The organism is Microbacterium marmarense, assembly GCF_037204165.1.
Lineage (GTDB): Bacteria > Actinomycetota > Actinomycetes > Actinomycetales > Microbacteriaceae > Microbacterium > Microbacterium marmarense.
Genome location: NZ_JBBDGL010000001.1, coordinates 456509 through 917881, shown reverse-complemented (window position 1 = coordinate 917881; position 461373 = coordinate 456509). Strand labels below are relative to the sequence as shown.

General features: G+C 62.2%; 397 protein-coding genes, 6 tRNA genes and 2 pseudogenes (2 of these 405 only partly in view). 175 read left to right on the top strand and 230 right to left on the bottom strand.

All coding sequences use genetic code 11. From position 1 onward, the window contains the following. On the bottom strand, nt 1-802 hold the start of the coding sequence (locus tag WDU96_RS04080) for a helix-turn-helix transcriptional regulator (RefSeq protein ID WP_337337207.1). Its footprint begins 1439 nt before the window's first position; the window shows 802 of its 2241 coding nt (coding positions 1-802); it begins with the start codon at nt 800-802; its stop codon lies beyond the left edge, outside the window. A gap of 70 nt (nt 803-872) precedes the next feature. Then, nucleotides 873-1808: an ion transporter gene (locus WDU96_RS04075; protein WP_337337206.1), complete on the bottom strand. Its 936-nt coding sequence runs from the start codon at nt 1806-1808 to the stop codon at nt 873-875. 113 nt (nt 1809-1921) lie between these two features. Here WDU96_RS04075 and WDU96_RS04070 point away from each other — a divergent pair, with 113 nt between their 5' ends. Further along, nucleotides 1922-2140 carry a three-helix bundle dimerization domain-containing protein gene (locus tag WDU96_RS04070; RefSeq protein ID WP_337337205.1) on the top strand — a complete coding sequence of 73 codons (219 nt, stop codon included), beginning with the start codon at nt 1922-1924 and terminating at the stop codon, nt 2138-2140. A 3-nt stretch (nt 2141-2143) separates the two neighbouring features. On the opposite strand, the gene WDU96_RS04065 is transcribed toward WDU96_RS04070, so the two are convergent. From WDU96_RS04065 to WDU96_RS04050, 4 genes are all read right to left on the bottom strand, one after another. Continuing rightward, entirely contained in the window at nt 2144-3430 is a 1287-nt protein-coding gene (locus WDU96_RS04065; protein WP_337337204.1) for a cation:proton antiporter, read from the bottom strand. 94 nt (nt 3431-3524) lie between these two features. Next, on the bottom strand, nt 3525-4085 hold the full coding sequence (locus tag WDU96_RS04060) for a histidine phosphatase family protein (RefSeq protein WP_337337203.1): 561 nt from the start codon (nt 4083-4085) through the stop codon (nt 3525-3527). A gap of 76 nt (nt 4086-4161) precedes the next feature. Then, a complete protein-coding gene (gene ppsA, locus WDU96_RS04055) occupies nt 4162-6549 on the bottom strand; it encodes a phosphoenolpyruvate synthase (protein WP_337337202.1) in 2388 nt (795 codons plus the stop codon). 53 nt (nt 6550-6602) lie between these two features. Continuing rightward, nucleotides 6603-7454, bottom strand: a complete 852-nt coding sequence (locus tag WDU96_RS04050; protein WP_337337201.1) for a pyruvate, water dikinase regulatory protein — start codon at nt 7452-7454, stop codon at nt 6603-6605. Between the two features lie 167 nt (nt 7455-7621). On the opposite strand from WDU96_RS04050, the gene WDU96_RS04045 reads away from it, so the two are divergent. After that, nucleotides 7622-9214 carry a Na+/H+ antiporter NhaC family protein gene (locus tag WDU96_RS04045; protein ID WP_337337200.1) on the top strand — a complete coding sequence of 531 codons (1593 nt, stop codon included), beginning with the start codon at nt 7622-7624 and terminating at the stop codon, nt 9212-9214. A 40-nt stretch (nt 9215-9254) separates the two neighbouring features. Here the strand turns inward: WDU96_RS04045 and WDU96_RS04040 are convergent, their stop codons facing one another. Further along, on the bottom strand, nt 9255-10178 hold the full coding sequence (locus WDU96_RS04040; protein ID WP_337337199.1) for a DMT family transporter: 924 nt from the start codon (nt 10176-10178) through the stop codon (nt 9255-9257). Here WDU96_RS04040 and WDU96_RS04035 point away from each other — a divergent pair. Next, nucleotides 10177-11592 (top strand): aminotransferase-like domain-containing protein, encoded by a 1416-nt coding sequence (locus WDU96_RS04035; RefSeq protein WP_337337198.1) that lies wholly within the window; start codon nt 10177-10179, stop codon nt 11590-11592. The two genes, WDU96_RS04040 and WDU96_RS04035, sit on opposite strands and share 2 nt — an antisense overlap. Nucleotides 11593-11758: 166 nt before the next feature. Here WDU96_RS04035 and WDU96_RS04030 read toward each other — a convergent pair whose 3' ends face one another. Continuing rightward, nucleotides 11759-16069, bottom strand: coding sequence for a carbohydrate-binding protein (locus WDU96_RS04030; protein ID WP_337337197.1), 4311 nt, complete (start codon nt 16067-16069; stop codon nt 11759-11761). Between the two features lie 173 nt (nt 16070-16242). On the opposite strand from WDU96_RS04030, the gene WDU96_RS04025 reads away from it, so the two are divergent. Then, nucleotides 16243-16881, top strand: coding sequence for a TetR/AcrR family transcriptional regulator (locus WDU96_RS04025; RefSeq protein ID WP_337337196.1), 639 nt, complete (start codon nt 16243-16245; stop codon nt 16879-16881). Between the two features lies 1 nt (nt 16882). Here the strand turns inward: WDU96_RS04025 and WDU96_RS04020 are convergent, their stop codons facing one another. From WDU96_RS04020 to gad (WDU96_RS04010), 3 genes are all read right to left on the bottom strand, one after another. Next, the gene (locus WDU96_RS04020) at nt 16883-18007 is read right to left on the bottom strand and encodes a Gfo/Idh/MocA family protein (protein WP_337337195.1); all 1125 of its coding nucleotides are present in this window, start codon (nt 18005-18007) and stop codon (nt 16883-16885) included. Beyond that, complete coding sequence (locus WDU96_RS04015) at nt 18004-18828, bottom strand: sugar phosphate isomerase/epimerase family protein (RefSeq protein WP_337337194.1); 825 nt, start codon at nt 18826-18828, stop codon at nt 18004-18006. The genes WDU96_RS04020 and WDU96_RS04015 overlap by 4 nt, the downstream gene beginning before the upstream one ends. A gap of 83 nt (nt 18829-18911) precedes the next feature. After that, the gene (gad, locus tag WDU96_RS04010; RefSeq protein ID WP_337337193.1) at nt 18912-20321 is read right to left on the bottom strand and encodes a glutamate decarboxylase; all 1410 of its coding nucleotides are present in this window, start codon (nt 20319-20321) and stop codon (nt 18912-18914) included. Nucleotides 20322-20576: 255 nt separating this feature from the next. Here gad (WDU96_RS04010) and WDU96_RS04005 point away from each other — a divergent pair, with 255 nt between their 5' ends. Further along, nucleotides 20577-21416: a universal stress protein gene (locus WDU96_RS04005; protein ID WP_337337192.1), complete on the top strand. Its 840-nt coding sequence runs from the start codon at nt 20577-20579 to the stop codon at nt 21414-21416. Between the two features lie 40 nt (nt 21417-21456). Here WDU96_RS04005 and WDU96_RS04000 read toward each other — a convergent pair whose 3' ends face one another. After that, on the bottom strand, nt 21457-22437 hold the full coding sequence (locus WDU96_RS04000) for a Gfo/Idh/MocA family protein (RefSeq protein ID WP_337337191.1): 981 nt from the start codon (nt 22435-22437) through the stop codon (nt 21457-21459). A 170-nt stretch (nt 22438-22607) separates the two neighbouring features. Between WDU96_RS04000 and WDU96_RS03995 the strand changes: the two genes are divergently transcribed. Next, entirely contained in the window at nt 22608-23447 is an 840-nt protein-coding gene (locus WDU96_RS03995; RefSeq protein ID WP_337337190.1) for an HAD family hydrolase, read from the top strand. Between the two features lie 13 nt (nt 23448-23460). Here WDU96_RS03995 and WDU96_RS03990 read toward each other — a convergent pair whose 3' ends face one another. From WDU96_RS03990 to WDU96_RS03955, 8 genes are all read right to left on the bottom strand, one after another. Beyond that, nucleotides 23461-23979 carry a flavin reductase family protein gene (locus WDU96_RS03990; RefSeq protein WP_337337189.1) on the bottom strand — a complete coding sequence of 173 codons (519 nt, stop codon included), beginning with the start codon at nt 23977-23979 and terminating at the stop codon, nt 23461-23463. Nucleotides 23980-24008: 29 nt separating this feature from the next. Next, the gene (locus WDU96_RS03985; RefSeq protein ID WP_337337188.1) at nt 24009-25574 is read right to left on the bottom strand and encodes a GMC family oxidoreductase; all 1566 of its coding nucleotides are present in this window, start codon (nt 25572-25574) and stop codon (nt 24009-24011) included. Beyond that, nucleotides 25574-26188 (bottom strand): thiamine pyrophosphate-dependent enzyme, encoded by a 615-nt coding sequence (locus WDU96_RS03980; RefSeq protein WP_337337187.1) that lies wholly within the window; start codon nt 26186-26188, stop codon nt 25574-25576. The genes WDU96_RS03985 and WDU96_RS03980 overlap by 1 nt, the downstream gene beginning before the upstream one ends. Next, the gene (locus WDU96_RS03975) at nt 26185-26685 is read right to left on the bottom strand and encodes a thiamine pyrophosphate-binding protein (protein WP_337337186.1); all 501 of its coding nucleotides are present in this window, start codon (nt 26683-26685) and stop codon (nt 26185-26187) included. The genes WDU96_RS03980 and WDU96_RS03975 overlap by 4 nt, the downstream gene beginning before the upstream one ends. Continuing rightward, nucleotides 26675-28081 (bottom strand): NtaA/DmoA family FMN-dependent monooxygenase, encoded by a 1407-nt coding sequence (locus WDU96_RS03970; protein ID WP_337337185.1) that lies wholly within the window; start codon nt 28079-28081, stop codon nt 26675-26677. Before WDU96_RS03970 ends, WDU96_RS03975 begins: the two co-directional genes overlap by 11 nt. Beyond that, nucleotides 28078-29589, bottom strand: coding sequence for an aldehyde dehydrogenase family protein (locus WDU96_RS03965; RefSeq protein ID WP_337337184.1), 1512 nt, complete (start codon nt 29587-29589; stop codon nt 28078-28080). The genes WDU96_RS03970 and WDU96_RS03965 overlap by 4 nt, the downstream gene beginning before the upstream one ends. A gap of 83 nt (nt 29590-29672) precedes the next feature. After that, the gene (locus WDU96_RS03960; RefSeq protein ID WP_337337183.1) at nt 29673-30287 is read right to left on the bottom strand and encodes a helix-turn-helix domain-containing protein; all 615 of its coding nucleotides are present in this window, start codon (nt 30285-30287) and stop codon (nt 29673-29675) included. A gap of 84 nt (nt 30288-30371) precedes the next feature. Further along, the gene (locus tag WDU96_RS03955; RefSeq protein WP_337337182.1) at nt 30372-31637 is read right to left on the bottom strand and encodes a wax ester/triacylglycerol synthase domain-containing protein; all 1266 of its coding nucleotides are present in this window, start codon (nt 31635-31637) and stop codon (nt 30372-30374) included. Nucleotides 31638-31797: 160 nt separating this feature from the next. On the opposite strand from WDU96_RS03955, the gene WDU96_RS03950 reads away from it, so the two are divergent. After that, nucleotides 31798-32238 (top strand): TlpA family protein disulfide reductase, encoded by a 441-nt coding sequence (locus WDU96_RS03950; protein WP_337337181.1) that lies wholly within the window; start codon nt 31798-31800, stop codon nt 32236-32238. Further along, nucleotides 32225-32770: a DUF4395 domain-containing protein gene (locus WDU96_RS03945; protein ID WP_337337180.1), complete on the top strand. Its 546-nt coding sequence runs from the start codon at nt 32225-32227 to the stop codon at nt 32768-32770. Before WDU96_RS03950 ends, WDU96_RS03945 begins: the two co-directional genes overlap by 14 nt. Before the next feature lie 28 nt (nt 32771-32798). Here WDU96_RS03945 and WDU96_RS03940 read toward each other — a convergent pair whose 3' ends face one another. The 4 genes from WDU96_RS03940 to WDU96_RS03925 form a co-directional block, all read right to left on the bottom strand. After that, nucleotides 32799-34244: a sulfatase family protein gene (locus tag WDU96_RS03940; RefSeq protein WP_337337179.1), complete on the bottom strand. Its 1446-nt coding sequence runs from the start codon at nt 34242-34244 to the stop codon at nt 32799-32801. After that, on the bottom strand, nt 34241-36832 hold the full coding sequence (locus WDU96_RS03935; RefSeq protein ID WP_337337178.1) for a glycoside hydrolase family 3 C-terminal domain-containing protein: 2592 nt from the start codon (nt 36830-36832) through the stop codon (nt 34241-34243). The genes WDU96_RS03940 and WDU96_RS03935 overlap by 4 nt, the downstream gene beginning before the upstream one ends. 53 nt (nt 36833-36885) lie before the next feature. Then, nucleotides 36886-38310, bottom strand: coding sequence for an MFS transporter (locus WDU96_RS03930; RefSeq protein ID WP_337337177.1), 1425 nt, complete (start codon nt 38308-38310; stop codon nt 36886-36888). A gap of 102 nt (nt 38311-38412) precedes the next feature. Next, nucleotides 38413-39558, bottom strand: coding sequence for an ROK family transcriptional regulator (locus WDU96_RS03925; protein ID WP_337337176.1), 1146 nt, complete (start codon nt 39556-39558; stop codon nt 38413-38415). A 206-nt stretch (nt 39559-39764) separates the two neighbouring features. Here WDU96_RS03925 and WDU96_RS03920 point away from each other — a divergent pair, with 206 nt between their 5' ends. Continuing rightward, on the top strand, nt 39765-40463 hold the full coding sequence (locus WDU96_RS03920; protein WP_337337175.1) for a TetR/AcrR family transcriptional regulator: 699 nt from the start codon (nt 39765-39767) through the stop codon (nt 40461-40463). Between the two features lie 39 nt (nt 40464-40502). Further along, entirely contained in the window at nt 40503-42299 is a 1797-nt protein-coding gene (locus WDU96_RS03915) for a sulfatase (RefSeq protein ID WP_337337174.1), read from the top strand. Between the two features lie 166 nt (nt 42300-42465). Here the strand turns inward: WDU96_RS03915 and WDU96_RS03910 are convergent, their stop codons facing one another. The 4 genes from WDU96_RS03910 to WDU96_RS03895 form a co-directional block, all read right to left on the bottom strand. Then, on the bottom strand, nt 42466-43326 hold the full coding sequence (locus WDU96_RS03910) for an ATP-binding cassette domain-containing protein (protein ID WP_337337173.1): 861 nt from the start codon (nt 43324-43326) through the stop codon (nt 42466-42468). After that, nucleotides 43323-45158 (bottom strand): dipeptide/oligopeptide/nickel ABC transporter permease/ATP-binding protein, encoded by a 1836-nt coding sequence (locus tag WDU96_RS03905; protein ID WP_337337172.1) that lies wholly within the window; start codon nt 45156-45158, stop codon nt 43323-43325. The genes WDU96_RS03910 and WDU96_RS03905 overlap by 4 nt, the downstream gene beginning before the upstream one ends. Further along, nucleotides 45155-46096, bottom strand: coding sequence for an ABC transporter permease (locus WDU96_RS03900; RefSeq protein ID WP_337337171.1), 942 nt, complete (start codon nt 46094-46096; stop codon nt 45155-45157). Before WDU96_RS03900 ends, WDU96_RS03905 begins: the two co-directional genes overlap by 4 nt. A gap of 82 nt (nt 46097-46178) precedes the next feature. Next, nucleotides 46179-47708, bottom strand: a complete 1530-nt coding sequence (locus WDU96_RS03895) for an ABC transporter substrate-binding protein (protein WP_337337170.1) — start codon at nt 47706-47708, stop codon at nt 46179-46181. A 241-nt stretch (nt 47709-47949) separates the two neighbouring features. Between WDU96_RS03895 and WDU96_RS03890 the strand changes: the two genes are divergently transcribed. Beyond that, complete coding sequence (locus tag WDU96_RS03890; protein WP_337337169.1) at nt 47950-48615, top strand: TetR/AcrR family transcriptional regulator; 666 nt, start codon at nt 47950-47952, stop codon at nt 48613-48615. Nucleotides 48616-48627: 12 nt separating this feature from the next. Beyond that, nucleotides 48628-50136 carry a sulfatase family protein gene (locus tag WDU96_RS03885; RefSeq protein WP_337337168.1) on the top strand — a complete coding sequence of 503 codons (1509 nt, stop codon included), beginning with the start codon at nt 48628-48630 and terminating at the stop codon, nt 50134-50136. Nucleotides 50137-50218: 82 nt separating this feature from the next. Here the strand turns inward: WDU96_RS03885 and WDU96_RS03880 are convergent, their stop codons facing one another. Continuing rightward, nucleotides 50219-50926: an AIM24 family protein gene (locus WDU96_RS03880; RefSeq protein ID WP_337337167.1), complete on the bottom strand. Its 708-nt coding sequence runs from the start codon at nt 50924-50926 to the stop codon at nt 50219-50221. 115 nt (nt 50927-51041) lie between these two features. On the opposite strand from WDU96_RS03880, the gene WDU96_RS03875 reads away from it, so the two are divergent. Further along, nucleotides 51042-51716 carry an SDR family NAD(P)-dependent oxidoreductase gene (locus WDU96_RS03875; RefSeq protein ID WP_337337166.1) on the top strand — a complete coding sequence of 225 codons (675 nt, stop codon included), beginning with the start codon at nt 51042-51044 and terminating at the stop codon, nt 51714-51716. Between the two features lie 6 nt (nt 51717-51722). After that, a complete protein-coding gene (arfB, locus tag WDU96_RS03870; protein WP_337337165.1) occupies nt 51723-52160 on the top strand; it encodes an alternative ribosome rescue aminoacyl-tRNA hydrolase ArfB in 438 nt (145 codons plus the stop codon). A gap of 35 nt (nt 52161-52195) precedes the next feature. Here the strand turns inward: arfB and WDU96_RS03865 are convergent, their stop codons facing one another. Both WDU96_RS03865 and WDU96_RS03860 read right to left on the bottom strand, forming a co-directional pair. After that, on the bottom strand, nt 52196-54454 hold the full coding sequence (locus tag WDU96_RS03865) for a glycoside hydrolase family 3 N-terminal domain-containing protein (RefSeq protein WP_337337646.1): 2259 nt from the start codon (nt 54452-54454) through the stop codon (nt 52196-52198). 139 nt (nt 54455-54593) lie between these two features. Then, nucleotides 54594-55775 (bottom strand): ROK family protein, encoded by a 1182-nt coding sequence (locus tag WDU96_RS03860; RefSeq protein WP_337337164.1) that lies wholly within the window; start codon nt 55773-55775, stop codon nt 54594-54596. Between the two features lie 246 nt (nt 55776-56021). Here WDU96_RS03860 and WDU96_RS03855 point away from each other — a divergent pair, with 246 nt between their 5' ends. From WDU96_RS03855 to WDU96_RS03845, 3 genes are read left to right on the top strand one after another with little or no spacing between them, the layout of a single operon-like run. Continuing rightward, a complete protein-coding gene (locus tag WDU96_RS03855) occupies nt 56022-57314 on the top strand; it encodes an extracellular solute-binding protein (protein ID WP_337337163.1) in 1293 nt (430 codons plus the stop codon). A 1-nt stretch (nt 57315) separates the two neighbouring features. Then, on the top strand, nt 57316-58239 hold the full coding sequence (locus tag WDU96_RS03850) for a carbohydrate ABC transporter permease (RefSeq protein ID WP_420063928.1): 924 nt from the start codon (nt 57316-57318) through the stop codon (nt 58237-58239). Between the two features lie 9 nt (nt 58240-58248). Continuing rightward, nucleotides 58249-59133 (top strand): carbohydrate ABC transporter permease, encoded by an 885-nt coding sequence (locus WDU96_RS03845; protein ID WP_396667659.1) that lies wholly within the window; start codon nt 58249-58251, stop codon nt 59131-59133. 33 nt (nt 59134-59166) lie between these two features. On the opposite strand, the gene WDU96_RS03840 is transcribed toward WDU96_RS03845, so the two are convergent. Continuing rightward, nucleotides 59167-59856, bottom strand: coding sequence for a TetR/AcrR family transcriptional regulator (locus WDU96_RS03840; RefSeq protein WP_337337161.1), 690 nt, complete (start codon nt 59854-59856; stop codon nt 59167-59169). A gap of 82 nt (nt 59857-59938) precedes the next feature. On the opposite strand from WDU96_RS03840, the gene WDU96_RS03835 reads away from it, so the two are divergent. Then, nucleotides 59939-60388: a DUF6326 family protein gene (locus tag WDU96_RS03835; protein ID WP_337337160.1), complete on the top strand. Its 450-nt coding sequence runs from the start codon at nt 59939-59941 to the stop codon at nt 60386-60388. Here WDU96_RS03835 and WDU96_RS03830 read toward each other — a convergent pair. From WDU96_RS03830 to WDU96_RS03790, 9 genes are all read right to left on the bottom strand, one after another. Next, nucleotides 60364-61359, bottom strand: coding sequence for a Gfo/Idh/MocA family protein (locus tag WDU96_RS03830; RefSeq protein ID WP_337337159.1), 996 nt, complete (start codon nt 61357-61359; stop codon nt 60364-60366). The two genes, WDU96_RS03835 and WDU96_RS03830, sit on opposite strands and share 25 nt — an antisense overlap. Next, nucleotides 61356-62465, bottom strand: coding sequence for an enolase C-terminal domain-like protein (locus WDU96_RS03825; protein WP_337337158.1), 1110 nt, complete (start codon nt 62463-62465; stop codon nt 61356-61358). Before WDU96_RS03825 ends, WDU96_RS03830 begins: the two co-directional genes overlap by 4 nt. Next, the gene (locus tag WDU96_RS03820; RefSeq protein WP_337337157.1) at nt 62458-63399 is read right to left on the bottom strand and encodes a carbohydrate ABC transporter permease; all 942 of its coding nucleotides are present in this window, start codon (nt 63397-63399) and stop codon (nt 62458-62460) included. The genes WDU96_RS03825 and WDU96_RS03820 overlap by 8 nt, the downstream gene beginning before the upstream one ends. Nucleotide 63400: 1 nt before the next feature. Then, nucleotides 63401-64375, bottom strand: a complete 975-nt coding sequence (locus WDU96_RS03815; protein ID WP_337337156.1) for a carbohydrate ABC transporter permease — start codon at nt 64373-64375, stop codon at nt 63401-63403. Then, entirely contained in the window at nt 64375-65709 is a 1335-nt protein-coding gene (locus WDU96_RS03810) for an ABC transporter substrate-binding protein (RefSeq protein ID WP_337337155.1), read from the bottom strand. The genes WDU96_RS03815 and WDU96_RS03810 overlap by 1 nt, the downstream gene beginning before the upstream one ends. Nucleotides 65710-65824: 115 nt before the next feature. Then, nucleotides 65825-67219 carry a sulfatase-like hydrolase/transferase gene (locus tag WDU96_RS03805; RefSeq protein ID WP_337337154.1) on the bottom strand — a complete coding sequence of 465 codons (1395 nt, stop codon included), beginning with the start codon at nt 67217-67219 and terminating at the stop codon, nt 65825-65827. After that, nucleotides 67216-68487, bottom strand: coding sequence for an alpha-L-fucosidase (locus WDU96_RS03800; RefSeq protein WP_337337153.1), 1272 nt, complete (start codon nt 68485-68487; stop codon nt 67216-67218). The genes WDU96_RS03805 and WDU96_RS03800 overlap by 4 nt, the downstream gene beginning before the upstream one ends. A 73-nt stretch (nt 68488-68560) precedes the next feature. Then, on the bottom strand, nt 68561-70015 hold the full coding sequence (locus WDU96_RS03795) for a sulfatase-like hydrolase/transferase (protein ID WP_337337644.1): 1455 nt from the start codon (nt 70013-70015) through the stop codon (nt 68561-68563). A gap of 13 nt (nt 70016-70028) precedes the next feature. Next, nucleotides 70029-71468, bottom strand: a complete 1440-nt coding sequence (locus WDU96_RS03790; protein ID WP_337337152.1) for a sulfatase family protein — start codon at nt 71466-71468, stop codon at nt 70029-70031. Between the two features lie 103 nt (nt 71469-71571). On the opposite strand from WDU96_RS03790, the gene WDU96_RS03785 reads away from it, so the two are divergent. The 3 genes from WDU96_RS03785 to WDU96_RS03775 all read left to right on the top strand — a co-directional run bounded on the left by WDU96_RS03785 (nt 71572) and on the right by WDU96_RS03775 (nt 74397). After that, the gene (locus tag WDU96_RS03785; RefSeq protein ID WP_337337151.1) at nt 71572-72480 is read left to right on the top strand and encodes a LysR substrate-binding domain-containing protein; all 909 of its coding nucleotides are present in this window, start codon (nt 71572-71574) and stop codon (nt 72478-72480) included. A gap of 9 nt (nt 72481-72489) precedes the next feature. After that, entirely contained in the window at nt 72490-73161 is a 672-nt protein-coding gene (locus tag WDU96_RS03780; protein ID WP_337337150.1) for a haloacid dehalogenase type II, read from the top strand. Nucleotides 73162-73353: 192 nt separating this feature from the next. Then, a complete protein-coding gene (locus WDU96_RS03775) occupies nt 73354-74397 on the top strand; it encodes an isopenicillin N synthase family dioxygenase (RefSeq protein WP_337337149.1) in 1044 nt (347 codons plus the stop codon). A 1-nt stretch (nt 74398) separates the two neighbouring features. On the opposite strand, the gene WDU96_RS03770 is transcribed toward WDU96_RS03775, so the two are convergent. Continuing rightward, nucleotides 74399-76828 carry a phosphoketolase family protein gene (locus WDU96_RS03770; protein WP_337337148.1) on the bottom strand — a complete coding sequence of 810 codons (2430 nt, stop codon included), beginning with the start codon at nt 76826-76828 and terminating at the stop codon, nt 74399-74401. 136 nt (nt 76829-76964) lie between these two features. Between WDU96_RS03770 and WDU96_RS03765 the strand changes: the two genes are divergently transcribed. Both WDU96_RS03765 and WDU96_RS03760 read left to right on the top strand, forming a co-directional pair. Then, the gene (locus tag WDU96_RS03765; RefSeq protein ID WP_337337147.1) at nt 76965-77507 is read left to right on the top strand and encodes a CinA family protein; all 543 of its coding nucleotides are present in this window, start codon (nt 76965-76967) and stop codon (nt 77505-77507) included. A 62-nt stretch (nt 77508-77569) separates the two neighbouring features. Further along, on the top strand, nt 77570-77929 hold the full coding sequence (locus WDU96_RS03760; RefSeq protein ID WP_337337146.1) for a DUF7882 family protein: 360 nt from the start codon (nt 77570-77572) through the stop codon (nt 77927-77929). Nucleotides 77930-78013: 84 nt separating this feature from the next. Here the strand turns inward: WDU96_RS03760 and WDU96_RS03755 are convergent, their stop codons facing one another. Next, complete coding sequence (locus tag WDU96_RS03755; protein WP_337337145.1) at nt 78014-78394, bottom strand: hypothetical protein; 381 nt, start codon at nt 78392-78394, stop codon at nt 78014-78016. A gap of 254 nt (nt 78395-78648) precedes the next feature. On the opposite strand from WDU96_RS03755, the gene WDU96_RS03750 reads away from it, so the two are divergent. Together WDU96_RS03750 and WDU96_RS03745 are read left to right on the top strand one after the other, a co-directional pair. Beyond that, nucleotides 78649-79104 carry an SRPBCC family protein gene (locus WDU96_RS03750; RefSeq protein ID WP_337337144.1) on the top strand — a complete coding sequence of 152 codons (456 nt, stop codon included), beginning with the start codon at nt 78649-78651 and terminating at the stop codon, nt 79102-79104. Beyond that, nucleotides 79101-80567 (top strand): phytoene desaturase family protein, encoded by a 1467-nt coding sequence (locus tag WDU96_RS03745; protein WP_337337143.1) that lies wholly within the window; start codon nt 79101-79103, stop codon nt 80565-80567. The genes WDU96_RS03750 and WDU96_RS03745 overlap by 4 nt, the downstream gene beginning before the upstream one ends. Before the next feature lies 1 nt (nt 80568). Here WDU96_RS03745 and WDU96_RS03740 read toward each other — a convergent pair whose 3' ends face one another. From WDU96_RS03740 to WDU96_RS03730, 3 genes are all read right to left on the bottom strand, one after another. Then, complete coding sequence (locus WDU96_RS03740; RefSeq protein ID WP_337337142.1) at nt 80569-81744, bottom strand: zinc-dependent alcohol dehydrogenase; 1176 nt, start codon at nt 81742-81744, stop codon at nt 80569-80571. A 76-nt stretch (nt 81745-81820) separates the two neighbouring features. Beyond that, nucleotides 81821-81988 (bottom strand): hypothetical protein, encoded by a 168-nt coding sequence (locus tag WDU96_RS03735; RefSeq protein WP_337337141.1) that lies wholly within the window; start codon nt 81986-81988, stop codon nt 81821-81823. A 35-nt stretch (nt 81989-82023) separates the two neighbouring features. Further along, nucleotides 82024-84153 carry a catalase gene (locus WDU96_RS03730; protein WP_337337140.1) on the bottom strand — a complete coding sequence of 710 codons (2130 nt, stop codon included), beginning with the start codon at nt 84151-84153 and terminating at the stop codon, nt 82024-82026. A gap of 281 nt (nt 84154-84434) precedes the next feature. On the opposite strand from WDU96_RS03730, the gene WDU96_RS03725 reads away from it, so the two are divergent. From WDU96_RS03725 to WDU96_RS03700, 6 genes are all read left to right on the top strand, one after another. After that, nucleotides 84435-85451, top strand: a complete 1017-nt coding sequence (locus tag WDU96_RS03725) for an FUSC family protein (RefSeq protein WP_337337139.1) — start codon at nt 84435-84437, stop codon at nt 85449-85451. 92 nt (nt 85452-85543) lie between these two features. After that, a complete protein-coding gene (locus WDU96_RS03720) occupies nt 85544-88273 on the top strand; it encodes a cation-translocating P-type ATPase (RefSeq protein ID WP_337337138.1) in 2730 nt (909 codons plus the stop codon). 364 nt (nt 88274-88637) lie between these two features. Continuing rightward, the gene (locus WDU96_RS03715) at nt 88638-89105 is read left to right on the top strand and encodes a Rossmann-fold NAD(P)-binding domain-containing protein (protein WP_337337137.1); all 468 of its coding nucleotides are present in this window, start codon (nt 88638-88640) and stop codon (nt 89103-89105) included. 104 nt (nt 89106-89209) lie between these two features. After that, a complete protein-coding gene (locus WDU96_RS03710; protein WP_337337136.1) occupies nt 89210-89560 on the top strand; it encodes a hypothetical protein in 351 nt (116 codons plus the stop codon). A gap of 97 nt (nt 89561-89657) precedes the next feature. Next, a complete protein-coding gene (locus WDU96_RS03705) occupies nt 89658-90530 on the top strand; it encodes a cytochrome c oxidase assembly protein (protein WP_337337135.1) in 873 nt (290 codons plus the stop codon). Nucleotides 90531-90532: 2 nt separating this feature from the next. Continuing rightward, entirely contained in the window at nt 90533-91057 is a 525-nt protein-coding gene (locus WDU96_RS03700) for a DUF2243 domain-containing protein (protein WP_337337134.1), read from the top strand. 63 nt (nt 91058-91120) lie between these two features. On the opposite strand, the gene WDU96_RS03695 is transcribed toward WDU96_RS03700, so the two are convergent. From WDU96_RS03695 to WDU96_RS03685, 3 genes are all read right to left on the bottom strand, one after another. Then, nucleotides 91121-92023 carry a carbohydrate ABC transporter permease gene (locus tag WDU96_RS03695; protein WP_420063927.1) on the bottom strand — a complete coding sequence of 301 codons (903 nt, stop codon included), beginning with the start codon at nt 92021-92023 and terminating at the stop codon, nt 91121-91123. Continuing rightward, a complete protein-coding gene (locus WDU96_RS03690) occupies nt 92020-92922 on the bottom strand; it encodes a carbohydrate ABC transporter permease (protein WP_337337133.1) in 903 nt (300 codons plus the stop codon). The genes WDU96_RS03695 and WDU96_RS03690 overlap by 4 nt, the downstream gene beginning before the upstream one ends. 69 nt (nt 92923-92991) lie before the next feature. After that, the gene (locus WDU96_RS03685) at nt 92992-94275 is read right to left on the bottom strand and encodes an ABC transporter substrate-binding protein (protein ID WP_337337642.1); all 1284 of its coding nucleotides are present in this window, start codon (nt 94273-94275) and stop codon (nt 92992-92994) included. Nucleotides 94276-94410: 135 nt separating this feature from the next. Between WDU96_RS03685 and WDU96_RS03680 the strand changes: the two genes are divergently transcribed. The 4 genes from WDU96_RS03680 to WDU96_RS03665 are packed head-to-tail and all read left to right on the top strand — an operon-like array spanning nt 94411 to nt 98667. Further along, the gene (locus tag WDU96_RS03680) at nt 94411-95646 is read left to right on the top strand and encodes an ROK family transcriptional regulator (RefSeq protein ID WP_337337132.1); all 1236 of its coding nucleotides are present in this window, start codon (nt 94411-94413) and stop codon (nt 95644-95646) included. After that, entirely contained in the window at nt 95643-96719 is a 1077-nt protein-coding gene (locus tag WDU96_RS03675; RefSeq protein ID WP_337337131.1) for a substrate-binding domain-containing protein, read from the top strand. Before WDU96_RS03680 ends, WDU96_RS03675 begins: the two co-directional genes overlap by 4 nt. Continuing rightward, nucleotides 96716-97486: an ATP-binding cassette domain-containing protein gene (locus WDU96_RS03670; RefSeq protein WP_337337130.1), complete on the top strand. Its 771-nt coding sequence runs from the start codon at nt 96716-96718 to the stop codon at nt 97484-97486. The genes WDU96_RS03675 and WDU96_RS03670 overlap by 4 nt, the downstream gene beginning before the upstream one ends. Next, the gene (locus tag WDU96_RS03665; protein ID WP_337337129.1) at nt 97483-98667 is read left to right on the top strand and encodes a sugar ABC transporter permease; all 1185 of its coding nucleotides are present in this window, start codon (nt 97483-97485) and stop codon (nt 98665-98667) included. Before WDU96_RS03670 ends, WDU96_RS03665 begins: the two co-directional genes overlap by 4 nt. Before the next feature lie 169 nt (nt 98668-98836). Here the strand turns inward: WDU96_RS03665 and WDU96_RS03660 are convergent, their stop codons facing one another. Then, nucleotides 98837-99421, bottom strand: a complete 585-nt coding sequence (locus tag WDU96_RS03660) for a DUF1254 domain-containing protein (RefSeq protein WP_337337128.1) — start codon at nt 99419-99421, stop codon at nt 98837-98839. Between WDU96_RS03660 and WDU96_RS03655 the strand changes: the two genes are divergently transcribed. Next, complete coding sequence (locus WDU96_RS03655) at nt 99415-99879, top strand: DUF3237 domain-containing protein (RefSeq protein WP_337337127.1); 465 nt, start codon at nt 99415-99417, stop codon at nt 99877-99879. The genes WDU96_RS03660 and WDU96_RS03655 overlap by 7 nt on opposite strands. 68 nt (nt 99880-99947) lie before the next feature. Here WDU96_RS03655 and WDU96_RS03650 read toward each other — a convergent pair whose 3' ends face one another. Continuing rightward, nucleotides 99948-101180, bottom strand: a complete 1233-nt coding sequence (locus WDU96_RS03650) for an oxidoreductase (RefSeq protein WP_337337126.1) — start codon at nt 101178-101180, stop codon at nt 99948-99950. A gap of 216 nt (nt 101181-101396) precedes the next feature. On the opposite strand from WDU96_RS03650, the gene WDU96_RS03645 reads away from it, so the two are divergent. The 6 genes from WDU96_RS03645 to WDU96_RS03620 are packed head-to-tail and all read left to right on the top strand — an operon-like array spanning nt 101397 to nt 108868. Then, entirely contained in the window at nt 101397-102005 is a 609-nt protein-coding gene (locus tag WDU96_RS03645; protein ID WP_337337125.1) for a GtrA family protein, read from the top strand. Beyond that, the gene (locus tag WDU96_RS03640) at nt 102002-103498 is read left to right on the top strand and encodes a glycosyltransferase family 2 protein (RefSeq protein WP_337337124.1); all 1497 of its coding nucleotides are present in this window, start codon (nt 102002-102004) and stop codon (nt 103496-103498) included. The genes WDU96_RS03645 and WDU96_RS03640 overlap by 4 nt, the downstream gene beginning before the upstream one ends. Continuing rightward, complete coding sequence (locus tag WDU96_RS03635) at nt 103498-105510, top strand: phospholipid carrier-dependent glycosyltransferase (RefSeq protein WP_337337123.1); 2013 nt, start codon at nt 103498-103500, stop codon at nt 105508-105510. The genes WDU96_RS03640 and WDU96_RS03635 overlap by 1 nt, the downstream gene beginning before the upstream one ends. A 52-nt stretch (nt 105511-105562) precedes the next feature. Next, nucleotides 105563-106459 carry a DUF4397 domain-containing protein gene (locus WDU96_RS03630; RefSeq protein WP_337337122.1) on the top strand — a complete coding sequence of 299 codons (897 nt, stop codon included), beginning with the start codon at nt 105563-105565 and terminating at the stop codon, nt 106457-106459. Then, the gene (locus WDU96_RS03625) at nt 106459-108054 is read left to right on the top strand and encodes a class F sortase (RefSeq protein ID WP_337337121.1); all 1596 of its coding nucleotides are present in this window, start codon (nt 106459-106461) and stop codon (nt 108052-108054) included. The genes WDU96_RS03630 and WDU96_RS03625 overlap by 1 nt, the downstream gene beginning before the upstream one ends. A 31-nt stretch (nt 108055-108085) precedes the next feature. After that, on the top strand, nt 108086-108868 hold the full coding sequence (locus WDU96_RS03620; RefSeq protein WP_337337120.1) for a polyprenol monophosphomannose synthase: 783 nt from the start codon (nt 108086-108088) through the stop codon (nt 108866-108868). Nucleotides 108869-108895: 27 nt separating this feature from the next. Here WDU96_RS03620 and WDU96_RS03615 read toward each other — a convergent pair whose 3' ends face one another. Next, nucleotides 108896-109420: a hypothetical protein gene (locus WDU96_RS03615; RefSeq protein ID WP_337337119.1), complete on the bottom strand. Its 525-nt coding sequence runs from the start codon at nt 109418-109420 to the stop codon at nt 108896-108898. Between the two features lie 122 nt (nt 109421-109542). After that, nucleotides 109543-109774, bottom strand: a pseudogene (locus WDU96_RS03610) (integrase core domain-containing protein); the annotation flags it as partial. Nucleotides 109775-109868: 94 nt separating this feature from the next. On the opposite strand from WDU96_RS03610, the gene WDU96_RS03605 reads away from it, so the two are divergent. Further along, on the top strand, nt 109869-110033 hold the full coding sequence (locus WDU96_RS03605; RefSeq protein WP_337337118.1) for a hypothetical protein: 165 nt from the start codon (nt 109869-109871) through the stop codon (nt 110031-110033). Between the two features lie 320 nt (nt 110034-110353). Here the strand turns inward: WDU96_RS03605 and WDU96_RS03600 are convergent, their stop codons facing one another. From WDU96_RS03600 to WDU96_RS03590, 3 genes are read right to left on the bottom strand one after another with little or no spacing between them, the layout of a single operon-like run. Then, the gene (locus WDU96_RS03600; protein ID WP_337337117.1) at nt 110354-111898 is read right to left on the bottom strand and encodes a sulfatase family protein; all 1545 of its coding nucleotides are present in this window, start codon (nt 111896-111898) and stop codon (nt 110354-110356) included. Further along, on the bottom strand, nt 111895-113007 hold the full coding sequence (locus WDU96_RS03595) for a Gfo/Idh/MocA family protein (RefSeq protein WP_337337116.1): 1113 nt from the start codon (nt 113005-113007) through the stop codon (nt 111895-111897). Before WDU96_RS03595 ends, WDU96_RS03600 begins: the two co-directional genes overlap by 4 nt. Continuing rightward, the gene (locus WDU96_RS03590; protein WP_337337641.1) at nt 112992-113690 is read right to left on the bottom strand and encodes a ThuA domain-containing protein; all 699 of its coding nucleotides are present in this window, start codon (nt 113688-113690) and stop codon (nt 112992-112994) included. Before WDU96_RS03590 ends, WDU96_RS03595 begins: the two co-directional genes overlap by 16 nt. A gap of 450 nt (nt 113691-114140) precedes the next feature. On the opposite strand from WDU96_RS03590, the gene WDU96_RS03585 reads away from it, so the two are divergent. The 7 genes from WDU96_RS03585 to WDU96_RS03555 all read left to right on the top strand — a co-directional run bounded on the left by WDU96_RS03585 (nt 114141) and on the right by WDU96_RS03555 (nt 124855). Beyond that, nucleotides 114141-115157 (top strand): LacI family DNA-binding transcriptional regulator, encoded by a 1017-nt coding sequence (locus WDU96_RS03585; protein ID WP_337337115.1) that lies wholly within the window; start codon nt 114141-114143, stop codon nt 115155-115157. A gap of 266 nt (nt 115158-115423) precedes the next feature. Next, nucleotides 115424-116959: an ABC transporter substrate-binding protein gene (locus WDU96_RS03580; protein WP_337337114.1), complete on the top strand. Its 1536-nt coding sequence runs from the start codon at nt 115424-115426 to the stop codon at nt 116957-116959. Nucleotides 116960-117008: 49 nt separating this feature from the next. After that, the gene (locus WDU96_RS03575) at nt 117009-117950 is read left to right on the top strand and encodes an ABC transporter permease (protein WP_337337113.1); all 942 of its coding nucleotides are present in this window, start codon (nt 117009-117011) and stop codon (nt 117948-117950) included. Continuing rightward, nucleotides 117947-119752 carry a dipeptide/oligopeptide/nickel ABC transporter permease/ATP-binding protein gene (locus tag WDU96_RS03570; protein ID WP_337337112.1) on the top strand — a complete coding sequence of 602 codons (1806 nt, stop codon included), beginning with the start codon at nt 117947-117949 and terminating at the stop codon, nt 119750-119752. The genes WDU96_RS03575 and WDU96_RS03570 overlap by 4 nt, the downstream gene beginning before the upstream one ends. Then, on the top strand, nt 119753-120649 hold the full coding sequence (locus WDU96_RS03565; RefSeq protein WP_337337111.1) for an ABC transporter ATP-binding protein: 897 nt from the start codon (nt 119753-119755) through the stop codon (nt 120647-120649). It abuts the gene before it with no gap. A gap of 2 nt (nt 120650-120651) precedes the next feature. Continuing rightward, nucleotides 120652-123261, top strand: a complete 2610-nt coding sequence (locus WDU96_RS03560) for a hypothetical protein (protein ID WP_337337110.1) — start codon at nt 120652-120654, stop codon at nt 123259-123261. Then, on the top strand, nt 123245-124855 hold the full coding sequence (locus WDU96_RS03555) for a sulfatase family protein (protein ID WP_337337109.1): 1611 nt from the start codon (nt 123245-123247) through the stop codon (nt 124853-124855). Before WDU96_RS03560 ends, WDU96_RS03555 begins: the two co-directional genes overlap by 17 nt. Before the next feature lie 723 nt (nt 124856-125578). Here WDU96_RS03555 and WDU96_RS03550 read toward each other — a convergent pair. The 16 genes from WDU96_RS03550 to dgoD all read right to left on the bottom strand — a co-directional run bounded on the left by WDU96_RS03550 (nt 125579) and on the right by dgoD (nt 142344). Beyond that, nucleotides 125579-126466, bottom strand: coding sequence for an MBL fold metallo-hydrolase (locus WDU96_RS03550; RefSeq protein ID WP_337337108.1), 888 nt, complete (start codon nt 126464-126466; stop codon nt 125579-125581). Next, nucleotides 126463-127905, bottom strand: coding sequence for a sulfatase family protein (locus WDU96_RS03545; RefSeq protein WP_337337107.1), 1443 nt, complete (start codon nt 127903-127905; stop codon nt 126463-126465). Before WDU96_RS03545 ends, WDU96_RS03550 begins: the two co-directional genes overlap by 4 nt. Then, the gene (locus tag WDU96_RS03540; protein ID WP_337337106.1) at nt 127902-128921 is read right to left on the bottom strand and encodes a Gfo/Idh/MocA family protein; all 1020 of its coding nucleotides are present in this window, start codon (nt 128919-128921) and stop codon (nt 127902-127904) included. Before WDU96_RS03540 ends, WDU96_RS03545 begins: the two co-directional genes overlap by 4 nt. Nucleotides 128922-128964: 43 nt before the next feature. Further along, nucleotides 128965-129759 carry an NAD-dependent epimerase/dehydratase family protein gene (locus tag WDU96_RS03535; RefSeq protein ID WP_337337105.1) on the bottom strand — a complete coding sequence of 265 codons (795 nt, stop codon included), beginning with the start codon at nt 129757-129759 and terminating at the stop codon, nt 128965-128967. After that, nucleotides 129756-130655, bottom strand: a complete 900-nt coding sequence (locus WDU96_RS03530) for an aldose epimerase family protein (RefSeq protein ID WP_337337104.1) — start codon at nt 130653-130655, stop codon at nt 129756-129758. The genes WDU96_RS03535 and WDU96_RS03530 overlap by 4 nt, the downstream gene beginning before the upstream one ends. Next, the gene (locus WDU96_RS03525) at nt 130652-131287 is read right to left on the bottom strand and encodes a bifunctional 4-hydroxy-2-oxoglutarate aldolase/2-dehydro-3-deoxy-phosphogluconate aldolase (protein ID WP_337337103.1); all 636 of its coding nucleotides are present in this window, start codon (nt 131285-131287) and stop codon (nt 130652-130654) included. Before WDU96_RS03525 ends, WDU96_RS03530 begins: the two co-directional genes overlap by 4 nt. Continuing rightward, on the bottom strand, nt 131274-132305 hold the full coding sequence (locus tag WDU96_RS03520) for a sugar kinase (protein ID WP_337337102.1): 1032 nt from the start codon (nt 132303-132305) through the stop codon (nt 131274-131276). Before WDU96_RS03520 ends, WDU96_RS03525 begins: the two co-directional genes overlap by 14 nt. Then, nucleotides 132302-133468: a mandelate racemase/muconate lactonizing enzyme family protein gene (locus WDU96_RS03515; RefSeq protein WP_337337101.1), complete on the bottom strand. Its 1167-nt coding sequence runs from the start codon at nt 133466-133468 to the stop codon at nt 132302-132304. The genes WDU96_RS03520 and WDU96_RS03515 overlap by 4 nt, the downstream gene beginning before the upstream one ends. Continuing rightward, nucleotides 133468-134946 (bottom strand): aldehyde dehydrogenase family protein, encoded by a 1479-nt coding sequence (locus WDU96_RS03510; RefSeq protein WP_337337100.1) that lies wholly within the window; start codon nt 134944-134946, stop codon nt 133468-133470. Before WDU96_RS03510 ends, WDU96_RS03515 begins: the two co-directional genes overlap by 1 nt. A 3-nt stretch (nt 134947-134949) precedes the next feature. Continuing rightward, nucleotides 134950-135837: an SMP-30/gluconolactonase/LRE family protein gene (locus WDU96_RS03505; RefSeq protein WP_337337099.1), complete on the bottom strand. Its 888-nt coding sequence runs from the start codon at nt 135835-135837 to the stop codon at nt 134950-134952. Further along, entirely contained in the window at nt 135830-137020 is a 1191-nt protein-coding gene (locus WDU96_RS03500; RefSeq protein ID WP_337337098.1) for a mandelate racemase/muconate lactonizing enzyme family protein, read from the bottom strand. Before WDU96_RS03500 ends, WDU96_RS03505 begins: the two co-directional genes overlap by 8 nt. Beyond that, entirely contained in the window at nt 137020-137955 is a 936-nt protein-coding gene (locus WDU96_RS03495; RefSeq protein ID WP_337337097.1) for a dihydrodipicolinate synthase family protein, read from the bottom strand. The genes WDU96_RS03500 and WDU96_RS03495 overlap by 1 nt, the downstream gene beginning before the upstream one ends. After that, on the bottom strand, nt 137952-138842 hold the full coding sequence (locus WDU96_RS03490) for a carbohydrate ABC transporter permease (protein ID WP_337337096.1): 891 nt from the start codon (nt 138840-138842) through the stop codon (nt 137952-137954). The genes WDU96_RS03495 and WDU96_RS03490 overlap by 4 nt, the downstream gene beginning before the upstream one ends. Before the next feature lie 2 nt (nt 138843-138844). Next, nucleotides 138845-139720: a carbohydrate ABC transporter permease gene (locus WDU96_RS03485; RefSeq protein WP_337337095.1), complete on the bottom strand. Its 876-nt coding sequence runs from the start codon at nt 139718-139720 to the stop codon at nt 138845-138847. 64 nt (nt 139721-139784) lie between these two features. Beyond that, on the bottom strand, nt 139785-141089 hold the full coding sequence (locus tag WDU96_RS03480; RefSeq protein WP_337337094.1) for an ABC transporter substrate-binding protein: 1305 nt from the start codon (nt 141087-141089) through the stop codon (nt 139785-139787). A 55-nt stretch (nt 141090-141144) separates the two neighbouring features. Then, entirely contained in the window at nt 141145-142344 is a 1200-nt protein-coding gene (gene dgoD, locus WDU96_RS03475; protein WP_337337093.1) for a galactonate dehydratase, read from the bottom strand. Nucleotides 142345-142547: 203 nt separating this feature from the next. Here dgoD and WDU96_RS03470 point away from each other — a divergent pair, with 203 nt between their 5' ends. After that, complete coding sequence (locus WDU96_RS03470; protein ID WP_337337092.1) at nt 142548-143306, top strand: IclR family transcriptional regulator; 759 nt, start codon at nt 142548-142550, stop codon at nt 143304-143306. Nucleotides 143307-143769: 463 nt separating this feature from the next. Here WDU96_RS03470 and araA read toward each other — a convergent pair whose 3' ends face one another. The 18 genes from araA to WDU96_RS03380 all read right to left on the bottom strand — a co-directional run bounded on the left by araA (nt 143770) and on the right by WDU96_RS03380 (nt 168431). After that, nucleotides 143770-145281, bottom strand: coding sequence for an L-arabinose isomerase (araA, locus tag WDU96_RS03465; protein WP_337337091.1), 1512 nt, complete (start codon nt 145279-145281; stop codon nt 143770-143772). Nucleotides 145282-145293: 12 nt separating this feature from the next. After that, nucleotides 145294-146916, bottom strand: coding sequence for a xylulokinase (locus WDU96_RS03460; protein WP_337337090.1), 1623 nt, complete (start codon nt 146914-146916; stop codon nt 145294-145296). Further along, nucleotides 146913-147626, bottom strand: coding sequence for an L-ribulose-5-phosphate 4-epimerase (locus WDU96_RS03455; protein ID WP_337337089.1), 714 nt, complete (start codon nt 147624-147626; stop codon nt 146913-146915). Before WDU96_RS03455 ends, WDU96_RS03460 begins: the two co-directional genes overlap by 4 nt. A gap of 88 nt (nt 147627-147714) precedes the next feature. After that, nucleotides 147715-149013: a sulfatase family protein gene (locus tag WDU96_RS03450; protein WP_337337088.1), complete on the bottom strand. Its 1299-nt coding sequence runs from the start codon at nt 149011-149013 to the stop codon at nt 147715-147717. 43 nt (nt 149014-149056) lie between these two features. Next, nucleotides 149057-150607, bottom strand: coding sequence for a sulfatase family protein (locus WDU96_RS03445; RefSeq protein ID WP_337337087.1), 1551 nt, complete (start codon nt 150605-150607; stop codon nt 149057-149059). A gap of 124 nt (nt 150608-150731) precedes the next feature. Next, nucleotides 150732-152981, bottom strand: a complete 2250-nt coding sequence (locus tag WDU96_RS03440; RefSeq protein WP_337337086.1) for a glycoside hydrolase family 36 protein — start codon at nt 152979-152981, stop codon at nt 150732-150734. Then, nucleotides 152978-153814 (bottom strand): carbohydrate ABC transporter permease, encoded by an 837-nt coding sequence (locus tag WDU96_RS03435; RefSeq protein ID WP_337337085.1) that lies wholly within the window; start codon nt 153812-153814, stop codon nt 152978-152980. The genes WDU96_RS03440 and WDU96_RS03435 overlap by 4 nt, the downstream gene beginning before the upstream one ends. Next, a complete protein-coding gene (locus tag WDU96_RS03430) occupies nt 153814-154761 on the bottom strand; it encodes a carbohydrate ABC transporter permease (RefSeq protein ID WP_337337084.1) in 948 nt (315 codons plus the stop codon). The genes WDU96_RS03435 and WDU96_RS03430 overlap by 1 nt, the downstream gene beginning before the upstream one ends. An 84-nt stretch (nt 154762-154845) precedes the next feature. Then, nucleotides 154846-156054, bottom strand: coding sequence for an ABC transporter substrate-binding protein (locus tag WDU96_RS03425; protein WP_337337083.1), 1209 nt, complete (start codon nt 156052-156054; stop codon nt 154846-154848). Between the two features lie 419 nt (nt 156055-156473). Continuing rightward, entirely contained in the window at nt 156474-157400 is a 927-nt protein-coding gene (locus WDU96_RS03420; protein ID WP_337337082.1) for a LysR family transcriptional regulator, read from the bottom strand. Between the two features lie 193 nt (nt 157401-157593). Then, complete coding sequence (locus WDU96_RS03415; protein ID WP_337337081.1) at nt 157594-158640, bottom strand: LacI family DNA-binding transcriptional regulator; 1047 nt, start codon at nt 158638-158640, stop codon at nt 157594-157596. 102 nt (nt 158641-158742) lie between these two features. Next, nucleotides 158743-160779, bottom strand: coding sequence for a cellulase family glycosylhydrolase (locus WDU96_RS03410; protein WP_337337080.1), 2037 nt, complete (start codon nt 160777-160779; stop codon nt 158743-158745). Nucleotides 160780-160858: 79 nt separating this feature from the next. Next, on the bottom strand, nt 160859-161800 hold the full coding sequence (locus WDU96_RS03405) for an N-acetylglucosamine kinase (protein ID WP_337337079.1): 942 nt from the start codon (nt 161798-161800) through the stop codon (nt 160859-160861). Next, nucleotides 161797-162720: a glycoside hydrolase family 113 gene (locus WDU96_RS03400; protein ID WP_337337078.1), complete on the bottom strand. Its 924-nt coding sequence runs from the start codon at nt 162718-162720 to the stop codon at nt 161797-161799. The genes WDU96_RS03405 and WDU96_RS03400 overlap by 4 nt, the downstream gene beginning before the upstream one ends. A 35-nt stretch (nt 162721-162755) precedes the next feature. Further along, on the bottom strand, nt 162756-165227 hold the full coding sequence (locus WDU96_RS03395) for a glycoside hydrolase family 2 protein (RefSeq protein ID WP_337337077.1): 2472 nt from the start codon (nt 165225-165227) through the stop codon (nt 162756-162758). Beyond that, nucleotides 165224-166042 carry a carbohydrate ABC transporter permease gene (locus WDU96_RS03390; RefSeq protein WP_337337076.1) on the bottom strand — a complete coding sequence of 273 codons (819 nt, stop codon included), beginning with the start codon at nt 166040-166042 and terminating at the stop codon, nt 165224-165226. The genes WDU96_RS03395 and WDU96_RS03390 overlap by 4 nt, the downstream gene beginning before the upstream one ends. Next, nucleotides 166039-166974: a carbohydrate ABC transporter permease gene (locus WDU96_RS03385; protein WP_337337075.1), complete on the bottom strand. Its 936-nt coding sequence runs from the start codon at nt 166972-166974 to the stop codon at nt 166039-166041. The genes WDU96_RS03390 and WDU96_RS03385 overlap by 4 nt, the downstream gene beginning before the upstream one ends. Before the next feature lie 131 nt (nt 166975-167105). Beyond that, a complete protein-coding gene (locus WDU96_RS03380) occupies nt 167106-168431 on the bottom strand; it encodes an ABC transporter substrate-binding protein (RefSeq protein WP_337337074.1) in 1326 nt (441 codons plus the stop codon). Nucleotides 168432-168705: 274 nt separating this feature from the next. On the opposite strand from WDU96_RS03380, the gene WDU96_RS03375 reads away from it, so the two are divergent. The 3 genes from WDU96_RS03375 to WDU96_RS03365 are packed head-to-tail and all read left to right on the top strand — an operon-like array spanning nt 168706 to nt 172084. Then, nucleotides 168706-169740, top strand: a complete 1035-nt coding sequence (locus tag WDU96_RS03375) for a LacI family DNA-binding transcriptional regulator (RefSeq protein WP_337337073.1) — start codon at nt 168706-168708, stop codon at nt 169738-169740. Continuing rightward, nucleotides 169737-171155 carry a sulfatase family protein gene (locus tag WDU96_RS03370; protein WP_337337072.1) on the top strand — a complete coding sequence of 473 codons (1419 nt, stop codon included), beginning with the start codon at nt 169737-169739 and terminating at the stop codon, nt 171153-171155. Before WDU96_RS03375 ends, WDU96_RS03370 begins: the two co-directional genes overlap by 4 nt. After that, the gene (locus WDU96_RS03365; protein ID WP_337337071.1) at nt 171155-172084 is read left to right on the top strand and encodes a sugar phosphate isomerase/epimerase family protein; all 930 of its coding nucleotides are present in this window, start codon (nt 171155-171157) and stop codon (nt 172082-172084) included. The genes WDU96_RS03370 and WDU96_RS03365 overlap by 1 nt, the downstream gene beginning before the upstream one ends. A gap of 355 nt (nt 172085-172439) precedes the next feature. On the opposite strand, the gene WDU96_RS03360 is transcribed toward WDU96_RS03365, so the two are convergent. The 3 genes from WDU96_RS03360 to WDU96_RS03350 all read right to left on the bottom strand — a co-directional run bounded on the left by WDU96_RS03360 (nt 172440) and on the right by WDU96_RS03350 (nt 177212). Next, nucleotides 172440-175268 carry a LamG-like jellyroll fold domain-containing protein gene (locus WDU96_RS03360; RefSeq protein ID WP_337337070.1) on the bottom strand — a complete coding sequence of 943 codons (2829 nt, stop codon included), beginning with the start codon at nt 175266-175268 and terminating at the stop codon, nt 172440-172442. A 42-nt stretch (nt 175269-175310) separates the two neighbouring features. Then, on the bottom strand, nt 175311-176399 hold the full coding sequence (locus tag WDU96_RS03355) for a hypothetical protein (protein WP_337337069.1): 1089 nt from the start codon (nt 176397-176399) through the stop codon (nt 175311-175313). A gap of 495 nt (nt 176400-176894) precedes the next feature. After that, nucleotides 176895-177212 (bottom strand): winged helix-turn-helix transcriptional regulator, encoded by a 318-nt coding sequence (locus tag WDU96_RS03350; RefSeq protein WP_337337068.1) that lies wholly within the window; start codon nt 177210-177212, stop codon nt 176895-176897. A 378-nt stretch (nt 177213-177590) separates the two neighbouring features. Between WDU96_RS03350 and WDU96_RS03345 the strand changes: the two genes are divergently transcribed. The 12 genes from WDU96_RS03345 (at nt 177591) to WDU96_RS03290 (ending at nt 188862) form a co-directional block, all read left to right on the top strand. Beyond that, entirely contained in the window at nt 177591-178328 is a 738-nt protein-coding gene (locus WDU96_RS03345; protein WP_337337067.1) for a hypothetical protein, read from the top strand. 97 nt (nt 178329-178425) lie between these two features. Next, nucleotides 178426-178947, top strand: a complete 522-nt coding sequence (locus WDU96_RS03340) for a M23 family metallopeptidase (protein WP_337337066.1) — start codon at nt 178426-178428, stop codon at nt 178945-178947. Between the two features lie 26 nt (nt 178948-178973). Continuing rightward, the gene (locus tag WDU96_RS03335; RefSeq protein WP_337337065.1) at nt 178974-179273 is read left to right on the top strand and encodes a hypothetical protein; all 300 of its coding nucleotides are present in this window, start codon (nt 178974-178976) and stop codon (nt 179271-179273) included. Next, nucleotides 179273-180760, top strand: coding sequence for an LTA synthase family protein (locus tag WDU96_RS03330; RefSeq protein WP_337337064.1), 1488 nt, complete (start codon nt 179273-179275; stop codon nt 180758-180760). Before WDU96_RS03335 ends, WDU96_RS03330 begins: the two co-directional genes overlap by 1 nt. Continuing rightward, nucleotides 180760-182250 carry an SCO6880 family protein gene (locus WDU96_RS03325; RefSeq protein ID WP_337337063.1) on the top strand — a complete coding sequence of 497 codons (1491 nt, stop codon included), beginning with the start codon at nt 180760-180762 and terminating at the stop codon, nt 182248-182250. Before WDU96_RS03330 ends, WDU96_RS03325 begins: the two co-directional genes overlap by 1 nt. Beyond that, nucleotides 182250-183845, top strand: coding sequence for a hypothetical protein (locus WDU96_RS03320; protein ID WP_337337062.1), 1596 nt, complete (start codon nt 182250-182252; stop codon nt 183843-183845). Before WDU96_RS03325 ends, WDU96_RS03320 begins: the two co-directional genes overlap by 1 nt. Beyond that, nucleotides 183842-185107: a nucleotide-binding protein gene (locus WDU96_RS03315; protein WP_337337061.1), complete on the top strand. Its 1266-nt coding sequence runs from the start codon at nt 183842-183844 to the stop codon at nt 185105-185107. Before WDU96_RS03320 ends, WDU96_RS03315 begins: the two co-directional genes overlap by 4 nt. 8 nt (nt 185108-185115) lie before the next feature. Continuing rightward, on the top strand, nt 185116-186933 hold the full coding sequence (locus WDU96_RS03310; protein WP_337337060.1) for a type IV secretory system conjugative DNA transfer family protein: 1818 nt from the start codon (nt 185116-185118) through the stop codon (nt 186931-186933). Further along, nucleotides 186930-187322, top strand: coding sequence for a hypothetical protein (locus WDU96_RS03305; protein ID WP_337337059.1), 393 nt, complete (start codon nt 186930-186932; stop codon nt 187320-187322). The genes WDU96_RS03310 and WDU96_RS03305 overlap by 4 nt, the downstream gene beginning before the upstream one ends. Further along, nucleotides 187315-187794 (top strand): hypothetical protein, encoded by a 480-nt coding sequence (locus WDU96_RS03300; RefSeq protein WP_337337058.1) that lies wholly within the window; start codon nt 187315-187317, stop codon nt 187792-187794. Before WDU96_RS03305 ends, WDU96_RS03300 begins: the two co-directional genes overlap by 8 nt. A gap of 39 nt (nt 187795-187833) precedes the next feature. Then, complete coding sequence (locus tag WDU96_RS03295; protein WP_337337057.1) at nt 187834-188286, top strand: single-stranded DNA-binding protein; 453 nt, start codon at nt 187834-187836, stop codon at nt 188284-188286. A gap of 399 nt (nt 188287-188685) precedes the next feature. Further along, on the top strand, nt 188686-188862 hold the full coding sequence (locus tag WDU96_RS03290) for a hypothetical protein (RefSeq protein WP_337337056.1): 177 nt from the start codon (nt 188686-188688) through the stop codon (nt 188860-188862). Between the two features lie 97 nt (nt 188863-188959). On the opposite strand, the gene WDU96_RS03285 is transcribed toward WDU96_RS03290, so the two are convergent. Together WDU96_RS03285 and WDU96_RS03280 are read right to left on the bottom strand one after the other, a co-directional pair. After that, nucleotides 188960-189547 carry a DUF4145 domain-containing protein gene (locus tag WDU96_RS03285; RefSeq protein ID WP_337337055.1) on the bottom strand — a complete coding sequence of 196 codons (588 nt, stop codon included), beginning with the start codon at nt 189545-189547 and terminating at the stop codon, nt 188960-188962. A gap of 59 nt (nt 189548-189606) precedes the next feature. Continuing rightward, nucleotides 189607-192783, bottom strand: coding sequence for an AAA family ATPase (locus WDU96_RS03280; protein WP_337337054.1), 3177 nt, complete (start codon nt 192781-192783; stop codon nt 189607-189609). A gap of 348 nt (nt 192784-193131) precedes the next feature. Here WDU96_RS03280 and WDU96_RS03275 point away from each other — a divergent pair, with 348 nt between their 5' ends. From WDU96_RS03275 to WDU96_RS03255, 5 genes are all read left to right on the top strand, one after another. Further along, a complete protein-coding gene (locus WDU96_RS03275; RefSeq protein WP_337337053.1) occupies nt 193132-194727 on the top strand; it encodes a DUF262 domain-containing protein in 1596 nt (531 codons plus the stop codon). Beyond that, nucleotides 194717-195685, top strand: a complete 969-nt coding sequence (locus WDU96_RS03270) for a PIN-like domain-containing protein (protein ID WP_337337052.1) — start codon at nt 194717-194719, stop codon at nt 195683-195685. The genes WDU96_RS03275 and WDU96_RS03270 overlap by 11 nt, the downstream gene beginning before the upstream one ends. A gap of 415 nt (nt 195686-196100) precedes the next feature. Continuing rightward, on the top strand, nt 196101-197684 hold the full coding sequence (locus tag WDU96_RS03265; protein WP_337337051.1) for an HsdM family class I SAM-dependent methyltransferase: 1584 nt from the start codon (nt 196101-196103) through the stop codon (nt 197682-197684). Further along, nucleotides 197684-198613: a restriction endonuclease subunit S domain-containing protein gene (locus WDU96_RS03260; protein ID WP_337337050.1), complete on the top strand. Its 930-nt coding sequence runs from the start codon at nt 197684-197686 to the stop codon at nt 198611-198613. Before WDU96_RS03265 ends, WDU96_RS03260 begins: the two co-directional genes overlap by 1 nt. A 476-nt stretch (nt 198614-199089) precedes the next feature. Continuing rightward, the gene (locus tag WDU96_RS03255) at nt 199090-200058 is read left to right on the top strand and encodes a zeta toxin family protein (RefSeq protein WP_337337049.1); all 969 of its coding nucleotides are present in this window, start codon (nt 199090-199092) and stop codon (nt 200056-200058) included. 31 nt (nt 200059-200089) lie between these two features. On the opposite strand, the gene WDU96_RS03250 is transcribed toward WDU96_RS03255, so the two are convergent. The 4 genes from WDU96_RS03250 to WDU96_RS03235 form a co-directional block, all read right to left on the bottom strand. After that, nucleotides 200090-200311, bottom strand: coding sequence for a hypothetical protein (locus WDU96_RS03250; RefSeq protein ID WP_337337048.1), 222 nt, complete (start codon nt 200309-200311; stop codon nt 200090-200092). A 271-nt stretch (nt 200312-200582) separates the two neighbouring features. After that, nucleotides 200583-200864, bottom strand: a complete 282-nt coding sequence (locus tag WDU96_RS03245) for a hypothetical protein (RefSeq protein ID WP_337337047.1) — start codon at nt 200862-200864, stop codon at nt 200583-200585. Then, the gene (locus tag WDU96_RS03240; RefSeq protein ID WP_337337046.1) at nt 200861-201991 is read right to left on the bottom strand and encodes a hypothetical protein; all 1131 of its coding nucleotides are present in this window, start codon (nt 201989-201991) and stop codon (nt 200861-200863) included. The genes WDU96_RS03245 and WDU96_RS03240 overlap by 4 nt, the downstream gene beginning before the upstream one ends. Further along, nucleotides 201988-202362 (bottom strand): glutaredoxin family protein, encoded by a 375-nt coding sequence (locus WDU96_RS03235; protein ID WP_337337045.1) that lies wholly within the window; start codon nt 202360-202362, stop codon nt 201988-201990. The genes WDU96_RS03240 and WDU96_RS03235 overlap by 4 nt, the downstream gene beginning before the upstream one ends. A gap of 361 nt (nt 202363-202723) precedes the next feature. Here WDU96_RS03235 and WDU96_RS03230 point away from each other — a divergent pair, with 361 nt between their 5' ends. The 3 genes from WDU96_RS03230 to WDU96_RS03220 all read left to right on the top strand — a co-directional run bounded on the left by WDU96_RS03230 (nt 202724) and on the right by WDU96_RS03220 (nt 204998). After that, complete coding sequence (locus WDU96_RS03230) at nt 202724-203326, top strand: hypothetical protein (RefSeq protein ID WP_337337044.1); 603 nt, start codon at nt 202724-202726, stop codon at nt 203324-203326. Continuing rightward, complete coding sequence (locus WDU96_RS03225; RefSeq protein WP_337337043.1) at nt 203319-204425, top strand: tyrosine-type recombinase/integrase; 1107 nt, start codon at nt 203319-203321, stop codon at nt 204423-204425. Before WDU96_RS03230 ends, WDU96_RS03225 begins: the two co-directional genes overlap by 8 nt. Nucleotides 204426-204542: 117 nt before the next feature. Further along, nucleotides 204543-204998 carry a hypothetical protein gene (locus WDU96_RS03220; RefSeq protein ID WP_337337042.1) on the top strand — a complete coding sequence of 152 codons (456 nt, stop codon included), beginning with the start codon at nt 204543-204545 and terminating at the stop codon, nt 204996-204998. Nucleotides 204999-205197: 199 nt separating this feature from the next. Here the strand turns inward: WDU96_RS03220 and WDU96_RS03215 are convergent. The 6 genes from WDU96_RS03215 to serS form a co-directional block, all read right to left on the bottom strand. Continuing rightward, nucleotides 205198-205289 (bottom strand) — tRNA-Ser (locus WDU96_RS03215). A gap of 90 nt (nt 205290-205379) precedes the next feature. Next, nucleotides 205380-206687 carry an LCP family protein gene (locus WDU96_RS03210; RefSeq protein WP_337337041.1) on the bottom strand — a complete coding sequence of 436 codons (1308 nt, stop codon included), beginning with the start codon at nt 206685-206687 and terminating at the stop codon, nt 205380-205382. A gap of 6 nt (nt 206688-206693) precedes the next feature. Further along, nucleotides 206694-207980, bottom strand: coding sequence for an LCP family protein (locus WDU96_RS03205; protein WP_337337040.1), 1287 nt, complete (start codon nt 207978-207980; stop codon nt 206694-206696). 61 nt (nt 207981-208041) lie between these two features. Beyond that, nucleotides 208042-208126, bottom strand: a tRNA-Ser gene (locus tag WDU96_RS03200). Nucleotides 208127-208296: 170 nt separating this feature from the next. Further along, entirely contained in the window at nt 208297-209205 is a 909-nt protein-coding gene (locus WDU96_RS03195; protein WP_337337039.1) for an HAD-IIB family hydrolase, read from the bottom strand. Next, a complete protein-coding gene (serS, locus tag WDU96_RS03190) occupies nt 209202-210476 on the bottom strand; it encodes a serine--tRNA ligase (protein ID WP_337337038.1) in 1275 nt (424 codons plus the stop codon). Before serS ends, WDU96_RS03195 begins: the two co-directional genes overlap by 4 nt. 55 nt (nt 210477-210531) lie before the next feature. Between serS and WDU96_RS03185 the strand changes: the two genes are divergently transcribed. From WDU96_RS03185 to WDU96_RS03175, 3 genes are all read left to right on the top strand, one after another. Beyond that, nucleotides 210532-211521, top strand: coding sequence for a diacylglycerol/lipid kinase family protein (locus WDU96_RS03185; RefSeq protein ID WP_337337037.1), 990 nt, complete (start codon nt 210532-210534; stop codon nt 211519-211521). Nucleotides 211522-211576: 55 nt separating this feature from the next. After that, a complete protein-coding gene (locus WDU96_RS03180) occupies nt 211577-212950 on the top strand; it encodes a cryptochrome/photolyase family protein (protein ID WP_337337036.1) in 1374 nt (457 codons plus the stop codon). A gap of 74 nt (nt 212951-213024) precedes the next feature. Then, on the top strand, nt 213025-214086 hold the full coding sequence (locus tag WDU96_RS03175) for an LLM class flavin-dependent oxidoreductase (RefSeq protein WP_337337035.1): 1062 nt from the start codon (nt 213025-213027) through the stop codon (nt 214084-214086). A gap of 18 nt (nt 214087-214104) precedes the next feature. On the opposite strand, the gene pheA is transcribed toward WDU96_RS03175, so the two are convergent. Continuing rightward, nucleotides 214105-215064 carry a prephenate dehydratase gene (pheA, locus tag WDU96_RS03170; protein ID WP_337337034.1) on the bottom strand — a complete coding sequence of 320 codons (960 nt, stop codon included), beginning with the start codon at nt 215062-215064 and terminating at the stop codon, nt 214105-214107. A 118-nt stretch (nt 215065-215182) separates the two neighbouring features. On the opposite strand from pheA, the gene pgm reads away from it, so the two are divergent. Both pgm and WDU96_RS03160 read left to right on the top strand, forming a co-directional pair. Continuing rightward, entirely contained in the window at nt 215183-216826 is a 1644-nt protein-coding gene (pgm, locus tag WDU96_RS03165; protein WP_337337033.1) for a phosphoglucomutase (alpha-D-glucose-1,6-bisphosphate-dependent), read from the top strand. 114 nt (nt 216827-216940) lie between these two features. Then, on the top strand, nt 216941-218719 hold the full coding sequence (locus WDU96_RS03160) for an ABC transporter ATP-binding protein (protein ID WP_337337032.1): 1779 nt from the start codon (nt 216941-216943) through the stop codon (nt 218717-218719). Between the two features lie 61 nt (nt 218720-218780). On the opposite strand, the gene WDU96_RS03155 is transcribed toward WDU96_RS03160, so the two are convergent. After that, nucleotides 218781-219848, bottom strand: a complete 1068-nt coding sequence (locus WDU96_RS03155; protein WP_337337031.1) for a LacI family DNA-binding transcriptional regulator — start codon at nt 219846-219848, stop codon at nt 218781-218783. 208 nt (nt 219849-220056) lie between these two features. Here WDU96_RS03155 and WDU96_RS03150 point away from each other — a divergent pair, with 208 nt between their 5' ends. Then, on the top strand, nt 220057-221679 hold the full coding sequence (locus tag WDU96_RS03150; RefSeq protein WP_337337030.1) for a sulfatase family protein: 1623 nt from the start codon (nt 220057-220059) through the stop codon (nt 221677-221679). Between the two features lie 31 nt (nt 221680-221710). Here WDU96_RS03150 and WDU96_RS03145 read toward each other — a convergent pair whose 3' ends face one another. The 5 genes from WDU96_RS03145 to WDU96_RS03125 form a co-directional block, all read right to left on the bottom strand. Next, nucleotides 221711-222730 (bottom strand): hydroxyacid dehydrogenase, encoded by a 1020-nt coding sequence (locus tag WDU96_RS03145; RefSeq protein WP_337337029.1) that lies wholly within the window; start codon nt 222728-222730, stop codon nt 221711-221713. 36 nt (nt 222731-222766) lie between these two features. Further along, nucleotides 222767-223633, bottom strand: a complete 867-nt coding sequence (locus WDU96_RS03140; protein WP_337337028.1) for an ATP-binding cassette domain-containing protein — start codon at nt 223631-223633, stop codon at nt 222767-222769. Continuing rightward, nucleotides 223630-225474 (bottom strand): dipeptide/oligopeptide/nickel ABC transporter permease/ATP-binding protein, encoded by a 1845-nt coding sequence (locus WDU96_RS03135; RefSeq protein ID WP_337337027.1) that lies wholly within the window; start codon nt 225472-225474, stop codon nt 223630-223632. The genes WDU96_RS03140 and WDU96_RS03135 overlap by 4 nt, the downstream gene beginning before the upstream one ends. After that, nucleotides 225471-226412 carry an ABC transporter permease gene (locus tag WDU96_RS03130; protein ID WP_337337026.1) on the bottom strand — a complete coding sequence of 314 codons (942 nt, stop codon included), beginning with the start codon at nt 226410-226412 and terminating at the stop codon, nt 225471-225473. The genes WDU96_RS03135 and WDU96_RS03130 overlap by 4 nt, the downstream gene beginning before the upstream one ends. Before the next feature lie 69 nt (nt 226413-226481). Further along, nucleotides 226482-228023: an ABC transporter substrate-binding protein gene (locus tag WDU96_RS03125; RefSeq protein ID WP_337337025.1), complete on the bottom strand. Its 1542-nt coding sequence runs from the start codon at nt 228021-228023 to the stop codon at nt 226482-226484. Between the two features lie 235 nt (nt 228024-228258). Between WDU96_RS03125 and WDU96_RS03120 the strand changes: the two genes are divergently transcribed. Together WDU96_RS03120 and WDU96_RS03115 are read left to right on the top strand one after the other, a co-directional pair. Continuing rightward, nucleotides 228259-229734: a sulfatase family protein gene (locus tag WDU96_RS03120; protein ID WP_337337024.1), complete on the top strand. Its 1476-nt coding sequence runs from the start codon at nt 228259-228261 to the stop codon at nt 229732-229734. Nucleotides 229735-229776: 42 nt separating this feature from the next. Next, nucleotides 229777-231639, top strand: a complete 1863-nt coding sequence (locus WDU96_RS03115; protein WP_337337023.1) for an ulvan lysase-like protein — start codon at nt 229777-229779, stop codon at nt 231637-231639. Here the strand turns inward: WDU96_RS03115 and WDU96_RS03110 are convergent. The 13 genes from WDU96_RS03110 to WDU96_RS03050 form a co-directional block, all read right to left on the bottom strand. After that, nucleotides 231611-232627: a Gfo/Idh/MocA family protein gene (locus WDU96_RS03110; RefSeq protein ID WP_337337022.1), complete on the bottom strand. Its 1017-nt coding sequence runs from the start codon at nt 232625-232627 to the stop codon at nt 231611-231613. The genes WDU96_RS03115 and WDU96_RS03110 overlap by 29 nt on opposite strands. Before the next feature lies 1 nt (nt 232628). Continuing rightward, complete coding sequence (locus tag WDU96_RS03105) at nt 232629-233489, bottom strand: sugar phosphate isomerase/epimerase family protein (RefSeq protein ID WP_337337021.1); 861 nt, start codon at nt 233487-233489, stop codon at nt 232629-232631. A gap of 37 nt (nt 233490-233526) precedes the next feature. Beyond that, a complete protein-coding gene (locus tag WDU96_RS03100) occupies nt 233527-234711 on the bottom strand; it encodes a Gfo/Idh/MocA family protein (RefSeq protein WP_337337020.1) in 1185 nt (394 codons plus the stop codon). Nucleotides 234712-234757: 46 nt separating this feature from the next. Continuing rightward, nucleotides 234758-235756: a Gfo/Idh/MocA family protein gene (locus WDU96_RS03095; protein ID WP_337337019.1), complete on the bottom strand. Its 999-nt coding sequence runs from the start codon at nt 235754-235756 to the stop codon at nt 234758-234760. Beyond that, nucleotides 235753-236589 carry a sugar phosphate isomerase/epimerase family protein gene (locus WDU96_RS03090; protein ID WP_337337018.1) on the bottom strand — a complete coding sequence of 279 codons (837 nt, stop codon included), beginning with the start codon at nt 236587-236589 and terminating at the stop codon, nt 235753-235755. The genes WDU96_RS03095 and WDU96_RS03090 overlap by 4 nt, the downstream gene beginning before the upstream one ends. Further along, nucleotides 236586-237155 carry a gluconokinase gene (locus tag WDU96_RS03085; protein ID WP_337337017.1) on the bottom strand — a complete coding sequence of 190 codons (570 nt, stop codon included), beginning with the start codon at nt 237153-237155 and terminating at the stop codon, nt 236586-236588. The genes WDU96_RS03090 and WDU96_RS03085 overlap by 4 nt, the downstream gene beginning before the upstream one ends. Then, nucleotides 237145-238383 (bottom strand): D-mannonate dehydratase ManD, encoded by a 1239-nt coding sequence (gene manD, locus WDU96_RS03080; protein WP_337337016.1) that lies wholly within the window; start codon nt 238381-238383, stop codon nt 237145-237147. Before manD ends, WDU96_RS03085 begins: the two co-directional genes overlap by 11 nt. Nucleotides 238384-238431: 48 nt before the next feature. After that, nucleotides 238432-239793 (bottom strand): mannitol dehydrogenase family protein, encoded by a 1362-nt coding sequence (locus tag WDU96_RS03075; protein ID WP_337337015.1) that lies wholly within the window; start codon nt 239791-239793, stop codon nt 238432-238434. A gap of 47 nt (nt 239794-239840) precedes the next feature. Then, complete coding sequence (gene uxaC / locus WDU96_RS03070) at nt 239841-241244, bottom strand: glucuronate isomerase (RefSeq protein ID WP_337337014.1); 1404 nt, start codon at nt 241242-241244, stop codon at nt 239841-239843. 294 nt (nt 241245-241538) lie between these two features. Continuing rightward, a complete protein-coding gene (locus WDU96_RS03065; protein WP_420063926.1) occupies nt 241539-242060 on the bottom strand; it encodes an anti-sigma factor in 522 nt (173 codons plus the stop codon). A 235-nt stretch (nt 242061-242295) separates the two neighbouring features. Then, a complete protein-coding gene (locus tag WDU96_RS03060) occupies nt 242296-242850 on the bottom strand; it encodes an RNA polymerase sigma factor (RefSeq protein WP_337337012.1) in 555 nt (184 codons plus the stop codon). 21 nt (nt 242851-242871) lie between these two features. Further along, nucleotides 242872-243537: a class F sortase gene (locus tag WDU96_RS03055; protein WP_337337011.1), complete on the bottom strand. Its 666-nt coding sequence runs from the start codon at nt 243535-243537 to the stop codon at nt 242872-242874. Further along, a complete protein-coding gene (locus WDU96_RS03050; RefSeq protein ID WP_337337010.1) occupies nt 243534-244364 on the bottom strand; it encodes a DUF4397 domain-containing protein in 831 nt (276 codons plus the stop codon). The genes WDU96_RS03055 and WDU96_RS03050 overlap by 4 nt, the downstream gene beginning before the upstream one ends. 358 nt (nt 244365-244722) lie before the next feature. On the opposite strand from WDU96_RS03050, the gene WDU96_RS03045 reads away from it, so the two are divergent. The 4 genes from WDU96_RS03045 to WDU96_RS03030 all read left to right on the top strand — a co-directional run bounded on the left by WDU96_RS03045 (nt 244723) and on the right by WDU96_RS03030 (nt 249133). After that, entirely contained in the window at nt 244723-245916 is a 1194-nt protein-coding gene (locus WDU96_RS03045) for a Gfo/Idh/MocA family protein (RefSeq protein ID WP_337337009.1), read from the top strand. Nucleotides 245917-245926: 10 nt separating this feature from the next. Continuing rightward, nucleotides 245927-247144: a dihydrodipicolinate synthase family protein gene (locus WDU96_RS03040; RefSeq protein ID WP_337337008.1), complete on the top strand. Its 1218-nt coding sequence runs from the start codon at nt 245927-245929 to the stop codon at nt 247142-247144. Then, nucleotides 247141-248028, top strand: a complete 888-nt coding sequence (locus WDU96_RS03035; protein ID WP_337337007.1) for a sugar phosphate isomerase/epimerase family protein — start codon at nt 247141-247143, stop codon at nt 248026-248028. Before WDU96_RS03040 ends, WDU96_RS03035 begins: the two co-directional genes overlap by 4 nt. Nucleotides 248029-248098: 70 nt before the next feature. After that, nucleotides 248099-249133: a LacI family DNA-binding transcriptional regulator gene (locus WDU96_RS03030; RefSeq protein WP_337337640.1), complete on the top strand. Its 1035-nt coding sequence runs from the start codon at nt 248099-248101 to the stop codon at nt 249131-249133. A gap of 24 nt (nt 249134-249157) precedes the next feature. Here the strand turns inward: WDU96_RS03030 and WDU96_RS03025 are convergent, their stop codons facing one another. Continuing rightward, complete coding sequence (locus WDU96_RS03025) at nt 249158-250324, bottom strand: glycerate kinase (RefSeq protein WP_337337006.1); 1167 nt, start codon at nt 250322-250324, stop codon at nt 249158-249160. Between the two features lie 66 nt (nt 250325-250390). On the opposite strand from WDU96_RS03025, the gene WDU96_RS03020 reads away from it, so the two are divergent. Then, on the top strand, nt 250391-251092 hold the full coding sequence (locus WDU96_RS03020; RefSeq protein ID WP_337337005.1) for a ThuA domain-containing protein: 702 nt from the start codon (nt 250391-250393) through the stop codon (nt 251090-251092). Here WDU96_RS03020 and WDU96_RS03015 read toward each other — a convergent pair. Further along, nucleotides 251089-252102 carry a LacI family DNA-binding transcriptional regulator gene (locus WDU96_RS03015; RefSeq protein ID WP_337337004.1) on the bottom strand — a complete coding sequence of 338 codons (1014 nt, stop codon included), beginning with the start codon at nt 252100-252102 and terminating at the stop codon, nt 251089-251091. The two genes, WDU96_RS03020 and WDU96_RS03015, sit on opposite strands and share 4 nt — an antisense overlap. An 89-nt stretch (nt 252103-252191) precedes the next feature. On the opposite strand from WDU96_RS03015, the gene galT reads away from it, so the two are divergent. The 3 genes from galT (at nt 252192) to WDU96_RS03000 (ending at nt 255502) form a co-directional block, all read left to right on the top strand. Continuing rightward, nucleotides 252192-253367 carry a galactose-1-phosphate uridylyltransferase gene (galT, locus tag WDU96_RS03010; RefSeq protein WP_337337003.1) on the top strand — a complete coding sequence of 392 codons (1176 nt, stop codon included), beginning with the start codon at nt 252192-252194 and terminating at the stop codon, nt 253365-253367. Next, nucleotides 253367-254554 (top strand): galactokinase, encoded by a 1188-nt coding sequence (gene galK / locus WDU96_RS03005; RefSeq protein ID WP_337337002.1) that lies wholly within the window; start codon nt 253367-253369, stop codon nt 254552-254554. Before galT ends, galK begins: the two co-directional genes overlap by 1 nt. Nucleotides 254555-254665: 111 nt before the next feature. Then, on the top strand, nt 254666-255502 hold the full coding sequence (locus WDU96_RS03000) for an alpha/beta fold hydrolase (protein WP_337337001.1): 837 nt from the start codon (nt 254666-254668) through the stop codon (nt 255500-255502). 60 nt (nt 255503-255562) lie between these two features. Here the strand turns inward: WDU96_RS03000 and WDU96_RS02995 are convergent, their stop codons facing one another. The 4 genes from WDU96_RS02995 to WDU96_RS02980 all read right to left on the bottom strand — a co-directional run bounded on the left by WDU96_RS02995 (nt 255563) and on the right by WDU96_RS02980 (nt 258926). After that, nucleotides 255563-256225, bottom strand: coding sequence for an arsenate reductase/protein-tyrosine-phosphatase family protein (locus WDU96_RS02995; RefSeq protein WP_337337000.1), 663 nt, complete (start codon nt 256223-256225; stop codon nt 255563-255565). After that, complete coding sequence (locus tag WDU96_RS02990) at nt 256222-256638, bottom strand: arsenate reductase ArsC (RefSeq protein ID WP_337336999.1); 417 nt, start codon at nt 256636-256638, stop codon at nt 256222-256224. The genes WDU96_RS02995 and WDU96_RS02990 overlap by 4 nt, the downstream gene beginning before the upstream one ends. Nucleotides 256639-256701: 63 nt before the next feature. Continuing rightward, nucleotides 256702-257574: a metalloregulator ArsR/SmtB family transcription factor gene (locus WDU96_RS02985; RefSeq protein ID WP_337336998.1), complete on the bottom strand. Its 873-nt coding sequence runs from the start codon at nt 257572-257574 to the stop codon at nt 256702-256704. A gap of 32 nt (nt 257575-257606) precedes the next feature. Continuing rightward, nucleotides 257607-258926 (bottom strand): NAD(P)-binding domain-containing protein, encoded by a 1320-nt coding sequence (locus WDU96_RS02980; protein WP_337336997.1) that lies wholly within the window; start codon nt 258924-258926, stop codon nt 257607-257609. Nucleotides 258927-259011: 85 nt separating this feature from the next. Here WDU96_RS02980 and WDU96_RS02975 point away from each other — a divergent pair, with 85 nt between their 5' ends. From WDU96_RS02975 to WDU96_RS02955, 5 genes are all read left to right on the top strand, one after another. Next, complete coding sequence (locus WDU96_RS02975; protein WP_337336996.1) at nt 259012-259362, top strand: ArsR/SmtB family transcription factor; 351 nt, start codon at nt 259012-259014, stop codon at nt 259360-259362. Between the two features lie 8 nt (nt 259363-259370). Beyond that, nucleotides 259371-260057: an MIP/aquaporin family protein gene (locus WDU96_RS02970; RefSeq protein ID WP_337337639.1), complete on the top strand. Its 687-nt coding sequence runs from the start codon at nt 259371-259373 to the stop codon at nt 260055-260057. A gap of 63 nt (nt 260058-260120) precedes the next feature. After that, a complete protein-coding gene (locus WDU96_RS02965) occupies nt 260121-260504 on the top strand; it encodes an ROK family protein (RefSeq protein ID WP_337336995.1) in 384 nt (127 codons plus the stop codon). A 134-nt stretch (nt 260505-260638) separates the two neighbouring features. Then, complete coding sequence (locus tag WDU96_RS02960) at nt 260639-261583, top strand: YHYH protein (protein ID WP_337336994.1); 945 nt, start codon at nt 260639-260641, stop codon at nt 261581-261583. A gap of 51 nt (nt 261584-261634) precedes the next feature. Further along, a complete protein-coding gene (locus WDU96_RS02955) occupies nt 261635-262207 on the top strand; it encodes a DUF305 domain-containing protein (RefSeq protein ID WP_337336993.1) in 573 nt (190 codons plus the stop codon). A gap of 58 nt (nt 262208-262265) precedes the next feature. On the opposite strand, the gene WDU96_RS02950 is transcribed toward WDU96_RS02955, so the two are convergent. The 4 genes from WDU96_RS02950 to WDU96_RS02935 form a co-directional block, all read right to left on the bottom strand. Further along, a complete protein-coding gene (locus tag WDU96_RS02950) occupies nt 262266-263771 on the bottom strand; it encodes a CotH kinase family protein (protein WP_337336992.1) in 1506 nt (501 codons plus the stop codon). A 183-nt stretch (nt 263772-263954) separates the two neighbouring features. Beyond that, nucleotides 263955-264908: a sugar kinase gene (locus tag WDU96_RS02945; protein ID WP_337336991.1), complete on the bottom strand. Its 954-nt coding sequence runs from the start codon at nt 264906-264908 to the stop codon at nt 263955-263957. Further along, nucleotides 264905-265555 (bottom strand): bifunctional 4-hydroxy-2-oxoglutarate aldolase/2-dehydro-3-deoxy-phosphogluconate aldolase, encoded by a 651-nt coding sequence (locus WDU96_RS02940; protein WP_337336990.1) that lies wholly within the window; start codon nt 265553-265555, stop codon nt 264905-264907. Before WDU96_RS02940 ends, WDU96_RS02945 begins: the two co-directional genes overlap by 4 nt. Next, nucleotides 265552-266646, bottom strand: coding sequence for a LacI family DNA-binding transcriptional regulator (locus tag WDU96_RS02935; protein WP_337336989.1), 1095 nt, complete (start codon nt 266644-266646; stop codon nt 265552-265554). Before WDU96_RS02935 ends, WDU96_RS02940 begins: the two co-directional genes overlap by 4 nt. A 282-nt stretch (nt 266647-266928) precedes the next feature. On the opposite strand from WDU96_RS02935, the gene WDU96_RS02930 reads away from it, so the two are divergent. From WDU96_RS02930 to WDU96_RS02895, 8 genes are all read left to right on the top strand, one after another. After that, the gene (locus WDU96_RS02930; RefSeq protein WP_337336988.1) at nt 266929-268224 is read left to right on the top strand and encodes an ABC transporter substrate-binding protein; all 1296 of its coding nucleotides are present in this window, start codon (nt 266929-266931) and stop codon (nt 268222-268224) included. A gap of 79 nt (nt 268225-268303) precedes the next feature. Next, on the top strand, nt 268304-269263 hold the full coding sequence (locus tag WDU96_RS02925; RefSeq protein WP_337336987.1) for a carbohydrate ABC transporter permease: 960 nt from the start codon (nt 268304-268306) through the stop codon (nt 269261-269263). Continuing rightward, nucleotides 269263-270204, top strand: coding sequence for a carbohydrate ABC transporter permease (locus WDU96_RS02920; protein WP_337336986.1), 942 nt, complete (start codon nt 269263-269265; stop codon nt 270202-270204). The genes WDU96_RS02925 and WDU96_RS02920 overlap by 1 nt, the downstream gene beginning before the upstream one ends. 32 nt (nt 270205-270236) lie before the next feature. Beyond that, entirely contained in the window at nt 270237-271001 is a 765-nt protein-coding gene (locus tag WDU96_RS02915) for an SDR family NAD(P)-dependent oxidoreductase (protein ID WP_337336985.1), read from the top strand. Next, complete coding sequence (locus WDU96_RS02910; RefSeq protein ID WP_337336984.1) at nt 270998-272806, top strand: heparinase II/III domain-containing protein; 1809 nt, start codon at nt 270998-271000, stop codon at nt 272804-272806. Before WDU96_RS02915 ends, WDU96_RS02910 begins: the two co-directional genes overlap by 4 nt. Next, the gene (locus WDU96_RS02905) at nt 272806-274776 is read left to right on the top strand and encodes a DUF4962 domain-containing protein (RefSeq protein ID WP_337336983.1); all 1971 of its coding nucleotides are present in this window, start codon (nt 272806-272808) and stop codon (nt 274774-274776) included. The genes WDU96_RS02910 and WDU96_RS02905 overlap by 1 nt, the downstream gene beginning before the upstream one ends. Beyond that, nucleotides 274773-275417: a DUF624 domain-containing protein gene (locus WDU96_RS02900; protein WP_337336982.1), complete on the top strand. Its 645-nt coding sequence runs from the start codon at nt 274773-274775 to the stop codon at nt 275415-275417. Before WDU96_RS02905 ends, WDU96_RS02900 begins: the two co-directional genes overlap by 4 nt. After that, nucleotides 275414-276589, top strand: coding sequence for an MFS transporter (locus WDU96_RS02895; protein WP_337336981.1), 1176 nt, complete (start codon nt 275414-275416; stop codon nt 276587-276589). Before WDU96_RS02900 ends, WDU96_RS02895 begins: the two co-directional genes overlap by 4 nt. A gap of 9 nt (nt 276590-276598) precedes the next feature. Here the strand turns inward: WDU96_RS02895 and WDU96_RS02890 are convergent, their stop codons facing one another. Genes WDU96_RS02890 through WDU96_RS02870 form a run of 5 tightly spaced genes read right to left on the bottom strand, consistent with a single transcriptional unit; the run spans nt 276599 to nt 280808 of the window. Continuing rightward, nucleotides 276599-277081, bottom strand: a complete 483-nt coding sequence (locus WDU96_RS02890; RefSeq protein WP_337336980.1) for a GNAT family N-acetyltransferase — start codon at nt 277079-277081, stop codon at nt 276599-276601. Continuing rightward, complete coding sequence (locus WDU96_RS02885) at nt 277078-277812, bottom strand: glycosyltransferase family 2 protein (RefSeq protein WP_337336979.1); 735 nt, start codon at nt 277810-277812, stop codon at nt 277078-277080. Before WDU96_RS02885 ends, WDU96_RS02890 begins: the two co-directional genes overlap by 4 nt. After that, nucleotides 277809-279179 (bottom strand): bifunctional PIG-L family deacetylase/class I SAM-dependent methyltransferase, encoded by a 1371-nt coding sequence (locus WDU96_RS02880; RefSeq protein ID WP_337336978.1) that lies wholly within the window; start codon nt 279177-279179, stop codon nt 277809-277811. The genes WDU96_RS02885 and WDU96_RS02880 overlap by 4 nt, the downstream gene beginning before the upstream one ends. Beyond that, a complete protein-coding gene (locus WDU96_RS02875; RefSeq protein ID WP_337336977.1) occupies nt 279179-280249 on the bottom strand; it encodes an acyl-CoA dehydrogenase in 1071 nt (356 codons plus the stop codon). Before WDU96_RS02875 ends, WDU96_RS02880 begins: the two co-directional genes overlap by 1 nt. 1 nt (nt 280250) lies before the next feature. Then, nucleotides 280251-280808: a Dps family protein gene (locus tag WDU96_RS02870; protein WP_337336976.1), complete on the bottom strand. Its 558-nt coding sequence runs from the start codon at nt 280806-280808 to the stop codon at nt 280251-280253. Nucleotides 280809-280900: 92 nt separating this feature from the next. Between WDU96_RS02870 and WDU96_RS02865 the strand changes: the two genes are divergently transcribed. Next, nucleotides 280901-281410 (top strand): DUF6328 family protein, encoded by a 510-nt coding sequence (locus tag WDU96_RS02865; RefSeq protein WP_337336975.1) that lies wholly within the window; start codon nt 280901-280903, stop codon nt 281408-281410. On the opposite strand, the gene WDU96_RS02860 is transcribed toward WDU96_RS02865, so the two are convergent. Next, the gene (locus WDU96_RS02860) at nt 281393-282754 is read right to left on the bottom strand and encodes a hypothetical protein (protein ID WP_337336974.1); all 1362 of its coding nucleotides are present in this window, start codon (nt 282752-282754) and stop codon (nt 281393-281395) included. The two genes, WDU96_RS02865 and WDU96_RS02860, sit on opposite strands and share 18 nt — an antisense overlap. 144 nt (nt 282755-282898) lie before the next feature. Between WDU96_RS02860 and WDU96_RS02855 the strand changes: the two genes are divergently transcribed. Together WDU96_RS02855 and WDU96_RS02850 are read left to right on the top strand one after the other, a co-directional pair. Next, a complete protein-coding gene (locus tag WDU96_RS02855) occupies nt 282899-284215 on the top strand; it encodes a molybdopterin-dependent oxidoreductase (RefSeq protein ID WP_337336973.1) in 1317 nt (438 codons plus the stop codon). Beyond that, complete coding sequence (locus WDU96_RS02850) at nt 284212-284655, top strand: hypothetical protein (RefSeq protein WP_337336972.1); 444 nt, start codon at nt 284212-284214, stop codon at nt 284653-284655. Before WDU96_RS02855 ends, WDU96_RS02850 begins: the two co-directional genes overlap by 4 nt. A gap of 51 nt (nt 284656-284706) precedes the next feature. Here the strand turns inward: WDU96_RS02850 and WDU96_RS02845 are convergent, their stop codons facing one another. From WDU96_RS02845 to WDU96_RS02835, 3 genes are read right to left on the bottom strand one after another with little or no spacing between them, the layout of a single operon-like run. After that, the gene (locus WDU96_RS02845; protein WP_337336971.1) at nt 284707-285396 is read right to left on the bottom strand and encodes a methyltransferase domain-containing protein; all 690 of its coding nucleotides are present in this window, start codon (nt 285394-285396) and stop codon (nt 284707-284709) included. Further along, a complete protein-coding gene (locus WDU96_RS02840; RefSeq protein WP_337336970.1) occupies nt 285393-286019 on the bottom strand; it encodes a TIGR04282 family arsenosugar biosynthesis glycosyltransferase in 627 nt (208 codons plus the stop codon). The genes WDU96_RS02845 and WDU96_RS02840 overlap by 4 nt, the downstream gene beginning before the upstream one ends. Then, a complete protein-coding gene (locus WDU96_RS02835) occupies nt 286016-286675 on the bottom strand; it encodes a glycosyltransferase family 2 protein (protein ID WP_337336969.1) in 660 nt (219 codons plus the stop codon). The genes WDU96_RS02840 and WDU96_RS02835 overlap by 4 nt, the downstream gene beginning before the upstream one ends. Nucleotides 286676-286789: 114 nt before the next feature. Between WDU96_RS02835 and WDU96_RS02830 the strand changes: the two genes are divergently transcribed. Further along, complete coding sequence (locus tag WDU96_RS02830; protein WP_337336968.1) at nt 286790-287521, top strand: response regulator transcription factor; 732 nt, start codon at nt 286790-286792, stop codon at nt 287519-287521. After that, nucleotides 287518-288690 carry a sensor histidine kinase gene (locus WDU96_RS02825; RefSeq protein ID WP_337336967.1) on the top strand — a complete coding sequence of 391 codons (1173 nt, stop codon included), beginning with the start codon at nt 287518-287520 and terminating at the stop codon, nt 288688-288690. Before WDU96_RS02830 ends, WDU96_RS02825 begins: the two co-directional genes overlap by 4 nt. A gap of 85 nt (nt 288691-288775) precedes the next feature. Here the strand turns inward: WDU96_RS02825 and WDU96_RS02820 are convergent, their stop codons facing one another. Beyond that, nucleotides 288776-289825, bottom strand: a complete 1050-nt coding sequence (locus WDU96_RS02820; RefSeq protein ID WP_337336966.1) for an NAD-dependent epimerase/dehydratase family protein — start codon at nt 289823-289825, stop codon at nt 288776-288778. After that, nucleotides 289822-290634, bottom strand: a complete 813-nt coding sequence (locus WDU96_RS02815; RefSeq protein WP_337336965.1) for an MTAP family purine nucleoside phosphorylase — start codon at nt 290632-290634, stop codon at nt 289822-289824. The genes WDU96_RS02820 and WDU96_RS02815 overlap by 4 nt, the downstream gene beginning before the upstream one ends. Nucleotides 290635-290719: 85 nt before the next feature. Between WDU96_RS02815 and WDU96_RS02810 the strand changes: the two genes are divergently transcribed. Continuing rightward, nucleotides 290720-291715, top strand: a complete 996-nt coding sequence (locus WDU96_RS02810; RefSeq protein ID WP_337336964.1) for a formylglycine-generating enzyme family protein — start codon at nt 290720-290722, stop codon at nt 291713-291715. Nucleotides 291716-291731: 16 nt separating this feature from the next. Here the strand turns inward: WDU96_RS02810 and WDU96_RS02805 are convergent, their stop codons facing one another. The 3 genes from WDU96_RS02805 to WDU96_RS02795 form a co-directional block, all read right to left on the bottom strand. Then, nucleotides 291732-292277 carry a YaeQ family protein gene (locus tag WDU96_RS02805; protein WP_337336963.1) on the bottom strand — a complete coding sequence of 182 codons (546 nt, stop codon included), beginning with the start codon at nt 292275-292277 and terminating at the stop codon, nt 291732-291734. A gap of 33 nt (nt 292278-292310) precedes the next feature. After that, on the bottom strand, nt 292311-292613 hold the full coding sequence (locus tag WDU96_RS02800) for a DUF427 domain-containing protein (protein WP_337336962.1): 303 nt from the start codon (nt 292611-292613) through the stop codon (nt 292311-292313). An 80-nt stretch (nt 292614-292693) separates the two neighbouring features. Continuing rightward, nucleotides 292694-293194 (bottom strand): hypothetical protein, encoded by a 501-nt coding sequence (locus tag WDU96_RS02795; protein ID WP_337336961.1) that lies wholly within the window; start codon nt 293192-293194, stop codon nt 292694-292696. A gap of 78 nt (nt 293195-293272) precedes the next feature. On the opposite strand from WDU96_RS02795, the gene WDU96_RS02790 reads away from it, so the two are divergent. Continuing rightward, complete coding sequence (locus WDU96_RS02790) at nt 293273-295375, top strand: S9 family peptidase (RefSeq protein WP_337336960.1); 2103 nt, start codon at nt 293273-293275, stop codon at nt 295373-295375. A 7-nt stretch (nt 295376-295382) separates the two neighbouring features. Here the strand turns inward: WDU96_RS02790 and WDU96_RS02785 are convergent, their stop codons facing one another. Genes WDU96_RS02785 through WDU96_RS02765 form a run of 5 tightly spaced genes read right to left on the bottom strand, consistent with a single transcriptional unit; the run spans nt 295383 to nt 301601 of the window. After that, a complete protein-coding gene (locus WDU96_RS02785; protein WP_337336959.1) occupies nt 295383-296183 on the bottom strand; it encodes a DUF1206 domain-containing protein in 801 nt (266 codons plus the stop codon). Between the two features lie 31 nt (nt 296184-296214). Further along, complete coding sequence (locus WDU96_RS02780) at nt 296215-296907, bottom strand: phosphatase PAP2 family protein (RefSeq protein WP_337336958.1); 693 nt, start codon at nt 296905-296907, stop codon at nt 296215-296217. Nucleotides 296908-296914: 7 nt separating this feature from the next. Beyond that, complete coding sequence (locus WDU96_RS02775) at nt 296915-297889, bottom strand: NAD-dependent epimerase/dehydratase family protein (RefSeq protein WP_337336957.1); 975 nt, start codon at nt 297887-297889, stop codon at nt 296915-296917. Further along, nucleotides 297886-300558, bottom strand: a complete 2673-nt coding sequence (locus WDU96_RS02770) for an alpha/beta fold hydrolase (RefSeq protein ID WP_337336956.1) — start codon at nt 300556-300558, stop codon at nt 297886-297888. The genes WDU96_RS02775 and WDU96_RS02770 overlap by 4 nt, the downstream gene beginning before the upstream one ends. Beyond that, nucleotides 300555-301601 (bottom strand): 3-oxoacyl-ACP synthase III, encoded by a 1047-nt coding sequence (locus WDU96_RS02765; protein ID WP_337336955.1) that lies wholly within the window; start codon nt 301599-301601, stop codon nt 300555-300557. Before WDU96_RS02765 ends, WDU96_RS02770 begins: the two co-directional genes overlap by 4 nt. A gap of 219 nt (nt 301602-301820) precedes the next feature. On the opposite strand from WDU96_RS02765, the gene WDU96_RS02760 reads away from it, so the two are divergent. Further along, nucleotides 301821-301991, top strand: a complete 171-nt coding sequence (locus WDU96_RS02760) for a CsbD family protein (protein ID WP_337336954.1) — start codon at nt 301821-301823, stop codon at nt 301989-301991. 140 nt (nt 301992-302131) lie between these two features. Here WDU96_RS02760 and WDU96_RS02755 read toward each other — a convergent pair whose 3' ends face one another. Then, the gene (locus WDU96_RS02755; protein WP_337336953.1) at nt 302132-302878 is read right to left on the bottom strand and encodes a FadR/GntR family transcriptional regulator; all 747 of its coding nucleotides are present in this window, start codon (nt 302876-302878) and stop codon (nt 302132-302134) included. Nucleotides 302879-302989: 111 nt separating this feature from the next. Here WDU96_RS02755 and WDU96_RS02750 point away from each other — a divergent pair, with 111 nt between their 5' ends. Then, entirely contained in the window at nt 302990-304144 is a 1155-nt protein-coding gene (locus WDU96_RS02750) for a mandelate racemase/muconate lactonizing enzyme family protein (RefSeq protein WP_337336952.1), read from the top strand. A 123-nt stretch (nt 304145-304267) separates the two neighbouring features. Here the strand turns inward: WDU96_RS02750 and WDU96_RS02745 are convergent, their stop codons facing one another. From WDU96_RS02745 to WDU96_RS02735, 3 genes are all read right to left on the bottom strand, one after another. Then, a complete protein-coding gene (locus WDU96_RS02745) occupies nt 304268-305218 on the bottom strand; it encodes a carbohydrate ABC transporter permease (RefSeq protein ID WP_337336951.1) in 951 nt (316 codons plus the stop codon). After that, entirely contained in the window at nt 305205-305984 is a 780-nt protein-coding gene (locus WDU96_RS02740; RefSeq protein ID WP_337336950.1) for a carbohydrate ABC transporter permease, read from the bottom strand. Before WDU96_RS02740 ends, WDU96_RS02745 begins: the two co-directional genes overlap by 14 nt. Nucleotides 305985-306176: 192 nt before the next feature. Continuing rightward, a complete protein-coding gene (locus tag WDU96_RS02735) occupies nt 306177-307544 on the bottom strand; it encodes an ABC transporter substrate-binding protein (RefSeq protein WP_337336949.1) in 1368 nt (455 codons plus the stop codon). A gap of 197 nt (nt 307545-307741) precedes the next feature. On the opposite strand from WDU96_RS02735, the gene WDU96_RS02730 reads away from it, so the two are divergent. The 4 genes from WDU96_RS02730 (at nt 307742) to dacB (ending at nt 313832) form a co-directional block, all read left to right on the top strand. Then, nucleotides 307742-309469 carry an acyl-CoA dehydrogenase family protein gene (locus tag WDU96_RS02730; RefSeq protein WP_337336948.1) on the top strand — a complete coding sequence of 576 codons (1728 nt, stop codon included), beginning with the start codon at nt 307742-307744 and terminating at the stop codon, nt 309467-309469. Between the two features lie 42 nt (nt 309470-309511). Then, nucleotides 309512-310435: an aldose 1-epimerase family protein gene (locus WDU96_RS02725; RefSeq protein WP_337336947.1), complete on the top strand. Its 924-nt coding sequence runs from the start codon at nt 309512-309514 to the stop codon at nt 310433-310435. 90 nt (nt 310436-310525) lie between these two features. Further along, the gene (locus WDU96_RS02720) at nt 310526-312232 is read left to right on the top strand and encodes a DUF389 domain-containing protein (protein ID WP_337336946.1); all 1707 of its coding nucleotides are present in this window, start codon (nt 310526-310528) and stop codon (nt 312230-312232) included. 43 nt (nt 312233-312275) lie between these two features. Then, on the top strand, nt 312276-313832 hold the full coding sequence (gene dacB / locus WDU96_RS02715) for a D-alanyl-D-alanine carboxypeptidase/D-alanyl-D-alanine endopeptidase (RefSeq protein ID WP_337336945.1): 1557 nt from the start codon (nt 312276-312278) through the stop codon (nt 313830-313832). Nucleotides 313833-313841: 9 nt separating this feature from the next. Here dacB and WDU96_RS02710 read toward each other — a convergent pair whose 3' ends face one another. The 4 genes from WDU96_RS02710 to WDU96_RS02695 form a co-directional block, all read right to left on the bottom strand. Beyond that, nucleotides 313842-315062, bottom strand: a complete 1221-nt coding sequence (locus tag WDU96_RS02710; protein ID WP_337336944.1) for an RNA polymerase sigma factor — start codon at nt 315060-315062, stop codon at nt 313842-313844. Between the two features lie 5 nt (nt 315063-315067). Further along, nucleotides 315068-315427 carry a YciI family protein gene (locus WDU96_RS02705; RefSeq protein WP_337336943.1) on the bottom strand — a complete coding sequence of 120 codons (360 nt, stop codon included), beginning with the start codon at nt 315425-315427 and terminating at the stop codon, nt 315068-315070. 88 nt (nt 315428-315515) lie between these two features. Further along, a complete protein-coding gene (locus tag WDU96_RS02700) occupies nt 315516-316589 on the bottom strand; it encodes an amidase (RefSeq protein WP_337336942.1) in 1074 nt (357 codons plus the stop codon). Continuing rightward, nucleotides 316477-317499, bottom strand: a complete 1023-nt coding sequence (locus tag WDU96_RS02695; protein ID WP_337336941.1) for an amidase family protein — start codon at nt 317497-317499, stop codon at nt 316477-316479. Before WDU96_RS02695 ends, WDU96_RS02700 begins: the two co-directional genes overlap by 113 nt. A 138-nt stretch (nt 317500-317637) precedes the next feature. On the opposite strand from WDU96_RS02695, the gene WDU96_RS02690 reads away from it, so the two are divergent. Then, nucleotides 317638-318585 carry a hypothetical protein gene (locus WDU96_RS02690; RefSeq protein ID WP_337336940.1) on the top strand — a complete coding sequence of 316 codons (948 nt, stop codon included), beginning with the start codon at nt 317638-317640 and terminating at the stop codon, nt 318583-318585. Between the two features lie 75 nt (nt 318586-318660). Here the strand turns inward: WDU96_RS02690 and WDU96_RS02685 are convergent, their stop codons facing one another. Further along, on the bottom strand, nt 318661-318948 hold the full coding sequence (locus tag WDU96_RS02685) for a hypothetical protein (RefSeq protein ID WP_337336939.1): 288 nt from the start codon (nt 318946-318948) through the stop codon (nt 318661-318663). Between the two features lie 151 nt (nt 318949-319099). On the opposite strand from WDU96_RS02685, the pseudogene WDU96_RS02680 reads away from it, so the two are divergent. Continuing rightward, nucleotides 319100-319238 (top strand): annotated as a pseudogene (locus WDU96_RS02680) (SDR family oxidoreductase); the annotation flags it as partial. 57 nt (nt 319239-319295) lie between these two features. Beyond that, nucleotides 319296-319787, top strand: a complete 492-nt coding sequence (locus WDU96_RS02675) for a nucleoside deaminase (RefSeq protein ID WP_337336938.1) — start codon at nt 319296-319298, stop codon at nt 319785-319787. 19 nt (nt 319788-319806) lie between these two features. On the opposite strand, the gene WDU96_RS02670 is transcribed toward WDU96_RS02675, so the two are convergent. After that, nucleotides 319807-322659 (bottom strand): hybrid sensor histidine kinase/response regulator, encoded by a 2853-nt coding sequence (locus WDU96_RS02670; RefSeq protein ID WP_337336937.1) that lies wholly within the window; start codon nt 322657-322659, stop codon nt 319807-319809. A gap of 136 nt (nt 322660-322795) precedes the next feature. Here WDU96_RS02670 and WDU96_RS02665 point away from each other — a divergent pair, with 136 nt between their 5' ends. Genes WDU96_RS02665 through WDU96_RS02620 form a run of 10 tightly spaced genes read left to right on the top strand, consistent with a single transcriptional unit; the run spans nt 322796 to nt 335369 of the window. Continuing rightward, a complete protein-coding gene (locus tag WDU96_RS02665) occupies nt 322796-324043 on the top strand; it encodes a glycosyltransferase (RefSeq protein ID WP_337336936.1) in 1248 nt (415 codons plus the stop codon). Beyond that, nucleotides 324040-325317 carry an oligosaccharide flippase family protein gene (locus tag WDU96_RS02660; RefSeq protein WP_337336935.1) on the top strand — a complete coding sequence of 426 codons (1278 nt, stop codon included), beginning with the start codon at nt 324040-324042 and terminating at the stop codon, nt 325315-325317. The genes WDU96_RS02665 and WDU96_RS02660 overlap by 4 nt, the downstream gene beginning before the upstream one ends. Next, nucleotides 325314-326138, top strand: coding sequence for a dolichyl-phosphate beta-glucosyltransferase (locus WDU96_RS02655; protein WP_337336934.1), 825 nt, complete (start codon nt 325314-325316; stop codon nt 326136-326138). Before WDU96_RS02660 ends, WDU96_RS02655 begins: the two co-directional genes overlap by 4 nt. Next, nucleotides 326135-326464, top strand: a complete 330-nt coding sequence (locus WDU96_RS02650; protein WP_337336933.1) for an STAS domain-containing protein — start codon at nt 326135-326137, stop codon at nt 326462-326464. Before WDU96_RS02655 ends, WDU96_RS02650 begins: the two co-directional genes overlap by 4 nt. A 1-nt stretch (nt 326465) precedes the next feature. Beyond that, on the top strand, nt 326466-328346 hold the full coding sequence (locus WDU96_RS02645) for an ATP-binding SpoIIE family protein phosphatase (RefSeq protein WP_337336932.1): 1881 nt from the start codon (nt 326466-326468) through the stop codon (nt 328344-328346). Beyond that, nucleotides 328339-328719: an STAS domain-containing protein gene (locus WDU96_RS02640; protein WP_337336931.1), complete on the top strand. Its 381-nt coding sequence runs from the start codon at nt 328339-328341 to the stop codon at nt 328717-328719. The genes WDU96_RS02645 and WDU96_RS02640 overlap by 8 nt, the downstream gene beginning before the upstream one ends. Beyond that, nucleotides 328716-329087 carry a response regulator gene (locus WDU96_RS02635; RefSeq protein WP_337336930.1) on the top strand — a complete coding sequence of 124 codons (372 nt, stop codon included), beginning with the start codon at nt 328716-328718 and terminating at the stop codon, nt 329085-329087. The genes WDU96_RS02640 and WDU96_RS02635 overlap by 4 nt, the downstream gene beginning before the upstream one ends. Beyond that, a complete protein-coding gene (locus WDU96_RS02630) occupies nt 329084-332515 on the top strand; it encodes a hypothetical protein (RefSeq protein WP_337336929.1) in 3432 nt (1143 codons plus the stop codon). The genes WDU96_RS02635 and WDU96_RS02630 overlap by 4 nt, the downstream gene beginning before the upstream one ends. Beyond that, nucleotides 332512-333735 (top strand): hypothetical protein, encoded by a 1224-nt coding sequence (locus tag WDU96_RS02625; RefSeq protein WP_337336928.1) that lies wholly within the window; start codon nt 332512-332514, stop codon nt 333733-333735. The genes WDU96_RS02630 and WDU96_RS02625 overlap by 4 nt, the downstream gene beginning before the upstream one ends. Continuing rightward, entirely contained in the window at nt 333732-335369 is a 1638-nt protein-coding gene (locus WDU96_RS02620) for a hypothetical protein (protein WP_337336927.1), read from the top strand. Before WDU96_RS02625 ends, WDU96_RS02620 begins: the two co-directional genes overlap by 4 nt. Here WDU96_RS02620 and WDU96_RS02615 read toward each other — a convergent pair. Beyond that, a complete protein-coding gene (locus WDU96_RS02615; RefSeq protein WP_337336926.1) occupies nt 335355-336134 on the bottom strand; it encodes an alpha/beta fold hydrolase in 780 nt (259 codons plus the stop codon). The genes WDU96_RS02620 and WDU96_RS02615 overlap by 15 nt on opposite strands. Before the next feature lie 219 nt (nt 336135-336353). Between WDU96_RS02615 and WDU96_RS02610 the strand changes: the two genes are divergently transcribed. The 7 genes from WDU96_RS02610 to WDU96_RS02580 all read left to right on the top strand — a co-directional run bounded on the left by WDU96_RS02610 (nt 336354) and on the right by WDU96_RS02580 (nt 345949). Further along, nucleotides 336354-337826: an ABC transporter substrate-binding protein gene (locus WDU96_RS02610; protein WP_337337638.1), complete on the top strand. Its 1473-nt coding sequence runs from the start codon at nt 336354-336356 to the stop codon at nt 337824-337826. A gap of 3 nt (nt 337827-337829) precedes the next feature. Beyond that, nucleotides 337830-338861, top strand: coding sequence for an ABC transporter permease (locus WDU96_RS02605; protein ID WP_337336925.1), 1032 nt, complete (start codon nt 337830-337832; stop codon nt 338859-338861). Beyond that, nucleotides 338861-339733, top strand: a complete 873-nt coding sequence (locus tag WDU96_RS02600; protein ID WP_337336924.1) for an ABC transporter permease — start codon at nt 338861-338863, stop codon at nt 339731-339733. Before WDU96_RS02605 ends, WDU96_RS02600 begins: the two co-directional genes overlap by 1 nt. Further along, nucleotides 339730-341247: an ABC transporter ATP-binding protein gene (locus WDU96_RS02595; RefSeq protein WP_337336923.1), complete on the top strand. Its 1518-nt coding sequence runs from the start codon at nt 339730-339732 to the stop codon at nt 341245-341247. The genes WDU96_RS02600 and WDU96_RS02595 overlap by 4 nt, the downstream gene beginning before the upstream one ends. A gap of 98 nt (nt 341248-341345) precedes the next feature. Next, nucleotides 341346-342887 carry a helix-turn-helix transcriptional regulator gene (locus WDU96_RS02590; RefSeq protein WP_337336922.1) on the top strand — a complete coding sequence of 514 codons (1542 nt, stop codon included), beginning with the start codon at nt 341346-341348 and terminating at the stop codon, nt 342885-342887. A gap of 154 nt (nt 342888-343041) precedes the next feature. Continuing rightward, nucleotides 343042-345126, top strand: coding sequence for an ABC1 kinase family protein (locus tag WDU96_RS02585; RefSeq protein ID WP_337336921.1), 2085 nt, complete (start codon nt 343042-343044; stop codon nt 345124-345126). After that, complete coding sequence (locus WDU96_RS02580) at nt 345116-345949, top strand: tyrosine-protein phosphatase (protein ID WP_337336920.1); 834 nt, start codon at nt 345116-345118, stop codon at nt 345947-345949. Before WDU96_RS02585 ends, WDU96_RS02580 begins: the two co-directional genes overlap by 11 nt. 10 nt (nt 345950-345959) lie before the next feature. Here the strand turns inward: WDU96_RS02580 and WDU96_RS02575 are convergent, their stop codons facing one another. The 8 genes from WDU96_RS02575 to WDU96_RS02540 form a co-directional block, all read right to left on the bottom strand. Continuing rightward, nucleotides 345960-346907, bottom strand: a complete 948-nt coding sequence (locus WDU96_RS02575) for a DMT family transporter (RefSeq protein WP_337336919.1) — start codon at nt 346905-346907, stop codon at nt 345960-345962. Nucleotides 346908-346927: 20 nt separating this feature from the next. Further along, nucleotides 346928-348646 carry a cation:proton antiporter gene (locus tag WDU96_RS02570; protein WP_337336918.1) on the bottom strand — a complete coding sequence of 573 codons (1719 nt, stop codon included), beginning with the start codon at nt 348644-348646 and terminating at the stop codon, nt 346928-346930. A 27-nt stretch (nt 348647-348673) separates the two neighbouring features. Beyond that, the gene (locus tag WDU96_RS02565; protein ID WP_337336917.1) at nt 348674-349345 is read right to left on the bottom strand and encodes a GAP family protein; all 672 of its coding nucleotides are present in this window, start codon (nt 349343-349345) and stop codon (nt 348674-348676) included. A gap of 44 nt (nt 349346-349389) precedes the next feature. After that, a complete protein-coding gene (locus WDU96_RS02560; RefSeq protein WP_337336916.1) occupies nt 349390-350055 on the bottom strand; it encodes a hypothetical protein in 666 nt (221 codons plus the stop codon). Between the two features lie 106 nt (nt 350056-350161). Next, nucleotides 350162-351571 (bottom strand): glutamate decarboxylase, encoded by a 1410-nt coding sequence (gene gad, locus WDU96_RS02555; protein ID WP_337336915.1) that lies wholly within the window; start codon nt 351569-351571, stop codon nt 350162-350164. 92 nt (nt 351572-351663) lie between these two features. Continuing rightward, nucleotides 351664-352947 carry a metal-dependent hydrolase family protein gene (locus WDU96_RS02550; RefSeq protein WP_337336914.1) on the bottom strand — a complete coding sequence of 428 codons (1284 nt, stop codon included), beginning with the start codon at nt 352945-352947 and terminating at the stop codon, nt 351664-351666. Between the two features lie 180 nt (nt 352948-353127). Then, complete coding sequence (locus tag WDU96_RS02545) at nt 353128-354690, bottom strand: helix-turn-helix transcriptional regulator (protein WP_337336913.1); 1563 nt, start codon at nt 354688-354690, stop codon at nt 353128-353130. A gap of 66 nt (nt 354691-354756) precedes the next feature. Further along, a complete protein-coding gene (locus tag WDU96_RS02540; protein ID WP_337336912.1) occupies nt 354757-355785 on the bottom strand; it encodes a linear amide C-N hydrolase in 1029 nt (342 codons plus the stop codon). A 216-nt stretch (nt 355786-356001) separates the two neighbouring features. Here WDU96_RS02540 and WDU96_RS02535 point away from each other — a divergent pair, with 216 nt between their 5' ends. After that, the gene (locus tag WDU96_RS02535) at nt 356002-357318 is read left to right on the top strand and encodes a threonine/serine exporter family protein (RefSeq protein WP_337336911.1); all 1317 of its coding nucleotides are present in this window, start codon (nt 356002-356004) and stop codon (nt 357316-357318) included. 18 nt (nt 357319-357336) lie between these two features. On the opposite strand, the gene WDU96_RS02530 is transcribed toward WDU96_RS02535, so the two are convergent. Next, on the bottom strand, nt 357337-357588 hold the full coding sequence (locus WDU96_RS02530) for a LapA family protein (RefSeq protein WP_337336910.1): 252 nt from the start codon (nt 357586-357588) through the stop codon (nt 357337-357339). Between the two features lie 374 nt (nt 357589-357962). Between WDU96_RS02530 and WDU96_RS02525 the strand changes: the two genes are divergently transcribed. Then, nucleotides 357963-359006, top strand: a complete 1044-nt coding sequence (locus WDU96_RS02525) for an AI-2E family transporter (RefSeq protein ID WP_337336909.1) — start codon at nt 357963-357965, stop codon at nt 359004-359006. Between the two features lie 25 nt (nt 359007-359031). Next, nucleotides 359032-361203, top strand: coding sequence for an FUSC family protein (locus WDU96_RS02520; RefSeq protein WP_337336908.1), 2172 nt, complete (start codon nt 359032-359034; stop codon nt 361201-361203). Here WDU96_RS02520 and mgtE read toward each other — a convergent pair. The 6 genes from mgtE to WDU96_RS02490 form a co-directional block, all read right to left on the bottom strand. Then, a complete protein-coding gene (gene mgtE, locus WDU96_RS02515; protein WP_337336907.1) occupies nt 361200-362546 on the bottom strand; it encodes a magnesium transporter in 1347 nt (448 codons plus the stop codon). The two genes, WDU96_RS02520 and mgtE, sit on opposite strands and share 4 nt — an antisense overlap. A 302-nt stretch (nt 362547-362848) precedes the next feature. Then, on the bottom strand, nt 362849-364351 hold the full coding sequence (locus tag WDU96_RS02510) for a sulfatase family protein (protein WP_337336906.1): 1503 nt from the start codon (nt 364349-364351) through the stop codon (nt 362849-362851). A gap of 94 nt (nt 364352-364445) precedes the next feature. Then, nucleotides 364446-365285 carry a carbohydrate ABC transporter permease gene (locus WDU96_RS02505; protein WP_337336905.1) on the bottom strand — a complete coding sequence of 280 codons (840 nt, stop codon included), beginning with the start codon at nt 365283-365285 and terminating at the stop codon, nt 364446-364448. Further along, nucleotides 365269-366246 (bottom strand): carbohydrate ABC transporter permease, encoded by a 978-nt coding sequence (locus WDU96_RS02500; protein ID WP_337336904.1) that lies wholly within the window; start codon nt 366244-366246, stop codon nt 365269-365271. Before WDU96_RS02500 ends, WDU96_RS02505 begins: the two co-directional genes overlap by 17 nt. Continuing rightward, nucleotides 366243-367574 carry an ABC transporter substrate-binding protein gene (locus tag WDU96_RS02495; RefSeq protein ID WP_337336903.1) on the bottom strand — a complete coding sequence of 444 codons (1332 nt, stop codon included), beginning with the start codon at nt 367572-367574 and terminating at the stop codon, nt 366243-366245. Before WDU96_RS02495 ends, WDU96_RS02500 begins: the two co-directional genes overlap by 4 nt. A gap of 52 nt (nt 367575-367626) precedes the next feature. Beyond that, entirely contained in the window at nt 367627-368628 is a 1002-nt protein-coding gene (locus tag WDU96_RS02490; RefSeq protein ID WP_337336902.1) for a LacI family DNA-binding transcriptional regulator, read from the bottom strand. A gap of 88 nt (nt 368629-368716) precedes the next feature. Here WDU96_RS02490 and WDU96_RS02485 point away from each other — a divergent pair, with 88 nt between their 5' ends. Further along, complete coding sequence (locus WDU96_RS02485) at nt 368717-370069, top strand: alpha-L-fucosidase (RefSeq protein ID WP_337336901.1); 1353 nt, start codon at nt 368717-368719, stop codon at nt 370067-370069. Between the two features lie 2 nt (nt 370070-370071). Then, nucleotides 370072-371163 carry an enolase C-terminal domain-like protein gene (locus WDU96_RS02480; protein ID WP_337336900.1) on the top strand — a complete coding sequence of 364 codons (1092 nt, stop codon included), beginning with the start codon at nt 370072-370074 and terminating at the stop codon, nt 371161-371163. A gap of 65 nt (nt 371164-371228) precedes the next feature. On the opposite strand, the gene pepN is transcribed toward WDU96_RS02480, so the two are convergent. Then, complete coding sequence (gene pepN / locus WDU96_RS02475; protein ID WP_337336899.1) at nt 371229-373724, bottom strand: aminopeptidase N; 2496 nt, start codon at nt 373722-373724, stop codon at nt 371229-371231. A gap of 216 nt (nt 373725-373940) precedes the next feature. Here pepN and WDU96_RS02470 point away from each other — a divergent pair, with 216 nt between their 5' ends. Together WDU96_RS02470 and WDU96_RS02465 are read left to right on the top strand one after the other, a co-directional pair. Next, nucleotides 373941-374633 carry a GNAT family N-acetyltransferase gene (locus tag WDU96_RS02470; RefSeq protein WP_420063937.1) on the top strand — a complete coding sequence of 231 codons (693 nt, stop codon included), beginning with the start codon at nt 373941-373943 and terminating at the stop codon, nt 374631-374633. Nucleotides 374634-374816: 183 nt separating this feature from the next. After that, the gene (locus WDU96_RS02465) at nt 374817-375272 is read left to right on the top strand and encodes an SRPBCC family protein (RefSeq protein ID WP_337336897.1); all 456 of its coding nucleotides are present in this window, start codon (nt 374817-374819) and stop codon (nt 375270-375272) included. A gap of 68 nt (nt 375273-375340) precedes the next feature. Here the strand turns inward: WDU96_RS02465 and WDU96_RS02460 are convergent, their stop codons facing one another. Next, nucleotides 375341-375691, bottom strand: a complete 351-nt coding sequence (locus WDU96_RS02460) for a hypothetical protein (RefSeq protein ID WP_337336896.1) — start codon at nt 375689-375691, stop codon at nt 375341-375343. Between the two features lie 409 nt (nt 375692-376100). Between WDU96_RS02460 and WDU96_RS02455 the strand changes: the two genes are divergently transcribed. Further along, nucleotides 376101-376460, top strand: coding sequence for a DUF7882 family protein (locus WDU96_RS02455; protein WP_337336895.1), 360 nt, complete (start codon nt 376101-376103; stop codon nt 376458-376460). Nucleotides 376461-376492: 32 nt separating this feature from the next. Here the strand turns inward: WDU96_RS02455 and WDU96_RS02450 are convergent, their stop codons facing one another. The 5 genes from WDU96_RS02450 to WDU96_RS02430 form a co-directional block, all read right to left on the bottom strand. Continuing rightward, nucleotides 376493-377500: a sodium:calcium antiporter gene (locus tag WDU96_RS02450; protein ID WP_337336894.1), complete on the bottom strand. Its 1008-nt coding sequence runs from the start codon at nt 377498-377500 to the stop codon at nt 376493-376495. A gap of 80 nt (nt 377501-377580) precedes the next feature. Next, nucleotides 377581-378702: a baeRF11 domain-containing protein gene (locus WDU96_RS02445; protein WP_337336893.1), complete on the bottom strand. Its 1122-nt coding sequence runs from the start codon at nt 378700-378702 to the stop codon at nt 377581-377583. Between the two features lie 97 nt (nt 378703-378799). Next, nucleotides 378800-379426, bottom strand: coding sequence for a DUF305 domain-containing protein (locus WDU96_RS02440; RefSeq protein ID WP_337336892.1), 627 nt, complete (start codon nt 379424-379426; stop codon nt 378800-378802). 246 nt (nt 379427-379672) lie between these two features. After that, on the bottom strand, nt 379673-379870 hold the full coding sequence (locus WDU96_RS02435; RefSeq protein WP_337336891.1) for a CDGSH iron-sulfur domain-containing protein: 198 nt from the start codon (nt 379868-379870) through the stop codon (nt 379673-379675). A 133-nt stretch (nt 379871-380003) separates the two neighbouring features. Beyond that, nucleotides 380004-381041 (bottom strand): iron-containing redox enzyme family protein, encoded by a 1038-nt coding sequence (locus WDU96_RS02430; RefSeq protein ID WP_337336890.1) that lies wholly within the window; start codon nt 381039-381041, stop codon nt 380004-380006. Between the two features lie 317 nt (nt 381042-381358). Between WDU96_RS02430 and WDU96_RS02425 the strand changes: the two genes are divergently transcribed. From WDU96_RS02425 to WDU96_RS02410, 4 genes are read left to right on the top strand one after another with little or no spacing between them, the layout of a single operon-like run. Then, nucleotides 381359-382621 (top strand): sugar ABC transporter substrate-binding protein, encoded by a 1263-nt coding sequence (locus WDU96_RS02425; RefSeq protein WP_337336889.1) that lies wholly within the window; start codon nt 381359-381361, stop codon nt 382619-382621. After that, nucleotides 382618-383592, top strand: coding sequence for a carbohydrate ABC transporter permease (locus WDU96_RS02420; protein ID WP_337336888.1), 975 nt, complete (start codon nt 382618-382620; stop codon nt 383590-383592). The genes WDU96_RS02425 and WDU96_RS02420 overlap by 4 nt, the downstream gene beginning before the upstream one ends. Beyond that, the gene (locus WDU96_RS02415) at nt 383592-384440 is read left to right on the top strand and encodes a carbohydrate ABC transporter permease (protein ID WP_337336887.1); all 849 of its coding nucleotides are present in this window, start codon (nt 383592-383594) and stop codon (nt 384438-384440) included. The genes WDU96_RS02420 and WDU96_RS02415 overlap by 1 nt, the downstream gene beginning before the upstream one ends. Nucleotides 384441-384468: 28 nt before the next feature. After that, nucleotides 384469-385725: an ABC transporter ATP-binding protein gene (locus WDU96_RS02410; protein WP_337336886.1), complete on the top strand. Its 1257-nt coding sequence runs from the start codon at nt 384469-384471 to the stop codon at nt 385723-385725. Between the two features lie 64 nt (nt 385726-385789). Here WDU96_RS02410 and WDU96_RS02405 read toward each other — a convergent pair whose 3' ends face one another. The 7 genes from WDU96_RS02405 to WDU96_RS02375 all read right to left on the bottom strand — a co-directional run bounded on the left by WDU96_RS02405 (nt 385790) and on the right by WDU96_RS02375 (nt 390369). Further along, on the bottom strand, nt 385790-386206 hold the full coding sequence (locus WDU96_RS02405; RefSeq protein WP_337336885.1) for an ATP-binding protein: 417 nt from the start codon (nt 386204-386206) through the stop codon (nt 385790-385792). Beyond that, nucleotides 386196-386528 (bottom strand): STAS domain-containing protein, encoded by a 333-nt coding sequence (locus WDU96_RS02400; protein ID WP_337336884.1) that lies wholly within the window; start codon nt 386526-386528, stop codon nt 386196-386198. The genes WDU96_RS02405 and WDU96_RS02400 overlap by 11 nt, the downstream gene beginning before the upstream one ends. Next, nucleotides 386525-388486, bottom strand: a complete 1962-nt coding sequence (locus WDU96_RS02395; protein WP_337336883.1) for a glycosyltransferase — start codon at nt 388484-388486, stop codon at nt 386525-386527. Before WDU96_RS02395 ends, WDU96_RS02400 begins: the two co-directional genes overlap by 4 nt. Beyond that, nucleotides 388483-388689, bottom strand: coding sequence for a hypothetical protein (locus tag WDU96_RS02390; RefSeq protein WP_337336882.1), 207 nt, complete (start codon nt 388687-388689; stop codon nt 388483-388485). The genes WDU96_RS02395 and WDU96_RS02390 overlap by 4 nt, the downstream gene beginning before the upstream one ends. Before the next feature lie 13 nt (nt 388690-388702). Next, nucleotides 388703-388894 carry a hypothetical protein gene (locus WDU96_RS02385; protein ID WP_337336881.1) on the bottom strand — a complete coding sequence of 64 codons (192 nt, stop codon included), beginning with the start codon at nt 388892-388894 and terminating at the stop codon, nt 388703-388705. Between the two features lie 441 nt (nt 388895-389335). Further along, nucleotides 389336-389896 carry a hypothetical protein gene (locus WDU96_RS02380; protein WP_337336880.1) on the bottom strand — a complete coding sequence of 187 codons (561 nt, stop codon included), beginning with the start codon at nt 389894-389896 and terminating at the stop codon, nt 389336-389338. Nucleotides 389897-390279: 383 nt separating this feature from the next. Beyond that, nucleotides 390280-390369: transfer RNA gene (locus WDU96_RS02375), tRNA-Ser, on the bottom strand. Between the two features lie 102 nt (nt 390370-390471). Between WDU96_RS02375 and WDU96_RS02370 the strand changes: the two genes are divergently transcribed. After that, nucleotides 390472-391893, top strand: a complete 1422-nt coding sequence (locus WDU96_RS02370) for an MFS transporter (protein WP_337336879.1) — start codon at nt 390472-390474, stop codon at nt 391891-391893. Between the two features lie 39 nt (nt 391894-391932). After that, nucleotides 391933-392883, top strand: coding sequence for an L-lactate dehydrogenase (locus WDU96_RS02365; RefSeq protein WP_337336878.1), 951 nt, complete (start codon nt 391933-391935; stop codon nt 392881-392883). 6 nt (nt 392884-392889) lie between these two features. Here WDU96_RS02365 and WDU96_RS02360 read toward each other — a convergent pair whose 3' ends face one another. After that, nucleotides 392890-393357, bottom strand: coding sequence for a DoxX family protein (locus tag WDU96_RS02360; RefSeq protein WP_337336877.1), 468 nt, complete (start codon nt 393355-393357; stop codon nt 392890-392892). Between the two features lie 68 nt (nt 393358-393425). Here WDU96_RS02360 and radA point away from each other — a divergent pair, with 68 nt between their 5' ends. Beyond that, the gene (gene radA / locus WDU96_RS02355; protein ID WP_337336876.1) at nt 393426-394793 is read left to right on the top strand and encodes a DNA repair protein RadA; all 1368 of its coding nucleotides are present in this window, start codon (nt 393426-393428) and stop codon (nt 394791-394793) included. Nucleotides 394794-394802: 9 nt separating this feature from the next. Here the strand turns inward: radA and WDU96_RS02350 are convergent, their stop codons facing one another. The 4 genes from WDU96_RS02350 to WDU96_RS02335 form a co-directional block, all read right to left on the bottom strand. After that, nucleotides 394803-395210, bottom strand: coding sequence for a dehydrogenase (locus WDU96_RS02350; RefSeq protein ID WP_337336875.1), 408 nt, complete (start codon nt 395208-395210; stop codon nt 394803-394805). A gap of 45 nt (nt 395211-395255) precedes the next feature. After that, a complete protein-coding gene (locus WDU96_RS02345; RefSeq protein WP_337336874.1) occupies nt 395256-395957 on the bottom strand; it encodes a hypothetical protein in 702 nt (233 codons plus the stop codon). Nucleotides 395958-396005: 48 nt separating this feature from the next. Continuing rightward, the gene (locus tag WDU96_RS02340) at nt 396006-396509 is read right to left on the bottom strand and encodes an amino-acid N-acetyltransferase (protein ID WP_337336873.1); all 504 of its coding nucleotides are present in this window, start codon (nt 396507-396509) and stop codon (nt 396006-396008) included. Nucleotides 396510-396586: 77 nt separating this feature from the next. Beyond that, on the bottom strand, nt 396587-399112 hold the full coding sequence (locus tag WDU96_RS02335; RefSeq protein ID WP_337336872.1) for an ATP-dependent Clp protease ATP-binding subunit: 2526 nt from the start codon (nt 399110-399112) through the stop codon (nt 396587-396589). Nucleotides 399113-399412: 300 nt separating this feature from the next. Here WDU96_RS02335 and WDU96_RS02330 point away from each other — a divergent pair, with 300 nt between their 5' ends. Both WDU96_RS02330 and WDU96_RS02325 read left to right on the top strand, forming a co-directional pair. Next, entirely contained in the window at nt 399413-400183 is a 771-nt protein-coding gene (locus WDU96_RS02330) for a hypothetical protein (RefSeq protein ID WP_337336871.1), read from the top strand. After that, nucleotides 400180-400410 (top strand): helix-turn-helix domain-containing protein, encoded by a 231-nt coding sequence (locus tag WDU96_RS02325; protein ID WP_337336870.1) that lies wholly within the window; start codon nt 400180-400182, stop codon nt 400408-400410. Before WDU96_RS02330 ends, WDU96_RS02325 begins: the two co-directional genes overlap by 4 nt. A gap of 300 nt (nt 400411-400710) precedes the next feature. Here the strand turns inward: WDU96_RS02325 and WDU96_RS02320 are convergent, their stop codons facing one another. From WDU96_RS02320 to WDU96_RS02310, 3 genes are all read right to left on the bottom strand, one after another. Next, complete coding sequence (locus WDU96_RS02320; protein ID WP_337336869.1) at nt 400711-401424, bottom strand: hypothetical protein; 714 nt, start codon at nt 401422-401424, stop codon at nt 400711-400713. An 84-nt stretch (nt 401425-401508) separates the two neighbouring features. After that, nucleotides 401509-402972, bottom strand: a complete 1464-nt coding sequence (gene cls / locus WDU96_RS02315) for a cardiolipin synthase (RefSeq protein WP_337336868.1) — start codon at nt 402970-402972, stop codon at nt 401509-401511. Nucleotides 402973-403024: 52 nt separating this feature from the next. Further along, entirely contained in the window at nt 403025-403228 is a 204-nt protein-coding gene (locus tag WDU96_RS02310; protein WP_337336867.1) for a hypothetical protein, read from the bottom strand. A gap of 125 nt (nt 403229-403353) precedes the next feature. Between WDU96_RS02310 and WDU96_RS02305 the strand changes: the two genes are divergently transcribed. Beyond that, nucleotides 403354-404508, top strand: coding sequence for a DUF4192 family protein (locus WDU96_RS02305; protein ID WP_337336866.1), 1155 nt, complete (start codon nt 403354-403356; stop codon nt 404506-404508). Here WDU96_RS02305 and lysS read toward each other — a convergent pair whose 3' ends face one another. The 12 genes from lysS to tilS form a co-directional block, all read right to left on the bottom strand. After that, nucleotides 404509-406038, bottom strand: coding sequence for a lysine--tRNA ligase (gene lysS, locus WDU96_RS02300; protein ID WP_337336865.1), 1530 nt, complete (start codon nt 406036-406038; stop codon nt 404509-404511). A 100-nt stretch (nt 406039-406138) separates the two neighbouring features. Next, a complete protein-coding gene (locus WDU96_RS02295; protein WP_337336864.1) occupies nt 406139-406852 on the bottom strand; it encodes a DUF2520 domain-containing protein in 714 nt (237 codons plus the stop codon). After that, nucleotides 406849-408609 carry a PH domain-containing protein gene (locus WDU96_RS02290; protein ID WP_337336863.1) on the bottom strand — a complete coding sequence of 587 codons (1761 nt, stop codon included), beginning with the start codon at nt 408607-408609 and terminating at the stop codon, nt 406849-406851. Before WDU96_RS02290 ends, WDU96_RS02295 begins: the two co-directional genes overlap by 4 nt. Next, nucleotides 408606-409238 carry a PH domain-containing protein gene (locus tag WDU96_RS02285; RefSeq protein ID WP_337336862.1) on the bottom strand — a complete coding sequence of 211 codons (633 nt, stop codon included), beginning with the start codon at nt 409236-409238 and terminating at the stop codon, nt 408606-408608. Before WDU96_RS02285 ends, WDU96_RS02290 begins: the two co-directional genes overlap by 4 nt. After that, nucleotides 409180-409677, bottom strand: a complete 498-nt coding sequence (locus WDU96_RS02280; RefSeq protein WP_337336861.1) for a DUF3180 domain-containing protein — start codon at nt 409675-409677, stop codon at nt 409180-409182. Before WDU96_RS02280 ends, WDU96_RS02285 begins: the two co-directional genes overlap by 59 nt. Beyond that, the gene (gene folK / locus WDU96_RS02275) at nt 409674-410207 is read right to left on the bottom strand and encodes a 2-amino-4-hydroxy-6-hydroxymethyldihydropteridine diphosphokinase (RefSeq protein WP_420063925.1); all 534 of its coding nucleotides are present in this window, start codon (nt 410205-410207) and stop codon (nt 409674-409676) included. Before folK ends, WDU96_RS02280 begins: the two co-directional genes overlap by 4 nt. Next, a complete protein-coding gene (folB, locus tag WDU96_RS02270) occupies nt 410204-410581 on the bottom strand; it encodes a dihydroneopterin aldolase (RefSeq protein ID WP_337336859.1) in 378 nt (125 codons plus the stop codon). The genes folK and folB overlap by 4 nt, the downstream gene beginning before the upstream one ends. Beyond that, complete coding sequence (folP, locus tag WDU96_RS02265; protein WP_337336858.1) at nt 410578-411387, bottom strand: dihydropteroate synthase; 810 nt, start codon at nt 411385-411387, stop codon at nt 410578-410580. Before folP ends, folB begins: the two co-directional genes overlap by 4 nt. Then, nucleotides 411384-411998 carry a GTP cyclohydrolase I gene (gene folE / locus WDU96_RS02260; protein ID WP_337336857.1) on the bottom strand — a complete coding sequence of 205 codons (615 nt, stop codon included), beginning with the start codon at nt 411996-411998 and terminating at the stop codon, nt 411384-411386. The genes folP and folE overlap by 4 nt, the downstream gene beginning before the upstream one ends. A gap of 9 nt (nt 411999-412007) precedes the next feature. Next, nucleotides 412008-414023 carry an ATP-dependent zinc metalloprotease FtsH gene (gene ftsH / locus WDU96_RS02255; protein ID WP_337336856.1) on the bottom strand — a complete coding sequence of 672 codons (2016 nt, stop codon included), beginning with the start codon at nt 414021-414023 and terminating at the stop codon, nt 412008-412010. 174 nt (nt 414024-414197) lie between these two features. Continuing rightward, a complete protein-coding gene (gene hpt / locus WDU96_RS02250) occupies nt 414198-414752 on the bottom strand; it encodes a hypoxanthine phosphoribosyltransferase (RefSeq protein WP_337336855.1) in 555 nt (184 codons plus the stop codon). Nucleotides 414753-414762: 10 nt separating this feature from the next. Then, nucleotides 414763-415725 carry a tRNA lysidine(34) synthetase TilS gene (gene tilS / locus WDU96_RS02245; protein WP_337337637.1) on the bottom strand — a complete coding sequence of 321 codons (963 nt, stop codon included), beginning with the start codon at nt 415723-415725 and terminating at the stop codon, nt 414763-414765. Nucleotides 415726-415896: 171 nt separating this feature from the next. On the opposite strand from tilS, the gene ppa reads away from it, so the two are divergent. After that, nucleotides 415897-416430, top strand: a complete 534-nt coding sequence (gene ppa, locus WDU96_RS02240; RefSeq protein WP_337336854.1) for an inorganic diphosphatase — start codon at nt 415897-415899, stop codon at nt 416428-416430. Between the two features lie 46 nt (nt 416431-416476). Here the strand turns inward: ppa and WDU96_RS02235 are convergent, their stop codons facing one another. Continuing rightward, nucleotides 416477-417931, bottom strand: a complete 1455-nt coding sequence (locus WDU96_RS02235) for a peptidoglycan DD-metalloendopeptidase family protein (RefSeq protein WP_337336853.1) — start codon at nt 417929-417931, stop codon at nt 416477-416479. 222 nt (nt 417932-418153) lie between these two features. On the opposite strand from WDU96_RS02235, the gene WDU96_RS02230 reads away from it, so the two are divergent. The 4 genes from WDU96_RS02230 to pgi all read left to right on the top strand — a co-directional run bounded on the left by WDU96_RS02230 (nt 418154) and on the right by pgi (nt 420233). Further along, nucleotides 418154-418226, top strand: a tRNA-Glu gene (locus WDU96_RS02230). 20 nt (nt 418227-418246) lie between these two features. Continuing rightward, nucleotides 418247-418320: transfer RNA gene (locus WDU96_RS02225), tRNA-Asp, on the top strand. A 70-nt stretch (nt 418321-418390) separates the two neighbouring features. After that, nucleotides 418391-418463: transfer RNA gene (locus WDU96_RS02220), tRNA-Phe, on the top strand. A 72-nt stretch (nt 418464-418535) separates the two neighbouring features. Continuing rightward, entirely contained in the window at nt 418536-420233 is a 1698-nt protein-coding gene (pgi, locus tag WDU96_RS02215) for a glucose-6-phosphate isomerase (protein WP_337336852.1), read from the top strand. Nucleotides 420234-420245: 12 nt separating this feature from the next. On the opposite strand, the gene WDU96_RS02210 is transcribed toward pgi, so the two are convergent. Further along, nucleotides 420246-420761 carry a glycine cleavage system transcriptional repressor gene (locus tag WDU96_RS02210; RefSeq protein WP_337336851.1) on the bottom strand — a complete coding sequence of 172 codons (516 nt, stop codon included), beginning with the start codon at nt 420759-420761 and terminating at the stop codon, nt 420246-420248. Between the two features lie 30 nt (nt 420762-420791). Here WDU96_RS02210 and WDU96_RS02205 point away from each other — a divergent pair, with 30 nt between their 5' ends. Then, nucleotides 420792-421046 carry a PLDc N-terminal domain-containing protein gene (locus WDU96_RS02205; protein ID WP_337336850.1) on the top strand — a complete coding sequence of 85 codons (255 nt, stop codon included), beginning with the start codon at nt 420792-420794 and terminating at the stop codon, nt 421044-421046. Here the strand turns inward: WDU96_RS02205 and WDU96_RS02200 are convergent. Then, on the bottom strand, nt 421043-422188 hold the full coding sequence (locus WDU96_RS02200; protein WP_337336849.1) for a glycosyltransferase family 2 protein: 1146 nt from the start codon (nt 422186-422188) through the stop codon (nt 421043-421045). The genes WDU96_RS02205 and WDU96_RS02200 overlap by 4 nt on opposite strands. Before the next feature lie 92 nt (nt 422189-422280). Between WDU96_RS02200 and WDU96_RS02195 the strand changes: the two genes are divergently transcribed. From WDU96_RS02195 to WDU96_RS02165, 7 genes are read left to right on the top strand one after another with little or no spacing between them, the layout of a single operon-like run. Then, a complete protein-coding gene (locus WDU96_RS02195; protein WP_337336848.1) occupies nt 422281-422538 on the top strand; it encodes a glutaredoxin family protein in 258 nt (85 codons plus the stop codon). A 49-nt stretch (nt 422539-422587) separates the two neighbouring features. Then, complete coding sequence (kynA, locus tag WDU96_RS02190) at nt 422588-423448, top strand: tryptophan 2,3-dioxygenase (protein WP_337336847.1); 861 nt, start codon at nt 422588-422590, stop codon at nt 423446-423448. Then, on the top strand, nt 423445-424419 hold the full coding sequence (locus WDU96_RS02185; RefSeq protein WP_337336846.1) for a hypothetical protein: 975 nt from the start codon (nt 423445-423447) through the stop codon (nt 424417-424419). The genes kynA and WDU96_RS02185 overlap by 4 nt, the downstream gene beginning before the upstream one ends. Continuing rightward, complete coding sequence (locus WDU96_RS02180) at nt 424412-425680, top strand: kynureninase (protein ID WP_337336845.1); 1269 nt, start codon at nt 424412-424414, stop codon at nt 425678-425680. Before WDU96_RS02185 ends, WDU96_RS02180 begins: the two co-directional genes overlap by 8 nt. Before the next feature lie 48 nt (nt 425681-425728). Continuing rightward, nucleotides 425729-427189 (top strand): MFS transporter, encoded by a 1461-nt coding sequence (locus WDU96_RS02175; protein WP_337336844.1) that lies wholly within the window; start codon nt 425729-425731, stop codon nt 427187-427189. Nucleotides 427190-427212: 23 nt separating this feature from the next. Continuing rightward, complete coding sequence (locus tag WDU96_RS02170; RefSeq protein WP_337336843.1) at nt 427213-429012, top strand: aldehyde dehydrogenase family protein; 1800 nt, start codon at nt 427213-427215, stop codon at nt 429010-429012. Continuing rightward, nucleotides 429009-430646 (top strand): GMC family oxidoreductase, encoded by a 1638-nt coding sequence (locus WDU96_RS02165; RefSeq protein WP_337336842.1) that lies wholly within the window; start codon nt 429009-429011, stop codon nt 430644-430646. Before WDU96_RS02170 ends, WDU96_RS02165 begins: the two co-directional genes overlap by 4 nt. Before the next feature lie 52 nt (nt 430647-430698). Here the strand turns inward: WDU96_RS02165 and WDU96_RS02160 are convergent, their stop codons facing one another. Together WDU96_RS02160 and pip are read right to left on the bottom strand one after the other, a co-directional pair. Beyond that, nucleotides 430699-432270: a DEAD/DEAH box helicase gene (locus WDU96_RS02160; RefSeq protein ID WP_337336841.1), complete on the bottom strand. Its 1572-nt coding sequence runs from the start codon at nt 432268-432270 to the stop codon at nt 430699-430701. Nucleotides 432271-432444: 174 nt separating this feature from the next. Then, the gene (gene pip / locus WDU96_RS02155) at nt 432445-433518 is read right to left on the bottom strand and encodes a prolyl aminopeptidase (protein ID WP_337336840.1); all 1074 of its coding nucleotides are present in this window, start codon (nt 433516-433518) and stop codon (nt 432445-432447) included. On the opposite strand from pip, the gene WDU96_RS02150 reads away from it, so the two are divergent. Together WDU96_RS02150 and WDU96_RS02145 are read left to right on the top strand one after the other, a co-directional pair. After that, nucleotides 433506-433700 (top strand): hypothetical protein, encoded by a 195-nt coding sequence (locus WDU96_RS02150; RefSeq protein ID WP_337336839.1) that lies wholly within the window; start codon nt 433506-433508, stop codon nt 433698-433700. The two genes, pip and WDU96_RS02150, sit on opposite strands and share 13 nt — an antisense overlap. A gap of 58 nt (nt 433701-433758) precedes the next feature. Next, the gene (locus tag WDU96_RS02145; protein ID WP_420063924.1) at nt 433759-434268 is read left to right on the top strand and encodes a recombinase family protein; all 510 of its coding nucleotides are present in this window, start codon (nt 433759-433761) and stop codon (nt 434266-434268) included. A gap of 18 nt (nt 434269-434286) precedes the next feature. Here the strand turns inward: WDU96_RS02145 and WDU96_RS02140 are convergent, their stop codons facing one another. The 7 genes from WDU96_RS02140 to WDU96_RS02110 form a co-directional block, all read right to left on the bottom strand. Beyond that, the gene (locus WDU96_RS02140; RefSeq protein ID WP_337336838.1) at nt 434287-436632 is read right to left on the bottom strand and encodes an excinuclease ABC subunit UvrA; all 2346 of its coding nucleotides are present in this window, start codon (nt 436630-436632) and stop codon (nt 434287-434289) included. A gap of 90 nt (nt 436633-436722) precedes the next feature. Then, on the bottom strand, nt 436723-437301 hold the full coding sequence (locus WDU96_RS02135) for a DNA-3-methyladenine glycosylase I (RefSeq protein ID WP_337336837.1): 579 nt from the start codon (nt 437299-437301) through the stop codon (nt 436723-436725). A 31-nt stretch (nt 437302-437332) separates the two neighbouring features. Next, entirely contained in the window at nt 437333-438298 is a 966-nt protein-coding gene (locus tag WDU96_RS02130; protein WP_337336836.1) for an NAD(P)-dependent alcohol dehydrogenase, read from the bottom strand. Between the two features lie 95 nt (nt 438299-438393). Further along, nucleotides 438394-440499 carry an acyl-CoA dehydrogenase family protein gene (locus tag WDU96_RS02125; protein ID WP_337336835.1) on the bottom strand — a complete coding sequence of 702 codons (2106 nt, stop codon included), beginning with the start codon at nt 440497-440499 and terminating at the stop codon, nt 438394-438396. Between the two features lie 233 nt (nt 440500-440732). Next, on the bottom strand, nt 440733-442490 hold the full coding sequence (locus WDU96_RS02120) for a glycoside hydrolase family 3 protein (protein ID WP_337336834.1): 1758 nt from the start codon (nt 442488-442490) through the stop codon (nt 440733-440735). Between the two features lie 54 nt (nt 442491-442544). Continuing rightward, nucleotides 442545-444620: a DNA helicase RecQ gene (recQ, locus tag WDU96_RS02115; RefSeq protein ID WP_337336833.1), complete on the bottom strand. Its 2076-nt coding sequence runs from the start codon at nt 444618-444620 to the stop codon at nt 442545-442547. A 678-nt stretch (nt 444621-445298) separates the two neighbouring features. Next, the gene (locus WDU96_RS02110; protein WP_337336832.1) at nt 445299-447803 is read right to left on the bottom strand and encodes a DEAD/DEAH box helicase; all 2505 of its coding nucleotides are present in this window, start codon (nt 447801-447803) and stop codon (nt 445299-445301) included. A gap of 83 nt (nt 447804-447886) precedes the next feature. Between WDU96_RS02110 and WDU96_RS02105 the strand changes: the two genes are divergently transcribed. After that, on the top strand, nt 447887-448207 hold the full coding sequence (locus WDU96_RS02105; RefSeq protein WP_337336831.1) for a GNAT family N-acetyltransferase: 321 nt from the start codon (nt 447887-447889) through the stop codon (nt 448205-448207). Between the two features lie 74 nt (nt 448208-448281). Here the strand turns inward: WDU96_RS02105 and WDU96_RS02100 are convergent, their stop codons facing one another. After that, nucleotides 448282-451851: a S8 family serine peptidase gene (locus WDU96_RS02100; RefSeq protein ID WP_337336830.1), complete on the bottom strand. Its 3570-nt coding sequence runs from the start codon at nt 451849-451851 to the stop codon at nt 448282-448284. Nucleotides 451852-451987: 136 nt separating this feature from the next. On the opposite strand from WDU96_RS02100, the gene WDU96_RS02095 reads away from it, so the two are divergent. The 3 genes from WDU96_RS02095 (at nt 451988) to WDU96_RS02085 (ending at nt 455287) form a co-directional block, all read left to right on the top strand. After that, nucleotides 451988-452539, top strand: a complete 552-nt coding sequence (locus tag WDU96_RS02095) for an ECF transporter S component (RefSeq protein ID WP_337336829.1) — start codon at nt 451988-451990, stop codon at nt 452537-452539. 82 nt (nt 452540-452621) lie between these two features. Further along, nucleotides 452622-454451 carry an ABC transporter ATP-binding protein gene (locus WDU96_RS02090; protein WP_337336828.1) on the top strand — a complete coding sequence of 610 codons (1830 nt, stop codon included), beginning with the start codon at nt 452622-452624 and terminating at the stop codon, nt 454449-454451. Then, a complete protein-coding gene (locus tag WDU96_RS02085) occupies nt 454448-455287 on the top strand; it encodes an energy-coupling factor transporter transmembrane component T (RefSeq protein ID WP_337336827.1) in 840 nt (279 codons plus the stop codon). Before WDU96_RS02090 ends, WDU96_RS02085 begins: the two co-directional genes overlap by 4 nt. Nucleotides 455288-455360: 73 nt before the next feature. Here the strand turns inward: WDU96_RS02085 and WDU96_RS02080 are convergent, their stop codons facing one another. Both WDU96_RS02080 and WDU96_RS02075 read right to left on the bottom strand, forming a co-directional pair. Then, nucleotides 455361-456524: an acyl-CoA dehydrogenase family protein gene (locus WDU96_RS02080; RefSeq protein WP_337336826.1), complete on the bottom strand. Its 1164-nt coding sequence runs from the start codon at nt 456522-456524 to the stop codon at nt 455361-455363. A 160-nt stretch (nt 456525-456684) separates the two neighbouring features. Further along, nucleotides 456685-457722: a M15 family metallopeptidase gene (locus WDU96_RS02075; protein WP_337336825.1), complete on the bottom strand. Its 1038-nt coding sequence runs from the start codon at nt 457720-457722 to the stop codon at nt 456685-456687. A 119-nt stretch (nt 457723-457841) separates the two neighbouring features. Between WDU96_RS02075 and WDU96_RS02070 the strand changes: the two genes are divergently transcribed. Continuing rightward, nucleotides 457842-458903 (top strand): Rv2578c family radical SAM protein, encoded by a 1062-nt coding sequence (locus WDU96_RS02070; RefSeq protein WP_337336824.1) that lies wholly within the window; start codon nt 457842-457844, stop codon nt 458901-458903. Between the two features lie 58 nt (nt 458904-458961). Here the strand turns inward: WDU96_RS02070 and WDU96_RS02065 are convergent, their stop codons facing one another. Next, on the bottom strand, nt 458962-461040 hold the full coding sequence (locus WDU96_RS02065; RefSeq protein ID WP_337336823.1) for a DEAD/DEAH box helicase: 2079 nt from the start codon (nt 461038-461040) through the stop codon (nt 458962-458964). A gap of 294 nt (nt 461041-461334) precedes the next feature. Here WDU96_RS02065 and WDU96_RS02060 point away from each other — a divergent pair, with 294 nt between their 5' ends. After that, on the top strand, nt 461335-461373 hold the beginning of the coding sequence (locus tag WDU96_RS02060) for a putative antibiotic biosynthesis monooxygenase (protein ID WP_337336822.1). The gene runs 573 nt beyond the window's last position; 39 of the gene's 612 nt are visible here — the first part of the coding sequence; its start codon is at nt 461335-461337; its stop codon lies beyond the right edge, outside the window.

The window sequence follows — 461373 nt, the reverse complement described above, 5'->3', positions numbered from 1 at the left end:
GCGTGGTGCGGTACAGATAGTCCGCAATGGTGAGGTCGTCTCCGGTGATTGCGGCGACATTCCCCCCGTCACGCGAAACAATCGCTGCCAGTTGCATGCCCACCGGCCAGCCCTCAGTGCGCAGCACGACCTCTCGCGACTCGTGCGGCGAGAGTTCAACCCGCGATGCCGCAAACACCTGCGTTGCGCCCGAGGCGTCAAGCGCCAAACTTTCCATACCGACCTCGACGACATCGTCATCGGCTCGCAGCCAGGCAACGTGCGGTTGTTCGTGTCGGCTTGCCGAGACGAACAGCGACCCCTCGGGCATGTTGCTGATGATCACGCTCAACACGTCATGACAGTCGGGTGATGCCAACTCGTGCAGGTCGTCAATCATCAGCACGAATGGCCTGTCGCTGTTTCGAAGCACAGCACCAACCAAGGGAGCCGATCGACCCAACGCGGCCGTTCCGCGACCTTGAACATCGGCGATGAGCCGGGGGTCGCCGCCGACCGAGCCGACAAACGCCGAGATGATCAGGGCGAGAAGCGTCCCCGGGTCATCGTCGTACCGATCAAGCGATACCCATGCCACCGGCCGTTTCTCAATCGCTGCCCACTCCGCGAGCAAGCTCGACTTGCCGTAGCCAGCTGGCGCCGACACTGCAACCGCGCGCACGCGCGCAGTGCGCACCCGCTCGATAAGCTCACGCCGACTGACGAGTCCCGCGCGCGGCATCGGCACGTTCAGCTTTGTGCTCAGCAACAACGCGTCGAGATCTTCACCCCGCGCGGCATCCCCTGTTCGCAGAATCGACACCATAGGAGCCTAGGGCCTTTGCGCAAACGGCACGCAACCGCAGTGGCGCCTCCGCCGATCTGGTGCCACCTCAGCCACGCGCCGCGAGAAGTTCACGAAGCTCAGCCAGCGCTGCTTCAGACTGGCTGAGCAGCTGCCGCACCCGCTCGTCGCTGTCACCCGCATCGGATGCATCGGGACCACCAGCTCGCATGCCCGCCGCGACCGCGCCAGAAGTTGCACCCCCGGCGACGCCGCGGGCGGTTGCGGAGCTCTCATCGGGCTCGGCTGTTTCGGCATCGTCAGTCTTTTCACTGGCAGCATCAGTCTCAGAGTCCTCGTCGGCCCGCGCTCCGAGAAATGCGTTTGCGAGATAACCGGTGAACGTACCGAAAATACCCACACCCACGATGATGATGAGCACGCCGATCATGCGGCCCACCTCACTCACCGGGTACTGGTCGCCGTAGCCGACCGTCGAGATGGTGACAACCGTGTACCAAAGCGCATCCGACGCGCTCGTGATGTTCGCGCCCTCGACATCGTGTTCCGCAGCGAGAATGGCGAGGCTGCCGAACTGCAGCACGAAAACGCCCATGAGCAGCAAGGTCATCAAGGCGCTATCGGCGCGATCCTTCACCAGGGTGCGCAGCACCGTGCGTCCGCCCAGTTCGCGCAGCAGTCGAGCGACGCGCACCAAGCGGAAGACGCGAAGGATCTTCAGCTGCGGCAACGGCAAGCTAGCAAGCAGATCCGCCCAACCGAAGTATCGAAAGAAGTACGACGACGCTGACTTCGCTGTGGCGATGCGATAGATGAAGTCACCGAGAAAGATCACGCTGAACAGCGCGTTCATGACATTCAGCACGGTGCGCATTGCAACATCGTCAGCGAGCGCGTACACCAGCACGATGTTCACTATCGAAAGCAGCGAAAGAACACCGATGAAGATCTCGTATGCGGTGTCTTTCAACTCGCTGCGTGCGCCTTCACGACGCTCTTGTTGGCTCTGTCTGCTCGCTTTCATGCGACCAAGTCTGGACGAACTCGCGCTGTTCTGACGATCCGTGCGCCACGGATACCCGCAAAAGACACCAAGAAATTCGAGCCGATCGAGCGATCATCAGCGAAAATAGCTATATGAGCTGCATCAATCCCGCGAGCGAGTACGAGGCCCTGTTGTACCTCGCGCAGCGTCTTGAGCTGCGCTTTCCGTATCTTGATGAGGCCGAGATACTGGCCCTTATCGCCGAAGAGCTTGAGCCATTCAGCAGCGTGAAGATGCGCTACTACGTGCCTCTGCTGGTCGAGCACAATCTCCTTCAGCGGTTGCGGCGCACGCCCTTGCTCGTTGCCTGAGCATCACGCTTGACCGATCCCAGAAGCACCGGGAATCTCACGGCGCCGCCGCGGCACAATAGTCGAGACCGACTCTGCAGCATCCGGAGTTCGAGACGAGTGAGCCGAGTACCAACGGTGGTACGCGGCCACGAGCGGCACCGATGACAATCCATGCAACAGGATGCTGAGCGCAACCGTCACGACGACGGTCGTGAGCACAACTTCGGCCTCGGGCACTCCCCTTTCCAGCGCGATAAGGGCGAACACCAGTGACGCCAGCCCGCGCGGACCGAACCAGCCGATGAACGCGACCGTCTGCACGCGCGCGCCCCGACCGGCGAGCGCGATCGCAACCGGCAGCATGCGCACGACGGTGAGACTCAGGATCGCGTAGACGACGACCTGCCACGTGATGTGCGGAATGGCGAGCGACAGCGCCAGTGCGCCGAAGGCGATCCAGGTGATCGCGGCCAAGAGATCGCCCGCCTGTTCGGCAAGCATGCTGACCACCGAGCGCACAGGCCCCACCGTGTAGCCAAAGGTGATTCCACCGACAAACGCGGCGATGAACACGCTGCCCCCCAATTGGAACGCGATCGCGTATGACAGCAACGCTGAAACCAATGCGAGAATCTGGCGCCACTCTGGGGCGATCCAGCCTTGCCGATCACCCAGGCGGAACAGCAGTCCGCCGAAGAGACCGGCGACGAGTCCTGCCGCCACGCCCCAGCCGATCTGCAGGGTCATATTTGTGAATACGGCAGTCGTGAAGCCGGTTTCGAGCTCTGCGTTGGCAATCGCAAGCGCTACCAGGAAGAAGGGCACACCGAGACCGTCGTTGAGCCCGCTCTCGACATCGAGCGCCTGGCGTACGCGTGGCGGCACCGCGGTGTCTGAGATCACTTTCTGTCCGAGCGCGGCGTCGGTCGGCGCCAGCATGGTCGCAAGCAGAAAGGCCGAAGCAACGGCTATGCCCGGGAAGACGACGAGTCCGACGCCGAACCCAACCAGGATCGACAGAGGCAGGCCAATCAACAGCAGTCGAGTCGGCCAGCTCAGTTGGCTACGCAGGGCACGCAGGTTCAATCGGGTGGCGTCACTGAACAACAACAGCGCGAGGCCGACCTCGGCGATGCGTTCGGCTGCGAGAGCTTCGACCCGAAGATCGAGAACTTGAGGAAGCAGCAGGGTGACGATGAACCCGACCACCATAAAGAAGAGCGCGGAAGTGATCCCCCGGCGATCCAGCGGGGATGACACCGCGCTCCACACAATGATGATGACGAGCACTGTTGTCACCGCGACCATACCGACTCCGCCCCTGAACCTTTTCCCGGGTTCAGTATTGCGCAGTGCGAGAGATCCTCTTCCACTGGCGCAAGTCCTAACCAGCCGCCAGTCCTCAGGTGTTCCAGCGGATCACCGCTGCTGATTCCTTCTCGTACCCCAAGATCGAGACGCTGGCGACCTCGAGGGGAAAGCTCTGCCCGAACACCAGTGGAAAATCCAACCAAGTGAGCGCCAGTACGCGAAGCGCATGGCCATGGGCGAAGCAGATTGCCTTGTCGACACCCGACTCGCGAACGCGAGTCATCACCCTCGTGAGCCGGGCTCGCACCTGGTCCTGAGATTCGCCGCCCTGGCAGCCGTTGAACCAAATTCGCCAGCCGTGATGGAGCTCGCGTATCTGATTGCTCGTCATGCCTTCGAAGTCGCCGTAGAACCACTCAGCCAGATCGTCATCGATCTGAGGATCGGCGAACCCCGCCAGTTCGGCGGTGCGACGCGCGCGCAAGCGTGGGCTGGACAACACCAGCCCAAACTCGTCGGGACTCAGGCGCGAACGCAATGAGTGCGCCTGCTCGACGCCTCGATTGGTGAGATCGAGATCGGTCACCGACGTGTGCCTGCCCGATTTGCTCCACTCCGTCTCTCCGTGGCGGACCAAATAGAGCTCTGTCATGCGGGTACTCCCTCGTTCGGCAAGATCGCGTGCAGCTACGCTAGCGCGTCCACGGCTGCCAGAATATCGGCCGGCGCTAGGCCGCACCCACGGAACTGCGCTTGGCGAGCCGGAGCCACGTTTCCACGACGGTGTCGGGGTTGAGCGACATCGATTCGATGCCCTGGTCCACGAGCCACTCGGCGAGGTCGGGGTGATCGCTGGGACCCTGTCCACAAATGCCGACGTACTTCTCGGCCCTGCGGCAGGCCTCGATCGCCATCGACAGTAGCTTTAGCACGGCAGGGTTGCGTTCATCGAACGTCTGGGCCACCAGCGCCGAGTCGCGATCAAGGCCAAGCGTGAGCTGCGTCATGTCGTTGGAGCCAATAGAGAATCCGTCGAAGTACTCAAGGAACTCATCGGCGAGCAGGGCGTTCGAGGGTAGCTCGCACATCATGATGACTCGCAGACCGTTCTCACCACGCCGCAGACCGTTCTCACCCAGCAGTTCGATAACCGACTGCGCTTCGGTCACGGTGCGAACAAACGGCACCATGATCTCGACGTTGGTCAACCCCATCTCATCGCGGACATACCTCAGCGCCTCGCACTCCAGGTCGAAACACTCACGGAAGTCTTCGGAAATGTAGCGCGAAGCTCCGCGGTAGCCGAGCATTGGATTCTCTTCGTGCGGCTCGTACAGTTCGCCGCCGATCAGGTTGGCGTATTCGTTCGATTTGAAGTCCGACAGGCGCACGATCACCGGTTCCGGAGCGAACGCTGCCGCGAGCATCGATACTCCTTCGGCGACCCGCCTGACGAAATACTCGCGCGGTGACTCGTATGCGGCAATCCGCTCGGTGATCTCGGCCCGCAACTCGGGCTCGAGCGCGTCGTACTCGAGAAGTGCCCGCGGGTGAATGCCGATCTGGCGGTTGATCACGAACTCGAGGCGAGCGAGCCCCACGCCCTTGTTCGGGAGCTTTGAGAACGCGAACGCCTGGTCGGGTGTGCCCACGTTGAGCATGATCTTGGTCGGGCTCACCGGCATGTCGTCAAGCTTGGTGATGATCTCTTCGAAGTTCAGAATGCCTTCATAGACGAAACCTGCATCGCCCTCGGCGCACGAGACCGTCACTTCGCGGCCATCCTGAAGCATGGTGGTGGCATCTCCCGTGCCCACCACTGCAGGAATGCCGAGTTCACGGGCGATGATCGCCGCGTGGCAGGTGCGCCCACCGCGGTTGGTCACGATCGCCGACGCGAGCTTCATGATCGGCTCCCAATCAGGATCGGTCATATCGGCGACAAGCACCTCGCCCTTTTTGAACGTGTCCATCTGGTCGAGTGAACTCATGACGCGCACGGCGCCAGCGCCAATCTTCTGGCCGATTGCGCGGCCGGTCGTCACAACCGGCCCGTGTTCGTGCAACGCGAAGCGTCTGGTGACGTTGCCGTCCGCCCGAGAGACGACGGTTTCAGGGCGCGCCTGCAGAACGTAGAGCTTGCCGTCAATGCCGTCTCTGCCCCATTCGATGTCCATCGGGCGCCCGTAGTGCTTTTCGATTACGAGCGCTTGGCGACCAAGCTCTTCCACTTCGGCGTCGCTAATGCTGAAGTGCGCGCGCTCCGCGACGGGCACGTCTGTGAAGACTGTGCTGCCGCCCGCGTGGCTACCATCGGCGTAGATCATCTTGATCGCCTTCTCTCCCACCGAGCGCTTCAGCACTGCGGGGCGACCTGCCTCGAGAGCTGGCTTGTAGAGGTAGAACTCATCTGGATTGACCGCGCCCTGAACGACCGCTTCGCCCAGTCCGAATGAGCTGGTGACAAAGACAGCACGGTCGAACCCTGATTCGGTATCGACGGTGAACAGCACTCCCGATGACCCGACATCTGAGCGCACCATCCGCTGCACACCTGCCGACAACGCGACGTCATGGTGGTCGAAACCGTGGTGCACGCGGTAGGCGATAGCCCGGTCGTTGTACAGCGAAGCGAACACCGAGCGAATAGCGGCCAAGACATTTTCGATACCGCTGATGTTGAGAAAAGTCTCTTGCTGACCTGCGAATGATGCGTCGGGAAGATCCTCCGCCGTCGCGCTCGAGCGCACCGCCCATGACACCGACTCAGGTTCGGGATCGTTGCTCACGAGTTGCTCGTACGCTGAGCGAATGTCTGCTTCGATCTGAGCAGGCAACGGCTGCTGTTCAATCCATTCGCGCACGGTCGCACCGACGCGAGCAAGATCGGCCACGTTGCTCACGTCCAGCGCTTCGACTGTGGTGCGAATGCGGTCGTACAAGCCATCCGCTGCGAGAAATTCGCGATAGGCGTCTGCGGTGGTGGCGAAGCCTCCAGGCACGCTGACCCCAGCATCCGAGAGATTTGAAACCATCTCGCCGAGAGACGCGTTCTTGCCTCCCACGCGGTTGACGTCTGTCATGCCGATTTCTTGGAACCAAAGGATGTTCGTCATATGAGTCTCCAAAGTGGTGTGCGTTGTGCGCGTTGGTTGAGGGAAAGGAAAGGTCAGCTACGTAGGCGCATCGACTGCATGATCACGGCCGACATCTCTTCGACTGACTTTGTGGAGGAGTTGAGGAACGGCACGCGGTTGCGTCGATACAGGTCTTCGGCTCGACGCAACTCCAAAGTGCACTGGGCAAGACTGGAGTACGTCGAATCAGGGCGACGCTCATGACGCACCTGGCTGAGTCGCAGGGGCGTCGTGGTCAGGCCGAAGCACTTTTCGACGTACCGAGCGACCGTGCTCGGCAACCCGTCAGACGGAAAGTCGTCGTCGGTCAGCGGGTAGTTGGCCACGAGTAGCCCGTATTGCAACGCGAGGTACATGGTCGTCGGGGTCTTTCCGCAACGCGAGGGAGCGATGATGATGATGTCAGCGATATCGAGCGCCCGCATGCTCTGGCCGTCGTCGTGTTCTATGGCGTATTCCACAGCTCGCATTCGCGCAAAGTAGCGTCCGATGTCTCCGACGCCGTGGTACTGCCCCAGTTGTTCAGAGGCTGTCGTGCCCAAAGATGCTTCAAGCTCGCGCAGGTGGCCGCCCAGCAGGTCGATAACTACGGCTCCCGAGCTATTGAGCTCTCGAAGAATCTCGGCCGACTTCACGGTCGCAAAGACGATGGGCTCGTTGCCCTCGCTCGCGGCTCGTTGAATCTCGCCGATCACGCGCTGTGCGCCAGCGGCCGTGTCTACGAAAGGGATGGTGTGACGCCGAAAGTTCACGCTGGGAAAATTGGCGAGCAGCGCGCTGCCGAGAGTCTCGGCGGTAATGCCAGTACTGTCAGAAACGAAGTACGCCGCGCGAGTACGCAGATCGGTTCGGCTGGTTGGTTCCACAAGTTTTGGGATGTCCACTCGTCCAGTCTTGCGAAAAAACGTGGTTCATTCATCGCATTCAGCCGACAAGAATCTAAGAAATTAACAAATAAGTAATCGCGAGCATCGGACTGGCGCCCGCCGTCTAATTGACGCGCCGCCCGGTCTTCCGATAGCTTCAGCCCCAGAAACGAGGGAGTCGACCCATGCTTGAGGCCGCACCGTGGCTGACGTTGCTTCCCCCCGTGGTGGCGATCGTCTTGGCCATCATCACCAAGAAAGTGCTGCTGAGTCTCGGCGCAGGCATCATCGCCGCTGCGCTGCTCATCGCGGAGTTCAATCTGTTCGAAACCGCGCAGTTGATCTGGCAGTCCTTCGCCGTGCTGTTCTGGGATGACGGAGCACTGAACACCTGGTACATCTACATTCTGCTGTTCATCATCTTGCTCGGCGTCATCGCCGCATTCATCATGATGTCTGGCGGCACAAAAGCGTTCGCCGACTGGGCGGTAGCGCGAATCAAAACTCGCCGCGGCGGGCAGTTTCTGCCGGCAGTCCTCGGCATCGTCATCTTCATCGACGACTACTTCAATGCCCTTGCTGTCGGCCAGATCAGTCGGCCGGTGACTGACCAGCACCACACCTCGCGCGCGAAGCTGGCCTATATCGTCGATTCCACCTCGGCTCCTGTCGCGGTGCTGGCGCCGTTTTCGAGCTGGGGCGCCTACATCATCGGCATCCTTGCGCCAATCGTGGCGGCGTCAACGCTCACGGTGAGCAGCATTGAAGCCTTTCTCGGCGCAGCTGCGTCGAACTACTACGCGATAGCCGCGGTGATGTTGGTGTGGCTCGTCATTCTCTTTCGCGCCGATCTCGGTGCGATGCGCCGCGAAGAGCGCCGCGCCATCGTCGAGGGACGCCCCTATGCCGACGGTGAGGTCGTTCCCGGTCAGCTGAGTGACGATCTGCCGGTGCACGAGCCCGGCGCCAAACGCGCGATCATCGTTCCATTCGTCGCACTGGTCATTGGCGTATTGATCGGCATCATGTGGACGGGCTACCAGTCCACGGGTTCGTGGGATGCCGTCGAGATTCTCGCCGCCACCGACCCGAGCACCGCCCTGATATTCGGCGGGCTGCTCGGTCTCATCTGCGCGATCTACTACTACGTTCGCTACACCAGCGAAAACCCCAAGTTCGGGTGGCACACCTTCGGCCAGGGTTGGATTGGCGGTGTGAAGGCCATGTCGCCGGCAATCGGCATCTTGGTCTTTGCTTGGATGCTCGGGGGCCTGATCGACAGCCTTGGCACCGGCGTCTTCCTGGGAGATTTGGTGGAGTCGTCGAGCCTGCCCGCGGCATGGCTCATTCCGATTGTCTTCGTGATCGCCGCTGCCATGGCATTCGCCACGGGCACTTCGTGGGGGTCGTTCGGACTACTGCTGCCCATCGCGGGTGGCATCGTGAACTCCGTCGATGCGCCTGAACTGCTGCTCCCCATGCTTGGCGCCGTGCTCGCTGGTGCTGTTGCGGGTGATCACGCGTCACCGATTTCAGACACCACGATCCTCTCGGCGACAGGTGCGGGCTGCAACGTGATCACCCACGTGATCACCCAGCTTCCGTTCGTCGCCGTAGCCGGACTCTCGGCCGTCGCTGGCTACTCGATGCTGGCAGCCACGGGCGTCATCTGGCTCGGCTTGGTGACGACCCTCGTACTGGTGGTCGCCACCGTGCTCGTCAGCAGGGTGTTTCTCAGACCGGTCGAGGTGGAATCCGCAGAGCCTGCCGTCAGCTAGGCCGCCTTCGCGGGACGGGCACCGCCCACGCTGGGTTCTGTCAGCGTCTTCGTCGACCCAGCCGAGTGCGTACAGCCAAGCCTGCGCACGCGATGACCGCGATACCGCCGAGCACGGTAGGCCAGCTGAGCTGTTCATGAAGCAGCATCGCCGCCCACGCGATGCTCATCACCGGCTGCACGAGTTGCACCTGACTGACCTGCGCCATCGGACCAAGCGCCAGCCCTCGATACCAGGCGAAGAAGCCGAGAAACATGCTCACGACAGCAAGATAGGCAAATGCCAGCCACTGCACCGGCGTGGCGGAGAAAGTTTGTTGTTGCACCGAAGTCAGAGTCAAGACGATCATCAGCGGTGAGGCGAGCACGAGCGCCCACGACACCGTCTGCCAAGAGCCGAGCTCACGGGCCAGCAAGCCACCCTCGGCATAGCCCACCGCCGCTGCGATAACCGCGCCGAACAGCAGAAGATCTGACCAGGTCAATCGCGGCACTCCCCCGCTCTGCAGCGCGGCGAACCCGACGGCAGCTAGGGCACCGAGGCCCGCGAACAACCAAAAGGAGCGCGTTGGGCGCTCCTTGGTGCGCAGTACAGCGGCGACGGCGGTGGCGGCTGGCAGCAGTGCGATGACGACCGCCGCGTGACTCGCCGAAGTAGTGGTGAGTGCAAACGACGTGAACATCGGAAAGCCAACCACGACGCCGGCAGCAACGACCGCCAGTCGAGCCCATTGGGCACGAGTGGGCGCCCGTTGGCGCGTGAGAAGCAGCGCGATCGTCGCCAGCAGGGCCGCAACGACCGCTCGGCCCGAGCCGATGAAGAGGGCTGGCAGGCTTTCGCCCGCGACCCTTGTGAACGGCAGGGTGAATGAGAACGCAGTGACGCCCAGCAGACCCCACCACAGCCCAGCTCGACCGGATAACAGTGGCGCGCTTTGCGCGGTAACGCTACTCTTGTCTGACATGTCTAACGATAGCACCGGACGGATCCTCGCCGCACTGCGTGAGCGCATCGCGATAGCGTCGCCCGGTGCGCGTCTGCCGTCAAACCGTGAACTCACCGCGGAATACAGCGCGAGCCCAGTAACCGTGCAAAAAGCGATGCGCACACTGGCGACGCTCGGATTGATAGAGAGCAGACCCGGAGTCGGCACCTTCGTTCGCGCCGTGCGGAGCGCAAGCCCCGTCGACTACAGCTGGCAGACGGCAGCTCTCGGGGCGCCTCACGCTCGAATGCCAGCCCTATCGACCACCCAGCGCGGCACAGCGCCCGACGCGATCGGATTGCACTCCGGCTACCCCGACAGGGATTTACTCCCCGAGCGACTCGTGCGCACCGCACTCGCACGAGCCGCACGCACCAGCGTGGCAATCACTCGTTCACCATCTGCCGGTGACGTCGATCTGCGGTCATGGTTTGCCGCGGAACTCGCGCAGACCGCACCGGTTGAAATCACCGCGCCCTCAGCCCACGACGTCATCATCGTTCCGGGCACGCAGAGCGGTTTGAGTTCGATCTTCCGTGCCGTCGTCGGCCCCGGCCAGCCCTTGCTGATCGAATCGCCCACGTATTGGGGTGCCATCATCGCTGCGACTCAGGCCGAAGTGACGCTTGTGCCCGTGCCCTCCGGTCCGGACGGACCTGACGCAGAAGCGATTCAGCGAGCTTTCGAACAGAGCGGAGCGCGTGCGTTCTACGCGCAGCCGACCTACGCAAACCCGACGGGAGCGCAGTGGTCGCCTGATCAGCGCCGTGACATTCTCGAGATCACTCGCACTCAGGGGGCATTCCTGATCGAAGACGATTGGGCGCACGATTTCGCGATCGATACCAACCCCCACCCCGTGGCGGCGCACAATGACTCCGGGCATGTGATCTATTTGCGCTCGCTGACGAAGAGCACGTCGCCCGCCCTGCGAGTGGGCGCGGTGATCGCCCGTGGGCCCGTGCGCGAACGCATTCTCGCCGACCACGTCGCCGAGTCGATGTACGTGAGCGGGATGCTGCAAGCAGCCGCCGTCGACGTCATCACACAACCGTCGTGGAGCACGCATCTGAGGGGTCTTCGACAGCAACTCAAGGCTCGGCGTGACCTGCTCGCAGACAGCATCGAGACTCATGTGCCAGAAGCGCATATTTCCCGTCGCCCCGCGGGCGGCCTGAATCTCTGGCTCCGGCTGCCAGACGGCACCGATCTCGAGCGTCTCGTTCGCGAGTGCGAGTCGCGCGGCGTCATCATCGCCCCCGGCAGCGAGTGGTTTCCGGCCGAAGCGTCCGGTCCTCACATTCGGTTGAACTATTCAGGACCGAATCCCGAGCGCTTCCCCGAGGCGTCCGAGATCATCGGCTCTGTGTTGCGCAAGTACGGTGTGGTTTGACCAGTTCGCCGCTTAACGACATCGGCTAGTCGCGCGATCTCATTCATGTGTGACGGCTCACACAGTTGCGAAACGAGGGCGTTCGAGTAGCACCGCGACGGCAACCTTTCTCGAAGAACTATGGCCGGGCCGCGTTTCGCGACCCGGCCATAGTTCACCTCAGGGGTTAGTAGCTGCCGAGGTCTTGCCAGACGCTCGCGCCGGGAGTTGCGTTGCGGGTCCACCACTTCGCTTTCCAGACATGACCGTTGTGAGCAACAACCTCACCGCCGGTGTACACCCACGATGCGGTCCACTCACGAACACCCGTGCCCGCCGCGGGCACCAGGTCACCCTGTTGCATCCACGAACCCGTCGTTGACGTACCCGGCTCACTGTTGCGCGTCCACCACTGCGCCACATAGGTGGCCCCGTTATACGTGACTTCGTCACCGGTGTTGTAGACCACGCTCGCATCCCACACCGGCGCTGCCGGAGCAGGCTCCACCAGAGTGAACGTCAACGTGGTCGCGTTACCGGCAACATCGAACACCACCACAGTGTTCTCACCCAACACCGCACCAAACGTGCCCGGAACAATACCGTTCACATCCGACCACTTCGCGTTAGTGAGATCCTTCACCGTGCCATTGATCTCCACCCGATCAACCAGACCCGCATCAAACAACTTCAGGCTCAACTTCTCATACCCCGAAGCCGCATCACCGATCGTGAACTCATCACCAGACTTCACCGTCACCGTCGGCACCGTGGCATCAATCGTGAACGACACCACACCCGTCGACGAGATGTTCCCCGCCACATCCGACGCGTTGTACTTCATCGAATACGAACCATCCGGCAAAGACACCGTCGCCGAGTGCGAGAACTCCGTCGCCCCATCCGCCACAGACTGCGTGCTCTTCACCAGCAACCCATCCTTATAGATGTTCGCCACCACACGATGCAGCCCCGCGTTATCGGTCGCATCCACCTTCACCGACAACTCCTGGAACGGACCAGCCGTCGAAGGCGACACCAACACCACCACCGGACGCTCAGTATCAACAGGTGTCGTGTCGACGGTTGCGACCTCGACACTTACTGACGCCGAGATCCCAGCGACTGTGGCGGTCAGCATATGGGTACCGGCATCGGTGAACGAAACGGTCAGCCCATCGATGGCATCGGTCGCGACATCACTGCTCACCGTGACATCCTCGCCATCAACCAATACTGCATTGCCGTGTTCATCAGAGCCCGAAACGGTGAGGCTGACAGACTCGCCCTGATCGACACTCGCAGACGACGCCTCGACACTCAGCGACGCCAGGTCAGCTGCTACGACCTCCACGTCGACCGTTTCGCTCACGCCGTTCACTGTCGCGGTGAACGTGTGAGTTCCAGCCTCGGTGACCGTTGCGGTCGTTCCCGTTATCACGTCGCTGCCGACGTTGCTCGACACGACGACATCCTCGCCATCAACAGCCATCGCATTGCCGTAGTTGTCTTCGCCTGACACTGCGAACTCAACGGCATCACCCGCGACGACAGATGAGGGTGACGCGACGACCTCGAGTGACTGCAGGACTCCAGCCGGCACATCTGGAGTGATACTGAAGTTGGTGAAGTCGGCACGACCGTAGACGCTGACGTCGTGCGAGACGTGGACGAGCCCCGCGTCTTGCTTGGCATCAGCGGTCGTGAGGGTCTCCGACCCGATTGCGGTCCACGTCGCTCCGTCATCCTTCGAGTACTTTGCCTGTACGACATCTCCGTTGCGCACCAATTGAAGACTGACAGGCGCGGTCACGCCACCAACAGTGGTGTTGCGATCAAGCAACCCGTTGTTGTCGCGGTCGACGCTGAAGATCACTCCCTTAGCCGGAGTGACCACCAGAATCGCGTAGCCACCAGCCGAACGAGCCTGCGAAACGTCGTTGCGAATGACGAGGCCGCTCTTCGTCCAATCATTGACACGGTCGTGGCTCGTGACCTTGGCAGTCATGGTCGTGCCGTCGCCGAAGGAGTCCTCGGCATAGATTGCCGCGAAGTCATCGTCGCTCTGGTTGACGCCCCACATGTCTGCGCCAGCTTCCCAGAGAGCGAACTCGTCACCCTTCTGGCCCGCGAGATAGGCGCCGTTTCCGGTCGAGAGGAATGGCGCGCGAATGGTGCCACCAACGCTGACCGTCGCGATCTCAGATGCGGCGACCGAATCCGAGTTCACCTGCACTGCGATGTCAGCGGTATCGATCGCATCAGTCAGCTGCGCTGGCGTCGCAATCGACCATCGCTGGACGGCAGCGGTTCCGAGGGGCAGCGTGGCGGGCACATCGTCGAGCGACGTGGCCGACCAGCCGCTTGGCGCAGTCGCGGAGAGGGTCAGACCGGTGTGATCAGCCGCGAGGTCTTCGAATGACGCTGTGACAATTGTCTGGCCAGAGACCACCTCCGCAGAGGTGTCGAGGCAGGCACTGCCGGGACGTGATGCGTCACCCGAGGGGCGCAGCTCTGCGGAGACACCAGCGTTGTAACGAATGTTCGTGATTTCACACGAGACCACGTCGGACGGAGTGAACGTCGTCGCCTCGACCAGCGTGTTGCGGTTGCCGCGAACGATCGTGTTGCCCTCTGAGATCCAGTTGCCCGAGCCCGAGAGGTTTGCCGTGTTCGGCGCGCGGAAGTTCGCTCCCCACCAGTCACCGTTGATTGCCACGTTGTTGTTGAAGGTCAAGTCTCGCGAGCCTTCATCGGGATAAAACGCTCGGTTTCGGGGCTCAACGATGTAGTTCTCCGACCACACGCTGCCGGGATTTGCTGACAGGTTGTAGAAGCCGCCAAGGTCGGTGTGCTTGAGTCCGTAGCGCGCGGTGTAGTTAGCGGTGATCAAGTTGTTCTTGGCCACGGTTGGCGTTGTGAAAACGGGCTGATAGTCGTACAGCCCGCGTTCGGCGTAGTCCGAGCTGCCGCCGACGTCGTTGGCTCCCCAGCCGTAGCCCGTGTTGATCGCGCCGTAGGGCATGTCCGTGACGTCGTTGTGTTCGATTACCGAGTCTGCGGTGTAGGTCATCAAGATGCCCACCGCGCTGGTGTACGTGTCTGCAGCATCCCAGATCCGGTTCTGCGACACGGTGATTTCTGACACCGTCATCCGATCGACCGTTGCGTCGCTGACGGCTGGGTCACGGGTGCCGTCGTCGAGTGTGCCCGGGTGATGAGCCTGCTGCTCGATACCACCGATGGTCAGAGCGTTGGAGCCGATCTCAGTGAACGTCGATGCGGTCACCGAGATTCGCTGAGTGGCCAGCCCGACTCCGGAATCATGCGCGGTGGCGTCGTTGCCGATGCCCAGGCCGCTCGCCCCAAGTCCGACGAAATGAGAGCCGTCGATTGAGACGTCGGTGGCAGCCGAGATCTGCACGGCTGACGGAACCTGCTTCCAATCCGGGCGAGTCGATTCGAAGCCACCGGGGTAGTCGTCTTCGGGGTAATCCTCGCCGACAGAAAGATATCCGCCCGTCTGCTGGTCGACATACCCGCCGGTCTCGGTCGGTGTGTTCCACGTGGACCCCGAGAAGGTCACGCCGCTGATGCTGATGTCATGGGCCTGACTATCGGCGGAGCTGCCGCTGATCGAGAAGATTGTCTCAAGCCGTGGCAACTCGATGGCGGCGGTTGCCATGTCAACTGAGGCCGCAGGCTTGTAATAAAGAAGGTCAGCTTCGGTGTCGAGGAACCACTCGTCGCTCGCATCGAGGAAAGCCAGCGCATTTTCTGCATAGAAGCCGCTCTCGTGGAACGGTGTCTTGAGCGTGTCCCAGCCCCAGGTGTTGTTCTTCCAAGCGGGATTCACCATGACCAGCGTTGCCCCATCGGCGCTCAGCGAGTCGACTCGGCTATAGCGATCGGTGAATGAGTTGACTCCGCGAATTTCAACATGCGCGAGTTCTGCGGGAGTGAGGGTGGAGAGAAAACCCATGTTGCTCGTCATCTGCAGACCTTCAGCAATGAACGCTGACTGCGCGGGCCTGGTGAATCTAGTCTGTGCGCGCACCGCGCTTGTTCCGTTGACGTAGAGGTTCCTTGATTCTGCGTCTTCGGCAACGGGAGCGGAGTAGATGCCCGTGTCGGAATCAAGCGTCCACCCGGTGACCGCATCAGAACCCGAGAGCACCGGCGACGCACCATCAGCGGCAGTCCAGCGAACCCGGAATCCGTTGGTACCTGAATCCTCCTCGGTGAGCTCAAGGGTCTCAGCCAGACGGTACGTTCCATCGGCGAGAATGACCTGAATGTCCGCGGACATGGCGTCGTTGCTCGCTCGCACGAGGTCGCGGGCGCGAGTGATTGAGGCTGGATCGTTTGCGGTGCCAGCTGCTGAATCACCACCGTTCGGCGCTGCGTAGATCAGCAAGTCCGCTTCGACTGCGGAAGCCGCAGACAAGGGCACGGCCGCGGCCGCGAGAGTAAGCGCTGCCGTCGCGATGCAACTCACGACTGTGCGCCCTCTCATTGTTCTCTGGGATTTGTCGACGTCACGTAACACTGCATCTCCTTCGATCCGGTGGGCATGCCGGCAACAATGCCGGAACGCACCGACGGTATCAGACGTATGACGACTGACGCCATACTTAGTGCCCGATTGTTTTGTCTCAATATGATGAGAAGGTGACAACTTCTTCGCCCGACGCTCCGCGCCAGCGCGGCAACTACGCCAAGGGCGTCGCGCGGCGGCAAGAGATTCTCGACCGCGCAATCGAAGTGTTTGCGCAGCGTGGGGCGCAGCGAACGAGCCTGCGCGCGATCGCTCAAGAAGTGGGTGTCACGCATGCCGCGCTCACGCACTATTTCGGCTCGCTCGAGGAACTTCTGGTCGCCGTCTATACCGAATCGCAACGACGCAGCGATGGTGAAGAGGCCGAGGCGCCCGACGCCACCCCCGCCGAAGCGATGCGTGTATCGGCAAAGCGCAACCGCGAAATTCCCGGCATGGTGCAGCTCTATTCAACGCTCGTGGCTACGGCGCTCGAAGAGAATCATCCTGCCGCGCAAGATTTCGCGACGGAACGATTCGCCCGCCTGCGGGCAGACCTCACAGAGCGCGTGCGGAACCTGCAGTCAGCGGGTCGGCTACGCGCAGACGTCGAGGCGCATCTGGTCGCGGCGCTCGTGATCGCCGCATCCGATGGCCTGCAAACCCAGTGGCTACTCGAGCCGTCTCTCGATCATGAGGCGGCGCTCGGCATGCTCGATCTGTTGCTGAGCGGCCCGGTGGCGCCCGAGTTGCCGAGCGCCACCGACCGCTGAATCAGAGTGTCGCTGCGAAGGGATCGAACTCTTCTGGCAGCAGCGGCACGGCTGCCACGGTGCTTTCGATCGCGACCGTCTGCCCACTCGCCGCAGACTCTTCAGCTGACAGCAGCACGTCGAGCACGTGGAAGCCGAGCTCACCCGAGGCTACGTGCGGCCGGTCTTCGGCGATCGCGCGAACCATATCGAGCACGCCCAATCCGCGCCCGACCGCGACGTCTTGGTGTTCGATATCGATCCACGTCTGCTCGCGCGAGCCACCGTCACGCAGCACCCCGAGCGGCTCAACGTAGGCAATGCGCCCAGCGAACTGGTTCGGGTCGGGCAGAATGATCGTGCCCTCGGTGCCGTGAATCTCCACAATCCCGTGACGCTCGAGCGCCGAGTCAAAGCTGAGCAGAGACTGCGCCTGCGCCCCCGATTCGAAGGCGGTGATCACCTGCATGGTGGAGGGCACTTCGACGGTGAACGAAGAACCCGCGTTCGGTCCGGTGTGAATGAGGCGCTCTTCCCTCGATTTACTGCCGACAGCGGCCACTCGGTCTACCGCCCCAAACAAGGTGACGAGCGCCGTGAAGTAGTAAGGACCCATGTCGAGCAGTGGCCCTGCCCCCTGTGCGAACAAGAATCCGGGGTTCGGATGCCACAGGTCAGGGCCCTGCGTCTGGAAGACGGTCTGCGCGAAGAGGGGCCGTCCAATGCGGCCGTCTTCGATCGCGCGTCGCGCCGCCTGGAATCCAGGGCCCAGCAGTGTGTCAGGGGCCGAACCGATGCGCACGCCAGCGGCATCCGCTTCGGCGAGCAACTGAGCGACACCGGCGCGGTCAAGACCGAGGGGCTTCTCAGACCACACGTGCTTTCCCGCGGCGACCGCTGCGCGCGAGACCTCGATATGCGCGGCAGGAATCGTGAGGTTTACGACGATGTCAACATCCGGGTGTGCGAGCACGTCGGCCATGGTGCCGAAAGCGCCAACGCCGTATTGCTCAGCCTTCGCGCGGGCACGTTCAACATCGAGGTCGCCCAGAATTCGCACTTCGACATCAGGAAACGATGAGAGGTTCTGCAGGTAGGTGTCGCTGATGACTCCTACGCCGATGATGCCGACCCCGACCGCGCTCATCGAACGAACCCACCGTCACGCAGAAAGGCGAAGCTCGCGGCGATGTCGACAAAGACCTCTCCGGGCGGATTGTCGTACTCGATCACGGCGTACTCCACGGCGGATGCTGCCTTGAGCGACTCCGCAAGGGGCACCTCGCCCTCACCCGCGTGACGCTGGTCAAGGCTCTTCGAGCTGAACTCAGGCGCATCGGGTGCGAACGGGTTTGAAGCGGGAGCGATGCCATCTTTGACGTGGACAGCGGCAAGCCGGTCATCGAGACGCTCGACAAGAGCGACGACATCTTGCCCGCCAGCGAGTGCCCAGAACAGATCGAGCTCGATCGCAACACGAGAGTCGGTCAGCGACACGAACCGTTCGAATGCTGACTCGCCGTCGAAGCTCGCCACGAACTCCTGAGCGTGGTTGTGGTAGCCGACGCTCAGACCGAATCCCGCAGCGGTATCCACCAGGGTGTTCATGCGATCTGCGATGTCGGTCACGCCATCGAGGGTGCTCCAGCGCTCGGGCGCGACGAACGGGTCGATGACCGTCTTCATTCCGATCTTGGCAGCTGCTTCGAACACCACTTCGGGAGCGGGCGTGGGAATCGAGCCGTCCGGCGTCCACAGCGCGTCGGTGAGCAGGGGTGCGTGACCGGTGGGCGATGCTAGTCCGGCAGCATCCAGCGCCGCTCGCATCTCGTCGGGACGGCGCACGAAATCGAACGCCTCAACATTGCGAAGGCCGATCGCTGCGAGCTTGTCGAGCGAGCCTCCCATATCGGCAGAGAATTCAGCCGCGAGTGTGTAGAGCTGAATCGAAGCTATTGGCAGGGCCACGATGACCTTCCTTTCACGCAAGTAGGCGGACACCGCACGGTGTCCGCCTACAGAATACCTCCACTTGGAGGTTTTGGGTACTGCTAGTGGTGGAAGTGTGATCCGTTGCTTGCTTCGAGCGGGAGTGGTGCTTTGAGGGAGTCGAGGAATTCGACTTCGCCGCGTATGTCGGCAAGGAGCGCGGAGGCGAGGTCGTGGCTGAGTCCGACTTTCACCACGATGCGCTGCAGCACCATGTCTGACATGTCATCAGCCATCGGGTATGCCGGCACCAACCACCCCTTCATACGCAACCGGTCGGCAAGGTCGTACAGGCTCCAGTTCTCGGTGTGTCCGTCTTTCAAAACCCACGCGAACACCGGAATGGTGTCGCCCTTGCTGACCAGATCGAACGCACCGATCTTCGCGATCTCGGACGACAGGTACTGCGCCACGTCCAACGAGTTCTGCTGCACAGCACGGTATCCCTCACGACCCAGACGAAGGAACTGGTAGTACTGCAACAGCACCTGCGCGCCCGGACGCGAGAAGTTGATCGCCAAGGTGGGCATATCACCACCGAGGTAGCTGACGTGAAAGATCATGCTCTCGGGCAACACAGCCTTGTCACGCCACACCACCCAACCCACACCCGGATACACCAAACCGTACTTGTGTCCCGAGGTGCTGATGGAGTTCACCCGATCGATCTTGAAGTCCCACTCAAGCTCGGGCTGGCAGAACGGGGCAACCATCGCCCCCGACGCACCATCCACATGGATCTTCACATCAAGACCCGTGTTCGCCTGAATCTCATCCAGCTTCTTCGCGATCGCATCCACCGGCTCGTACGCACCGGTGAACGTCTGACCCAAAATCGCGACAACACCAATGGTGTTCTCATCGACATACTTCTCCAGCTCGAACCCGTCCAACACCATGTGATCGGGGGTGACCGGAACGAAACGTGCTTCCACTTCCCAGTAGTTGCAGAACTTCTCCCACACCACCTGCACCGCCGCAGACATGATCAGATTCGGCTTATCAAACGGCTTGCCCTCCGCCTTACGCTTCTCCTGCCAGATGCGCTTCAACGCCAAACCGCCCAGCATGCACGCCTCCGACGAACCAATCGTGGACGTACCAATCGTGTCGTCCACATTCGGAACATTCCACAAATCAGCAAGCATCCGCCAACAACGCTCTTCAATCGCTGCCGTCGCCGGATACTCGTCCTTATCGATCATGTTCTTATCGGCCGCTTCGGCATACAACTTCTTCGCCTCATCGTCCATCCACGTCGTCACAAACGTGGCCAGATTCAAACGACTATTGCCATCCAAAATCGCCTCATCATGCACGATCTGATACGCCGTCTCAGGCAAACTCGGCTGATCAGGCATCACGAACTTGTCAAACTCCGTCGCCTCACCCGGCCGAACAAAAACCGGATTCACGCTCAACAACGAATCGATATTGGTGCTCTGACGAGCCCTGCTGGTATTAGACGTCATGCTTGCTCCTGCTGTCTCGTAGGTTTGCTCGCGCAGCGGCGGGTAGCGATTGCATGCAATGACGGCGTGGGTCGCCATCGCGGGAGTTGGCTACAAGTGAACCGTATCGGTCGAGCCACACTCGGCGCCTCACCCGATCACGATGATCCCGGGCGACGCGATAGGACTTCCTGCCCTAATGACGCTGAGCTGCATCAGGCAGACTGATACCAGGTGACCGGCAGCTCAGCCCACCGTGTAGTCAAGGAGGACGCAATGCGAGAGAAAGTAATCGTCGGCGTAACGAATGCTGATGGCGCCCACCGCGCGGTGGATTGGGCAATCGACCGCGCAGCGCGCCGAGGCGAACGACTTGAGCTTGTTGCTGTTGTCGGAGGAGCGGTTGGCGTCGTCGGGGAGGGGCAGGTCATTGACGACGCCCTTCGCGAGACGCAGCGCATGCTCGAAGCGCAAGCTGAACGGGTTCGCGCACGCGGCGTCGCCGTGGAAACTCGGGTGGGGCGCGGCAAACCGGTCGATGAGCTCATCGAAGCGTCAAACGATGCGGCTCTGCTCGTCATTGGCAGCGACTATCGCGGGCCCGGGTCTGGTCCTGCGCGCGGCGCACACGGAATCCGCGTCACTGCCGGAGCGCATTGCCCTGTTGCCGTGGTGCCTGACCTCGACCTGACCGGCCGCTCCGGCGTGGTGGTGGGTGTCGACGGCTCCGAGATCTCCGAGGCCGCGATCGCCTTCGCTGCTGCTGAAGCTGACGCGCGCGGCGAGGTGCTTACCGCCGTCTGCACGTGGTCGCCGTTTGCAATTCCGCTCGAGGTGCGTTCCTTCCCCGATGACTATCTCGAGAACATGCAGAGCCTCACCGAAGAGACGCTTTCGATTTCGCTCGCGGGTCTCCGTGAGCAGTATCCCGACCTCGTCGTGCATCGCGTCGTCGAGAGCGGTATCGCGCAAACGGTGATCAACCGACTTGCTGCTGACGCGCGGCTCTCAGTCGTAGGCACCCATGGGCGAGGCGCGATTGCACGGTTCTTGCTCGGCTCGACCAGCCAAGAGGTACTTGCGCGCCTGGCGACGACGACGGTCGTCGTTCGCTGAGTTCCAGGAGCTCAGGGCCAAATGTATCTGCCTCGGTCGGCTAACCACCCAGACGGATACCTGCTGAGGCGAGCGCGCGCGTAGCCACCGAGAGCACGGCTTGACTGTGATCAAGCCGCACGTCGCGCTCTGCAAAGTCAAGAGTTTCGATCATTCGTTGGAACGCCATGAATTCTGGCACCATCCGATGCGCAGGAGCGCTCGGATCAATGTGGTCGGTGTCTCCGCCGCGAAGTTGCACGTCTACCGATTCCATGACATTGGGCGCACCGTCGATGACGAACGACCCGTGTGTTCCCTGCAGCTTTGTGCGGATCGGGCCGTCTGAATCCTTCGCACAGACACACACCGCTGTGCACGTCTCGTAGTCCAGCACGAGGACGCCTGACGTGTCGATTCCCCGATCGATTTTCGCCGTATATGAGACGGATCGCGGCTCACCCAGCAAGCCCACGACGAAGTGAATGGTGTAGATGCCGATATCCATCAGCGCCCCACCACCTTTCGTAGCATCGAATGCTGGCAGCACGTCTCCCGCTTGAAACGCATCGAAGCGAGACGAGTACTGCGAGTAGTCGCATTGGATGAGACGCAGGTCGCCGAGGTCACCAATGTGTTCCTGGAGCCACCGGTAGTTTGCGAGATCGAGGGTTGAGATTGCTTCAACGAGAATCACGCTCTTGGCAGTCGCGATTCGACGCAACTCCGCCAAATCCGACTCACTCAGCACGAATGGCTTCTCACAGATGACGTGCTTCTCAGCCAAGAGCGCTCTGCGCGCAAACTCCATATGAAGAGAGTTCGGAACAGCGATCCACACCGTATCGACTCGCGCATCGGCGAGCATCTCGTCATAGTCGACGTAGACGCTTTCTATCCCGAACTGCGCCTGCAACTGCTCAAGGTGTTCACGCCTGGCCGGGCGACCATAGATCGCAGCAAGTGACAGACCGTCGACCGCGTACGCGTGCGGAAGAAACTCCTCGACGATCTTGCCCGCGCCGACGACCGCCAGCTTCACCTTTCGCCCTCAATCATCGTCACGACGAACGGCCAGACCAGCTTCGATTGCGTTGCGCTCATGCACACAGCGTATGTGGCACCGACCGCCGAGACTTCTAGACTGGTCCCGCCCTCAGCGCCGCTGCCGCACTCGTCTTCACGACGCCGGCTCAAAACTTGGAGCATTTCATGGCCTCCCCCCGTATCGCCTTCCTCGACGTAGACGGCACAATCCTTGACCATGGCAAGACGATCGCTCGCTCAACGATCGACGCAGTGCGCAGTGCGCGTGCCGCGGGGCACTACGTCTACCTGAGCACCGGCCGCGCTGCAGGCGACATTCACCCAGATGTGCTCGACATCGGATTCGATGGGGCGATCTCGAACGGAGGTGCGTACGCGACAGTCGGCGATCTCAGCGTGGTCGCCAACCCGATGCCGCGAGCCGCGGTGGATGAGCTGATCACCTACATGGACGCCGCCGGCATCTTGTATCTGTTGCAGACGAATGCTGCGGTATACGCGTCGCCGCACGTGCAGAAGATGTTGGATGACCTGACGCGCAGCTGGATGGCCTCGCATGGCGATGAAGACACGCCCCAGACGGCTCCGCAAGAAGTGCCGCGTTTCGGCGACATCGCCGACATCGACCTGACACAGGTAGCGAAGGCGGTGTTCCTGAGCGACCAGACCGACGCCGTTGAACGAGCACAGGCCGACCTCAAAGACCGGTTTCATGTCGTCGCGGGAAGCATGCCCCTCCCCGGCGGATCGAACGGCGAAATCGGCATGCGCGGCACCACGAAGGGTTCTGCAATTCTGTCCGTGCTGACGCATCTCGCGATCGAACCGTCGGCGGCGATCAGCATCGGCGACAGCTGGAACGATGTCGAGATGTTCGAGGTGTGCGGCGTGGGCATCGCAATGGGCAATGCCCCAGCTGCTTTGAAGCAACTCGCCGACGAAGTGACCACCAGCGTGCGTGATGACGGCATTTGGAACGCGTTCCGCAAACACGGCCTGATCTGAGAACGCCTTCAGCTTAAATTGCGATGACGTTTGTTTCGCGCAGGTGCCGGTATGCGCCTTTGAAGAAGAGCAGCGGCTCAGATCGATGCCACTCCGGCGGGCTGAGTTCGCGCACACGGCCGATGATCACTAGATGATCCCCCGCCTCGTGCTCTGCCCAGATCTCGCAGTCGAGCCACATGAGCGTGTCATGAATAACGGGGTTTCCCGCGGCCGAGTGATGCCAGTCGACGCCAGCCCATTTGTCTGTTCCCCTTTGCGCGAACTGACTTGAGAGGTCGTGCTGGTGGTGGGCGAGAACATTGACCGCGAAGCTGCCGGTTTCACGAATTCGGGGATACGTGGTTGACGATGTCATGACGCTGAATGACACCAACGGTGGGTCTATTGACACGCTGTAGAAGGACTGACAGGTGAATCCGATCGGCCCGTCGGCGTCGTGACCCGAGATCACCGTGACGCCTGAAGCGTAGTGTCCGAGGGTGTCGCGCAAGGCCCGGGCATCAATCGCGGGGTGTGTTTCTGAAGACATGGGGCTCTCCAATCGTGACGAGACGGCGATCATTGCGTGCTTCGCAAGAGGTCAGCTGCCTTCTCGGCGATCGCCACAGTCGGTGCATGAGTGTTCGAGGTAGGGATGCTGGGCATGACCGATGCATCGGCGATCCATAGTCCTTCAAGTCCGCGTACTTTGAGCGCGGGATCGACGACCGCGTACTCATCGTTGCCGATGCGCGCGGTGCCCGAGCAGTGAAAGAACGATCCGATGTTCTGGCGCACGAAGCGCAGCTTCGCCTCGTGGTCAAGTCCGCGCGGCGGGGTTATGGGCCCCTCAGCCAGATCAGCGAACGCTGCCGAAGCAGCGAGATCATGCACCGCGTCAACCGCCTCAACCATCGCTGCCAGGTCGGTCTGGTCAGCGAGGTAGTTCGGTTGCAGTTCGGCGGCGGCTGCGGGGTCCGCGGAACGGACTCGCACCCACCCCACGCTGCGTGAGCGGTACAGCCCAGGCACGAACGCGAACACGCGATTTCCAGCGAGATCGTGATTGGCGTGCAAGACTTCATCGCCGCGGGAACCATGAGCGATCACCGCGTGCAGGTCGGGGCCCGCTTCAGCGTAAGAGCTACGCCAGTTGAGCATCGAGCCGCCGCCGTTGCCGACAACAGGGCCGAGGTCGTCGCGTGCACGAAAGTTCATGCCGAGAATCAGCGGATGATCTTGAAGGTTCTCCCCCACTCCCGCAAGCGAATGTGCGGGAGCAATCCCCGCCTCGACAAGACGCGCGGGGTCGCCGATTCCCGAGAGTTGCAGCAGGCGCGGGGTGTCGAGGGCGCCTGCGGCAAGCACGATGCGCGGTGCGGCCGTTTCGATCAACACGCCATCCACGACGTGGCGAACGGCCGTGACGATTCCTCCCGCGAGGGTCAGTTGGTGCACCGCACTGCCCACGAGCACGTCGAGATTCCCGCGCTGCATGGCTGGCTCAAGATATCCGCGCGCCGTGCTCCAGCGTTCGAAGTCGCCGGCTTCTGTCACAATCGCGTTGTAGTCGGCATAGACCGCACCCTCGTTCGACGCGGCGTTGGCGTCGTCGAGTACCGGAAGTCCGCGATCAGCCGCGGCGCCGATCAGAGCGTCGGCGATGGGGTGCACCTCAGCAAGAGGCGCCACTTTCATCGGGCCGTCGAGCCCGCGGTAGGCGGGGTCGCCGCCTGCTCGAGACTCTGACCGTTTGAAGTACGGCAACAGATCGTCGTAGCCCCACCCTGTCGCCCCAGCTGACGCCCACGCGTCGTAGTCTGCACGGTTGCCTCGATACCAGAGCATCGCGTTCGTGCTGGAGCTGCCCCCGAGCACACGCCCGCGAGGCATCGCAAGCGCTCGGCCCAGTACATGGTCGGTGGGGGTCGAGCGGTACCCATAGTCATAGGTTCCGCCGATCATCGCGTCCCAGCGGGCAGCATCCAGAATCTCAGAAACGCCACTGTGGTCGGGGCCGGCTTCGATCAAAAGCACGCGTCGCTCAGCGTCTTCGCTAAGCCGCGCCGCCAGCACACAACCGGCTGCGCCACCGCCCACGACGATGAGGTCGTATCCGCTGGCGGGCTCGGTGACAAACGGCATCAGTTGTGCTCGCTCGGGCCCATGATGCTCACGTTCTCGGTCTGCTCGACGTGGCGCACGAAAATGTACTTGTCTTCGCGACCGTCCGAGTGCTTGCGCTTGATGCCCGGCTCCAAAATCCCGTCGGTCTTCGCCACGACGATGTATGGCTCGGATGCTGACAGGCCCACCGCGCAGTGCGCGTCGAATTCTTCGAGCGTCAGAGCTGTATGCGCTTGCTCAACACCGGCACCGCGGGCGATCGCAGCGAGGTCGACGCGGCCCTTTGCCGTGTGCGTCGCAGGGCCTCCGATGGACTGATACTGCTCGTTGTCCCACACCACGATGAAGAGGTTTTCTGGCTGCTCGTTGCCGAGGGTGGCCAGAATGCCCAGGTTGAACAGCAAGCCGCCATCGGTGTCGAGCGAGACAATGCGACGGTGGGGCAGCCCGACGGCGACACCGAACGCTTCGGGAGTGACGCAACCGAGCTGTTGCTGAAAGAGACTTGCGTCACGCATATGCGGCGCGGCGTTGTACCACTCGTCAACCGCGCCGCCGAGCGACAAGATGACAAGCTCATCGGCAAGGCGCGCACCGAGCAACTTCATTGCTTCGAATCGTGAGTAACTCATCGGACCAGTCCCCCTCCGAGAACAATCGCTGCGTGGTAGTACGACGCGTAGGCGGTTTCATAGGCGTTCACGACGGCCTGTTCGATCTCATCGACCTCGTGCACGATCGTGTATGGCGTGCGAAGCGTCTTCAATAGGGGCTCCATCGTGATGCCGTGCGGCACGGCCCACCAGTTGTTCTCGCCCATCTCGCCGCGATAGCTCATGATCATGACAACCGGAATGCCCGCTCCCAGCCCCATACGGGCCAGATGCTCGGTTGCTGCGCGCAGCCCCGAGTTCTCCATCACAAGCACGGCGCGTTTGCCCGACAAGAAGACACCACCGGCAATGGCAGCACCCTCACCCTCGTTCGTCACAGGAATCGTGCGAATGTCAGGATCAGCATCCAGAGCCGGATACAGCTCTTTCAACAGGGAGTCCGGAAGGTACGTCGCGACGCTCACCCCAGCCCGCTTCAGACCGCGGATCACCGCTTCAACGGCATCAGCTCTCATTGGTTTCTGCTCCAATCGAATGGTGGTCATCGGCGGCACGCGCCGTTAGCGTGCGCGCACGGTGCGACTGCGCAAGCCGTGGTGCGCCGGTGAATCGCTCACGCAGGGTGACCTCGCCCTGAAGATCTTCGGTACGCCCTCGCTCCGCGAGGATGGGCAGTACAAGTTCGATGAATGCGCGATACGCAGCGGTGCCGCCGAATGTGGGCTCAAGCATGATGCCGTCGATGCCTGAGCCGTCGACGATGCGCTCGATCTCGTCGGCAACTTCGACGGGCGAGCCGGTCACCTGAAAACCACGGATGGCCTTGGTGCGGAACTGATCGAGGATCTGTCCGACCCGCATGTCGGGATCTTGCTTTGCGTAGCGCTGCACGAGTGTCTGGCCCAGATCGGTCTTGAGGTCGACCACTCGCCACGCGGGGTCAATGCCCGTGAGATCGAGGCCGGTAATGCCGGCGAACATGACCGCCGCGTCATCGAGACCGAGCAGATTCTCATATTCCTCACGCAGCATCCAAGCCTCTTCTGAGGTTTCTGCGACGGTCACCGTCATACCGGTGACGACGGAAACATCTTCTGCCGACCGACCGTTGCGCACCGCCTGCTCGCGAATATCGCCAACATGAACGGCGGCACTCTCGATGGTCTGCCCCTGAATGAAGACCGCCTCGGCATTGCGGGCGGCATAGGCGCGGCCGCGGTCTGAAGTGCCTGCCTGGAAGAGCACCGGTGTGCGCTGCGGCGTGGGCGGCACCGCAAAGATGCCGCGCGAACGTTGAAAACGGCCTGCTACCTCGACCGCATGCAGCTTTTCGGGATCGACATAGGTACCGCTCTCGCGGTCACGCACTTCGGCACCGTCTTGCCAGCTGTGCTCCCAGTAGCGCAAGCAGGTGTCAAGGAACTCGTCGGCAGCGTCATAGCGCTCATCGTGCGAGAGCACTTCGGTCACACCGAAGAGCTGGTCTGTCGTTGCCTGCGAGCTGCCAGTAACGATGTTCCACCCGATACGCCCTGCGGTAAACCGGTCGAGAGTCGCGAAGCGTCGAGCCATCGCGTAGGGGCGCTCGACCGTCGTAGGTGAGGTGACGACGAATCCCAGGTTCTCGGTTTCGCGGGCAAGCGTCGCGATAGCGAGCATCGGGTCAAGAGCAGGGAACTGAATTCCGTGTGCGGCCACCTCATTCGGCATGCTGCCTTCGAGCGTGGCGTAGCCGTAGGTGTCGGCGAAGAAGAGAAAGTCGAAACCGGCATCGTCAAGTTCACGCGCAAGCGTCACCCAGTACTCGAGGTTGTCCCATTCGTCGCCTCGACCGCGCGGGTCAGTCCAGGTGGGCATTCCGTTGTTCGGATTCATCATCTCGAAAACTCCGAGCTTGATACGTTTCGTCATATCACCATCACCACCGTTTTCGTTTCCAGATAGTTCTCTAAGCCTTGGGCGCCGTTCTCGTAGCCCCAGCCCGATTCTTTGTGCCCACCCTTGGGCAGTTCTGGCCCGAGGAATGAGTGGCAGTTCACCCACACGGTGCCCGCCTGCAGTTGCGCGGCCACGCGATGGGCGTCGCTAAGACCTTCGGTCCATACGCTTGCGGCAAGGCCATAGGGCGAGTCGTTCGACCAGCCGATCACCTCATCGAGATCGTCAAAGGGCGTGACCACCGCCACCGGGCCGAAGATCTCTTCGCGCATGAGTCGCATATCGGCACGCACATCGGTGATCACGGTTGGTGCATAGAAGGTGCCCTGCGGTCCGCCGCGCTCGCCGCCTGTAACGACGGTTGCGCCCGCCGCGCGACCCTCATCGACCAGATCGGCAACCCGCCCCGCCTGGGCAACGCTCACAAGCGGTCCCAGGTCGGCGGCAGAGTCGAGGCCGTGGCCGAGTCGAAGCGCTTCTCCTGCCGCCGCCATGCCGTCTACAACGTCTTGGTACACGTCGCGGTGCGCATAAACGCGCGAACTCGCCACGCACACCTGCCCGCTGTTGTCGAAAATGCCACGCGAGATTCCGCTGATCGCATTCGCCAGGTCGGCGTCAGGCAGCACAAGCGCCGGCGACTTGCCCCCGAGTTCCAGGGTCAAGCGCGTGAGGTTGCCGGCCGCGTTGGCCACGAGGTGCTTACCCACCGCGGTTGAGCCAGTGAAGGCCACTTTCGCGACTCCCGGGTGCTCGGCCAGCGCTTGTCCGGCTTCGCCGCCAAACCCGGTCACGATGTTCACTACCCCGTCGGGAACTCCCGCGCGCTGCAATAGCCGACCGAGGTAGAGCGCCGTGAGCGGCGTGTTCTCTGCGGGTTTGAGCACGATCGTGCACCCTGCGGCGAGCGCCGGGGCGAGTTTCATCGCGGTCATGATCAGCGGCGAGTTCCACGGCACGATTGCGGCGACAACGCCCACCGGTTCACGGCGCGTGTAGGCGAAGACCTCTTTGCCGGGCGGCGTGCGACTCAGTGACGTCGGGATCGTCTCACCGAGAATCTTCGTCGGCCAGCCCGCGTAGTAGCGAAACTGGTTGATCGCAGCGGGCACTTCACCGAAACGAGAGGTGCGCACGCTCTTGCCCTGGTCAAGAGTTTCAAGTTCGGCCAGGTCGTCAAGGTCTGCCTGCATGAGGTCGGCGATGCGCCAGAGCAATGCACCGCGGTCAGCCGGGGTCATTTTCGCCCAGCGGGCAGATTTCAATGCTCGGGATGCTGCGCCCACCGCAGCATCGACGTCAGCCGCCCGGCCACGGGCAACGACGGCGAGCGTTTCACCAGTGGCTGGATCGAGCGTAGGAAATCTCTCACCAGAGGCCGCGTTCATCCAGCGACCATCGACAAGAAGTCGGCCCGGGTCGTCGGCGAGGAACGCTGCCACGGTGTCGCGCAACGGGCCGCGACTAGTCTCGATCGTCATGCTCCGATGCTACGGAGCAATCATTGATTGCAAATAGCTATCACGTTACGATCGCGTTTCCGCGATCTATGTGTTCGCTTTCGCTAGCCCGTGACCGCGTAAACCAGCAGCACGGTGGCCGGTTCGGGGCCGAGCACAGCCCAGCGGTTTCGCAGCGCGCCGGGATGCGCCAGCGAATCGCCTGCGCGCAGCACCCATTCACCGCGACCATCGATTGACACCGTGACTTCACCTTCGGCGACGTAGACCACGATCTCGCCGTCCGACTCGAACCAGTCGCCGATGTAGGGCCCGCCCGCAATGCGATACTCCTGCACGGTGGCGGCGCGAGCCGTGCCCGATGACAGTACGCGCGAGGTTGCGCCGTCATCGCTCTCGGCGACGCGCACGTGCTTTCCATCCTCGCGACGGGTCAGCAGTATTGGTTCAGGTTCGGGCACAGCCGGGAAGAGCACCGACGGCGACAAGCCGAGCGCTTTCGCGATCCTGAAGAGGGTTACGACCGAGGGCATGGTGTTGCCGCTCTCGATCTGGCTCAAGAAGGGCTGGCTGATGTCGGCGGCGGACGCCAGCGCCCGCATCGAAAGCTTCTGCTCTGTGCGTGCTGCACGGATCGTGCGGCCGAGTGTGACCCCGATGAGTGCGTCATCAACCGCGCCAGAGCTGTTGGGCCCATCGAGCGCAGAAGTGTCAGACACGCGTCTACTCTACGAGCGCTCGCGGCGAGGCTGCGAAAACCGGCGTTCTTCGACCCGCAACGCACAACTGTTCGCTAGCGCGAATCAGAGCCGTCGAAGCTCCTCGAATGCCTCTTCCACAGCGATCGCGAGGTTCTCAATCCCTGGCACCGCTAGTGGATCGGTGCAGAACCCCACGCCAATCGTGCCGCCATGCGAGATCGCTGCGATACGTAGGGCGTGGTGCGCGCCTGGTTCCGACGCCGAATAGAGGGCGCTGACTCGGCGGCCCGAAACCGACGTGACCGAACGCGGCCCCGGAACGTTCGAGATGGCGAGGCTGAACTCACGCGAGCTTGCCGCGGCACGGTCGAGCAGCTTACCCAGAACCGGCACAGCGCCGAGCGCGTGAAATAGCTCGTACATGGTGGTCGCGTCACCTGCCTGCTTCGCTGTTCGCGTCTGCGCGCTGATGCGGTCAAGCCGCAAGAGCGGGTCTGGCTCGCTCAATTCGAGATCCACGTTCAGAAACGAATCGTGGTTGCCTATCGCAACGCCGCCGTCACGGTGGTGCAAGCTGACCGGCACCTGGGCTCGCAGATCCAACGGCGTGCCAGCAGACCGCAACCAGCCCCGCAGGCCACCGGCGACCGCGGCGAGCAACACGTCATTCACAGTTGCATGGATCGGGCGGCTCGCGCCGATCGCTTTGAGCTCACTCAGCGCGACCGTCGCGAACGCGAGGTCACGTTCGCCGGTCAGGGGAAGATCGAAAGGCGAACGCGACCCTCGATGCCCCCACTCTCTCGAGATCGTCGCGGGTACTCGACGCCATTCACCCGTCGTCTTCGCGGTGGGCGCGGCATCCGTTGTGGCTACCGGCTCGTCAGAAGCTGGTCGCGCGTCGACAACCGCGGCTTCGAGAAAATGCATGGCGGCGATGCCGTCGGCCATCGCGTGGTGAATCCGAGCGGCAATCACCTCGCGGCCATCAGCAAGCGGACCGATCAGATCCAGTGACCAGAGCGGCCGAGCATGGTCAAGATGCTCTGCCATGAGCACGCCAAGCTCGCGGCGCAGATCGTCGGTCGTTTTGCAATCGACGGAGCGGCGTCGAACATGGTTCGCAATGCGGAAGTCCTCGGCACAAATCCAGCGCGGTTGCGCACCGGCGACACCGACGCTGACCTGTTCCAGGGCGTGAGGCACCGTGTCGAGTCGAGCGTTCACGCGCTCGCGCAACGCATCGAGATCCAGCGGCGGGCCCGGCTCGAGCACCAGAAGTTTGAGGGTGTGGCCGGTGAGGACTGCCGACTCGAGTGCCAGAATTCGCGCATCGTCTTCGGAAAGAACAGCGCCGTCATCCGTCATGCGCGCCAGCCTAGCAACGGGCATCTGTCGGGCATGAGCTGTCGCTCAGCGGCGTCTGAATCCCCCGCCATGCAGGTGCGTTCTCGATTCGCAGCGGCGTGGTGTTACCTCACATTGCAGAGCGGCCCTCGAAGCAGGGACCCGCTGTTAGCGTTTTGGGATGACAACCACCACCGCACTCTTTGCCCTCGGAGTTCTCATAGTGGGCAGCGTTGTCATCGGGCTCGTCATGAAGGCGCGAGAAGGTCGCGCCCGCCAGGTGTCGTCGCACGCCGGCGAAGACCCCGACACAGTCGGCGCAACGCAGTGGGGTGAGCACGCAACGCTGTTGCAGTTCAGCACTGAGTTCTGCACCCGATGCCCCGGTGTGAGCCGCACGCTCGCCGCGATCGCTGATCGCGAACCGGGCGTCGTGCACATCGACGTGGATCTGACCCACCGCGCCGATCTCGCCAAGCACTTCCAAATCCTGCAGACTCCAACCACCCTCATTCTCGACAGCGACGGTGTCGTTCGCACCCGACTCGGTGGCACAGTCGCTCGCGCGAGTGTTGAGCGCGAGCTCCAGCAAGTTGCAAGGGCACAGCATGTCTACATCTGAGAGCCGCCCAGCGGCGAGACCGCAAGGTATCGACCCTCGCGGCCCACGGTTTGCTGCCGCAATTACGAGCACACTTCTGCTGATCGCAACCTTTCTGTCAGCAATAGGAATCTCGACCGCTCAGGATGCTACGGGCTGGGCCATCACCGACGCATCGCTCATCCAGCGTGCCGCAGACCCAGGCTTCATCCTTCTTTCGGTCATTGCCTTGCTGTTTGTATGGTCGCTTGCATCGCCGCGCACTCAGCCGTACGGGGTGCTCTTCCGCCGCTTCATTGCACCGCGGCTCGCTCCCCCCGTCGACCTGGAAGACCCGCGTCCGCCACAGTTCGCGCAGGCTGTCGGGCTCTTCGTGGTCGGCCTCGGGCTCGTGCTTCAGCTTTTCGGTGTGCCCTGGGCGCTGCCAATAGCAAGCGCCGCGGCGTTCGTTGCAGCGTTTCTGAACGCCGCTTTCGGGCTCTGCCTCGGCTGCCAGCTCTATCTGCTGCTGGCCCGCGCTGGGTTGGTGGGACGACGCCCGGCAGCCGCCTGACTCTCGAATCGCCCCGCGAAACGAACAGCTACTGCGGAGCGGCGACGAGCGCAGGAATTGCCTGGCTCGCGTGCGGCGCATCGCCAAGACGCGCTTGTTCGTGCCACATCGCTGCCTCAAGCGTTGAACGAACTGTTGCGTATAGCGGATCGTTGGCGACATTGCGTAATTCATCTGGATCAGCCTCCAGGTCGTACATCTCCCACTCCGGCGGGTACACAAATGGACCGGTTCCCGGCAAGCCAAGCCCGTCGTTGTAGTAGTAGATCAGCTTGTAGCGGTCGGTGCGGTAGCCATAGTGCGCTGGCGCGTGATGGAAGGTGTCATCGTGTTCCCAGTATCGGTAGTACACTCCCGCATGCCCCTCCCGTTCTTCAGCCCCGGTGAGGTCAGCCCAGAAACTGCGACCCTGCATGCGTGGATGAGCGGGCACACCTGCTGCTTCGAGAATCGACTGAGCGAAATCAACGTTAGTGACGAGGCGGTCGTGCACTTCGCCTCCAGGGATGGCGTTCGGATAGCTCAGCACCAGCGGCATACGCAACGAGTCTTCATACATAAACCTCTTGTCGAACCAGCCGTGCTCGCCGAGAAAGAAGCCCTGGTCTGATGCATACATCATGAGGGTGTCATCGAAATCTCCGCGCGCACGTAGCCAATCGATGACGCGACCGACGTTCTCATCGACGCTGTGCACGCACGCGAGGTAGTCCTCCATGAAGCGCTGGTACTTCCACAATGCCATCTCTTCATAGCTGAGCCCCTCGGGCACCTCGATCTTGAGGTCTTCAACATTGAGGCTGTCCGCGACGCGCAGCAAAGAGCGCCGCACGGAACTCGACCGCGTCGCGTAATCGTCCCAGAATGTGTCGGGTACGGGAATACTGTCGCGGTAAAGGACCGAGTGCTCGGGCTTGGGCTCCCATGGGCGGTGCGGTGCCTTGTGATAAATCAGCACGCACCAGGGATCGTCACCCTCAAGCGAGTCCACCCAGTTCAAGGCAAGATCGGTCGTGACATCTGTGGCATAGCCTTCGACGTTGCGCACGCCGTTTTCAGAGAGGAACGTGGGGTTCCAGTACTCACCCTGACCATCAGCGCCGACGAGCACATCCCAATAGTCGAAGTTCTCGGGATTATGCCCCTCACCGTGACCCATATGCCACTTGCCGATCATCGCGGTGCGATAGCCCGCTTCTCGCAACTGCGAGACAAAAGTCGGTTGGCTCGCGTCAATCGGGGTCACGAGGGTAGTCACGCCATTGATGTGGCTGTGTGTGCCTGTGAGGATCGATGCGCGGCTCGGCGAACACAACGCGTTGGTCACCATACAGTTATCGAACCGCCACCCGAGGTCGGCAATCTCGTCAATGCGGGGTGTCGCGTTCACGGCAGACCCATATGCGCCGATCGTGCGGGATGCGTGATCATCGGTGAGGATCATCACGATGTTCGGGCGGCGGGCCGCACTCATGAGACCGTCACCTCTACTTCGATGGTCTCGACGGTGTCGCTCGCGCTCGTGGCCAACGCAAGTTCGTAGGTGCCGGCGGGAATCGACCATTCACCTCCCTGGTACACGGCGAGGTCTGCCCACGCTACCGAAAGGTCGACTTCACTCTGCTGCCCTGCGCTTACAGCTACCGATGCGAATGATTTCAGGTGTGCGATTGCAGCACCCGGTGCACGCACGTAGAGCTGTGGCACGACGAAGCCGTCACGCTCGCCCGAGTTTGTGACCGAGACAGAGACGGGGATGCTCCCGGTGCGGGTCGCGCGCAAAGCGGCCGCCGCTGGAACCTCCGTTGATGCCGGAGCGTTCAGCGCGCCAAACGCAAAGGTGGTGTACGAGAGCCCAAACCCGAATGGATATGCCGCGACTGGCGCGCCATTGTGCCCAAAGTAGCGGTAGCCGGTCTCGGCCTCATCGACCGTAACAACCTTGTCAACGCCTGGGAATCGCTCAGGCGCGAAGGTGGGCAAGTCTTCGTCACGCTCGGGAAAGCTGACCGGAAGGCGCCCGGCCGGCTCCGCAAGACCGGCGAGAACGTCGACAATCGCAGCGTTGCCGCGGCTACCGCCGTACCAGCCCTGAACGAGAGCGCCGACGGAATCGCGCCAAGGGGTGAGCACAGCGCTGGCCGTCTCTAGCACGACAATCGTGCGCGGGTTCGCCGCAGACACCGCGCGGATGAGCGCCTCTTGCTGCCCCGGCAGTCGCAGCGTGGAGCGATCGGATCCTTCGCTGGCGAGGTCACGCACGACGACGATGGCAATGTCCGCTGCCGATGCCCGGTCAACTGCTGTTTGCAGCGATGGTGCGATCGCGCCCTTGGGAGCACGGAGCCCCACCTTGAGCGGTGACGAGGAGGCGTCGACGAACGCACGCTGGGTCTCATCCGGCGCGACGTACTCGGCGAGAATCCGGTGAGCGCCTGCCGTGACAGCGATCTGCGCAGTCGTGCGTGCCGTGCGCCTGGAGCCACCTCGGTGCGACAAGACTTCTTCGCCGTCGATCGATATCGTGACATCGCCACCCGTCACGACGTCCCACTCGTGGTCGCCCTCTGCTGCGAGCCAGGAACCTGTCCACGTCACGCGAGCCGTCCCCGCGGGGGGAGCGACATCGGGGTCGCCGCCGAAGGCCCAGTCGGTGGTCTGGATCGAGAGGTTGGTCGCATCGCGCGTGGCAAGTACCTCGCCGGCCTCGTCATAGAAAGTGGCGGTCAGGCCCACGCCCACGCCCACGCCGGCCGAAAGGGCGCTTTGTGACACCTGGTCGAAACCGGGGAGCATGTCGGTCAGGGCGATCGCATCGATGCCCGCTCTGTAGTCGATCTGTGCAGCTGGCAGCTTCTCGCGCAACGCGTCGAGGAAGGTATCCCGATCTGCGATCGCGCGAGTCGGCCCACCGGCAATGGCCGCGTCAACTGCGGCAGGCCCGCAAACGGTGATCCGTGGGGAGGACACAGGAGAAAGCGGAAGAAGCTTGTCACGGTTCTCAAGTACGACGACACCACGGGTAGCACTGTCGTGCGCAGCGCGCATCTCGCCTTCCAACGGTCCCTGCCACTGCACTGGTACCGGCGGGTTGTCGAATAGCCCCACATCGATCATCATCGACAAGATGCGCCCGACTGCGGCATCGAGCACGGATGGATCGATGCGGCCCTCTTCGATCGCTTCGAGCAAGACCGAACCGAAGAACTCTTCGTCGCGGAACTCTTGATCGAGACCGAGCTCGAGCGACTCAAGCGAGTGCGCTGCCATCGCGTCGTTGCGAGCGACGCCGTTAAAGCCCCACTCTTCGCGAAGCAGGTCGAAGTACGCCGGCACGTCGTTGACGTGCGAACCATTGATCTTCGCGTACGCCGTCATGATCATCGCGATCGGCATGTTCTGGATCACGGATCTGAACGGTGCGAGATAGTGACCAATGACGCGATCGTCATTGACAACGTAGTTCGTCGACAGCCTGTCGGTCTCGACAGCGTTCATGCCTACATGCTTGAGGTCGGCGACTACTTTCTCGTCTTGGATGCCGCGGGCATAGGCCTCGCCGATGATCGAGACGAGGTGCACGTCCTCACCGAAGTTCTCGTGCACGCGCCCGTGACGGTAGTCACGAGCGACGTCGAGCGTGGGGGCGTGCCACACGCCATAGCCGAGACGATGAGTCTGTGCCGCGAGCGCGCGGGCTGCTGTGCGCGCGCTGTCGGGGGCGAAGCTCGCTCCGATTGAGTGCTCGGAGGGGATCTGAGTGACATTCGGGGGGCCAACCAGTACCGCGGCGGGACTATCACCCTGCGTGACATCTGGAATGCCGACGCGATCGTTCCCCTTGATCCAGGCTTGCCAGAATGCCCCCTCCGGTGAAACCTTCAGCCCGCGCCCATAAAGAAGATCGGACTTCTCTTCGGCCGTCAGCTCTTGTAGCAGAGCGTCGACGCGTGCTTGGGTCGAACGGCTCGTGTCTGCCCAGGCGGCACCATCGGGCATGGCCGGCGGTTGCGCCGAACGCTTTTCGATCGTGTTGAACAGAGCCATCAGTGCATCAGTCATGGTGCATTCCTTCGAGATGAGGGGTGGAGAGAGTGCGGAGAATATGCGAGGTGTCAGTCGCTAGCAGTATCGTCGGAGTGCTCGGCAGCTCGGGTATGCAGGACTGCGACGTTGGATGCGACTCGGGTGCGATCCAGCGGGTACCAGAAGTGCATCACGACGGCGAACAGCCCAAAGAGGATCCCTGGCCCCAGGGTTGTGACGGTGTAGATGCCGTAGTTCGTCTCGGGAGCCTGAGTGGGCTCACCCGCCTGGAAGCCAACCAACGCCAGCGCGAGACCGCTTGCCCCGCCGACAATGGCAAGTCCGAGTTTGCGTGCCCACGTGTTGATCGAGTAGATCGTTCCATCTTCACGGCTCTTGGTTCGCACGTCGACGTCATCGATGACGTCGGTGATAAACGCCCACACGAGCATCATGAACAACACCAGACCCAACGTCGACACTAGCGCGAGCGCGAGATAGACCCATGGATTCTCGATGCGCAGCAGCCAGATGACGACTTGGAGAACCGCAGCGACGCTCGCAGCAACAACCGCAATCTCCTTCTTCCCGAAGCGACGCCCGAGACGCGAGGCGAATGGTGCAATCGCAAACATAGGCACGATCATTACGAGGGCCCCGAGCGACGACAGTTGACCGTTGTTGAACCAGTTGAGCCATAGATAGGGCGACATTGTCTGAGTCAGGAACTGGCCGACCATCATGAGCAGGTTTGCGACGAGCAGCGCGAGCAGCGCGCGGTTCTGCCCGAGCGCCTTCAAGACAGTTCGGAACGGGACCGGAGCCGCCGTACGTGGCGCGACGACACGTTCTGTCGTGAGCAAATAGAACAGCGCGTAGCACCCGAGCGAGAGAACGGCGAACACAGCGGCGGTGACCAGCAGCGCGCTCGGCACAACCTGCGAAACACCATCTACGGTCGCGTAGATGAACAGCGGTGGCACGACACCGACGAAGAGCCCGGCGAGCGCCGCTCCGGTTGTACGGAACACCGAGAGGGAGGATCTGTCGCCGGGATCGGCACTCATGACCGAAGCCATCGAGCCGTACGAGATGTTTACCATCGTGTAGAACACGGATCCCCACAAGAGATAAGACACTGCCGCATAGGTGAGCTTGGCTGCGTACGCCCAATCGCCGATCATGGGCACGTAGAGCAAGATACTCATCGCCGCCAGCGGGAGCGCCATCCGAGCCACCCACACCCGGAAGCGGCCGGCAGCAGACGGCTTGTGCACGTCCAGGAAGCGGCCCCACCCCACGTCGGTGAAGGCATCGAGAAGGCGTGCCCCGAGAAAGATCAGCCCTACGTGCGCGGGGTTGAGCCCAGCGACGTTGGTGTAGAAAACCATCAAGAACGACGAAGCGAAGATGAAAACGAAGTCGTTGCCAAAGTCGCCGAATAGATATCCGACCTTGTCACGCCACCCGAATGGCCTGAGTTGCGTCTTCTTTGTCGCGACTGCCTGTGACACTTGATCCCCTGACGTCTTCGTCGTTGCAGTGAAAGCTTGAGTGCAACGCCGAAATCACGCCGCATACGGAGAGTACGTGGGGCCGATTATTTTTGTCAACCTTTAGGAATAAATGGTCGGCACGACTAGGTCGCCTCCCGCTGCGGCCAATCCGAGGACTACACCGCCTTGTGCCGAGCCCCTCCTACCGAGAACGGCGGGGCGAACGTCAACATCAACGGCGACGTGGTCTGGCGACAGTATCCGAACCAATTCTTCGACTCGAGGTGCGATGCCATTTGCCCGCCCGAGCGTGCCGCCGAGCACCACTCGCCTCACGTCAAGTGTCGTAAGCAGGCCCGCCACCACGCGAGACAAAACGCCTAAGCGGCCATCGATATGCTCAACCAAGCCTGGGTGAGCAAGCATCTCACTTGCGGAAGATCCGATGTACGCCGCCAGTTCTGGCAGTGCGAGATAGCGCTCAAGGCAGCCAATACCGCCACACCAACACGGTGGCCCATCAACGTCGACGCTGATATGCCCAAGTTCCCCAGCTCGCCCATGCCGCCCGTCGACTATCCGTCGATCTAGCACGACTCCTCCGCCGACACCCTCATCAAGATGCAGATAGATAAGGTCATCCACGTCTGCGCCCGCCCCGAAGCGCATTTCAGCCAGCGCGACAAGTCGCGCGTTGTTTGCGAAGACGGGAGCGACCCCATAACGCGCGAGCATACGAGCACCGACGTCTTCTCGCACCCGATCAGCCGCCTGGGCCCCTGTGCCAAAAGAGAGCGGAGTGCCCACGACTATCGCATCGAGACGAGCTGAGGTGAGTCCCGCGTCGCGGAGCGCTTCGTCAATCGCGTCGATTGCGGCTGCGCCGATTTCGCCAGCATTTCGACCTACGGGAGCAGACCGATCACTGCCAGCGACTATCTCGTGGCGCAGGTTAGCGACGGTTACCCCAATGTGACTTCGCCCCAGCTCAACGCCGATGACTTGCGCAGCGGCCGGATCGAGTGACAGAACTGATGCAGGACGACCTCGCCGCTGACTGGTCTGCACCCGCGACTCGACGATCACGCCGTCTGCGGTCAACGCGTTGACGATCGAATAGAGCGTAGTCCGCGACAGACCTGTCACGTCCTGCAGCTCCTGCCGGGTCAGCGGCCCGCGCGAGCGCAGAGCGCGCTCAATGTCTTGCTCGTGCGCATGACGAAAACGGCGCAACGGACTGCTCGAAACATGCACTTCGTCAGTCATCCAAAGAATCACTCCGTATTGCCGAGGGCGTTTGGCAGCATGCGTGGAATAGACGCAAGAGCACCAGATCTGCTTATCCCTACCATTCAGTCGGTCTAGCAGATAGACTGGTGACAATGAGCTCTCATTCTAGAGAGTGCCCCATGGCCACGACAGAGGAGTCGCAATTCCATGAGCGTGCAGTCCCGAAGCGAAAACGCGATGCAATGAACGAGTCTGCCGTGGTGCAACGTCGACGCAGCCCCAAGGGCGAGCAGCGCAGGCGGGAGATTCTCGTTGCAGCTGGTGACGTCTTCGCTCAAGGCGGTTTTGACTCGGCGAGCCTCGCGGAGATCGCTCAGAAGGCAGGCATCACTCAGGCGGGACTCCTTCACCATTATCCGTCGAAGAACGCGCTCCTGTTCGCAGTGCTCGACAACCGAGAAGTCGTCGAAGATGACTCGGCAGCAGGCGGTGACGCCGGCACCAGTTCAACCGAGGAAGCCCACGGCGTGGGATTCCTCATTGCCTTCCTCACAGCGTTGCGTCGCCACGAACAGGACCCGTCGGAGACCGCCTTTTTCTCGATTCTCTCAACCGAGAGCGTGACGCCGACTCATCCGGCACACGCGTACTTCTTGAACCGCTACAAGTCGGTACCGCGCGACATGAACCTGGAGCTGGAACGAGTTTTCGACGCTGCGAAGTTGCCCCCCAAAACCTCCATCTTCGATCTGTCTCGCACTTTGATTGCCATCGCAGACGGGATGCGCATCCAATGGCTGTTCGAACCAGATGCTGTTGTGCGCTCCGAGCTGGTCGCGCGACACCTGGAATTGCTCGAGCCATACATGCGCGACGGCGTGCGCGATGAGTTTCGCAGCGCTCTCGCGCGTTGGCGGATGCCTGCAGACGCGACCAACTGAATCTCCCACACGTCGACCCCTAGTAAGAAGGACTCTTTTATGAAGGCCATCATGGTCATGTTCGACAGCCTCAACCGCCGTTACCTGCCGCAGTACGGTGCGGATTGGGCAGAGTTGCCCAATTTCGCCCGACTGCAACAGCGCTCTGCGACGTTTGACACCTGTTATGCCGGCTCCATGCCGTGCATGCCCGCGCGCCGAGAACTGCACACGGGGCGCTACAACTTCTTGCACCGTTCGTGGGGCCCGTTGGAGCCATTTGACGACTCGATCCCAGAGATCCTCAAGAAGAACGGTGTTTACACACATCTGGTAACTGACCATGCGCATTACTGGGAAGACGGTGGTTCGACGTACCACAACCGCTACTCCACCTACGAGTTCTTCCGCGGGCAGGAGGGCGATCTGTGGAAGGGGCATGTCGCTGATCCCGAGATCCCAGAAACGGTTACGTGGCGGTCGGGCGACGCGTGGCGACAAGACTGGATCAACCGCCAGTACATGCAGACGACTGAAGAACACTCGCAGTTCAAGACTGTCGAGGCTGGTGTCGGTTTTATCGAGACCAACAAGAGCGAAGACAACTGGTTCGTGCAGATCGAGTGCTTCGATCCACACGAACCCTTCTTCAGCTACGACGAGCACAAAGCGCGTCGTCCGCACGCCTACGACGGCCCACACTTCGACTGGCCTGACTACCGCCGTGTTGTCGAGGACGAGCAGACCGTGGATCACGTGCGCGAGGAGTACAACGCGCTCGTGACCTTCTGCGATGACTCTCTCGGTCGCGTGCTCGACAAGATGGACGAGCACAATATGTGGGAAGACACGATGTTGATCGTGTGCACAGACCACGGTCTGATGATCGGCGAGCGCGGCTGGTACGGAAAGAACATTCAGCCTTGGTACGACGAGTCCATCCACACTCCACTGTTCATCTACGACCCCCGCAGCGAGCAGGCTGGCGCGCGCCGCGAAAGCCTTGTGCAGACAGTTGACTTTGGTCCGACGCTGTTGGGCTTCTTCGGCGTCGCGCGCACTGAAGACATGCAGGGCAAAGACCTCGAACCCGTCATCGCTCGCGACGAGCCGGTGCGCGAGTCTGGCTTGTTCGGTGTCTTCGGCGGCCACGTGTGCGTCACGGACGGGCACGTGGTCTACATGCGGGCATCAGCGGATCCGCAGAATCAGCCACTCGTCAACTACACGTTGATGCCGATGCACATGAACCAAATGTTCTCGGTGGAAGAGCTCTCGAAGGCAGAACTCGTCGAACCGCTCTCATTCAGCAAGGACGTTCCTGTGCTCAAGTTGCCGGCCGGAGCGTGGGGCAGCCCCACCGCGTTCGGGACGCTCTTGTACAACCTCGATACCGATCCTGATGAGCTTGACCCACTGAAAGATCCTGGGCTGGAGCTCACAATGATCCGACTCATGGTGAAGGCCATGGGCGAAGCGGATGCCCCAGCGGAGCAATACGCACGCCTTGGGCTGCCGAGCCTGGTGGATGAAGTATCAGAGGAGCACCTTCTGATCGAAAAGCAGTGGGCACAGGTTCAGCAGGGACTCTCATCGCCCGTCCCGGCCGAGGACTTCCCCAGCGACCGCATCGGCGTGCACACTCCGCTATCGGTGCTCATGGAAAACCCGATGGCAAAAGAGATGCTCACGAAGGTTCTCCCGTTCCCGCCAGCGGTGCTGTCGCGCCTGGGAGGCTCGACATCACTGTGGAAGCTCTCCGTTATGAACCCCGCGATGGGCGCTGATGCGCTCCGAGGGCTCGATGGCATGTTGGCCTCCGTGGCCGCTGCAACCCCGGCTCCCAGGAACACGTAGCGTCGCCCCCACGCGCAGTGCAAAGCGGCGTTGCCCCACCATTTTGGGGCAACGCCGCTTTGCGCATTCATTGGTGCATACGCAACAGTTCGTCTAGTTGCGCGCACCAAAAGACGCCGTCACCGAGGTAGGTGAAACGGCGCCTTTTGACAACGAGCAAACACAACTAGGCGGCTGCACCGTGAGTTTCCGCGGCTTTCTGTTGCGCCATCAACTCAGCGCGCGCCTGACGACGCGTCGCTTGTTCAGCAGGATTCGGTACGGGTGCCGCCATGAGCAGGCGTTGCGTGTATGGATGCTCGGGGTTGCGCGTGACTGCATCCCCATCTCCTGTTTCAACGATCTTGCCGTGGTACATCACAGCGACACGATGACTGATGTGCCGAACGACGCTCAAATCGTGTGACACGAATAGATAGGCCACTCCTGTGCGCCGCTGGATTTCAATGAAGATGTCGAGCACGCGGGCCTGTGTTGAGAGGTCAAGCGCGCTCACGGGCTCGTCACACACGATGAGCTTCGGTTCCAAAGCCAGCGCCCGCGCAATAGCAATGCGTTGACGCTGCCCACCGGAGAACTCGTGCGGAAATCGATCAATGGCGTCCAACGGCAATCGCACCTGGTCCAGCAGTTCGCGAATGCGACCCTTGGCTTCCGCCTTCGATACACCCGCGATACGCAGCGGCTCGGCGAGGATGTCACCAACCAGCATCGTCGGGTTCATCGACGAGTACGGGTCTTGGAACACGACCTGCACGTGCGAGCTCATGGCGCGGCGCTCGCGAGTCTTCAGGTGAGAAATATCCCGCCCGTCGAACGTGATGGTCCCCTCCGTCACCGGAGCAAGCCCGAGAACGGCGCGGCCGAGGGTCGTTTTTCCCGATCCCGACTCCCCCACAAGACCGACAGTCTCGCCTGGGTTGACCGATAACGACACGTCATCGAGCGCGCGGAACGGCTTCTTACGCCATCCCTTAATTGGGTACTCAACAACGAGGTTCTTCACGTCGAGAAGGGGAGCGCTCATGACTGCGACCTGCTTTCTTCCTGCTCGGCGCGGCTCGGGCCACCCTCGAGAGTCGATCCCAACAGCATCTGTGTGTAGGGGTTCTGTGGGTTGGTGAAGATTTCGGCGGCATCACCTTGCTCCACAATTCGCCCGTGTTGCATCACGGCAACGCGATCACAGATGTCGGCGACGACTCCGAAGTTGTGCGTCACCATGATGACGCCCATGTCATAGTCGGTCTGCAGAGAACGCAACAGGTCGAGCACTTCAGCCTGCACCGTGACGTCTAGCGCTGTGGTCGGCTCATCTGCGATCAACAGCGCCGGATTGCAACTGATAGCACCAGCAATCAAGATGCGCTGAGCCATCCCACCTGACACTTCATGCGGGTAGGCGTCAAACGTGCGCGGCGGGTCAACAATGCCCACGCGGTCCAGTAGTTCCAGCACCCGCGCCTTGGCCGCCTCTTTGCTGAGACCCATGTGCTTGCGAATCGGCTCGACGAGCTGATATCCGAGCGTGAAGCTCGGGTCAAGGTTCGACATCGGCTCCTGCGGAATGTAGCCGATACGTGCGCCACGCAGACTCGCGACCCGTGTGGGGTTCGCAGTCAGTGATTCACCATCGATAGCAATCGACCCGGATAGCACGCGCCCACCAGCAGGAAGCAATCCGAGGACGCTGAAAGCTGTCTGGCTCTTTCCGGACCCAGACTCGCCGACAAGCCCCAGCACCTCGCCCTTCTTGACGTGGAGGTTCACGCTGTCAACAACGACTTTCGTCGCGCCACCGGCCTGAGGGTAGCCGACACGCAGATTCTTCACTGAGAGCAACACGTCTACTGGGGGAACGTCTTCTGAAGCGCTCGGCGAAAGTTCCACCTCGGGCGGAAGAATCTCTCTCTTCATCCGCTCTTCCTCTGCTTCCTGCTCTTTGCCGGTCTTCACACGAGCAGCCTTGGGGCCGTCACCGTGCGAGACAGTGTCGCGCAGAGCAGTGCCGAGGAATGCAAATGCGACAACCGTGAGGCCGATGGCAAGACCTGGCCAAAGCAACTGGATCGGCTGACTGTAGATCACGATGAATCCGTCGTTGAGCATCGCGCCCCAGTTGGGGACAGACGCATCGCCGATGCCGATGAAGGCCAGCCCGGCCTGCAGAACGATTCCGATACCGATCATCATCGATCCCATAATGATGAGCGGCGCGCGTACGTTGCTGAGCACGTGGCGGAAGATGATTCGCGCGTCGCTTAGGCCAGAGACTTTTGCCGCATCCACATAGAGCTCCTTGCGCGCGGAGAGCACGCCAGTGCGGGTCAAGCGGAAGACACCTGGAGAGATCAATATTCCGAACACACCCATGGTGACTTCGACGCTCTCGCCGAGGACCGCGGTCACGGCCAGAACGATGACGATGCCGGGCATCGACATGAACATGTTTGCGAACCACGTAGCTACCGTGTCGAACCAACCCTGGTAGTAACCCGCGATCAATCCTGAGGGAACGCCCACGAGGATAGCGACACCTACCGCGATCGCCGCACCCACAAGGCTTGTGCGAGCGCCGTAGAGCAGGCGGGAAAGGATATCGCGACCCGATTGATCTGCTCCAAGCAGGTGCTCAGGGCTGAACGGTGGAGCGAACGAGTCATTAACGTTGGCGAAGTTCGGGTCATAGGGCGCTAGCCAGGGAGCGAATACGGCAACGAAGACCGCAATCGCAACGATGAAGAGGCCTACAGCGGCGAGAGGGTTCTTAATGAGCCGCACGAAAGTGCTTTGCCGCTTCGGGATGACCGGCAACACTTGCGTGTACGGGCCAACGACGGAGCTTGTGGAGTCGGTCATGCGAGACGCGCCTTCGGGTTGAGCCATCCGGTGGCAAGGTCGATGAGTAGGTTGACCACAACAACGAGGGCCACCATCACCAACACAAATCCGAGGATGACGGGAATGTCTTGCTGCTGGGTTGAATCGACAGCGAGGCGGCCGATTCCTGGAAGAGCGAAGATTCGTTCGATGATTACGGCGCCGCCCAAGAGCCCGACGACCTGCAGTGCGAGAACAGTCAGCGCGGGTGGCGCAGCGTTGCGCAACACGTGCTTGAAGAGAACCGAACGCGACGACAGACCACGCGAACGAAGGGTGCGCACGTAGTCCTGGCGAAGAACGTCGATAACGGCACCGCGTACTTGTTGCGCAGTGCCCGGAATTGTTCCGAACAGCAAAGCGATGACCGGTAGCGTGATGCCGCGCGCCCACTGGGTGGGATCCTCCGAAATCGGGGTGAACCCTGTCGCGGGTAGCCACTGCAGCGTGACGGCGAAGATCCAGACGAGCAACACCGCCACAAAAAAGTTGGGCAGAGCGTGGCCGAACATCGCCCCCACGGTGAGTGACTTGTCGATCCATCCGCGGTTGACGGCGGCAACGATGCCGAGCACGGCGCTAATGACTGCCGTGCACAGCACTGCCACGATCACCACCGAGAAGGTTACGGGGAATCGCGAAGCAAGCATGTCTGTGACCTGCTGGCTACTGAACCATGACGTGCCTAGGTCGCCCTGAGCGACACCACCCAGCCAGTCCAGGTATCGAGTAAACACCGGTTGGTCGAGACCAAGTTCTTGCTCTTTGGCAAGTACCTGCGCTTCGGTCGCGTTCTGCCCCAGCAGATTTCGAGCGATGGTGTCAGACCCAATGCTCATCAGGAAGAACGTAACCGTGGCCACTACAAACATGAGCGCGATGCCCGAGAGTAGTCGCTTGAGTGAAAACGAAATCATAGAAAGGTCAGCCTTTCGTGTACCGGTGTTCGCGGCGGGGCTGAAGTCGTCAACAGCCCCACCGCGAACGGCTGGTCACTCGCTACGCAGCGGGGGCGTAGTCGTAGATAGACGGAACGGGCTGCTGGTAGGGAGCCGTCACGTCGACATCAGTCGATGCGCCGTAGAGGTTGTCCGAGAAGTACATAGGAGCAAACCAGGCGTTATCAACGAGCCACTCGTTGATCTCTCGATAGGTAGCGGTGCGCTCTTCGTCTGAGGTCGCGTACTGAGCTTTCTCAATCATTGCGTCGAGCTCAGGGTTCGACTGGTGGGAGGTGTTCCATGTCGCCTCCGGCGAGATGAAGAACTGAATGGCCTGCCACGGGTCCGTCGACTGCAGCTGGAACAGGAACATCGGGTACTTGCCCGAGAGAATCTGCGGGAAGACCTCCTGCGAAGCGAGGGTCTCCCAGTTGATCGTGATCCCGACATCCGCAAAAGCCTGCGTCAGGATGTCCGCCTCGGGGAAGGCAAGTAGCGGCATGTCGATGGAGAAACCATCCGGGTACCCTGCATCGACGATCATCTGCTTCGCAGTCTCGGGATCGTACCCGTAGGTGTCGTTGATTGATTCATCCCACACGTCGCCTTGCGCGTTGAACACCTGTTCGGTGGTCAACCCGTAGCCGCCGCGAAGGTTGGCAAGCATCGTGGCGCGGTCAAAAGCCATGTTGATCGCCTGACGCACTTCAACATCAGCCAGCGCCGGCACCATCGTGCCATCGTGATCGGTGATGAAGAATCCGAACACACCTGAGGCTGGGTACTGCACAACCTGCTTGCCAGACCCTTCGACCTGAGCAACTGTCGTCTGATCAATCGGTGCGCCATCGACCTCGCCTGCGAGCAAGGCGTTAACGCGCGCAGCTGCCTCAGTGAGAGGCGTCAGAGTGATGGTGTCGTACGGGAGGTCAAGCGTGTCTGCATCCCAGTAGTCGTCGCGCTTCGTGAACACGTATTCAGCGCCGATGTTGCTTGCGGCCTGGTCATACACATACGGACCCGTGCCGTCTGGAACGGTGACCATCTCATCGGTACCAATCTTCGTCGGGTTTCCGATCGATCCACCCGGCGAGCTGAGATTCCACAGAAGCGCGGGGTCGGGTGCAACCAGATTCAGCACAACGGTTGTCTCGTCGACTGCCTCAACTGACTCAACCGATGCGAGCTGTGCGCTCATGATGCCGGTGCCATCTCGAGACGCCTCGAGGTTCGCCTTCACCGCTTCAGCGTCGAGCGGAGTGCCGTCATCGAACTCGATACCTTCTTCAAGCGTCAGAGTGAGTGCGGTTTGGTCTTCGTCGTAGCTCCACTCCTGCGCGAGCATCGGCACATACTCACCGTCAGCAGTGTGCCGGATCAGCGTGTCGTAGGGAAGCTGGTAGTAGGGAATCGCATATCCGTCGGCAGCTTCTTGCGGTGAGAAAGATGTCACATCGAGCGTCATGCCGATATTGAGTTCCTGTGTCTCGGTGGAGCCTTCGGGGGCACCCTCGGACCCTCCGCCGGAGCATCCCGCTAGCGCCAAGACCGACACGAGCGCGACACCAGCAATAGTGCGTCTGTTCATTGGGACGTTCACTCTCCTTCGAGTTTTCATCTGAACGAACTCACCTGCGAGCCCGCAGATGCCACACTACTGACCACTTAGTTGGTTTAGCAATAGTCTTTTTCATCACGTTTTGATGACAGAAACGCCGTTTTTTCCAGGATTCGAGACTGCGCCAAGAAACTTGGCATTGCAAAACTAACTAAACACTCTTTAAGTTTGATCCCAGCGACGCACGCTCAATGTCGAGGAGGCGAGCCCTGTGCCCACCGAGCAGTTACGCAGTAATCCAGGGGTTTCACCACGCCCTCGCGGCGAAGAGCGACGCCTTAGCATCCTGAGGATCGCAGTAGAGCTCTTCTCTGCCGGTGGGTACAACACCGTGAGCCTTGCCGACATTGCCCGCCAGGTGGGCATCAGTCAGGCGGGAATCCTTCACTACTACCCTACGAAAGCAGCCCTGCTTCTTGCCGTGCTCCAGCAGCGCGACGACGAGAACGGCCTGCTGCTCGCCGCACAGGAGAAGGCGGGAATCGCTGGGCTTGAGGCGTATGTCGGGATGCTGGCAGAGAACGACCTTCGACCTGAGCTGGTGCGACTTTTCGTCGTTCTTCGCGCCGAGAGCACTGCGGTAGAACATCCCGCGCACAGCTGGTTTATGCAGCGCAACGGTAAGACGATGCCGATAGTCACTCAAGACGTGCGTGACATCGTCGATGAATCGAAGCTCCCCCCAGGAGTGACCGCCGAAGTGATTTCTCGATGGCTTCTCGCGCTAGCTCACGGGCTCGGGGCGCAGTGGGTAACAGACCCATCATCCTTCGACCGGGCCGGCCACGTTCGGCTGTTCATCGACTTGCTTGGGCCCTACCTCAAAGAACCGGCCTCCCATAGCTCAACCACCACCCACACCACCCCTCGACGCTGAGAGCAGGACCCCGTGGCATCCCCAAACATCATCTTCATCATGTCCGACGACCACGCGGCGCACGCGATCTCGGCATATGGAAGCCGTGTGAACGCGACACCGAATCTTGACCGTATCGCTGAAGAAGGCGTCCGAATGGATGCCGTTTACTGCACGAACTCGATCTGCAGCCCTTCGCGCGCAAGCATCCTCACAGGCACATACAGCCATATAAACGGCGTGTCATCGATCTGGACCGAGATGGACTACCGGGTGCCGACATTCGTCGACGTTCTGCACGACAGCGGTTACAAGACGGGGATGTTTGGCAAGTGGCACCTTGGTGAGCAGGGCGCATCTCTCCCTCGCGGATTCGACGCCTGGAAGATCTTCCCCGGCCAGGGGGACTACATCAATCCAGAAATGATCGACGCGAGTGGCTCGGCCACGATGCCTGGGTATGCGACAGACATCGTTACCGATATGTCGATCGACTGGATTGACAGCCTCGACGCTGACCAGCCGTTCGCGATGATGGTGCACCACAAGGCCCCTCATCGGCCCTGGGTTCCGGATGAGAAGCACAAGCATCTATATGCAGACGGCACCATCCCCGAGCCTGAGACATTCTTTGACGACAGCGCGACACGCAGCAAAGCCGTCCAAGCCGTGCACATGACGATCGCTGATGACATGGGCGCCGACGATCTGAAGACCGAAGTACCAGAGCATCTCCGCGGTCCCGAAAACCGCAAAGCACGCATGAGCTGGAAGTACCAGATCTACATGCGCGACTATCTGCAGTGCGTTCAGTCGATCGATGACAACGTCGGACGACTGCTCGATCATCTCGAAGATCGCGGCCTTGCCGAAAACACCCTGATCGTCTACACATCCGACCAAGGCTTCTTTCTCGGCGACCACGGCTGGTTCGACAAGCGACTGATGTTCGACCAGTCGTTGCAGATGCCGATGCTGATCAAATGGCCTGCCCAAATCCCGGCGACGAGCCGATGCGACGCCATCATCACCAACGTCGATTTCGCAGCGACCTTTCTGGAAGCGTGTGGACTCGACGCCGACAGCGCTCTTCCGACCTCGCAGGGGCGTAGCTTCTTGCCGTTGTTGCGTGGCGAGCACATCGATGACTGGGCGGATGCTGCGTACTACCGCTACTGGGAGCACGACGACCCAATCCACGCGGCTCCCGCGCACTATGGCATCCGCACGGTCGACTATAAACTCATCTGCTACTACGGCGCTGGACTAGGCGTGCCTGGAGCATCCAGTCAGGTATACGACTCCGAGTGGGAAATGTACGACTTGAAGTCGGACCCGAGCGAACTGCGCAACGTCGCCGATGACCCCGCCTATGGCGACATCCGCGTCGAGCTTGAACAAAAGCTTGCGGACTACCAGCGCCGCTATAGCGACGAACCCTATGCCGGCCCCGACACACCCCACCCCACGTGGGGGCCTCACAACGAGCAGCTACTCGCATACGTCGAGGCCTATGTGGCGCAGATCCGCGCCAGTAGCTGACCGGTCCGCTCGCGCCGCGCTTCCGGCCGCTCCGACTCCGGCGGCGCAAGTTCCAGCCGTGCACCGAAACAACCGGATCGGACTAGCTGTTGTTCGACGACTTGTCAGGCAGGTACGGCTCGATCGCGGCAGCGAGCTTGGCCGGAGTCATGGACTGCAGCCATACGTGCCCAGGGCCGTGCAGCTGCGCCAGAAAGAGGGAATCACCGAAGAACTTGTTCTTCACGCCCTTGATCGTCGTGAACTCGAGGTTCATCTCCGCACGATAAAGCGCAAGGTGGCCGGGGTGAATCAGCAGAGACTCACCCTCTTTGAGGTCGTACTCGACGATCTCGCCGGCGAGCTGCACCCACGCGCTTCCGTTGCCCGCCAGCTTCTGGAAGACGACACCAGCGCCACCGAATATTCCGACGCCAAGCTTCTTCTGCAACCCCACAGAAACCTCGACATCCGAGGTGCTGGCCATGAACGACCCTGACTGCACCATGTAGTTGTCGGAAGGGTCGATCGTGAGCTCGCGGATGGTCCCGGGGAATCGTGCGCCGAAGGCGATGAAGCACCCAGGTTTCGCAGCGGTGTACTGCGACAAGAAGAGCTGGCCGCCACCGACCATGCGCTTCAGCCCGCTCATGAATCCACCTTTGCCACGGGAGCCGAACCCCGTTGAGGTCTCGATATCGAACCCCAACGTGAGCCATGACACATCGCCGCCTTCGGCGATGATCTGCTCACCCGTGTCGAGCGTGAGTTCAAGCACGGGCATGGTCGTTCCCTCAATGCGTGTCTTCATACCGCTCACCGTAGCGGGCGGTCGCCCTTCGCCGGTCTGAGAACCGTAGCGATGGCATAAGCTTTTCCCTCTCGCACTAAGGTCAAAGCGCTATATATCTGCCCGGAGGACACCCATGCCCACACTCGCTATCGTCGGAGCCGGACCCGGCCTCGGTGCTGCTGTAGCTCGCCGATTCGGCCGTGAAGGTTTCGCTATCGCGCTCATCGCGCGAACCCAGGCGAAGCTCGACGACGTCGTGAACGAACTCGCCGCCGAAGGCTTGACTGCGCGGGCCTACACCGCCGACGTGTTGGTGCCAGCTGAACTGCAGCAGGCGTTGGCCCAGGCCGCGAACGAACTGGGCCCCATCGCCGCGCTGCAGTACAGCCCTCTCCCCTCCCGCGACTACCTCAAGCCGGTGCTGGATCTGACACCCGAACTGGCCTCTGAGGCAATGAGTTTCTCCGCACTGGGGCTGATCCACGCTGCACGCGCGGTCTTGCCGGCGATGCGCGAAGCCGGTGACGGCAGCATCATTATGATCAACGGCGGAACCTCGGTGAAGTCACGTCCCGACTTCGCGGGAACGTCGATCGCTTTTCCGGCAGAGAGCGCCTACGGCGAAATGCTCCATGATGCTCTCAAGAGCGAGGGCATTCGCGTCGTGCAGCTCGTCATTCCCGGCGGCATCCCAAAACTGCAACTGCCAAACGGCATTGACGACGTCGCGGATCGCGTCTGGGATCTGCACCGCTCGGAGGGCCCTTTTCGCACCATGCTTATCCCTCTTGAAGACGGGCGGGAGTGAGCTGACATGCCCGCCGCCCACCGTCCTGGTCTCAGGGTGGACTCTCGGGTCACGATTCCTGAGTCTGAGCTGACCTGGCGGTTCTCGCGCTCCTCTGGCCCGGGAGGGCAAGGTGTGAACACCACTGATTCGCGCGTCGAGCTCGTGTGGGACGCAGCAAGTTCGGCTGCGCTCTCACCGCTATTGCGAGAGCGTCTCTTCGGTCGCCTCAGCGGTCGGCTCGTCGGCGGAGTGCTGACAATCGCTGCTTCCGAGCATCGCGCTCAGAAGCAGAATCGGGATGCTGCGCGTGCCCGCCTGGCAAAAGTCGTCGCTGAGGCGCTGGCCCCACCCTCCGCGCCTCGTCGGCCTACGAAACCGAGCCGGGGCTCAAAGGAACGTCGACTGACAGCCAAGAAACAACGCACCGACGTCAAACGATTGCGTCGGCGCCCTCTCGACTGACTCCGGCGGCTGCTAGCGAAGAGTCGGCCAGATCATCATCTCGCGATGGTGAACTCCGCCGAGAGAAGATCCGTGGGCCGGGAACTGCGGCCCACGAGGAGTTCGAAACGCCCCGGCTCGACGACTCGGTGCCCGTCGGAGGTGACGATGGAACACGATGCAGCTGGCACCTCGACCGTCACGGTCTCACTCTGACCCGCCTCCACCCGCACCTGGCGCCATGCTTTGAGTTCCTTCTCAGCCCAGGTAGCGGTGGTCACGAGATCGCTGACGTAGGCCTGCACAGTCTCGATCGCCGGGCGAGCTCCGGTGTTGGTGAGCGTCACCTGACAACGAATCACACCGTCAGACCCCACCTCATCGATGGGAATATGAAGGTTCGAGTACTCCACACTCGTGTATGACAGCCCCTCGCCAAAGACGAACTGCGGCTCCTGGGTCAAGTCGGCGTATCGCTCACCATGCTGGCCGCGCACCTGGTTGTAATAGACAGGCTGTTGCCCGACGTGCCGCGGCACCGAGATCGGCAGACGACCGCTAGGTTCGATCAAGCCCAGAATGAGTTCGGCGACAGCCTGCCCACCCCGCATGCCGGGGTTGAACGCCTCGATGATGGCTGCGGTCTGCATTGCTGAGGCAGGCAGAGTCGCCGGTTTTCCATGCACGAGCACCAGGATGACCGGGGTGTCCGTCGCCACAAGAGCATCAAGAAGCGCTATTTGCGCACCCTGCAATTCGAGCGTGGCGGTCGAGCGCGTCTCCCCGGTCAATGCGATCGTGTCGCCGAGCACTGCCACGACATAGTCAGCCGACCCCGCGGCAGCCACCGCATCAGCGAGCATTGCTGGATCAACCTTCGCTGGAGAAAAGACGGGCACTCGCGGACCGCCGTCGTGCCACTTCTCACCCCCAGGATCAGGGATGAGAACCTCAATATCGGCGCCGCGAGAGTGGGTCACGCTCCAGCCCTCGGGAGCGACCGCGCGCATCCCGTCCAGCACGGTCTGCACCAGCTCACGAGGGTGACCATCGGGCATCCAGGCGACCTGGCCCGATGAACCAGCCCAGTCCCCCAGCGTGACATGAGGGTCGTCGGCGTTGGGCCCGACCACAGCGATCGTCCGCGGAGATTGCTCGACGCTCGTCGCATCTATCAGTGGCAGGGTGCCGTCATTGCGCAACAGCACCAGCGAACGCCTCGCCATCTCGAGGTTCAGCCGAGCATGCTCGGCGCTGCCAATGACCTGAGCTTGCAGCGCCACATCGGGCGCCCGAGGGTTCTCGAACAGACCCAGCTCGAACTTCAGTCGAAGGATTCTGCGGACGGCTTCGTCAAGGTCGGCTTCTGCGAGCCTTCCGGTGGCGACAGCAAGTTGCGCACCCTCAAAGAACTCCGGTGTCGTCATCACAAGATCGTTGCCAGCCTCGACAGCGACCGCAGCAGCCTCGGCATGGTCGGCGCACACTCTCTGCTCGCGGACCATGCGCCCCACGTTGTCCCAGTCAGTGATGAGTGTGCCAGTGAAACCCCACTCACCTTTCAGCACATCTGAAAGCAGCCACCTATTCGCTGTGATCGGTACGCCGTCGATCGACTGATAGCCCAGCATGAACGTGCGGCATCCCTCATCGACCGCCCGTTGAAACGGGGGGAGGAACCACGAGCGCAGCTTGCGTCGGCTGACATCGGCTTCACTGGCATCACGGCCACCCTGCGTCTCGGAGTACCCTGCGAAATGCTTGGCGCAGGCGAGAACCGCCGTGGGGTCATCCAGCCCCTCACCCTGATACCCACGAATCATGGCAGCGCCGAGTTCACCGATGAGAATCGGATCTTCACCAAAGGTCTCGTCCACTCGCCCCCAGCGCAGGTCGCGAGAGATGCAGAGGACGGGAGAAAACGTCCAGTGAATACCGGTCGCTGAGATCTCCACCGCAGCCGCACGTGCAACCCGTTCCAGGAGCTTTGGATCCCAGGAGCAAGCCATCGAGAGCTGTGTACCGAAAATCGTCGCGCCGGAAAAGAACGAGTGACCGTGAATACAGTCGTCAGCGGTCAGTAGCGGAATTCCAAGCCGCGTCCGCTCGGCGATCTCAATCGCTTCGCCCATCCGCTCCCCGATGTGCAGCAGCGAACCGACAAGGTTCGTCGAGATCAAGTCGTCCAGATCAGCCCGATTCGCATCTAGCTGCATCATCTGCCCGACCTTCTCGGCAACGCTCATACGACCCAAGAGGTCGTCGATGCGAGCGTCGATCGGCAAGGAGCTGTCCTTGTATTGGAGTTCATCCATGATTGGCATCGCTGTCTCCTTGACGCTTTGTCGGCCTCGGTGCACGACATAAATCCATGCCGTGGATTATTGCACGACGCCCTTTATCGGGCAAGGTTTTCTCACGCAGCTGAAGGCTGCGCCCAGCGCTGTGGCGACTTCAGAACCTAGATGGGATCAGACGTTGATGCGCGAGATCTAGGGCGCAGCGCACTGCGCCAACAGCCACGGCTTGGTCCCTAAGTTCTGAGCGAACCAAGCTTGGCGGCTCACCCTCGACAAGATCGGCTAGCTTCCGACGAACAGGCTCAAGGAGCTCTTCGGCGTCGCTGGGCACGTCACAGCCGAACACGAGAATGTCGGGGCCCAGCAGAGTCGCGACCACGGCTGAGACTCTCGCCAGCCGGTCGGCCACGGCATCAACGATGGTGAGGGCAACCCGATCGCCCTTCGACGCGGCCTCAAACACGGCCTCGACCTCCAAAGGACCCACGGACTGTTCAGAGCTGGATGCGCTCTGCTCAGCAGGCACCTGCGTGGTGACCCTGGTCCGATCCTCTTCGCTCAGCTGTTCGACAAACAGAGCTGTCAAAGGCACAATACCTTGCGTTCCATGCCCACCTTCAAGAAGCCTCACGAACTCCATCTGCCCCGCAAAGCCGCTGCCACCCCTGACGATGCGACCTGAATCGATAATGCCAGCGCCGAACCGCTCCTGCACCAGCATCAAGACAACGCCATCGAGCCCTTGAGCGGCCCCGCGCCAGCGTTCACCGATGACCGCGAGGTTGGCGTCATTATCGACGAGCACTTCCCAGGGGCGACCGGCGCTGAAAGCTTCGATCACGTTGATTCCAGGGAGCCCGGAAACTCGCGTCGAGCTCCCAACTCCTCCGTTATGGTCGACCGGCGCGGGAACGCCAACAGCCACTGTTGTCAGGAGTCCAGGATCGATAGCGGCCTCGACCACCAGATCATCAATGATGTTCTTCGCTTCGTCTATCAGTGCCGAGGCTGACTGAATTGGAGTCCTGCGCTCCACAACCGTCGCTGTGACGACATCACCGCGAAGGTTGCACAACTGCGCCACAATCCGCTCCGGGCCCAACTCGACGCCTGCGACAAAACCTGCGCGGTCATTGAACGCGAACGTTCGAGACCTCCGCCCGACACCTGTGGCCGAACGCGGGGCGGTCGGCGCCACTTCGATCACGAGTCCGAGGGAGATGAGCGCATCACACACTGCGAGCACGCCCTGCCGCGACAGATCCGTGCGAGGCATAAGACCTGAAGCTGTCAATGGGGTGCTCGCGTCCTGAAGCGCCTTGAGTACGAGCTCCATGCTGTGGCGCCGCTGTCGCAAGGGCAGCACATCGCTCTCTTCCGCGGTCCGCACCGACGTTGCCCCCTTCAAACTCCGACTGCAGCGAGCCTAGCGCTGGCCAGCTCATTGACCGATTTGGGATGGGCTCGTGCGGTCACCCTGCGGAAAGGCATTTTTGGAAATAGTTGCGCAGACCTATTGACGATGCACACATCTTGACATAGATTCCGTTTATTGATTTAAGACCTTGATGAAAGGACAATGATGTTCAAGAACAATCGCTCACGCAGAGCAGTTGCCATCGTTGCGCTGTCGCTAGCTGCCGGGCTGGTACTGACCTCCTGCGGGCGGGCTGACTCCGCCGGAAGCGACGCTTCAGCCATTGACGCGCTGGACGATCAGCCGGCGACCGGAGAACTAAACATTTGGGCGCAAGCAGATGAGGCGGCCGCGCTGCCTGCCTTTGCCGAAGAATTTCTAGAACTCAATCCAGATCTCACAATCAACGTCACCGCGTTGCCTTGGGATGCCGCGCACAACAAGTACCAGACGGCCATCGCCGCCGGCACAACTCCAGACATGGCACAAATGGGCACCACCTGGATGGCCGACTTCAGCGGCGCTTTTACTCCCGTACCAGAAGGGATCGACACCTCAGGGTTCTTTGAGGGATCGTTAAGCACGAACATGGTGGGCGACCAGCTCTTCGGAGTGCCGTGGTACGTCGACACACGCGTGTTTTACTTCCGCAAGGATCTCGCTGAAACGGCGGGATTCCCGGAAGGTGCGCAAACCTGGGATGAATTCAAGGAGTTCACCAAAGCTCTGCAAACCGAGGCGGGGGCAGAGTACGGCGTAGGACTCCCCTCCAGCGGCACCGACGCATTTCAGAGCATGCTGATGTTCCCCTGGTCCAACGGTGCCGAAATCACCAACGCCGACCAGACGGAGTGGACCCTGGACTCACCGGAATGGGTCGAGGCGATGGAGTATTACGAATCGTTCTTCAGCGAAGGCATCGCCAATCCCGACGCCGAGACTGGCGCGGGCAGTGGCGAGTCGGAGTTTGTCAGCGGAAAGACTCCCGTCTTGACCGGTGGCCCGAGCCTCATCGGATCGCTGACTGCCGCAGGCGGAGGCGAAGATTACAAAGACATGATCGGTGTCATGCGTGTACCCGAGGAGGTCTCTTCGACAAGCTTCACCGGTGGATCGAACTTGGTCGTCTTCGAAAAGAGCCAGAACCCTGAAGCAGCCTGGAAGTTTGCGCGTTGGCTCAGCGAGCCCGATGTGCAGGTGCGCTGGCAACAGGCTGTCGGAGACCTGCCCGCCGTGGAGAGCGCGTGGGACGACCCAGCTTTGGCTGACGACGAACTGTTGAGCGTCCTCGGCGAACAACTCACCGACACCAACTCGCCTCCTACCCTCACGACTTGGACGCAGGTAAGCGCCCAGGCCGACAAGGCGCTGGAACAGATCATCCGCGCGGGAGCAGATCCTGCCCAGACGATGGCAGATCTGCAGTCGGCTGCCGAATCAATCGGAACCGGACAGTAACATGTCCGTTGCTCACCAGAGCAGCGCGAAGGTGAATCGTCGGGCGTCGAAAGGCGCCCGACGACAGGCCCTCGTCGCTTGGGGATTCGCACTCCCCTTCATGATCTTCTTCGGCGTTTTCATGCTGATACCGATCCTGTCGTCGTTTGCCATGTCGTTCACGGACTTCAGGGCCAGCGACGTGCAAGATCCGTTCGCCGTCACGTTCGTGGGCTTGGACCAATACATCCAGCTGTTCCGCGACCCACAGTTCATCAAGTCACTGGGCGTCACTTTCTACTTCGTGCTCGTCGGCATCCCACTCACGATGGCGGTGGCGCTGCTATTGGCCCTTGCCCTCAACACGGGAATTTCACGACTGAGGTCGGTATACCGTGTCGGGTTTTACCTGCCAGTGGTCGCATCTATCGTCGCGGTGGCTGTGGTGTGGCGTTTTCTCTTGCAGGACGACGGAATCATCAACGCGGCGCTCAGCTTCGTGGGAATCGATGGGCCGAACTGGCTCAATGACACCTTCTGGGCAATGCCAGCCCTCATTGTCATGGCCGTATGGCGCAACGTGGGAACACTGATGATCATTTTTCTCGCAGGACTGCAGACCATTGCCCCCGAGATGCGGGAAGCGTCCGCGCTCGACGGCGTCTCGATCTGGCAACGGTTCATCCACATCACCCTGCCGCTCATGCGCCCGACACTGTTGCTCGGGGCAATTCTCATCTCAGTCGGCTACCTGCAGTTCTTCGAGGAGCCGTTCATCATGACAAACGGAGGCCCACTCGATTCGACCTTGTCGGTGACCTATTTCGTCTACAACGAGTTTGGGTTCGGCAACTACGGCACGGCCTCTGCCGGGTCGTACGTGCTGTTCGTAGTCATCGCACTGTTGGCGTTCGCACAGTTCCGCGTGCTGCGCTCCAAGGATTGAGAGTAAGAGATGTCAGAAACACTTTTGGTCACCGTGCCAAAGAAGCGCCGGCGCTCGCGCTCCACCGCTATGGAGACGCCCGCCCCCTTGCAGGCGGTTGCGTATCTCCTGCTCACGCTCGGCGTCATCCTCTTTTTCACACCGTTCGTCGTCATGGTCATCAACTCGTTGAAAACCGAAGGCGAACTCCTACGAAACCCGACGGGGCTGATACCCCAAGAACTCACGTTCGACAACTACCTGCAGTGGTTTCAAGACCTGAACATCCAGCAGTTCTTCATGACGAGCCTCATCGTGGCCACCGTCACGGTGGCGGGCAATGTGGTGTTCTGTTCGATGGTCGGCTATGCGATGGCCAAGATGGAGTTCCCGGGCAAGAAGCTGTTGTTCGCGCTGGTAATGCTCACGCTCATGGTTCCGGGGACAGTAACCTTCGTGCCCTTGTTTGTTCTGGTAAGCAAGCTCGGGCTTGTCAACACGCTGCCCGGCCTATTCCTGCCTTTCCTTGTCACGCCGCTCGGTGTCTTCCTCATGCGCCAGTTCATGATGGGAATCCCAAATGAGCTGCTGGAAGCAGCTCGTCTCGATGGGGCGAAGGAAGTTCGATTGTTCTTCACAGTCGTCTTGCCGCTATGCGGCGCACCGATTGCGACGCTGTCGATCCTCACGTTCCTGATGTCGTGGAACAACTTCCTATGGCCGCTAGTCGCAGCGCAGAGCGAGGCTACGTACACACTGCCCATCGCGCTGACGCTGTTTTCGAAAGGGCAAGAAGCGACCAACTATGGCTTGTTGTTGGCGGGTGCGGTGCTGGTCATTACGCCAATCGTCATCCTGTTCCTCTTCCTTCAGCGCTACTTCGTTCAAAGCGTCGTCAGCGCCGGGGTGAAGTAAAGAGAATCGACAGCGGCGTTAGATCGAGGAGACTCACGCGCGACGCGGATCAGCGCCGGTAGGCCGCTCATGGCCTTGCGCTGCGGCCAAGCGCTGCGCGAGTCCGTCAAGAATGAGATTGAGCCCATCGAGGAACTCGTCCGAGAACGCATAGCTTTCCTGAGCAAAGAGCTCCTCAAGCGCACGCGCAAGGTGCGGGTATTCCGCTTCGGAAGGCGCCACCCTCGCCGCGAAGTCTGCCTCCGTCTCGCCTTCCGCAGCAAATGGCAAGCTCACCTCGGTCAGCACAAATCCGTAAATGTACGCATCGAGTGTTGAGAAGGCGTGCGTCGCGAGGAGTGCTGAGAAGCCTTGGCTCATGAGGCATCCAACCACCCGATCGTGGTGTCGCATCAGAGCGGGGCCTGGCACGGGTCGCGATTCCAGCATCCCCAGCCCCCAAGGGTGCTGGCCGAGCACAGCACGTGCTGATGCTGCGCGCTTGCTCATCGCCTCGCGCCACGGGTCGCCAACGACGGGCAGCTCGATCTGCGCAAACACCCACTCCGCCAGCGCGTCGAGCAGTGCCTCTTTGTCGGAGACGTGGTGGTAGATCGACATCGCCTTTACGCCGAGCTCGGCGCCAACCGTGCGCATGCTGACGGCGTTGATTCCGCTGCGATCCGCCACAGCTGCGGCGGCGGAAATGACGAGTTCGCGGTTCAGTGTTCCTCGCGCTGTCATTCCTCCATATTGCCTCACTTACGGGGTGTAAGGCTATGCTGATATCACTACCCTTACACCCGTAAGCATGAAAGGCGTTTCCATGTCATCCACTCTTCAACCGCTGCCACCGATCGACGTTCGCTTGCGCTTGTCTGCGCTGTGGGCGACGACGATGATCATCGTCGCCTTCGTCGATATCTTCGGCCTCTACCGGGCTGACTTGCGTGAAGAAATCGAGGCTGGACGTGTCTTCGTGTTTGAGGTCGGTCAGCCTTTCATGCTGGGTATCGTGCTCTACGTCACGGTTCCAACACTGATGATCGTGGCCAGCGTGTTTCTTCCTTGGCGTGCCAACCGGTTGCTCAACGTCATCGTGGCCGCCCTCTTCGCGATCACGATCGTCGGTGCAGCTATCGGCGAATGGGGGTACTACCTCGTTGCCAGTGGCGTCGAGGTGGGCCTACTCGCGACTATCGTTGTGCTCGCCACGCGCTGGCGGCTCACACTGCGATCTAGCAACCAGTCTCAGCGAACCCCTGCGACACGATAGATGTCGTCGATGGCTCGCATGGTCTGCACGGAGTCTTCGACTTCGGTGGCGAGCGACTCACCCGTGCGAAACGCATCGAGCACCGCCGTAAGTTGGTGATCGTATGTTTCCTCCCCTGCGACAGTCGACGTGTAGTCGAGACCGTCGCGGGTGACGACGATGGAGTGGCCGCCAGAGGGGAACACCAGATTGTCGACATGCAATGTCGCCTTCGAGCCCACAATATGCAGGAAAGCGCCGAACTCGACGCCGGGCGCCATGCTTGCGCCCAGATTCGCTTCGAGCTCATTGCCGAAGTCCAGCCGAGCAGCGATCGAAAGATCCGCACCCAGCGGGTTCAACTCTGCGCTCGCCTTCACCACGGTGGGTTCACCGAACAATGAGCGTAGCCAGTGAAGGGGGTAGCATCCGAGATCCATCAGCGCTCCACCGCCTAGTTCCGGCACGTGGCGGATTGAGGAGGCCTCAAACGGAATCTCTGCGTTGAACTCAGCGGTCGCGGCCTCAATCACGCCGAGCTCACCCGACGCAACGAACTCGCGCACCCATTGGAACAGCGGGTGGTAGTAGTCGTGAAATGCTTCGACGACGCGGCGCCCGGTGCGCTCCACCGCTTGAGCGACCTCATCTGCCTCGACGGCGTTCATCGCGAAGGGCTTTTCGCACAGCACGTCCTTGCCCGCTTCTAACGCAGCGATTGTCCACCGCGCATGTTCGGAGGGCGGCAGCGCGATGTAAACCAGATCGATTTCCGAGTCGTCGACCAGGGCCTGGTAGTCCGCGTGGACACGGCCAATGCCGTGGCGTTGCGCGTAATCTGCCGCGTCGCCGCGAGATGCCACCGCCACAATCGACACGTCGGCGCGCCGCTTCGCAGGGGAAATTATCGCGCGCGGCGCGATGCCAGACGCGCCCAACAACCCGACTCGCGTCACCGTAACCGCCTCATCGCCAGCCGTTGCACCGTTCACAGAGTGATTCCCTTCGGCGGCCCGAACTCTTGCCAGGCCGACTCCCATCCGACACCAATGGCGCTACTCGCACGCACAAATCCGTCCGAGCCTACAACGCTTTCTCGCGCTACTTCGCTATGCGGAACGAGCGACTCGTAGTAGGTCGTGTTGGGGATCGCCATGCACAAATGCGTGTTCACCAAGCCGCCGCCATGAACCTCCGCGCGGAGCAAGAACGAATCTGCGAGGTGCGCGATACGCATCGCCCCTGTGATTCCCCCTTTGAGCGCTGAGCTCGTACGAACAGCTGTTGCGCATCCCGACGCGATGAAGTCGGCCGTGTTCAGATGCGCGCCGGGGCTGGTTTCGGCGACGAGCAGGGGAATCTCCACGCGGCGCGCGAGAGCGGCATACGCCGAAACGCTGAACTCCCGCATCGGCTCCTCGTACCAAAGGTAACCTTCATCAGCTAGCGCCCGTCCGAGATAGACGGCGTCAGCCAGGTCGAATCCGGCGGAGCCGTCGTACATGAGGTCCATGTCGTCGCCCATGCGCGAGCGAAGCGCCCGCGCGAGCGCAGCATCCTTTCGAGCATCTCCCCAAGCATGGAGCTTGATCGCGGGGTAGCCGAGCTCACGGCACTGGTCTGCGACGTCCAGGTACTCAGCAATGTCACCAAACGTTGCTGTTGACGCATAGGCCGGTATGGCTTCTCGAAACGATCCCAGGAGTCTGTACAGCGGCACTCCAGCCGCTTTCGCGCCAATGTCCCACAGCGCGATGTCGACCGTTCCCATCAGGTGGAGCGGGATGTGTTCAATGCGGTCGATTTCCCACACCCGCCGCCATAGATACTCGCGCGCCAGCACATCGTGGCCGATCAGCTCGGCACGTAGACGCCGATCAACAATGTCCTTCAGGATCACCCCTCGCTGGGCGAAGGCATACCCGCGTAGTCCTGATTCAGTGGTGATCACAAGCCAGGCGCCAAATCCGGCGGGATCCGAACCGGGCAGCCCATCCCGCCAGAGGAATGACGGTGAAACGCCGGGAGTCTCGACCATCACCACTTCTACGGAGACGATTCGATCAGCGGACGAGCCTTCTTCTGTGACGTCAGCCACGTAGTCCGCCGCCCATCAGATCTGCACTGCGAAGCACAGTCCGCTGAGCCACGATCAGGACGATCATTACGGGGGCCATCGAAATGATAGTGGCAAGGATCAGTTCTGGCAGCCCGACGTCGGCAGCCTGGGCTGACAGCGGATTGAGCTGGGGAACGTTACTCGCGAGAGTCGCAAGCCCGACGGGCAGCGGCTGTTGTGGACCTCCCAGCATGACGAACGGAAGAAAATACTCGGTCCAGTTGCGCATGAAGGCGAAGAACGCGATGAGCACGACGATGGGTTTGGCGAGCGGCACCGCGACCCTCAGGAACACTTGGAACTCGCTGCACCCGTCAAGTCGCGCTGCGGAATAGATGTCTTTGTCCACCGTCGTGCTGAAGTAAATGAACGACATGTAGATACCGAAAGGGAAGACGCCCAGAGGCAAGATGACCGATAGTGGATGCCCGACAAGTCCGAGCGTCGTCATCTCGAGAAACAACGGCAGCACGAGTGCCGACGCCGGCACCAGCATGAGCAGCAAACTGACCATCAGTATCGCCTTACGGCCGGGGAACTCTCGCGTTCCGAGCGCATAGCCCGCCGGCACTGTCGTGACGACCGCCAGGAGAATACCGCCAGCGGTGAGTAGGACCGAGTTTCCGATCCAATCTACGACGACTCCGCCGTCGTAGCCTTGCAAGTTCGTCCATGCAGTCGAGATGTTCCCGAAACTGCCGAACGAGAATGGGAAATCGTTCTGCAGCTGCGCGTTGGACTTGGTGACGGCGAGTAGCAGCCAGATGATCGGTATCAACGAGAAGGCTGCCCATGCGAGCAGCACGAACCAGGCGACGGCGCGAGCTGTGGATGGTCCGAACGGTGACTTCTTCCCCGTGTTGAGCGAAGGGGGAGGGGTCCGGATGGACTCCGTTTTCATTGCATATGTCATGTCAGATCTCCACCCGGAACATATCCGTCTTTCGCAGCACGACCGCGGCGAGGATTCCGGCGATGGCGAGCAGTTGGACGGACAACGCCGCGGCTGCGGGGAAGTTTCCGTAGGTATAGGCGAACGTGTAGGTCAGTTGCAGCGGCGAGAAGTCATCACCGATGGCTCCGCCTGTCGCGCTCGAGAGGATCTGCGGTTCAACGAAGAGTTGCGTCGCCGCGGCAATATTGAGGATCAGTGTGTAGCCGATCCACTTTCTCAGCATCGGGAGCTTGATCTGCATGGCCGTGGTCCATGAACCGGCACCGTCGATTCGTGCAGCTTCGAGAATCTCCGCGGGGATGGATGTGAGCGCCGCATACATCAAAAGGATGGCGTTCGCCGAGGTCCATACTGCGATCATCGCCAGCACCGGGGGGACAGCGGCCGGAGTGAGCACCTGAAAGATGTTCTCGAGACCGAACGCGTTCATGAGTCCCCCCACGGGACTTGTCGCCGGGTTCAGCATGAAGATCCACACCACGACTCCGGCCGCGCCGACGAGGGCTTGCGGAAGGTAGTACGCGAACCGGAATCCGGAGCCCACGCGCGCCGACCGCCCCTGCAGGAGCAACGCGATGCCGATCGAGACGATCATCGAGGGTGCGATGAAGAAGAAAGCGTAGATGCCGATATTCACAAACGCATCGACGTAGCGGAAGTCTTGAAACGTCTGCACGTAGGCGTCAAATCCCGCGAATCCGCCATTCGGTCCGCTGAACGAGATGACGACGGCATAGATCGCGGGCACGAGGCCGAATCCGATCACCAGTAGAAGATACGGCGAGAGAAACAGGTAGGACGAGAGGATCATGCCTCGCGACGCGCCGCCTGGCGCGCGCCCGCCGCGACCCGCGGAAGGCGCCAGTTCGTCGCCGCTAGCCTCCGGCCCCGCGCTTGCCGCTACGGCAAGCGCGGGGCTTTGTGGGGTCGACATCATTCGACTTCCCAACCAGCTGCCTCGAGGTTCTGAACCAGTCGCGTCTCCCACTCCGGCACAGTTTCGGTCATCGACTGTCCTGTCCCGAGCGCAGCCGGGACCACTGACCGGTAGGTCTCGGAGTTGGCCTGCTTGTAGGTCAGTCCCGTCCAAATACCATCGACGGCGGTGGCCAGCACTTCGTTGAGCGGAGTATCGACTTCGGTGAACGTGCCGTCCTCGATGTTGCGGTCAAGCCAAGCGCCTTGCATGGGCTCATACGAAGGCAACGTGGTGGAGGCCTCAGTGGCGAGGAATGGACCCGTCGTGACCCAGGTCACCAAGTCCGCAGCCGCCTGCTGGTACTCACTGTGGCTCGAAACGACATACGCGCGACCGCCAATGTCGCCGGTGTGGGCTTCGGCGTCCGCCTCCCACTTAGGCGGGGCTGCGAACGAGAGCGTGCCAGGAGCAGCGTCAAACGAGTTGGCGTAGACGTTCTGTCCGTACCAGATCGGTCCCATCATCATCAGGACCTTCTCAGGAGTGCCGTAGTCCTGCGCGAATTGGGGATCCACGACTGCTGTTCGGGCAAACGCATCGACCTCGAGCATGCTGTCGATCATTTCAGTGACTCGTGTGCAGTTCGGATCGCTCAAGTCGACCTTGACTGTATTCACACCGGTGAACTCCGGGCCGGGGCACTCCGCTGCCGCGTAGTACGTGAGGTCGTCCCACGGGTTGCTCGCGCTGCCGACGACGTAGCCGGGGTGCTCCTCAACCAGCTTCTCGCCAGTGGCCTGAAACTCTTCCCAGGTCGTCGGTATGGAGTATCCGAATTCGTCCATCAGGTTCGGGTTGTACCAGAGCACGCCGGGCGCGAAGTCACCTCGCAGACAGATGAGTTCGTCTCCCACCGTGCACGGGTCAAGCGTCCCCTGAGAAAAGTCCCCAACAATTTCTGGGTCGACGAGCGACGTTAGGTCGAGTGCAAAGTCGTACGGGTCGCCCGCCAGCGAACTCGCTGCAGATGCAGCAGTTGCGAGAACGTCGGGCCATCCCTGACCTGAAGTGTTGGCGAGAAGGATCTTCGATGCCAGTTCATCGGGCGAGCTATCGAGGGTCTCGATCTCCAGAGTCACCTCGGGGTGCGCCTCTTGATATGCCTCGAATAGCGGAAGCCGAATCGCATCGGTCCAGACAACGAGCGTGGCGTCTCCTTCAGCCTGGTCAACAGCTTCGGTCGTCGTTCCGCCGACTGCACAACCGCTCAGCAGCGCGCCGACCGCTGTCGCGCCCAGCGTGGCGATCGCGATCTTTCGCCAGGACTTATTGGATTGCAATTTCTTCATGGCAGTTCCTCTTCGTTGATACCTGCAGGGATGATCCCAACTCTGGGATCGGTGTGATTGAGTTCGATGGTCTGATGATGCGGAGAAGGAGAAGGAGAAATAGTGGGGCCCTCTGTTATGTCGTCATGAAAATCGCTTCAACCTCCGGCCGATTGACTTCGTTGAACCAGGCTTCGAGTTGCGCGCGCATTGCTAGCACTCGCTGTGGCTCTTGCTCAGCGAGATCGTTGAGCTCCAGCGGATCGACCGCGAGGTTGTAAAGCTCTGGCCGCACCTCACCAGGCAGTACGCGTGGCACTGGCGGCAAAGCGTCGGTAAGAATATGAGAGAACCGCTCGGGCTCGTATCTGAGAGCACGATCCATTTCAAGATCGTCCGGCGTGACATGCATGGCTGACGCAATTTCAGGTAGCACAAGCTTCCAGTGGCCGTCACGCATCGCTGCGTTGCACACTCCGAGGGGGCGATAGCGATTCCATTGCCAGAAACGCTGCTCAGGCACGGACCCGGCGTCACCGCGCAAGACGGGCAGCATGTTCTCGCCGTCGCGAAAGAGGCTCGCATTCACTGTCGAAGCTTCCGTAGCCGCCAGGATCGTGGGATACCAGTCGGTGAAGTGCACCATTTCGTCGACGCGGCGCCCGCCTTCGAACCCGTCGGGCCAACGAATGATGCCCGGCACGCGAATCCCGCCCTCGTAGGTATGCCCCTTCGACCCTCGGAATCCGCAGTTGAAACGGTCGGTCGCCTGCGGTCCATGTCCCCGCATTTGCGGGCCATTGTCGCTAGTGAACATCACCAGCGTGTTGTCGCGAAGTCCGAGCCGATCCAGCTCCGCGAGAACGCGAACGATTCCAGCATCCATCGCTTCGACCATGGCGTACAGCACGGCGACAGCAGGGTTGTTTCCGCGATCGAGGTGCTTTTGCTCGCTGCCTTCTGGAGCCTGGAAAGGCGCGTGAGGTGCGTTATAGGCCAGGTGCAGATAGAACGGTTCATCGCTGTGCGCCTGAAGAAAATCGACAGCTTCATCGGTCCATACATCGGTCAGATAACGCCCGTCGGCGCGTGCCGTGGTTCCATTCTTCTGGATGGTCCAGTCCCAGTAGTCCATCCAGCCGCCCTGGAATCCAACGAATTCGCTAAACCCACGACTGGTGGGGTGGTACTCCTCAGCCAGTGCTCCACTGTGCCACTTTCCGATGAGGCCCGTGGCATATCCCGAGGCACCAAGACAGTCCGCGAGGGTGTCCTCTTCTGTTGCTATCCGGTCCAACCCGCGACCATCAAGAGTGTCGATGGCGCCCGTGCGGTGCGAGTAACGCCCAGTGAGCAGTGCGGCCCGAGCGGGAGCGCACACCGGCGATGCCGAATAGTGCTGGCTCAGTTCGATGCCGTCCCGATACAGGCTGTCTAGGCCAGGAGTCTCGGTCATTCCGAAGTTGAAGCACCCAATGTCTCCGAAGCCGAGGTCATCGGCCACAATCTGCAGGATGTTTGGGCGACTCATAGCGGTGCTACCTCTCGGGCACCCGTGAGCTCGATCACTGACAGAACTGCATCGGCTTCGACACCGTTCAGGTCAACAACGGCGCCGCCCTGAGCGCCACGCACCTCTAGCGATGTGCCGCCTGCATCTGTCAGTAGCCGGGCAGATTCGACCGAGACATTCGCCGGCAACACCAACTCCCCATGGGCGGGCCAATTCTCTACAAGCAGATAAACGTGATCGCTCGAAGCAGTGCTCCACCCCCAATCGAGCGCACGGAATGGACCGCGATGAGTGCCATAGATTGACGCGCCGCAACGCTGCAGCCAATCTCCGATCGCCTCAAGTTCGACAACCTGCGCCGAAGGCACGGCACCGCGACTATCGGGCCCCACGTTCAGAAGGACGTTTCCACCTCGAGAGACGGCCTTGGCGATCGTGACAGAGATCTCGTGCGCGCTCTTCCACTCGGTGTTGTCGGTGAACCCCCACGTCCCGTTGCCAGTGATCGGAGTTTCCCAGTCACCCGCCGGCTCATCGGGCATCTCGTTGTCTCGCGTCTGCCCGTAGTCACCCAGCCCATTGCCGACGCGTCCGTTGACGAGACAATAAGGCTGGAGCATGTGCACGTGCTCGACGAGATCGCGACTCTGCTCTGCGGTGATCCCTTGGGGCGTGTCGAACCAGATAAGCGCGATCTCACCGTAGCCAGTGAGCAGCTCCGTCAACTGCGGCTTCACGTAGCCCTGCAGATAGCCTTCGAAATCTTGTGTTTCAGGATCGAAGTCCCAGTCGTTGCCTGCGGCATCCGGATGCGTCCAGTCCTGCGTCTGTGAGTAATAGAGACCGAACTTGATGCCCCGATCACGGCACGCCTGCGAGATCTCGCCGACTATGTCGCGCCCGAGAGGCGCATCCACCGCTGAGCTGAAAGTCGTCAGCTCGGTGTCCCACAGGCAGAAACCGTCATGATGTTTCGCGGTGAGAACCAGATAGCGTTGCCCGGCGCGAACAGCCAGATCTACGAGCTGGTTGGCATCGAATTCGCGCGGGTCAAAAGACGCCGCAAGCTGCTTGTATTCCTCGGCGGGAATCTTCAAGTCGTGCATGATCCACTCCCCCATGTGCGGGGTGGGCTTTCCGTTCCAGTACCCGGCGGGGATCGCGTACAACCCCCAGTGCACGAACATTCCGAACCGGGCTTCGCGGAACCAACGCAGAGCGGGGTTCCCCTGTGATTGCGGGTCCTGGGCGAAGGTGATTTGTCCTGCATCCGGGGTATCAGCCATAGGGGCGTCCTCACTCTGGGGGCGATTAGTCGTGGTCAAGAGTTCAGTGTTCATGTTGTTTTTCATCGCAGATTCACGCTCCAAATGGCGCAAAGTGTGCGTCGCTGGTCGGTGCCAGGTCAGAGGCGTCAAAGTACAGCGGTACCGGGAATGCATCTTCTGTGTTGATCGACCAATCGAGGAGCAGTCGCCGCATGTCAGCGACGATGTGCGAGAAGTCGGGATCGGCAGCCAGATTGCGCAACTCATGCGGGTCCGCTGCCAGGTCGAACAACTCGTCAACCGGATCCAGTGGGTCGTAGATGTACTTCCACCGGCTCGTGCGCACCATCTTTGGGCGACCTTCTGCCTCTGCCGCGCGCAATAGAGGGCGAAGGGTCGCAGGCATCGCACCTGCCGCCTCAACACCAGCGCTGTAGCTCATCGGTGTGGCGCCGGCTCCGTACTCGGCGAAGACCGCGCTCCGCGGCTGCGTTGCAAGCTCAAGGCCTGGCAGGTTTCGACCCCTACTCTGCTCGATCGCTTCCACTCCGGCCAGGTGCGCCAGCGTCGGCATGACGTCGATCAGGCTTACGGGGTCGTTCACGACAGTTCCGGCACCGGCAGCGCCTGGAACACTGACAAGCAAAGGAATCCGAGTGAGCGCGTCGACGAGAGAATTACATTTGACCATCAGCCCCCGCTCACCGCCGAAGTCACCGTGATCCGAAACGAAGACGACGATGGTGTCACGGTGGCGATCGAAACGCTCGAGCGCGTCGAGAACGCGGCCCACACAGGAATCAACGAAGCTGATCATGGCGTAGTACATGGCAACTGCCTCGCGCAGCGAGCGGTCGTCGATATCAGCGAAGCCACACAACTCGCGATAAAGCCGTTGACGTACCGGTTCGTCGATTCCTTCTGTTCCCGTCCAGTCGGGAAGCTGAACCTCATCCGGGTCGTACATCGAGGCGAATGGTTCAGGGGCGTGATAAGGCTCATGGGGTTCAGGCAACGACATCCAAAGCAAGAACGGCTCGACCGCGGACTCGATGAATCTGCATGATTCTTCGGTCACGCGCGCTGCTGGGCAGTCTTCTGCAGCGAGCGGAGCTGTCCGCGTTTCCCAGAGCTGCGAATAGTCGGCGTCAGCCATCCAACGCAGGAATCTCCTATCCCGTTCGTCGCCGCCGTCCGTGCGTCCGGTGTGGCTGAAGTCTTTGTACACGTCGAACAGCCCAAGGTCGTCTGCGCCGAAGCAGTGATTCTTGCCGAGCAGTGCGAGGCTGTAGCCAGCACGGTGGAACGCGCGCAGATAGTTGTCTCTGTCAACCGGCGCCGTCAGCTCGTTCGTCCGCACCCCGTGATTGTGCGGATACGCCCCTGTCCACAGCGACACTCGAGATGGCGTGCAGAGGGGATGTGGTGTGAAAGCCAGGTCATACCGAACTGCTCGATCAGCCAGCCGATCAAGCGACGGCGTGAGCACGTCGGGGTTGCCATATTGAGGCAACGCCGTTGCCTTGAGCTGGTCGGCCATGATCACAACCACATTTGGTCTAGACACGTTCGGTCACCGCCGAAGTGCGCCCGTCGTGGCCGGAAAATGCGGGTGTGATGTCGAGTTCGTCGTCGATGCTGAGCTGCCAGCGTTCAATCTCACGGCGTAGCTCGTCGATCAATGGGGCCTGCGCAAAGTCGTTACTGAGGTCGTCGGTTTCCCACGGGTCAGCTGACAGGTCGAATAGCTGGAATCGGGACTGCTCTGGGTAGGCGATGAGCTTGTGCGAGCGCGTGCGCACCATTCGCTGAAGGTGTCGGTACGCACCGAAAATCGTTGTGTAGACCGAGTCTGCCTCGCCGTTCATGAGCGGCAGCAGCGACGGGAACTCCACCGACTGCGGCGCGGGAACTCCCAGCAAGTCGCAGACCGTCGAAAAAATGCTGCTCTGATACACGAGAGCATCGATGGTCTCGCCAGATGAAACGCCAGCACCTGCAAAGATGAGCGGCACCCTGACGGAATGATCGTATTGATTCTGTTTGCCCATCAGCCCGTGCTCGCCCACCGCAAGCCCGTGGTCGCTTGAAAACACAATGATGGTGTCGTCTGTTAGCCCACGCGCATCCACCTCTTCGAGGACGCGGCCGATCTGCTGATCGGCGTGAGTGAGGATCGCGTAGTACTCACTGCGATGCAGTCTTACTGCCTCTTCGGTGCGTGGGAAGGGCGCGAGTTGTTCGTCCCGAATTAGCGCGTCGCCTTGATCAAACGGATGCTGCGGCTGAAAGTTTGGCGGCACTTCGACGTCGTCGACGGGGTACAGGCCAAGGAACTCCGGGTGAGTCTGCCGCGGATCGTGAGGAGCGTGATAGGCCAAGTGCAAGAAGAATGGCTGGTCTTGCGTTGCCGCACGCTCGATAAAGTCGACAGCGGCGTTCGTCCACAGTTCACTGCTGTGCACGATCTCTCCGTCGGCCTGCATCCAATGGCGTCCTTGACTGCTGTCGTCGGGTCGCCACGAGTTGCCCTCTGACGGCCTTCTATACGCAGGGTTTTCTGGGCTGAATCCGTCCGCGTTGATGCCACCGGCCCAGGGGCCCACTTGGCCGTAGCTGCGATCGAGTGAACTCTGACCGTTGTGCCATTTGCCCGTGAAGAACGTTCGGTAGCCGCATTGCCCGAGATGCTGACCGAGCAGCGAAGACTCTTCAAGCCGATCATGAGCGTGGAACAGGCTCATGCCTGTGATCAGCATGGCCCGCGATGCCACGCATACCGCGGGTACCCACGAGCCCTGATTGAACGCGTGCGAGAAGGTGGTGCCCCGGCTGACGAGGCTGTCAAGATTCGGCGTGTGGATTTCCGGATTGTTGAGCGATCCGATCGTGCGGAAGGCTTGGTCATCCATGAAGATCAAGACAACGTTAGGCCTGCGCACGCTCGGCTGGTCTGCACCGTTGGGCATCAGGATCAGTCCTCTCGCAGCGAGCGTCATCGCGCCTGCCAAGTTGTTGGCGACAATCTTTGTCTCCAGTAGGTTGCCTAATCCCAACCGATAGATCAATCCCACTCGACTTCTAATTCGATAAACTTTACTTATGGACCTTCGCCAGATGCGCGCCTTTGTGGCGCTCGCCGACAACCTGCACTTCGGTAGAGCCGCCGAGTCCCTCGGTATTTCACAGCCCGCGCTAAGCCAATTGTTATCAAAGCTCGAATCCGAGATGGGGGCCGAACTTGTCGTGCGCACGAGCCGCGAAGTAGGCCTCTCCCCCGTCGGAGAGTTGTTCTTAGAAGGTTGCCGTCGCACGCTCTCTGAGGCGCTACGCGCTGAAGAGATAGTGCGTGATGCACCGCTGGGAATCAACTCCCACTTGGTCGTCGGCTCGCTAGGGGCGGGGGCGAACGGCCCGCTGCCCGAGATGATCTCAAGCTTCCGCGCGACCGTTCATGGGCTCGTCGTAGAACTGCATCATCACTCCAACAGCGCCACTTTGGAGCGAGAGATTCTCGCCGGTTCGTTAGACCTCGGGGTTGTTCGCGCTATAAGCAATGAACAACTCGTCGCGTCTCGCAGACTGTTGGACGAACAGTTCGTGGTGTACCTGCCTGAGACACATTCACTCGCAAGTCGAGAGTTTGTCCGTCTTCACGAATTGGCAAAGGAAGACTTCATTCTCTGGCCGCGCTACCACGGCCCGTCCTATTACGATCTCGTCATCTCTGGGTGCCAACGGGCAGGCTTTACTCCGCGCATCACCGGCTATGGCACGTCTCTCGAGTCGCAGTTGGCGCTCGTCGCAGCCGGGATCGGGATCACACTCCAAGCTGAGAGCAACAGCTCGATCAGTCGCGCCGGAGTGCGTTGCATCCCCCTTGCCGCCGATCTCGGCGCGACGCTCTGGCTCGCATATCGTCGCTGGCACAGGCGCCCGATCGTGGATCGATTCCTTGCGGGTTCACCAACCGTTGAACAGCGAATACGATCATCACGAGACGCACGCTAGGAGAAGATCATGACTAAGGTCATCGCATTCGACGTAAACGAGACGCTGCTTGACCTACGCGCGCTTGATCCGGCGTTCGAGCAACTGCTCGGTTCAGCAGCATTGCGCGGTCAATGGTTCTCGCAAATGCTCCAGCTTTCGTTCGTGGGTGGGTTGACGTCGCAGTACGTTGACTTCCGCACCGCCCAGCGCGGGGCGTTAGCCATGGTGGCCGAGCGCGCTGGCGTGGCGATATCAGAGGCCGACGTGATCGAGATGGTCGACCGCATGACCTCGCTTCCCCCTCATCCCGAGGTTCCCGCTGCCCTCGACCAGCTGCGCAAAACCGGGCTCAAGCTCGTGGCACTTACCAACTCGACGGGCGAGGTCGCTGATTTGCAACTCGCCAATTCCGGCATTCGAGAGTTCTTCGACGATGCGATGTCGGCTGATGCCGTTCGTGCTCTCAAGCCCGCGCCGGAGCCGTATCTTGCCGTCGCGGAGCGGTTTGGCGTCGATATCAGCGAGGTACGCCTCGTCGCGGCACACTCGTGGGACATTACGGGAGCGCTCGAAGTCGGAGCGAAAGCCGCGTTTATCGCTCGCGGCGGAGTGGTCCCCAGCCCCATCGGCCCGCAGCCCGACATCATCGGCGCGGACCTCGCCGAAGTTGTCGGGGCGATCATTGCGACCGACCTTTAGCAAGCAATTCGAACAGCACCCCGCCTCGCGCTCCAGCGCAACCAGTCGTTGAGCCAGGCGCTGAAACCCGCGTGTAACAGCGACGTGTTTACAATCAACTCCCGCTCATAGAAGCAACACCCACTCGGGTCAGGAAAGCGTGAAGCGGCCTATTCGCGGTCGCGTTGGGCGGCCCTATCGAAAGAGAGCGCCATGACATTCTCTGTTCCACGCGTCGACATTTCGGCTTACGTTACTGAGGGAACCGCCGAGCAACGCGCCGAAGTAGCCCGCCAGATCGACAGCGCGTGCCGCAGCGTCGGTTTCATTCAAATCGTCGGTCACCGCGTACCGGAATCGATCACATCGGCATTCGTGGCGGCCATGGACAACTTCTTCGCCCTCGACCTTGAGGAGAAAAAGACCTACCGCACACCGCCTTCGATAAACCGTGGCTATTCGCCACCGAAGTCGGAAGCGCTCAGCCTGTCGCTGGGTGTGGAGTCCGCGAACCGGATGAATGACTTCTTCGAAGCGTTCAACGTCGGAGCGACCGCCGCCGACTATCCCGCCAGCCCGGGCCTTCCTGAAATCGAATACGCCGACAATGTCTGGCCCAACGTTCCTGGGTTCGAAGAGTCAGTGACCGCGTATTTCGCCGAGGCCGCGCGCGTCGCGCGAACACTCACCACTATTTTTGGGCACGCGCTCGGCCTTGAAGAGAACTTCTTCGCGGAGCGCACCGGACACTCGCTCGACATCCTCCGGATGAACAACTACGCCCTCCCCCCGGGCACAGACATTGCTCTCGACGGTGATCTCACTGGGATGGGCGAGCACACCGACTTCGGAATAGTCACGGTGCTGTGGGCAGACCAAGTGCGCGGACTACAGGTTCTTGGGCAGGACGGCGGCTGGAACGATGTCGAGCCCGACGACGGTGCCTTCCTCGTGAACCTTGGCGATGTCACCGCGCGCCTGACGAACGAGCGATGGATGTCGACCCTGCACCGAGTCAAGCCTCCGATCATCAACGGAACGATCGAACGCCGTCGCAGCGCCGCGTTCTTCCATGACGGCGATCTCGACGCCGTAATCGACGTTTTGCCGTCGTGCATCGACGATGAGCACCCTGCCTTGTATGCACCAGTCACCGTGGGCGAGCACATCACGGCGAAGTTGAAGGGCTCACGCGCGGGAGTGATCAACACCGACGCTCAACGCGAGTCCGCGCGCGTGCTGTCGAGCAAGCGCTAGCTTAGGCGTCCGCTGGCCACACCCACTTCTGAATCTCGGACGGGTCTTCGCCGAACTCGCGCGCATAGGACCGCGCGTCCCGGCGACGATTCTCGAGATCTTGACGAAGCTGGCTACCAGCGTCACCAAGTCCAGGCACGCGATCAATGACGTCGATCGCAAGCTGGAACCTGTCCAGATCGTTGAGCATCACCATGTCGAATGGTGTGGTGGTTGTGCCTCGCTCCTTGAACCCGCGAACGTGAAGGTTTGGGTGTCCAAAACGCCGGTAGGCCAGCCTGTGGATGAGCCAGGGGTATCCATGAAACGCGAACACGATGGGCCGATCTCGAGTGAAGAGCGCGTCGAATTCGTCGTCGGGCATGCCGTGCGGGTGTTCTCCCTCGCTTTGCAGCCTCATGAGGTCGACAACATTGACCACGCGAATGCGAAGGTCAGGCAGCTCCTCATGAAGCACTGACACCGCTGCGAGCATCTCCATGGTGGGAACGTCGCCGGCTGCGGCCACCACGACATCAGGCTCTTCCCCGTCGGGCACGTTGCTCGCCCATGCCAGCTCACCGAGACCATTTGCGCAATGCTCAATCGCTTCATCCATCGACAGCCATTGGGGAGCGTCTTGTTTGCCCGCGACCACGACATTGACGTAGCCGGTAGAGCGAAGGCAGTGGTCGTAAGTTGAGAGCAGGGTGTTCGTGTCAAAGGGCAGATAGACGCGCACGACGTCAGAACTCTTGTTGACGACGACATCGAGAAACCCGGGATCTTGATGCGAGAAACCATTGTGATCTTGTCGCCACACGTGGCTCGAGAGCAGATAGTTCAAGCTTGAGATGTCGCGTCGCCACGAGACTTCACTGGCAGCTTCAAGCCACTTCGCGTGCTGATTGAACATCGAATCGACGATGTGAATGAACGCTTCGTACGAGGTGAAGACGCCGTGGCGGCCGGTGAGCAGGTAGCCCTCCAGCCACCCCTGGCACTGATGCTCGCTGAGCACCTCCATCACCCGACCGGCGCGTGCCAGATGCTCATCGAGTGGCGAAACCTCGGCATTCCACTGTTTCTCCGTCGCCTCATACACGGCCGGGGCGAGTTTGTTGGATGCAGTTTCATCCGGACCGAAGATTCTAAAGTTCTGCGGGTTGCGTCGAATCACCTCGGCGAGCATCTCCCCCAGCACCCCGGTGGCCTGAGCCGTGTCGGCCCCAGGAGACGTGACACGCTCAGCAAACTCGCGGAAGTCGGGGAGGTCGAGCGGTGTGCGCAGAAATCCTCCATTGGCGTGCGGTGACGCGCTCATGCGCTTCTCGCCCGCCGGAGCGAGCGCAACAGTTTCTGGGCGCGGTGCACCACCGCTTTCAAACAATTCGTCGGGGCGATAGCTGCGCAGCCAGTCCTCGAGCTGCTCAAGCTGGCGCTCGTCGCCCCGGGGATCATTCAGCGGCACCTGATGTGAGCGCCAGGTGCCTTCAACAGCGAGCCCGCCCGATTGTTCTGGACCGGTCCAGCCTTTCGGCGAACGCAGAATAATCATTGGCCATCGAGGTCGTTGCGAATCGCCCTCTGCGGCTGCACGCCGAATTTGTGCGATGCGATCGAAAGCCGTATCCATGACGGCGGCCATAGTGCGGTGAACGTCGTCTGAAGCATCCGACGCTTCAAAAGAAACGAGCAGGGGGTCGTGGCCGTAGCCGCGCATCAGTTCGAGAAGCTCATGCTCAGGAATTCGCGCAAGAACCGTCGGGTTCGCGATCTTCCACCCGTTGAGATGCAGAATCGGCAGCACGGTGCCGTCTGTCACGGGATCGAGAAACTTGTTCGAGTGCCATGCGGTAGCGAGTGGGCCCGTCTCAGCTTCACCGTCGCCGACGACACACGCGACGACCAGGTCGGGATTGTCGAAGGCAGCCCCGTAGGCATGACTGAGCGAGTATCCGAGTTCGCCGCCTTCGTGGATAGAGCCGGGAGTCTCGGGGGCCGCGTGCGATGGGATGCCGCCGGGGAACGAGAACTGTCGGAACAGCCGCTGCATGCCGACCAGATCGCTCGTGACCGTGGGGAAAAGCTCGGTATAGGTGCCATCAAGCCAGGCGTTGGCGACCATTCCGGGACCGCCGTGGCCCGGCCCGGCAATGTAGAGGCAATCGACGTCGCGCTCGCGGATGGTCCGATTCAGGTGCGCGTAGGCGAGGTTGAGTCCGGGAACTGTGCCGAAGTGCCCGAGCAGACGCGGCTTGATGTGCTCACGCCGAAGCGGCTCGCGCAGCAACGGGTTGTCGAGCAGATAGATCTGCCCCACGCTGAGATAGTTCGCCGCACGCCACCACGCGTCGAGACGAGCCCAGGTGTGCGTGTCTTCGCCCACCGCGCTGTCTTCCTCCGCGCTCGCGTGCGTACTCTGGTCGCCCTCTCTCGATGATGTCGCCATGCAGCGAGGATACGAGTCATGGCGAAACGACGCGCTCGGGTTGACACAGCGGCTAGAACGCCTTACCACCGCGGCGAAAGAGCGAAGCATCCCCTTGACAACGACTGCGTTCAACACGAATCTTTCTGCAGAGTAAATGAGAACCCAAGGAGCTATCACGAACGCCGACACGACTGACGTCGAACTTCTCGCCGATGCCGCCCGCGAAGCGGGGCTGACGGTCGCCGCAGCTGAATCACTGACGAGCGGCCTGCTGGCCACCAGAATAGGGGCGGGCAAGAGCGCCTCGGTGTGGTTTCGTGGCGCCGTCATTGCCTATCAGACGAGCGTGAAGCAGGCTCTGCTGGGCCTGCCTGCCGGTGTCGACCCCTGTAGCAGCGAGTGCGCGGTTACTCTGGCTCAGAATGTTCGGCGCATGCTCGCCGCTGACGTCGCTGTCTCTACGACAGGTATCGGCGGACCTGATCCTCAGGACGGACATGCTCCTGGCACGGTGTACCTCGGGTGGTCGACATCCACCTCTTCGGGCTACCGGCGGCTAAATCTGTCGGGCAATCCCGAAGAGGTCATAGAACAGGCCGCGCGCGTGGCGATTCAACTTCTCACCGAAATCACGACGACGCCTACCGGCCCGGCTCGCGACGAAGATGCGACCCCAGGACCAGTCGATTCTGCATAGCCTCATGCCGCGGGTGATGACCGAACGGTCACCAACAAACCCTGGCGAGTACTATGACAGCCATGGGAACCATCTACTATGGCGGTTCAGCGACGCCAATTCACATCGATGACCGCACGCTCGCCCATCTGAAAGTCGTCATCGCCACCAAGCTACGCCGCGACGAGAGCTTCACTGTTTCTTGGCCCCACCCGGAGGATCAACCGCGGGGTCGCAGCACGATTTGGTTGCACTCTTCGATTCCGATGAGATTCGTGTTCGACAACCCCGAACCTGAAGACCTGAGTCGAGAGTGGATCGACAAGCTCTCGCTATCCGCGAACTCTTCCGGCGGGATCCTTCTCGTCGCAGAGAACGTCGAGGAGCCCCCTGACGATGTGTCGGACGACTCACCTCAGGTAGTGGACATCGCCACGCGATAGTCGTGCGCGCTCACGTCAGCGTGTCGGCCGATTCTCATCCGCAGGCATGGTCTGTTCGTTGAAAGCACGAACACCAGCTGCTCGCTACGACCACGGCAAGCGTGTCGACTCGACGATGTAAAGACCGATGGCGATCAGCAGCATCCCGGCCGCCATTGCACCCATCAGCCAAGCCAAGGACCGGTTGGTACGAGGGTTTTCACCGCCGCGCCTGGCCACTGCGAACATCACGATCCACATCGTTGCCGCGAAGACGATGCCGACGATCGGCAAGACAACCTGTATCTGGAAGGCAAAGCAGTAGAGCACGATCCCGACTATTGCCAACGCTGCTGCCGGGACTAGCCAGCGCGAGGTGGCTCCAGTTCGCAAGGCCGTCTGATTGCCCCAGTCAGTCGCATTCGCGATCGGCTGTTCGTCGGGCAACTGCGTCGGACCGTGCGGGTCATTCCTCGAATCGGTCATGAAGTCTCCTTTCACAGTTGGCGTGCATCCGCTCACAGTTGGCGTGCATCCGCAAAATCTATGCCTGCGCCGAGCGCACTCCCAGGGGGTTGATGACAAAAAGCGCCTGTGCTAACTGGGCACTGCTGCGAGCATCCGCTGCGCTTCGACGGTGCCAAGAGACGCGAGCAGTACCGAACCCACGCGGGCGCGTCAAGCCTTTGCGCCAATCCGCAATTCGACGGCAGGATCGAACGCACGACCAAGGGAGCATAATGTCACGCAACGTGCGCCGTTTCGCCTGCACACCCGATGATGTCTTTGCGGCGCTGGGTGACGGCTGGCTGTACCCCACGTGGGTCGTCGGCGCTTCCAGAATGCGCGAAGTCGACGAACATTGGCCACAACCAGGCGGTCGTCTTCACCACTCTTTTGGGGTCTGGCCAGCGCTGATCAACGACACCACACTGAGCCTCGAATGGAATCCTCCGCATCAAATGGTGATGCGCGCTCGAGGCTGGCCGCTCGGCGAAGCGCAGGTGACGATCGACGTGCGAGCAATCGGTGACGAGCACTGCATGGTTCGCATCCAAGAACAGGCCGTGCGCGGCCCGACCCGCTTGCTGCCCCGGTTCATGCGCGATCTGCTGTTGCACGCGCGCAACGCCGAGACCATCACCCGCTTGGCTTTCGTTGCCGAAGGACGTCGAGCGAACGGCGAGGCGTCATGAACACCTCGAAGTACGCAGATGTCGACGCGGTCGTGGTGGGAGCTGGCCCCAACGGCCTTGCCGCCGCCGTCACCCTCGCCCGGTCCGGGCTAAAGGTGGTGGTGTTCGAACGCGCGACAGCGCCCGGTGGCGGCGTCTCAAGCGCTGAACTCACCCGACCTGGGTTCACCCACGATGTGTGCTCTGCGGTGCATCCACTCGCTTTCGAATCGCGATTCTTCCGCGAATTCGGGTTGCGCCATCGGGTGGAGTTTGCGGTGCCCGAGGTGTCATTCGCGCACCCGTTGGATGGCGGGCAAGCTGGCATTGCGTTTCGCGATCTCGAGCGCACCCGGGAAACACTCGGACGGGATGGTGCGGCGTATGCGTCTCTCATCGGTCCCCTCGCCGCTCGGGCCAGTGAAGTGGCCGAGCTCACAGGGTCAACGTTGATTCGAGTTCCGCCATATCTCGGCGCGGCTGCCTATTTCGGTGCGGCTGCGCTCGAGCAGGGAACACCGCTGTGGAACGCCCGTTTTCATGAAGAAAGCGCACCAGCCTTGCTGACGGGCGTCGCCGCGCACACCGTGCTTCCGTTGCCGAGTCTGGCCGCGGCGAGTGCGGGTCTCGCGTTGACTGCCTACGCGCACGCGCGAGGTTGGCCGATCCCGATCGGGGGAAGCCAGCGGATCGCCGACGCGATGGTTGCCGACATCGAGGCTCATGGCGGTGTGGTCGTCACCGACCACGAAGTGACTTCGCTCGATGAGCTGCCGCGCGCACGCGCGACATTGCTTGATGTGACCCCGCGCGCACTGCTGAGGCTTGCGCGAGATCGCATGCCGTCACGGTACCGCCGCCGCCTGGAACGCTTCCGCTACGGAAACGCTGTCGCGAAAGTCGATTTCGCGCTCTCTGAGCCAGTGCCCTGGACGAACACGACCGTGCGAGGTGCCGGGACAGTCCACGTCGGGGGCACGCGCACAGAAATCCAAGCATCCGAAAACGGTGTGGTTCGCGGGCATCTGAGTGAGAACCCCTATGTGCTCGTGTCGCAGCCCACGGTGTTCGACGCCACGAGGACGCCAGAAGGAATGCACACCCTCTGGGCGTACACGCATGTGCCTGCGGGATCCGACGTGGATCGCACCGAGGTGGTGATCAAACAGATCGAGCGGTTCGCCCCCGGGTTCCGCGACACGATCGTTGCTACAGCTTCGCGCACTGCGACAGAGGTCGCCTCGCACAATCCGAACTACGTGGGCGGAGATATCTCCTCGGGCGAACCCAGCGTTCGGCAACTGCTCCAGAGACCGGTCCTGTCAAGCGATCCGTGGCGCACGCCGATGCCGGGCGTCTACCTTGCAGGAGCGTCAGCCAGCCCCGGACCGGGCATGCATGGCCTTGCGGGGTGGCACGCAGCGCTGAGCGCTTTGAAGCACGAGTTCGGCGCTACCGCCCTTCCCAACTTGATGCCCCGCTGAGTCAGGGTTTGAGAACAACCTTGATGCAGCCGTCCTCCTTCTTCTGAAAGGTCTCGTACATCGCGGCCGCATCGACGAGCGGCACTTCGTGAGTGACGAGGTCCATCACGCCGAACGGGTCGGAAGAGTCTTCGACGAGAGGAAGAAGGTCATCGATCCATCGCTTGACGTTGCATTGGCCCATGCGCACGCTGATCTGCTTGTCGAAAAGCGTCTTCATCGGCAAGATGTCGGCTTCGCCCGCATACACTCCGCTGAGTGACACCGTCCCTCCGCGTCGTACCACGTCAATCGACGAATACACGGCCGCCAGTCGATCAACGCCGCTGTGCTCCATCATCGGTCGCGCGGCTGCGCTCGGTAGCGCGCCCATGACGGCATGAGTCGCTTTGACGACCGGACTCCCGTGCGCTTCCATGCCTACTGCGTCCACCACACCATCTGCGCCTCGCCCCTCGGTGAGGTCACGCAGTTGCGCGACTACGTCATCACTGAGGTCGAACGCTTCCACTCCATGGCGACTCGCCATCTCGCGGCGTTCGGGCACCGGATCGACGGCAAGCACGCGATAGCCGAGGTGCACACCAACGCGAGCCGCGAACTGGCCGACCGGACCGAGGCCCATCACTGCGAGGGTGCCGCCGTCAGGCACGCGCGCGTACTGCACGCCCTGCCACGCTGTGGGAAGAATATCGCTGAGAAACAGAAACCGCTGATCGGGTAGATCCTCACCCACCTTGATGTGGTTGTAGTCGGCCAGGGGAACGCGCAGGTACTCGGCCTGTCCTCCCGGCACCTGACCGTACAGCTTGGTGTATCCGAACAGTGAGGCGCCGCTGCCATATTCTGTGACCTGCGTGGTTTCGCACTGCGACTGGAGCCCTCTCTCGCACATGAAACAGTGCCCGCAAGAGATGTTGAACGGGACAACGACACGGTCACCGGGCTTCAGAGCCGTGACGGCATCGCCGACCTCGACCACCACCCCCATCGCTTCGTGCCCAAGCACGTCTCCTGCATCAATGAAGGGCCCGAAGAGCTCGTACAGGTGCAGATCCGATCCGCAGATCGCGGTAGATGTGATCTTCACGATCGCATCGGTGTGCTCCAGAATTGTGGGGTCAGGAACCTCTTCAACAGAGACCTTTCTTTTCCCCTGCCAGGTGAGTGCTTTCATGAGTCCTCCTTGTCAGATTCGCTCCGCGCGGCTGGGCAGCAAGTCACGAGAACTCGCTGCCCAACAGCGACGTTGCCTAGGCTTGTTCGTCCTCTTCCGGTTCGAACGTGGATGCTTCGCCGTTGTGGCCCGCGGCGACTCCGTCAGGTTCGGCCGGAATGGTTCCGTCTGCTCCGAGGCCGCCGGCTTTTTCGGTGTCATCGGTGCCTTGACTCGGCGAGGTTTCTGCGTGGTTTCGATCCATGGTGATCCTTCTTCCTTTGCTTGTATGACGGGCGATCAGGCAAGGCGCTCCCATACGCGGTGAGCGGGTAGCAGTTCGAGAATGCCGTCGACGACGGCACTCGACTCCCCAGTGATCACACCCACGCCGCCTTCGTCGAAGCCGCCCTCTTTCAGCAGTCCGAGCCCGTCTTCTGTCGCACCGATCGCTTTGCCATGGCGAAGCGCTTCATCAAACAGTCGGAGAGTTCGGGCGTCTTCTGACGGCGCGAGCGCGATCAGCGCATCGAACTCGATGCTCGCGGCGGTCTGCGCGGTGCGTTGGATCGGGATGCCGGAAAGAGTGCCGCCGTGGGGAGCGATGACGAACGGGAGCACACCCGCCTCATTCAACGCTGCGCGCACAGACGTCAGCACATCGACGCTGGTGTCATCATCCGCGACGATACCGACGATCCGTCCGTCGGTCGGCCAGGTGTCGCCAACCATTCGCAGCGCTGGGCTGGGCGCGACGTCAGCAATCTCGATTGTGGCCGAGGGAGGCGTGGCGCCGAGCGCTCGGGCTACGTCCGAGCAGAGTTGCTCATCGATGTTTGCAAGCGCCGCGAGTTGTCGGTCTTTGATCGCCTGCTCGTAGCACTTCGAGAGTTCAAACGAGTACGCCTCGGCGACGTGCTGCTGCTCTATCTCGGTCAAGGACCGATAGAAGAGGCGTGCTTGCGAGAAGTGATCGTCGAAACTGCGAGGTTGCGCGCGTTCCTTCACCGACTCCGAGACGGTGACAGGCGCATCGATGAATGCTCCCTCGTCTGCGCCCGCGTGGAACGGGCAACCCCCATCGAGCGAGTTCGGTTTGTACGGCGCGACGCCCGCATGAACCGCACTCTGATGCATCCCATCGCGGAGCATGTCGTTGACGTCAGCATGGGGTCGGTTGATCGGCAACTGCGCGAAGTTCGGGCCGCCCAAGCGCGTGATCTGAGTGTCAATATACGAGAAGAGTCGGCCTTGCAGCAGTGGGTCGTTGGTGACATCGATGCCCGGCACGAGGTGTCCGGGGTGAAAGGCGACCTGTTCTGTCTCAGCGAAGTAGTTCGTCGGGTTCGCGGTGAGCGTCATGGTGCCGACCACCTGCAAGGGGGCGATCTCTTCCGGCACGAACTTGGTCGGATCGAGCAGATCAATGCCCTCGAACGTCTCGTCGGGCGTGTCGGGCATCACCTGAAGCGCAAGATCCCACTGGGGGTGCGCACCTGCTTCGATAGCGTCGGCGAGATCACGCCGATGAAAGTCCGGGTCTTTGCCGGCCGCGATCTGCGCCTCTTCCCACGTCAGCGAGTGGGTGCCGAGCTTCGGCCGCCAGTGGAACTTGACCAGCGTGGTCTCACCGTCGGCGTTCATCATTCGGAATGTGTGAACCCCGAAACCCTGCATCATTCGATAGGAGCGAGGGATGCCACGATCTGACATGTTCCAGATGGTGTGCGCTTGCGCCTCGGTGTGAAGCGACACGAAATCCCAGAACGTGTCGTGCGCGGACTGCGCCTGCGGGATTTCGCGGTCAGGATGAGGCTTGGCCGCATGAATGATGTCGGGGAACTTGATGGCATCTTGGATGAAGAAGACCGGGATGTTGTTTCCGACGAGGTCGTAGACGCCTTCATCGGTGTAGAACTTGGTCGCGAAGCCGCGGGTGTCGCGAACTGTGTCTGCCGAGCCGCGCGAACCCAGCACGGTCGAGAATCTAACGAAAACTGGAGTCTTGGCGCCGGCGCGCAAGAACCCTGCTTTCGTCACCGACTCTGCCGCGCCGTTGGCGATGAACTCACCGTGTGCGGCCGCGCCGCGTGCGTGCACCACGCGTTCCGGAATGCGCTCATGATCGAAGTGGGTGATCTTCTCACGCAGATGGTGGTCCTGCAGCAGCACCGGTCCGCGCGGACCGGCCTTGAGCGAGTGGTCGGTGTCGGTCAGCCGTGCACCCTGGGCAGTGGTCAGGTACGCACCCTGTTGTCCTAGCGCGGTTGCGCTCGCATCGAGTGGAGCGCCGGTTGGAGTGCGCGGCTCTGGCGAGGATTGATCTGGTTTCGGTGGCAACGGCTCTCGCGGGCTGGTGGGCTCTTCTACTGCCGCGGGCTTTGATGCGGGTGCACCGGGGATTGCGATGTCGTCGTGGTTTTCAGCCATTTTGCGACTCCTCTTCCGCTCAAATAAGGGGGCTCGTCACTGATGCTAGGCACGATGAACGGATCACTTCAGAGGGTTGACCTCGGGAGCAAAAGGTCTTATTGCGGGAAAAAAAGTCCCATGTCAGCCGGCGTTTGGGATCCAAGCGCGCAGAGCTCCGCGCCAGCGCGAGTATGCAACTGAGCCAACAATGGTTGTCTTCAAAAGAATCGGATGACTTCGTGCTGTGCCACGATGAGGTGTGATGGCAAGCGCTTTCGAGTCGGGCGGGTGGTGATCGCATGGCGGAGCCGCAAGAGTCGAGCAACGCGGGAGCGAGCGATGCCCGCAGCGAAGCGATGCCAGCAGTGCGACGCGTTGCCCATTTCCTCGGCATGATCGTCGTCGGGGCTGTGATCCCCGCCGCGGTGGCGGCCGCCCTGGTCGGCGCACTCGGCGTCTCGGCCCTCTTCACGGGAGTGCTGTGGGGCGCGTTAGGCGCCAAACTCGGCGGCACCCGAAGGATGGCCTACGTCGCTCCCGTCGTCGGCATCGTCGCGGGCTTGGGCGCCTACACCGCGTACGGGTGGTGGTGGGCAGTGCTGTTGGCTGCAGTCGGCCTGCTCTCGGGTGTGGGGTTCCGATTCGGCTGGTTCCCCGTGATGTTGATGGCACCTTTCGCTGCGACACTCGTCACGCCCACTTCGTCCGCGAGCGACGCCGTCATCTTCGGAACTGTTGTGGCCGTCGGAGCCGGATACGGCATCATCATCGTTCGCCGGTTTGGCGCGCCACCCGTAGTCGACGGTGACCACTACTCATGGCCGGTGACGGCGGTCATCGCACTCATGTTCGGGGGCGTGATGGGCGCTGCCGCGATCCTGGGCGTCGCCTTGGGGTGGAGTGAACCGTACTGGGTGCCCGAACCGGTGCTCATACTTGTCATGTATCTGCTGTTGGGTCGTCGAGAACGCATCCGCGAGAAGGCGGTGGGCACCGCGTGCGGGGCGGCAGCTGCGGCGCTCGTCGCCAGCGTCGCCCTTCCCGCGTGGGCCTTGACGGCGCTTGCTCTGCTCGCATTCCTCGGGGCCCTGATGCAACGAAAGACGTACTGGCGGATGTACGGTCTGTATACCTTCGCGCTCGTGCTCTACTCTGCGGCGCCCGACGACGTCGCCTTCGTCGCCGAACAACGCGGATTCCAGTTTCTCGCGGGTATCGGGCTGCTCGCACTCGGTCTGCTCGCCGTTCACGCTATCGCCGACCAGCTAGCACGCCGCTACCCTCAGCCCGAACTTGCGCCCGTGGCAGCCACCTAGCGAGGTGCGTATGACTTGCCTTGCGACCGGCCACACCAGACGGGAGGCGCGAAACACTGTCAGGGAGAACCCAATTCGGCTAGCGTCGAGTAATGACCACGGCTGACTCCGCTGCTGAGACCATCTGGCATTCTGAAGACCCCGCCACGGTGATCACAGCGGTTGGCGGTGACGGGGAACGCGGGTTGACCACCGCAGAGGCGTCTCGACGCCTGAGCGAACACGGCCCCAACGCAATCGCCGCCGAACCGGCGCCGTCGGTGTGGCAGGTGGCGTTCCGACAACTCGTTGACCCGATGAACATCATGCTGGTTGTCGTCGCGGTGGTGAGCTTCTTGATCGATCAGGTCAGCGTGGGTGTTCTCGTCGGGGCGCTCGTCGCGCTGAACGTCGTTCTGGGCACTCGTCAGGAGATGAAGGCGAAAGCATCGGTTGATGCACTCTCGCGCATGCAGATTCCGCAGGCGCGGGTCATTCGCGATGGCAGCCTCATGCAGGTGGACGCAACCGCGCTCGTGCCCGGCGACCTGCTCGCGCTCGAGGCAGGCGACGTTGTGCCCGCTGACGGGCGCATCCTGAAGTCGGCGACGCTCGAGGCACAGGAGGCCGCGCTGACCGGCGAGAGCGCACCGATTCCCAAAGACGCCGCGACGCTCGACAGTGCAGCCACCCCGCTGGGCGACCGGGTGAACATGGTCTTTCAGAACACACAGATCACGCGCGGCACGGCGAGCGTAGTCGTCACCGACACGGGGATGGCCACGCAGATGGGTCGCATCGCCTCGATGCTGTCCGCGGTCAAACCTGCGAAGTCACCGTTGCAGCGCGAACTCGATGCGCTGACAGGAGTCCTAGGGTGGGTCGCCTGGGGCGCGGTCGCTGTCATCATCATCACTGGGTTGATGCGTGGCCAAGAAGTGGCATCCGTCGTTCTGCTCGGCATCTCGATGGCGATCTCGGCGATCCCCACCGGCATGCCCACGTTCGTACAGGCGATGCTTTCTTACGGAGCCCGGCAACTCGCCGAGCATCAGGCAGTGGTGAAGAACCTCACGGATGTCGAAACGCTCGGGGCCACGAGTGCCATCAACTCCGACAAGACCGGCACTCTCACGATGAACGAGATGACGGTGGAATCGCTGTACTTCCGTGGTCAGTGGTTCACAGTTTCAGGGAACGGCTACGAGAAGTCTGGTCAGATCCGCAGTGCGACGGGCGACCACACCCAGGACTTTTCGGTGCTGTCATCAGGCTTGGCGCTGTGCAGCGACGCGACGGTGTCAGATGACGGCGTCGTTGTCGGCGATCCCACCGAAGCGGCATTGGTCGTGCTTGCCGCGAAGTTGGGGGCGGATGCCGAGCTGTCGCGGGCAGCGTACCCGCGGTTGGCCGAGGTGCCATTCGATTCGGCGTACAAGTTCATGGCGACATTCCACAGCGTGCCGGGTGAGACCGCGGGCGGCAGCGTGGCATTCGTCAAAGGCGGCCCCGATGTGGTGCTCGACCGCTGCGGCTCAGTTGCGACAGCATCTGGCATTGTGCCGATCGATGAAGGGCGCGCGGCCGTCATCGAAGCCAACGAAGCGCTGTCGACGCAAGGACTGCGTGTGCTCGCTTTCGCCTATCGACGCTTTGCTGAAGGCGCCGAAATACCCGACGATCCGATGGCATCAATCAACGACCTGACCTTCGTCGGCCTCGTCGGGATCATCGACCCACTGCGGCCCTCATCGAAAGAGGCAGTGCGGATCGCGCGTGAGGCAGGCATCGAAGTGCGGATGATCACGGGAGATCACGCGATCACAGCCTCTGCAATCGGCGGCAAGCTGGGGCTCGGCGAAGGTGCCCTCAGCGGCGCAGACCTGCAGGCAATGACCGACGACGAGGTGAAACTGGCGCTGCCGCGCCTTCACGTCTTCGGCCGAGTCACACCCGAAGACAAGTTGCGGTTGGCCAGACTCATGCAAGAGGAAGGCGCTGTCGTCGCGATGACCGGCGACGCGGTCAACGACGCCGCAGCCCTCAAGCAGGCCGACATCGGTGTGGCCATGGGGTCGGGCAGCGAAGTGACGAAACAGGCGGGAAAGATGATCCTCGTCGACGACAACTTCGGCACGCTCGTCACCGCCGTGCGGCTCGGCCGGGCGATCTACGACAAAATCGTCAGCTACGTGCGGTTCCAGATGTCGCAGCTGTTCTCGCTGGTGCTGCTCTTCCTCGTCGCCAGCATCTTCAACATCAACAACGGCGTGCCGCTCACGCCCGTCATGGTGCTGTTCCTGAACTTCTTCGTCACGATCTTCCCGGTGATCACCATCTTGCTCGATCCCACTCCCGACGGGATCATGCAGAAGCCACCGCGCGATCCGAAGAAGACGATCGCCAATCGTGCGGCTGTGACCCTTTGGCTCGTATATGGCACGGTCTTGTTCGCCGTTACTCTCGTTCCGTTGCTGATCTACCCTGAGCAACTGAGTTCGACCGAGCCGAGCACCCCGGTCACTATGGCGTTCGTCGTGGCCGCCTTCGGAGCGATCCTCAGCGGCCTGGTCATGCGTCGCGACCCCGAATCGGGTCTGGGCGCGCCGATCCTCACCGCCGTGAAGTGGCTCTCGATTCCCGTCGTTCTCACCGTGGCAGCGGTCGAGATCGAGTTCATGCAGCGCTTCGTCGGAACAACGGCGCTCGATGGCGGGGAGTGGCTCGTCTGCCTCGGCTTGGCTTTGATCGTCCCGATATTCGTCGAGATCGAAAAGGCGATCCGCCGCAACCGCAGCGCAAAGGTGGCGTCATTGGATATCTCCTCCAACAGCCCGCGGTAGCCAGCAGCACGGCCCGCAGTCGCCGCTCCTCTGACTACGGGTGCAAGACGATCTTGCCGAGGTGACTTCTGCGCGCCAATTGCGACTGGGCCCCTGCCACACGGCTCAACGGGTAGGTGGCGGCGATGATCGGGTCGATCTGAGACTGCCGTGCCCTCTCGATCAAGGAATCAAAATGCGCGGGCGTGTGCATGGTCGAGCCGATGATCTGCGCGTGCGAGCGAAGTGCCGTGATACCCGGGCTCCGGGCACCCCAACCGCGCGCTGCGCATCCGCATGGAGTGCCGCATCACGCGGTGTTGTTGACCCGGAGGACGGCGCACTCGTGTCAGCATCCGGTACCGAAAAACGAATGAGAATTCCCATGACCATTGCCATCACGACCGCGAACGGCCAGCTCGGATCCGCCGTGGTCTCGGCCGTCGTAGCACGCGTCGGAACAAGCAACGTGGTCGCGCTGGCGCGCACACCCGAGAAGGCCCAGCACCTCGGAGTCGAGGTGCGCCCGGGCGACTATGACGATCGTGTGCAGCTGACGACCTCACTGCAAGGCATCGACGGCCCGACGCTCAGCCAGAGTGAACTCGCCAAGTACATCGGGGCACTCGTAGGGGTGACGCTGACATACCGCCCGATGAGCGACGCTGACTACCTCGTCGACAGAACCAGCGAGCTCGGCGACTTCTTCGGCCCCGTCATCGCGGGCATCTACCAGGGCATCCGCGAGGGCGCCAACGACACCACGAGCGACTTCGCCGCCGTCGTCGGTCGCCCCCACACATCATGGGACGAGTACTTCGCGAGCGTTGAGATCGCCCCACCCGTCGACTGACCACACCTCTCGCGGTGCGCTTAGCCCGCAGTTCGCACCGCGCGCGCAGCAGGAGCGATGTCAACCCCCTTCGCTGCGGCCATGCTGTTGTCTACTGTGCCGACATGGTGATCGAATTGAACAATCCCGCGCTGCGCCACGCCCGCGCTCTCCTCCGTGACGGCAAGGTGGTGCGCGACGAGCGTGACGACTGGTCGGAGGCAGCGCCCTCTGCAGACGACGAGAACTCCTTCATCGACGAGAACGGCTGGACCGAGTTTTCGCACTGGCATCTCGGGATCGACAAGAGCGAGAACGCCGAGACCAAGCAGGCGTACACCTTCCCGTTCGGCGATTTCGACCGGGTGCACAGATCCGGCGTCATCTCGGCCGAGAGCCGGGCCGGACAGTATGACCACACAGAGATCCGCGATGCGCTCCGATCGCTGCTCGACCTCATCGACGACACCGACTGATCTGACGTAGCAGAGCAGAGCAGATCGCACGCACCTCTCCGAGCGCGGTCCGCTGCACCCCGCGATGCCGCCATCATCGAGCTCACGAGCGGTGGTCATGACCACCCATAGCGATCGGAGTACCTTGCACCAGCATGGGACAGACTCGGGCACTTTCGCTGTCGAGCTCATCCTCGGCGCACCGTTCCTGCTCGCCATCGCGGTGTACGTCGTCGCCGTTCTCGGCGATCGCCGTCGCGGGCGGAGGTGGCCGTGGCACCGCATCGCTTTCTGGATCACGGGTGTGACGGTTGCCGCGACGGGATTCGTCGGCCCGCTCGCTTCAGCTGCGCATGACAGTTTCACCGCCCACATGGGGGCGCACCTGCTCGTGGGAATGGTTGCGCCGCTGCTTCTCGTAAGGGCTGCCCCGGTGACACTGGCGTTGCGCACGATGAGCGTCGTGCCGGCGCGGCGGTTGAGCCGGCTGCTGCGCAGCCCTCCCGCCCGTGTTCTGACCGACCCGGTCGTTGCTGCGTTGCTGAACGTCGGGGCCCTGTGGGTGCTCTACCTCACTCCGATGTACGAACTCATGCAGCAAGTCATGCTGGTGCACTGGATGGTGATGCTGCACTTTCTGTTCGCCGGGTACCTCTACACGGGGTCTTTGGTGGGAATAGATCCCTCTCCACACCGCGCGAGATTCGCCCTGCGATCTGTCGTGCTCGTGCTGTCGCTAGCCGCCCACGGAGTACTGGCAAAACTGCTCTACGCCTATCCGCCGCCAGGCGTGCCCACCGCCGAAGCACACAGCGGCGCGCAGCTGATGTTCTACGGCGGTGATGTCGTTGACTTCGTGCTGATCGTGCTGCTGTGCGCGCAGTGGTACCGCGTCACCGGCCGAAGGCTTCACACGACACCGGCGACCGCAGCAACGTTGCCAGATTCAGCATCCACCCGATCGCGATCGGGAACAGCGAAGGGAAACTGATCATGACCAGCACCCCGACCCGTATGGCGCGTTCTCCGTTGCGCAACCGGTCTTACTGGGCGGCGTTCCTACTCGGGATCGCCGCGATGGCGGCGATAGACGAGATCGTCTTTCATCAGATCCTCGCTTGGCACCACTTCTACGACAACGCCACGGCAGACATCGCGCTGCTCTCCGATGGCTTGCTGCATGCCGCCGAGCTGTTCATCTTCGTGTTCGGATTCTTTCTCATGCTCGACGCCCGCCGACGTCTCACATTCTGGCCCGCGGCCGGCTGGGCCGGGTTTCTGGTCGGCCTCGGACTGTTCCAACTGTGGGACGGCGTCATCGATCACAAGGTCTTGCGCTTGCACCAGATCCGGTATGAGGTCGACCTGCTGCCGTACGACGTTGCGTGGAACGTCGCGGGCAGCCTATTGCTGCTTGCCGGCATCGCCTGGACGATCGTGCTCGCTCGCCGAGAAGAGCCGAATGCGCGCGATGACCGGCTCGCGCAAGATTCCGCCCGTCACGACCAACCTCAGTAGCCTTACCCACGGCGAAGCCCTCGGGCACGCGAGAGGCGCAACCCGAGGGCTTCAACGTGCGGCCTAGCCTTTTACCGAACCAGACATCAGGCCACCGACGAAGTACTTTCCGAGCAGGATGTACACGATCAGCGGGGGCAGTGACGCGAGAAGTGCTCCCGCCATCGAGATGCCGTAGTCCTGCAACAGGGCACCGTTGGCAAGGTTGTTGAGCGCGAGCGTCACCGGGCCGTTCTGGCTCGAAGAGAAGAACACGGCGAACAGGAAGTCGTTCCACGCGTTTGTGAACTGCCAGATCAACACCACGACGAAACTGGGCAGCGAGATCGGCAAGATGATCGACCAGTAAGTGCGCAGCATCCCGGCGCCATCTACTCGTCCCGCCTCGATCAACTCATGCGGCACAGTCATGTAGTAGTTGCGAAAGATCAGCGTCGTGATCGGAATGCCGTAGATCACGTGCAGCAGAATGAGCGACGGCACTCCACTGGGAATGCCTGCCCCGAGCATGATCTCCAACAGCGGGATCATGACCGCCTGATACGGGATGAACATCCCGAACAGAATCAGGGTGAATACGACGTTTGCGCCGGGAAAGCGCCACAGCGACAGTACAAAGCCATTCAGCGATCCGAGGAACGCCGAAATGATCGCCGAGGGAATCACGATCATGAACGAGCGTCCGATCGAGGGCGCTAGCGCATTCCACGCGCCGATCCAATTGTCGAGAACCCAGATCTCTGGCAGGTTCCATGCCCGCACGGGGGATGCATCTCCGGCGCCTTTGAAGCTGGTTACGAAAAGCACGTAGACCGGTGTGAGCACCACCATGACAAAGAAGATCATCAAGGCGAATCGCAGGGTGCGCGAGACGCTGAAGCGGCTCTTCGTCTTTCTCCGGGGGGCATCGATGGCGGGTTCGTTCGCACTCGACGACAACGCCGGAGCAGAAACCGAGGAAGTCATCGCTTCTCCTGACGGTTGGTCCAAAAGAGGTACGGCACCACGATCACCGCGACGATGACGAGCAGAATCGTGCCGACCGCGGCAGCATTCGCGTAGTCAAAGCTCGACTTGAAGACGTACATGTCGACGGCGGGCACCTTGGTCTGGTAGTTCGCGGGCTTCGAAATCGACATGATGAGGTCGAACGATTTCAGCGACATATGCCCGATGATGATGAGGGCCGACAGCGCAACAGGCGAAAGTTGCGGAAACAGCACCAGACGATAGAGCTGCCACTCAGACGCGCCGTCCATCCTGGCCGCCTCGCGCAGCTCCTCGGGGATTCCTCGAAAACCAGCGAGAAACAGCGCCATGACGTAGCCCGAGAGCTGCCAGATCGCTGGAAGGGCGATCGCTGTGATGCCGAAGGTGACATCGTTCCACCAGGGGTTCTGCAGAAAGTCGAGCCCGACCATCTGGAACAGACGATTGAGACCGCTCGCATTCTCGCCTTCGTTCGAGTTCAGCAGCCAACGCCATACGACACCGGATGCTACGAAAGAGACAGCCATCGGAAACAGGTAGATGGAGCGAAAAATGCCTTCCCCGCGGGATGGCTTGTCCATCATCCAGGCCCAGCAGAAGCCGATGACCATCGTTCCGATGAGAAAGACGACGGTGAACAGCAGGAGGTTCATCAGCGAGTGCTGAAAGCTGCTGCTTCCCAGAAGCGCGAAGTAGTTCTCGAACCAGACCACAACGGTCGGCTGCTGGCCGGTTGCCTGTGCAGCGGTGTGATTGTCAGTAATCGAGGTCTGAAAGTTGGCAGCCAGCAGGCCGTAGACGAACACTGCCAACAAGATGAGTGAAGGTGCGAGCAACAGCAGGGGTGGGCCCGCCGATTTGAGTCGCTTCAGCATAGAAGTACTTTCCGAATTAGTCAGAGTGAGCTGCCCGGAACTGTGACAGTCCCGGGCAGCTCAGTGGGCTCAGCCGTTGACGGCGGCTGCGAGCTCGGACTGGAATGTTGCGAGGTCAGATGCCCCGGTCGTGAACTTGCTCGTGGCGTCGGAGACCTTGTTGAGCGTCGCGACGGGCGCTGCTGCACCGTGTGCGAGCGATGACACGATGACGTCAGTCTGGAATGCCTCGATGGCCGACTGCTGGTACGGGCTGAAGTCGCTCGTGTCTGCGTCGGTGCGTGCCGGAATCGATCCCTTGGCCTTGTTGAATGCTGCCTGTCCGTCAGCGGAGGACACGGTCTCAAGCCATGCCTTCGCACCGTCTTCGTTCGGCGCTCCGACCGGCAAGGTGAACGAATCCGCGAGGAAGTCGAACACTCCGTCAGTGCCAGGAACCGGGAAGTAGATGTAGTCAGTCGGCGACGCGAGCCCCGCCTCAGCGAACGCGGCTTCTGCCCAGTCGCCCATCACGTTGAACCCGGCCTGACCGTCGATGATCTGCTGGGTGGCGTCGGGCCAGTCCAAGCCGTCGCGGTCGCTGTTGGTGTAGGTCATGAGCGTTTCGAAGTCTTCGAGCGCTGCGGTGACCTCTGGGCCTTCCCAGTCGGTCGAGCCGTCCCACAGACCGTTGTATGCCTCGGCACCCAACGATGACAGCAGAACCGTCTCGAGGAAGTTCACCTGAGTCCATGTGGTCGCCATCGAGAGGGGCGTCTTGCCCGACTCTTGTACAGCGTCGAGGGCCACGATCCATTCGTCGATGTCGGCGTACTCTGCTTCGGGGTCGAGGCCCGCATCAGCCAGTACGGTCGGGTTTGCCCACACTACGTTCGCGCGGTGAATGTTTGACGGCACCGAGTAGATGTTGCCATCTACGGTGAGGCGGTCAATGAGATCGGCGGGGAATGCGTCGGTAAGACCGAATTCGTCATACAGGTCGGAAACGTCCTGAATCTGGGCAGCATCGATGTAGTCCTGAAGCTCGGCACCGGCGTGAGCCTGGAACGTGTCAGGTGCATCCCCTGCCTGCAGCCGCGACTGAAGCAAGTCTTTGGCAGCTGAGCCCGCTCCACCTGCGACGGCGCCGTTGACGAACTCGAGGTCGGGGTTCTGCTCATTGAAAACGCCCACCAGAGCGTCGAGGCCTGCCTTCTCAGAACCGGCGGCCCACCAGGTGAAGACTTCTACCTCGGGTCCGCTGCTGCCGCCGCCATCGTTGCTCTCGTCGGTCGAAGTGCTCGAGCAGCCTGCAAGCACCAGTGCGGTTGCTGCCGCTCCTGCACCGAGCGCGATCCATTTCTTGCTACGCATTGTCATATCGTCTTCCTTGCCGATGTGGTGCACGGTTCCCCATGCCTGAGCGCTGCCTTGCGCTCGCTGTGTGATCATCTTCGAGGCCAACAAGGCTTGAAGTCAAGACTTGAACTCAATAACTCGATAACCGTGATGATTGCGTTACTTCTCGAAGTCAACGGGATCACGATGTATCGTACGGGTGTGCAGCACACGCAAGCGGCAACGGGGTCGCAGACATCGTTGCGCGAGGCGAACCGTGCTCGCGTCGTCGGTGCTGTGCAACAGCACGGGTCGCTGACGCAAGTAGAGCTAGCGGGAATCACCGGTCTCTCGCCAGCGAGCGTCTCGAATATCGTCACTGAACTTGCCGATGCCGGCATACTCGATACGAGTCCCTCGATTCGGTCGGGAAGAAGAGCACGGCTCGTTACTCTCGCCCGTTCTATCGGTGTTGTCGCAGGAATAGACGTGGGCGCGCGATCGATGAGCGTCGCGCTAGCCGACACGTCGATGCGGATCTTGGCAACGGAAACATTGCCTCTGGCGCCTGACCACCGTGCAGACATGAGTTTGCAACGTGCCGCAATGCTCGTGCACGAACTCGTCGAGTCTGTCGACGCATCGGCCGATGAGCTGCTCGCTGTCGGTGTCGGTGTTCCAGTGCCGGTCGACGTTTCTTCAGGGATGGTCTCGTCGACTTCGTTGCTTCTCGGATGGGATGGAGCGGCAGTCGCCGACGTGCTCGCCACCGTCTTGCGAGCGCCAGCAGCTGTCGACAATCACGCCAATCTCGGCGCGCTCGCCGAGGCTCGATACGGTGCTGGCGTCGGCCGTGACCCCGTCGTCTACGTCAGCGTTTCACACACCATGAGTGCCGGCATCGTCGTAGACGGAAAGCTACTTCACGGGCGCCGAGGTGCTGCTGGCGAGCTCGGACACATGATCGTTGACGAGCGCGGAGCCGTATGCAGGTGCGGCAATAGAGGGTGCCTCGAGACTGTTGCGGGTTCGGCCGCGCTTCTCAGAATGTTGAGCGTAAGCCACGGTCACCTGACTCTCGACGATGTGATCGCGCGGGGCCTCGACGGTGATCCTGGATGCCAGCGCGCAATAGCCGACACCGGGCGAAGCCTCGGGGCCGCGATCGCGACCGTCTGCAACCTGATCGATCCCGACATTGTCGTGATCGGGGGCGATCTGGTCGCATCAGGCGAGCTGCTCCTTGCGCCGCTGCGAGAGGCCGTGCAGCACAACACTCTGGCGTCGTCTAGCGGCTACGCAGACGTGGTCGCTGCGGAATTCGGCCGTGAGGCAGAGCTGCGCGGAACGCTCGCCGCCGCACTCGATCGCGCGCGGGCGCTCGGCGTGCTGGGGGTCATTTCATGAATCGGGTAATCCGGCGAATCTTCGCTGCGGTCTTCGGCGTCCTCATTCTCGGCACACTTGTCGGATGCGTGGGCAGTGCGGCAGAGTCGCCTGCCGGCACGATCGGGCTGCTCCTGCCCGAAGCGGGCGTGTCGAGATACGAGACGTCAGACCGACCCGTGTTCGAAGACGTCGTTGCCAAACGGTGCCCCGAGTGCGATCTGTTGTACGCGAACGCTGGCTCCAGTGCGGCGCGCCAGCAAGAACAGGCAGAAGCCATGCTTGCACGCGGTGTAGATGTGATCGTGATCGACGCAGTCGATACCATCGCCGCAGAGAGCATCGTGGTCGAAGCGTCGCGCCACGGAGCAGATGTCATCGCCTACGACCGATTCATCGATCACCCAGATGTCGATATCTACGTGTCATTCGACTCCGAACTCATCGGGAGAGTCCAGGCCGATGCCGTGGTCGCGGCTCTACCGTCAGACACCGACGAGGTTCCGGGCCTCTTGCTGGTGCATGGTTCACCGACCGACCCGAACGCCGCAGCCCTGCGGGCAGGCGTGCATCAAGCCCTCGAAGGTGCCAACGTCGAGATCCTCGGTGAGTTCGAGGCCCCTGCGTGGAGCTCTACGCAGGCACAAGAGTGGGTCTCGGGGCAGCTAACGCAGTTTCCGGGTCGGGTCGATGGCATCGTCGCCGCCAATGATGCGCTCGCTGGTGGCGCCATCGCAGCGCTGAAAGCGGCAGGCGTCGATCCCGTTCCCCCCGTATCGGGACAAGATGGCGAACTTTCAGCGATTCAGCGAATCGTCGATGGCAACCAGCTGATGACTGTCGCGAAGGCAACCGATGATCAAGCACGCACGGCGGCAGAAATCGCCGTTCGTCTGCTCCGCGGCGAAGATCCCGCCGCTCCCAGCATGATCTTGGGAATACCGAGCTTCGTGCTCGCCCCCACGACCGTCGAACAGGGCGATATCGAACGGGTGATCGTGCAGGGTCGCGTGCACTCACTCGAAGCCATCTGCACTCCCGACTATGCCGATGCCTGCGTGCGCGTCGGACTCATTGACAAGGAGATCCAATGACGGCTGTCGTCTCAATCGAAGGCGTGTCAAAAGACTTCGGCGCTGCGCAGGCGCTCATCGACATCGACCTGCAGATCATTGCGGGCGAAGTGCTCGCGATCGTTGGTGACAACGGGGCGGGAAAATCGACCCTGATGGGAGTGGTCTCAGGGGCGATAGCCCCCTCTGCTGGAGTGCTACGCGTGGATCAGCGGCCGGTGAAGTTCGGGTCGCCGGCCGATGCGCGAGGCACCGGAATCGTGGCTTCTCCTCAGGGCCTTTCGCTTTGCGAGAATCTCGATGTGGTCGAGAACCTCTACCTGGGCCATGAGAACGTGGCGAAAGGCTTGCTCGACGAGGTGAGCATGGAGCGTGGCGCCCGGGTCGTGTTAGACAGCCTGGCAGCGCGTATTCCCGACGTCCGCGTCCCCGTCCACGCACTCTCCGGTGGCCAACGTCGCAGCGTGGCAATCGCACGCACGCTTCTCGGTGATCCGCGAGTCATTCTGCTCGACGAGCCGACAAATGCACTCGGAGTGCGCCAGACTGCGCAGATTCTCACGCTCATCGGCCGACTGCGTGCGCGTGGTCTCGCGGTGGTGCTCGCGAGTCATTCAATCACTGACGTTCTCGCGGTAGCTGATCGAGTCGCTGTGCTGCGCCTCGGCCGCCTTGTTGCAGAGTACGACGCGGCAGACATCACGGCGGAGCAGTTGCTCGGAGCGATCACGGGAGCAACTGCACCGACCAGCCCGGGTGCGACCAACAGGGGACGGAAGCGAGCATGAACCTTGCCGAGTCCTGGCGAAGAATCCGAGATGGCGAACGGCCTCTAGTTCCCATCATTGCGGCGCTCTTCGTGATCTGGATCGTTCTGGGAATCGCGTCGCCCACATTCTGGACACCTGAGAACCTCGTCAACCTCTCACTCCAATCGGTGTCAACCGGCATCATCGCCCTGGGCGTCGTGATCGTGCTTTTGATCGGACAGATTGATCTTTCCGTGGGGTCAGTGAGTGGTCTCGCCGCCGCCATTGCAGCGGTGGCAGCGACTTCGTTGGGCTGGAATCTCGCACTTGCCGTGCTGGCCGCGCTGCTTGCAGGCTCTGTCATCGGATTCATCTACGGGATCCTCATCGCCCGGGTTGGCCTGCCCGGGTTCGTGCTGACATTGGCTGGTCTATTGATCGCTGTCGGCATTCAGTGGCAGATTCTCGGCGACGCCGGTTCGATCAACATGCCGTTCGACTCGTGGCTGGTGCGATTCAGCCAAACGGCATTCGTGCCGAACTGGCTCGCATGGGTTTTGGTCATAGCCGTAACAACCGGCATCACGCTCACGCGATTCATCGAACGGCGACAGCGCCTTGTGGCTGAGCTCCCCGCCGAAACGCCTCTAGCAATCGCACTCAGAGGAATCTTGATCGCGGTAATGCTTGCCATTCCTGTCGCGTACCTTTCGCAAGAGCGCGGAATCGGGTGGAGCGTCGTACTGTTCATCGCTCTCGTGTGGGGCACCGACATTCTGCTGCGGCGAACTCGATGGGGCAGAGGAATTCGTGCAATCGGCGGCAACCCGCAGGCCGCGCGATTGGCTGGTGTGCGAGTGCAAACAATCGTCGTCAGCGCATTTGTGGCCTGTTCGACACTCGCTGCGCTTGGGGGAATTCTCGGCGCGGGCCGCCTTGCCGCAGCCAATCAAAGCTCGGGCGGCGGTGAGGTCTTTCTCATCGCGATCGCCGCCGCAATCGTCGGCGGCACGAGCCTCTATGGCGGACGAGGAAGCGCATGGTCGGCGTTCATCGGGATCTTGGTGATTCAATCCATCGCCAACGGGTTGACGCTGATCGACCTCGACGCCTCGGCCCGCAACATCGCAACGGGCCTGGTGCTGGTGCTCGCGGTTACCATCGACACACTGCTCAGCAGGCGACGAAGCCCGTTCGCAGGATCAACAAACGGGTCTTGACCCGCGCGGGAGGCCTTCGAATAGATGATCCGCCTGTTCTCTAGCGCAGATCATCCCTACCGGAAACGAAGCGGGTGCGACTGCTCTTTCGGGTGCGTTGTTCAACGGCGACAAGGGCTCCAGGCGTGCTAGGGCTACGCGACCTACAAGCGGCGATGTGCCGTCGTTTTCATACTTGAGCAAGCCACTCCACGCCGCGATCTAGAGTCGCGACGACGGGTCCCCGGTCGCGCGCGGCTGGCGCAAACTGCTGCGACCAGAGCCGCATCTTCTCAAAAAATGCAACATCTTCAGGTGCCGACGCATCAGGAACCGCGATCCCCTTCGGAGTCGCGGAGACGTCGAGCTGAGTCAACGTCGTGGTGTCTTGGAGAGCGTGCACAACAGCGAGGTCAGCATCGCTTGCCACCGCCCATCTGCCGACAATCGACGCAACGTGCGTCGGCACATGAATAACGGTGTGCCCGTCGGGCGCTTCCCCTTGCCACCCTGGCGGAACCAGCAGAAAATCGCCCTCGCCCGTACCTGTTGCGCGGTGCCCTACATACGCAAAGTTGTTCGTCCACGCATCCACGAACTGCAACACGTAATAGCGTCCGTCGGTATCGGGGCGGAGATCGTCACCGAAGCCACCGCATCGCTTCACGACGGCGAACTTGGGGCGCTCGCAGCAGCCCTTCCGGCACTCGAACGACTGCGCGACGTGCTCGTCGAACAAAGCCGCCGCGCCGAGCGGGAGCGAGCACGATGACATCGCCGACGGTGCCCAGTCTCGAGCCCGCGTTCGAGGTGGTGGTGCAGCTCGGTGCCCCCGAGGACTTCGGAACAACCCGCGCGGGGCACCGACGAGTCGTCCCGATCATCGGCGGCGAGATCACGGGATTGATGACTGCCGGCATCCTCGCCGGAGGAGCGGATTGGCAGCTCGTCAGGCCCGACGGCGCGCTCGAGATCGACGGTCGGTATTGCGCCCGCACGGCAGACGGTGAGCTCGTCTATCTCCAGGTCTGCGGTGTTCGCAGCGGACCGCCTGACGTTCTCTCCGCGTTGCTCGCGGGCGACGACGTCGATCCGTCCGCGTACTACTTCCGCACGGTGGTCTCGATCGAGACGTCGTCTTCGGCGCTCGCTCATTTGCAGCACGCGGTCTTCGTCGCCTCCTGCATCCGCGAGGCTACCACCGTTCGCTACACCGCGTATCGCGTCACGTGACCGCGGCCGTCACCGTTCGAGAACGACACGCGCCTGACTCTTTGACCGGGCATGACGAGAATTGAATTTCACGACTCTTCTTCAATGACGCAAATGCCGTGCTTTCGTTGCCACGTCGGTATTCGTGCAGCATCGCGCGACTCGTTGGCATCGATGGCTTGACGCGGCGTGAGATCGAAGGTCGTTTCCTCATGGTTCGCGAGGGCTGTGAGTCGCATGGTGAACCATGCCGTGATGCCGCCGGGCGGCGGTGCATCGAATCGGGGAAATGGCGGATCACCACCCGCTGACTGAAGCCACTTCGCGGGCATTTCCGGGTCCAGAGCCATCGTCCTGGCAAGACCGACAAGGTCTGCCGTTCCAGACGACACAGCTTGTGTTGCTTCGTCTCGGAACTTGAAGCCGCCGGTCACCACGAGAGGCGTATTGGTCACTTCACGCGCCTGTCGGGCAAAGTCCAGAAAATACGGGCCCGAAGATCGCTTCTCAGAACTCGCCTCAGCACCTGGGAAGTACGTTCCACCACTGAGGTCAAGAAGATCGATCGCTTCATCCCCCAACAGCGACACGACAACCAGAGCCTCATCCTCGGTCAGCCCGCCAGCAAGCTGGTCGCTCGTGTTGATCTTGACACCGATCCCGAAACTCGGCCCGACCTCGACACGAATCTGCTTCACGATCTCGACAAGGATCCGAGATCTGTGCTCGATGCTGCCGCCATAGCGGTCCGTTCGATGATTGAACAGCGGAGAGAGGAACTGGCTAAGCAAGAACCCATGACCCGCATGCACCTCGACGCCCGAGAATCCAACGGACTGAGCGTGGCGCGCAGCGCGCGCATACACCTGAGGTAGAGCCTCGACGGCAGCCAGAGGAAGCTCGCCGCAGTGCAGTCCATCTATGTGCAACTCCGACGGACCTGCAGCGGAAGAGATCGGAGACCACGCCAACGCACCGGCATGGCCAAGTTGCACCCAAGTATGGGCCCCACTCTCAGCGCCTGCAAGCGCAAGCTGACGCAGTCGTTCATCATCAGAACCGGGATGCAGCACAAGGTTGCCCGGGCGTTCAGGATAGGCCGGGTCGACCTGCACCTCACCTACCAGCAGAAGTGCAGCCCCGCCCTGGGCCCAGCGCCGATACAACTCGACCTGCGCAGCACTCGGATCCCCCGTGCCATCACCCAAAGAATCCGACATCGCTGCCTTCACGATGCGGTTCTTCAAAACAAGCCCGCACGGTAGTCCCAGCGGTGCGCCCAACACCTCAACCGGTCCCAGCTCGCCACCGTCAACGCTCATCACCTCAGGCTACGGGGTGCCATTGAATTGCTTGACGGCGCGGGTGCCGCCGGCGACAAGGATCCCACGACGAGGAAACGTCTTGATGTTCCATCCAGGCAACTCGGGTTCGCCTCATACGCCGTCAAAGTTGATACGCGAAAGCGATGTGAACAGAAGATTTCACCTTCCTGAGTAATGCCTGAGTGCTCCAAACCGGCATCCCATCCGCTGCGTATGACTGTCGTGCGAAAAAATACCGAAGTAGTGGAAACCCGCGGGATGCCCGCCGCGGCTGTCCCGTCTGCATCCCCCGATGCTGGAGAAGCCTCCCCTTCGACGCATGACCTTTCGAAGTCCCCGCGGTCGCTGCGGTCGCGCATCTTCGGCCAGCTAGTCAGTTTCGGTTTTGTCGGGGCGCTGGCGTTCGTCGTCGATGTGACGATCTACAACCTCGTGCGTGCGACCGTTCTGCAGGACTCGCCGATCTGGTCAAAAGTTGTCAGCGTCGCCGTAGCCACCGCCGTTGCGTGGCTAGGCAACCGGTACCTCACCTTTCGACGTGAGCGCTCGCCCCAGGCCTTTCGCGAGGGCGTGCTTTTCGCCGTGGTCAATGTCATCGGCTTGTTTATCGCTGCAGGCTGTCTCTTCATTTCGCACTACTTGCTTGGATTCACCTCTCAGCTCGCCGACAACATCTCAGGCAACGGGGTCGGGCTTGTTCTCGGTACGACCTTCCGCTTCGCTGCCTACCGGTGGCTGGTCTTCTCGCCGCGCTCGCGCACGCTGCGCCTGACGCACTCCACTCATCGATCGGTCCGCACGGACTCTGGAGCTAACTCGTGATCATCACCCGATACAACATTGCACCCGTCGCGGTTCAACCCGACTCCGACCCCGCCTCCGAACCGCTTCTGACCCCGATCGCTCCCGCACCAGGACAACAGCCTTCGAACGGCACCGACGTTCTGGTGCCCATCGATTCGGGCACGGCGTTCACCGGCGGACTTCTTCCTGACTGGTCGTTTGGCGAGTGGGCCGCCTACAGCGGAATCGTTCTGCTGGCGCTCTTTCTCACCGCGATTGCAACGACAACTCTTTGGTGGATGCTGCACGCTTGGCGCTCAGCGGATGACTTGCGGGCGACCCAGTTCAGCGCATCGCCTCGCCCCGCCCGGCACCGATTTACACTCCTGGTGCCGGGGCGCCACGAAGAAGAAGTCATGGGCCAAACCCTGGATCGTCTTGCCCAGCAGGATCATCCCGACTTCGAGATCATCGCGATCGTCGGCCACGACGATCCAGGAACCGAGCTGGTCGTGCGAGAAGCCGCCGCCCGCAACCCTCATCTCATCAAGGTGGTCGTCGATGACAGCGTGCCCAAGAACAAGCCGAAAGCACTGAACCGCGCCCTCCAGATCGCTACGGGTGACGTCGTTGGGGTGTTCGACGCCGAAGACGAAGTGCACCCCGGACTGCTGACTGTCGTTGACTCGAAGTTTCAAGAGACTGGCGCCGATGTGGTGCAGGGCGGCGTTCAGCTGATGAACTTCGAAACAAGCTGGTGGTCGCTACGCAACGTGCTGGAATACTACTTCTGGTTTCGCTCCCGTCTGCACTTTCATGCTCGTTCGAAGTTCATTCCTCTGGGAGGGAACACCGTCTTCGTCACTCGCGAACGCCTCGAATGGTCGAAGGGCTGGGACGACCAGTGTCTCGCGGAGGACTGCGAGCTGGGCGTGCGTCTTTCAAGCGACGGCGCGAAAGTGGTCGTGGCGTACAACCCCGAGTATGTGACCCGCGAAGAGACGCCACCGACCCTGAAGTCCCTGTATAAGCAACGCACACGCTGGAATCAAGGCTTTTTGCAGGTGCTCGGCAAAGGTGAGTGGAAGAAGCTCCCGACGCTTCGTCAGCGCATGTACGCCCGCTACATGCTGAACATGCCGTTTCTGCAGGCCGCGACTGGCTTGTTGATTCCGATTTCGATCGCCTTCATTCTGCTCGTCAAGGTTCCCACCGCGGTCGCGCTCATCACCTTTCTTCCGCTGATTCCTACGGTGATCACCCTTGTCGTTGAAGCCGCCGGGCTCACCGAGTTCGGTCGGATCTATGACAAAAAGGTGCGGATGCGCGACTACACGAAGCTCATCCTTGGTCTGGTGCCATACCAGATCTTTCTCGCGGCAGCTGCCGTCCGCTCTGTTGTCCGCCAGCTGCGCGGCGATGGCAGCTGGGAGAAAACCGAACACACGGGGGCGCATCGTGACGCTGCGGTTGCGCCAGAATCCACCGCCGTGCCCGTATTGGCCACGGCTGGCGCATCGGAGACGAAGTGATGACGACGACGCTCGACCGAAACCAAACGACCTCAGCGACACCGATCTCGAGCGACGACGTCACCTCAGCCGCTGACGCGCGCCCGGCATCACGCTGGCGCACTCGCGTGACCGACCTCGTGTGGCTGCTCCCCCCTCTCGCGCTCGGGATGCTGATCAATGCGATCAACCTGGGCGGTTCGCCACAGCGCATCGACGATGAAGGAACGTACACAGCGCAAGCCTGGGCTCTGGGCAATCTCGGCGAGCTCACTCACTACACATATTGGTACGACCACCCTCCGCTCGGCTGGATCCAGATTGCCGGCTATGCGGGGCTCACTGGCGCTTGGGACCGGCACGATGTCGCAGTCGTTGCGGCCCGCGAAGCGATGCTGGTTGCCACCGCTATCGCTGGCATCTTGCTCTGGTTTCTCGTTCGGCGCATCGGCTTCGCGCGTCTGACCGCGTCGGTGGCTACGGCTCTGTTCCTGCTTTCACCGCTCGCGGTGCAGTTTCACCGGCAGGTGTATCTCGACAACATCGCGACTGCGTGGCTACTGGGCGCGCTCTTGCTCGCGATGAGCCGACACAAGCAGCTCCTTGGATACATCGCAGCGGCCGCGGCTTTCGGCATTGCCGTGCTTACCAAAGAGACCTACCTGCTCGCACTACCTCTCGTGGCCTGGCTCATGTGGCGCGGCGCTGACCGAACGACGCGTCGCTACACGCTCTCTGTCGCATCGGCAGTGCTCGCGCTCGTCGGTCTGGTCTATATCGCGTTCGCTCTCGTAAAGGGCGAGGTGGTTCCTGGTGTGGGGCGAGTCAGCCTCTTTGAGGGTCTCGCATTTCAGCTCGCCTCTCGCGAGGGCAGCGGCTCGCTGTTCGACCCCGAGAGCCTCATGTCTCGCACTATCGGCCTGTGGTGGCAACTGGACTCCGTGTTGATTGTGGCTGCCCTCACCGCAGCTGTTGCGGCGCTGTTTGTGCGACGTCTGCGCCCGTGGGCGATTACGTTGTTGGCGCTCACAGCATTCATGTTTCGCGGCGGCTATCTGCCGGTCCCGTACGTCATCATCCTGCTTCCGTTCGCAGCAATCGTTATCGCCGGCATGGCGCAGGTTGCCGCAGAACGACTCCGTGCGCGCACGGGCAAGCACCGGGTGTTGTCGCGCATTGGCGGCGGACTCGTGGCAGCAGGACTCGTGATGGCCCTTGTCATTGCCGCGCCGCTATGGACCGCACAGCTGCGCGGCTTCTTACTGGCCGACCTTGACGAGCCGCTTCGCGACGCAGAGACGTGGATGGTAGAGAACGCCCCGGGTGACGCCCGCATACTCGTTGACGATGCGATGTGGGTGGATCTCGTGAGCGAGGGCTTCACTCGCGAGAATGTCATCTGGTATTACAAGGCCGACACAGACCCCGACGTGCAGACCCTCGCTCCCAACGGGTGGCGCGACTACGACTATGTGGTCACGACTGATTCGATGCGAACGTTTCCGACGGAGTTTCCAACGGTACGGCAAGCCATCGACAACAGCGTCGTCGTGGCCTCATTCGGCGAGGGCCCCCAGCAAGTAGACGTGCGTTTCGTCGACGGCGAGCAGTCGGGACTTGAGCAAGCGAGCGACGATGGCCTGTACGCGGCGCGCTCGATTGCCGGTCAACAGCTCTTGCGCAACCCTGACGTGGGCGTACCCGCCGAGGAGCAAGACCTGCTGACAGCGGGCGTAATCGACGCTCGCATCCTGCTCTCGCTCGCGCAGCTAGCGGCAATCGGGCAGATCGACATTGCGGACATCAGTCAGCTCGACGGAGATCCATCAGGGGTGTACCGGCAACTCACGATCAGCTCGTTCGCAGGCGAAGATGCGCGAGGCGACGCACTCGGCTCTGACGCCGCGCTGCGCTTCTTCGACTCTCTGACCGGCACACTCGCACCCCTCTCGGCAGACCGCAGCGACGCCGGAGTAATCGTCACCTTCTCGCCGGTCGAACCACTCAACCTGCTGCCGCGGCCCGCGGCATGACTCAGGTTCGGACGACTGCACAAACCGACCGAACCTCGAACAAAGGAAGATCATGACTCACCACATCTCGCCCCACAACTCCGTATCTCGTCGTTCGCGGCGCCGGCTTCGCGACCTCATTCTCGCGACCGCGGCCGTCGCGCCCTTCGCTCTCGGCCTTGCGATCGCTCCCGCAGCAGCCGCCGCCCCCGCCGATCCAGGCGGTTGGGCGCGGGTCGCGCATCTCTCCCCCGACACCAAGTCCGTCGATGTTCAGATGACGGCGCTCGCAGGCGGTGCGGTGGTCTACGAACTCGAAGACGTCGCCTACGGGGCAGTGAGTGAGTACATTCCGCTTGCCGAAGGCACATACGTCGTATCGATGGTTCCCTCGGATGCGGCCGACGATGCCGAACCGATCGTGCAACAGTCGGTCGATGTCTCGGCGGGTGGGCCGGTTACGGTCGCCGCCTACGGCAAGAACGCCGATCTTCAAACGGTCGTGTTCAACGACGATCTCTCTGCTCCGCAGCAAGGTGAGGCGCGAGTTCGGGTGGTACAGGCATCAACGGTTGAACCGACCGTCGATGTGGATACCGCGGAAGGTGCATCGATCGCACGATCCGTACCGACCGGTGTTGCCACCGGCTACGCCGCGGTGCCTGCCGGATCGTGGGATCTTGAACTCACGGGTTCCAGCGACGTGTCCACTGTTACCGTCGACTTGCTGGCCGGATCGGTCTCGACGCTCTTCGTACTCGACACCGCTGATGGTTCTCTCACCGCGCGGGCAGTGACAGATTCGGCGACTCTCGCTGACATGCCGGTCGGCGGCATCAACACCGGCGGAGGCGGCGCGGCCAATCAAGCGGATTCCGCAACAGCCTTTGCAGCACTCTCAGTTGCGCTGGGCATGGTGGCGCTCGGCCTCATCGTCGTCAACCGTCGAAGCGCCGGGGCAACAAGATAATGAGAGTCCCGCGCACGCTCACGGCCGTTGCTACGGCCATCACTGTTGTTCTGCTGGCCGCGGCATGCTCGGGGCAGGTCGCTGACTCCCCTCCAGATGAAGACACCTCGACGGCAGAATCGTTTCTTGATCTCTACGTCGACGACGGTCGCGTGGTGCGCTCCGACCAGGGTGGCGACACTGTGAGCGAAGGGCAGGCCTACGGACTGCTCCTCGCCGTCGTCGCTCGCGATGAGAACCGCTTCGACCAAATCTGGGACTGGACCACTGAGAACATCCAGCGCAACGACGGATTGCTCGCGTGGCGCTGGGAGAACGGTTCGGTGGTTGACGATGAGCCTGCTGCTGACGCCGACCTCGACGCGGCACGTGCGCTGGTGCTCGCTGGCAATGCATTTGATCGAGACGACCTGCGTGAATACGGCATCGCGCTCGGCGACACCGTGCTCAATGAAATGTCAGCTTCGACCGAAATTGGCCGAATCTTGCTGCCGGGCCTCTGGGCAACGACCTCACCACATGCCTACAACCCGTCGTATGCGTCGCCGGTGGCCTTTGCAGTTCTAGCGGACGCATCCGGCGACACTCGCTGGAACGAGTTGTCCGAAGGAACTCGGGCCGCGACTGAAGCTCTGCTGGATTCCAACGCCCTGCCCACAAACTGGGCCACTGTCGCGACCGATGGGTCAGTCGCGATCGCCGGTTCGGCGAACGGGGATGGCGAGCCAGGCTACGGCTACGATGCCACACGCACTTCGATCCGATTCGCCGAGTCGTGTGACCCCGCCGACACCGCTCTCGCCGCCCGAATCGCTGCGGCTTTGCCTGACGATGACGAACTCGTTGCAGAATTTGACTCCGGCGGAGGACCGGTGACGAGTGACCAGCACCCGATCGCTTACGCTGCCCGCGCCGCCGCCTACGCAGCGGACCAACAGTCAGACGCTGCCCACGCCGACCTCGCCCGAATGGTTGAGACAGCCGTAGCAACACCTACCTACTACGGCGATGCATGGAGTGCGCTTACGACAACAATGCTGACCGACGACACTCTCGCAGGTTGCCAGCCGCTCAACGCATCGGCGGTCGAGACTTCAGCCTCGAGCTCGGTCACGGGCAGTTTTCAAAATCCTGTGCCAGAACAAGCGGCGTCTCGCGCGGTTCCTGAACACATTTCGATCCCCGCGATCGGCGTGGAGTCTGACCTGATCGGCCTCGGTCGCGACGCGGTCGGCTGGATCGAAGCACCAACTAACTTCGATGACGTCGGGTGGTACGAAGACGGAGTTGTCCCCGGCGCGATAGGTCCAGCAGTGATCGCCGGTCATGTCGATTCGCCGGCAGCACCAGCCGTCTTCTACGACCTTCCCACGCTTGTTCCCGGCGACAGCGTCTCGGTGTCTCGCAGCGACGGAACCACTGTGAAATTCGTCGTCACCAGCATCCAGACGGTTGAAAAAGAGACCTTTCCCACGGCATCGATCTACGCCCCTGTCCCCACCCCTGAGCTACGCATCGTCACCTGCAGTGGCGCCTGGGACCCCAACACCGGCCATTACGTCGACAACGTCGTTGTCACCGCTGTCTCTGTCTGAGGCAAGCGTCACCTGCACGAAAGGTATTGATATGAACACCACGCTCACAATCATTCCCACCTACAACGAGCTCGAGAATATCGAGGGGGTTGTAGGCCGTGTGCTCGCGGCCGGACGGTCTGACGTGCTGGTCGTCGATGACTCTTCACCCGACGGTACTGGCGCCCTCGCGGACCGCCTCGCGCTGACGCATGCTGAGGTCTCGGTGCTTCACCGCACCACGAAGGAGGGCCTCGGACGCGCATATCTGGCGGGGTTCGCGTGGGGGCGTGATCGGGGATACAAGGTGCTCGTGGAGATGGATGCTGACGGCTCACACGAGCCGGAATCGTTGCCCGCGATGCTCGACGCTCTGGAAACGGCCGACATCGTGCTCGGATCGCGCTGGGTTCCGGGAGGGAGCGTTGTGAACTGGCCGTTGCATCGGAAGATACTCAGCCGCGGTGGAAATCTCTACGCGCGCCTCGCTCTCGGCATCGACGTGCGCGACGCGACCGGCGGCTACCGGGCATACCGTGCGAGTGCCCTTGACGCGATCGGTCTGGATGGTGTTGCTTCGCAGGGCTACTGCTTTCAGCTCGACCTGCTCTGGCGTGGGCTTGAGCGAGGGCTGCGCGTCGTGGAGCTTCCCATCACGTTCATCGAACGAGAACATGGCGTCAGCAAGATGAGCGGAAACATCGTTCGTGAGTCGCTGTGGAACGTCACGGTATGGGGTGTGCGCCGTCGCGCGACGGCGGTACGCGAAATGGTCCTGCACCACCGCCGCCTACCGTCGGTTCGAGCGACCACGCGTCGCCTCGCGCCCTCGTGAACAGCTTCTCAATACGCTGGGGTCCCTTCAGCTGTTGGGTGCTAACGTGACGACGGAAATTATCACCACGTTGGTGTCTTCTGGCAGATTCCACGTTGAGATCGGTGCGCGATAGCTGACTATCGAGGCAAGAGCTCGATCTTCGGTGTCAGACATGAAAGTAGTCGCAGAGGGGTCTCCGGAGGCTGTTTCAGAAACTAGAGAAAACGCACCATTCTCGAGGTCAGTCCTAGCGCTCGCGGTGATGCGGTCAGCTTCATCCGAAGAGGACGTGAGAAACACGGACGTTTCGGATCCAGGATCGCCTGCGAACACGCAATCAGCATCGCGGAGATCCAGTAAGCGCTGCGTTGCGGGAGCACTTTCGGCCGTATCCGTCACAGCGAGCGTGTCAGTATGCGTCACCCACTCAGACAATGCTTCCGTGCACGTCGGCTGCTCCACTGACTGGGAACATCCCGTTGCTACAGATGCAAATACGGTCATTGTTGTGGTGGCCAGAACTGCCTTCTTCACCAAGGTCAGCGGTCCAGATGCCTCATTGCCCTTCATTCGGTCGACGGTATCGCGCCTGCCCGCTAGATGCGAGCGATGAAAGCCACTGATCTGGGATTCTAATAGGCTATTTGGGCCAGCGTCACTGTGAAGCGCCCTGGGTCTGATGGAGACTCGCGCTATTTGATTCCCACCGGCTGATCGCGGTCGGCTCGGACAGCATAGGCTTGCTCGAACTCGGCGGGTGGGAGATCGCCGAGGTAGCCGTGGAGACGCTGCGTGTTGTGCCAGCGCACCCATCCGAGGGTCGCGAGCTCGAGGTCCTCGATGCTCTTCCCACGGGCCAGGGCATGCGGGTCCGTGGACGAGTTCGGCCCTGTAGTAGCCGTTGACCGTCTCGGCCAGGGCGTTGAAGCTCCTATAGTTGTCGACTCCTGATTTCGCCGGTCCTGGGGTTCGCTTTGACGAGGTGGTAGACCTCACGGAGGGACTGCTGCACGAGTAGGTGACATCTGATCTCGGTGACGAAGCGCGCACCGTCCTTGCCGTCTACGCCCACGTTCTGGGCGAAGGACAGCGACGCGATCATCTGCAGCGCCTCGCATCGGCGGAAGAGGCAGAAACCGACGGGGGACACCTGGGGGACACCTGGAACGAAAACGGTCGCTGATCAAGACCGACTAGCCCACGTCGGAGAAAGCAAAAATCCCCGTTGTACCGGGGTTTTTTTGGCGGAGACGGAGGGATTTGAACCCTGGCTCTAGGAGGTCCGTTCAGGTGTGCTGACGGTCGGTGGCGCGTGTTCACGCGGATTCACGGTGACTCACACGTTGGTTCGATCGCGTTCAACGATACTCAAAGTGATTCAAGTGTTCGCAAGTTCTTCGCATCAATTTTGCCCTAAGCCCAGCTACACAAACACCCCGACTAGCCATCCTCACCGGGCTCTTTCTTCCATCACCGACGCAGCTCGTTAACCACGCCTCTCGGTCATCGCGCGGCCGCGGTGGAGTGGGTTGATTGCGACGGTGGCGCGTAGTGCACTTCAGCAGGGGCGTCGGGGAACCCTGTTACTCCGCGAGAGACGTCGAACTGGTCGATGCGCACAAGTGGCCGCACCGTGTACTTGAACGTGCGCAGATCGTTACCGTCAAATGCGGCGTCGACACCGTCGCGTCGCAACTCGGCTACGAGCTCTCCCACCAGTTCAGCGACGAGTTGCGGGTGCCGGTCTTGGACCGGAGTGAGTTCGTGGGGGTCGGTTGCCACGTCGAACAGTAATGTGTGAGGACCGTTGGCCATCCAGATGAGCTTGTGGGGTCCGCGGCGCACCATTGCCTTGAAACGCGCGGTACCGGGCTTGCCGTGGTAGCCGAACAGCAACTCTCGTTGATGCGTCGGGTCATTCAACCCCGCCAGGATGTCCGCTCCCTGCCGCAGCTGTGGCGCCCCAGCCGCACTCGTCGCGATTCCGAAGAGATCCACAAGACACGTGAGTTCGTCGCGGCGCTCGCCCTGCGCGATTCGGCCCGGCCAGCTGAGAAGGAACGGGATGCGCGTGGACGCTTCGAAGAAGCTCTCCTTCTGCCACGCCGTGTGATCGCCGAGATGATCACCATGATCGGAGTAGAAACAGATGACCGTGTTGTCGGCTTCGCCACTCTCTTCGACCGCGTCAAGCAGGCGCCCGATGCACGCATCGATGTAGCTGATCTCACCGTAGTAGCGGGCCTTCAACGCGCGGGCGCGGTGGTCGTCAACGTCTTCGGCGTAAACCGCGTGGTTCATCCACGGGATCTGCTGATCAAGGTGATCAACCGCAAGATCACCCGACACAGGCAACGGCATCCGGTCCGGGTCGTACATCCGGTTGTATGGCAGCGGCGGCGCGAATGGCGGGTGCGGTCCGATGTACGAGACGTACCCGAACCACGGCCGCTCGTCGTCGACCTGAACCTGCTCGATCGCTCGGTCAGTCGCCCACGCTTCTACCGTGATGTCAGCGGGCAGTGCGCTCATCTGCGGCATGTAGTACATGTCGGTGCGCTCGCCCATCAACGCTTCAATCCAGTTGTATTCGGGATGCTCGTCAGCAATGAACGCCGCGTAGTCATCACCGGGGCGGGACCCCTCGGCCAGGTACAGCTCTTCGCTGCGCAGTTGGAACTCGAAGCCCGAGTCCGCATCCCACGGGATCGTATGGAACTTTCCGATACCCCACGTGCGATAGCCGAGATCGCCCATCACAGTAGCGAGATACGGGCCGACACGCTCGACGATCGCGTCGTGTGCGCCGGGTTCGACGCCGTTCTCATAGACGTTCGTGCGCGTCGGCTGCGCCCCCGACAGGATCGAGTAGCGCGACGGCACGCACACCGGGCACGTCGCATACGCATTGTCGAACACAGCGCCGCGATCGACGAGACGGTCCAAGTTCGGCGTGAAGATCTCTTCATTGCCGAGCGCCGCCAAGGTATCGAAACGCTGCTGGTCAGTCATCACGAAGAGGACGTTCGGCTGCGTGTTCGAGCTCATAAGGTGATGGCGTCCGCAGCGCGACCCGAGGCCGACCATGCCGCGGGCTGAGGGCGATCCAGCCGGGTGTGCATCTCTATTACACTGCCCGAACGTCCAGCATCAAGCACGCTGTTCATAACATCTAGGACGTGGAGAGCGAGGTCCCCCGAGGCGAGGTGCGGGCGGTCGGCCTCTATAGCATCTGCCATCTCAGCGAGTCCGATTCCGCGGCCACCATTCTTGTAGCCCGCACGGTCGTCAACAACTTCCCACTCGTCACTCCCGGCGCGGAAGATATCGAGCTTCTCCGAGAACTGGAAGGGTCGCGGAAGAGCAATCGTCCCTTGCGTCCCGTACACCTCGAACCCACTCATTCGCGTTGCCCACACATCAAAACTCATGGTGACATTCGATGACACACCCGACTCGTGGATGAGGATCGCGTTGATGTGCGTTTCGACGTCGACGGGCACCTCCGTACCGGCGAGCGGTCCGGTCGCGACATGTCGGTTACGCTCCGAACGAGAAGTGTGCCCAACGATCCGCGCGACAGGCCCGAGCATTGCAACCAAAGCGGTGATATAGTACGGCCCCATGTCGAGCAGTGGGCCTGCCCCGGGCTGGTAGTAGAACAAAGGAGACGGATGCCACAGCTCGTGCCCAGGCGCCGACCAAACAGCCGAGGCGCCGACGACTTCGCCGATCTCACCGCGATCGAGAACATCGATCGCAGTCTGCACGCCCGTACCGAGCACGGTATCAGGTGCGCATCCCACGCGGACTCCGGCGAGCTCCGCTTCTCGGAGCAGCTGTTTCCCGTCGTCAGTCTTGAGCGCGAGGGGTTTCTCGACGAAAACACTCTTTCCTGCCCGCACTGCTTGCAACGAGACCTCGGCGTGAGCCGCCGGTACGGTGAGGTTCAGAACTACATCGATGGCTGATGAAGCCATCAGGTCATCCACCGATAACGCCGACACGCCCAGCCGGCTCGCGACCGATCGCGCACGTTCCTCGTCCAAGTCGGCCACTGCGACGATCTCGAGTTCTTCTCGTCGACCGATGGTGGTGAAGTACTGATCGCTGATTTTTCCGAGACCGACGACTCCGACGCCTAGCGGCTTGCCCACAAGAGGCCCCTTTCGATGATGGTGCGCACGGGCGCTTCGGCGAGCACGTCCGGCGCATGCCCCGGGGTCGCCACAAAAACGCGACCCTCCCCCCACTGACGCGTCCAGACCGCAGGACAGATCACCGGAACATGCCATGGATCTCCCGGTTTGCTCGGGTGCGTCGTCGTTGCGAGCACCTCGTTGTAGTCGTCTGTGAGTACCCAGTACTGCTCGGTGGCCAAAACGAAGTCGCCGACCCCCCTCGTGATGGGGTGGTCTTCACCGATGGCAGTAATCGCAACACTGTGGGGAACCACGTTGTCGCTGGGGTCCCCGATCTGCTGGTCCTCCGGCTTGGGCGGATGCTTGACAAACTGTCCACCCACCAGCTGTAGATACTCCGGCGTGTTGCGGAATGAGTCTGCGATGCCACCGTGCCAACCAGCGAATCCGACACCGCGCCGCACCGCAGCGTCCAGCCCTCGGAACTCATCAGGCTCGATCTTCGACATCGTGATGCACTGGACGATGAGGTCGGTCTCGGCCATCGCCTCAGCGTCTGCGTATATTGCCGGCGAGTCGGCTATGCGCACAGCAAATCCAGCCGACTCGAGGAACGGAATGAAGGCGTCGGTGGCATCAGCCGGGTAGTGACCCGGCCAACCACCACGGACGACAAGGGATCTACTCTGACTCACGATTGGCTCCTCCTAGAGCGACATAGTGGTTGAACGCTTCGTACTAGCGGGCGGCTCGTACCGGGCGCGATCGTTGGGCGTTGAAGCTCGAGCGCCGCGAGGTGCTTCTAGGGCAGGTGAACGGTTCAGTCGTTGATGCGCGGGGTGTGCCGCTTGAGCCGCCTGCGCCGGTTCGCTGCGAGCCGCAGGATCGTCGCGCGCACACCCGCTGCGCGGCCGACCCCAGCACTTGCTCTGACATCGACGTCGAACCTCCCGTTGCGTTGACATTAGGTGGCACGAGCGAATGTGAGCAATGTTTGCGGACTTATCAGAAACTTTTCGATCGCAACGGCCGTCAGATCAACGTCAACGCTCGAGTCCATCCGCTCACTTCCTTGCCTTGACGGTGAAGTTGCCATCAACCATGCTGAGATCCAACCCGAAAATTTCGAATGTGAAAGCGTGAGTATCATGAACGATGAGCCTTCCCGACCCACGCTTGCGGTGGTGGCTGATGCAGCCTCCGTCTCCGTCTCCACCGCGTCAAAAGTTCTCAACGGCAAATCGGACGTTTCAGATGCAACGCGACAACGCGTCGAGCGAGCGCTGGAGTCCCTCGGCTATTCACGCCGCGGCGATCCCCGACCACATGGCGAACTGATCGAAGTGGTGTTCGAACGCCTTGGGCCCTGGGCGGTTGAACTCCTCAAAGGGGTTGAAGCCGTCGCACGGCAGCAGGGTATCAGTACCGTTGTCACTATCGGTGGCACGTTCGATGCCCAGCCAGAGTCCTGGATAGACGCGGTGATGCGACGTCAACCGCTCGGTGTCATCCTGGTGTTCTCGACGCTCTCCGATCGCGAGAAGCGCCAGCTGCGCACCCGCAACATCCCGTTCGTTGTCGTTGACCCCGCTGGAGACCCGGACCCCGACCTCCCAACTATCGGCTCAGCCAACTGGGACGGGGGACTGATGGCGACTCGGCATCTGATTGAGCTCGGCCATACCAGAATCGGCACGATCTGCGGGCCTCCCAGCCTGCGGAACGCCCGCGCCCGTCTCGCCGGCTATCGGTCGGCCCATGAGTCTGCAGCGATCGACATCGACCCCTCCCTCATCGTCCCGGGAGACTTCAGCGTTGAAGCGGGCAGACGTGGCGTCGATCAGCTCCTCGCCCTCGATGTTGCGCCGACAGCAATCTTCGCCCAAAGTGATCTCGAAGCACTCGGCGCATACCGTGCGCTCCAATCGCGCGGGGTGCGCATTCCGCACGACATCTCTGTCATCGGGTACGACGATCTCCCCATGGCGGAACTCGCCAGCCCAGCCCTAACGACGATCCGGCAACCGCTCGAGGAGATTGCGAGCGCGGCAACGCGACTCATCCTGCGGCTTCGCGCGGCTGGTCCCGTCAGAAACATCCGAACTGAACTCGCGACGACTCTCGTCGTACGCGAGAGTACGGCCGTCGCCAGGCCAGTTCGCTGATAGGCGGTTCGAAACTTTTCACTCCCGGTGACGGCAAGACTGGAGAGTTTTCTTTCGCCTTGTCCCCGACAGTTCCGAAGCGAGACGCTCTCGCATACCCATCAGATCGAGCCCGGGAGAGGCGGCCGGGCACGAGCAGTTTCGAAAGTTTTCTGATCATATACGGATTGTTGCGGCCACGCTCCGTACCCAGATAACGTCTCCCCATCCCATGGTCATTAGACCTCGCCGATCGAAGCCGATCGGGCCAAGCAAAGGAGCAACGCGTGACCACTCACCATCGCCGTACCCGTCGTCGGCTCGCCGCAGCGATGATCGCGACCGCCGTCGCGATCGCGGTCGCTGGATGTTCATCTCCGAACTCCAACGAGACGGCCCCGACCGCCGCGACTGGCGGCACCCTGACTCTGGCGAATGTCAACCAGGACGTTACATTCGACCCCGCCAAAGCCAAGAGCGGAGGAGCCGGCGTGCAGTTCTGGTCGACGGTGTACGACACTCTTCTGACGTATGAGCCAGACGGGACGATCTCCCCGAACATCGCCGAGTCCTTTTCGATGGGCGAGGACAACACGGTGCTCACCATGACGATCCGCGAGGGCCTAACATTCACAGACGGTGCCCCCGTCGACGCCGAAGCCGTCAAGGAGTCTCTGGACTACAACAAGGCCGGCGGCAGCGCCCGCCTCGCGGATATCGAGATCTCGGCGCCTGACGAATCAACCGTTGTCCTCACTTCGGGTGCACCGAATGGCTTGATGCCGACGTTCATGACATTGGCGGAGGGAATCGTTGCCAGTCCCGCGTCGTTGGCGTCCGCCGACCTAGCGACTAACCCAGTGGGATCAGGCCCGTACGTGCTAGATCAATCGGCCAGCACCTCCGGTGCGACCTACACGTTCACTCGCAACGAGGACTACTGGAACGCATCCGCCTTTCCTTACGATGAAGTGGTCTTCCAGACCCTTACTGATGTGAACGCTCGTGTGAGTGCCCTCAGGTCGGGACAAGTTGACGGCGCGTTGATCACAGCGCAATCAGCGACCTCGGTGGACGACGACGCTACGACCCTTCACGAGAGCAGCGTGAACTGGGCAGGACTGCTCTTCGCTGACCGTGCGGGAGACATTGTTCCCGCACTGGGGTCTGTAGAAGTCCGGCAAGCTATCAACATGGTCTTCGACCGCGACGCTGTGCTCTCTGGGCTATACAACGACGAGGGCGGCGCGACGAATCAGATCTTCAACAGCTCGAACCAGGGCTATCTCGCCGATATGGTCGATTACTACGACTTCGATGTCGCGGGGGCGCAGAAGCTCATGGCGGAAGCTGGCTACGAGGACGGGTTCTCTGTAGACATACCTGTGCTCCCCGGCGCGGAGGTCGCGACGCCCATCATCACCCAGCAACTCGGTCTCATTGGAATCGAGGTGAACCCGCAGCCGTTCGGCAGCACGACCGTGCCGGACATGCTCGGCGGCAAGTATGCGATGTGGTACATGGAACTCGAATCCCGCACGGCGCTCTGGGACATCGTTCAGTCCGTCGCGCCTGAGGCAGTCTGGAACCCCCTGCGCTCGGAGGACCCGGAGTTGACTTCACTCATCGATTCGGCCCAGCGGGCCAGCGAGGACGAGATCGGAGCCGTCGCTCAGGAGATCAACGAATTCCTGATTAAGAACGCGTGGTTTGCCCCGTTGGTGCTTCCGACCAACTTCTATGCCACCGACAGCAACACGTCAGCCACGCCCGTCCTCGGCAGCAACTCGCCGTACCTCTACACGTTCAAGCCAGCCGAATGAACGACTTCATCGAACCGGTCCGTGCAGGACTCGTTCCCATCGCATTCATATGCTTCGTCACGTACTGAAGCAGGTGGTAGCGGGGGTCGTCTTGGTCCTCGCTACCACCGCCATCACTTTCGCACTCCTTTACAGCGGCGGAACCTCGATCGCCCGAAACGTCCTCGGTCTCGACGCTTCCGAGAGTCAAGTCGCGGCCAAGGCGCAGGAACTGGGTCTCGATCAGCCTCTGCTCGTACAGTACGGCGCATGGCTGAGCGACTTGTTCCATGGCTCACTCGGGCAGAGCTTCGTGACCGGTGAGCCCATCACCCACATGCTCAGCTCCAGGATTCCCGTCACGCTCTCGCTCGTGGTTATCTCGATGATCCTGATGGCGATCCTCAGCGTCCTGATCGGCGTCGCCGCTGCGACCAAGGGCGGTTGGATCGATCGTGTCCTGCAAGTCGTTGCGATCTCAGGGTCGTCCGTCCCCCACTTCTTGATCGCAATCGGACTTGTCCTGGCGTTCGCGCTTGCGATCCCGCTGCTGCCTGCCACGGGATACGTCCCGTTCGAGAAGGACCCCGGCGCGTGGGCCGCGTCACTGACATTGCCTGTACTGGCCATTCTCATCAGCGGCGTCGCAGCCGCCGCACAGCAGTTCCGCGGCGAGATGATCGACATCCTGCAGCAGGGCTACATCAGGACCCTCCGGGCCCGTGGAATCTCCGAGAGGAATGTGATCTTCCGACACGCTCTGCGAAACGCCTCCGGTCCCGGGCTTACCATCCTGTCTCTGCAGGCGATCGGCTTATTCGGAGGCGTGATCGTCATCGAGCGGGTTTTCGCATTGCCCGGGCTGGGGACACTCGTCGCCACGGCGGCTCGGCAAAGCGACATCCCAGCGGTGATGGGCTGCGTGTTGATCACCGTGGTCGTCGTCGTGATCGTCAACTCCATCGCCGACATCACGAACGTGCTGATCAACCCGAAATCGAGGGCAACATGAGTGGCGAAGTCACCGACAGCAAGCACCCGGCCGAACCGGTCCCGACGTCGCGGTCTGCACTGTCGATCGTCCTCAGGAACCCGATCGGCATCGCCAGTTTCGTCTTCCTTGTCCTGGTCGTCGCCGCCGGGATCTTCGGAGGAGCGATCGCACCGTACGGTCCGAATTTCACTGATCTCTCGCTGGCGAACGCGGAGCCCTTCACCAGCGAATTCGTTCTCGGCGGTGACTCCGCGGGCCGCGACATCCTTTCGCGTCTGCTCTATGGCACGCGCAGCACGCTCCTCGGCTCAGCAGTGATGCTGGCCGTCGCGCTGGCGCTCGGCACGACGACCGGCCTGATCGCAGGATACTTCGCAGGTTGGTTCGATGTGGTGGGCGGCTGGGCGGCCAATCTTCTTCTCGCGCTTCCCGGTTTCGTGCTGCTGGTCGCGCTGTACGCCGTAATCGGCCCCTCGATCCTCATCGCGATGGCGGTCTTCGGCGTGCTCGTCGCCCCCACCTACTACCGCCTCGTACGCGCGCTCGTGCGAAACGTGCGCAACGAACTGTACGTCGACGCTGCCCGGGTGTCCGGACTCCCGGACACCCGCATCGTCTCGCGACACGTGCTGCGTGCCGTGCGGGCACCCATCATCATTCAGAGTGCGTTCGTTCTGGGAGCGGGGATCGGCGTTCAGGCCGGACTAGAGTTCCTGGGCCTCGGCGATCCCACCGAGCCGTCGTGGGGTGGGGTTCTCCAAGAGACGTTCAACGCGATCTTCATCGCGCCGTGGAATCTCGTCTTCCCTGCACTGACCATCAGCGCGACCACCCTCACTTTCGCGCTCCTCGGCAACGTGATCCGCGACGGGCTGAAGGCATCGGGGTCGCGGGCAGCTCCGCTCTCCGGTCGCCAGCGCACGTCGCTGGCGACCGCGCACTCCGCCGCACGGACCGCGCCCGCCCGTGGCGGCGCCGGACCCATCCCCGCCGGAGAGGACTGCATCGCGGTGACCGACCTCGTCATCGGTTACCCGACATCGAAGACGGACGTTCGTGAGGTCGTCCATGGTATCGATCTGACGCTGCGCCGCGGAGAGATCCACGGCCTCGTGGGCGAGTCGGGGTCGGGAAAGTCGCAGACCGCTTTCGCCCTTCTTGGCATCCTCCCAGCGGAAGCGGTCGTTCTCTCCGGCTCGGTGACCTACCGCGGAAAGGATCTGCTCGCTGATACCCGGGCGCTTCGCGAGGTTCGCGGCCGTCGGATCGGCTACGTCCCGCAGGAACCGATGTCCAACCTGGACCCGACACTGACCGTGGGCCAGCAACTCGTGTACGGGATGCGCGCGACGACGCGGGTTTCCCGCAGACAAGCGCGTCAGGCGCTCTTGGAGCTGCTCTCCCGTGTCGGGATCAACGACCCTCAGCGAACCTTCGATTCGTACCCACACGAGATCTCCGGCGGGATGGCGCAGCGGGTGCTGATCGCCGGTGCGGTCGCGAGTGACCCGGAGTTCATCGTGGCCGACGAGCCCACCACCGCTCTCGATGTCACCGTTCAGGCTGAGGTGCTGGACCTGCTGCGCGAGCTTCAGCGCGAACGGAACCTGGGAATGCTGCTCGTGACACACAATCTCGGTGTCGTCGCCGACATCTGCGACTACGTTTCCGTCATGAAAGACGGCGCAATCGTCGAGACCAGTTCCGCCGCCGAGCTGTTCACCACGCCCAAAGCCGACTACACCCGCACGCTGCTCGCATCCACCCTGGACGGCGCGGAACTCCGAGGTCCCCTGGCGCGACGCACGGAGGTCAAGTAGATGAACACCGACGACCCAACCCCCCTGCTCAACGTCAACAAGATCTGTGTCGACTATCCGACCAAGGGGCTGCGACAACCACCCAACAGAGTCATCCGCGACGTTTCCTTCGAGATTCGCGAGGGCGAAACCCTCGGCCTCGTCGGCGAATCAGGTTCAGGAAAGTCGACGATTGGACGCGCGATTCTCGGGCTCGCCCCCGTCGTCGCCGGGTCCATCACGTTCCGCGGCACAGAACTGGTCACGCAGACACCCAAGCAGCGCAGAAAGATGGCGCAGAAGCTACAGGTGGTCTTTCAGGATCCGTTCTCGTCATTGAACCCGAGCATGACCATTGAAGACATCCTGTGCGAGCCGCTCACCGACCTGAGCAAACGCGAGGCGCGAGAACATGTCAGATCCCTCCTCGACCAAGTGGCGCTCCCTTCCGACGCCGGTCGACGCTACGCGCGAGAATTCTCCGGCGGCCAACGTCAGAGGATCGCCATCGCGCGAGCACTCGCAATATCCCCAGAACTGATCATCTGCGACGAACCGACGAGCGGGCTCGATCTGTCCACGCAGTCCCGAGTACTCGACCTGCTCGTCGAGATCCAGGAGCGCACCGGAGTCGCCTACCTTTTCATCACCCACGACCTCGCTGTCGTGAGAAAGATGAGTCACCGGATCATGGTACTCCTGGGCGGAGAAGCGGTGGAAGCAGGCTCGGCTCAGCAGGTCACAGAGGACCCTCAACACCCCTACACACAGCGTTTGCTGATGGCGGCCCCGATCGCCGACCCTGTCGCACAGGCACAGCGGCGAGCCGATCGGGCCGAATTGATTCGCCACAGCGATGAAACCACGATAGCGCCGGCGCACACGGTCGACTCCGGACGGGAAGTGAACGAACGATGACGATGGCAGCTCAAGCAGCTATGAAACACCCGGCGGCGGGTCACGGCGGTCGAGTCGCTCCCCTGTTCTGGCACCGCGGTGAGAGCCCCGCGGTCATCTGCCGGGAGATTGAGGCGATGCACGAGGCCGGTGTGCGCGAGTTCGTCCTGGAGCCCAGACCGCACCCGGACTATCTGGGCGCGCAGTGGTGGGCCGACGTCGACACCGTCCTGGCAGCGGCCCGCGACCGTGGAATGCGGGTGTGGTTCTTCGACGACTCCCACTTCCCGAGCGGCGGGCTGAACGGGATCGTTCCGAACGAGCACCCGCACTTGCTGAAGCGCTACCTCGGGGAACAGCATCGCGATGCTCTCGGCCCGGCCCCGTCGACCACGTTCTCGTTCGGCGGCTGGCTGCGAGAGGGCGACCTGCTTCATGCGGTCGTCGCGATCCGCCACGCCTCCACCGCCGCCACTCCAGATCCTGACTCCGCGGTCGATCTCACCGACCGTATCGTCGATGGCGCCGTCTATTGGGACGTCCCCGACGGCGTCTGGCGCATCTTCGCAATCATCGAGACTTCGCACGGCAACGAGGCGCGGACGGCCGACTACCTGAACCCGATCGCGGAGGGCGCCGCCGAGTTGCACCTCGCGACCGTTCACGAACGCCACTACGACCGCTACCGCGCCGATTTCGGCGGGCTGATCGCCGGCTTCTTCCAAGACGAACCACGCTTCGGCAACGAGAGAACGCACACATTCCGGTTCGGCGCGGAGACAGGAAATGACTCGAGCTACGTATTGCCGTACTCAGGTCTGCTTGGTGAAAGGCTCCGCACCCGGTGGGGCAGCGAGTACAGACAACGGCTCCCCCTACTCTGGTGGGGCGAAGACGAGCGGCCCACCGGGGAGGCGCGGTACGCCTACATGGATGAGGCGACGCAACTCTACGAGCGCTTCCAACGCAAGCTCGGCGACTGGTGTGCCGCCCACCGCGTGGCGCTCATCGGCCACGTGATCGAAGACAACGGGGCCCACGCCCGGCTGGGGATGGGCCCCGGACACTACTTCCGATCGATGGCAGGCCAGCACATGGGGGGCGTGGACGTCGTGCTTCAACAGCTCATGCCTGGCTCAGAGGAAGGACTACGACCCGCGGCCATACACAGCTGGGACGACGAATTCCACTTCTGGGGGCTCGCGAAGCTGGCCTCTTCCGCCGCGCACATCGACCCTCGCAAAAACGGGGACGCGCTCTGCGAGGCGTTCGGTGCATACGGCTGGCACATGGGCCTGCGGCGGATGAAGTGGCTCACCGACCATCTAGTCGTCCGCGGTGTCAACTACATCGTCCCCCATGCGTTTTCCGCGCGTACGTGGGATGAGGACTGTCCACCACACTTCCACAATGGCGGCATGAACCCGCAGTGGCCCTACTTCGGACTTTGGCGCGCGTACGCCGAGACGATCACGGAGCAGATCTCGGGCGGCCGGCACCTGTCAGATGCCGCGGTGCTTTATCACGCTGAAGCGGAGTGGGCTGGCCGCTACATGCCGTTCGAGCGGGTGCTACGAGAGCTGATGCGCTACCAGTTCGACGGCGACGTCGTTCCGCTCGATGCACTCATCGGCGGTGAGGTCGACGACGACGGAGGTGTTCAGGTGGGTTCGGAGACCTACCCGCTCGTCATCGTCCCGTACGCTCAGCGGGTCCCCGCCGCGCTGGCACGGTTCATCGCCGAAACAGAGCTCACCGTGATCTTCGTGGACGACTTCCCCGACTCGGTCACCGGCGACGCCGATGGCCGTCTGCTGCGCGCACTCACCGAGCGGTGCACGTCCGTGCCACTCTCAGAGCTTACGGCGCACGTCCACGGCGAGGTATCAGTCGCGCCCGCAAACCCCTCGCTTCGCGTCATGAGATACGTGAAGGATCGACAAATGCAGCTCTTCGTGGTCAACGAGTCCGTGTCGCTCACGTGCGAAGTTGAGCTCACCGTGCGGCGAGCCGACATGCCCGCCGTCGTGTGGGACCCGATGACGCAACGGCGGCGGGCTGCCCACGCGTCGCGCAGAGAGGACTCGCTCTGCCTGCCGCTTCGACTCGAACCCGGCGAATCGCGATTCGTCTCGTTCGCCGACCATCATGATGCCTCCGAACCCACAATTCCCGACCCGACGACGGCGATCACACTCCCGACCGACGACTGGACGATTACTCTGCGCGAGTGGGACAGCAGCACTTTTCGACCCGTTGCGCTCGACTCGCTCGGACCGGTGAACGCGCCGAATCGCTTCCCCCACTTCGCGGGAACGATCAGGTACCGCCACGACGTCGACCTGCCACCCATCCCGTCAGTTCTCGACCTCGGCGAGGTCGGAGAAACTGCGGAAGTGCTCGTCAACGGGGTCTCGGTCGGCATTCGAATTGCACCGCCCTACCTGTTCGAGCTTCCTGCCGGCGGGCCACGGGAGGAAGTCACGATCGACGTCACAACTACCTTGGCACCGCTCGTCGCCTCCCAGAATCCGTTCGACGCGGGCGTGGCACTGGAGCCGACGGGCCTCCTCGGCCCGGTCACACTGTCGGTGCCGATAAGCCCGGAGACGAGCGATGACCCGCTCCGGTAAGCCGAACGTCCTTCTCGTCGTCGTCGATGAATGGCGAGCACAGTCATTCGGGTACGCCGGCGACGAGAACGCGCACACCCCGGCGATTGATCACCTCGCCTCCGAGTCGCTGAACTACACGCAGGCCATCTCCGGCACGCCTGTCTGCTGCCCCGCACGGGCAAGCTTCCTTACCGGTCAGTACCCGCTCACGCATGGTGTGTACATAAACGACGTTGAGCTCAACCCGACGAACCAGACATTGGCTGAGGTGTTTCGCGACGAGGGCTATGCCACGGCGTACATCGGCAAGTGGCATCTGCACGGCAGCCCTGACGGGCGATTCGGACGGCGAAACGCGTTCGTCCCACCCGAAGCGCGTCACGGCTTCGACTACTGGCGCGCGGCGGAATGCACACACGACTACTGGAACTCCGCCTACTACGCCGAAGACGACCCGACTCCGCGCACCTGGCCAGGCTACGACGCATTCGCTCAGACGGACGACGCGGCCGCATTCATCGCGAACCGGATGCCGGAGGACGAGCCGTTCTTCATGATGCTGTCCTACGGGCCCCCGCACTTTCCCCTCAACACCGCGCCGGAAGCTTTCCGCGAGCTCTACCGACACCGATCGATCGTCGTTCCGAGCAACGTGCCCGAAGAGCACCACCAGCGCGCCGCGGAAGACCTCCGCGGCTACTACGCACACATGGCAGCCATCGACGAGTGCATGCGGCGGCTTCTAGGCGCCATCGACACCAGCGGCCGACGAGACGACACCCTCGTCATCTTCACTTCTGACCACGGCGACATGATGTGGTCGCACGGTCTCGAACACAAGCTCGTTCCCTGGGAGGAATCCGTCCGGGTGCCGCTTCTCGTGCGTGGGCCGGACATCGTTCCTGGGAAGTCGGAGGCGCTGCTCAACTCCCCCGACCTCATGCCCACAGTGCTCGGTCTCGCGGGAATTGCGGGACCGACGGGCATCCAAGGAAGCGACCTCTCTCAAGCTACGTCGGGTCCCTCAAGCGCGTACCTCAGCGCTCCTGCCGCGTTTTCGACGCTCCGTCGGTTCGGGATCGGCGAGTATCGAGGCGTACGCACCGATCGGTACACCTTCGTCCGCTCTCTTGAAGGGCCATGGCTTCTGTACGACAACGCGGCTGACCCGCACCAGAGAGTCAACCTCGTCAACGACCCCGATTACGCGCCGGTTCTCGACGAGCTGCAGCAAGAGCTAGATGGTTGGCGCGCACGACTCAACGATGACTTCTTGCGCGGCGAGCAATACCTCGAGCGTGACGGCCTGATGCACTACCTCGAAGTCAACGAGCCGATCGGATCTTCCGGGAGCACGTCAGGCGGGTGGTCCTCCAATCTTGAATCCGGACTTCGCTGGTCCGTCGACACACCACTGGCGCTGATTCGCCAGAGCCCGGAAGCCACCGAGGTCATCGCCACCCACATGCCCGGCCTCTTTCACTGGCTTGCAACAAGCGGCAATGACCGCGATTCGATCCGGCTTGCCGCTCTCAGATCGGCCGGGTTCGACGCTGACGCCCTGTCCCGTCTCGATGAGCAACTCGCTACCCTCGGGAAACGGGGCGCGTGACACTGCCGCTATTCGCAAGCAGAAGCTTCGCACCCATAAACTGTGCCCGTTGCGCGGCCCGCTACGCGGGCTCGGTGCGACAACAGCTTGCGGGAGCGCAACAGCCATTGGCGCCGACGCCGGGCACCCCGGGCCCGCGAGTCCCAGCAATGATCGATACGACAACACGTGCCGCTCTCGCCACGGAGCACCCGCCGTAGTCACACTTGCCCACGACCCAAAACATCCCGAATCAGCGGACATCGCTCCATCGGTGACAAGACGCGTGAGAGGCAATTCTCAGATGCGCCGATCAGTTACCACGCGAAGACCTTTGGCATGATTTAACGCGCTGGGGTGGAGGGACAACTTCCCTCTTCTGACTTGGTTTGCGAAAAGAGAAAAACGTGGGCTAGCCAGGGAATTCCTTGCGTGAACGCCGACCTAGGGCTGAAACCAGTCGGGCATTTGCGAACAAAAATCTTCGCAAATTATTCGCAAATCGACTCGCCGCGAAAACGAATAATACTCTGACCAGGACTTTTTATGGCGGAGACGGAGGGATTTGAACCCCGCCTCCACGCGCAGGTTGGCGTACGTTCGGGCACACTCGCGCGTGTTTTCGCGCATTCAACACGGTTCGAGCGTCCGTTCGACTAAGTTCAGCGACGTTGACGGGTGTTCAAGTGTTCGCAAATTCTTCGCAAGTCTGTCGACCAAAGCGCCCGTTTAAACCGTGTTTTTCTAGAGCGAACGATCCCGCCGCACACGCGCGAGATGGGCACGAACGGTGACAGCGGCTTGCAGCGTCGGGCTCGTCTCGTATGAGTGGCACACGTGGGCAACCACGCTTTCGACGTCACCTAAGCCGCTCTTCTCACACCGGCGAACCATCGCATCGATGCGCTCAACCTCGACCGCAGACGCGGCAAGAGCGCTGTCGATATCTGGACCCCTCAGAATCGTGCCATCCCAAGCTGGGTTTTCGTGCGCGGTCACCAATACTTCTGGCTGAAGTGCCCGCATGCGATCGAGGCTGTCAAGGTAAGCGTGGGGGTCGACGTAGTAAGGAATTCCTGTGCCTTGACCGGTAACCCCTCGAAATGGGACGCCAACCCCTTGGACCGCGTCGCCAGCAATGAGAATGCTCTCGTCCTCGTTCCAGAAGGCGAGGTGCCCCCATGTGTGCCCGGGCACATGCAGCGCTTCCCACCGCCGGCCGCCGACTTCGAGTGAGTAGCCATCCCAGATTGCACGAACGTTGACTGAACTCCCCGACGGGATCGCGGCCCCGTGCAGCCTCGAGCGGCTGAGCGCTTCACCGAAGGCACTGGGATCCGCTATGAGACCGCACTCCGCCGCATGGGCCAAAACAACAGCACCGGATTCTTCGACAAGTTGCGTCAGCCCACCGATGTGGTCGTGGTGAAAGTGAGTGCAGAAGATTTCGGTGATCGGCGCCACTCTTCGCTCGCGTAGGCACGCGAGCAATGTCGACGGTCCGGCGTCTTTCGTTCCAGAATCGATCAACACGGTGCGTTCACCGGTGAGGGCGATGATCTTTGTCGATAGATGCGCCGACATCGCGACGTCGACAACGAGAACATTCTCGGCGAGCTCGGTCACTGTCATGGGGTCACGGCTTCCGGTGGCGGCGTGAACGCGATGGTGAACCCGTCTGCCAGGATCGCGTCTCGTCCACCGTGCGCCATGATGAGGCGAGCCTGATCCTCCCGTGCACGCTGATCGACACCGTGCACGTCGACCAGACTCATCAACTCGGCCACCATCTCTGCCAACTTCTCTGCGTAGCGGGGATCCCCTACCAAGTCGACATGCTCACCAGGGTCTTGCTCGAGGTCGAACAACTGCGCTACCTCAGTCGCGAAATAAACCAATTTAAATTGCTCGCGACGTAGCAGAAATGCCGCCGACGATGCTCCAAGCGCGTGGTACTCACTAAACCCGCCAGCTGTGTGAGGTACGGAGTCGTCAGATGCAGGCAACGTCGGCCCTGCCAGCGGGCTCTGACGCGAATCTTCGACACCGAACACATCGAGCAGCGTCGGATAAAGCGAAGTAAGCGACACAGGCTGGGCGACACGCGATCCCGGAGCGAAACGCGGGCCCGAAGCGATCAACGGCACTCCCGCGGACTCTTCGTACATGTGATGCTTCCACCACAAGCCACGCTCACCGAGGGACACACCGTGATCGGATGTGTAGATCGTGGTGGTCGTTTCATCGTCGAAGCCGCGATCACTCGCCGCGGTCAGCACCTGACCGACGAGCTCATCCGCGAGGGTGCACAAACCGTAGTACGCACGACGCGCTCGCGAAATTTCGTCCGGCTCGAAGGCTTCGCCCACTCCCATGACACGACGAAGTTCCGCAATGTATGGATGCTGGGTATCGGGAGCGGCAGTTGTATCCTCAACTTCGATATCAGGGTAGAGATCCCAGTACTTCTGGGGCACACGCAACGGGTGGTGCGGCGTGGCGAAAGACACCAACAACACCCAGGACTCATCGAGGGGCGCGTTCGCGATCCAATCTGTTGCGGCGTCAGCCACACGCCGATCGAAGTCGAGGTAGGGAGATTCGCCCACCCTGGCGTCACGAACAAGGTCTGCGAGCGCCGGACGCGGCGGCATACCTTCGCGGACCAGCGAGTAGATGTCGCCGACTCCACCGATGACATCAAGCGGCTCGATTACCTCGTTGAATCCGGTATCGTCCGTGCCAGATCGAAAGTGCATTTTTCCGATGACCGCCGTGTGCACTCCTGCCTGGCGAAGGGCATGAGACCACCCCTCGGGTGAACCGCTGTAAGGGTGGGCGTTGTCCCACGCGCCGATCTCGTGGACGGGCCGACCCGTCATGATTGACGCGCGCGAGGGCACACAAATCGGAGAATTGCAGTACGCGGCACTGTAGGTGGTGCCACGCGAGGCAAGTGCGTCGATGTTCGGGGTGAGAATTGTGGGGTTGCTATACGCTCCCGACGCATACCGGGCATGCTGGTCGGTCATGATGACAATCGCGTGGCGAGGTGGAGTACGAACGCTCACGAGGCGGTGATCCCTTCGACGTCCACGCGCGTCGCGCACGCCGCGGATTGGTAGATTGCGGCGACGGTCCGTAGCGTCTCGACCTGGTCCGCGGCGGAAGTAACCGGCGGGGTGCCGGCGCGACGGGAAGCGAAGAAGTGGTCGAACTCCTCGTCGAATCCCATCGATATCGGTCCCACACTCGGTGCGCTAGCGCCCCCAATAGTGAGCTCCCCGGTGAGAATATCCGCGTCGACCGTCGCATTCGTTCCAATGAGCGTTTGAGACAGAACGCGTGAGCCGGGGCGTCTGCTGCGCCCAGACAGTACCAGTGATCCGACCACACCAGAGCGAAAGCCGAGAGAGACAACCATGTCGTGATCGAGGAAGGGCCCGCCATCTCCTGTTGCCTGCGGACTCGTTGCGGCGACCCAAGCCATCTCACCGAAGAGGCGTCTTCCTAGCGAGACGGCATGCGTGCCAGCCTGCATAAGATACCCACCACCCGAAGCCTCGAGATCATAATTCCATGCTGGCTGACCACCCGAAGGAAGCCGATGATCGCTCTCGTGGCGAGATTCCCAGACTTCGACATCGCCAAGCGACCCATCGGTCACGAGCGCATGTAGCGCCCGCCCCGCCGAACTATAGACCCAGTTCTCAGCGACCATCACCGTGCGTTCAGGAGCCGCAGCAACGATGCGCGCGACATGTTCGGCATCAGACAATGTCGTTGCCAACGGCTTCTCGAGAATCACATCCTTACCTGCCCTGACAGAGGCTTCGACCTGCGAGCGGTGCAGAGTCGGCGGCGTGCAGAGATCGACGATGTTGATCTGGTCATCAGCCAGCACTGCGTCGAGGTCGTCAGAGAAGTGCTTGACGCCGTGTTGCTGAGCGATCAAGCGCGCACGCTCACGGTCTGCATCGATGATCACCGCAACTTCGACGTCGGTTCGGTTCACGAGGCGTGGTAGATGCACTTCAGCACCGATCAGGCCAGCGCCGATCAGCGCTAGACGCGGGAGAGGAGACACGAAAGCTACTGCCAATCTGGCCCAGAGAGCCGAACATTGTTAACTAGGCGCGGTTCTGCCGCTCGCCCGGTGGAGGCTCCAGAAACAGCGCACAATTGGCTTTAGTTTCAGTGGACAGCAACGACAATGCGACCGGAAGCTCTTCGCTAGGCTCCCAGTCGAGGTCCGTAGCCGCGTTGCTGACGTCCCAATACTGCGCCGCGTACCGAGATACGCCGTAATAGATGCCAAAACCAGGGTTGGCAGCCAACGCACCTGTCACTAAAGATGCAGCATCCCGATCTCCTATCCAGGTCTTTGCGAGGTCTTGGCTAACGGGATCCCAGGCGGTTAGTCCCAGGCGCAGCACTCGCACAGAGGTGCCGGTGATGTCGTGATGGAGTCGGGCTAGACCTTCGCTAGCCAACTTGCCGACCCCGTATTCGCAGCACGGGCGAGGAGTTCCATAGGCGCGAACTGGTGTCTGCCCGAAGCGGAAGTTGCCTCCGGCGGCGTGAACTGAGCTAGCAACAACTGTGTGTTCGATTCCAGCATCTCGAGCTGCAATAAGGACGCCGCGTGTGATGTCGGCGTTGCCTATCGCGGCAGACCATGGCGCCGTCGGGCTAGGGTTTGCCGCCAGATGCAGCAATGCATCTGCACCATGAAGCGCGCTAGCCAGAGTGTCGGTGTTCTGCAGATCGCCAATAGTGATTTGGTATGGAGCCGTCGACACCTCTGCCTCGGCGCGGTCAATCACGTGCACCCGGTAGTCCTCGCTCAGGCGCGGCAACAACATACGCCCGACCCGGCCGAAACCGCCGGTGACGGTAAGAAGAGGTTTGCTAGAGGCGCTCATTCGACGACTCCTTCGGGCTCGTCGGGTGTGCTCAGGTCAAGCTTCATGTCCCAGGTTGCCCAGTCGTCTGGGGTGAGTATCAGTGCGCGACCCCCAGCAACTGCACCTAGAACGTCGTCGCCGAAAGACGTCGTGGGCTCCACTGCGATCACCGGCTCGCGCGAGCGCCACCGGTTGTCGACCCACATCGCGAAGTCTGTCACGGTCTCATTCCACGAAAGCGTCAAACTTCCCGCTCCGGGGTGAGTGATCTTCGCTGCGCGGGGCGCGCATCCTGGGCGAGCCCATAACTTTCGACCAGTCCCCGGCGGAACTTCGTCAATAGGCTCAGCGACCTGCGGCCATTCCACCGCGGTGGGAGTCGACGACTCCGGATGTTCGACCAACACGCAGGGCGTCGGTAGCAACGTGAGTGAAGTGCCCTGCGGAGCGCGAAACTGCGGATGCGCCATCCATTGAAAGGGCAAAGCATCGGTCGTCGCGCGCGCCCGATAACGCAGCTCCAGCCCGCTGGTTGTGACACGCAGCTCACGCTGGAGGATGAAGCGATCCCTCACATCTCGTGTTTCGAGCTCAAGAATCTCGGAATCGTCGCGCAGCGTCGTCCAATCGGTGCGCCACACATCACCATGGTCGGCCTCGTCCGCCGAACTCATCGTCGGTGCGATCTCGTCCCACCCGCATAATTCTGCGTCGCAAAAATCGACGGAGAGATCAACGGGTGGTAGATCCTGGTCGGGTTGCGCGAGCCACTCGTGTCCATGTGCGTCCGTCAATGAGACGATCTTCGCGCCGCGCTGGGGCAGGACAACGACCGAGCCCCAGGCGCCTGACAGTCGACGTGCCGCAATGCCTCGCCACGTTTCGACGCTGACGACACTGGACTGCATCGTCACCTATCGCCCCGGGCGCGCTCGAGCGAGACTCTGAGGTCTTCCACACGACGGCTCAATCCGTCCGCATCTCCCTTGGTGAGTGCGCTGCCGATGCCTACGGCAACAGCGCCCGCGCGAATGTAGTCAGGCGCATTGTCGAGAGTCACTCCGCCGGTCGGAATGAGCGCGATCTGCGGACATGCAGACAGAAAGTCGCCCACGCTCGCTGGCCCGTAGACGCTGGCAGGAAACAGTTTGGCAAAGTCTGCGCCGGCCTCGACCGCACGCATCGCTTCGCTGGGCGTTCCTACACCTGGCAGGGTTGCCATGCCGTAGCGGTGCGCTGCACGGAGCACACTCTCATCAACCGTGGGTGACACGACGAACTGCGCACCTGCTAGGTGCGCCAACCGCGCAGTGACCTCGTCAAGAACCGTGCCGACGCCAATGATCGCTCCCGTATTGCTAAAGCGTTCCTGCAGGTCAGTGATGATGGCAAGCGCGCCTGGCGTGGTCATTGACACTTCGAGCACCGTTTGGCCTGCTTCGAGGAGCGTCGCGGCTTGCTCAGCTCCCTTGGCTGCCGAACTTGCGCGCACGATCGCAACACTTCCGCTGCGCCCGATTGCCTCGGCGATCTCATACCGTCGCATTTGGTGTCCTCGTCTCTTGTGCCGGCGCCAACACTGGAACGGCGGCGGCTAGGTTCTCGTCGTGGGTTTTCCAGTCACGCCCATCAACCGCCCGACCAACGATCTCTGAAGGTGCTGCATCCAGCTCGCCGGTGTCGGAGTGTGCGCTGAGCGCGATTCCCGCCATCAGGTGACCGAGCCTCAGACAAGCATCGGGAGCGAGACCGAGAAGGTGGGCATGTATCCATCCCGCGGCGAAGGCGTCGCCCGCACCAACTGGCTCGACCACCTCGACGCTGAGCGCAGGCACCGCAACGCGATCCGTTCCGCTGAAGGTGATGCACTCAACCGCACCATCCTTGACGATCAACCGCATCGGCTCGGGGAGTAGCTCTCGAACGTCTTCCGCCGTTACGACACCCCAAAGCGCACGCGCTTCATCCAGTCCCACGAATACCACGTCTGCGTGAGCTGCGACCGAGCGAATGGCCTCAGCGGCGACCTCACGCGAGGGCCACAACACCGGCCGATAGTTGACATCGAAACTGATGGGGATGCGGCTCGCGACAGCTCCCTGAGTCAGCTGCTGCACCATGTCGGCGCACGAAGCAGAGAGCGCTGGTGTGACACCCGTCATGTGGATCCAGCGAGGTGCAGTGGCGAGCACCTCATGGGCGTATTCGGCGTCCATCCCTGCGGCCGCTGATCCTGACCGGTAGTAGTAGACATCCGATCCATCCGGGATGGGGTCTTTCATGAAGACGCCCGTGCGTCCGCCCATAATTGCGCGAACGAGGGAGGTGTCCACACCGCGCTCGTTGACACTTCGAGTGATGCGGCTGCCAATCGGGTCGTCGCCGACGAAACTGCCCCATGCCGCACGCGTCCCCATGCGTGCGAGCGATATAGCCACATTTGACTCAGCTCCTGCGGGGGTCATCGCGTATGTCGCCGCATCGTCCAGTCGCTTGCCATCGCTGGGAACGACCTGCGCCATCGTCTCGCCGATGCACGCCACCGCGCCAGTTTCGATACTCATCGACTCACACCAACCTCGTACGCCGCGAGGAAGTCGCGGTCAATTTCGACGCCGAGTCCTGGCCCTGAAGGAGGCGCCACAACGCCGACTCGACGGATCGTCTCCTGGAGGTTGAGCGGATTCGCAAGCAGTTCGTCGCGGAACCGGTTGGGAGTGGTGTCCAGTTCGAGCATCGGTTCGCGCGGAAACAAGCCGCCCGGCATGTCAGGCATGGCGACGAGAAGGTGAATATTCAGCGTCACGGCGAGCGCCGAACCCCAGACATGGTTCACAACGGGTATGAAGCGAGAATGGGCGAGTGTTCGCACTTTGAGGTATTCGGAGACGCCTCCGAGCGCACACACCTCGGGCTGAGCGATATCAACGCACTGGCCGTCGAGCAGGTCCCGCCACCCCCATCGCGTGAATTCGGCTTCTCCGCCGGCGATGGGAACGTCGAGGTTGTCGCGGAGGCGACGGTAGCCGTCTCGGTCTTCGGGTGCGACAGGTTCTTCGAACCACGCGACGTCGAGTTCGCCAAGTGCTTTGCCGACGCGCATCGCTTGGGTGACGTCGTAACAGTGGTTGGCGTCGACCATCAGATCGAAGTCGAGTCCGATGCTTTCTCGGACCGCGGCGACGAGTTCGATATCTCTGTCGACGCCGAGCCCGATCTTCATCTTTGTGGCGGCGTATCCTGAGTCACGGATTTTTTTGGCGTCTTCGGCCATCCGTTCGCCAAGTCCCTCGCCGCGGGTGAGCATCATCCCGTATCCATAGACCGGCACGGACTCGCGAAAGGCACCTCCGATGAGCTGGTACAGCGGCTGGTTGACGATCTTTCCGAACAGATCCCACAGCGCGATGTCGACGCCCGAGAGCGCTTGGATCGGCATGCCTTTTTGTCCGTGATCGCGTAGCAGGTTGTAGATCCGATGCCAGATCACCTCACGATCTCGGGGGTCTGACCCGATGATCATGGGTGCAATCACCTGTTCGACGATGACTTTGTTCGCAAGGGCCACGTTGCCGGGCCCAAAACACTCGCCCCAGCCGGTGAGGCCTTCGTCGGTTTCAATCTCGACCAGGTGCGTTGTGCGTCGAGAGTAATACTGTTGGGAGTAGCCGAGTTCTTCGTCGAGGTCGTATTGAAGAACATGGCTGGTCACCTTGGTGATGCGCATCAGAGATCTTTGCTTTCAATGTTGACGATGGGCCTGGAGACGCGCTTCGTGACGAGGTAGTCATCGAGCGCGAATATTGAACAGTCGCAGCCGACGCCGGATTGCTTCATGCCGCCGTGCGGAAGCTCGATGGCATATTTGACTCCGTTCACGTGCACCTCACCGAACTGCAATTGGTCAACGCATCGGGCGACTTCGAATGGGTCGCGGCCGAAGACGAATGCGCTCAGTCCCGCGTCGGTCGCGTTCGCTCGCGCGATGGCGTCTTCCGTCGACGAGAATGTTTGAATCGCGATCACGGGGCCGAAAATTTCGTCTTTAGAGATGGACATGCTTCCTGTGACGTCGGCCAGCACGGTTGGTTGCAGATAACAGTCGGTGGGCGCGTTTGCGGCGACGTCGCCACCGGTAACGATGCGCGCGCCGTCGTCTACGGCAGCGCGGACGAGTCCGAGCACTCGAGAGGCAGCAGCAGCGTCGATGAGGGGTCCCATGTCAACCGTTCCGGCTTCTCCGAAACCGACGCGAATGTTGTCAGCGCGCTCGCGCAACTTTTCGGTCAGGACCTCCGCGATGCTCTCGTGCACGAGCACCCTGTTAGGTGTGACGCAGATCTGCCCGGCATTGCCGAACTTCATACCGGCAATCGTGTCCGCAGCGGTATCGAGGTCGGCATCGGGTAGCACAATCACGGGTGCGTTGCCGCCCAATTCAAACGAGAAGCGCTTGACGGAGGTCGCTGCAGTTTTCATGACGTGCCGTGCCGTCGCCGTGGAGCCGATTAGTGTGATCAGCGCGGGCGTTTCAGACGCGGACAGTGCATCTCCGATCACAACGTCGTCCCCCCAGATGAAGTTGACGACACCAGCGGGTAGCTGAGCTTGCGCACACAGACGGGCCACCACGGATGCGGCCAGTGGCGTGCGCGCCGATGGCTTGATCACGATCGGGCTACCGGCTGCCATCGCTGGGCCGAGCTTGTAGCCGATGTTCAGAAGGGGGAAATTCCAGGCAACGAATGCGACTGCCACCCCGATGGGCACCTTGCGCAGTTGGTGCGTGTGAGTCCCGGCCCTGTCGGCAAGCGGCTCCGGAGCGAGCTTGCGGGCGGCTTCCGCGTAGAACTCAAGAGAATCCACGAGGAGTTGGTAGTCCTCCTCCGATTGCTCCCATGTCTTTCCTGTCTCTGCGACGACGGCTTCGCGGAGCGCGACTTCAGCGGTCACAATTTGCTCGCGTAGGACGTCCATCCACTTGGCACGGCCTTCACCACCGAGCCCATCCCAGTCAAGCAGTGCCCGCTGCGCCGCGTCTAGCGCATCGGCGGCATCAGACTCGCTGGCCCATGCCACGCGTCCGACGCTCTGACCTGTCGCGGGGGAGAGCACTTCGTGAGAGGCCGAGGCGCCACGCAAGGTACCGTCAACATAAAGAAGGCCTTCGCCTGCCGCAGTGGTTTGGGGGGTGTGCGTTGTCATCATTTACTTCCACTTCGAGGTGTTTACAGCGGTTACCGGTAGCCCACGGACCCCTGGTTGTGTACGCAAAAGTTTCCCGCCGAGGGTCTCGCAACTTTCCGCTGCGCTGTTCTCGGTTGCGGTCGTCACGTAGAGCTCATCGAGAGCGAGACCCCCAAATGCGCAGGATGTAGGACGAGCGACTGGCAGGCGCATCTCGGCGAGCAGCACTGCGTCTGGGTCATACCGGCACATACTCGCCGTTTCAGCAACGACAACCCACAAGCATCCCTCTTCGTCGACCGCCATCCCATCAGGGATGCCGCCGACATCATCAAAGTTCACGAACGTCTCGCGGGTTCCAAGCACGTCGTCGATGATCGAGTACACGTAGATTCGTCGCGCCAGACTGTCGACCAAATAGAAGCGCTTACCATCTGGGCTCCACCCCATGCCGTTGGGAAGGGCGAGGTCGTCGTCCATCCGTTCTGCGATACCCGCTAGCGAAATGCGCCAGAGTTCGCCGGTACGCGAGCCGTCAGCGGGAAGCGGCATGGTGCCGACCCAGAGCCGCCCGTCACGGTCGACAGCACCGTCGTTGGCGCGAGCGCTCGATTGCGTGAGTTGCAACACTCGCGTCGTTCGCCCGGTCACGCCGATGCGCAATATCTCCGATCCGGCGGCGACAACGAGTTCTCCGCCGGATGCTGGCCATGCGCCTGATACCGGAGGCTTAAGTGTGACGCTGCGTGTCGCACCGGTCGCGGCGTGAGTGCGATGAATGGCGCCCGCGGGAATGTCTACCCAAACAACCTCGTCGCTTTCTGGGATGTATGCGGGGCCCTCCCCGAACTCGGCGCGCATCGCGGCGAGTTCGGTAATCAGTGGTGCAACGCCCCCGAAATCAGGCATCGTCGATTCCAAGCGCAAACTGTGATGTCGAATGGCGAGCGAGAGCGTCCATATCAACATCGATGCCTAGGCCGGGCCCGGCAGGAACCGTATAGCCGCGCTCGTCGCACTTCACAGGCTCGACCAACAGCACGTTGCCTACGTCGAACTGGCCAGGTTGAAACTCCATCGTCAGCAAGTTCTGCGTTACTGCGCCCACTTGCACACCTGCCGCGATGTAGACACCGAGCCCAACCCCGAGGTGCAGCGCGACCGGAACGTGAAAAGCATCGGCCAAGGCGGTGACGGCGATCGCTTCGGTGATGCCCATCCGCCCAATGTCAGGCTGAATCACGTCAGCCGAACGTTTGACGAGACGATCTCTAAAGTCGTAGCGAGTGCGTAGCTCTTCACCGATCGCGACGGGAGCGCTCAGCGCCGCTGCGACTTCGGCTTGCCCGAGGCTGTCTTCTGGCGCGACGGGAGCCTCAAGAAAACCGAGTCGATTTGGCTGCATAAGTTCGCCCACTTCGATGGCCTCTGAGACGGTGTAGCGCCAGTGAGCGTCGACGTAGAGGTGGGCGTCGGGGCCTACAGCCTGTCGAACCGCGGCGAATGAGGCGCCGTCAGCGTGCACGCCATTTCCTAGCGGAAGCTTGAACGCCGTGAAGCCCTGACCGGCCCACTCCATCACCTTCTTGATCCGTGCAGTGTCGTCGCCCGCAGCCAGTCCGGAGACGTAACACGGTACGGTCTCATGCAACTGTCCCCCCAGCAGAGCCGAGAGCGGGGCGCCAAGAAGCTTGCCTTTCAGATCCCAGAGCGCAATATCGCACGCTGCTACCGCGTCGAGATGATACCCATTCATGTGTCCGCGCTCGCGCATCGCGTTATACCCGTCGAGCCAGATCGACTGGGTGTCAAAGGGATCGCGGCCGATAAGGAACGGGCCGAGAAGTCGTTCAACGATGGTCGATGCAACCTCGGGAACCAACGGCGCTTGCGCTTCGCCCCAGCCATAGGTTCCGTCATCGGTAGTGATCCGCACCAAGAATGTCTCGGACTTGACCGAGTACGAGGAACGGTACTTCTTGTGGCGAACGTAGTCGCCGCGTTGGCTGGACAGGTGCACCTGCTGCGTGCCACCCAGGTAGCTTTGGTCCATCTTTACGACGAAACCGTGAACTTCGGTGATGCGAGGCATCAGCTCACCTCCGTGATGATCTGGTTGAACTCGTCGAGAAAGCGGTCGATTGCGACTTCGTCGAGCGCTCCGCTACCGCGATGCGGTGATCGGCATGCCGGGCTGGCGACTAATCCGCGGCGATGCGCGATCCGCTTCTCGACAGCAACCATGCTTTCTTGTGTGTGAGCCCACCCGAGCAGGTAAGGCACGAGGCGTCCGAAGACATCTGCGGCGTCGTCAGTGCGTTGCGCAGTCCACGCCGCGAGGATGGCCTGGTAGAGCTCGACGAAACCAGCGCCCGGTTGAACTCCCACGGCACCCGCCCGCAGCGAGTCGAGCATGTAAAGCCCGCCATTGCCGATCATGCACGCAACTGGAGCGTCCGCAGATTGCAGTTCAGCGATAAAGCCATATGGTGGCCGGGCTTCGACTTTGACGCCCACAAGATTGGGATGGGATGCAGCAAGCTGGCGTACATCGTCGGCAAGCAATCCCGCGGCACCGGCGGGCGCGTACTGCAAGACAACGGACGTGTCCGAGACTGCCTGAAGAACCTTGTCGCAATGCTCGATGAGAGCGGAGCGCGAGGGCGACATGTAGTGCGGCGGCAAAATATTCAAAGCCGTCGCACCAGCATCCACCCATGCTCGAGCTTCTGCCACCGCCACTGTCGTGGCGTGGGCATGGACCGCGAGAATGGGCACGGTTTGAGTTCCACTCAGCAACCCAATCAGGCGTGTTCCGAGAGCAACTTTCTCGCGATCGGACAGCTTGTAAAACTCTGAAGCGAACCCCGGGAACATGATCGCTGGCACTTCGAGCCCCACAAGGTACTCCACGACACGATCGAACGAGGCCAGATCGATTGACCCATCGTCGAGGAACGGGGTCATCATGACAGGCGCGATGCCGGTCATCGCATCGGCATCAAACGCCCGCAAGCCGATATTCACTTACCAGCACCTAACGTCAGTCCCTGCACGACTTTGCCTTGCATGAAGGCAAAGATCAGCACAAGCGGCAGAACGCCGAGAATGGCGGCGGGGAACAACTCCGTCGGGTCTACCGTGTACGGGTTGATATAGGCGTACGCGTTCACCATCACTGTGCGCTTGCCCGGATCGCTGATGAACACCAATGGCACGACGAGGTCGTTCCATATGTGAAGAGAAAGATAGATGCCGAGTGTTGCAGTGATCGGTCGAAGCAGCGGAAAGATCACCACACGGAACGTTCGCAGACTGCCCGCACCATCTAGCGCGGCAGCCTCTTCGAGCTCCTCCGGAACTTGTCGGAGAAAGCTGGTGTAAAAGAAGATCGCCACGGGCAAGAACATTCCGGCGTAAATCAGAATGACGCCGAATCGTGTGTCAAGCATTCCGAGATCCCGCAGCAGAATAAACAGCGGCCCAATGATGACAAAAATGGGCAGTGTCATACCCAGGATGAACAACCGGTACATTCCGGCTGTCCACCGACGGGTGAGCCGCGCGAGCGGGTACGCGGCGAGTGAGCCGAACCCGATGATGATGACGAGAGAGACGATGAGAATGATGAAGGTGTTCACCACGCTCGGCAAATAGTTCATTCGATCCAGCGCCACCTGATAGTTATCCAGGGTGGGTTGCCACGGGAAACCGAGGGGGTTCGCAGCCACGGCTTCAGGTGTGCGGAATGAAGCAAAAACGGTTAGTACGAGCGGGATGATGATCAAGATCACCGTGAGTAGCAGTCCGACGTCGCCGAAAACTCTTCCGACTTTCGCACCAATTCGACGTCGCGGCGCGGGCGTCGAGCGGCGGCCCGTCGTGAGGGTTGCCGTCATCGTAGTTGATGTCATCGTCAGATCCTTTCTTCGCGACGCCGCAACACGGCGTTGATTAGGCCACTCATGATGACCACGACCACCAACAACAAGACGGCGATAGTCACGCCGTATGAGAAGGCTCCTTGCCCGCCGAAGATTTTTTCGTACACCAAGATCGTCAACGTCGTCGTGGACTCAGCGGGGCCGCCATTGGTCATGACAAGCGGATACTCGAAGACCTTCAAAGACCCAATGAGCGAAAGGGTGACGTTTACAGTGAGCGACGGTGCAAGCAGCGGCCACTCAATGTTTGTGAAGCGCCGAAAACCCCCAGCGCCGTCAATGCGAGCTGCATCAAGCAATTCCACGGGCATGTTCATGTAGCCCGCATAAAAAATCGCGGCCGAGAAGCCGGCGAACATCCAGATGTTGACGACGGCGATCGCCCAGAGGGCAGTATCGGGGTCGCCAAGCCAGATTCGAGTGAGCCCATCGAGACCGATGTCGCGCAAGAACGTATTGATCGCGCCATCGGGAGCGTAAAACGCCGACCAAATGAATGCGGCCATAAGCGGCGAGATGAGCATCGGTAGCAAGATCAGCACGCTATACACCCGCTGCGCACGAGGTCGAGTGAACAGCGCTCGCGCTAGGGCGAGTCCGATTGCGTTCTGCATGACGCAAACCACCAGCGCGTACGCGACGGTGCGCCACAAGGCGTCAATGACCTGTTCATCGTTGAACATCTCGATGTAGTTTTGCAGCCCCACCCACTCGCCCGGCCCGCCAGCGGGGCTGTCGGTGAAGCTGAGGCGCACACTGTTAATCAGCGGGTAGAGCAGGATCAGTCCATAGATGGCCGCTGCTGGCAGAAGAAAGAGCGCCGCTTTGCGCGGATGCTGTGCGATCACGAGTCAGATACCTTCCGATGATCTTGGGAGGGCCGTAGCACGGCCCTCCCAAGATCGTGGGTTCTTAGTTGCTAGGACGTAGCGATTCGTCGAGGTCCTCAAGGAGTTCCTCGTCGGTCGCGTACTGGCCGAGCATCCAGGCCTGCAGCGCGGACTTCATCGTCTTGTTACCTTCGGCACTCAACCAGGAGTCACGCGGCAAAAGGTGGAAGCGTCCGTCGGCATAGGCGTCAAGAATGCTCTGCGATACGGGCTCCGCAGCGTTCTCAGCACCGGCCCATGGCGTCAGCGCATGCTCAGCTTCAAGGAACGGTGCCGCGTTCGCGGGGTCTGCCCAGAAATCGAGGTATGCCTCAGCTGCTTCGGGAACCTCCGTCGCGGCGTTCACCGACCAGGATGTGCCCGAAATGATTCCGACACTCGGCTCTGCGCCATCTGCTGCAGCTGGCCACGGGTTAAACGTGAAGTTGTCGAGACCCGCCTTTTGGATCGCCTGGATCTCCCACGCTCCTTGGAACCAGAAGGCGTACTTGCCCGAGGCGAAGTCGTTGAGACCCTGCGACCACTCGTCAACACCGAGCGACTCTTTGAAGTCTACGTAGCCTTCGTCTTGAAGAAACGAGATCTGGTCAAGCGCGGGCTGCCACTCGACAAAGCTGGCATCGCCCGCGTTGAACTGGTTGTCCCAGTCGGGGTTGTCCTGGTAGATCAATGTCGACGCGATGCCGTTCAAAGACATCTGCGCGGTGTCACCGGCCTTGTTCGGGAAAGAGATCGGTGTGATCCCGGCGGCGTCGAGCGTTGCGAGGTCTTCTTCGAACTCGCTCCACGTCGTGGGAATCTCGTCGATGCCCGCTTCTGCGAGAAGGTCCGTGTTGGCAAAGAGCCCCTCGGCGATCGCTTCCATCGGCTGCGCGTACACCGCACCGTCGAGCGTGATCGAGGGCAGCATCCCTGGATCAACCTTGTCGAGCCAGCTGGCGTCCGAAAGATCCATCAGGTAGCCGGCCTGACTCCAGCCAGGCAAGCGTGTGACGTCAGTCATGATCACGTCGGCACCGTTGCCGGCAAGCAGTTCGGGTTGCACCTTCTGTGAATATGCGTCGTTCGGTGGCACATACTCGAACTGCAGTTCGATGTCAGGATTCGCCTCTTGGAAGGCGTCGTTGATCTGATCGATGTTGGCGATTTCTGTACCGCCACCCTTCCAGCCTTGGACTTTCAAGACGGTTTTGCCATCTGCGCTCGCGTCTTCTGTTGAAGACGTGCATGCGGTGACGCTGAGCGCCAGAGCGCTGGCAGCCACGACAGCGCCAAGCACTCGGCCTCGGTGGCGTAGCGTCACGCCTTTTCCGGAGCTGTACATCATTGTGTGTTCCTTTCCTTGCAGTTTCAGTGCGTTCTTGGGCCTAGGACGGATGCGACTACCAATCGCCATGCGAACCGTCTGGGTGTGTGAACCGGGGCGACGCCCAATCGCCCGGGTACGTTCGGGAGGCCAATTGCTCCTCATCAACCTCGATGCCGAGGCCTGGCCCTTGCGGGACCTTGATCACGCCTGCCTCAATCGAGAAGGCGTTCCGCAAGATGCCGTGACCGAGGTCGGCGCCATCATCGACGCTGGGGTGTTCTTGGATCAAGAAATTGGGGGTGCACGCGTCAATCTGCAGGCACGCAGCCAAGGAGATTGGGCCGAGTGGGTTGTGAGGGGCGACAGAGATGTAGTGAGACTCGGCCATCGCGGCGATTCGGCGAGTCTCACTGATGCCGCCGGCATGTGACAGATCTGGTTGCACGATTGATACGGCACGTCGTTCGATCACGTCACGGAATCCCCACTTGGTGAATAGACGTTCGCCTGTTGCGATGGGGATCGTGGTGGATCGAGCGATGTCCACCAGCGCATCAATGTTCTCTGGGAGGCACGGCTCTTCAATGAACATCGGGTCGAGCGGCGCGAGTTTCTCTGCCAGGCGTTTAGCCATCGCCGGTGACGTACGACCGTGAAAGTCCAGGGCGATGTCGAACTCACGACCAACCGTGGCTCGAACTGCAGCCACACGTTCCACTTGGCGGTCGACGTAGTCTGGGGTGTCAATTACGGCGACGGGTCCGTCGAGGCCAAACTTGATCGCGGTCATCCCCTGCGCTTGTGCGCGTAGGGCCGCCGCACTGAAGTCTGCTGCAGTCTCGCCTCGTGCGTGGCCGTACATGCGAATGTTGTCGCGGACACGCCCCCCGAGAAGCTCGTGCACCGGAGCGTTGAAGTGCTTGCCGGTGATGTCCCACAACGCCTGATCGATTCCGCTGATCGCACTGCACAAAACCGGCCCGCCCCGGTAGAAGGCGCCGCGATACATGACCTGCCAATGATGTTCAATTCGGCGCGGGTCCTGTCCCACAAGGTATTCGGACAGATCCTCGATCATGCGCTCGACTACCCGCGCCTGTCCTTCGACGATGGGCTCACCCCAACCCGTGATGCCGTTGTCGGTATCGATCGCCACGAAGAGCCATCTGGGCTCGACGTGAAAAGTCCGCAGTCCTGTGATCTTCAACGGGTTCCGCCGTTCATCTCTTGCTGTGTTTACTTCGACAGCAGCTTGTGTGCAGTAGGTGCACACCCCTGTGCGTTATAGGAGCAAGTATGTCACACGATTCACCGAGTGTCGAGAGCGTTTCGTCCACTCGCTACGATCAGGAATATCTGCGTCGAGGATTGCAGCCCGCTTGTGCGCCGAAGCCACATTCAGTAACCTGTGCATATATTGCACAGGTTACGATAGGAAACGCACACCGTTGCGTCCACGCTGCATCGAGGAGATACATGTCCAGCTCCACCGACCGAGCTCTCGATATTTTGGAGCTCCTCTCTCAGCGGCCACGAGGGCCTCGCGAGTTGGGCGAAGATCTCGAGGTTCACCGCTCCACGATCGTGCGCCTCCTGCACTCGATGGAAGAGCGCGGATACGTCAGGCGCTTAGGAGATGGCCTATGGGGCATTGGATTCCAGCTCGTAGCTCTCGGCCAGCGGACCCTCGACAGTATCGACATTCGCGAGGTTGCTCGCCCACACCTCGCCGCGCTCAGTGAGGAAATGGGGCACACCATTCACGTTGCAGCACTCGTCGGAGCTGATGTCGTCTACGTCGACAAGATCGAAGGTCTCGGCTCAGTGAAAATGCAGTCCAGAGTGGGAGCGAAAGCATTCGCGCATACGGCCGGTGTCGCAAAAGCCGTTCTCGCCTTCGCACCGAAAGCCGTACAAGAAGAAGCGATCGCTTCCTGCACCTTTGAACGGTTCACCCATACAACGATCACCGACAGGGACTCGTTGCTAGAAGAATTTGACCGCATCCGAAACCGCGGGTGGGCAGTTGACGACGGTGAGGCCGAGGACTATATCAACTGCATCGCCGTACCGATCTTCGGCATGCACGGTGCAGTACGTGGGGGAATGTCAGTCACCGCCGTACGCTCGCTGGCTCCAGTCAGCGTCCTTGAGCGCCAGGTCTCGAAGGTGCAAGAAGTCGCTGCGGCGATCTCGTCAGACCTTGGACATCAGGCGGCGCCGATCGCACGGTAGGTTTCCGGGTTTCATCGCACCAAAGGACGGAGGGACAACGCCCCTCCGCCTTTCTGCGTCGACGCCAGGCAGAAACCGCCTTCGATCAGCGCTTTCCCGTCCCGGCGCGTCGCCGCGAGTACGAATCTCGACAATGCTTGCGAACAGAATCCGTTCGCGGATTGTTCGCAGATTCGCCCGTCGTGAACCCTATTACGGGTTTAACCAGGACTTTTCTTGGCGGAGACGGAGGGATTTGAACCCTGGCTCTAGACGTAGACTCGTGCGCATTCGCGCGCACTCGCGCGTGTTTACGGGGGTTCAAAGCGTCGGACTCGTCGATTCAACCAGGTTCAGCGACGTTGAGGGGTGTTCAGGTTTACGCAATTCTTACGCACCTAGGTGTGACGGGAATCAATCTTCTGTACGTGTGCCAGAATTGCGCGGCGAAGCCATCCAGCACAAGCGAAGCTTCGTTCGAGATCTACAGTCCTTGAGCGAGTCGGTAGTACGCCTGGTTCCATCGCAACTCTCGCTGAAACCCTCGGACGGTGGTTTCCTTGTCAATAACGACAAGCTCGGTCTTCGCAATCTCCGCAAAGTCACGAAACGCCTCGATGCCCACGGCGGTGGTCATGACCGTATGGTGCGCACCGCCAGCGGCGAGCCAGCATGAGGCGCTCGTTGCAAGATCAGGGGCTGGCTTCCACACCGCACGACCCACGGGCAGGTTGGGCAGTTCGGGCGCTTCGACGTTCTCAACGACGTTGGCCACCAGGCGGAAGCGGTCTCTCATGTCACTCATTGCGACGACAAGGGCTTGCCCTGCATCAGCGGTGAACACCAGGCGAACGGGATCTTCCTTGCCGCCGATGCCCAGTTCGTGCACCTCAAGGCGTGCTTTGGCGGTGGTGAGCGAGGGAGATACCTCGAGCATGTGCGCACCGAGGATGCGTTCATTGCCAGGCACGAGATCGTAAGTGTAGTCCTCCATGAGGCTCGCGCCGCCGGGCAGACCGGCCCCCATGACGTTCGCCACGCGCACAAGAATCGCTGTCTTCCAGTCGCCCTCGGCACCAAAGCCATACCCCTCGGCCATTAGTCGCTGGACGGCAAGACCGGGCAATTGCTTGAGCGCCCCCAGATCTTCAAAACTCGTGGTGAATGCCCCGAAACCGCCCTCTTCCAGGAAAGAACGCAACCCCACTTCGATTGCCGCACCGTCGCGCAAGGATTGATGGCGCAATCCGCCGGGCAAGAGCTCCTGGGCAACGTCGTACGCGTCGATGTACTCGGAGACAAGTGCGTCAATCTCGCCAATGGATGCTGCGTCCACCGCAGCGACCAGTTCGTTGACGCTCCAGGTGTTGACCTGCACTCCGAACCGCAGTTCCGCGTCGGTCTTGTCGCCCTCCGTCACTGCGACGTAGCGCATGTTGTCCCCAAAACGCGCAAGTTTGAGCGTTCGCGCCGCCGCCCACCCCGCGGCAGCGCGCTGCCAGTCTTCAATCTGCTGAACCACAGTCGGGTTGGACACGTGTCCGACCACGGTTTTGCGTGCCACGCCAAGTCGCGTTTGGATGTACCCAAACTCCCGATCACCATGAGCGGCTTGGTTCAAGTTCATGAAATCAAAATCGATGTCATTCCATGGCAGCTCTACGTTCGCCTGCGTGTGCAGGTGTAGTAACGGCTTGCGCAATGCGTCAAGGCCGGCGATCCACATTTTGGCGGGACTGAAGGTATGCATCCATGCGATGACGCCCACGACGTTGTCCCGCGAATTAGCCTGGAGTGCGAGGCGACGGATCGAGTCCGAGTCCTTGAGAACTGGCTTCCAAACGATCTTCACCGGCAGCGGCGCAAGCCCATCAGCCACGGCCCGCGACTGCTCCGCAACCTGCTCTAGCGTTTCTTCGCCGTAGAGGTTCTGACTGCCGGTGACAAACCACACTTCGTAGGATTCAAGGGAATTGGGCAGTGTCTTACGCGACATTCGTGCTTCCTTTCACAACTCGTTGACCGCGACGCGTTCGACCGCGAGGCCTGCTGCATAGCGATCGAGGTAAATAGCGAATCCGGCAGCATCGGAGGGATCGGGGGCGACGCTGAGGAACTTGATGTCAGCGAAGACTGCTTCGCTCAGGTAGGTCGCCAGGCTGGTTCCTGATGCGACTCGCATGTGAGACGCCAAGACGGCGATCCCCCATGCCCCGCCTTCTGACGCAGTCTCAGCTACTGCGACTGGAGCGCCCAGCGCGCCAGCCAAGAAGCGCTGCGCTACCCCAACGGTGCGAAACACCCCACCGTGGGCGTACATGCGCTCAAGCGCAGTACCCTCCCTCGCCAGCACGCGCATTCCCAACGCGAGTGTGCCAAACACGCCATACAGCTGGGCGCGCATGAAGTTCGGAAGGTTCAATGTGCTGTCCGGAGTGCGCACGAACAGTGGGCGACCCTCACTGAGTCCGGCGATCGGTTCGCCCGCGAGATGGTTGTAGGCCAAAAGGCCGCCAGCGTCGGCCGCGCCGTCAAGCGCCGCGCGAAAGAGCGCCTCGAACACCTGGTCTGAGTCGAGAGCGTTACCCGTCGCCGACGAGAACTGACCGAACATGCTCGCCCACGCCGCTAGCTCACTAGCGCCATTGTTGCAGTGCACCATCGCGACTAGGTCGCCAGAAGGCGTCGTCACCAGATCGAGCTCGTCGTGCACGCCTTCAAGCGGCTTGTCGAGCACAACCATTGCGAAGATGCTGGTGCCCGCGCTTACGTTACCGGTGCGAGGAGCGACCGAGTTTGTCGCGACCATTCCGGTGCCAGCATCGCCTTCCGGCGGGCAAAGAACGATACCCGCCTTGAGGACTCCAGAAGCGTCAATCAGCGCAGCGCCCTCTTCGGTCAAACTGCCCGCGGACTGACCCGCGACCAACACCGCGGGAAGCAACTCAGCCAACCCGCTGGCAAGCTCCGATCCCGCGACATGCTCATCAAAGCGCGTGAGGAGTTCAGCGTCATAGTCGTGAGTTACTGAGTCGACCGGGAACATACCCGACGCGTCTCCGATTCCTAGGACCTTTTTGCCAGTGAGTCGCCAATGCACATAGCCCGCGAGGGTAGTGACGAAGGCAACCTCGCGAACATGCGATTCTTCATCGAGCACAGCTTGATATAGGTGAGCCACCGACCAGCGCAGAGGGATATTGGTGTCGAACAGAGCAGTCAGCTCACTAGCGGCAGGTTCGGTCGTAGTGTTCCGCCACGTACGGAAAGGAACCAACAATTCATCGGCCGCATCGAAGGCTAAATAGCCATGCATCATGGCCGAAACACCGATAGCCCCAAAAGTGTCGGGTGTTACCCCATACCGCATCTGAACATCGGCAATCAGTTCCGTATAGGCCGCTTGGAGCCCACCCCACACCGCATCAAGCGAGTACGTCCACGTCCGGTCTTCAAACTGGTTCTCCCACTCGTGCGCGCCGACGGCAAGAACATGGTGAGCATCGTTGTCTATCAAGCAAGCTTTGATACGAGTCGAGCCAAACTCGATCCCGAGAGAGGTACGACCATCCGCAAGCGCCTTGCGCACCTCGCCCAAGTTCTCCGATCGACCCGTTGCTCCCCCGCTCATCGTCGGTCATCCTCGCTCTGACCGTAAACGTTCTGATAGCGGTAATACAATCTGTCGATCGCTTCTTGCGGGATCGGGACCAGCAGACCGGCTTCGCGGGCCAAATGAACCGTACGAGCGACGTCTTCAACCATGACCGCAGCCTTGACCGCATCCTTCGCCGACGCGCCGATCGTGAACGGGCCGTGGTTTCGCATCAGAACCGCCCGGGAACGATGCCCGGCCAGCGTCTCAACAATGCCGCGACCTATCGAGTCATCACCGATGATCGCGAACGGCCCGACCGGCACCGGGCCGCCAAACTCATCCGCCATCGCCGTGATCACACAAGGAATCTCCTCGCCGCGCGCCGCCCACGCGACCGCGTAGGTCGAGTGGGTGTGAACCACACCATTCACCTCAGGCATGTTCCGATACACATACGCGTGCGCAGCGGTGTCGCTCGACGGACTCCGATCGCTGCCCGAAGTACCCGGCACAGTATTACCGTACAAATCGCACACGATCATGTTCTCGGGCGTCAAGTCGTCATACGACACACCCGACGGCTTGATCACAAACAAGTCCTCGCCGGGCACACGCCCAGACACATTCCCTCCCGTCCACATCACCAAGCCGTAACGCACCAACTCCGCGTGCAACGCCGCAACTTCCGCGCGAACACCAGCAACGGCCGCTTCAACATCGTCAACTTGATTCAGATCGAACATACGTTTACATCCTTTGATGGTGTCGCTCCTCGGGCCGGGTGGTAGCACGCGGGCCAGGGTGAAAATCGGTCTGCTGCGGAATCGATCACTACCTCGAACTCCAAGTCTCGATGTCATCAACATGCGCTCCAGGCGGTAGCGCGACCGGCCCTTCGAGGAGCGGATCCTCCGTTTGCTCCTGCCATAGCTGGAGTCTGCGACGCATCTCGCCTAGAAGAGCGTCGTGCTCGCTACTATCAACGAGATTGTGTTGTTCCAATGGGTCGAGCACAGTGTCGAAGAGCATTTCCTTGACGTACGGGCGACCGAACCAACCCTGCGCTCGCACAAAATCTCGGGATGGGCTTCGATCCACGTGAGCGAAAGCCTCGCTGTCGCGATCCAAATAGCGGCGGATGTACTTCCATCGCAGCGTTCGCACGCATCGCTGCGGTTCGTAACCCACGTGGTAGTTGACCTCTGCGAAGATCTCTTCGTGAACCTGGGCGACCTGCGAGTCGACCAGCGGCACCAACGAGGTTCCTTGTAGGTGCTCTGGGGGTTGAACCCCGATGAGCTCGCACAGGGTCGGGAACAGGTCGATTTGGGTGACTAGGCTGTCGAGCACTTTCCCCCCGCGCCAGTTCCCTGGCCCGCGGACGAGAAGCATGACTCCGATTCCGCTGTCCCGAAGCGTGACCTTCATGCCAGGCGAAGCCAGCCCGTGATCTGTCGTGATGATCACGATCGTGTTGTCGGCAAGTCCTTGGGTTTGGACAGCGTCCAGCACCCGCCCGACAGCGGTGTCGAATCGCCGCAGCGATGACTGGTACCCGGCTGCGTCCTCGCGAGTAGCGGGAACGTCGGGCAGCGGCGCGGGTGGCGCCATCCATCTTGGGTCGATATCGTCTTCCGGCACACCGTATGGGCGGTGCGTATCGAAGAAGCCGACATCCAGGAAGAATGGCTCGCTCGCACTTCGCTCAAGGTACTCGACAGCGCTTGCCGCGATTAGGTCCGACCCATGCTGCTGATCGTGTGACCAGTCACGTCGCTCAAGAATTTCTGTGTAGCCAATCGCAGCGGTATCCGGGCTGATGTGCTGCAACCCTGCCAATGCCGAACGATATCCGTGGGAATGCAGGAACGTAATCAGGTGCTTGTCATAGCCCGGCAACGTAAACCCACGGTTCGCGAGACCGAGCATCCCGGCCGAGTGCGACCACTGGCCCGTCAACAAGCTCGCGCGACTCGGCGAACATGCCGGGCTCGCCGCGAACGCTTGGCGAAAAACGACAGCGTCTTCCGCGAATGACTGCAATCGCGGCGATCGCATTGGGGCGCCGTAGGGCTGAATGTATCTGCCCGAGTCGTGCGAATGGATGTAGACAATGTTCGGGTAGTTCACTCGGCTCCTTGCTGGTTCGACGCTGTCGGAGGATGAAGTCACGTCACGCCAACTCTTCAGCCGCGGTCAACGATCCGAGAATTGTCGGACCAAATGTCGGCAATGCTGTGAAGATATACCGGTTGAAGATCTCATCGTCATACTCCAGTGCGTTCGCCCACATTCGTCGGTACATCTCTTCGACTCGGGCTCGGAGCGTCTCAGGCACAACGTCCAACGGCCCGACCCCAGTTCGCCTCACCTGATTGGGTTGCTCGAGCAAGTTGAAGAGCTCATCAGGGTCCGCAGCGAGATCGTAAAGCTCGTCATCGTCAAAGAGATTGCACACGAGCTTCCACTGATCGGTCATCACGATGCGTTGAATCCCATAGGCCTCGTTGCCATTCGATTGAAAGAACAGCTCCTCTCGCAACTCACCGCCCCCGTCACTTTCCAGGAGCGGCCGCAGTGAGTGGCCCGACATACCAGACCCAGGTTCAACTTCGCAAAGGTCGACAAGCGTCGGCCCCATATCGACCAATGACACCATCGCGTCGACAGTGGTCCCGCGGACCCGTTCGCTCGAGCCGGGCCAACGGACTACCGTCGGAACGTGGTACGCGGACTCGAAGGACGGAAGTCCTTTGCACCACAGTCCATGGTCACCCACATAGTCGCCGTGATCTGACAGGTATAGCACGGCGGTCTCTTCGGCCTGACCAGAAGCATCCAACGAGTCGAGGAGTTGCCCGAACAGATAATCCTCGTAGCTACAAAAAGCGAGGTAGTGCCTGATCGCTTCGCGATGCTCCTTCTCAGTGAGCTGGTCAAATCGGTCTCGTGTGCGTCGGTACATTGCCGGTTTGTCGTTCATCGAGTCGGCAAAGTTTGCTGGCAGTTCAATGTCGTCAAGGTCGTACATGTCGACAAACCGTTGCGGAGCGAAATAGGGATCATGTGGACCGAGGGTACCGACGTACAAAACCCAGGGATTGCCGCTCAAACCAGCCTGGTTCTCCAAGAAATCCGATGCTCGCTGAGTGACTTCCGCATCATCAAACGGGTTCTCATCGACACCATAGTGGAGGTACCGAGGATAGCCAGGCCGAATTATTTCGCCTTCCATACGATCGCTGCTCGCTGACGGGTGCGGTTCCGTCCAGTTCAACGACACTTCCTCCGCACGCGCGAGTTCGCGTTGGGCGTCAGCAGTTGCTGGCTTCGGCGCCATCGGGGGCGCAATCATCAACTCTCGCCATCCGAGCTCAGCAGGACGTTGAAGGTTGCTGACGTGCCACTTCCCGCTGAACACCAGGTCGTATCCGGACCTGGCAAACGAGTTAGACCAAAACTCGGTGCCTGGGCGCGGACCGCGACTCAATGCGTTGGTGAGGTTCACGTTGTTCCACACGCCATGTTGTGACGGGTAGAGCCCGGTGAAGAAGCTGGCACGTGAAGGACAGCAATGGGGTGACGGCGTGTACGACCTCGAGAATGTCACGGCCTGCTGGCGAAACTCATCAAGCCGCGGTGTTTTGGCTTTGAGTCGGTGCCCCGGTAGCACTGTTGCGCCTCGCTGCTGGTCGGTCATGAAGACCAAGACATTGGTGGACATTAGCGGTTCCTGCTGACGTCAGCAACGATGGGATCGGCGTGAGCGAAAATCATGGAGGTTCTCCGGTCTTTCATGATGAGACGGCTAGGCAAGGCACTGACGTGTAGATTGCGCGGCGACGACATCATGCGCGATGCAGGAGTCGATACATGCGCGCGCTTGCGCCCACGTCTGATGTGAGCAGCAGACTCACCCCGTCCCATGTCGCATCCCATGTGGGCGTCGAGTGAATCGGTGGGTAGACCTGCTCGAGGTCCGCACCGCTGACCGGCAGGTGAGGCAAGTCCAGTCGCACGGTTTCAGGCGCATGAGATTGGCGCCATACGATCAGGTAGGTTTCATCGCCCGCATCGAATGCAACCGAAATCCAACCCTGGTCTTGCCATCGAAGCCCGGTCGGGTATCGAACCGTAGAGCGTGCAATCGAAGCGCGCGAACGTTGATGGGCCTGCACGCCGCGTGCAACCAACTCTCGCTGGTGCTCATCCATCCGGTTCAACACGCCGGAGAGATACAGCCGCCCCGCCAGTCCCGTACACATAGTGAAAACGATCATCTCGTCATCCATGTCCGGTTGCGGATAGGCCCAGTTCGCGGCTTGCTCAGGCAAGATGTGACCGAGCGCACCCACTGCAATAGCGGGATAGATCAACGGGTCCTGCTGGTCACTCGTTGATTGCATCTGTAGCACTTCGAGCATCGCGAAGTCTGACCGCAGACCGCCTGACCCACAGTTCTCGATGATGAGGTCAGGATGACGATCAAGCAGCGCGTTCAACCACTTGGTGAGAGCTCTGTTGTGTTCTAGGAGCCCGGCGCCCGCTGCAACATCGTTGAGATCAGTGCCGGGGCCGGGTGTGACGTTGTAGTCAAACTTGAAGAACTCCACCCCATAGTCTGCGATTAGACGGTCCACGGCACGGTCAAGATGGATAGTGGTTTCCGGGTGCCGAAGGTCGAGAAAGTATCGATCGTGTTCGCGGATCCGAACCCCCTGCCTTTGCAGGAAGGCTTCATCGGGAAGCTCGCGGGCAGCGACGCTGTGCGCACCTACCACTTCGGGTTCAAGCCACAGACCCGCTTTCATGCCGCGAGCGCGTATGCGGTCCATCACATAGTCGAGCCCAGAAGGGAAGCGAGTCGTGGAGGCGAACCAATCTCCGACACTCGCCCACCAACCTGCAGTGTCGTCGTACCAGCCTGCATCGATACAAAAGTAGTCTGCGCCCACTTCGCTGGCGGCGTCGATGAGCGGTAAGAGCTTCTGCTCCGTCGGGTCACCACTCAGAGTGTTCATGTAGTCGTTATAAATGACTGGCAAGGAGCTGTTCTGGGTGTGGCCCCGACGATGACTTCGGCGGTGCCACGCTAGATTCCCTAGCGCGTCTTCAACGCCTTGCGCCACAGTGAATGAAGCGGGGACTGTGGTGAAAGGGTGTTCTGCATCGATCGACGTGGACCAGTGGTGCAATGCATCCGTAGGTCCGAGGATGCTGACGTAGCCACCGTCATTCGAGCGGTCGCCCGGGCGGCGACCTGCCGGCGAAACATCGAGCAACCGTTGCTCAATCGGGACCATACCGCGGGGCCAGTCGGGCTTCTCACCCACTTCCCAATGCCAAGCGCCGTTGTGCTCGATCTGCCAGGCCATGGTCTGGCCCGTCCTGCGATTGCTGAACACACCGACAGGATTGAATGTCCCGGATGACCACGCGCCCAGACTGGTTGTGGTGACCGCGTTCTTGCATGTCTCACCGCGCGCCGTCGGATCGATGGACGTGAGCGTCTCTGACCGCAGTCGAGCTACCTTCCAGCGGTTCTCCATCGTCCACGCTGACTGCGATTGATATACGTCGATCTCGTTCGTGTTATTCGAGATCAGCGCTCCTGTTGCGAGGGTGGTAACGGCCCAAACGACAAGCGGCTCATGACCATGCATCATCGTTAGCGTGGTCGAGGTGCGCACAGCGGGGACACCTGCTGTTGCTTCAAAGGTGCTCGTTACAAGCAGGCCCGTGTCCGCATGCTGTTGTGTGATCGCGAGCCGATACGTTCCCGCCTCGACGGATGTTTGGTGCTCGGAGTACCGCAGATCCGCGCCGATGCGAGTGCCTTCAAATCGATCCGTATTGTCGATGCGGCCCCACATTGGAGTCAGAATTTCCACGAGCACCTGCAGCGGATCGCGAGCAGGGGAAGACAACGGGGACTCGCCCGCAGCTCCGATATTCGTAAGCCGCACCGCGGTGGCCTCATCCCACTCGAACATGAGCGAGAGTGTGTCTGTGGTCCAGATGAGTGGTTGCATGGTTACCTCGAACATTTCAGCGGTGCGGCCGGCGACCAGCGCCGGGGTGAGAGAGGCGCGCGTCATTTGACCGCACCGGACGTGATACCCGAAACGATCTTTCGTTGCAGTACGACGAACACCACGACAAGTGGGATGCTCATCATCAGCACGTAGGCGAAGATGAGATTCCAGTTCTCGACGTAGAGCACTGCGCTCGCAACCCCGAACAGATTCAAAGGTGCCGTGGCGAATTCTGTGCCGCCTACGACGAAGAAGGCGAAGAACATGTCATTCCAGGCAAAGAGCACATTCATGATGGTCACCGTGGCGATCACCGGTCCTAGTAAGGGCAGGATGATGCTGAAGAATGTGCGGATTGGGCCAGCACCGTCGATGGTAGCCGCCTCTTCGAGCTCAATCGGGATGGTCCTCACGAACCCCGTTACGAAGAAGACGACCGTCGCCAAGTGCATTCCGGTGTAGGCAGCGATCAGCCCAAACGGGGTGCCTTGAAGCCCGAGTTGTCGTAGCACTAGTGCCAACGTGATGATCGCAGGCGGCAGCAAGACGCCGCTGATGGCGATCGCATAGAGGACTCCAAGCCAGATGCCGCCTCGGCGGGCAAAGACCCACGCCGCCATCGAGCCGAAGAGCGCAAGCAGCACCACCGTAGGTACCGTGATCACCGTGCTCCAGAACAAGCCCTGAAAGAGCTGGCCGTTGGTGATCACATACTCGAGATTTTCGAGCAGGTTCCAATCCGTCGGCAACGCAAGGTTTGGCTTTTGCGATTCTGTGCTGGTTTTGAAGGAGGTGACGATCGCGAGCCAAAGAGGGATTCCGATAACGACGGCGCACAGTAGGGTCGCGAAGACCGGCCGAACGAACCGTTGCGGTCGCTTTAGTAGTGAAGTCATCAGTCCATCGCCCGCTCTCGGCTGCGAAGAAAGGCGATGAGCGGGAAGGCCAACGCCAACACGACAAGGAAAAGCACCAGGCTCATCGCGGAAGCTTGATTGAACAGCCCCTGTCCGAACGTATTGAAGATGTAGATGTTCAAGACCTCAGTGGTGCGCCCAGGGCCGCCGTCCGTCGTGGCCTTCACGACCTCAAATCCGTTCATGGCACCGAGAAGCGACGTCGCAATGTTGAAAGTGAAGGCAGGCGCGAGAAGCGGAACCTTGATGTGGCGAAACAGCTTGAAGCCCGTGGCACCGTCGATGCGCGCGGCCTCGAGTAGATCAGGATTGATTGAGATTAGGCCAGCCAGATAGATGAGCATCGCCAGCCCCATCCACTTCCACCCCTGCACCATCGCAACGACAACGATCGACCAGTCGATGTTTCCCAGCCATGCGATTGACACCTCGGCTCCGGCGAAGAACCCGAGAATCTGGTTCAAGACGCCGTCCGGTTTGAGGATCGCTTGAAACATATATCCGACCGCTAGCGCCGACATCAACACCGGGATGAAGAACAGAGCCCGAAGACCCCGGTTCAGACGCGTGTTCTTTTCAAGCAGTAAGGCAAGGCCCAGTCCGAATGCGTTCTGGAAAAAGGCCACCATGAGCGCATAGACGAGAGTTATCCTCAGATCGGTGAACAACGTCCCGTCTTCGACGACGCGTGTGAACGCGTCAACGCCTTTGTATTCGAGCGTGCTCGAATACGCGCTCCAATTGGTGAACGGCAACACGAAGTTGTACAGCGCCGGAATCAGGTAGAACAGTGCGATGAACACAAATGCGGGTATGAGAAACCAGCCGGGATGGCTGCCTTTGTGTTCGTAGACCGCGGCCCCGCGGCGTCGTTTCTTAGCACCCGCTGGTGGGCGCCTTTGCACTATTGGAGTCAGTTGCGCCATGGCAATCCTTGCCCTCGGTGTTTGGTGAAGCAGTTGGCGAACCGGGAGTGGTCGTGACAGAGGCGCACCACCACTCCCAATCCGCTAGAACCCGGGGATTCCCTGGGCAGAAGCAATCTGGCTGAACTGGCTAGCCGTCTGTTGCCCCACTTGTTCAGGAGTGGCGGTCCCAACCAGCATCGACGCCAGATTGATGTAGAGATCCGGGTTTGCGACCGCACCTTCCTGCATGCTCAACTGCGTGGACGGCCAGTTGTTCACTGTCTCGGCCAGTTGCGTAGCACTGTCCGGCGACGGTACGTCGGTCTGGGCCGAGAGATACCCCTTGTCGTCGAGGTAGTCCGCGTAGGCTGGCCCCGTCCAGTACGACAGGAACTGACGGGTTGCTGTCTCTCGTGTCTCGTCCCCCGATTTGGGCGCGACTACAGTGTTCTCTTGACCGCCAACTTGAAGTGCGATGGGCCCAGACGGTCCGGCTGCAAAGTACCCGACGCGCTCATCCAAGTCTGCCCCGTCATAGTTATTGACGAGCGCGTTGACAGTTGATGGGCCACCCATAACCATTCCGGCGTCGCCGTTGTAGAGAGCGGTGTTCTGATCGTCAAATGTCGCTGTCTGGTAGTTCTCATTTCCGAGGCCAGACGTAAATATCTCGTTATAGTCGCTGATGATTTCGACGATATCCGGATCCGCAAACGACGCTTCGTTCTTGTTCATGTCGTCCCACAGCCCGTCTTCGATCAGGCCGGACAGTTGGCCCTGAACGGCGTACTGCGTTGGCCATTTTGCGCCACCCGCCTCATAGATTGGCGACGCAATGCCTGCATCCTTCAATGATTCGGCGGCGTCGATCACCTCGTCGTAGGCCGTCGGGATCTCGGTGATGCCGGCCTCTTCGAAAGCCTGCTTGTTGTAGTAGATGCCGATCGTGCCGATCGGCTGCACGACCGCCGCATAGTGGACCCCATCGACGACGCCAACATTCTTGTTTGTTTCGTTCAGAGCCGAAATCCAGGGGGCAGTCGACAAATCCTGCAGCGTCTCGTCTGCGCGAATCGAATTGAGCACCGAAAGAGTGCTTTGCCAGAACATGAGATCGGGTTTGTCGCCCGTTGCAAGCTTGGTCAGCACATTTGGCGCGTACGGGTCGGGCACGACGACGACGTCCACCTTCGCACCAGTCTCATCTTCGAAATCAGCGATCACACCGTCGGCGATGGTCGCACTCGCCTGTGCGGCCCACATAGTCAGCTCGACACCGGTCAGGTCGGTAGTGGGTTCGGGCCAGGTCACCCCGCTCGCAGGGTCAGTGCCAGAATCTGTCGGGGACAGGCCAGAGGAACACCCGACTAGTGCCACGGTTGCGACGGCTGCCGTACCCACCGCCGCGAAAAGCGCTTTGCGAATCATTTGTAATCTCCCTTGATTGGTGCGCTGTGATTGCACTGGTCGAAACTCCGACCTATGACTACGGTACGGATGGCTATTCCATCTGTCCAACGCGTAATGCGGAAGCCACCTATCCGCATCGCAGATGATCAAGACTTGTGATGACACGGCCGACAGCACCCTCTACAGCAACCTACGAATCTTCACGAAGACCCACCAATACGCTTGCCTATCGGTGGGTCTTGGACGGGTGACGCTGCGCATTGATAGCGCGTTGCTTTGAGCTCACTCAGTCGACTATCCGGCATTGCGTGCCGAGCGCGTCAAGCGGGCCAGAGCCGTTCTTCCGTGATTTCCGCCCCAATCATCTGATCGAGTTCAGCGACGAATGCGGCCGCCGCCGGCGACATGCGGCGCGTTGACGCCCAGCACAATGCGATGCGACGCGACGCGTGCTTTGCGCGAATCGGCAGCACCACAGTTTCATCATCTTGGACGATACGAGATGCCAAGCTGCCCAGGACCCCGATCCCGAGACCGGCGCGAACCAGTGCGTAGACCGAAGTTGGCTGAGTCACCGCGAAGCTTCTTTCTCTGTCAATATCCGCGTCGTCCAACATTCGACGAAACTCACCTCCGACCCGTGCGTCCAGTCCCGCTTCGCCCGTCGTGATGACGGGTTGGCCAGCCAAATCGTTCAGTACTAGCTCTCCCCTGCGAGCGAGAGGATGATCGCGCGGGACTACCGCGTTGAAGGGGTCCGTCAGCAGGACGCGTTGCTCAATGCCGAGAGGACGCTCGCCACTCACAGGGGTGATGCTGAGCTCAATTGTGCGATGTGCCAGCGCCTCCGACAACCATGTGTAGGGCCCCTCGTGCACCGCGAAGCTCACCTGAGGGTGTAGCACTCTAAAGCGTGCAATGAGGGGCGCAATGAAAACTGCACTTACGCTAGGCACGCTGCCGATGCTGACCTCACCGTGCACTTGGCCGTGGCCCGCTGCTACCGCTGCTACGGCCGCTTGCCACTCCGCGAGAGCAGCACGTGCGTGGGGCAAGAATGCTAGTCCAGCGGGCGTGAGCGCAGGAGGATGCACATCACGGAAAAACAGCTGCTCTCCGACATGCATCTCAAGTGAAGCAATGTGGGCGCTCACCCGAGACTGTGAACGATGAAGAGATCGGGCGGCGATGCCAAATCCCCCGAGTTCGTGCACAGCGACGAAGGAGCGTGCCCAAGATAATTCCATTCCGACAACCTAGCCGGTAGCACGCGTACGCGTCAGAGGTCAGTCTGGCAGGACGGGGGCATGTTCTCGAGTGGGAGGTAAGTCGAGCTTTGCGAGCGGCTACGCGACTACTTCCTGGCACCGCATAAACCCGCATCGTGGTCAGCATGACGTTTTGACTTCAACCCTCTGGGAGGGTACGGCTCCTTAGCTGCTAGTAGTCGGCGGCTTTTCGCGGTGCGGTCGACGCGCGAGGGCGCAACAACGGCGTCGAGTCTTTGTGCTCGCCTCGAGGAGCGCCATCGACAACGCCGAACAAGCGCCTGGCTACGTGGGCGCCGAAGGCGACGACGTCATGGCTCAAGGCAGTGAGCTGAGGAAAGGTGTGCTCGCACAGCACTGAGTCGTCCCAAGCGATTAGCGACAGATCGTCCGGAACGCGTCTACCCAACTCCATCGCCACCGAAAGCCCAGCGACAGTCATGATGTCGTTGTCGTACACAAATGCAGTCGGCGCTACCCCTGCGCCCAACGCATCCCGTGTCGCGCGCGCGCCTTCCGCCGCGGTGTAATCGGTGCGCAGTAGCGTCGGGTCAAGACCCCGCTGGCGCATCTCCGACATGAAAGCGTCATCGCGAATTCGGGTATGGGCGAAATGCGGCAACCCGCCCACACGGGCGATGGCGGTGTGCCCGAGATCGGCTAAGTAACGAACTGCGTCCCTCATCGACTTGGCATCGTCAGTCCAGACACATGACAGGTTGCCAGCGACGCTGGGATCTCCCACCACAATTGCGGGCAAAGAGCCCGGCTGCGATAGAAGCGTGACCCGGGGATCGTCAATTGTGACGTCCATGAGAAGCACGCCATCTACGCGTCGGCTCCGACGCCACTTCTGAAGTGTCGCAAGTTCGTCTTCGCGGCTCGAAACTACCTGAAGCAATAGACCGTAGCCTCGCTGCCCAAGCTCCGATTCCAACCCCGCCAGGAATTGCATGTAGAAAGACTCGACGCTGAGGTTGCCGGGATCACGTGCGAGCACCATGCCGAATGTTTCGGTGCGAGATTCCGCCAGCGAACGCGCCGCGCTGGCAGGTGCCCACCCTAGATCGTCTGCAATGCGCAGCACACGCTCGCGGGTCGTCTCCGAGACGCCCTTTCTTCCGTTTAGTGCGAAAGAAACGGCCCCGATAGAAACGCCCGCACGCTCCGCGATGTCGCTGATGGTCACGCGAGATGATTCACCTGGGGCAGAAGTCACTTCAGAACCCTACGCTTCCTGGCTGAATCTAGCGATGCAGTGGTCAGGCAACCTTGCCGAAGGGGTGGATGTCGGTAGCCTCAGCATCCACCCCTTTGTCCCCTACCGAATGGTGAGTCGATCGAGGCTGTAACTGCCCGCGTTGAAGAAGACGAGCACGTCATGCACGTTTGCAAGCTCTGCGCTTGCACAGCCAAACGTATCGAGCGGCACAACAACTGTCTGAGCGGTGTTCTCTGGCACCCATGTCCATGGCGACTGGCACCAGCTCCATGCTTCGCCATGACGGACGGCGACCGACACGCTGCTCCCGACGATGCCGGTCGTGACATCGAACTCGATCGAGGTGCGCGCGGAGAGATCCAGAGTGGGGCTGTCTGCTGGCGAGCCGAACCATGCACCGTTCGATATGACTTGGAGCGCAGATGCTCCATCGGTTGCGCCTGCTGCGCCGGTGCTGAGTTGCCCCGGGTCACTCTGCCAGCTGGCTGCCATCCATCCTTCGAGTCCTGCCTCCCACGAAGCAAGCACTTCGGGATCCCCCGGTGCTGGCCGCACCGTGATCGTCAGCGTAGCCGTCGAAGTAGTGATCCGGTTGCTAACCGAATATGGAACGTCTATAACGCCGGTGAATCCCGTAGTAGGCGTGAAGATCACCATGTCGTTTGGACCAAGGGAAGCAGTTCCGGCAGGCTGCGTGATGCTCGTCTGTCGGCCACGGGTTGCGGGGTCAAGGTCGAGCGTCGAAGCGCGCACCGGCAGTGACAGCGAGACGTCGTTGGCCAGGACATCGACTTCAATCTCGGTATCTCGCTCGATCGTGACGGCATCGTTGTCGGCAATTGTTTGAAGAAGCGTTCTCGTTCCCGAGAGCGTGAAGGGTACGAGCTTGGCGTGCGCAGTGATGAGAGAGCAAACCGGACTGGGGCAGTAGACGGTGAACCCGTCGTAGTCAGCGTAGGTGGTGCCATCGTCCTGCTCTGCCGAGAGTATCCAATAGAGCGCACCGTCGACTCCGGTCAGTCGAATCGTGCGCAACCACTCCTCGTAGACCGGCATGCGGGTCGCCTTGTCTATGACTCCGAACTCACCGAGATAGACCGGCTTGCCGATTTTTGCTGCAGCCAAGGCATGTTCTTTGATCCACCCGGTGCCCCAGTCGGTCGACACCTTCCAGTGATCGGGATATAGGTGCATCGACATCATGTCGATGTGTGTCAATGACGCAAGCGCCACGGTATCGACACCATCGGCGCAGTCTTCTCCGAAACCGGCTCCATAGCCCGATTCGCCGTACTTCTTGGTGAGAGACCACTTGTTCTGCGCTCTGCAAAAGAAGCCTTCATCTCCCGCCGACAGCAAATGGTTGCTGTCAATCGACTTCACATGGCGGCTCATTTCGTCAGCCCACATGGTGATGGTGCTCGCGTCACATTCGCCGTCCGGATACACTCCGGCCCCCGTGCATCGAGGCTCGTTGGCGAGTTCCCACGCCAAGATCGTCGGATCGTCCTTGTACGCGAGCCCGGAGATGGAGTTGGTGCGATTGAGCAGTGTCGCGACCCAGTCTTTGTACCAGCCGCGGATCCGCTCATCGGTATAGAAGTCGGCGTGCGTGTCAAGGCCAGCCCAGCGCACATACTGGTCCATCCCTCCGAATGCGTTCCAATTGTTAACGAAGGGAATGATCAGCCGGAGACCTCGTTCGCCCGCAGCAGCGATTGCGTAGTCAAGTTTTTGAAGGCCGTCTTCGCCGTCGTTGCTGACCGGGCGAGCGGTGCTCTCGTCCCAGGCTTGGTACCAGGTGCCCTCGAAGTTCTGATGGACGGACCCTGAGCCGTCTGGATTCTGAAAGTCCTGAAAGCCCCACGTGCGAATGACATCGAAGCCTGCAGCAGACGCGTCGTCGAGCACTTTGTCAACCATCAGCTCAGATTTGTACCCCAGGTAATAGTTGTTCGTACCGGCGAACTCAAAAGTTCTGCCACCCAGCTGCAACTTGCCTGATTTTGCCGTCACAAACTGTGACGATGATTGCGCGGCTTGCGCCGGCGCAGCGACCCCGAGCGTTCCGAGAGCGACGACGCTTGCGAGCAGCATTGCTCCAAGCCGCCGGGCAACCGTGGGTGTTCGTGTCATCATTGACCTCCTTTGTTGCAGGATTGCGCGGCGGGTGCCGCACATTTGGTCCAGGCGCCAGCACCCGGACGTTTCGAATTCAGCCGGATCTCGCGACCAGCACGTGGGCGCTCAGTGGATGCTGTGGTGGCAAGGTCAGCAGACTCGCGGCACCGTCCAACCCGCTCCCTCGCGCTGGTTCGATGTGCGCCTGTGGCCGCGCCTGAGTCACCAATTTTTCGAAACGTGCGCGAATCGACTCGGAACGAAACACGCCGCCAATGGCGGTGACCAACTCGCGATCACTTTGAGGCCCTTGAACGCTCGCAAGCGCAGTCAGCACAGAGTGCGCAAGCTCGTGACTGGCTTCCGCGGTGATCTGTGCGGCGATGGGATCGGTTGGAGCAAGGCTCGTGACCGCTTCGGAGAGCGACGCGACAATGCTCACCCGGTCGGGGTCAGATTGCAGGTCGACGTATGCGTCCTCGATATCGGGCCATCGCTCCCGCAGAATGTCGACGAGCGCCGTCGGCACCTCACGTCCGTCATATGAGCGCATCGCGAGCTCTAGCGCACGGCGGCCGATCCAATAGCCGCTGCCAGCGTCGCCCATGATGTTGCCCCAGCCATCGACGCGTGCGACGCGAGTGGCACCAACCCCGAGAGTGACCGCACCCGTTCCTGCTGCGATCACCGCTCCGTGCTGATGCCCAAGCGAACCGAGAAACGAAGTTACCGAATCATGTGCCAGGTGCGCCTCTCGGACCCCGAACCGATCCACCAGCGACAAGATAGAGCGTGCGTCCGAATCGGCCCCCGTGAGCCCAGATACGCCGTAGGCGACGGCTTCGAACGACTCTGGCAAGCCCGCGTGGATGGCTTCTGTGACACGCGCAAGTTGCGGCAGCAGCGGCTCGTTGGTGCGAACTCCTGGGTACAGATAGTCCTCAGTTTGGCCGTCCGCGCGCGAGACTCGTGCCTTGATCCCCGTCTGACCTGCGTCTATCGCAAGAAAGCTGACGTGCGGCCTGGCAACAATCACTTGGCTTCGCCCGTCCACGTTGCGTATTGCTGCGACATGAACTCAGCGGCAACCTTGCCGTAGGGGCAGTAGTCGTCGTTTCTTGCGGCGGCATCGGCGGAGTAGAGCTGGGCTGGCCAGTCCCACAACATGAGCCCGCCCACCCAATCCCGGGCACGACAGGCCCGGAACATCTCGCGGTAATACTCAAGCTGGGCCTCCTCCGAGGCTGCTCCACTCAGATTCCAGTCGTTGGGCAACATTGGCGACCCTTCCCTCGAGGGACACCCTGCCTCCATGAAAAAGAATGGTTTGTCAGCCTGAGCGACGACTTTCTCAATACGGTCGAGCTGCTGTTCCCATGTATCGATGGGGTAGTAGCCGCTGGATGAGATGACGTCTACGGCATCCCACCATGAGACGTGGTCCTCCTGATACTTGTCGCAGTTGTAGGTGAGGATGCCGCTGTAGACCTGACGAACCGCTGCGATGAGCTGACGCCAGTGCTGTTCCTGGCCGTCCGCTCGCACCATCTCGCAACCGATGCAGAGCATTGCACATCCTTCGGCCTCCGCGATTCTCGCCGCGTGAACGATGAAGCGCGTGTAGGCCTGGAACCACTGAGTCCACGAGGGTTCGCCGGGGACGTCCCAGTCGAAAAAGCCGATGTGCGCGCGCCAGGTACCGTCGCCGACGTTGACGACAGGTTTCAGACACACGTTCAGGCCCAGCGAATGGGCTTCACGTATAGCCCAAATGACCTCGTCGTCGGTCACCGTCGGCTGAGCGTCAACGTCGATCTCGGTCGAGAACGGGGTGGGTTGCAGCGCTGCGTATGCCAATGCCGTCCACGTTACGGAGTGCTTCGCCATCGCACTCATAGACTCTCGCGCTGACTCAGTAGCCCACGTGCCGCGGGTGCCTACCCACCCCCATGTCATCCCGCAAATTGGCGGGTCGCCAACCGCGAGCACAGTCACTTCGCCACCAGCTGGTTGCCGCTACGTGCAACCTCGGGACGGAGCACAGCGTCAGCATCCAAGTTCGACAAGCCCGTGACCCGAAAGACCACCGACTCGTTCGGAAGCAGGGTGACCAGTCCAGCGTCGACACGTGCTGAAGGATGGATCTTGTCAATGAGTAGTGTGAGGTCGCGCACCAACGCAGTGGCTGTGATCGTCACGTCGAATGCTGTCTCGTTGATGCGGGTGACTGACGCGCTGAGACCGGGATCTGTCAGCGCGCTGTCGCGAGCCTCCGTGAAGAACCAGAATGCGCGCGTAGCCATGCCCTCCACCGTCAACACCTCACCTCCGGCGTTCTTGGGCTCGCCGAGCGCGACGGAAACGTCGACCGTGATGTTCCCACGTGCGGGCACGCCGACCGACCAGGACTGTTCCGCGAGGAGTTTGCCGTCGAACCGACGTCGCCTGACCACAACGTCGCCGTTCCACTCCGTTGCGGTGTCGTTGGTGAGGGTAGCGAACAGGCGGTCCCCACGTGGCTGGATAGACACGTTCCGAGGAGCGAAGGCATTCTTGATCGCGAACAGGAGCGGCTTTTCTCGTCCACCACCGTCAATCGCCGCCCACGAGGTCACTGGCCAGCAGTCGTTGAGCTGCCACACCACTGCACCGGTGGTGTGCGGTGCGTGCGAACGGAACCACTCGAGAGCGCACGTCACTGCGTTGGCCTGATTGAGTTGCATAGCCCAGTGCCAAGTCTCCATGTCTTCGGGCACCCGGTAATGGCCCACCAATCCCGTGGCGAGCTTGACGTTGCCGTCCACCGCCTTCTGGTGGACGATCATCCCGGGTGACTCGGGCGTCAGGGGTTCGTCATGGATTGCTTCAGTGAGGGTGGTCCATGTTGGAGGTCCCTGCCAACCAAACTCCGCAACAAACCGGGGTGTGTGGTCGCGATAGGTCGGCCAGTCTCGTCTATTCCACTGTTCCCACAGATGCATCGAGCCGTGTTCTTCGGCATTCGGGTGCTGCCCGCCGGGGCTGAAAGGGCTTCCTGGCGCATAAGGGACATGGGCTGCGAGTTCGTCGATGATGGTCGGAAACAGCTCGTAATAGTAGTAGCTGCCCCATGACTTTCCGTCGAGTCGCTCTTTCCATCCCCAGTCTTCGTAGCCCCAGAGGTTTTCGTTGTTGCCGGTGAGCAACGCGAGCGAGGCGCGGTGTGCAAGGCGGCGCACGTTCTCTCGTGCTTCTGCCTCAACTTCGGACCGTATGGGTTCGTCTTCCGAGTACGCAGCGCATGCGAAGAGAAAGTCCTGCCAGGTCAACAGCCCTAGCTCATCACAGGCGTCGTAGAAGTCTTCGGATTCGTATATTCCGCCGCCCCAGACGCGGATGAGGTTGAGATGGGCGTCTTTCGCTTGTTGAAGCCGTCGACGGTAGCGTCCCGCATCCACTCGACTCGGAAAAGCATCATCGGGAATCCAGTTGACGCCTTTCACAAACACCGGCTGATCGTTAACAATCAGTTGGAATGGCGTGCCCGTAGCGTCGGGCTCAGTGTTCCACCGCAGGGTGCGGAACCCGACACGTCGAGATGTCTGATCGAGCACGCTCGAACCGACGGCGAGTTCGATGTTCACGTCATACAGCGGCTGCTCGCCGTATCCCGCGGGCCACCAACGGTCAACGTCGGCGATCTCGACGGTGATGTGCGCTTCTCGAGCGTCGGCGGCAATCTCGACGATTTCGGTGCATCCCGCCACTGTGACCGCAAGCGTAGCGGCGATGTCGTCGGTGCGTGCGAGGCGTGCGACCACGGTGACTGTGCCACCATCGCCGTGGGGCGACGCGTGGACGTCGACCGCGTCTAGCCGAACAGCCGACCAGGAGTCGAGATGCACTGGCCGCCATATTCCGCTCGCAAACGTGGCAATGCCCCAGTCCCAGCCGAAGCTGCACGCCGATTTGCGGATCGCGTCGAACGGCAGCGGGTACGGACGCGGGCGAGTTCCCAACGCCACACTCTGCGCGTTTGCATGGCGAACGGGGCTGCGGAAAGCCACCACCAATGAGTTCCCACCAACGCTGAGGAGGTTGGTGACGTCGAAACGGTACGACCGGTGCTGATTTGCGACATCAGCGATGAGCACCCCGTTGACGGTTACGGACGCGACGGTGTCGAGTCCTTCGAAAACCAGCTCATGCCGTTGAGAACTTGCAAGTTCATTTGGCGTGATGTCAAGGACCGTTTCGTAGGTCCAATCGACGAGCCCGATCCATGAAAGTTTTGACTCGTTCTCGTCCACATAGGGGTCCGGAATGAGGCCAGCCGACAGAAGGTCGAGATGGATGACTCCAGGAACTGCGGCCGCAACACGTTGCGTACCCACTTCGGTCGGTCCGGCGGCGGCGCGCACGTCCCATCCAGTGCTGAGCGTTCGCCGGGTCAGCGAATTGACGAGGGGCGTGATTGCGGTCACTTGACTGCTCCTGCTACGAGGCCCCTGTAGATCCATTTCTGGAGGAACAGGAAGGCGATAACGGTCGGGACGATAACGAGAATGGTGGCGGCTGCGACAAGCTCCCATTGCGCGCCGAACGGACCCTTGAAGCGAAACAGCGCGGTCGAAATTACTGGCTCCGATTGGAGATACAAGAACGGGAGGTAGAACTCGTTGTAAATCGCGATGCCCTTGATGATCACCACCGTGGCGATGGCGGGCTTGAGAAGCGGAAGCACTACCCGCCAGTAGATGGTCCACCGGTTTGCACCATCGAGCATGGCTGCTTCATCAAGCGATACCGGAATCGACTGCATGAACTGTATGAAGATGTAAATCGCGATGATGTCCGTGCCCATAAACAAGAGCACGAGTGCTGCTTTTGTGTTGTAGAGCCCGAGGCCACTGATGATCTGGAAGGTTGCCACCTGGCTGGTCACGCTTGGGATGAGCGTGGCAATCAGGAAGAGCACCATCACCAACCCGCGCCCACGGAATGCGAACCGGTCAACCGCGTACGCGGCCATAGTGCCGATAAAGATGGTTCCCGTGAGCGAGATAACCAGAATGATCGTGGTGTTCACGAAGCCAGCGACCATATCCCCCTGGACAGCGGCATCCACGAAGTTGCCGAAGTTGAACCAGTTGGCTGGCGGTGTCAGTGGCCCCGTAGTGGCGTATTCTTCACGGGTCTTGAGGCTGGCGAACAGCACGACTGACAGCGGCAACAACACCACGATCGCAGCGACGACAAGCGACACGTATTTGAGCACGCTGGGTAGTGCGCGAGTCATGACAATTCAACTTTCTCGTCAGGGAAGATTCGTCGTTGTATCCACGTGACCACCAGCACGATGATCAACAAGACGACCGCCATCGCCGAGGCGAGCCCGACTTGTCGGTAGCTAAAGGCTGTTTGCAGTGTCTGAATAACGAACGTTGCGGTCCCGTTTGCGCCAGCGGTCATGATGAACGGAATTTCAAACACCGACAGGCTCCCCGCGACGGCAAGGATGAACGACAAGCCGATGATGCGGCGGATGCCGGGCAGGATGATGTACCGGAACTGCTGCCAGCGATTGGCGCCGTCGATGTCCGCCGCCTCGTACAGCTCAGCGGGGATCGACTGGATCGCGCCGAGGAAAAGAATGAAGTTTAGTCCGGTGAAACGCCAGACCGAAGTGGCTGCCAGGGAGAAGTTGGCGATGGATGCATCGCCAAGCCATTGCGGAGGATCTTGCAAACCGAACCACGCGAGCACCGTATCGAGAGTTCCGCCAGGCTGGAACAAGTACAAAAAGACGAAGCCGACGGCGACACCGTTGAGCAGGTACGGGAAGAAGATGACGCCGCGGAAGAAGCTCGAAAAGCGTGTGCTGAAACTGAGGATCGTGGCAAAGTACAAGGCGATCGCCATCTGCACGAACGCGCCCACGAAGTAGTAGAGACTCACGAAGAAGACCGAGAATATCTCGGGGTTCGTGAACACCTGAACGTAGTTGTCTATGCCGATGAACTCATCGACGGGGCCGAAGCCATTCCAGTCGTTGAGGCTGTACCACAGCATGTTGGCCGCGGGAAGATATGTCAGTAAGAGAAGCAGCCCCACAGCCGCGGCGATGAATAGGTAGGGACTCACTCGCGCCAGGTGGTTCTGGCCGACTGGTCCGCCATGGTCCTTGCGACGTCGAAGTTTTCGAGTTTTGCCGGTCGCCGGCTTGCTCATGGCTACCCCGTGAAGGGGGCCGGAGATTCCTACCGGGTCAGGTCCTGCGCTTGATACAGACACGGTGCTCCTTGGTGTGATCTCCGACCCCCTTCGGGGTCAGCCGTGCAATGTTGATGGATGGAAGGTGACTAGCCTGCGAGTTCAGCTACCGCGGCTCCCCAACGTTCGTTGAGCGAACTGAAGTAAGAGCTCTTGTCGCCGTCGGCCTGTCCGCGCGCGATGTCGATCAGCTTCTGCCGGTAGATGTTGCCCCAAATGTCGACCTGAGATTCATCGGCGATGCTGTTAAAGAGACCTTCTTCACCCAGCGGCGCCGGAGCCGACTCAAGGAGCTCGACACCTTCATCCGACAGGGAGCTCAGGTTGGACGGCAACGGCGCGGCTTTGACCGCGGAGATCATGCCCTGCGTGTCGGTGAAACCGGACTCCTCGACGAGCCAGTCAATCCAGGCGCGTGCCGCGGCCTTACTCGACGAGTTCGCATTGATCGCGAGGTTGTAGTCACCACCGATTGTGGCGAACTGCTGGCCGTTTGCCGTGGCGGGGAAAGCCATGAACCCGACAACGTCTTCCGAGGCGCCTGCGTCAGCGGCAGCATCCTGGAACTGCGAAATTGCCCACGACCCGAGAACCATCGCTCCGATCTTGCCGGTCGCGAAGTCGTTCTTCGACTGCTCCCAGTTTGTCGTCAGCGGATCGGCCTCATTCAATCCTTCCGCCACAATTTCGTACAGCAAAGAATCGATCGCATAGATGTCTGTTCCCTCGACCCACGGCGACTCGTCGTTGGCCATCAGGTTCTGCGCCTCAGGATCACCGGTCACGCCGCCGATGTTGTTCGACCACTGCCCACCGAGGGGCCATCCGTCTTTGTAGTTGGTGTAGTACGGGGTTGCCTCAGTGTTGTTCTGGATGGCGCGCAGCGCGTCGAGGAACTCATCTTCAGTTTTGGGGAGCTCCTCCACCCCGGCAGCCTCGAACACCTCCGTGTTGAACAGCACACCATTCGCGTTTCCGCCCAACGCGATTCCGTACTGCTGACCGTCAAAACTAGCGGTTGCCTGGAAGCGGTAGGTCTCAGCGAGATCATCGACAGCGCCCAAGGGATCGAAGAAGTCTGCGAACTGGTCAGCAGGCACGCTATCCGGGATGAGCAGTACATCTCCGTAGCCGTTGGGTGTGCTCATACGGGTGGCGACATCATCGGCGTAATTCGTGAGGCCTTCTACCGTCACGCTCACGTCGGGGTACACCTCTTGAAACTCCGCAATGTACGCGTCCCAGGTGCCATCGGTTTGCAGATCAGTGCGGTTGGTGAGGAACGTGATGTCCCCCGCAACCTCGTCGCTATCTCCGCCGGACGCGTCTGTGCTAGCGCCCGAGCATGCGGACAACAGCAACGTTGTGGTCGCTGCGACGGCGACAAGGCCGATCATTGCCTTGCGTGTAGCCATGTGATTACTCCCTCATTGGAATCAAAACTCCCCACCAGTCCGGGTGAGTCTTCCTCACCGTTGGGGTAGCGAATGTCAGCGTAAGACAAACCTTGCATAAAAGTAAAGCGCTTTAGTAAAGTCTGTCCAAGGGTGTCCCAGACGCGATCGACTAGCAACAGCGGGGTTCCGCGAGATTCTGCGAAACCGCTCGAGCCGAATGTCCCGCCAATGTCCATCGTGGACATTGGCGGCTCGCCCCTCACAAACACCACTGACGACGGAAGGAGAAGAGTTGGTAGCTCAGATGCGTGCGACCGCTGAAGATGTCGCTGCCCTTGCGGGAGTGAGCGCAAAGACCGTATCGAGGGTGTTCAACCAACGCGAGCTGGTACACCCCGAGACAGCCGAGCGCGTCATGAGCGCGGCAAAGCGACTCCGGTTTCGTCCGAATACGCTCGCTCGCGGACTACGCCGCGGCGGGGGCACGAATACCGTCGGACTCATCGTGGGTGAGCTCGGAAACCCTTTTTACTACAAGGTGGCCTCTGGGCTGGAGCAGGAGCTTGCGCCTCACGGTTTCGGCCTGTTGGTGGCAACGACCGACGATACCGTCGAAGGCGAGCAACGCGTCGCTGACATTCTGCTGTCCCAGCGGATCAGTGCACTCGCCATCATTCCGGTCTCGGACGATCAGTCATACCTTGAAGGTGAACGCCAACTCGGCACTCCGATCGTGGCAATCGATCGCCCGGCAACCAATCTCGTCGCGGACTCAGTCGTGCTCAGCAACGACGCGGGATCCTACGGTGCAACCAAACGCCTGCTGCAACACGGCCACCGCCGCATCTCCTACGTGTGCAACCCCGCCTCGATCTATTCCCAGACCGAGCGCGTCGCCGGTTACCGACGCGCAATGAGAGAAGCGGGAACCGATCCAACCCCATGGGAACGTCTAGAGGATGATCGCTCGCTTCCCCCAGAGCGTGCCATTGCTGACCTGCTCACACTGGCCACGCCGCCCACCGCACTGATTTGCGGCAACAACCGAATGACCATTGGCGCGCTACGCGCTATGCGTGCTCTCGGCGATACCTCGACTGCGCTCATCGGATTTGATGACTTCGACACGGCAGACGTCCTCAACGTCAGCGTCATCACCTACGACCCCCACGAGCTGGGACGCCAGGCTGCTCGCGTAGCGATCGAACGAATGCATGACCTCACCGGTGTCGCTCGTCAGCTGATCCTTCCCACGCATGTCATTGAACGCGGCACCGGCGAACGCCTACCGCAAGATCACAACCACCAACAGACGGAGTCTCGATGACCCACGACACCACAGCCAAAGACGTTCTCGTCATCTACACCGATCAGTGGCGATGGGACGCGCTGGGGCGGCTCGGCTCGACGGCCCGTACCCCGAATCTCGATGCGCTTGCCGCCCGGGGTACACTCTTCGATCACGCGTTCGTCCAGTCGCCGGTGTGCATGCCTAGCCGCGCATCGATGTTGACCGGCCGCTATCCATCGAACTTGGGGATCACGCACATGGGTGTTCCCGTTCCCGAGTCGACGGAAACGTTGGCTTCAACGCTGTCGCGACGAGGGTGGCGCACCGCGAACATCGGCAAACTTCATTTCCAGCCTCATGCCAACCGGGATCACTCGCTTCCGCACCCTCACTACGGGTTTGATGTTCTGGCATTGTCCGACGAACCGGGCGTCTACGAGGATGACTACCGTGCGTGGGTACGCGCCACGTGCCCAGAAGCACTGGCGCATCTAAGCTCGGGTCTGCCACCGGCCGCCGACGCCTGGCAACAGGTGTTGCCCGCCGATACCGACGTTGCGCACGAACGCCGCGGCCCGCGGGACGACTACTCGCATCTCCGCGTTTTCGATCAGCCTGAAGAGCTGACGCACTCAGCGTGGGTTGGCACTCGCACTATCGAGCATCTGCGATCACTCTCTCCGCACGAAACGTCTTTGACTATCGCGAGCTTCTTCTCACCTCACGCGCCATATCACGTGCCGCAACGCTTCTTGGACCTCTATGACCGTGATGCACTGCCCTTGCCACAGCTGACCGACAGCGAGCGCGAACATCAAGCGGCGATCGGGCTCACCGACGCCAAGATTCGTGAGATCCGCCATGGGTACTTCGCCGCGATCAGTGAAGTAGATCACCACGTCGGTCGAATCATGGCCGAGCTCGAGCGCAGTGGCCGTGACAAGAGCACCCTTGTGGTGTTCACCTCTGATCACGGGGAGTGGTTGGGTGATCACCTGCGGCTTTCAAAAGGCTTTCCCGCCGATGACGCTGTTTCGCGAGTGCCGCTCATCATCGCGTCACCGGGTCACCCCTCACCTAGACAAGAGAGTCAGATCGTCGAAGCAGTCGATATCGCACCGACCGTTCTCGCTGCGCTCGGGGTTCCCGTTCCTTCTACGATGCAGGGTCGATCGTTGTTGCCGATGGTCTGCGAACCCGCGGGTTCAGCGGCGGTTGCATCGCAGGTCGCCATCACCGAGCACCTTGGATGGCGATCAATGAGGACACCCCGTTACCGATACGTGGCCACGCGCAGCGGCACGGAGCACCTTTGGGATGTGCAGACGAATCCCCTCAGTGAGGTTGAGGTCGAGCACAACCGTGAGGCTTTGCTCGCCGAGCATCGGCACCAGTTGATACTGCGCACGCTCGAGATCGAGCGCGCTCTGCCCAGAACATGGCCCTACTGATGTCGCGTCAGAATTTGCCCGCCAGGCGACCCGAGATCTTCTCGAGCAGCAACCTTCTGCCGTGGTGCGCGGTACCTTACGACTCGGTCGATCGTTCGCCAGCTGAGCGGGCGCGAATGTTCGCGCGTCTCGGTTTTCGTCGCGCGGGTTGGGATTGGCGCGACGAGCACGTCGCCGAGTTTCCTGATCAATTGCACGAGTTCGCGAAAAATGGCATCGAGCTTGACGCGTTGTGGGTGGGAATGCCGCTGCCCACAAGATCATCCGAGCTCGGCGTCATTCCCGCACTCGCGCTCAAGCAGATCGAAGAGTGCATTCAGCAGGGTGCGTCGCCTGTGCTGTGGACATGTACCGAGTTCGGTAATCCCGATGCACCTGTCACGCTCGATTCCCAAGCTCACCGGGAAAGAATCGACCGCACAGTTTCGCATTTGGAGCCGTTGATGCGCACCGCCGAAAAAGGCGGCATGCGGGTCGGGTTGTACAACCATCTAGGGTGGTTCGGCCAACCAGAGCATCAGACGGAGGTCGTGCACGCCCTCGCGGATGCCGGCTACCCCGATGCGGGACTCGTCTATGCGCAACATCACGGACATGCGCACCTCGAGAACTTTTCGGCAATGTGGGCAACCATCCATCCGCACGTGCTTGCAGTCAGCCTCAACGGCATGGTCCCGGGCGCGCACTGGGGAGGGCGCAAGATTCACCCCTACGGGCATGGCGCCAACGATGTGGCACTAGCACGCGTCATCGTCGAGTCCGGCTGGCGTGGACACGTCGCGCTAATCAGTCACACGATGGATGATGCCGAGCATAGATTGCGCGACAACCTCGAAGGTCTCGAATGGGTCTCCGCTCAGCTAACGGACGATGCGCCCGCAGCATATCCCCCAACTCCACGAATCGAAACACCCGTCTGGCCACACTGAACGCTTGCAGCCGGAATCTCAGCTGTTGATCGCGCAGACTATCTTGCCGTTCACGTGACACCCAGCGATCTCTTGCAGGGCAGCCAGCACCTCTTGAAGTCGGACTGTTAGTACCACTCGCGCCATTAGCTCACCGACGGCTGTCATCTCAAGAAGCTCCTGCCACATCGTTCGCAACTCCGCACGTGAGCTCGTATCGCCATGACTGTGGGCAGCGCCCAGAGCTGGCGTTCGGTGGCGGTGCTCCGCTGCGTGTCAAACCGGGAAATGCTGTGATCGCCGGAGCTGCGCGACACGCTGCGGGGTCGCCCAGCTCCGGCGTCGCTTACCTCCGCGCCGCGATGATGTTCACCAGTCAGCTACTGCGGCGACGTCGCCCTGGTATAACAACGCCGAGTGCGAGGGCGCCGAGCGCGAGGCCCGCCAAGACACCGATGCCAGCCACATCCGACCCGGTAACAGCCAGGGATTCGCTGTTGGAACCGCCCGCGGCCGCGCCACCTCCCGGTCCTTCCTCGCCTCCGCCGTCGACCGCCGGACTCCGGTCTGGTTCTGTGACGACCGCGGAGTCCCAGCCCACGAGCTTGCCTCCCTCGGCGTACACGGCGATTTGATGCTCACCCGTCGGGAGCGTCGAGGGGGTCGTCATCACGACCTTGCCTCCGCTAACTGTGCCCTGGCCGAGCGCGAGCGGCTCGGAGAACGCGAAAGCATGGATCTCGTCCCCTTCGTGGTCGTCAGGCATCGCGATCGTGATCGTCGCGCCGGGTTCGAAGGTGTTCGGCGTGACGGTGATCCGGCCTTCTAGGTTCGCCATGAGGTCGCCCTCGGAGGGAACCCATTCGATGACCTCGCCGATCGTGAGTGTTGCCCCGAGCGGGGATCCATCGCGTTGACCGATGGACTGCACGAACGCTAGGGCGCGGGTCGTGCCAGCGCCCTCAATCGGGTAATCCAGCGCAATCGTCCAGGTCCCGGAAGCCGACACGGTCACCGCGCCGGCATCCTTTTCGTCGACCTCTACCCGCACCTCGGCGCCTGGGCGCCCCGATCCGCTCAGGACGGAGACGACCGTGTCGGGCGCCTTGACGCCTGTCAGGTCGGTGTCCACCGTGAAGTTGGGGCCGTCACCGTCGATGTCCACCCGCTCGGTAAGGAACTCGCTGCTGTCGAGCGCATGGTCGACGATGCGGGTCTCTCCAATGCAGCCGTGCCAGCCGTGGTCGGGCTCAGTGTTCCACGTGGATGCGCCGATGATCCAGGGCATGTAGTCGGCCGCAACCATACCGGCCACGTCGTTGGCGTTTCGGAGAACGGGCACGCCGTCGACGTACATCACGGCGGTACGGTCGTCGGGGTCGTTCACAATGGCAACGTGGTGCCATGCGCCCTGCATGATCTCGCCCGACCATAGCGTGTACGAGCCACGCGTGCGATCGTCACTCGCAGAGAACTGATATTCGCGCAGGCTTGAGATCCCTAGCCACGCGGCGCCAGCACCGGGGTCTGAGTTGTCGGCGACGCCCATCCACGACCGTGTGCCACCGCGGGTGAGTGCCGAGCTCCAACGGTTGGCCCCCTCCGTCCAGTCCTCGTCGAGCTGGACGAACGTCTCGATCGTGTAACCGGTGTCGGACGTGAGGTTTGCGAAGGTTGCGGGCGCACCATACTCAGTGCTGATGTACGCCAAGCGGTCGGGACCGTCGGTCAAACGGGTGGCGTTCTCGAAGCACATCGCACCGGCGTCGGCGGAATAGAAAGCGGTGTTCTCGTGGGTTACCTGCACGTCGCCCACCTCATCGGGGGCGTCGGTGTGTTCGACCGCGCTTCGGTACATCGGACTGTCACCCGCGATGTCGGGCACCTTTCCCGTTTCGTCGAAGGTACCCGCCGAGACCGAACCGAAACGCCAGTGCGCGACAGTGCCGTCGACGGCGATATAGTCCTCGGCGCTGCCCGGTGCTGCCCGGGTGGCTCCCGACGCATCGCCGTCCCACCCCTCGGACACGATCTCCTTGGCCCGCTCCGACAGGTCGATGCCGTCCGCCTCGGCGAGGTCGTCCGACCATCCGAATCGCTCGGCGAAGTCGAAGGCGATCGCGAAGGACTGCCAGTCGCCGTCGAGGACGGGGGTGTCGCTCGACGAGCGCGAGTCCTCATCTTTGACGGTGACCCACGGCGAGACGGTCTCGACGTCGATGCGGTCGTTCGTCAGGTCGAACTCAAGCAACGTCATGATGCCGTTGCCTCCGTCGGCGGCCATCTGATAGTCGGTGAGGATCTGGTACACCGGGTTGCCCGCGTCGTTCGTGCGCGTCTGCATCGTCGACCCATGGAAGTGTCCGTTGAGGGTCATGATGACCTGGTCGTTGCCGGTGATTAGCTGATCGAACAAGTGGTCGCCCCACCACCAGTACGCTGGCGACATCTGGTCCTCGGCGATGTTCACAATCGCGTGCGACGACAGGATGACCGGTACGTCCGGATGGGCGTCGAGGATGCCCTGTGCCCAGGCAAACGTATCATCGGAGGCATTCCAGGCGATCGCCAACGACATCCATGTGTGGCCCTCGGCCTCGAACAGATACGCCGAGGACAGCCCGTCCTGGAAGGTGCCGATCAGCTGCTCACCGGCCTGCCTCTGCATCGCTGCCGCCCCGAAACGCTGTCGGTAGTTCGACGCGGCGTCCTCGGTCGACCGCGCACCCGGGTTCTGCACGTCATGATTACCCGGTAGCACCGAGTAGGTCATGCCGCCGTCGGTAAGGATCTGCATAGCCCGTTGCGCCGCATCCCACTCGGTCGTCACCCGCTCCTGGTCGACGACGTCGCCGACATGGATAGTGAAAGGCATATTCAGCTCATCTTGGTTCTGCACGATCCATTCAGTTTGCACCTGGAACGGGTCAGTCCCATACTTCGGGAAGAACTGCAACGAGCTATATCGGGAGTAGAACTGCGTATCCGGCAGCACTGGGACGATGAAACTTGACCGACCGTCGTAGACAGTCGACTCGTGCGGAGCGATCTCCGTCAAGTTTGAGTGGGTGACGACGGACGCAGATGCTGATGGCGAAGCTGGGCCGGTGACTGCGCCGGTCGCGGCCAGAATCCCTGTCGCCGTCGCGATAGCGATGAGTCCGAGCGCTCGACGGGGTGAGCGGATGGGGAAAACGGTATTCATAGAGGTTCCTTGGTGGCGAGATTCGTAAATGAGGGGTGTCGGTCAGCCTTCGAGCTCAGGCCCGTAGACCTCAATCTCAGAAAGACTCATCCACAGCGACTGGCTCTGAGGGGCGATGATGACCCTGATTGCGGTCGCAGTGACTTGCTCGCTGCGCAAGACGACAGCGAGGTCAGGCTCGCTGTTTATGTGCGGCCACGCCTGATCGATCGCCGGAAGATCAGCCCAACCGCCAATAATGTCGCGGTACTGTACGGTGACTTCACCGATGTTTTGCTTTCCGTTCATATCCCACACGCCGACGCCGTCGATTTCGCGGGGCATAGGGAAGTAGGCGGTGGCTGCGTTCGGGTTGACGAGGTTCGATGGCCCACCTCGGCGCCAGTCTTTGAACCCGATCGCATCTCGAACGCCGTCGGTGAGCGCGATGGGGGTCGTGTCGCGGTAGATGAAGTCCCAATGGACTTCCATGTCACGGAGGACGTTAGCCGACTCGTCGACCCCAGCACCGGATGCGCCGTTCTCTTGCTCGTCTACCGGGGTCGCGACCGCTAAGGAAGGGACGAAATCTATCGTTTCTGCCGACGCGCGTTCAGTCGGAGTGACTTGTTCAGGCACCGAGTCGTCGATGATCCATAGCTGACGCTCCCGCCCAGTCCCGGACGATTCCGCTTCAGGCGCTAACACCACGGCGGACGACTCTGGAATCGACGTGACGAAGGCATTTTCGCCTTCAATGACTGCGTGGATCGAAACCTGCCCGTTGCCCCGATCGTTGACGCTCCAGTGGCTCGCGACATCGGTCGCGGCCTCCTCGACAGTGGACTCTTCGCGCAGATTGAGAACATCTCCTTGAGGGACGATTGCCGCGCCGTCGGCGATCGCGATCACGAACTGTTGATCGCCTAGATCGTGGAACACCATGCCCGCACCCGGCTGTCCAGCAGGGGAGAGTACTGGAATCAGCTGCCCCTCGACATCCGCGAGCGCGAGCGCCCGAGTCGGGTCCGCGGCACTCTTGAGCGCGATGATCTGGGCGCGTTCGGTCTCCTCGCCACCCCGAGTCGCAGCGGTGGCCGCGGACACTGACGCTGGCGTGAGCAACGCTCCAATCAATACAGCCGCGCTCAAAGTGCGACTCCTGAGATGATGCATTCTTACTTCCTCCCGGCCGTGAACCATTCACAGCCGGGAGTGAGGCTAGTGAGGCGGAATGCCACTAGGCCAACAGAACTTAAACGCTTTACTAACAGCCCGAAGCTGGCACAGGCGGAAGAAATCGCGCGGATGGCAATCCGCTGATCCGATTCCCACGATTCCGCGGGTTCTGATGTCGCGATGGCCGGTTCGATCAGGTCGGTTGGATTCGATTCGTGGCAGAAACGTGGCTTGGCGATCCGCTACTCACCGGCGTGTGTGCGGAGTACCGCTTCGAGGGTTGGCACAAGCGTTTTGTCAGAACATCGGTGACCGTTAATGCGCCAGAGCACCGGTGAGACTTCCCTCTTCTTCGGTCCGCAGGGCTTGCCGTTGCCGATGTACTTGATGCCGAGTGCCGTCACAAACCAGAAATCTGAGGCAGATGCGCTGTAATCCGGCCACGAGCTCAGCACTCCAGCCCGCTCCCTAGATCTCTCCCAAGACCTGATTGAGCCGCATGATCATCTCGGTCACTTGCAAGTCATCAACGCTGTAGCGAACCCGCTGCCCACGCAATGCGACGTCGCGCGGCGGATCGGCGATGATCAAGCCAGCTTCCATCAGCGTCTCCAGCGCGTTCGCTACCGACATCTTCGGCAGTTGGAGCTCTTCCGCTATCTCGGCACGCGTCTGCGCTGGATTCTGGCGCAGGTAGCCGATCACGCTCGCGTTCATGACGTTCCCGAGAGTCTTAATTGGATCCTCCGCGTATTCACTATTCGCGGGGCGGGCGTATCGAGGCACCCGCCCAGTCTGGCGCACCTGATTCCCAGCGTCTACACAACCGAACCATAAAGTGCTTCACATCTGGAGTGTACTGTTATATGCTTCACTCATGTCAAGGGGTCAAGCCACCAGTGTCGGGCGTCACCGCGCCACTGCCGCCGTGTCCCCCGAACTGCCTACAGACACCGCCGCACGCACAGGTCTATCGTCCACATTGAGTAGCGCGGCAGCAGCCTCTGCGACCTACCGGCGAATGGACGCGCGCTCGAACACTTCATTAGAGAATTCTCCTGATCAGATTCGGGAATTTCTGCCTACTATGGCCCAACGGCGACCGGCGCTCAGACTCCACTCCGCGCACATCGGCGCCGCCCTGAGAACTCAGGAGGGCTAATGATGGCCGCGTCGCAACCGAAGAACCGGCGAGCGCTCGTGTGGGCAGTAGTTGGCGCGGCAATCATTGTTGGCGCGATCATCGCGATTATCGCAAGTGGGCTATTTGCCGACTCCACCGCTCCTGCACCGACTCAATCGCCCAGTACCACGGCGGATCCAAGCATCCATCCAAGCGCAGAGCCGGCTGGTGCCACAGTCGACCCGTCCGTCACCGACAACGGATGGATTCCCGAGCCGATCACCACCGATCGCGATACCTACACGCGTGCGGCGCTGGCCGCAGCATCCACCTTCGACACCCAGCTAAGCAGTCGCAACGACTGGCTCTCTTACCTCGACACCTGGTTCACACCCGACACTCGCTATGTCTCGCAGGCTGATCGCGACGACGACATGGCCGCATCACAACTCGAGCTTCGACAAGCCGTCGTTCTACCCGAGTCGGAGTGGGACTCGCTAGCCAACGAGGACGGTCGCGTTGCCGCTTCCGTTCCTGGCCGCATCGACTACACCGACGTTCCCGACGACGAATCTAGCGACATGAGTATCGCAACCGCAGATGTCCTACTCACGTTCACGAGATCAGACGGCGTCGGCAACGACGCCTCATACGACGAGACAGTCCGCGTCAGCGTGCAGGTCTTGTGCGGCGACGAATCGGTCCCGACACCGAACAGCGACCAACAGGCGGGCGATTGCAAGGTGGTTCGCTACTTCTCGGGAACATTGGAGCACTGACATGCCAGCCCCGGTCGCTGCTGCCGCAACAGCCCTCGCCAACACGAGGACCGGGCGCAGGATCGTGATCGGGGTTCTTCTACTGAACCTCTTAGCAATGGCATTCATCCTATCTCCGTTGATTGCGATCCCCTTCGCGATCGCGGGTCAGGCAGTCGGCACACCCGAGGCGAAACCACAGGCCATCCCGGTTGCGGGCGGGGATTGGGCCTACCCACTGAGCGGCGCCTATTCCAAGGGCCGCGGATTCGGCTACAACCCCGTCATCGGATGCAGCTATTGCTCGACTGATCATCTGGGCTACGACATGGCACAAGGGTGTGGTGCGACCATCCACGCCGCCGGCCCGGGTCGCGTGATCACTGCAGGCTCGTTCTACGGCTGGGGCAACAGCGTGCGCATTGACCACGGCGACGGGATCGTGACTCTCTACGGACACATGCTCTGGGGTTCTCTCGAAGTGTCGGTCGGTGACGACGTCGCCGCGGGAGCGGCCCTGGGCGCCGAAGGCAACACTGGGCGCTCGTTCGGATGCCATCTGCACTTCGAAGTGCAACAAGACGGCGTTGCTATCGACCCACAACCGTTCATGGCCGAGTTCGGCCTTCCCCTCACGTGACGACAGAGCAACCAAGGGAGCACACCATGCGATTTACACCTACCTGGCCGACAGACGTCAACGTCCCCGATATCGAACCCGACTTTTCGGCGCCGTTCTTCCAGGGATTCCAAACGGTCGCCTCTTATATCCTCGCGGGTGCGTTGCTCGTGGTTCTGATCATGCTCATCATCGCTGGCGCTGCGCTCGCATTCAGAGGACTCGCATCTGATCGTGTCCGCACTTGGGCTGGTGAGAACATCCTCTGGATCTTCATCGCCGCGGCAGTGTTGGGCGCGGCGAGCGGACTGTTCCAGTGGTTCGTGAATTTCGACTTCGGCTTCTGATGCGCATGATCCGTTCGCTGTTGATCGGGGTCGTTATCGGCCTCGGGCTTTCGGCGAGCGCACTCGCACCCGCATATGCCGCTGAGTCCCTCACCACCCCCGCGGCCGCCGTCGCCCAGAATGCGGCTCCCGTGAGCGGCGAGCCGTGGTCATCTCCGTCGCATCCGGTGGATTGCCTAGAGGCAGCCGCCCAGATCAGTTGCACACCGCAGAACACCACGGACGTCAAGCCGCAGCAGTGTTTCATCAACGTGTTCCACGCAGGCGTGAAGTCGACAGTCTGCACCACGTACGAAGGGCATATCCCGGATCTCAAGACCAGCGGTGGCAAGCCCGCGCTGGTGGAGTACGGCTGCTCGATCGGCGACGTTGTCTGCGTCACTTTTGAGAACGCAGGTCGTGGGCTGGCCATCTCGAGCACTTCAATGATGTTCGCAGTTGCCGACAACATGCGGTTCGACACGTCGTCTCTATTGTGGAGCGCTGCAGCGAACGAATGGTCATTCTGGCAGTGGGCAGTGCTCGCCGTGCTCTTCATCGCCATGGTCTGGGCGATCGCCGCGGCCGCGGTATCTGGCGATCGGGCAGAACTCGTGGGAGCGCTGATCCGCAGCTTCATCGCCTTCCCCGCCGCGGCGATCTCTCTGTGGGCAACCGGTCACCTCCTCAACGCGGTCGACGACCTCACGTGGTACATCATGAACCGCAACGGGCCGACCGGGTTGTTCGCGACATTGCAATCGGTGATGTGGGCAGGCGGGCAGGCCAACTACTTCTTCGCATTCGTCATTCACGGCCTGTTGATGATCGGGATGCTGCTTCTCATGCTCGTCTTCGCGTTCCGAAACATCGTGCTTGCTGCGCTCATTGCAGTGGGGCCAGTCGCGTGGATGCTCTACCCCGTTCGTGCGGTGGGTCCCCAGTGGGTAGTTCGCTACGTGTCGGCTGTGGCTGTGTTGTTGCTGACGGGGCCACTCACGATCGGCTTCATCACTCTCATCATCAACGGCCTCGCCGACGTCGAAACAATCTGGGACCCACAGTCTTGGCCACTGCTCATCGGGCTTGTGTTGGTTGCTTTCTCGCCGTTCGCTGTCTTCGGGCTATTCAGCTTTGTCGGGGCGGTCGCCGCCGACTCTGTGGGTTCACGCATGGGGTCAGGAGCTGGCCGCGCGGCATCTAGCGCGGCGCGCTCAGTGTCTCGCATTCCCAGCCGAGTCTCGGCGACTCCCTCAGGCATCAAGCCTGGGTCGCCAAGTTCGGGCAGTTCTGCTCGGGCTACTAGCTCGGCCGGTGCTGCCCCAACACCATCGACAGGCGGCTCACGCGGTTCGTCGAGCTCGCGCGGCCCGTCTGCTTCACCCAACTCCCGTGGCGGCACCACGACAACTTCCCCCAGTCGTAGCGCGGCCCCCGCATCTCAACCGACGGAAGCTCAGCCCACCGCCGGTAGCCCGCCGCCACCCCGCAGGGAAAGGACCGCATAATGACCACCCACGATGTGTCGCGACCCGTGAGGTTGCCGCGACGCTCACGCCAGGGCGTCGTGATGGGCATGGACGGGTGGCAATTGACCTGCCTCACCATCGCCGCCGCCATCGTTCTCCTCGGAGTCAATCGCTTTGGGCCTCCCGGCTTGCTCTACGCGGCACCCCTCTACCTACCCATCGGCGTTTTCGCCCTGCTCAGTTTTCATGGGCAATCCGCTCCGAGACAGACAGGACTCTGGCTGATGAAACAACTTCGGCACTCTGCAGGAGCGACCAAACATGTCTATCGACCCGAACGAGTCGAGCTCGCCGGAACGCTAAATCTCCCCGGCATCCGGGCATCAATTCAATTGTGGAACGTCGACGGAGTGGCGTGCGCTTACAATCCACACGATCACGCTGTCTCGGTTACCGCTGAAGTCGAAGTCGACGGGTTCTTGATGAAAGACGTTCCAGAGCGATACGACCTCGCGCAGCAATGGTCGCCCGTTCTGGCTTCGTTCACTCAGCGCCCTGGAATCAAGCGTGCGGTCCTGCAAGAACGCACGCTTCCCACGACTATCCGCGCTGCACGCGATCACTACGAGACCGTAGCTCGTCGCCGTCGGGTTGACACTGACTCCGCAGTGAACCAGAACTACGAGCAGGTCATGGATCGCTCCGAACGGTTCTCTGTCTCACATCGCAACTACGTCACGTTCACGCTCGATCTCATCGCGCTCGGCCCGCAGCTAAAGTCGCTCGGTGGCGGTGCAGACGCTGTGAAAGCGCTCGCGTACCTTGAGGCCCGCAACCTTGCCGACGCCCTTCGAGCGGCTCGCATCACGGTGCGCCGCTGGTTGTCGCCCCGCGACATTGCCGCACTGACACGAATCGGGTTTGATCCTGAGTTCGCCGCGAACGTGCAGAACCGGCCCGACGACGCGCATGGGGTTGACCCGATTGCCATCGGGCCGATGTACCTCGAAGAGCCTCGAGGCAGGAACGGCATCGTCTACTCCGACTCCGGCGTGCATACAACGATGTGGATACACGAGTGGCCCCGGTCAGACGCAGCAATCGGTTTCGTTGAACCCGTTGTCTTCGCACGCATGCCTTCTACAGGCGAAGCAATCACACACATCTTGTCGATCGTGCTGACGCCGGTGTCAGTGAAGAAGGCGATGAAGCGCATCGAAGATGACAAGAAGGTGTGGCGCGGAAACGAGCAGTTGCGCGCAAAGCGCGGCGTGGATGGTTCTGCCGCAGACGCCGCCGATTGGGATGCCCTTGAGCGCCAGGAAGAAGAGATCGTCGCTGGGCACGGTGAGTTTCGATATGGCGCCTATCTGACGGTGACCGCGCCGGATGAGGAGCGTCTCGACGAAGCCATCGCAGGCATGCGCAATGCCCTCGCCCGCGCTGGCATGGAGCCTCAGATCCTCTACTGCCAGCAGGCAGAAGCCCTGATGGTCAACACGCTACCGATCGGCGTGGGGATGAAATGATGGCTCGCCACATCGCTTCGTTCGAACCGGGAGACCTCAGCAAACGCGAGCACCGCGCGTTCAAGCGTGACCTCGCTCGGGCAGCCCGAGACCAGCAGCCAACGGCCACCACGCGACGAGAGCGTGCTTTGCCCCAGGCTGCAGTTACCGGCCCATTTGGGCCCGGTCTCACGCAGGGCGGCTACTGGAATCTGTCGCGACCCGATGTGCCCGCACACCAGGCCACATCCCGGCAGATTGCCGGTATGTACCCGTTCGTCGCCGATGCAGGGCTCGGCCACCGCGGACCGATCCTTGGTGTCGATCTCAATGCCGATGCGCTCTGGCACTTCTCTCCCTGGGACGCATACAGCGACAGAACCGAGCGCGGCACGTTCTCCACGAATCTGCTGGTGCTCGGCGCCTATCGAGCTGGCAAGAGCGGCACGGTCAAAACACTTGTCACTCGATCTATCGCGTTCGGCCACCAGGCTGTCGTGCCGTCAGACCCAAAGGGTGAGTGGGTAACCGTCGCCGAAGCGATGCCGGGCGGCGTGGTCATCAGAATTGGCGGAGGAAGTGCCGCGCGTCTCAATCCCCTCGACCGTGGGCCCCGCCGCGTGGATGTCGACGACGACCAAGATGAGCAGATGGTGCGCCAACGTCGCATCACCACCCTGATCTCTCTCGTCGAGATGGCGCTCGGCGCTACGAGGCTGACAGCGGTGGAACACGCTGCGATTCATGAGGCACTTGACCGCTGCATCCGCACGACTGGCGATCGCCCTACCCTTCGCGGCGTCTATGACCACCTCGGCACCATCGTTGACGACGCGGGCACCGACTTTCGCCTCTCCGATGGTGCGGTCCAGCCCCGATTCGTACTACGGCGCTTCGTCAATGGCGATCTCTCAGGGCTGTTCGAAGACGAATCAACAGTTTCGTTTGACGCCGACGCGCCGATGGTGGTCGTCGACACATCCGAGCTCTTCTCGCGCAGCGAGCTTGTGGCGCAACTCACCCAGGTGTGCACAACCGCGTGGATCCAAGCCGTCGTATCCGACCGCTCGTCCAAGCGCAGTCGCTATCTCATCCGCGAAGAAGGCTGGCGTGACATGACCTCCCTCGCCTCGCTGCAGATGTTTCAGCAGTGGCTGAAGCTGTCACGCCACTACGGCATCAGCAATGTCGTCATCTTGCACAAGCTCGGCGATCTTGACGCCGTTGGCGAAGCCAACTCGAAAGAACGCAACCTCGCCTACTCAATCGTCGGAGACATCGAGAACAAGTTCGTCTTCCGAGTCAATCCGCAAGAAACCACCAGCTTGCGGGAGCGCCTCAACATTCCAGCGGCGCACGTCGAAGACGCACGTCATCTGAACATGGGCGTCTTCCTCGCCTACGTCGGTCAGCACTCATATGTCGTCGATTGCTTCTCGACGTCGACTGATTGGGAGTACGAGCTCTTCAAGACTGACGACGCCGTTCAAAACACAGATCGAGAAGACGCCACCGAACTTCTCTCATTCAACGACCTCGAACAGCTTTGGCCTCAACCGGATGCTGATGCCACTCTCAACGGCTGGCTAAGCCCGACCCCGAAGGAACTCTCATGAGCCTCGATACGAATCTCCGCGCATACGCAACGGTGACTGGTCCCACTGCCACCTTCACCACCCCAGACGGCAAGAGTGAGCCGATCGCCGCCGGTCGGCACGAAGACATCAGGCAGATGATCGTGCAACGCGCCGCCGTCGAAGCGCGACGCACAGGCACGCCTGTAGAGCTCATTACTTCTGGCGACCGTGGCGACCACCAGCTGTTGGTATCAATCGATGGTGCAATCGGCCCGATCTCAGAACCTGTGGCGGCAGCATCCATCGATCTAGAACAACTTCGAGAGGAGGTGAGGGAAAAGACTCAGGAGCGAGACACGTCATCTGACGAGCCCACTCCTGAGCCTCCCGCTCGCCCTTCTTTCATCGCTCCCGCCACTGTCGGCGAACCCTCGCAGAGTGGTTGGCGTGGTCTGCTCGCCCGGCTTGGGTTGCCTGTCGGCCCGTCGCAAGTCGAGCGCGAACGCTCTGAAAACGAGCGGGTCGTGTCGCAACAGTGGGCTGGATGCCGCACCCTGGCCGTCGTGAACGGCAAAGGCGGCGTCGGCAAGACGATGACAACGGCGATGATTGCGGCGGTGTTTGCGCGCAACGGGGGCGGGAATGTGCTCGCGTGGGACAACAACGACACCCGCGGAACGTTGGGGTGGCGAACAGAGCAAGGACTGTACGACACCACAGTGCGCGATCTGCTGCCCGCGGCCGAAGTGTTGCTCGCGCCGACCGCATCAGTCTCTGACATCGCGCGGTTCGTTCACCACCAAAGCGTTGATCGCTATGACGTTCTGCGTTCGAACCCAGAACTGCTCGCAACAGATCAGCGCATCGCCCAAGCTGAGTTCGACCTGCTCATGCATGTCGCCGCTCGCTACTACCGTCTCGTCGCGTTCGACTCTGGCAACGACGAGTCGGCCGACCGCTGGTTGAGAATGATCGACTCTTCGTACCAGCTGGTTCTTCCCACACTGGCAGCTCCAGAATCTGCTGAGTCGGCCGCACTATTACTCGACGCGCTTCGCGGCAGAGACAAGCGCTCACGTCGACTCGCCAACGATGCGGTTGTTGTGGTGACGCAATCCGAACCCAGCGCGCAGGCAAACGTGCAGCGTATAGCCGACGGATTCAGAGGGCAGGTTCGCGCCGTCGAAACGATTCCTTTCGACCCAGCTCTCAAATCTGGGCAGCTACGTTTCGAGCGTCTTCGCCCCGCCACTCGCGACGCGTGGCTACGAGTGTCGGCTGCCGTTGCACGAGGCTTCTAGGAATCGACATGAACGACGGTGTAGTCGGCAAGTTGGTCGCTGGTGGAATCGCTGTGGCTGTGATTCTCAGCCTGGCTTTTGGATTCATCGCTGAATCGATTACCCGGTTAGTTTGCGGCGCACGACCCGAAGCCGACAACGTGTTCTCAGGGTTGTGGTTCGCCATCGCAGGTGACGAATCTGCCTACGTCGCTCCGTCTGGCTGCACTCTACCGACGTGGCAGATCCGCTTCGTCGATCTTTCCGTGGTGCTGATCATCGTGGCCCTGGCCATCACCGCAGGAGTCGCCTACCGTCGATACCTGCAGTCGGATCGCTCGTTTCTCACTGACCTGCGCACTCGACCAGGCTTCGCCGAGTCATCCGAGATCAAAACCCACCTGTCGGCGAAGGCCGTCTTGCAGCGCGCAGGGCAATTGCGGCCCGACATCTCAAGGCCGCAACCAACCGATGTGGGCTGGCGAGTCGGCCGCTCACGCGGAACGAATGTCTTCGTGTCGATCGAAGATTCGGTTGCCCTCGAAGGCCCGCCGCGCTCCGGCAAGGGATACCGCGTGCTCATCTCGGCGATCCTCGACTGGTCAGGGCCGCTCATCACAACGTCAACAACGAACGACAATCTCACCGCAACGATGCGAATGCGCCAGAAGCGCGGCGATGTGCACGTGTTCGATCCGCAGGGATTGTCGGGCGTGCGGCATCCGCTGAAGGTGTCGCCGATCGCTGGCTGCGACGACCCGCTCGTCGCGATGCAACGGGGTGCTGCGATCATCACCGGCACCGCGCTCGGTGCTTCTTCAACCAACGCTGAGTGGGCACAGGCCTCCGGTGTCGTGCTCGGCCGACTGCTGCACGCCGCCGCTGTCGGGAATCGCTCGATTACCGACCTTTATGACTGGGGCACGAGCCCTATCGTTGCCCGCAAAGCCATCGAAGTGTTGCGAGCTGACGGTGCGCCGGGCTGGGGAGACAACCTCGAGGCGACACTGGCCGGGGACGACAAGCTTGTGTCATCGATATGGTTTGGCGTGCAGGGTGCCGTCTCCCCACTTGCGGTGCCAAAGATTCGCGAGGCTTTGATGCCCGCCGCTGGAGACGCCGTGTTCGATCCGTCAGAGTTTCTTGACGATGCCAACACGCTCTACTTGGTCGGTTCAGCCTCGGGCGCCTCTGCGATGGGCGGTTTTCTTGGCGCACTGCTCGACGATGTGGTGGAGGTCGCACGTAGTCGCGCTCTCGCCTCGCCGGGATCACGGTTAGCGCAACCGCTTGGCCTCATTCTCGATGAGATCGCGAACATGTTTCGATGGGGCAACCTTCCGCGAATCATGGCCGACGGCGGCGGCCGCGGAATCTGCACGTTCGTCGTTCTGCAGGCGCTCTCGCAAGCCGAGACATCATGGTCGCGAGCCGAGGCAGACACTATCTGGGCTGCCGCTACCGCGAAAGTGCTCCTCGGCGGCGCATCGCACGTGAACCATCTGCGAGATGTGGAGGCGCTACTCGGTACGCGGCAGACCCGGCGCACGCAGCGCTCGTGGTCGAGTCGCGAGAGCGGGCACTCGACGAGTGAGCAACATGAGCGTCTGCCCCTGATGTCTGTCGATGAGATTCGCCGGATGCCGCAAACGGTCGGCCTGCTCGCCTACCGCAACCGCCGTGGGGTACTTCTCGATCTTGCTGGGTGGGATGAACGTCGAGATGCTCGCGATATTCAAACCGGAAAGCGCGACACCGAGCGCGAGCAACAAGGCGTCTTTCACGCTGTCAGGCAGGTCAAGGCCGACGCTGAGCCATCGAATGGCGAGACGGTGAACGAAGAATGAGCAACCGTCGAAAAGGCCAGCTTGCCAACGGATACCGTTCGGAGTTTCTCCGATCCCCTGCATGGTTCGCGCGGCGCGCGCGATGGTTCCGCAAGCAAGAGCGTCTCGATGCCCTGCTTGCGTGCGCCGCCTGCGGGAATCTCGCGACGAATAGGACGGTCGAGCTGCACCATCTCGACTACGAGGGCGTTCGTTTGGTTGACGGCAGCTGGCACGCATTCGAGGCTCACGCCGATCTCGTGCCGCTGCATCCTTACTGTCACGACCTTTTGCACCGATTGATCGATCGCGATGTCGTGCTGTCGCGGCATCGCACACGACGGGATGCATCTCTGGTGGCGCTCGAACGATTGCGTGCAAAGTTCGTCGAGGAGTTGCGTCATGAATGAGCGCGAGGACTATGACGCCGTGCAGCATCTCTCCAACGAAATGGCTGCCGGGCCCGATCCATACGCACGTGCCGGATCTGCTGACGCGATCGGTGGCCACACGGTGAATTGGAGCCGCCTGTCAGATGACTCCGCGCAGACGGAGTGGATACGGCTTCGCGAGTGGGTGGAGTGGTTCACCGTTCGCTACACCGTTCCGGTGAGCGTGGTGCCGAACTGCTGGTGGAAGCACGGCGCGCTAGTCGAGGAGTTGTCGGCCCTGTGGATCGCCCACCTCGCTGCATTCGACACCAGCGACACCGGACTCGGCGCGATCGGCTGGCACGAGCGACTCGCGCTGGCGCAATCTCGCTTGCAGCGGGCGGGCGCAGGATGCGCGAGCACCCACAACGAAACACGGCCCCGCTCGTGGGTAAACGCCACCGACGAGCAGGAATGGAACGCGTGGGTCGCCCAGACTCATGCTCACTGAGGTGTCGTAGTTGGCCCTCACAACAGAAAGGAAGCAATGATGACAACCAGAATCCCGGTGACCATCGAGGGCAACCTCACTGGTGACCCTGAACGCGGCGCGAGTGAGTCCGGCAATGAGTACGCACGCTTCACCGTCGCAGTAAACGATCGACGCCTGAACGAGACGACAAACCGCTGGGAGGATGCCGGCACGGTGTTTCACCGTGTTGTTGTGTTCAACCAGCAGTCGAATCACGTCGCCAGTTCGCTTCGCAAGGGTGACTCCGTGATCGTGGCCGGTGATCTTCGCTTCGGCACCTACGTTGACAAGGAATCAGGCCAAACACGCGAGACTCGCGACATCGTCGCGGACAACGTGGGTGCGTCGCTGAAGTTCTCCGACATCAACGTCGAGCGCTCCCCAAAAGCTAATGGCCCCGCCGCGGACGTATCCGCTACGGGGCCGGTAGCCGAGCCGGTCTCGTACACCGGCGCCGGTGTTGCTCGCTAACCCATCTCAATAGGACAGCGGGGTGAGAGTCATCGTACTCTTACCCCGCTGTTCGTTGAAGGGCAGTTTCAAATCCGCGCGTTAGCGGATCTGGTAGCTGCCGTCGGCCACCTTAAGAAGGTGCGAACCGCCGGAGTCATGAACCATGCGAGCACTGCGCGGCCGACGCGCAGATAGCCGTATCACTCCCTGAGCTAGTTCCAGCAGCCGGTCGATCGTCGATCGCGACGCGGTCAACAGGTGTTTCGGCAACCAAATCTCGGTTGTCGTAGCAAGATACTTCCCAGAAGGCTGGCCTGCAACAGTTCACCTCGCGGCGGGCCTGCCCGGGTGGTGTGTCGGTGGCGGGTTGTAGCCTGGTGCGCTCCGAGCGCACGGCTCGGGCGGAAAGGCAACTCAATGGCATCACAACAAGAAGCAAAAGACGCGCTGTACGGGGCATCTGTGGCTGCGGCACAAGCGTCGGAGCAGATGGGGAATCCGGAGCATCGTGCCAAGACGTTGACGGCGGCAGCCATCGCGTACCGGGCGGCAACGGGTGGCGCGCAGGTCGGTGGAGTGTTCGTCGAGAAGTAGCGTGAACGATGTGAAGCCTCGATCCTCGTGCGAGGGCCGGGGCTTCACCGTTGAGGCGGGTCAGCTTGTGGCGCGTAGTCGCGGCCCCGACGGATCGCTACTGCGCCGGCGGGGTTGTTCTCCTCGCCATCATGTCTGCTCGGCGGGCATCAGCTACGTACACATCATCAAGAACGAAACGTGCAATGGTCAGCGCGTCAGTGGCATCTTCCTGCGTAGGTACCTCGTCGACATCACCGTGGGCCATGTCATTGCCAAGAATTCGGAGGGCGTGTGCCATGTCCTTGGTGCCCTTGCGGATGTGTTCGTCCGCGTGAAGCTGATTTATCTTCGCAACGAGGCTACCTGAAGTGATACCTCGGTCCTTCGCTGTGGCTTCAATAATCGCACCAGCCCAGACCCAGCAGCGAAACGCCTTACCGTCAACTTCGAATACGATGCCAACGGCACCAGGAGTCCAGCGTGCGACGGCCGCATCTACCCGAATTGGTGTCGATCCGAAACGCACCCAGGCTTTGACCTGACGACTCTGAGTGGGATCGATCGTCAGCGGCACCTGGTCGAGGCGAAGCTCCATTGGCGCCAACGATTGGAGGTCTCCGCCGGCAGCCGTGCGGGAAAGCACGCGATCGTCCATCAACCGGTCGTAGTGCTCGCTGTAGCGTTTGTTGCTGCCGATGGCCATTCCTCCTGAGCCTGGCGGCTCACGCTAGCGCTGACCTCCGACGTGTGATTGCCGCACGTCTAGATCATTCGTGCCCCCGAAGTCTCGACGACGTGGGTCGGTTCAGCCGCCGCGGCACGAGCCTCGCGAGCGCGTGCTTCGCCCGTACGGGCTGCGGCTGACAACCCAGACCGGAAGTCTCGCTCGGCGAGCGCTTCGTCCAGTCGCTCAACCATGGTCGAGTATCCCGCGAGGCGCGCACGGTAGTCGGACGACCGCGTAGCCACATCTTCCTCGAGGTCGCGGTGGCTAGATCTACCTTGCGAAGCGGGCCCGCCAGTGTAAGAACCTCGCCCGTGGCCAGACGCTTCGGAACCGTGCGCCGACACCTCCGCATCCAGGATCGCGTCGCGGGTGTTCCCTATCCATCGCTGCATTTCGCTCAGCAGACGGTGAAAGGCGGCAACATCGTCGCACCGCAGGGATATAAGGTGGTCGACGTCAACAACAGCCCCTAGCGGGCGAAGTCGCTTGTCATCCCAACGGGCCGTGGTCACATCATGCGCGTCCGACGTGCGAGCGGCACGACTCAACTCAACCCGGGCTGCCCTCGACGAGTCATCGATAGATACCTCGAGACTCCCCCGCATCATGCTCTCGGCAATCTGGTCCCGCGCCGCCGCAGCGGTTCGAGCGATGGCAATCGCTTCGTTGTGAACTCGGCCCCGAGTCATTCCGACATAGAGCCCCGACGCATCCACTCCGGGACCGACTATCGAAGCGTCGGTCGTCTCTCCTTGAATCCCATGCACGGTCGACGCATAAGCAAGGTGCACGTAGTCGGCGGCGTAGTTTAAGCTCACCCGACGCACATCGCCGCTGTCGCCAACGCTTCGCAATTCGATCGCGTCAGACAGTATCCGCCCCACAGTCCAGAGCGCGCGATTCTCGACGTCCGCATTCCGATCGTTCAGTCTCGTCTGCACAACGTCACCCTCCAGCAACCGCTGCTCACCTTGACCAATCGCAATCCGCCGCTCGGCCAGCTGACCGGCTTCCACCCGACGTTGCTGGATGGCTTCGTTGATCGCGTCAGCCTCGTCGTTCGTTCCAGTCACGAGTGCCACACGACCGTGATCGACCGACCACCGGAAGTACGCCTCAACCATCGCTTCACGAGCTTGATCAGCATCCACCACTCGATGAATCAACTCGCGTTCGCTCATCTCGGTCGCGACAGCGAGCGCTTGTTCTTTTGATGCCGGTTCACGCATACGCAGCGTGAGCGCCGCATACTCAGGGTCACGGAAACGGTGCACGGCCGTCAGCTCGACCACTGCCGTTGCCCGTCGAGTCATGCAAGCCATCGCTCCGGCATGTCCGACAGGCATCGCCTGAAGATGGTCGCCAACCATCGCGAGGCCCGCTCCAGATTCCCGAGCAACTGTCGCGAGGGCGGATGCGGTGTGCAGGTCAACCATGCCGGCTTCATCGATGACCACTCGATCACCATCGCCCAGAACAAAGCGCCGCGGTCCCTCGTAAATGAACCCCGTGCGCGGGTCAAGCTCGCCCCGCTGCAGTCTCCTCCACACCTCGGCACCAGCCTCGTCACGACCCCACCACCAGCCGTGGTCGGCAAGAAGCGCATGAATGCTCGATGACGTCGCACCGATCTCACGACCCGCAACCGAGGCTGCTTTCTTCGTCGGCGCGACTACAACCAGTTGGCGATCCTGACGCGCGAGCGCGATGCGAGCGACTCGCAGCATGGTGGTCTTTCCCGCACCGGCAGGACCTGTAACCGCAACAAGACGATCAGTGCCGGCTATTGCCGCAGCGGCGTCAGTTTGTCCAGCATCCAGATCAACATCTGCAGAAAGGATCTGGTCCGCGATCGCGGTGATTGGTCTCCGCTCCACCAATTCGCCGGGCCCAGAGAGAGACTCAAACTGCGCGGCGAGCTCAACCTTGAGCGCGGCAGTCGATGCCGCCATGTAGCCCTTGATGTGCTCGGGTCGGTTCTCCTCACCATCCAGAAGGTCAACCGTGTGAGCATGAGCTCGCGTCACAACAGCATCAATCAGTTGCTGCAGATCGTCTCGCGAAGCCACCACTCCGGATGCTGCAACCGCGCGGGTCGCGCCAGCCCTGAGGTCGTAGCCACTGAACCGACCGCCGCAGCCCGTCGAACGCGAGTCTGCGTCGACGATCGCCTGGGCAGCGAGCAGGTCATGGTCGAGATTCTCGAACGAAACGATGCGAGGCTCGATTGGATGATGCGCCAGCAGGATCCCACTATCGATCTCGCGTAGCTCGTGGTGAATGAGTTGTTCCCACTCGCGCTCATCTGTGATGTCGGGCTTGTTCGGCCGGCCCTTGGCCCACGCGAACCGATCAACCTGTTGGATGACGTCATGGCTCGGCTCGTGTCCCGGATGATCTTCGCGCCACTGGGCAAGCATCTTGGCACGGTTGGCTTCGATCTGGTTGGAGCGCCGTGAGAGAGGGCGCACCGCGACCGCGAGTTGAGCGATCTCTCCGTCTGGCCCCAGGGAGTATCCGTGACGCGCCAGTGCGCTGATCCACTCGGGATCCGTGCGCGCAGCCAACTCGCCTTCCGCGTTGATCAGTGTGTGCATCTTCATGGCCACGCGGGAGTCAACGTTGGACCACCTTCCGTCTTCGCCGAGCACCTTCACGTTTAGCCACAGGTGGCGGTGGATGTGAGGGTCAAGTGCGCGAGACCGGCGGTGTTGCAACTCGACCACTTCGATCTTGTGGAGTGCTTCACGGATGCGACCTCCCGCGCCACGGCGCGCGTTCAACTCGCGCTGCCATGTCGTGATGATGCGCTCGCGCAGCCGGTCTTGGAGTAACTCAAACTCGTGCGCGAGCTCGGGGTGAATCAGCGCCGCGACGCTATACGACTTCGGTGCATTGATGGTCCCGTCGAGGATGAGATCGGCGTCGGGCGAAGTGAGATCGCGTCCGCGCTGCTCGTTGGCCAACGGATCGTGACCGTCGACCCAGCGCCGAAGCTGCACGGCATCGAGGCTGTCTTCGGTGACGACACCGGTTTCGACGGAGTATCGGGGGACACGCGCCTCGTCGGCATGACTGTACGCGGCGAGCGCTTCGATGCCGGTGACGCCGCGAAGATGCGAGTCGCAACTGCCCTTGAATGCGTAGGCCATCGCCTGTCGAACCCCCTGTGATTCGACACCCCGCTTCCAGCGCTCGAGGCCGCCTCGCATAGGGACAGCGTACGCCGATTATGTATAAGTTATGAGTAGTTACACTAAAGTGCCTGCGTGCATTGTTGTTCTTGTCTTGCGTTGAATCTTCTGAGGCCTTGGGTCTATCGTCGAAGCAGGCCCGGCTGGGGTTGCTTGCGCGTGCGGTTCTCCTGCGCTCGAAGGGCTTGAATGCGTCCTCGTCTACTGAGACAGCGGTTCCTCAGGTCCTCGACCCATCAGCGGGGGTGGCTTCGCTATCGCAAGGCGCGCAAACGGGAACGCAACCGCTGCTGGGAATCTCGGCACGGTAGGTTCGGAAGATATGCGATGCGGCAGATGCCGCCCAGCACCGCAACAAGGAGCGACATGGTCTCGCAGGTCGATGCATCCACGGTGAGCGCCGGAACGCTCTTCAGCGAGAGCAAGTTCTTCGTTCCGGACTACCAACGTCGGTACAGCTGGTTACCCAAAACACAGATCGATGAGTTCTGGGCTGACTTGAGCGATGGCGTGGACGATGCTGAGTACTTCCTCGGTCTGATCATCCTTGCCGATGGGCCCGGACGGCAGGAGATCGTGGATGGGCAGCAGCGTCTCGTAACGTTGACGATTCTCACGAACGCACTTCGACTCATCGCCTTGATGCACGGCCGTCGCCTAGTTGCCGAGAGCCTCCGCACAGACTTCCTGTATGCAATGAACTTTGAGACGGAGGCTCAGGTAACCCGGATACAGCTCACTGACCCAGCAGACAGTTCAGACCTGCGCACCCTCTTGGAGGCCGAATCCATCCGCGCTATCGACGATGAAGCAAACTCGCCGATATACGACGCACACCGGCGATTGTGGGGACATCTCGAGGCCGACCTCTCCAAGCACGAAAACCCCGCACTGAGGGTTGGTCAGTGGAGCGAGTTCGTGACGAAACGCCTGACGTTTGCGGTATTTAAGCACCCGGACCGGGGCGCCGCGTTTCGCGTTTTCGAAGTGATCAACACTCGCGGGAAAATCCTCACTCCGACTGAGCTAATCAAGTCGCACCTTATCGGGACTAGCAGCGACCATCGAGACGAAACGTACCGTCGCTGGACTGAGATCGAGAATCAGCTCGACTCCACCGGACAACTCGACCAGCTCACTACTTTCGTGCGCCACGTCGTTTCTCTCGACCACGGTTATGTGATTCCGCGCGACCTGTACGACGTCGTCTCCAAGCGATATAGCGGTCTCCGCGGAGTTGAGTCTTTGCTCGCAAGCCTCGAGAGCTTCTTGCCGACGTATCTTCAGATGCTCGATCCCGGTATCGATTTGGAGTCAACAGAAATGCAGATGCGGGCATTCTCGCTGGCTGACGCACTGTCGATGAGCCGGTTCCGACCGCTGTTCCTTGCGGCCAGTTGCGAGCCGAACGCGGACGAACTCTATCGGGCAATCGTCGACATCGTGGTGCCCGGAACACTTGCGGGCACATTCGGGACGGGCAGCATTGAAGCGCAGTTCACGCGCGCAGCGCGTCGACTACGTCAGGGTGCCTCATGGGATGCTGAACTGAAGAAGCTGGGTGATCTGCGCCCGCCAAGGGCCGAGTTCGAACTCCGGCTTCTGCGCGGGCTGAACCGATCGCAGGCGCATGTCGTCCGATCCGCCCTACTGCAAAACGATCCGGCACCCATCCTTATGGGCTTTCCTCACCTAGTTCGGCCCAAGAACGCGGAGAACTGGCCGGGATTCAGCGAAGAGAGGTTCGATCAAGTCGGCACGACGATCGGTAATTGGGTGCTGACCACCATGGAGCGGCGGCCGCCCGGCGCCCGCACGCCAGAAGGTGTCAAGCAGAAGATCACATCCAAGGTGCTCGAATGCGAGATATCACCAAACATCGACGAGTGGACCGCAGATGCGGTCGAGTCTAGATCTGCCGATGTGTCGAACTCGCTTCCGGAGCTTTGGTATGGACATTGATGCTGCAGAGACGTCTTTGCATGGGCGGCTATCTCGTAGCCGCGAACTGAATGAAGCGCATCTGCGGGGTCTGGGCATCGAGTTACCGACTTCGCTCGTTCAGATAGCAGCGATCGGGATCGATACGAACGTATTGAAGGCGCTTCGGAAAGATCTACCTTACGCAGAGCAAGTATTCCTCACCCTGAGCGCCAGCGGCGTCAAATTGATCGTGCCCTCACAGACACTCACTGAGTATTGGAATAATCACCAACTGTTCGCGGACGAGGAAGGCAAGGGGTTCCGGGGAGACCTAATGAGCCTCAAGACACGTCTCGAGGCCGCCAATTTCTCCGGCTTCGATACGGAGGTGCTTGGGGACATTGCGAGCCTCGTCGACCGACTCGCGGGCGACCTCGAGGATCCCAAGTCACCTGCGTACTTCGAGAAGTCTGTCGATTTGATCAAGACGATGCTTGGCTCCGCTGTCGTTCCTCACGCCTCCAGGGGCCGGTTCGCGGACCTAGGAATGGTTCGGCAATTCAGCAAGACCCCTCCCGGGTTTGCGGATGAAAAAGAGAAGGCCGCCGCGTCCGGTGGGGACTTTTTCGTGTGGTGCGACTTCTTGCTCGGTTGCTTGTTGGGCGACCCAACGCCAGGGCGACGATACCTGTGGGTTACGAACGAGGCGAAGCGCGATTGGAAGACCTCGACTCACGGCCATCCTGCGCTCGTCGAGGAGTTCTACTCCGTTTGTGAAGGTGAGCTCTCCATCGTCAACTTCGCTCAACTGAGCAAGATTATTCGCGACGATGACAAAAAGCGCGTCGACGCGGAAAGAGCGGCGGAGCGCGCGGCGGTCGCCGTAGCCGATACGATCCCTAGGGAAATCGAGCGACTCGGCGCAGAAGATTGGTCGACTGCCGCGCCTCTGAGCGAAGTAGACCCCCTGCCCGACAAGCCTGCTGCTCCACAGTGAGTCCGCTTGCTCCACTCCCCGAGGACGCCGACTTATCTCTGAGACTTGAGCCTGGGCCCTCTACCTTGGACATACGGAACGACTTGGAGACCGGGCAAGCCGGCTAGCGTGTTCGACCCTGTGCGCACGAAGATGCGACTCGGAGCCGCATCCCGGTAGCCGTCATGAGCTTGATGTAGAGAGATTGCCCAAGTTTGGATCCTTCGAGTTTCGGGCGTCTCGAACACACCTTAGGGGCCACCGTGAGATGATCCAGGTAGCTCGTCTCTTCGGTCGAGGCCGTCGGAGCTCCCGGCGGCAACAGGTCTCCGAGCGCGCTAGGCGGTGAGCGAGCAGTCGAGCGTCTGCGACCATCTGTAACGTTGTCTTCGACTTGACATTGCGAAACGCGCCGCGGCGCAGGAGAACCACATACATGGCACTTACCGGCCCCGAGCACCAGCAGGTGCGCCTTCCCGTTATCGAGGCACTCCGTGTTCTCGGCTGGATGGACCACCAGATGCAGTGGCAACCCGAATGGCGCGTGCCGAAGGCGCCAAGCGAAGCAACCAAGCGCGAAGGCAAGCGCGGTTTCGCCGGATGGCCAGTCGATCTGGTTGTGTTTGAGGATCCCGAGGCGCCCAATGACTGGCAGAACGTTCTCGCTATCTTTGAGTTCAAGGAGCCGAACGGGAGCGCCGGCATCTCGCAACTCGAGACGTACCTAAGTCGCGAGCCTCGGGCACGGTTCGGCGTGTGGTCGAACGGTACGGCTTCAGCCATTATCTGGAAGCTACCCGATGGCACTTTCAAGCACACCCGTCACGACGACCTCCAGCTCCCGTCGCCGACTGACGACTTCACACGCGCGACGTCGAAGGCTATCGTTTGGAACGACCTCTTCCGGCCAACCGAATCTGATCTCCGTACGTCATTCAAGGCGCTTCTTGATCTCGTCGTCGCCCGAGACAGCGTCGTCACTCGCTCAGAGATGCAGCTCGACCAGCTCTGCAATCTCCTGCTACTCAAGCTGGAATCTGACACGCTCGGTTCTCTTAACCCGAAGAAGCCCTTGCTCTTTCAGTTGCGTGGCTCGGAGAAGGAAACGGCAGACCACATTCGGGCTTCGTTCGACGAACTTGTGCTGACTCGCGAGGAAGTGTTCCGTGATGAGCACTCGCCTCGGCTCCTCTTCGACGACCACACCATTAAGGAGGTCGTGTTTGCATGGTCGGGTTGGAACCTGCTTGGAGTAGGTGCCGAGGCAGTCTCCAATGCATTCCAGATCTTCCGCCGGGCGAATCTCAAGGCCGGCGAGGGCCAGTACTTCACCCCGACCCGCGTGATCTCCGCAGCAGTAAGAATCATGGACATCCAGCCCGAGGACAAAATCATTGACCCCGCCTGCGGGACTGGCGGCTTCTTGATCGAGGCGTTCCGGGACATGTCCGCTCGCATCGGTAATGACGCTGCGGTCCGAACATGGGCAAACCGCAACGTGTTCGGCGTCGACAAGGACTCCATCAACGTCAAACTGACGCGCGCAATGATGCTAGTTCTCGGCGACGGCAGCGCCCACGTCCACATCGGCGACTCGCTCCGTGAAGACCGCTGGCAAGCGGATTACCCTCTCCTGAAGTCGGCGATGCGCGACGGCGCCTTCTCCGCTGTTCTCACCAATCCGCCCTTCGGCGAGAACCTCAAGATGAGTGCGCGGGACTGCGAGGTCAACAAGTACTCGATCTCGCCCGCGGCGGGCAAGGGGACGTATAAGGATCTGGAGCTGGGACTCGTGTTCCTCGAGCGCTCGTATCGGCTGTTGCAGAAGGGTGGACGGCTCGGCATTATTCTCCCCGAGACCTACTTCTTCTCATCCAGCTACGTCTACCTGCGGGAATGGCTCGAACGTCGCTTCATCATGCGCGGGGTTGTGAATATTCCGATGGAGGCTTTCCAGGGGTTCTGTCGAGCCAAGACCAACTTGTATGTCCTCGAGAAGAAGGTGGAAGGGATCGCCTGATGGTTCATAGGCCCGCATGGTTCAAGGACGGATTCGTCTACGTCTCCTATGCAGACACTGTCGGAATCAACAAAGACGGGAACACACTCTTCCGAGTCGACACCTCTACCGGCAAGCGCACGACGACCATCGACGACAAAGTTGAGGCGGACGTAGACGCGCTTCGCGCATCGCGCGACGGAGCTACAAGCCGCTGGGTCGAGGCCAACCAGTACTCCGTCGGTGTACCCGCGTATTACAGCGAGGAGTACGTCGGGCCACTCGTCGATTTGCTTGAATCTTCGAACTACTCGAAGTTCGAGTCACGCACTCTCGCTGAGCTGATCGCGGACGGCCAGATCGTGGCTCGATCCGGTCACGGTTCGCCTTCAGCGGACATGCGTGATGGCGAGATCCCATACATCAAGGTCAGTGACATCCGTGCCGGTCAGGTCAACATCAATCCGACGAACCTGGTTCGTCGGATTGTGGCCGAGCGATTCTGGCGCGGAGATGAATCTGGACTGAAGCCGTTCGATCTCGTGACTCCTGTCCGGGCTTCCAAGAACATCGGCGAGTTCGCACTCTTGATGCCAGGGCAAGAAGAGATCGTCCTGACGAAGGAAGTGCTCATCCTTCGTCCCGGGCCCACGGCCGAGATCGACAACTTCTACCTGTTGTGGGCGCTCTCGCTGAAGGCGGTGCGCAATCAATGGAAACGAATCGTGTTCATGCAGACCAACCGTGAAGACGTCGGTCGGCGCTACCTAGAGGTGGCCATCCCTTGGACTGATGATGCAAACGCCGCGGCCCAAGCATCGCAGGCATTCCGCGACTACTACCAAGGCATGCAGAAGCTTCGAGGCGACTTCGTACAAGCACTGTATTCGACTGACGAGCACCATGTCTTCCTCGGAAAATCTGACGCTTCACCAGACGATATTGCCTAGCGGCGATCTGGAGAGTGTGCTGCTCCAGCTGCGTTGGGCGACGATGCCCCGGCAATCGTGCGCACACGTCAGTTGACACTTTCACGCCGAGTTCAGCAAATCGATCCGATCCGCCGACGGATGCTCACCGAGCCTGAGGTCGGCGTGCTGCCCCCGGCGGATCATGGCGCAGCCCCGTGTCAGCACGTAGAAGCGAGTCCTAGACTATCCTTAGGAGGCTCATCGGTGAACGGTAGATCTCAATGGCGACTCGACGATGCCGCTGCGCATGCGAGAATGCGCGAGACTCTGCTGAAACTCCGTTCAGCGCTTATCGAAACCTCGCGTCAAACCAGCGACAACGAGACAGCGCCAAGCACCGAGATCCGAGATTTGCATCGGGCTGTCAGGTCAATTGATGGATTTGACCGTCGAGCTGTGGACGATTTCGCAACCGCCCTCGAAGCACGTCTTCTCGAAGTAAGCGGCGAACGAGCGTGACACTGCAGACTCCGATCGAGCCGATGGACACTTTCGAGCAGGACATACTGCCGACGCTGTTCCCCCCGGCTCCGTCTGAATCAGCGCCCACGCTCGCCTTGCTCGTTGGCCAATCCTGTTCCGGGGCAGGTCGCGCCACCGGGTGCCTGGTGGCCGAGCACGGCGACAGCATGGTGACGCTCACTGCTGGCGACCTCGACGCGTTTAACACGACTGCAACCGCGGGCCCCGACCGTGCGCGCCAGACGGCACAGTGGCTGCAGCAATGCATCACGCACGCTCGCGAGACTCAACGATCGCTTCTCCTCGAAGGGCAATTCAGCGCCGCCGCAGCTCTCGGAGTGGCCGGCAGCTTTGCTACCGCAGGATTCAGGACGCGGGTTGTCGCTGTGGCTGCGCGCCGCGCGGAGAGTTTGCTTTCGAGCCTGTCGCTCCACGCGAGCGCCATTCAAGACAGTCGACCGACACAACTTGTGACCCGTCAGGTTCACGAACAGGCATTGCAACGCACACGCGATCTCATCGCTGAAGCGGAAGCGTCAGCATCCATTGGCCGCATCACCGTGCTGGGCAGAGACGGCGCGGTGGTCTTCGATCGCACGCGCGATGATCTCGCTCTAGTTCTATCCGGTGCCGCCGATGCCTTGTCCACCGCGCAGGCGCAGCCGCTGTCGAGTGCACAAGCGATGGTCTGGTTTGGCGAATTGCGCCGTGTGACCGACTACGTCCGCACACTCCGCAGTCCGGACCACGAAATCACGGCACAGCTGGTCGAGCTTCACGAGCATGCCCTTCGCGAGATGATTCCCGAACTGGCACTCCCCCGCGACTCCGAAGCACGCGCACGCCAAGAAGCGCGCATCACGCAGGAACTCAGCGAGCTGCGCCGCATGCGCACTCCCATCGATGTCAACGCGCCAAGCGTCGGTATGAGCGGGCCCGACCGCGGCGGGCCATCGCTCTAAATGTCGTTCCCGTGGGCTCCCGGTGCGAAATTCAGGGAACGAAGACGTCCAGCGGGTCAGCCAGCGCGCCAAGAATCGTAGCCACGACGGCCGCAATGGCGATCACGACACCCATTCCAACGAGCCGATGAACAAATGTGCGGACGTCGAGCCGCACAGCAGCCAGCAGAATCGCGCGCATCATCGTGATCGCGCAGATCGATAGACCCGTGACCAGCACGATCGCAACGGTGAAGGTGATGGACGTATTCATGATCGCTCCCTTCCGGTCGACTTCGGTTGGCATCAGCATCCACCCTGCCTCTGACATGGTTTCGCTACTGACACAGTTCCCAGATCGCCAGCCAGGTTTCTGCCTTGCTGGCAAGTGGCGTTGTGTGCGACAGAGGCACGCGCAGTGCAGGGGTCATGGAATAACGCACTGAGCGAAGCGAGGAAGCTTATGCCGTGAAAGCCCCTGAACGGAGCGTGACGGCGGAGCTAGAATCCTGCCGCAGGGAAGGCACGTCGCGGTACTCGCCGCGCTACCGCGTGATCAGGTTGTTGATGTCGCGAGTGAATTGCTCACGATGGGTTGTGGGATCGGTAATAACATCACGGATGCTGCGGCGCAGCCGTTGTGCCTGCGGCCAGGGAATGTCACCGAACGCCTTCACACACCAGTCGATGTCTTCATCGATCGCGTAGCCGAGCTCGTCGGTTGCCCTCGTCGGGTAGTACTTGAACGCCGCCACAGCTGCACGAAAGAGGATGTTGTCTGCGGTGTCGCGATCGAGCATGGTGAAGCCTCCATTGTTGAGTGTCACAGCCCCAGCCCGGTCTCTGGTGATCTGGGTCCGGCGTGTGGCGCGAATGCGTCGGGGCTGATCGGTCGACGCTCGCGGGGTTGTGTGCGCAAGCGCTCGTTGACCTGTCGTGCGATGGCGTCTAGGCGGGCTTCTTCTGCCCTCACTGCTTCCTCTTGTATTGCTGCCCTGCGCTCACGATCAACGGCTTCACGACTCGGCTCTTTCATCGGGCGGTTGGCTTTGGCCCAGTCAGCTCGAGCGCGCGCGTTATCTCGATCGAGCTTTGCGATGAGTTCGGGCGGAGTTGGTTCATGGAGCTGCACCTGCTTGACCTCGGCCGCGGACCACTCCCGAGCAAAGAACGCGCCCGCATGCTCCTCGTTCATGCGACGTTCGGCCGGTGAGACGTTGTGGATGCGGCGTGGAGGTAGCCCGAGTTCTTTGCGGCGTTTCTCTCGTGCACGCCATCTCTGTTGCGCAGCAAGCTGCTTCTCGCGGTTCGCTGCGTAGTACTCGCGCCGGCGGGCCTTCACCGCTTCCCCGTTCTTCTCGTAATAGCGCGCAGCGGCCGCCTGCTTCGCCGCTGGGTTTTGCCGGTGCTTCTCGCGCAGCTTCGCGTTTTCGCGGTCAAGATGTTTGTCGCGCCATCGCTTGGTTCGCTCTGCCTTAGCCTTGCGATACCCCTCAGGATCAGCCTGCTTCTGCGCGGCTCGGTATGCCCGTTGCGCGGCAAGGTGCCGCTCGCTGTTCTGTGCGTACCATTCACGCGCGCGCACTCTTCGCTGTTCTTCCCGCGCACGTTTTGCACGATCTTTCGCGGCGCGCGCACGCATCCCCTCGCGGTTCTTGGCGCGCATCTCTTCAAGATGTTCAGCCCGATATCCCTGCCGGTACTCGCGAATACGGTCTGCGTTTTGCTCGCGATAGTTGCGCTTGTACTCCGCGACCTTCTCCCTGTTCCGCTCAACATAGTTACGTTTGTTGGTTGCGATCTTGTCGGGATTCTGTTGCCTGTACGCCTTCGAGACAGCCACGATTCTGTCGCGGTTGCGGCGGTAATACTCACGACGCTTCGCTCGTTCAGCGTCGCGGCGCTCATCGTCAGCACCACCCGAATGATCGTCGGCGGCATCTCGGCGATTCATAGCGAGATACCTGACGATGGGGTTGTCAGAAGGTGGGATGCATTGGGCGAATTGCTTTGTGATTCTGCCGCACGTGCCGCAGCAATCCCCCTGGCCGACACAGAGAGCCCGTTGGCCAGGCCCTTAATGCGCGCGGGTTGAAAACCTGCCCAATGCTCATGGTCGTCCACCACAACAACTGGTGCTTGAGAGTAGCCAAGATCGTTGGTGACGTACTCCCGCGCGGGTGCGTTCCTGTCATCGGTGAGATCGACCACCGTGTGCGGAATGCCCTCGGCATCCATCACTTGCTCGGTCAGCTTGCACTGCACGCATGTCGCGCCGGCGGTGTACACGGTCACTCCGACGCTGCCAATCGGCGCCGTGGTCATCGTGATCTCCGTGTACGTCGCGCAAGCCGATCACCGGTGCTGGCGCACGTCGAATCATCCATCCATATCTCGATATCGGAGAGCTTGTAATGAACGTCGCGACCAAACTTGACGAACTTTGGACCCCCGCCGTTGCGCCGCCAAGTGCTGAGTCTGCTCAGCGGCACGTTCAGTTGCTCTGCCAGTTCTAGTGGCGTGAGCAAGGTGTGCGCCGGGTCTTCCGACTGGAACTGAAGGACTGTAACCACGATTCACCTCGACTTGTGTATGTAGAAGTACGTTATGCACGAGTGAAGCACTATCTGATACGCTTGGCAAGAGGCAAATGCGGAACCACCGCGCGGTTAGACAGAATGAGGAGGTGAAGGTCGACGTGAAAACTCTCGAAGGTCAAAAGATCACGGCTGAACAAGCCACTCAACCGGTCGGGTCCGCGCTACGCATTGCCCCCGAGTTCATTGCAAGAACAGTGGATGCTGAACTCGGCGTCGCGACAGCACTCACCGCGCGCTACATGCGCGATGAAGGTCGCTTCGTCATTCGCGAAGTGACGAACTCCGCGCTGCGGGATGATGTCGAGCTCAACTACCAAACAGTTTCCAAGGTGGGGATGCAGTCCATCGTTCAGACCGCAGCACTGCGGTGCGTCTTTCTGACTCTTGACGACGAAGCAGATCCCAGCGCGGTTTGGCTCAGCGTTGACAAACTGACCACCGCCAGGGGGCGAATCCTCCCTCCCGTGATCGCTGCCGAAGTCGTGCGCCGTGGTGTCGGCGAAGCGCGCATGGAAGCCATCGAACTGCTCTACGGCAGCGCCGCACTAGCGGGACTGCCGCCGGCGAAACTCATTCAGAAGGAACTGGGGATTCCCCACCGCACCGCATCTGCCTGGATCATCGACGCCCGTAAAGCAGGACGCCTTGAGGGAATGAACTACAACGCCGGTCGCCCGGCGAATGGGTAGCATCCACCCTTACAGCAGCGCGAAAGGGAAGCGGTACGAAGTCCGCTATCGCAAGCCCGATGGGATGCAGGGAGCCAAGCGCGGCTTTGTTCGCAAGCGGGATGCTGAAGTGTGGCTCGCGGAAATCGACACGTCGCGTGCCCGCGGAAACTTCGTTGATCCTCAAGCTGCGCGAGCGACGGTGAACATGCTCGGGCCGCTCTGGCTTGATGCCAAGCGCCAATCAATGAAACCCTCATCGTTCGCACCAGTTGAGACCGCGTGGCGATTGCGTGTGCAGCCGATGTGGGGCGGATGGGAAGTCTCAGATATTCGCCATACTGATGTTCGAGCATGGGTCGCTGAACTAACGAAGAGCACCGGGGCTACTGTCACGATCCGAACGTTCGGAGTGCTCGCCAGCATCTTGGATGACGCTGTCTATGACGGTCGCCTCACGGTAAACCCCGCACGCAAGGGGCGAATTGGCCTACCGAAGAAGACTCGTGGCAAGCACGGATATCTCACCCATGAGGAGGTGATTCGGCTCGCTCAGGCGGTGGGCGAGCGCAAGCTATTGGTCCTAGTTCTCGCCTACACCGGAATCCGATGGGGCGAAGCCACCGCGCTTCGAGTGATGGACATCGACTTCGCACGTGGTCGCATGCACATCACTCACAACGCGGTCGAAGTGCACGGAAAGATCCATGTCGGCACACCCAAGTCGCACTCCGCGCGCGTCGTTCCAGTTCCCGGGTTTCTGATCGACCAGCTGCGGCAGTCGACGAACGGCCGCGAACGCGAAGCACTGGTCTTCGCAGCACCCGATGGAGGATTCATTCGCCGAGCCCGTTCCGATGAGGGCTCTAAGTCGTGGTTCAAGTCCGCGCTCGCCCGCGCCGAACTTCCAAACATGACTACGCACGATCTCCGTCACACCGCAGCGTCGCTTGCTGTGCAGTCAGGCGCAAACGTGAAAACAGTGCAGCGGATGCTCGGGCACACGTCCGCTGCGATGACGCTCGACGTCTACTCAGACTTGTTCGATGAAGACCTCAATTCCGTATCCGACCGCTTGGATGCTGGGGCGCTCAGCGCAGGAGTGGACCGACTGTTCTAGCCAAGTTTCTCTAGTCGGAGCTTTTGTACACATCGCGCCACCCCACGAGTGTCCTGCCAGCGCTCGATATGATCACAACGGACCACGGGGTTGGTCCTGCGTAAGTTGGGGGAACAAATGACCGTCACCACGACAAGAGCACAGTTCAAGGCATGCCTTGCCAATGATGCCGCGCGCGCACGCATCGGAATCAATCTGACAGACGCACAAGCGCTCGGCATCCTTTCAAGTGATGCGTCGACAGACCAGTGGTACGACTGGTGGTCGCGACGACCCCGAACTGTGCAGGCTTCGCCCGCCCCAACTTCTAGCGCGCGAAGCGCACAAATCCGTCAGCTATTGCCGCAGGAAGCCCCCGAACCGACCACACCGGCGAACCCCCGGCTCCGACGGTCCATCTGGCTCTGGGTCACCATAGTGACGACCTCGCTACTTCTCCTACTGATCCTGGCCGCCGGAGACACAGGTTTCGGGGTCGTGGATGTTCTGTTCCTGCTGGGGTTTTGGAACATCGTTGTAGTCGCCCTAGTAGCCAGCATTCGATACCTCATCAAAGCAACCATGGGTCGATAACTGCTGGCCAACTCATCGCGATTGAACGTGACGTCACGACCGGCGTCGCGGGGGTGTGAGCCCTGAGCTCGCGTGTGCTCCACCACCTCTGTGAGCGCGATTTCGCAAAGTGTTCGCAATTTGTTCGCAAAATCGGATTCTATGAAATAGCTATGGCCCGCGATCCCAGTGTTTACAAGGGAATGCGGGCCATATTAGCTGGCGGAGACGGAGGGATTTGAACCCTCGGTCCCCTTGCGAGGACTCCACCTTAGCAGGGTGGTGCACTAGGCCGAACTATGCGACGTCTCCAGGCAATGACTTCGAAAAGCACAATGCGCTTGTCAATTGTAACTGCTCATCGGCATGCCGACGAACTCACACCCTCGGGCCGAGTGCAGGTCACCCTTCGGGCTGAGTACAGGTCACTTCGGCTGCAGTTGTGCCCGTAATCTCCGACGGAAGATCAACACGTTCTTCTGCGGTCGACGTCTCGGCGGGCGCTGGGGTCTCAGTCTCCCCTTCAGCGGCCGACTCAGTCGCCTCCGCGGTCGGGGTCGGGGTAGCCGTAGCCTTCTCGGCTTCACCGGTCACCTCAACGCCATACCCCGCGCTTGCCTCACCCGTCAGATTGAGAGCCTGGTTTTCGGCGAGAGCGGTGAACAGCACATCCGCCGCTTCTGTCACCGGGTACACATGGCTTGCGTCCGCGCCGGTGCCGTAATAGGTCGGATACTGCACGAACACGATGTCTTCGTACTCGACGTCTTTCACTGCCATGGCGATCTGCACCATCAGCGTCGGATTCGTAAGCGACTGGCTCAGCACCAACTGCCCCTCCGTCACCTGACTGACCGCGGTGTTGGCCAAGTTCAACAGGGTTCCCGGGCTCGCGAGCACCGACTCAGACTGCAACTTGCGCACCATCGATGACATGAACTGCTGCTGGTTTGAGATGCGTCCAAGGTCTGAACCGTCGCCGATCCCGTGGCGAATTCGCAAGAACTGCAACGCTTCCGCACCGATCAACGTGTGATTGCCCTCCGCCAGCGTGAGGCCGGTGTGGCTGTCGCTGATGTCGCCAGAGACACACACATCCACGCCGCCGATGGCGTCTGACATGTTGATCACCCCGGTCCACCGAATGGCGGCGGCGAACTGGATGTCAACACCCGTGAGTTCTTCAACGGTCGACACTGTGCACGGCAACCCGCCATACATATACGAAACGTTGATCATCTGCGCGCTCATCGCAGAGTATTCGCCACCGTCACCGTCAGAACATGACGGAATCGGCACGACCATGTCGCGTGGGATCGACACGACCGTAACCCGGCGCGGTTCGTCGCTGATGTTCACCAGCATGGTGACGTCGTTGCGCTCACCACCATCATCCTCCGCGCATCGCGGGAAGAGCTCCAGATCTTGCCCCTCGCACGAGTCGGTGCCGACGAGCAGCAGATTCACGCCGCCTTCGATGGCTCCCAAGGAAGGCGGAATGGTCTCGTCACCGTCAAGCGCGACAGCCGCTGAACCAATCGCGTTGGCGGTATCCCACACTGCGTATGCGGCGACACCGGTCGCGCTCACGCCGATCACCGCGATCGCGACCGCAAACATTGCGATGAATTGAAAGAAGGGATGCCGCTGCTTGACGTCGGCGTGGCGAGCGATAGTCTCGCGCCCGGCACTTCTGAACTGGTCGGTCATATCTTGCTACCAGTTCACATTTCCGTTTGAGCAGGTCGCATCCGCCGCCGTGGAACCGGTGATCGACGACGGCAACTCCACCGCGGTCTCAGTGGGCGCAGGCGTCGCCGCGGGCGTCTCTGTGGTCGAGTCATCAGGCTCGGCAGCCTCGTCGACGACATCGTCCGATCCCTCATCTTCGAGCACGACACCGCCGTTCGTTGCCACGTCACCCGTGATCACGATGGGCTCGTTGGCATCAAGCGCGGCCCAGAGCACGGCTGCTGAAGCCTCGTCAGGCACGACGCGGTTCGGGTCATCGGGGTCTTCCAACACCGGGTACTGCACAAAAGAGATCTCGTCGAACGGAACATCCTTCACCGCGAGCGCAATCTGCACGAGAGTGACCGGGTTGGTGAGAGAGCTGCTGGGCGTGATGTTCTCGACCGTCGTGGTTGCCAGCTTGTAGAGCAGCGCGGGGTTCGACAGCACATCTTCGCTCATGAGTTTGTTCGCGAGGCGCGACATGTACTGCTGCTGATTAGATATGCGACCCAGATCGCTGCCGTCGCCAACACCGTGACGCGTGCGCAAGAACTGAAGAGCGTCAATTCCGCTGATGGTGCGATTGCCGGCAGGCCAGTTGATGCCGGTGTATGGATCGCTGATGCCCGAGGCAAGACACACCTCGACGCCACCGATCGCGTCGGTGATCTCGATGACACCACCCCAGGTGATCTTCGCCGCGAACGGGATGTTCTGACCGCTGAGCTGCGACACTGTTTTCGCCACACATGACAGCCCGCCAAAGCTGTATGCCGCATTGATCGGCTGCTTCCACATCGCAGAAGTCGTCACGCCGTCTTCATCGGTGCACTCAGGAATCGACAGCATCAGGTCGCGAGGAAAAGAGATAACCGTCACGCGGCGAGGTTCATCTGAAATATGAACGAGCAGGTTGACGTCATTCAATTCGCCGCCAGCATCTTCACCGGTGCAGCGCTCACCGAAGTAGTCCGCATACTCGGGTTCGCATGCATCGGTGCCAGCCAGAAACAGGTTGACGCCGCCTTCAATTGCGCCGAGGTCGGGCGGCACCGCCTCTTGGCCCTCGAGTTCAACTGAGTTCTGAGCGACCTCGACCGCGATGTCGGTCACGGCATACGCTGCGACTCCAGCGCCAGACACGAGTGCGACGGCGGTGACAATCCCCAGCACTTTCAACACGAGCGATGCCGGGTGAGGGGAACGAAGCTCTCCGTGCCGGGCAACTGTGCGACGGCCACGCGGTGCGCGCTGAGACGTCTTTGCCACTCGATGTCCTCTCGGGGAATGCTTCGTTCTCTGATTCTCCCCCGACACACCTTATTTCTTGCGGAGGGTGTGGGATTCGAACCCACGGGACATTTCTGCCCACTGGTTTTCAAGACCAGGTCCATCGGCCGCTCGGACAACCCTCCCGACGACATGCCACGAATGACATTTCATCGAACAATCGTCGAGTCTAGCCGACAGCCGCGGCGAACTTATTCTTCCAGCGGTGCCTGTGCACGCCCTGAGGGCACGTCGAGATTCCGCCGTACGCCCGCGACGCTTGAAAATTCGGGCGAGAACCCAATCCCGATCAGGTTCAGAGACTTCGCAAAATTGCTGCGACGCCACCTTCTTCGACCGAAAGCGTCATCTCGCCGGCAGCATCCAACACCTCTTGCGGAGCCTGCCTCATCGCCACAGCGCGACCTCCGTTTTGCAGCGCCCAACGGAACATGCCGAGATCATTGCGGCCGTCACCGATGACCATCACGTGATCGGGAGCGATGCCCAGTTCAGTGCGAACCAGCTCCAGACCCGTGCCCTTGTCGATGTCTTTCGGCGCGATGTCGAGCCACGCAGTGAACCCCACGGCATATGACACATGATGCAGGCCGATGCTCTCGACGATTGCTGAAAAATCCTTCTCGTGTTGATCTGGTGCCACGACCACGACGCGGCAGACATGATCAGTTGCGAGCTCTTCGAACAGCACTTTTTCAGTGCGCTCCAGCTTCCAATCCGGCAGGAAGTCGGTGTAGCGCCGCGCCCCGTCAGCCAGCTCGACCAGGTAGTGGGCATCGGGCAACTGCGCACGCAGCAGCTGCAACACGTCAGTGGCATCGAAGGTTTCAACCTTGAAGCGTTCGTACTCAAGCGGTTCAATCGAAACTCGCTTGAGCACCACGGCGCCGTTTGAGCAGACCACGAACTCTGGGGCAATCTGCAGCAACGCGAGCACATCGACGGTGCCCTCCCAGCTGCGACCCGTGGCGACCATGACTTCGTGACCCGCCTCGCGAGCCTCGGCAACGGCGTCGAACACTCCGGAACTGAGCGTCTCATCTTCGAGAAGAACCGTGCCGTCAAGGTCCAAGGCAATGAGCAGCGGCATAGCCGCCACCCGCGGGTCTTCGGCGTCGTGCGCTGCCTGCTCCACCTTTTCGGCGGCTTCAGCCGGCGCAGCTACCTCGACTTCGCCGATCGGGGGCAGCTGAGCGTGGCTCACTCGACGGGCTCCATGACTTCGAGTCCGCCAAGGAAGGGCCGCAGCACTTCGGGCACCAACACCGATCCATCGGCGCGCTGGTGGGTTTCGAGCAGTGCGACGATCCAGCGCGTCGTTGCCAGAGTTCCATTGAGCGTTGCAACGGGCTGCGTCTTTCCGCCTTGCTCAGCCGACAGCCTGTGACGAATATCGAGGCGCCGAGCCTGGAACGTCGTGCAGTTCGACGTCGACGTCAGCTCGCGGTACGCGCCCTGCGTAGGCACCCAGGCTTCAATGTCGTACTTGCGCGCGGCGCTCGAGCCCAAATCGCCCGCGGCGACGTCAATCACGCGGTATGAAAGACCCAGGTCTTGCAGCATCCGCTCTTGCATACCCACCAGGCGCAGGTGCTCAGCCTCAGCGTCTTCGGGCGCCGTATAGACGAACATCTCGAGCTTGTTGAACTGGTGCACGCGGATGATGCCGCGCGTGTCTTTGCCGTACGACCCAGCCTCGCGGCGATAACAGGTCGACCAACCGGCGTAACGCTTGGCACCCTTGCCGAGATCAAGGATCTCGTCCATGTGATAGCCCGCCATCGGCACTTCACTCGTGCCAACGAGGTATAGATCGTCGTCTTGCAGGTGGTAGACCTCTGCGGCGTGCTGACCGAGAAAGCCAGTGCCGCGCATCACTTCGGGCCGCACCAGCGTGGGCGGAACGAGCGGCACGAAATTCTCTTGCAGCGCGCGATCGAGCGCGAGATTCATCAGGGCGATCTCGAGGCGCGCGCCGACTCCCTTCAAGAAGTAGAAGCGGCTCCCCGAAACCTTGGTGCCACGCTCCATGTCAATCGCATCGAGCATCTCGCCGAGCTCGAGGTGATCACGCGGCTCAAAATCGAACGTGGGCTCGTCGCCGTGCGTGCGCAGCGTCACGAAGTCGGCTTCGCCACCGGCGGGAACGCCGTCAAGCACAATGTTCTCGATCTTCGCCAGCGCGACCTGTGAGGCCTCTTCGGCGGCAGCGACCGCGTGCTGCGCCGCCTTCACACGCTCGCTGAGATCTTTCGCCTGCGCAACCAGCGCGGCTTTCTCTTCTTTCGGCGCCTGCGCTACTTTCTTGCCCGCCAGATTCTGCTCAGCACGCAGCTCTTCAAAGGCGGTGATAGCTGCGCGGCGTTCGCTGTCTGCGGCGAGCGCCTCGTCGACAGCGTCCACCGACTCCCCGCGCGCGGCTTGCGAGCGCTTGACCAGCTCAGGATTTTCGCGGAGAAGTACGGGATCAATCACGGCACAAGTCTAGTCAGCGGCACGGAAGCAGCATCCAGCCCGATATTGTTGGCCCATGACACAGGCTTCCGGCGAATCAAAGCGGGCGGCGCTTATCTACAATCCGACCAAAGTGGACGAAAAAAAACTGCGTGCCACCGTGGTTGATGAAGCAGCCAAAGCTGGTTGGCAAGAGCCACTCTTCTTTGAGACCCAGGTCGATGACCTCGGCGACGGTGTCACGCGCGAAGCGCTCGAGCAGCACGTAGACGTCGTTCTCGTCGCCGGCGGCGACGGCACGGTGCGCGCCGTGTCAGAAGCCATGAGTGGCAGCGGCGTGCCCCTGTCGATCATTCCCAGCGGCACCGGCAACCTGCTCGCACGCAATCTGAAGCTTCCGCTCTCTTCCCCCATGCTGATGGTGCGCGCGGCGTTCACCGGCGACGTCAGCGCGATCGACGTCGGCTGGGCGGAACTCGTGCGAGCCGACGGGCAGAAAGACAAGCACGCGTTCGTCGTGATGGGCGGCATGGGTCTCGACGCCGCGATGATCGCCAATACCAACGCGCAACTCAAAAAGAGCGTCGGCTGGGTGGCATATGTCGACGGAGCTGCCCGCTCTTTGCCCAGCGCGAAGCCATTCCGAGTCTCGTACCAACTGCCGGGGGCACGGTTGCACTCTTCAAAAGTGCAAAGCGTGCTCTTCGCCAACTGCGGCCAGCTGCCGGCGGGACTCGACCTGATTCCCGAAGCGTCTGTCACTGACGGTGCACTCGACGTCGTCGTCTTCCAGCCCAAGGGCCCACTCGGATGGTTGCTGGTGTGGCGCCGGGTGGCGTGGGACAACAGCGTGCTGCAGCGATTCCGCGCGGGACGACAGGTGCTTGCATTGCGCACCAAAAACAGCGCGGTGCGTTATTCGCGCGGTTCGGGTATCGACGTCGGCGCCGATCGAGCGCACCCCGTTCAACTCGACGGTGACGAATTCGGCGAAGCCTCACGCGTGTCGGTGAGCATCGACGCAGGCTCGCTGCTGCTGTCGGTGCCGCGGGGCCACAAGATCTGACACGCGACCACGCATGCACGGCCCCGAGCCGGTCACGTCGAGGCACAATTGCTGCATGAGCGGGCAACAGAGCACTGCGGCATCCACCTCGATCGTCTGGTTTCGCGACGACCTGCGCCTAGCCGATAACCCTGCCCTCCACGCGGCGCTCGAACGCGGCGGGCCGGTTCTGTGCCTCTTCGTTCTCGACGAGCAATCACCCGGCGTGCGCCCCCTGGGCGGCGCTGCAAAGTGGTGGCTGCATCACTCGCTCGCTTCCCTCGGCGAGCGTTTGCGCGAACGCGGAGCACAGCTCGTGTTGCGGCGAGGGCCCGCAGAAAAAGTGGTGCAGCAAACAGTTCAGGATGCTGATGCCTCAGCGATCTTCTGGAACCGGCGCTACGCGGGCCCCGAACGCGAAATCGACACCGCGCTGAAACAGGAGCTGCGCGCGCGGGGGGTCGAGGTGGCGTCGTTTGCCGCTTCGCTGCTGTTCGAACCGTGGACGGTGAGAACCGGTGCGGGCACGCCCTATTCGGTGTTCACGCCGTTCTGGCGCGCCTGCCAGTCGCTGCCTGCACCCCGCGAGCCGCTCGCGGAGCCCACCGAAATCAGGGGTGCGAAGCACCGCGTTGCGTCTGACGCCCTCGACGATTGGCGCCTTCTGCCCCATACCCCCGACTGGGCGGGAGGGCTTCGCGAGACGTGGCAACCGGGCGAGCCCGCAGCCCGTGAACGGCTGGAACAGTTCTTGACGAATGATCTCGCCGACTACGATCGCGCCCGCGATGAACCGGCAGCGGGCGCGACCTCACTGCTCTCGCCGCGCCTGCGATGGGGCGAACTGAGCCCCCACACCGTGTGGCACGAAACGCTCGCGGTTGCGGAGCCCGCAGCATCCACTCATCGGTTCTTGTCTGAACTCGGCTGGCGCGAGTTCGCGTGGCACACCCTTTTTCACTCCCCCGATCTCGCAAATCAGAACTGGCGCCGCGAGTTCGATGCGTTTCCGTGGCCGCCGCTCGATGAGCAAGCGCTCAGCGCGTGGCAGCACGGACGAACCGGAGTTGCACTCGTCGACGCCGGAATGCGCGAGCTCTGGCACACCGGCACCATGCACAACCGTGTGCGCATGGTGGTCGCGTCGCTGCTCACCAAGAATCTGCTCATCGACTGGCGACACGGCGAACAGTGGTTCTGGGACACCCTTGTCGACGCCGATGCCGCAAGCAACCCCTTCAACTGGCAGTGGGTTGCGGGCTCAGGCGCTGATGCGGCGCCCTACTTTCGCATCTTCAACCCCGAGTTGCAGGCAAAGAAGTTCGACCCGCACGGTGAGTACATCAGTCGGTGGACGGCCGGGCAGCTGGCGAGCGCGCCGATCGTTGACCTGCGTGCTTCACGCGGGGCGGCGCTCAATGCCTACGACGTGGTGAAGCGCTCGAAGTGACGCTGCGGCCGCGGTGGGTGGGGAATTTGCTGGGCGTGGAATACTTCGGATGCTTCACCGTGTTGTGACTGACGATGACTACCGCACCAGCCCCCGCCCTGTCCGTGCTTGATCTCGTGCCGGTGCGCACCGGTCAGACCAGCGCACAGGCAGTCGCCGCGTCGCTTGCTCTCGCCGCGCGCGCCGACCATCTCGGCTTTCGCCGTTACTGGTTCGCCGAGCACCACAATATGCCCGCGGTGGCCTCGACGACCCCGCCCGTTCTCGTCGCTGCTACGGCTGCGCGCACGGTGCGCATTCGCGTTGGGTCGGGCGGAGTCATGTTGCCCAATCACTCTCCGCTGGTGGTCGCCGAACAGTTCGCCGCTCTTGAAGCACTTGCCCCGGGCCGCATCGATCTTGGTCTCGGCCGGGCACCTGGCAGCGACCCGGTGATCACTCAATTGCTGCGTCAAAGCGGCACCACGAGCGATGTCGATCGCTTTCCCGATCACATCACCGACATTCGCTCGCTCGTATCGCCCGATGGCGCCAGTGTTCGCTACGCGTCGGGCGGCACCTACGAAGTCACCGCCACCCCTCGTGCCACGACGATGCCCCAGGTATGGCTGCTTGGCTCGAGCGACTATTCGGCCCAGCTGGCGGCAGCGCACGGGCTTCCCTACGTCTTCGCCAACCACTTCTCGGGCCAGGGCCTTGAGCGCGCGCTCGACCTGTACCGAACTAAGTATCAGCCGAGCGAGGAAAACCCCGAACCGCGCACCTTTTTGACTGTCAACGCCGTTGCCGCCCCCACCCACGAAGAAGCCGAAGCACGCACGCTCCCCAATCTGCGCACCATGATTCGACTGCGCACCAACCGCCCGCTCATCGCGCAAGAAACGGTGGAGCAGTCGCTCGCCGGCGCAAGCGACTTCGACTCGATGGGCGACACGATGGGTCAGGCCGCACGCGCCGGATGGTTCATCGGCACCGGCGAAAGTGTCGCGTCATCGCTGGCGGAGTTCGCGGGCAAGTGGGGAGTCGATGAAGTGATGATCTCACCGATCGCGGGTGCCTATGAAAGCGAAGCGCTCGATACAAGCCCCGGCCGCTCTCAGACTCTTGAGCTGATCGCGACGGCGCAGGCAAGCTAAGCGCAGGCGCGCACGAGGTCAGGCCTCGGGTTCTCCGCTGATAAGTGCGCGTAGCCAGTCACGGGCCTCGGCAAACACGTCATTCGAGTACCGCTCGGGGTAGTGCACAACCGCGTGGTCAGCGCGGGGGTATGAGCCCAAGAAAATAACCTTCGGGCTGAAGCGCCTCAGCCCCAGCAAGGCATCCGCCATACGCTCGTCTTCAATATGGCCATCGGCATCGATGACGAACCGGTATCGGCCGAGCGCATCGCCAATCGGGCGCGAAGCGAGCAGGCTCAGGTTGATGCCGCGCGTTGCGAACTGCTCGAGCATCTCAAGCAGAGCACCGGGATGGTCTTCTGGCAGTTCGACGATAAGCGATGTCTTGTCGGCGCCGGTCGGGCTCGGTGGCGCGACCGTGCGCGCCACGAGCACGAAACGAGTCACGGCGTCGGCGTTGTCACCGATCTTCGATGCAAGAAGCTCAAGTTCATGATGCTCAAGAACGCCGGGCGGTGAGATCGCAGCATCTGCATCACTCGTTCCTTCGAGCATTCCCATCGCACTCGCAACGTTGCTGGCTGCGGGAACATGTGCGTGCGCGGGCAGCGTCGACGAGAGCCACTGCAAGCACTGCGCGTAGGCGACGGGATGCGCCGAGATCAACGCGACGTCTTCAAGCTTTGCGCCGGGGCGCCCCACCAGCACGAACTCGACCGGCACGAGATACTCGCCGATGATGCGCAGTCCGGGCATCGTGGCGAGCGCGTCCTGCGCGGTCGAAACCCCGCCGTCTACCGAGTTCTCGATTGCGATGACCGCCGCGTGCGAGCGACCCGAGACGACGTCGGCGAGCGCCTCGCCAACGTTGTGCACTGACCGCCACTCTTGACCGCGAGCCTCAGGCACCTGCGCAAGCGCTGCCTCGGTGAAGGTGCCGACCGGTCCCAGAAAGCTGTAGGTGCGGCGCGCGGAGGATTCTGGCTCGAAAGTCACGAGGATCAGCCTAGCCGCGCGCGCATTTTCCAACGATCACGATCGGTTTCAGCAGTGAACCGCGTGTGAAGTCGACACGAACGAGACAGATTGGGCTCGGCACAGGCAGACTGTTCTCATGAGCCGCGCAGGACAGCCAGCCGAAGCATCCGACCTCATCGACATCGACGAGGTCATCTCCGCCTACTACGACGTAAAACCCGACCCGAGCATCGCCGCGCAACGCGTGGCGTTCGGCACGAGCGGCCACCGCGGCTCGTCGTTGCTCGCGAGTTTCAACGAGGTGCATATTCTCGCCACGACTCAGGCGATCGTCGACTACCGACGAGCACAGGGCATCGAAGGTCCGCTGTTTCTCGGGCGCGACACGCACGGGCTCTCGCTCCCCGCCGAACGCAGCGCGATCGAGGTGTTGGTGGCGAACGGTGTCGACGTGCGTGTGGACTCCCGTGATGCGTGGGTACCGACTCCCGCGCTGAGTCACGCGATTCTCGCCTACAACAAGGGACGGGATGCTGCCGACCCCGGCCGCGCTGACGGCATCGTCGTCACCCCGAGCCACAACCCCCCGCGTGATGGCGGCTTCAAATACAACCCTCCGCACGGCGGGCCAGCCGACACCGACGCCACCGGGTGGATCGCCGACCGCGCCAACGCGCTGATCGAAGCGAATCTGGAGGGCCTGCAGCGAACACTTCACAAAGACATCAACGAAGACACTCTCGGCGAGTATGACTTTCGCGATGCCTATGTTCGCGACCTCGAGAACATCATCGACATGGCAGCGATCAAGTCATCAGGGGTGCGCATCGGCGCCGATCCTCTCGGCGGTGCCTCGGTGGAGTACTGGGCGCTGATCTCAGAGATCTATGACATCGACCTCACGGTCGTGAACCCCGATGTTGACCCCACCTGGCGCTTCATGACGCTCGACTGGGACGAGAAGATTCGCATGGATCCTTCTTCGCCCAACGCCATGGCCTCACTCGTGCAGAAGCGCAGCGAGTACGACATTCTGACCGGCAACGATGCCGACGCCGACCGCCACGGAATCGTGACGCCCGACGCCGGGCTGATGAACCCCAACCACTTTCTTGCGGTGGCGATCGACTATCTGTTCTCGCACCGCCCGAACTGGCCCGAAGGCGCGGCGGTGGGCAAGACGCTCGTTTCGTCGATGATCATCGACCGAGTCGCTGAATCGCTTGGCCGCACCCTGCTTGAAGTTCCGGTCGGGTTCAAGTGGTTCGTCCCCGGTTTGCTTGACGGCTCCGTCGCATTCGGCGGCGAAGAGTCAGCGGGCGCCTCGTTCCTGCGCTTCGATGGTTCGGTGTGGACCACCGACAAAGACGGTCTGTTGCTGTGCCTGCTCGCGGCCGAGATCCTGGCAGTGACAGGCAAGACTCCGTCGCAGCGGTATTCCGAGCTTGAGGCTGAGTTTGGTGCGTCGGCGTATCAGCGAGTGGATGCGGCAGCATCCCCCGCTCAAAAGGCGACTCTCGGCAAGCTCTCACCCGACGCCGTCACCGCCACCGAGCTGGCCGGTGAGCCGATCACCGCCAAGCTCTCGCACGCGCCAGGAAACGACGCCGCAATCGGCGGCGTCAAAGTGCAGACCGAGCACGCGTGGTTCGCCGCTCGGCCCTCGGGAACCGAAGACGTCTACAAGCTGTACGCAGAGTCGCTTCGGGGCCCGGAGCACCTCGCGCAGGTGCAAGAGGAAGCTCGCGCAGTTGTAGCTGCCGCTCTCGGCGACGCCTAACAGGAGGCGCAGAGCGCTCTCACCGAACTCACCCGACGCGAGATCGCCGGAGTGATTGCGTGCGAGATGGCGGCGCGAGCCCTTCATCGCGGCAATCACTACAATGAGAGCATCATGGCGCAGAAAGCGTTTACCAATACCATCCGAGTCGTCGAGGGACCTCGTCCTGCCCGGTCGATCCTTCGTCTCCTAGCCCGGCGCCCCGGACGAATGACCGTGGCGATACTCGCGTTCGCCGCGAAGGAAATCCCCGTGTGGTTTCTGCCAGTGGTGACCGCCGAGATCATCGATATCGTCGCCAGCGGAGGCGATGTGACGACGGTGCTCGTGTGGTTCAGCGTGGCACTGGTTCTGTTGCTGCAGAACTACCCGAACCACATCGTTTACACCCGCAACTTCATGACCGTGGTCCGCGACACCGGTGCAGACTTGCGCAATGCGCTAGCCGAGCGGCTGCAAGCACTGTCCATCGGCTACCACACGCGAGTGAGTGCGGCGATTGTGCAGACGAAGGTCGTGCGCGACGTCGAGAACGTCGAGCTCATGCTGCAGCAACTGACGCACCCGCTGCTGTCTTCTACGATGGTGCTCACCGGCGCCATCACGATGACAGCGATCGCCGTGCCGCAGTTCCTGCCCGTCTATGCGCTGGCCGTGCCAATCGCTCTCGGACTGCGCTGGGCCCTCAGCCGACGCTCCCGCACCCGTAACGAGGTGTTCCGGCGCGAAGTTGAGGGCTTCGCCGCCCGTGTGGGAGAGATGGCATCCCTCATCCCCGTCACCCGCGCCCACGGGCTGGAGCAGACGGCGGTATCCCGGGTCGCCGACGGTGCCGACGGCGTTCGACGTGCGGGCTTGCACTTGGACATGCTCAACGGTCACGTCGCATCCATCTCATGGGTCACCATGCAGATCCTCGGGTTCGGCACTCTCGTGTTGGCCGCGATCTTCGCCCTGACCGGCGTGCTACCGATCACCCCGGGTGAGGTAGTGCTGCTGTCTACCTACTTCGCGCTGCTGACCCAGGGGCTTACCCAGCTGCTGATGCTCATCCCGGTTGGCGCGCGCGGGATGGAATCGATGCGGTCAATCGCCGAGGTGCTGCAAGAGCCCGACCTGGAGCAGAACGCTGGCAAGCGCGACGTCGACGCTGTCGAAGGCCATATAGATCTGAGGCACGTCAGCCAACGGTATGACGGAGCTGACCGCGACGCGGTGCACGACATCAACCTCGACATCTCACCCGGTGAGACAGTCGCATTCGTGGGGTCGTCCGGGTCGGGCAAGTCCACCATGCTCAACCTCGTGCTGGGCTTCGTGCGCCCTACTTCAGGCCAGATTCTGCTCGACGGCGACGACATGCAGCAGCTCGATCTGCGCACGGTGCGTCGATACGTGTCGGTCGTGCCTCAGGAGTCCGTGATGTTCGAGGGAACGATCCGCGACAACATCGCGTACGGGCTTGAAGACATCAATGACGATCGTCTGCGCGGCGCGCTACGAGACGCCAACGCCGCAGAGTTCGTCGATGCGCTCCCAGACGGATGGCAGACGGTAGTCGGTGAGCGGGGCTCTCGCCTGTCGGGTGGTCAACGCCAACGGCTTGCGATCGCCCGCGCGCTCGTACGCGACCCCCGAATCTTGCTGCTCGACGAGGCGACGAGCGCGCTCGATCCCGAGTCTGAAGAACTCGTCAAAGAAGCACTCAACCGCCTGATGAAAGGGCGCACCACCCTGGTCGTCGCCCACAGGCTCTCGACGATCCGTCAGGCCGATCGCATCGTCGTACTCGAGCACGGTGAGATCGTCGAGGTTGGATCACACGATGAGCTGCTCACACTAAATGGGCGGTACGCACACCTGCACGCGACGCAGTCAGGCTTCAACCCCTAGTTCGGAGTGCTCCGCTCACCGCCGACGAACGACAGTTCTAGCCGCATGTCGCGTCTAGCGGCTAGGAACTGAACGGCCCGCCGGGCGCGTGACCGGTCGACCCCCGGACGATGAGCTCCGTCGTTAGGGCGGGCATGTCTTCGCTTACTGCGTCGTCTTCCGACGACACCGCCGCGAGAACTCCCACCACTGCGCGCTGCCCCATCTCGACGAGGGGCGCTCGCACCGTGGTCAGGGCCGGCGAAATAAGTTCGCTTCCGAAAATATCGTCAAAGCCGGCCACGCTTAGTTCATCCGGAACCACCACCGCAGCCTCTGCTGCGGCCTGCATCAGCCCCATCGCCATCAAGTCGTTGAACGCGACGACTGCGGTCGCACGGGAGGCGATGACGCGGCGGAGCGCTTCTCGTCCGCCTGAGAGTGTAGGGGAGGCAGGCCCGATCTCGACCGCAGCGATGCCGAGCGCTTCGGCGGCTTCGAGGATGATGGTCCAGCGGCGCTCGCTCATCCACGATGTGACGGGCCCGCTGAGATATGCGATTGATCGATGACCCATTTCGTAGAGATGTGACACAAGCGCTTGCGTGCCGCGCTCGACGCCTGGGACGACCGCAGTCACGCCGACGACCTCGCGATTGACGACGACCAGCGGCTTTCGTGAGGCGATCTCGGCGATGCGCTCGGGCGACAGTCGCGTCGTCGCCAGAACGATCCCGTCGACGCTCGGCATTATCTGCTCGATGACATCGGCTTCGGCGTCGCCCGATTCCTGAGACTCTGCGATGACGAGAGCGTACCCGGCACCGGTGGCTGCGAGCTCGGCCCCCCGGACCAATCGGAAGAACAGCGGGTTCGTGATGTCTGCAACGATCAGCGCCAGGGTGTGCGTGCGGCCCGTCGGCAGAGCCCGCGCCATGGGGTTCACGCGAAAATTGAGCTGCGCCGCGGCAGCCCGAATCTTTGCCTCGGTTTTCGCACTCACGCGACCTGGTTTGCCGAGCGCGCGGGACACCGTCGAGGGATTGACCCCCGTCAGCTCCGCGATGTCGTAGATGGTCGGGGCGCCTCCGGGCGAGCGACGACGCGTGGGAACGCTGCGCTGGGGTTCGGCATCGGAATCGTCGCTCATTGGGTTGCCCTCTCCGTCGCGGAATACTCCTGCAACTGTGATCTGACCAAAGTCAGCAACACCGCAATCCTAGGCCCAAGCGCGGGGTATCCCCTATCTATGGCAACCGATTGTCATAGCACCGTCTCATCGAATAGCGTAGGAGTGCTGAACGAGCGCAGCGCAACCCACGACCGGTTGCCATCCCTACAGCCTCAAGGAGACGACAATGGCCCGTCCGAACTTCCTGTTCATCTCGACCCACGACATCAACCCACATCTTGGGTGCTACGCCGGTGTGTGGCCGGGGGCAGAAGAAGCCGTCACCCCACGGCTCGACGCTCTAGCAGCAGAAGGGGTGCGATTCGACTCCGCGCTAGCCGCTGCTCCCGTGTGCGCCCCCGCCCGATCAGCCATCTTCACCGGTGTCTATCCCACGGCGGCCGGGACTATGCACATGCGTGCGAACGCGGTACCCCCGCCCGAGGTTCAACTCGTGCCCGAGATTCTGCGCCGCGCAGGCTACTTCGCCACGAACAACTGGTTCACCGACTTCCAGTTCGATGTTCCTCCCACCGCGTTCGACTATTGCGGCGACAACGCTCATTGGCGAGACCGGCCCGATCCGCAGACGCCGTTCTTCGCGGCGTTCCACAGCCTGATCACCCACGAGTCGAAGCTGTACGAGGACGGGGCGCGGCTCGTAGACGTCCTGTCGCAGGTTGCACCCGACGCTCGTCGTGATGCGGCAGAGGTGACCCTGCCGCCGTACTATCCCGATCTTCCCGAGTTCCGCACTGCCTGGGCGAACTACCTCAACCTGATATCAGCGATGGATCAGTGGGTCGGCCGCCTGGTCGATGATCTTGCTGCGGACGGACTCTCAGAGAACACCGTGGTCATTTTCTGGAGCGATCACGGAATCGGAATGCCCGGAGGAAAGCGCTGGGCTGCTGAGGCGGGGCTTCGCGTTCCCCTGATCGTCCGCTGGCCGGCCGCGATCGCCGGTGGCCAGGTACGCACCGACGTGGTCGAGACGATGGATCTCGCCGCGACGATTCTGGAAATCGCTGGAGTCAAGGTGCCCGAGAACATGGACAGCGCGCCCCTGATCTCATCGGCCGGCGCGGCGCTGGTGTCGGACGGGCTCGCTTTCGGCGCCCGCGACCGCATGATGGACGACGAGGACACCTCTCGCACGGTGCGGGACGACCGGTATCGCTACATCCGCCACATGCACCCCGATCGCTCACCGATGCAGTTCGGCAAGTACCCGGACCAGTTCCCGCCGACCCAGCGTCTGCGGATGATGAAGTATGCCGAGGCGCGACAAGTTGCCGACGGCGAATTGCCGAGCCTGCTGACCGAACCGCAACGCCGTCTGGTCGCAACGACGAAGGAGCCCGAGGAGTTCTACGACCTCGTGAACGATCCGCACCAGACTACGAACCTCATCGCCGACCCCACGGTGACCGACCATGTCTCGCGCCTGCGCGAGCAACTCGACCAATGGATGCGCGGCACCGGCGACCTTGGCCTGAAAGACGAACTGGACCTCATCCGTGCGTGGAGCCCCGGAGGCGTGCGCCCTCAGACCGACACCCCCGAGGTCGAGATGCAAGAGGGGATGCTTCGCGCAACCTCGACAACCGAGGGAGCATCCATCGGGTGGACCAAGAACGAGCCAGATCTGCGCCCGCCGCAACAGTTCGAAGCCCGACTGGGCAGGCGGATCCAACTGGACCTGCCCTGGAACGTCTACACCGACCCGATCCCGCAAGACGACGGGCCCGTGTGGTTTCGAGCATGGCGGCTCGGCTTCGAGCCCAGCGAGACGGTCCGCATCGGCTGATGAGGTGAGGGGAGTGAGCACATCGCTCCCCTCATGCTCTCGAGCGAGCCTCTTCCTCTGTGACCGCGTACAGAAGCGGCACTCCTGATCTGTGCCGCTCGAACTCTTCGAGGACGAGCTCGCCGAGACGCCAACGCTCCCGTCCCTGAGATCCGGAGGAGTGGCTCGTGAGAAACGCATTCGGCAGGCGGCGCAGCGGCGATGAGGTGGGAACGGGTTCGTCGGTGGTGACATCGAGCAGCGCCGTGATGTCGGGGCGCTTGCCGAGCACTTCGATCAGTGCCGGCTCATCGATCACCGCACCCCTCGATGTGTTGATGAGCACAGCCCCCGGTTTGAGGGATGAGAGCAATTTTTCGCCGATGGCTCCTCGGGTTTCCGGCAAGAGCGGCATGTGACAGCTCACGACGTCACATGCCGCGAAGGCTTGTTCCAGAGAGATGGGGGTAACTCCAAGAGTGCGAGCCGTCTCTGTGCGGAGGAACGGATCGTAGGCAAACACGTCCAGATCGAACGGAGCCAACCTCTCCGCGACCAGCCGGCCAATCGCACCCAAGGACAGCAATGCCACCGATCGCCGATACACACCGGGGATATCTGCACGAGAGGGCGCTTCAAGCTGATCTGGGTCAGCCATTTCACGTGCAACGCGATGAGCATGTTTCAAGCTCAGCACGATTTGCGCCACCGAGAACTCTGCAACAGGTAGGGCGTTCGCGGCAGCCGCAGAGACAATCGGGATCCGACGCCGCCAGAAGGCCAGCGACACGGTCGCCCGAATGGACCCTGCCGCCATCAGAACAAGCTTCAACGACGGGGCATGCTGAAGTAGGCGCTCGTCGAGCTCTGGGGCGCCCCATCCAAGAAACAGGTACTCCACTGCGTCGAGCACACCAATATCCTCGAGGAGTTCTTCCCGGGTCATTGGCGCGCGCGCCCACCGCACCTGATCGCCGAGCGCGGCAAGCACGTGCTCGGGATAGACCTCCGCACGGCGCGCTTCTTCCATCACCACGAGAGCGATCGGACGCTGACTGCTGGCGTGTGGCACTCTCGAGTCTCCTAGGGGTCGGCGCGCTACGGAGCGTCAGTCAATGGAACGGGACTCGCCAGCGAGTGCCAGGTACCGCGCGCGGCGCTCTTGCTGTCGATCGGGGTCGGCCACTGGCGAGGCCAGTAGCAGTTTTCGACTGTAGGCCTCGCCAGGATTCTGCGTCACCTGGGCGGCAGTCCCCTCTTCGACAATCGATCCCTTCAGCATCACTGCGACTCGATGACTGAGGTGCGCCACCACGTCGAGATCGTGCGAGATGAAGAGATACGACACCCCGGTGTCGCGCTGAATCTGAAGGAATAGATCGAGCACGCGAGCCTGGGTCGACAGGTCGAGAGCGCTGACCGGTTCGTCGCACACGATCAGGCGCGGCGACATCACGAGCGCTCTTGCGATCGCGATGCGCTGTCGTTGACCACCGCTGAACTCGCGGGGTCGTCGCCCAGCGGTGTCGCTTGGCATACCGACGTGGTCTAGCACCTCACGCACGCGCTGACGCGACTCCCGCTTACCCATCCCCTGCACCATGAGCGGTTCGATGAGAATCTGCTCAATGTTCAGCGACGGATTCAACGACGTGTAGGGGTCTTGGAACACGACTTGGATGTCTTTGCTCAGGCTGCGCCGCTGCCGCCGCGTCGCGGTGGTGATGTCGTTGCCCTCGAAGACGATCCGACCCTCTGTCACGGGAACGAGTCCGAGAACGGCTCGCCCGAGCGTCGTCTTGCCGGACCCCGACTCTCCCACCAGGCCGAGCGTCTCGCCCTGTCGGATCTGCAGGGAGATGTCAGAGATCGCTTTGAAGGGTTTGTCGAAGATGTGCTTTCGCGGGTATTCGACACCCACGCTCTCGATGCGTAGGAGTTCATCCTGGAACTGCCCGGCTGCGTCGCGGCTCATCGCCCTGCCTCTCTTTCGGGTGACCCCGGGTCGTCTGAGAGCAGCAACGTCATCGGCGGCTTGCCCTCCAAGACGGAGCTGAGGAGCTCACGGGTATACCCCTCTTTCGGTGCCGTCAGCACGGCACGCACGTCGCCGTGCTCGACCACCGCTCCCGACTTCATGACCACCACTCGGTCGCAGATGTCGGCGACCACACCGAAGTTGTGCGTCACCAGCAGAACACCCATATTCAACTCTTCTCGCAGATCGCGAAGGAGCGCCAGCACGTCCGCCTGGACGGTGACGTCGAGTGCTGTCGTGGGCTCGTCGGCGATCAAGAGGTCCGGCTTGCAACTGACTGCCCCGGCGATCAGCACACGCTGCGCCATACCACCTGAAATCTCGAACGGGTAGGCCGCCATCGTGCGCTTGGGGTCACGGATCCCCACCGTGGCAAGCAATTCGAGCGCGCGTTTCTTCGCTTCGGCACGGGAGATTCCCAGCACCTTGACCATCGGACGGATCAGCTGGTGTCCGACCGTGAAGTTCGGGTCGAGGTTGCTCATTGGCTCCTGCGGCACGTAGGCGATGCGTGAGCCGCGATACGAGTCGATACGCGTGGTCTTAGAGCGCTCGCTGGTCGCATCCACCAGGTACTGCCCTGCGAAGCGCACGAACCCGTGATCGATTGCCGCCCCGTCGGGCAACAGCCCGAGAATCGCAAATGCGGACTGAGACTTGCCGGAGCCCGACTCCCCAACGATTCCCACCACTTCGCCGCGATCGACATGACACGAGAAGTCCTGCACCACCGTCTTTTGCGCACCCGAGGGCTCGGTGTACGAGATCCGAAGGCCCGAAACTTCGAGCAGATGATTGCCCGCACTTTCCCGGGGCACTTCGGAGGCTTCAGGCACAGATTCCGCTGCGCGCGCGATCGTCTTGGCTCGTTCCGCCTGCTTTCGCGTTCGAGCACTCGCTGTCGGCGCATCTTCAAGAGCATCGCGGATCGCGCTGCCCAGAACGATGAATGATCCAACCGTGAGAGAGATGATAAGCCCGGGCCAGAAGGCTAGGAGGGGCGCTGTGTAGATGTTCAGGAAGCCCTCACTGAGCATCGCTCCCCATGTCGGCACAGCGGGCTCACCCAGCCCCAGAAACTCCAGGCCCGCCTGAATCGAGATCGCGACACCGCACAAGAGCGCAACCTGAATCACGAGCGGTGCCCGCACGGCAAACAACACGTGCCGTCCCACGATGCTCAGATCCCCCACGCCGGCGACGCGTGCGGCATCGACGTAAAGCTCGTTGCGTACGGCTCTCACCGTGGTTCGGGTCAGGCGGAAGAGCCCCGCAGACATCAGAATTCCGAACACCGTCATCGAGATCCACACCGACTTGCCGAGCGACGCACTTGCCGCCAGGAGCACGATGATGGCGGGCAACGACATCAGCACGTTGGTTGACCAGCTCGCGATCGAGTCGAACCATCCTCCGAAGTATCCGGCGCTGAGACCCGTCGGCAGGGCAATGAGCACCGCGACGCTTGCGGCGAGAGCGGCAGCGAGCAGCGTGCTCTGTGCGCCGATCATCAACCGACTCAAGATGTCGCGGCCAGCGCTATCCGTCCCGAGCAGATGCTCTGCACTCGGCCCTTGGAACGCGCTACTCAGCTCAGAGAAGTTCGGGTCATACGGGCTTATCCACGGCGCCAGAATCGCGGCGAGGATGACGAGCAAGAGGAATCCTGAGGCGAACGCCCCCAGCGGGTTGCGGAGAACTCTGCGTACAGTGCCCCCGCGCGGTGCTCGAGGAGGGCCCACCGGACGATCGAACGAAACTTCATCTGGGACGGTCATGCGACACGCGCCTTCGGGTTGAGCCAGCCGACTAAGAGGTCGACGAGCAAGTTCACAATGATGACGACCAGCACCACATACACGATCACTCCCATCAGCAGTGGCATGTCGCCGATGACCGATGCTTGAAGAGCGAGGAAGCCTACGCCAGGGAGCGCGAAGATCTGCTCGATCACGACTGCTCCGCTCAACATGTTGATGAAGTGCAGAGACAAGATCGTGAGTCCGGCCGGGGCCGAGGCACGAAGCACGTGGCGGTAGAGCACCTCGCGGTTTGACAGCCCGCGGCTTCGCAACGTCCGGACCCAGTCCATACTGAGCATCGAGATCATCGAGCTGCGGATCTGCTGCGCGGTAGAAGCTATCGCGCTGATCGCGAGAGCCGCGACGGGCAAGGTCAGAGAGTAGGCCCATGGGCCTAGGCCTTCAGCGATGGGCTCGTATCCGATCGCCGGGAACCAGCCGAGCTGAAGCGCGAAGATGGTCACGAGCGCGATGGCCATCACGAACTGCGGCACCGCATCGCCCGCGACTGATATGCCCTGCAGGGTGCGGTCAATCGCGCCCCGCTTCACGGCTGCAGTTACGCCTACAAGCACCGACAGGATCGCCGTGACCAGCGTCGTGAGGACGACGAGCGACAACGTCACCGGAAGGCGAAGCAAGATGCTGTCTAGTACCGGCTGACTGGTGAACCACGACACTCCGAAGTCGCCGGTCAGCGCGCCGCCGAGCCAGTCGAAGTAACGCGAGACGATCGGCTGGTCTAGACCGAGCTCAGTAGTCTTCTGCGCCACTTGTTCCTCGGTGGCGACCTCGCCGAGGATGTTCCTCGCGACATTCTGCGACGAGTAATAGAGCAGAAAGAAGGCAAGGGTAGATACGACGAACAGCACGGCCACGCCGGATGCCAGTCGTCGAACAAAAAAGAGGATCATGATTGCCGATCTGACTCGGGGTGACGGGCGGCCGCGTACCTTCGCTGACCGCCCGCCACGCGCGAGGTGCTAGCTAGCGGGAGTGTAGTAGTAAATGGACGGCACTGCTTGCGAGACCTGCGTCTCGACGTCGGTGCCGCTGTCAGTTACGTACACGAGAGAGGGCCGATAGAAGGGTGCGAACCATGCATCCTCCGTCATCACCGCGTTCATCTCCTGCTGGGCGGCTTCTGACTCAGCCTCGGTACCGAACTGCATCGCTTCCAGTGCCTCGTCCAGACGCGGGTCAGTGTTGTGGAACGGGTTGTACACCGCGTCAGGCGTGAACAGCTGGTTGGCCATGATCCAGGTCGGCCCCTGCGCGTTGGGCTTCACCGAAGCGACATAGTCACCGGACGAGACGACGGTGATGCCCTCGCTGCCGGGACGCTCGTTCCACGTGACATTGATTCCGATGTCGCCGAGGTACTGGCTGACCGCTGCTTCGAAAGCAGGGTCCACCAGCACGGCGGGAATCTCGAAGTCGAATCCGTCCTCGTAGCCGGCCTCGGCCATGAGCTCTCGCGCCTTCTCGGGGTCGTAGGCATAGTAGTCCTCGTACTCGGGAACGAATGCCGGCGAGCTTTCAGGGAAGATCTGAGAGGTGGCCGATCCGAGGCCAGCTTCGATCTGAGCAATCATCTCGTCGCGGTCGATCGCATAGTTGATCGCTTGGCGCACGCGAACATCGCCGAGCGGCTCGAGCACCGTGCCGTCACGGTCGAGCAGCATGATGCCACCGAAGTTGACTTCTGACAGGTGGTCAACGAGACCGCCCTGGACCGCCTGCTGCTGCGCCTTCGGCGTCAGCAGGCCTGCGTCGATCTGACCGGCGAGCAGCGCGTTCAGTCGCGCAGTCGCATCGGGAATCACACTGAGGATGAGTTCGTCATAGTGCTGCAGCGACGGGTCCCAATAGTCTTCGTTCGCTGTGAAGGTGTACTGCGAACCCGGCACCGAGGCATCGACGTCCATGATGTACGGACCGCTGCCTACCGGCTGGGTGTCGATCTTGCCGGCCTCGATCGCGGTCGGGCTGCCGATGAAGCTGGCCTGGACCGAGAGGTTGAAAAGCAGGCCGGGATCCGGCTCGCTGAGTGTGATGACGACGGTCGTCTCGTCGGGTGCAGATATCTCGCTGACCAACCCCATCGTCGACGCTGCGGGGCCGTTGCCTGCCTTCAACCGATCGAGGTTGAACTTCACGGCCTCGGCATCCAGTCGGGTGCCATCGGTGAAGTCGACGTCGTCACGGATCGTGAGCGTGAGCTCGGTTGAGTCGTCGTTGTACGACCAGTCGGTGGCGAGCATCGGAACGATCGTGCCGTCCGGCTCCTGCCGCAGGAGCGAGTCGTACTCCGGCTGGAAGAACTGCCGGTGATGCGCGAAGTGAGCCTGTGCCGGATCGAACGAGCTGACTTCGAGCACCGTCGCGATGGTGATTGAATCCGCACGATCGGACGATGCAGCTTCTTCGTTTGCCTCACCGCTGCTGGACGCGCATCCCGCCAACGCGAGTGCAGTCGCCACGGCGACGCTCGCCGCCAGTGTTTTTCTTACAGGGAACTTCATCGTTGCCTCCTCAGGTGCGCGGCGCCATGCCGCGGGTTGTACTGCGCTTGTGACGCTCGGGTCACGAACATACTCCGAAAAGTTGTTGTGCAACCGATTGTCATGCAAACATTGAAACGAGTCAACCCCAGTGGCATAACGATCACGTCACCTCGCTCCGCGAGTGCCACACTGGACGTTGACGCACCCCGGTGGCACCGAAGCCGCCGGACGGCTCCTCGCGAAAGGTGGACACATGCCAACTTCCCCCAATATCGTGATCGTATTCGCCGACCAGCTGCGAGCCGACGCGCTTGGGTGCTATGGCAATCCGATCACTGCCACGCCTGCGATTGACGAGCTCGCGGCGAGGGGTACGCGCTTCGACTCGGCCTATACCCCCTCTCCCGTATGCGTGCCTGCACGCTCATCGTTCATCACCGGCCTGGAGCCACAGCATGGCGACTGCTTCGACAACGAGATGCCCACTTCGCCGGCATCCACATTCATGGACGAACTGAGTGGGGCAGGCTATAGAACGCATGGTGTCGGCAAGATGCACTTCACCCCTGACACTGGTGCCCTTCGCGGGTTCCAGACCCGCGACACCGGCGAGGAGTTCGGCTCGGCCGATACTGATGACTACATGAAGTTCGTGTCCGAAAGGGGTTTCGACTTCGTAGAGCATCCCCATGGGCTGCGTGATGAGATGTACTACGTCCCCCAGCTATCCCCCGTACCCGAAGAGCTTCATCACTCTCACTGGGTCGCGGACAAGAGCATTGAATTCCTCGAGAAGAGTGCAGGCGATGATCAGCCGTACCTATTGTGGGCGAGCTTCATCGCACCCCATCCGCCGTTTGCGCCACCGTCCCCTTGGCACCGACGGTTCGAACCATCGGTGATGCCCGACCCCTTCGTCCCGCCGGGAAGCCCCGAGCTGATGACGGTATACAACCGGTTGCAGAATCGTTACAAGTATCGGGATGGTGGAGTCGATCGGCGTCTTGAGCAACTGCGCAAGGCGTACTACTTCGCGTCGGTCAGCTACCTCGATTCACAGGTCGCCCGAATCATCGCGGCGCTTGACGCATCAGGTCAGCGCGAGAACACTGTCGTCCTGGTGACCGCCGATCACGGCGAATTCCTGGGGGATTATGGAAGCTACGGCAAGCGATCTTTCCTGGATGCGGCGGCGAAGATCCCGCTCATCGCCAGTGGCCCGGGGTTCGAGCCGTCCATACGCGACGAGCCGGTGAGCCTGGTCGACGTACGTCCGACTCTGCTTGAGCTCGCAGGTGCCGAGGGAGAACCTCGCGATGGAACAAGCCTGCTGGATACAGCTGCTGACCGAACAGTGTTCGGCCAGTTCCAGGACGGAGCGTTGGGTCTTTACGCGGTCATCACCGATGAGTGGAAGTACATTTGGTCGGCGTTTGACCGCGGGGAGTATCTGATCGACAGAAAGCGCGATCCCCGAGAGACGCTCAACGCCGCCTACAGCCCCCGTAGGCGCGCCACGCTCAGCACGATGCGAGCGCTCGCTCGCGAGCACTTCGAAGACCTGCACGAACTTGATTTCGACGACGCGAGCTCCAACGTGCCATTGCAACTCGGGAAACGTCCGAGCCCAGAAGCACTTCACGCACTGGCCGCCCTGGGGATTAACCCTGAAGCATCGACGCTTGTGGTCCGTGGCGGACCTTGGGAGCCGACCATCGAAGCGGACTAGCACGCGACCCACCTCGACCCAACCCGACGGATCGGAAAACGCATGGAGTTGACGGAACTCACCCAAGAGGTCCTCGCTGACTGGTGCGATGCATTGTTGCGCCATCAAATCTGGGATCCCGATGTTCCTGCTCGGCACGGCGCATTGATGTGCCCGGCGTGCGACATGATTCATGGACGCTGTTGGGAGGCTGCGTACCCACTGATGCATCGCGCGAAGGCCACTGGCAACCGTTCTTACCTCGATGCCGCGGTCAGACTTGTTGAGTGGTCAAACACAATCACGACCGAAGACGGCGCCTGGTCGAACGACCTCGACCCGACTTCTTGGCTCGGCACAACGATCTTTGGCGCTATCGTTCTCGCCGAGGCGCTGCACCATCACTCCGACCTGCTCTCGGCAACGCAACGCACGCAGTGGCACGCGCGACTGCGTCAGGCTGCCGACGGGTACCTGTGGCGTGACTTCGTGAGTCTGGACTTCACCAACGTCAACTACGGGTTGTCTGCGGTCTACGGCTTCAACCTCATCGGGCGGGTACTGGGCGAGCACAAGTACATCGAGCGCAGCGAGCAGCTCGCGCGACACATACCCGAGTACTTCACGGAGCCTCATTCGTTGCTCTTTGGCGAGGGAAAGCCGACAAGAGGCGTGAGCGCGTGCGGACTGCGCGCCGTCGACCTCGGCTACAACGTCGAGGAGTCGTTGAACGGCGTCGTGCTTTACGCACTCGAACGGAACGACGAGCAGCTGCTGTCGCTCGCGCAACGGTCGATGGAAAGCCATCTTGCGTTCATGCTCCCCGATGGCGGATGGGACAACAGTTGGGGCACCCGACAGTTCAAGTGGACGTACTGGGGCAGTCGCACCACGGATGGCTGCCAGCCTGCCTACGCAATGATGGCGGATCGCAATCCTGCCTTCGGAGCGGCCGCCCTGCGGAACGCCGAACTTCTCGCGGCGGCGACCGCAAATGGCTTGCTGCACGGCGGTCCGCACAACGCAGCCCGTGGCGTTGAGCCGTGCATCCATCACACCTTCGCGCACGCGAAAGCATTCGCGTTCCTTCAGGACAATCAGGCACGCCTCCCCCGCTTCGATCCTGCGGCACCGCTTCCGCGCGCAATCGCGCATGACGTGCAGCACTTTCCCGAAGTCGCCGTGTGGCTTGCATCTCGCGGCCCGTGGCGAGCCACGGTGTCGGCGTACGACTCCCTCTACCGCACGGGAAGCGACCCGGATCACATCCTGCAGGCGACCGGAGGTTCGTTGTCCGTTCTCCACCACGACCGTTTAGGAACGGTCCTCTCTGGCAGCATGGCCAGATACATTCGTGTGGAACCCCGCAACCAGCAAGCGAGTATCACCCCCGATTTTCCGCTGACGCCACGAATCGAGACTGTTTGGGAGGGGCGTCGGTTCACCAACATTCACGATCTCGACGCTCAGGTGAACGTCAGCGACGATGGCAACGTGATCGTCTTCAACGTCGACGCTACGCTCGAAGACGAAGATCATCAGGCGCTCGGAGAACTTGGCGTCGGAGTGAACCTGCGGTATACCCTTGAGGCCGACAGCGCCATCATCTCGGCGTCCTACGAGGCTGGCGATTTCGTTTCCGACCCGATCGAGCTGATCCTTCCGATTGTTTCGCGCTCAGACGAGATTGTTCGGCACGTAACCCCGCAGAGGATTGAGGTCACGAAGCCCACCGGCGTCTTGGTGATCGAAGCCACGACGTCTCTGCGAATTGCTGAGACAGGCACAGAATCAGATCGCGTCTTCAACCTCGTTCCAGGGTTCGAAGCGCTTCCGATCGTCGTCTCACTCGACGCATCAATGGGAGCGACTGCACAGTGCGCCCTCAGCACCAGGATTACTGGGACGACTCCGCTGGTTCGCTGACCTGGCGTCGCCAGTCATCCAGAAGCTGTGCGATGGCAACAGTCTCGCCCCACGTCACTTCGGGTAGCTCCGAGCGCCCATCGGCGATGGCACGCGACACTGCATCGGCCTCTGCCGCGAGCGGATCAACGCTAGACACAGATATGGGCCGGCTCTGCCTCCCCTCCCGATGAACAACCGCCGTCGTGCCACTCGCAGACCGACTCCCCCACATCTGGTCGGACTCGAACCACCCCTCAGTGCCACGGATCACCAGCCGAGTAGGCAGTGCTCGCACGATCGACGTCTCGACCTGCGCGGTGAGCGACCCGATACGCACCTCGGCCTCGGCGGACTCATCGATCCGCGCCTTCATCTCCGCGCCCGTGGATGACAGCGAGGCTTCCGCGACCATGCCGGCTTTCCCCGCCCAGTGAGCGATACCGACCGCCATTGACACCGGATAGCATCCGACGTCGAGGATCGCCCCACCGCCGACCGCAGCTGAGAACAGCCGAGACGATCGATCCCTGGCCGCAAAGCCGTACGGCGCCGAAAGCGACAGCGGTAGGCCGATCTCGCCCGACGACACGATGCGCCGTAACTCCTGCGCCAGCGGTCCAAACCGATACTTGTATGCCTCCAGGAAAGGCAATTCCACACGGCGCGCTGTCGCGATCACCTCCGCTGCGCCGGCGCCGTCGATGCTGGCCGGTTTCTCACACAACACAGGTTTTCCTGCGTTCAGTGCGGCGATGGCCAACTCTGCGTGAGTGGTATGCACCGTGCCGATGTATACCGCATCCACATCGTCCCGGTCGATGACCTCTCGGTAGGTACCGCTGCCCGGAGCGCCGTAGGTGTCGGAGAACTCTCGCGCCCGTAGCGGACTCGAACTGCCCACGGCCTGCAAGCTGCCGTGAGCAGATCGCGTCAACGACTGGGCGAAGTCATGACTGATCCGGCCTGGTCCGAGTATCGCCCATCGCGTCCGCCGCGAATCAGCCATGTCAGAAGCGGTTCGCGAAGCCGAGGGATGTCAGATTCTCATAGGAGGTCGTCAGCGCCTCGAGCGGTGTGCGACCGTAGCGCTGGTCCTGCTCAACGAACGCGTGCTTCACACCGATGCGTTCTGCCTCGGCGATGATCGCGGGAAAGTCGAGGGAGCCCTCGCCAATCTCGGCGAACTGCACGAGGTCCTTGAACGTGTCGTGCACCGCAGTGGCTTCGCCGGCGCGGTAGCGGTCGAATGCCTCGGCGGGCACGCGACCAATGCGATAGTCCTTGAGGTGCACGAGTGAAACGCGATCTGCGTAATGCGCGAGTGTGCGAACGGGATCGAGTCCTCCGCGATGCACCCAATGCACGTCGAGCTCGAGTGACACCGACGGACACCGCTCGGAGATGATATCGAGCACGTAATCCGACCCGAAGCGCATGAAGTCGACGTGGTGGTTATGGTACGACAACGTCAGTCCCTGCTCCGCCAAGCGAGCACCATACCCCTCGATCGTCGCGCAGAAGTCGTGCAGCGCCTCAAGCGAGCTCAGCGCTTCGTATGTGAGGATTCCGATCCTCACATGCTTGGCGTCCAACGACTTCGCATCGGCGACAATCTTGTCGAAGTCGCCCGCCAGGGAGTCGAAGGGCGATCCCTCAGGCGCACTCAGCAGGCACGACACCGCGGTGACCTTTATGTCCAGCTCATCTATCGAGCGCGCGAGCTCAGCCACAGTGAGCGAAGTCATCGGAATCTGGCTCACTTCGATGGAGCGATAACCTATGCTGCGCAGCTTTTGAAGTGTTGTGAACACGCCGTCTTCGGCGATTAGCTCTTTGAGCATCATGGCCTGAACACCAATGGTGATCATGTAATTCTCCTTGTCGGAATGTCGATGATGATCCGCGTCATCGATCGACGCTGGACGTGGAACGTGGCGCGAACTGGTTCTCTTCGGTGATGCGACGGTTCAGCTCCTCGAGGTAGCGGGTCTGGTCGAAGTCCATTTCGACTTCTTCGCCTAGCCAGCTCGACAGGTGAATCGCGTTTGCAAGTCGTACTCCGAGAATTCCGTCCGATCCCGGTGCGATCAACGGTGTATCGTCAATGATGTTGCGGGCAAAGTTCTCCAGAACGCCCGCGTGCTGCTCGCCCCACTTCGAGGTGAAATCGATCGTCTCGCTCGTGTAGAAGCCGGCCGGATCCAGCTCGCCCGAGAACACGCGTGCCACCGACGCCGCGTCGATGCTCGCGCTGATGTCCTGCTCAGTCCGCTCATAGCGTGTGATGGTAGCCACCCTGCTGTTGTCGACGACGATCTTCCCCTTTTCCCCCACGATCTCCAGGCGGTCGGTGCCCAGAAGGTCGTGCGTTGAGGTGGTGAACGTCCCAGTCGTGCCTTGACCGAAGTCCACGAGAGCCGTCACCTCGTCCTCGACAGCGATGTCACGCTGGAAGCCGTATGACGCCTTCGCGAACACTTTCTTCGGCGCACCGCACAGCCACTGCCAGAGGTCTAGCTGGTGCGGCGCCTGATTCACGAGGACACCACCACCTTCACCACCCCATGTCGCTCGCCATGCGCTGGACTCGTAGTAAGCCTGTGGCCGCCACCAGGTAGTGATGATCCAGTTCGTGCGCAAGATCCGTCCGATCTCGCCACGGTCGATAACCTGCTTCAGATGCTGATACAACGGGTTGTTACGTTGGTTGAACATGATGCCGAAGGTCAACTCAGGATGCTGCGCGGCGAACGCATTCATCTCGTCGACCTGCTGCGTGTAAACGCCCGCGGGCTTCTCTACGAGCGTATGAACCCCGCGCGCTAGCGCCGCCATTGCGTGTTCGGGATGCAGATAGTGCGGCACACATGTGACGACCGCGTCAATCTCGCCGCTCTCGAGCATCGTGATGTGGTCATCGAAGACCTCGACGTCGGGATGCTCCGACCGAACGCGATCCCTCTTCGAGGAGTCAGCGTCCGCGACGGCGCACAGCGACAAGCTCGGCACCTTTCCCTCCGCGATGAGTCGGGCGTACATCGAGCCCTGGGTGCCGTAGCCGATGATTCCAAGTCTGACGGTGCTGCTCATGAGCGGCGTCCTTTCCAGCTGTAAGTGACGGATGAATGGCTGCTCGCTAAGCGGGCAAACCGGCTTGACGATAGACGGACTGAATCAGGTCGACGCTCTTGCGCGCGGTGGGGCCGTCGATCCAGAACTGTTCCGCGCCGTCCAGGCTGTCGTAGAAGTCCTCGATCAGGTACTTGTGCGACAGCCCCCAGTACGAGCGAGCGCCTGTTGCCGGATCTTCGAAGACGCGTTCTGTCCGGCCGTCGTTCCACACCACCGTTAGTTCACCAGCGAGCCGCAGCGTCGCTTGATCCGTCGTGACGTTGATGGTCACCGGGTCATTGGCGCCATTCGCCAATGTCGCGAAGAATACGCTCTGAGCGCCTCCGGCATGCGTGATGACCATGTCCGCCGTGTCTTCGACGTCGATGTAGTCGCCCAGCATTCGCGTGCTTGCGCTGCCGACGACCGATACGGCATCGCCCAACATCCACAGCAACAGATCTATCGTGTGGATCGCTTGGTTCATCAGCAACCCGCCCCCGCCACTCAGCCATCGCCCTCGCCACGGACGGCTGGCATAGTATTCCGGCGTTCGGCTCCACATCACGGTCGCGTTCGCGCCCGACACTGTGCCCGCCTCACCCGATGCGATCAGTTCGTGCATCCTGCGCACTGCGGGGTTGTAGCGATTCTGGTAGCAGACGGCCAACCGGGCCGTCGATCGATCGGCAGCGGCCAGAAGGCGATCCATCGCTTCGCCGGATTCCGCGAGCGGCTTCTCGAGAAGCACGTGCACACCCGCCTCGAGAAAATCGATAGCGACGGGAGCGTGTTCGTTGTGAGGTGTACACACGTGAACGATGTCGGGGTGCGCCTCGTGCAGCATCGTGCGGTGGTCGGCGTACCCCGAAACCCCAGTGGCTGCCTCTGCTCTGACGCGACGCTCGACATCGGTGTCACAGACCGCGACCAGCTCAACACTCTCAGAAGCTGCGATGACATCCAGGTGCACAGTCGAGATGTCGCCGCATCCCACGACCGCTATGCGTCGTACGGGACTCATCGAAGATCGATCCCCAACTCTCCAGCCAGCCCCCTGAACGCTCGGGCAGCATCGCCGAACGCTCGCGGACCAGAGAATCCGCCGAGTTCGTGCGCCGAAGCGAGATGTGGTTCCAACGACGCGAACCCCGTGTACCCGCCATCACGCAGGGCGGTGAGCGTCTCTGCGAGTTCGCCGTCGCCTTCACCTGCAGGCACGATCTCACCGCTCGCAGCGATCGCGTCCTTCACTTGCAAGTAGTCTACGTAGCCGTTGAGCATGGACCAGCCCTCCGTGAACGGACGGCAGCCGACCTGCACGAAGTTGGCGTTGTCCCAAGCCAGACGCAACGACGGCGAGCCCACCGTCTCTACGAGGTCGAGCACGCGCTCAGGGGTGTCACCGTAGATGCCTTTCTCGTTCTCATGCAGCAGCATCACGCCCTCTCGCTCAGCGAGATCCGCGAGCGCCCGCATTCTCGTCATCACGTCGTCGCGCACGTCGGCGGCCGACCGGTGACCCGCACGGTAGAAGGAGAAGACGCGGATGTTCCGCGTGTTCAGGGCATGCGCGACTTTGATGACGCGCTCCAGCCGTCCCACCTCGTGGTCGACTGGTAGCGAGACGTCCACCTTCCCAATTGGTGAGGCCACCGCCGAGACGCCGAAGGCTCGCTGGCTCAGCAGTGACGCGAGCCGCTCGACCGCATCTTCATCAAGATCGACGACGTTGATGCCCCACGCGCTTCGTACTTCGATATGCGATGCCCCGATGGCCTCCATCACCGCCAACTGCACGACAGGATCAGGATCGATCTCGTCTCCAAAACCTGACAGCGTCCATTCGGCGCTCATCGCTCGCCACCTTTCGTTCCGACAGGGTTCAATTCTGTGGTTGTGCCGCACATCCGCAGCCAATCGGCCGCGGCGAAAACGATGTCGTCGACGGTGCCCGAGACATCGATTGTGACTCCGGCTTCGTCCGCTTCGAGGGCTTCGAGCGCCGCAATCTGCGACGAGAGAAGTGTGGGGGGCATGAAATGATCGCTGCGCGCCGCGGCCCTTGCCGCGAGGAGCGCCGGGCTACCCGAGAGGTGCACGAACACAGCCGAAGGCGCCGCAGCCCGCAGCCGATTCCGATACCTCCGGCGCAAGGCCGAGCAGGCAACTACCACGCCCGTGCCACCTTCCGCCTCGGCGAGTCTTGCGCCGACGGCGTTGAGCCAAGGCCCGCGGTCATCGTCCGTCAGCGCCTGCCCAGCTGACATGCGTGCAATGTTCACCGCGGGATGCAGATCGTCTCCATCGACGAAATCGACGTCGAGTTCACGTGCGAGCTCGGCCCCAACCGCAGATTTTCCCGCTGCTGAGATCCCCATCACCACGACGACCGGCGAGTGCTCCAGCGCATCACCAGTCATGCACGGTTCCATCGGCGAGGCGGTTGTACGGAAGGTATGCCTGCTCGTACGGGTATTTGCCCGCTTCATCGACGTTGAGGCTGACCCCGAGTCCCGGTTCATTTCCAGGATGCAGATAGCCGCCCTCCCACGTAAATGTCTGTTCGAACACCCGGTTGGTGCGATCGCCATGCGGCATGTACTCCTGGATGCCGAAGTTGTGGATCGCCAGCCCCAAATGCATGGCGGCGGCCATGCCGACGGGCGAAATGTCGGTGGGACCATGCATCCCGGATTTGATCTGGTACTGGGCCGCGTATTCCAGCGTCTTCTTCAGCGGCGTGATCCCACCCATGTGGGTTACCGCGCCTCTGACATAGTCGATCAGCTGATCGCGGATGAGGTCTTTGAAATCCCATACCGTATTGAAAATCTCGCCGATGGCCAGCGGGGTTGTGGTGTGCTGCCGCACAAGTCGCAGCGCTTCTTGATTCTCAGCGGGCGTGCAGTCTTCCAGCCAGAAAAGATCGTACGGCTCGAGAGCCTTTCCGAGCTTTGCCGCCTGAATCGGTGTCATCCGATGATGCCCGTCATGGAGCAGCGGCAGATCAGGACCGAATTCGTTCCGCACTGCTTCGAAGACGCCCGGAAGATGCGTGAGATACGCACGAGTGTCCCAGTCCTCCTCGGTCGGCTTGTTGCCCCGACGAGCCGGCTCGTGGTCATAGCGCGTTTCGGCGTCCGCCATACCTTGCGCCTGCGACGCGATCCCGTAGATCGCCTTCAACCCGGGCACGCCCGTTTGGATTCGCATCGCCCGATAGCCGTGCTCGAGATGCATACGGACCGAGTCGAAGAGCTCGGAGTTCGTTTTTCCTGACGCATGCCCATAGGCCAGCAGTCCAGTTCGACTGGCGCCACCGAGAAGTTGGTACACCGGCATACCCGCCGCTTTGCCCTTGATGTCCCACAAAGCCATGTCGACGGCAGCGCTGGCCGCCATCGTGACAGGCCCTCGGCGCCAATAGGCGCTGCGGTAGAGAAACTGCCAGGTATCTTCGATGCGAGCCGCGTCAGATCCGATCAGCAGGGGGACTACGTGCTCCGTCAGGTACGCGACGACGGCCAGTTCCCGACCGTTCAGTGTCGCGTCACCTAGCCCGACTAGTCCATCGTCTGTCGTCAGCCGAAGCGTGACGAAGTTGCGGTCAGGACTCGTGACGATGACTTCTGCTTTGTCGATGATCATGGATTCTCCTTTGAGCCGGCGCATTTCACGGTGTTGACAACCGATTGCTTACTGGGCGTGCTCGAATGCTTGTGTCGCAAGGTTCTCGCACCCCATCCGGATGCGTTGCATCGCTTCTGAGTCGTGGACAAGCGTCGCGGACAGCAGCGAAACCAAGGCGCGCACCGGGTCTTCGGCGGCTACTGCTGCCGCAACACCCTCGGATTGCGACTTCGGGGCAGCGTGCCCCGCAAGAAGCCAGGCGATCCACGAACTGATCGCAAACAGACTCGCATCGGCGTTGCTGCCGCGCGCAAGCGATCGCTCTGCGACGGCGGCGAATCTGACGCGCGCCTTCACGTTGCCATGTGCGGCGATCTGCTGGAGCTCGTGCACGATTCGCGAGTTCTCGAATCGTGCGATCAGCTCTGCCCGGTAGTCGACCGTTTCGACCGCTTCCGGCATCAGATCCGCCGCTTCTCGCCAGAAAGCGTCGACGGCATGCCTACAGGACGGCTCGGCAATGGCTTCGACCACTGTGGCGCAGCCTGCCAACATGCCGCGGTACGCCAGGATGGAATGCGCGCCATTGAGCAGCCAGAGCTTGCGAATCTCCCAAGGTTCGATCGCGTCGACGAATCGGGCACCCGCGGTTTCCCACTGCGGTCTTCCCGCGGGAAAATCGCCGGCAAGCACCCAGTCACTGAACGGCTCGGTGACGACCGGCACCGCATCGATCCACTCCCGTCCGGCGATCGTCGCCGTGTGGGTTCCTTCGAAGCTCGGGGTGATGCGATCGACCGAGGTCGTAACGAAGGACACTCGCTCGCCGATCCATCGTGCCAAGTCCGCATCGACCAGGGTCGCCAGCATGTCGAGCGCGCGCGCCGTCACATGGCCGTTGTCGGGCAGATTGTCGCATGACACGACGGCGATCGGCCCAGCTCCTGCGCGCCGTCGCGCTTCCAGTCCCAGCAACAGCCGCGTGAGCGCCGCCTGTGGTTCACAGGTGAACAGGCCGCGCCCGCCCCATGCTTCACGAAGCTCGTCAAGGTCCTTCCGCACGACCGCATCGCGAAGATCGACGCTTCCGTCCGCGCTGAGCCGGTACCCGGCTTCGGTGATCGTGAGTGTGACGATCGCAACGTCCGGATCGCTGAGCAGTTCGATGAGTCTCTCGACACACGCACCATCGTTGGTCTCGACAATGCTACCGATCAGCTGGGACCTGTCACCGTCTGCAGCTCTTTCGATGAGGGTGTACACGCCTCCCTGCGCGCTCAGCGCATCAGCAAGTCGGCGACTCCGCCCGGTAAACGCAGCGATACCCCATTCATGGGCATCGACTGCGCGAGCGGTATAGAAGGCTTGATGCGCACGGTGGAATGCGCCGAGGCCAAGATGGACGATTCGGATGGGCGGTGTAGACACGCGAGAGCCATCCTCGCCGAGTGCTGACCGTGACAGCAGGCTAGTGCTCACAGCTTGAACACCTCGCGCGGGATGGTGTCGACAAGATCTTCCGCGATGCGGCGAGCCATCGGCAGCGATACCCGTCCCTCGTGAACAAGGCGCGCAAGGAACGCGGCGTCGAGACGGCGCGAGGTGTCATGACGTGCAGGTATTGAGCAGAATGCCCTGGTGTCGTCGATGAACCCACTGGATCGATAGAAGCCGGCAGTCTCGGTCACGGAGGAACGCCAGCGAAGGATGGCGTCCGGCGCGTCAAGGAACCACCACGGCGCGCCTATGTAGACGCTCGGGTAGAAGCCAGCCAATGGCGCGATTTCACGTGAGTAGGTTGTCTCGTCGATGGTGAACAAGACAAGGTGAAACCCGGGGGCGACGCCGTATTTCTGCAACAGGGGGCGGAGGTTTTCGACGTACTCCGTGCGCACGGGGATGTCGTGCCCCATGTCGGGCCCAAAACGCTGGAGGGTTTCAGAATGATGGTTGCGACGCACACCGGGATGAAGAGTCATCACCAATCCGTCTTCGACGCTCATGCCGGCCATCTGCATCAGCATGTGACCGCGGAACAGTCGCGCCTCATCCGGATCGAGCTGGCCCCGCACCGCACCGGAGAACAGGCGTTCTGCCGCTGAACGGTCCAGGTCTGCAGTGAATGGTTCGTACACGCCGTGGTCCGCCGATACTGCGCCGTTCTCGACGAAGTGCGCACGCCGCTCCGCGAGCGCACACAGGTAGCCGTCGAAGGTGGTGCGCTGAGCAGTGGCGCTGAGCAGCTGCTCGATGCGCACGCCGAACTCCGGGGTGTCGGGATCGAGGTAGGCATCCGGACGGAAGGTGGGCAGCACTCGCCCAGAGAACGTGGGGTCTGCCGCCAACGCGCGATGCTCACTGAGGTCGTCAAGCGGATCGTCGGTAGTGGCCAGCACCTCAATGCGGAAGCGCTCGAACAAGGCTCTTGGGCGAAACCCCGGAGTCCACAGTTCCGCTGCAATTCGGTCGTAGAGCTCATCCGCATTGTGCAGGCTGAGCTCTTCGGTAATACCAAACAACGTCTCCAATTCGCGAGTCAGCCAGTAGCCGCTCGCTGTTCCGGCATAACGGTGCCAATTCGCTGCGAACAGACGCCACACATCGCGCGGAGCGACCTGCGAACCGCCGCCCAGGCCGAGCGAAGATAGCTCGTGGCCAGCTGAATGCAACACACGCGTCACATAGTGATCGTGAGTGATCAACAGATCCGTCGGGTCTGAAAACGGAACATCGTCGCTGATCATCCTCGGCGAAACATGGCCATGTGGAGACAGGATGGGAAGGTCAGCGACCGATTCGTAGAGATCAATCGCGATGCTTCGAACCTGGGCATCGGCAGGCATGAGGTACCCGTCAGCGAGATCTGGCAACGTCGGCATGGTCTCTATCTTCAGTGACGCCGGCAGGTTTTGTCAACCGGTTGCCATTGTGGTTCGTCTTCGCGCTCACGCCCACTCACGTCGCGGCCCACTCACGTCGCGGCCCACTCACGTCACAGCTCAGTACCGTCACAACTCAGTACCGCCACAGCTCAGTACCGCCACATCACTCTGCTGGGAACCTAGAGAGCGAGCGCGCAGCAGTCCGGCTCGACACCTCCCAAAGCGCGAGGCTGACGCACAAGGTCGGTGGGAATGCTGCGTGACGTCATCTCGGCGCCGAGCGGAGCTGTGTCACGCGCGCAACAGCTCTCCGCGCACGATCGAGTCGCCCGAGTGCGCGGGGTCGCCGTCAAGCGGTTCCACCGACACATCGACGAGGCTGTACTCGACCAGGTCGAGCCCGTCAGGAATGACGAACGATCCGGACTCACCTTCGAGCACTCCCAAACTCACGAGCGCTCCGGCATCGTTTCTGATCAACCACACCTCACGGTAGGTGTCGGGCGCGACTTCATCTCCCACGCTCACGACCAATCGTCTGACACCGTCGCGGTCTTGCTCAACATCGGCCACTCCGGTGGCGTCTGGATGATCGGGAAATGGCTCAAGAACTGCCTGGGCAATTGAGGTAGGCGTGCTCGTGGAGACCGCGAGCGCACCGATACCGATACCGCCGATCACCACGAGGGACGCCGCTAGAGCCCAAGCTGTCGCCCGGAGCGAGCGTCTGCGGGCAGGCGGCTGTGCTTCGTCGCCGGGTGCGCTCTCGGGCTCAGGCGGGCTCGTCTGGAGGGTCTCGGCGGCAGCGCTCATCTCTGATGCAACGGAGCCATCGGTTGTTTTCAGGCCGAGTTCGTCCGCGATTGCGCTCCAGACTCGGGCGGGTGGAGCCTCGAGCTTTTCGTCTGCGACTGTCGCACGCGCTACCCCAACTGCGCGTGATAGTTCATTGAGCTCAGTGCGGCACGGCTCACACGCTGACAAATGACCACAGTCGGTCACTGAAGCCGCAGGCTCGCCTAGTGCGAGCAAAGCAAGTTGTTCTGGGTCAAGATGCGACATTCGTGACCTCCAATCGTTCGCGCATTCGGTTCAAGCTTCTTCGGATGTGGCTCTTGACAGTTCCCAACGGCATATCGAGCCGCTGCGCGATCTGCGCGTGCGTCAGATCATCGAAGAAGGCCAAGCGCACAACCTGTTGCGCATCGGGTTCGAGTTGATCGATCTCGTTCGCCACAAGAATCGACTCCGCCAAGTCTGGGGGTTCGCCCACGAGGTCGTCTGGTCGAGTGATTCGCATAACTTCTTGTTGCACTGTTTTCACTCGTGCCCGTGACTCATGGGCATCAGCGATCCGACGACGAGCGATCACTACAAGCCAAGTCGACAGTTTGGCCTTGCGCTCATCAAACGATTCTCGAGACGTCCATGCCGATACAAAAGTGCGTTGTGTGACATCTTCGGCGTCGCCACGATCGCCCAGCGATCGCAGCGCGAGGGTGAAGACCACCGGTGACCAGCGTCGGTACACCTCTTCGAGGGCGCGTTCATCTCCCGCGCCGAACCTCGATGCGAGGGCGCTTTCTTCGCTCGGTTGTTCCATGTCGATCTACTTCGCTCTACATCACGCCGGCACCGCGACAGCAACAACATTGTCGCGGTAGCGTCCGGTCGAAGAGTCGAATGGACCGCCGCACGTGATGATCACTAGCGCCGGTTCGCCCTCACGAGCAAATATCTCGTCGACAGGAAGCTCCGTCTTTGGATAGTACGTGACCGACGTGAAGACGTATTCGGTGACTCCCCCGCTGTCATCTGTGATCACGACGCTCTCCCCTTTGCTGACGTCACGAAGCCCCGCGAGCGGCCCGATAGGAAACTGCGGGGAGTCCACGTGTGCTGAGAGCACCATGTTTCCGGAGTCAGAGTCAGCATCCGGCCCGAATCTGTACCACCCTGCCACTGCGGGATCTTCTGGAAGCTCCATCTGCGAGCTGGCGTCCACTCCCACAGGCACGATAGGCATGTTCACACCAATTTGGTCGATGCTGACTGTGACCGGCGCGACAACCTCGGCGATTGCGGCGGGTTTGCTTGATGTCACAGGTACGTCCACAACGGCGGTAGGGGCGACCGTGACCGTCTGAGTCGGTTCTGGAACTGGCTGCTCAGCTTCGGAGGCTGGCGCTGTGCACGCACTGAGACATACCGCGAGAGCGAGCGCCATCGCCGAAACGGCGAGCCAGCTTCGGTGCGCGATGGGTCGCTCTCGCGGTATGTCAAAGATCATGCGCGGTCGCTTGCCTTCTGGCGACGTGCGACCATCAGCGCCGAGACAGCCAAGGCCGAAACGAGTGCCAAGCCGCCCGCGATCAAAAGTCCCGACTGCTGAGCATCACGCTGCGCGAGGTAGCCAGCCGATCCCGACGGCACACCGTCTGGGCTGGAGTGCAGTCCATCAATCGTCTGAACAGCAAGGTCCAGGTTGCCAGCTTCAGCACTGCCCCAGGCATACACGACGGTAAGCGCCCCTTCGTCTACTGCGACGTCTGCCGGGCCGATGACCGGGTCGGTGGTTCCTTCCAGTGCGACGGCAGCTGACACGGTGCCCGCGGCAAGATCAAGCGACGATTCGTTCGGGTTCGTTAGTCCGGTGATCACTGCGGTGTCACCGGCAAGAATGTCGACTGCCGGTGCAGCAGCGACATGACGTACCGTGAGTCGGCCTTCGCCAGCAGCGGTTGCTGACAGGTCATTTTCGAACGCTGTCACCGACGGTTCGCCGTCTTCGCTCAGATAGGCCACAGCGGTGTAGCTCATGTTCGCCTCAAGGGTGAGAGTCACGGGACCGAGAACGGGCGAACTGTCGTCAGCCGCGTCGGTCGCCGTCAGCGCAACCTCGTAGTCTCCGGCAGGAAGATCAAGGGGCCCCGCGAGATCACCGGGCTGGAAATCGTCGAGCGTCAGCTCGCCGTTCACATATACATCGACCGGGGTGTCCGGGATTCCATGCAGTACCGAAAGATCTGCGGTGGTCTCAGAGATGGCGGACGCCGGTAGGGCGAGGCCGAGCGCGGCGACAAGGCCGACTGCGATACCTGCTGCTGTCTTACGCATTATTTCCTCCTCGTAGATGTCGACGCGATCATTGCGCCGTTGCTCAGTTGTTTCTCTGCAAGAAGCCGATCTGGATGCAGGCAACAGAAAGTTTTTGAATCTCGATTCTTTTTGAGGCACTCTGCATCCAAATGGAGCCGCCGGCCGGAACACCTCTTTGACGCGTGACTGCTGGACTCCCGCATTTCGCCCGTCAGTCCGCCGTTGCTGTCCCCCAGCAGCAACGGCGGGCCCAGAAACTGTGGATGCGCATCGCGAGCGGGAAAGCGCTTGCGAAGCATCCGATCTCGTGCTTTACTATGGGAAAGCGTTTACCCATCCATCTGCGTGATGGCTCCGAGAAGAAAGCAGGACCGGCGTGACCGATACGACTGTCGCCTCAGCACCCACCGCTCGCCCGCAGGTACGCGAGATCGGCATCATCATGAACGGCGTGTCTGGCCGCATGGGATACCGCCAGCACCTGGTGCGGTCGATCCTTGCGATTCGCGACCAGGGCGGCATCGAGATGCCCGACGGCTCGAAGGTCACAGTGAAGCCGATTCTCGTAGGCCGCAGCGAAGCCAAGCTCGCCGAGCTGGCGGCCAAGCACGACATCGAGGACTACACCACTGATCTCGATGCTGCCCTCGCCGACCCCCGCTGGGAGATCTACGCCGACTTCCTCGTGACCAAAGCTCGGGCCACCGCGCTGCGCAAGGCAATCGCGGCGGGCAAGACCATTTACACCGAGAAGCCCACGGCAGAGTCGGTCGAGGAATCGCTCGAGCTGGCGCAGTTGGCACGCGAAGCCGGAGTCAAGACCGGCGTCGTGCACGACAAGCTCTACCTCCCGGGTCTGCAGAAGCTCAAGCGCCTCATCGACTCCGGCTTCTTCGGCCGCATCCTCTCGGTGCGCGGCGAATTCGGATACTGGGTTTTCGAAGGTGACTGGCAGCCTGCGCAGCGTCCCAGCTGGAACTACCGCGCTGAAGACGGCGGCGGCATCATCGTCGATATGTTTCCGCACTGGAACTACGTGCTCGAGAACCTGTTCGGCAAAGTCGAGACCGTCTATGCGCAGGCTTCCACTCATATCCCCACGAGATGGGATGAGAACGACGAGCCCTACACGGCTACCGCTGAAGATGCTGCGTACGGCATTTTCGAACTGGCGGGCGGGGCGGTGGCTCAGATCAATTCGTCTTGGACCGTGCGCGTGAACCGTGACGAACTCGTCGAGTTTCACGTCGACGGCACCCACGGTTCGGCGGTTGTCGGCCTGTTCGGAGCGAAGATCCAGCACCGCAACGCCACACCCAAGCCGGTATGGAACCCCGACCTGGCCGACAGCCACAACTACGACGACGACTGGGCGGAGGTTCCCACCAACGACGTGTTCCAGAACGGCTTCCGCCAGCAGTGGGAAGAGTTTCTCACCTCGTACGTCGAGGGCACGGCGTACGAGTTCGACCTCCTCGCGGGCGCCCGCGGCGTGATGCTCGCGGAGGCCGGCCTGCAATCGAGTCGCGCGGGCCGCAAGGTCGAGCTGGCCGAGCTCAACCTCGACTGATCGGCGATCCATGACAAGCCTCACCCTCCTCTCACACGCGGGCACCGTCTCTACGGTCGCCCTCGCTGAAGCGCCCGACTACACCAAACCTCAAGGCGCTCTGCGCAGCCGCGTCGCCTACGCCGCAGCCCACGTGGTGCCGAAGACTTCCGCCGACAACACCCCGGGACAGCCCGCCGATGTGGACTGGGACGCGACACTCGCATTTCGTCGCCACGCCTACGCGTGGGGGCTAGGAGTGGCCGATGCGATGGACACCGCGCAGCGGAATATGGGATTGGATGCTGCGGCAACGCGCGAGCTCATTTCACGTTCAGCACAGGTCGCACGCGAGGAGGGTGGCTCGGTCGTGGTCGGCGTGAACACCGACCACGTTGACGACGAGCACATCTCGATCGACGAGGTGATAGATGCCTACAAGTCACAACTGCATTTCGCCGAAGAGCAGGGCGCCGGTCCTGTGCTCATGGCATCACGCCATCTGGCTCGCGCGGCACAATCAGCCGACGACTACCGTCGCGTTTATCGTGAGGTACTGCAGTCGGCGACAGCGCCCGTTGTGTTGCACTGGCTGGGCACCGCTTTCGATCCGACGCTCGAAGGATACTTCGGCTCAGCTGATTGGCGCACCGCAGCCGACGTTCTGCTTGAGATCATCAATGAGAACGTCGCCAAGATCTCGGGCGTGAAGATGAGCTTGCTCGACGCGGCCTCGGAGGTTTCGGTGCGCGAGCGCTTGCCCGATGGCGTGCGCATGTTCACCGGTGACGACTTCAACTATGTCGGACTCATCGGCGGTCAAGACGTTCCCGGTGCGACTCAGCCACCGCGTGACACCAACGCTGCGCGTCAGCACTCTGATGCTCTTCTGGGCGCCTTCGCCGCGCTGACGACCTCGGCATCGGCTGCGATCCAGGCGCTCGACGCCGGCGATCCTGCACGCTACCTCGAGATTCTCGGTCCGACCGAAGAACTCAGCCGCCAGATCTTTGCCGCGCCAACGTTCTACTACAAGACCGGCGTTGCCTTCATGTCCTGGCTGAACGGCCACCAGCCGGCATTCCAAATGGTCGGCGGCTTGCATTCCGCAAGAAGCTTGCCGCATCTGTCTCGAATCATCGAGCTTGCGAATGCGTCGAACGCTCTCGAACGGCCTGAGCTCGCCACGATTCGTTGGCACGGAATGCTGCGCATCAATGGAATCGATGTGTCGGGAGTGCTCTCGTGATCGACCCGCGTCTGTCAATCAACCAGGCGACGATCAAGTACGCAGATCTCAAAACCGCGTTGAGCGTGACGGCACAGGCGGGAGTCGAAGCGATCGGCCTGTGGCGCGAACCTGTGCAAGAAGTGGGCCTCGCCACGGCCGCGTCGATGCTCACCGACTCGGGGCTTCGGTTCACCACGCATTGCCGATCCGGCTTCTTCACCATGCCCGAGAGCCCGCAGCGCCGCGCATCGATCGCCGACAACCTTGTTGCGATCGAAGAAGCAGCCACGCTGGCCGCGGCGGGAGCAGACGGGTCAACGGCGGTCCTCGTGCTGGTCGCCGGAGGACTGCCTGATGGCTCGCGTGACATCGTCGGAGCGCGCGAACGTGTGCGCGATGCAATCGGCGAGCTCGCCCCACATGCGTCGGCCGCTGGGGTGACGCTGGCTATCGAGCCGCTGCATCCTATGTTCGCCAGCGACCGCTGCGTCATCTCCACCCTCGGCCAGGCACTCGACATCGCAAGCGACTTCGACCCCGCGACAGTCGGCGCCGCCGTCGACACCTTCCACATCTTCTGGGATCCCGACGTGCTCGACTCGATTGCGCGTGCCGGCAGCGAAGGCCGCATCGCGACATACCAAGTCTGCGACTGGAACACTCCGCTTCCCGCGGACGTGTTACTCAGTCGGCATTATCCGGGCGACGGTGTGATCGACTTCGAGTCGCTCACACGCGCCGTCATCGCAACCGGCTACCACCGCGACATCGAAGTTGAGATCTTCAACAAAGAGATCTGGCACACCGATCCGCTGATCGCCGTGCAGCGCACTGCCGCCGCGTTCGCCGCGGCTGTGTCGCCACACCTGACGCCTATCAGCACCGAACAATCGCACGCCTGAAGCAGGAAAACGCTTGCTAACCAAACGGTGAAGCCGAGCACAAACGCCTAGACTCAGCCCTGTGAGCGACATGAACCCGCCGGCGCGAAGCGCTGCCACCCTGAACGATGTAGCTCGCGAAGCTGGCGTGTCGCTGGCCACGGCATCTCGGGTGCTCAACGGTTCGGAGCGCAAGGTTGCGGAAAGCTATCGTGAGCGAGTCGAATCCGCCGCGGCGAAGCTCGGTTACAGCGCCAATCTCTCGGCGCAAGCCACCGCGCGGGGCACTGCCGCGATCGTCGCGCTGCTTGTCGCTGATATCGCCGACCCCTACTTCGGTCAGATTGCCTCGGGAGTAGCGCGTGGCGCCGACGAGGCGGGACTCGTGGTCACGATTGCGATCACTGAGCGAGATGCCCAGCGAGAGGTGAAACTCGTGCGTGCCCTGCGCGGGCAACGTCCTCGCGGCCTCATTCTCGCCGCATCCCGCACCGACAAGACCGATGCTGCCGGCCTGAGCGCTGAGCTCGACGCCTTCGCAGCGGGTGGTGGGCGCGTCGTGGCCCTCGGCCGCTCATCCGCAGACGTGCGCTCGGTGCCGCTCGACAACCGCGCTGGCACCGCAGCGCTGGGTGTTGCCCTGGCAGAACGCGGCTACCGTGAGGCGATCATCATCGGTGCCGCCGAAGGCATCCGCACCTCCGACGACCGCATCGCCGGCTTCGCCGAAGGCTTTACTGCGAACGGCAGCGGCACCATCCGCACCATTGTTCGCGGCGGCTTCACGCGAGATGCGGGTTACAACGCCGCCGCCGCACTGCTCGCGGGCGGTGTCGCCGAAGGCACCTTGATCTTCGGCATCAGCGACGTCGTCGCAATCGGCGCGATGTCAGCGATCCGCGATGCCGGTCGCTCCGTCGGCACCGACATCGCCGTTGCCGGTTTCGATGACATCGCCACCGGACGAGACATCCGCCCAGGGCTCACGACCGTGCGCGTTCCCCTCGAAGAGCTCGGGTATCGCCTGCTGCATGCGGTCGTCGATGAAGAGTGGGATGCTTCAGCCGCACCGATCGAGCTTGAAGTCATCGTGCGAGGCAGCACCCCCGAACGCACCGCCCGCTAGCGCCACCCCGTCGGGCCGAGAGCACTAGGCAAGGCGACGCGCGAGCGTAGCGCCCGCTTCAATCAGCCAGCGCGCCGGGTCGCGCATAGCTGCCTCAGCAGAACCGGCAAGCTCCGTGAGCGAAACCGAAGACGCGAACGCGGAGGTATCAGCGTCGACGGTGATGCGTCCAGCGACAAGGGCGACCGGAACCGCTTCGCCAGCAGTAATCGTCGATACGTGCGCGGGAACCTTACCCGCGGCGGATTGGCCGTCAAACGAACCCTCGCCCGTGATGACGACGGTCGACGAAGCGACGGCCTCACGCAATCCGATGAGTTCAGCGACCGCATCAGAGCCGGGCGCGAGACGGGCGCCCCACACCAGAAGGCCAAACCCGGTGCCCCCGGCCGCGCCCGCGCCCGGCATCGCGGCAAGCTCTACGCCGCTTTTCGGCCTGCCTTGCTCGCCGCCGACGTCGGCAGCATTGACGAGTGAGGCAAAACGCGCGAGTGCCGCGTCCAGCTCAGCAGTCTGGTCAACGCTCGCGCCCTTCTGTGGACCGAACACGGCTGCGGCACCGCCCGCGCCGAGAAGCGGATTGGTGACATCACTCAGCACGTGAACTCCGCCGGGCGGCAGCGCCGCCAGGCCGGTGAGATCCACCGTTGCGACATCAGCCAGTCCGCGGCCGCCGTCTGCGACGTTGTCACCGTGAGCGCTCAACAGTCGCGCGCCGAGAGCCGAGAGCATTCCCGCCCCACCGTCGGTCGAGGCGCTCGATCCGATGCCCAACACCAACCGTGAAACGCCGTGAGCAAGAGCGGCTGCAATAGCCTCGCCGAACCCACGCGTATGCGCGTCGAGGGGGCGCAATCTAGACGGAGTACCCAACAGCTCTATGCCGCTTGTCGACGCGAGCTCGACGACGCCTGTTCCCCGGGGGGCCTCGACCGATGCCGGCAGCAAGAGCCACGATGCGGCCACAACCGTGTTCTCAGGGCCAGTCACCGACACCGGCATTCGGCGTGCTCCAGGTACGGCGGCTTCGAATGCCGCCAAAGTACCTTCGCCGCCATCTGCCATCGGCATCAGGTGCACAACGTCGTGAGGTGACACGGCGTGCCATCCACGTCCAATTGCAACTGCGGCGTCGGCGGCAGCAAGCGTGCCCTTGAACGAATCGGGAGCGATCACGACGGTGTGTGCCATGCAGACATTCTCCTCGGTCTTGGTGGGGACGCGCAGGAAAGCGTTATCCGGTGCACAATAGTAGCGATGGATGCTGACAGAGAAAACCCGCCCCTCGCCGTGATCGCTACCGGAACCGGTCGCTACGGCGACCCGTGGCATCCGTTCGACGAAACATCGGCAGCGCTGGCCAGCATTCTCGAAGCCGACGGCTGGCAAGTTGCGGCAGTTGCTGACCCCGATATCGCGCTTGCCGAGTTGCAGGGTGTCGACCTCTTGGTGGTCAACGCGGGTGACCCTTCCCGAAACGTCCCCGAGGGCCTCGCGCCGGTGCCTGCCGCCACAATCGAGGCGGCTTCCGCAGGCCTGACCGAAGCGTTGCAACGCGGCATCGGAGTTCTGGCGACACATACGTCGATCTCGTCACTTCGCGACTACCCCGCGTGGTCTGAGGCAATCGGTGGTTCATGGGAGCCAGGCGTGTCGTGGCATCCGCCCATCGCCCATTCGGCCGTGCGCGTCGTCGACACCGACCATCCGATCACGGCCGATGCCCGCGATTTCACCCTTCACGACGAGATGTATTCGGGGCTGGTGCTCACGAGCCCCGTTGATGTGTTGCTCGAGCACTCGCTCGATGGCGTGGCTCATCCGCTCGTGTGGACGAAGGAGAATCCAACCCGCGCGGCAGTCTCGGCGCTCGGCCACGATGCGGGCGCATACGAGTCACCCGAGTTGCGCACGCTGATCGCGCGAGCCGCCCGCTGGGCTGCTCGCCGCGAGCTTTAGCGTCCGACGCGGGTGCTCTGCCGCACGACCAGCGTCGTAGCCACACGCCCCGCGCGATCATGCTCGTCGCGATCATGTTCCTCGCGGTCATGCTCCTCGCGAGTATGCCCCGTGCCGTCGATGGAGTGAACCAGCATCGCGACGGCTCGCTCGCCGAGCACATCGAAGTTCTGACGCACCGTCGTGAGCGGCGGGCGATACTGGGCGGCATCGGCGACATCGTCGAAACCCACAACTGCGACGTCGTCGGGCACCTCACGGCCTGCTTCAGCAAGCGCGCGCAGCACTCCCAATGCCATCTGGTCGTTGGCGCAGAAGACCGCCGTCGCTCCCGCCTTGGCCAGCTCTACGCCGGCCGCAGCGCCCGATGCCGCCGACCAGTCACCGCGCAAGACGTTAGGCACCGTCGCACCAGCAGACACGAGCACATCGCGCCAGGCGCTCTCGCGCTGCTCGGCTGCAAATGAACCGCGTGGCCCCGCCACGTGCCACACCTCCTCATGGCCGAGCTGCAGCAGATGCTCGACCGCAGCTCGCGCTCCGCCCGCATGATCGGTCTGCACGCCCACAAATCGATCATCGGGTAGCGAATCGACCACGACCAGGTGCAGTCCTGGCGGGATTCGCGCGCCGCGCGCCGCGGCAGTTGCCTCGTTCAAGACGATCGCGCCATCGACTCCCTGCTCGACAAGCCGCTCAAACGCAGCCGAAACATCATCGCTGCCACCGAGCGTGACCACGGTAAGGGCAAACCCCCGTGATGCCGCCGCGTCGGCAACCGCCTGCAGCATTCGCGAGTTTCCGACCGTAGCCAGCGTCGACACGACGAGCCCGATGGTGTGCGTGCGCCCGGTGCGCAAGGCACGTGCTGCACGATGCGGTCGGTAGCCCAGCGTTGCCATGGCTCGTTCGACCCGAGCGCGTGTCGCGGGATCAACCCGCGGGCTGTTGTTGACCACTCGCGAGACTGTCTGGCCAGAAACGCCCGCGTGCTGTGCGACATCAGCCATCGAGACTCGTTTTTGCACTGCATCCTCCGCCTTCCACGCCCAACAGGTGCCATGTTGACGTTACCATGCGCCCCAGCTAGCATGTTGACGTGAACACACCCGCGCTGCCTTCCGAAACCCTCGGCGCTGGGGTCGTTAAACGCCCCACTTTGCTCGCCGATGGTCGCGAGCTGATCTACTACGACGACCCCGACACCAGGCTCGGGGCGGAACGCGCCATCGACGCCCGCGATCTTGATCCACGCCCCGCGACGGCGACGATGCGTCGGGATGTGTTGACCGGTGACTGGATCTCAGTGGCAGCATCCCGTCAGAATCGCGCCTTCATGCCGCCGGCCGAGTTCGACCCGCTCGCTCCGCAGACGGCAGCCAATCCATCAGAGATCCCTTCGACATACGACGTCGCTGTCTTTGAGAACAAATCCCCCTCGTTCGGCCCGGCGCTGGCCACCGCGCACGGCGATGCTCCCGCCGGCGACGACGCACCACGGGGTCTCGACGATGTGGATGCTCCGGGGCTCGGTCGCACCCGCACCGCTGTCGGCCGCTGCGAGGTCGTCTGCTTCAGTCCCGAGCACGAAGGATCGTTCGGCACACTGAGCGTTACGCGCGCGCGCACTGTCATCGAAGCGTGGGCTGACCGCACCGCCGCTCTGTCTGCGCTGCCGGGCGTGCAGCAGGTCTTTCCGTTTGAGAATCGTGGCGAGGCCATTGGTGTGACGCTCCCGCACCCGCACGGCCAGATCTATTCGTACCCCTACATCACCCCGCGCACGGCGAACCTGCTGCGTCAACTCGAGACCGAGGGCGATGACCTGTTCTCGCGCATTCTGGAGTTCGAGCAGAATTCCGAACGCGTGATCGTCGCGGGCGAACACTGGACGGCGTTCGTTCCCTTCGCCGCGCGGTGGCCGCTCGAAGTGCATCTGCTGCCGAACCGTCACGTCGCCGACCTCGCCGAAACGAACGACGCCGAACGCACGGAGCTGGCGCCGCTCTATCTGCGGCTGCTGCGGGGCATCGACGCGCTCTACGACACCCCCACTCCCTACATCGCCGCGTGGCATCAAGCTCCGGTGAACCGCGGACGAGACTCGGTGCGCATGCACCTGCAGCTGACATCGCCGCGCCGAGCAGCAGACAAGCTCAAGTTTCTGGCCGGAAGCGAAGCCGCGATGGGCGCCTGGATTGGCGACATCGCACCCGAGACCGCTGCCGCAAAGCTGCGAGACGCCGTCGAATCGATCCCTGAGGTACACGCGTGATGACCGAAACCAACACGGCAGCAGCGGCGCAGACGCTGCTCGAGACGATCACCGGCATCTCGGCCGCACCCACGTGGTCAGCGCCGGGCCGGGTGAACCTCATCGGCGAACACACCGACTACAACGACGGGTTCGTTCTGCCGTTCGCCATTCAGCACCGCACCCATGCCGCGGTCGCCACGCGCAGCGACGGGATGATCCGCGTCGTGTCGACATTCGACCAGAAGCCGGTCGCGTTCGCCCTGACCCAGCTCGATGAGTTCTTTCCCCACCGGCGCGACGAGGTAGTCGAGTGGGCACGCTATCCGCTCGGTGTCGCGTGGGCGCTTCTGAGGGCGGCGGGCCTCGATGCCTCGACCGCCACCGGAGTCGATCTCGCATTCAGCTCGCATGTTCCTGTCGGCGCGGGACTATCGTCGTCGGCGGCCATTGAAGGCGCAACGGCGTCGGCCCTCGCCGACACCTGGGGCATCACCCTCGACCGCGTGGCGTTGGCACAGGCCGGCCGCACCGCCGAGAACGAGGCCGTCGGCGCACCCACCGGCATCATGGATCAGATGGCGACGATGCTCGGCCACACAGACGCGGCGATCTTTCTCGACTGTCGCACGCTCGAGGCCGCTGTGGTCGACCTCGGATTTGCCGATGCCGGCCTCGAGCTGCTCGTGATGGATACCGGCGTCAAGCACTCACACGCGACGGGCGGCTACGGCGAGCGCCGCGCATCTTGCGAGCGCGGGGCTTCCATCATGAATGTTGCTGCCCTGCGCGATCTGACCGTCGACGATCTTCCGCGCGCCGAAGCTTTGATGGACGACGTCACCTTCCGCCGTGTTCGCCACGTCGTCACTGAGAATCAGCGGGTGCTCGACACTGTGCGCGTGCTGCGCGAGCAGGGACCGACATCGATCGGCGGCCTGCTGATCGCGTCGCACGCGTCGATGCGTGATGACTTCGAGATCTCAGTGCCCGAGCTCGATACCGCTGTCGACGCCGCTCTCACTGCTGGTGCCATAGGGGCACGTATGACCGGAGGCGGTTTCGGCGGGGCGGCAATCGCGCTCGTCGCCCGCGCCGACGTCGAAACAATCAGCTCGGCGGTCGCCACGGCGTTTGCCAAGGCTGGCTTTGCCCCACCTGCGACGTTCACTGTCTCACCTTCCGTTGGTGCCAGCAAAGACGCGTGAACAATCGCTGAACACAGACCGCGAATGTTTGCAAATCTCTGGCGGTGATGGATGCTGCGCCCTAGCGTCGAGCTAGGCAGCAGCATCCGTCCCCTGCCAAAAGGAGCGAACGTGGCATACCTCACTGTCGCGACCGAGAACTCGGTCGACGTTGACATCTTCTACACCGACCAGGGTGAAGGCCAGCCAGTCGTGCTGATTCATGGCTTTCCCCTCAACGGCGAGTCATGGGGCAAACAACAAGCGGCGCTTCTCGACGCTGGCTATCGAGTGATCGCATACGACCGTCGGGGTTTCGGCGCCTCAACGAAGACCGCCGCGGGTTCTGACTACGACACGTTCGCCGCAGACTTGCACGCTCTGATTGAGGATCTTGACCTCGACGATGCCGTGCTCGTCGGGTTCTCAATGGGCACGGGCGAAGTGGCGCGCTATCTCTCGCGCTACGGCAGTTCCCGCGTAGCGAAGGCCGCTTTTCTCGGCTCGCTCGAACCGCTTCTGCTGAAGACCGAAGACAACCCCGGCGGGGCCGGACCACAAGAACTGTTCGATGGATTCGCGGCGGCCGTGCGCGAAGACCGCTATGCCTTCGTCAGTGGATTCTTCAACGACTTCTACAACCTTGATGACAACCTCGGCTCGCGCATCTCGCAAGCCGCCGTCGATGCGAGCGTGCAGGTCGCCAATCAGGCAGGAAATGCCGCGATCGCCGCGGCGCCGCTGACTTGGCCGACCGACTTTCGTGACGACATCCCCTCGATCAACGTGCCTTCGCTGATTCTTCACGGAACGGCCGACAACATCCTTCCGATTGACGCCACCGCCCGGCGCTTCAAGCAACTGCTGCCGCAGGCAACCTATGTCGAGCTCGAGGGCGCGCCCCACGGGCTGCTGTGGACTCACAGCGCCGAAGTGAACGAGCATCTGCTCGCATTCCTGAAGACCTGATCCGATACAAGAACGGCCCGGCGCTGTCGCGCCGGGCCGTTGTTGAGTATCGAGCAGAAGCTAGACCGCAGGCGTTACCGCGATCTCACCCAGCAGAGATGTGACGTGTTCGATGATCGAATCGCGCACTCCGCGAACTCCATCGAGGTCCAGCTCGGCCGGGTCGGCAAGCTGCCAGTCTTCGTAGCGCTTTCCCGGATAGATCGGGCAGGCGTCGCCGCAGCCCATCGTGACCACGACGTCGGCGGCCTGCACCACGTCATCGGTCAACGGCTTCGGATACGCGTCTTCGAGCGGAATTCCTGCCTCGGCGAGCGCCGCAACGACGTCGGGGTTGAGCTGGTGGGCGGGCAGCGAACCAGCGGAGCGCACGTGCACGCGACCCTGTGAGAGGTGCGCGGTGATGGCGGCAGCCATCTGCGAGCGACCGGCGTTCTGCTCGCAGATGTAAAGAACTTCAGGCAGGTCGTGCGGTGCGACACCGGCGACCTGAGCCAGAGCGGTCAGCCGCTCACCCACGAAGTGCTCGGTCTGCATCGCCAGGTGCGCTTTGACCTTCGAGGTGCGAAGCAGTGCCGTGTACGAATCGAGTACGTAGCGCTGAACCGTTTCGGCGCTGAACGTGCCGGCGTACTTCTCGCGCATCTCGGTTGCGAGGCGTCCGAGGAATGCTTCCGGGTACGTGAGTCCGGGCAGCCCTCGACCGTTGTTCGGGATCGTCATGACACTGCCGGTTCCGGAAGGATCTCGGCGAGCAGCGCGCTGATGCGAGCCTTGATGTCGTCGCGCACGCGACGAACGGTCACGATGTCTTTGCCGGCGGGGTCTTCAAGCTCCCAGTCTTCGTAGCGCTTGCCGGGAAAGATTGGGCAGGTGTCGCCGCAACCCATGGTGATGACCACGTCGGATTCCTGCACGGCTTCGACCGTGAGAATCTTCGGGGTGTTGTTGGCGATGTCGATGCCTTCTTCAGCCATCGCCTCGATGGCGATCGGGTTGATCTGGTCTTTGGGTGCCGAGCCCGCCGAGAGCACCTCGACGCGACCGCCAGAGAGGGATTGCATGTAGCCAGCAGCCATCTGCGAGCGCCCGGCGTTGTGGACACAAACGAAGAGAACGGTGGGTGATTCAGTCATACGAAAAGCATAGACGACGATCTATGCTTTTCGTGAACGGATGCTGATCGCTTCACCGATTGTTCATGTCAATGTCGCGAGCAAGCCGCGCACCCGCTCGTCAATGTCGTCACGAATCACACGCACCGCGGGCAACGGGAGCCCCGCAGGGTCATCAATCGGCCAGTCGAGATATAGCTTGCTGGGATAGACCGGGCAGGCGTCCCCGCATCCCATCGTCACCACGACGTCTGCCGCTCGAACCACCTCGTCGGTGAGCGGCTTTGGAAACTCGCCGCCCAACGGCACGCCGATCTCGTCGAGAGCGGTCACCACAACGCCGCGCACGGCATCGGCGGGCGCCGACCCCGCCGTGCGAACGCGAATACGATCGCCAGCGAGGTGCCGCAGAATCGCAGCCGCAAGCTGTGAACGGCCGGCGTTCTGCACGCAGACGAACAGCACCTCAGGACGGTCATCGTCTGCCAGGGCCTCATGCGCGAGAGCAGTCAGCCTGTCAGCCGCGAATCCGGCCACCTTCGACGAGCGCTGACGGCTCACCCCCTGCGCAGTGAGGAGCGCGTCTGTCTCCACGACGTAGCGCTCAACGGTGTCGCGGCCGAAGGTGCCAGAGAAGCGTGCACCAAGATCATCGATGATGCGATCGAGCGTGTCGGCTGCGCCAATGGAATCCGTGGCCGGCAGCAACGACGCCACCATGTCAACGTGAACGCGGGGAACCGAATACCAGACTCGACGCCCTTCCGGCAGTCGCGCAAGCAGACCAGCATCATGCAGCACCCGCACGTGATGCGACAGAGTCGGCTGCGTCAGGCCCAACGCACCGGCCAGTGCGGTCACGGTCGAACGAGACTGCTCACTCGAAAGCACCAGCTGAAGAATCCGCAGGCGCGTCGGGTCTGCCAACAGCCGCAGTTCGTCGATCCCAGCATTCATAGATGAGAGTCTATGTGATTCTCACTAGAAACTCAGGAGCAGCATCCCCCGCCAGCAGGGCCTCCGTCGGTCGAGCACACGCCAGTTGCAGGCAACGACAGCTCAACCTTCGTAGCCGACGCCGTGTCGCCATCAATCCACGCGGCGATCGAGCGCACCTGCTCATAGCCCGTGGCGAGCAAGAAAGTCGGAGCACGGCCATAGCTCTTCATCCCGGCGATGAAGAATCCATCTTCGGGTTGGCGAAGCTCTGCAAATCCGTGAGGCTCGACCGTGCCACAGCTGTGCTCGTTCGGGTCGATCAGCGGAGCCAGCCGTTTCGGCGCCTCGACGATTTCGTCAAGTTCGAGGCGAATCTCGCGAAGCATGTCAAGGTTGGGCCTGAAACCGGTGGCATTCACGACGACATCTGCCTCGATGTCGGTGAGTTCACCGCCGCGGTTGCCGACGATGCGCACCGAATCGCCTTCGCGCTCGAGCCGCGCGATCTCGAAACGATCGACGACATCAATCACACCGCGCTCTACGAGAGTGTCGACGCGGCCGCCGATCTTCGCGCGCGCCACGAGTTCATCGTCGGGTGATGTAGACACCCGCACGGCGCCGCGGTTTCGAATGGCCCACGTGATGCGTGTGCCGGGCACCTTCTCGGCGAGCGCCGCCAGATTGATGAGAGTGTTCGCTGCGGAGTGTCCGGCGCCGACAACGACCGTGTGACGGCCCGCGAAACGGCTGCACTCAGCCCCGAGCACATCAGGGAGGGCGTGCGAAACGAGATCGGCCACCTCCGCCAGCCCCAACGGATCGAGACCGCTAGAGCCCAAACTGTTCGGAGTGCGATAGGTGCCAGACGCATCGATAACCGCTCGGGCGGGCACTTCGGTGATCTCGCCTGTCGCCTCGCGCACGCGCAATACGAATGGGGTAGCAGCGCGACCCCGTGTGCGAGTGCGGTCCATGCCCTCGCGGCTGACCGCGAGCACTTCCACACCGGTGCGGACGTTCTCTTTGATTGCGGGCAACGCCGCGAGGGGCATCAGATACTGAGCGACGAGCTCGGCGCCGTCGGGCAGCGCTTCTTCGTCGGGGTGCGTCCACCCCGCCGCCTGCAACAGGCGAGCAGATGCGGGGTCAACCAGGTGGCGCCATGGAGAGAAAAGTCGAATGTGCCCCCACTTGCGCACACCGTCGGCCACGCTGTCGCCCGCCTCAAAGACCGTGAACTCAATGCCGCGCTCGGCAAGGTTCGCTGCGGCTGCCAGACCGATAGGCCCAGCGCCGATGACGGCCACCGGAAGAGTGTCGATGCGTCGCTTCTGCGCGACCGGGCGACCAAGGTCAATGAGTGTCATGAAAGTAGGCTCCTATATCGAAGTTCATCGATGTCTAGTGTGCTCCCGTACATTGACGGTTGTCAATATTCGCTATCATCGATGAATGCACTCGCTTGAGCTCACAGATGTGACTGCCACTGATGCCTGCCGAGCCCCGCTCGTGCGCGACGCCCTGAGCGCCGACGCCGCCGAGCTGCTCGCGCACAAGCTCAAAGCACTCGCCGACCCCACCCGCCTCCGTCTGTTGTCGATCGTGAGGGCCTCTCAGGGCGGCGAAGCATGCGTCTGCGACCTCACCGCCCCGGTCGGTCTCAGCCAGCCGACCGTGTCACACCACCTGAAGGTTCTGGTGGATGCCGGACTGCTCAGCCGCACAAAACGGGGCACCTGGGCGTACTACTCCCTCGTGCCCACTGCGCTCGTCGACGCTTCTGACAGCCTCCAGAGCCTGTGAGCGAGACGATGAACCTCACCCGGCGCACGGTCGCGGAATTCCTCGGATCGGCGGGCCTCGCCGCCGTCGTGATCGGCTCAGGCATCGCCGCCCAGCGCCTCTCGCCCAGCGACGTCGGACTGCAGCTCTTCGAGAATGCCATCGCTACCGCGCTCGGTCTTCCAGTGCTGATCCTGATGTTCATGACCATCAGCGGTTCGCACTTCAATCCCGTGGTGTCTCTCGTCGATGTCATCATCGGCGGCCGGCATTGGTCGGACGCCGCCGCATATGTACCCGCGCAGATCGCCGGTTGCATCAGCGGAGCAATGCTGGCAAATACGATGTTCAGCGACCCCGCCATCAGCATCAGCACTACCGACCGCATCACTGCAGCAACCTTCGTCTCAGAGGTGGTCGCGACCGCAGGGCTGATTATGGTCATCTTCTTGCTTGCGCGCACGGATCGCCAAGCCGTCATCCCCTGGGCCGTCGGCGCCTACATCGGCGCGGCATACTTCTTCACGAGTTCGACCAGCTTCGCCAACCCCGCGATCACGATCGGCCGCATCTTCAGCGACACCTTTGCGGGAATCGCCCCGGCGTCGGCCCCCTGGTACATCGGCGCACAACTCATCGGTGCGGCGGTGGGACTCATTCTGGTGGCGTGGTTTACTCCTCGACCGACTGAGGTTCAGCAGGTCGCAACAGGCTGAGCGCACCGCTTTGAAAACCGCAGCCGCTGCCGCTCTTTCCGCACTGCCGCTGACGCGATTCTCGTGGGCGCAGGAATTGGCAGCGCCGGACCGATCGACCGTCGCGCGGGCACTGCAGCACCGCTCAACATGCCTCACGTACATGGGTTCCGAGTTCAGGAGTATGTCGCTTCACTCTTGCCCGAAGGCACGCGAGTCGAGCTAGGGCTGGACGGCATATGCATCACACTTGCCGAGTGGCAGATCGGCGCCGGTCGTGGCGCCGAAAATCTGCTCTGCATGGTGGTGTCAACGGAAATCAGCGGCGGGCTCGTGTGTGACGGCATCCCTGTCGTAGGTGCCGACGGCAACGCTGGGCACATTGGCCAGCTCAGCGATACCGCGCCCCTGGTAGGCGCAGCATTGCTCGTTCTCGACGTCGCGCACGGCGAAATCCGCAGTCGCTGATTGCTGCCACGGCCCTCGCCCCAGCATGTGATGCTTCTCCTCACCGCGCCGAGCCGCACGGCATTGCTGGCAGATCCTACTCATAGGTGGCGTGACTAGGCTGACCGCCAGCACCTACCCGAAGGGGCCTTCCAGTGAACTCTCACTCCATCCGTCGCACGCGCTCCGCGTCTGCTGTGGCGCTGGCAACTCTCGTCCTGCTGGTTTCCGGATGTGCCGCTGAGCCGACCGTCGATTCCGCTGCCGAATCCACGAGCGATGTGCTGGCGGAAGAAACGGCGATGCCTACCATCGAGGTCGAAACTGCCGCAGGCCCGATCACCGGCGACTGCGAATCGATGGCCGCGACATTCCGTGATGTCGCGTCAGCGAACGCCGATCTGCCCGATCCCTATCTCTCAGCATCATGCGATGGGGATTCGCTCGTGGTTGTCACCAATTCCATCCCCGACTATCTCTACGTCGCCACAACTCCCGGCTCGCCCTCCGAAGACGAAAGCACCTACGTTCTTCCCGCAAATCCTGTCGAGGCGACGGACCCCAGCCCCGATGACGTGCCTCTGCTCGGTTCTATCGCGGTGGCCGTAAACGGGGTGCCGATATACGGGCCAACCGAAGGCACAGGCGGCGATGTGCTTTCGCTTGTGGGCGCGCTGTCAGAGTGCGGCAGCCACAACGGACCCACCGCATTTCACGTGCACCTGTTCGGCTGGGCAGAGGGTGTCGACTGTCTCTATTCCGCAGAAGAGGTGCAGTCAGGCGACCCGACGCTCGTCGGCTGGGCCGCCGACGGGTACCCCATCATGTCGGGGCTCCTGTGCGACAACGAAGAGTGTTCGTCGATGACCCAGCTCACCAGCAGCTGGGAACTCACCGACGACAGTCTCTTCGCGATCGACACCTGGGGCGCGCACAGCTATGTCGAAGGATCGGGCGACCTCGACCAGTGCAACGGAAGAATCGATAGCGACGGGCAGTATCGCTACTACACAACCGCGACTTTTCCCTACATTCTGGGCTGCTACCACGGGGAAGTCAGCGAAGGTGCACTACCTGCCCTCGGCGGAGGCCGGGGTTAGCGCGTGAGTCGGCATTCCTCACCGATCCGAGTCACCAGCAGGCGCGCCCTGTTGGCAGGTTCAGCAGTCGCGCTCGTTAGCGCAGGGCTCACAGCCTGCACGACGAACGAGCCCCACTCATCTGACGATGCCGACGGCCCCAACGAGGCCGACATCGGTTTCTGTACCGACATGTCCTTCCACCACGAGCAGGCTCTCGCGATGTGCCAACGCGTATTGGGAGCGGCTACGGGCGGCCCAGTGCAGAATTCAGCTGCAGAAATACTCCAGAACCAGTCGTACGAGCGCGGACTCATGCACGCATGGCTTGCCAGCTGGGGCCAGAGCACTGCCCCGCCGTCCGAAGTCATGGGCTGGATGGGCATGTCAATGCCCGCCGAGTCGATGCCTGGCCTGGCGAGTGAAGACGAGATGCGCAGTCTCGCAGAGCTATCTGGCATTGACAAGGGCCGCGAGTTTCTCGTGCTCATGCGCACGCACCATGTCGGCGGTGTTCATATGGCCGACATGGCACTCGAAATGGCCACCATCTCTCGCGTGAAGACTCTGGCGCAGCAGATGTCGGCCCAGCAGACCTATGAGATCGCGATGTTCGACTCGTTGCTCGAGACGACATACACATAGTCTCACCCGCGACACGAAAGTGGGCGTCCCACTCTGGGACGCCCACTTTCGTGTGAGTTCAGCTCGCTAGCGGAAAGCTCTGCACAACGCTCGCCGCTTCTTCATCCACAACGGCCGATGACACCAAGCCTGAAGCGTCGACTATGAGCACCTCGCTCCACTCGTCGAGCGCTGACTGGGCAAGACCAGAGGTGAACAGCAGTTCTGAGAGTCGATCGAGTTCGGCTTCGTATGCCGCCGAAAACTCCGCGTTCTCGAGAAAACGCTCCGAGAGAATGTTGCTCCCCTGCGCGCCGCCGCCAGCAGCTGCTCCTACCGCACCCCGCGCGACTTGATCGGCTTCGCCAGCCGGAGGCTCTGGCAATTCACCCTCCGCCGGTAGCTCGTCTGTGTCGGACCCCGGCAGAGCTCCGCTCGCATCTGCGGCAAATGGGGGTGGGCTGCCACCCTCAGAGGCTTGGCCGGCGACGCCTGATGGCATCTCGCCAACGCCGAGCTGCGCACTCTCTTCGCCCCGAACCTGACCTGCCGCTTGCCCCGCGCCGGCAGCGTCGTTGTTGGTAACGCCGAATGAGAGGTTGAGGTCCCACGACGCTACAGTCATCAAGCCGGTGTCGCCGTCATAGGCGAGATAGGAGTTGTTGCCGGGGCCATCGATGTCATCAAAATTGCCGACGAGCTCTTGAAACGCGAGGTAGGTGGCAAAAGAGTCGACATCAAGCCACTGATCGAGCTCGACCGCGAAAGTCTCGTCATCTGACTCATTGATGAACTGCAAGAACGCCATCAGTGGAACGAGGTCGTCGTCTCCTGCTTCTTGGTCAAACACCTCATCGTAGGCGCTCGGGTCGTCTCCCAAGTAGGAGTAGTCGCCGCCTGATTCTGCCTTGTAGAGCGCGTCAGCGTTCTCGAACTCACGGTCAGCCCACGAGTTGTTCGGGTTCTCGATAACGAGCCGAAGTGAGCTCTCACCGTCGACTTCAAACTCCACCGCCACCGCCTGCTCGGCGGCAAGCCCGCTTGCTTCAAGCAGCTCGAGCGCGAGCGCCTCATTGAGGGCTGTCTCTGTCGAGTTCCCTCTGACCACAATCTCGGTTGCACCGTCATAGTCCTGGTCGTCGACAAACTTATCGAGGTTGATGATCCATGGCAGCGACGCCGGGTCTTCGGTACTGAGCTCAGCATCTGCATCCGTCGAGAGCCCGCGCAATGATGAGTTGCCCTTCAGCTTGAGACCCACATCCTCGAAGGTAGTGCCATCGATCACAACCGTCGCTGTGATCCACTCTTTGTCGCCCGTGGCCAGGTAGGTCTCGATCATCGCGTCGTAGTCAGCGTCGTCGTATGAGAGCGAGATGGAGTGGGTCTGGCTTGAGTCCCAGAACGCAGATGTGGCCAGAGATGCCGTCTCGACGGTGGAAACGTCGACCTCGGCCGTCTCTTCATCAGCGATCGTCGAGCTCGAGGTATTTGAGACATCGGTGTTCGCGACCATGAGGCCGCCAACAACGACGAGGCTCGTTCCTGCGACCGCTAGTGAAATCCAGCTTTTCTTTGGAGTCATGGATCCACTGCACCGCACGTGGTTGAGCGAGGCTTAGGGATCGGCTGGGTTTGAGCGAGCGCTGAGCGATGAATCTGCTGTGGCCGTCACCCTGCCACCATGGGCATCGCCATCCTCACCGAGGTAGGACCGCACGTTTCAACTCGCGGCTCGTCTGAGCACGGTCGAACCTGCTGAGACGCGTCAGCGAGCCACGGGATCGTCCGGGTTCAGCAGGTGCAGCTCGTCCCGGCGAGGAGCGCCTTCCCAGTCGCCCGGCGAGAGGCAGGCGAAGGCGCCTACGGCTACGGCAGTGTCGAGTCTTTGAACGACAGGTGCTCCAGCGAGCAGTTCGGCAAGGTAGCCCGCGACAAACGCGTCGCCTGCACCCACAGTGTCGACGGGGTCGATGCGAACCGCGTCACACGAAGTGACCTCGCCGTGCGCGAGGGTCAGCGCACCACGCGAACCCAGCTTTATGACGACCTCTGAGGGCCCACGTCCTGCGAGCTCTCGAGCAAGCTGCGCGGGCTCAGCGGTGTGCCCCAGGGCGATCGCCGCCTCATCGTCACCTGCGAACAGCACGTCAACGAGCGGAAGAATCGCCGCGTAGAACTCGTGCGCACTGTCAGTCGACCACAGCGTGCTGCGATAGTTGAGATCGAAAGAGACTCGGACGCCGGCATCTTTGGCGGTGCGAGCAGCGTGCAATGCCAGCTCAGCCGCCGAGGCCGATAGCGCAGGGGTGATCCCTGTCAGATGAAGCAAAGCGGCGGAGCGGATGACGTGCTCATCAAGATCGGCCGAAGTGGCCCGCGACGCCGCGCTGCCGGCGCGATAGTAGGAGACCCGCGTCGACGTCGGTGTGCGGCGCTCCTTGAGCATCAGTCCGGTTGGCGCCCCCGCATCTCGGAATGCGATGACCGTCACGCCTTCCGCGCGAATCTCTCGTTCGACGAGGTCGCCAGCAGAATCGGCCCCGAGTTTACTCATCCACACCGTCGGCACGCCAAGTCGTTGCAGACCGATAGCAACGTTGCTCTCAGCCCCGCCGATACGCACCGTCATCGATTCCGCATGCTGCAACGCACCCACGGTCGGGGTGGCGAGCAGCATCATGGTCTCGCCGAAGGTAACGACCGGTCGCCGATTGCTCATCGTGGCTCTCGCGCCTGATCCACAACGCCGATCGTGCGCCGAATCCGCGCGCGCAGTTCATCGATCGACCCGCCACGAAGAGCATCGCCAATCAGGGGCGAGCCGAGGCTCACGGCCGCTGCACCCGCGCGCAACCAGGGTCCGACCTCTTCGTTGCCGATGCCGCCGGAGGGCACGAACTCGAGATCGGGAAACGGTCCACGAAGGTGCGATCCGAAGGCCGCGCCGATTGTGCCGGCGGGAAACAGCTTGACCGCTGTCGCACCGGCTCGCCACGCGATGTTCACCTCGGTGGGAGTCATCGCACCTGGAAAGATGGGCACTTCAGCATGGATCGCTTTCTCGATGATCGACGCATCAGTGATCGGGGTCACGAGGTAGTCAGCACCAGCATCGATCGCAGCGGCGGCCTGCTCGACAGACGTGATCGTGCCGATTCCGATATCGGCTCGATCGGAAGCGATTTCGCGTAAGAGCGGCACACGGGCAAGCGTATCGGGAGTTGTGAGCGTCAACTCAATTGAAACGACACCTTCTTCGATCAACACCTCAACCACATCGTCATAGGCCTGCGCTCGATCCGCGCGCAGCACCGCGACGATCGGCATCTGCCGAAGCCTCGAAGGAATCGCTGCTCGTGTGCTCATCGTGCACTCTCCGTTGTGTTCACAGCATCTCTTTTCTTCGCTGGTTTCGGCGCCCTCGTTGACTCACGCACGACAAGCTGAGGGCGCAGCAGCACCGACCTGCCGACTTCACTTCCGGCCCCGCCGTCTTGAGACACCGCCTCTTCCATGGCTAGCGTAGCCATGCGCTTGATCGGCTGCCGGATGCTCGTGAGCGGAGGGTCATAGAGATCCGCGAGCACGATATCGTCAAAGCCGATGATCGAGACGTCTTCGCCCACCGTGAGTCCGAGGTCACGCAGACCACGGCAGAATCCGAGCGCTGTCATGTCGTTGATCGCAACGACTGCGGTCGGCCGCACACCGTCACCTGTGAAGAGGTCGTGGGCTGCTTTTCTTCCGACTTCGGCGGCCTCGACGTCACCGAATGGCAGCGCTTCAAAGCCCGTCCACATGGGCATATCTCCGACAGAGAGACCTGCCTCTTCGATCGCCGAACAGAACCCGCGATAACGGGCGGCACGGTTGACAGACTGGATAGACCCAGAGACAAACGCGATCTGCGTGTGACCGAGTTCAAGCAGATGGGATGCCGCAAGGTAGCCGCCCACGTGATTGTCGATGCTGACGCTCACGACTGACTCGGGGTCGCCCGGCTGCGCCGGTCGGTCAAAGGTCACGAGTTGCAGGCCCTCGTCGATGACATGGGAGATGTAGTCGAGCGAAGCCAGTGACGTGCACAAGATGATGCCTCGCACGCCGTCTTCCCACAGTTCTTCAACGTAGCGGCGCTCGCGGTCGGGATTTCGTTCGCTGTTGCACAGCAGCACGCTCGAACCGGCTGCCACCGCAGCGACTTCGATCTCGCGCGCGAACGCCCCCCAGAACGGGTTGCCGACCGACGGCACCACGAGTCCTATCGTCTGGGTCCGCCCATTGCGCAGCTGGCGGGCGGCTCGGTTCGGTCGGTAGCCCAACTCGGCGATCGCCTTGTCAATGCGTTCGCGCGTTGCCGGCACCATGCGGTCGGATCGGCCGTTGAGCACGTTGGAGACGGTGCTTGGGGACACACCAGCGGCCTTGGCAACTTGCTGGATGGTTACTTTCGCCAAACCGCATCTCCTTCGATCGGGGTTCTGCTCAGCATACTACGCAGATGGTGTAACGATTTACTAGATTCAACACCAAAATTCCCCTCGACCTCCCCCGCCAGATTCGTGAGTTTACGATAACGACCCGATTTCAGGGGTTGACTCGACCGCTGGGGTCGTTTATGTTCAGTGCATCGTTACACCGCTACCACCACGCAGGATCTCCCCGGAAGCGGAACGCGAGACGAAGTCGTCATCGTGAGGCAGAGTCGCCACCCATCTGTAACAACCGAAAGGACCAACATGAAGTCCCCCACTGTTGTCCGCGCAGCTGGCATTGTTGCCGCCACCGCGCTCACCGTTGCTCTCGCAGCGTGCTCATCCGGAGACACCGACGCTTCGGTAGACCCCGATGAAGTCAGCGGCGATATCACGCTGCTCACCCCCATCTTCGAGGGCTCGCCCGGACAGGAGCTGCTTGAAGGCGAGCTGCTGCCGCAGTTCTACGAGGAGTACCCCAATGTCACCGTGAGCGTTGACTACACCACCTACGGCAATCTCAATGAGAAGCTGACCACTGCAGTGGTCAGCGGATTGGTGCCCGACGTCATGATGATGGGCGTCGGATGGATCGAAGGCTTTGCCGACAAAGGCATTCTCGCTGACCTCGGTGAAGGCGGCCTCACTGAGGAGTCGCTGAAAGAGAAGTACACCGACGAGATCGTGGAAGCCGGCATGTGGGATGGCAATGTGTATGCCGTTCCCATCATGCTCGACACGCGATTCGGTGTTGCTCGCATGGATATTCTCGAAGAGGCTGGTTACGACGCCCCTCCCACCAGCTGGGACGAGTTGATCGAGATCGCCGAAGCGACAACGGTTCGCGAGAGCAATGGCAAGCTGACGCGCGCGGGCTTCGACATGATGTCGCTCGATGCCCGTCAGGCATACTTCACGATGCTGTTCTCGGCGGGCGGCGAGATCTTCAACGAAGACAACACGGTTCCCGAGTTCAACGGCCCTGAGGGCGTCGCCGCACTGCAGCTCATGACCGACCTGGTCAACGAGTACGAGGTGGAAGACATCGGCTTCGCCTCAACCGACGACATCGTCAACCCGCTGATCAGTGGCCGCGCTGCCATGGGCATCGCTCACAACAACCTGTGGACGCAGACCCTCGAGGCCGACCCCGAGATGATCGACAACCTTGAGCCGTTCGTCATCGAGGGTGCCGCGCCCGGCATGTTCTTCGGCGGCACATTGGCCACGGTGTCGAACAACTCGCAGCACCCCGAAGCAGCCCAGGCGCTCCTGGAATTCCTCTCCAGCCCCGACGCGGCGCTCGCGGCGAACGAACAGCGCGGCAACGTGCCTGCTCTGCTCGACCTGCTCGAGAGCGACTACGTGCAGTCGAACCGCTTCGTGCAGTTCGCGATGGAGAACCTCGACGTCGCGCAGCGCGAGGGCGGACCCGCCGCCTGGCTCGAAGTACGCGGTGACGTTGCCCCGGCAGTGCAAGAAGCACTGCTCGAGCAGAAGACGCCACAAGAGGCACTCGACGACCTCGCTGCATTGATGCAGACGGCCATCGAGCGCTGACCCGAAAGTCCGGTCGGGCGGTGACTGCCATCGCCCGACCGGGCCACTCATTCAATCCATCGATACCAATGAGGGCATGATGACAACGACAACGCCTCGGCGCGATAACGCTCGCGTCACACCCCCCGCGGGCGGTGGCAAACCTCAAGCGCCGCCGCGCAAGCGGGGGCTGACGCTCGCCGAACGCAAGAAGCGCCGTGCCGGGTGGTTGATGGTCACCCCCTCGGTGATCCATATCGGACTCTGGACCGCGATCCCGGTGCTCGCCACGTTCTACCTGTCCTTCACCGACTACAACGTCTTCTCGGCGCCGAACTGGATCTGGTTCGACAACTACATCGAAACACTGTCAGACCCGGTGTTCCTCAAATCCATCTGGAACACCGTCGTCTACACCTTCTGGACGGTTCCGGTTTCAATGGCTGTGGCCCTGGTTATCGCCGTGGCTTTGAACCAAGGACTGAAGCTGCAGAAGTGGTACCGCACGGCATTCTTCATTCCGCAGGTGACTGCCACCGTAGCTATCGCGATGGTGTGGCTGTGGATCTTCAACCCGCAGTACGGTCTGCTCAACGCGTTTCTTGAGCTCTTCGGGCTTCCCGGTCAAGCGTGGCTCGTCGACCCCAATTGGGCTCTTCCCTCGGTGATCGTCGTTGGCGCATGGCAGGGCATCGGCATCAAGATGCTGATCTACATCGCCGCGCTCCAGAATGTCGATGAATCGCTGTACGAAGCAGCGTCGGTCGATGGAGCATCCCCCATTCGCAAGTTCTTCGCGATCACCGTGCCCATGCTCAAACCCGCCACCTTCTTCGTGCTGGTCATCTCGATAATCGGCGCGTTCCAGGTCTTCGATCAGATCTACGTGCTGACCGACGGCGGCCCTGCGAACGCCACCACGATGATGACCTACGAGGTCTACCGCTCCGCGTTCCAAGAGTTCCGAATGGGAATGGCATCCGCTCAGTCGGTGGTGCTGTTTGCATTCCTCTTGGTGATGACTCTGATCAGCCGCCGCGCAACGAAAGAAGACGACTGATGGGCATCACGACACTGCGCGCCGCCGCCATTGACGACAACAACGCCGCGCCGCCACCACCCAAGCGCCGCCACTACCCGCGCGCCAAGATGCGCAACAGCATCTTGCTCAACACGTTCTTGATCCTCGGATCACTGTTCATGCTCATCCCCTTCATCTGGATGATTCTGACCAGCGTGAAATCGCCGGCCGAGCTCGCCCAGTTTCCCCCGACCTTCCTTCCGCAGGAATGGCTCTGGAGCAACTACGCCGATGCGCTCAAAGCCGCACCGTTCGATCTGTACTTCAGAAACAGCTTGATCATCTCGATCGGCCACACGGCGATCACCCTCGCGCTGGGCTCGATGGCAGGCTATGCGCTCGCTCGCGTGTACTTTCGCGGTCGCGAAGTCGTGTTTCTCGCATTCGTGGCCATGCTCATGATCCCGACGTACACGAAGATCGTTCCGCAGTTCTTGATCGTCAAGTTCATGCCGCTCTTCGGTGGCAACGACATCTTCGGCCAGGGCGGCATCGGCTGGCTCAACAGCTGGTGGGCGCTCATCATCCCCGGTGGCCTCAGCGCCGCTGCGATCTTCTTGTTCCGCCAGTTCTACCTCTCGCTACCCGGCGAACTCGAAGAAGCGGCTCGGCTCGACGGTCTCGGAGAGTTCCGCATCTTCGCGCAGATCTACACCCCACTGATCAAGCCAGCCATCGCCACGGTCGGATTGCTCACCTTCCAAGAGAGCTGGAACAACTTCCTCTGGCCGCTTCTGGTCACCACGAGCAATGATCTGCGAGTCATTCAGGTCGGTCTGGCGGTCTTCCAGCAGCTCGACAACACGCTGTGGGCCTACCTCATGGCGGGCACGACGATGGCCACGGTTCCGATGGTGTTGCTGTTCATCTTCGCCCAGAAGTACTTCATCCAAGGTTTCACCAACGCGGGCATCAAATAGTCCCCGACGTCTCATCAGAACGGAAAGAATTCATGCAGATTGATCTCACCGGGCGCCGCGCGCTCGTCACCGGAGCAGGCGCTGGCATTGGAGCAGGCATCGCCCTGGCTCTTGCGAAGGCAGGTGCTGACGTTGTGGTCCACTACGCACACAGCGCTGACGGAGCACAGGAGGTGGTCGACACCATCACCACGCTGGGGCGCCGCGCCAAGAGCTGCCAGGCAGATCTCACGGTTTCGTCTGAAGCAACCGCTCTGGTCGCCGATGCTGCCGAGTTCCTGGGCGGCATCGACATCCTCGTCAACAACGCTGGCCACCTCGTCGGTCGCGCGACGGTGGAGGAGATGAGCGATGAGCACTGGGATGCCGTTATGGGCGTCAACGTGTCGAGCACCTTCTTTGTCACGCGTAGCGCTGTTCCCCTGCTGAAGGCTTCCGAGAACGGGCGGGTCGTGTTGATGTCGTCTCTCGCATCAGAAAACGGCGGCGGCGCGGGGTCAGTCGCGTACGCAGCTTCGAAGGCGGCCATTGTCGGCTTTGCGCGTGGTTTGGCGAAAGAACTCGCGCCCAGCAACGTCACCGTCAATGCGGTCGCCCCGGGCTTCATCGGAGAGACCGCGTTCCACAACACCTTCACGCCATCGACCGCACAGGCTGGTATCGTCGCGGGCATCCCGCTGGGCCGCGCCGGCACCGCAGATGATGTCGCCGACGTCGCGCTGTTCCTCGCCTCCGATCTGTCGTCGTATGTGACTGGTCAGGTCATCGACATCAACGGAGGGCTCAACTTCCGATGAGCCTGATCCCTCTTCGCCGGGGCGGCTGGTGGCACGACTACGTGTGTCCGACGCACGGGGTGGAACTCGAGCCGGCCATCGGCTCGATCTACCCCTGCTCGCACGGTTGCCAGCTTCAGGGTGAGCCCTTCGACGCAGCGTGGACGGTCTACCTGCATCAAGGCCTCGCCCGCGAAGCCCGGCTGCACGCGCACCGCTATCGCGCATCCGGCGAAGAGTTCGATCAACACCGCGCCCGGCAGATTCTGACTGAGTACGCACTGTTCTACGCCGACATCGCCTCCAGCGGATGGAACGAAGGCAGCGAATCATGGATGCTGCAGGGCAAGCTGTTCTCGCAGGCACTTTCTGAGGCGCAGTGGGCGGTCGGCATCGCCGATGCCGTCATCGCGCTCGCTGCGCGGCGAACTGCGCACGAGGAGCTCTCCCCCGAGATCGACGCGATGCTGGTGGGCTTGATCGACACGATCGAGCAAGCCCGCCACATTCTCGTCGTCGAGCGGGACGACCTTCGAAGCAACTACACCGCGTGGCTTGATGCGTCGGGACGACTGCTGCACCTTGCTCGGGTCGCGTGGGACCTCGCTGCCCCCGATGACAATCTCGAGGCGCGCGTATACGAGCACATGCGCGTCGCCGTCTTGGAGGACGGGTGGGAATGGGAGGGCTCGACTTATTACCACGTGTTCGTTTTGCGTGCGTACCTGCTCGCGCTGCGCGGCATCGACCCGCGCAGCATCCCGACCGACATCGTCGCCATACTGAGCAAAATGGTCGGCGTGCTGCCCGCGATCGCAGCCCCAGATGGTCGTCTGCCAATCATTCACGATGGGCCGTACGACCGCCTGGCCATGCATCGCGAAGTGCTAGAGATCGCGATGCTCGCCGGTCAGCTCGGCGACTCAGCGGCGCTCGGGCCCGTGCAGCGCTGGGTGCGCGAGCGACTCGACGACCAGCACGACGGCCTTGAAGATCTGCTCGGCGGGTGGTTCGGCAACGCGCCCGCGACGATTCTGAGCTCGGCTGAGCCCGCCACCATCGCATTCGCAAACGCAGGATTCGTCGTGTTGCGCGACCCGAGCGCTCGACTCACCGCGGTGCTCGACGCAGGAGAACACGGCGGTGCACACGGCCATCTCGACAAGCTTGCGCTCTACCTTTACGGCGCGAGCGAGCCCTGGCAGCCAGCACCCGGCGTGCCGCCCTACGCGAGCCCCCTGCGGCACGGCTACTACGCCCGCACGTTGGCTCACCCCACCGTTCGCATCGACGGCGAAGATCAGGCCGAGGCATCGGCGAGCATCACACACTGGAATGCCGCCTCCGGCGAGGTGAGCGCCATGAGCAGCGATGCCTGCGCCGGGTTCACATTGACGAGATCTCTCGTGCTCGACCGAGGCATCTTGGCCGATGTGTTTCGCGTGACATCAGATGATCACACCGAGCACCAGATCACCCTGGCACTGCGGCCGTCGGTGTCGTTTGCAGTTCAGGCGATGCATGGCGCGTGGAAGTCAGCCTGGCAGTCGGCAACGGGGGCACAGCTCACGGGCATGCACCTGTCGATGCAGCCTTCAGTACTCGTCGAATCGTCGGGCCGCGGGCCATCAGATGATCCGTCGGCTCTGCAGGCAGTGGGCGACTGGACGTGCACAGGCAGCAGCGCCGAGTTCGTCTCGCTGTACTTCTTCGATGACAGCGTCGTGCCGCTTCGCGCCTCGATCGTCGACTCCACCACCACCATGACCACCCTTCTTGTCGAGTTCACCGACGGACACACACGGAACATCGAGGTTTCCCGATAATGCATCCCCTCCTCATCAACGGTCGCGAAGATCAACTGCGCAGCGAACTCACCGGAGCCCGAGCGCCGCAGTTTCGGCGCCTGCTCGAAGAGTGCGAGCGCTACAAGTCGATCGCGCTCCCCCAGGAGCATCCACTCGCTTCGATCACCTACTTCGGACCGGCCGCCGCGAGCCTTGCTCTCGCCTACCGACTGACCGGTCAGGTTCACTACCTCGACGAACTGCGACGTTGGCTTGCTCCGCCGCTGGCATTTGCGCACTGGGGCAAAGCCAATCTGCCCGACCACGACCTCGATGCGGGCTGGATCCTGCACGGCTTCTCGCTCGCGCTCTCATGGGCTGGTGACGCTCTGGAGCCTGTCGAGCGGGAAGCGCTGGAGCAGAAGCTGCTGTTGCAGGGGCAGCGACTGTACAGCTTCGCGGTTGAGACCGAAGGTGGCTGGTGGTCATCGTCGTACTGGCAGAACCACAACTGGATCTGCTACGCCGGTCTGGCCACCGCGGGGTATGCGTTGCAGGGAATATTCCCCGAAGCGAAGGAGTGGACAGAGCGAGCCAAGGGCAACTTCAAGACAGTCTTCGAGATGCTTCCCGAAGACGGGTCGAACAACGAGGGCGTCGTCTACTGGCGCTACGGGGTGCCGTGGCTGGTCAGCTATCTCGACATGCTCAAAGAAACCGAGGGCATCGACTGGTTCACGGCAAGCCCGTACCTTCGTGAGACCTTCTGGTATCGCCTGTATCAAGCAGCCCCGGATTTCGAGCGAATCATCGACCATGGCGACTGCCACGACCGCCGCAGTGGTCACTCGGTCTCGATGTATTACAAGCTTGCGTCGGAATATCGGCTGCCGCAGGCGCAATGGCTCGCCGACAAGGTCGCCGAGGAATTCTTCTGGCGTGAAGCGTATGAGAGCGACGTGCGCCCGGGTGTGCGTGCCGAGGCATACCAGGAGTTGCTTTGGTTCGATCCGAGCGTTCAGGCAGCCGGCCCTGGTGATCTGCCGCTGAACCGTTATTTCTCAGACCTCGGCCTCGTCGTCGGCCGCACGTCGTGGCAAGACGACGCCACGATGGTCTCGTTCAAAGCCTCGCCGGGTGGCGGGCACAAGGCGTGGGAGAACGCCCATCAACACAAGCTCGACACCGGGTGGGTCACGCTCAATGCCGGACACCACCACCCCGATTCGGGAACGTTCGTGCTGATCGGAAACGGCTCGTACCTCGCGCTCGATGAGGGCTACTCGTCTCGCAAGCTCACCGAGCACCACAACAGCGTGCTCGTCGACGGCAACGGCTTCGTGAACGAGGATCGCTATCACATCTTCGAGAACCTGCCGTATGAGCACACGGCATCGATCCTGACAACCACGCTCGGCAAGGGCTGGACTCACGCGGTGAGCGAGACCTCGGCCATGTACGACCCATCGCTCGACATCGAACAGATTCGCCGGCACCTGGTGCTCACCCCAAGCGGATCGCTCGTGATCCTCGATGATCTGATTGCGCGAACCGCCCGCTCGTGGACGTGGCTGCTGCAGACGCAGAACCGCCCGTTCGAGCTCGCGCCGCGACGGTGGCGCGCCGAAGCCGGCAACGGAGTCATGCCGATCACCTTCTTCGAAGATGACTCGCACATCGAGGTCGTCGAGACAGCCGTGCATGCGAACCCGACATCGTCAACGCCGAGTCTTGCGATCAGCAAAGTGCAACACACGCTCAAGCGAACCACCGCGCCGCGCGAGCGAGCTCAGTTCGTCACAGTGCTCGAATCGCAACGATGGGATGATGAGTCATCGGCCGAGGTCACGTGCGAGTTCGACGGTTCACGAGTGATCGTGCGCATCACGCGCGGCGAGCAAACCGAAGTGGTTGCACTCGACACCGCGGGCCGAGATAGCTTGATCGATGAACCGCAGATCAGCGGCGCCGGCTTCAACGCCCGCACCACTGGCGTTGGAGAGGAATGACCATGGTGCGCGCTCGGCCGCCCGCTCGAAAAACCCGTTGGGAATCGAGTCTGCTGAGCGCCCTAGCCACACCCGCGAATATCGTTCTCGGCGGCATCGCCGCCTTCTTGCTGGCGTTGGCGATCATCACAGCACTTCCCGCGATGATCGCCCTCGCGCGGGCGCTCACACGGTGGATGCGCGATAAAGACGACGCTGTGTTCACCAACACCTTTCGCGAGTTCGCGTCGACATGGCGTCGGTCTTTGCCATTGGGAGTTTTCGCTGCGTTTGTCACGTTCGTGCTCGCGGCCGACGTCTTCTTCTTGCTGGTGCAGATGACGACAGGATCGTCGACGCTGGCCATCGTGTTCGCTGCGGCCGCGGTTCCCATCGGCGTGCTCTTCTTGCTCATGCTGCTGGCGGTGCCGGTGGCGGCATCGCGTCTTCCTGACGAAACCCGCCGCGAATGGCTGAACGAGGTGGGCAGCATGTTGCTGCGTCACCCTGGCCGGTCGCTCGCGATGCTCGTGCTGGGCGTGGCGATCACCGTGGGGTGCGTGCTGCTTCCGACGCTGATCCCCTTCGTCGCACTCTCGCTTCCGGTATACGCCGGGCTGCGCGTCTGGGGGTATCAGCACGACACCCCCACTTCAGAGTGAAAGCCCCTTGGGCCGGACTGCGCGATACCCCGGGCGCACTGTGGGTGCTGTACCTCGACACCTTCACCATGGCGGTGGGCTTTTATATGCTCATCCCCCTGCTCGCATTTCATCTGCTTGAGAATCTCTCGCTGAGCATTGCGTTCATCGCTGTGCTGACAGCGGTGCGTTCTGCGGCACAGAATGGGCTGATGCCCATCACGGGATGGATCGCGGACCGCATCGACTACAAGCGGGCGATCCTCGGTGGTGTGCTCATTCGCGCCGCAGGATTTGCCGCTCTGGGCACCGTCGACACTCCCGAACTGCTGCTAGTCGCGTCAATCCTCACCGGCCTCGGCGGTGCGCTGTTTCATCCGGCGAGCTATGCCGCCTACTCGGCGCTCGCCGAGGGGCGTGACACGGTGCGCGTCTACTCCACTCGCGAGCTCGTCTCGAACGTCGGATTCATCGTCGGGCCGGTCATCGGCGGTCTGCTCGCCGGCGCTGACTTCGCCCTCGTCAGTTTCGGAGCCGCTGGCCTCTTTCTCACCGCATTCTTCATCACCCTGATCGGCCTGCCCAGCGGCATGTCAACGTCGGCGAAAGAGCGAACCTCATTTCGCACGGTCTTCTCAGACCGCCCGTTCATGCGCTTCTGCCTTGTGGCAAGCGGCATGTCTGTCATGATCACCCAGCTGTATCTCGTTGTTCCGATCCGTGCCCGTGACGTACTGCCCGGCCCAGAAGGGGTCGGGCTGGTCTACACCGGCGCTGCGGTGCTCATGGTGTTCACGATGCTCCCGACCACGAAGTTCGCCACCGCCCGCTTCTCGTCGTACAAGATTCTGGCCTTTGCAGCGCTAGCACTCGGCAGCGGGCTCGCTGTGATGGGACTGTGGTCATCGATCGCAGGTCTGCTGGTCGGCGTCGGCATCTTCACGGTCGGGCAGATGCTCGCGCAACCGGTGATGAACGCGGTAGCCGCTGGCTTCACCCACGCCGGGTCGGTCGCCAGCTACTTCGGCGTGCTCGGGCTCGCGCATGCCGTCGGCGGCATCATCGGCACCACCGCGGGCGGCTTCCTCTACACCGTCGCTGAGTCTGACAGCTGGGCGAGCAACCTGGTGTGGTGGGCGTTCCCGGTGTGGGCGCTGATCGTCGGCACCGCGTTCGTCAAACTGAAGAAGTAGCGTGCTGCACTAGCGGCGAAGCTTCTTGCGCAGATAAACCTCTTCGATGCCGTCGCCCTGATCGACTCGTTCCGCCTCTACGTAGCCGCAGCTCTCATAGAGCCGAATGTTGGCCTCGCTCAGGCTGCCGGTGAACAGTTCTGCCTCCAGCGCGTCAGTATTGCTTTCTGCTGCCTCAAGCAGGGCCTGGCCGATTCCCAGTCCTTGCACGTCGGGTGCGATTGCGATGCGCCCGATGAGCAACCGACCCTCGGCTTCGCGCGCGCGGATCGCGCCGACCAGCCTGCCGTCGATACGCGCTGCCCACCCTTGCGTGTCGCGCAGCTCGCTTTCGACTTCAGCGAGAGTCTGCGTGAGTGGGGGCATGTCGACAGAGCGATAGATGATCGCCTCTGACACGAACGCGGCACGTTGCACGGTCAGCACCTCGCCAGCATCTGCCGGTCTGAGAGCAGAGATCTCGATCTCAACGTCTGTCTGGTGATCGCTCACGATGCCGTCCACTGTTCGTCGAGCGCCGCGTCTGCAGGCAGCAGATCAGCCGCTTGATTGCGCAGGTATGCGGCATACCCGCCGGGTGTGCGGCCTTCAAACCGGCCCGACGTCAGCACTTCGGCGCTGTCGCTCGCGGCCACAGCAGCGCCGATGGCGCGGCACTGCGCGACGAGGCCAACATCTTCATGCTCGGCAACAGCGTTGAATCCCCCCGCCGCAAGGTACGTGCTGGCACGCACACCCAGGTTGGCACCGTGCACGTGGCCGTTCGGTTTGCCGCGAATGTGGGTCTTCAACCAGAGCGCGCGGTGGCTGCGTGAAAGGTCGGCGAAGTCTGGACGTACCGTGCCCACCACGACGTCGTTGCCAGCATCTGCAAGACTGCGCTGCGCAGTGAGCCACTGCGGTGGCACCTGTGAATCCGCATCGGTAACCGCGATCCATATCCGTTCGGCCTCAATATCGTCGAAGTCAGCGAGCGCGGCCGATACTCCAACCGCACGTGCAGCCCCCACCGCGGTTGCCGATACCTCAATCGTCTCGAACGGAAAGCGCGAGGCGATCTGCGCGGATTGATCCGTGCATGCGTCCAGAACGACTCTGACTTCGCAGGGCAGATCGATCTGCCGAGTAGCTGCGTCCACCGACTGCAAGCACCGGGCCAGCAACGCTTCTTCGTTATGGACGGGAACCACGACGACAACCGCGGCGATAGGAAAGTCGCTCACCTCAGCCCCTCCATCTGCGCTACCGACACTGCTGGCGACCGCGTGAATACCTCGAGCACGAAGTCCTCTTCTTCGTGAAGAGCTACCCGCGACCACGACTTCACGTCTCTGAGCGCGCGATGCACCTGATCACCGCTGAGTGGATAGTCCTCAACATGGTGCCGCCAATGGCACGCGAGCACGTAACCGTCCCACGCGAGCGAATGCTCAATTCGTGCGATCGTTTCACGCAAGTCGTCTGACGACAGGTAGTACCCCACTTCAGAGAGCACGATCGTGTTGAAGGTGCCTTCGGGCCACCACTCTGGCACCATCGCTTGCCGCACAGTCACAGCATCATGGGCCTGCACACGCTCGCTCGCCCGTTCAACAGCCGCCTGGCTGGCATCGATCGCCAGCAGCGAGCGAGCGCGCGCGGCGATCTGTTCGGTAAGCAGACCCGTGGCGCAGCCGATCTCAAAGACGTCACCCAAGGCTCGGGTGGGCAGGCTCGCCATCGTGATGGCACGCTTGCGCTCTTCATACCAGCGCGTGTCGAATCCCCACGGGTCTTCGTGTCGGGCATAGAAGTCTTCGAACCACTGCCGCGTCAACGACGCGTTGTCGTCTGACACGCGTTCCTCCTCTATGAACAGTTCCGCGGCACGCGAGAAGTGTTCGAGCATGCCGGGCGAGATGATCGCTTCATCGCCAGCTGCGCCAGAGAGCGGCTCAAGCTGGGAAGTGTGTGCGCGCATGGCGTGCGATTTTGCTGCGCGCGCTTGGCGACCGAGCCCGACCGCGCGACAGCGATTCCAGGGCAAGTCGTCTGGGCAGCCCCAGTGCCAAAGCCATACCGGATACCCGAAGTGCCTCATGCTCCGCCTCGCGAGCGCGCGCGCCACGCAACCCGCGGCGATGCGGTGGTCGCGATGACCGTCGCCTGACCAGGGGGCGACGACTAGCGTGCGTTCTGAATCAGGCAGCTCGTCAATGAGCCGCACCAGGTGGGCGGTGAGAGTGGCTTCGTTCTCGCGCAACGATCCGTCAGGCAGCGAAAGAAAGTGCAGCGTGGCTTCGGGCGCAAGCGTCGTCACGGCCCGCGCCACTTCGTCTTTTCGAAGCGTGCGAAGCTCGTCGGGGGAATGCGTTGGGGAATTCGGGTGCGATGCTTCGCCGTCCGTCGCCACGATGACCATGACGCGCGCGCCACGACGATGCGCCTCATGGAGCAAGCCGCCGGCACCGAGCGTTTCGTCGTCTGGGTGAGCTGCCACGACCACAAGGTCGTCGAGCTGTACATCTAACTCGGGTAGCGCTGCGAGCCTCGGGTCGGCGCGCCATTCGCCTTCTGCGGTGCCCGGCGACAGATGAGTGAAGGTGACCATCAGTGCTCTGCCTCTGCGATCAGGTTTCGTCCGAGGCGCTCGCTATCGCGCAGCCCGTGGTGTTGACGCAGGTACAGATGAAGATCGGCGACGCGACGCGCGTGTGCGTCATCGGCGACGAGAGGAGCGGGGCCCAGAGCCGCGTCCGTCTCGGCGAGCACCCGCGTCGCAGCGCCTGCAACTACGGTTCGTACGCGCTCGGCGAGAATCTTGGCCTCAGCTGCCGCGACATGACCCGAGTCGACGAGATCGGCAGCCTCACTCAACGTCGCACGAGCGGCCCAGAGTGCGGCATCAGCGTTGCCTAGGTGCACCCGCGCAAGCTGATCGGCGCGATCAGAAGCGGCGGCCGCTTGCAATGGTTTCGCCACTCCCTCGGCGGCACCCCACCAGCACGCTGCCACTGACATGCCGCCCCAGGCAAAGCCGGAGCGGGTGAGATACCACCCGGGCTCTCCCACGGGCACAGCCGTCACCTTCTCGAAGGTGATCGGCGCGCTCACGACGTCAGACAGACCCCGCGCGAACCAGGGTCCGGTATGCGCCTCGACGCCAGCCGCGCCCAGGTTCACAGCGAAAAGTTGCCGCCTGCCGTCGTCTCTCGTCGCGGTGACGAGCGCGTGCGTCAAATCGGCTCCGAGGGAGCACCAGGGCTTTGTACCTGACAACTCCCACCGCCCCTCGCGCTCAATTGCGGCGAGGCGCACGTCTGCGGCCTCTGCGGCAAACACGCCCCACGTGGAATGGGGCGTGACCTCAATGCTCTCGATGTTCTCAGCAGAACTCGCTGCGCTGTCGTCACTCGACTGTTCGAGAATGCTCAGCGCATCAAGGTGAGGCTCGAGCATTCTCGCGGCCGACACGCTCAACCGTGCGGTCGAGGCGAGCAGCTCCCACAGCTGGCGGGTAGCACCATCTCCCACCATCGGAGCTCGTTGCCCGACACCCCGACACCAATCCAGCGTGGCGGCGACGTCAACCCCGAAATCGTCGACCTCTGCGGCCGCGTCGAGCGCTGACGCCGCGAGGGAGCACGCGCTCCCCCCCGGATCAAGCGTCAGTGGCGCCATGTCACGAACGCGCGGGCTTTCGGTTCTCGGCGCTCACCATCCAGGCGAATTGCTCGAGCTTCTCGAGCACCGCGTGCAGCACATCTGCACTCGTGGGGTCTTCGTCGTCAATCGGGTCGTGCACTTCGCGGATTGTCGCGACGGTCGCCTCAAGACGGGCGGTGATCAGATCGACGGTCTCTGCGGTGTCGATCTCACCCTGCGGAAACTCCGGCAGTGTTGTGGTCGCGGCAACGGTGTCACTGCGGCCATCCGGGATCGCATGCAGCGCACGCATGCGCTCGGCCACCGTGTCGCTGAACTCGCGGGCGGCGTCAATGATCTCGTCAAGCTGGCGATGGGTGTCGCGGAAATTGTGGCCGACAACGTTCCAGTGCGCCTGCTTGCCCTGCAGCTGCAGTTCGAGCAGGTCGACGAGCACTGCCTGCATTTTCTCGCGCAGACCTTTCGACGCGACAAAGCCCTTCTCGGCATTCTGGCGTCGTGTGCTTTTGGCACCCGCGCCTCCGGGTGCTGAACGGCGATTGTTGTTCTGTTCAGGTGTGGACTCAGTAGCCATGATGTTGAACCTCCACCAGCGAGAATACGAGGCCGTCACCGCTTCTGCCTTGGGCTTGACAACCCCTTTAGTGGAGGCTAATCCTCTTGACTATGGCGTCTGATTCACATGAAACCTCGCCCGCCGACGATCGCCGCAATGATGGCCGAGGCGAGTCAGCCAACGAGCGTGCCGACCGCAACTGGGACGAGCTCATGCAAGAGACGCGAGTGATGCAGACGGGCACGCAGATTCTCAGCGGATTTCTGCTTGCCGTGGTCTTTCAACAGCGCTTCACCGACATCGACAACGTGCAGCTCGCGCTCTATGTGGTTCTCGTCGTGCTCGCTGCGTGCGCGTCAATCTTGGCCCTGGTGCCGGTTCGCATGCACCGCAAGTACTTCGCCCGCGGGCGCAAGGCAGAACTGGTCGCCACGACATCGAAGCTGGTAGCCGCCAACCTCGTCGTTGTCGGCGCCCTCTCGGTCGGAGTCACAACGCTGATCCTCGACGTCGCGCTGGGACGTACCGCGGGAATCGTCACGTTGGTCATCGGAGCAATCGTGGTCGTTGCGCTGTGGTTGGTGAGGCCTAGTCCCGTGGCATCACCAGCTGGTGAGTAGCAAATGCTGCACCACGACGGCAAACGTCAATTGCCCGACCAGCCCCCATCGTCGCCAGCGCTCAGAAAGCAAAGCTGTGCCCACGAGCAGCCACGGCACGAACGGCAACCAGATGCGCTCGACTTCTGCCTTGCTCATCTGAGAGAGATCAGCCAGCAGCACCGTGACGAACGCGGCCGTCGCCAAGAAGACGATGACCCGCTCGGCCGTGATGGCTGAACGCACGCTCGGCAGCCGCTGAATCGCCGCCGCGACGGCGGCCCCCACGAGCGGACCGGCGCTGAAAGACAGCGCCGCGAAATTGCCCCACATCCAATACCAAGCCGGACGACGGCTGGCGATTCCATCCCAGTAGCGTTCGACGAGAACCGGGTAGGCATCCCACCACACGAACCCGCCCGCCACGAACGCGAGCACGACTGCAACAGCAGCCACGACCGCCCAGGGCAAGGGCGTCCAGTTGCGCGCCACCAGAAGAACCGTCACGGCGAGCACACCGAGCAGCGGCAGGCCGTACGACATCATCACGCAGTAGCCGAGCACGAGGCCGGCACCCGCCGCCCACAGCGCGGTGCGTGCCCAGCTTTTGGCCATCGCGGCATAGGCAAGCAGACACAGCCCCCACGCGGCTACCGCCCCAAACATGGCGTCGGCAGACACCGACATCCAGATCGCTGCCGGCCCGAGAGCGATCAGCGGTGCGGCTTTGCGCGCCGCGCTTTCTGCACCTAGGCGCCGCAGTGTCGCCATGACCGCAACCGAAGTCGTGGCGGCAATCACTGTCACGACCAAGCCCGCGGCTAGCCCGCTGCCCAGCCCGATGTTCACCAGAATCACGAAGAAAAGCAGCGCACCTGGCGGGTGGCCAGCAATGTGGACAGGCCAGTTATCGACCGAATCCAGCGGAATATGCGCAATGTACCTGCTCAGCACCGCGCCGAAGTCGGCGACCTCACGCGCCGTGCGCAAGTACTCATACTGGTGCTCGAGTATCGTGCTGATGCCGTCGAGTCCGTCCACGGTGGCAAGAGCCAGCATCCAGAAAAGGCTCGCCCCGAAAGCGACCAGCAGCAACCATCCCCAGCGAAGCCGCGCCGCAAGATCCGAGGCATAGCGAATCGCGAAGCCCGCGAAGATGATGGCAGCGATCGTTCCTGGTCCGACCCGCGGCATCCACTGCGCGTGAATCGGCGGAAAGTACCTGATGTGCACGTTGAGACCGGTGACGAAGGGTACGAGCATGGCCAGGGTGATCAGCCCCAGCGAGATGCCCAAGCCGATCCAGGGGGCCGTCGTAGCAGCGCGGCTGCGAGGCACAGCCGCGGCGAAGGGTTCGGTCGTCACTCTTAGAGGTTAGAGAGTGACGCCTCAATCGTCGTGAACCAGACCTTACGAGTCTCGAACGTGAAGCGTTTCTGCTTCGTCACATTCCGCGCACACACCCGCTCACAAGGCCGCATAGAGTCGGCACGAGAAGGAGGTGGCACTATGCCCGTTGCCGCGCGCGTGCAAAGAGCGTTGCACCAGGTGAGGCACTCCGTTGCTGCGCCCGCCCGAAACCCGCGCATGGCCGTCGTCATCGGTCGCCTGCTCGCACTCGCGTTCCTGCTGTGCTTCGCAACCGGGCTGTACAGTCACTTTCTGCAGAACCCCGCGCCGTGGATGGTCTTTCCCACCCGGCCGGTGTGGATCTATCAGGTTTCGCAGGGCCTGCACATCACTGCCGGGATCGCCTGCTTTCCGTTGCTGCTAGCCAAGCTCTACACCGTCTTCCCCGAGCTGTTCCAGAGTCCCCCGGTTCGCTCTTTCACCCATCTGCTCGAACGCGCATCGATCGCGGTGCTGGTGTCAGCATCCCTCGTTCAGATCACCATCGGCCTGCTGAACACCTACCAGGCGTACGCATGGTTCGACTTCTCGTTTCGTCTCACCCACTACGCCTTGAGCTGGGTCATCATCGGCTCGCTCGCGATTCACATCGGCGTGAAACTTCCGCTCATCGCACGGTATTGGCGCAAGCGGGACTCGTATCACGACGATGGCTCGGTGCTCGAGCGCGTTGACGATGAAGATGATCCGGATGCTGCGCTTGACGTGCCCGACGAGCTTCGGCGCCTGACGGGCGAGTCTCAGACACACGGCGTCACGGGTCGCGTGTTCGCGTGGATCGACAAGACGCCACCTCCTGCCGACGACTCTGCTGATGCCCGCGCCTCTCGGCGTGGATTTCTCACCGCGGTCGCTGCCGCCGTGGGCGCGGTGGTCGTGCTCACCGCCGGCCAGTCATTTCGGCTCTTCGACGCCACCAACCTCTTCGCCCCCCGCAAGCAGGGCGTGGGCGCACAGGGCCTTCCCGTCAACCGCACGGCCAGCGCGGCGGGTGTGCTCGAGAGCGCTGTGGCGCCCGAGTGGACGCTCGCCGTTTCTTTCGGCGGCGTGCGAGAGGTGTTCTCTCTCGCACGCCTTGAGGCGCTCCCCCAGCACGACGTCGTGCTGCCGATCGCCTGCGTCGAGGGTTGGAGCCAGAACGCGCCATGGCGCGGGCCGCGCCTGAGAGACCTGCTCGACGCGGTAGGCGCTCCCGCTGACGCGCACGTGCGGATCACGAGCTTGCAAGAGCGGGGAGGGTTCGGAGTAACCGAGATGCAACCGGAGTTCGTCCGTGATGAACTCACCCTCGTGGCCCTGAGGCTCTACGGTGAAACACTTGACATCGATCACGGCTACCCCGCCCGAATCATCGCTCCCGGCCGACCCGGGGTGCTGCAAACCAAGTGGCTCAGCACGATCGAGGTGATCTCGTGAAAGCGACGCGCATCGCCCTGATCACCGTCGGCATCCTCGCCATGGTCGTCGGCGCAGTGGTCTTCGCCAACGACGTGCGACCAGACCAGTACCTGCCGATAGCCACCTGGTTGGTCGCAGCGCTGATCGTGCACGACGTGCTCATCGCAGGTTTGGTGTTCGGCGTCGCCTTGGCCGGGCGCAGAGCAGCAACGCGGGTGCCGGTCGCGCCGATCGTGATGGTGCAGGTCGCGCTTGCGCTGGGCGGGATCGTTTCACTGATCGTGATTCCCGAGATCGTCAAGGCCGCCATTGGCACCGCGAATCCGAGCGTGCTGCCTCTCAACTACGCGCTCAACCTCGCGTGCTTCCTCCTGGTGCTGGCGGTCGCGACAGCGGCAGCGGTGGGACTGCACGCGCTGCTGGCGCGACGATTAGACGCACAGCGCTTCGAAGCCTGACCACGTGCGATCCTTGACGCGGCAGCGACTCCGCCGCGGCTCATCGGTACCTCAGCGCTTCGGTGCGTGCGAAGCGCGATCCTTGCGCAATACGACGAAGCGTCGCTGACCGTCGGCCCATGCGTCTGCGACAACCAATCCGCTGCGGCTGCCCACACGCGCAAGCGCCGCCGAGCCGACGCGCGCCCACGGGAACGGTGCGCTCTCATGGCCGTCCTGGCCCACAGCGGTGTACACCGCGCAATCGAGAAGCTCCGGGTCAACATCAACCTCGACCACAAGGCATCCGTCGTCTGCCATCAACTCAGCGCACCGTGAGACAAGGGCCGCCGGGTCACCGCCAATGCCGATGTTGCCGTCCATCAGCAGCACCGTCGCCCACAAGCCCTCGAGCGGCAGCCTCTCGAAGATCGAGCGTCGCAGCACGGGGGTGCCGTTCGTCGCGGCGAGCGCGGCAGCATCCGCCGAAACATCGATTCCGAGCGCCGCGAGCCCGTTCTCTTCGGCCGCGCGCACCATGCGACCAGGGCCGCAGCCGACGTCGAGCAACGGTCCATCGAGATCGGCGAGCACAGCCAGGTCGACCGCGTTGGCGGGCGATCGCCATCCTTCGACGTCGAGCACAACCGTTCCGGTCGGGTCATCAATGCGACGCAGCGCCAGTGCCGAACTGCCGGTTGCTCCAAGCATCAGCGCGTAGGGCTCGTCGCCGCCGGCGCCAAAAGAGATCAGTGTGCTCATGATCGACTCCCCACCGCGTGCAGGGCGCTCGCTTCGCTGACGGCGTGCGCGAAGCGCGACCCGGGGATCTCTGCCGCGACACTGTGCGCGTCTGCGGCGAGATCGACGTCGAGCAGCGTGACGAGATGCTCGACACTGAGCGCAGCCCGTTCCAGCGCCGCCAGCTGAAGTGCTCCGGTATCGGCCTGCGACATCGCAACTCCGCGGATGACGTCTCCGCGCGGTTCGCGCATGCCCAGCGCCCAGAAGCCGCCGTCGGCGGCCGGACCGAAAACCACGTCGGTGTGGTCGGGCCAACGCAGCTGTGCGGGCTTCACTTGCGGAGTGTCCATGCCGATCAGCAACATCGGCTCGTCGATGAGATCGAAGATCGCGCCAAGCCGTTCATCGAGTGTTCCCCGCGGTTGGGCGATCACCTCAAACCCTTCGTGAGGGGTGGTCGTGGCATCACCGTCGAAGTACAGAATGTGGCGATCTGCAGCAACCCCACGAGCGGTTTCGAGCGTGTCAGCAAGGCTCGCAGCGGCGATCTTCGCCGCCTGCTCAGGCGTGAACGATGGTGATAGCCGGGTCTTCACTCGCCCCGGTACGCACTCTTTGGCAATCACGACGACGGCGGTCATGCGTTCGTCTCGCGCAGAATACGGCTCATGTCAGAAATCGCTGTCGCTGTTCCTCTGACGGTTCCAGTCACTTTTGAGCGTCCCACGCGGGGCGCATAGGCGACATCGGTTTCGACAATGTTCCAGCCTGCGGCGGCCGCGCGCAAGACCATTTCGAGCGGGTAGCCACTGCGCCGGTCTCGCAGGTCGAGATCGACGAGCGCCTGAGTGCGTGCCACGCGCATCGGCCCCAGGTCACTCACTTTGACGCCCGACACTCGTGCGATGCGACGGGAAAGCGCCCTGTTGGCGATGCGAGCGTGAAATGGCCAGGCAGATCGTTCGGTGGGCACTCGGCGGCCAAGCACCAGATCTGCGCCGCGGTCGAGCATGGCAACCAGCCGGGGCAGCTCAGCAGGATCGAGAGACGCATCGGCATCACAAATGGCGACGACCGGTGCGGTCGCCGTCGCAACTCCGGCAGCCACCGCTGCCCCGAACCCTTTGGCGCTCTCAGTGATCACCGTGGCTCCAGCCTCACGGGCGATGTCGGCCGAGTCATCGGTCGATCCGTTGTCGACCACGATCGCGCGGTAGCCATCAGGCACCCTCGACAGCACCCACGGTAGAGCTCCGGCCTCATTGAGGCACGGAAGCACGAGATCGACCTGAATCATCCTTTGACGTTAAGCCCCGTACACCTCCTCGTCACCTAGGAAGTCTTACGGATCACAAACGGCGTATGATTCCGCCCGGGATCACGCGCTGACCCGGCGTAATGTGAGGGTGTGATGTCTGAACCCGCCCGATCGTTGGCCAACAATGACCTCACCGATCGTCGCGTGCTTGTCGTCGACGATGACCCCACCGTCTCTGAAGTCGTATCGGAATATCTGCGCTCGGCGGGTTTCATCGTTGATCGGGTATCTGACGGTTTTGCGGCGATTGACGCCGAGGCGCGCATCTCGCCAGATCTGATCGTTCTCGACCGGATGCTGCCGGGCATCGATGGCATCGAAGCATGCCGCCGCATCCGCAGCTCAAGCTCGACTCCGATCATTCTGCTCACGGCTCTCGGCAGTGAAGATGACCGCATTCGCGGGCTGGAAGCTGGTGCCGATGATTACATCACCAAGCCCTTCTCGCCCCGCGAACTCGTTCTTCGCGTGCGATCGGTATTGCGCCGATCGCTGGCTGAGCTCGCTCCTGAATCAGCTCTTGACCGTGGTCCGTTCCGAATCGATCCGGCCGCGCGCGTGGCGATGATGAACTCGGTGCTGCTGAACCTGACCGTGCGTGAGTTCGATCTGCTCGCGTTCTTGGTGAAGCATCCCGATCAGGCTTTCAGCCGCGAAGACCTGCTCTCGCGAGTGTGGGGATGGACGCACGGCGATCTGTCAACAGTCACCGTTCATGTGCGCCGATTGCGCGAGAAGATCGAACCCGACCCGACTCACCCAGTGCTGCTGACGACCGTGTGGGGAATCGGCTACCGGCTGGACCTCAAGGAACACACCAAATGACCGGTCCCGAACTGATGCACGTAGCGGGCCTCGCGCTCGTCATCACCCTGATTGTCGGCGGCGCCGCCGTGCTGCTTCTGATAATCCTGCGACGTGCATCGCTGATCGTGCAGGTGCTCGTGCTCGTCTTCGCCGCAATCGTCGGGGTGATCCTCAGCATCGTCGGCGCGTCATGGCAGATGTACATCTCGGCGCATGACCTCACTGTCGCCGTGAACGCCGCCGTGATCTCGGGTCTGGTCTCGCTCGTGTTGGTGGCCGGGCTCGGAGCAGTCGTGGTGCGAAACGCAAAGTCGCTATCGCTTGCTGCGCGACGAATTGGCGAAGGCGAGCGGGTCGATGCTGTCGGTCCCCAATCGGTCGGCGAGCTGACAGCGCTCGCGGGCGAACTGGTCGCCATGAGCGCCAAGCTCGAGGAGTCGCGCGAACGCGAGCACCGCATCGAAGAGTCACGTCGTGAGCTCGTCGCATGGATCGCACACGATCTTCGCACCCCACTGGCGGGAATCATGTCGATGGCAGAGGCCCTCGAAGACGAACTCGCTGCCGATCCGCAGCGTTATCACCGTCAGATGAGAGAGCAGGTTTCTCGCCTCTCGGCGATGGTCGACGATCTGTTCGAGCTGTCGAAGATCGATTCCGGTTCATTGCGGCTGTCGCTCGAAGAGGTCTCGCTCTATGACGTCATCAGTGACACCGTTGCTGATTTGCGCCCGATCTCGGGCGCACGCGAGATTCGCATCGAGTCAGAGAGCGGCGCGAGTGTGATCGTGCGCGCTGACCCACGTGAACTCTCGCGTGCGGTGTCGAACCTGCTGGTGAACGCGATTCAGCACACCCCCGAGGGCTCTCCGATCACCGTGGCCGCGTCGGTGACTGACGGTCGCGCGTGCGTCGCCGTGATCGATATGGGCGGCGGTATCGACGAGGCAGACCTCGCGCGGGTGTTCGATCCGGGTTGGCGCGGCGCCACAGCTCGAACACCTCAACCGCAAGAGACCAGTGCGACGTATCCGATGCGCTCAAGCGGCGCCGGCCTGGGCCTTGCCATCGTGCGCGGCATAGCCGCCGCGCACGAGGGTGAGGTCACTGTGCGCAACGTGCCGGGCGGATGCCGCTTCGACCTCATTCTTCCGCGGGCGGGCGAGTCCGCAGGGTCATTCGCCTAGCACTACGCAGGGCGTGAGCGACTACGCCGGTCGCGACGGGGGTTGCTCAATCCCGAAGCGGGCACTCAGTCGCGAAGCGAGTGACTCAGTCGCGAAGAGGGGATGCCGCAAACTCGCGCAGCCCCTCGGCGAGGCCAACCGACGCAGACCATGCCAGTTCAGCGTGTGCGCGCTCAGATGACGCAGTGATGTGTCGCACATCGGCTGCTCGAAACTGTCCGGTGACGATGGGCTCCGGCCCGTTGCAGACACGGCTCAGTTCGCTCGCAACGTCGAGGATGGTCGATACCGTGCCCGAGCCGATATTGAAAGCACGGGAGGGCGCAGCATCCATTCGTGCTGTCCACTCCATGGCCGCGACGTTCGCCGACGCGATGTCGTCGACGTGCACGAAGTCTCGTCGCTGCCCACCGTCTTCGAAAACGCGAGGGGCCTGTGCATGCTCGAGCGACGAGCGAAAGATCGCTGCCACACCGGCATAGGGCGTGTCTCGCGGCATGCCGGGGCCATACACGTTGTGGTAGCGCAGCATGGCCACCTTTCCGCCGACCTCGTGTGCCCAGATGGTGGCAAGGTGCTCTTGGGCGAGCTTGCTGGCTGCGTACACGCTGCGCGGATCGAGAATGGCGTCTTCGACGGTGAGAGCTGGGTTGAGAATCTCTCCGCTGGCTGGATCACGGGGTTCGAACATGCCGTTCTGCAGGTCTTCCGCGCGTCGCGGGCCGGGGCGCACATCTCCGTGATGGCCGACGTAGCGACCTTCTCCGTAGACCACCATCGACGAAGCGAGCACTAACCGGCCGATCTCCGCACGGCTCATCGCGGCGAGCACTTCTGCCGTTCCCACAGCGTTCGCACGCATGTAGTCAGGCGCGTCACTGAAGTCGACGCCCATGCCGACCTTCGCTGCCTGGTGACTGACGACGTCAACACCTTGCATACACCGATCTAGCGCTGCGGGGTCAGTTACGTCGGCCTCGATGAACTCGACTTCCCTGGCGATCTCGGGTCGGGTCTGGTGCACCGAGGGCACGAGCGCATCAATAACCCGCACTTCCCAGCCACGAGCCAGCGCTGCAACGACGATGCGCGAGCCGATGAAACCGGCTCCCCCGGTGACAAGTACGCGCGTCATTGCTTCACCACCGCGTCGATCGCGGCACGATCGATCAGTTCACGTGCGGCATAGTCGGCCGGCAGCGCTGTGACGATCCGTTCGATCGCGCCGACCAAGCGCGGTTTCGCTTCGTGCAACACGGCGAAAACCGCCTCGGCGGTTACGGCGTCTTCAGACGTCTCTCCCGTGTCGAGATCTGTGACGAGGCAGAGAGCCGCCGCGTCGATGCCGAGTTCTGCGGCGAGCGCGATCTCGGGATAGAGCGTCATATTCACCAGGTCGACTCCGCCCGCTCGGTTGATATGAGACTCCGCTCGCGTTGAGAAGCGGGGCCCCTGAATGACGAGAACCGTTGCGCCGTCGCTGAGTTCGGGGCACGCATCGAGTGCCACCCTTCGCAGGGCGTTGTCGAACGGGTCAGAGAACGGCAGGTGTCTCACGACGTTGCCGTCGAAGAATGTGTCCGCACGGCCGTGCGTGCGGTCAACGAGCTGGCTGGCCAACGCGATGGTGCCGACCGGCAGCTCGGGGTTGAGCGAACCCACTGCGGCGGTAGAGATCATCGCCTTCACCCCCAGCGCGGCGAGCGCCCAGATGCAGGAACGCGCGTCGATGCGGTGCGGGGGAACGGAATGATCACGCCCGTGCCGGGGAACGAACGCCACCACGTGCTCACCGATCCGGCCGATCGTGACTCGCACGGTGGCGCCGTAGGGCGTGGCGATATCGACGTCTTCGCCGCGGTCGAAGAGTTCATATAGACCAGAGCCGCCAACGACCCCGACCATGGCCTGCGCAGTCACATTTGCAGAGGGAACACCAGTCATCTCCCCACATTGTCACGTCGGCCGCCCCGAGCGCGATCCACTCTCTTACGAATCGATGACCGCGAGCGCGGCATAGGCTAGAGGCATGGGTGACGACCGCGAGATTTCCGAAGATTCCAGCTGCGGATCGAACTGTTCATGCGGAGCTCCCTCCCGCGGTGAGTTCCTCACGATCGGCGCTCCTTCTGCGGCGCCGTCGACGGTGGATGTTGCACCAGCGGGCCGGCACGAGATCGCCCAGGCGCTGATTCCTGCGGGCACTTTCGTGATGGGCGACTCTTCGGGCGACCGCAACGAGGGCGACGGTGAAACTCCGCAGCACCGGGTAACGCTCGACGCGTTCTCGATCGATGCCACCTCGGTCACCAATGCCGCGTTCGCGCGCTTTGTCGACGAAACCGGCTATCGCACCGAGGCTGAAACTTTCGGCTACTCGGCGGTCTTCCATCTCGCCCTCGCCGCCGAGCCCAGCGACGTCATCGGCCAGCCGCCGGGAACACCGTGGTGGCTCGGTGTCACTGGTGCCGACTGGCGCCACCCGGGCGGCCGCAGATCGTCTGTCGACGGACTCGATGAGCATCCCGCCGTGCATATCAGTTGGAACGATGCTGTCGCCTACTGCGAGTGGGCTGGGCGCCGACTGCCCACAGAAGCCGAGTGGGAGTGCGCGGCGCGCGGTGGGCTGGAGAGCAAGAAGTATCCCTGGGGTGATGAGGAGCCCGACGCTGGCGGCGCCTGGCGGGCAAACATCTGGCAGGGGCAGTTTCCTCGCACGAACACTCTCGACGATGGCTTTCTCACCACCGCGCCAGTGCACACCTTCGAGCCGAACGGTTTTGGCTTGTGGCAACCTATCGGCAACGTGTGGGAGTGGTGCGCTGACTGGTTCGATCCGCGGTATTACGGCATCTCCCCCGAGCAGAACCCGACAGGGCCCGATTCCGGACAGACCCGGCTGCTGCGCGGCGGTAGCTACCTCTGTCACATCTCGTATTGCAACCGATACCGCAATTCGGCTCGCAGTCAGAACACGCCTGATTCGTCGATGGGCAACGCGGGATTCCGCACCGTCGCGGCGTAAACCCCGCCAAGATCGGCTATGACGCCTCAACGGTGTGGTCGTGCACTGCTGAGCTGTACATCGTGCCGTTCAAGTCGAGGTAGAGCTGACGCTCAGTGACCGACAGCGTCATCGTGTTGCGTCGGTCGATGCTGCCCACCGCGTCGTCGATGAACCCGTGATCGAAACTGTGCATGGTGATCGACGCCGAGTCATGGATGCGCTTGCCCACCCAAGCGGCGCGCACCTTCTCGGGATCGCGGTGCGTGTAGATCGTGGTGCGGTCTGCCAGTTTGCTCGCGTAGTGCAGGCGCGGCGCGTCGGGAGCACCAATCTCGATCCACACGGTGATCTTGCCCGTCAGATCGCGCACCAGCACCGCCGGCTCTTCGGTCGAAGAGATGCCCTCGCTGAACACGATGCCTTCTTCATACTCGAGGCAATACGCGAGCAGCCGAGTCATCATATAGACCGCGGTCTCAGAGGGGTGTCGCGCGAGCCTCAGTGTGAGCTCTTCGTACACACCACGATCGACGTCTGCCAGCTGCACCGCGAAGGTGTGCATCGTTGCTCCGAGTGCCATAGGCACTGAGCCTACGCGTCGTCAGCGGCGTCGTTACTCCGCGACTGTGACGCTGCGATCGAATGCCACGAAGCCTGCAAAGTCTTTGCCCACGCGCTCTACGGCGCCCGGCCGCAAATCTGAGTAGCTCCACGCTCCGTCTTTGACGACCTTGTCGCCGATCTTCACGTCGAAGTACTGCGCAGCGCCCTTCCACGGGCAGGTGTAGGCAGTGGGGCTTTCGATGAAGAACTCCGAAACGAGGCTCGAGCGAGGGAAGTACCAGTTTCCTTCGATATAGGCGAGATCGTCCTGCTGCGCTTCGGCGATCGTCGTGCCGTCAACTACTGCCTTCATGATTCCTCCTGCCGCCGGATCATCCGGTGATGATCGCTATGGCTACGAGCGTATGCCCGTTCCACGGCATCAGGGCCGGGCTAGTGAAGGCTCGATTCGAGGAGGATAATCAGCACCCCGAAAGCGGCGGTGCCCAGCGCCCCGAGCAGCCGCACCCACCATCGTGAATCGCGAATCGCGAACGCCACAAAGCCGAGCACCCCGAGCATGACGGTAGCGGCGAGCAGTGCCCAGAAGATCGCGCGTGGCGGTGCAAGCACATCGAACATTCCAAGCACCAGCGGAATCGCGGGTAACACCGCTGCCTCGAGCATTCCCACCGACTCATCGGCACCGTGCTTGATCGACGCCCATATCGTTGCGCCGTCGGCTCGCTCGTCAGCGTGATGAGCGAGCGAGTACGCATACACGTGCGCTGACCAGAACACGACGAGCGTGACAGCGCTGAACACGAAGACCGACGCGATTGTGTCGCCCTCATGACGATTGACAGCCATCGCAGCGATCAGGCTCGCGAAAACCAGCAGCCCGTAGATCGCGGCCGGCGTTCCCAGGTGACGCAGTAGACGGTTCTTGACCATGGGGCAAGACTATCGAGGGTGTCGCTGCCGTCACCAATACCATTGGTTGATTTCGAGCGCGCGAGTTAGCGTGGTGCCATGGCCGCTACCCCCTTCGATTCCCTTGATGATTTCATCGCGCTTCCGCGTGTAGAAGCGGCAGCCTTGTCGCCAGATGGCACCACCGTGGTGCTCACCGTTGCCACGTTGAACAACGATGCGACGGGCTATGAGCGAGCGCTGTGGAGTGTGCCCGCAGACGGTGGCGGCGCGGCTCGGCGCCTCACGCGGTCGGCGAAAGGCGAAGCCGGAGCAACCTTCACCGCGAGCGGAGACGTGCTCTTCGTGTCGGCGCGGCCAGATGCTGAAGGTGATCGCGACGACCAGCCGGCACAATTGTGGCTCTTGCCCGCGGCAGGCGGTGAAGCGCGACCCATCACGAGACTGGCCGGCGGCGTCGATGCGATCGCCGCAACCGCAGAGGCGAGCCACCGCGTCGTCATCTCAGCCTCATTGCTGCAGGGCGCAGCGAGCATCGAAGCAGATGCCCAACTGCGAGGGCGGCGCAAAGAGAAGAAGGTCTCAGCCATCTTGCACGAGAGCTACCCGGTGCGATTCTGGGACCACGATCTCGGGCCGAGCGAGCCGCACCTGCTCTCTATTGACGTCGCAGACCTCGACGACACCATCTCGGCCGCTGTCCACGCCGCCGATCAAGAGTCCGAAGGCTTGCCAGGCACCGCGACTGCCGAGGCCAAGCCCTACCCGGCGTCGCTGCCGCGCCCGCAAGACCTGACGCCTCGACCTGGTCGCTCAGCCAACATTGCCGGAGCCTCGCTCACTCCCGACGCTCGCACCCTCATCGCTTCCCTCCATCAGCATGAGCAGCGCGGGGGCCGGCAAGCGTTGGTCGCCATCGACACCGAGAGCGGCTCGCACGCGACGCTTTTCGACGATGCAGGAGTGGACTACGAGAGCCCGGTCGTCAGCCACGACGGACTGCGACTTGCCTACCTGCGTTCAGAAAAAGCGACGCCGGCTGGCCCCACTGATACCGAGGTCTGGGTCGCCGCCCTCGACGGTGCCGAGCCGCAGCGTCTGGCTTTGAGCTGGGACCGATGGGCCACCAGTATGCAGTGGGATGCTGACAACAACGCCCTTCTCGTGACGGCCGACGACACCGGGCGCGGACCGGTGTTTCGCGTGCCACTTGACGGATCAGCACCGACGAAGTTGACCGACGACGAGTTCACCTACACGCACGTCTCGGTCGATCTCACCAGTGGTGGCTTTGTTGCCCTGCGCTCCTCGTGGGTTGTGCCGCCGCACCCGGTGCGCGTCTCGCCGAGCGGAGAGGTCACCGTGCTGGCGACTCCCGCGGCGACATCGGCGGCGCCCGGCGAGATCACCGAGGTAGAAGCCACCGCCGACGATGGCACCCGGGTGCACGGGTGGTTGCTGCTGCCCGATGGCGCTTCGGCACAAGCACCGGCTCCGCTGTTGCTCTGGATCCACGGCGGCCCGCTGGCCAGCTGGAACGCGTGGAGTTGGCGCTGGGCACCACTGCTCGCAGTCGCGCGCGGCTATGCCGTATTGCTGCCAGACCCCGCGCTATCGACGGGCTACGGACTCGACTTCATCGCGCGCGGTTGGAATGCCTGGGGATCCGCACCGTACACCGACCTTCTCGCCATCACTGACGAGGTGGAATCGCGCGAAGAGATCGACCACACGCGCACCGCCGCGATGGGCGGGTCATTCGGCGGCTACATGGCGAACTGGGTCGCCGGCCATACCGACCGATTCAGCGCAATCGTCACGCACGCGAGTCTGTGGGCGCTCGACCAGTTCGCGGGCACCACAGATTTATCGGTGTACTGGCAGCAGATCTTCACCGAAGACGCGATGCGAGAGAACTCACCGCATCGCTTCGTCGGCGACATCAGAACACCGCTACTCGTCATCCACGGCGACAAGGACTATCGGGTGCCCATTGGCGAGGGGCTGCGTCTCTGGTCGGAACTGGCCGAGCACCACGCCGACAACGAGGGGCGCATGGCGCACCGTTTCCTCTACTTCCCTGACGAGAATCACTGGATTCTGAAGCCTCAGCACGCCGTCATCTGGTACGAAACGGTGTTCGCTTTCCTCTCACAGCACGTGCTCGGCGACGAGACTCCGCGGCCTGAGCTTCTCGGCTAGTCGAGGCTCACATCTTGGCGTAGCGGGCGCGGGTGAAGCAGAAGAGTCCATAGATGGCGAGGCCTGCGCCGACGACCCAGAGAATCACCGAGCCGAACGGCAATTGTGCGAGCGAGTGAAGCGCCGCATCCAGTCCCCCGGCGGCCTCGGGGTCGTGGGTGACCGCAGCGACGACGAACAGTATTCCGGTGACCGCCACCGCGACCCCCTTCGCCACATAGCCCACGGTGCCGAAAGTCAGAATGCCCTTTTCTCTTTTGTCGCCCGGCAGATCAAGATTCTTCTTGAACGCCTGAGTGATGCCACGAACAATGAAGGCAACGCCGACGGCGGCAACGCCTAGCCCGACCAGGACGAGCAAGAAGACGCCACCGGGTGCTGCTAGCACGGTCGCGCTCAGGGTCTTGGTTGATTCGGATGAATCAGACTGCCCGCCGAGCGCGAACACCAGAGCGGTGCCGCCGATCGCGAAGTATGCCGCCGCCGTGCCGATGTACTTGGCGCGGTAGCCCCACTTCTTCTTAGCGTCGGAATCGCGTTCCAAGAATGCTTCAGCGACCTGCCAGACGCCCAGGGCGAATAGTCCGACCGCGATGATCCACAGCAGGGCGAATCCCAGCGGATTCTGTTGCAGTGCTTCCATCGCGCCGCCCTGATCGGCTTCGCCGCCGCCACCGGTAGCCACCGAGATGGCGATCGCCCCAATCACGATGTGCACGACGCCGAGAACCACGAACCCGATCCTGGCGAGCGTTCGGAAGATAGTCGAGCTCTGTGCTTTCGCTGCGGCGTTCTTAGGAGTGCTCATCGTCGCATGTTAGCGCGACGAAAAGTCTGCGTCACTGGGTCTCGCTGCGCCGGTATAGTTTGCGCGATGCGCGCCGGTCTCGAACCGCCTCCACTGCGCACCAGACCAGCGTGGCAACGGCGACGCCCTCAAGAAACCCCGCGACAACATCACTGAGCCAGTGCGCGTAGAGATACGTTCTGCTCCACATCATCACGACCACCCAGAGCGTGCCGAGCGCCCAGATGTACCAACGCCTCAGGAGCAACGCGAGAGTGATCGCGAAAGTTGTCGCCACCGCAGTATGCCCGGAGGGAAAGGATGTCGCCACGCTCTCGGCCAGCGAATCCGCTGGCCGCATTCTCGCGATAACTGCCGCCATCGGCGCACCGATCGCTACGACCACCACGAGCGCAATCGCCACATTCGCTGCATCCCATCGCCGCTTGCGCCACAGAAAGGCTGCGACGGCCACGGCTCCCACGCAGATCATGCCGACCGTGCCACCGACGATCGCCGGGATCCAGGCGATCACGATTCCCGCGTTCGAATATGTCGTCACCATCAAGGCGTGCCACCACACGTCTACCGTGAGCGGCTCATGATCGCCAAAGGCGACCACGAAGCGAAGGATGACGAAGGCCACGGTTGCGGCAACGCCCACGACCAGCGCGATCGGGCGTCGCGGGTCGGGTTTTGGCGCGAGTGTCACTCGAGGGGGTTCGAGAGGAGGAAGCTCGGTCATGTTCTGCTCATCGCGAGGCTGCGTACCAGGCGGCAAGCCGCTCGAGTCCCTCGTCTATTGAAACCGCAGGTGTCCAGTCGAGAACACTCCGGGTTTCGCGCTGGTCGAACCAATGAGCGGTCGAGAGCTGCTCGGCGAGAAAGCGTGTCATCGGCGGTTCGTCGACGCCTGGCTTGATCGCCCACGCCTTCTCAATGCCCGATCCGGCCGCGCGCGCGAGGCTCGAGGGCACACTCCACGCTGGCGGAGTGACACCCGCGGCCAGGCAGATGCCCGCCAGCAGATCGCCTACGGGCCGTGGCTCGCCGTTGGTCAACACATAAGCGTTGCCGTGCGCTTCCTCCGCGCGCCGCAGTGCAGCTGCAATGCCAGATGCGGCGTTGTCGATGTAGGTCGAGTCGATCAGCGCCGTGCCTCCGCTGAGCAACGGCAACCGCCCTGCACGGGCCCGCTCGACAACTCGCTCGACAAGTTGGGTGTCACCAGGCCCCCAGACGAGGTGGGGGCGAATCGCGACGACCCGCATCGTATCGCTGTCGCGCGCAAGAGCCAGCAGCTCGGCCTCAGCCTTGGTGCGAGCGTAGTCACCCCTGGCGTGCGTGGGCGACGCCGGTTCTGCGCTCACGCCGGCGAGTGCGTCGCCCGCGTGAGCGACTGAAGGAGATGAGACGAACACGAATCGGGATGCTGCAGCATGCTCAGCAGCATCCAATACCGTTCGTGTTCCCTCGATATTGATCGAGCGAAAGTCTGCGGCATCGCCGGCGAGCGACACTTTAGCGGCAAGATGCACCACCGCGTCGGCGCCGACGACGGCTCGCGCGACGACGGTTGGGTCGGTGATCGAACCGAGGTAGTCAGTGGCCCCCTCGACGGCGGAGGGCCGACGTTGCAGGGTGCGCACTTCATGGCCCGCCGCGACGAGTTCTGCGGCGACCGCGCCGCCCAGAAATCCCGACGCACCGGTGACAAGAACGATCATGGTGCGCTCGGAGCCTGACCTGACAGCGTGCGATCGGCCCAGACCGACAGACGCGTGCGGTCGATCTTCGAGTTGTGCCGAATGTCGGTGGGCAGCTCGCTCACGGCGAGCACCGCGGCGAGCGTCACACCTGCATGAGCGCGCACTTCAGCGGCGAGCGCAGGATCTGCGAGCGCAGCGCGACGAGCGCGGGGAACAGTTTCGACCACGGCGACCGCTTGGCGCAGTCCGTGCGGGCCGACGCCGACAACCGCCGCGCGGCGCACACCCGCAACTCGCTCGATCTGCTGTTCCGCGCCGACCGGAGCGACAGGGCCATGCTCGCCGACAATGACATGAGGAAGGCGGCCCTCAACCCAGAGCCTTCCCTGAGCGTCCAGGTGGCCGACATCGCCGGTACGGTGCCAGCGAACATCGACTTCCGCAACATCGGCCTCCGAAACCGTGGTGTCACGCACCGCCTCACGGTTTGTCAGCCACAGGCGGTCGTAGTGGTTCTTCAGATGCGGAGCTGAGACGACGATCTCGCCGAGCACACCCGCGCTGTCGCTCGGAGTGCCGGTCGCTTTGCCATCCGCGTCGAGAGCGCTGACCAGCACCCGGCCGGCGCCGATTGCAGAGCCCACGCAGACTCCCGACTCGGACGAGCCGGAGGTGCGACGAATGTCGTCGAGAGTGATATCTGTCACCAGCAGGCACTCGGTCATCCCGTAGGGAGTGTGCGGGGTGGCATTCGGCATGAGCGCGGCAACCTGCTCGAGCAGATCTGAGTTGATCGGTGCACCGGTGGAGAGAAACGTGCGCACGCCCTTGAGCGTGTCGCGCTGCGCCGCAGTGAGCGCGTCGGCCGTCGCGACGACATTCATGATGGCCGCGGGCGAGAGGAAGACGATCTGCCCCTCAGACTCTTTCACCGCGTCGGCGACCGCGGTCGCGGTGAGCGTGCGCGGTGCCGAGACATCCATGTTGGGCGTCACCGAGCGAGTGCCGAGCGCCGGACCGAGCAAGGCGAAGGGTGCAAACCCGGTCACCAGCCCAGTGTCGTGCGTCACCTCGAAGTGCGCGGCGAGCGCGTCACGCAATGCTGAGAGCTGCGCGTGCGTGTAGACAACCCCTTTGGCGGGGCCGGTCGAGCCAGACGTGAACAGTATCGCGGCGTAGTCGTGCGGCTCGGGCTCAGCCGGCTGTGGAGCGTGTTTGCCGAACGCCACGATGTCGGCAAGGCACGTCTCGACTGAGAGCGCCGCCGCAGTGACGCGAGGAAGCCGCGGTGCAGAGATCTTGACGCCGGGCCAGCCCATCGCGCGAGCGGCGGCCAAGCCTGGGGTCTCGCCGATGATGAAGTCGGGGCGTGCACCACGCACGGCTCGCGTGAGGCCGCGGAGCCCGAGCCCCGCATCGGCCACGACCACGACAGCGCCGATACGCAGGCACGCGTAAAGCACGGCGGTGAGTGTCGGTCCTGGGGGCACGAGCAATGAGACGCGGTCACCCTTTTCGATGCCCATCGCTGCGAAGCCCGCGGCCATGGCGCGGACGCGCTCATCGAGTTGACGCCAACTCACCCGCAACGGCCCCGCGGCGCCGCGTGAAGCCATATCGATGACGGCGATGTCATCGTCGTCGCGGCGCTCGTCGAGTTCGTGCCACAACGGCACGAAAGAGTCAGCAACAGCTGCCGCAGTGGGCGCCGACGACTCCCGAGCCGCGATCGCCTGCGCATTGTCACCAAGCCAGGTCAGCACCGAATCGGCGTAGGGTCGGTCTTCGGCGATCAGGTGGCTTGCCCCCTCGAAGCGGTGCACGTCGGCGTGGGGCAACCGTGTCACGAGATCGTCGAGGTAGCGATCGCTGAAGATCGGATCGTTCGGCCCCCATAGCAGCAGCGCGGGCACCGTGAGGGCAGCTACCCCATCTGCGATTCTGCTCAGTTCGGCGAAGCTCTCGTGACGAGCATCTATTGGGATGTCAGCCACGAAGCCCCCAATCGCCTCGCGTCGATCTGCAGCGCGATACGGCGCACGATAGGCGTCTTTCACCGCTGTCGATAGCGGCGGCGAAGCGAGGGCAAGCGTGGTTTCGAGAAACGCGGTGGTGTGCACGGTAGACGCGGCAAGCATTCCGCGTGCGCCAGCGAGGCGAAGCGGTGCCGGAATAGGCACCCCCTCGGGGTGGTGAATTGCGGTGTTCAGCAGGGTCACGGCGGCGAGATGCTCGGGATGATCGACCGCCCAGCCCATTGACACGACGCCGCCCCAGTCGTGGCCGAGGGTTGCTACCCGGCCGTCCAGACCGAGAGCGTCAGTGAAGGCGCCGAGATCGACCACACGTTGGGCCAAGGGGCGATGCGTGCCGGTGCGCTCTGAGAAACCCATATCGAGCTGATCGATTGCCACCACTCGCCACGCTTCGTTGCCCGCTGCGGCGGATCGCACAGATGCGTCGACGATGCCGCGCCATACATACGACCAGGTCGGGTTGCCGTGCACCGCCAGAATTGTGCCGACCGGTTCTATTCCCAACCGTTGCAACTCGTCAGCGGTGTCAAGGTAGTGCCAGTCACGAAGAAGACCCTCGTCGACGCCTCGACCTGCGACAGAGCGAATCCGGCTGAATCGCCGATCGAGTCCGGGCAGTCCCACAGGAGGAAGCGAGGCGGCTTTCGTCACCAGGCAAGCTCCATCATCGCGGTGTTGAGTCCAGAGCCCACGCCCATCAGCAGCACCCGATCTCCGCGCTTGAGCGTCTCTTGCTCTTCAGACAGCGTGATCGGTATCGAAGCCGGGCCGACATTGCCCAGACGCGAGAACGTCGTGGGCACACGTGAACGATCGAGCTTTGCTGCTTTGACAATGGCGTTCGTGTGCACCGACGAGACCTGGTGGGTGATGTAGCGATCCATCGACGACCAGTTCCACTCGGTCGACGCCTCTTTCCATGCCGAAACGACAAGGTCGAGTCCGCCCTTGAGCAGAGCTTTGGCGTCGGTGAACATGCCGTCGACGCTACCGACGCACAGCTCGTGAAACTGAGTGGCAGCGCGAGTGACGCCACCGATGATGCGGTGTCCTTCTGGGTGCTCATCAGCGCGGCCGAGAATCGCTGCCGCTGAACCAGATCCGAGTGTGAGCGACGCGAACTCACTCATGAAATCGTCGCGACCGACACCATCGTCCGACAGTCGGTCAATCGTATTGACCTGGATCTCATCAGCGTCTTCGCCGTTGACCACGATGGCATAGCGAATCTGCCCTGATTCGATCATGCTCGCCGCAAGATTCATTCCGCTGACGAACCCGAGGCACGCATTGGCGACATCGAAGTTGACGGCCGACGTGGGCAGACCGAGCCCGTGGTGCAGTCGCACGGCGACCGATGGCTCAAGATGCTTGCGCGTGACCGAGGTGTTGATGAGCAGCCCCACCTCTGAGGCGTCGACGCCAGCTTCAGCAAGCGCCCGCTTTCCAGCCAGCACGGTGGCCTCGTCAGACGACTCCCCAGCCGCCCAGTTGCGCCGTTCGAGCACTCCAGCGACGCGACGCAGCAAACCAGGTCGCAGGCGCAGTCGTTTGAGTGCGGGTGCAAGCTGCTCTTCAATGTCATCTGAGGTCGTCACCCTGGTGGGCAACACACTAGTGACTGACAACAGCGAGACGTTCGCGAATCGGGTAGTCGCGTTTCCGGCCAACGGTACCTCCAGGTGATGAGGCATCACGCTTGATATTCAAAGAACTAGCCTAGCGCCGCTTGCATGAACCAATGAGCATGTTAGACCGCTCCCGCTTCGATATCCCAATGGACGACGACTGAGTTGCCGCAATAGTCCCGACCAGGCAAACGGTCAAGCCCCTTCCCGACAGACACGATCCAGGATCGAATAGATTTCGCGCCGCCAACCGCTGCGCGCTCGGTCACGACGAAGGAGAACACTATGGGTGTAGACGACAAGATCAAGAACGCTGCCCAAGACCTCACCGGCAAGGGCAAAGAAGCCGCAGGCAAGGCGACCGACAATGAACGCCTTGAAGCCGAGGGTCACGTTGACCAGGCCGAAGCGAAGGCCAAAAAGGGCGTCGAAGACGTGAAGGACACCTTCAACTAGGCACTGAGCCAAAGGTGGCCGAGACCAGGCGTCTCGGCCACCTTTGCGCGCACGGCAGGTTCATGCCGTCGATACGACGCGGCACCCAAACGCGAGGCCGAACGGCACCAGCACTCTCAGTCGGCGCTTGCCCTCGGCCGCTAGTCGCGCGGGTGAGTCGGCAGCCGCCGACGATCCCAAGACCCCAAGATGTGAGCCTCCATGGCCTGACGCGCGGCCTCACGATCGCCTGCGACAATCGCATCGAAGATCAGCTGGTGTTCTGCGTGGGTGATCTCGAACGCCTGCGCCGGGTCGACACCGTGATAACGGCTGCTTTCCAACGCCCGCTCGAACAGGCCGTGGGCGACGTTCTCCGCAAGAATGTTGCCCGAGAGCTGCATCACCAAAAGGTGGAATCGCACATCGGCGTCACGGTAGGACGCGGAATCATGCAGCACCGATTCCATCTGCTCGAAGCTGGCGGTCAGTCGCGCAAGATCATCGCTCGTGCGCTTGGCAGCAACAGCCCCCGCCATTGCCGCCTCGAGAGCTCCGCGCACCACACTTAAGTCGTCGAGAATACCGAGCGCGTCGTCGTGGCCAATGAGCGACGAAATCACCAACGGGTCGAGCAGATTCCACGAAGACATGGGGTTCACGTGAGTACCGCGCCCCTGTGCGACGGTCACCATGCCCTTCTCTTGCAGGCGCTTCACCGACTCGCGAATCACCGTTCGACTCACGCCGAACTCCTGGCTGAGAACCGCCTCGGGCGGCAACGCGTCTGCGGGCTGGATCTGACCCGACACAATCGTTTCGACGAGCTCCTTGAGCACCGTCGCGCCGATCCGGTCGATCGGAACGCGCGAGGTCGCGGGAGAAGAAGCAGCGTCGCCGGTGGTCACATTCGACACTCTAGACGTTGTGCAGCACTGAACACACATCCCACACCACACACAGCAGACATATGATGTATGCTGTTCATACAATTGAGTGATTCGGGAGTCAAAGGCGATATGAAAATCACGGGATACCGCTGTCTGCGGACCTTTCACGACTGGGGCCGCCCTGTCGGGGACGCCAACGGCTACATCGACTCGGGCGTCACCGACGTTCCCCTGGTGATTCTCGAAACGGACAGCGGCCTCGAAGGCATCGGCATGGGATCACACCATGACCTCGACCGACTTTTCCCTGCCCTTGAGGGCCAGGACCCGCGAGCCGTGTCTTCGTTGTATGACCGCATGCTTGCCCGCGTGTTCAAGAGCGGGCATGGCGGAGCGACGTTCGGCGGCGTCGGCACGTTCGACATGGCGCTTTGGGACCTCAAAGCGAAAATCGCCGGCGAACCGCTGTGGCGACTGCTCGGCGCATCCGATCGTTTTGTTCCCGGATACGCCTCTGGCCTCGACATCGCGCTTGACAATCAGCGGCTCGCCAAGTTCTACAGCGAGATGGCAGACCGCGGATTCACCAGCGGCAAGCTGAAAGGCGGGCGCGACGCTGCGCACGACATCGAGCGACTCGAGATCATGGCAGATGCGTTGCGGCGCAACGCCGCCGAACCCGGGCTCATGCTCGATGCCAACGAATCTTGGAACCTCAAGCAGGCCGTGCGCTACGTGTCGAAAGTCGAAGAGCACGTCGATCTCACATGGATCGAAGAACCACTCCGCCGCTGGGACGCTGCGGGATTCGCACGCTTGAGCAAGTCGGTTCGCGCAGCCGTGGCAACCGGTGAGAACCTCACCGGTCTCGAACAGTTTCGACCACTTCTGGATGCTGGCGGCGTAGACGTCGTGCAGGCGGGCGCCGTGTGGGGCATCACCCACTTTCTGCGCGTCGCGGTTGCCGCCCATTCCCGCGACCTGCCGGTGAGCCCGGTGGGGCTGACTGCAAACCACTCCGTCGCCGCAGCCGCCGCCGCCGTTCCCAACCACATGTCTGCCGAAGTGCAAGATCTGGGTGCGCCTTTCGGCCTCACGATCGACCAAGAGTACAGCGACGGCGGGATCGTGCTTGGCGACCTGCCCGGCGCGGGAATCTCAATCGACGAGGTGGCGATCTCGGCGCGGCAAGCGTCAGCATCGTGGCTCATTGCGGCCGGCCCACACGTGCGGTCAGACCGCACCGGCCTTCGTCTGGTGACCGACCCGACGTGGGGAATCTAGCCGCGCCCTCGCAAGATGCCCCGATCCTGATAGATCGGGGCATCTTCGTTTACCCGCTCGCCTCGACGCAGAACGCCCCCGTGCAAAGCATGCACGGGGGCGTTTCACACCACGCGGGCACACCTACTCTTTGGTGCCACCCGCCGTGAGCCCACTCACCAGGAACCGCTGCGAGAACAAGAAGATGATGAGCACCGGAGCCACCGAGAGAATCGTCGCCAGCGCAAGCACCGGCAACGAAATCGTGACCGAGCCCGAAGTCGTCGGGTTGAACAGCGGCACGTTCGAGAGCAACTCCGCCAAGCCCACCTGAATCGGCGACTTTCGTCCCGGCACCATGACGAACGGCAGGAAGTAGTTGTTCCAGTTCGCCACCAGGCTGAAGAAGCCCACGAGGGCGATCACGGGAGTTGCCAGAGGCATCGCGATCTTCGTGAAGACGCGGAACTCCCCCGCGCCATCGATGCGTGCAGCATTGAGCAAGTCTTGCGAGACCGCCGTAGAGAAATAGATGTACGTCAGATAGACACCGAACGGGTAGAACGAGAACGGCAGGATTACCGACCATGCCGTACCGACCAGTCCCACCGCGCTGAGCTCGAGGAAGATCGGAAGCACCAGTGCGGTGTTGGGTATCAGCATCACGATCAATGTCGTCATGAGAAGCAGTTTGCGTCCGCGGAACTCAACCATGGCGAGGGCATACCCGGCCGGAATGCTCACCAGAAGCGTGATGACGAGAGCGACGCCGGAATACAGCGTGGCGTTGCCAAGCCACACCCACACGATGCCGTTTTGGAACGCCATCAGTTCGCCCCAGTTGCTGAACAGCGTATCGAAGGCACCGAAGCTGAACGGGTTGTCAAGCAAGAGCTCGCGTGCCGTCTTGGTAGGGGCGAGCATCAGCCACACCATGGGGATGACGAAGAAGAGCAAGAAGACACCGATGATGCTCCACGCGAGCACTCTTCCGAGCCAACGGCCAGGACTGGGTCGTTCGGTCTCAACGTCGCGTGCGCCGTAGCGCTTCGACTTTCCGGACTTGGGCCGGGTGATCAATTCAGTCGCGCTCAAAGAGTCCTCCTCGGAAGACGAATAGGGCGGAGAGCCCTGCAGCGACCAGTAGCAACAGGAGCGAGATCGCGGCTGAGCCGTTGAAGTCGTTTTGGCGGAAGGCAAAGAGGTATGCCAATTGGTTCAGGGAGTAGTCCTGGGGCACCACGCCCTTGGACGCCTGCGACAGCACACGTGGCTCGACGAAAAGCTGCGTTCCCGCTGCCAGCGACATCACGACCATGTATGAGATCCACTTGCGCATCAGCGGAATCTGAATGTACCAGGCGGTGCCGATCGGGCCGGCGCCATCGATTCGGGCAGCTTCCATCACTTCAACGGGGATGTTGTTGAGGGCGCCGTACATGATGATGATCCAGCCGCCGGCGCCAGTCCAGAAGGCGATGAGGGTGAAGATGACGGGAAGGTTGTCGAGCGAAACCGTCTGCACGAACGTCTCAAGCCCGAAAAGGTGAAGCAGCCCAGCGACCGGGCTGACGTTCGGGTCGAGTAGGAACAGCCAGAGCATCACGCTGGATGCACCCGCAAGCGCTCCGGGGATGTAGAACAAGAACCGGACTGACGATGAAGTCCATCGCACTCGGATCGCATGTACCAGCAGTGCGAGCAGGACGACGAAGATTGTCAGCGAGATCAACCACGCGACGACGAACAGTGCCACGTGTTGCACTGCGGGCCAAAAGCGGTAGTCGCCGAAGACCTTGACGAAGTTGTCGAATCCGACAAACGCGCCGCCCTTGGTGAACGCGAGGAATACCGCGTACACCGCCGGTGCGATGCCGAACGCAAGCAGCAGCGCCGTGTAGCCACCAGAGAAGGCGTATCCGATGCGGGCTTGACTGCGGTCAGGGGCTTTTCGACGGCGGCTGACCCGCCGGCGGTCTTCTCGTTCGAGAGGACCGCCGGCAAGTTCCGCTGCCTGCGTGGTAGTAGTGATGGTGTTACCTATCGGTGTGAACTACTTGGTGGTGTAGCCCTGGACCTGGGCTTCGTTGAGGATCTGCTGGTGCCACTCCGGGACGATTTCTGCGATCGTCTTACCCTCGGCAAGCGCGGGAACCACAATGGCTGCGTACGCAGTCTCGGCGCTGAAGCTCGGGAAGCCCCAGCCACTCCATACGCTCGAAGCCGCCGTCTGCATGGCCGACTTGAAGTCGCCCACGAAGTAGCCGCTTTCAGCCTGCGTGTCGAGCCACGATGATGCAGCCGAGTCATATGCGGGCAGGCCCGAAGCGAGCGTCACAGCCTCGTCAGAAGCGGTTGCGAACTCGAGGAACTGCGCGACAGCGTCGAGGTTCTCGGAGTGGCTGGACCCGTACCAGACGCCGCCACCGACGTTGCCGGTCACCTGGTCTTCGCCTTCCCAGTACAGCGGGTCAGCAGCACCGATGGTTCCGGTGGGTGCGTTCACGTTGTCGGGGTTTTGGAAGATAGCGCCGGCGTACCATGCCGGGCCGGGGATCGCGACGATCTTGTCGGCGTAGTTCTCGACGAATGTCGAGCTGAAGATGCTGTCCTGCACCAGCGTGCCATTGGCCGACATGCGGTCAAGCATGTCAGTCATCGCGACTGAGTGCTCGTCTTCGAAGTCTGACGAGAACTCCTCTCCGTCGAGCTGGAAAATCGGAGCCTGTGCTCCCCAGTAGTAGACGTAGGTTCCGACGAACGAGTCGCCGATCGAGCCGAGGATGTAGCCGGGGTGATCTGCCGCGAGCATCTCCCCGAGTTCTTCGTAGTCCTCCCACGTTTCGGGAATGTCGTAGCCAAACTCATCGAGCAGTGTCTCGTTGTACCAGAGCACGACGGGTGCCAGGTCGTTGCGCAGACCGTAGACCGTGCCATCGACCGTCATCGGGTCGAGCGCGCCGTCGGTGAAACCACTCAAGAAGTCGTCGCTCATGTAGCCCTTATTGAGGGGAGCGGCAAACGCCTGAGTGCCGTTTGTTTCTTTCGCAGCCCACGATGCGTCGTTGGTCTGCGACGAGAACACGACGTCGGGCCAGCCCTCGCCAGACTGGTCGAACAGTGCGATCTTGGTCTGGAACGACCCTGATCCACCGGCATTGCCGTCGTAGGTCTCAATGCTGACGGGAACGTCGGGGTTGGCCTCGACGAATGCGTTTGCGATCGGCTCGCGGGCCGCGTCGACCCATACTGTGATGGTGCTGTCGGCGACCTGTTCGGCCGTGGTGAATCCGTACTCCGAGTCGTCGCTCGAATCGCCAGCGTCGCCGGAAGAGGAACAGCCGGCGAGGGCGGCTACGGCAACCAACGCGGTGGCTGTAGTGAGAGTTCGGGTGAGCGGGCGGCGGTGCTGTGCAGCCATTGCGCGAGCCTTTCTTGGTCGGCTTCCTTGACGACGTGCCACCGAACCCGGTGACAACAGGTTTCATTAGATCATACATGTGACCTATGAGCAATGAGTCCGGCGACTTGATGACAAAAGTGTGGGCAGTGGAGCCCTTGGCATGAAACTGCGTCTCGCCTAGAATAAAACTCAGTACCAGCCCCAAAGGAGATCCCATGGCCGACGCATCACCGTACACGCCCCCGGTCGAGGACTACTCCTTCTTATTTGCAGACGCATTCGGAGTCGATCTGGTCGCACGCGCCACTGACGGCGCGTTGACGGCCGAAGACGCAACCGACATCATCGCGGGCGCGGGCGACTTCGCCGCATCCGTCATCGCTCCGCTTCAGACACTGGGCGACACCGCGGGTGCACGTCTCGAAGACGGTCAGGTGACGCTGCCCGAGGGCTTCGCCGCGGCCTACCGCGCGTTCGTCGAAGCAGGTTGGGTCAGCGCAGAGGCGCCAGAGTCTGCGGGCGGAGACGGATTGCCCGGCGCAGTCCGTGCGGGCCTGGGCGAGATCTGGAACGCCTCGAACGCTGCGTTCGCGCTGTGCTGGCTGCTCTCCCAAGGCCAGATTCATGCTCTGGATGCTGCCGCTTCCCCTGAGATCCGCGAGACCTTCCTCACCAAGCTGGTATCGGGTGAGTGGACCGGCACGATGAATCTCACGGAGCCTGAAGCGGGAACTGACCTCGGCGCCATCCGCTCGATCGCGACGCCGAAGGACGATGGCAGCTGGGCGATCCGAGGGCAGAAGATCTTCATCACGTGGGGTGACCACGACGTCGCAGACAACATCGTGCACCTCGTTCTCGCCCGCACTCCGGGTGCCCCCGACGGCGCCAAAGGCCTCTCACTCTTTGTGGCCCCGAAGTTCCTCGTGAATGACGACGGGTCACTCGGAGATCGCAACGCCATCACGACGGTCGCCATCGAACACAAACTCGGCATCCATGCCAGCCCCACCTGCGTGCTCTCGTACGAAGACGCCACGGGCTACCTTGTCGGCGAGGTCGGCGGCGGGCTTGCGGGCATGTTCGTCATGATGAACTCAGCGCGAGCAGGAATGGGCTTCCAGGCCACCGGCATTGCGGATCGCGCGTACCAGCAAGCGAATACCTACGCCTCGGAGCGTTTGCAAGGCCGCGCGCTCGATCGGCCCGCGGGCGCGCCGATCGCCGAGCATCCCGACGTGCGGCGTCTGCTGCTGTCGATGTCAACGAAGATCTTCGCAATGCGCGCGCTTGGCGTCTACGTCGGCGATCTTCTTGACCGCGGCGAATCTGACCCCGCCGCATCCACTCTCGGCGACTTCTTCGTTCCGATCCTCAAGGGCTGGACGACAGAGGATGCACAGCAGGTGACCAGCGAAGCAGTCCAGGTGTACGGCGGTATGGGCTTCATCGAAGAGACCGGCGCTGCTCAGTACTACCGCGACGTGCGCATCACCACGATCTACGAGGGCACGACAGCCGTCCAGTCGAACGATCTCGTGGGGCGCAAGCTGATCCGTGACAACGGTGCTGCCGCCGGTGAACTATTCGACAGCATTGATGAGACGGTCATCAAGCTGCGTTCACTGGATCATCCCACTGCGTCACGCACCGCCGAGCGGCTCAGCCGCGCCGTGGCCGCATCACGTCGCGCGACCGCCGATCTCTTGGGATTTGCCGATTCACCCCGCGATGCCTACGGCGTCAGCGTGCCATACCTGATGCTTCTCGGCACCCTTTCGGGTGGATGGATGCATGGTCTCGCCGTCGCCGCCGTGCTCGAGAGCGCGGCGCCGTCGCCCTCAGATGCGTCGCGATTGGTCGCCGCCGACTTCTATGGCTCGCACCACCTGCCGCGCGTGTACGCGCTGGCCGAGACCGTGGCTGGTGGCGAGATCGCCTGAGAAGATCGGCGCTGGCGTCGCCGATCTTCTATGCTGACGGGCGTGAACTCTCCCACTGGTGAACAGTTTCTGCTCGACGACGGCCACGTGCGTGTCGAGATCGGCGCGCTGGCTGCGGTGTTGCGAGAAGTACGGGTCGGTGGTGTGCGAATCACCGAGTCCGTACCCGCGCATACCCTGCCTTCGCACGGTTGCGGCATCGTGCTGGCGCCCTGGCCCAACCGCGTCAAAGACGCTCGTTGGCTGCTCAACGGCAGCGTTCAACAGCTAGACGTCACTGACGTCTCGAGGGCCAGCGCGATACACGGCCTGCTCCGCAATACCGCCTACAGCGTGCGTGAGCGTGACGACCGCTCGCTCACCCTGGCTGCCACTGTGTTCCCACAGCATGGCTGGCCGTTCACGCTCGATACCTGGGTCACCTATGCACTCGAAAACGATGGCATCTCGGTGACGCACGGTGCGACTAACCACAGCGCGGCGAGCGCGCCCTGGGCTGTGGGAGCGCATCCGTATTTTCGCGTCGGCGAGAATCCGACCGACGAACTGACAGTTCGGATTGCCGGTGACACGCGCCTGGAACTTGACGACCGCTTGAACCCGATCGCCGAGCACAGCGTTGCTGGCACTGAGTTCGACCTGCGATCGCCGCAATCGCTCGCTGGCGCAGACTTCAACGTGGGGTTCGGGCAGCTGCACAACCGCGAAGAGCGTCAAGAAGTGGCATGGATCGAAGCCGCCGACGGATCGACAACGTCGGTGTGGGCCGACCCTGCCTTCGGCTGGCTGCAGCTGTTCACCCCGGATGACTTTCCCGGAAAAGAGGGACCACACCGAGCCATCGCGCTCGAGCCGATGACTGCACCGCCCGACGCTCTGAATTCCGGCACCGACCTGCACTGGCTCGAACCCGGCGAGAGCTTTGAATCGTCCTGGGGCGCTCGCTACCGCGGACCGCAGCGCTGAGCCGACCGCCTGACCTGCCGAGCAGCAGGGATCGGCATGTCTGAGCGCGCAGGATGGCTATGCTGGGCGCTGGAATGAGGTGAGCGCCGCGTGGACGTCGACGACAACATCAATTCAGCCAACGCGGGCAGAAACCCACGAATAACGGTGCAGCTGCGCAAGCTCGTCGCCGCAATGTCGAACTCGGTCGCCCTTCGCGGGCTCGCCGGACTGCTCGCAGGCGCGGCCGTGTTGCTGTTGCCAACGGTTACCACCGCGCTCGTCACGTTCATCCTGATCGCGTTTCTCGCTTTCAGTGGCATCACCGACCTGTTCTACGCGGTCACGGGTCGCCGCTGGTTTGGGCGCCGGCTGAGCCGATGGCTTGCCGTGCCGCGCGGTCTCGCCGCGACGATCATCGCCGCACTTCTGGGGTTTCTCGCCTATGCGGGAACGACAGAACTCACGCTGACGTTCGCGGTCAGCCTTGTCGGCATCTACGTCGGCATCCGCGGTGTGATGTCGCTAGTCTCAGCTTTTCTCAATCGGCGCACCAAAGATCCGCTGCCTCCTGCGGCGGGCGGGTCACTGGCGGTCATCCTCGGCGTGCTCGCCGCGTTCGTACCCGCGTCGCTGGTTTCGAGCGTCATTGTTGCCGCGGCAACGGCCAGTCTTGTCGTCGGCCTGATCCTGGTGTCGTGGAGCCTGCGCAACAACGTGCGGAGATCAAAGCTAGACCCAGAGACGGCATCGATCCCCGAATTGGTGTGGGACTGGATCGAAAACTCCGACATCGGGCGCAAAGAGCGGGCTGTGCAGGCGGGAACGCTCTATCTTGAGCAGCCACAGCGACTGACGAAAATGGGCACCTGGTGGATCATGCTGGTGCTCTCGGTGGCGATTGCGACCTTCGCGGTGCTCGCAGACTCGACAGCCGTGATCATCGGAGCCATGCTGGTCGCACCGCTCATGACCCCGATACTGGGGCTCGCTGGCGCTCTCGTCAACGGATGGGGACGCAGAGCATTCGAGTCTGCCGCCTTGGTCGTGCTGGGCGCTGTGGTTTCGATTGCTCTCGCCTATGGTCTCGCTGCGTGGGCGCCAGTCGCGATCGCATATTCAACGAACTCGCAGATCGTGTCTCGAGTGTCTCCGAACATCGTCGATATGCTGATCGCCCTCGCGGCGGGTGCAGCGGGGGCCTTTGCGACAGTGAATGCCCGCGTCGCGAGCGGGATTGCAGGTGTCGCCATTGCCGTCGCGCTCGTGCCACCGCTCGCCGTTGTAGGCGTCTGCCTCTATGGCGCGCGTTTCGAAGATGCCGGCGGCGCCACGCTGCTGTTCCTCACCAACTTCGTCGCGATCGTTCTCGCGGCAGCGACCGTTTTCGTGCTCACCGGTTTCGCGCGACCCTATGCCCTTCGCAATCGCCCGCGGCAGCTGATCAAGACAATGGGTCCATTCGTCGCCCTCGCCGGAATCATCTTGCTGCCGCTCATGCTGACCTCTGAGGGGCTATTGCAAAGCCAGACCCGCGAACGTGACGCCCAAAACACCGTGGAGGATTGGTTAGGCGACGATACAGAGTTCGTCATCAGCGCGGTTGACGTCGCGGGCAACGACGTTGACGTGACGATTACCGGCCCTGGTGACCCGCCGTCGGCGAACGATCTGTACGACGCGATGCAGCAGGACTTTGTCGACCCCATCACGCTCGAACTCACTGTCGTTCCCGTCGAAATCACGGTCATTCCGACACCGACACCGACGCCCACACAGACGCCCACGCCCACACCCACACCCACACCAACCAGCTAGGGGCGCGAAGAACGCAACACGTGGGGTCTTCTAAGCTCGACTCATGAAGCGAACTGCTGGAGTGGCTGCGGCGACAGGAATCCTTTTGATTTCAGGCTGCGCGGCCAGCCCGGCCGAAACGCCGCAAGGCAGCGATCTTCCAGACTCGATTCTCTCCATCATGGAACAGCCCGTGTATGAGGAGGGCGTATGGGGTTTGTCGGTCGTTGACGTAGAGACCGGCGATGTCGTGCTCACGCTCAATCCTGACGAGAAGTTTCTCACCGGCTCTACGGCCAAGATCCTCTCTGTCACGGCAGCGCTGGAGGTTCTCGGGGCCGACGCCACCTTCACAACCCCGGTCGTCGCGGTCGGAGATGTTACCGAAGGCACCTTGCACGGCGACCTGGTGCTGCGTGGCTCGGGTGATCTCACCCTCGGTGGACGCACGATGGCAGACGGCACAATCGAAGTGCCGATATTCGATCACTACGACGCCAACGCCCTTCCTGGACTTGCGACTCTCAGCTCTCAAGACCCGCTCGCGGGGCTGAACGATCTCGCGCAGCAGGTGGCCGCGGCTGGAATCGATCGTGTTGACGGCGAGGTGCTGGTTGATGATCGACTGTGGGATCCAGTCATCGTCGATGACGTTCCCATCTCACCGATCGTCGTCAACGACAACCTCGTCGATCTCGTGCTCTCACCCGCCACCGCCGTCGGTGACGCCGCGATGCTCGAGTGGCTGCCGCAGACCGCTGCGTACGACGTCGAAACATCGGTGACCACCGGCAGTGCCGACAGCGGGATTGACATCACGATCACGGAAGATCCCGAAGGAACACTCGTTGCCACCGGCTCCGTGCCGCTGGGCGCCGAACCGGTGATGCAGACATTCCAGGTCGAAGACCCCGCGATCTGGACGCGAACGTTGTTCATCGAAGCGCTGGAGCGCGCCGGAATAGAGGTGGCTGCCGACGCCGTCACAGCGAGCGCAGCATCCCTGCCTGAGACGGCCGTGCTCGACGCCGCGACGCCCATCGCTGAGTTCACATCGCCGCCGTTCTCTGAAACCGCTCGGCTGATCAACAAGGTCAGCCACAACCTAGGCGCCAACCAACTACCGCTGCTGTTGGCAGTGGATGCTGGCGAGCGCACCCTCGAAGCGGGCTTGACTATCGAACTCGGGGTGCTCGAAGCGGCCGGAGTCGACGCCGGTGATGTTGATATCACCGACGGCCAGGGGCTAGAAGGCAACCGGATCACCCCCGCCGCGATGACGACGTATCTGCGGCACCTGACCACGACTTCCACGTTCCAGACGTTCTACGACTCGACCCCTATTCTCGGCGTCGATGGATCGCTGGCGACTGTTCTTCCCGAAGGCGACCCCGCAATCGGCATGGCCCACGCCAAGACCGGCACTCTGGTGGCCGAGGGAACAAGCTCCGCGTTTGTTTTGGAAACGAAAGCGCTCGCGGGCTTCGTCGAGACCGCTGCCGGGCGAAACCTTGCGTTCGCCGTCTTCGTCAACGACGTGCCCGTCGATGACATATCGGCAATCTTCCAAGCCAACAATGACCTCGGCGCGATTGCGTCTCAGCTCTACCAGCTGTACTAGTTCAGCCGGTCAGGGCGCGGTCGCAAGAGCCTCTGAAGCGACACGTGTGATCGCTCGCCGCTCGGCGTCGCTGTCGCACAGGTCGAGCGCGCGGTCGAAGGCTGAGCGTGCTTCTTCGAGGCGCCCTGCGTTCGCGAGCATATCGGCACGGGCGAGGTGAAAGTAGTGGTACGTCGCGAGGTCATCGGCGATGGGTTCAAGCAATTGCAGCCCCGCATGGGGTCCGTCAGCAAAAGACGCTGCGACCGCCCCGTTCAGCTCGACGACCGGTGACGGTTCCACTCGGGCCAACACCGCATACAACCGCTGAATCGTTGACCAGTCTGTGTCGCCGAACGTAGGCGCGGTCGAATGCGCGGCCGCGATCGCCGCCTGCAGTTGATACGTTCCCACGCGGCGCTGCTGCAGTGCGCGCCCAAGCAGCCGCCGTCCGTTCTCGATCGCGCTCCCATCCCACAGCTCACGATTTTGATCCCTGAGCAACACGACCTCGCCTGCGTCATCGAGGCGCGCCGGACGACGCGCATCAGTGAACGCGAGCAGCGCCGCAAGCCCCCAGGTTTCTGGCTCATCAGGAAGCAGATCACATATGCAAGAGGCGAGCCAGCGCGCCTCATCGCAGAGATCTCCGCGGATCAACTGCTCGGCGGGCGCGGCATGCCCCTGAGAGAAGATCACGTACACGACCTTCAGCACCTCTTGCAGCGAGTCGCTCAAGCGCTCCCGATCGGGCACCTCGAACGGCACTCGAGTGGCCGCGATCTTCTTCTTCGCTCGCACAAGGCGCTTCGCCATTGTCGGCTCCGGAATCAAGAAGGCTCGGGCGATGGATGCTGTGGGCAACCCGACCACATAGCGCAACGTGAGGGCCACGCGCGCTGACTCATCGAGCGCGCGGTGGCAGCATCCAAAGATCATCGCGAGCAGGTCGTCGTCGATCGCGCCTCGATCGCGTTGGGGTCTCGAGATGATCGCGCGCACATCGTCTTCGCGCCCGGCCCAGCGCACATCACGTCTGATCTGATCGATAGCCCAGCGCCGCGCGACCGTCATTAGCCACGCCCCGGGAGCATCGGGAACGCCGTCGGCTTGCCATCGCTCAGAAGCTCGCTCAAACGCCTGTTGGGCGGCGTCTTCTGCCAAGTCGAGATCGCCGAGGTCAGCTCGCAGGGTCGCCACAAGACGCGGCCACTGCGCGCCGAAGACCTCGGCGATCTCGGCGTGCGGCATCGGCGCTACTGCATCGCCGACACGTCGAAGACCGGGCGGATCTCGACGGAGCCATAGCCCACGTTGGGGATCTTCTCGGCCCAGGCGATGGCGGCGTCGACGTCGGCGACGTCGAGCACATAGAAGCCCCCGAGGTACTCTTTGGTCTCAGCGAACGGGCCATCGGTGGCTACTGTTCTGCCGTCACGAACGCGAATAGTCGTCGCGGTCTCGACCGGGTGAAGAGCTTCACCGGCGACGAAGACGCCTGCATCTTTGACCATCTGGTCGAACGCGAACCATTCGCCCATCTCGGCCGCCTCTTCGGGCGTGCCGGGCTGCGGGCCGACTTCGGGGGCGCTGGTGAGTAGAAGCATGTACTGCATGGGGTGTCCTCTCGATCTGGGGGCCGCTCATCGCGACCCCTCACTGAAGCGACGAATACCAGTCGACCACATGGACACTTCGATCACATTAAATTTTTGAAGGCTGTTGTGCGGGCAGCGAGGCGAGAGTGAACTGCGCGGCGGTGTGGGCGCCCTTGACGAGCACGAGCACTTCATCGAACAGGCGCTCACGCGATCGCGAAACGTTGCCTGCATACACTCCCGGCTCGCTCGCCACAGCGCGCAGGATGTGACCGTCTGCCCACACCTGCACGTTGGCCGTGTCGGACAATACGCGTACGACCACGCGCCACGCCCGCCCGGCGGCAGTGATCTCAACCTCGTGCGCGACGCTGACCGCCTCGAGTTCATCGGTACGGTCACGAGCTGGAACGATCTGGTTGCTCGGCAAACTGGGAGTCAGGAACGCCGCCACTCGGCGCTTGCTGGCCTGCTCGTACGCACGCGCAACATCGATCAATCGGTCGTCGCTGTAGGCCGGGCCTGCGAAGGTGAGCCCGACGGGCATTTGCGTGTCTGCCATGCAGCCCATTGGCACGGTGACAGTGGGAATGCCCAAGTGGCGGATCACGCGGTTGCCATTGGAGTAGACGACACCGTTTCTCGTGGCGGCTTCCATGCTCTCAGCGCGCGTAAAGAGGTCCGCGCGGCCGACGTCACCGGCGGCGGGGAACACGATCGCGTCAAGGTTGAGAGTCAGCATCCACTCTTCGAGATCTTCTTTTCGCGCTCTTTCGAGCCCTCGAAGCAAGTGGTCAAGCCCAGGCACATCGTCATAAGAGCGGGGAAGCCCCTGTTTGACGAGCTCTGCCAACCGCTGCCAGTCGAAGCCGCCGCGCGCACGCGTGATCCATACCGGCAGCGGAGCGGTATCGATAGGAAAGACCGTGTCACCGTCGACATCTGCCCAGGTGTTCAGCTCTGGGTCGTCGTTGACACGCAAGAACTCGTCTAAGGCCATCGCGGTGATCGTGCCGCCCTCAATCGCTCGCCACGAAGGCGGTACCAACCCGCGAGCAACCAGACCATCAGCGCTTGGCCGATCCTCTTCGTAGTTCGATACGGCGGGAAAATCCACCTCGACCACTTCGGCACCGAGATCGCGCAGATCGGTGGCCGCGCGGTGCCAGAGCAGTCGCACGCTGTCTCTGATGGCGGGCGGCTCGAGTGGTTCGAGGTCTTCTCCGATGAACAGCTTCGGAACCCCGATGCGCAGCCCATCCAAACGCGCGGGGCCGTTGGCGCGCAAGCGGACGCGGCAGCACCTCGGCCGGTGACGGCAGCTCTACCGTGTTCTGCAACCGCCAGAAGTCTCCGGTGGGATCATCGTCGTCGACGGCAAGCACCTCGAGCAGCGCAACAAGGTCGTCGATCGTGCGGGTATGGGGAACGACGACATCGCAGGTCGGCCGCAACGGCCAGTTTCCACGAATTGAAATGACTCCGCGCGAGGGCGTGTAGGCAACCAGTGCATTGTTCGAGGCTGGCGCACGCCCCGACGAGACGGTCTCTTCGGCCATGCCGAACGCGCACATGCTGGCGGCCGTTGCGGTACCGGAACCGTTTGACGATCCAGAGCCGTACGCCGCCGTGATGTAGTCGGGGTTGTAAGGGCTGCGCGCGTAGTCGTAGACGCCCGGCTGTATGCCGCCAGCTGCCATCGGCGGCATGTTCGTCTTACCCAGTAGGACCGCGCCAGCGGCGCGCAACAACGCTACGCTCGCTGCATCTTCGGTGGCGACCAGGTCGGCGAGCGCCGGACTGCCCGATGCCACGGTCATGCCCTTCACCTTGTAGCTGTCTTTCACGGTGAAGGGAATTCCCTCGAGCGGGCCACCATTGCCTTCGCGGCGACGACGATCCGACTCGGCTGCTTCGCGCAGGCAGTCGGGGTTGAGCACAGCGATCGCATGCAAACACAGACCGGTGCGGTCGTAATACGCAATGCGATTCACGTATGCGCAAACCAGATCGATGCTCGTCAGCACGCCCGCGTCGAGCGCTTCCCGCATCTCGCCGATGCTCATCTCGACAACGTCAAAAGCATTCATGACCGCAGTCTGCCAGGTTGTCGTTGCTGGTTCGTGACGTGGTGCTCGCCACTTCGAAGCGGTGAACATTCTATGGAAGAAGCCAAGAACCGTTCCACCGCAACCAAAAGTGGCTTCAAAGGGCCTACGCTCCCGAATATGGGATCGCACATAGAACCATCTGAGTTGCGAAAGTTCATCGCGTACACCGAGAACAAGGTGTCGCCCAAGGCCGCAGCAAATCTCTATGGTCGCGCTGAGATGCTCGCCAAGATGCCGATGCGCGTGCAGCAGTGGATCGTGGCCCACGCCAAAGGCGATGAATACATGGGGTTCATCGTGGATCCTTACTGCTTCTTTCTGGCCTACGAAATCACCGACGCGGATGCTGCCAGCCGGTTGCTGCCTTCGGGCTATCGCCTCGTTCAGACCGCGATGTTCGCCGGCGAAACCCCTCGTCATTGCGCGATTGTCGGAGCGTTCAATGTGCGCACCTCGGTGTTCGGCGGCGCTCGCGTCGAGCTCTATGTGATCGCCGAAAACGTCACCACCGGCATGCTGACGTGGGTCATCTGCGATTACGAATCCAACACCATCAACTACGACCCCGGTGAAGGCTTCTCTGCCGCCACCACCAGCCAAGCAGTGATCACCACGTCGCACCGGGGTGATGTCATCATCGACGTGCGAAGCAAAGAGCGATCAAACAGCCTTGCTGTCACCGCGGCCGTTCCTGCCGGCGTCATGCAGCCACTTGATCAGCGCCTATGGGTCGATGGCAACCTGTCTGTGGATTACGGCGGACGGCTGATGCACGAGGGGTCTGATGCGTTCGGGCTGGTCTTCGATCCCGGCGAGATGGCGCAGGCGCTTCGCATCCCATTCGACTCGTTGAGCGTGGAGCTCAATACCTTTGGTGCCGACTTCATGGCGAACGAGCCCTTCGAGGCGGCGTGTTTTCCGTTTGCTCAGCACTTCGTCACCACGAGCTACCCGCAGGCAAGTCCGATTCACGATCAGCACACGTTGGAAGAAGCCGTGCGCTCGCACCTCGCCTATGGTCGGTCGTCCGCAACAGGATCGCCGGCCACCGATAAAGCGTCGTGATGTTGCTCGAGACTCCCTGGATTGAAGCTGGAGCGACCTGCTGACGCGGTCAGTGATCCCACTTGCGTCGCCGCCTCACCCTCGACCGGGCATATTCAGATCGTCAGGGTCGACATCGACGTCGCCGGTGTCATCTGGGCCACCCGCGCCCGGGACGGCTCGTACGTCGTCTGGATCGATGTCTGAATCAGTTGTCTCAGGCAACGGGTCGCGCTGCTTTTGTTCGGTCTCGACCTCGCTTGCAGGGCTGTAGGCACGGTCCTTCGTGACGGACGCGCTCTCGGCGGGCTGCCCCTGCCGAGGAGGAGGCGGCATCTCGTCGGTCTCACCGGCGGCAACATTCATCTTCTTATCTGGGTCCATGTGCCCGAGGTTATTCGCGCCGACCACGCACGCCGACCGGCTTGACAAATTGGGCCGCATCCGATCGAGAAGACGCGCTATGGACGCGACTCAGCCGCTGGCGCTGAGACGCTGATTCGAGCTTGTGCGCATTCCTCGAGGGGGCTAGCGGGCTGTATGTCAAGCCCTCGCGTCTGCGGCGGCGTCGTACGTGACGGGTGCATCGTTTGTCGTCGATGGGGGGGATGCTGCAGATGGGCCCCCAGGCGGGTTCGCACATCGAGAGCGGCGAATGGCGCAGCGCGGGCTGACCTAGGGCACTTCATTCTGGTCGATAAGCTGACTTCCCAGCGAAGGGAACGTCGACTATGAGCAACGCAACCGCCCCATCAGCGATCGATACCGCTCACCTGCGCACGGCTATCCAGATCGCGAACGAGTCTGTCGCTGCTGGAAACCACCCCTTCGGGGCAGTACTCGCTGATCCCGACGGCACCGTGGTGCTCAGTGCGCAGAACTCAGTAGTCACCGAACGCGACGTTACGTGCCATGCCGAGACGAATCTGGTGCGCCTGGCGATGCGCAAGTACGGCCCCGATCAGCTGGCCAGTTTCACCCTTTACACCAGCTGCGAACCGTGCGCGATGTGCGCCGGAGCGATCTATTGGTCTGGGATCGGACGCGTCGTGTTCGCACTCGGTGAGACCACGCTGTACGAACTCACCGGCATCAATCCCGACAACCCCACGCTCGCGGTGCCGTCACGCGTGGTGTTCGGCGGAGGTCAGCGCAGCACCGAAGTCGTAGGGCCCGCTCTCGAAGACGAAGCGGCAGTCGCCCACGAATCATTTTGGCGATGACACGCAAATTCGCGTTGGACTAGCTTCGCAGCTCGTTGAGCGCGTTGGTGGCCCGCGCCACTTCAAGGCCGAATTGCGACCTCAATTCGGCGCCAATGCCATCATCAGCCGATGCCGTCTGCTCAATCCTCACCAGCAACGCAGTGAGGTCGCGAAGGCCGAGAGAACCAGCGCTGCCCTTCAGCTTGTGCACCAGGTGCGGGAACGACGCAGAGAGCCCGTCGCGCAAGAGTTCGGCTTCGATATCGGCGCACTGTTTCTCAAACTCTTTCACCAGTGAACGATAGACCTGGTAGTCGAGCTCACCCAGAAGTGCACGAGACTCGGGGTCGACAACGATCGTGGCGTCGGCGTGTGTATCGGTGCCAGCCTCGGCCAAGGCTCGCTGCCCTGGGCGAATTTCAGAGAGCGCCGACACAATGTCGTGTTGCCTGAACGGCTTGCTCAGGAATCCATTCATTCCCGCCTGCTCGGACGCTCTCTGCACTTCTTCTGACACGCTCGCGGAAAGCGCGATGATCGGAACCTGTGACGACGGCGAAGCCAACGCACGTATTCGGCGCGTCGCTTCGAGCCCATCGAGCTGAGGCATATGTATGTCCATCAGAATGACGTCCCACGAACCCTCACTCGCTGCGGCAACAGCCCTCATCCCGTTGTCTACCACGACAACGTCGTGGCCGAGCTTGCTCAAGACGAGCATCGCCGTCTTCTGGTTGATGTCGTTGTCTTCAGCTAGCAGCACTCGAAGCGACAATGCGCCTGACTGCGTGTCGATCGGGGTTTGGACGCTTTGGCCGAGCGCCTCTCTCAACACGCGGCGAAGCGCGGGGCGCACGACTGGCTTGTTCAGTACCCCAGCGAAGATTGCTTGATCACCGTCATCAAGCGAAACACCGACGCTCGACAGCAACACGAGCGGCACGGCCTCCCAGCCGGCGATGGTGCGGATCCGACGAGCAATCTCGACGCCGTCAGTACCAGGAAGGATCATGTCTAGGATCACGACATCGGGCACTCGTATATCGTCGATTCGCTGCCATAGATCCTCCGCACTCGAAGCCGTCTCGCTAGTGATTCCGACACGCTCAAGCTGTGCGGTGGCGATGCGCAGGTTCGTGTCGTTGTCGTCGATCACGAGGGCGCTTCGCCCCAAGAGCGCCGCGTCGCCGGCGCTCAGAGCCTTCGGCGGCACGGGGGCCGAGCTGACCGGAATGGTCACTCTGAATTCGGAGCCTTGCGCGACCTCGCTGCGCACACTGATATCGCCCCCCATGCGTTCAGCCAGCGCTTTGCTGATAGCAAGACCGAGCCCAGTGCCCCCATACATGCGAGTTGTCGATGAATCGACCTGCGAGAACGACTGAAACAGTCGATCCAGGCGGTCTTCGGGAATTCCGATGCCTGTGTCTATGACGCGGATGCAGGCCTCGTGGCCACCATCGGCCAACGGGGTCGCTGAGGCGCGCACCGTGACGGCACCCTTTTCAGTGAATTTGATCGCGTTCGCGACCAAGTTCACAAGGATCTGGCTGGTGCGAGTCTGGTCGCCCTGCACCCAATCCGGAAAACTCTCGCGGATATCACATACCAGCTCGATGCCTTTCGAATCAGCCGCATAGGCGAGGATCTCGATCGCATGCTCCACCGTCGAGTGCAAGCTAAACGGCCGGCGCTCCAGTACAAGCGCATCGGACTCGATCTTCGAGAAGTCCAAGATGTTGTTAATAAGGTCGAGAAGCAGGTCGCCACTGCGGCGCACCGTTTCGACGTAGTCACGTTGGGTGCGGTCAAGCTTGGTATCGAGCAAGAGACCGGTCATTCCGATAACAGCGTTCATCGGCGTTCGTATCTCATGGCTCATGGTGGCGAGAAAAGCTGACTTTGCCTCGGTCGCCGCGAGGGCTTGCTGGTGTGCTCGCTCGAGTTCCGCGTTGAGACTCAAGGCATCACGGCGCAGCCGGTTCAGGAGGCCGAGTGTAAGAAAGAAGCGGACTGCCCCGAGCGCGAGCGCAACGATCGCCGAGAGCAAGGCGAGCGATGACAACGGCACAAAAACTCCGACAAGCAAGACAACCAGCGACATCGCGAGAAAAACGTAAGGTAGGGCTGCAACTACCGCAGAGCGCCCGCTGCCTGGCCCCGGAGCGGGTTTCGAGGTCCAGGCGCCCAGAGCAAACAGTATGAGCGCCACAGGCCACAGCAGGTCTGCTCGCACCGGCACCCTCAGCCCACCGGGCAGCATCTCAGCTGCAATGAGCGCGTTGGCAACCGCACCGATCAAGAGCCCGACAAGCATCAGCCAGAATGCTGGCGTTGGCCGCCTGCGTAGTGACGTTAGCGCACCGACAAGCGCGCCCAAGATCATCAGGGGCCAGGCGACAGTAAACACGACCATCAAGTCGCCTACTCGAATTTCAGGAAAGGGCCTGAGAACGAGCGCGCCACTCACCGCGATCAGCCCTGTCGCCGCGATCAGTGAATCGAGCGTCACCGCGAGCGAAGCTGCGCTAAGGCGCTGCCAGACGAGCAGACCGATCGCCGCGACGAACAACACTGCAAAAGCGCTGTCGAGGATCACGCTCAGCCACGCACTGTTGGGATTGGGCGACTGCTGCGCTAACAGCCAGACCAGCGCGTCTCCCAGTACAAACAATCCGGCACCCGCCGCCAGTGTCGCCCACGTCGCCCGCTCGCGTCGGACGAGCAGCGCTCGGCACGCAATGAGCAACACCGCTGCAGACTCCACTAGCAGGTAGGCAACCGCGCCAAACGCTCCCACCGGAGCGGCTCCTGGCACGAAGATCCATCCGACAAGCGCCAAGAAGACTGCGATGGCCACCGCGAACACGGCAACAATTGGTCGCGGCATCCCACCGGAGATTTCCAGAGACATGCGCGACCCCGCCCCTCTATCTCTTTTCGGCCGCGGAGTTGCTCCGCAAAAGTTTCTTGCCGGATTACGTATGTCGAATAGTATCGGCAGAACACAGCGAGGCGGAGGCCAAGTGTCAGGGTTCAACGACAGCTCCACGCCGAGCGCAGGCGCGCCAACACCGTCCAGCCAGAATGGCGGTCGAGTGTTGAATATTGGCTTCGTCTCGGCTTTTCCTCCCGGGCAGAACAGTCTCAATGAGTACGGCTACCACTTCGTCTCGCACCTCTCACGCCACGAGCGCGTGAAAACAGTGACGCTGTTCGCCGACGAGACCGTAGATGGTCCACCGACGCCGATGCGGGGCGTGGACGAGATTGTCGCGTGGCGATTCAATGCGCTCGGCAACCCGGTGCGGCTTCTACGTGCGATCCGCAAGGCGCGTCCAGACGCGTTGCTGTTCAATCTTCAGTTCGCGACGTTCGGCGATACTCGCGTGGCCGGCGCCCTCGGGCTCCTGGTTCCTGCGCTGGCGAGACTCACCCGCATCCCTGTGGGCGTGATCTTGCACAATCTCGCTGACAACGTCGATATGCAAGATGCCGGATTCGCAGGCTCCGCCCTTGCTGCAAAAGTGATGAAGCTCGCCGGGCGGGTGCTCACGCGTGCGCTGCTGAAAGCCGACTATGTAGCGCTCACCATCCCGCGATACGTGGAGTTTGTGCGTGAGTCTTACGGCGCACGAAATGTGCTGCTCTCACCTCACGGAAGTTTTGAAGAGATCGCCGTGCCGTCGTTCAGTGTTCCCGATGGGGACCGCACGATTCTTGCCTTCGGCAAGTGGGGAACTTATAAGACCGTGGATGTGCTGATAGAGGCGTATCGCCAACTGCGTGACCGCGGCTACCGCGATCTACGACTGGTCATCGCGGGGACTGATAGCCCCAACGCACCGGGATATCTCGCGTCGATCGCCGAAGAGAACAGCGATCTCGAGGGTTTGGAGTTCACCGGCTACGTTGCCGAGTCCGATGTCGCGGGACTCTTCGGGAACGCAGAAGTTGTCGCGTTTCCGTACACGTCGACCACAGGAAGTTCAGGTGTGCTGCACCAGGCCGGCGAATACGGTCGGGCAGCCGTTTTGCCTCGGATCGGCGATCTGGTTGACATCATCGAAGAAGAAGGGTTCGCCGGGGAATACTTCGAGCCCGGAGACACACAGAGCCTCGTTAACGCGCTCGCAACGGTGCTGGACTCGCCAGAGCGCCGGGAACAGCTGGGCAGACAGAACTATGCTGCGGCCACGGGTATCCCGATGTCAGAAGTCGTCCACTGGCACATGATCCACTTGCAGCGGCTGCTGGTGCGGAAGCGCCGATGACTGAACCAGCTGCGCGCAGGGAAGGCACCAGGGCCATCGTTTCTGGGGCTACGGTCCTGTCGATCGCCATGTTGCTGGCCAACATCGGCAACTATGCGCTCAACATCTTTCTTGGACGTGTACTGACGCCCGCTGAGTTCTCCGACGCAAACCTGATGGTCACGCTCATGCTGACCGCGACCGCGGTCGCTTTGGGTCTGGAGATGGTGACGGCGCGCTATACAAGTGTTGCGGAAGCGACGAAGAATCCTGGGGCGGCGGATCGCGTTGCCAGGTCGTTGCGCATCTGGGCCACCGCGGGAGGCATCCTGGTGGGCGTGATCCTGATCGCGCCAGCGCAAGCATGGTCTGAGTTGTTCCAGACCGAGTCGGCGTTGCCATTCATCATTCTGGGACTCGGAATCCCCTTCTATCTTCAGCAATCCGTTGGCCGCGGTGTCATGCAGGGACGGCTCCGATTCGGACTGTTGGCAAGCACGTTCGTCATCGAGATGCTGACTCGGCTCGGCGTCGCCATAGCCCTAGTCGCTCTCGGGTGGGGAGTAACCGGCGCAACGATCGGGCTCTCAGCGTCGTTCGTGGTCACGTGGTTGTCGGTGACCATTCTGGCCCGCTCAAGCCATCGTGAACCCGCGCCAGCGATACCGATGCGCGAGGTCTCGGGCTACGCAGGATTCGTGTCGGTCTTGCTCTTGGCACAGATGATCGCGAACAACAGCGATGTCCTCATCGCAAAAGTAGCGCTGACTCCGACCGATGCGGGAATCTATTCAGCGGTCGCCCTGGTAGGGCGGGCGGTGTTCTATCTGTCGTGGTCGATCGCGACCGTCGTCTTTCCGATTGTGGCAAGAAGGCATGCCGGAGGTAGCGACTCACGCCGCCTGCTGGGCGGCAGCATCGTGGTTATCGCCGCAATCGGACTGGCATGCGCGGCAGGAGCGCTCTGGATCGGCGGTCCAGTGTTGGGTGTGGTGCTGGGGCCAACTTATGGCGACCTGTCGGTTCCTCTCGCGGCGTATGCAATCGCGACGACCATGTTCGCCGTCGCCAACCTTGTCGCGAGCGTGTTCCTCTCGCAGGGCCAACTACGCCAGTCGGCCATTGTTCTCGGCGGAGCAATACTCCAGCTCATCCTCTTGCTCATTTGGCACGCAGACATAGCGCAGCTCATCGTGGTGCAGATCATTGCGATGTCGGTTCTGCTCCTCGTTCTCGCCATAGATGCGATAGCGCGAAGCCGCCGCACGAGCATCGTCGAAGAGAGGATCGCATGACGGAGTCCATCGACCGATACCAGGCCTACAAAACGTGGGTCAACACGCCAAACGCCGAACCGCCCGAAGTTTCTATCGTCATTCCCGCGTACAACGAAGAGATCCGAATCTTGCCGACGATCGGTGCGATCGCGACGCACATGAGCGCCCGAGGGCGACCGTGGGAGCTGATCGTTGCCGACGATGGGTCGACAGACACGACAGTACGCCTTGTCGAAGATCTCCAATTCGCAAATCTGGTGCTCCTCCGCGCGCCAGCGAACGCGGGCAAAGGCGATGCTGTGCGACGTGGCATGCTCGCCGCAAAAGGCAAGCTGGTGTTGTTTGCAGATGCCGACCAATCAACGCCCATCGAGCAATTCGAAGCGCTTGAAGCGAAGATCGCCGAAGGATACGACGTCGCGGTCGGATCACGAAAAGCAGCGGGCGCCACCGTTCGCCACAAGAGCGTGCTCCGCCGAGTGCTCAGCTGGGGGCTTCACTCGCTAGTCAGTCTGCTCTTCGGGATCAAAGTGCTCGACACACAGTGTGGGTTCAAGCTCTTCACTGGCGCTGCCGCAGCCGAGCTGTTCTCGCAACAGAAGATTGACGGCTTCTCATTCGACCTTGAAGTGCTCTACTTGGCGGCAAAGTTCGACATGCGTGTTGCTGAAGTGCCTGTCGAGTGGATCGATGCCCCAGGTTCCACGGTGAGCGCGATCAGGGTTAGTCTCGCCTTCTTGGGCGATTTGGTGAAGATCAAGGTGCGAGACCTTTGCGGAGACTACCCGCAGTCCCGCAGCGGAGACAGCTCCGAGAGCAGAAAGGCGCACACATCATGAGGGTGAAAACCGAACAAGCGGGAGGTTCCGCAACGGTCGAACTCGCTGGTCGCTTCGATGCCAACGAAGTGGACGAGTTTCGACGAGCCATCGACGCTGTGCTCGGCAGCGCAACGACAAGCGTCGTGATCGACCTGTCGCAGGTCGTATTCATCGACTCGAGCGCTCTGGCTGAACTCGTGCGAGTGCACAAGGCAGCAGCTCAGTCGGGGGCGACGCTGACGCTGGGCACCCCGTCGACAGCCGTACGGGTGATTCTCGAGATCACCGATCTCGACAAAGTGTTCAACATCTCGGTCACCTCCGCTGCGGGGAACGCGGACTGACATGTCCCCCTCGGACGCCCCGACAAGCCGCGAGCGCACGGTCGCCGATTGGCTGCGCTCGCCGGGCGCCATTCCCAGAACCAGCGGGCCCGATCTTGGCCCGTTGCAACAGTTTGAAGAGCTCGCTTCGGGAAACCCTGAATTGCTTTCGAGCATCGCGACCGCCGCGGAGTCGTACCGCCGCCAGTTCGCCAAAGTCGGGGCGCTCGCGGGCGCGCTCATTGAAGCTCAGGAGCGCTTGGACGCGATCGGCGATCTCACCGACCTTGTTGTGCGTGTGCTCGACACGGATTCCGCCTTCGACTCGATGCTCGAGGTGGCTCGGGATCTCACCCTGTCGGATGCGGCTCTGCTGATTACCCCGTCCGAGACACTCCCGCTCACTCCCGAACGTCTCAGCGGCGACGCGGGAGCCCTGGGCAGTGCGTTGAGAGCACGCGTCACCGAGGCGATGGTCTCGGGTGGACCTTCATCCGTCAGCCCTCATGAAGACGGTCGGGTCGCCACCACAACGCTGGGGTTGCGCGGCGCGCGCGCCTTTGGCGGCGAGACTCTCGGCGGTCTCGGGTTCTCCCGCTCGCGGGGCGAGCAATTCACCACGGCGGACCTCCGGTTGATCGATACCATCGCGGGCACCATCGAGCTCGGTCTATCACTGCACGTCATGCACGAGTCGTCACTCAAGCGCATTGCTGTCGCGCAAGAGCATCGCATCGCCTCATCCATTGCACAGGCGACGCTCACGGCTGCAGCTGCTTCCATGCCCGGACTTGACGTCGCGTCGGCGACCGTACCGGCGCATGTCTCGGGTGGCGACTTCCACGTCACCATGGAATCGGGTGGTGCGCTGTGGTTCGCTGTGGGCGACGTTTCGGGCAAGGGCCTTCCTGCGGCGATCGTCATGACCCGAACCGTAAGTGCTCTTCGTGCAGCGTTCGCCGGAGCATCCGACCGTGATCTCGACGTCGCGTGGAACTATCTCCTCGACGATCTATTCGACTATCTCGAGCAATTGGGCATGTTCGTAACGCTCGCGTTCGGCTACGTAGACCTTGACGGCAATACGGTGAGCGTATGCAACGCCGGACACTCCCCAATGACGCACGTGAAAGCTGGAATTGCGTCCTCGGTGCCAGCGACTGCCCCGCCGCTCGGGATTATTCGCTCGCTCAGGCCATCGCGCGTGCAACTGCCGCTCGATGACGAGTCGATGCTGGTTATTGGCTCTGACGGGCTGACAGAGCAAGAGAATAGCGACGGGCAGATGTTCGGCTACGACAGGTTCGACGAGCTGTGCTCCACGCTCGTCGAAACGTCATCGGCCGGATTGGTGGACGCGATTTTCTCGCACGTGGACGAGTTTGCACAGCAGCATCCTCGATCTGACGACCAGACTGCATTCGTGCTGAAGACAACTTCGCAGCTCACAGACTCGACGGTGAGCGCGCCGGAGCTGAAGATCGCGGCTGAGGCCTCGCAGCTGCGCGAAATCGGGCCGTGGTTGGCGGCTGCGCTAGAACACCTAGACCCGGCAGAATCGACCGACGCTCACAGCAGACTTGAACTGGCCGCCCACGAGATCTGCATGAATGTGATCGACCACGGTGGCGTCTCGAGCAAGAGCCTCGTCACGCTCACTGTTGACGTCACGGCCGCCGCGGTGCGAGTTCACATTGTCGATCACGGACGATCGTTCGATCCAGACGCCGCACCCGTTCCGGTTGCCGGACAAGCACAGGTCGGAGGCTACGGGCTACTCATCGCCCGTCGGCTGAGCGACGAGCTCCGCTACGCTCGAGAGTCCGAGACGAACCGGTGGATGCTCGTGGTGAAACGCCGCGGGGCTCCCGCACCAGAGAGCGAGGAGAGCCTCGATGAATGACAGCACTCGTCACGTGGGCCCTATGCACGGTGATTTCCTTGTGCACGTGCAAAATGGACCGAACGATGAAACGGCACTCGTCTTGTCGGGTCGACTCGATTCCGTGAGTGCCGTGACTTTGCGAGAGCAGGTCGCGTCGTTGACGTTCACCGAATCAACCCAGCTGACCGTCGACCTGCGTGGGGTGACTTTTCTCGACAGTGCCGGCTTAGCGGCGCTCGTGCAGGCCCATCGGCTCTGCGGCCATGTTGGAGCGAAGGTTGTGTTTTTTGCACCGGATGCTGCAGACGTGTGGCGCATATTCGACCTCACGAAGTTCGATGAGATATTTGCATTCGTCGCTCCGCCGCACGCCCCTGAGGCCAAGCGATGATCACGAACGCACTCGTCGTTGATGATGACCCGGTGTCTCGTGCGGTGTTGTCTCATCTGCTCTCGCGGCATGGGTATGACGTTCACGAAGCGGACGCACCCGAATCAGCTCGCGCGCACGTCGCCGAGACCGAATTCGAGGTCGTCTTCTCTGACTTTCATATGCCGGGCGAGAGCGGACTTGATCTCTTTCGATCGCTTCATCAGCTCGGCGATAGAGCGAAATTTGTGCTTGTCTCCGGTGTCGTTGAGTTGCCGAGCGCCAATCTGGCCGAACTTGGAGTCGACGCAGTCCTGCCAAAACCTGTCATGACCCGCGCGGTCGCCGAGTGCCTGGACCGTCTGGGGCTCCCTCTCGTCGAGAGGTGAATCAGCTCGGCGCTATCGCCGGGCTGATTCCCGTGCGCGCTCACTCTCGGTGGCGGTTGACCTACTTTGTCGCTCGCCACCGACTGCTGCTCATCGCACTGTTGCTCGTCCTTGTCTTTCATGGCGCACTGCTGGTTTCGGGGAGCTATCAGCGCACCTACGACGCCTACGTGCACATTTTCTTCGCAGACCACTACGCGCGTTCTTGGTTCTCGAGTTGGGATGATCGCTGGTACACCGGCTTCTCGACATTCAGCTACCCCCCTGGAGCGCACCAATCAGTCGCCGCTCTGAGTTCGATCTTCGGATTGCTCGGCGCATTCGTGGTTGTGCAGATACTCGCGCTGTTCATCCTCACCATCGGGGTTTACCGTTTCGCGGCGCTGTGGGTAGGGCATCGAGCTGCCGGGTGGGCCGCGATCCTCCTCGTGCTCTCATCGTCTATAGCTGAGACAGTTCATGTGTTCGGCCAACTGCCGACTACCTTCTCTCTCGGGTTTCTGCTGAACGCGTTGCCGTTCGCCGATCGGTGGGTACGCACAGGTTCAAGGCGCGCCCTTTTCTCGGGAGTGGTGTGCGTAATGGCAACCACCGCGGGCCACCATGTGACGACATTGTTCGGGTCAGTCTTCTTCCTGGGTCCGGTGTTGATCGCCGCGCTCGTGCGCGAGCTTCGCCGACCGCTGCCCGATGAAACCGGCGCGCGCACCGTGCGGTTCTCCCGAGCTACGGCATGGCCGCTGATCGCCCGCCGTTTGCGGCGCGTGCGCCCCGCTTTCATACGCACCGCGGCATTTACGTTGCTGGTGATCGCTGTCTTGCTGATTGTCGTGCTGCCGTACTGGCTCCATTCACGCAGTGATCCCATCACGCAGGTGTCTATACCCCACGCGAGTCGTGACAGTTTCATCGTCAACGCGAATGCCGGTCTCGTCTTCTGGCTCGTCCCCTGGGGCATGATGCTGCTCGCGCTGCCGTACGCGCTGGTTCGAGGGTTCACCACACGCGCGTGGCCGCTGGCGCTGTCGCTGTCAGCGTTGACGTTGCTCGGCACGGGTGGCACGACGTTCATTCCGCGAGCACTGCTCGGCGGCGCCTACGACATCCTCACCCTCGACCGATTCACGTTCTGGGCGACGATCGTGATTCTGCCTTTCGCGGGCGCGCTCGTCGTGAGTGCAACCCGTGGCTCGATCAGCACATGGATGAAAGCGCGGCTCGGGCGGGTGCTCAGCGCCCTGCTAGTGGCGCTGGTGACAGTGATGTATCTGTTCACCACGCTGTACGCGGCCAACCTCACACACTTTCGCTCCTTCCAGCCAGACTCGATCGACATCGCGCCGATCACATCGTTTTTGGAGAAAGATCAGCACTCGAACTGGCGCTACCTCACGCTGGGATTTGGCGATCAGATGGCGTGGCTCTCTGCCAACACCACCGCCCAAACCGTGGATGGCAACTATCACTCTGCTCGCCAACTGCCCGAACTCACATCACGCCCGGTCGAGCGCATCGAGGGCGCGAAGTACTCAGGGGTTCCGGGAATCGGGAGTCTTCAGCAGTTCCTCGCTACTCCTGGCCGGTACTCACTGAAGTACGTCTTCAACAACGATGACTTCTATTCACCCCTGCTCGATGCCAGTGGATGGACGAATCTCGGGCCCTTGGAGAATGGCATTGATGTGTGGGAGCGAGCAGACGTTGAGCCGTTGCCCGCCACCTCTGATTCCCAAGAGGGCGCGTTATGGCAGCGACTCATGTGGGGAACGATTCCACCCGGCGCACTGCTGCTCGCTCTAGGTGTCTTGCTCTGGAATCTCGTCGGCGCCCCCATTCCGCGCAGCTGGCATCGGCATCGCTTCGCTGAACACGGCATCTTTGCAAAGTTGAATCTCGCCGCGCGCCTCGGGCGCCGCACAGACGCGGTCCTCGCTCGCGCAGCACGCCGAGTTCCCGACGAAGAGACAGCCAACGAGAAGCGTCGCTGGCTACCAGGCGTCGGGGTGGTCGCAGCCGTGCGCAACGCCGCGACCCGAGCGAAGCCAACACGCAAGCGCGGCAGGATCGCCTTGGTGTTGGTCGTCGTCGCGATACTCGCTGTGGTCGGTGGCGCCGTGTTGCGCCCGACGACGACCCCACCCTCAGATGTGGTCGTGGAGTACTTCGACCATCTCGACTTCCGTAGGTTCGCCGACGCGTATGCGCTGCTCGATCCCGCTACTGCACCCACGTTCGAGCAGTTTCAGGCTGATCTGAACAGTGACGGCGGCCTCGTTGCGTCGTACGCGAAGCTCAGCGACATCGATGTGTCCGAAACGTCTGTCGATGCGCGCAATGCCATCGTGAGCGCGCACCTCACGTTTCTGACCTCACTGCAGTCCTATGAAGTGACGACGACGCTCGCGACTGTGCTCACCGATGCGGGTTGGCGGATAGACCTCCCGCCGTCTGATCAGACTAAGCCGCCTGACCAGTTCACCAGCCGCCCTGATGTCGGCTTCCTCTCGCAAGGACGCACCGATCTTTCTGCGGACTCGACAAGTGCCGTCGATGTGCTCGACCGGCCAGAGATCATGTTGGATATGGTGCGAACAGTGCAACTCGACGGCCGTTGGGTGGTGATCGGTCAAGTGACGAACACCGATGTCACGCCAGCTGATGTCACCGTTCAAGCGCAGCTGCGCGGGCCCGACGAAGAGCTATTGGTCGAATGGGATGCAGCGCAGGTGATGGTTCATAAACTCCTGCCGGGCCAATCGACACCGTTCCGCATCGAATTCCAATACATCGCCGGCACGGGCGAGTACGGAACAGAAGCTGACGGTGGTGTGTTGAGCTCCGGAACGCAGGAAGACCTCGCCGCAGATGGAACGACCGATCCCGTGGTCGTCGCTCCCGCCACCGAGACCGATGCACTCGATCTCAACGGCCCCGTTGAATTCGACCCCCAGGTCATCACACCCCTCGTGCTCGCCGAAGGCGAGAGCGTCGACTCTGTCGAGGTGTCAGCTCGTGCTGTGGTGACCGCAGCGCCCATTCTGACTGGATTGCAGGTCGAGCAGTTGCGCGTAGAGCAAGCAGACGACGGCAGCTATCGCCTGCGCGGCTCGATCCGTAACGACAGTGTCACCGAAGCCGCGGTGCCCCACGTCTTGTTCTCCTATCTCGACGAGCTGGGGCGACTCGCGTGGATTGACCATGCCTACCTTGAGCACAGCATCGCGGCGCAATCATCATCGAACTTTGATGTAGCGATTCCGAGCGAACTCACACTGATCTACCCGTCGATACCTACCTCGACGTTCAGCGGTCCCTCCCACGCCACCCCAGACACGGCGATCACCGGCGCGCTCACGCTCCCCGTTGAGTCAGGGTTCGGCTCGGTCTCCGCCACGGTCACAAGCTACGTGCGAGGGGCAAGCGAATGACGCGGCATATCTCTCGGCGCGCGGTGCTCACGCCCGCATTCATGGCGGCAGCGCTCTCTCTCAGTGCGGCGAGCGCCTTTCCCATTCACCCGATAGTGGTCACACAGCCAACGCTGATAGTCGAAGCTCCGGCGTCGACAATCGCGGGTGAGTCGACGGTCATCGACATCGCAGGTGCGACAGGCTCCTTGCAATTGATCATGGCCGGCTCATTGGGCACAGCTACCTTTGACCTCGATCCCGATGGCGGCGCGACGTCATTCACCTTGCCATCAGGACTGACACAGGTTGCCGGTCTGATGACGATCACCGCGGTGTCGGACGGCATCACCACCAGCACGCAAGTTGTGATCACCCCAGCCAAAGCGAGCTCGGTGCAGACGATTGTCGGTGCGCGCTCGATCGTGGCCGATGATGCTGACGTGTCGATGGCTGTCGCACTGCCCCAGGACGTGTGGGGAAACGCCGTGGCCAACGGCACTCCTGTTGAATTCACTCGCATCAATCCCCAAGACAGCGTGCAGGTGCTTCCGACAACCAGCGCGCACCTGCTCGCCTGGGCAGACTTGTTCTCGGGAACTGTTGCCGGGCGCAATACCGTTTGGGCTTCGCTGGGCGAGTTGCGTAGCCCGTCTGCCGATCTCGACGAGGTCGCCGGGCCGCCTAGGCCATTCGCGCTGTCTGTCGTGGCACCGTCGGGTTCGCGCGCAGTCGCCGATGGTCGCTCGCTTGTTCTGGTGCGCACCGACATTCTGCGCGATGCGTTCGACAACGTGCTCGCGGACGGCACGGCGGTCGAGTTCCGCTGGTCGGGACCGAACGGCGAGGGCACCGCGAACGCAGTCTTGATCTCGGGGCAGGCCGAGACTTGGCTGCAATCACCTGCGATCGCTGGCGTGACCGTGATCACGGCTCGCGCCAAAGGTGTGGATGCTGCGGAGTCTATCGACCTGAATTTCTCACCAGCGCTGGGCGATTTTGCTGCCACCGCGACACGTTCGGACGGGGTGCTCAGCATCGACGTCGGACCCGTTTTCGGTCTTGACGGTGCCCTTGTTCCCGACGGTGCGACGGTTTCGGTGTCGGGCGAGGGCGTCAGCGCGGAGGGCCAGCTTGACTCGGGCTCGGTCTCCATTCAGATTGCACTTGCCGATTCAATGGCGATCGAGAGCGTCGACGTCACTATTCTCGGCTCAACCGTAGCGGTGAGCGTGCCGTGATCAAGTTGACGACCGCCAAGCTGGCAATCGCCTCGATGCTCGCGGTGGCGCTACTCATAGCCGGCTTTCTCGCCATCAGCTTGTCGGGAACCATCGTGAGCACGTTTACGTCAGGCGCCTCAACCGAAGATGCCCTGCACGATGTTGACACGGTACCGACCATGGCCGACACACTTGTCACGTGGCAACGTGACGAGTGGACGCGCGAGCGCGAGATGGAGTCCCCCACTCGTATCTTGCTCGAGTCCGCCTATCTCAGGGCGTGGGCAGCGATGGGCGCTTATCAGTCACACGGCGATACCGATGCCGTTGAAGACACATTCAGTGGTCAGGCAAGAGAGAACGTGCTCAACCTGCCGAGCGACGAAGCCACAGCGATGTGGTCTTTGGGTCATCAGTTGCGGCTTACCTTCTATTCCCGCGACGGCTCCATTGTGGCTTTCGACGATGAGAGGGCACGCGTCGTGCGTGAGACAGTCGTCGACGGAACTTCAACGATTCTCGAGAGCGTCGAGACATACTCGGTGGTGATGGTGCTAGAAGACGGTTACTGGCGCATCAAACAACTGTTGCGCACGGGCGAAGACAGCCTGATGATCACCACGGCGTCAGCAGATGAGGATCCGGTCGTCACCGGCGTGCCGGCATTGCCCTCAGCATCCACCGAATCGCCGGGACGCGCGTTGACCTACTCGTACGCGCTTTGGGCTGACCCCACGACCGACATTGCGAGCGACGTCGCCGAAGCTGTGGCCCTCGGGGCTGAGCGACTGCGCGTGGATCTGCCACCACCTGACCCGACAGCTTCGGGGGCGAGTGACGAGACTCTCGAGCGGCTGCAACGCACCATCGCGCTCAGCCGCGCGGCGGGCCTAGCCGTCGATGTGGTCTTGTTGAGCGCGACTGTGAGCGACGAGCCCGCGCTTTGGCCAGTTATCGACGCTTTTGTGCGCGAGATTGTCGAAGCATCCGGAGACGATATTCGCGCAATCGATATCATGAGCGGAGTCTCGACAGCCGACCTCGGCGTGACGCGAGCAGCTCTCATCGCTCACTTGTCCGTGCTCGTCGCTGAGCTCGCACCTGCCGTCACTCGAACGATCGGCTGGGATGCAACTGCCTCAGTTGATAGCGACCTGCAAGCGCTCGTAGACGAGCTCACTCTCACGGGCGACGCGGGCTCGCCTGCTTTTCTCGATGGCATCACGGCGTCGACACAAGCGTTCGCGGATCCGTCGACCAGCGTGGTGATTCGATCGGGCACCACTGCGGCAAGTTGGTCGCCGAAACCGTCGACGGAGCATGCGCAGGCGTCTGGGATCGCCGCCACACTCGGTGGACTGCCTCACGCGCTCAGCGACGCGGTGAGTGTCGGCGATCTGCGCGATCTTTCTCCCGACGGAGGGACGGGAGTCGTCTCCTACGGCGGCTCTCCGAAAGAGGCTGCGGCGCTGGTCGAACCGCAGATCGCACCTTCAGATGTCGGACCGGTCAGTGTGCGCGACGTGCTCTCCGCCCGATTCTGGCAACTGGCCGGCGTGGTGGTCACTGCGGTGGCGGCGTGGGGAGTCTTTCGCTTCCGCGTGCTCCTCAAGGCACGACGCCGCCGACCCGAGGGGTCAACTGGGCGATGACGTCGCAGCGAACTCTTTCACCTTGGCCACGAACCGCTCCGGCTCGACGAGGTGTGGGTAGTGGCCCTGCTGCCACACTTCGTAGGTCGAGCTCGGGATCGACTCAGCCAGCCACGCGTAGTAGTCCTCGCCGGGGTCGATTCCGACGATGAACAAGTAGGGCACGTCCGAAGGGAATGCGGTCAACTGCTTCACCGTCTCAACCAGCTCTTCGGGCGTCTGCTGCAGCATCGGCGCCCAGGCACCGAGCACCACTTCACGGCGCGGCGTTCGCAACCGAGAAAGACGCTTGTTCTCCTCACGAGGCAGCACGCCGCGCATTGAGCGGAACATGCTGCTTACAAGAACAGGGAACAGCGGGCTCTTGAGCAGCGGTTCAAGAGACTTCACCTTCTTCTGCATGTCGCCAAGCGCGAGGGCCTGATCGATGTTGATCACCCCGACCGTGGGGAAGAGCACGCCGTAAGCGGTGGCGATGATGCCACCCATCGAATGCCCGATAACAAGTGGAACTGCACCGGGCCGAACCGCCTCGACGGTTGCATGCACGTCTGCGGCCAACGTGCGCGGGTCGTAGGGTGATTGCAGCGGTGAGTCGCCGTGGCCGCGCACATCAACGCGCAGCACTTCGAACTCGTCGCCAAGGTCGATCGGATCCCACGATTCTTTGCGCTCGGTGATGCCGTGAATCAACACCACCAGCGGACCTGATCCTTGGATGTCATGTGCGAGCGTGATCGGGGTGGAGCCAGCAACATCAGTCATGACGCCAATCTAGAGCTGCGACGGCGTTGAGTGGTAACCGCCGCGATGGCAGATATGTTGCTCGCGATAGGGTGATCCCGACAGGCGGTTGAGCAATCTGCATAGATATGGGGTCGGGTCATGCCACCGTGGGAGGGAGAAACTCACGCTGCCAGAACTCGCGGACGACATCGAAAAGCCCGCGCATGCCTGGCCGCTCTGATGGTGACGTGCGTGGCCATGGTCTCGGGCTGCGCATCGGACTACGCGAATGGCAGCGCCGCTGATGCGAACGAAGCCGTCTACCGCCTCGCCATTTTCGACCCAGGTGGCGATATCGACCCACTTACCGCGGCCGACCCGTACGCGCTAGCCATCACCGGCCTGGTTACTGAGCCGCTGGTGAGCCTCGACGTGGATGGCCACCTGAATCCTCGACTCGCGACGGACTGGTCAGCCGCGCAGGATGGGCTGACGTGGACATTCACTCTTCGTGATGACGCGGTGTTCAACGACGGCTCGGCCGTCACCGCTGCTGACGTTGCTGCCACTTTTGATGCCATCACTGCCGACGACAGCATGTCGCCAGGCGGCAGCGCCTTCGCCGGAATCCTTGAGTCGACCTCTGCACTTGCATCCGAGACGGTGCAGTTCGCGCTGGAGCGGCCGTTCGCAGACTTTCCACTTCTGCTCACTGGCACGAACACTGGCATTCTTCCCGCCGGCTACGTTCCAGGCACATGGCGCGACAATCCCGTCGGCGCCGGTCAGTTCCTGCTCGAGGACTACACCATTGGCCAAGGGGCTACGTACGTCAAGAACCCCGACTATTGGAATGCTGATGAGATCAACCTCGACGGGGTCGAGCTGAAGATCTATGGCGATACCCAAGCGAGCGTGCTGGCATTCCAAGCGGGTGAACTCGATCGGATCGGGCTCACCTCTGACGTCGCATCCACCGTTGATCTCGACGAGTACAACATCATCTCTTCGGGCTACAACAGAATCGACGGGCTCTTCTTCAACACTGACCTGGCGCCGTTCGACGACGAGTCAGTCAGACAAGCGATCGCCTGGGCGATTGATCGCGAGAAGCTGGTTGACGATGTCTATGAAGGCAACGCTGAAGTCGCGAACGACACCGTGTTCCTGCCCGATTACCTTCTCCAGCCACAAGGTCTAGAGCAGCGCCAGCAAGATCTGGACGAAGTGGCGCGTCTGCTTGGCAACCGCACCATCGAGTTCACCCTCACCACGTCATACCAACTGCTCGGAGAAGTACTGCAACAGCAGTTGAATGCGGTGCCGGGCTTCGAAGTGACGCTCGAAGTGCTCACGAGCGAGCAGTACTACGCCGAGGGCGAGAACTCCCCCTGGTTGAACGCACCCGTGACTGCCACGAGTTGGGCAAAGCGGGTTCCGTCACAGTACATTTCACTGATCTACGCAGAGCAGAGCCCCATGAACGCATCGCACTACGCGAACTCCGATCTCGAAGACCTCAGCGTGCTGTTCGATGCAACGACCGACGAGGCTGAGCGACAGCTGCTCGCCGACGACATTGCAGAGATCCAATGGACCGACGTTCCCGTTGTCGTACCCGCGTTCTCGACATCGCGAGCTCTCCAGAACACGCGCGTGGTTGGCGATTTCGTCGGGGCCCTTGACTTCTACTCCGGCTACAACTTCGCCGGAATATCGATCGCAAACTAGCCTGTGAGCGTTCCCGCCTCCGGTGAGACCGGCTCCGCTATGGCTAGCCGATCAGCGCTGTTTCGTGAGCGTCAACGCGCCACACCAAAACTCATCGGGCTGAGGCTCCTGCAGATTCCAGCGGTTCTCTGCGTGGTGTCGATCATCGTCTTCGCTCTCATCGAGGTTGTGCCGGGCGATCCCGGCCGAAACGCACTAGGGCAGTACGCGACCGCAGAACAGGTCGCGCAATGGAACGCGAGTCACAATCTTGATGGCGCTTTGATCGAACGCTACATCGCCTGGACGGGCGGTCTGCTGACAGGCGATTGGGGCATCAGTCTCGTCTACGACGAGCCCGTTCTCGATCTCGTTTTCGGACGCTTGAGCAACTCCATGATGCTCGGCTTGTATGCGTTCCTCATGCTGGTGCCGATCGCGATCGGCCTCGGTGTCGCGCAAGCACGACGCGAAGGGTCGCGCAGCGACAGGGCACTCACCATCGTGCTGATGTCTCTAGCCGCCGTGCCCGAGTTCGTCATCGGCGTGCTGATGCTCATCGTGTTCGGGCTCGCACTGCCGATTCTTCCGATCAACTCCGGTGATGCGCTAGGCCAAGGATTGCCTGCTCAACTTCGCGCCATGACACTTCCTGCGATCACCATCGCACTCGGGTCTCTCGCGGTGTTCGCACGGATGACGCGAAATGCCGTTATCGAAACAACCGGATCGCAGTTCTACCGAACCGCTGTAGTCAAGGGCGTGGATGGCAGCGCATTGTTGCGCAGACACGTGGCGCGCAACTCCATGATTCCGGTCGTCTCGTTGCTCGGGATCTACCTCGGCGCGATGCTCTGCGGAAGCGCTGTGGTCGAGACGTTGTTCAGCTATCCCGGCCTCGGCGCGCTGCTCGTGACGGCTACGCAGCAGAAAGACATCTTCGTGCTTACCGCTGGTGTCATGATCACCGCCGTCATCTCGATGTTGGCACTGCTGGCCACCGATGTCGTCTTCACAATGATCGACCCGCGCGTACGGTTCTCAGGAGGCAGCTGATGCTGCGCGGTGAACCGGCATTCGAGACTGACCATGAGCCGTCGCGTGCGCCGCTGCCTCGCAACAGGGCAGAAGCCGCTTTGTGGCGACGACCGACTTTCACGCTGAGCGTGCTGATCGTGTCTGGGTGGGTTATCGCCGCACTGGGCTGGCGTTGGTTGGGACTCGACCCTTTCGGCGACACTGGCGCCAAACTCGAAGCACCGAGCACCGAACACTGGATGGGCACGGATCGTTTGGGCCGTGACGTTCTTGCACGGGTGCTTGCTGGCTCAGAGTCGGCGCTGATTGTCGCACCGCTCGGTGCCTTGCTGGCAACCGCATTCGGCACCACATTGGGCCTGATTGCGGGTTTCTATCGTGGGTGGGTCGACCAGCTGCTGATGAGATCGTTCGATATCGTGCTCGCGATTCCCAGCATCATTTTCTTTCTCGTGCTCGTTGCTGCATTCGGTGGTAGCACCATCGTTGTCGCTTTGAGCGTGGGGTTTCTGTTCGCTCCGTCAACTGCGCGGGTCATTCGGGCAGAAGTCCTGGTCGAAATGGGCAAGGACTACATCACCAGCGCGAAGCTGCAGGGCGAGCGTGCAATCCGTATGCTGCGATCAGAACTGCTCCCGAACGTCTGGCCCCAGGTGCTCGTGCAGGCGACTCTGAGCCTCGCCGCTGCGGTTTTCATCGCAGCCTCGCTGTCGTTTCTGGGACTGACCGTATCGCCCCCGTCGCCAGACTGGGGCCTTGCAGTGAATGAAAACCGTGCATACCTGCGCACCGCCTGGTGGACGGTTGTGTTTCCGACGGCCGCGATCGCTTCCTTCGTTGTTTCGGTGAATCTGATCGGAGATAACCTCAAAGAAGTGTTTCGTCGATGAGCGCCCTGGTGCAGGTGAAGTCGCTGGAGGTCGCCTATCGATCACGCGGGCAGCGCGTTCGCGCTGTCGACGGCATCTCTTTCGAGATCGAACGAGGACAGCTGTTCGGGCTCATCGGAGAATCTGGCTCGGGAAAGAGCAGCGTCGCAATGGCGCTCACTCGCTATGCCAGCCGAAACGCGGAGATACACGCAGAGCGATTGCGCGTCGCCGGACAAGACCTGCTGGCTCTGCACGGGACGGCGCTGCGAGAGTATCGACGCAACGACATCGGCGTTGTGTACCAGGAGCCCGGGCGCGCGCTCAACCCCACGGCCACAGTGGGCGCGCAGATAGCCGAAGCGCATCGACTTGGTGGCGTCGCGAAGTCTCGCGCGCAGAAGGCCGCGGTGAGATCTCTCGCCGAAGTCGGCATGCCGAACCCTCAGGCAGTTGCCTACCGATACCCGCACGAACTGTCGGGTGGCCAGCAACAACGCGCGATGGTCGCGATGGCCCTTGCCAACCGACCTCAGCTGCTCATCTTGGATGAGCCGACGACAGGACTCGATCCTCACGCTCAGGCCGACGTCCTCTCTCTCGTGAAGCGTCTTCAGCGTGAACTCGGTTTCGCGACTCTCCTCATCAGCCACGATCTGCCCACCGTGGCAGCGTATTGCGATCGGCTAGCTGTGCTCGAGCGTGGTCGCATCGTCGACACAGTGAGCTCCCACGCAATAGCGGCCACCGCCGGGTTCTCAATCGCTCCTCTGGAGGGCCTCGGCCACAGAGCTGCTGCACCCCATAGATTCAGCAGAGGTGAACGAGTGCTCGTCGCATCAAAAGTCACCAAAAAGTTCGGGTCGTTCGTGGCTGTGAACGATGTTTCCCTGCACATCGATCGGGGCGAGACCCTCGCTCTTGTCGGTGAATCAGGCTGCGGAAAGACGACGCTCGCTCGCGCTCTCGCAGGATTGACGACGCACGAGGGTTCAGTGACGATCAACGCACCGACGTCGCCTCCTCCCGTGCAGTTTGTATTCCAGAGCCCAGAGTCATCCCTCAACCCGCGCCGAACCGTGGCGCAGACGTTGGGTCGCGCCATCGAGTTGCTCCACGGCGATCGCTCCCCCGAGCAGCTCGCCGCGAGCACTGGCCTTTCTGCCGATACGCTCGCAAAGCTTCCCCATCAACTGTCGGGCGGTCAGAAGCAGCGAGTCGCGATCGCACGTGCGTTCGCCGGACGCTCGTCGGTCATCGTCTGTGACGAGACGACGTCCGCTCTTGATACGAGGCTGCGTGCAACGATTCTCGATCTGCTGATCGAGTTGCAAGAGCGCACCGCTGTCTCGTATCTGTTCATCTCGCACGACCTCACAGCTGTTCAGCGCATTGCGCACCGGGTCGCAGTGATGCAAAACGCACGGTTGGTCGAAACCGCTGCGGCGTCTGCGATCTTTGAACGCCCGCAGCACCCATACACGCAGCGGCTACTCGCTGCGGCAGCCGCGGCTCGTGGCCGTAACACGGGTTAACCCAGGGGTTAGAATCGTTTCATCTACGAGAGACGTGCATGGCGAGCTGACGTTCGGGTCTCTCGGGAGCCTACTCCGCGGCCCGAAAGTAGAGCCAGGTGAACCTCAACGATCCAGACACCGCAAGAGAAGAACTTGACCGGGCCGTCGACTCGGGCAACCCAGAGTCGATCGCTCAGATCGCGATGTTCCACGTCTGGCCGTTGCTCAATTCGCACACAGAAGCACTTATTGCAGCTGTCTCCGACCTCGATCCTCCAGTTCTGGAGCGGTACCCGGCCTTGCGCATCGTTCATCCGATGACAGCGGCAATCGCGCGCACATCTCGCTCGGCGAAACCACTGCTTCACTCAGACAATGGGCGAAAGATGAGCCCAGAAGAGATCGACTTTGTTCTGCTCACCCAGATGATCGCTTTCCGCGTGAGCGGCGAACTGGAACCTGCCCTGACATTTGCGAAGCGGTTGAACGACCGAATCACGCAGACTCGTGTCGAATCACGTGACCGGCTTGATGGCCCACTCTGGTTCTTCCGCCTTCAGATCGGAGCGACGCTGCTCGCCGCGGGAGACACCAGCGATGCGTTGCTCGAGTTCGCGACCGCCCGTCAACTCGGCAAGCTCTCAGCACAGCAGGACGCAGAACGCACTGCAGTCGGGCGAGTGGCGTTGGCGCATGCCGTGCGTGGCGCGCTGGGCGATGCGCAGCGCGCGCTCGACCGTGCTCGGGAACTTCCCGCACCCTCATACGCGCACGCCACGGCGAGCATCACCACCGAGCGGGCCGCTGCGGCGCTCATAGCCGCTGATCAGCTGTCAGCAGACCTCGACGAACAGCTGTCGCTGCTTGAGCCCTACGACGCTAATGACCTCATTTGGCCGTTCGCGCTTCTCGCTCGTTGCCGGGCGCTGCTTGCGCGAGATCAACCGGAGCATGCGCTCGAGGCACTGCGCCTGGCACGAGGTAGCCACCCGGTACACCCGGGGTCGTTTGCCTTCGACGTGATCAGCGCAGCATCCATCAAAACCCTGTGCATCACCGGAGATCTCACCGCAGCCAGAAGGCTCGCCGATGAAGCGCGCGGCGCTGGCATTCTCACCTCGATCGCGTCGGTGCACCTCTTACTTCGCGAGAACCGCTTCGACACCGCCGCCGATGAGCTGCGGCTGCTCACCAAAAACCCGACGCTGGGGCCTGCACCGCGTGCCGAGTGTGCACTCCTGGGGGGATGGCTTGAGTTGGCACGCACAGAAGAAGTCTCAATCGACACCGCGCTACGGGTGTTTCGTCTCGTTCGCAACCCCGACAACGCGCGTCTGCTGACGACGCTGCCGCGCCAACTGGTCGAAGCGGTGCATGCACGTCTGCCCGCCGAACTCGCGAACGAGCTCGAGAGCATGACCGAAGGGCGGTCTTATTTTGAGATGCAGATCCGGCCGACGCTCACGCAGGGCGAGTTGCGCGTTCTGAACGCCCTGGTAACCCACAGTTCCACCGCCGAGATCGCATCGAGCTTCTTCGTGTCGCCCAACACAATCAAGTCACAGCTGCGATCGCTGTATCGAAAACTCGACTGCAATACGCGCGAAGAGGCGATCAGCGCCGGAGCACGACTGCGGTTCCTCTCGCCCACCGGCTAGCTCCGCATCGTCGCGGCTCGAGCAAGGCACCCGCTGGGGTGACAACCGGGTGACTGCCGCAATCGCGCATGAGTACCGAGGGGGTGAAACCATACCCTGAACGGCAAGTCCGATAGGCGCTTCGAAGTACGGTCGAGGCAGCCTAGGAGGTCCGATGTTCGGCACGGTTCCCATCATTGTCATCGGCGTGGTCTTCGCCCTGAGCGCGGCGTGGATCGCGCAACACGTGTTCGGCACCCCCATCGGATGGATACGCGCGATTCTCTCGGCCGGTGTCGTGTACGCGATCACAGTACCGCTGGCGAGGGTCGCGCTCGAAGCGAGTGATGTCACTGCCGGTGGACAGTTCGATGTGTCGAGTGCGATCGGCATCTTGTTCGTAGCTGTGGCGCTCGGCTGGCAACTCGCCATCGCCGTCACGGTCATCATGCTGTCTGAGCTCTTCTGGCCTTCTGACCGCGGATGGCATCCGATTCGTGCGGCGAAGGGCATCATTCGCCGACGAAAGCGCATGCTTCGATACGCGCAGACGCTGCGTATCGCTTCGAAGCACGGGCTGAGCCTGTATGGAAGTCACCGGCGAGGCGAGGAGCAGGATGTGCCGACGGCGCTCGTTGCCGCGATGAACGAGGCCGGCGTGACGTTCATGAAGGTCGGGCAGGTGCTATCGACTCGCGACGACATTCTGCCTCGCGAGTTCACCGAAGCATTCGCGACACTGCAGATGCAGACATCACCGATGTCGTGGCAGACGGCCAAAGCAGCGATCGAGGCCGAGTTGCCTGGCGCCCTCGAGGAATCGTTCGAGTGGGTCGATGAGAGACCGCTAGCGACGGCGTCTCTCGCCCAGGTGCACGCCGCCCGGCTTCAACCCGAAGCAGGCGCGGAGCAGGGTGCAAGCGTCGTCATCAAGATTCAACGACCCGATGCTCGCGCGTCTGTGAAGATCGACTCCGACATCATTGTGCGCCTAGCAGCCGATGCCGAGCGCCGCGCGTCGTGGGCGCGAGCGTGCGGGCTGAGTGCATTGGCGACCGAATTCACGCGCTCGCTGGCCGAAGAGCTCGACTACAGAATTGAACTCGCAAACACAGAACTGCTGCGCGCGACGCTTGCGCAGTCGGATGTGAAGACGATTCACGTGCCGGCAGTGTATGCCTCGCTGTGCGGGGAGCGCATGATGGTGCAAGAGCGCGTTGAGGGCGTGCCCTTTGCTCGCATGAATGGCACACTAGCGGACGACATGGTGGCGGGCGGTGGCGTTGCGCACACCGAAACATACGCCTTCGACGCGCACGTGGTCGCTGGAACTTTCGCCGCCACTGCGGTCAAGCCATTTCCGACCGCCCGCGAGATTGCCGACTCTCTCGTCGACACTGTGTTCGAGCAGATAGCAGTTCGAGGGGTGTTTCACGCCGACCTTCACCCCGGCAATATCATTCTCAGACCTGATGGCGAGATCACACTGATCGACTTCGGCTCCGTCGGAGTGGTTGAGCGCAGCATGCGACGCATGCTCATTGCGATGATGTCGGCGATGGCCGCTGAAGACGATATTGCGCTGACTGATCTGCTGCTCATGATCGCTGCGGATGCAAGCGCCGGCGGTGATATCGACCGCGCTGCCTTGCAACACGAGATCGGGGTGATCTTGACGCGTATGCACAACGGCAGCACCGATGCGAGCATCTTCCGCGATGTGATCGATGTGCTGCGCCGCCATCAGATGTCGCTTCCGCCGGGACTGGTGTTGGTGTTTCGCACGATCGCCTCACTCGAGGGCACGTTGCGTCTGCTCGTTCCGGATTACGACATGGTCGATCGCGCGATGTCTCGCACACCTCACTTCCTGAGGGTCGGTTTCGACCCGGCCGAGATGCTCGCGGAGGCTCAGGTGAAGATGCAGGTCGTCGGCGAGCAGCTGAGGCGGCTGCCACGCCGGATTGAGACGTTCGCAAGTCAGCTCGAGAACGGCACCTTCGGGATGAGCCTGCGCATGTTCCGCGACCCGTTCGAACGCGGGTGGATCGCCTCACTCGTCGGGCAGCTGACGACAACGCTCGTGGGAGTCGCCCTCATCGTCACCGCCGTCGTTCTGCTCATTTCAGGCGGCGGCCCGCTGCTGACCCAAGACGTCGGCTTGTTCGCGTTCATCGGGGCTCTGCTTGGATTGGCGGGCATGCTATTGGTGCTGCGCGCACTGCGCACATCGCTGCGGAGGCCCGTCGATGGTGCCTGATGTCGCTCCCGTCAATCTGTCTACATCCACCTATGGACGACGAAAGGTCACCATGATCAGCGGACTGTACAACTTTAGAGACACCGGCGGCACGGCGCGGTCAGACGGTGGCACCACGGCGGTTGGAGTGCTCTACCGCTCAGACGCGCTGAACGCGCTCGATACCGTCGGCGAAGAGCAGGTCGCGGGCACCTCAATCGGTGTCGTGGTCGACTTTCGAACGCCCCAGGAGCGCGAGGCAGCTCCCGACCGACTGCCTGAGACACGCACGTTCCGGGCCGTAGAGCTGCCCATTCTGTCGGGCAACATGGTGGCGCTCATGCAAGACGCTGTGTCGAACCCGACTTCTGAAACGGTCGCTGAAGCCATGGCATCGATTCCGACCCTGGGCGAGCTATACGTCGACATTCTCAGCCACAGTGGCGCCGACCTCGTGCGTGTCGCTCAAATGGTCGCGGCAGTCAACGACGATGAGCCGACCGGCGTGCTGGTGCACTGCACGGCGGGCAAAGACCGCACCGGCGTGGCTGTTGCCATCATCCTCGAAGCCGCCGGGGCCGCGCGTGACGCCGTTGTCGCAGATTACGCCCAGTCTCAAGCGAACTTGGCCGGGCCTTGGGCTGACGGGATGCTTCACGCTATGGAGTCATTCGGATTTCCAATCACGCCGGCACTGCAGACCCTCGCCACCGCAACGCCTCCCGATGCAATCTCGGCTGCTCTGGAGTGGACCGACGAACACCACGGAGGACCGGCAAACTATCTTCTCTCTGCCGGACTGACGCAGGACGAACTGAACCGTCTGCGCAAGAGGCTCTCGTAGTCGGGTTCCCTCAGCTCGTGTTCTCGTCGTTCACGAGCTGAGGGGACGACTCGTACGCGTCAACCGGTTCGCGTTCTGCCCGCGACAGCATGAGCACGCCAGCGGCAGCTGTCACTCCGCCAACGGCGAAAGCCACAAACGCCCATGGCGGCGCGGCGCTCGCCTCACCCAGAACTGCAATACCCATGATCACGGCCACCGCGGGGTCCACAACAGTGAGTCCGGCCAGCACAACGTCAGGTCGATTCGCCACATGAGCCCGCTGCACGAAGTAGATCGAAAGCCCTCCGGCAACCCCGATCCCGACTATGCAGCCAATGGTCAGCACATTGGTGCCATCGAAGTCGAAGTCCCGTGTTCTCAGGGCCGTCTGAATGCGCAAGATCACGGTTTTGCCCAGGGTAGCCACAAACGCTGAGAACACTCCACCCAGCAGCACCCACATGATCGGCGGGGCCCCCACACGACGATCCACGATGAGAAAAATCACCGCTACCGCGAGCACACCACCCAAGACAACGAGCACCGCGATCAACTGCGCATCGTCGACGGCATGCTGAGTGCTCACGAGTGCCGCCACGGTGACGAAGATGGCCACGCCGATCACACACACCGCTATCGCTAGAAGCACCTGTTTGGTGGGACGCTTCTTGAGCACAAATGCGGCGATGAGTGTGGCGAAAATGAGCGATGTCACGCCAAGGGGCTGCACGACCATCAGCGGCGCGAAGACCAACGCGGCCATCTGCAGCAGAATTGCACACCCCAGCATCACTGCGCCAAGCAACCACACGCGGTTGCGCACAAGCGACATGGTGGGCACCGCTACGCTGACCGATCCCGACCTGTTCCGTGAGGATTTCACGCCACGCGACTGCAGAAGGTTTCCGGCCGAGAGCACGGCCGCTGAGACCAGCGCGAGGGCGATCCCAATCATCGGAAAAGACTCGGCAGTCATGTGATACTCGCTTCCTAGATTCAGGTCTCGTTGCCGAGCCGCAGTCGCACACTGAGCTCAGAGGCATCGAGCTCATCAAGGACGTATCGGATCGCGGTGGTGCTGTACTGCCCCGTCTTCGAAATCTGGTGCAGCCGCTGGCGCATGAATACGAGGATAGCGAGGCGCACTTCGCTGGACCTCGGGTCTGGGTCGCCAACAGTCAACGCCAGCGGATCGATGGTCGCCGGGGCGAGCTCGCTCAGGATGTCGGCAGGCAACGGCGTTCGGTCCGGACGACGGATCTGGCCGTGACCGAGCGCTGTCGCTGCTTCGTCTCGAAGCGCTTTGCCCAACTCACGAATCTCTTCTCGCGGCAAGCCGTCGCCACCCGGATCTCGAAGACCGAGCCAGCGCGTCAACGCCGGCAGCGTCAGCCCCTGCACGAGCAAGCTTCCTGCCGCAACCAGAAATGCCACCAGCACCAAGAGATCTCTTTCGGGAGTGTCTCTGGGCAGCGTCTGCGCCGCAGCGAGCGTGACCACTCCCCGCATTCCAGCCCACACGATAATCACCGTCGGCTTCCACGTCAGCGGCGAAGCCTCGAAATAGTCGATGTCGGCGCGAGTCTTGCCGGCGCGTTGTTCAGCATCGCCCCGCGGCGAAATGCGTGTTGCTCGTTTCATTGCGCGAGTCGCGCGCTCATAACGTGCTGGTTCTCTCGTGTCTTCGTGAACGCTCAACCGAGTTCTGGCGTTCTTTTTGACACGCCAGGTGTGAAAACGAATCAGCGGCGCCACATACGCAGCACGCACCGAGATCAAGATGATGAGCGCCACCGCAGCGATCCACATTCCCCGCCACAGCCCACCATCCGATGACCGGTTGCTCTCGAGGATGCCGTAGAGCTCAAGCCCCATGATCAAGAAGACTGCGCCTTCAAAGACGAACTCAATCGTCCGCCAATTGAGCTTGTCTGAGATGCGCTGTTCTGGGGTGAGCCACCGAATCGCGCCCTGTCCCACGACCACACCGGCCGCGACGGCCGCAACAAGCCCCGAGCCGCCCACTGCCTCGGTCGGCAAGTACGCGAGATACGGCACGGTGAAGCCCATTGCGGTGTTCGCGACGGAATTATCGATCCACGCCCGCGCGCGAAGCGTCAGATAGCCGATGATCACGCCAATGACGCTCGCCGACAGCACCGCCCAGGCAAACGAACCGAGTGTGCTCCAGATCGAGAAGCTCGCCGCGGTAGCGGCGATTGCGGTGCGCAATAGAACAAGCGCCGTGGCGTCGTTCAGCAGACTCTCGCCTTCGAGAAGAGCGACGACTCGGCGGGGAACCCCGAGTTTGCGCACGATAGAGGTCGCTACGGCGTCGGTGGGGCTGAGTATTGCACCAAGTGCAACCGCCAGTGGAAAACCCAGGCTCGGAATTGCCCACGAAAAGAAGCATCCAAGCACCAGCGAGCTGATCACGACGAGCATGACAGCCATGCCACTGATCGCGCCAAAGTCGCGCCGTAGCTCGATCGCGGGCGCAGACACAGCGGCCGAATAGAGCAACGGCGGCAGCACCCCGACGAGAATCAACTGCGGCTGCACCAAGATTGGCGGAACCATGGGAAGAACGCTGATGCCCACCCCGACCAGAACCAGAAGGAGCGGCCCCGCCACGCCCAGGCGCGAAGCGACGGAGTTGACGACGACGATCACGATGACCGCGACAATCGTCACCTGCAGCAGTTCTACCGACATGAACACTCCTCGTGAAGTCTCGAGATTTTATGACACAAGGTCGGCTACCCCCGCACCGATCAGCTTGGCCCCCAGAATCAAGAAGAGCACGGTCATAATGACCGCGTGGTTGCCGATCAGCCAATCCCGCAAACCTGACAATCGCATCTCAACTTGGCTCGGAGCGATCACACTGATCAGCCAAGGAATGGTGATCGCCATCACCCCGATCACCCCGAAGATCAAGACCACAGCAACCACCTCGTGAACGACAAGCTCGGCCTGCGATATTCGGCCACTGGCGGCGAAAAGCAGCGGCAGATCTTTCGGCGACAGCGGCCCTGAAATGAGGATGCCGACAATGAATGCCTTCCACACAGTCATGCCGTCGATGGCGTTCATCCACTGCGGGGTGCCCGTGTGAGAGCGTCTCTGCCACTGCCGAACCGCCATGACGACCAGGAACGCTCCAAGCGCGACCTCAACCGCGTCAATCAGCAAGTGCGTCGCAGATTCCTCATCGTCGGCGCCGGCAGAGCGGCCGATCACCACCAAAGAGCCGACAAAGACGATGCAGAAGAGGTAGCTGCCGAGCATGAAAGCTGTGCCGTTGGTGCGGCCTTTGCCCGAGGTCGCCATAAGAATCACGGCGACCATCGCGATCGGACTGATGGCAACAGCGACACCGAGAGTAAGAAGGTCTGCCAGAACATGCAACATGAGTGCCCTGCGGTCTTCTTACTGCGCCGACGCGCGTTGCGGCGCTAGCGGCGTTGCCACTGCGGCAAGACGATAAGTGAGGTGAGGAAGAAGCAAATGGCACCGATGAACGTGCCCCAGTTCGCCAATGCGCTATTGACCAGATCGCCGTCAGAAAGCACGTATGCGCCAACCGCCGAGAATCCGAACGCGACGCAGCCGATGAAGTTGATCAGCACCGACCACCAGTTTCTGTGGCCGGGGTCCCACAACCGGGCGACGCGCGAGTATGCGACAAACGCCAGCACACCACTCACGAGAAACGCCACGGAACCGCCGGCGTCAGGATTCCACACGAAGCGGTCTTCGGCTGAAACCGACTTGGCGTACAGCGCTGCCGTCGTGCTGATGTTGAACATAATCGTGCCAAAAGACTGGGTTGCGGCGGTCAGCCACTCAGCGCGCACCATACGACCAGGAGCGTAATCGACGTCAACGCTCACCGCGCCGCTGAGAAACAGCTGCATGAGACCCGCTGCCGTGAAAAACCATGCGCCGACGAAGAAAGAGAGATTCGAGAGGTTTGTTCCCATAAGGGTGCTGAGCCCCGGCGCGGAGCCGAGCGCAAACAGCGAGGAGCCAATCATGAAGCTCCAGCTCTGCTTTGTGAGCGTAGGAACAAAGACGGAGCTTCGCCGCTTCTCCATTGGTGCCACGTTCGCGCTGCTCATGTGATGCCTCCATGTAGTACTGGGTCGCCCTCACCGAGGTGAGGGCCAACAGGGTGAAGCGTTCGGGGAGAGCGCCGTGCTGGCCCTCTCCCCGAACGCTTGTCTGCTAGTGGTGGAAGTGTGATCCGTTGCTTGCTTCGAGCGGGAGTGGTGCTTTGAGGGAGTCGAGGAATTCGACTTCGCCGCGTATGTCGGCAAGGAGCGCGGAGGCGAGGTCGTGGCTGAGTCCGACTTTCACCACGATGCGCTGCAGCACCATGTCTGACATGTCATCAGCCATCGGGTATGCCGGCACCAACCACCCCTTCATACGCAACCGGTCGGCAAGGTCGTACAGGCTCCAGTTCTCGGTGTGTCCGTCTTTCAAAACCCACGCGAACACCGGAATGGTGTCGCCCTTGCTGACCAGATCGAACGCACCGATCTTCGCGATCTCGGACGACAGGTACTGCGCCACGTCCAACGAGTTCTGCTGCACAGCACGGTATCCCTCACGACCCAGACGAAGGAACTGGTAGTACTGCAACAGCACCTGCGCGCCCGGACGCGAGAAGTTGATCGCCAAGGTGGGCATATCACCACCGAGGTAGCTGACGTGAAAGATCATGCTCTCGGGCAACACAGCCTTGTCACGCCACACCACCCAACCCACACCCGGATACACCAAACCGTACTTGTGTCCCGAGGTGCTGATGGAGTTCACCCGATCGATCTTGAAGTCCCACTCAAGCTCGGGCTGGCAGAACGGGGCAACCATCGCCCCCGACGCACCATCCACATGGATCTTCACATCAAGACCCGTGTTCGCCTGAATCTCATCCAGCTTCTTCGCGATCGCATCCACCGGCTCGTACGCACCGGTGAACGTCTGACCCAAAATCGCGACAACACCAATGGTGTTCTCATCGACATACTTCTCCAGCTCGAACCCGTCCAACACCATGTGATCGGGGGTGACCGGAACGAAACGTGCTTCCACTTCCCAGTAGTTGCAGAACTTCTCCCACACCACCTGCACCGCCGCCGACATGATCAGATTCGGCTTATCAAACGGCTTGCCCTCCGCCTTACGCTTCTCCTGCCAGATGCGCTTCAACGCCAAACCGCCCAGCATGCACGCCTCAGACGAACCAATCGTGGACGTACCAATCGTGTCGTCCACATTCGGAACATTCCACAAATCAGCAAGCATCCGCCAACAACGCTCCTCAATCGCTGCCGTCGCCGGATACTCGTCCTTATCGATCATGTTCTTATCGGCCGCTTCGGCATACAACTTCTTCGCCTCATCGTCCATCCACGTCGTCACAAACGTGGCCAAATTCAAACGACTATTGCCATCCAAAATCGCCTCATCATGCACGATCTGATACGCCGTCTCAGGCAAACTCGGCTGATCAGGCATCACGAACTTGTCAAACTCCGTCGCCTCACCCGGCCGAACAAAAACCGGATTCACGCTCAACAACGAATCGATATTGGTGCTCTGACGAGCCCTGCTGGTATTAGAAGACATTTCTTCCTCCTATTGTCGGGTTGTGGTGGGTGTCGCGACGTGCCGAAGGGGGCGGCGCGACACCTCGAACGGTGGATAGAGGCGGTTCGTGGTCACAGCTGGTTCTTGACGACTTGGCCACCCTTGACGATCAATTTGAAGTTCGTCTCGGGGTCGCCGATCAGTGACAGATCTTGCAGAGGGTCACCGTCCACCAGAATCGCGTCGGCCCACGAGCCTTCCGCGAGCACCCCGAGCTTTGCACCGCGGTAGGTGTTGCGTTCGCCGGCGAGTTCGAACAGCTCTGCGTTCCCCGAGGTCAGCATCTTGAGAGCTTCTGCGTTGGTGTAGAACTCGCCCAAACGTGCTGCCATCAGGCTCTGGCGAGGGGCTGACTGAGGTTCGAGAAGCAGATCGGTGCCCCAGGCGGTCTTCACCCCATACTGCTTCGCCCAGCCGTAGACCTCTTCTGTGCCGTGGCAGATTTCGGTGTTCTTGGCAGCGCGAACAGGGTCAGGGTAGTGGTGATCGTCTTCAGCGAAGGGCTGCATCGACAACCAAGTGCCGGTCTCTCCGATGCGCCGGATGGTGGCTTCGTCAGCGAGATGGCCATGTTCGATCGACTTGACGCCGGCATCGATTGCCCGGGCGATCCCGGCCGGAGTGTAAACGTGAGTGGCAACGTACGTGCCGTAGTCTTCTGCAGCCTGCACCGCAGCACGAATCTCGTCGCTGGTGTACTGCAGTGTGTTCAGTGGGTCATACATGGATGCTGCGCCGCCCCCAAGCGTCAGCTTGATCTGCGTTGCGCCATGCTTGAGTTGCTCGCGAACGGCGGCGAGTACACGAGGCACTCCATCGGCCACACGCGTGAAGTGGATTTCCTCCGTGCGGCTCGGCTTGCCGCCGAACTCTTCAGGAACGTCGTAGACGAACGAGAAGTCAGCGTGACCCGAGGTCTGGGAGATCATGGCTTGGCTCGGAAAGATCCTCGGGCCTTCGAAGGTGCCGCGATCAATCAGTGCCTTGACCGGTGCAGCATCGCCCCCCATGTCACGCACCGTGGTGAAGCCACGCATGAGCATGCGCTTGGCTTCAGCAATCGTGTTGCCATAGAGAGAACCTGTCGGACCCTGGAGAAAATCGACCATTGAGTTCGCGTTTCCCATGAGGTGCACGTGGGCATCGCTCAAACCCGGCATCAGGAACTTGCCTCCTCCGTCGATCTCGACGACGCCGTCGGACTGGTCGCCAGCGACGGGCGACGAAGAGACCGCCACGACGTGCCCCCCTTCGATGAGCACATCAGCGTTGTCCTGCGTGCGGTCGCTGATGCCGTCGAAGACTCGAACATTGCGGACGATGATTCTTGAGCTGGAATTGATTCCGGTGGCCATGCTGGCGAGACTACGGCGGTCGAGCCGGTTGCCTCCGGGCTAGCAGACCTTTTTAGCCCCGTGCTTCATCCGCGAGATCACCCACGTCATCACCCCGTCGAGCAGGCCGCGTTACTCAACGACAAATACCGCTTGGCGGCGCGCCCAAGAGGCGCGTCGCAAAGCGGCATTCGGTGTGTCTCAGACGCGCTCTCGAACGAGCTCACTTTCGTCGTGAACGAGATGCAAACGCGACCCGACCTTCATCGCTTCGTCGCGAGTCGAGCAGCCGAGCTTTCGGTAAAGCGATTTGAGCTGGGTTTTCACGGTGTTCGGCGAGACATGAAACGCTGCCGCGATCTCGGCCGTTGTGTCATACGCGGCGAGTGCGTTTAGCACTCGTTGTTCGCTCCGGGTAAGCGTCGGCCTCGCTCTCAGCTCGAAGTTTGCGAGGTGTTGCGTGGCCTTGGCAAAGTCGTCTGCTGCCATGCCGGACAGACGCTCGTGCACGCATTCGATGAGTTGTCGCGGCATAGTCCCGAACAGGCGCCGATTGTCGCGATTCTTCGCAAGTCTCACAATGTGCAGCACAGACTCTCGATCAATCGTCGCGGTGCTCGCCATTTCGAGCCAACCGGCCAGCAGCAACGCTTCGGTGCGCTGAGCTGGTCCGCACCTCTGGTCGTTCTCGAGGCGCCGCAGCCGGGCGCCCGCCTCAGTGAAGTTGCCCTCAATCAGTGCAACCCGCGCGGTCGCCAAATCGGTGAGTAGTCCCGATTTACCATTCAGCTCAGCAATTCTGCGCGCTCGAGGCACATCGCCCATTGCCAGCAGGGCCTTTATCGACATCGCGGCGATGACGTCAGAGGCATACGACCCGTGTTGAACCGGGTGCGCATCACTTGCAAGTCGCACCGCTTCGTAAGCGTCTTCGGGGCGCTGCTGGTGCATCGCTGCTCGAGCACGAGCGAGCAGCGCGAACGGCCAGGTCAGCTCAACGCTGTCATACGACTCGAGTTTCGCGAGCCGATCTTCAAGATCGTCAGATACGCGATCGACCCCGATCAGGGCATCCACAGTACGCTCCGACATCAACGCTGAAGCAATGTGTGCCGTGGTTGCGGGAGCGCATGCCCGTGCACTTTTGAGAGCCGTATCCGCGGCATCCAACGAGCCCCGCAGAACGTGTGCCAGCGCAGTTCTACCCTGTGCGAGGCGCTCTGCATCGGGTTGCTTTGAGAACTTCCCCAACTGACGCGCTGTCGAGAATTCCATGAGCGCCCCGGCCGAATCCCCCGCTGCAAGCAGGGTCGATCCAATCTGTTGATGGTAGAACCACAGTGGGCCATCGGCGCGACCACCGGAGTCTTTTCGCGCATGCACAACCCGCTCAGAGAGGCGGTGTGCATAAATCATCGCGGCGGCCACGTCGCCGCTTATTCGAAACGCAACCATTTGCACAAGGGTGGTCACGTCTAACTCGTCGGGCGTCATTGCCCGAGCACGATCGGGGTAGACGAGCGGTTTGAACGGTTGGGTCGTGCGCGCGAGCACCGGAGTCATCGGATGCAGCAGCTGCAATGCGGGAAAGCGTTCGAGCACAGTGGTAGGCAGCCCCGCAACCGCCTCTACGAGAAGCGCGCCGTCGTCACTGTAGAGCGGCCAGATGTTGTCCATCGCGGCGCGGGCGATCTTGTCTGCATCGCCCGATTTGATAGCTCGGTCAAGCTCGGTGCGTGCTCTCTCTGAATCATTGAAGTTCATCGCTGCCCTCGCAACTCGGTGCGCACCGTCGCAAAAGTGCGGCGGCTTCCGCGGCGCGCCACTGCATTAGTCGGACTGACCTCGGCGCTGAGCGGCCACGTGCTCGACCGCAGCCAACGTCAACAATCGCAGCGGTCCATCGTCTTTGAACTCTGCGCTCACGTTTCCTGCGATGCCGCCCTCGAGCGACATCTTGCTCGCCAGGTTGAGAACCTTCTCGGGGTTCTGCTCACCGAAGTCGAGGTCTGCCATGTCAACCCACACGATGTTCGGGCGCGTGTTCGACTCAAAGACATAGCGACGGTTGGCTAAATCTGCCACGACTTGCCAGATCGTCTGAGACGCTTCGGGCTTGCCTGGGTCAGGCACGCGGAAAGGTTGTGCGGCGTTGCGGATAACGCTGAACATGGCGGCGATGGCACCGAGCTGGTTCACGGGCTGCGCGAGCCGGCTTGAGTAGTACGCCGCACGCGCAAACCTGTCTGAGGCCAGCGTTGTTCCGGGTAGCGGCCTGTCACCCCCGAAGCCCTCGACCTGAGCGAGCAGAGTCAGCTGTTCTTCATAGCGCGGCGAGTTGGTCATCACCCGATACTCCGAGCTGTGATGCACCTCGAGCACGCCGTCAAGATATTCAAGAATCGCCGAGTCGCCAGTGGCATCATCGAGCGCGAGATGGATGGCGGGCACCTCGCCAGACGCTGGATCGGTCAGCGGCACGAGTTGCACCTTGGTCTCAGCAATCCATGCCACAGCCTCACTGACGGTGGCGAAATTGTCGAGAAAGTACTGCAACCAGACGGCCTGGCTCAACGCTGGCCGGTCTTCTTCGAAGTCGCCGTACTCTGACTCGGCGAGCCATAGTACGTGTCCGGCCAAGCCGGCCTCGTTCATTCCATCGACGGTGATCATGTCGAAGGCGGTCGCTACGACGCTGCCGAACTTCGCGGTCCAACTCAACGCGCCTCGAACTCCGTCATCCCGCCGAACACCCCGGGGCAATGTCCACAGGTTGGTTGCAAGATCGCGGTGGTAGTCCATGTTCCGCCCGACGATGACCGCTCCGGCTGCGTCTGGCCAAACTACTCGTGTACACATTGGCTGTGTCTCCCCTGCTGAAGCCGTGTGTGACGGTACTCCGTCAGCATCATCCTGGGCGCCAAAACTGTCCGTCCGACGGTCTACCGATTCAAATCACCCTCGGCATCACCCTCTGCGCACCCTTGGACTCCGGGTGTCGATGCGACCTTTGTTTCTGGCTGATCAATGGACAGACTGGCGAAGTCGACTGATCAAGCGCATCCAGGAGGAAACATGCCCGGGCTCATCGAGAGGCTCCGCGGCGCTATGAGCGTGTTGCGCACGCCCGCGCCCAGCGATGTGCCTGTTCCGGCTACGGTCGAGGTGACCGACATGCTTGGCGCTATCGGTCCGGCGTTGCTCGCCTCAACACAAGCCACCAACGATGTCGAAGAGACTTTGCAGCAATTGGCCGACGATTATGGCCGCTCCGACCTGCGTGTTTTTGTTCTACCCACGTTGGTAATGGTCGAAGACACCAGCTTCACACCCTCGCAGACCGCGATCTATCCAGCCAACCAGAGCCCGCTGCGCCTAGATCAAGCGGGAGAAGTCGAACGCGTGGTGCGCAGGGCGTTCCGTGAACGTCTTGAACCTGCCGTGGTCGCGGCCGAGATCTCGAGAATCAAGCTCGTCCTTCCGCGCTTCGGCCCCGTGCTGACTGTGCTCGGCCATACGCTGCTCACTGTCGGGTTCGGGTTGGTGCTCAACCCGACTCTGACCGCCCTGCCGGTGTATGTGATTCTCGGCGCGATCGTGGGCATCATTGTGGTCGTGGGCTCGCGCATCCAGACGCTCTCGCTCCTGCTCCCCGTCTTCACCGCCTTCGCAGTCACGCTGTTGATCTCAGTGCTGGTCAGACCGCTCGTGCACGATGACTCACTCCGGCTCGTCGCACCGTCGCTCGTGTCGTTTCTACCGGGTCTGACGCTCACGATCGCCGCCGTCGAGCTCACCTCTGGTCAGGTGATGGCGGGGGCGAGCCGCTTGGTTTACGGAATCGCTCGTCTCGGCCTGCTCGCATTCGGCGTTTACGCCGGACTTTCTGTAGCAGGCGAGCCTACGAGCACCGCCACCTCTTCTGCTCAACTCGGCGCATGGGCACCATGGGCAGGAATCATCTTGGTGAGTCTCGGCTACTACCTGTTCTCGGCCGCTCCGCGACGCTCGTTGATGTGGATCCTGTACGCGCTCGTGGTTGCCTACAGTGCGCAGCTATTGGGCAACCTTCTCGTCGGGCCAGAGCTCTCTGGCCTCATCGGAGCTGCAATTGCGGTACCCGCTATCTACCTCGCAGGACGCCTGCGTGCCTCGCCGCCGACGGCGATTATGCTGACCTGCGCATACTGGCTACTCGTGCCCGGCGCGATGGGCTTCATCGGCATCAGCGAGGCCGCATCTGGCACCTCCGGCGCAACCAACACGATTCTGCAGACGTTTGGCTCGCTCATAGCGATAGCAATCGGGATGGTGATCGGTGCGGGGCTCAGTCGTGACACCACCGCAGTCGTGCGGGCCTGGCAAGACCCGCGGCAGTCGCGCGCGCATTAATAGGTAGCCGCGCCGCAACTACTTTCGGCGCGGGCGAAACCAAGGAAACAGCGAGCCAACGATGACGCCCGCCAGCAGAACGGCAAGGAACCACCCCCATGCGGGCATCGTAAACTCCAGAAACAGAAAGTGAAGCGTCGCGGGCGCGACGTTCGAGAAGACGAACGCGAGAGCGAGTATCGCGATGATGATCGCGATCAATGCCTTGGTATTTGATGACTTCGACGCTTGATTTGCATCAGTTGCCGAGGAGCGATCGTCTGCGCTCATGGGTGCCTCCCGGTGATGGACATACCAACGCATGCCGCAATTCATGCACCGAACTTCGAGCGATATTGTCTCGCGGTGCGACGTGAGGCTAGCGCTGATATGCCGGGTGCACCGAACGTGCGGCGCTAGATTTCGCCCGTTGTTTCATTCGCGCTATCACCCTGTGCCCACCCGCTCCGAACGAACGCAGCCCGCTGTGCTGCTGGCGACGTCAAGCGGCCTATGGTGTGACGATGAACGACCTAGCGCCCACCGTTTCGAGCTCTGCCGAGGCGGCCGATAGTTCACGATCAACAGCAGATTCCGATGCTCGGAGTACACCAGGAGCCATCGGTTCCAGCTCGAGCGCAGCCTCGCCGGCAAGGTCGTTGTGGGTGATTTTGGAGTCGCCGTTCAGCGCCGGCCTCATGCTGACTATCGGCGGTTTGGCGGCATACGCGCTCGGGGCTGCGGTGTCGCAGCTGGCAACCATCCTCATCTACATCTCGTTCGCAATGTTCGCCGGATTGGGCCTCGACCCGCTGGTTCGCTTTCTCGAGAAAAGGAATGTCAATCGCGCCTGGGGCATCGTGATCGTCTACGCGTCATTCGCAATCGTCTTCGTCGGGGCAGCCTTGCTGCTTCTGCCAGCGATCGTCAAACAAGTCGTGCAATTTGTGCACGATATCCCGGGTATCGTGTCTGACTTCCGCGCGTCTGATACCTACTCCTGGCTCATCGCAAACTTTGGCGACCAGGTCAGCACAGCCGTTAAAGATGTCGAGGCTTTCCTCACCGATCCCACCCATATCGCCGCAATTGGCGGCGGCATCGTTCAAGTTGGCACGTCGATAGCGACGACACTTTCTGGTCTGATCATCGTGCTGGTGCTCAGCCTTTACTTTCTCGCGTCTCTGCCGAGCATCAAGCTGTCGTTCAACCGCCTGTTGCCAGCTCGCAACCGGGCGAAGGCTGCCGAGATGACCGAAACGATCGCTGACTCGATAGGCGGCTACCTGATCGGGATGGTTGTACTCGCATTCGCTAACTCTGTAGTAGCCCTTGCTCTGCACCTCGCACTTGGGCTTCCGTTTCCGGCGCTGATGGCCGCGCTCGCTTTCGGGATCACCCTGATTCCTCTCGTCGGCTCGGTGGTCTACTGGGTGGTCGCGACGGCGCTGGCGCTGTTCACCGGCTGGCTTCCGGCCCTCATCTTCGCGGCGGTCTACCTGGTCTACATGCAACTCGAAGCATATGTTCTGACGCCCCGAGTCATGAGACGTGCGATCTCGGTACCTGGCGCGCTCGTCGTAATCGGCGCGTTGATCGGTGGAACGTTGCTCGGCCTGCTTGGCGCGCTAGTAGCAATTCCAGTCACCGCCTCGCTGCTGCTGATCGTCAAGCAGGTCTTCGTACCTCGCCAGGACGCGAAGTTGTGATTTTGCACAGGTCACTAGGTCGATCGTGGCCGCATATCCCATGAGAGCAGCGGGAGGCTTGCAGCGCCTGCGCCTGTTCGCTGCACGACACGCTCACGATCCGGGGCGCGCACGATTGGCCACCGCGGTGGGAGTGTCGGCGGGCGTCCTGGTCAGCGCTATCGCCACATTCGCTGTGGTGCGTGCGCTCGATGCCAATACGGGACTCCTGGCCATGTCGGTGGTCCTGTCAGTGCAGGCAGGCGCCGTAGTGCAAGACAGGAGCGCTGTCGGCCGAATGATCACCGCTGCGACGCTTGTCCCGTGCGCGGCGCTCGCTGTAACACTCGCTCTCGTGCTGTCATCGTGGCGCCCTGCACAAATGGCGACATTCGTTGCACTGTCTGGCCTCACCATCTGGGTTCGTCGGTTTGGCGCTCGGGCAGCTGCGCTGGGCATGGTGGGGTTCCTGGCATACTTCTTCACCCTGTTTATGCGGCCCAGCGCCGCGGAGCTCCCCGCGTATTTCATCGTCGCCATCGTCGCGGTCGCAGCGCAGTTGGCCGTGCGTGCGTCGTTGCTGATCAGCCGGCCGCGGCACGAGCTCAACGTCCTCTTGAAAGAACTGCGGGATGCTTCGTCAGAAGCGATTCATGCGGCGATTCATGCCCGCCATCGCACGCTCGGCGTGTATCTCGCCCGCGTCGATGAGATTGGACAAGCTATCGATTCATGGCGCCTCGATCATGAGTCCGCCACGAACGTTGAAGACGAACAACAGCTGCTTGCCATGCGCGCTCTGGATGCGCGAGTAGATACCGAACAAGTCTGTTTCGCGTTGCGCAGAGCAACTTCTGAGCAAACCGCAGCGGCGCGCGTCTCACAGGCGACCGCGTGCTTGACGACCATTCTGGACGCACGCGCGAGCACTCAACGCGTCGCCGCGGCGTCGCAATCAGCTGCACGAATACTCGAGCGCACCGAGTCGGCCGATGAAGACGGCGTTCCGCTCCTGGCCGATCTTATTGCTCAGGCTGGCATCGCGCATGCTCGTCTGCGGCAAACAAAACTCCCCCAGATCGCGCGACCGGCGAGAGCTGGGTCGGCTGCTTCTAGAGATACTCTCCCTGCTGTGAAGATGACGAGGCATCGATGGACGCCCTGGCGCGAGTGGGCGCCAACTGGCCGGATGGCCATACAAGCGATGATCGCCGCGTCAATTGCCGTAGCGGCCGGAGAAGCCATCTCGGCGTCGCGGTGGTACTGGGCAGTGCTGACAGCGGTCGTCATTTTCGCTGGCACAACCACACGCAGCGGCGTGCTCACCCGCGCGTATCGACGCATCACGGGGACTGTCGTGGGCATCGGCGTGGGTGTCGCCGCAGTGTGGCTCGCGGGCGATAACAACGCCGTATTGGTCGCAATTGCGATTGTCGGGGTATTCGGCGTGCTCTATTTCGGCGCCGCCAACTACGCCCAGAAGTCATTCTTCACCACGGTCATGCTCGTATCGATGTACAAGTTGCTCGGTGTGCTCGACCAGAGCATTCTCGAAACTCGCATCGAAGAGATAATCGCAGGAGCGCTCATCGGCGTGCTCAGCGCCTACCTGATCCTCTCGTCAAGTTCGTCACCCGATCTCAAGTTGAAGATCAACGCGTACTTCGATGCACTCGATAGTGCGCTCAGGTCTGGCCAGAGAAACCTTCACGCCGCAGACGATCGCGCCGCCGTCTTGCGTTGCGTGCATGCACTTGAACGCGCGGAGGCAGATCTGAACCAAGCAGTTTCGCAAATGGCTGCAGCGTTCCTGATCTCACGGCGCGAGCGCGACAAGTCGGCGATGAGTCTCATGCTCGTTTCAACACGTTCCGTCACTCGGTTCGCGCAATCTGCGATCACGCTGAGCACTTCAGATGTCCCAAACGACGACACGCGTCGCGCCGTGAGCGCGATAGATGATGCGGTCGCAATCGTTCTTGCTAACTCCGAGCAGGCGCGCACCCACCTGGTAGGAGAGGGCAGTGCAAGCTCAGACAACTCGCCAAGCATCGGGGTGCTCGCGACAGTCAAGTCCTGGCCGTTTGCCTTCACATCCGCACAGACATCCGCGATTCTCGCCCTTGCCAGGGTCGACTGGGCGATACGCACCGCCGCCGAGCCTGCAGTCAAGCGCAGCACCCATCACGTAGCCGCTCGACACGCAGACGATCACTAGAGCTGAAGAATCCAGGTGGCCATCACGAAGTAGATGATCAGGCTGGTGGCGTCGCAGAACGTCGAGATGAAAGGTGTGCTGAACACTGCCGGATCTGCTCGCACCGCACGTGCGAGTATCGGCATGGCTCCTCCGACTGTCGCAGCGAGGGTGCAGATCGCCACCAGAGTAAGGCCAATAACCGCGCCCAGCCCGATGCCGAAGACAGCTGTGCCCAGAGTCAATCCGAGAGCCCCGAGCAGACTGCCCAGAATCAGGCCCACTCTCACTTCGCGCCACGCGACAACGAGTATGTCGCGCTTCGTCACCTCTCCGAGAGCAAGTGCCCTCGTCACGGTTGTTGCCGCCTGCGAGCCGGTATTGCCGGCCGTTCCGGTGAGCAGCGGGATGAAGAGCGCGAGCGTTGTCACCTGCTCGAGGGTGGCCTCGAAGGCGCCGAGAACTTGCACGGTCAGCAGCGCCGACACCGCAAGTACGAGGAGCCACACCACCCGAGAACGAACGATCCCCAAGACCGGGGTGGCAAGGTACGGGCGGCCGAGTGGTTCCGATGCGCCTTGCCGAGCAGCATCCTCATCTTCAGCTTGCTCGAGAATGCGCGACGCATCATCAACCGTGAGAACGCCAACGAGGCGGTCTTCGCTATCGGCCACTGGTACTGCCAACAGTCCTGCATCCACCATCTCGCGCGCCGCGAGCTCAGCGTCATCAGTGGCGTGCGCGAACTTGGGCTCGACCATCACCTCTGACACCAAGACGTCGGGGCTTCCGAGGATGAGTTCGCGGAGCCCCACCACCCCTCGCACCCGACGCTGTTCATCGGTCACCGGCAGCAGATACACCGTCTCTGCGCTACGACCGCGATGGCGCACGTGAGAGAGCGCGTCACCGAGAGTGAGATGCGGAAGCAAGCGCACGTACTCGGTGCTCATATGCCGCCCGATGCTCCCTTTCGAATAGCCCAACACCGGGGCGGTGAGTTCCCGCTCACGCGCAGAGAGCCCACTCATGAGCTTCTGCGCGACTCCGGCGGGCAGCTCATCTACCAGCTGAGCGCGGTCATCGGGGTCGAGTTGTTCGAACACGTGTGTCACGTCTTCGTCTCGAAGCCCCTGAAACAGTTCGGCCCGCATGCCCGCATTCAGAAGCTCGAACACGTCGAGTGCGCGATCACGATCGAGCAGCCGATACATCACAGCGCGGTCTGCAGCGTCTTCGCGCTCTAACAGGCGCACGACCTGATCTGCATCGTGGTCTATCAATAGTTCGCGCACCCTCGTCAACTGCCTCGCGCGCAGTGCCGTGTTGACGGAATCTGCCAGCTCTTGTTCCCACTCTCGCATGGGCGCATCATGCCAGAGTCAGATCACAGGCAGTGGTTGGCAGGCCAACCATCCTGAGCCGAAGCGGACGCCGTCACCGCCGCCGCACGCAAACAATGGTGAGACGCACGGCGCCACTGCATGGCAATGATCACTGCACGTGCTGGGCGAAGGCGTCCTACGCCGCGACGGCCTTGCTTGAGGTATAGACGCATCCGCAAACGATGGCGTCACCGCGCGATGCTGTTGCGGCAGCATCAAGCGGCACGCTTGAGCTGGCCATCGCGAAGAACGAATCGTCGATGTGCCATCAGCTCAGCCGCCTACTGCGGAGTTGGGGCGACGTCGCAGGGGAAGCCGGTCTCGGCACGATCTGTGATCTCACAAAGCACCTGATGCGCCTGCGCTGCGATGTCGGGGCGCAGCGCCCACAAGTCGGTAGTCTCGCCAGGATCAGACTCAAGGTCGTAGATCCGGCCGAACGGCGCATCAGCGGAGTAGATCGTGCCATCTTCGCGGGCACCCGCAGAAAAGCCTCGGCCTGACTCGGTGCAGAAGTTCACCTTGTACTGTTCCAGCCGCAATCCGAACACACCCCCCATGCTGTGGTGCACCACGGGCAGGCCGCGCGGTCGAGGGAGGGGACTATCGAGCCGAGCAAGGATGTCGACAGCATCTTCTGCGGCGCCCTCGGTGGGCGATAGTCCGGCTGCCGCCAGGATGGTCGGAAAGATGTCGGAGAGACAAATCAGGTCGTCACGCACCTGGCCAGCTTCCAAGGCAGCCGGCCAACGCAGGATGAGCGGCTCGCGGTGCCCGCCGTCCCAGATGTCGCCCTTCTGCCCTCGGTACGGGCCGTTGGGATGATGGTGTTCTGTGTCGCCATCCGCGGGATAGACCATCGGTGCACCGTTGTCGCTGGTGATGAGCACGATGGTGTCGTCGGCGATCCCGAGATCAGCGAGGGTGTCATCGATTTGACCCACCATCCAATCCACCAGGCACACCGAGTCGCCCCGCAGTCCGGCCTGTGACATCCCGTGGAACTGCTCGGGCGGCACACAAGGACGATGTGGTGCCGCGGTCGAAAGAAAGAGGAAGAACGGCTCCTCGTCGTTCGCCCGCTCTTTCATCCATTCCACTGCCTCCGACGTGAATCGGAGGTCTGCTTCGTCATCCCGCCAGCCATCGACCTTGAGCCCCGGATCCTGACCCTGAATGTAGATGTCCCGCGGCAAGGTGGGCAGCCCGACCGTGCGGTCCTGCGATACGAAAGCCGAGGGTGGCATATCCAACGAGCCCGCGATTCCGAAAAATCGATCGAAGCCGAGGTCACAAGGGCCCCCCTCAAAGGGCTGGGAGTAGTCGATGTCGTCGGCGGGATATTGCTCGGGGCGATGGAGCAAATCATCTTGAGCGTCGTCACCAAAGGCCGTGAGTCGGGTTCCGTCCTTGCGAGTCCAGTCCAGGCCGAGGTGCCACTTGCCGAACATGCCTGTGGCGTAGCCGCTAGCGCTCAGCTCGGAAGCGACGGTAGGACGATTGCTCTCAATAATCGCTGGAGCGTGGCTATGCAGCACGTGCTGTTTGAGCGGGCTGCGCCACGCGTAGCGCCCGGTCATGATCGAATAGCGACTGGGTGAACACACCGCCGAAGATGAATGCGCATCGGTGAATCGCACACCGTCCCGCGCCATAGCGTCCATACGCGGCGTCGGGATTGCGCTCGCGCCATAGCAACCGAGATCCCCCCAGCCCATGTCGTCGGCGAGAATGAGGACGATATTGGGCCGTGCGTTTCGCCGTGGCTCAGTGCGTTCATCCATCTTGTTCAATCCTTACTTCATCCATTCGTTCCTCGCAGACATCGCCTGTATCGGACTGGAGGACCGTCTCCCTGACTTGGCTGCGGTGCCCTGACTATTCCTTGAGCCCGCCTGATGCCATTCCCTTCGTAACGAAGCGGAAGGCGAAGATGATGATGACTAAAGCCGGAACGCCGAGCAGTACAAGCGCGGCGAAGTACTGCGACGACTCGAGAGGCGTCGGGGCGAAAGCGCTCTTGATTACTTGGACTGCCTGAGCTGCCGTAGCGAGTTCGGGTGAGCGGAGGATGAATGACGGGAAGAGGAAGTCCTGCAGTGACCACATCACGCTCAGTGCCGCAAGGTTGGCAAGTGGTCCACGCGTCAGCGGCAGTGCAACGTGCCAGAAGATGTGGAAATGATTGGCCCGGTCGATAACCGCAGCCTCGACGATTTCTTTGGGAATGTCGCCCATACGGTTGCGCAACAGCAGAACAGCAAAGGGCAGGGTCAGCACCGCTTCGGGCATTGCGACGCCTATGTACGTATTGAACATACTCAGCGTGCCGGTGATGAAGTAGACCGGCACCAGCATTGACGTGGCCGGCACGGCAAGAAAGAGGAGCACGCCGTAATACATCGGCTCCCTACCCCGGAAGTCGATCGTCGAAAAGGCATACGCTGCCAGCGCACCGATCGAACAGACGAGGAACGCGTGCATCACGGCGATGATGGCGCTGTTAAGGAACGTCTGCGGAATCGAGACCCCATTCAGATCTCGGGTGAGTACAGACCAATAGTTGCCGATTCCCCCCACCGCCACAGACAGTTGCACCGCATTGATCAGCGGCGCCAAGAAGGCGGCTGCGAACACAATGAGAAATCCATAAATCAGGATGCGATCGACCCGCCGGGTGCGGAGCGGAAGGCGATCTTCATCAACCGTGGTTGCCATGCGCGTCTATCCTCCTTCGAATGACGATCTGAATGATCGAGATGATTAGCGCGATCAGGAGCACAATGATCGCTGCGGCTGCGGCGAATCCCACTCGGTCCAAGCCGAGAGTCGCCTTATAGACGTAGGTGCCCGTGATGTCGGTACGCCCGCCTGGCTGTCCCCCGGTGGAGAAGTAGATGATGTCGAACGCGCGGAAGATACCGAGAAGCACCGAAAGGATGACGGTGATATGCGTCGACTTCAGAAGCGGCCACAGCATGATGCGGTAGATCTGCCACACCGAGGCGCCGTCCAGGGTCGCCGACTCTATGAGGGAGCCATTCACCTGAGAGACATCGGTCGTGTAGTACATGATCGGCAACCCGATCGTGAAGACGAAGAGCACCAGCACGCCGATGTATGCCGACGTTGGGTCTCCCAGCCAATCCTGCGCGAGGAACCCGAGGCCGATGGTGCGAAGTCCTTCGTTGATGGCCCCGTCGCGCGTTTCCAGCATCCGCCCGAACACTGTGGCAAATAGCGCCATCGGGATCAACGAAGGCAACAGGAAGACCGCGTAGAACCATTGCCGGGCACGCACACCTGACGCCATCATCATCGCCAAAATGAAGCCGAGCGTGAGCGCGACGAAGACGCTGAAGAGCCCGAACGCGACCGTATTGATGATCGAACGGAGGAAGGACGGGTCGGTGAGCACCAGCTCGAAATTTTGGAAGCCTACGTCGAGCGCGTTCTGAAAGGTCAGTCCTACGCGCTGCGTGCTGACGACACCCAAAACGGCGAAGCCGTAGACGAAGTAGATCGCGTAGAAGGCGAGCAGCGGAGCGAGGAACGCGATGGCGAACCACGGGCCACGCATCGGCGAGCGCCGGCCCGCGCGGCGCGGGGGCCGGCGCTCGCTGCGCCGCCCCCCGCGCTCGCCCGTGACGATCGCCCGGGTAGTGAGACTTTCTGTCACTGGTCTGAACCGTGCGGGTAGCGGCCCGAAGTCCACTCTTCTTGCATGTACGCGGCGGCCTCTTCAGCTGTCTGCTCGCCACGCAACACGTCGAGAATCGCGTTCCCCTCTACCGCATTGAGGAAGTCCTGCTGGCTGGTGCGTGGCGACGTCGGATCGCCGATGACCGCTGCTGCCGCAGCGAAGCCTTCCTGAGCTGCAGAACTCTGGAGCACGTCGTCGGGTAGCTGGTAGCCGTTCAGACTGGGAACGAGGACCAGATCTTTTGCCCACACATCAACACCGCCACCAACGACCATGAACTCGATGAAGAGGCTGGCCGCCTCGACATTGGACGACGAGGCGGGAATCGCGAGACCCCCCTCGGCCAGTGCACGAACAGCCGGCGAGCCGCCGTCGACCAGCGGAAGCGGCGCTGCGCCGACATCCTCAAGGTCAATACCGGCGGTTTCGCGGTAGTCCGCAGACAAGAGCGAGTTCTGCCACGAGCCATCGATGTAGAACGCTGCCTCGCCAGCCGCGAAGATCTCATTTGGTCGCGTTCCCGTGAGGCTCAGCACGTCGGTACTGACGATTCCGTCGTCGAAGATCGACTTGTAGGCGTTCAGTCCGTCAATCATCGCCTCCTGGTCCCAGGCACCGTCACCCCCGAAGATGTCATCCGACAGGCCGGGCGAGTTCTGCTCCGCAAAGCCGAAGAGCATTTCCTCCTGCCAGTAAGTTTCACCCTGGAAAACGACCGGGTTGACGTCGGGGAACTGCGCTTGAATGGAGTCAACCGCGCTCTTCCATTCGGCTGACGTGGTCGGAACCTCGACCCCTGCCTCCTCAAGCATCGCTGCGTTGTAGTACATGATCGGGCTGCCGATCGAGCCCATGGGCACCGAGTAGAGCACCCCATCGTCAGCGATGCCTGCTGTCTGTGCGAGCATCGACTCGTTGACATCCTGGATCCAGTCGCCCTCCCAGTCTTCGACCGGAAGCATGAAGTCCTTGACTGCGTTGGTCATGGCCGAGACCTGCACGCCGGCCACATCGATGTCTTCTCCGGCGCTCAGCGCGAGCGACAGTTGTTTGGCGTAGTCAGCGGCTTCGAACACCCGCAGGTTGACGGTGATGTTGGGATTCTCAGCCTCGAAAGCTTCGATGGCCGCGTTGAGCGTGGCCTCCGGCGGGAACCACGTCCAGTAGTTGATCGTCGCGTCCTCGCCGGTCGCCTGCTCCACCTCCTCGGCTCCGCCGACGCCGCCACTTGAGCCACATCCGGCCAGAAGAACGGCCGTGGCGAATACCGCGCCAGCCGCAAAGAGTTTCTTCCGCGTGTTCATTGCTGTTCCTTTCACTACATTGTGATGTGATCGCGCTTCGGTTGAAGGCGACCTAGGAGTGCCCATACGGTGCTGTTGATCGATGGACTTCGAAGATTGTGGGAAGGATCTCGTCGCGGCCCGTGCCGCCATAGCGCTGCAGAATTCGATCCAGAAGAAAATGGGTCGCGACGGTCGCCATCTCTGCGATCGGCTGAACGACTCCGGTGAAGAATGGGTCGAGAACCGTGTCGGTGCGCGCGTTGTCGAATGTCACGATCGACAGATCCTCAGGGATGCTAAGCCCGAGCTCGCGTGCGGCCTCGGCAGCGCCAAGCGCAATGAAGTTGCTCGCGGTAACCAAGGCCGTCGGGCGGCTCTCGCTCTGAAGCACACCGAGTGCCATTTCATAGCCCGACTCGGGTGTGAAGTGACCGTACTCGACTGGTGCGCTGTACCCGCGGGCAGCCATGGCTTCCTCGAAGCCCTCCGCACGCTCTCGGGCAGTAACGATAGCCAGATCGCCGCTGAGCATCGCTACCCGTCGGTGGCCGAGGTCGAGCACATAGTCGGTCAACTCTCGCGCCGCAAGGTGCGTATCGCAGCGCACGACATCCACGTCGTTTTCGGGCATCGGGTAATCAAGAACTGTGACGGGCAGTTTCTGCCCCTGCACGAAGTTGACGGATTCGGGGGTGTTGTAGACCGGCGACAAGATGATGCCGTCAACGCGGCGTTCGATAAGGGCCCGTAGTTGTTTCAGTTCTTCTTCAGGGTCAGACTCGGTGTGCCCGAAAATGACGGTGTAGCCGTTGTCGCGGGCCGCGCGAGTGACTCCACGAATTTGTTGAATAGCAAATGGGTTGGTGATGTCACTGACGATGAGACCCAACGCCATGGTGCGCTTCTTACGCAGTCCCTGGCCGAGCATGTTCGGCACGTACTTCAACGCGGCGATCGACTCTTCGACGCGCTGACGCGTTTCAGGAGACACTGAGTCCGGCTGATTCAACACACGCGACACTGTCATGGGAGCTACCGACGCGTGGTTCGCCACATCACGAATTGTCGTCATGACTCCTCCTCGAGCATTGACCGATCCGCTTGCCACCCGCCGGTGGTACGCGTAACATCGTGCTCGATGGTACGCATACCATTCATGATTGCGCAACACCCTCGTGAACAAAGGAGTTCTCATTTCCATAACGTCGCCGGCGGCGCCCCCACACGCATCCTTGGACTGGTTCTCACGCGCCGGTTTCGGAGTATTCATTCATTTCGGGCATGCGGCTAGCCGCGGCTGGGAGCTGTCTTGGCAGATGACCGGCGGCGTCGAGGGGCAGCATCCGCCCCGGCCCGGCGTGCCAGTCGAGGAGTACTTCGACAACGCGTACGCGTTCGATCCCGCCAGTTTCGATGCGGTTCAGTGGGCCGACGCGATTGCCAATTCGGGCGCCACATATGCCGTGTTCACATCGAAACACCACGACGGATTTTCGATGTTTGACACCGCGCACAGCGACTACTCGATCACGCGCGCCAGCCCGTTTGGCCGCGACCTGATGCGTGAATTGCTCGACGCGCTGCGTCAACGCGGTATCAGAACTGGTGTCTACTTCTCGCTGCCTGACTGGCATCATCCGCTCTACCCCGCCATGACGGAAGAGACGATCACTCGGCCGTACGAGTTAGGCAGCTATGTGCGCACGGATGCCGCGCAGTGGGGGCAGTATCGTGCGTTCATGCTGGCGCAACTCACCGAAATCCTCACCGAATACGGCCAGATAGATCTGCTGTGGTTTGACGGAGAGTTCGAGCACACCGCCGCAGAGTGGGACTACGCCGGCATCCGCGAGCACGTCCGTGCGCTCCAGCCAGATTGCGTCGTGAACGACCGGTGCGTGGGATTCGGCGACTACACGACGGTAGAACAGCGCGTTCCGACCGAGATTCCGAAGCGGCAGTGGGAAGCATCCATCACCATGAATGATTCATGGGGCTGGAGTGCTGATGACCGCCACTGGAAGAGCACCGCCACGCTGCTAGGCATCCTGGCCGAGGTCGTCGCTGCCGGCGGGAATCTCCTGCTCAATGTCGGCCCCACCGGAGACGGATTGTTCCCTCGTGAGGCAACCGAGCGACTGGAGCAGATCGGCGAATGGACCAGCCGGAACCGCGAAGCAATGAGCGGCGTCTCACGCGCGCCAGCCCCCATGCGTGCTCCGCTGCCAATCGGGGTTAAGGCTTCAGCGGGAATCGAGCGAGTCTTCGTCTATTGCACCCTGCGTCCGCACGATACCGTGATAGTTGCGGGCCTGCCCGTCTCTCGCATATTGAATGTTTCCGTGCTCGGCACGGATATCTCGCTCGCTCACACCGGCGCCGCATGGCTGTCAGAAGTGCACGCTGGTGTCAGCGATCCACTCGGAGACCTGGAGATCATCATTCCTCAGCAAGTCGCAGACTCACTCGTTCCGGTTCTTGAAGTCACCGTGCGCACCAGCAGCGAGGTTTGAAGATGAAGATCACAAGTGTCGAGGTATGGACTGTTCAGGTTCCGGGCGCCGACCCGCCGTACTCTTGGCGGGCGGGCCTCCAGGGGAGTCCGCCAACTGGAGATCGGGCCGTGCTGCGCATAGGCACCGACGAGGGCGTGACCGGTGTGGCGCTTGCGCCTCGCCCTGGTAGCCCCGCGATGCTCACCGACATCGTAGATCGGCTGTTGCGAGACGAACTGGTCGGGCAGGATCCGTTGCAACGTGAGTGGCTTTGGCATCGCATGTGGGAGCTCGATCGTTTGGATGAGTTTCCGCTTCCACTGCTGGGAATCGTCGATATCGCGCTCTGGGATCTGGCCGGGCGCCATGTCAATCTGCCCACGTGGCAGCTGTTGGGCGGCTTCCGCACCGAGATTCCGGCATACGCATCGACCTCGACGTTCCGCACTACGGAAGAGTTTCTCGACGTCGCAGATCAGTGCATCGCCCTTGGCTATCGCGCAATCAAGCTGCACGCGTGGGGTGATGCGAGAGCCGACGCGGCGCTTTGCATTGCGCTGCGCGAGCATGTTGGACCAGACCTGCCGCTGATGTACGACGGGTCGGCAGGATTCGACCTGCCTGACGCCATCTACGTCGGTGAAGCTCTCGCAGATGCCTCCTATACCTGGTACGAAGAGCCAATGCGAGAGTTCAGCGTCAGCGCGTACGCCTCGCTGGCGCGCTCGGTGAGAGTGCCGCTGCTGGTCGCCGAGACTTCAGATGGAGCGCACATGAACTCCGCCGACTTCATCCGCGCGGGAGCGGCGACATTCGGCGTCAGAGCAAGCACCGGCCTGCGCGGCGGGTTCACCGGATCCATGCGCACAGCACACCTCGCCGACGCATTTCGCGTGCGCGCCGAGGTTCACGGCGGTGACATTCCCAACCGCCACCTCTGCATGGCTATCTCGAACACGACGTACTACGAGTCGTTGGTCACGTCAGTCGCCGTGCGACGCGAAGCCTGCGTCACCTCCGACGGACTCGTGCTCGCGCCAACTGGGCCAGGGGTTTCGTTGCCGACGAACATCGATCTTCCCGCCGCTCTGAGCGAGTACGCCCAGAGCTGAGCCGCCTAAGCCGGAGCGCCGCACTAGCGGTGCAGTCGCGCTGAACGCACGGGCGGATAGATCGACTAGATCAGGTCGTTGAGCGCCTGAACCCGAAGCGCGCGGGCACGGTGATCGCGCTGCTCGATGACAAGCCGGCGCAACGCGGCGGGTGCGCTGTGGTGAGCCGCAAGCCACCCGTCGACGAGCTCGAGCGTCTCAGTTGCAGGAAACAGTCCGACAACGAGGCGCCGCGCGATCTCGATGCTGCGTGTCTGCCACACCTCGCCGATTCGCGAGAAGTAGTCACTGTCGTAGGGCGCAATGAGGTCGCGGTGGTCTCCCGCCGTGAACCCACGGGTCGTCGCATCAAGGTGATCGTTGGTCAGAGTGTGGTCATCCCATGCACTCGCCCATGCCGCCGCGCGCACCGCGACGGTCGGACGCGAGGCGAGCACCCGCACAAACTGTGTTCGCCCGCTTGCCGTGTCATCTGAAACGAGTTCGCGGCGCGCGTCCGCCTCGTCGGCATCTCCCGTGGCGGCGAGGGCGCCGAGCAGCATCCATCGCAAATCAGCGTCGAGCTTCAGACCTTCGGGCACGCCCGAAGCATCCGTCAAGATCGCTCGAATATCGCTTGCCCGTGCGCGGTCACGAGATGCCGCATCTGCCACCGCGCGTGCCCACACCAGTTGCGCCCCGCTCCCGGCATCCGCTGCCATCAGCGCTTCCCATGCAGTGCTCAACCATGCTGCTGAGGCACTCGCGCGCAAGCCCTCAGGTTGGTAGACACTTGACGCGGCGGCAGCGTTGGCGACAACTCCCGCGAGCAGACTGAGGTTGGTCTCAGCTGGGGCATGAGCGCGCACGATGCGCAGATATCGATCGGCGCGCAGCTCGCCATCGCGAGCGGCATTCCACAGCGCCGACCACACCAGGCCGCGCGCGAGCGCATCGTCGATCGTCGAGAGCGCCGCCTCGACAGCGTCAAGCGAGCGGTCGTCAAGACGCACCTTGGCATACGTCAGGTCTGCGTCGTTGATCAGGGTGAGGTCGGCCTCGTCGAGCGCGACTTCGGTCTGCGCGCTGTCAATGTCGAGCGCGACTCGTTCCCGAAGGGCGAGGCGGCCCGCCACCAGGTCGTAGAGACCGACCTGCAGGCGGTGCGGGCGTGGTTCGCTCTGATGCAGCACTGCCTGCGAATCGGTCGTGCGCTCGAGCCAGAGGGTGGTGACACCACTGGTTTCGAGCCACGCGGGAGACCAGCTGCGCAACTCTCGGCCAGATGTCTGTTCCAGTTCCACCAGAAGATCGCCGAGGGTCGTGTTGCCGTACGCGTGTCGCGCGAAGTAATGGCGGGCGCCGCTGAAGAACGCCTCCTCGCCCACGAATGCGACCAACTGTTTGAGAACCGAGGCGCCCTTGGCATAGGTGATGCCATCGAAGTTCAGCTTTGCCGCCTCTAGGTCGGTGATGTCAGCCACGATCGGATGCGTGGTCGGCAACTGATCCTGCGTATAGGCCCAGGCCTTGCGTCGGTTGGCGAAGGCCACCCACGCGTCGGTGTACTTGGTGGCCGCAGCAGATGCGTGCGCTCCCATGTAGTCGGCGAACGACTCTTTGAGCCAGAGGTCGTCCCACCAGCGCATCGTGACGAGGTCACCGAACCACATGTGTGCCATCTCGTGAAGAATCGTGTTCGCGCGTGCGGCCTGTTGCGCCTGGGTGGATGCTCCACGAAACACATACGCCTCGGTGAACGTCACCAGACCCGGGTTCTCCATCGCGCCGATGTTGTACTCAGGCACGAAGATCTGGTCGTACTTTCCCCACGGGTAGGGGTAGGCAAACGCGTCGTCGAAGAAGTCCATCCCTTGGCGGGTGATCTCAAGAATCTCGTCAGATTCGAGGTGATCGGCGAGCGAGGCCCGGCACAGCACTCCGAGCGGCACCGTGCGATCGCCCTGCGTCCACGTGGAACCGACGCGATGATAAGGACCGGCCGCAATGCAGGTGATGTAGCTCGACAGCGGGAGCGTCTGCGCGAAGCGCACGGTCTGTGCCGACTCGGTGGTGACGGTTGAGGCAGCATCCTGATTCGACAACACATGCCAGCCCAGTGGTGCCGTCACCTCGAAGGTGTAGCGAGACTTCATATCGGGCTGCTCGAAGCAGGCCATCACACGACGAGAGTCTGCTGGCTCGTAGTGCGTATAGAGATAGGTCTCACCGTCGACGGGGTCAACGAATCTGTGCAGCCCCTCGCCCGATCGGCTGTACTCGGCCGTAGCGACGATGACCACCTTGTTCGTCGCGGAAAGGCCCGTCAGCGCGATCCGTGCACCGTCGTAGTCGACCGGAACTTCGTCGCCGTTGATTGTCAGGCTGCTGACACTCGCACCGATGAAGTCGACCCACGTCTGTTCGGTCGAAGAATCGAACTCGAGCGTGGTGGTCACCGGAAAGCCGGCCCGGTCGGGGTCGGTCGCGCCGGTCACATCGATTTCGACATGGATGCTGCGGGCAGAAACAGCAGCGGATCGCGCGGCGGTCTCATCCCGAGTGAGATTGGCAGTGGTCATGCTTCCATGGTGTCACTATCGCCTCACGACGCGTCTAGGCTTCGGGCCAGGCCCTCGAAGCCAGACACACTGTCAAAGAAGCGAACACAGGAATTGCTCGCCCGAAGCGGAATGATCAGTCGCCGGCCGCAGTTGCACCTGTGGCCCGTCGCGACCACCGAGTGTCTGCGACCCCAACGAGCAGAGAGCTGTTGAAGGATGTCAGAAGTGACCCAAATGCCCTCCCATCTTGACGCAACCGTGCTTGACAACGCGGCCTGGCACGCGCTTTCAGGCCCACATGCAGCTTTTGCCGAGGGCGACGGTCTCGCCCGTCGCTACCACCCAGATGTCGCCCCGTTCGTCGCGGTGCGCACCTGGGACGACCCCCGGGTATGGGCTTCGCTCAGCGACCTGGTCGGGCCAGGAGCGCAGATCGGCCTCTCTGGAGACATTCCGGAGTTTCCAGACGGCTGGCAGGAATTGTGGCGGGGCGAGGGAGTGCAGCTCGTCGAGACCGGGTCGCTTCACCCCGTGCCCGATGCCGAAGCTGTGCTGCTCGGGGAGGGTGATGTGCCCGAAATGCTCGCTCTTGTCGAGCGAAACAAACCTGGCCCTTTCCTGCCTCGCACCCATGAACTGGGGCGATACGTCGGGATCCGTCGGGACGGGCGACTCGTGGCGATGGCGGGCGAGCGCCTGAGGTTGCCGGGATGGACCGAGATCAGCGCCGTGTCAACTGACGATGCATACCGTCGACAAGGGTTCGCATCGCGGCTCGTGTTGGACGTCGCCTTTCACATCCAACAGCGCGGCGACCGTGCCCTCATGCACGCCGCGGCAACGAACGTCACGGCGATCGCGGCGTACGAGCGCCTCGGCTTCGCGCGACGCAGACTCACGACCTTTGCCGGGGTGCAACTTCCCTGAGCGCGGGCCCACCGACGCCGTCGGCCGGACGGAGCCGCCATGGCGGAAGAAGAGATCGCGGACGCGACCGGCATGACCCCGTTGCGCAGATCTGTCAACCCCCGTGCACCCAGGCCCACAAACCGGCTGAATAGAGAAGGCCGGTTCAGACCCCGGGCAATCCCACAAACAGGAGGAGCACCTATGACGCAGATCATCGAAACCATCGACGTCGACGTTCCCGTAAGCACCGCATACAACCAGTGGACGCAATTCGAGAGCTTTCCGCAGTTTCTCGACGAGGTCGAGTCGATCACTCAAGTCGACGACACCCACAATCTGTGGAAGGTGCGCGTCGGCGGAGCCGAGCGCGAGTTCGGCACCGAGATCACCGAGCAGCACCCCGACGAGCGTGTCGCGTGGCGCAGCGTGGACGGCGAGACCCAGCACGCAGGAGCCGTGACTTTTCACAAGCTGAGCGACAGTGAAACCCGCGTCACAGTTCAGATCGACTGGGATCCGCAAGGCCTGCTCGAGAACGTGGGTTCTCTGGTCGGAGCGGGATCGCACGCCGTGAAGAAAGATTTGAAGAACTTCAAGGAGTTCATCGAAAGCCGCCACACTGCCACCGGCGCGTGGCGCGGAGACGTGCCCGCCTGATCAAACAAGCGGATGCTACGGCGGATGAGCCCGGTACGGGGGAGATGTCTCCTCCGTACCGGGCTCATTCATGCCCGCATGTCCTGCTCCCAGGATGCGATGTCGTCTGCCTCAGGGCTTTCCGCCTCGGGCTGCGCCACGGGCGGGCTTTTCAGCGCTCTGATGCGCTCGGTCATGTACCTCACCGCTTCGGCGTTGTCGGGCGGGTTAACCTCGGAGTTGGTCGACTCCACCAGCATCACGCTTGCGCTGTTGAGCAAGAAGCGCCCCTCGATCGTGTTGCCATCGGGACTGATCGCGCGTAGTGACACCGAGTCTGCATGCGAAGTATCGGCGAGCACCTGCGCATACTCGAGCAGGCGGTCGGCCGTTTCGTCGTCCATGAGCAGGGATTTGTCCGCGAATTTCACGTGTTTCATGCGCTCAATGTATGAGCCCCAAACTCACTGGGCGACACCCTTGACAGATCGGCGTTCCATCCCCTCTCCGTTGGTACGCGGGTATCGCGGAAGGACGGGATGCGCAAGGGGTATGGCACTCTGCGCTTCGCTGCGGTTGCCCCCCTCATCTCCGAAATTCTCAAGTATGTCGGCTCGCTGGCGTGCGTGTCTGAATGCGGTGTGCGCATGCGCGACGAGGGACAGGTGTTTCATGTCGAGGTGTTTGTGGTGCCCCGACGCCGGCGAGTGAGAGTGGACCAGATCGAGCTCGCGGAGCGGGGGTCGCGAACCTCGATTGGAAGGTGCAGGATATTGCTATAGTCATCGCGAGCCAGTTGCCCGATGAGGTGCAGCGACGTCTGCCGAAATCTAGAGAGAAGACCTGATCGTGGGAACTATTTATTACGGGGGATCAGCTACTCCCATCCATATCGACGATCGGGCACTCGCACACCTGAAGATCGTGATCGCCACGAAGCTGCGTCGCAGTGAGAGCTTCACCCTGACGTGGGTTCACCCCGAGGGTGAGCCTCGGGGGCGCAGCACGGTGTGGCTGCACCCCTCCATTCCCCTCCGCTTCGTCTTCGACGAGCCCGAGGTGCCCGATCTCAACCACGACTGGATACGCGAACTCGCGAACTCGGCCAATTCGTCAGGTGGGATCAGTCTGGTGGCAGAGCACGTGCTGTCGACGGACTCCGGCCCCACCGACAGTGCACCTCAGGCCGTGGAGGTTTCCGACTCCTAGCGCAGACCGGCGATGACAGCGCCGAGTGTGACCTACAGCGCCAGCACGATGGTCGCCGCGTAGATGACTGGGATGCTGACGCCCTCGAACCCCACCCCTCGTCGATCACGCAGAAGCAGTCCGGCGGCAAGCACCGCCGTGATCAGCAGAGTGCCGCCGAGAAGCACCAGGCTGGTCGCTCCGGCTGCGCTGTAGATGGTGCCGTTGAGGTAGAAGGCATCTGCAACTGACAGCGTGAGCACATCGAAGACGTTGCCGCCGATGATGTTGGCTACGCCGAGCGTGAGTGCACCCATGCGGATCGCCGCGATCAACACGATCAGCTCGGGCAACGAGGTGATCGCCGTCGTTACCGTGAACCCCGTGATTCCGCTCGGCCAACCCGTCGCGGCGATCACACCGAGTCCGGCTCGACCGATTATCCACCCAGTCGTTCCAACCACTAGTCCGAGCGCCGCGAACGTAATCCACAGCCGCGCCAGCGAGCCAGTGCCCTCTTCTGCGGGGTTGTCTTCTCGTGTCTCGTTCGTGCGGATCGGCTTCCACATCGGCGCGTCATGCATCCGCCGAACCAAGCGCAATCCGTACAGGTAGAACACCGGAATGAGGATGGTCACCGGGTGCACCCAGCCGACCTGAAGCTGCGGCGTCGCAAATGCCACAACGGGCAGCGCCAGCAGTGCAATCAAGACAATCGACTGCAGAAGGTTCTCGAGCGATGCGGCGGCATGCTCGAGATTCGCCCTGCGGTAGAGCAGGTCCGCGATGGCCAGCCACACGGTCTGAAGGGCAATACCGCCCACCGGGTTCGCCAATGCGAAAGCCGCATCTCCTTCGAGTGCGCCGGTCGCGGTCGTCACAATTCCCGGGAGCGACGTCACCGCTCCCAGGAAGACTGCTCCCGCCACTGCCTCGCCGAGGCCCGTGCGATCGGCGAGTTCGTCCGCGGTGCGCGCGAGCCGCGAGCCGGCGAACACGATGACGATGACCGCGACTGCGAGCGCGATGACGCTCGGCCACAAAGGCCATGGGCCGTTCATCGCGCTCCCCGTTTCGCGGCTCTCGACTCAGCGATCGCTGGTATGAGTACGAGCCTCGACGTGCAGTCTCGAGACCGAATTCACTCGCTCGGCAACGGAAAGCGCAACGTCGCAGCGACCGGCGAACCGTCGAGAAGATCGGCGTTGCGCACGGCACGAACCGATCCGCCCGACCTGAGCACCCGCGCAGCGATCTCGTCGACGAGCGCATAGGTGTCGGGCCCGGGCGACTCGGCACGCTCGACGCCGCCGAATTCATCGATACGTCCCTCTTCTGTCGCGTCCATGTCGAAATGCAGCGTGTCTACGGCAGCGGTCGCGGCGGCAACGGCAACCTCGTCGAACTTGCTCGTCGCCAAGCCTTGTGCGCGTAGCGTGCCGAAGCGCTCGCGCCATGCGTCTAGTTCGGCTGCATAGTGCTCGTCGAGGATCTTTCGCACCTGTGCGGTACGCGCCGGGTCGTCGACCGAGTCCGGGTGACCATCGATCTCTGCATCGAGCAGAAACGGGTGCGTGTTGACCTCTCGGTACGCGGGTTGCAGGTCGGTGGATGCTGCGAGGATCAGCGGCACGTCGTTGGGGACGACTTTCACAACTTCGTCCTGCACCGCGGCCGCATAGCGTTGCCGTTCGATGCGGTCGCCTGTGGTTCCGTCTGCGCGCTGGCGATCGAAGCGGCCACCGGTGGTGGTGTGTTCGAGCATCAGCTGATGATCATCAGGCAGATCAAGCGGGTGCTCGCGAGGGTCATGGTCGGGACCGAACTCGAGCAGACGAGCACGGCCCTGGGTGAGCTCGACGACGAAAGCCCGATGAGCGAACGCGCTGGCCCGCAGCAGCGCGCCGATGTCGAACCGATCGCCCACAGCCACGTTCTCCTCCACGACGTTCGCGATGCGGAATGCCTCGAGGATTTCGGGCGCTGCGAGGATGACGAGCGACCGCGACTGATGACGCCAGAAGTCGTCGTCATCATTGAGCGCACGAAGTGGCGCCACGACCTGCTCGATGACGTTGCGAGAGACGTCCTTCTGAGTCAGGTGCCGCTCGGCGTAGTCGATCGCGTTGCGCAGCCCGATGCGAATGCGTTCGTGGTCTGCGGGCATCGGCGACGACGCAATCGCGATCGTCACGCTGGCATCGTCTCGATGGTCCATGAGTTCAAGCAAGCGGTCGTTCTGGGGAATCTCTGAAGCCAACATGTCGTCAGGTTAGGCAGAATCTTCCGGCAATTTCGAGGGGGTTGCGATGTGCTCGGCACCGCGTTAGTGGGCTCGCCGGAGGAGCGCCTTGACTCGGCTATTCCTGCGCGCAGTTGCGGTCGGCCACTACCGAGAAGTCAGGCACCAGCCTCGACGCCGCTTCGTCCGCGGTCTCGGCGGGCCCGTTGTCTTGAATGTCGCGGATCAGCCAGTCCATCTCTGCAATCTCGCGGCGCTGAGCCTCGCTGATCTCAACTGCCAGTTCGCAAACCCGCACGTCGACGTTCTGAAACCGCTCCGAGCGGGTGATTGCGAGGGAGTGGTGCGGAATCATCCCGTTCATGAACGCCACATCGTCGACGAGCACCTGGCTCCGGTCGAGAGCGATGCCTCCGCCGACCATGACGAGGCTCACAACGACGACTGCAACGTTAGCCTTGGTATTTCGATACATGCCGAGCATCCACGCGAGCATGACGAGACCCATCGTGCCACCCATAGTGATCGCCATGAACACGCGACTCTCGCTGAATCGCACGTGGCCCCATTCCCACGATGCGGCGAACATGGCGAAGTACATCACCACCATCGCGGACAGAATCATGGCAGCGAACTGCATGTACTTTTTGCCGGTTTTGGGCCGCGAACCGTGTCCGTGATCGCCGCTGGACGAATGTTCGTCGTGATCCCGGCGCGCCCGCTCGTCGTCACTCATGTCGTGCATCGATGTCATCCCTTCGAATGGTCTGTCCCGTCACACGCCGTTGCCCCCTGATAGCAACCAGAAGAACGGCGTCGTTATACCCTCAGCGGCTTGTGGGGCTTTGTGAACCCCCTGGCGGCGCGACGGCGCCCCTCCTACAATCGTGCAATTCCGTAGAGATTCCAGACACAGATCTGCCACTCGAGCAGCCCGGGCTGAGCCGCCCCGCACGCAACGTGAACTCGCAGAGTATGCGAGCGGCGTCCCCTACGCGCGAAACCCCGATAGTTTGTGGCTTCCGTCACACCACGGCTTGATGACCGACAGACCGCATCGGCACAGCGCCACGGTTTCGCGTTGTCGTTCAAGCGGCTCACCGTCTGCGCCAGTGATTTCCACTGGTCCACGAACGATCAGCGGACCGTTCGGGTACGCCGCGATCGAGGGCAGCTGCGAATCGTTCATGTGGTTGCCTTTCGAAGTTCTCGGAGCGGCGACGCAGAGCGCCGTATGACGGCAACCCGGCCGCACACGCTCCGCGCAACATGAGCGCACGACATGATGCACGCCGCAGCGACAAGCGACAGCGTGTCGACAGTCACGCTCGCCCCAGCGGCGTCGCCACTCGAAGTGCCGAACGCCCGTGCTCCCATGCCTCACGGATGTCGTCGGCGACCATGTCATCGACGAGAAGACAGGCGGCGGCACCGAAGATCACGTCGTTCAGGAGCTCCGGCTCGGACTCCACGAGTGCGCCTGCAAGATCTCGCCCGGCGATCTGCTCGTGGACGGCGTCAGCCTCGACGTGCTCGTCGAAGTACTCGGTCACCTCGTCGCCGAACCCGAGTCGCCGGAATCCGTCCGCGTAGCCGCGGTTCGGAAGCGACGAGGTCATCTCGAACGCAGCCAGGTGCCCGACGATGGCGCCACGAAGTCGTCGGTGAAGTCCGAACAGCGACATCATGTTGTGCGATGCCAGCAAGATCGGCGGGACGGCGTCGATGTACGTGGCATAGGTGGCATCGAGCCCTGCGCCGCGCATCGACCTCGCAAAGATCTCGGCATGGATGCGTTGCGGACGCCCACCGCCATACTCGTCGGCTTGAATCTCGACGAGGGCCGCCTTTGCGCGACCGGTGAGCCGTGGGATCGCCCATGAGTGCGGGTCTGCTTCGCGCAGCGTGTAGACACTCCGAAGGATAAGGAACTCCCGTGCCTGCTCGACCGTCGCCGACTTCGCCATGAACCGAGACAGACTCGGCCCCGGCGTCGGCGCCGTCAACGCGAAGAGGTACTCTGCGACGGCATCCGCCGTTGCATCCGGAGCCACGGGACGCTGCACGGCCGCGCGCAGCGCCACCTCCATGGCGGCCTCGAGGATGCCGCGCACTCGGATGAGCCCGGGGTTCCATTCCCACCCGGCATCGAACTGCGTGATCGAGCCGTAGTGCACTGAGTACATAAGGAACAGCGACAGCTGCGCGTCATCGTCGTGAAGAATGTCGGGCGAGCACGCGAGTATGTTCGCGATGCACGCGGCATCCGCTTCAAAGCTGTCAACTGGCGGTCCGGCCAGCGCATCGATGAGGAGCTCGCTCAGCGCCCCTCGGGATGAAAAAGTGAGTGTCGACCGCATTGGGGCCGGTGAAATTGACAGGCTGATGGTGCTCTCCGTGTGTCGCAAGGATGGTGGTTCCTAATTCTCACCGACGCGCTCCGGAGCGACTCAGGGCTTGACGTGCGGTACACAAGCGGCTATCCATCGCCGCGCTCTGGGCGGTTGGCGATGATGCGCAGCAGCATCGAAGCACCCCTTCGAGACCATTAGCGCACGGAGCCTGACCAGCGCAACCCTGTGTGCTCTTGCGGCGTTCCGACGCACAATTGGGCGATACGACCGCTCGAGAATCACCCACCCACGCGGCGAGACACTGCACGAAGCGAGGAGGCCGGATGCGAGGCACGCGAATGTTGGCTGCGGTGTCGGTGGTCGCTCTCACCTCGACGCTCGGCGCCTGCGCCCCAGCAGACGACACCCCGACCCTCACCTGGTACATCAACCCAGATGCCGGAGGTCAGGCGCACATCGCTGAGCTCTGCACAGAGGCGGCTGACGGCGCGTATCGAATTGAGACGTCCTTGTTGCCGCGCGACGCCGCATCTCAGCGCGAGCAACTGGCGCGTCGGCTGGCGGCGAGCGATCGGTCGCTCGACATCATGAGTCTCGATCCCCCATTCATCCCCGAGCTCGCCGAGCCCGGGTTCCTCGCTCCCGTCCCCGACGAGCTGCAGAGCACCGACGGCATCGTGCAGGGCGCGATCGACTCCGCGAGCTGGAACGACGAGCTGGTGACCGTACCGTTCTGGGCCAATACGCAGCTGCTTTGGTACCGCGAATCCGTCGTCGAAGAGGCCGGGCTCGATATGAGCGAGCCCGTGACGTGGGAGCAGATCATGGATGTTGCCGCTGAGAACGACCTGCAGCTCGGCGTGCAGGGCGCACGCGCCGAATCACTCACGGTGTGGGTCAACGCGCTCATCGCCTCGGCAGGCGGAGAGATCCTCATGAACCCGGGCGCCGCAGCCAATGAGATCGAACTCGGGCTCGACACCGACGAAGGCCGCGCCGCGGCCGAGATCCTGTCCCGCATCGGATCGGAGGGTCTCGCGGGAACGGGGTACCCGACCGCGGATGAGAATGCGAGCCTGTCGCTGTTCCAAGGCGATTCCGGCTCATTCATGGTGAATTGGCCGTTTGTCTGGCCCGCGCTTAACGAGTCTGCTCCCGAGATCGCAGACGACCTGGGATGGGCGATCTACCCTCGTGTGGATGCTGATACCGAGGCCGCGCCACCGGTAGGCGGCATCAATCTCGGGGTCGGCGCGTTCAGCGAGAACCAAGAGCTCGCGTGGCAGGCCGTCGAGTGCATCGTGCAGCCCGAGAACCAAGCTGAGTACTTCGTCACCAATGGGAATCCCCCCTCGAACACCGCGGCGTACGAGGACCCGTCTGTGCAAGAGGAGTTCCCTATGGCCGATGTCATCCGCGAATCGCTCGACCTTGGAGCACCGAGACCGCAGACGCAGTACTACAACGAGATCTCGCTCGGGCTGCAGTCCACCTGGCACCCGCCGGGCTCGGTGAATCCTGACACGACGCCGCAGACGTCACAGGACTTCATCACCGCTGTGTTGCGAGGGGAGCGACTCCTATGAGCGCCCAGACGAGCATCGACACGAAAACGCCCACTGATCGCGACGATACGCCCCAGAAGACAAAGAAGACCAAGCGCTCAGCAAGGACGCGCGCGGAAGCTCGACTCGGGTGGATGCTGGCGGGGCCGGCCTTCGGCATCATGCTGCTGGTCACGATGTACCCGATCATCCAGGCGTTCTACGATTCGCTGTTCAGCCTGCGCCTGACCGCCCCCGACGACCGCGAATTCATCTGGTTTCGCAATTACGCAGTGGTGCTCACCGACCCCGCATTCTGGGAATCGATGTGGATCACGCTTTTCATCACTGTGGTGACCGTGATCCTCGAGCTGCTCCTCGGGTTCGCTCTCGCTCTGGTGATGCACCGCGCGGCGAAGAAACTGCGCGGCCTTGCGCGCACAGCCATTCTCGTTCCCTATGGGATCGTCACCGTCGTCGCGGCGTTCGCGTGGTTTTATGCGTTCGATGTGAACTCAGGCTTCGTCAACAGCTGGCTCGCGTGGATCCCCGGCTATAACGACGAACTCAACTGGTTCGCCTACCAGGGCACGTCGCTCTTCGTCATCATCCTCTCGGAGGTGTGGAAGACGACGCCATTCATCTCGCTTCTTCTGCTGTCGGGACTCGCTCAGGTGCCCGGAGACCTTGAAGAAGCCGCCAAGGTCGATGGGGCGACCGGCTGGGAGGTCATGCGCCGGGTGATTCTGCCGAATATGAAGGCCGCGATCATGGTCGCGGTGCTCTTCCGCACACTCGAGGCGTTCCGCATCTTCGACAACATCTATGTCATGACCGCCGGCGCCAACGGCACCGAAGCGCTCTCGCTGCTGGCATACAACACCTCGATTGGCCGGCTGGAGATCGGGCTCGGCTCAGCGATCTCGGTGCTCCTGTTCCTCAGCGTCCTTATCATCGCTGCGATCTTCATCCGCGGGTTCAAAGTCGACCTCACCGGTGGGAGGAACAGCTGATGCGCGCGATGAACTGGCCGCAGCGAATCGGATGGATTGCGATCCTCCTGGCCGTGCTGGTCTGGTCGCTCTTCCCCGTCTTTTCGATCCTCATGACCTCGTTCAAGACACCGGCAGGGCTGTTCTCGGGCACGCTGGTTCCCACGGAGTGGACGCTCGACAACTACGCCGAGATCCTCACTCCTGGCGGGTCGGCGCAAGAGCTTTTCCTGACGTCACTGCGCAACTCGATCGGTATATCGCTCATCGCGACGGCGATCGCCGTCGTTCTCGCAACCCTCTGCGCCTATGCCATCGCGCGCCTGGACTTTCCCGGAAAAGGCGTGATCCTCGTCACGGCGCTCGCGGTGTCGGTGTTCCCCGTCGTATCGATTGTCACGCCACTGTTCAACCTGTGGCGCACGATCGGCCTCTACGACACCTGGCTCGGGCTCATCATCCCTTACCTGTCGCTCACCCTGCCGATCTCGATCTGGACTCTTTCTGCGTTCTTCCGGCAGATTCCGTGGGAATTAGAGCAAGCCGCTCAGGTCGACGGCGCTACGCCGTTCGAGGCTTTTCGCAAGACAGTGGTCCCGCTGGCCGCGCCAGGAGTCTTCACCACGGCGATCATCGCGTTTTTCATCGCCTGGAACGACTTCGTATACGGGATCTCGCTGACCTCGACGGATGCTGCTCGGCCGGTTCCCGCCGCGCTGTCGTTCTTCACGGGCGCGTCACAGTTCGAAGACCCCACGGGCGCGATCTCGGCCGCCGCGATCGTCGTCACCGTGCCCGTCGTCATCGTGGTGGTCATCTTCCAACGCCGCATCGTGTCGGGCCTCACCCAGGGTGCGGTCAAGGGATGACACCGCACTCTCGAGATAAGGAGCTGTCATGGCATCCATCACTCTGAACAACGTCGTCAAGACATACGACGATGGCTTCACCGCAGTCAAGGGCGTTGATCTCGACATCGCGGACGGGGAGTTCGTGATCCTGGTGGGCCCTTCAGGCTGCGGCAAGTCGACGCTCCTGCGAATGATCGTGGGACTGGAAGACATCTCTGATGGTGAGCTGCAGATCGATGGCGAAACCGTCAACGACAAGGCTCCCAAAGACCGCAATCTCGCCATGGTCTTTCAGAACTATGCGCTCTACCCCCACCTGACCGTCTACGAGAACATCGCGTTTCCGATGAGGCTGAAGTCCAGCACGGTCGACGCAGACGAACTCGACAAGCGCGTCAAGCGGGCGTCGAGTCTGCTCGAACTCGACGAGCACCTCGACCGCAAACCGGCAAACCTCTCGGGAGGGCAACGCCAGCGGGTCGCGATGGGTCGCGCGATCGTGCGCAACGCCGCGGCATTCCTCTTCGACGAGCCGCTGTCAAACCTCGACGCGAAGCTACGCGGTCAGATGCGTACCGAGATCGCCAGACTCCAGCGATCGCTCGGAATCACCACGGTCTACGTCACGCACGACCAAACCGAGGCGATGACGCTCGGCGACCGTGTGGCAGTGCTGCGACGCGGAGAGATGCAGCAGGTCGCAAGTCCTCGTGGGCTTTACGAGCAGCCGGCGAACCTGTTCGTAGCCGGCTTCATCGGCTCACCGCCCATGAACTTTCTCGGCGGCACAGTCGACGGCGACACCCTGCACCTACCCATGGTCGACGTACCGATGGACGATCGTTTGCGCGCGGCCGTCGGCGACCGCGATCTGGTCATCGTTGGCGTACGACCCGATTCGTTCGCTGATAAGGAGTCCCTTGAGCGGGAACCGGAAGGCGGCGTCGAGGTCGAACTCGAGTTCGAGATGACGGAGTGGCTCGGCGAAGTGCTGTACGCATACGTGCCGTTCGACGTCGACGGCGCTGTGCGCGACAAGCTCGCAGAGCTCGATCGCGATCTTGACGGTGAGAGCTTGCGCACCGAGCTGGTCGTCGCCCTCGACGCCACAAGTTCGATCCGTGACGGCGACACGGCGACGCTCTGGTTCTCACTCGACAAGCTGCACGTGTTCGATCCCGAGACCGGCGAGAATCTCACCCGTGATGAGGAGCGGGCCGAGAAACTCGAAGAGGATGCTCGCGCGCAACGCAAGCGCGCGCTAGAGCGGGCGCGCGAGCGAGCCAGCACATCGTCAGAGTGACCCGGCGCGGCTTGGCAGCGGAGTCAAGCGGCCAGTCCTGGATTACGGCGAGAGCCGTCCGCAACTAGACGACGCCACGCACGACGCGGCGCAATCGCCACGTGTTGCCTTCGTGCGTCTCGTGCACGAGCTCGTCGAGCGTGGCAAGGGCGAGCGCAAGCCCCCGGCCAGATTCGGCGTGCCAGTCGGGCATCTGAATTGACGACAGGTCGATGAGGGCAGGATCGGCTGTATCCGTGAAGACGGCCTCCAGCATCGTCTCGGTCATCGTCAGCGTGAGCGATACATGAACTGGTTCACGGGCGCTCGCATGTTCGACGATGTTTGCGGCAATCTCGCTCACGGCGAGCGCGAATGGTTCGCGGTCCTCGGCAGGGACAGGAGGTCCCGACTCCCACAGCGCGGCGAGTGCGTCCAGGACACGATCGGTAAGGTCAGCGCCGACCCTCCCACAAACGTGTTCAGTCCGCTCAGTCGGCATCGAAGGCCGCCTCAGGCGAAGGATAGTCGTGCAGCACACGATCTAGATTGGTCAGTTTGAACACGTTCCGGACCTGATCCGTGATGCCAGTCACCCTCAGGTCGCCGCCCGCCAACCTGGCTGACTTCAGGCCTCCGACGAGAGCTCCGAGCCCAGAGGAATCCACGAACTCCGTCGCCGACAGATCGACGGCGACGCGCACGTCGCCCGCGGCAACGAGTTCGTCTACCGTTTGTCTGAATTGGGCGACGGATGGAGCCGTCAGACGGCCTTCGAGTCTGATCACGGCGCAGCGTTCGCCCGTTATGACGCTGAGGTTCACGAGGGTTCCTCTCTGAATGTCGTCCCCTCACGCGCGGGGCCGCGGTACAGGGCTGCCTGGATGATGACGCTGAGTACCACCAGGTCGTAGATGACCCAGACGGTGTTGACGAGCGTACCTGTCCCGTCGGCGGTGCCGACAGCGAGCCGTCCGAGGCCGATGATGAGCGCGAGAGACAGCACCGCGATCGCGATGAGTTGCGGCCAGATCTCGCGCCACGGAAAACCCTCGCGTGTCGAACCATCCTTTCGCGTGACGACGAACGAGAGCGGGCGACCAAACACGACGTTCGCGAATGCGGTACTGCAGGCAACGATCCACACCGGAAAAAGGGCGAGCGAGTACTGCTGACCGCGCCACGTCCGAAGTCCGCGGGCGACCACGAGGAAAAGGATCTGATTGACAAGAAAGTAGGGTATGAACCGCGCGAAGAAGTCGACGCTCCATGCCGTGACGGGCAGGACACCGAAAACGAGATAGATCACCGGAGCGGCCAGGTACACGATTGCTGCATATCCCGAGATGTAGCTCCACATCGTGGAGAAGTACATCAGCCGTTGCCCCGCCGACAGCCCTTTCTTCACGAGAGGGTTATCGCGCAACATCACCTGCAGAGTCCCCTGCGCCCAGCGAAGGCGCTGTTTGAGCATCGTGCGCAGATCCTCGGGAGCGAGGCCGACCGCCAGGATTTCGTGGTGGTAGACGCTACGCCAGCCGAGCGCGTGCAATTGCATTGCGGTCGCCATGTCCTCGGTCACGGAGATCGTCGCGAGCGGCTGCACCGGCTGGGCCTCGTCCGGTCTGTCTACCCGCAGAGCGTGGAGCAGAGCTGAGACGGACTCCACCGCCGCCAGAGGTGAGAACTCATGATTGGCCAACGCATCCAGCGCATCGTCGTCGATCACGACGGCGTCGAGTTCGGCGTCGCGCTCGACGGGGAGACTTTCAATCATCGCGAGATCGGCGCGGAGGTTGGCGAAGTCGCGCGCCACCAGCTGACGAGAAGCCTTGTTCACAGCAGCCTGCAAACGGTACGTGACATCACCGATCGCTGCGCCGGCCGCGATCTCCGAACGCGCTCCAGAAACATCTGCGACGAGCGACTTCAACTGCCGACCGACATCCGGATCCAACTCACGACGACGGACGGCTTTCGCCAACATCGACTCGGCCGCCCTCAGGGTACGCATGGTCGACCTCTCCAAATCGCGCACATACCCGACGATCCCCAGCTGCATGAGAGCGTCCCGTCGCAGGACCGCGTTGGAGCCACAGAAGAAAGCCGCGTTCCAGCCATCCTTGCCTTGCTGAATCGGACCGTAGAAGAGGGGCGCCTGGCTGCCGAGCGGGTCAGCATCGTCCACATTGCCGAACCACTGCGGTGTCTGAACGAGAGCGACCGCCGGATCATCGGCGAAATAGCCAAGCGTGCGGTGCAGGATGAGGGGGTCCGGAATCTGATCGGCGTCGAGAATCAGCAGGAATTCGCCCTCGGTTTGAAAGAGTGCATTGTTGAGGTTTCCCGCTTTCGCATGGCGCGGCTTGTCATCCCAGTCGTTGGAGCGGCGAATGTACCCGATGCCCGCTGCGCGCGCGGCCTCTTTCATGTCATCGCGCGCTCCGTCATCCAGGATCCACGTCTCGTGCGGGTATGCGATGCGCTGCGCGGCGAGGGCCGTCGCTAAGACCATCTCGATGGACTCGTTGTAGGTGGTGATGAAGACATCGACCGTGCCCTCGGGAGCCGATACGGGCGCCGGGCGATCACGTGCTCGCCACATCGTGAGCGAGAAGAAAAAGGTGTCGACGAGACTATAGGTTTCGGCAAGCACGAGAGGAACGGCGATCCACCAAGCCGACCAGTTCACCGATTCCAACCAGCGCCACGCAACATAGTTGGCGCCGAGAATTACGGATAGGGCCGCGACTATCCGGATGAAGACCAAGCGAGCGCTCACCCGTCCCTCCTCTCCACCAGAACGGTCGCGTCGTCGTGGGGCGCGTCCGTCGACTCGAGCCACTCGAATCGACCGTCACTCCGCAGAACGAATGTCAGGCTGTGCCGCGCATCGACACACGCGAGCGATCCCGACGCGACGTCGATCTCAGCGAGGACTGCGGTGACAAAGATGTTTGATCCCCCGATGTATTCTTCGAGCATCTGATCGACTGTGTCACCGCGTCCGGGATGCTGCGTGCGGGCGCGGTGACTCGCGACCGCTCGCCGTGAGTGTGTGCCCAGGAACTGCCGGTGGATCATCGGCGAAGACAGCCTTCTGCACGAGCACCGCCTGGTCGATCTCGTCTTCGCGTGTGATTTCACTCTGCACCCATTGCGCCAGTTCGCGCAAGGGTTGGATCAACATAATTCCCCTTAATCAGCACGCCACTCAACCCAGGAGCGGACCGAGAAAACCCCTGATCATGCGGTGCCGGCAATCGAGCTTGACCCAACACCAAACGAGACCCGCTCAAGCACACTCTTTCCGAATCGCGCTGTCGCTCCGCTTGGGGTACCAGCGTCAAAAGACTCAACGTACACAGTCGCCCACTCGCAGCGTCACTGAAGTAAGGCAATGGCTTCGCCTGTCCCCTCCTCGATGCTTCCATCCTCATCCCATATGCCAGGGGGATCTGAAGGGAAGTCGATGCCCTCCGGCAACGAGATGGCCAGCTCGTTCGCAGCCTGTCGGTGAGTATCTGTCCTTGTTGGGCGCCGCGGTCCTCGGCAGTGCAAGCACTCAACACAAGTATCGATTTCAGCCCCGCGATGATCGATAGAGACTTCCGCTGATCGGCTGAACGCTTCACAGCATCTTCTCGATCTCCGCAGCGTATTTGGTGGCGTTTTCCGTCATCGAGAGAGCGATTGAACTGTCGCCCGCGAATCGCGTGATCTCTGGTGGGCAATCAACGTCGGTGACGGTCAGCTCGCGTTCGGCGAATCGCCCGGCAAGGCTGCCGCAACTATGCCGTGATTGGTTCGTCGTGACGAGCCCGCTGGATGCAAAAGCACCCGCACCGAAGAACACCAGGAACGACACGGATCCGTCAGGGTTCTCGATGATGTCGTACACAGCGCGTTCTTCAGCCGGTCCAGGTTCCTCTCCCGTGTACTCCCTCATGTCATTGAAGAACACCGTTGCGATGTCGTCGCTGGAGATCTCCCCGAGCGCAGTGTGGTCAGCCAGAAGGTTCGCGGTATCCGTCTCGGTGATGGATAGGAGCAACGCCACGCCGAGCTCCGCTTCTTCGACCGCTTGCGTATACGCGCGGCTAGTCCCGCAACCGACCGCCGACACGCAGACGAGCGCAAGGAGAAGGCCTGACGCGAGCGGGCGAGCTACCGGTATAGGTCTCCGGCCCATGACCCCGTTCCACCTCCTGGGCACGCTGTTGTCAGTTGCGCGTTCATCGCGTAGGTGTTGCCCGGCAGGTCTGGCGTCGCCAGAGAATCGGGTGCGTGAATGAAGTTCTGCATGTCATGTGGGCTAGTCCACGAAAGGGAGTTGCTCGGCTGAGTGCCCGGTACGCCTGAGCGTAGCCCAAGCCACAGCTCCTGACCGCACGCTCGCGATGCCGAACATCTGTGCGGTCGCGCGCTCGCCGGCAGCGCGACCGCCCACCTCATTCGACGTCGATCAGCCTCAGTCCAATTCAAATGTGGGCAAAGTGTGGGCACAATCCCATTGCAGGGCAAAGCAAAACCCCCGCGATCCCAGTGTTTACAAGGGACGTGCGGGGGTTTTAGTGGCGGTGACGGTGGGATTTGAACCCACGGTAGGGGTGAACCTACACAACATTTCGAGTGTTGCACCTTCGGCCGCTCGGACACGTCACCATCGACCAGTTTACGATAAGGATGCCGATGCCGCGAATCGGGTGATCCGCCTTCATCCGGGCGCGATACCCCAGCTGCGCGCAAACGCAATACGGTGGCCATATGAGTTCCGCGCCCGAGGAGTCGCCGGGCCGGAACCCGGCCGAGAGAATGTCGCGAGACCAGCGCGTCATTCTGGTCATCGCGGTGCTCGCGTCGTTCGTGGCGTTCCTCGATGGCACAGTAGTCAACGTCGCATTGCCTGCCATCCGCAACGAACTCGGCGGCGGTTTGGCGACACAGCAGTGGGTGGTCGATGCCTACCTGATCACCCTGGGCGCGCTGATCCTTGTCGCGGGTTCAATCAGCGATGCGTACGGACGTGTGCTGGTGCTGCGGCTCGGGCTCATCGGGTTCGGCGCAGCATCCATCGCCGTTGCAGCCGCGCCGACAGCGGAGTTTCTCATCGTTGCGCGCGCTCTACAAGGCGCGGCTGGCGCATTGCTCGTTCCTAGTTCTTTGGCTCTCATCACCTCGACTTTTCGAGGCGTAGCCCAGGGTCGCGCGATCGGCGTGTGGACAGCAATGACCACCACGGCGATGATTGCGGGGCCGGTCATCGGCGGCGTCTTCGTTGATCTGCTCTCATGGCGACTCGCGTTCCTCATAAACGTGGTGCCGATCGCGATCACCCTTTGGCTGCTCACGCGCACCCGCGTGCGCGACGTGCGTCGCCCCGACGCTTCGGTCGACTGGCTTGGTGCGGTGCTCTGCACGGCGGGGCTGGGCACAGTGGTCTTCGCGCTCATCGAGCAACCGCGCCTCGGTTGGCAGTCTGCGGCAATCTGGCTGCCGCTGGCGGGCGGCAGCATCCTATTCATCCTCTTCATTATTCGACAGCGCCGCGTGCGCAATCCGATCTTGCCGCTCGACCTATTCACGGTGCGCAACTTCTGGACGGGCAACGTCGCGACATTCTTCATCTATGGCGCACTCGCGCTCAATGGCTTTGTCGTCGCGGTCTATCTGCAACAGAGCGCAGGGCTCTCGGCAACCTTGGCTGGGCTGGCAAGCCTGCCCAGTACTGTGTTGCTGATCGTGCTCAGCTCGCGAGTCGGCGCGGTCGCGGCGCGCATCGGACCTCGGCTGTTCATGACCGTCGGTCCGCTGCTGATGGGGGCCGGCGCTCTGCTGTTGCTCACCGTGTCGCTCGATTTCTCGTACTGGTGGCAGGTGCTGCCAAGCATGGTGCTGAGCGGCTTCGGGCTCGCGCTCATGGTGGCCCCGCTGACCACCACGATTCTCGGCTCGATCGACACCGAACGCTCGGGCATCGCCTCCGCTGTCAACAACGCGGTGTCACGTGTCGCTGGGCTCGTCACCATCGCACTGCTCGCCACCATCGTCGGCGGCGCGCTCGATCTTGAGGGCTTCCATCGCGCAGCCATCGCGACGGCAATCTTCATGTTCGCGGGCGGCGTGGTGTCGTTCTTCGGCATCCGAAACACGCAGATTCATCATGACGCGCGGCAGACGGGGCTTTAGTCCTGGTGCAGATTCCGCTGCCCCTGCCAGACTGGATGCATGGCCGTTATTGAGAACTCCAAAGTCACCGTTGTAGGCGCCGGCAGCGTCGGCTCCAGCGTCGCGTACGCAGCGCTCATCCGAGGCTCCGCACGCCACGTCGCGCTCTACGACATCGCCACCGAAAAGGTCGAAGCCGAAGTTCTCGACCTCGCACATGGCACCCAGTTCACGGGGACCAGCAGCATCACCGGCGGCAGCGACATCTCGGTCGCCGAGGGTTCGCACGTCGTGGTGATCACTGCCGGCGCGAAACAGAACCCCGGTCAGACCCGCATCGAACTGGCGGGAGTCAACGCCGGCATCATGCGCAAGATGATGCCGCAGCTGCTTTCGGTAGCACCCAACGCCGTCTACGTGATCGTGACCAATCCGTGCGACGTGCTGACCGTGCTGTCGCAACAAGAAACCGGCCTGCCGCCCGAGCGCATCTTCGCCTCGGGCACCGTGTTGGATACATCGCGGCTGCGCTGGAAGCTTGCCGAGCGTGCGGGCGTCTCAACCTCCAGCGTGCACGCCTACATTGTCGGCGAGCACGGTGACACCGAGTTTCCGCTGTGGTCGGCCGCAACGATCGGCACCGTCCCGATCCTCGAATGGGTCACCCCCGCAGGTGACCGCATGACCGTAGAAGAACTCGACCAGATCGCGATTGACGTCCGTGATGCTGCGTACAAGGTCATTCAGGGCAAGGGCGCGACCAACTACGCAATCGGCCTTTCAAGCGCCCGCATCATCGAGGCGATTCTCGGCGACGAGCACGCGGTGATGCCAGTGTCTCCTGTGCTGACTGACTTTCACGGCCTCAGCGGCGTCGCACTCTCGGTGCCGTCGATTGTCAGCGCCAGGGGTGCATTCCCGATCGCTGAGACACGGTTCTCACCTAACGAACGTGAGCTGTTCCACCGCTCAGCAGATGCACTCACCGAAGTCGCGAACTCTTTGCGATAGCAGTGATCAGTGGATGCTGCCACCTGCGGCATCTACTGATGCTTGCTGGCGCTTCGCACGCCATGCCCGCCACGCGCCCGTCGCCCACAGAGCCCACAGCACCAATAGCGGCTGAAAGAGCAAGCGGATTCCGCGAGATAGATCGGTGTCAAGACCGAAAGCGTCTCGTCCCTCAACAAACTGCGCGATGTTGCCGGGGAACACGGCGATGAGAAACGCCGCGGTGATCCATCCGATCGGCACACGCCAGCGGCCTAGAAACAACAGTGCGAGCCCGAGCGCGATCTCGACGACTCCCGAGGCGATCACGACGAAATCGACGTCGAACGGCAACCATGGCGGCACCTGCGCGCGAAAATCCTCACGCGAAAAGGTCAGATGCGAAGTGCCTGCGAGCACCAAGAAAGCGCCGAGAAGCCAGCGCGCGATACGCCGCAGCCACGGTCGGGGTTCGCTCGGCGATAAGGGGGTCATCTTTCCAGTGTGAGCCATCGGTGCCTATGCCGGCGGCGATTGTCGTACCCGGCCCGTACGCTGATCTCATGGCGACCCGCAAACCCACCACCGCCGCGGCCTACCGATGCACGGAGTGCGGGTGGACGGCCCACAAGTGGGTAGGCCGTTGCGGCGAATGCCAGCAGTGGGGCACCGTAGTCGAAAGCGCCGAGCAAACGGGCATCTTGCGATCGGTCACAGCGGTTGCGCCCGGCGCATCACGCGCGGCACGGCCGATTACCGCGATTGACACCGCAGATACGCCGCGGCGCAGCACCGGGGTGGGCGAATTCGATCGGGTTCTGGGCGGGGGCCTAGTACCCGGCGCGGCAATTCTGCTGTCTGGCGAGCCCGGGGTGGGCAAGTCGACGCTGCTTCTCGAAGTGGCAGCGAAGGCTGCCCAGTCGGGGCGGCGGGTGCTCTACGCCAGCGCTGAAGAGTCCACCGGCCAGGTGCGTCTGCGCGCAGAACGCACCGGGGCGCTGCACGACAGCCTTTATCTCGCCAGCGAAACCGACCTCGCCACCATTCTCGGACACGTTGACGAGGTGAAGCCTGACCTGCTGATCGTCGATTCAGTGCAAACCGTGTCGTCATCGATGTCTGACGGCATGGCTGGCCACCCGTCGCAAGTGCGTGAAGTGGCGGCGACGCTCATTCGCACGGCGAAAGATCGAGACCTTCCCACCATCATCGTCGGACACGTGACGAAAGACGGATCAATCGCTGGTCCCCGCATTCTCGAGCACCTCGTTGATGTGGTCTGTCACTTCGAGGGCGATCGCCAGACGTCGCTGCGTTTCGTGCGCGCGCTCAAGAATCGCTTCGGCCCCACTGACGAAGTCGGATGCTTCGATATGACCGGTGCAGGAATCGCCGAGGTGCCCGATCCGAGTGCCCTCTTTCTCGGTCACGGCAGTACAGAACCGGGCACCTGCGTCGCGATTGCGCTTGAAGGCCGGCGCGCCTTGCCAGTCGAAGTGCAGGCGCTGACAATCACGACAAATGCACCGAATCCACGCCGCATCGTGAACGGCGTCGACTCAGCTCGGGTGGCGATGGTGCTCGCGGTGCTCGAGAAGAAGGCCGGCATCGTCACCTCGAACCAAGACGTCTATGTATCGACTGTCGGCGGCGTGAAGTTCACCGAACCTGCCGCCGACCTCGCCATCGCCCTCGCTGTAGCGGGGGCGGTACGCAACGAAGCGATCCCCAAGCACATCGCGGCAATCGGTGAACTGAGCCTCGCGGGCGAGATTCGCCCGGTAACGCAAGCCGCGCAGCGGCGCACCGAGGCCGTACGGCTCGGCTATCGCGACCTGATCGACAGCCGCTCGTCGCGGCTGCGTGGAGCGCTCGATGACGTGCGGGCTCGTTCCAAGAGCCGCCCGGGCGACGACATTCCCCGGTTCTAGGGCAAGAGATTACGCGTCGAGCGCCGCGATCAAGTCCGCGGGAGTTGCCTGCATCGCGTGTGGGCCTGCGATATCGAAGAAGACGGTCGTGATCTCGTCACCGTGCACTTCAAGAAACGCGTGCAGCCATGCCGGTGACTGCAGGGCAACACCGGGCGGCAAGCTTTCTGGCTTATTGGCGGCATCGCTGAACAGAAGCAGCGCTACATCGCCGGTCTTCGGATCACGGTACGTCCACACCTCACCTGAATCGAGGGGGTTATCACGCTGGCCCGCGCGCATGAGCGGCGCAACCGTCGGCCCGTGCCGCAGAGCGAACGCAACCGCAGCCATGTCGCCGGTCTGCAACGCGTCGCTCAACTGCGGGTTGCGAAACTCCAGGGGCGCTTGCTTCTTCGATCGCTTCTTGCCTGCCACCCCACCAGCGTAGTCGCGGCCAGCAGGCCCTGTCTTTTCGGCGGGTCAGTAGAGCTGGAACGACGCGGTTTCAAACGACGGGATGCCGCCGATCTCTACCGACAGGTGGTAGGTGGCGCCAGCGCCAGCTGCTCGCGGTCGGGTCTCGTCGTCACATGTGCCTACCGATGAACGGGTCCGGTCCCATTCGAGGGGCGCCGCGCTTGAGACGGTTTGGCCAGCTGCCAACATGACGACCATATCGCTCGGTTCGCTCTGGCAGTCGGTCGAACGCCACCACACATCGCTGCCGCTCGATACCTCGAACTTCTGTGTGCTGGTGCCCACGTTCAAACTGCAGTCTGTCTCGCCGTCGTTGGTCAAGGTGATCGAGAACTGCGGGTTCTCGTCAGCGGTGTAGCTGCTCTGGTCTGTCACCGGAACAACTGTGATGGCGCTTTCTACGCACGGGGTCACGACAGGTGTCGCGTCAGGCGTCGCGGCGGAAGCATCGCTCGTCGGCTGCGCGGTAGCAGTTGGTGACGCTGCGGCGCTTGATACGGGCGCCGGAAGGTCGGACGCCGCTGCCTGCGAAGCGGGCACATTCGCATCGGAAGTTGCTTCGGTCTCAACACCCCAGCTCTGCCATGGCTGCGCGATGAGAAGCCACACCGATCCTGCAATCGCGATGATCGCGAGCAGCAGCACAATGCGCCGGCGCCGATAGACGGCGGGGGAGTGCTTTCTGCGACGTTCCTGGCCGGTCATGAATCCAGGGTAGGCGTGCCTTGCCGAGTCTTTGGTGTGACTCGCCCCTCAGAGGCTCTTCAGCATGCGAGTGTTGCCGAGAGTGTTCGGCTTGACGTGCGCGAGATCGAGAAACTCGGCGATACCTTCGTCGGGGCTGCGCACGAGTTGAGAGTACACATCGGGATCGACAACCTGTTCGCCGATCGTCGAAAAGCCTCGCCGTTCGAAGAACGCCACTTCAAACGTGAGGCAGAACAGTCGCGAGATTCCGAGCGCACGCGCATTGTCTTCCAGAGCTTCAACGACGCGGCGGCCCACGCCGCGTTGCAGCCACTCGTCTGAAACGATCAGCGTGCGAACCTCGCCGAGGTCTTCCCACATCACGTGGAGCGCGCCACAGCCGATGATCGTGCCGTCTTCCGCCTCGGCGACGACAAACTGCTGGGTCGACTCATAGAGCACCACGAGATCTTTGCCCAGCAGAATGCGTCGCTGCACGTAGGGCTCCAGCAGCGACTGGATTGCCCGAACGTCTCGCGTCGCGGCTGGTCTGACGGTGAAAGTACTCACCGCTCAAGCCTACGGCCCACACAGCGAAGGGCGGATGCTCCCTTTCGGAAGCATCCGCCCTTCGATATGGTGTGCGGTCAGTCGCTGGTTGCGGCGAGGTACGGCGTGGACGCGATCTCACCTTGGGTGACCTCGCCGACAGCCACCTTCTCGCCGCGGGGTGCGGTCTTGAACGCGAACTGTCCGTCGGCGAAGTCAACCTTCACGTGGTCGCCCGCGTTGAGCGTGCCGTGGAGGATCTGCTCGCTAAGTGCGTCTTCGACCTCGCGCTGCATGGCACGACGCAACGGTCGTGCACCGAGAGTCGGGTCGAAGCCGATCTCGATGAGCCGTTCCTTCGCACTGAGCGACAGCTCAACGGTCATGTCGCGGTCGAGCAAACGTTCGCTGAGGCGCTTGGTGAACAGATCAACGATCTGCACCAGCTCCTCCTTCGACAGCTGCGGGAACACGATGACGTCGTCGACACGGTTGAGGAACTCAGGCTTGAAGTGACGCTTCAGCTCTTCGTCTACCTTGCCCTTCATGCGCTCGTAGGTCGTAGCTGAGTTGCCCTCAACTTGGAAGCCGACCGGGCCGCCAGCGATCGCCGACGAGCCGAGGTTCGTCGTCATGATGATCACGGTGTTCTTGAAGTCGATAACGCGACCCTGGCCGTCGGTGAGACGACCTTCTTCGAGAATCTGCAACAGCGAGTTGAAGATGTCTGGGTGAGCCTTCTCGATCTCGTCGAACAGCACCACCGAGAACGGCTTGCGGCGCACCTTCTCGGTGAGCTGGCCACCTTCTTCGAAACCGACGAAGCCGGGAGGGGCACCGAACAGACGAGACACGGTGTGCTTCTCGCCGAACTCGCTCATGTCGAGCGAAATCAGCGCCGACTCGTCGTCGAAGAGGAACTCCGCGAGAGCCTTCGCGAGCTCGGTCTTACCCACACCGGTCGGGCCGGCAAAGATGAACGAGCCACTGGGGCGCTTGGGGTCCTTCAGGCCGGCACGTTGACGGCGAATCGTCTTCGCCAGCGCGGCGATGGCTTCTTCTTGGCCGATGACGCGCTGGTGCAGCGCCTTCTCCATGAAGACCAGACGGCTGGACTCTTCCTCGGTGAGCTTGAAGACCGGAATGCCGGTCGCCTGTGCGAGCACCTCAGCGATCAGACCTTCGTCAACCACCGCGTGGCTGGCAACGTCACCCGAGCGCCACTGCTTCTCGAGTCGCAGACGCTCTGCCAGAAGAGACTTCTCTTCGTCGCGCAGTGATGCAGCCTTTTCGAAGTCCTGCTCTTCTGAAGCGATCTCTTTGTCGGCACGAACGCGAGCGATCTTGTCGTCGAACTCACGCAGTTCGGGCGGGCTCGACAGAATCGACAAGCGCAAGCGCGCACCCGCTTCATCGATCAGGTCGATCGCCTTGTCTGGCAAGAAGCGGTCAGCGATGTAGCGATCAGCCAAGTTGGCTGCCGCGACGATGGCGCCGTCGGTGATTTGAACCTTGTGGTGAGCCTCGTAGCGGTCGCGCAATCCCTTGAGGATGTTGATCGAGTGAGGAAGGCTCGGCTCCGCAACCTGAATCGGCTGGAAGCGACGCTCGAGCGCAGCATCCTTCTCAAAATGCTTGCGGTACTCGTCGAGAGTCGTGGCACCGATGGTCTGAAGCTCACCGCGGGCAAGCAGCGGCTTCAGAATGGATGCTGCGTCAATCGCGCCTTCGGCTGCACCGGCGCCCACGAGGGTGTGGATCTCGTCAATGAAGACGATGATGTCGCCGCGCGTGCGGATCTCTTTCGTGACCTTCTTGAGTCGCTCTTCGAAGTCACCGCGGTAACGAGAGCCGGCGATGAGCGAGCCGAGGTCGAGCGAGTAGACCTGCTTGTCTTTGAGGGTCTCGGGCACGTCGTTCTTCACGATCGCCTGAGCGAGGCCTTCGACGACCGCTGTCTTTCCGACGCCGGGCTCACCGATGAGAACAGGGTTATTCTTCGAGCGACGCGACAGGATCTGCATGACCCGCTCGATCTCTTTCTCGCGACCGATGACCGGGTCGAGCTTGTTGTCGCGCGCAGCCTGGGTGAGGTTGCGTCCGAACTGGTCAAGCACCGCCGAGCCGCCCTGAGCGGATGCGGGCTGCTCCCCCGCTCCGGCGGCGACGCCCGCGGGCTCCTTGCCCTGGTATCCGCTGAGCAGCTGGATGACCTGCTGGCGCACCTTGTTGAGGTCAGCGCCGAGCTTGACGAGCACCTGAGCGGCAACACCTTCACCCTCGCGGATGAGACCAAGCAAGATGTGCTCGGTGCCGATGTAGTTGTGACCGAGCTGCAGCGCTTCGCGCAGGCTCAGCTCGAGCACCTTCTTGGCACGCGGTGTAAAGGGAATGTGGCCGGTCGGCTGCTGCTGCCCCTGGCCGATGATGTCTTGCACCTGCTCGCGCACAGCGTCGAGCGAGATACCGAGGCTCTCAAGTGCCTTCGCAGCAACACCCTCGCCCTCGTGAATGAGACCGAGCAGGATGTGCTCGGTTCCGATGTAGTTGTGGTTGAGCATCTTCGCCTCTTCTTGGGCGAGCACAACCACACGACGTGCACGGTCGGTAAATCTCTCGAACATCGCTTCCTCCGGGGTACCTGGGTCGGTCGACCACTGAGTGCCTTACATCGAGGGTAACGAGAGCGCGCGAACGGTATGCCCGTGTTCGCCCTGGGCATACGCGCCGACCGGGGGTTGACCTGCAGCATTCGTAGACATATCGTTTTTCGATAGCAACGTTTATCGATATGGAATTCTGCAAAAAGGATGCAGCGATCGGTCGGGGTGCGCACCTGCAAAGGGATGCGCCGGGGCTCGAATGAGTTCGGTCACCGCGCTCGCACTTCGCCGTTCACAACCGATCTGTCGGGAGGACTCCCAATGACGTCGTACACGCCAAACCTTGAGCTTGCTCTTGCGCCAAACCTCGAGTTTGCTCTTGCGCTGCTGGCCGCATCGGCCGTTGCTATCGGTGGACTGATCGCCCTCTTTGTCTGGCGGGCGCGCAGACGCAACAGCAAGACAGTGCTGATGGATGTCGCAGCACGAATTTCAATCGTGTGGATAGCGCTCACCGCCGTTGGAGTACTCGTGTTGCTGCCAAGCTGGTTTCTTCAACCGAACGTGATGGTTGCTCATCTCCCCCTGATTACCGCGTGGCCGAGTGATCTGCCCTGCCTCGGCGAGCCTGTCCCCGCCTCGTCTGCAACGGCCACCTCGCTTTACTGCGCCTCGGTCAACACAGCAACCGCAAGCATCACCAATCTCAGTACTGCGGCGACCGTCGTGCTGGCATCTGCTGATCTGCTGGCGCTCGTCGTCGCGGTCTTTCCCGCGATCGTCGTGCTCGTCATCTGCAATCAAGCACGTGAAGGCACGCCGTTCTCAGCCCTCACGAGCCGGTGGCTCTTCATTGGTGCGGGTGTCATTCTCATCGCTGGCATCGGAAGCACCGTTCTCAACGACATCGGCAGCACCATGGCAGCAGCTGAGGTGTTGCCACAACCGGGCGCGGGTACGACAACAGCCGCAGGGATTGCCACATTCTCCATTCCCTACTGGCCGCTTGGCGCTGCTGGCATCGCCGCACTTATGGGCACCATCTTTCGCCACGGTGCTCAGTTGCAGCGAGATACGGATGGCCTCGTATGACGCCCGCCGAAGATGAGGGACCGAGCGGTGTGCACTGCAGACTCGACGAGTTGCTGGCCGAGCGCGGCATGACGCTCACACGGCTGTCGCAGATCGTCGGGGTCTCGATCGTGAACCTGTCGGTGCTCAAGAACGACCGTGCTCGCGCAATCCGCTATTCGACGCTCTCTGCGATCTGCCGCGCCCTCGACTGCGAGATCGGCGAATTGCTGGTGCGCGTTGACTAGCTCCTGCTGAGCCCTGTGGAGTCGCTAGGACACGAGGCTGTCACGGGAGGACAGAAAACGGTGCTGGCGTTGGAGGCGATTGTGCACATTCGCCTCCAACGCCAGCAACCAACGTTGCGGGTATGCTCCCCGAGCCACTCTCCCCAGAGTGCCCTCAACGGTTAAAACCGTATTCGAGCCGCAACTGCGCCAACGGCCAATACACTGCTCGTGCGAGGCGCCGCCCCGCAATACCGCGGGTGTTTCTGCCTAATCCGGACAATCCCGAACAGCGCGAAACCGCATGTGGTGAACCTCGACCTAGTTGACGCCGATGATGGGCACCCGCACATCATCGACTCCAGCGCCGGTGAGCACAGCTTCGACGTCAGCAGCGTCTTCAAGGTCTGTCACCCACGCGACCGTGGTCTGCGGCGCCATGTCCAGCGTGCACACCTGATCAGCATCCGGCGTTGCGAACGTGACGGTGACCTCAGCAGGGCCAGTGGCCTCTGAATTCTCGATCACCGGCAAGCACGAAGATGATCCCCACGTCAGAATCACGAACTGTCCGTCAGCACCCGTCCAGCCGGCGCTTGGCAGCCCCTCCATCAGCCCGTCACCGGGAACAAGGCCGTCGACGCCAGCGAGCGATGCCTCGCCCTCGACCGCGCCGGTCGTGATCACGGTGACGTTTTGGGCGGTGTCAACGCCGTCAGGAACAGCCACCGCGCTCGCACGCGGAACCAGGTCGCGCGTGCAGACCTCACCGAGCTCGGTGAGCTCAACGGTGAGCACTTGGCCGCTCACTGACACCTCACCCGCAACCGGCACGCAGCTGGAGCTGCCCAGAGTGACCACACCGATCATCGCTCCGCCATCAAGCCATGCGGCCTCGACTTCGGCGCCGTCAGCGGGCTCCTCGACGGGCGTCTGCGTGGGAGCGTCGCCTGGCGACGACGTCGAACAGCCGACCAGCACGCTCCCCAGAAGCACTACCAGCCCAATCCCGGCACCGATCAAGCGAACGCCCACGAGCGCCACCTTTCTCAAAGAGGATGGATGCTGCGCAGCATCCACTCTTCAAGTGTCTCGCTCAACGCGACCGTCTCACAACTCTTACTGCAGCGACGAAGTCAACCGTGCCAGGTTGTCGAGCACTGTCGAGCGAAGCGGTTGCTTCATCCACTCTTCAAGCGTGAGTTCACGCGATGACTCCCGGTACATGTCTTCGGTCTCACGCAGCTGCTCGGTGAACTCGGCACCGCGCACCAGCATCGAAATCTCCATGTTGAGACCGAAGGAGCGCATGTCCATGTTGCTCGACCCGAGGATTGAGACCTCATCGTCAATGCTCATCGACTTCGAGTGCAGAATGAACGGGCGCTTGTACATCCAGATCTTCACGCCCGCGCGCAACAGAGCCTCGTAATAGCTGCGCTGGGCGTGGTAGACCAGCGCTTGGTCGCCCTCTTCTGAGACGAAGAGCTCAACGTGAACGCCTCGCTGGCACGCCGAATTGACCGCCATCAGGAGTGCCTCGTCGGGCACGAAGTAGGGGCTGACGATAATGATCTTGTGCTGTGCGGCGTAAAGCAGGCCTGCAAACAGCTTGAGATTGTTCTGAAACTCGAATCCCGGGCCAGACGGGATGACTTGGCAGTCAAGGTCACCTGTGCCCGACGCGACGCGGAGCAGATCGATCTCGTCGGTGAGAATCTCTTCAGTCTCGCTGTACCAGTCGCTGAGGAATACGGCGTTCACCGATGCGACCACGGGCCCATCGAAGCGCACCATCATGTCAACCCAGTGCAGACCGCGCTTGATGTTCTTCTTCAAGTTGTAGGTCGAATCAGTCGCGTTCTGCGAGCCCATGAACGCTACAAGGCCATCAACGACGAGCAGCTTGCGGTGGTTGCGCAGATCGGGGCGCTGGTACTTGCCCTTCAGCGGCTGTACCGGAAGCATCAAATGCCAGTGGGCGCCCATCTTGTCGAGGCGCTTGAGAGTCTTCTTGTAGTAGGGCTTGCCCCGGTTCGCCCAGTGGTCCAGCAGAACGCGAACGACCACCCCGCGGGCGGCAACCTCTTCAAGAGCGCTGAAGAAGTTGTCGGTCGCCACATCGGACTGCAAGATGTAGAACTCAACGTGCACGTAGCGTTCTGCTTTGCGGATCTCATCGGCCATCGTGTCGAGGCTCTGCTGATAGTCAGAAATCAGCTGCGCCCCGTTGTCGCCCGCGAGTGGCAGCGCGCCAAGATTGCGGTTCATCGTCACGAGCGAGGTGAACCACTCGGGAGCGTCAGGTCGCAGTGTGCCGAAGTCGAGCGATTGGCTGGTCTCTTCGATGTAGTCGTTGATCTTGCGTTGCATCTGTCGACGCTTGCGCGGCAGTTTCGGGTTTCCGATGACCAAAAACAGCAACACACCGACGAGGGGAATGAAGTAGATCGCCAACAGCCACGCCATGGCCGCGGTCGGGCGCCGATTGCGCGGGATCACGATGATCGCGGTGATTCGCACGACCAGATCGAAAACGAAGACGAAGACAAGCCACCAGGTCGTATAGATCTCGACCGTCATTTACTGAGCCCTTCCGCCACCGGTGTGCTCAGCGTAGCGGGCGCCGACGGTATCAATCGGACGATGCCGACGGCGGGGTGGATGCCGATGCAGCCGGAAGTCCCCGGCGCGCACGTTCCTCAGCCTCGAATTTCGCGTATTCACGCCGCTCGGTGCGGTCCATTCGGATCACGCCACGCATCACCAGAAAGAAAATGATGCTGACCACGACAGTGGGCAACAGCGTCCACACGACCGCAACCCAGTAGCTATCCATGCTTCCAGGATACGCGGGTGAGCGATCGCGCCGGACCCTCGCTAACACCCTGACTTTTATGGATGCTCCCCCGTGGCATCGATTTGTCTCGTTTCGCATACGCCAGATGCTCGAATGTCTTGGGCATGACCACCATCGTGAAGGCGGCGAATGCCGCACAGTTCCTGTCTCTCGTTCCTCATCTGCTCGGTTTCACCCCGTCGCGAAGCCTCGTACTGGTTCCGTTCGACGGCGACCGCAGCCTCGGCGCCATGCGCTTCGATCTTCCCGCCGCTTCGCCCGATGCTCCTCCTGACACCATCGATCGCATCGCGTCTACGGTCATCGGCATGGTCTGCCGACTGCCTGCGGCAACAGCGATCGCCGCCGTCGCCTATACCGACGCGGCGTTTGGCGCAGGCGCCGCGCTGCCGCACCAGGATCTGCTGCGCGCGCTCGAGCGCCGCGCCGACTCTTGCGGACTGCGCATCACCGACATGATCTGCGTCGCCTCAGACGCCTGGGGATCGCTGTTCGACAGCGAGCGACCGGGTGAAGCTCGCCCGCTCGCCGAGATCAACCCGCATCTCGACGCCGAAGTGGGGCCAGCACCTGTCGGCAACCAGACAGCCGGGGCCGACTTGCCGCCGGTCGATTCCGCGCAACAAGAACACGTTGCAGAGGCGATTGTGTCGCTCAAGCACTTGGTGGCACTTCTCAGTGGCGCACCAGACGGCGAGGCAGAGGCTGACTCGACGCAGCGAATCAACCCCCAGACGATCGCCGCGGCCTACACCCTCGACGACATTCCCGCCCTGTTGGAGGAGTCGCTCACGTGGGATCTCGCAGACCTTGCCCCGTACGACGTCGCCCTCGTGGGCTGGTGCTTGGCCCGACCGAGCATGCGAGACGTCGCGCTGGTGCAGTGGAGCGGTCAGTTCGACGACGGCGACGAGGCCCTCGACGCCCAGTTGCGCTGGGAAACAGGTGAGGAGTACCCGCCAGACCTGGCAATGCGCATGTGGGGCGAGGGCGAGCGCCCTGAGCCCGGCAGGCTCAATGCTGGCCTCGAACTCAGCCGTCGCATTGCCGCGACGGTGCCACGCGACATGCGCCCGGGGCCGTTGTCGATGTGCGCATGGTTGTCATGGGCGCTGGGGCGCTCATCGCACGCAGAGGTGTACGCGAGCATGGCCTGCGAGATCGAACCCGAGCACGGGCTGTCTGAGATCGTGCTCTCGTTCGTGTCGGCGGGGCATCTGCCCGAGTGGGCTTTCACCTCGACCCCAAGACCGAGCTGACTACTTGACGAGCGGAAAGAGGATCGTCTCTCGAATGCCGAGTCCGGTGATCGCCATGAGCAGCCGGTCAATACCCATTCCCATCCCGCCGGTTGGGGGCATGCCGTGCTCAAGAGCTCGCAAGAACTCTTCGTCGACGCGCATCGCCTCATCATCGCCGCGCGCTGCGAGCTTGGCTTGTTCGACGAATCGCTCCCGCTGGATCACCGGGTCGACAAGCTCGGAGTAGCCGGTGGCCAACTCGAATCCACGAACATACAGGTCCCACTTTTCAACGACGCCCGCAATTGTGCGGTGATCACGCACGAGCGGGCTGGTGTCGACGGGAAAGTCCATCACGAATGTGGGGCGTGTCAGCTCGCCCTTGACGAAGTGCTCCCACAGCTCTTCCACGAGCTTGCCGTGCGTGGCCACCTTCGCGGGAACATCGACGCCTTCCGCTTCGGCGAGCGCCGCGAGCTCGTCGAACGAAGTGTCGGGGGTGATCGTACGACCGCACGCCTCTGACAGCGAGCCGTACATCGAGATGCGCTCCCACTCGCCGCCGAGGTCGTACTCCGTGCCATCCGCCCAGGTGACCGTGGTTGACCCCGCAACCGCGATCGCGGCATTCTGAATGAGCTCTTGAGTCAGATCGGCGATGCCGTTGTAGTCGCTATAGGCCTCGTACGCCTCAAGCATCGCGAATTCGGGGCTGTGTGTTGAGTCAGCACCCTCGTTGCGGAAGTTGCGGTTGATCTCATAGACACGATCGATGCCGCCGACCACGGCACGCTTCAGGTAGAGCTCGGGAGCGATGCGCAGGTAAAGGTCAGCGTCGAACGCGTTCGAGTTGGTGATGAAGGGGCGAGCGGACGCCCCGCCATGCTGCACCTGCAGCATCGGCGTCTCTACTTCGATGAAGTCGTGGTCGGTGAAGGTCTGACGCAGGCTCGCGTTGACCTTCGACCGGGCAACAACGGTCTGACGGGCCTGATCGCGCACGATCAGATCGAGGAACCGGCTGCGCACGCGGCCTTCATCACTCAACTCGGAATACATGTTCGGCAGCGGAAGAACAGCCTTAGCGGCGATCTGCCACTCGGTCACCATGATCGACAGCTCACCGCGGCGGCTTGAGATGACCTCGCCCGACACGAAGACGTGATCGCCAAGGTCGACGATCTCTTTCCACGCCTGCAGCGACTCTTCACCCACCGACGCCAACGACACCATCGCCTGAATGCGGCTGCCGTCGCCGGACTGCAACGAGGCGAAGCACAGCTTGCCAGTGTTGCGGCTGAACACGATGCGACCGGCCACACCTGCGACGACACCCGTCTCATCTCCCGCTTCAAGCGCGCCGTACTCGGCGCGAAGCGCGGGAATGGTTGTGGTGACGGGGAGGCTCACGGGGTATGCGCCACCGGCAGCATCCACTCGCTCTGAAATCAGACGCTCGCGCTTGGCAAGGCGAACTGCCTTCTGCTCGAAAATCTCATCGTCGGTCGGTTCGTTCTCGGCCGGCGCGGGCGCGCTGGTATCAGTCATCGCAGATGGCTCCTCAAAAGTCACCCAAGTCTATCGGGGGCACCGCATGGGGCACCGTCGGGAGGAACTCGCGGCATCAGGGCCAGCGTCAGCGTCAGCGTCAGCCGAGGTCCAGTTCGGCGATCGATGAGCCGTCGCCACCGCCCGCTTCGGCGAGAGTGTGGTCGATCGTCGAGTGCACCAGGGTCGATAGGTAAAGACCCGGGTTGGGCACACCGACCCTTGCGAGCAACGTGGTGGACTGCTGCACGATCGATCGCGAGAACTGCGTCGCGGTCGCAATGCCCTCTGCGTAGTCGGCACGGTCTTCTTCAGCGATCACGATCGGCTCACAGCCCAGTTCGACTGCGAGCGCTTGTGCGATAGGCAGCACTGGCCCGGGCGCCGTGACCGCAGCGAAAGAGTTGGCGAGAAGCCTCAAATCCATCGATGTTCCGGTGAACGCGATCGCAGGGTGAACGGCGAGCGGAATCGCCCCCTTTGCCATGGCGGGAGCGAGCACCCCGGTGCCGTACGCGGCATCGGTGTGCAATACCAGCTGCCCCGGTTGCCAAGCGCCGACCTCGGCGAGTCCGGCAACGAGGTCTGGCAACTGATCGTGGGGAACAGCGATGACCACGAGTTCGCTGCGGCGAACAACTTCGGCCGCGTCCAACACGGGCAGCCCCGGCAAGATTGCCTCCACCCGGTCGGGGTCACTGCCCGCAGTGATGGCGACGAGTGCGTGCCCAGCGCCAGCGAGTGCAGCGCCAACGACCGGACCGACCTTTCCCGCGCCGATTATCCCTACGCCGAGACGACCTTCACGATTCATTCGACCTCCTCTGGGCGAGCTGGCAAAGCTGTCTCGGATGCGCCGGGCCCACCGTCGCTCGCAGCGTCCGCGTCGTCACGGGCGTCCACGTCGTCACGGGCTTCCGCGTCATCGCGGGCTTCCGCGTCAGCTGCGTGGCGAGCCTCGTCGACGTGCGCCCAACGATGCGAATGATCGCTCGCAGCCGCGCGCACGGTGCCTGCGGCGACATCGGCGAGCAGTGCAAGCGCGGCATCACGATCCACGGCGGCCAGATGAGCTGAAACCGGACCTGTCACGACGTGAGCGTGCGCGCTGGCCACGCGACTCTTGCGGTCAAAAGGACCCTGATGAAGGGCGAAGCTCTGCAAGCGCGCGAGCGGCAGAATCGACAGATTTCGCCAGATCACGCCTCTGCGCAAGAGCAACAGGTCATCGGTCAGCCGAAAGCCGTTGCGCTTCCACGACAGCGGACGGATCCACCAGGCGCGTTTCGGCGTGGTGGTGAAGCTGTCGTGCTCGAGCGGCCCAAACATTCCCTCGCGCACGATGAGCGACCACTCAGCTTCTGGCACGCCGGGCTGCATCAACCGCAGCACCTGCTCCACATCGGCTGCTGTGCCGACGGGCAGCACGGTGGTGAACTGGTCGGTCGTCGAGTCAGTGGCGCTGCGACCGCTGAGTCGATTGAGCTTCACCGCCCACCAGCCGAACGGCCGCCAGAGAATGGGCTGTGTGACCTCGAGCGCGTGCACGCGGCCCGGCGGAATGGTCTCGGTGATCGTGGTGAGCAGCCCGAACGTGATCCGCGCACCGTCGGGCGTGGGGGCGATGGAATAGCGCAGCGAGCGCAGAATCGAACTCACCCAATAGGCACCAAGACCGATGAATGCGGGAATGAAACCCAACAGCAGCCACGTATAACCGAGCGAGACCCCGATGACGATTGCGATCACCGTGATCAACACGAAGACAGTAGACGGACTGACCACGTGAGAGGCGATAATCCGCACGACGGGAATGTCTACGACAGACTCTGGCTCGGCCACCGGGGCTTCGGGTCCCTCAATCAGGCCGGTGATCTCGCGGCTCATCGTCGCGCTCAGTGCAGACACTCGAGATCCGGATGCTGATCCCTCCGCCTTCGCGGCTTCAGCAAGCTGCTGGCCCGATGCCAGGCGCAAGATATCTGCGCGCACGGTTTCGGCGTTGACGGTCGACAGATACTCGAGCTTGACGTTGGAGTCCATCCCCGCGCCGACAACCTCGAGCTTGGCGAGGCCGAACAGTCGCGCGATCATCGGACGGGTGAGGTTCACACCCTGCACCCGGTCAAGTGGCGCACGTCTCTGGGTGCGGAAGAGAATGCCGCTGCGCACCTCGACGTCGTCCTGAGTGATGCGAAAAGTGTGAAAGCGCCACGAGATGTAAAAGCCCAGCACCAGCAGGGCGATCACACCGAACACGACAAGAATCGCGACCAGGTACAGGTTGTGGGCGATCACGAAGTCGATGGGATCGTTCGAGGATTCGTAGCTCTGATAGCCGTCAAAGTCAGACGAGAGCCACGGAAGCACGATTCCCAGCAGCCGATCGCGCAAGTTGGCGATCACCACGCCGACGATGACGAGCAACACCAGCCCGCCACGAAGCAGCGGGCTCAGCGGGTGCATGCGTTGCCATTCGCCGTCGCTTAGCGGCGAGCGCACCAGCGTTTGCGGTGGTGCGTTCGCAGCGTTGGGTACGGGTTCAGAACCCGGCAGAGTCGGATCGGTCATAGGCCGGTACGGCGACTCTCTGCCACTGTCACGAGGTGATCGCGCAGCAGCTCGGCCGTGCCCTGAGACAAGCCCGGAATCACCACGCCGGTGGCCGCGGCAGCGGTGACAAACTTCAGCTGCGCAATGCCGAACTTGCGATCGAGTGGGCCGTGAGTGATGTCAACCAACTGCATACGGCCATAGGGAACCGCGACCATTCGCTGCCAGAGGATTCCTCGCCGAGATACCAGGTCATCTTGACGTAGCTGATAGCCAATAGCCCGCGCCTGACGAGGCATGATCGCGAGCGACCAGACCATCAAGACGGTGATGATGCCGCCCGGAATCCACGCCCACCATTGATTCCACAACAAGGCGAGCAACAGCGTGGCTGCGATAACCAACAGCAGAACTGAGCCGCTCGAGATCAGTTGCACAATGACGTACTTGGGCGAGATCTGATGCCAGATGCCCTCCTCGAGCACGAGCCGGTTTTGCGAGCGAGCCTCCACCAGCTTCGAGAACGTCTCCGTTCCGTCGCTGACGGCTTGCGTTTCCGCTTCGGCTGCGGTTTCGGCTTCGAAGGACTCAGTGGTCGTGGAGTCGAGGCCGGAGTCCGGGGTCGTCTCCTCCGGGTTGTTCGTCATCGTCGTCCTTCCGGATGGTGCACAGGTGTTCGGCGATGAGCCCTGCGGCTACAAGAGCGCCGCCGCCAACGACGGTCGCGATGATCGCCGACATCGATCCTAACGACGGGGTCACCGGCCGGGTCAGCAAGAAGATGAGCAACCCGACGGCCACCCCCGCCACAGCAGCGCCAACGATACTCGAAGATTTGGCGAGAATAGCCGTCCTGAGCGCGCGGAATGGGTTGACCGGAGCGCCACGAAGCCCTCGCGTGGCCCGGCGCACCGGCAGCGCCATCACGATGACGAACACCCCGAGCAGCACCAGAAGCACCGGCAGCATCACGCTCGGGCTGAACGTCGCTCTGCCCGACAGGGTCAGCACCTGGTCGATAACAAAGCCAGCGACCGCGCCAATCCCTGCGGCGATCAGCAGCATCCCTATGCCCGTGCGCTTCACTGTTGTTGCCTCAGCTGCGCGAGAACAGCGTCGACTCGTCCGTGTCCGGGCAGTACGGCGTCGCGATCAAGCCCCAGCCACGGTGCCAGCACGAACTCGCGTTCCGCGGCTCGCGGATGCGGGATCAACAGCTCAGGATCGTCACTGGTGACCTCGCCGAAGGCGATGAGGTCGAGATCAAGTGTGCGATCGCCCCACCGTTCACGCCGCTCGCGACCGTGACGATTCTCAATCGCGTGCAGATATGCCAAGAGCACGGTCGGCGCCAAACGTGTCTGCAGCAGAGCCACCGCGTTGAGGTACGCCGGGGCGTCTTCATCGGGGCCGTCGAGCTTGACCGCCACCGACTCGACCGGCGCAGAGGCATGCACGTGACTCACAAGGGGCAGTCGCGCGAGGTCTTCGACTGCTATGCGCATCGTGTCTTCGCGATCGCCCAGGTTCGCGCCCAGTGCGATGACAGCGGTGACGGTTGGGGGTGCGTCTCGCTCGGGCACGCCGCCGACGCCTTCGGCCAACCGCCGGCTCAAGGCTTTGCTCTTTCGATCGACACTGAGACATCGTCAAACGAGAGTGCGATAGGCGCGTTCGGCTTGTGCAACGTCACGCGCACGCGTCCGATGCGCTCAATTGTCAACAGGCTAACGGCAATGCGCTCGGCAAGCGCCTCGAGCAGATTCACCGGCTCGCCAGCAACGATGTCTGCTACGCGTTGGGCAATCTCGCCGTAGTGCACCGTGTCGCGCACATCGTCGCTGGCCGCGGCGGCGCGGGTGTCGACGTACATCGTCAAGTCGACGATGAAGTTCTGACCTTCTCGCCGTTCGCTGTCATAGACGCCGTGATTTCCAAAAACAGTGAGACCTGTCAGCGCGATCTCATCATGGGTCGTTGCCGAGGTCACGAGGTTGATCCTTCCCAGTGGTGGAGCACGTTCAAAGCATCTCGCGTCGCGGCGACATTGTGCACGCGAACCGCCCAGGCGCCGGCTTGCGCCGCGAGCAGGCTAGTCGCGGCAGTCGCCAGATCTCGCCGCTGCTCGTCGGCGTCTGCCGCATCGGTCGCAAGCATCTGGGCAAGAAAACGCTTGCGGCTTGTGCCGATCAGCACGCGCTGCCCCGCCGCGGCGAGGCGGTCAGTGCCGCGCAACGTCGCCCAGTTCTGCGCACCTGCCTTGCCGAACCCGATTCCCGGGTCGACGATGATTCGGTCAGCAGCAAAGCCTGCGGCGAGCGCAGCATCCACTCGTTCGAAGAGTTCGCGCTCAACGTCGCCAGCCACGTCGTCGTAGGTTGCACGCGCGTACATTTCTGCTGATGGTCCCCGCCAGTGCCCTAGCGCAATGTGTGCCCCTGTCGGCGCAATCGCATCGAGCATTTCGGCATCGGCGAGGCCACCCGATACATCGTTGACGATGCTCGCTCCCGCGCTGACCGCGGCTAGCGCAGTGGATGCGTTCATGGTGTCGACGCTGATGACAACATCGGCGGCGGCAAGCCCTGCAACGACGGGGAGCACGCGGTCGCACTCAACTCGGGTGTCGACCCGCTGCGCGCCAGGGCGTGTGGATTCGCCGCCGATGTCGACGATGTCGGCGCCGTCGCGGCGCAGTTGCAGCGCGTGCGCGATCGCCGCATCAGCCGCGAGAAATCGTCCGCCGTCGCTGAACGAATCAGGGGTCACGTTCACGATGCCCATCACGAGGGTCATCCGGCGTGCCCTCCCCCACGATTCAAGCCGCGGGCAGGCAGTAGGGCGATGAGTTCCGCGCGCGCGATGGGATCCGTCAGCTCGCCACGGGCAGCGATCGTGACCGTCGAAGAATCAGACTGCTGCCCGCCGCGCATCGTCACGCACTCGTGAGTCGCGGCGAGAACGACGAGCACACCGCGAGCGTCGAGTGAACTCGCAATCGCATCGGCGACCTGCTCGCCGAGCCTCTCTTGCACCTGCGGGCGTGATGCGATCACGTCGACGACTTTTGGCAGCGCTCCCAACCCGACGACCTGCTCACCGGGCAGATAGGCGATGTGAGCGTGCCCGCGAAACGGCAACAGGTGATGTTCGCAGATCGACCGAAATCGAATATCGCGCACCATCACCGCCCCCGAAGGCAGGGTTTCAGGGGCGGGCCCTTGCGCTACCGAGATGGTGTGGGCGAGGGGCTCGGTCGCATCTTCACCTACTCCGGCGAAGAACTCGGCATATGCACTCGCTACCCGCTCGGGGGTTTGGCGAAGCCCTGGGCGATCAGGATCTTCGCCGATCGCCTCGAGAAGTTCGCGAACGAGCGCCGCGACGCGCTCACGGTCGACGGCCATTTGGCGCTCCTACGCGGTCGCCGGGCGCGCTTGCCCACTCGCGCGACGCTCAGGCGCGGCCGCCTCAGCGTCTGCTTCAGCTTCTGCCTCAACCGACGCGACCACCAGGTCGGGTGCGGGAGCGCGGGCAGGAACGTCTACAGGAGGATGCTGCGAAACCGGGCGCTGCTCGCTCGAGAGCCACTGCGGCCTCGGTGGCAGGCGCTTGACATCCTTGAAGATCTCGGCGAGCTCGAGGTGGTCGAGCGTCTCTTTCTCAAGCAGCTCGAGCGCTAACTTGTCGAGCACTTCGCGGTTGTCGTTGATCACTTCGTAGGCTTCGTTGTGTGCCTGCTCGATAAGCGCGCGCACCTGATCATCGACACGCTCAGCGATGCGCTCCGAGAAGTCACGGCCGTGACCCATATCGCGGCCCATGAATACCTCGCCCGACGACGAGCCGAGCTTGACCGGGCCCACGTCGCCGGTCATGCCGTATTCGGTCACCATCTTTCGTGCGATGCTCGTGGCTTTTTCGATGTCGTTCGAGGCGCCGGTCGTGGGGTCGTGGAACACGACCTCTTCAGCCACGCGCCCGCCCATCGCGTAGGCAAGCTGGTCTTGCAATTCGTTGCGCGTGACCGAGTATTTGTCTTCGAGGGGAAGCACCATCGTGTATCCGAGTGCACGCCCTCGCGGAAGAATCGTGACCTTTGTGACGGGGTCAGTGTGGTTCATTGCAGCCGCTGCCAGCGCGTGGCCACCCTCGTGGTAGGCGGTGATGAGCTTCTCTTTGTCTTTCATCACACGCGTGCGGCGCTGCGGCCCAGCGATCACGCGGTCGATTGCCTCGTCGAGTGCGCGGTTGTCGATCAGTTGCGCGTTCGACCGCGCGGTGAGCAACGCGGCTTCATTCAACACGTTCGCGAGGTCAGCGCCGGTGAAGCCCGGAGTCTTGCGTGCGACGACCTCGAGGTCAACATTGTCAGACAGCGGCTTGCCGCGCCCGTGCACTTCGAGGATCGTCTTGCGGCCCTTCAGATCGGGAGCGTCGACACCGATCTGACGGTCGAAGCGGCCCGGGCGAAGAAGGGCAGGGTCGAGAATGTCAGGACGGTTGGTCGCCGCGATGACGATGACGTTCGCCTTCGGGTCGAAGCCGTCCATCTCAACGAGCATCTGGTTGAGCGTCTGTTCACGCTCATCGTGTCCGCCGCCCATGCCGGCACCGCGGTGACGACCCACGGCGTCGATCTCGTCAATGAAGATGATGGCGGGCGCGGTCTCTTTGGCCTGGTTGAACAGGTCACGAACACGACTGGCCCCGACGCCGACGAACATCTCAACAAAGTCAGAACCCGAGATCGAATAGAAAGGCACTCCGGCCTCGCCTGCAACCGCGCGGGCGAGCAGGGTCTTGCCTGTTCCTGGAGGGCCGTACAGCAGCACGCCCTTCGGGATGCGCGCACCGACCGCCTGAAAGCGTGTCGGGTCTTGCAAGAAGTCTTTGATCTCTTCCATCTCTTCGATGGCTTCATCCGAGCCGGCAACATCGGCGAAAGTGACCTGCGGCATTTCTTTGCTGACGAGCTTGGCCTTCGACTTGCCAAACTGCATCACCTTGCTGCCGCCACCCTGCGCGCTAGAGAGCAACCACCAGAACAACAGGCCCAGCAGCAGAATCGGAATCATCAGCGACAGCAGACCGTCGAGCCAGGTGGTCTGCGGAACCGTATCGTTGAACCCGTCGGTCGGATTCGCGTTGTTGATCGCTGCAACGACCTCGTCGGCACGGGCCTCTACGTAGTAGAACTGCACCTCTTCTGAGCCTTCGAATGGTTCCGACAGCGTCAGATCGACGCGCTGGTCGCCATCGGTGATCCCCGCTTCGACAACCGTGTTGCCGTCGAGCAGTTCAAGGCCCTGCTGCGTGGTGATCTGCTTGGCGCCGGTCAGGCTCGAGATGAGCAAGAACCCGACGATCAGCAGCAGCCCGATCAGCAGTGCATAAAAGAACGGGCTACGAGTGAGCTTCTTGAAGTTCATGGTGCGGGCGTGTGCCCGATCCCTTTCGTCGACGAACCTCCGCAACACACACTGGTGCCTCGCGCGGCGGTGCATTCAGGGTATAACGGGGCCGCTATGCCGTTGCTGTGCATTCGCCCACGGCGTAAGCGGCCGATCAATTAGAGGCCGAGCGGCGAGCTGCCGAGTGGCCGATCAGTCTTGATACACGTGCGGCGCCAGAACGGCCACATCACGCAGATTGCGGTACTTCTCGGCATAGTCGAGTCCGTATCCGACGACAAAGTCGTTGGGAATGTCGAAGCCGACGTACTTCGAACGCACCTCGACCTTGGCTGCGTCGGGCTTGCGCAACAGCGCGAAGACTTCGATCGATGCCGCGCCGCGCGACTCGAAGTTCTCGAGCAACCACGCGAGGGTGAGCCCCGAGTCGATGATGTCTTCCACGATCAGCACGTGTTTGCCGTGCAGGTCGGTGTCGAGGTCTTTTCGAATCTGCACGACACCGCTCGACTTGGTTCCGGCCCCATACGACGAGACGGCCATCCAGTCCATCGGAACCGGGGTGGGCAGTGCCCGGGAGAAATCGGCCATGACCATAACCGCGCCCTTGAGCACACCCACCAAGAGGAGGTCTTTGCCTTCATAGTCGCTCGCGACTTGCGCAGCGATCTCATCGAGCTTGTGAAGGATCTGCTCCTCGGTCACAAGAATGTCGGTCAGGTCGTCTCGAATTTCGGCCGCGCGCATAACAGCGAGTCTATGGCGCGCTCGACGTTTCGTCAGAGTCAGTCGTCGCCGCGGTGCGGGCGGTGAACTCAAGCTGATTGCCGATGCGTCGGGCTTGGCATCCCGGCAAATCGATGGCGCCCTGACCTGACCAGTGCGTGACAAGACGCGCGACCTCAAGCGTCTGCGACCGGGTGAGACTCTGATGAAACTCTGCGGCGACCACGTGACGAATGATGCGATGGCGCAGCGCTGCGGGGTTGGCGGCGAGGGCGGGTGCTGATACCGAGATGCCAGCTTCGGCATGCTCGACGATGTCTTCAATCGTCTCGTTGATCATCTCGTCGAAAGCCTCGGCATCTTCACGCAGCTGCGCTGCCGTGCGCGCAAGCGCCTCGGCGATGCCAGGCCCCAGTTCGGTCTCGAGCATCGGCAGCACAGTTGTGCGCACGCGCACTCGCGCGAAGCGGGCTTCGTCGTTGTGCGGATCCTCCCACGGTGCCAGGTGTTGGGCAGCACATGCGGCTCGTGTTGACGTGCGCCGCACCTCGAGCAGCGGACGCACGATCGAGGTTCCATTGAGCTCAGATTCAACGGCCATGCCCTGCAGACTGGCGGCGCCCGAGCCCCGCGCAAGCCCGAGCAGCACGGTCTCGGCCTGATCGTCGAGGGTATGACCAGTGATCACCGCAGCGGCGCTCACCTCTCGGGCAACGCCGCCGAGCGCGGCATAGCGCGCGCTTCGGGCGGAGGCCTCTGGTCCGCCATCGTGCCCGACGTCGACCGTGACTACGCGGCTTTCGAGCCCGAGCGCGCTGGCCTGATCAGCCGCCTTCGCAGCGACTTCGGCAGAGCCCGGCTGCAAGGAGTGATCCACGGTGACCGAGATGGCCGTGATCGAGAGTTTCGGAGCTTCGAATGCAACTGCTGCGGCCAGCGCGAGGGAATCTGCGCCGCCCGACACGGCAACGATCACCGTGGTGCCAACGTGCATCTTCGACAGCGCGGAGCGCACCGCCAGCCGTACTTCGGCGACAGCGGGATCAAGGGGTTCACGAAGTGCCACGGGGCTACGCTACCGGCGAGGCAGGCTTGCCAGTGATATCGCAATCGTCACGCGACTAGGCTGGACGGCGGCATCCCACAGATTTTGAAGGAGAACCCCATGGGCGCATACGACGCCGTCATCGAGATCCCTCGCAACAGCAAGATCAAGTACGAAGTTGACCACGGCACCGGCCGCGTCTTCCTCGACCGCATCTTGTACACCCCGATGGGCTACCCCGCCAACTACGGGTTCTTCGAGAACACCCTCGGCGAAGACGGCGACCCCCTCGATGTGCTGGTTCTGCTTGACCACGACCTCGCGCCCGGAATCATCGCCAAGGTGCGCCCCGTTGGTGTGCTCAAGATGAGCGACGAGGCTGGCGGCGACGACAAGGTCGTAGCCGTTATCGCAAAGGACCCGCGCTGGGATCACATTCAAGACGTCGCGGATATCTCGCAGTACACGCAGAACGAGATCGGTCACTTCTTCGAGCACTACAAAGACCTTGAGCCCGGCAAGTGGGTCAAGGTTGACGAATGGGCTGGCGCAGCTGAAGCCGAGCGACTCGTCTCGGAGTCGTTTGCGCGCTTCGAAGAGCACGAGGGCGAAACCCGCACGCAGGGCGAGGGCGAATCGCCCAGCAGCCTCTGAGGATCTTTAGAAGGGTGGATGCCGCGAGGCATCCACCCTTCGTCGTTTAGACCGAGATTCCCCGCGCCGACATGAAGTTCGTCGGATTCACGGGGGAACCGTTGACATATGTTTCGAAGTGAAGGTGGCAGCCGAACGAGTTGCCGGTGTTGCCCTCGCTGGCGATGAGCTGGCCGGCTTTCACCGTCTGACCGCGGCTGACGAAGATGCCGCCGCTGCGAATGTGGGCGTACCCGGTGCCGATGTTTCCACCGTGGTTGATCTTGATGTAGTTGCCATAGCCGCCGTTGTAGCCGGCGTACTCTACCGTGCCGCCATACGCCGCATAGATGGCCGAGCCACAACCTGCAGCCAGGTCGACGCCGTAGTGATAGCCGCTTGAGCAGTACCCGTTGCCGCACTGCACATAGCGGGCGCCGTAGCCCGAACTGCGGTAGCCCGACGACGGCCGCACCCACCCGGAGCTCGTGGAGGAACCACTCGATCCGCTGCTGCTTCCGCTGCTCCCGCTGCTGCTGCCTCCGCTGCTTCCACTGCTTCCGCTACTCGTGCCGCCGCTGTTGGCGGCTGCGGCAGCAGCGGCTTTCGCGGCGGCAGCGGCAGCCGCAGCGAGTCGCTCGGCCTCTTCTTTCGCTTTGCGCGCTGCTTCTTCTTTTGCTTTGCGTTCCGCTTCGATGCGAACGCGCTCACCCTCTTGGTACTCAGCGAGGGTGCGCGCCGAGGTGTCTTGCAAAGCCGCCAACTGTGCATCGAGCGTGATCTTGCGTTCGGTCTGCTCGTCGAGCGCTGCTTGGGCCGCATCGGCGGCCTCTTGAGCGGCGATCATCTTCTCTTGTGCGATCTGCTGAAGCCGGTCGCGCTCAGCTCGTTGAACCTCAGCCTGGTCTGTCAGACTCTGGGCTGAATCACGAGCGGTGATCGCATCGGCATATACCGATTGGTTGCGCTCGATGAGCTTGTCCATGGTGCCGAGCCGCGCGAGCAGATCGTCGGCAGATGCCGCAGAGCCGGAGAAGAACAGCTCCATAGACGTATCGTCGCCGCCGTTGCGATAGAGCTGCGCGGCGACCCGGCCTGCTTTGTTTGCGGAGTCGAGGGCCAACTGGGCTTGCTCGTCAGCTTGAGACTGCAGCTCGTCAGCGCGAAAAGAAGCGTCGAAGTACTCTTGCTGCGCCGCGTAGAAGTCGTCTGAGGCCTGCTCTGCGAGAGCCTGTTTAGCCGCGACATCGTCAGCCAAGGATTGGATGAGTGCCTGGATGCGGGCGATCTCGGAGGCCTTTGACGATTCGTTCTTACGTGCCTCTTCAACGTCGTCCCACGAGGGGTAAGTCGCCGCAAAAGCCGGAGCGACAACACCACCCCCGAAGAGCGCACCGAAAGATACGACGCCGATGGCGCCAAGCCCGAGGGCTGACCGACGGTTGAGAACAGAGCCGAAGAGGCGACGTTCGCGCTCGGTCGGAGCGCAGCCGCAGTCGTCTGCGACGTCTTCGGAAACCATCAATTCCTCCCACCCGCGCTTGGTCACAACTTTCACATTAGCAACATGAGTCCCGAAATGGTCTTTTGTGTTGTCTATATCCTGCGCTCGTTCGCGAGCGAACGCACCAGCCAGTCTCAACTGAGCTGGGAGTTAACCTGGCTCGGCACGCCCTCGATTGGCACATTCACAAATGTTTGCGTATGCTTGACCCTCGGCAAGCCTGATCCCATCGGGCGACCCGGCCCCATCGTTTAGTGGCCTAGGACGCCGCCCTTTCACGGCGGTAGCACGGGTTCGAATCCCGTTGGGGTCACACTACAATTTAATATGCAAGGCCCTGTAGCGCAGCTGGTTAGCGTGCCGCCCTGTCACGGCGGAGGTCGCGGGTTCAAGTCCCGTCAGGGTCGCTCTGAGCGACGGGCCCTTTTTCGAGAGGGCCTTTCGTCTTAGATCGCGACGTTTTTCGAAATGCCGCGAGGCTCTGTAGCTCAGTTGGTAGAGCGTTCGACTGAAAATCGAGAGGTCACGGGATCGACGCCCGTCGGAGCCACTGGCCCTTTCCTAGGCTTCTACTGGGGGAGGGTCTTTTATTTTGCTCGCCGATCCCCGCGACCGCTCCAGAATGGGTAGCGTTTGTCTCGTGACTGCACCGATTGACGCCACCGCCACGTCCGCCTGGGCCGAACTGCTCGCCCATCAGGCCGGGTTCTCCCCCGACCTGCGCGAATGGTTCGCCAACGATCCTGGTCGAGTGGAGCGCCTGACGTTCGACCTCGCCGACCTGCGAGTCGACCTGTCGAAGAACCTCGCGACCGACGACATCGTCGCCTCGCTCGTGCGCCTCGCCGAGCAGACCGGCGTCGCCGAGCGCTACGCGTCGATGCTCGCCGGTGAGCACATCAACACCACCGAAGACCGTGCCGTGCTTCACACCGCGCTTCGCCGACCCGCGGGCGCAAGCCCCGCACTCGTCGTCGACGGCCAGCAGATCGATGAAGACGTGCAGCACGTGCTCGCGCGAATCGACGCATTCGCCGCGCGTGTGCGCAGCGGCGAATGGAAGGGCGTGACCGGTAAGAAGGTGACGCACGTCGTCAATATCGGCATCGGCGGCAGCGATCTAGGCCCAGTCATGATCTACGAAGCGCTCAAGCCCTACGCCGACGCAGGCATCGAAGCGCGCTTCGTGTCGAATATCGACCCGACAGACATCGCCCAGGCCACGGCTGACCTCGATCCTGAGACAACCCTGTTCATCGTGGCATCCAAGACTTTCACGACCCTCGAAACACTCACGAACGCACGACTCGCGCGCCAGTGGCTGTGGACGAAGCTCGCCGAAGCGGGCGTCATCGGCGACGATGAGGCATCCCGAACCGATGCGGTCGCCCACCACTTCATCGCAGTGTCGACCGCGCTCGACAAGGTTGCTGACTTTGGCATCGACACCGAGAACGCATTCGGGTTCTGGGACTGGGTGGGTGGCCGCTATTCGGTCGACAGCGCCATCGGCACGTCGCTCGCGATTGCTCTCGGACCCGAAGTGTTTCGCGAACTGCTGGCCGGCTTTCATGCCGTCGATGAGCACGTGCGCACGCAGCCTCTCCACGAGAATGTTCCTGTGCTCATGGGGCTGCTCAACATCTGGTACTCCAACTTTCTCGGATCGCAATCGCACGCCGTTTTGCCCTACGCACAGCAGATGCACCGTTTTGCGGCGTATCTGCAGCAGCTCACCATGGAGTCGAACGGCAAGTCGGTTCGTTGGGATGGCTCCCCCGTCACGACAGACACCGGAGAGGTGTTCTGGGGCGAGCCGGGCACGAACGGACAGCATGCGTTCTACCAGCTCATCCACCAGGGCACGCGGCTGATTCCCGCCGATTTCATCGCGTTCGTCAATCCCGCCTACCCGCTTGAAGACGGCGGCGCCGACGTGCACGGGCTGTTCCTCGCGAACTTTCTGGCCCAGACGAAAGCCCTCGCCTTCGGCAAGACGGCCGCAGAAGTTGAAGCCGAGGGCACGACTGGCGCTCTGGTGGCAGCACGCACCTTCGGTGGCAACCGACCGACAACGTCGATCTTCGCGCTTTCGCTCACCCCGCCGGTGCTCGGTCAGCTCATCGCGCTCTACGAACACATCACCTTCACGCAGGGTGTGATCTGGGGCATCAACTCGTTCGACCAGTGGGGTGTCGAACTCGGCAAGCAGCTCGCCATGCAGATCGCTCCGGCGATCGAAGGCGACACCGCAGCGATCGACGCGCAAGATGCGTCAACCCAGTCACTCCTCGCCTACTACCGCGAACACCGCAACTGAGTCGGCGAGCGCTCAGCGCTCAAACGTGACATCCACCTGAATCTCGGCGGCAAGCTTTTCGAGATCGTCTTGCACTGCCGCCAGATCGATGGATGCTGCCACGTTCGCAACCACGGTCGCCTCGAACAGGCGACCGCCGAACATCGCCGCATCTCTCGTCTCGGTTGTGAGCCGATCAATGCTGATGTCGTGAGCGCTGAGCACCGAAGAGATATCCCGAACGATGCCCGCCCGGTCATTGCCGAGCACACGCACGGTCACCAGTTGCGCATCCCTTTCGCTCGAATCGCTCTCTGCGGTGCTGTGCACGGTGACGGCGAGCAGACCTTCCAGAATATCGAGCGCAGCGCGCAGATCATCAGCCCGCTCGGCTGCCACTGAGACCTGGATCACCCCTGCGAAGGTTCCCGCGAGCTCGGCGAGTTCGCTGTTCTCCCAGTTGCCGCCGTGGTGCTCTACGATCTCTGCGATCTTGGCCACGAGGCCAGCCCGGTCATCTCCGACGACGGTCAAAATGAGAGTAGTCACACGGTCAGCGTAGTCGGGTATTCTCGCGCTATGTCTGCCGTCGACAACCCGCTGATTCCCGCTGGCTACGACGTCGCCTGGTCGATGGTGATGCTCGCAATTGCGGTTCTGGCGATCGTCGCGATGGTGTCTTGGTGGCGAGCGACCAAGTGGCTCAGTCTGACCGAGCGGCTGATGTGGGTGCTGCTCATCATCTTCGTTCCGCTCTTCGGACCTCTCGCCTGGTTCGCAATCGGACGTCGTTGCGTCGCGCAGGCGTGCTCGCTGGGGAGTGACTCCGTCTAGAGCTCGCCGGGGGTCATGAGCTGCTCGTCGATCTCTTCCGCCAACTGACGCGCCCTACTGGGCGCCTCCCCCGGCTTCTTGGGCGCGTAGACCACCAGTGAGTGGAAGACAAAACGCAACACGAACGCGAACACAAGCGTGATCGCTGTGGCGATGACGGCCGAGAAGTGTCCAGATTCAACCATCAGCGCGATGATCGGGATTCTGATCAGTGCCTCCGCGTTGTTGAAGGTGAATGACTTCACGAAGCGCATCCACATGCTGGAGGCCTGGTCGCGCATGTCGTGAAACACGAAGCGCTCTTGCAGCACGAAGTTGCCGAGGATCGTCGCCTCGGCCGCGATGATCGCCGCCCAGATGTAGTCGACGTCCAACCCGGTCAATGCCCATACGATCGCAACGTTCGCCACGGCTCCGAGCGCACCGATCACCGCAAACAACGACATCTTTCCGAACCGCAGCGCGGTGAGCTGGGTGAGAAAGTGCAAGCCCTGACGCATCGAAGCCTTCGACTCGCCCGCATGGCGGCCCGCGAAATCGAACGGTATCTCGGCGACGCGAAAGTTCCGACGCGCAAGAATCTCAAGCAGAATCTTGAATCCGCGCGGTTTCAGAATTGCCGAGTCAACCGAGCGACGATCGATCATGAAGAAGCCCGTCATCGGATCGGTGACGTCGTGCAGCTTGACGGGAAACATCGCCTTCGTCACGGCGGTCGACGCCTTCGATACCAACACGCGCGTGCGGTCAGCGAGACCGTTGGCTGTGCCGCCACCCGCATACCGCGAGGCGGTCACGATGTCGACATCACCCTGAGCAAAGCGCTCCCACAGCTCGATAATCTTTTCTGGTGGATGCTGCAGGTCGCCGTCGATCACCACGCACAGATCGGCCTCGGCGGCCACGAACCCTTCGATAACCGCTCCGCCGAGCCCTCCCTCGCGGGTCTCACGGTGAATCAGCCGGACTGGCATGGTGGCTGTTTTCGCCACTTCGCGAATGACGCCGGGCGTAGCATCCGTGCTGTCATCGACGAACACAATCTCGGCGTCGAGGCTCGAGACACTCGCCGTGACACGCCGAACAAGCTCCGCGATGTTCGGAGCCTCATTGAACGTGGGAACGATGATCGACAGTTGCACTACCTCTCATCGTCGCATGCCCGAGCGGTGTGAGACGAGTTCTGCACAGACCGCGCAGCGCCCGCCCGTCAAAATGCCCGCAGAATAGAACCATGACTGATTCGACCACAATCACCCTTTTCGGCGCGGACTGGTGCCGCGACTGCGTACGCACGAAGGCACAGCTCGACACCCTTGGCGTCGAGTACACCTACGTTGACCTGGTCGCTGATCCTGCTGCGGCAGATGTGGCGCGTGAAGTCTCGGGGCGCACGAACATTCCTGTCGTCGTCTACCCCGACGCGTCTCACCACGTCGAGCCGTCGAACGCCGATGTCGAGTCGAAGCTGCGCGAGCTTTCGCTGATCTGAACACGCTGATCCCCCAGCGAGAAACACCGCGCGGCCGTAGGCTGAGCGTGTGAGCGAAGGCGTCGATCGAAACACCCGAGCCATCGAAGAGTCGGTAGTCACCGACTTTGCCGATCGCATGAGCTACGGCGGGTATCTCGATCTCGCCACGTTGCTGTCTGCGCAGCGCCCGCTGAGCTCTCCCGAGCATCATGACGAACTGCTGTTCATCATTCAGCATCAGACCACTGAGCTGTGGCTGAAGCTGGTGCTGCACGAGCTGGGCGCCGCCTGCAGGTATCTGCGCGATGACAACCTTGCACCTGCGCTCAAGTGTGTTGCGCGAGTGAAGCACATTCAGCGCACCCTGACCGAACAGTGGTCGGTGCTGGCGACGTTGACTCCCGCCGAGTACGCGCAGTTCCGTGCCGTGCTGGGCAACGCGAGCGGCTTTCAGTCTGCGCAGTATCGGTCTATCGAGTTCACCCTCGGCAACAAGAACGCCGCGATGCTCCGCGTCTTCGAGAACGACGCCGCCGCACACGAGCTGGTCAACTCCGCGTTACAGGCTCCGAGTCTCTACGACGAGTTCCTTCGGCTGCTCGCTCGCAGGGGCTACCAGATTCCCGCCGAGCTTCTTGAGCGTGACGTCACTCAGGCATGGACGTTTTCGCCCGAGTTGGTGCCCGTGCTCACCGCGATCTATGAAGACCCCAAATCCCATTGGGAGGCTTACGAGACCTGCGAAGAGCTCGTCGACCTTGAAGACAACTTTCAGCTCTGGCGTTTCAGGCATCTCAAGACCGTCGAGCGAATCATCGGCTTCAAGCACGGCACCGGCGGATCGAGCGGCGTTCCGTTTTTGCAGCGAGCGCTCCAGCTGACCTTCTTTCCTGAACTGTTCGCCGTGCGCACTGAGATAGGCCGATGAACGGCAACCCGTTCGCGTTGCGCGCCCTGCTCGGGCCGAGTGCGGTGCTGTGCCGCACCGCGTTGACAGGCAGCCATGGCGTGGCGTTGCCGCCTTTCATCGATCACCACGTCCATCTGCACCTCATTGATGAGTCAGGATTCGCCGCGGGGGGCATCGCCGGGGTGGTGGATCTTGGCGGCGACCCGGTCGCACTCGCTCGCCGCCCCCTCGAGCTCATTCCGCATCTGGCCTACGCGGGTGCGATTCTCACTGCTCAGGGTGGTTATCCGAGCGGACGCACTTGGGCCCCCAGCTCCATCTGGCGCGAGGTCACTGATTCGTCACTGCATCCGGGCGTGGCGGGCGGCGCAGCAACAGCGGTCGAAGAGCAGGTGGCCTTCGGTGCCGCCGTCATCAAAATCGCTCTGCACTCGGACACCGCAGTCTTCGACGCTGCGACTCTGGGCGCGATTGTTGAAGTTGCGCATGAGAACTCACTCCCCGTTGTGGCTCATGTGCAAGGCGAGGGGATGCTGCGCCTCGCGCTCGATGCAGAAGTCGACGTGCTGGCTCATGCTCCCTTCAGCGAAGCGCTCACCCCAGATCTGGTGAGCGAGTGCGTCGAGGCGGGGCAGCAGTGGGTCTCAACGCTCGACATTCATCGCGATGCTCCCGCAGCGATCTCACATGCCACGCAGAACCTGGCCGCTTTCGCCGCCGCCGACGGCCGCGTGCTGTACGGCACTGATCTAGGCAACGGTGAGCTGCCTGTCGGCATCAATGTACGCGAGGTCGCGGCGATACATGCCGCAGGGATCCAGGGCAGCGCCCTGATCGACACCCTCATCGATGCATGGCCCTACAGCGATGCCCTGGCTGGCGTCGCCACCTTCATTCCGGGTGACCCGCCCGCGTCTATTGAAGACATCCCCCGATGGCTGGCGAATGCCACCGTCGTTCCACACGAGGAGCTGGTGCACGATGACTGACAGCGAATATTCACAGGCCATCGAAGACTTCGCCGCCGCAGCGGCTGCGCTTGACCTCGCTGACGGACTTGCTGAGGTGCGCGAGGAGTTCGTCGGCGCCGACACTTCACTGGTGTACTTCGACGGCAACTCACTCGGGCGTCCGCTGCGTGCGAGTGTGGAGCGCCTGACCTCGTTCGCAGAGCACGAGTGGGGCGGTCGCCTCATTCGTGGATGGGACGAAACCTGGATGCAGCTGCCGTTCGAGATCGGCGACACGATCGGTCGCGCTGCGATCGGTGCATCGGCGGGCCAGACGGTGGTGGGCGACTCGACTACGGTGCTGCTGTACAAACTGCTGCGCGCGGCGTTTGATGCGCAACACGCGTCAGATTCCGCACGCGTGGAGATCGTGGTCGACCGCGATAGTTTTCCCACCGATCGATACCTCGTCGAGGGGATTGCCCGAGAACGAGGCGGGCGCGTGCGCTGGATCGACGTCGAACTGGACGGCGGCGTGACGGCTGACGCATTGAGCGCAGCGGTCGGAGCTGAAACCGCCGTGGTCTTGCTGTCGCACGTGGCCTATCGCTCGGGCTATCTTGCCGACGCGCGAGCGCTGACCACCATCGCACACGACGCGGGCGCGCTCGTGCTGTGGGATCTGTGCCACTCTGCGGGCTCCGTGCCAGTGCACGCCGATGAGTGGGGCTTCGACCTCGCGGTCGGCTGCACCTACAAGTACCTCAACGGCGGGCCGGGTTCCCCCGCCTTCGCCTACGTGGCATCGCGCCTGCAAGACACGTTGACGCAGCCCATCCAGGGCTGGATGGGCACCGCTGACGTCTTCGCGATGGGGCCTGAGTATCGCCCCGCCGAAGGCATGCGCCGGTTCTTGTCGGGCACGCCGCCGATCACCGGCATGCTCGCGATGCAAGACACGCTGGCACTGATCGAGCGCGTCGGCATTGCGGCAGTGCGAGAGAAATCTGTGCAACTCACCGAGTTCGCGTTGCGCGTGAGCGACGCGTTGCTTTCTGGGCTGGGAGTCACTGTTGCCTCACCGCGCGAAGCCGATCACCGCGGGGGCCACATAACGCTCTCTCACTCGACGATGCGCGAGGTGACCGCTGCGCTGTGGCAGAACGACATCATTCCCGACTACCGCGACCCACACGGGCTGCGCATCGGATTGTCACCGCTGTCTACGTCGTTCGAAGAGGTTCTCGAAGGGCTTGTCGCCGTGCGGCTGGCGATAAAGGCGGCGACGCCTAGCGGCTAAACGTCGTCGATCGACGAAAGTCGCCGCCCGGCGACTTACACTTCTGCGATGAGCAATGATGCCCACGGCGGCGCCGACGGTGCCCTGAACGATACGCCCGCGCACACCACGGAGCCGTCTCAGCAAAAGTCGGCGACCCCCGGGCGCCTGCCCGTCAGCAGCATCTGGCGCTACGCAATCGGGTCTCTCGGCACGGGCGGCTTCGCCACCCTCCCGGGCCTCGTGCTCACCTACTACATGACCGATTCGCTCGGCATCGCGGCGATAGTGGCGGGTCTGGTCATCGCCGGAGCCAAGGTCTGGGATGTCGTCATCGACCCGATCATCGGTGCGATGACTGACAGAGACCTGATCCACAACGGCACGCGGCGGCGCCTCATGCTCATCGGTGCGCTCTCGCTGCCGGTGTTCTTCGCCCTCACCTTCGCCGTGCCCCCGTCGCTGGGCCCCGTCGTTGGGGCGATCTGGGTCGTCATCGCGTTCACCGCCACGGCGACCGCGTTCAGCCTGTTCCAAGTGCCGTACATCGCGCTGCCCGCAGAGTTGACCCCCGACTACAACGAACGCACACGGCTGCTGACGTGGCGCGTTGTCGTGCTGACCTTCGCCATCTTGCTCTTTGGTGCTGGCGGCCCTGCGCTTCGCCGCATTACCGACGATCCGGTCACCGGCTATCTCGTGATGGGCGTCATCGCAGGATTGGTCATCGGAGTCGGGATGCTGCTCGCCACCACCGTGACTCGCCGCGCCGCACGCAGCAGCATCCAGCCCTCTTCATCGGCGACCGCACGGATCGCACCCACCGCGCCCCCACCTCGCACAAGCATCCGCGCGCACTATGCCGCGGGTATCGCGGCGCTTCGTCGAAGCCCCGCCTTCCGCGCGCTGCTTGCCACGTTCGTGCTGCAGGCTTTAGCGACCGGCCTCATGCTGGCTGGCGCGCAATACGTGGCGACGTGGGTGCTTCATTCTGAAGCCGCCGTCGAGCTGCTTTTCGTGGCGCTTATCGCTCCGGCCCTGTTCGCGGCTCCCGTATGGGGCGCGATCGCTCGTCGCATCGGCAAAGAGCGAGCATTTGCCATCTCAAGCGTCATCTTCGCAATCGCGGCGCTCACAATCATTCTTGCGCTCTGGATTCCAGGCGAATGGGTCTACGCGCCTGTTGCTGTGAGCGGAATCGCCTATGCGGGCATGCAGTCTCTGCCGATGGCTATGCTTCCCGATGTCATCTCGGCAGACGAGCGCACCCACGGTGCTGGCCAAGCCGGCGCATTCAGCGGTGTGTGGACTGCCGGTGAGACGGTTGGGTTCGCGCTCGGCGCCACCACGCTGTCAGTCATCCTCACCACCACAGGCTATGTCTCCTCGACGGCGAGCGAACTGGTAATCCAACCCGATGCCGCCGTGACAGGAATCGTGGTGAGCTTCAGCCTGGTTCCAGCGATCCTCATTGCCGTCAGCCTGGTAGCGCTCGCCAAGTACCCGCTGCGGCGAGCCGACATAGACTGATCACTCGCACAAAGGAGAGCGCATTGCCTGAGGGATCGCCAAAAACGCCAGCCAAATCCGCTGCGAAGCGGCCATCCACAGCAAAAGCGGGCCTGGCTGACGAGGTGCGCAAAGCTCTCGACGCCGATATCGATCGACTCGAGACCGGCTCTCAGATGTGGAGTCACTTGACGCTGTCGCAGCGCGCAACGCTGATGGAGCGACTCGCCTCATCCGTTGGCGCGGTCGCCGAGGAGTGGGCCGACACGGCGGCGATATCCAAAGAGCTTGAGCCCGGTCACCCGCTGCGCGGCGAAGAGTGGCTTTCCGGACCATACGGCACGCTGACTGCTCTCGAAGCCTACGGCTCGACGCTTCGTGCGCTCGCCGCGGGCGCGAGCCCTCTCAACGCAGTGAAGATCGACACTGCCGCTGGCGGCCGCACCCGCGCGCACGTGTTTCCCCTTTCCCGCGTCGATTCTCTTCTTCTTTCGGGCTACACCGGCGAGATTTGGTTTGAGCCCGGCGTCACACAGCGCGACGCTCGCGAAAGCGCCGGACTCGCGCAGCTCACCCCGTCGGATTCGGGGGGCGTTGGCCTAGTGCTGGGAGCAGGAAACATCACCTCGATTCCGGTGCTCGACGTCATCTATGAACTGCTCGCCCACAACCGCGTGGCGCTGCTGAAGGTCAACCCAACCCAAGACTCACTCGTGCCGGTGTTCGAACGTGCCCTCGCGCCGCTGATCGAGCCAGGCTTCTTGAAGATCATCCGAGGCGACGGCGCGGTGGGCGCCTATCTCACGACCCACCCGCGAATCTCGCACGTGCACATCACCGGGGCAGCAACCACATTCGACGCGATTGTCTGGGGTCCATCGAAAGGTGCGGGGTCCGCCGCAACCACCAAGCGTCGCCGTGAGAACAAGCCCAAACTGACCAAACCCATCACCGCCGAACTTGGTGGGGTTTCACCCATCATTGTGGTTCCAGGCGAGTGGAGCGACGCCGACCTGAAGTTTCAGGCCGAGCACATCACCACGATGCGACTGCAGAATTCTGGGCACAACTGCATCGCTGGTCAAGTCGTCATCATCAGCCGCGACTGGGCACAGCGCGAGGACTTCCTTGCTGCTCTGCGAACAGCCTATGACGCGGCCCCCCGCCGCTCAGCGTGGTACCCGCGTAGCAACGAGAAGCTGGAAACCGCGGGTTCCACATACCCGAACGCCCACTGGTGCGCCGGGGGCACTCGTGCACTCATCGAAATCGGTGCCGACGATGACGCGAGCGCGCTCGAGACGACGGAGTACTTCGCTCCGGTGCTAGGAGTTGTCGCGCTCACCGGCAACGGACAAGAGTTCCTCGATGCAGCCGTGGCTCACGCGAACGACAAGCTCATCGGAACACTTGGCGCAAACGTCATTATTGATCCGCGAACGCTCGATACGCTGGGCGACAATTTCGAACAGTCGATGGCCGACCTGCGATACGGCACCATCGCGATCAACGCCTGGACGGCGCTCGGGTTCCTGACGCCGACCCTGTCGTGGGGCGGTTTTCCTGGCGCGAGTCTTGAAGACGTCGAAAGTGGCATCGGAATTGTGCACAACGCACTGTTGCTCGACCGTGTCGAGCGATCAGTCGTGCGCGGTCCATTCCGACCGTTCCCGCGCTCAGTAGGCGCGGTGATGCGGCCCGGCACGTTTTCGGTGTTGCCGAAGCCACCGTGGTTTGTCACCTCGCGCACCGGCGCAGGCGTGAGCGAAGGCCTCACGCGCTTCCGCATCGATCGCAACTGGGTCGGGCTCGCGAAGACCCTCGCGAAGGCATTCGGCGCATGAGCAAGCGTCGCCATGCCCTCGACGCCGACTATGTGATCGTCGGCGCAGGCTCAGCGGGCGCGACGCTTGCCGCCCGTCTCAGCGAAGACCCAACGGTTTCGGTTCTTCTGCTCGAAGCCGGCGATGCCGACAAGGCGCTTGAGTTGCACATTCCGGCCGCTTTCTCGAAGCTCTTCCGAGGAAAGTACGACTGGAATTACGACACCGTCGCGCAATCTTCGCTGAACGGCCGAACAGTGTTCTGGCCGCGAGGAAAGACGCTCGGCGGCTCATCGTCGCTCAACGCGATGATGTGGGTGCGCGGCTTCGCCGCGGACTATGACGAATGGGCGGAGCTCGCCGGAGACAGCTGGTCATGGGATGCGCTGATCCCCTATTTCATGAGGGCCGAAGACAACGAAACTGTCAGCCACAAAACCCAGGGCACCGGCGGCCCGCAGCGCGTCGAGCATCAGCGTGATCCTCGCCCACACACCGCCGCATTCCTCGAAGCCGCGCGCGAAGCAGGTCACGAAGTCGTGCCGGCAAACCAGCCCACCGGCCTCGGTTTCAGCCAAACTATGGTGGCGCAGCGGCGAGGAGCACGAGCATCCACCGCCGACGCCTATCTGCGCCCCGCGCGCAGACGAAAGAACCTGCGCATTGTTACCGGCGCATTCGTGCGTCGTGTGACCTTCAGCCACGACCCCGTTCCTCAGGCGACCGGTGTCTACGTTGAAATCAACGGCGTCACCCATCATGCCCGCGCGAACCGCGAAGTGATTCTCTGCGGCGGCGCGGTCAACACCCCACAGCTTCTGATGCTCAGCGGTATAGGACCAGCACAGCACTTGGCTGATCATGGCATCCCGCTCGTCGCAGAGTCTTCTGACGTCGGCAGCAACCTTCAAGACCATCTCGTCGCTGGATTGGCGCCGGGGGCACTCGGCGGCACCCTGTACACCGCAGAGAGTGCGGGCCAGCTCGCGCGCTATCTGACCACGCGCATGGGTATGCTCAGCTCAAACGTTGCCGAAGCGTGCGGCTTCGTGCGCACTCCGGTCGCTGATGCAGCCGGAATGGGAGCGGGTTTGGCTGACATCGAGATCATCTTCGCCGCTGCGCCTTACGTTGGCGAAGGGCTCGTCCCGTTGCCCGCTGAGGGACTCACGGTCGGAGCGATCCTGATGCGACCGCGCAGCCGCGGCACCATCCGCCTGGCCTCGGCAGACCCCCACGACAAGGCCGTCATCGACCCCGCATACCTGTCAGACCCAGACGGCATCGACCGTGCGACGCTGATTGCTGGTCTTGCCGAGTGCGAGCGGATCATCGCCACCGACGCGTTGAAAGCAGTCACCAATGGTGAGTGGGTACAGCCCGTCGACGGCGCCACGATGAGCGCCGCCGAGCGGGCAGAGCTCGCCGTCGATCAGTATTCCCACACGCTCTACCATCCGGTGGGAACAGCGCGCATGGGCCTAGACGCCACCTCGGTCGTTGACCCACAACTGCGGGTGCGAGGCGTCGAAGGCCTGCGTGTGGTCGACGCCTCGGTGATGCCGACGATCATCCGCGGGCACACCAACGCGCCAGCGATTGCGATCGGCGAGCGCGCAGCCGATCTCATTCTCGAGCGCAAAGCGTCAAAATAGAACTGCCCCTCCGCAAGAGCGGAAGGGCAGTTCGAAGCATGGATGCTGCGGGTCAGCGACCCGAACGGCGGTTGCCGCCGTTCTCGCGAACGACCGAGCCAACCATCAAGCTCGACGAGCCACCCGAATGCGAGGCACGGCGCGAACCCGACTGACGGGGCTTGCCTGCCGGCGCTGCATCACGGTGTGAGCTGTCGCGGTGCGGAGCCGCGTGCTGCTGGCCTGAACGCTGACCACCGCTCGACGAGCCGCCCTGGCTGCGCTGTCCACCTGAGCGCTGACCGCCGCCAGCTGCTTCAGAGCTGCGCTGCGCGGGGCGCCCCGAACGGTCACGACGCGGCTGCGACTGACCGCCGCCTTCACGTGCGGCACGCTTGCGCTGTGCGTTTGCACCCTGGCTGCGGCCGCCACCGCGTTGCGGCTCGACCTTCGGCGCGGGCTTGACGTACGCGGCAACCGTGCCGACGAGTGCGGCTACCTCGGGCGAGGTCGGCGTCACACGCGTAGGCGTGACCGAAATCGCTGCCTTGCGCAGCAGCTGAGCGACGTCTTTCTCTTGACCGGGCAGAACCAAGGTCACCACTGCGCCTTCGGCGCCCGCGCGGGCGGTGCGGCCCGAGCGGTGCAGGTACGCCTTGTGTTCCATAGGCGGGTCAACGTGAATGACCAACTCGACGTCGTCAACGTGCACGCCACGAGCGGCCACATCGGTGGCGACAAGAACCTTGGCGGCGCCCGACGAGAACGCGGCGAGGTTGCGGTCACGCGCGGGCTGCGAGAGGTTGCCGTGCAGATCGACAGCCGGAATGCCCGCCGCGGTGAGCTTCTGGGCGAGCTTCTTGGCCTGGTGCTTCGTACGCATGAACAGAATGCGACGGCCGGTGCCCGAGGCAAGCGTTCGGATGACTTCGTTCTTGGAGTCGACGCCATCGAGGGTGAACACGTGGTGGGTCATCGCCGCTACGGGAGAGTTGGCCTCATCGACCGAGTGGAGCACCTCGTTCTGCAAGAAGCGGTTGACGAGCTTGTCTACACCGTTGTCGAGCGTGGCGCTGAAAAGAAGCCGCTGTCCTCCGGTCGGTGTTGCCGACAGGATGCGGGTAACACCGGGCAAGAATCCCAGGTCGGCCATGTGGTCAGCTTCATCGATGACGGTGATCTCGATGGCGTTCAGCTTCACGAAGCCCTGCTTCATGAGGTCTTCAAGGCGACCAGGGCACGCGACGATGATGTCGACACCTGATTTGAGGGCCTGCACCTGACGGTTCTGGTTGATACCGCCGAAGATCGTGGTGGTGGTCATTCCATAGGCCTTGGCAAGCGGCTCGAGAACCGCATTGATCTGGGTGGCGAGCTCGCGCGTCGGTGCGAGCACGAGGCCAAGAGGCAGGCCAGCACGGCGGCGCCCGCCTGCCAGCTGGGTGCCGAGGCGAGCCACCATTGGAATCGAGAAGGCGAGGGTCTTGCCCGAGCCGGTCTTTCCCCGGCCGAGCACGTCGCGACCGGCGAGCGTGTCAGGAAGAGTGTCTACCTGAATCGGAAAGGCGTTGGTTTTGCCCTCGGCGGCAAGAATGTTGACGAGGGGCTGCGGCACGTTGAGCGTGCTGAATGTGACATCAGTCATTGAGGATTCGTTCTCCGGGCACAGATACGCGCCCTATTCGGTGGCCCGAGTCATATTTTGACCTGGGGTCGCCGTGCGAAAGTTTCAGCCAGCGACGTCTGGGAGCGTGTCTACAGACGGCGGCGAGGGAGCGTTCTACGACGCAAGAAGCGCATCGGAGCGCTGCAAGAATCCTTAGTCTACCAGGGACGCGGCCTCTGCCTCGGCCAGAGACAACGGCTGCGTCTCAGCAAGTGCGTCATAGCGGGCGGCTTCAGGCTCGCTCACGGGTTCGAACTCGGCGGCGAACTTGTCGGTTGCGGCGCGCAGCACCGCCGCAATCCCCGGCTCGGTGGCGGCGTGCGAAGCATCCGAGATCATGAAAAACTCTGCCTCGGGCCACGCCCGGTGCAGATCCCACGCGGTCATCGGCGGCGTGCACATGTCGTAGCGTCCCTGCACGATCACGGCGGGAATGTGGCGGATCGCCCGCACCCCGCTGATCAGCTGGCCTTCTTCGAACCAGCCACCGTGCATGAAGTAGTGGTTCTCGATTCGCGCGAACGCGGTGGCTGCGGCGGGGTCGGTCATGTCGGCGACCAGCTCAGGGTCGGGAAGCAAGGTCAGCGTGGACGCTTCCCACCTCGACCATGCCACTCCCGCGGGAATGTGCACCGCGGGGTCTGGATCGCTGAGTCGCCGATGGTAGGCCGCCAGCATGTGGGAGCGCTCGAGTACCGGAATCGGTGCGATGAAGTCTTCCCAGAGATCGGGGAACACGGCTCCTGCCCCACCCTCGTAGAACCATTCGAGTTCATGTCGGCGAAGGGTGAAGATGCCGCGCAGCACGATCTCGCTCACCGCGTCGGGGTGCGACTGGGCGTATGCGAGCGCGAGCGCACTGCCCCATGAACCGCCGAAGACCTGCCACTTCGCGATGCCGAGGTTGCGACGCAACAACTCGATGTCAGCCACGAGGTGCCAGGTTGTGTTGAAGCGAAGATCAGCCTCAGGATCGCTCGCGTGCGGGATGGATTTTCCACACCCTCGCTGGTCGAAGAGAATGATGCGATAGCGCTCAGGGTCGAAGAATCGGCGTTGCCACGGAGAGGTTGCGCCGCCCGGACCACCGTGCAGAAAGACCACGGGCTTGCCGTGGGGGTTGCCACTCTGTTCCCAGTAGATGCGATTGCCCTCGCCCGCGATCAGCTGTCCGGTCTCGTAGGGTTCGATGTCGGGGTAAAGGATGTCATCCAGTGAGTCGTTCATCGGCTTCTCTCGGCGTTCTCGCACTGTCGCCGTTGGCAGTGCGCAATGATGATCATGGCTCACGGTACCGCGCGCAACCCGGCTTAGCGCGGAGCCTAGGCCTGCGGGTTGCGCTCTGCCAGGCCCTCGCAGAGCTGGATGCTGATGAGCTCAGCGTGCCACTGCAGCTCGAGAAAGAGTGAACGGTTGGCGGATCAGTGCGTGCTGGGCGAGAATGAGAGCCGACGAAGAGGTATCTCCATGAGCGAGACAGCAATGACTCCCGCAACCAACGGCATCCACACACCCAGCGATCACGCGCATCCCGAGACAGCTCCGCTCCACCTGCCGCACCCTGCTGCCGATTGCCCGCGTTGCTTCACCGAGCTTCAGGCCGATCGACACTGGTGGCAGGCCCGTCCCGCCGGTGCGCGGCTGGTTGGTCTCGTCATCTCGCGAGACGACATGCCCTCGGTGGTCGATCAGCGAAACGAGCTCACTCGTTTCGGAGTGCCGATTGAAGGGTTCCGTCACCCGGCACCCGAGACGCTCGAATCGTGGGAAGAGCGACTGGTCCGCCTTTTCGGGACCCTCAAAGGCGGCGACGTGCTCGTGGTGGCCAATATGCACGCTTTAGGCCGCGACAACGAAGAAGAGCGACGCACCATCGCCGCTCTGCGCAATCGAGGGGTCATGGTGAAGGTGCTCAGCCACACTGGTCGCCACCTCGCTGATCCCGTCGCTATCGCCGAGCACTCCAAACAGGCCTGAAGCGACGCCGGTCGGCCATCAGCCGCCGACGTACTGCCGCAGATGTGCTGCGGTGAGAGTATCCGACGACGCAATGAGGTCGGCTGGCGTACCCTCGAAAACGATTTCGCCCCCGCCCCGGCCCGCGCCCGGGCCCAGATCAATAATCCAGTCGGCGTGCGCCATCACCGCCTGATGATGCTCGATCACGATCACGCTGTTGCCTGACTCGACCAGCCTGTCGAGCATGCCGAGCAGGTTGTCAACGTCGGCGAGGTGAAGCCCGGTCGTGGGCTCGTCGAGCACATAGATCGCTCCCTTCTTGGCCATCGAGATTGCCAGCTTCAACCGCTGGCGCTCTCCGCCCGACAGGGTGCTGAGCGCCTGGCCGAGCGTGATGTATCCGATTCCGACGTCGATCATGCGCGCCAGCGTGGTGTGGCTTGCTCCTTTCTTGGGCAAGAACTCCTCTGCCTCAGCCACGGTCATCGCCATGACTTCTTTGATGTTCTTGCCGTCGAGCAAGTGCTCGAGCACCTCGTTGGCAAAGCCACTGCCCTCACAAAGGTCGCAGCGGGTCTCGACCGTCGAGGCGAAGCCGAGCTCGGTGATGATCACGCCAAGCCCCTTGCACGCGATGCATGCTCCCTCGGAATTCGCGCTGAACAGCGCAGGCTTGACGCCGTTCGCCTTAGCGAAAGCGGTGCGAATACCGTCAAGCAGGCCCGTGTACGTCGCGGGGCTGCTGCGTCGGGAGCCTTTGATGGGCGACTGGTCGACGACGATGACATCGTCAAACGCGGGCAGATTGCCGTGGATGAGTGACGATTTTCCCGACCCCGCAACCCCTGTCACGACGGTGAGCACGCCCAGTGGCACATCGACGCTGACATTCTTCAGGTTGTGCTGCGCAGCATCCCGAATCTCAAGCACGCCCTTCGGTGTGCGCGTGGACTCTTTCAGCCTCGCCCGGTGGTCAAGGTAGCGCCCGGTGAGAGTGTTTGACGCGCGAAGATCGGCGACGGTTCCGCTGAACTGCACTTCGCCACCCGCTCGGCCGGCGCCGGGGCCGAGGTCAACGACGTAATCGGCGATATCGATCACCTCCGGCTTGTGCTCGACAACCAGAACGGTGTTGCCCTTGTCTCGCAGCTGACGAAGCAGGTCGTTCATGCGCTGAATGTCGTGCGGGTGCAAGCCAGCCGTTGGCTCGTCGAATACGTAAGTGATGTCGGTCAGCGAGGAGCCAAGGTGGCGAATCATCTTGGTGCGCTGAGCTTCACCGCCAGAGAGGGTTCCCGACGCGCGGTCGAGCGAGAGATACCCCAGCCCTATCTCGACGAACGAATCGATGAGCTGTTGCAGACTGACCAGCAGCGGCGCCACCTGCGGATCTTTGATCGAGCGCAGCCAGGTGGCAAGGTCGGTGATCTGCATCTGGGCGGCGTCGGCAATGCTCACGCCGTCGATCTTCGAATCACGTGTGGCCTGCGCAAGCCGCGTGCCCTCGCACTGCGGGCAAGCTAGGAACTTGACAGCCCGGTCAACGAACGCGCGAATGTGCGGCTGCAGGGCATCGCGGTCTTTCTGGAGCATCGACTTGGTGATCTTGGGAACCAGACCCTCATAGGTCATGTTGATGTTCTGGATCTTGATCTTGGTGGGCTCTTTGTAGAGAAAGTCATTGAGCTGCTGCTCAGTGAAGTCCTTGATGGGCACATCTGCGGGAAACAGCCCTGACTCGCTGAATCCGCGCACCATCCAGCCGTCGGCGCTGTAGCCGGGGATCGTGATGGCACCATCGGTGAGCGACTTCTCACGATCGAATAGTTCGGCCAGGTCAACGTCGCTTACCTCGCCGAGACCCTGGCAGTGCGGACACATTCCGCCGGTCACCGAGAATGACCGAGCCTCGCTCTTGCCGGACGCCGTTTTGATGCGCCCGCTGCCGCTGACCGACGGCACATTGAACGAATAGGCCTGTGGCGAGCCGATGTGCGGTGCAGCGATACGGCTGAACAACAAGCGCAGCATCGCGTGCGCATCGGTTGCGGTGCCGACCGTCGAGCGGGCGTTTGCCCCCATGCGCTCCTGATCGACCAGAATCGCCGGGCTCAGATTCTCGAGTGCGTCGACTTCGGGGCGATTCATCTGCCCCATGAACTGCTGCACGAACGTGGGGTAAGTGTCGTTGATGAGGCGCTGAGACTCGTTCGCTATCGTGCCGAACACGAGCGAAGACTTGCCCGATCCGCTCACGCCGGTAAAGACGCTCAATCGCCGTTTGGGAATTTCAACACTCACGTTCTTGAGGTTGTTCTCGCGTGCACCGACGACGCGAATCACCTCGTGAGAATCAGCGATGTGTCCGGATGCCTCGGTCATGAGTTTCCTCTCGTGGTGCCACCTACATTCTGGCGTGCACCGGCGACATTGCGCTTGTGTTTTTCTGCGCGGGCGCAGAACCGCTCCTACTCAGACGATGACCGCGCGCCAACAACCCGGCACGTGGTCATCGACCATGCCAGACGACTGCATCAAGGCATACATCGTGGTTGACCCGACGAAACGAAAACCGCACTTCTTCAACGCCGTGCTCATGGCATCGGACTCAGCCGTCGTGGCAGGCACATCTGCGAGCGACTGCGGACGAGGTCGCTTCTCTGGCGCAAACGACCACATGAACTGGTCGAACTCCCCCGCACGCAACTCCAGCATGAGTCGAGCGTTTGAAATGGTCGCCCCGATCTTCAATCGATTGCGGATGATTCCCGCATCCATCATCAACCGCTCGACGTCCGAGTCATCGAATCGCGCGATCACCGCGGGATCAAAACCTGCAAACACCTCACGAAAGTGCGGTCGCTTGCGCAGAATGGTGATCCAGCTGAGTCCGGCCTGAAAGCCCTCAAGGCTCATCTTCTCGAACAGCGCCAGGTCGCCGTGCAGCGGTCGCCCCCACTCCTCGTCGTGGTAGCGGCGATACTCCGCGTCATCCCCCACCCACGCGCAACGCGCGATGCCGTCGGGCCCGATCCGCACATCCGCACTCATTCCGCAACCCTACGGCGCGGGGCGGACAGTGTCAGGCCATCGAGAGGACGAGCTGCCCGGCGCGCCCGCGGTCGAGATGGGCGTGCGCAGCGGATGCTTCGGCCAGCGGGTAGGTCCCCTCGACCACGGCGCGCAGAGACCCGGCGTCGACCAGCTCGGCGGTGACGGCGAGATCGTGGCGCTTCGCGGCATCCTTCCTGAGTCCAGTGAGCGCGATGCGCGAGCGTCGTCCGCGTGAGCCGATCGTCCACAGGTGCCACCAGAGCGCACCGAAGGTCGGCACCGTGATCAAGTAGCGGCCCGTCGGGGTGAGCAGCGCTCGCGCGCGGCGGTAGCCGAGGTTGCCGTTCACATCGAACACGACGTCGAAGCGGTCGTCGAGTCTTGGAATGTCGACTGCTCGGTAGTCGAGTACGCGCTCGACTCCGAGGTCGCGCACCGCCTGCGCGCGCTCGGCGCTGCACACCGCGGTGACCTCGGCTCCCCACGTATGGGCGAGCTGTACGGCCAACGTGCCGACCGCGCCGGATGCTCCGTTGATCAGCACACGGTCGCCGCTCTGCAGCTGTGCGGTGTCACGGAGGAAGGCCATCGCCGTCGCGTCGACGAGGGCGGCGGCATCCGTCGACGAAAGCCCCGCAGGACGACGCGCGATCACGCCCGAGGCCTTGACGCGCACGAAATCGGCGTGCGAACCCATCGCGGCTCCAGTGGCCCCCCACACGCTGTCGCCCGGCGCAACCTCGGTGACGCCGTCGCCGATCGAGTCGACGATCCCCGCGAAGTCCGAACCCTGGATCGACGGTCGCGGTTTTCGCAGTCCCGCGAAGAGCCGTGCGGCGAAGGACTCGCCCGATCGAAACGCGGCGTCGGATGCCCCGACAGACGAGGCTTCGACGCGCACGACGACGGTGCCGGGCTCGGCGACGGGCGTCGGCCGCTCGACAACCTCAACGACCTCGGGCCCTCCGTAGGCCCGGAAGACGACTGCGCGCATGGTCTGCTCCTTCGTGTAAAGAATTATTTACACGAAGGCTACGACCCAGTCCGCGAGTATGTCAAGTTTTCTTGACATACTCGCGGTGCGACGGACTACTTCTTCTTGAGCGACTTCTCTGACACGGGCGCCTCGCCCGATGCAGCGAGCGCACGATAGTGCTCGCGGGCCTCATCCTGGCGAGCTCGCTCGGCGCCTGACGCGATCGGAGCGCGCACGTGCTCGGGCGCGAAGCCGTAGGCGTCGACGAGGTCTTGAGCGTGCGGACGAAGCCTCGTGCAGAGTCGGTCGATGTAGCGAGTAACCGATGCCGCACGCTGGGTCGAGAGCCGCCCGTTGATCATGTACCAGGCGAGGTGCTTCTCGATCAGGTAGAGGCCAAAGAGGTCTCGAAGCCAAGTGAGCACCTGCGCGGTGCCCTCATCTTCGACCGAGGCGACACCGTCAGAGAACGCCTCCCACTGCAACAGCTCTCCGTGTGCACGAGCCGCTTCGATGAGCTCTGCCTGGCGAGAGTTGAAGACCTCGGCTGCCTCTTTCGAGGAGAGCTTGGAGGCCGGTCGCAGCGCCGAGGCGACGTCTGACACCATCTGCTCAACGCGTCCGGCGAGCAGCTCATGCTGCTGTTCTGCACGCAGGCCGAACTCGACCGAGCGCGCCGTCGAACCGAAGTCGGCGACCGACTGGCCGAATTGACGCAAGCCTGCGCCGTGAAAGACCTTGCCCGCGGTCTGGCCGACAGCGTACTTCGCGAGCTTGGCAGCATCCGCCCCTTTGAACTGCTTTGCGAAATCGCTCAGCAGTCGCTTGCCGACAAGCTGCAGCAGAACGTTGTTGTCGCCCTCGAAGGTGACGTAGACATCGAGGTCTTGACGAAGGCCCACAAGCCGGTTCTCGCCAAGGAAGCCGGAGCCACCGCACGCCTCGCGCGCTTCTTGGATGGTGTCGAGGGCGTTCCATGTCGAGAGCGGCTTAAGCGCGGCGGCAAGGGTCTCGAGATCTTCGCGCTCTTCGGGGGTGTCATTGCGACCCGAGAAGACGCCATCGAACTTCTGCAGCAGCTCATCGTTCGCGAAGAATTGCGCGTAGTTCTGGGCGAGCAGCGGAAGCAGACGACGCTGGTGCTTGCCGTAGTCGAGCAGCACGATCTCGTCGGTGCCCGAGCCAGAATCGAACTGACGACGCTGGTTGGCGTAGGTGAGGGCGATATAGAGCGAGAGCGCCGTGCCGGTCGTTGCGGCGCCATCAAGCGAGACGCGACCCTGCACGAGCGCGCCGAGCATGGTGAAGAAGCGGCGGCCTGGGCTGGAGATCTCGCTCGAGTAGCTGCCATCAGCGGCAACATCACCGTAGCGGTTGAGCAGGTTCTCACGGGGCACGCGCACCTGATCGAAGTGCAGGCGACCGTTGTCGATGCCGTTGAGGCCACCCTTGACGCCATCGTCTTCGCCACCGACGCCGGGCATGAAGCTGCCCTCGTCGTCGCGGATCGGAACGAAGAAGCAGTGCACTCCGTAGTTCACGCCACCGGTAATAAGCTGTGCGAACACAGTTGCTGCCTTGCCGTGCACAGCGGCATTGCCGAGATAGTCCTTCCATGCACCGCGGAACGGTGTGTGAATGACGAACTCTTCGGTCTCGACGTCGTAGGTCGCGGTGGTACCGATTGCGGCGACGTCTGAGCCGTGGCCGGTCTCTGTCATCGCGAATGCGCCGGGAATGGTCAGGTCGACGATGTCGCGCAGCCACTTATCGTGGTGCTTCTTCGTGCCCAACTGCAGCACCGCAGAGCCGAAGAGCCCCCACTGCACACCCGACTTGATCTGCAGGCTGGGGTCAGCGAGTACGAGCTCCTGGAATCCGGCAATGTTGGCGCCGTTGTTCCCCTCGCCGCCGTACTCTTTCGGAATTGCGCGGCGCGATGCGCCATGCGGAACCAGCAGGTGCATCTGCTCGAGCACACGCTCGCGGTGCTCGGCCATGGGCTGACCTTCGATGCGCCAGAATGCGGGATCCTTGATCATCTCTCGCGCCTCGCGGCGGGTGTCTGCCCACGTTCCCAGCAGCAAGTCGGTCACCGCATCGATCTCGATGCGGGGCTCGGATGCTTCGGCGGCGCTGTGTGCGGCGGTAGGCGCGCCGCCGGCAGGAGTGCGCTTGCTCTTGGCGGGCGTCGAAGAACGGACGGCGGTGTCAGACATGGCATCACCTTTCGGCTTTGGAGGGCAGGCTAAGTCACTTTCGACCGTAGGACTCCTCCAACGGCCCGGCAACACCGTTGGCGCATTGCTACAACCCGGCGACGCTACAGCTTCGCCGGTCATGTGCACTCCCGACATGTCATCGCCGAGACCCCATTGCGCAGCGAGGCCAATGCGCCCGCACGTGCAAGAACAGTGGCCTCAAGTGATGAGTGTTGCTTGGGCGAGGTGGCCTAGAGCTTCAGCCCATGACCGAAGCGGAAGAGCGGGTTCTCGGTGTCGAAGGGCACATCAGGGCGTGATGCCTCGACCGCTGCCATCGAGCGCGGCAGGTCAAACGGCAGACGACCCTTCGGCGACGCAGCGCCGGTCAGCACATCGAGCAGTGCGGCGGCACTCGCGCCCCAGTTGGCCGTGATTGCCGCGACATGATCGACGAATGGTGTGAGAACTGCGGGGCGGTCAAGCAGCACGTCGATGACCGTAGGCACGGTAGCCGCGACCTCGCGCACATGAGCCACGACCTCGTCTGAGTAGTCGAGTGAACCCGCGTGAAAGAAGTTCTCGAACATCGTCTCGCGCTCTTCGAACGGAGCCTGGAGTCGCAGCACCGCCACTTCTGCTTCAGCCGGGGTGGCAACGATGTCACCGAAGCGCGCGGCAGTGTCTGCGTCGATTCCTTCAACGTAGAGCTTCGGACGATTCGCGAGCGGGAGCACTCCGGTGTTGGCGAGCACCGTGATCGCCGCGCGCTGGGCGGCTTCGCCCGCCGCGCGAAACTCGGCGTTGCCGACAATCGCGTCAGCCTTGTCTTCATCCACAAATGGGTTCTCGAACAGCCCGAGGTCGAACTTCTCGCGCAACACGCGGCGCGCCGAGACGTCGAGGCGCTCTTCGGTCACTTCACCGTCTGCGACGAGCTCAAGCAGCAGTTCGGGGCATGCTTCGCCGCCGAACTGGTCGACGCCGGCGTCCATGACCTTCTTCATGCGCTCACGCGGGGTCAGATGCTCAACACCCCACGCTCGGGCAGCGTGAACGTGACCGAGTAGCGCGCGGTCGTGAATCAGTCCCCAGTCGGTGCACACCACACCTTCGAATCGATAGCGCTCGCGCAACAGTCCGGTGATCACCGACTTATTGAAACCGAAACCGACTTCTTCGTACTCGGTGCCCACCGGCATGCCGTAGTAGGGCATGATCTGGCGGGTGCCTGCTTCGAACGCTGCCTCGAAAGGCTTGAGATGCGTTTCAAACTGGCCACCGGGATAGACCTGCTCGCGCCCATAGGCGAAGTGCGGGTCTTCGCCGTCCTTCTGCGGTCCGCCACCAGGAAAGTGCTTCGTCATCGTCGAGACGGATCCGGCACCGAACGACTCGCCCTGAAAGCCCCGAATGTAGGCAGCGCCCATGCGGCCGGCAAGTTCGGGGTCTTCGCCGAAGGTCGCCGTGGCGCGTGCCCAACGAGGCTCGGTGGCAAGGTCGACCTGCGGATGCAGTGCCACGCGCAGGCCTACGGCCGTGTACTCCTGACGAGCGATGTCGGCAAACTGCTGAACGAGTTCTTCATCGCGAGTCGCGGCGAGCCCCATTGTCTCTGGCCACTGCGAGAACGGTCCGGCCATGATCGCAGCCCCAGGGTTCTCACTGAACGAATGGCGTGGATCGGTTGAGAGAGTGACCGGAATTGCGAGCCGGGTGGATGCGGCCAGCTTCTGCAAAGAGTTCTGCCAGGCGGCGATCTCGCGTCCCGTGGGGGCCGCGCCCAATAGGTTGAAGTGGCTCATCAGCTTGTCATCGATGAACTCGCGCGCCGAGGGGATGTCGAACATCGCGTTGCCCTCGTCGAGATCGCTGATCGCGATCATCGTGTGAAAAAGCAGCCCGGCCTTCTCTTCGATGGTCATCTGCGACAGGAGAATCTCTACGCGATCGTCGATCGGCAGCGATGCGTCACGAAAACGCGTGTCAATAGTGGCGTCATTGCTCATGCCCTCGAGCATAAACCGAACAGAGCTAGGTTTTCAACCGGATCATCCTGTCGGCTAGGAGCCAGCCACGACCGCCAACACCGCCTCGCCGTACGCCTCGCGCTTCTTCGCACCAATTCCCGTCACTCCATCGAGGTCGCCCAGACTCTGTGGACGATGCTCGGCGAGCGCGCGCAGCGTCGCGTCGCCGAAGACGATGTAGGCCGGCACGCCGAGCTCTTTCGACACACCTGCTCGCCACTCGCGCAACTTCTCGAAGAGTCCGCGGTCCGCGGCATCCAATGTGTCAGACGCTGAGGTCTTGCGAACCCGGGGCGCCGTGCCCGCGCGGCCGATCACATCGCGACGCAGCAGAACGGTCGCTTCACTGCGCAGCACCGCTCCCGCGGGCTCACCGAGAGCGAGGGTGCCGTAGTCGCCTTGCGCGACGATGATTCCGCGCGCGAGCATCTGCCGGATGACGCTGCGCCAGTCTTGGTCGCTGAGATCCGAGCCAAGCCCGTAGGTGGCGAGTGTGTCATGACCCTGCTGGCGGATTCGCTCGGTCGATGCTCCGCGCAGAATATCAACGAGATGACCGGCACCGTACGACTGGTTGCGCTCGCGCTTCAGCCGAACAATCGTCGACAGCAGCTTCTGTGCGGCGATCGTGCCATCCCAGGTGTCGGGCGCTTCGATGCAAGTGTCACAGTTGCCGCAGGGCTGCGATGGCTGCCCGAAGTAATCGAGCAGATTCTGACGTCGGCAGCTGACGGTTTCGCACAGGCCGAGCATCGCATCAAGGTGCTGTCCGAGCCGCACCTTGTAGGTGCGGTCGCCTGGACTCTGGTCGATCATTCGGCGTTGTTGCACGACGTCACCGAGACCATAGGCCATCCAGGCGATGGATGCTTCGCCGTCACGTCCGGCGCGACCGGTCTCTTGGTAATAGCCCTCTACCGACTTCGGCAGGTCAATGTGTGCGACGAAGCGAACGTCGGGCTTGTCGATGCCCATGCCGAAAGCGATCGTTGCCACGATGACGACACCGTCTTCGCGCAGGAAGCGCGACTGGTTGGCAGCTCGCGTCTCGGCGGGCAGGCCGGCGTGATAGGGCAGCGCCTTGATGCCCTGCGTGCTGAGGTAGTCCGCAGTCTGCTCGACCGATTTGCGACTGAGCGCGTAGACGATGCCGGCCGGCGGCTCGGTGTCAGTCGCCACGCGAAGAGAGCGGATGAAGGCGACAAGTTGCCTGCGCGGATCGGTCTTCGCCTCGATGCGGTACTGAATGTTGGGGCGGTCAAAGCTCGAAACGAAGTGCTTCGCCTTTGGCATCTGCAGACGCTCAGTGATCTCTTTGTGAGTCGCGCGGGTTGCTGTCGCCGTGAGCGCGAGGCGCGGCACCCCAGGGAACCGCTCGCCGAGGCCGCCGAGACCGAGGTAGTCAGGGCGAAAGTCGTGACCCCACTGCGACACACAGTGTGCTTCGTCGATGGCGATCACGCTGAGCTTTCCTCGCGCCAGAAAGCGCAGGGTGGCCTCGGTGTTGAGGCGCTCGGGTGCGACATAGAGCAGGTCGAGTTCGCCCGAGAGGTATGCCTGCTCGACCGCCGCCCGTTCGCTAGAGCTCTGCGTCGAGTTGAGGTAGCCCGCGTGCACACCGTTGGCTTTGAGTGCGTCAACCTGATCGTGCATCAGTGCGATCAGCGGGCTCACCACCAGTCCGGTGCCAGGTCGCACGAGTGCGGGCAGCTGGTAGCAGACGCTCTTTCCGCCGCCGGTCGGCATGAGCACCACGGCATCGCCACCAGCGATGACCTGGTCGATGATCTCGCCCTGGTATCCGCGGAAGGTGTCGTAGCCGTAGACCTCGTGCAACACCGCGCGGGCATCGGCACCGACGAAGTCTTTGCGCGGCGACGAGGGGAACGTGGCAGGCGGACCAGCTGGCACAGCGGCGGCGCTGCCGCCAGACCGTGCGGTGCCCTGACGCCTGGTTGAGCTGGAGGTGCCCGCGGGCGCGCCCGCAGCTGAACTCGGCGCGCCGCGATAGGGCCCCTCGTCAAACGGCGGCTCATCAAACTCCGGCGGCGGGGCGTGCTCGTCTGGATCCCACACCAGGTCTGCGTATGGGTCGGACTGGTTGCTCATCCCTCCCAGGGTAGCCGTGGCGCCCGACACCGCTCACCCGTTTCCACAGGCGGGTGTGCCCGGCTTCGGCGGGCCGTGCCGGCGAGCGGGGGTGCCAGCAAGCCGCGGTGCCCGCCGCCAGCGCGCGGGGGTGCCAGCCGCCGGCGCGCGGGGGTGCCAGCCTTCTGTGCACGCCACCGGCACGCGAGGGGGCAGCCTTCCGCTCCCGCCGCCAGCGCGCGGCGAAACGGCCGGGCGATTCGACGACACGCCGCACCGCAGCATCCACACCCCGCGTGTCACCAAAAGCCCCGGCCGTTTTGCACACAGGCACCCGTTCAACACGCGCGGGTGCCAGGCTTCGCTGCGGACCGCCAGCGCGCGGGGGTGCCAGCCGCCGGCGCGCGGGGGTGCCAGCCTTCTGTGCACGCCACCGGCACGCGAGGGGGCAGCCTTCCGCTCCCGCCGCCAGCGCGCGGCGAAACGGCCGGGCGATTCGACGACACGCCGCACCGCAGCATCCACACCCCGCGTGTCACCAAAAGCTCCGGCCGTTCTGCACACCGGCACCCGAACAACACCGGCACCCGAACAACACCGGCACCCGAACAACGCGGAACACCCGTTCAACAAGGAACACCCGTTCAACACCGGCACCCGAACCGGCTACGCAAGCCACCAAGCGGACCCACCGGCGCACTAGAGCCGCACGACCTCCGTCACGCGCACGATGGCGGTGCCCTCTTCGACCGAGGCGGCGAGGTCGACCTCAGCGCGAATGCGCCAGTCGTGGTCGCCCGCGGGGTCGTCAATCGTCTGCTCGACGCGCCACACTCCCTCATCAGCCGACGATTCGTCGATATCGACCAGTCGAGGTGAACGCGCTGGCCCGCCGGTAAGCAGCTCGTCATGGTCGTCGAAGTAGACGTCGAGCGCTGCGGGCCAGTCGACGTCGGGGTCGAGTTCAACGAGCTCGTCGTCTTTCTGCAACGCTGCCAGCTGCACGCGGCGAAACAGCTCGTTGCGCACCAGCACGAGAAACGCGCGCCGGTTGGTGAGCACCGACGGCGGTGCTGGCGGAACAACGGGAGCGGCGGGGTCGGTCACCGGGTTGATCAGCGCTTCCCACTCGTCGACGAGGCTCGAGTCAACCTGGCGCACAAGTTCGCCCAGCCACTCGATCAGATCGAGCAGCTCAGACGTCTGGGCTTCGGTCGGCACGGTCTGTCGAATGGCGCGATAGGCATCAGAGAGGTAACGCAGCACGAGCCCCTCGCTGCGCGCGAGTTGGTAGTGCTGCGTCAACTCGGCGAACGAGAAGGCCCGCTCGAACATGTCGCGCACGACCGACTTCGGCGAGAGCTCGAAGTCGCGAATCCACGGCTGGCTCGACGCGAAGACCTCGTACGACTGGTTCAGCAGCTCTTCGAGCGGCTTCGGATAGGTCACTTCTTCGAGCAGTTCCATCCGCTCGTCGTACTCAATGCCGTCGCGTTTCATTGCGGCAACCGCTTCGCCGCGAGCCAAAAACTGCTGCTGAGAAAGCACCGGCCGAGGGTTGTCGAGGGTCGACTCGATCACGCTCACAACATCGAGCGCGTAGTGCCCGCTTCCCACGCTGCCGGCTTCGTCCTCGGGGTCTAGCAACTCAATCGCGGCGAGCGCAAAAGGCGACAGCGGCTGGTTGAGGGCAAAATTCGCCTGCAGGTCGACAGTGAGTTGGATGCTGCCATCCCCCGTCACTTCAACTACGTCGGCGGCCACCAGGGTGCGGAAGATATCGAGGGCGCGTCGCGCGAGCTCGAACTGTCGCGCACGCGGCTCGTGGTTGTTGCGCACGATGTCGCGCACGTTCTCGAACACGTCGCCGCCCCGCGCGATGATGTTGATGAGCATGGCCGCGGTGAGCTGCATCTGTGGAACCAGCGGCTCGGGCTCAGCGTCAACAAGTCGCTCGAACGAGGCCTCGCCCCAGTTGACGAAACCCTGCGGTGCTTTCTTGCGCACGACCTTCTTGAGCTTCTTCGGGTCATCCCCGGCCTTCGCCAGCGATGAGGCGTTGTCGATCTCGTGGTCGGGGGCCATCACAACCACCGTGCCCGCCGTGTCGTAGCCCGCACGACCCGCCCGGCCAGCTACCTGGTGAAACTCACGCGCGCTCAACTGACGCATTCGCTGACCGTCGTACTTGGTCAGCGCGGTGATCATGACGGTGCGAATCGGCACGTTGATACCGACACCGAGAGTGTCAGTACCGCAGATGACGCGAAGCAGGCCGCGTTGCGCCAGAGTTTCGACGAGCCGCCGGTAGCGCGGCAGCATCCCGGCATGATGAACACCGATCCCCGCGCGCACATAGCGCGAGAGCGTGCGCCCAAACGTGGTGGTGAAGCGGAACCCGCCGATCGCCTCGGCGATCTCGTCTCGCTGCTCACGCGACACGATGCGAATCGACGACAGCGCCTGCGCACGCTCCATCGCGGCAGCCTGCGAGAAGTGCACGATGTACACCGGCGCCTCACCCGTGTGGAGGAGCTCTTCAACCGTTTCGTGCACTGGTTTGCGCACATACGAGTAGTGCAATGGCACCGGCCGCTCGACGCCCGTGATGCGCGCGAGGGGGCGACCCGTTCGTCGCTCGAGATCTTCGGCAATGTCGGCGACGTCACCGAGGGTCGCCGACATCAGAATGAACTGCGCGCGGTGCAGAATCAGCAGCGGCACCTGCCACGCCCAGCCGCGGTCGCTGTCGCCGTAGTAGTGAAACTCGTCCATGACGACCTGGTCAACAAGCGCATCAGGCCCCTGACGCAGTGCGAGGTTCGCCAGAATCTCTGCCGTACAGCAGATGATGGGCGCATCTGCGTTGACCGATGAGTCACCAGTAACCATGCCGACGTTGTCTGCACCGAAGATGTCGACCAGCGCGAAGAACTTCTCGCTCACCAGGGCTTTGATCGGCGCAGTGTAGTAGGTGCGCCCACCGGCGGCGAGCGCCGCCGCGTGAGCGGCAATCGCGACCATCGACTTTCCGGTGCCGGTCGGGGTCGAAAGCACCACGTTCGCACCAGAGGCAATCTCGATAACCGCCTCGTCTTGAGCGGGGTAGAGCGTCAGTCCACGACTGGTTGCCCACTGCACAAACCCGTCATAGACGGTGTCTTCGTCAGCGCCCAGCGGCACGAGGTCGGTGAGCAGTGGCATCCCCCCACTCTGTCATCTCTTGCTGCGGGACTGGCGACACGATTCGCAAAGCCGTACGTTGATCACCAGACGAAAGGATGCCGATGACAACCTCCGCAGATGAAACCACCGTTGCGCGCAATGAGAAAGCAAGCCGCTACGAGATCCATGTTGGCGAAGTGTTGGCTGGCTTCGCCGACTACAAGACCGACTCTCATGACCGCGTGTCGTTCCCCCACACCGAGATCGACCCGGCGTTCGCCGGCAGAGGTCTGGCGAAGCTTCTCATCAAAGACGCGATGGCCGACGCTGCCGCACGAAACGACACCGTGGTGCCGCACTGCCCGTTCGTCGAGAAGTATCTGAAGAACAACTCCGTGGAGGGGCTCGAGGTGGTGTGGCCCGACGAGCCGCACCCCGAATAGGCCGATTGACCCGCACCTGCCACATGTTGAAGGGCGCCCGAGCGTTGCTCGAGCGCCCTTCAACCGTTTTCGCGTTAGCGCAGCACCAAGAACCCGGTCACTCCTGCTGATCTCTCAACCGTCTCGGCACCGTCGTAGACGGCGGTCACAACGTGTATGCCGCTGCTCTGCCTCGGCAGTGTGATGCTTAGCGCACCGTCGGTCAGTGTGCCGGTGTACTTCTTGGAGTCCACCCGCACGGTCACTTCGCCTTCGGCTGCGGCATCACCCGAGACCTGCACCGACACGTTCACTTCGAAAGTCTGCGAAGACTTGCCGACGTATCGGTTCATCTTGACCGTCGTCTTCGAGTTGCTCTTCACGATCACTTCGTCGCTCACGGCCACACCGCTGTTCACGTTTCCGCTCTGCGTTGCGGTCACCTGAATGGAGAGTGCTGAACCGGCATCTGCAGAAGTCACCTCGTAACGGGGCGTCGTTGCTCCATCAATGGGTTCGCCATCGCGCAGCCATTGATAGGTCACCGCAACTCCGCTCGGTGTCCACTTTCCCGCGTCAGCCTTGAGCGTTTTTCCAACCTTCGCCGAGCCAGTGATCTTCGGAGCCTTGGTGGCAACCGGAGCGGGCTCGCCAGCCTCGACCGTGACCAGCGTGCGCACCGCAGAGTCGCCGTACTGCACGACGCCGAGATAGCTGGTTGACGGTTCAAGGTTCTGCCACGAAGCGGTGAAGGTTGCTTGCTCGCCCTGGGCCACCGTGACGGGGTTTGGCTCCGCCGTGAATTCCCCGACACCATCGGGCGTCACGATTGCTTCGTGGAGGTCCCACGTCATCGGATCGGTTACCGAGTACAGGTTCGCGATGATCAGGTAGGTGCCGGCTTCTGGGTAGTCCAATGTGACCTGCTCGTCGGCCGAGCCTGTTGCTGACTGCCATACCTCGTAGTAACGCAGATCGTCAGGGCTCACGACGTGGTAGACGAACAGGTCGAGGTCGCTGCCGACATCGTCAGAGGAGTCGAGCGTCCATTGTGCGAGGCGCGTGCCCTCTTCGATCTCGGTGATCCAAGAGATATTGCCGTTCGCATCACCCGAGGCTTCGTCGCCTGAATGCCCTTCTGGGGCATCCGGCGCCACAAGCAGCTCCAGCGGTGCAAGTCCGCTGAGGTTCAGCGGCAGCTCACCCGAGATACCCGAGATGAAAGCGATATCGGTGCTCGATGTGATGCCCTGACCGACCACTGACTCCGGCGCATCGGCGGTGACCGGCTGCACAGCCAGCGGTGAGCGAACGGTGATCCCGTTGTCGCCCGTCCACGTCAGCGAACCCGTCGACCACTGCTCGACCGCAGCGCTCTCGTTTGAGAACGTGACGGTGAACTCGACGCTCTCACCTTCGGCGAGCGTCACCTGTGAGGGTGAAACCTCAGCCGCGATACCTGGAAACGACACCGATGCCGTGTAGGTTCCCGCTGTGGTCGCGGTGACCGTGCGGGTAACGGACTGCGATCCTGACAGGCTCCCGATACCGATAGACGCGAGATTCAGATCGCTGGGGTCGATCGGTTCGATCTCGGCAAAGTCTGCGTTGCCCGTGCCCTCCATGTATGCGGCCCAGTCATTCGGTCCGTTGAGATAGAGAAGGCCTGGCTCGAAGAACCGTGTCGGATCCACGTGACCCGCGCCCTGCGCAAATGGATCGGTGACCGCGTTGTTCGACGCGTCGACCGTGTCATACGCCGTGGTCATCATTGCCGACTTGACCTCAGCCGGGCTGGCGAGAGGTCGCTCGCCGAGATACAGCGCCCCGAGGCCTGCAATATGAGGTGATGACATCGAGGTTCCTGAGAGAAATTCGAACGCGCCCGCCTCACCAGGGGCATTCGCGGCCGCCGCGAGAATAGCGACACCGGGTGCGGAGATATCAGGTTTGATGACGTCACTGCCGTCGGCCAGCATCGGACCGCGGCTTGAGAAGCCCGCCACCTGTGGCGTGGGTGTTTCAACGCCGGTGACGTTGTCACCGATGAGAGTTGCCGTCGGGTTCGGCGTCACGCGCACATATTCGAGAATCGCGTCGCGGTACTCGTCGCCCAGGTGCACGGTAGGCACCGAGTGAAAGTCGTTGTCGAGCGATCCCGGCGTGACGTTCACCAGAATCATGCCCACCCCGCCGGCCTCGGCAACAGCTTCAGACTTCTCGACTCTGGCAATCGTGCCGCGGTCACAGACCACGATCTTGCCCTCGACAACGGCAGGGTCGAGAGTGTCGAGGTAGCAGAGCGCGGCCTCGGTCGGGGATTGACCCGAAAGAGCTGCGTCGCCCGCATAGATGACGTGGTCGGTGATCGTCGTGCCGAACGGCACTGAGATCGACGCACCCGCAGCCTCGAAGCCGTTGGGCAACTGCACGGTGCCTTCGTAAGTCGGGATAGTGGATGCTGCCACAGTCATGTACCAGGGTGAGGCATGATCGGCAGTCGAAGCATCCGGACCGGAGTTGCCAGCGCTCACCGAGACGAAAACACCCGCAACGGCTGCGTAGAAGAACGAAACGTCGTCGGCGGCGAGTGTCGAGGTGGCTGAGCCGCCACCGATCGAGTAGTTGATGACGTCAACGCCGTCTGCGACGGCGGCATCGATCGCGCTGAGAAGATCGCTCAGGGCACAGATATCGTCATCGGTCGTGAGCGGATCGGGGCCGACATAGCAGGCCTTGTATGAGGCTACTTTCGCGGCTGGTGCGACGCCAGAGATGGTGCCGAAGTCGGTGCCCGCAACAGATGCCGACACTCCCGCGTTGCCAGCGGCAGTACTCGCGGTGTGGGAACCGTGAGTATCACCGTCGCGGGGTGAGAGGTAGTCAGCACCGAAGTCATAGCCGGCTGCAGCCGCGCCCGACGAGAAGTACTTCGCGCCGATGAGCTTGGTCGAATAGTCGCTGTTGTCCCATTCCTCGCCCGATACGCGCTCGCTGATGAACTGCTGCCCATCTGCTTTGTCGAAAACGACGTTGTTGTCGACAAGATAGGGGTCTTCACCGGGGGTTGTCCCAAGCGGCTCGCCAGCAAATGAAGGACTCTCGGGAGCGATCCCGGTGTCGACGACACCCACCACAACGCCCTCGCCCGCGGCAGCAACGCCACCGACCGACTGCCAGACTCCGTCTTCGCCTTCAAGGCCGAGGAACTCGGTGGACGAAACGGCGTCGGGGTGGCGGATCTCGTCGGGGTACACGGCGAGCACACCCTTCGCGGCCGACAACTTGCCAGCTTCTTCTGGTGACATCTGCGCGCTGAAGCCGTTGAGCGTGACCTGGTAGGTCGCTTCGACCTCGACGCCGGCTTCTGCAGCAACCTCGCTTTGGCGCTCTTCGAGAAACTCGGTGTAGTTCTGAGCGTTGCGCGACCGAGGGTCGAGTTTCTCGCCTTCTTCAGGTTTGGTGGGCGCAAGGCCCGCTTCGCCGCCCTCGTAGCCAGCAACCGGTTCTTCCTCGAGAAGAACGATGTAGTTGCCGGTGGGCGAATCGATCGGCGCTGGGACTGTCACCTCCTCGTCGGTCGCGCCGAAGCTGGCGGTAGCGGTACTTGCGAACAGCGCGGCGAGGGTAATCGCCGCTGCAGCCCTCAAGGTATTTCGACCCATGAAGTGCTCCCTGGTGTCTAGGAAGTTGAGCAGATGTCGTCGTCGACACCCGCAAAATCAAAGCTAACCCACAGCTTCAGGCTTGTGAATAAGACATTGTGAGAATCCGATGAGAGACCGGGGCTACGCTGGGCGAGTGACTTCACGATCGCGCCTATCTACGAGCGTCTTGCTCACATGCGCCGCGATCGGCGTCGCGACAGGTGTGTTGCAGGTGGCTGCTGGCGTCATCAGCGTGCCCGTTTCGGCGACTTTGCCCATCCTCTATGGACTCGTGCTCGGTGTGCACGTGCTTCCCGGGGTGATCGCCCAAGAGCTGCTGCGCGCGCCGTGGGTTGCGCTGATCACTCATTTCGTCGCGGCCCTCGTGGCAAGCGCGATGACCCCGCCTTGGATCGGTCGCTACATCGGCACCGCCCTTCTTATCGGGGGACTGCAGGAACTGGTGGCTGCGACTTCGCGCTACAAGCAGTGGCAGCCGTGGCGGTTCTTTGTCTCGGCGGTAGTCGTGGGCGCCGTCATCGCCGTCGCGATCTGGTTCGCGGCAGACGTCACTCGCTTCCCCCTATGGGGACAGATTTTCTACGTAGCCCTGTTCATCGCCGGCCCCGTCGCGTGGACGGCAGTGGGCCTCGGCATCGGTCGGGCCCTGCGCCGCGCTGGTGTGCCGCGCAGGGTGCACGGCTGAGCACGCAGCGCTCTGTGAGACTCGCTGTATTCCTTAGGGTGAACTAAGTTAGGACTGACTAAGTTCACCTTCGGAAAGTTTCATGACCGCACTCGAGCGCGACTCCTCCGCCGCTGGGGCGGCCGACTTCGCAGTGCCCCTGGTGCGGTTGCGCGACGTCGCGATCACCCACGATGGCGAATCAGTCGCCTCTCCCGCGTCCGTCTCTTTCGAGATCGCCGCCGGCGAGGTCGTGCTGCTGCTCGGGCCTTCTGGTTCAGGAAAGTCGACCCTCACCCTCGCCCTCAACGGGTTGATCCCGCACGCGATACCAGCTGGCGTTGCCGGATCGCTCTTGGTCGACACGCTTAACACTCTCGAGACCCCCGTAGCCGAAATGAGCACCCGCGTTGGCATGGTGTTTCAGGACCCCGACGCGCAGCTGGTGACCGGAACGCTTCTCGACGAGGTGGCTTTCGGTGCCGAGAACCTTCGAATGCCCGTTGCCGCGGTGCTCTCGCGCGCGGAGGCCGCGCTTCGGCAGGTGGGGCTGTGGGAGCGTCGCCGCGAGAATCCTGACCGTCTTTCGGGCGGTGGCCGCCAGCGCCTTGCGATTGCTTGCGCGCTAGCTATGGGAGCACCGCTGCTCGTGCTCGATGAGCCCACCGCCAACCTCGATCCCCAGGGAATTGAAGAGGTCTACCAGGCCCTTGCTGAGCTGGTCGCTGCCGGGGATCACGCGATCCTCCTCGTCGAGCACAACCTCGATGCCGCGATCGGTTTCGTCGACCGTGTCGTCGTGCTCGACCACGCGGGCGTTGTCGCCTTTGACGGAGCTGTCGACGAAGTGCTGCGCGATCGCGCTGCCCAGCTGCATGAGATGGGAGTATGGCTGCCGGTCTCTTCGATCGCCGCACTTCGCATGCGTCGCGCCGGATACGTATTCGATGCCCTCCCCCTCACGCCGGCCGAACTACGCGCTGCCCTTGAGTCGACGCCGGCGCCGATAGCTGAGGCAAACGACGAGGTGCCGCAGCCAGGCGCACTCGCGCCACGCGCAGCATCCGCACCCGAGACCGCAATCGAGGTGCGCCGCCTCACCCTTCGACGCGGCCGCACCGCGGTGCTTCATGACGTGAACCTCGAGATCCTTGAGGGCGAGTTCGTTGCGATCGTCGGAGCGAACGGTGCAGGCAAGACCAGCCTGATCCAGGCGATTGCCGGGGTCATCCCGCCACCGCGCGGCACGGTGTACTTGAGTGAGACGGTGCACTCGACCCCCCCTGCAAGCGGGGGCAGGGCCGTGGACCGGGGGCGGGTCGATGTCGCTCGCGCGGACTCGCGCACCACGAGCTCACTCATCGGCTTCGTCTTCCAAAACCCTGAGCACCAGTTCATCGCGCATACGGTGTTCGACGAGGTCGCGCACGGGCTGCGGCGCCAACGTCTGCCAGAAGACGAAGTAGAAGCGCGCACCTTGGCGCTGCTCGAGAGGTTTGGTCTCGCTGAGAAGGCACTCAGCCATCCCTTCCTGCTCTCAGGAGGACAGAAGCGACGCCTCTCGGTCGGCACCGCGCTGGTCGCGGGAGCTCCGATTCTCGTGCTCGACGAACCGACGTTCGGGCAAGATCGTGCTCGCGCCGACGAGTTGCTGTCGCTGTTGCGCGAGCTCAATGATCACGGCACCACCATCGTTGTGGTCACCCACGACATGCAATTGGTCACCGAGTACGCTGACCGCACGATCGTGCTCGCCGATGGCCGTGTCATCGCCGCCGGACCCACAGCCCACATTTTCGACGACCAGGCGCTGGTCGAGCGCGCGGGGCTGCGCCTGCCGCCGCTTCGGCAGGCGCTCACGAATCTGCCCTCGCATCCTGATCTCACAGGAGTCGCACGTCTTCGAGACCTTCCCGGCGGGGCCACCTCATGACTGCCGCGACCCTCGTGACACCCGCGCAACAGGAGTTCGATCCGTACGCGGGGCGATCAGCGGCATCCCCCATTCGTTTTCTTTACGCTCTCAATCCGCTTGGCAAGCTGTTGGCCCCGCTGCCCGCGATGGCGTTGCTGGTCTTTGTTCGGGATGCTGCCACACCCGCGGCCTTCATCGTGCTCAGCTACGCGATCATCCTCGTCGGAGCATCGATGACAAAACGTCTTACCGCAGTACTCGTGGCCGTGCCGCTCGCCATCATCGTCATCGGTGTCGGGTTTTCGATCTGGACCGATGCCGCACAGGTTGACCACACGGCCCCCGCCCTGCAGATCGGCGGCTGGACACTGTATTGGGGTGCGCTGGCCATCGGCTTCACGACCGGGCTCCGCATCGCCGCGATCGTCTCGCTCACGCTGATCGTCGGGCTGTCGACCACCGGTCCAGATCTCGTGCGCTCCATGGTGCAGCAGCTGCGCGTGCCATATCGCATCGGCTACACGGCACTTGCCGCCTTCCGCTTCGTGCCGCGTTTCGGGTATGAGCTAGAGGTCATCAGGCAAGCCCACCGCGTGCGCGGTGCCCACGGTGGACGGGGGCCAGTTGCCGCCATCGCGCGATGGAGCGGCTACATTGTGCCGCTGCTCGCGGGGGCGATCCGACACGCTGAGCGAGTGGCGCTTGCGATGGATGCGCGCGCCTTCGGCGCCTACCCTGATCGCACCGAGCGCTATCTAGTGCCGTGGCACACGCGTGACACGGTGTTTGTCGTGCTGTTCGTCGCAGCATCCGCCCTGATCTTCTGGTTCACCTATCCGTGGACTCTCGCGTAGCGGACTAATGGTGACGCGAAATGCCGCGCCCGCCCGACGGGCGAGACGCGGCATCTCGATGTCGATGAAGCGCCTAGCGCTTGCCTGCGATCTGACGACCGACGATCTCACGCATGATCTCGTTCGTGCCGCCGTAGATGCGGTGAACGCGTGCGTCGAGCAACGCCTGAGCGATCGGGTACTCGGTGATGTAGCCATAGCCGCCGTGCAGCTGCACGCAGGAATCGAGGATCTCCCACTCCCGCTCGGTCGTCCAGAACTTGACCTTCGCGGCCTCTTCGGCCGTGAGCTTTCCGTCTTTGTACGCCAGCAGTGCGCGGTCGAGATATGCCCACATCACGTCGACCGTGGTCGAGATATCAGCAAGCTTGAAGCGAGTGTTCTGGAAGTCGATGATGCGTTCGCCGAAAGCCTCTCGGCTCTTCGTGTACTCAACCGTCCATGCGAAGCCAGCCTGCGAAGCAGCAGCGGCAGCGATACCGATCGACAGTCGTTCAAGCGGCAGGTTCATCATCAGCTGAATGAAACCCTGCCCCTCCTTGCCGCTGATCAGGTTCTCGTCGGGCACGAAGACGTCAGAGAATGAGAGCTCCGCGGTGTCGTGACCGTGCGATCCCATCTTGTTGAGCTTCTTGCCGTGCTCGAAGCCCTCCATGCCGTTCTCGATGATGAGAAGACTGAAAGCATCGGGGCGGTTGCCCTCGCCGGTCTTGACGAACGTGACGACGATGTCGGCCGTCTTGCCCGAAGAGATGAAGGTCTTCGCACCGTTGACGATGTAGCCACCGTCAACCTTCTTGGCGGTCGTACTCGCACCGCGCAGGTCGCTGCCTGCGCCAGGCTCGGTCATGGCAAGAGCGCCGAGAACCTCACCGGTCGCCATGCGGGGCAGCCACTTCTCTTTCTGCTCCTGCGTGCCCATGTGCACGATATAGGGAACCGCAAGGTCGTCCTGAATGCCGAACGCGCCCGCGAGGGAACCGGCGCCAGCACCGATGACTTCTTCGTTCACGATCGTGCGGAACCGGTAGTCCTGCAGCATTCCCGCGCCGCCGAACTCTTCGGGCACCGAGAGGCCAATGAGGCCTGACTCGCCCGCGGCGAGCATGGTTTCGCGGTCGATCTCGCCCGCCGCATCCCAACGCTCACGCGCTTCGGTCGTTGCGTATCGCTTGACGAACTCTTTGACGACGTCGCGGAATGCTTCGTGGTCCTCGTCGTAAATGTCGCGCTTCATGTGCGCCTCCCTCTCGTCTTTGAGGAGCTGAGCCCGACGCGTCGCGCCTCTGCAGCCCGTCACTGATCTTACTCCTGTGTGAGATTGCGTCTAGTGTGAGCTGACACTGAGTTTCAGATTGATCTCAGCATGACGGATGCTGATTGCACCGCTGGTGTCACTATTGCGGGTACGTCGGTGCGGCGTCTAGTCCGAAGAAGTCCTCCAGTGTGGAGTATCCGCCCGCGTGATATGCGGCAGCGAGCTCGTTGCCGACGTAGCGCAAGTGCCAAGGCTCGGGCGAATATCCGCTGATCTCGGTGAATCCTTCTTCGTAGCGCACTATCCAGCCGTAGCGCCACGACTCGGCCGCGACCCATTCACCCTGCGGCGTCGCCGCCAGCTCGTCGAGCGTGCCGCAGCCACCATCGCAGGCGACCACGTCGGCGGCGAGTCCCGTCTGGTGTTCGCTGTAACCGGGTCGGGCACTCACCATGTCAGCCCCCGCGACGCCCCGCGAATCTACCTGGGTGCCATAGGAACTCTGTTGCGTTGTGTAGGAGCGGTATGCGCTCTGAAGCGCGATCACGCCGGCACCATCCCCTGCCGCGGCGGCTGCCATCTCAGAAAGCGCTGCTGCCGGATCGTTGCGCAGCTTGCCGCCCGAGATGCTCTGCACGCCCTCCGAGCCTGCGAGCGAACTGGGGGCGTAGTCGATCGGGTCGAGCGGTCGCGCCTTGTTGATCACGACCCATTGGCGCTCGGGATCGTCAAGCGAGAAGCAATCGGCTCGCCCCGCGACGATGGCTGACCGCACGGCTTCGCCACCACCGGCCGCGATGATGGCGGCTTCGTCTTCGCCAGCGTCGAGCTTCGCGACGACCCCGTCTAGAGCGCAGATGTCGTCCGCGAGGGCGACGGCCCCATCGGTGGCAGCGGGAATCTCCTTGGCCGCGGCCGGCATCGGCACGTCGACGCTCGAGTCCTCATTCAACACGGGGTCGTGCGCGATCGCCGGACCCGAGAGCGCCGCAGTGACAGCGACCGCCGAACCGACCAGCAGCGAGGCAGCCACGATCGCCGCGAAACCGACGCCAATACGCGCGGCGCGGCGATCGCGAGCATGGCGTGGCGCAGACGCTTCGGCATCTAGCAGCGCGGACGCGCGCCGTTCACGCCGCGACTGAGGTTCGCGTTGCGGCTGTTGCGTGCTGGTCACACTTTCTATTGTCACCCGCATTCATCACGATCCCCTGAACAGGCAGGCGGGTATCGAATAGTTTCTATTTCACCCCAGTCGCATTGACTTAACTATCGCAGCTATGTTCGACTGTTGCAATGAGATGGCAAGGGCAGCAATTGAAAACAGCGGATGCTTCAGCCCTGCCGGGCCTTGAGAGTCTGAACTCGCTGGTTCAGTCGGTCAGCACTCCCGAGTTCGCCGAGATGACCTTTCACGAGGTGCTCTGCAAATCAGCACTGAACCACGTTCCGGGCTCGTCCGCGATGCCTTTCGACTGGACGGTGAATCCATATCGCGGCTGCAGTCACGCCTGTTCATACTGTTTCGCACGAGGAACCCACGAGTACCTTGAGCTCGATGCGGGTCGCGACTTCGATTCGCAGATCATCGTCAAAGTCAATGTCGCCGATGTGCTGAGGCGTGAACTCAACCGCTCCACGTGGCAACAAGAGCCGGTAATGCTCGGCACCAACACCGATCCCTACCAACGCGCCGAAGGTAAATACCAGCTCATGCCCGAGATTGCGAGTGCGCTCACTGAAGCGGGAACACCGTTCTCAATCCTGACGAAAGGGACGTTGCTTAGGCGTGATCTTCCGCTGCTCAAAGATGCCGCCGATTCGGTGCGCGTGTCGATCGCGCTGTCGATCGCCGTCTTCGATGATCAGCTGCAGAAACTGATCGAACCGGGCACTCCGAGCACTGCCGCACGACTGGCGACTGTGCGTGCCGCGGCCGACGCGGGCTTTCGTGTCACTGTCTTTCTGATGCCGATCATTCCGCACCTGACAGACTCGATCGCCGTGATCGATCATGCACTCCGTGAGATCCGCGCCGCAGGCGCGGTGCGAGTCGTCTATGGCGCTTTGCACTTGCGCCCGGGAGCCAAACAGTGGTTCATGCAGTGGCTCGAGAATGAGCATCCAGAACTTGTATCGTCATATCTGGGCCTTTACCCGGGCGTTTCAGCCAACGCACCCAAGGGCTATCGCTCGTGGCTGGCAAAGCGGGTGCGCCCACTCATGCGGGTTCACGGCCTCGACGGCTACGCCGAAGACGATCACCCTAGAGGCGCACCTGTCTCGGGCCTCGCAGCACGCTCACGCGTTGTCACGACCAGCCGCGGGCGGGCCGCAGCCGGGGCGACGCTCTTCTAACTGCCAGACGCGAAGAAGCCCGCCCCGACAGGGACGGGCTTCTTCGGCTCAGCAAGAGTTATGCGTCGACGTTCGAGAGCTGGCGGTTGGCGAGCTCCTCGATAAGAGCATCGCCGGGGCGCACCTCATCGAACGGAGCATCGATCTCTGCGCGATCCAGCAGGTCACTCATTCGGTTGCGGCGCTGGCGCGGAATCAGGGTGACGACGGTACCTGAGCGACCGGCACGACCCGTGCGGCCCGAGCGGTGGAGGTAGGTCTTGTACTCGTCAGGAGCGTCGGCTTGCACGACCAGATCGATGTCATCGACGTGGATGCCTCGGGCAGCGACATCGGTGGCGACGAGCACGTGCACTCGTCCCGAAGTCATGCGCTCAAGGTTGCGGGTGCGCTTGGCCTGGTTGAGGTCACCGTGCAGGGCAAGTGCGCGAATGCCGGCATCATCGAACTGCTCAGCCAGCATCTCGGCGTAGGCGCGGGTGCGAGTGAAGACGAGCGTCTTGCCTTCACGGTCGACGAGCGACGCCAGGATCTCCGCCTTGTTGCGGTGGTCGATGACAAGCACTCGGTGGTCGATCGTGCCGGAGTCCTGGTCTTCACCAGCAACTTCGTAGACGGCGGGGTCAACGAGGAATTCGTCAACCAGGGCAGCGACCTCGCGGTCAAGCGTTGCCGAGAAGAGCAGCTTCTGGCTGCCCGGTGCGGTCTCGCGCAAGATGCGCTGCACCGGCTCCAGGAAGCCCAGCTCACACATGTGGTCACCCTCGTCGAGAACGGTGATCTGAATCTGCGAGAGGTCGAGCTTGCCCTGATTCATCAGGTCTTCGATACGACCCGGTGTGCCGATGATGATGTCGACACCCTTTTTGAGCGCACCTACCTGACGACCGGCGGGAACACCACCATAGATCTGAGTGGTGAACAGGCCCACACTGCGTGCGATCGGCTGAATGGTGCGGTCGATCTGCAGTGCGAGCTCGCGCGTCGGCGCCAAGATGAGCGCCTTCGGTGAACGACCGAACTCGCGACGCTGGCCCTTCTGCGAGCGCAACACACTCTCAACGAGCGGAGCGCCGAAGGCAATCGTCTTGCCAGAGCCGGTGCGTCCGCGCGCGAGCACGTCTTTGCCATTGAGGATCGGCTTGACCGTCGCCGCCTGAATCGGGAACGGCGCGCTCGCGCCCATTCCGGTCAACACCTGAACGATGTTTTCGCCGAGGCCGAGGTCACCGAACGAGACGTTGGCGACCAGCGCCGCTTGAATGGCCTTGCCCTGAAGTCGCTCGTGAACGACGTCTACGTGAGCCTCTTGAGCCGCTGAGCGCGACTTGGCGTTCCAGTCAGAGCGGGTGGGGTTGCTTTCGCGACGCGGGTCATCGCGACGCGGTCGGTCGCTGCTGCTCTGGCGCGCGCGGTCATCGTTGCGGTACGAGGGGCGTGCGTCGCCGAACGATCGACGGTTGTCGCGCTCGACACGATCTTGCGCGGGGCGGGCCGGGCGATCGTTGTCGTACGAACGAGTCGGGCGGTCGCCGCGGTCATCACGACGAGGAGCCTTGCTGTCATACGAACGAGTCGGACGATCACTGCGATCATCACGACGAGGAGCCTTGCTGTCATACGAACGAGTCGGACGATCACTGCGATCATCACGACGTGGCGACTTGTTGTCGTACGAACGGGCGGAACGATCATTGCGGTCGTCACGACGCGGTGCACGATCGTCATAAGCGCGCGCGGGGCGGTCGTTCTTGTAGGAACGAGCCGGCCGATCGTCATAAGAGCGCGCGGGGCGGTCGCCGCGGTCATCACGACGAGGAGCCTTGCTGTCATACGAACGATTCGGACGATCGCTACGGTCGTCACGACGCGGCCCACGGTCAGACCCGGCGTGGGTGCGGATGCCGCGCGCTTCGTCACGGCCGGCGCGCTCTTGCGCGTTCCAACGGCGCTTGGGCGCACCATCCGAAGATTCTGCGGGTCGGTGGCCGCGGTGACTCGGGCTCTTGCTTCCCTGGGTGCCGCTCGATGACTCGCCGGGGCGACGCTTGCGGTCCTGGTAGCTGGTGGTCGCGCCGTAGCGCGGTTCAAAATTCTTGGCGGGGCGACCGCCGGCAGGCTTCTTGCTCTTAGGCATGGTGGGTGTCCTTCTGGGTTGTTCTCTTGAGAACAGCGCTCCACAGATCGCGCACAAACGCTAGCCGCCTCGGCGGCACGGAGTATCCCGGACTATCGTCGGCCGGGGGCCATTCAACGTGATGGTCGTAAAGACGGAAGTGTCTAAACCATCGGCCCCTTGGACTCACAAACCCAAAACCCGCGCACGCCGCGGTGTCCAGAGCCGACCCCGAGAGCCTAGCGGAGGCACCTGAGAACTCGCTCTGCATCGCCGCGGACTGGCAGCGCACTCGCTGCGCGCAGAATGGTTGGCATGGCAGAACCCGAAGCCCACTCCATCACCGTCGCCATC

Excerpts from the sequence above, each read along its gene's own strand:
- WDU96_RS04075 (WP_337337206.1), bottom strand. The coding sequence starts at position 1,808 with ATGAAAGCGAGCAGACAGAGCCAACAAGAGCGTCGTGAAGGCGCACGC.
- WDU96_RS04070 (WP_337337205.1), top strand. The coding sequence starts at position 1,922 with ATGAGCTGCATCAATCCCGCGAGCGAGTACGAGGCCCTGTTGTACCTC.
- WDU96_RS04065 (WP_337337204.1), bottom strand. The coding sequence starts at position 3,430 with ATGGTCGCGGTGACAACAGTGCTCGTCATCATCATTGTGTGGAGCGCG.
- WDU96_RS04060 (WP_337337203.1), bottom strand. The coding sequence starts at position 4,085 with ATGACAGAGCTCTATTTGGTCCGCCACGGAGAGACGGAGTGGAGCAAA.
- ppsA (WP_337337202.1), bottom strand. The coding sequence starts at position 6,549 with ATGACGAACATCCTTTGGTTCCAAGAAATCGGCATGACAGACGTCAAC.
- WDU96_RS04045 (WP_337337200.1), top strand. The coding sequence starts at position 7,622 with ATGCTTGAGGCCGCACCGTGGCTGACGTTGCTTCCCCCCGTGGTGGCG.
- WDU96_RS04035 (WP_337337198.1), top strand. The coding sequence starts at position 10,177 with ATGTCTAACGATAGCACCGGACGGATCCTCGCCGCACTGCGTGAGCGC.
- WDU96_RS04040 (WP_337337199.1), bottom strand. The coding sequence starts at position 10,178 with ATGTCAGACAAGAGTAGCGTTACCGCGCAAAGCGCGCCACTGTTATCC.
- WDU96_RS04020 (WP_337337195.1), bottom strand. The coding sequence starts at position 18,007 with ATGAGCGCGGTCGGGGTCGGCATCATCGGCGTAGGAGTCATCAGCGAC.
- gad (WP_337337193.1), bottom strand. The coding sequence starts at position 20,321 with ATGACGTCTAATACCAGCAGGGCTCGTCAGAGCACCAATATCGATTCG.
- WDU96_RS04005 (WP_337337192.1), top strand. The coding sequence starts at position 20,577 with ATGCGAGAGAAAGTAATCGTCGGCGTAACGAATGCTGATGGCGCCCAC.
- WDU96_RS03995 (WP_337337190.1), top strand. The coding sequence starts at position 22,608 with ATGGCCTCCCCCCGTATCGCCTTCCTCGACGTAGACGGCACAATCCTT.
- WDU96_RS03990 (WP_337337189.1), bottom strand. The coding sequence starts at position 23,979 with ATGTCTTCAGAAACACACCCCGCGATTGATGCCCGGGCCTTGCGCGAC.
- WDU96_RS03985 (WP_337337188.1), bottom strand. The coding sequence starts at position 25,574 with ATGCCGTTTGTCACCGAGCCCGCCAGCGGATACGACCTCATCGTCGTG.
- WDU96_RS03980 (WP_337337187.1), bottom strand. The coding sequence starts at position 26,188 with ATGAGTTACTCACGATTCGAAGCAATGAAGTTGCTCGGTGCGCGCCTT.
- WDU96_RS03975 (WP_337337186.1), bottom strand. The coding sequence starts at position 26,685 with ATGAGAGCTGATGCCGTTGAAGCGGTGATCCGCGGTCTGAAGCGGGCT.
- WDU96_RS03970 (WP_337337185.1), bottom strand. The coding sequence starts at position 28,081 with ATGACGAAACGTATCAAGCTCGGAGTTTTCGAGATGATGAATCCGAAC.
- WDU96_RS03965 (WP_337337184.1), bottom strand. The coding sequence starts at position 29,589 with ATGACGATCGAGACTAGTCGCGGCCCGTTGCGCGACACCGTGGCAGCG.
- WDU96_RS03955 (WP_337337182.1), bottom strand. The coding sequence starts at position 31,637 with ATGACGGATGACGGCGCTGTTCTTTCCGAAGACGATGCGCGAATTCTG.
- WDU96_RS03950 (WP_337337181.1), top strand. The coding sequence starts at position 31,798 with ATGACAACCACCACCGCACTCTTTGCCCTCGGAGTTCTCATAGTGGGC.
- WDU96_RS03945 (WP_337337180.1), top strand. The coding sequence starts at position 32,225 with ATGTCTACATCTGAGAGCCGCCCAGCGGCGAGACCGCAAGGTATCGAC.
- WDU96_RS03940 (WP_337337179.1), bottom strand. The coding sequence starts at position 34,244 with ATGAGTGCGGCCCGCCGCCCGAACATCGTGATGATCCTCACCGATGAT.
- WDU96_RS03935 (WP_337337178.1), bottom strand. The coding sequence starts at position 36,832 with ATGACTGATGCACTGATGGCTCTGTTCAACACGATCGAAAAGCGTTCG.
- WDU96_RS03925 (WP_337337176.1), bottom strand. The coding sequence starts at position 39,558 with ATGACTGACGAAGTGCATGTTTCGAGCAGTCCGTTGCGCCGTTTTCGT.
- WDU96_RS03920 (WP_337337175.1), top strand. The coding sequence starts at position 39,765 with ATGAACGAGTCTGCCGTGGTGCAACGTCGACGCAGCCCCAAGGGCGAG.
- WDU96_RS03915 (WP_337337174.1), top strand. The coding sequence starts at position 40,503 with ATGAAGGCCATCATGGTCATGTTCGACAGCCTCAACCGCCGTTACCTG.
- WDU96_RS03910 (WP_337337173.1), bottom strand. The coding sequence starts at position 43,326 with ATGAGCGCTCCCCTTCTCGACGTGAAGAACCTCGTTGTTGAGTACCCA.
- WDU96_RS03905 (WP_337337172.1), bottom strand. The coding sequence starts at position 45,158 with ATGACCGACTCCACAAGCTCCGTCGTTGGCCCGTACACGCAAGTGTTG.
- WDU96_RS03900 (WP_337337171.1), bottom strand. The coding sequence starts at position 46,096 with ATGATTTCGTTTTCACTCAAGCGACTACTCTCGGGCATCGCGCTCATG.
- WDU96_RS03895 (WP_337337170.1), bottom strand. The coding sequence starts at position 47,708 with ATGAACAGACGCACTATTGCTGGTGTCGCGCTCGTGTCGGTCTTGGCG.
- WDU96_RS03880 (WP_337337167.1), bottom strand. The coding sequence starts at position 50,926 with ATGAAGACACGCATTGAGGGAACGACCATGCCCGTGCTTGAACTCACG.
- WDU96_RS03875 (WP_337337166.1), top strand. The coding sequence starts at position 51,042 with ATGCCCACACTCGCTATCGTCGGAGCCGGACCCGGCCTCGGTGCTGCT.
- arfB (WP_337337165.1), top strand. The coding sequence starts at position 51,723 with ATGCCCGCCGCCCACCGTCCTGGTCTCAGGGTGGACTCTCGGGTCACG.
- WDU96_RS03865 (WP_337337646.1), bottom strand. The coding sequence starts at position 54,454 with ATGGATGAACTCCAATACAAGGACAGCTCCTTGCCGATCGACGCTCGC.
- WDU96_RS03860 (WP_337337164.1), bottom strand. The coding sequence starts at position 55,775 with ATGGAGCTCGTACTCAAGGCGCTTCAGGACGCGAGCACCCCATTGACA.
- WDU96_RS03855 (WP_337337163.1), top strand. The coding sequence starts at position 56,022 with ATGTTCAAGAACAATCGCTCACGCAGAGCAGTTGCCATCGTTGCGCTG.
- WDU96_RS03850 (WP_420063928.1), top strand. The coding sequence starts at position 57,316 with ATGTCCGTTGCTCACCAGAGCAGCGCGAAGGTGAATCGTCGGGCGTCG.
- WDU96_RS03845 (WP_396667659.1), top strand. The coding sequence starts at position 58,249 with ATGTCAGAAACACTTTTGGTCACCGTGCCAAAGAAGCGCCGGCGCTCG.
- WDU96_RS03840 (WP_337337161.1), bottom strand. The coding sequence starts at position 59,856 with ATGACAGCGCGAGGAACACTGAACCGCGAACTCGTCATTTCCGCCGCC.
- WDU96_RS03835 (WP_337337160.1), top strand. The coding sequence starts at position 59,939 with ATGTCATCCACTCTTCAACCGCTGCCACCGATCGACGTTCGCTTGCGC.
- WDU96_RS03820 (WP_337337157.1), bottom strand. The coding sequence starts at position 63,399 with ATGACATATGCAATGAAAACGGAGTCCATCCGGACCCCTCCCCCTTCG.
- WDU96_RS03815 (WP_337337156.1), bottom strand. The coding sequence starts at position 64,375 with ATGTCGACCCCACAAAGCCCCGCGCTTGCCGTAGCGGCAAGCGCGGGG.
- WDU96_RS03810 (WP_337337155.1), bottom strand. The coding sequence starts at position 65,709 with ATGAAGAAATTGCAATCCAATAAGTCCTGGCGAAAGATCGCGATCGCC.
- WDU96_RS03805 (WP_337337154.1), bottom strand. The coding sequence starts at position 67,219 with ATGAGTCGCCCAAACATCCTGCAGATTGTGGCCGATGACCTCGGCTTC.
- WDU96_RS03800 (WP_337337153.1), bottom strand. The coding sequence starts at position 68,487 with ATGGCTGATACCCCGGATGCAGGACAAATCACCTTCGCCCAGGACCCG.
- WDU96_RS03790 (WP_337337152.1), bottom strand. The coding sequence starts at position 71,468 with ATGACGCTCGCTGCGAGAGGACTGATCCTGATGCCCAACGGTGCAGAC.
- WDU96_RS03785 (WP_337337151.1), top strand. The coding sequence starts at position 71,572 with ATGGACCTTCGCCAGATGCGCGCCTTTGTGGCGCTCGCCGACAACCTG.
- WDU96_RS03780 (WP_337337150.1), top strand. The coding sequence starts at position 72,490 with ATGACTAAGGTCATCGCATTCGACGTAAACGAGACGCTGCTTGACCTA.
- WDU96_RS03775 (WP_337337149.1), top strand. The coding sequence starts at position 73,354 with ATGACATTCTCTGTTCCACGCGTCGACATTTCGGCTTACGTTACTGAG.
- WDU96_RS03770 (WP_337337148.1), bottom strand. The coding sequence starts at position 76,828 with ATGGCGACATCATCGAGAGAGGGCGACCAGAGTACGCACGCGAGCGCG.
- WDU96_RS03765 (WP_337337147.1), top strand. The coding sequence starts at position 76,965 with ATGAGAACCCAAGGAGCTATCACGAACGCCGACACGACTGACGTCGAA.
- WDU96_RS03760 (WP_337337146.1), top strand. The coding sequence starts at position 77,570 with ATGGGAACCATCTACTATGGCGGTTCAGCGACGCCAATTCACATCGAT.
- WDU96_RS03755 (WP_337337145.1), bottom strand. The coding sequence starts at position 78,394 with ATGACCGATTCGAGGAATGACCCGCACGGTCCGACGCAGTTGCCCGAC.
- WDU96_RS03750 (WP_337337144.1), top strand. The coding sequence starts at position 78,649 with ATGTCACGCAACGTGCGCCGTTTCGCCTGCACACCCGATGATGTCTTT.
- WDU96_RS03745 (WP_337337143.1), top strand. The coding sequence starts at position 79,101 with ATGAACACCTCGAAGTACGCAGATGTCGACGCGGTCGTGGTGGGAGCT.
- WDU96_RS03740 (WP_337337142.1), bottom strand. The coding sequence starts at position 81,744 with ATGAAAGCACTCACCTGGCAGGGGAAAAGAAAGGTCTCTGTTGAAGAG.
- WDU96_RS03735 (WP_337337141.1), bottom strand. The coding sequence starts at position 81,988 with ATGGATCGAAACCACGCAGAAACCTCGCCGAGTCAAGGCACCGATGAC.
- WDU96_RS03730 (WP_337337140.1), bottom strand. The coding sequence starts at position 84,153 with ATGGCTGAAAACCACGACGACATCGCAATCCCCGGTGCACCCGCATCA.
- WDU96_RS03725 (WP_337337139.1), top strand. The coding sequence starts at position 84,435 with ATGGCGGAGCCGCAAGAGTCGAGCAACGCGGGAGCGAGCGATGCCCGC.
- WDU96_RS03720 (WP_337337138.1), top strand. The coding sequence starts at position 85,544 with ATGACCACGGCTGACTCCGCTGCTGAGACCATCTGGCATTCTGAAGAC.
- WDU96_RS03715 (WP_337337137.1), top strand. The coding sequence starts at position 88,638 with ATGACCATTGCCATCACGACCGCGAACGGCCAGCTCGGATCCGCCGTG.
- WDU96_RS03710 (WP_337337136.1), top strand. The coding sequence starts at position 89,210 with ATGGTGATCGAATTGAACAATCCCGCGCTGCGCCACGCCCGCGCTCTC.
- WDU96_RS03705 (WP_337337135.1), top strand. The coding sequence starts at position 89,658 with ATGACCACCCATAGCGATCGGAGTACCTTGCACCAGCATGGGACAGAC.
- WDU96_RS03700 (WP_337337134.1), top strand. The coding sequence starts at position 90,533 with ATGACCAGCACCCCGACCCGTATGGCGCGTTCTCCGTTGCGCAACCGG.
- WDU96_RS03695 (WP_420063927.1), bottom strand. The coding sequence starts at position 92,023 with ATGACTTCCTCGGTTTCTGCTCCGGCGTTGTCGTCGAGTGCGAACGAA.
- WDU96_RS03690 (WP_337337133.1), bottom strand. The coding sequence starts at position 92,922 with ATGCTGAAGCGACTCAAATCGGCGGGCCCACCCCTGCTGTTGCTCGCA.
- WDU96_RS03685 (WP_337337642.1), bottom strand. The coding sequence starts at position 94,275 with ATGCGTAGCAAGAAATGGATCGCGCTCGGTGCAGGAGCGGCAGCAACC.
- WDU96_RS03680 (WP_337337132.1), top strand. The coding sequence starts at position 94,411 with ATGATTGCGTTACTTCTCGAAGTCAACGGGATCACGATGTATCGTACG.
- WDU96_RS03675 (WP_337337131.1), top strand. The coding sequence starts at position 95,643 with ATGAATCGGGTAATCCGGCGAATCTTCGCTGCGGTCTTCGGCGTCCTC.
- WDU96_RS03670 (WP_337337130.1), top strand. The coding sequence starts at position 96,716 with ATGACGGCTGTCGTCTCAATCGAAGGCGTGTCAAAAGACTTCGGCGCT.
- WDU96_RS03665 (WP_337337129.1), top strand. The coding sequence starts at position 97,483 with ATGAACCTTGCCGAGTCCTGGCGAAGAATCCGAGATGGCGAACGGCCT.
- WDU96_RS03655 (WP_337337127.1), top strand. The coding sequence starts at position 99,415 with ATGACATCGCCGACGGTGCCCAGTCTCGAGCCCGCGTTCGAGGTGGTG.
- WDU96_RS03660 (WP_337337128.1), bottom strand. The coding sequence starts at position 99,421 with ATGTCATCGTGCTCGCTCCCGCTCGGCGCGGCGGCTTTGTTCGACGAG.
- WDU96_RS03650 (WP_337337126.1), bottom strand. The coding sequence starts at position 101,180 with ATGAGCGTTGACGGTGGCGAGCTGGGACCGGTTGAGGTGTTGGGCGCA.
- WDU96_RS03645 (WP_337337125.1), top strand. The coding sequence starts at position 101,397 with ATGACTGTCGTGCGAAAAAATACCGAAGTAGTGGAAACCCGCGGGATG.
- WDU96_RS03635 (WP_337337123.1), top strand. The coding sequence starts at position 103,498 with ATGACGACGACGCTCGACCGAAACCAAACGACCTCAGCGACACCGATC.
- WDU96_RS03630 (WP_337337122.1), top strand. The coding sequence starts at position 105,563 with ATGACTCACCACATCTCGCCCCACAACTCCGTATCTCGTCGTTCGCGG.
- WDU96_RS03625 (WP_337337121.1), top strand. The coding sequence starts at position 106,459 with ATGAGAGTCCCGCGCACGCTCACGGCCGTTGCTACGGCCATCACTGTT.
- WDU96_RS03620 (WP_337337120.1), top strand. The coding sequence starts at position 108,086 with ATGAACACCACGCTCACAATCATTCCCACCTACAACGAGCTCGAGAAT.
- WDU96_RS03615 (WP_337337119.1), bottom strand. The coding sequence starts at position 109,420 with ATGAAGGGCAATGAGGCATCTGGACCGCTGACCTTGGTGAAGAAGGCA.
- WDU96_RS03600 (WP_337337117.1), bottom strand. The coding sequence starts at position 111,898 with ATGAGCTCGAACACGCAGCCGAACGTCCTCTTCGTGATGACTGACCAG.
- WDU96_RS03585 (WP_337337115.1), top strand. The coding sequence starts at position 114,141 with ATGAACGATGAGCCTTCCCGACCCACGCTTGCGGTGGTGGCTGATGCA.
- WDU96_RS03575 (WP_337337113.1), top strand. The coding sequence starts at position 117,009 with ATGCTTCGTCACGTACTGAAGCAGGTGGTAGCGGGGGTCGTCTTGGTC.
- WDU96_RS03570 (WP_337337112.1), top strand. The coding sequence starts at position 117,947 with ATGAGTGGCGAAGTCACCGACAGCAAGCACCCGGCCGAACCGGTCCCG.
- WDU96_RS03565 (WP_337337111.1), top strand. The coding sequence starts at position 119,753 with ATGAACACCGACGACCCAACCCCCCTGCTCAACGTCAACAAGATCTGT.
- WDU96_RS03560 (WP_337337110.1), top strand. The coding sequence starts at position 120,652 with ATGGCAGCTCAAGCAGCTATGAAACACCCGGCGGCGGGTCACGGCGGT.
- WDU96_RS03555 (WP_337337109.1), top strand. The coding sequence starts at position 123,245 with ATGACCCGCTCCGGTAAGCCGAACGTCCTTCTCGTCGTCGTCGATGAA.
- WDU96_RS03550 (WP_337337108.1), bottom strand. The coding sequence starts at position 126,466 with ATGACAGTGACCGAGCTCGCCGAGAATGTTCTCGTTGTCGACGTCGCG.
- WDU96_RS03535 (WP_337337105.1), bottom strand. The coding sequence starts at position 129,759 with ATGAGCGCCTCTAGCAAACCTCTTCTTACCGTCACCGGCGGTTTCGGC.
- WDU96_RS03525 (WP_337337103.1), bottom strand. The coding sequence starts at position 131,287 with ATGCGACGGTATGAGATCGCCGAGGCAATCGGGCGCAGCGGAAGTGTT.
- WDU96_RS03520 (WP_337337102.1), bottom strand. The coding sequence starts at position 132,305 with ATGAGTATCGAAACTGGCGCGGTGGCGTGCATCGGCGAGACGATGGCG.
- WDU96_RS03515 (WP_337337101.1), bottom strand. The coding sequence starts at position 133,468 with ATGCGCATCACCAAGGTGACCAGCCATGTTCTTCAATACGACCTCGAC.
- WDU96_RS03510 (WP_337337100.1), bottom strand. The coding sequence starts at position 134,946 with ATGACAACGCACACCCCCCAAACCACTGCGGCAGGCGAAGGCCTTCTT.
- WDU96_RS03505 (WP_337337099.1), bottom strand. The coding sequence starts at position 135,837 with ATGCCTGATTTCGGGGGCGTTGCACCACTGATTACCGAACTCGCCGCG.
- WDU96_RS03500 (WP_337337098.1), bottom strand. The coding sequence starts at position 137,020 with ATGCCTCGCATCACCGAAGTTCACGGTTTCGTCGTAAAGATGGACCAA.
- WDU96_RS03490 (WP_337337096.1), bottom strand. The coding sequence starts at position 138,842 with ATGACATCAACTACGATGACGGCAACCCTCACGACGGGCCGCCGCTCG.
- WDU96_RS03480 (WP_337337094.1), bottom strand. The coding sequence starts at position 141,089 with ATGATGTACAGCTCCGGAAAAGGCGTGACGCTACGCCACCGAGGCCGA.
- WDU96_RS03470 (WP_337337092.1), top strand. The coding sequence starts at position 142,548 with ATGTCCAGCTCCACCGACCGAGCTCTCGATATTTTGGAGCTCCTCTCT.
- araA (WP_337337091.1), bottom strand. The coding sequence starts at position 145,281 with ATGTCGCGTAAGACACTGCCCAATTCCCTTGAATCCTACGAAGTGTGG.
- WDU96_RS03460 (WP_337337090.1), bottom strand. The coding sequence starts at position 146,916 with ATGAGCGGGGGAGCAACGGGTCGATCGGAGAACTTGGGCGAGGTGCGC.
- WDU96_RS03455 (WP_337337089.1), bottom strand. The coding sequence starts at position 147,626 with ATGTTCGATCTGAATCAAGTTGACGATGTTGAAGCGGCCGTTGCTGGT.
- WDU96_RS03445 (WP_337337087.1), bottom strand. The coding sequence starts at position 150,607 with ATGTCCACCAATGTCTTGGTCTTCATGACCGACCAGCAGCGAGGCGCA.
- WDU96_RS03440 (WP_337337086.1), bottom strand. The coding sequence starts at position 152,981 with ATGACGCGCGCCTCTCTCACCCCGGCGCTGGTCGCCGGCCGCACCGCT.
- WDU96_RS03435 (WP_337337085.1), bottom strand. The coding sequence starts at position 153,814 with ATGACTTCACTACTAAAGCGACCGCAACGGTTCGTTCGGCCGGTCTTC.
- WDU96_RS03430 (WP_337337084.1), bottom strand. The coding sequence starts at position 154,761 with ATGGCGCAACTGACTCCAATAGTGCAAAGGCGCCCACCAGCGGGTGCT.
- WDU96_RS03420 (WP_337337082.1), bottom strand. The coding sequence starts at position 157,400 with ATGGAATTATCTTGGGCACGCTCCTTCGTCGCTGTGCACGAACTCGGG.
- WDU96_RS03410 (WP_337337080.1), bottom strand. The coding sequence starts at position 160,779 with ATGACACGAACACCCACGGTTGCCCGGCGGCTTGGAGCAATGCTGCTC.
- WDU96_RS03400 (WP_337337078.1), bottom strand. The coding sequence starts at position 162,720 with ATGACATGGGGGTGGGTAGGCACCCGCGGCACGTGGGCTACTGAGTCA.
- WDU96_RS03390 (WP_337337076.1), bottom strand. The coding sequence starts at position 166,042 with ATGACTCGCGCACTACCCAGCGTGCTCAAATACGTGTCGCTTGTCGTC.
- WDU96_RS03385 (WP_337337075.1), bottom strand. The coding sequence starts at position 166,974 with ATGAGCAAGCCGGCGACCGGCAAAACTCGAAAACTTCGACGTCGCAAG.
- WDU96_RS03380 (WP_337337074.1), bottom strand. The coding sequence starts at position 168,431 with ATGGCTACACGCAAGGCAATGATCGGCCTTGTCGCCGTCGCAGCGACC.
- WDU96_RS03370 (WP_337337072.1), top strand. The coding sequence starts at position 169,737 with ATGACCCACGACACCACAGCCAAAGACGTTCTCGTCATCTACACCGAT.
- WDU96_RS03365 (WP_337337071.1), top strand. The coding sequence starts at position 171,155 with ATGTCGCGTCAGAATTTGCCCGCCAGGCGACCCGAGATCTTCTCGAGC.
- WDU96_RS03360 (WP_337337070.1), bottom strand. The coding sequence starts at position 175,268 with ATGAATACCGTTTTCCCCATCCGCTCACCCCGTCGAGCGCTCGGACTC.
- WDU96_RS03345 (WP_337337067.1), top strand. The coding sequence starts at position 177,591 with ATGGCCGCGTCGCAACCGAAGAACCGGCGAGCGCTCGTGTGGGCAGTA.
- WDU96_RS03340 (WP_337337066.1), top strand. The coding sequence starts at position 178,426 with ATGGCATTCATCCTATCTCCGTTGATTGCGATCCCCTTCGCGATCGCG.
- WDU96_RS03335 (WP_337337065.1), top strand. The coding sequence starts at position 178,974 with ATGCGATTTACACCTACCTGGCCGACAGACGTCAACGTCCCCGATATC.
- WDU96_RS03330 (WP_337337064.1), top strand. The coding sequence starts at position 179,273 with ATGCGCATGATCCGTTCGCTGTTGATCGGGGTCGTTATCGGCCTCGGG.
- WDU96_RS03325 (WP_337337063.1), top strand. The coding sequence starts at position 180,760 with ATGACCACCCACGATGTGTCGCGACCCGTGAGGTTGCCGCGACGCTCA.
- WDU96_RS03320 (WP_337337062.1), top strand. The coding sequence starts at position 182,250 with ATGGCTCGCCACATCGCTTCGTTCGAACCGGGAGACCTCAGCAAACGC.
- WDU96_RS03315 (WP_337337061.1), top strand. The coding sequence starts at position 183,842 with ATGAGCCTCGATACGAATCTCCGCGCATACGCAACGGTGACTGGTCCC.
- WDU96_RS03310 (WP_337337060.1), top strand. The coding sequence starts at position 185,116 with ATGAACGACGGTGTAGTCGGCAAGTTGGTCGCTGGTGGAATCGCTGTG.
- WDU96_RS03305 (WP_337337059.1), top strand. The coding sequence starts at position 186,930 with ATGAGCAACCGTCGAAAAGGCCAGCTTGCCAACGGATACCGTTCGGAG.
- WDU96_RS03300 (WP_337337058.1), top strand. The coding sequence starts at position 187,315 with ATGAATGAGCGCGAGGACTATGACGCCGTGCAGCATCTCTCCAACGAA.
- WDU96_RS03295 (WP_337337057.1), top strand. The coding sequence starts at position 187,834 with ATGACAACCAGAATCCCGGTGACCATCGAGGGCAACCTCACTGGTGAC.
- WDU96_RS03290 (WP_337337056.1), top strand. The coding sequence starts at position 188,686 with ATGGCATCACAACAAGAAGCAAAAGACGCGCTGTACGGGGCATCTGTG.
- WDU96_RS03285 (WP_337337055.1), bottom strand. The coding sequence starts at position 189,547 with ATGGCCATCGGCAGCAACAAACGCTACAGCGAGCACTACGACCGGTTG.
- WDU96_RS03280 (WP_337337054.1), bottom strand. The coding sequence starts at position 192,783 with ATGCGAGGCGGCCTCGAGCGCTGGAAGCGGGGTGTCGAATCACAGGGG.
- WDU96_RS03275 (WP_337337053.1), top strand. The coding sequence starts at position 193,132 with ATGGTCTCGCAGGTCGATGCATCCACGGTGAGCGCCGGAACGCTCTTC.
- WDU96_RS03270 (WP_337337052.1), top strand. The coding sequence starts at position 194,717 with ATGGACATTGATGCTGCAGAGACGTCTTTGCATGGGCGGCTATCTCGT.
- WDU96_RS03265 (WP_337337051.1), top strand. The coding sequence starts at position 196,101 with ATGGCACTTACCGGCCCCGAGCACCAGCAGGTGCGCCTTCCCGTTATC.
- WDU96_RS03260 (WP_337337050.1), top strand. The coding sequence starts at position 197,684 with ATGGTTCATAGGCCCGCATGGTTCAAGGACGGATTCGTCTACGTCTCC.
- WDU96_RS03250 (WP_337337048.1), bottom strand. The coding sequence starts at position 200,311 with ATGAATACGTCCATCACCTTCACCGTTGCGATCGTGCTGGTCACGGGT.
- WDU96_RS03240 (WP_337337046.1), bottom strand. The coding sequence starts at position 201,991 with ATGAATCGCCGAGATGCCGCCGACGATCATTCGGGTGGTGCTGACGAT.
- WDU96_RS03235 (WP_337337045.1), bottom strand. The coding sequence starts at position 202,362 with ATGACCACGGCGCCGATTGGCAGCGTCGGAGTGACCGTGTACACCGCC.
- WDU96_RS03225 (WP_337337043.1), top strand. The coding sequence starts at position 203,319 with ATGGGTAGCATCCACCCTTACAGCAGCGCGAAAGGGAAGCGGTACGAA.
- WDU96_RS03220 (WP_337337042.1), top strand. The coding sequence starts at position 204,543 with ATGACCGTCACCACGACAAGAGCACAGTTCAAGGCATGCCTTGCCAAT.
- WDU96_RS03210 (WP_337337041.1), bottom strand. The coding sequence starts at position 206,687 with ATGACCGACCAGTTCAGAAGTGCCGGGCGCGAGACTATCGCTCGCCAC.
- WDU96_RS03185 (WP_337337037.1), top strand. The coding sequence starts at position 210,532 with ATGACACAGGCTTCCGGCGAATCAAAGCGGGCGGCGCTTATCTACAAT.
- WDU96_RS03180 (WP_337337036.1), top strand. The coding sequence starts at position 211,577 with ATGAGCGGGCAACAGAGCACTGCGGCATCCACCTCGATCGTCTGGTTT.
- WDU96_RS03175 (WP_337337035.1), top strand. The coding sequence starts at position 213,025 with ATGACTACCGCACCAGCCCCCGCCCTGTCCGTGCTTGATCTCGTGCCG.
- pgm (WP_337337033.1), top strand. The coding sequence starts at position 215,183 with ATGAGCCGCGCAGGACAGCCAGCCGAAGCATCCGACCTCATCGACATC.
- WDU96_RS03160 (WP_337337032.1), top strand. The coding sequence starts at position 216,941 with ATGGCGCAGAAAGCGTTTACCAATACCATCCGAGTCGTCGAGGGACCT.
- WDU96_RS03155 (WP_337337031.1), bottom strand. The coding sequence starts at position 219,848 with ATGAGCGACGATTCCGATGCCGAACCCCAGCGCAGCGTTCCCACGCGT.
- WDU96_RS03150 (WP_337337030.1), top strand. The coding sequence starts at position 220,057 with ATGGCCCGTCCGAACTTCCTGTTCATCTCGACCCACGACATCAACCCA.
- WDU96_RS03140 (WP_337337028.1), bottom strand. The coding sequence starts at position 223,633 with ATGAGCCGCGACGCAGCCGGGCAGTTCCAGGATGAACTCCTACGCATC.
- WDU96_RS03135 (WP_337337027.1), bottom strand. The coding sequence starts at position 225,474 with ATGACCGTCCCAGATGAAGTTTCGTTCGATCGTCCGGTGGGCCCTCCT.
- WDU96_RS03130 (WP_337337026.1), bottom strand. The coding sequence starts at position 226,412 with ATGATCCTCTTTTTTGTTCGACGACTGGCATCCGGCGTGGCCGTGCTG.
- WDU96_RS03125 (WP_337337025.1), bottom strand. The coding sequence starts at position 228,023 with ATGAAGTTCCCTGTAAGAAAAACACTGGCGGCGAGCGTCGCCGTGGCG.
- WDU96_RS03120 (WP_337337024.1), top strand. The coding sequence starts at position 228,259 with ATGCCAACTTCCCCCAATATCGTGATCGTATTCGCCGACCAGCTGCGA.
- WDU96_RS03115 (WP_337337023.1), top strand. The coding sequence starts at position 229,777 with ATGGAGTTGACGGAACTCACCCAAGAGGTCCTCGCTGACTGGTGCGAT.
- WDU96_RS03110 (WP_337337022.1), bottom strand. The coding sequence starts at position 232,627 with ATGGCTGATTCGCGGCGGACGCGATGGGCGATACTCGGACCAGGCCGG.
- WDU96_RS03105 (WP_337337021.1), bottom strand. The coding sequence starts at position 233,489 with ATGATCACCATTGGTGTTCAGGCCATGATGCTCAAAGAGCTAATCGCC.
- WDU96_RS03100 (WP_337337020.1), bottom strand. The coding sequence starts at position 234,711 with ATGAGCAGCACCGTCAGACTTGGAATCATCGGCTACGGCACCCAGGGC.
- WDU96_RS03095 (WP_337337019.1), bottom strand. The coding sequence starts at position 235,756 with ATGAGTCCCGTACGACGCATAGCGGTCGTGGGATGCGGCGACATCTCG.
- WDU96_RS03090 (WP_337337018.1), bottom strand. The coding sequence starts at position 236,589 with ATGAGCGCCGAATGGACGCTGTCAGGTTTTGGAGACGAGATCGATCCT.
- WDU96_RS03085 (WP_337337017.1), bottom strand. The coding sequence starts at position 237,155 with ATGACTGGTGATGCGCTGGAGCACTCGCCGGTCGTCGTGGTGATGGGG.
- manD (WP_337337016.1), bottom strand. The coding sequence starts at position 238,383 with ATGATCATCGACAAAGCAGAAGTCATCGTCACGAGTCCTGACCGCAAC.
- uxaC (WP_337337014.1), bottom strand. The coding sequence starts at position 241,244 with ATGCCGACGTTGCCAGATCTCGCTGACGGGTACCTCATGCCTGCCGAT.
- WDU96_RS03065 (WP_420063926.1), bottom strand. The coding sequence starts at position 242,060 with ATGAGCGCTGCCGCCGAGACCCTCCAGACGAGCCCGCCTGAGCCCGAG.
- WDU96_RS03060 (WP_337337012.1), bottom strand. The coding sequence starts at position 242,850 with ATGGAACAACCGAGCGAAGAAAGCGCCCTCGCATCGAGGTTCGGCGCG.
- WDU96_RS03055 (WP_337337011.1), bottom strand. The coding sequence starts at position 243,537 with ATGATCTTTGACATACCGCGAGAGCGACCCATCGCGCACCGAAGCTGG.
- WDU96_RS03050 (WP_337337010.1), bottom strand. The coding sequence starts at position 244,364 with ATGCGTAAGACAGCAGCAGGTATCGCAGTCGGCCTTGTCGCCGCGCTC.
- WDU96_RS03040 (WP_337337008.1), top strand. The coding sequence starts at position 245,927 with ATGACAAGCCTCACCCTCCTCTCACACGCGGGCACCGTCTCTACGGTC.
- WDU96_RS03030 (WP_337337640.1), top strand. The coding sequence starts at position 248,099 with ATGAACCCGCCGGCGCGAAGCGCTGCCACCCTGAACGATGTAGCTCGC.
- WDU96_RS03025 (WP_337337006.1), bottom strand. The coding sequence starts at position 250,324 with ATGGCACACACCGTCGTGATCGCTCCCGATTCGTTCAAGGGCACGCTT.
- WDU96_RS03020 (WP_337337005.1), top strand. The coding sequence starts at position 250,391 with ATGGATGCTGACAGAGAAAACCCGCCCCTCGCCGTGATCGCTACCGGA.
- WDU96_RS03015 (WP_337337004.1), bottom strand. The coding sequence starts at position 252,102 with ATGGCTGATGTCGCACAGCACGCGGGCGTTTCTGGCCAGACAGTCTCG.
- galK (WP_337337002.1), top strand. The coding sequence starts at position 253,367 with ATGACCGAAACCAACACGGCAGCAGCGGCGCAGACGCTGCTCGAGACG.
- WDU96_RS02995 (WP_337337000.1), bottom strand. The coding sequence starts at position 256,225 with ATGACGATCCCGAACAACGGTCGAGGGCTGCCCGGACTCACGTACCCG.
- WDU96_RS02990 (WP_337336999.1), bottom strand. The coding sequence starts at position 256,638 with ATGACTGAATCACCCACCGTTCTCTTCGTTTGTGTCCACAACGCCGGG.
- WDU96_RS02985 (WP_337336998.1), bottom strand. The coding sequence starts at position 257,574 with ATGAATGCTGGGATCGACGAACTGCGGCTGTTGGCAGACCCGACGCGC.
- WDU96_RS02980 (WP_337336997.1), bottom strand. The coding sequence starts at position 258,926 with ATGACACTCATTGACCTTGGTCGCCCGGTCGCGCAGAAGCGACGCATC.
- WDU96_RS02975 (WP_337336996.1), top strand. The coding sequence starts at position 259,012 with ATGCACTCGCTTGAGCTCACAGATGTGACTGCCACTGATGCCTGCCGA.
- WDU96_RS02970 (WP_337337639.1), top strand. The coding sequence starts at position 259,371 with ATGAACCTCACCCGGCGCACGGTCGCGGAATTCCTCGGATCGGCGGGC.
- WDU96_RS02950 (WP_337336992.1), bottom strand. The coding sequence starts at position 263,771 with ATGACTCCAAAGAAAAGCTGGATTTCACTAGCGGTCGCAGGAACGAGC.
- WDU96_RS02945 (WP_337336991.1), bottom strand. The coding sequence starts at position 264,908 with ATGAGCAATCGGCGACCGGTCGTTACCTTCGGCGAGACCATGATGCTG.
- WDU96_RS02940 (WP_337336990.1), bottom strand. The coding sequence starts at position 265,555 with ATGAGCACACGAGCAGCGATTCCTTCGAGGCTTCGGCAGATGCCGATC.
- WDU96_RS02930 (WP_337336988.1), top strand. The coding sequence starts at position 266,929 with ATGAAGTCCCCCACTGTTGTCCGCGCAGCTGGCATTGTTGCCGCCACC.
- WDU96_RS02925 (WP_337336987.1), top strand. The coding sequence starts at position 268,304 with ATGACAACGACAACGCCTCGGCGCGATAACGCTCGCGTCACACCCCCC.
- WDU96_RS02920 (WP_337336986.1), top strand. The coding sequence starts at position 269,263 with ATGGGCATCACGACACTGCGCGCCGCCGCCATTGACGACAACAACGCC.
- WDU96_RS02915 (WP_337336985.1), top strand. The coding sequence starts at position 270,237 with ATGCAGATTGATCTCACCGGGCGCCGCGCGCTCGTCACCGGAGCAGGC.
- WDU96_RS02910 (WP_337336984.1), top strand. The coding sequence starts at position 270,998 with ATGAGCCTGATCCCTCTTCGCCGGGGCGGCTGGTGGCACGACTACGTG.
- WDU96_RS02905 (WP_337336983.1), top strand. The coding sequence starts at position 272,806 with ATGCATCCCCTCCTCATCAACGGTCGCGAAGATCAACTGCGCAGCGAA.
- WDU96_RS02900 (WP_337336982.1), top strand. The coding sequence starts at position 274,773 with ATGACCATGGTGCGCGCTCGGCCGCCCGCTCGAAAAACCCGTTGGGAA.
- WDU96_RS02880 (WP_337336978.1), bottom strand. The coding sequence starts at position 279,179 with ATGGTCACCTTCACTCATCTGTCGCCGGGCACCGCAGAAGGCGAATGG.
- WDU96_RS02875 (WP_337336977.1), bottom strand. The coding sequence starts at position 280,249 with ATGGCGCCACTGACGCTTGATCCGGGGGGGAGCGCGTGCTCCCTCGCG.
- WDU96_RS02870 (WP_337336976.1), bottom strand. The coding sequence starts at position 280,808 with ATGGCTACTGAGTCCACACCTGAACAGAACAACAATCGCCGTTCAGCA.
- WDU96_RS02865 (WP_337336975.1), top strand. The coding sequence starts at position 280,901 with ATGGCGTCTGATTCACATGAAACCTCGCCCGCCGACGATCGCCGCAAT.
- WDU96_RS02855 (WP_337336973.1), top strand. The coding sequence starts at position 282,899 with ATGCCCGTTGCCGCGCGCGTGCAAAGAGCGTTGCACCAGGTGAGGCAC.
- WDU96_RS02845 (WP_337336971.1), bottom strand. The coding sequence starts at position 285,396 with ATGAGCACACTGATCTCTTTTGGCGCCGGCGGCGACGAGCCCTACGCG.
- WDU96_RS02840 (WP_337336970.1), bottom strand. The coding sequence starts at position 286,019 with ATGACCGCCGTCGTCGTGATTGCCAAAGAGTGCGTACCGGGGCGAGTG.
- WDU96_RS02835 (WP_337336969.1), bottom strand. The coding sequence starts at position 286,675 with ATGATTCAGGTCGATCTCGTGCTTCCGTGCCTCAATGAGGCCGGAGCT.
- WDU96_RS02830 (WP_337336968.1), top strand. The coding sequence starts at position 286,790 with ATGTCTGAACCCGCCCGATCGTTGGCCAACAATGACCTCACCGATCGT.
- WDU96_RS02825 (WP_337336967.1), top strand. The coding sequence starts at position 287,518 with ATGACCGGTCCCGAACTGATGCACGTAGCGGGCCTCGCGCTCGTCATC.
- WDU96_RS02820 (WP_337336966.1), bottom strand. The coding sequence starts at position 289,825 with ATGACGCGCGTACTTGTCACCGGGGGAGCCGGTTTCATCGGCTCGCGC.
- WDU96_RS02815 (WP_337336965.1), bottom strand. The coding sequence starts at position 290,634 with ATGACTGGTGTTCCCTCTGCAAATGTGACTGCGCAGGCCATGGTCGGG.
- WDU96_RS02810 (WP_337336964.1), top strand. The coding sequence starts at position 290,720 with ATGGGTGACGACCGCGAGATTTCCGAAGATTCCAGCTGCGGATCGAAC.
- WDU96_RS02805 (WP_337336963.1), bottom strand. The coding sequence starts at position 292,277 with ATGGCACTCGGAGCAACGATGCACACCTTCGCGGTGCAGCTGGCAGAC.
- WDU96_RS02800 (WP_337336962.1), bottom strand. The coding sequence starts at position 292,613 with ATGAAGGCAGTAGTTGACGGCACGACGATCGCCGAAGCGCAGCAGGAC.
- WDU96_RS02795 (WP_337336961.1), bottom strand. The coding sequence starts at position 293,194 with ATGGTCAAGAACCGTCTACTGCGTCACCTGGGAACGCCGGCCGCGATC.
- WDU96_RS02790 (WP_337336960.1), top strand. The coding sequence starts at position 293,273 with ATGGCCGCTACCCCCTTCGATTCCCTTGATGATTTCATCGCGCTTCCG.
- WDU96_RS02785 (WP_337336959.1), bottom strand. The coding sequence starts at position 296,183 with ATGAGCACTCCTAAGAACGCCGCAGCGAAAGCACAGAGCTCGACTATC.
- WDU96_RS02780 (WP_337336958.1), bottom strand. The coding sequence starts at position 296,907 with ATGACCGAGCTTCCTCCTCTCGAACCCCCTCGAGTGACACTCGCGCCA.
- WDU96_RS02775 (WP_337336957.1), bottom strand. The coding sequence starts at position 297,889 with ATGATCGTTCTTGTCACCGGTGCGTCGGGATTTCTGGGCGGCGCGGTC.
- WDU96_RS02765 (WP_337336955.1), bottom strand. The coding sequence starts at position 301,601 with ATGCCTCATCACCTGGAGGTACCGTTGGCCGGAAACGCGACTACCCGA.
- WDU96_RS02760 (WP_337336954.1), top strand. The coding sequence starts at position 301,821 with ATGGGTGTAGACGACAAGATCAAGAACGCTGCCCAAGACCTCACCGGC.
- WDU96_RS02750 (WP_337336952.1), top strand. The coding sequence starts at position 302,990 with ATGAAAATCACGGGATACCGCTGTCTGCGGACCTTTCACGACTGGGGC.
- WDU96_RS02735 (WP_337336949.1), bottom strand. The coding sequence starts at position 307,544 with ATGGCTGCACAGCACCGCCGCCCGCTCACCCGAACTCTCACTACAGCC.
- WDU96_RS02730 (WP_337336948.1), top strand. The coding sequence starts at position 307,742 with ATGGCCGACGCATCACCGTACACGCCCCCGGTCGAGGACTACTCCTTC.
- dacB (WP_337336945.1), top strand. The coding sequence starts at position 312,276 with ATGAAGCGAACTGCTGGAGTGGCTGCGGCGACAGGAATCCTTTTGATT.
- WDU96_RS02710 (WP_337336944.1), bottom strand. The coding sequence starts at position 315,062 with ATGCCGCACGCCGAGATCGCCGAGGTCTTCGGCGCGCAGTGGCCGCGT.
- WDU96_RS02705 (WP_337336943.1), bottom strand. The coding sequence starts at position 315,427 with ATGCAGTACATGCTTCTACTCACCAGCGCCCCCGAAGTCGGCCCGCAG.
- WDU96_RS02695 (WP_337336941.1), bottom strand. The coding sequence starts at position 317,499 with ATGAATGCTTTTGACGTTGTCGAGATGAGCATCGGCGAGATGCGGGAA.
- WDU96_RS02690 (WP_337336940.1), top strand. The coding sequence starts at position 317,638 with ATGGGATCGCACATAGAACCATCTGAGTTGCGAAAGTTCATCGCGTAC.
- WDU96_RS02685 (WP_337336939.1), bottom strand. The coding sequence starts at position 318,948 with ATGGACCCAGATAAGAAGATGAATGTTGCCGCCGGTGAGACCGACGAG.
- WDU96_RS02675 (WP_337336938.1), top strand. The coding sequence starts at position 319,296 with ATGAGCAACGCAACCGCCCCATCAGCGATCGATACCGCTCACCTGCGC.
- WDU96_RS02670 (WP_337336937.1), bottom strand. The coding sequence starts at position 322,659 with ATGCCGCGACCAATTGTTGCCGTGTTCGCGGTGGCCATCGCAGTCTTC.
- WDU96_RS02660 (WP_337336935.1), top strand. The coding sequence starts at position 324,040 with ATGACTGAACCAGCTGCGCGCAGGGAAGGCACCAGGGCCATCGTTTCT.
- WDU96_RS02655 (WP_337336934.1), top strand. The coding sequence starts at position 325,314 with ATGACGGAGTCCATCGACCGATACCAGGCCTACAAAACGTGGGTCAAC.
- WDU96_RS02650 (WP_337336933.1), top strand. The coding sequence starts at position 326,135 with ATGAGGGTGAAAACCGAACAAGCGGGAGGTTCCGCAACGGTCGAACTC.
- WDU96_RS02645 (WP_337336932.1), top strand. The coding sequence starts at position 326,466 with ATGTCCCCCTCGGACGCCCCGACAAGCCGCGAGCGCACGGTCGCCGAT.
- WDU96_RS02640 (WP_337336931.1), top strand. The coding sequence starts at position 328,339 with ATGAATGACAGCACTCGTCACGTGGGCCCTATGCACGGTGATTTCCTT.
- WDU96_RS02635 (WP_337336930.1), top strand. The coding sequence starts at position 328,716 with ATGATCACGAACGCACTCGTCGTTGATGATGACCCGGTGTCTCGTGCG.
- WDU96_RS02625 (WP_337336928.1), top strand. The coding sequence starts at position 332,512 with ATGACGCGGCATATCTCTCGGCGCGCGGTGCTCACGCCCGCATTCATG.
- WDU96_RS02615 (WP_337336926.1), bottom strand. The coding sequence starts at position 336,134 with ATGACTGATGTTGCTGGCTCCACCCCGATCACGCTCGCACATGACATC.
- WDU96_RS02610 (WP_337337638.1), top strand. The coding sequence starts at position 336,354 with ATGGTCTCGGGCTGCGCATCGGACTACGCGAATGGCAGCGCCGCTGAT.
- WDU96_RS02600 (WP_337336924.1), top strand. The coding sequence starts at position 338,861 with ATGCTGCGCGGTGAACCGGCATTCGAGACTGACCATGAGCCGTCGCGT.
- WDU96_RS02595 (WP_337336923.1), top strand. The coding sequence starts at position 339,730 with ATGAGCGCCCTGGTGCAGGTGAAGTCGCTGGAGGTCGCCTATCGATCA.
- WDU96_RS02585 (WP_337336921.1), top strand. The coding sequence starts at position 343,042 with ATGTTCGGCACGGTTCCCATCATTGTCATCGGCGTGGTCTTCGCCCTG.
- WDU96_RS02580 (WP_337336920.1), top strand. The coding sequence starts at position 345,116 with ATGGTGCCTGATGTCGCTCCCGTCAATCTGTCTACATCCACCTATGGA.
- WDU96_RS02575 (WP_337336919.1), bottom strand. The coding sequence starts at position 346,907 with ATGACTGCCGAGTCTTTTCCGATGATTGGGATCGCCCTCGCGCTGGTC.
- WDU96_RS02570 (WP_337336918.1), bottom strand. The coding sequence starts at position 348,646 with ATGTCGGTAGAACTGCTGCAGGTGACGATTGTCGCGGTCATCGTGATC.
- WDU96_RS02565 (WP_337336917.1), bottom strand. The coding sequence starts at position 349,345 with ATGTTGCATGTTCTGGCAGACCTTCTTACTCTCGGTGTCGCTGTTGCC.
- WDU96_RS02560 (WP_337336916.1), bottom strand. The coding sequence starts at position 350,055 with ATGAGCAGCGCGAACGTGGCACCAATGGAGAAGCGGCGAAGCTCCGTC.
- gad (WP_337336915.1), bottom strand. The coding sequence starts at position 351,571 with ATGTCTTCTAATACCAGCAGGGCTCGTCAGAGCACCAATATCGATTCG.
- WDU96_RS02550 (WP_337336914.1), bottom strand. The coding sequence starts at position 352,947 with ATGGCCACCGGAATCAATTCCAGCTCAAGAATCATCGTCCGCAATGTT.
- WDU96_RS02545 (WP_337336913.1), bottom strand. The coding sequence starts at position 354,690 with ATGAACTTCAATGATTCAGAGAGAGCACGCACCGAGCTTGACCGAGCT.
- WDU96_RS02540 (WP_337336912.1), bottom strand. The coding sequence starts at position 355,785 with ATGTGTACACGAGTAGTTTGGCCAGACGCAGCCGGAGCGGTCATCGTC.
- WDU96_RS02535 (WP_337336911.1), top strand. The coding sequence starts at position 356,002 with ATGCCCGGGCTCATCGAGAGGCTCCGCGGCGCTATGAGCGTGTTGCGC.
- WDU96_RS02530 (WP_337336910.1), bottom strand. The coding sequence starts at position 357,588 with ATGAGCGCAGACGATCGCTCCTCGGCAACTGATGCAAATCAAGCGTCG.
- mgtE (WP_337336907.1), bottom strand. The coding sequence starts at position 362,546 with ATGCGAGAGTGGGAACAAGAGCTGGCAGATTCCGTCAACACGGCACTG.
- WDU96_RS02510 (WP_337336906.1), bottom strand. The coding sequence starts at position 364,351 with ATGGATGAACGCACTGAGCCACGGCGAAACGCACGGCCCAATATCGTC.
- WDU96_RS02505 (WP_337336905.1), bottom strand. The coding sequence starts at position 365,285 with ATGGCAACCACGGTTGATGAAGATCGCCTTCCGCTCCGCACCCGGCGG.
- WDU96_RS02495 (WP_337336903.1), bottom strand. The coding sequence starts at position 367,574 with ATGAACACGCGGAAGAAACTCTTTGCGGCTGGCGCGGTATTCGCCACG.
- WDU96_RS02490 (WP_337336902.1), bottom strand. The coding sequence starts at position 368,628 with ATGACGACAATTCGTGATGTGGCGAACCACGCGTCGGTAGCTCCCATG.
- WDU96_RS02480 (WP_337336900.1), top strand. The coding sequence starts at position 370,072 with ATGAAGATCACAAGTGTCGAGGTATGGACTGTTCAGGTTCCGGGCGCC.
- pepN (WP_337336899.1), bottom strand. The coding sequence starts at position 373,724 with ATGACCACTGCCAATCTCACTCGGGATGAGACCGCCGCGCGATCCGCT.
- WDU96_RS02470 (WP_420063937.1), top strand. The coding sequence starts at position 373,941 with ATGCCCTCCCATCTTGACGCAACCGTGCTTGACAACGCGGCCTGGCAC.
- WDU96_RS02465 (WP_337336897.1), top strand. The coding sequence starts at position 374,817 with ATGACGCAGATCATCGAAACCATCGACGTCGACGTTCCCGTAAGCACC.
- WDU96_RS02460 (WP_337336896.1), bottom strand. The coding sequence starts at position 375,691 with ATGAAACACGTGAAATTCGCGGACAAATCCCTGCTCATGGACGACGAA.
- WDU96_RS02450 (WP_337336894.1), bottom strand. The coding sequence starts at position 377,500 with ATGAACGGCCCATGGCCTTTGTGGCCGAGCGTCATCGCGCTCGCAGTC.
- WDU96_RS02445 (WP_337336893.1), bottom strand. The coding sequence starts at position 378,702 with ATGTTGGCTTCAGAGATTCCCCAGAACGACCGCTTGCTTGAACTCATG.
- WDU96_RS02440 (WP_337336892.1), bottom strand. The coding sequence starts at position 379,426 with ATGCACGACATGAGTGACGACGAGCGGGCGCGCCGGGATCACGACGAA.
- WDU96_RS02435 (WP_337336891.1), bottom strand. The coding sequence starts at position 379,870 with ATGAACGATTCGCAGCTGCCCTCGATCGCGGCGTACCCGAACGGTCCG.
- WDU96_RS02430 (WP_337336890.1), bottom strand. The coding sequence starts at position 381,041 with ATGCGGTCGACACTCACTTTTTCATCCCGAGGGGCGCTGAGCGAGCTC.
- WDU96_RS02425 (WP_337336889.1), top strand. The coding sequence starts at position 381,359 with ATGCGAGGCACGCGAATGTTGGCTGCGGTGTCGGTGGTCGCTCTCACC.
- WDU96_RS02420 (WP_337336888.1), top strand. The coding sequence starts at position 382,618 with ATGAGCGCCCAGACGAGCATCGACACGAAAACGCCCACTGATCGCGAC.
- WDU96_RS02415 (WP_337336887.1), top strand. The coding sequence starts at position 383,592 with ATGCGCGCGATGAACTGGCCGCAGCGAATCGGATGGATTGCGATCCTC.
- WDU96_RS02410 (WP_337336886.1), top strand. The coding sequence starts at position 384,469 with ATGGCATCCATCACTCTGAACAACGTCGTCAAGACATACGACGATGGC.
- WDU96_RS02405 (WP_337336885.1), bottom strand. The coding sequence starts at position 386,206 with ATGCCGACTGAGCGGACTGAACACGTTTGTGGGAGGGTCGGCGCTGAC.
- WDU96_RS02390 (WP_337336882.1), bottom strand. The coding sequence starts at position 388,689 with ATGCTCGAAGAATACATCGGGGGATCAAACATCTTTGTCACCGCAGTC.
- WDU96_RS02385 (WP_337336881.1), bottom strand. The coding sequence starts at position 388,894 with ATGTTGATCCAACCCTTGCGCGAACTGGCGCAATGGGTGCAGAGTGAA.
- WDU96_RS02380 (WP_337336880.1), bottom strand. The coding sequence starts at position 389,896 with ATGGGCCGGAGACCTATACCGGTAGCTCGCCCGCTCGCGTCAGGCCTT.
- WDU96_RS02370 (WP_337336879.1), top strand. The coding sequence starts at position 390,472 with ATGAGTTCCGCGCCCGAGGAGTCGCCGGGCCGGAACCCGGCCGAGAGA.
- WDU96_RS02365 (WP_337336878.1), top strand. The coding sequence starts at position 391,933 with ATGGCCGTTATTGAGAACTCCAAAGTCACCGTTGTAGGCGCCGGCAGC.
- WDU96_RS02360 (WP_337336877.1), bottom strand. The coding sequence starts at position 393,357 with ATGACCCCCTTATCGCCGAGCGAACCCCGACCGTGGCTGCGGCGTATC.
- radA (WP_337336876.1), top strand. The coding sequence starts at position 393,426 with ATGGCGACCCGCAAACCCACCACCGCCGCGGCCTACCGATGCACGGAG.
- WDU96_RS02345 (WP_337336874.1), bottom strand. The coding sequence starts at position 395,957 with ATGACCGGCCAGGAACGTCGCAGAAAGCACTCCCCCGCCGTCTATCGG.
- WDU96_RS02335 (WP_337336872.1), bottom strand. The coding sequence starts at position 399,112 with ATGTTCGAGAGATTTACCGACCGTGCACGTCGTGTGGTTGTGCTCGCC.
- WDU96_RS02330 (WP_337336871.1), top strand. The coding sequence starts at position 399,413 with ATGACGTCGTACACGCCAAACCTTGAGCTTGCTCTTGCGCCAAACCTC.
- WDU96_RS02325 (WP_337336870.1), top strand. The coding sequence starts at position 400,180 with ATGACGCCCGCCGAAGATGAGGGACCGAGCGGTGTGCACTGCAGACTC.
- cls (WP_337336868.1), bottom strand. The coding sequence starts at position 402,972 with ATGACGGTCGAGATCTATACGACCTGGTGGCTTGTCTTCGTCTTCGTT.
- WDU96_RS02310 (WP_337336867.1), bottom strand. The coding sequence starts at position 403,228 with ATGGATAGCTACTGGGTTGCGGTCGTGTGGACGCTGTTGCCCACTGTC.
- WDU96_RS02305 (WP_337336866.1), top strand. The coding sequence starts at position 403,354 with ATGACCACCATCGTGAAGGCGGCGAATGCCGCACAGTTCCTGTCTCTC.
- lysS (WP_337336865.1), bottom strand. The coding sequence starts at position 406,038 with ATGACTGATACCAGCGCGCCCGCGCCGGCCGAGAACGAACCGACCGAC.
- WDU96_RS02295 (WP_337336864.1), bottom strand. The coding sequence starts at position 406,852 with ATGAATCGTGAAGGTCGTCTCGGCGTAGGGATAATCGGCGCGGGAAAG.
- WDU96_RS02290 (WP_337336863.1), bottom strand. The coding sequence starts at position 408,609 with ATGACCGATCCGACTCTGCCGGGTTCTGAACCCGTACCCAACGCTGCG.
- WDU96_RS02285 (WP_337336862.1), bottom strand. The coding sequence starts at position 409,238 with ATGACGAACAACCCGGAGGAGACGACCCCGGACTCCGGCCTCGACTCC.
- folP (WP_337336858.1), bottom strand. The coding sequence starts at position 411,387 with ATGACCCTCGTGATGGGCATCGTGAACGTGACCCCTGATTCGTTCAGC.
- folE (WP_337336857.1), bottom strand. The coding sequence starts at position 411,998 with ATGGCCGTCGACCGTGAGCGCGTCGCGGCGCTCGTTCGCGAACTTCTC.
- ftsH (WP_337336856.1), bottom strand. The coding sequence starts at position 414,023 with ATGAACTTCAAGAAGCTCACTCGTAGCCCGTTCTTTTATGCACTGCTG.
- hpt (WP_337336855.1), bottom strand. The coding sequence starts at position 414,752 with ATGCGCGCGGCCGAAATTCGAGACGACCTGACCGACATTCTTGTGACC.
- tilS (WP_337337637.1), bottom strand. The coding sequence starts at position 415,725 with ATGCACGTTGGCACCACGGTGATCGTTGCCGTGTCGGGCGGCGCAGAT.
- ppa (WP_337336854.1), top strand. The coding sequence starts at position 415,897 with ATGGGCGCATACGACGCCGTCATCGAGATCCCTCGCAACAGCAAGATC.
- WDU96_RS02235 (WP_337336853.1), bottom strand. The coding sequence starts at position 417,931 with ATGGTTTCCGAAGACGTCGCAGACGACTGCGGCTGCGCTCCGACCGAG.
- pgi (WP_337336852.1), top strand. The coding sequence starts at position 418,536 with ATGGGTAGCGTTTGTCTCGTGACTGCACCGATTGACGCCACCGCCACG.
- WDU96_RS02205 (WP_337336850.1), top strand. The coding sequence starts at position 420,792 with ATGTCTGCCGTCGACAACCCGCTGATTCCCGCTGGCTACGACGTCGCC.
- WDU96_RS02195 (WP_337336848.1), top strand. The coding sequence starts at position 422,281 with ATGACTGATTCGACCACAATCACCCTTTTCGGCGCGGACTGGTGCCGC.
- WDU96_RS02185 (WP_337336846.1), top strand. The coding sequence starts at position 423,445 with ATGAACGGCAACCCGTTCGCGTTGCGCGCCCTGCTCGGGCCGAGTGCG.
- WDU96_RS02180 (WP_337336845.1), top strand. The coding sequence starts at position 424,412 with ATGACTGACAGCGAATATTCACAGGCCATCGAAGACTTCGCCGCCGCA.
- WDU96_RS02175 (WP_337336844.1), top strand. The coding sequence starts at position 425,729 with ATGAGCAATGATGCCCACGGCGGCGCCGACGGTGCCCTGAACGATACG.
- WDU96_RS02165 (WP_337336842.1), top strand. The coding sequence starts at position 429,009 with ATGAGCAAGCGTCGCCATGCCCTCGACGCCGACTATGTGATCGTCGGC.
- WDU96_RS02160 (WP_337336841.1), bottom strand. The coding sequence starts at position 432,270 with ATGACTGATGTCACATTCAGCACGCTCAACGTGCCGCAGCCCCTCGTC.
- pip (WP_337336840.1), bottom strand. The coding sequence starts at position 433,518 with ATGAACGACTCACTGGATGACATCCTTTACCCCGACATCGAACCCTAC.
- WDU96_RS02145 (WP_420063924.1), top strand. The coding sequence starts at position 433,759 with ATGAGCGAGACAGCAATGACTCCCGCAACCAACGGCATCCACACACCC.
- WDU96_RS02140 (WP_337336838.1), bottom strand. The coding sequence starts at position 436,632 with ATGACCGAGGCATCCGGACACATCGCTGATTCTCACGAGGTGATTCGC.
- WDU96_RS02135 (WP_337336837.1), bottom strand. The coding sequence starts at position 437,301 with ATGAGTGCGGATGTGCGGATCGGGCCCGACGGCATCGCGCGTTGCGCG.
- WDU96_RS02130 (WP_337336836.1), bottom strand. The coding sequence starts at position 438,298 with ATGCGCGCAGTCGTCTTCCGGGCCTACGGAGGGCCCGAGGTCGTTGAG.
- WDU96_RS02125 (WP_337336835.1), bottom strand. The coding sequence starts at position 440,499 with ATGTCTGACACCGCCGTCCGTTCTTCGACGCCCGCCAAGAGCAAGCGC.
- WDU96_RS02120 (WP_337336834.1), bottom strand. The coding sequence starts at position 442,490 with ATGAGCAATGACGCCACTATTGACACGCGTTTTCGTGACGCATCGCTG.
- recQ (WP_337336833.1), bottom strand. The coding sequence starts at position 444,620 with ATGAGCAACCAGTCCGACCCATACGCAGACCTGGTGTGGGATCCAGAC.
- WDU96_RS02110 (WP_337336832.1), bottom strand. The coding sequence starts at position 447,803 with ATGCCACTGCTCACCGACCTCGTGCCGCTGGGCGCTGACGAAGACACC.
- WDU96_RS02105 (WP_337336831.1), top strand. The coding sequence starts at position 447,887 with ATGACAACCTCCGCAGATGAAACCACCGTTGCGCGCAATGAGAAAGCA.
- WDU96_RS02100 (WP_337336830.1), bottom strand. The coding sequence starts at position 451,851 with ATGGGTCGAAATACCTTGAGGGCTGCAGCGGCGATTACCCTCGCCGCG.
- WDU96_RS02090 (WP_337336828.1), top strand. The coding sequence starts at position 452,622 with ATGACCGCACTCGAGCGCGACTCCTCCGCCGCTGGGGCGGCCGACTTC.
- WDU96_RS02085 (WP_337336827.1), top strand. The coding sequence starts at position 454,448 with ATGACTGCCGCGACCCTCGTGACACCCGCGCAACAGGAGTTCGATCCG.
- WDU96_RS02080 (WP_337336826.1), bottom strand. The coding sequence starts at position 456,524 with ATGAAGCGCGACATTTACGACGAGGACCACGAAGCATTCCGCGACGTC.
- WDU96_RS02070 (WP_337336824.1), top strand. The coding sequence starts at position 457,842 with ATGAGATGGCAAGGGCAGCAATTGAAAACAGCGGATGCTTCAGCCCTG.
- WDU96_RS02065 (WP_337336823.1), bottom strand. The coding sequence starts at position 461,040 with ATGCCTAAGAGCAAGAAGCCTGCCGGCGGTCGCCCCGCCAAGAATTTT.